A 461373-nucleotide genomic window follows, 5' to 3' on the forward strand; every position below is an offset into this window, starting at 1 on the left:
GTCTATCCTCGATTTCCGCTGGTTCGAGGCCGGGCCGGCAGAGCGCAAGGCCTTCCTGGAGGACCTGCGCGAGGCAGCCCGCGGCCCCGGCTTCTTCTACCTGACCGGTCACGGCATCCCCCAGCAGCTGATCGGTGACGTGCTGCGCCTGTCACGTCGCTTCTTCGACCTGCCCGAACAGGACAAGCTGGCGATCGAGATGATCAACTCGCCGCATTTCCGCGGCTATAACCGGGCCGGTTTCGAGCATACGCGCGGCAAGCCGGACTGGCGCGAGCAGGTCGACATCGGCGCCGAGAAGAGGGCCCGTCCCCTCGACCCCGCAACCCCGGCCTGGCACCGCCTGCAAGGTCCCAATCAATGGCCCGCAGCCCTGCCCGAATTGCAGCTCATCACGCTGCGCTATCTCAGTGAAATCACCCAGCTCGGCGTTCGTGTCCTCAGTGCCTTCGCGCTTGCCTTGGGCCAGAAGGCTGATGCCTTCGAGCCGATCTACACACCCGAACCCAACCAGCTCCTCAAGATCGTGCGCTATCCCGGCCGCGAGGCCAGCGAGGGCGACCAGGGCGTCGGTGCCCACAAGGATTCGGGTTTCCTCACGCTGCTGCTGCAGGATGTGCAGGGTGGCCTGCAGGTCGAGGGAGAGCATGGCTGGATCGAGGCACCGCCCATTCCCGGCACTTTCGTCGTCAATATCGGCGAGATCCTTGAACTGGCTTCGAACGGCTATCTGCGCGCCAACATCCATCGCGTCGTCTCGCCGCCCGCCGGAACCGACCGCCTGTCGGTGCCCTTCTTCCTCGGCGCCAATCTCGAAGCCGAAGTACCGTTGCTGACACTTGCACCGGAACTCACAGCCGAAGCACGCGGCTTGACGCAGGACCCGCTCAATCCGCTCTTCCGCGAGGCCGGACGCAACTATCTCAAGAGCCGCCTGCGCTCTCACCCCGACGTCGCCCGCCGCCACCATTCCGACCTGATCGATACCAGCAAAACCGCACAGGTCGCGTCCGCCTACTGAACCGAAACTACTGACCTCAAGCCCCTCCTCCGGAGCCATTCGCATGACCACCGACTCCCGGCATTTCGAAACCCTCGCTCTGCATGGCGGCAGCTATCGCGCCGATCCGGCCACCGGTGCGGTGGCGGTGCCGATCTACCAGACCACCTCCTACCAGTTCCAGGATACCGGCCACGCCGCGCGCCTCTTCGCGCTCGAGGAGCTCGGGAACATCTATACGCGCGTGCAGAACCCGACGACCGACGCGCTGGAACAGCGCATTGCCGCCCTCGAGGGCGGCGCGGCCGCCCTGGCTGTCTCGTCGGGGCAGACGGCCTCGGCCTATTCGATCCTCAACCTCGCCCAGGCCGGCGACAATATCGTCTCGTCCACCGACCTCTATGGCGGCACCTGGACCCTGTTTGCTTCGACCCTCAAGCAGTTCGGCGTCGAGGTCCGCTTCGTCGATCCCTCCGATCCGGAGAATTTCCGCCGGGCGAGCGACGACAAGACCCGCGCCTTCTATGCCGAGACGCTGCCCAATCCCAAGCTGCAGGTGCTGGCAATCCGCGAGATCGCCGACATCGGCCGCTCGATCGGCATTCCCCTCATCGTCGACAATACCGCCGTGCCGCTGATCGCCCGCCCGCTCGAACATGGCGCGGCCGTCGTGGTCTATTCGGCGACCAAATACATCGGCGGCCATGGCACCTCCATCGGCGGGCTGATCGTCGATGGCGGCAATTTCCCCTGGGAAGACCATGCCGAACGCTTCCCGCTGCTGACCCAGCCGGACGACGCCTATCACGGCGCCATCTGGACCGAGGCCGCCAAGCCGCTCGGGCCGATCGCCTATATTCTGCGCGTGCGGGTGAAGCTCCTGCGCGACGTCGGCGCGGCCCTGTCGCCCTTCAACGCCTTCCAGCTGCTGCAGGGGCTGGAAACCCTGCCGCTGCGCCTGCGCCAGCACAATGAGAACGCCATCAAGGTGGCGGACTTCCTCGCCAAGCACCCAGGCGTCAGCCATGTCATTTTCCCCGGCCTGCAGTCGGACGAGAACCGCCGTCGCGCCGAGGCCTATCTCAAGGGTGGTTATGGCGCCCTGGTCGGCTTCGAGCTCAAGGGCGGTGTCGAAGCCGGCAAGCGCTTCATCGACGCACTCAAATTGCTCTACCACGTCGCCAATATCGGCGATGCCCGCTCGCTCGCCATCCACCCGGCCTCGACCACCCATCAGCAGTTGACGCCGGAAGACCAGCTCGCCACCGGGGTGACGCCCGGCTATGTGCGCCTGTCCATCGGCATCGAGCACCCGGACGACATCATCGCCGACCTGACCCAGGCCCTGGCCACTGCCGAAGGCGAGCACGACGCAGCGGAACGTAAGGCGGCCTAAAACATCGCTCGAGAATAGCGCCTGTCATCCCCGGCCGAGCCTCACAAGCTTGCTTGTGAGTGCGAGGGGAAGGGGATCCAGGGACTGAAGGGCTCGACTGATGGCCCCTGGCCCCCCTTCCCTCGCTTCGCTCGCCGGGGATGACAAAGTCTTTTCACCGCCCAGCCGGCCACGGATGAAACCCATGTCCAAACTTCCCACTTTCTCGCGCCGCAGGGCGCTCAAACTGGCCGGAACGGCCGGTGCTCTGGCCTCTCTCGGCGCCGTCAGCGGCCGGATCTTCTCGCCGGCCATCGCAGCTCCCGCGCCCAAGATCCGCCTGGCCTGGACGGAGGTGGCCGCCTGCCATTCGCCGCTCGGCTTCGGCGTGGCCAAGGGCATCTACGCCAAGCACAATCTCGACGTCGAGTTGTTCTACCAGGGCGCCAGCGGCCAGACGCTGATCCAGGCTCTCGCCACCGGCAAGGCCGATGCCGGCGCCGGCCTGATCGGAGACTGGCTGAAGCCCCTGGAGCAAGGTTTCGACGTCAAGCTCTTCGTCGGCTCCCATGGCGGCTGCCAGCGCCTGCTCACACGCAAGGATTCCGGCATCAAGACGCTGGCGGACGCCAAGGGCAAGACCATCGCCACCTATGGCATCGGCGCTCCGCCCCAGGTCGCTTTCCAGGTCAGCTTCGCCAAGGCCGGGCTCGATCCGGAAACCGACGTGACCTGGAAGGCCGTGCCCTTCGATCTCGTCGGCGAGACGCTGAACCGGGGCGATGTCGATCTTGCCGCCCATCTCGATCCCTGGGCCTGGGCCATCGAGAAGCAATTCGGCTTCACCAAGATCGCCGACACCCAGACCGGTTATTACGAGAACCACACCTGCTGCGTCCTCGGCGCCAACGGCCCCTTCCTGGAAGCGAACAAGGATGCGCTGCGTCGCCTCGCCGAGGCGAATATCGAGATCCATGAATATACCGCCAACCATCCCGACGAGGTGGCGCAATGGTATTTTGAAACGCTCAAGCCCGCCGGCCTGACGACCGCTCAGCTCACCGAAATCCTGGGAACGCTGGTCTACCACAACCATCCGATCGGCCAGCCGCTGATCGACCAGATCCGCCTGGCGGCTGAAGATCTCAAGCTGGTCAAAGTGCTCGATCCCACCACCGATCCCAAGGAGTTCGCCGAGCGGATCACCATCAACCTGCTCGCCTGAGGCCTTGTCATGAGCGATACCCTGCGCGCGCCCAACTCCGGAGTCCTCAAGGCGAGGCCGCCTTCACAGGCTTCCCTGCAGGCCCTCTGGAACGGCGTGTGGAAGCATGGGCTGCTTGCCTCGGCCGCTCTGACGGCCACTGCGGGCATCACGATCGGCTTGCCCGACGTGGTCCCCTGGGGCAGCGCTGGTCTGTTCGCCGCCCTTACCGGCACGGCGGCGCTGGTCTTCCTGGCCCTAGCCTTTGCCGTGCACCGTCTTGGCGGGCTGGGACGCACGCTGCTGTATTACGGTCCCTGGTTCGCTGCCATCGGCGTCTGGCTGGCGCTGTGGGAACTCTCGACAGCCAAGACCGGCTGGCTGCCCAAGCCGTTCTTCTCGCCTCCGCATGGCCTGCTCCACGTCTACGTCACCGAGAGCCAGCGCCTTCTGATCTGCATCGCCTATTCGCTGCGCCTATGGTCCGCCGGCTTCTTCTGCGGCATCGCCGTCGGCTATGGGCTCGGCATTGCGCTGGGCTGGTCGAAGCGCTTCAGCTATTGGGGCATGCCGATCCTCAAGCTGATCGGCCCGGTTCCGGCCACGGCCTGGATCCCCTGCACCTTCTATTTCTTCCCCAATACCTTCGATGCCAGCGTGTTCATCGTGGCGCTTGCCTCCGGCATTCCCGTCGCCATCCTGACGGCCTCCGGCGTCGCTTCGGTCAACCGGGCCTATTACGACGTTAGCCGCATCTTTGGCGCCAAGAGCTGGTACCTGATCCGCAACATCGCCATTCCCGCCTCCCTGCCACATGTCTTCGTTGGCCTGTTCATGGGCCTCTATTACTCATTCGCAGTCCTGGTGGTCGCCGAGATGCTCGGCGCCAAATACGGGCTCGGCTGGTACATCCAGTTCCAGACCGCCTATTCGGGCTATGCCAACGTCTACGCAACGCTGCTGATCATGTCCGTCATCTGCGCCGGCATCGTGAAGCTGCTCTTCGTGCTGCGCGATCGCCTCCTCACCTGGCAGAAGGGCTTCATCTGATGGCTGTCTCCGGCCACAGCATCGGCATCGACGTCCACGGCGTCAGCCATCATTTCGATCTCTCGGGCGCGGAACTGCCCGTACTGGATGGCATCGATCTCAAGGTCGCGCCCGGCGAATTCGTCGCCCTGCTCGGTCCCTCGGGGTGTGGCAAGTCCACCCTTCTTCGCCTGATCGCAGGATTGGAGCCTCCCGCCACCGGCACGATCCTGGCCGACGGCAAGGCGGTCGGGGCACCCGATCCCTCCCGCATCCTGGTCTTCCAGGACCCGACCCTGTTTCCCTGGCTCACCGTCCGCAAGAATGTCGCGGCCGGGCTGGAGGCGCGCGGCGTGCTCGCCCGTCAGCGCCATCGCATAGGCCATGCCTTGTCTCTGGTCGGGCTCGAGCGCTTCGCCGATGCCTATCCCCACCAGCTTTCGGGCGGCATGGCCCAACGAGCCTCGCTCGCAAGGGCCCTGGTGCACGACCCCGCCCTGCTGCTGCTCGACGAGCCGCTGGGCAAGCTCGATTCCCTGACACGCCTCGCCCTGCAGGACGAGTTGGTGTCGCTATGGCAGCGCACGGGCTTCACGGCGTTGCTCGTGACCCATGACGTCGAAGAGGCGCTGCTGCTCGCGTCGCGCGTTATCGTGTTCTCCGACCGGCCCGCGCGGATCAAGGCGGAATTTCCTATCGACAAGCCCTATCCCCGCCATCGCGACGACGTGGACTTGGTGCATCTGCGCCGGGAAATTCTGGCGGCGCTGGGATTGGTCCTTTCATGAGCGTCCTGCCCTTATATCCGCGAATTCTCCTCATCCTGGGAGTAGCCATCGTCACCCTGTCCCTGCTCTGGTGGTGGATTACCTACAGGGATGTGATCGGCTACAATTATCTCTCGCTTCCCGATGCCGGGCTTTGCCTTGTCAGCAACAGCGATATTTGCCAGCTTGCGAAATCGCTGTGTCGCGGCACCCACCCTCTGGCGATTGTGGCCTATTGGTCGGCCAGCCTGTGGATCGGTGTCGCGGCGCTCTGCGCCAGCCTCGCGACGGGGACGGCACGAGACGCCTGAACAAAGACTGCCGGTACGAGTTCCGGAGTCGGATCAACAAGATGCGGGGCCTCGCTCAACTTCAGAATCTGAATCATCGACCGTCGGCACAACCCTTCCAGCTTCCGGCGTCGTTCAAAGGACACCAAGAGGATCACAAGATGCCATTCTCGCTCCCCCTCCGCTCCCTCATCGGCAAGCGGGCGGCCCGGCTGACATCCGCGGCGGCTGCCGTCGCCATGATGGCGACCGCCGGCATGGCCCAGGCCGCCGACGTCACCGTCGCCTCCAAGATCGATACCGAAGGCAATCTGCTCGGAAACCTGATCGTGCAGGTGCTGGAATCCCACGGCCTGTCGGTCAATAACCGGGTCGGGCTCGGCACCACGCCGATCGTGCGCAAGGCGCTGGTCGCGGGTGATATCGACCTCTATCCCGAATATACCGGCAATGCCGGCTTCTTCTTCAACAAGGCCGATGACGGCCTGTGGAAGGATGCGGCCAAGGGCTATGCCGAAGCCAAGAAGCTCGACTACGACGCCAACAAGCTGGTGTGGCTCGATCCGGCCCCCGCCAACAACACCTGGGCCATCGCCATCCGCAAGGATGTGGCTGACACCAACAAGCTGAAATCGCTCGACGATTTCGGTAAGTTTGTCACCGGCGGCGGCAAGGTGAAGCTGATTGCCTCGGCCGAGTTCGTCAACAGTGCCGGCGCCCTGCCCGCCTTCCAGACCACCTATGGCTTCAAGCTCTCGTCCGACCAGCTCGTGGTGCTTTCGGGCGGCGACACCGCCTCCACCATCAAGGCGGCGGCCGAGCAGACGGACGGCGTCAACACCGCCATGGTCTATGGCACGGATGGCGGTATCGCCGCGGGCAACCTCGTGGTGCTCGACGACGACAAATCGGTCCAGCCCGTCTATGCGCCGACCCCGGTCATCCGTGAATCCGTACTCAAGGCCCATCCCGAGATCGCTGAATGGCTGAAGCCGGTCTTCGCCAGCCTCGACCTCACCACGCTGCAGGAGCTCAACGGCCGCATCCAGGTCGACGGCGAGGCGGCAAAGGACGTGGCAACCGACTATCTCAAGAAGAAGGGTCTGGTGAAGTGAGTGCAGGCGCCGGGGAGGTTCAAGCCGACAACGGTGCTTTCCCGGCGCCGCCCGCCGCCACGGGCACGCGTGCCCTGGCCTTCGACAAGCTCGGCGTCGTGATGGCCGTCATCGCCGCCGCGGCGCTGTTGCTGCCTTTCGCCAATTTCCGGCCGAGCCGCATCGGCCAGGCCCAGGGCATCGGCTTCATCCAGGCGCTTCCCGCAAGCCTTGCCTGGGCCAGCCTGGCCCTGCTCGTCCTCTGCCTGATCTTGCTCCTGCGCCGGAGTTCCCCGCGGCTCCGGCTCTCCCTGGCGGCCGGTGCCTTGGTGCTCCTGGCCATCCTGATCGGCCTGGTGCCTGAGGTCCTGATCCCACCAGGCAATGCCAGGCCGCGGGTCGGCCCTGCCGCCGGGTTCTGGCTGCTCGCCTTCTCCTTCGCCATCCTGCTCACCGACGCGTTGGTCAAGCTGTCGCTACGCCCGGCCCAGAGGGTTGTCGCCCTGCTGCTCACGCTGGCGGTCTTCCTGGCCTTCCTGCTCTCGGGGCACTGGAGCGGGCTGTCGATCATGAAGGAATACAACACCAACGGCTCGGGCTTCGCCGCCAATGCAGGGGTGCACGTCACGCTTGCCCTCACCTCCCTGCTCGGCGCCCTGGTCGTCGGCCTGCCGCTCGGCATTCTCTGCCAGCGCCAGCCGGGATTGCGCAGCGTGGTGCTGCCGGTGCTCAACATGATCCAGACGATCCCGTCGCTGGCGCTGTTCGGCCTGATGATTGCGCCGCTGACCTATCTGGCCAAAACCTATCCCATCGTCGAAGCCATCGGCGTGCATGGCACCGGCGCCTCGCCGGCCTTGATCGCGCTGTTCCTCTATTCCCTGCTGCCGGTGGTTTCCAACACGGCGATCGGCCTCGACTCCGTTTCCTTTAACGTCGTGGATGCCGCCCGCGGCATGGGCATGACGCAGTGGCAACGCCTGTTCCAAGTCGAGCTGCCCCTCGCCTTCCCCGTCATCCTGACAGGTGTTCGCATCGTGCTGGTGCAGAATATCGGCCTGGCCACCATCGCCGCCTGGATCGGCGGCGGCGGCTTCGGCGTCTATGTGCAGAACGGCATGGGCGCCACGGCGATCGACCTCGTTTTGCTCGGTGCCATCCCCACCATCGCCCTCGCCTTTTCGGCAGCCATCATCCTCGATGCCATCGTCGACACGCTTAAAGGACGGCACGCATGATCGAAGTCAGGCAAGTCAGCCGCCGTTTCGGCTCCCAGCTGGCCGTCGACGATGTCTCGCTCATCATCGAGCGCGGCACGATTACGGTGCTGGTCGGCACCTCCGGCAGCGGCAAGTCCACGCTGCTGCGCATCATCAACCGCCTGATCGAACCGACTGCCGGCACAGTCCTGATCAATGGCCGCGACACCTCCAGCCTGTCGGGTGAGGAGCTGCGCCGGGGCATCGGCTATGCCATCCAGGGCCACGGTCTCTTCCCGCATTGGACGGTGGCCCGCAATATCGGCACCGTGCCGGGCCTGCTCGGGTGGAACCAGGCTCGTATAGCCAAGCGCGTCGACGAACTGCTCCGCCTGTTCGATCTCGACCCGGCCACCTATGCCGAAAAACTGCCGCATCAATTGTCCGGGGGCCAACAGCAGCGCGTCGGTGTCGCTCGCGCTCTGGCCGCCGAGCCGGCGGTCTTGCTGATGGACGAGCCCTTCGGGGCGCTCGACCCGATCATCCGGGCCAAGGCGCAGGAGGATCTGCTCGCTCTGCAACGCCGGCTCGGCATCACCGTCGTCCTGGTCACCCACGACATCGAAGAGGCCATGCTGCTGGGCAACCGCATCGGCGTGATGGATGGCGGCAAGCTCCTGCAATATGCCACACCGACGGAAATCCTCACCAATCCGGCTCCCGGTTTCGTCGAACGCCTGATCGGCGGCCCCGACCGCTCGCTGCGCCTGCTCTCCTTGCTCAAGGTCGCCGATTCCGTGCAGCCGGGTACCGCCGAGGGCAAGCCCGTGCAGGAAACCGCGACGCTGCGCGATGCACTCTCCGAGTTGCTGTGGGCTGGCACGCAGGCACTGCCGGTGGCGGCAGCGGATGGCACGCCGCGCGGCCGCATCACCCTGCCGGCCATCCTGGGCCAGGCAGGCGCGGAAGCGCATCGCGTGGAAAGCTCGCCCGCATGAAATGGCTCGGTTACGGCGCCAGGGCGCTCGCCCTCATCCTGTTGCTGCTGCTGCTGTTGGACACGGAGCTGTTCACGCCGGTCCTGGCGCCCCTCAACGACAATGGCGCACCGGCTGTCTATCGCCAAGGCAGCCTGCTGTTCCTCGCCCTCAGCCATCTCGGCTTGGTCGCCGTCTCCACCCTGATCGGCGGCACATTGGCCCTTGTCGCGGGTATCTTCGTGACACGGCCGGCGGGCGCCGAATTCCTGCCGCTGTCGCGCACCATCGTGAATATCGGCCAGACCTTCCCGCCGATCGCCGTGCTCGCCATCGCCGTGCCCTCGCTCGGCTTCGGCGCTGAGCCCACCTTGCTGGCCCTCACCCTCTACGGGCTGCTGCCGATCTTCGAGAACACCATGGCGGGCCTGAAGAGCGTTCCGACCACCGCTCTCGACGCGGCCCGCGGCATGGGCATGACCGGCTGGCAACGCCTGACCAAGGTGGAGCTGCCGCTCGCCCTTCCGGTGATCCTCACCGGCATACGCCTCTCCTTCGTGGTCAATCTCGGCACGGCCACCATCGGCTCCACCGTCGGTGCCAAAAGCCTCGGCGAAGTGATCATGGCCGGCATCACCACCACCAATACCGCCTATATCCTGCAAGGCGGCGTCATCGTCGCGCTCCTCGCCGTGCTCATCTACGATGCGCTCGGCAGCCTCGAGCGTTCTCTCGCCAAGCGTGCCGGCACAGCCAGCGAACGCTGATCCCAAGCGTTTTGCGATCTGGCGGTCATGCCAGCAATCGCAAAACGCTCAAGCCAATCCGTCGGATTGGCTTGGAAACAAAGAGTTAGAGCGAAAGCACCTTTCCTTCCCAACGCGCTTTGCTCCTGAGGAAGTTGCCATGAACGCCTCGAACAGCCGCAAGCTCTCGCGCCGGACCCGAAGTCCGGGTGCCGTATCCGACCTGATCTGGGACAGGCTGGTGGACGAAGCACAGGAGGCCATCGTCGCCGAACCGCAGCTCGCCACCCAGTTCTACGCCAGCGTGCTCGACCACACATCCTTCGAGGATGCGCTCATCCAACGCCTGGTCCAGCGCATCGAACATCCGGATATGCCTGCCTCCGTGCTGCGCCACGCCTTCCGCACGGCGATGGCCGCCGATCCCGGCATCTGCCTCGGCATACGCGCCGATATCCAGGCCGTGCTCGAACGCGACCCGGCCTGCAAGCGCTATCTGGAACCACTGCTCTACTTCAAGGGCTTCCATGCCCTGCAATTGCATCGCCTCGCCCACTGGCTCTGGCATCATGGCCAGCGCAACTTCGCGCTCTATCTGCAAAGCCGGATTTCCGAGGTGCTGCAGGTCGACATCCACCCCGCCGTTCCGATCGGGCGCGGCATCTTCTTCGACCACGCCACCGGCATCGTCATCGGCGAGACGGCAGTGATCGAGGACGATGTCTCGATCCTGCAATCGGTGACGCTGGGCGGCAGCGGCATCCGCTCCGGCCAGCGCCATCCCAAGATCCGCAAGGGCGTCCTCATCGGCTCGGGCGCCAAGCTGATCGGCAATATCGAAATCGGCGAAGGGGCCCGCATCGGCGCCGGCTCGGTGGTGACGGCTCCGGTACCGCCGCACAAGACGGTGGCGGGCGTGCCGGCCCGCATCATCGGCGACACGCCGAGTGCCGAACCGGGGCGGACCATGGACCAGATCTTCTTCGACGTCGGGCTCTGAGGCGGGGCACAACACCCAATTTCATATTGTTCATTAGTTTATAAAACCAGTAGACAGTGTGTAATAAATCATTCTACGATCACATTCTGCTGAATGGATGAAACAGCTGACAGGGATTGGAGCGGTCGCTGCCGATCTTGCCATCGCGGTGTAATCGCCCGATCATGCCTGGAGGCAATGGCATCCTTCCGAAAACCACTGATCCCGGCGCATGCTGCCAGGCCGGTGACATAAGAGAGCAACGGGGCGCCCTGTCGTGGATACCGACCGCGCAGGGAATGAAAGGGACTTTCATGCTGAACTCAGTCAAACGCGGCTTCAGGCGGAACGCCGGTATCGCCATCGCCGCGCTCGCGGCCGGCTTCATCGCGGCGGCGCCGGCTCAGGCCGGTCCCACGCTCGACAAGATCAAGGAGCGCGGCGTCATCAAGGTCGGCGTCGGCAGCCAGGCCGGATTCTTCGCGCCCGACGCCAATGGCCGCTGGCAAGGCTTCTTCGTCGATTTCGGCCGGGCTCTCGCCATTACCGTGTTCAACGATCCCGACAAGGTCGAATTCACCAATTCTTCGCCCCAGCAGCGTCTCCCCGCCCTGCAGGCCGGCCAGTTCGACATCCTGCTCTCGGCCGTGACCCAAACCATCACCCGCGCCTTCAAGCTCAATTTCCATTTCGGCCCGGTGGTGTTCTATGACGGCCAGGGCATCCTGGCGAAGAAGTCGCTCGGCGTGACCAAGGCCGCGGAGCTCGACGGCGCCACCATCGGTGTGCAAAGCGGCACCACGGGTGAACAGAACATCGCCGATTTCTTCAAGAAGGCCGGCAAGACCTACAAATCCGTGGTGATCGAGGACACCGCAACCTTCACCCAGGCCCTGACCTCCGGCCGCGTCGACGCGCTGACGCAGGACGGTACCGATCTCGGCCTGCGCCGCGCCGCCCTGCCGAACCCGGACGAGTATGTGCTGCTGCCCGAGCGCCTGTCCAAGGAACCCCTGGCACCGGCAGTGCTTGGCGGCGACGACCGATGGCTGGAGATCGTGAACTGGACCGTTTACGCCACCATCCAGGCCGAGGAATTCGGCATCACCAGCGAGAACGTCGATTCTTTCCTTACCAGCGAGGATCCGGCGATCAAGCGCTTCCTCGGCGTCGACCCATCGCTCGGCCAGGCCATTGGGCTCGATCCGAAATTCGCCTACAACATCATCAAGAAAGTCGGCAATTACGGCGAGATCTTCGAGCGCAATCTCGGCAAGAGCACGAAGATCGGCTTCGATCGCGGTCTCAACAATCTCTGGACCAAGGGTGGCCTGATCTATTCGCCTCCCTTCCGTTGAGATGCAATGGGGAGCGGGTCTTCGGACCCGCCCCTTTCAGGGTCTTTCGAACAAACCGGGGGAAGGCCGGGATAGGGCATCGCGCCCCCTCATCCGCCTGCCGGCACCTTCTCCCGCAGGGGGAGAAGGGGGATCATTAGGGAAGGCGCTGGCTAGCCGGTCGCCTTCTCCCCCTGCGGGAGAAGGTGGCACGAAGTGCCGGATGAGGGGTTACTCCGCTCTATCGGGACTTCAGTCTCCAACACCTTGAAAGGGGCGGGTCTTCGGACCCGCCCCCATGGGATGCCTTTATGGCCGATACGATCAGCATAGTGTCCCCTGATGTTCCCGGCCCCATCGGCAGGATCCGCCGGTGGTGGGGCGCGCACCCCTATGGTCAGCTCCTGCTGATCGCCGCTTTGGCACTGTTCCTCGGTCTCATCTGCCATAACATCCTGGGCAGCATGCATCGCCTGGGCATGGCGCCCGGCTTCGACTATCTCTGGCAGCCGGCCAATTTCGACATCACCGAAAGCCTGCTCGTCTATCAGGCCGGCGACAGCTATGCGCGTGCCATCGCGGTCGGCCTTCTCAACACGCTCAAGCTCGCCGTGCTCGGCTGCCTGTTCGCCACCATTCTCGGCACGAGCCTGGGCATTGCCCGCCTGTCCGGCAATCTGCTGCTCTCACGCCTCGTGCAGGCCTATGTCGAGTTGATCCGCAATACGCCCCTGCCCCTGCAGCTTTTCTTCTGGATCGCGATGACCCAGGCCCTGCCCTCCACCCGGCAGGCCCTGCAGCCCTTCTCCTCGACCTTCCTGTCGGTGCGCGGCATCTTCCTGCCCTGGGTCGAGATTGGCAATGGCGAAAGCCTGTGGTTGCTGGCCCTCGTGCTGATACTGCTCGCCTTCGGCGTGAGGGCCTTCCTCCGTCGCCTGCAGCATCCCCTGTCGGCTCTCGGTCTTTTGGGCGTATCAGCCCTCTTTCCCGCCATCGCCCTGATTTGGATCTTCATCGCCAACGTCACCTTCACGCCGGACCTGCCGGTGCTGCAAGGCTTCAACATTCGCGGCGGCATCACGCTGACACCGGAATTCGCCGCCATGCTCGTCGGGCTGACGATCTATTATTCCGCCAGCATTTCCGAAAGCGTGCGCAGCGGCATCGAATCCGTCAATGCAGGCCAATGGGAAGCGGGCCGGGCGATCGGGCTGCCGCGCGGGCGCATCATGCGCCTGATCGTGATGCCGCAGGCGATGCGCGTGATCACGCCCTTGATGACCTCGAGCTATCTCGACCTCACCAAGGACACCACGCTCGGCATCCTGATCGGCTTCACCGAGGTGACCGCCATCATCAAGACGAGCGCCAACAACACCGGCAATGCCGTCGAGACCATCATCGTGCTGGTCGCCGTCTTCCTGGCCGTGAGCATGCCGACCTCATACCTGATCAATCTCTATAATCGCCGCATGGCCCAGCGCGGGATCATCGCCAAATGAGCACGGTGTCCCTCCCCGATGCGCTCCGGCCCCGCTCGGCCCAACGCTGGCAGACGATCAAGGCCGGCCTGTTCTCCTCGCCGCTCAACACGGCGATCACGCTCATCGTGCTGGGCCTGGTCGCCTGGGTCGGCTCGTATCTGATCGATTGGGCCTTCATCCGGGCGACCTGGTCGGGCACCGCGCAGGACTGCCAGGCCAATGGGGGCGCCTGCTGGGCTTTCGTCGGCGTCAACCTCAAGCTGATGCTGTTCTGGACCTACCCGTCGGACCTCCTCTGGCGCCCGATTCTCGGCCTGGTCCTGATGTTCGGCCTGGCCGGCCTCAGCACCATCCCGCGCTTCTGGGGGCGCGGCCTGATCCTCGCCTGGATCGCGGTGCCCCTCGTCACCTGCCTGCTGCTGCGCGGCTATTTCTCCGGCATCATCGTCTCCACCAATGATTGGGGCGGCCTGCCGCTGACCATGCTGATCTGGACGATCGCTTATGCCTCGTCCTTCCTGATCGCCATTCCCCTGGCCCTGGGGCGCCGTTCGAGCATGGGCGGCGTGCGGTTGGTGAGCACCAGCTTCATCGAGATCGTGCGCGGCATGCCGATGCTGGTGGTGCTCTATGTCTCAAGCCTGATCGTGCCGATGGCCCTGCCCTATTTCGACGTGAACCTGTTCTTCAGCGTCGAAGTCGCCCTCACCCTCTTCATCGCCTGCTATCTGGCGGAGGTGATCCGCGCCGGCATGCAGGCTCTGCCATCAGGCCAGAACGAGGCGGCACGGGCCTTGGGCCTGAGCTACTGGCAGACCACCGGCCTGGTGATCCTGCCGCAGGCCCTGCGTGCCATCATCCCACCCCTGGTCAATCTGGGCATCGGCGTCCTCCTGAGCACGCCGCTGATCGGCTTCATCGGAATGATCGACTTCCTGACCGCCGTCAGGAACACGGCCGCTACCAATGAGCAGATCTGGCCGCACGCCTATCCGGAGGCCTATGCCTTCGCCGCCCTGGTCTATTTCCTGATCTGCTTCCCGGCCTCGCGCTACAGCCTGTGGCTCGAGCGACGCCTGAAGGCATCGACCAGCCATCAGGCCAAGGACAAGTAGAACCTACACCGAAGCGCAACTTCTTGGGGGGCGGACATCTCAGCCCCGTGAAGTCATGGGGTGATGTCCGCTCTTGGAAACGTCGTATTCGCGGCAAGGGAAGAGTGGACAAGATGTCGGCGCTTCCGGGAACAGAACCTGTTCCCTGGAAATCGCGCTTGACAAAATAATACGGTCGTACATATTGAAATCATGGCACGTGCATCCAACCGTGAAAAACTTCTCGTCGCCGGGCTCGGTCTGATACACGAGCATGGCTTCACCGCTACCAGTGTGCGCGACGTCGTGCGCGCGGCGGGTGTGCCTCAAGGCTGCTTCACCAACCACTTCACGTCCAAGGAAGCTTTCGGCTTGGAAGTGCTGGGTCTCTACCGTAGCGAAAAGCGGGAAGATGCCCACAAGACCTTGCTCGACGACAATAGCCCACCCTTGCAGCGCGTGAGGGCCTATATCGACGCTAGGACGGAGCGGTTCAAACAGAACGGCATGCGCTGCGGCTGTATGTTCGGCAATTTTGCCGCTGAATCCAGCAGCGACAGCGAGGCCATTCGCCATGAATTGCTCGACATCTTCGCCGAGAGCCGGGGCGCCATGAGCTATTGCCTGGAGGCCGCTGTGCGGATGGGCGAACTGCCGGAAGAGTTCGACTGCCACGAGGCGGCCGCCCTCATTCTCTCCTCTCTTCAAGGAGCTTTCCTGACCGCGAAGACGGAGCGCAACGCCGAACCCGTCGAACGCCTCAAGAAATTCCTGTTTGGTTCGATTTTGCGTTGAGGCCGCTCCACGCCCGGGCCTCGATTCGAAAATCCATTGATGCCGTAAAATAATACGTTCGTCCGTATTTTATATCTTTCAGAACGAGGTCCTGCAATGCCAGACTCGGCACTCAGTGTTTCCGATATTACCCGGCCGACCAGCCCTGCGCCCGATCCCCGCCGCTGGTCGGCCCTGGCCATTCTGCTGACTGGCGCCTTCCTGGCCCCTCTCGACTTTTTCATCGTCAACGTCGCCATGCCGGCCATCACCACCGGCCTCCATAGCACCGCCGCCGACGTACAGATGGTGATTTCCGGCTATGCGGTGGTTTATGCCGTCTTTCTGATCACCGGCGGGCGGCTCGGTGACATCTTCGGCCGCAAGGCGATTTTCATGATCGGCCTCGCCGGATTTGCCGCCGCCTCCGCCCTTTGCGGCCTGGCCTGGTCCCCCACCGTGCTGATCGCCGCGCGGATGCTGCAGGGGCTCGCCGCCGCCGCCATGGCTCCCCAGGCGCTGGCTTCAGTCCATGCGCTCTTTCCGGCCCATGAGCGTGGACGCGCCCTCAGCATCTACGGTATCGTGCTCGGCGTATCCTCCATCATCGGCCAGTTGCTAGGCGGCGCGCTCGTCGGCGCCGATCTCGACGGTTTCGGCTGGCGGCTGATCTTCCTGATCAACCTTCCCATCGCTTTCGTTGCCTTCCTGGCGGCGATCCCGCTTTTGCGCGAAACCCGCAGCGAAAAGCGGCCCCGTCTGGATCTTGGCGGCGTGGTGCTTTCGAGCCTGGCGCTCAGTAGCCTGGTGGTGCCGCTGGTCGAAGGGCGCGAGCGCGGCTGGCCCTGGTGGTCGATCGTGATGCTGGCGATGACGCCCATCTTCGTGGAACTGTTCCGACGTTACGAGCGGCGCCTCGCCCGGGCCGGCGGCGATCCCCTCATCGATCTCGGCATCTTCCGCCTGCCCGGCCTGGTGCGCGGTATCAGCGCCATCCTTGCGCTCTACGCCATGGCGACCTTCTTCCTGACCTATTCGCTCTATCTCCAGGGCTCCCTCGGCTACACGGCCTGGGAAGCCGGGCTCGCCATCTTGCCTTTCTCGGCCGGCTTCCTGGCCGGATCGACCTTCAGCCCCGCGATCAGCCGCTTGGTTGGCGGCTCTGCGCCCGCCTTCGGCTTCGCCAGTTCGGCCTTAGGCACGGCGCTGACAGCCCTGCTCGTGCTGGCCTTTCCGGCCGGAATCATGCCGCCGCTCCTGCTGATGGCACCCGCCATCGGCTTCATCGGCCTGGGCATGGGCACGTCGATGCCGACCATGATGCGTGCGATCGTCGAACGGGTCGGGCCGCATCACGCCGGCTTGGTCGGCGGCATCGTCAATTCGACGCTGCAGGTCAGCGCCGCCATCAGCGTGGCAGTGCTGGGCGGGCTGTTCTATACATTGGTAGGCACGAGAACCGATGCTGCCAGCATCGGACATGCCTTCGCCTGGACCCTGCTGGCCATCGCAGCCTGTCACACCGTCGGCGCCTATCTCGCGGCCGGCCTGGGTCGGCGCAAGGCCATGGGCCCGCAGGCGGTTCCCTCCGCGGCGGATTGAGGAAAGGAAAGGAAAGGACAGGTCATGACGAACAAGGTGATGAAGATTCCGGGTCCCGATCATCCCATCAGTGTCGAGCCGAGCGGGGAACGTATCGTTGTCAGCCTCGGCGGCCGGGTGATCGCCGACAGCCGACGGGCGCTGCGTTTGCAGGAGGCCTCCTATCCTGCCGTCCTCTACATTCCGCGCGGCGACGTCGACATGGGGGCGCTCGCACGCACCGAGCATGCCACCTACTGCCCCTACAAGGGCGAATGCTCCTATTTCAGCCTTCCGGCGGGCGGTGATCGCTCAGTCAATGCCGTCTGGAGCTATGAGACGCCCTACCCCGCGGTATCAGCCATCAAGGACCATCTCGCCTTCTACCCGGACCGGGTGGACGCAATCGAGCGACTGCCGATCGGCTGAGGCCGCTTGATCATCCCGGATCTTTCACACCTTGCCGTGCCAGGGCACCAGCAACTTCTCGGCCAGCCTGACGATCCACTCGAAGCCGATCGCCACCAGGGCGATCACGAAGATGCCGAGGACGACGATATCGGTCTGCAGGAAGTCCGACGCCGTCTTGATCATGATGCCGAGCCCTTGGGAGGCGGCGACCAGTTCGGCAGCGATAAGCGTGGACCAGCCGACACCGAGCCCGATGCGAACACCGGTCAGGATCGATGGCAGGGCATTGGGCAGGATGACATGCCAGAGCACCTGCCAGCGACGCGCGCCCAGGGCCCGCGCCGCATCCACCCGGTCCGACGGCACGGCGCCGACACCGGCGGCGGTGGTGATCGCCACCGGTGCGAAAACTGCGATCAGGATGATCAGCACCTTGGTGGTTTCGCCGATACCGCACCAGATTACCATCAGCGGCAGATAGGCAAGCGGCGGCACCGGGCGCAGGAATTCGATGATGGGATCGAGAATGCCGCGGGCGATCGGGCTGAGCCCGATGGCGATGCCGGCCGGTACGGCAGTGACCAGCGCAATCAGCAGAGCTGCGAGGATGCGCCAGAGGCTGGCATCAAAATGCTGCAGCAGGGTCGCGTCGGCATAGCCTTCCGTGGCGACCGTGAAGAGTTGCTCCACCACGGCCCGGGGCGACGGCAGATAGAAGGCCGGCAACCATTCGAAATAGGTGGCGAACGACCACAGCAGCAGCAGAGCGAGAATGGTGAGAATGCGTACCGGTGTCGCGCCGAGGGGTGCGCTGGATCTTGTCAAACGGCCCGTGCCGCCCTTTTCCTCGATCTCGTCCAGGCCGGCGGAGTTGGCGAAATCGCTCATGCATCAGCTCCCTGCAGGACAGCTGCCAGGACTTGCTCGCGCAGGGCGATGAAGGCAGGATCGGACTTGATCGACCGGCTGTTCTCCCCGGCCAGAACCCGCCGCGAGAAATCGGTATGGAATTCGCGCGTGATGCGTCCCGGGCGCGGCGACAGCACCACGATGCGGGTGGCCAGGAAGATGGCCTCCTCGACGCTATGCGTGATCAGGAAGACGCTGCGCCGCGTGCGGTCCCACAGCCGGATCAGCAATTCCTGCATTTTCTCGCGCGTCAGCGCATCCAGCGCGCCGAGCGGTTCGTCCATCAGCAGGATTTCCGGCTCGTTGGCGAGCGCCCGGGCCATGCCGACGCGCTGACGCATGCCCCCGGACAATTCCCAGATCCTGTGATCGGCGAACTCGGCCAGCCCCACCAGGTCGATGATGCGTCCGCAGCGCTGCTTGCGTTCGGCAACATCGAGCCCGGCAAGCCTCGGACCGAACTCGATATTGCCGCGCACCGAAAGCCAGGGAAACAAGGCATCGTCCTGGAAGACCACGCCGCGCTCGCCGCCGGGCCCTCGCACGGGCTTGCCGCCGAGGGTGATGGCGCCCGAGCTCGGCGGCAGAAAGCCAGCGAACAGCTTGAGCAAGGTGGTCTTGCCACAGCCGGACGCACCCACCGCCACGACGAACTCGCCGGATTCGATGGTGAGGGAGACGTTGCTGAGGGCCATAACGGACCGCCCTCCTCTTCCGGAATAGACGACGTCGACGTCACGGGCGGACAAAGCGGACACGAGAACCTCTTTCGGCCCCTGGAACGTCATTGCGAGCTCTGCCAATCCTGCGGATTGGCAGAGCTCGCAATGACGATGCGGGCCACCGTTTCAAGCCATTGAATAAGGCCCGCCCCGGAAGGGAGGAGATCCCGGGGCGGGCGAGCCTGCGAAAATCTATTGGGAGGAGAGTTTCGTCAGGGCTTGTGCGGCGAAGGCCTTGTTCACATAGGCAGAATAATCCGGCAGCACCGTCGGGATCTTCTTCTGCTCGGCAAGGAATCCGGCCGTGTCGGCGATGGCCTTGATCGTGGCACCGCCCAGCAGGTCGGGCGAGGATTGCTCCGCCAGGAGCGGCCAGACATTGGCCTTCAGCAAATCCGGCACGTCCTCGGGCTTGGAGCCGGTGAGCCGGGCGATCGCCTTGGCCTGATCGGAGGCGGCGCTCCAGGCCTCCGGTTTGTCGCGATAGGTCTTGTAGGCCTCGCCGGTAACTTTGACGAAGGAGGTCACCACATCGGGATGGGCCTTGGCGAAATCCTTCGAAGCGATCCAGGCGTCGAAGGTCGGCGCACCCCATTTGGCGACATCGGCCGAGGATACCAGCACCTTGCCCTTTTCCTTGAGCTTGCCCAAGGCAGGATCCCAGACATAGCCACCGTCGATGTCCCCGCGCTCGAAAGCCGCCGCCAGTTCCGGCGGGCGCAGATTGAGGATCTGTACGGATTTTGGCGCGATGCCCCAATGCTTGAGCGCCGCCAGCAGGCTGTAATGCGAGGTGGAGACGAAGGGCACGCCGATCTTCTTGCCGGCGAGGTCCTTGGGTTCCTTGATGGTGTCGCGCACCACCAGTTCTTCGGAATCGCCCAGGAGGGCGGCGACGAAAATCGTCTCGATCGGCAATTGGCGGCTGGCGGCGGCAGCGAGAGGGCTCGAACCGACATAGCCGATCTGCACGTCGCCCGAGGCGATGGCGGCAATCACGTCGGCGCCGGAATCGAATTTGCGCCAGGCGATCTGCCAGCCGGTCGCCTTTTCATAGGCACCAGCGGCCTGCGCCGCCTTGGCTGGGTCCACGCCGGTCTGGAAGCCGATGGTCACCTTGTTGTCGGCCGCATGGGCCGCGCCGAGGGCGGTGCCGAGAGCCAGGCCAGCAGCCAGGAACAGGCGGCGGTTGAGCGATGTCATGTGAGATCCTTGAAGACGCGATCCGTCATGCGCTGCGCAAGAGCGTCGCAAAACGCTCGGCAACGTCGATGCGGTGATGAAGGGTATGCGAGATGCGACGCCGGTCAGGCGCCCGAATGCAAAGGACTCAGCAGCGACAATAACTGGTCATGGTGATCCCCTTCCACAGGTTCGGCTTGCGGGGAAACCAGGGCTGCCCGCTCCTCATGACCGAAGGGTGCGACGGCGGCGCGAGCGTGTCAATTATTTTCTATAGAATTAGTAGAAAATTAAAATCGGGAAAAGGCGGACCCAATGGATCCGCCTTGAAGGATGCCTGCCCGCCTGAAGCAAAGCGCGTTCGAGCTGAACGTGCAATCAGGCCGGCAGCCCGTCGGCCAGCTTAGCCGACGATCTCGTTGCCCGAGAAGAACTGGCCGATCTCGATCTTGGCATTATCGAGCGAGTCCGAGCCATGCACCGAGTTCTCGCCGACCGACAGAGCAAAGAGCTTGCGGACGGTGCCTTCGGCGGCATTGGCCGGATTGGTGGCGCCCATCACTTCGCGATGCTTGGCGACGGCGTTCTCGCCTTCCAGCACCTGCACGACGACGGGGGCCGAGATCATGAACTCGACGAGTTCACCGAAGAAGGGACGCTCCTTGTGCACGCCGTAGAAGGTCTCGGCCTGCTCGCGGGTCATGCGGACGCGCTTCTGGGCGACGATACGCAGGCCAGCCTTCTCGAACACGGCATTGATGGCACCGGTGAGATTGCGGTTGGTCGCGTCGGGCTTGATGATCGAAAAGGTGCGCTCGAGAGCCATGATCGTCCTGGTTGCTATGAGTTGAGGTGAGCGGCTTATAGCCATGCCCCTTCCCGGCTTCAAGCTCTAGCTCTTTGTCTGGGCGCGTCTTTGCGATTCTTGGCGATTCCGTCGAATCGCAAAACGCTCCGGCAATGCTCAGTTTCCTCGCTGCCAAGCAAAAGCGGCGACCGGAGGGACCGATCGCCGCTTGCTTGTCTTGTTGCGGGTCAGCCTCAGGCCTGCTCAGGCTCCAGCAACACCTTCCAGATCAGGCCGCCCACGATGGCACCGACCAGCGGCGCGACCCAGAATAGCCAGAGCTGGTTCACCGCACCGGTCTGCGCAAAGAAAGCGACCGCCGTCGAGCGAGCCGGATTGACCGAGGTGTTGGTGACCGGGATCGAGATCAGATGGATCAGCGTCAGGCCAAGGCCGATGGCGATCGGCGCAAAGCCGGCCGGCGCGACCTTCGACGTCGAACCCAGGATGATGATCAGGAACGCCGCCGTCAGCACGATTTCGGTGATCAGGGCAGCGACCATGCTGTATTTGCCGGGCGAAAGATCGCCATAGCCGTTGGACGCAAAGCCTCCAACCTCGAAGCCGGGCTTGCCGGTGGCGATGGCATAGAGCACCGCCGCGCCAGCGAGGCCGCCGACGACCTGCGCAATCCAGTAGGGAATGAGCTCGGCCCAACTGAACCGACCACCGACGGCCAGACCCAGCGAGACGGCAGGGTTGAAGTGTCCGCCCGAGATACCGCCAACGGCATAGGCCATGGTCAGCACGGTGAGGCCGAAGGCAAGTGCGACGCCAACAAAGCCGATGCCGAGCTGCACGTTACCCGGACCGAGAAAGAGGGCAGCGAGGACAGCAGAGCCGCAGCCACCGAAAACCAACCAGAACGTTCCGAAGAACTCTGCCGCGAGTTTTTTAATCATGTCTCATCCATTTGGGCTTGTCTAATGAGAGGTTGCTTGGTTCACGCCGTGAATGACTCATCTTCATGGACCAATTTCGATGTCGCCCGGTATCCTAAATTGACGCTGGGGAATGCATTAATATTTTACCTCCCCAATCGCCACAGACAGATGAAGTATCATGATTCTGGCGCAACGCCATGAAACAAATGCCGGATTTGCGAGTGAAACCTCAGCAATTGGTTAAAAACGGGGATCATACACTGCCAGCTTCGGCAAGACCAAGCTGCTACCTCACGGAGCGGAAGGACCGAATAGTTCTCCGCGCGGACTACTGAAAGGGGCCCCAGCCTCCCGCGTATTCCCCCGCTCCGGCACCAGGTTTTCACGCAGCCGGCAGAAAGGCTGGATTGAAAACGATCTCCCACAAATGGTCGTCAGGGTCCTGGAAATAGCCGGCATATCCGCCCCAGAAGGTCTTCTGGGCGGGCTTTACCAGGCGCGCACCCGCTGCGATCGCCCGCTGCATCACAGCATCGACCTCGGCCTCGCTGCCGACATTATGGCCGAGCGTGAATTCGGTCGGGCTGTGCGCCGATTGCATGATACCAGCGTCGTGCGCGATGTTGGCGCGGGAGAAGATCGCAAGCTTCAATCCGCCCTGCAGATCGAAGAAGGCGACGGCGCCATGCTCGAATTCACGGCCGATGATGCCCTCGGTGGGCAGGCCGAGGCCGTCGCGGTAGAAACGCAGGGCGGTTTCCAGATCGTCCACACCGATGGTCAGAACGCTGATATGCGGTTTCATTGCGATAACTCCTTGTTCGGTTCCCGCAGGAACGCTCTTTTCCGGTATGCCATGCATGCCATGCGCAAGCCTTGAAGATTTCGGCCATTTGCCGGCCGATCGCCATCGGCAGGCATTGCATGATTGCCCTGCCGCCCGGCTCATGCCAAAAGCCCGGCCATGTTGCATGTGAACGGCCTCACTTTTCGTCTTGGTTCCCGCGTCCTGTTCGACAACGCCACGGTGGCGCTGCCGCCGGATGCGCGCGTCGGCTTTCTTGGGCGCAACGGCACCGGCAAGACCACCTTGTTCCGCATGATCATGGGCGAGGTCTCCCCCGATCTCGGCAGCGTCTCGGTGCCGCGCGGCATGCGCATCGGCCGCGTCGCCCAGGAAGCGCCGGGTGGACCCGAAAGCCTGATCGAGGTGGTGCTGGCGGCCGACGAGGAGCGCACGGCCCTGCTGGCCGAGGCGGAGACCGCCAGCGATCCTCATCGCATCGCCGAGATCCAGACCCGCCTCGCCGACAAGAATTCCCATGCCGCGCCGGCCCGCGCCGCCACCATCCTGGCAGGTCTGGGCTTCAACCATGCCGCACAAAGCCGTGCCTGCTCGGAATTCTCGGGCGGCTGGCGCATGCGCGTGGCGCTGGCCGCCCTGCTCTTCACCGAGCCGGATCTCCTGCTGCTGGACGAGCCCACCAATTATCTCGACCTCGAAGGCACGCTCTGGCTTCAGGATTATCTCGCCTCCTACCCGCATACCGTGGTGGTGATCAGCCATGACCGCGACCTCCTCAACGCCTCGGTCGACTACATCCTGCATCTGACCGAGGGCCGGCTCGAACTCTATCGCGGCGGCTATGACGGCTTCGAAAGACAGCGCCGGGAAAAGCAGGCGCTGAGCCTGAAGCTCAGGAAGAAGCAGGAAGACCAGCGCCGCCACATCCAGTCCTTCATCGACCGCTTCAAGGCCAAGGCCACCAAGGCGGCCCAGGCCCAGTCGCGCATGAAGATGCTGGCGCGCATGGAGCCCGTGGCGGCAATTGTCGACGAGGAAGTCAGGCCCTTCGACTTTCCGCCGCCCGCCAAGCCGCTGTCACCGCCGATCATCGCGCTGGAAGGCGCCAGCACCGGTTATGGCGAGCGCACGGTGTTGTCGCGGCTCGACCTTTCGGTCGACAGCGAGGATCGCATCGGCCTGCTCGGCTCCAACGGCAACGGCAAGTCGACCTTCGCCAAGCTGCTGGCCGGGCGCCTGGCGGCGATGGCTGGCCGCATGCGGCGCTCCTCTGCGCTGAAGGTCGCCTATTTCGCCCAGCATCAGCTCGACGAGCTCAATCCGGCGGCCTCGGCCCGCGATCATGTCGCCGAGATGATGGTCGGCGCCACCGAAGCCCAGATCCGCGCCCGCACCGCCCAGATCGGTTTCGGCGCCGACAAGGCCGACACCCCGGTCTCCAACATTTCCGGCGGCGAGAAGGCACGCCTGCTGATGGGTCTGGCCACCTTCGGCGGCCCGCATCTGCTCATCCTGGACGAGCCGACCAACCATCTCGACATCGACAGCCGCCAGGCCCTGATCCAGGCGCTCAACGACTATCCCGGCGCGGTCATCCTGATCAGCCATGACCGCTATCTGCTCGAAGCCTGCGTCGACCGGCTCTGGCTGGTGGCCGACGGCACGGTCAAGGGCTTCGAGGGCGACATGGAGGATTATCGTCGCCTGGTCCTGGCCAAGCCGGCCATGGAGAAAAGCGAGCGCAACGGCGAGCCGACGCAGCGCCAGACCAATGCTGCGCGGCGGGCGCAAACCGCGGCTGACCGCGAGAGGATCCGCCAGATCGAGGCCGCCATGGAGAAGCTGCAGGCCATCATCGCGGATCTCGACGAGAAGCTGTCGCGTCCCGGCCTTTTCGAGCGTTCGCCCGACAAGGCGGCCGAGATGGCCAAGGCCCGCGCCACCGCCGAGGAAAGACTTCTCCTCGCCGAAGAGGCCTGGCTGGAAGCCAGTGCCGCCCTGGAGGACGCGTCTTCCTGACGCAAGAACGGAGGCCTGATATGGATTGTGGACGCAGACTGATGATCCTGGGCGGGCTCGCCCTGGCGGGTGGCACGAGCCTGCCGGCACTGGCGCAGGAGCCCAATGCCGCCGAGCGCTTCGCGGCCCGGCTGAATGCACACGACATCGACGGCTTCGCCGCTCTGTTCGCCGAGATCTACATCAACAACCAGGCCAGTGCCGCCGCTCCGGCTCGCAAAGAGCTGAGTGCCAAGCAGGCGACCGTGGCCTTCTTCCAGGCCCGCCTCACCGCCATGCCGGACCTGCAGGTCGCGATAGAGACGCATGTGAGCCAGGGCGCCAAGGTCGCCGCGAGCTTCGTCTATACCGGCACGCATAAGGGCCCTTATTTCGGCATCGCCCCCACGGGCAAAACCTTGCGCTTCACCTCTTGCGACATCTTCCGCGTCGAGGCCGGCTTGATCGCCGAGCATTGGGGCATGGGCGACATTGCCGGCGTCATGGCGCAGTTGAAGGGGTAGGCCTGCGGCAAGCCTCGTGCAGCAAGGCTTGCCGCTCTAGAAACTGTTGCGCTCGTTATAAGTCCGCAGGAAAGACTGGATACGCTTGTCGGCCGGGTCGTGGAAGATCGCCGCCGGCGTATCGACGGCAACCAGTTCGCCCGCTTCCATGAAGCCCACCTGGTCGCCGACATGGGCGGCAAAGCCCATCTCATGGGTGACGACCACCATGGTCATGCCTTCCGCGGCAAGCTGCTTCATAACATTCAGCACCTCACCGACGAGTTCGGGATCGAGCGCCGAAGTCGGCTCGTCGAACAGCATGAGCTGGGGTTCCATGGCGATGGCGCGGGCGATGGCGACGCGCTGCTGCTGCCCGCCCGAAAGCCGGCCGGGGTGGCTCACCATCTTGTCGGCCAGTCCGACCTTGCGCAGCGCCTCAGCCGCGCGCGCACCAGCCTCGGATTTGGAGAAGCCGCGTACCTGGACAAGTCCTTCGGCGACATTCTGCAGCGCGGTCATATGCGGCCAGAGATTGAACTGCTGGAACACCATGCCGATGCGCCGGCGCATCTCGCGCAGTTTGCCCGAGGCCATGCGGCGGCCACCCGGGGTCTCGTAGCCGATCAGCCGGCCGTCGATGCGGATCTCGCCGGCATCATACTCTTCGAGGAAGTTGATGCAGCGCAGCAGGGTCGACTTTCCCGATCCGGAGGGGCCGATCAGGCAGGTGACCTTGCCGGGGGGAACCGAGACGGAGATCTGCTTCAGCGCCTGGAACGGCCCATAGAACTTGTCGACCTTGTGGATCTCGACGGAGGAAGCCTGCTCCATATCAGCGTCTTTCGATCATGTAATGGGTGACGCGGCTTTCCAGCCAGCGACCGAGCCGGGAGACGAGTTCCACCAGACCCCAGAAGAACAGAGCCAGCGCCAAAGTGGCCTCGAAATAGCGGAAGGTCTCGGTGATCATCCGGTCGACCTGATAGCGCAGCTCGGGCACCGTGATGGTGGAGAGCACCACCGTTTCCTTGGTCAGGATGATGGCGAAATTGACCAGCGCCGGCAGGGACGAAACCAAGGCGAGCGGCAGCAGGATGCGCCGCACGATGGCGAACTCGCTCATGCCGATGGTTCGCGCCGCCTCGATCTGCCCCACCGCGACCGCATTGAAGCCCGAGCGGAAGATCTCGGCGAAATAGGGACTGCCATAGATCGACAGCCCGATCAGGCCCGCCGGCAGGGCATCCAGCCTCAAGCCGAAGGCGGGGCCGCCATAATAGAGCACATACAGCTGAACCAGGAAGGGAGTGCCGCGAATGGCCTCGACATAACCGACGAGCAGCCAGCGCAACGGCGCCGGCCCGTAGCGCTGGGCAAGCGCGATGACGAGGCCCAGGACCACGGAACAGGCGGTTCCGACCAGCCAGCACAGCACCGTCATGCCGAAACCGCGCAGCAGTGCCGGCCCGTAGTGAACGATCAGCTCCATTATGCCGCCGCCCTTCGTTCCAGGTACCGGCCAAGCGTGGCCAGGCACAGATTGATCACGAGATAAAGACATCCCGCCGCGACATAGGCTTCGAGCGGGCGATAGCTCGCGCCAGCCTCTGCCTGGCTGGCTCGCGTGATCTCCCAGATCCCGACCAGGGAGACCAGCGAGGAGGCCTTGACCAAGAGGATGAGTTCATTGACGAGCGCCGGCAACGACAGGCGGACCGCCTGCGGCAGGATGATCCGGGTCCAGATCGCGTGCGGCAGCATGCCGATGGCGACCGCCGCCTCGGCTTGTCCGCGGGGCAGCGCATTGATGGCGCCCCGCCAGATTTCGGCAACATAGGCGCTGGAGCACAGGCCGACGGCCAGCACCGCCGCCACCATTGGCGGCACGTTGATGCCGGTCACCGGCAGGAGGTAGAACATCAAAAGCAACTGTACCATCAGCGGCACGCCGCGAAAGAAACTGATCCAAACGGCGGCTGCCGACCGCAGCGTACGCGAGAGCGACAGGGCGCCGGCGCAGATCATCGCGCCGACGAGGAGCCCGATCGCAATGCCCAACAGGGAGACGATCAGGGTACTGGGCACTCCCAGCGCCAGCGCGTGGAAGCTCTTGATGAAGGCATTCAGCGAGAACATGCGGGGAGGCCCAGTGACCGAAGCACGGCGCCGCCAGGCGGCCATGCGTTCCCAGAGCAAGGCACGATTCCTGCGAATCACACCCTACTCCAGCTCTTCTTTGCGACGCGCCTTTGCGATCTGACGGGATCCGTCAAATCGGAAGACACTTCAGGTCACTTGGCCGGCACCTCCAGCGGCAGCTCGGTATATTTGCCGAGCCATTTTTCCTGGATCGCCTTGACGCGCCCGTCCTTGGTCATCTTGACGATGGCATCCTTGATGGCGCCGGCAAAGCTCGCGCTGTCGTCGCCCTTGCGGAGCACCCAGCCAAAATAGGTCGGCTTGCCGAAGGTCGACACTTCAGGCAGGGCGAACACATCTCCACGCTGCTTGACGAGATAGGCAAGATTGGGCGCCGAGCCCGCCACGGCATCGAGGCGACCGGCGGCAAGATCGGCATAGGCCTCGTCGGTGGTGCCGTATTCCTTGACGGTCACATTGCCGACCTTGGCACCGAATTCCTGCAACTGCTTGAACTGCGCCGTGCCCTGTTGCACGCCGACGGTCTTGCCGGCGATGTCCTCGGGCTTGTTGATGTCCTTGTTGGCGGCGGCCTTGACGATGCCGACGGTCGCGTCGGCGATCGGCAGGGTGAAGGTGTAGCGCTCGAGCCGTTCCGGCGTGATCGTCACCGGCGCGATGACGATGTCGAATTTCGACACTTCCAGGCCCGGAAGCTGGGAGGTCCAGGGCAGGTCCTGATAGACGGGTTCGACGCCGATCTCCTTGGCGACATTGTCGAACAGGTCCTTGGTCATGCCCTGATAGGTGCCGTCGACGACCATGTCGAACGGTGCATAGTGCATATCCGTCGCCGTCACGATCTTACCGGCACTTTTGACATTGCTCAGCTGATCGGCCGACGCTGCCATTCCCGAGAGCCCGCCAAAGGCAAGCCCAAGCAGCGCGCCACACAATAAGGTTCCGATTTTCATTATGTTCTCCACCTGGATAGCCATTGGATTGAAGCCGCTTTTTAGCGCACCGTCGAGAGAGGATTTCGCCTTCGCCCGACGACAGTTTTATGGTTCACGGCCTCGCGTTAAATCATGAGGAGGTATTACTATCAGGACGCCGGGAGCAAAGCGCGCTTTGATGAAGCCACGTCCTTGCTCTCCCTTCGTTGCGACAAGTCTCTACGATTTGCGGTAGTCGTCAGATCGTACAACACTCAGGCAAGCACCATGCGCGCTATGATGTTGCGCTGTACCTCCGAGGAACCCTCGTAAATGCGCATGATACGGACATCGCGCGCCATCCTCTCCAGGGGCAATTCCTGGGAATAGCCATAGCCGCCATGGATCTGCAGGGCGCGGTCGATGATCGATCCGGCCTTTTCCGAGGCAAACAGCTTGGCCATGGAGGCTTCCTTCGAAAAACGCTCACCCTTCTCGCGCAGGGAGGCGGCCCTCAGTCCCATCAGGCGAGCGGCATCGAGTTCGGTCGCCATGTCGGCGAGCATCCATTGCAGGCCCTGGAACTCGGCGATCGGATGGCCGCCGACGTGGCGGGTCTTCGCCCATTCCACCGCCATGGCCAGCGCCTCGCCGGCCATTCCGGTGCACATGGCAGCGACTTCGGTGCGACCATTGTCGAGCGTCTTCAGGGCGGTTCTGAAGCCACTCCCCTCGGGTCCCAGCCTGGCCTCCTCGCCGACGCGGCAGTCGAACTCGACCTCGAACACATGTCCACCGCGCAGGCCCATCGTCCTTTCGGGCGGACCGACTTTCACCCCCCCTTTCGCCGGTTCGACCACAAAGGCGCTGATGCCGCGCGCGCCTGCCGCGGCATCGGTCTTGGCGAATACGACGATGAAATTGGCATGCGCCGCGTTGGAGATGAAATGCTTGACGCCTCGCAGATGATACGACCCGCCGTCCCAGACGGCTCGGGTCGTCATATCGGCCGGATTGGAGCCCGCAGCCGGTTCGGTCAGGCCGAATGCGCCAAGGGTCTTGCCTGCAGCCGCATCTGGCAGATAGCGGCTGCGCTGCGCATCGTCGCCACCGATGAGGATCGCATCGGTCGCCAGGAAATGCGCCGTCATCATGGAGACGGTGGAACCGCAACCGGCCGCCAAAGCCTCGACGGCAAGATAGAGCGCCACCGGCGAGAGGCCGGGGCCGCCCCATGCCTCCGGCAGGTTCATGCCCATCGCGCCCAGTTCGGCCAGAGCCGGAATATGCCGCGACGCGAAGATCCCGTTCGCATCGATCTCACGGGCATTCGGCTTGAGGACGTCCTCGGCAAAGCGGCGGATCTGTTCGACCACCGCGAGGGTGTCGGCATCCGGCTCGAAATTCATGATCGCTCCTCCTGTGCGGCCAGACCGGCGAGGATGTCGTGCGTGTGCTCTCCGAGCCGCGGCGCTCGCATGGGCCGGCCACGCCGGGAGCCGGAGAAATGGGCAGGCTGTTCCGGCAGGGGGACAATGCTCCCTTGCCGAAAAAGGCCACGCCCGCGCGCCTGCTCCGAATCGATCGCCTGCGCCACGGTGCTGATCGGTGCCACTGGGATGCCGGCGCTGGCCAGGACCTTCACCACCTCGTCGGTCGACCGCCCTCCCGTCCATTGCTCCACGCAGCCGCGCAAGGCCGGCTCGTTGTCCGAGCGCAGAGAATCGGTGTGATAGCGCGGATCGCTCGCCAGTTCGGGCTGGCCGATGGTCGCGGCGAAATGGGCAAATAGCTTCTCATTGAGGACCGCAATCACCGCATGGCCGTCAGCGGTTCGATAGGCCCCGAAAGGCGCCGAGAGCGGGTGGCGGTTGCCGGCGCGCATCGGCACGCGGCCCGTCGCCAGATAGCGGCACGCTCCGGTCGGCAGCAGCGAAAGCAGGGCATCGAACATGGCGAGGTCGATATGGCAGCCACGCCCGGTGCGCTCGCGCTGCCACAGCGCGGCGGTGACGGCCCAGGCGCCATACAGACCGGCGGCAATGTCGCCGATGGCCTCCCCGATCAAGGTGGGCGGCCCGTCGGACGTGCCCGTCAACGCCATCAGCCCGCTCTCCGCCTGCACGATGATGTCATAGGCCGGCCGATCGCGCCCGACACCTTCCTGTCCGAAACCGGAAATGCTGAGATAGACGAGATCGGGATTCTCACCGACGAGGTCGGTATAGGCGATGCCGAGCCGCGATGCGACGCCCGGCCGGAAATTCTCGACCACGACGTCGGCCCCGGCCGCCAGCCGCCGCGCCGTGGCACGGTCGGCCTCGCTCTTAAGGTCGAGTACGATGCTGCGCTTGCCGCGATTGGCGAATTCGAACAGGGCGCTGTCGTTGCCGACGAACGGGCCGACATGGCGATAGTCGTCGCCTTCGCGTCCCTCGACCTTGATGATGTCGGCGCCAGCATCGGCGAGGAGAGCGGTGGCGAAGGGCCCCGCGAGCACGCGCGAAAAATCGAGCACGACGAGGCCCTCGAGCGGCAGGTCAAATCCAGTCATGACTGTTCCTTGGTTCTTCCGCAGGATTTGACAGTTCTTGAATAGATGCAAATAATCTTATTGCATCAACAGAATAAGTTTTTCCTATTCATGGTCACAGTACGCCAGCTGAGCTATTTCGTTGCTGCCGCCGAGCATGAGGGCACAGCCCAGGCGGCCCGCGCCCTTCATGTCTCCCAGCCGGCGATTTCCGTGGCCATCCGCCAATTGGAGGAAAGGGTCGGTCAGCCCCTGTTCGTGCGCCGCCACGCCCAGGGCCTCGTCCTCACCCAGGCCGGCCGCGACAAGCTTGCCGAAGCTCGCTCCATCCTGTCCCAGATCAATGCCTGGGCCGCTTCCCCGGGCGTTTCATCCGGGCGGAAGACTTTCGTCGACGTCGGCTGTCTCGCAACGCTGGGCCCATTGCACATGCCGCCCATCATCCGCGCCTTTCGCCAGTCCCATCCGCATGTCGAAGTCCGGATGCGGGAGGGCGATATCGAGGAACTGCACCGGCTGGTCGACAACGGGTTGATCGAGGTTGCGCTTCTCTACGATCTCGATCTCGGCCGCACCGGCACGGCCGAGACCGTCGCTGAATTCAAACCCTACGTGCTCGTTCCGGCCGGCCATCCGCTTGCCGACAAACGCCGCGCCCGGCTACAGGATCTCGCGGCCTGGCCGCTGATCCTGATCAATCTGCCGCACAGCCGTGACTATTTCCTGGCACTGTTCCGCCAGGCGGGGGTGACACCCACCCTGGGGATGGAGGCACGCACGATCGATATGGTGCGCGGCCTCGTCGCCAACGGCCTCGGTATTGCCCTGCTGACCACGCGCTCCCGGTCCGGTGTCAGCGAGGATGGCCTCCCGCTGGCCATCGTGGAGCTCGAGGATGTGCTGCCCCCGCAAAAGGCCGTGATCATCACACCGCGCCAATTTCCCATTACCTGGATGGCAAGCGCCTTCATCGACCATGCCCGCGCGCATTTCGGGCAGGGTCCGGAAGTTTCGTCAGCCAGGGGGCAGGAATGCGCTTAGAGCAAAGTGCGATTTCTCCGAACCGGACTTTTCTCTAACTCTTTGTTTCGACGCGTCTTTGCGATTTGAAGTGATTCCGCCAAATCGCAAAACGCTTTAGATCGATTTCCGATTCGATCAGGTCTGGCCTACGCCTTCTTTTCCCAGCGCCCCTCGTCGCTCTGCTGCCAATAGGTCGCGGCAAAGCCGAGTTCCTTGGCCTGCTTCCACTGATCCCGCGCCCCCTGCACGGCGTCGGCGTCGTTGCCGTCGAACATCAGCACGATGCGTTCATAGCTCGGCGCATCCGTCGGCAAGGGCGCGCCATCGACGAGGAAACGAATCACGGCCCCGTTGGGATTGCCTTCATGCGCCACCAGCACGATCGGCTGGGCCGGACCATCGTCACTCTCCAGGCCATGCGGCAGGAAGGCTTCATCATTATAGGTCCACAATACGTCGTCGAGCGCGCGCAGGCGCTCCTGCGGCCCCTGCACCGCGCAACGCCAGCCGCGCTGCAGGGATTTTTCCAAAAGGCCCGGCAGAATCCGTTCAAGCGGGGCTCTCTGCAGATGATAGAAGAGCAATTCCGTCATCATCTCCCCTTTCTCAATAGTCGCTTTCCGGCGAGCGCGTCCGCAGCATGGCAGGCGCGTTTCGGATAGAATGCCACCATTCCTTCAGCGCCGGCACGCGATCGATCAACTCGCTTCCAGCCGAGACACTGTCGGCAACGGCCAGGACGGGTGCGAGGTAGCACCAAGCCAAGTTGGGAGAAAGCCCGACACCCCCCTCGCATACCAATTCCTGCAGGGCGCGCAATGCCACCTCGGCCTGCGCCAGTGTCTCCGGGGTGGGCATCGTGCCATCGCGCCACCATTGTGGCACGTAGATTCCCCATACGAGAGGCCGATAGGCGTAATTGTCGACCACGCGCATGATCTGTCGCATGCGTACAGCCGCGCGAGGATCGGCCGGTATCAGGAAAGGATCGGGCAGCAGCGCCTCGAGATAATGCGCAATGGCGTCGGTCTCATAGACGACCGTACCATCGATCTCGATGCTCGGAATACGCCGGAACGGATGCAGCCGCTCATACTCATTCGGCACGCCCCTGTCGTCGAAAATATCAGCCATGACAAAGTCATGACCGACATTCTTGAAATCCAGGATCAGCCGGATGATCCGTGTATAGACGCTGTCAGGCGTGCCGAACAGTGTGATCCTCACCCCTCGTAATGCTCAGCCACCAGCCGGTCGAGCAGGCGCACGCCCCAGCCCGAAGCCCAACTGCGGTTGACGTCGCTGGCGGGCGAGCCCATGGCGGTGCCGGCGATGTCGAGATGGGCCCAAGGCGTCTCGTTGACGAAGCGCTGCAGGAACTGGGCCGCCGTGATCGACCCGCCATTGCGGCCGCCGGTGTTCTTCATGTCCGCGAATTTGGAATCGATCAGCTTGTCGTATTCAGGGCCGAGCGGCATGCGCCAGACCCTCTCGCCCGTCGTCTGCCCTGCCACGAACAGGCGCCCGGCGAGATCGTCATTGTTGGAGAAGAGGCCGGCATATTCCTGGCCGAGCGCCACCATGATGGCGCCGGTGAGCGTGGCGAGATTGACCATGAATTGCGGCTTGTACTTGTCCTGGATGTACCAGAGCACATCCGCCAGCACGAGCCGGCCCTCGGCGTCGGTGTTGATGATCTCGATGGTCTGGCCCGACATCGAGGTGACGATATCGCCCGGACGCTGGGCCTTGCCGTCTGGCATGTTCTCGACCACGCCGATGGCCCCGATGACGTTGGCCTTGGCCTTGCGGGCGGCAAGCGCGTGCATCAACCCGACCACGCAGGCCGCACCGCCCATGTCGCCCTTCATGTCTTCCATGCCGGAAGCCGGCTTGATGGAAATGCCGCCGGTGTCGAAGGTCACGCCCTTGCCGATGAAGGCAACAGGCTTGGCCTCGCGATTCTTGGCGCCATTCCAGCGCATCACCACCAGCCGGCTGTCATGCTCGGAGCCCTGGCCGACACCGAGCAGCGCCCCCATGCCGAGTTTCTTCATGGCCTTGACGTCGAGAATGTCGATCTCGACGCCGAGTTCCTCCAGTTCGGCCGCGCGTTTGGCGAAGGCCTCGGGATAGAGCACGTTCGGCGGCTCGTTGACGAGATCGCGAGCAAGCCTGACGCCGTCGGCGATCGCCTCGCGAGACTTGCCAGCCTTCTTGGCCGCGCCGTCGACACCGCTGGCGATCGTCAGTTCAAGCACCTTGCTCGCCGCATCGTCCTGCTTGCGCGTCTTGTAGCGCTCGAACTTATAGGCCCGCAGCCTGGCCCCGAGGGCGAAGTCCGCCACCTGATCGGCGGTGATGGCCGCCTCCGGCAGGTCCAGCACCACGGTAACCGTCTTCGCCGAGACCGGCAGCTTGCCGATCACATTGCCACCGGCCTTGACCCAATCGGTGCGGGCGCTTTCTTCAGCCTTGCCGAGAGAAACCGCGATCACCCGGTCCACCGGCAGGCCGGACGGAGCAAGAATGTCGAGGGAGGCCAGCGCCTTCCCCTTGAAATTATCGGCGGAAGCCGCACGTTTGACCAGACTGCCGATACCCGGTAGAGCAGCTTCCGTTTCAGGCGATACGGCCAAATCGATATTTGTGAATATGACGGCAATGCCGTCGGCAATTTTCTCGACTTTTGAAAAAGACAGTTTCAATTCGGAAACCATAATTGATGCCCATTCTAGGAAGCTGCCGCGCGGTTGACGGCTTGTTGGGACTTTTGCATGTCAATCCGTAACCATGTCTACAACAAATCGCTCGCAGCCTCGGTCCTGCCATACAAACGTCTCGCCTGCCACCTAGCAGGAGGATACAAGCAACGGGTAGGAGACCCGAGAAGGCAATGAACCTCGTCAGCCGATATATTGCCAGACAGTTTGGCTTTGCCTTTCTGGTCTGCCTCGTCGTGCTGACGCTCCTGGCCTGGATGGTCGGCGCCCTGCGCGAGTTCAATGTCATGACGGCACAGGGCCAGTCCGTCCTGGTCTTCCTGGCCATCAGTTCGCTTGCCCTGCCTGCGCTTATGGTGGTGGTCGCGCCACTTGCTGTCTTCCTGGCCGCAGTATGGCTGCTGCAACGTCTCAATGCCGGTTCCGAACTTGTCGTTCTCAATGCGGCGGGCTATTCCCCCTCGCGGCTGATCACGCCCTTTGCCGGCATTACCGGCCTCGTCGCCGCGGGGATCGCCGCCGTCACCCTCTATATCCAGCCTGCCAGCCAGCATGAGCTGACCGCCTGGCGTGTCGCCGCCGCGGCCGACGTGGTGCAGCACTTCCTCAAGGAAGGCCAGTTCACCGCTCTGCGCGGCTTCACCTTCCATATCCGTAAACGCCAGGAAGATGGCACGCTGCTCGGTATTTTCGTGCAGGATGCTCGCGACAAGGGCAAGACCAAGACCTATATCGCCGGGACCGGCAAGATCGTCGATACCTCGACGGGATTGGTGCTGGTCCTGAACAACGGCTCGCTGCAGCAGCAGGAAGGCGGCGCCTCCTCGGATGCCTCGATCGTCACCTTCGAGCAATATCAGTTCGACCTCTCCCAGCTCGCCCGCGACGACAACGATGCCATCAACTACAAGCCGCGCGACCGCTACACCAGTGAACTCTGGAACGCCCAGCCATCCGAGATGAAAGGACCGGCCGAGCGTGGCCGCGTTCGCGGCGAACTTGTGGACCGGTTTACCGCTCCCCTCTATCCGATCGCCTTCATGCTGATCGCCCTCGCCTTCCTCGGCCAGGCGCGCACAACCCGCCAGGGTCGGGCCAGCGCGATCGGTTTTGCCATTCTGAGCGTCGTGGTGGTGCGCATTCTCGGCTTCATCGCCACGCAGAGTCTGAGCGTGCACACGGCTGGCGGCGTCTATATCGCATTCGGCGTGCCGGTCCTGACGTCCCTGATCTGCCTTGCCGTCATTACCGGCCATTTGCGCCTGTCGCTGCCGCGCAGCTTGACGAACTGGTACAATGACCTGACTTCGCGCCTCGCCAACCGGACGGCGCGCGCATGATCATGACCTCCACCCTCGGTCGTTACCTCAGCAAGCGCTTCCTGATCGCCATTTTCGGCGTGCTCGCCTTCCTGTTCGTCATGATCTTCCTGCTGGATTTTGCCGAGACCAGCCGGCGCGCCAGCGACTTGCCACATGTATCCGTAGGCTCGATCGCCACTCTGTCTCTGCTGCGGACGCCCTCCATCATCGAGCAGACCCTGCCCTTCGTCTTCCTGTTCGGGGCCATCATCTGCTTCGTCAATCTCAGCCTACGGCTCGAACTGGTGGTGATGCGCGCCGCCGGCCTGTCGGTCTGGCAGTTCCTGGCCCCGCCGATCATCTGTGCCGTCCTCCTCGGCCTCCTTGCCGCGATGGCCTTCAACCCGCTCTCGGCAGCGCTGAAAACCAGAAGCGACGTGCTCGATACGCGTGTCTTCGGCTCTCGCCAGGTGCGCGACGACGACAAGAGCCGCTGGATCCGCGATGGCCAGGCGGTCATCCATACCTCGGCCGAGAATAGCGACAACGGCGCGCTGACGGGGGTCACCATCTATGCCCTCGATGCCGATGGCCGCTTTATCAGGCGCATCGAGGCGGATACCGCAAAACTTGACAAGGGTGCCTGGCATCTATCCAAGGTTCAGGAATTCATCCCCAACCAGTCGGTAAAAACCTCAGAAACCGTTGATTTTCCTAGCAATTTGACCAAGTCTCAGGTTGATCAGCAATTTGCGGTGTCGGCAGACAGCGTGTCTTTCTGGAGACTCCCTTCATCAATCGAACAACAGGGCGCCGCGGGACTTGAAGCAAATGACTACCGGTTGCAATATCAGACGCTTCTTGCTCGTCCCCTGCTGCTCGTGGCGATGGTGCTGATCGCCGCGACGGTATCGCTTCGGTTTGCTCGCCTGGGTGGTATTGGTGTGATGATCTTGAGTGGAATCGGGGCGGGTTTCTTGCTGTATGTCGTAACCAAAATGGCCAAGGACCTGGGCATTGCGGGGCTGGTTGCGCCGGCCGTCGCCGCTTGGACTCCGGCCGCCATTGCGGCCCTGATCGGATTTACCGTGTTGCTTAACCAGGAGGATGGCTGATGCGCGTATCAGCTCGCCACTTCCTTACGACCATGCTGTGCACCACTGTTGCGGTTGCAGCGCTGTCGTTTGCGTTGTTGCCATCGAAAGTTCACGCCCAGGAGAACCTGCTCGGGCCCTTGGGTGCACGTTCCGATGGTGCCGGAGGCCAAGGCAGCTCCAACATGGTCCTCAAGGCCAGGGAGATGCAGTATGATCAGGACAACGAGGTCGTAACGGCCATCGGCACGGTGCAGATCTACTACAATGGCCGCGCCCTGCAGGCAGACCGTGTGGTCTATGACCGCAAGGGTAAGCGCGTGCGCGCCAACGGCAATGTCGTGATCACCGAAGCCGACGGCACGAAGACCTATGCCGATAATTTCGACCTCACCGACGATTTCAAGGACGGCTTCGTCAATTCGCTGAAGACGGTGACGGCGGACGAGCTCTATATCGCCTCCAACCGGGCCGAGCGCACCGGCGGCAACGTCACCGTGTTCCAGAACGGCATCTATTCCGCCTGCTCGCCCTGTGCCGACAATCCGCAAAAGCCGCCGCTGTGGCAGATCAAGGCTGTCAAGGTCATCCACAACCAGCAGGAGAAGATGATCTATTTCGAAGATGCTCGCTTTGAGTTCTTCGGCATGCCGATCGCCTACCTGCCCTATATGTCGACACCCGACCCGACCGTCACCCGCAAGAGCGGCTTCATCACGCCGCGCTATTTCCATAGCTCCCGGATCGGCTATGGGGCCGAACTGCCCTATTTCATCGACCTCGCTCCCAACTACGATCTGACGCTCACGCCCGGCTATGCCAGCAGTCAGGGGCCGACGGGCCAGATCGAGTGGCGCCATCGCACGCTGAATGGCGCCTATTCGGTGATGGCATCGGGTGCCTTCATCAGCGACCCGGACAAGTTCGCCAATGAGGATATTGGCAAGCCGAATTGGCGCGGCTCGATTTCGTCCAAGGGCGAATTCTGGCTGAACGACAAATGGCGCTTCGGCTGGGACGGCTCGCTGCTGAGCGACAAATATTATTGGCGCGACTACCGGCTCGACAATCTGCGGGGCAAGACCGAGGCGACCTCCACCGTCTATCTGACGGGCGTGGGCACCAAATCCTGGTTCGATCTGCGCGCCTATTATTTCCAGGGCCTGACCACGGCCGACGTACAGAAGCAATTGCCCGTCGTCGCGCCGGTGCTCGACTATGACTATATCGTCGACCACCCGGTGCTCGGCGGCGAACTGGGCTGGAACTTCAATCTGACCAGCCTGACGCGTCAGCAGGCTGCCTTCGACAATATTCTGGGCTACAACTGCGACAACCTCTCTCCGAAAACCCGGACGAACTGCCTGCAGCGCGGCATTGATGGCACCTATACCCGCGCCTCGATCAACGCCTATTGGAAGAAGACCTTTACCGACACCTATGGGCAGCAGTGGACCCCCTTCGCCTATGTCCGCGGCGATCTGGGCTTCACCCAGCTCGACGGCAACCCTGCCGACCAGTTCGTCAGCAACAAGAAGAACGATACGGCCGCACGCCTGGTGCCAGCCATCGGCCTCGACTATCGCTATCCCTTCATCTCGCAGTCCGATTGGGGTACGCAGATCATCGAACCGATCGCCCAGATCATCCTGCGCCCCAAGGCGATGCAGAGCGGCGTCTTCCCCAACGAAGACGCACAGAGCCTGATTTTCGACGACAGCAACCTGTTCGCCTGGGACAAGTATTCCGGCTATGACCGGGTCGAGGACGGCTCTCGCATCAATGCTGGCCTGCAATATTCGCTGACCACCAATGGCGGCGGCTACTATAACGCCATGTTCGGCCAGTCCTATTCCTTCGGCGGCACCAACCCCTACACCACCGGCGACATGGCCAATACGGGCCTGCAGTCGGGACTGGATCGCAACGTTTCCGACTATGTCGGGCGTGTCTATCTGCAGCCGGTGAACAATTTTGCCGTGATGTCGGGTGCCCGCTTCGACCAGAAGAACTGGGACATGCGGCAGTTCGAGATCGGTGTCCTCGGCACCCTCGGACGCCTGAAGGCCGATGTCACCTATGCGCGCTATGATGCCCAGCCCCTGCTTGGGCTCGACGATCGCGAAGGCGTCAACGGCAAAGCCGCCCTGAAGCTGAGCGAGAACTGGATCGCCAGCGCCGGTGCTCTTTACGATATGAAGACGAAGAAATTCGCGTCGAGCTATGCTGGACTGACCTATGTCGACGCCTGCATCGCGCTCGGTATGAGCGTCTCGCGTTCCTATGACACCACGTCGTTGAAATACGACACCACGGTGCAGTTCCAATTGCAACTGCGTGGCCTCGGCGTCAGTGGTAGCCCGAAGGAATTCACCAACAAGGTCTGGAACAACGACTTCGACGATCTCAATGTCACCAAGCCGAGCAGCTATACCGACCGCTACGGCAATCTGAAGACCTTCTGAGATCAAGCGAGCCCATCTGACCTGACAATGCCGACCGAACAGCCCGCCCTGCCGATTGTCTTGACCATGGGAGAACCGGCTGGCATCGGGCCCGAACTGATCGTGATGGCAGGCGCGGCCCGCCGGGAAGGGGCGCCCTTCTTCGTCTATGCCGACCCCGCCCTGTTGTCGGCGCGCGCCAGGCGGATCGGCCTGGACCTTGCCATCATCGAGACCGACGAAGCCGGCGCGCCTGCAGCCTTCGCGCGCGGCCTTCCCGTCGTCCCCCTGCTAAATCCGGTACCCGATCGGCCCGGCAAGCCCGATGTCGCTAGTGCCGGTGCGGTCATCGAGTCGATCGAACGAGCCATACTGTCAATTCGCGAGAACCATGCTCGGGCCGTGGTGACGTCACCGATCATGAAGGAGGTGCTCTACCGCGCCGGTTTCGGCCATCCCGGGCACACCGAATTCCTGGGCGAACTGGCCCGGCGCCATTGGCAGGGCGATGGCAAGCCGATTCTTCCCGATCGAGCCACTGATGGGCAATATCGAGAATCTGCCTTTAGGCCCGTGATGATGATCTGGTCCGAAACCGTCGCGGTTGTGCCGGTCACCATCCACATCCCCCTGGCCGAGGTGCCCACGGCCCTCACCGAGGACTTGATCTACGAAACAGGCCTGATCGTTGCCCAGGACCTCGGGGCCCGCTTCGGTATCGCCGCACCGCGCCTCGCGGTTGCCGGGCTCAATCCCCATGCCGGCGAGAACGGCACTTTGGGCAGCGAGGACAACGCCGTGGTCGCACCCGCCGTCGCCAGGCTCAGGGCCGCCGGCATCGACGCCCGGGGTCCCCTGCCCGCCGACACCATGTTTCATGCCCGGGCGCGGCAGACCTATGATGCGGCCCTGTGCATGTATCATGATCAGGCCCTGGCGCCGGCCAAGGCGCTGGCCTTCGACGAGGCCGTCAACGTGACCCTGGGCCTGCCCTTCGTCCGCACTTCGCCCGATCATGGCACGGCCTTCGATCTTGCGGGCACGGGCAAGGCCAACCCTTCCAGTTTCCTCGCCAGCCTGTCACTGGCCGACAGAATGTCACGTTAGAGCGTCGGATCTGAAACTGGAATCGGCGATTCCCTTGGAGGGCAATTTGTGATTCACCGTTATTGGAGGTGGATCATGGGCAGGAGCTATTCTCAGGATCTTCGCGATCGGATTGTCAGCTTTGTTGAGAACGGCCATTCGCGCCGAGCTGCGGCTCGTCATTTTGAAGTGAGCGAGAGCTTCGCTGTGAAGCTGCTGCAGCGTGTGGTTGTCTATGGATCAGGGGCACCCGCGCGTCAGGGGCGTCCTCCTGGTGGAGGTAAACTGGCTGGAGTTGCCGGTTTCCTGATCGGTGTTGTGGAAGCAAGGCCCGACATCACCATGCCGGAACTGGCCGCACGGCTCGGAGAAGTCCACAATTTGCGGGCTGCTCCTGCTGTGCTGTCGCGCTTTTTGTGCCGAAACGGCTTCACATATAAAAAAAGCGCTGATGGCGTCGGAACGCGCACGCGCACACATCCAGGCCGAACGTCATCTGTGGATTGACTATCGCCAGCCGCGCATGCGGCTGGAACCGCATCGGCTGGTGTTCGTGGACGAGACGAGCGTGAACACCAAAATGGTGCGGTTACGCGGCCGCTGCCCGCGCGGCGAACGGCTCCATGCCCAAGCACCGTTCGGCCATTGGCAAACCCAGACCTTCATCGCGGGCTTGCGCTGTCATGGGCTGACCGCACCCTGGGTGGTCGACAAGGCGATGGACCGGCAAGCCTTCGACTCTGGATTGAAACCCAACTGGCGCCCACACTCTCCAGGGGCGATGTCGTCATTCTCGACAATCTCGCCGTCCACAAAAGCACCAATGCCGCACAATGCCTGAAGCAGGCCGGCGCCTGGTTCCTCTTCCTGCCGCCCTACTCCCCCGACCTCAATCCCATCGAGATGGCCTTTGCCAAACTCAAAGCCCATCTGAGGGCGGCTGCCGCTCGAACTTTCGAACAACTCTGGAACGCAATCGGCGATATCTGCGATCTCTTCACCCCAAAAGAATGCTGGAACTATCTTAACGCCGCTGGATATGCGTACGATTAAATGTCCGATGCTCTAGAGCAGAGTGCGATTCCATCGAATCGCACTCTGCTCTAACTCCTTGTCTTGGCGCGTCTTTGCGATTCCGGGCAACGCCGTCAGATCGCAAAACGCTTTGGGGCCCGTCATGGTGCAGATCGATACTCTTCCCCCGCTGCGCGAGGTCATCCGCCAGCATGAATTGATGGCCAAGAAGTCGCTTGGCCAGAACTTCCTGCTCGACCTCAATCTCACCGCCAAGATCGCGCGTGCCGGCGGCTCGCTGGAGGGGGTGAATGTCGTGGAGGTCGGCCCCGGCCCTGGCGGCCTCACCCGGGCGTTGCTGGCCTGCGGAGCGAGGCACGTGGTTGCCGTGGAACGCGACGAGCGCTGTCTGGCGGCCTTGGCCGAAATTGCCGCTCATTATCCCGGCCGGCTGACCGTGCATGCCGGCGATGCCCTCGAAGCCGATTGGCCGGCCTTGATCGCAGGACTGGAAGGGCCGGTCCGCATCGCCGCCAACCTGCCCTACAATGTCGCCACGCCCCTGCTGATCGGCTGGCTGAAGACCGAGCCTTGGCCGCCCTGGTTCCAGTCGATGACGCTGATGTTCCAGAAGGAGGTCGCCGAACGTATCGTGGCAACCGAAGCGGACGATGCCTATGGCCGCCTCGGCGTCCTGGCCGGGTGGCGGACGGAAGCCGAAATCGTTTTCGACGTACCGCCAAGTGCCTTCGTGCCGCCGCCCAAGGTCACCTCTTCGGTGGTGCATCTGCGCCCGCGGCCGACGCCCCTGCCCTGTACCGCAGCCGCCCTGGAACGGGTCACGCAGGCGGCCTTCGGCCAGCGGCGCAAAATGCTGCGCCAGAGCCTCAAAGGGCTTGGTGGCGATCTGGCGGCCGCGCTGGCCGATACAGGCCTGCGTCCGGAAATGCGAGCCGAGGAAGTTCCCGTGGCCGCCTTCGTCGCCCTTGCGAACACCTTGAAATAGAACCACGAAGCCAGGGGGATCGACGCCCCCCGTCCCGTCAGCGCCCGCGCGTCAGGGCGTCGAGATCCGCCTTCAAAGTGTCGACCAGGCGGCTGACCTGCGACTTGTCCTGGCGCTTCATGCGCTCGACGTCGAGGATTTCCTTGAGCTTGGCATAGGTGGTCTGCAGATCGGTGTTGACCAGCACATAGTCATATTTGGTCCAGTGGCTGATTTCGACGCGGGCATTCTGCAGGCGCTGCAGAATGATCTCCGCGCTGTCCTCGGCCCGCCGCTCGAGCCTCGCCTTCAGTTCGGCCACCGATGGCGGCAAGACGAAGACGGACACGATGTCGGGCCTCATCTTGTTGTAGATCTGCATGGTGCCCTGCCAATCGATGTCGAACAGGACATCGCGTCCAGCGGCCAGCGCCTCCTCAACCGGCCTTGCCGGCGTGCCGTAGTAGTTGCCGTGGACCTTGGCCGATTCCAGCAATTCGTCTCTTTCGCGCATGGTCTCGAAGGTACCTGCGTCGATGAAGCGATAATGGACCCCATCGATCTCGCTGCCGCGGCGCGGGCGGGTGGTGACCGAGATCGACAGATGCATCGATTTGTCCTCGGCCAGAAGCAGGCGCGTCAGCGTGGTCTTGCCGGCGCCGGAGGGCGAGGAAACGATCAGCAGAAGGCCCCGGCGCTGGGGAACGGACGCAGTGCTACTCATTCGATATTCTGAACCTGTTCGCGGAATTGCTCGACCACTGCTTTGAGAGAAAGGCCGGTCGCGGTCAAGCTGACATCATTCGCCTTGGAGCAAAGGGTGTTGACTTCCCGGTTGAATTCCTGGGCGAGGAAGTCGAGGCGCCGTCCCACCGGCCCGCCCTTGGCCAGGAGATCGCGAGCAGCGGCAATATGGGCGTGCAGCCGGTCGAGTTCCTCGCGTATGTCGGCCTTGGCGGCCATCAGGATCGCCTCCTGGTGCAACCTATCGGGATCGAGCGACGACGACGCATCGAGGAGAGCGGCAATCTGCGCGGCAAGCCGATCGCGCACCGCCGCGGGCTGGCGCGCCGGATTGGCGTCCGCTGCATGCGTGAGGGCTTCGATCTCGTCGATGCGACCGAGCAGGACGCGGGCGAGTGCCTGCCCCTCCTGGCGCCTCATCTCGGCGCATTGGGCAATGGCCTTGGCGAACCCCTCCAGCAGGGCCCCCTGCAGCGCGGTGCGCCCAGCCTCGTCCTCCTCCTGATCCTCGACCTCGAGCACGCCCTTGATGGCAAAGAGGCCATCGAGGCGCGGTGCCGCCGCATCCACCTTCTGCGAGGCCTCGGCCATCGCCGTGACGATGGCATCGAGCACCGCTTGATTGATGCGGACCACCGGCGCCACGGCGTCACGCTTCAGCGACAGGCCGATCTGACACGAACCACGGGCAAAGGCCGCGCCCAAAGCGGCACGCGCCGACGCCTCCAACGCATCGAATCCCGGAGGCAACCGGAAGCGGACATCGAGGCTTTTGCCATTGACGGTCTTGATTTCCCAGGCCCAGCGGTTCGCGCCGGTCTGTCCTTCTACCCGGGCAAAGCCGGTCATGCTGACAACGGACATCTTCCTACATTCCATACGGTGATTTCAGCGTCCGGCCGGATGATTTTACCAGCAACGAAAACTGAGCGCTTGCCCTCGACGCGCCGTAAGCGCGCCGAACAGAGCCTGACGGAAGATAGAGCCCAAGGGCTCCGCGCTCAAGCCAATCGCATGCAGCCGGCTTACTGCACCGTCTGCGGCGAGTTTAGATCGAAGGTCTTGTCGAGCAGCGGATCATGGGTGGTGTTGGCGACGGGATCGTCAAAGCCACCCTTCTTGGGCTTTGCGGCCTGGGTCGGGTCAGCATTGGGAGCGGCCGGCGCCTGGGCGGCCGGAGGCGTCGAAGGGCCTGGAGACGCCGACGGAGCCGACGGGGCAGGCAGCGGGATATCGGCCGCGGGCGCAGGCGACGGGGCAGGTGCAGGCGGCGGCGTGGGCGCGACCGGAGCCTCGGCCTCGGTCTGCTGCTTGCAGGCCTTGCTGCCCTTCTTGCAGGGCTTGGCCGGGGGCTTGGCGACGGGTGCCTCAGCCGGGGCAGGTGCCGGCGGCGCGGCAGCGTCCGGTTCGGGCGCAGGCGGGGACGGCGCTACTGGGGCGTTGCCGCCCTGTTGCTGGAACTGGCGCCATTTGGCGACATTCTTGTTGTGCTCGTCCAAGGTGGGGGCGAAGGCATGCCCGCCCGTACCGTCGGCGACAAAATAGAGATCCTTGGTGGCCAAAGGCGTCGCCACGGCCTGCATTGCAGCCTTTCCGGGATTGGCGATGGGGGACGGCGGCAGGCCGGATATGGTGTAGGTGTTGAAGCGCGTCGGCTGCGTGAGGTCGGCGCTGGTCAAGGCCCTGTCGAGCTTGCCCTTGCCGCCGACCATGCCATAGATCACGGTCGGATCGGATTGCAGGCGCATGTTCTTCTGCAGCCTGTTGATGAAGACGCTGGCGACATGCGGACGTTCGTCCGCCTGGCCCGTCTCCTTCTCGACGATCGAGGCGAGCGTTACCATTTCCGCCGGACTCTTCAGCGGCAGGTTGGCGGAGCGCTGCTTCCAGATCTGGTCGACCAGGGCCCGTTGCTCTTCCTGCATCTTGCGCACCATGGCCGAACGGGTGGTGCCGCGCTCATATTTGTAGGTATCGGGCAGCAACGCCCCTTCGGCCGGCACCGGCGGGGCATCACCCGTGAGCAGGTCGTCCTGGTTCAGCCGGTCGATGATCATCTGGCTGGTAAGGCCCTCGGGGATGGTGATCGAATGCTGGATCACCTTGCCGTCCACCAGAATGTTCATGACGTCATACATGGAGACGCCCGGCTTGAAGGCATACTCGCCGGCCTTCAGATCATTGCCGTGGCCGAGCATGTAGACGCCGGTGGTGAAGGTGGTGGCGCCATCGATCACACCCTGGCGTTCGAGGGAATCGGCGATCTCGTCGCGGCCGCTGCCCTTTGGCACATAGACCGTCTTGGCTTCCGCCAGCGGCCCGGCCGACGTGAACTGACGCAAACCGAAATAACCACCGATAGCGACCAGCATCAGCAGGACGAAGACGGCATTGCCAGCCACCACGAAGGGATTGCGCACCGCGCTCGAACGTGTCGGCGGCTTGGCGACAGCATCGGGCTGGATCATGTTGCGGGATCCGCGCGAGCCGGCTGCGCCTTTCCCGAAGGAGCGCGAGCGTTCGTTCGCTAGTCCCGAATCATCCCGATCATCGACCATAGAAACCTCGTACGCCTACATAGATGCCCGGCCAGGCCCCGCGAGCGTTACATCTCGCCAAAATGCCAACCTGATTGTGCCGCGCTTGGAAGTAGCAATTTGTTTCGGCAAAAATGCATCAAAATACGAACAATAAGGCGGCCTCCGATTCCGGGAATCGGAAGCCACATCGCGTTTGTTTCAACCGGCATGCCTCGCGAATATGGCGAAAATGCCAGCCGGGCCTCTGCAGCCGCGCGCCGAATCCCGGCGAGACGTCAGTCCGCCTTGCGCAAAATGATGGAGGCGTTGGTGCCGCCAAACCCGAAGGAATTGGAGAGCACCACGTTCACCTCGCGCTTGCGAGCCGTCAACGGCACCAGATCGATCGGGGTCTCCACTTCGGGATTCTCCAGATTGATGGTGGGTGGCACGATCTGATCGCGAAGGGCCAGGATCGAGAAGATTGCCTCGATCGCACCGGCAGCGCCAAGCAAATGGCCGGTCGCCGATTTGGTCGACGACATCGAGGCCGTCGCGGACGCATTGCCGAGCAGGCGCTGAACGGCGCCGAGCTCAATCGTATCGGCCATCGTGGAAGTGCCGTGCGCGTTGATGTAGTCGATCTCGCCGACGGAGATCCCCGCCCGCTTCACCGCCATCTGCATGCTGCGGAAGGCGCCGTCACCATCTTCGGACGGTGCGGTAATGTGATAGGCGTCGCCCGAAAGACCATAGCCGATGACTTCGGCATAGATCTTGGCGCCACGCGCCTTGGCGTGCCCATACTCCTCCAGCACGACGCAACCGGCACCCTCGCCCATGACGAAACCATCGCGATCGCGATCATAGGGGCGCGAGGCGCGCGCCGGTTCGTCGTTGAAGGAGGTCGACAACGCGCGGCAGGCGGCAAAACCAGCAAGGGCGAGACGGCAGACCGGAGATTCGGTACCACCGGCTACCATCACCTCGGCATCGCCGAGCGCGATCAGGCGGGCGGCATCGCCGATGGCGTGTGCGCCAGTCGAGCAGGCCGTGACCACCGCATGGTTCGGCCCCTTCAGGCCATGGCGGATGGAGACCTGGCCACCGGCCAGATTGATCAGGCGGCCGGGAATGAAGAAGGGCGAGATGCGCCCTGGGCCGCGATCCTTCAAGGTCAGCGCGGCGTCTTCGATGCCCTGCAGGCCACCGATACCCGAGCCGATCAGGACACCGGTCTCTTCCTGATCCTTCTGCGAAGCAGGATGCCAACCGGCATCGTCGAGAGCCTGGGTCGCGGCGGCCATGGCAAAGACGATGAAATCGTCGACCTTGCGCTGTTCCTTGGGCTCCATCCACTGGTCGGGATTATAGGTGCCGTTGCTGCCATCGCCAGCCGGGATCAGGCCGGCAATCCGGGCCTTGAGATCCTCCGTCTCGAAACGGTCGATCTTGACGATGCCGCTCTTGCTCGCAAGGAGATTGGACCACGACGTTTCGACATCGCCACCCATCGGGTTGACCATGCCGAGACCAGTTACGACAACGCGCCTCATAGAACCTCCAAAGGCCGGGGAATCGCCCTCCCCGGCTACTCAAACCCGATTGATCGCAAGATTGCCTGGCGCAAGGCTAGCACGGAATGCGGACGCTCCGAGGATCGCCCCTTCCAATGCTTCGAACGCATTGCCCTTACGCTGAACTGGCAGCCTCTATGTCTGCTGACACTCCAGACCTCCCGGCAATGATGCAATCTCGTCCCCCGGCCGGTCGATGGATGGATATCGGGGAGCCTGCGCTCCCCGATCGTCTCAGGCCGTAGCCTTGGTCAGGAACTTGACAGCATCGCCGACGGTCAGAATCGTCTCTGCGGCATCATCGGGGATTTCGCAGTTGAACTCTTCCTCGAAAGCCATGACCAGCTCAACCGTGTCGAGAGAGTCAGCGCCCAGATCGTCGATGAAGCTCGCATTCTCGGTGACCTTGTCCGGATCGACGCCGAGGTGTTCAACCACGATCTTCTTCACGCGGTCTGCGATATCGCTCATTTTTCGTTCCTTTGATAAACCAAGACTGCCTGCCGGCACTTTATTCCGCCGCCGGTTAGGCGGTCGGTATTTGATAGTTCCTTGAGCCGGGGCCAATCCTTCGATCGGCCTCCGATTATCCCGGACAATCACATTCATAGGGGCCATCGGAATGTCCCTCGGCGGTGATTAACACACTTCAAATGCCATTGCCAGCGGGCATCCCACCAGTGGAAACCACTGTGGAATTGACTTCTAACTCGTTCAAATCATTGCCATTCCGCCGTTAATATTCAAAGTTTGCCCGGTGGTGTAGGCAGCCTCCGAAGAGGCAAGGTAAACGGCTGCGGCCGCAATCTCGTCGACATGGCCGAGCCGATGCACGGGGATAGCGGCAAGGATCGGCTCCATTTGCTTCTCGTTGAGGGCATCCGTCATCGCCGTTTCGATAAAGCCCGGCGCGATGCAATTGACGGTGATTCCGCGGCTGGCCACCTCGTGGGCCAGTGATTTGGACATGCCGACCAGGCCGGCCTTGGAGGCGGCATAATTGGTCTGCCCCGGATTGCCGATGACACCGGACAGGGAAGCGATGTTGATGATGCGTCCGGTGCGGCGCTTCAACATCCCCTTCACGGCGGCTCGCGACAGATGGAAAGCGGCGGAAAGATTGACGGCGATGACGCTGTCCCAGTCCTCGTCCTTCATGCGCAGCATCAGATTGTCGCGGGTGAAACCGGCATTGTTGACCAGAATGTCCAACTGACCGAGGGCTGCCTCGACATTCGGAACCAGCGTGCCGAGCTGTTCCTTATCGGTGAGGTCGCAGGCGAAGACATGAGCACGGTCACCGAGCTTGGCCGCCAGTTCCTCCAGCACCGCCTTGCGCGTGCCCGAAAGCGCTACCGTAGCGCCCTGGCGGTGCAGGGATGCGGCAATGGCCGCTCCGATTCCGCCCGTGGCTCCGGTCACCAGGGCTGTCTTGCCAGTAAGGTCGAACATCGTCATCCCCAATCGAGTGCTGCCGGTCGCTGCGGGCGCACCTTTATTGTTTATCCTCACCCGAAATGGCCACCTGCTGTCGGACGGGTGGCCGCGGGCCCTTTCATCGCAAGGTCGGCGCGAATGCCGCGACATCGTCCGGCGTGCCAATGCTCACCGCTTCTACGCCGGAGGCTATGCGCCTGACCAGCCCGCTCAGAACCTTTCCGGAGCCGACTTCCACCAGCTTGGTGACACCGGCTCCGGCGAGATATTCGACGCTTTCGCGCCAGCGCACCGTTCCCGTCACCTGCTCGACAAGACGACGGCGGATCTCGGAAGGATCCACGATCGGCCGTGCGAGGACATTGGCGACGAGGGGCACGGCCGGGGCCGCGATGGCAACCTTCTCGAGCGCCTCGGCCATGGCATCGGCGGCCGGCTGCATCAGGGCGCAATGGAAAGGCGCTGAAACCGGCAGGAGGATGGCACGCTTGGCACCCTTGCCCTTGGCGATCTCCAGCGCGCGCTCCACCGCTGCCTTGGTGCCTGAGATAACCACCTGGCCCGGTGCATTGTCGTTGGCGGCCTGGCAGACCTCGCCCTGCGCCGCCTCGGCGGCGACGGCAACTGCCTGCTCATAGTCGAGGCCGAGAAGAGCGGCCATGGCACCAGTACCCACCGGCGTCGCAGCCTGCATCGCCCGTCCGCGAATGCGCAGCAGCCGAGCCGTATCGGCGATCGTCAGTGCACCGGAGGCAGCCAAGGCCGAATATTCGCCGAGCGAATGGCCTGCGACGAAGCTGGCATGTTTCTTGAGGTCGAGGCCGGCCTCGTCCTGCAGCACGCGGAAAGCCGCCAGCGAGACGGCCATCAGGGCCGGCTGGGCGTTCTCGGTAAGAGTGAGGTCGTTCTCCGGGCCATCCCAGATCACGGCCGTCAGCTTCTGGCCAAGCGCAGCGTCGATCTCGTCGAAGACGGCGCGGGCGACGGGAAAGGCATCGGCTAGCGCCTTGCCCATACCCACGCTTTGGCTTCCCTGGCCGGGAAACGTGAAGGCGATACTCATGCAAGAACCCCGTTTGAGACGGCGCGTTGAGACAATAGGCTGGTGCCTAAGTCAAGTCCGAAGCATGACAATACCCGTACATCTCGCATAAATTCGGCAAAACTCGGCCTTTTGTGGCCGTCGGCGGAGGCGTTCGGTAATTCGGCTCACGAGGATGGCATCAGCGCCAAACTTCCCTGTATCGAGAACTGATCGAACTTGCTCCAGATACCCGCGGATATTGCGCCTCGGGGGTTCTCAATTCTTGAGGGCCGCCATCTTCTTCTCGACTTTCGCAAGAAAATGACGACGTTGCGTTTCACTGGCTTCGTCCAGGCGGTGCAAGGCCAGCCACAAGGTGCGGCAGCGCGGCGCGCAAAGTGCCCGCAAGCCACGCAGAAGAATGTTTCGGCCCGGCGCCTTCATGAACAACGTCCACCACCACCAGGGCGATCCCAACGTGGAGATAACCGCCAGCAAGCGGATCTGCGTCAGCACCGGCCCGATCGCCTTGCCATTTTCGGGCATGGTGAAAGTGGCATGCGGCACCCAGACCCGCTCGAGCCAGCCCTTCAGCATGGCGGGCGGTCCGTACCACCAGGTGGGGTAGATGAAGATCAGGCCCTCGCACCAGCGAAGGTGCGCCAGGTGCTCAGCCACGGGCGCCTCGTTGCTTCCGCGTTCGTGGTAGCCGCGCCGCTCCTCCGCGCTCATGACCGGGTCGAAATTCAGGGCGTACAGGTCGATCAGTCGCACCTCATGCCCCGCCCTTTTCAGCGTTTGCAGCGCCGTATCCCGAATGGAGGCGCCAAAGCTTTCCGAACACGGATGGCAGTAGACGACGAGCAGTTTCATCGCGAGCACTCTGAGTATCGTGCCGAAAAGTGGACACCTGTTTTCGGCAAAAATGATGCGACAACAATAACCTATGGCTCGGACCCGATTCAGAAATCGGGTCCGAGCCATAGTCGGAAAATGATTCCGGATCCCTGCATAAGAGCCCGGAGTACGGCGCTTTTCCAGTACAGCGGGAAGCGTGACTCAAGCGGTGATCAGCTCGAAGCGATCGACGTCGACCATGCCCATGTCGGTGATCTTGAGATGGGGAATTACCGGCAGGGGCAGGAACGCAACCTGCAGGAAGGGCTCGGCCAGGGTGACGCCGAGGGATTTGGCGGCCGCGCGCAGTGGGATCAGGCGATCACGCACCTCCTCGAAGGTGAGCGGGCTCATCAATCCCGCTACCGGCAGTGCCAATTCGGCCAGGATGACGCCATCCTGGGCTACTGCGAAGCCGCCGCCGATCTCACCGAGATGGTTGACCGCCAGCGCCATGTCTGCGTCGTCGGCGCCGACGACGCAGATATTGTGCGAATCGTGCCCCACTGAAGAAGCGATCGCCCCCCGCTTCAGGCCGAAACCCTTGACGAAGCCACGCCCGATATTGCCATTGACGCCGTGCCGCTCGACCACGGCCACCTTCACCACATCCTGGTCGAGGTCGATGCCGCGATAACCATTCTGATAGGGCAGGCTCAGCCGCAGATGCTCGGTGATGATCTTGCCGGGCGCCACTCCCATCACCGGCCCCGTCGGTCCGCTCGCCGCCACACGGAAATCGGCGGCCGAGACACAGGGTGCTCTAATAGAGCCTAGACCCACCGGCGCAATTCGGGTCCGTCCCTCGAACAGGCCGTCCTCCACCAGCCGGCCCGCACTGATCACCTGTCGTACAGCGCAATGATCGAGATCCTCGATGAGCACGATGTCGGCCCGCTTGCCCGGCGCGATCACGCCGCGATCCTTGAGCCCGAAGGCCATGGCCGCCGACAGGGTGGCGGTGCGATAGACCGCGAGCGGCTCGGCACCGAGGGCGATGGCGGTGCGGATCATGAAATCGAGATGGCCCTCTTCGGCAATGTCGAGAGGATTGCGGTCGTCGGTGCAGAAAGCGAGATAGGGCGAATTACGGATGGTGATCAGTTCCGCAAGAGCGTGCAGATCCTTGGAGACAGAGCCCTCGCGGATCAGCAGCGTCATGCCCTTGGCGAGCTTCTCCCGGCCCTCCCTGGCCGTCGTCGTCTCATGGTCGGTGCGGATGCGAGCGGCGAGATAAGCGTTGAGATCGGTGCCTGACAGCAGCGGGGCGTGACCATCGATGTGGCCGTCCTGGAACGGCAGAAGCTTGGCGAGGCAAGCGGGATCGGCGTTGATCACCCCCGGAAAATTCATGAATTCGGCCAGGCCGATCACGCAAGGGTGGTTCATGAACGGCTCGAGGTCCGCGGCCTCGAGCCTCGCACCGGCGGTCTCCAGATGGGTCGAGGGCACGCAGCTCGAAAGCTGGACGCGCAGATCCAGGGCCGTATGGCCGGCGGCTTCCAGGAAGTAGCGGATGCCCTCGACACCGACAACATTGGAGATCTCGTGCGGGTCGCAGATGGCGGTGGTCACGCCATGGCGGAGCACGCAGCGATCGAACTCGGCTGGCGTGACCAGCGAGGATTCGACATGCAGATGCGTATCGATGAATCCGGGCACGGCCACGAGCCCCCGCCCATCGATCTCGCGCCGGCCGCGATAGCTGGCATAGGTCCCGACGATGCGGTCCCCGCCGATGGCGATGTCGGTCTCGGTCAGATCGCCGCTGACGAGGTCGAGCAGGCGCACATTCTTGATCACCAGGTCAGCCGGCTCGGTGCCTCGCCCCTGGGCGATCAATCGGGCGAGTTCACTGGCGTCCATCCGGGCGATTCCTTCTGCTTGCAAGCGATCAGCTTAGACCTCGGAGCGCGGACTTCCAGTCCGCTCTTGGAAACGTCGTGCTTTGGAAGAAAGGAAGAGCGGCTATCGCGACATGCCCGCATGACGCTGAGAAGTCCGCGCTCCAGGCTTTGCCTCAGCCCACCACCCGTCCATCCGCCACCGTGATGACCTTATCGGCTCTGCCGTCGACGTCCTCGGGCGTATGCGTCGTCATCAGTACGGTCAGGTTCTTTTCCCGGCGCAGCGTGTCGATGAGATCGACCATGTCGGCGCGCATGGCGGGATCAAGCCCCGTCAACGGCTCGTCGAGCAGCAGCAGCGGGCGCGTGGTCAGCATGGCGCGTGCGAGCGCCACGCGCTGGCGCTGGCCGCCGGAGAGCTCGGAAGGCAGCCGCGCTTCCATGCCGCCCAGGCCGACATGATCGAGCATCGCCGAGATGGCCTGACGATTGGCCGCGGAGAGCCTCAGGGATGGCGACAAGGCCAGGCCGGCGTTCTGCAGGGCGGTGAGATTGGGCAGGAGATTATGGTCCTGGAAGACGATGGCCACGGGCCTGTCGGCCGGCTTCAGAGGCAGGAGATCGACACCATCGAAGCTCAATCGGCCGCTCTCCGGCTTCTCAAAACCGGCAATGGCGTGGAGCAAGGTGGACTTGCCGCCGCCGGATGGACCGACCATGGCCGCCAGCGCGCCCCGGGAAACGGTGAGGTCGTAGCGCCCGGTCCAGTCGTCGATGGTGATGGTGAGACTATCCACGACGAGCATGCCGGCCTCCAAACCGCCCAGCCACCAGAAACAGGACCAGCACCAGCCCGGCAAGCAGCGCGGCGATGCCATCGGCCTCGGCGACACGATAGGAACCGAGCTTGGCATAGAGCAAGGCCGGCAGCGTCACCAGACTCTGCGAGCCGAACAGGGCCACGACACCGAGATCACCGAGCGACAGCGCCATGGCGAGGGCGAAGCCTGCCGTTGCGGAGGGTGCCAGCAACGGCCATTCGACCAGACGCAACCGGGTCCAGCCAGTCAGGCCGAGATTGTCGGCCAGCCGGCCGTAACGCTCCTGCGCCAGGGCCATGGGCGGATCGACGAGCCTGTGCACGAAGGGCAGCGCCATCATGGCGTTGACCAGCACGAGAGCCGGCATGGCCACGAAGTCGGTGACGCCCAAAGCTCGGGCGATCACGTAGAGGCCGGCGGCGAAGGCCAATGGCGGTGCGGCCAGCGTGAGCAGGGGAGCCGCCGCCATCAGTCTGGCAAGGCGCGGCCAGCCCTGCCCCATCAGGGCCAGGCGCGAGCGCGACAGCAGGAGGGCGGCCGCTAGCGACAGTGAGGCAGCCGCCAATGCGACCACCAGGCTGGTCGCCAGAGCCCGGGGCACCTGCGGGTCAATTCCTGCCAGCAGCGTGCGGCCGGCATGGAGGACGGCCAACAGGGGAGGCAGCAGCAAAAGCAAAGCAAGGCCGACGACCAGCGTATCCGCCAGCCGCAGCCAGCCTGCTTCCCGATCGGGCCGCTCCAATTTGCGCCCGAGGCTGGCGGCTTCGGGAGGACGCACCAGCAGGGGCGCAGCAAGCGTCACCAGCACTGCCATGGCGGCGATCTGCAGCAAGGCCAGCACGGCGGCCCTGGCGAAGTCGGCATCGGAATGAATGGCCTGGTAGATGGCAACCTCGAAAGTGGCGCTGCCGGGGCCGCCTCCGAGCGTGAGGGGAATGGCGAAAGAGGTTGCGCAGGCGATGAAGATCAGGAGGGCCAGCGCCGGCAGGTCCCGCTGCAGCACTGGCCAGTCGATACGGCGAAAAATGGTTGAAGGCGGCAGGCCGAGCGAGGCCGCCAGCCGCCAATGCTCCCCCGGCACCGTCTCCAGTGCCGCGAGGAACACCCGGCTCGCGAAGGCTCCGTTGAAGAAGACATTCACCATCAGAATGCCGGTAAGCCCGTAGAGCGAGATGCCCGGCAGGCCGATGGCCCCCAGCACGGCGTTGACGATGCCGGCCCGGCCATAGATGCCGGCAAAGGCGAACACGGCCACGATCGAAGGCAGCGCGGCCGCGACGCCGAACAGAGCCAGCAGCAGGCGGCGCCCTGGGAATTGCCGCCGGGCCAGCGCCAGGGCAACCAACGCCCCGAACGACAACGACAGCAAGGTGGAGAGCAGCGCTTGATAGACGGTGAAGCCGGCAATCGAGACGAGATAGCCGACATTGCCCTGCCAGGCATCGCCGCCAGCCGCGAGGAACAGGCTGGCGAGCGCTGCGAGCACGAGCGCGGCAAGGGCGCCAAGGAGAATCAGGCCGGGCATTCAGGATGGAGCGCGCAACGCCCTCTCGCTTTCGTTGCCGTCACTTGGCCATGGCGGCCAGCCATTCGTCGATCCAGGCCTTGCGGTTCTCGGCGAGCTTGGCGGGATCGGCCATCAGGGCCTTGGCGGGAACGGCAACGGCCTTGAAGCTATCCGGGAGTCCTGCGACCGGTGTCCTGGCCGGATACATCCAGTTGGTCTCGGGCAGCGCAGCCTGGGCCTCATCCGAGAGCAGGAAGGTGAGGAATTGACGCCCGAGCTCCTGTTGCTTGGAACTCGCCACCACCCCGGCGACTTCGACCTGGGTCTGATGGCCTTCCGGGAACATCGCGGCCTTGTAGTTGGTCTTCTTCTCGGCGCCGATGTGATAGGCGGGCGAGGTCGAATAGGAGAGCACCATGTCGGCCTCCCCCTTCAGGAACAGGCCATAGGCTTCCGACCAGCCCGAGGTGACGGTGACGATGCGCGGCTTCAGCGACTTCCAGGCCTCGGGGGCCTTGTCGCCATAGACGGCCCTGACCCAGGCGAGCAGGCCGAGGCCCGGCGTGGAGGTGCGCGGATCCTCGATCACCAGCTTGGGGCCGTTCTTGTCGTCGACCAGTTCCTTCAGGCTGGCCGGCGGGGTCTTGAGCTTGTCGCTGTCATAAACGAAGGCGAAATAGCCCCAGTCATAGGGAATGAAGGTCTTGTTGGTCCAAGGTTCGGGCAGAGAGAGCTTCTCGGCTGCCACGCCATGCGGCACGAAAAGACCGGACTTTTCCGCCTCTCCCATCAGATTGTCGTCGAGACCGACGACAACATCCGCCTTGGTCGAGGCGCCTTCAAGCTTGAGCTTGGCGAAGAGAGCGCCGCCGTCATCGGCGGTGACATAGGTCAGTTTGCAGTTGCACTTGGCCTCGAAGGCGGTTTGCAGCGGCTTGCCGGGACCGTATTCGCTCGAAAAGCTCTCATAGGTGTAGACGGTGAGCACCGGCTTGTCCTCGGCCGAGGCCGTCGTGGCAACGGTGGCCAGTGCGAGAGCGGCGAGCAGTTTCCTCAGCATAGCGTCCTCCATGTCGAAAACGGTTCGATACGGACGACGGCGGTGAAGAAAATTGCGGTGAAGCTGAAAGCTTCGAAGCTCATCCCTCCGCCGGCACGACCCGGATCAGGTTCGATGGGTTAGACGAAGCTTGCGGCCACCGTCTTCTCAGCCCTTGCGGGCACCCCATGAGACGATTCCCGTGTTAGCGCTTTCCCGAGGCAAGGGAAAGCCCGTTTCGTGGCGGAGATCGCCCACGGCCGACAAGGTGCAAAACTGACGAGGTTTATCTGCCTGCCATCAAGCGATGCCGAGCTGGGCCGCTGCGAAGGGCCGAAGGCGCGGATCCTCATAATCGGGAATCGCCAGTTCCACGCCCGCAGCCAGCAGTGCCTTCTCGCTCATGCTGGTAGCAAGACCGATCACGGCAAGGCCCGCTGCCTTGCCGGCCGTGATACCCGAGCGTGAATCCTCGAAGGCCAGGCTGGAAGCAGCCATTCCCTGCAGGCGTTCCAGGCCAACGAGATAAGGATCCGGATGGGGCTTGGGATTGGTAACCTCGGCGCCGATCACTACGGTAGGGAAGCGCTCCACCAGGCCCAGATTGACGAGTTGATGCTCCGCATTGTCCCGCGGCGCATTGGTGACCACGCCGATCGGCACGCCGTTCTTTTCGAGCCAGTCGAGAAAATCCGTCAGCCCCTTTGCCGGCTTGAGCCCGACGAAGAGGCTGCGAAACATCGCCTCCTTGTCGTCGACGAGCTTGAGTGCGACATCCTCGTCCAGACCCTTCAGGAAGTTCCTGGCGAGCAGGCTGTTGGGCTGGCCCATGATCTCGGAAACATAGGTATCAAGGGAGAGTTCGATGCCATGTGGCGCCACCATCTCGCGCCAGGCCTCGTAATGCAGGTGATCGGCATCGACCAGAGTGCCATCGAGATCGAAAAGGGCAACGGACTTCACGAAGCAAAACCTTCCAAAACAGGCGAGAGCTGAGGCTCTTCGCGGAACTGCACGGCATGGAGGGCGGCATAGCGCCCCCCTTTGGCGAGCAGCTCTTCATGGCTGCCCTCCTCGACCAACCGACCGCCGTCGATCACGCAGATCTTGTCCGCCTCCTGGACGGTCTGCAGCCTGTGGGCGATCACCACGACGGTACGGCCAGCGCAGAGATCGTCCAGAGCGTTCTGGACGGCCTGCTCGGACTGGGAGTCGAGCGCGGCAGTGGCTTCGTCCAGGAGGATGACCGAGGCATCGCGCAGAATGGCGCGCGCAATCGCGATGCGGGCGCGCTGGCCGCCGGAGAGCTGCAGGCCGCGCTCACCGACCTCGGTGTCGTATTCTCGGTCGAAATCCACGATGAAATCATGGGCATGGGCTGCTTTGGCGGCGGCCTCGATCGCCTCCTGTGACGCGCCTGGCCGGCCGAAGGCGATGTTCTCCCGGATGGTTCCGGCGAACAGGAACACGTCCTGCCCGACATAGGCCATGGCGCTGCGCAGACTGGCGACGGAAACCGACGCGATATTCTGCTCATCGATGCGGATCGTCCCGGAGCCCGGTTCGTAGAAACGCAGGATCAGGTTGAGCACGGTCGACTTGCCGCTACCCGACGGCCCGACCAGGGCCGTGGTCTTGCCGACTTCCGCAATCAAGGAGAGATCCTGCAGGACCGGCTCGTCCGGCTTGTAGCCGAAATTCACACGGTCGAAGACGATGTGGCCACCCTTGTTGACGAAAGCCGGCTTGGCCTCCTCGATCGGCCCTTCGCGGGCCGGCTCATCGACGATATCGTAGAACATGCTGACGCCGGTGACGGCCGCGTTCAGATCGACATTCACACGGGCCAGGGCCTTGGACGGGGCATAGGCAGTGAGGAAGGCGAAAAGGAAGGAAATCAACTCGTCGACGGTAAGCTGGCCGGCGGTGATGCGCCAACCGCCATAGACGATCACGGCCGCAACGGCAAAGCCGGCCATGGTCTCCATGATCGGGCCGGTCCGGTTGCCAAGGCCGGCCATCTTGTTGGCAGCCGATTGCGCTTCGGCGACCCCGGCCGCCATGCGCTCGCGCATCGCCTCTTCCATGCCGAAGGACTTGACCACCCGGATGCCCTGCGAGGTCTCCTGGATGATGCCGGTGATGCGGGCAGTGCTCTGATATTGCCGGGTCACCACGCGCTTGATGCGCTTGGTGATGTAGCGGATGCCGAGCACCGCCGGCGGCATCACCACAATGGCGGACAGGGCCAGCAAGGGATCGCGGATGATCATCACGGCGATCAGGGCCGCGACCTGAAGAACGTTGGAAACGGAGGTGACCAGCAAATTGGAGGCGATGCGCGAGCAATTGGCGATGAAGCTATTCGAGGTCACCATCTCGGTGGAATGGCGCGCGGTAAAATAGGCCATGTCCTGCTGGACGACATGGTTGAACAGCCGCTGCTGCACGCTGGCGATGATGGAATTGCCGATACGGGCGAGCACGGTGTCCTTGGTATAGGCGGCCGCACCGCGAACCAGGAAGACCGCAACGACCATCAAGGCAAAGCCGGCGATCTGCCCCATGCTCTGCTTGTCCCACATGGCGCGGATGACGGGGCCGATCAGCCACGCCACCAGACCGCCCATCGAGGCTTCGATGGCGCCGGCCGCGATCGCCAGGCCATAGGCGTGGGTATGCTTGCTCCCCTCGTCGGAGAACAGGCGCCGCAGCAAGGGTATGGCAGGCACTGAATTCTGGGCCTTGGTCGAAATGGTGGTCACTCCTAAGCGGATTTGCGCCTCCTGGTGAACCCAATAAATCGCAAAACGCTCTGACAATTGCCGCGCTTCTATCACCGGCGTGAAATTAAGGCCAGATGGGGGCACTGGTACGGCGCCAGACAAGGTCGGTGATCAGGCAGCCGGAAAACGGGCAAGAAGAGCCTGCGCCTCCACCATGCCGTCGGGATCATTGACATTGGCAAAGGGGTCGAAGGGGGCCGCCGACCATACCACCTCCGTAAAATCGTGCCGCCGCAGAATGGTCTCGACCCGGCGCTGATCTTCCTCCACCAGGGCCTGCCGCAGAGCGGTACGCAGATGAACGGGCCAGAGCGCCGCGGTCGGGTGACGCCGGCCGGCGGAGACCGCGACGGCACCTCTCCCCATCTGCGTACCGGCACGCAATCTTGCCACCAGGTCTTCAGGCAGGAAGGGCGCGTCGCAGGGCACCGCGATCACCTCGGCAAAACCGGCCTGCGCCGCATGATCGAGACCGGCGAGCACGCCGGCCAGGGGTCCCGGGAAATCCGGCACGCCGTCCGGCAGGATGGGGAGGCCCAGCGTTTCAAAGCGCCCGGCATCGCCATTGGCGTTGAGAAAAAGCGCATCGACCTGAGGACGCAGGCGGCCAGCGATGCGCTCGAGGATCGTTTGCCCGCCCAGAAAGGACAGTCCCTTGTCACCGCCGCCCATGCGCCGCGACAAGCCGCCGGCGAGGATCACCCCCATGACGGCGCCATCAGCTTTCTTGATGTCCTGGTTCAAAGTCACTGCCCCTGCGGTTTTCTAAAGCGTTTTGCAATTAGACGCTATCACCAAGGATCGCAAAGACGCTTCGAAACAATAAGTTAGAGCAAACAAGCGTTCAGTCTTGAAAGCGCTTTGCTCTAGGACCAGGGAAGGCAACAGAGCGACGCGCCGCCGCCTCGATATTCCATGTCCGTGCCATTCCCCGCAAGTCTCGGATACATTCGTCCCTCATTCCGGGCTGGGCTCCTCTCCGGGCCATGCCGCACCGGTGCGACGGATGCGCCGCGACGACGCACAATGGTTGAATGGCGGCCTCCGGCTCGCTACAGCGATAGATATGTCCGCTCTTCCGCCCTCGCCACCGGCCGCCGACCAAGCCTTGCACAGCAATCCGGCCTTGCGCAGCAACCCGACCTCGCGCATCGACCTGCGCGGTCTCAAATGCCCGCTGCCGGTGCTGCGCGCGCAAAAGGAACTGGCACGCCTTGCTCCCGGCGACCGTCTCATCCTCGAATGCACCGATCCGATGGCGGCGATCGACCTGCCCAATCTCATGCGCGAGACCGGTGACATCTATGAAGGCCGCGGCGAGGAGCCCGGCTTCACCGCCCACCATATCCGCAAGGCGCCCACGCCATGATGCGGCTGATGGGCCTGTCGGGCTGGAGCGGCGCCGGCAAGACGACTTTGATCGCCGCCTTGATCCCGGCCTTGCGCCGTCGAGGCCTGACGGTGTCGACTATCAAGCATGCCCACCACGCCTTCGATGTCGACAAGCCGGGCAAGGATTCCTACATCCACCGCGAATCGGGGGCGCAGGAAGTGCTGGTCGCCTCGGCTCATCGCTTCGCTCTGATGCATGAGCTGCGCGGGGCGCCCGAACCCTCGCTCGGCGAACTGCTCAAGCGCCTGACGCCAGTCGACCTCGTCATCGTCGAGGGCTTCAAGCGCGATCCGCATCCCAAGATCGAGGTGCACCGCACCGCGACCGACAAGGACTACATCTATCCGGCCGACCCTTACATTCGCGCCATCGCCACCGACGCGCCCGGCCCCTTCCCGATGCAGCGCTTCGACCTCGACGACATCGAGGGGATCGCCGATTGGGTCATCCGCGAGGCCGTTCCCATCGAACCTGGGGGCGTCTTCGCTCTCTGAGCAATCAGAGCGCCTCCATTCCCTCAGCCAGCCAAGGCAGATCACAGCCGGGAGTTCTCCATGTCGATGCGCCCTCTCCTCCTCGTCACCGGCGGAAGCCGCGGTATCGGGGCCGCGATCTCGCTCAAGGCCGCCGCAGCAGGCTACGACCTCATCATCAACTATCGCAGCGACCATGAAGCTGCCGAGGCCGTGGCGCGGGCCGCCCGTCATGCCGGGGCGCGGGTTCTCGTCCTCGCCGGCGACATGGCCAGGCAAGATGACATCGCGGCCTTGTTTGCCGCCATCGACGATTTCGGCAGGTTGACCCACCTCGTCAACAATGCCGGCATCACCGGCAAGTCCGGCAAGCTCGCCGACACCGATCCGTCCATCATCCGCGAAACCATCGATCTCAACGTCACCGGCGCCATCCTGGTGGCGCGCGAAGCGGCCAGGCGGCTTTCGACCCGGCTGGGCGGATTGGGTGGGGCCATCGTCAACATGTCATCCGCCGCAGCCACCTTGGGCTCGCCCGGCGAATATGTCTGGTATGCCGCGTCCAAGGCGGCGATCGACGGCTTGACCTATGGCCTTGCCCGCGAGCTCGCCAATGAGGGCGTGCGTGTCAACGCCATCCAGCCCGGCATGGTCGATACCGAGATCCATGCCCGCAGTACGGGCGACGCCGGACGTGTGGAACGCATCAGGCCAAGCATTCCCATGCAGCGCATCGGCTCAGCCGAGGAGATCGCCGACGCGACACTTTATCTGTTGTCCGAAGCCTCGAGCTACGTCACCGGCTCGATCCTGCGGGTATCTGGTGGTCGCTGAGGCATTGGCTGGAAACAACTAAAACGCTGCCTTTGTCATGCCCGGGCTTGCCCCGGGCATCCAGCGCGTCCCGTCTTCAACGTCTGGAGGGGCCGTGGATTGCCGGGTCAAGCCCGGCAATGACAAAGGTCGGGCCAATTCGATCCGTTTATTGACGGACGAATCCCAAAGCAAATACCGGCCTCAATATTCGCGTTCGTAGTAGATGCCGCCCTTGGAACCGTCGGTGCCGGCCTGGCCGCGCAGTTTGAGGTTCTTGGTGACGTCGAGATTGATGGTGGCGTCTGTCTGGCCGCCCACGCCTGAGGTCACGCCGAGATAGATCTTGTCGCCGATATAGGTGCCGGCCTGCACGGCCGCGTTGCCGCTGGAATCGGTGACCACGCCGAGATTGTCGAGCCCGGTCGACTTGCGGATCTTGTCGAGCAGGCCGGGGCCGGAAGGACCGCCAGCGAGCTGGGCCACGGCAGTGGCAAGCTGGGCGAGCTGCAGCGGCGACAGGTCCTGGATGCTGCGACCGAACAGGAACCGGGCCATCACCTCGTCCTGCGGCAACTGGGGCACCGAGGAGAGTATGATCTGCGGATCGGAGGCGCGTCCGGTCACGCGTACCGTCACGGTGATCGCGCTGTTACGGGTGGACGCGGCGAAATCGATGTTGGGATCGAGATCGCCGACAAGGGTCACCTTGCCGCTGTCGAACACGATGTGCTGGCCGATGACGTCGAGCGAACCGCGCCGCATCTCCAGGAAGCCCACCGGCGCGATGTTGGCGACCGAGCCCTTCAGCGCCATCTGGCCGCCGAGTTCGGCATCAATGCCGCGACCGCGCACGAAGATGCGGGCCGGCGCGTCGATGGTGAGATCGAGCACCACATTGGGGCCGGAACTTGCCTTGCCCTTCTTGGGCTTGCCAGCCGCGGCGGTGTCCTTCGCCTTTGCGAGGGTCCGGGCCACCTCACGCGGCGGCTTGAGATGCTTGACACCGAGCATGGCGGCATTGGCGGCAAAGCGTTCGGGAATGGTGATCTCGGCCCGCTGGATATCGATACGGCCACCGATAACCGGCCTGGCCATCAAGGGCCCGCGTATCGTGATGTCGCTGGAGACGATTGCCGTCGCCAGATTGCCGTCGGTGAGCTTGGCGTTGCGCGTGGTGATCTTCAGGTCGGCGGCGAAATCGGGCTTCAACCCGACCGAACCGCTGACGCCGATGCTGCCGCCGCCCTGGGTGGTGGCACTGAACTGGGCAATGGTTGCCCGGTCGCGGTCGAAGCGGATGGTGCTGCCGATTCCCGTCAGCTTCATGCCGGTCTCGGGATCGGTCACCGTGCCGCCGGCGATCACCGCCTGGCCTGATACTGATGGCGCCGAGATCGATCCGCCGGCCTTGGCATTGAGGGTAAGCGTGCCGGTCACGCGGCCGCCACGGTCACGCAAGGCGCCATTGGCCAGAGCGAGCGGCGCCGAGGCCTGCACGTCGACGGAGAGGCCTGCTCCCTGCAGAGGGACACGGCCGCGCGCCGTGACCGACAGACCTCCGGCTCCCGTCAGGCTGGCATTGCCGATGGTGACGGCCTTGCCCGCATAGCGGCCATTGGCGGCAAGCTGCAAAGCCGGAATGCCGAAGCCCTTGGTGGCGGCGACGCCGAGGCCGGCGCCCTTCACGTCGAACTCCGCCACCGGGTCGGCCGGTTTGCCGGAGAGTTTCACATTGGCCGACAGCGTGCCGGTGGCACCGAGGCCCGGGGAGGCGATATTGGCGAGCGACAACGGCAATTGACCGACGACGACGTTCATCGCCAGGGTCTCGCCAACCTTGCCGTCGATAGAGACGACACCACCCTGCCCGATGCGCAGCACGGCCCTGGGGATCGAGACCCCGCTCTTGCGGCTGGCGATGGTGACGGGAGACTGGAGGGAGGCTGAGATGCCCTCCTGCGAGACGTTGAGCGTATCGAGCCTAGCGTCAAGTCCATCCCCGGCTGGCTTCACCGCACCCGACAGGGCCAGTTTGCCGCGAGGCATCGTGCCCTGGAGCTGGAAGGCGGTCGCATTCTCGCCTTCTGACTTGGCGGTGGCCTGCAACTGATTGAGGATGAAGGAGCCGGCTTGAACATTCGACGCGTTGACGGTGCCCGAGAGTGCCGGCACACCGGTGAGGTCGCGGCCAGTCAGGTCGACCGTCGCGGAGCCGATGCTATTGGCTTCGACCTTGAGCGCCTTGGCCTGTGCCTTGATCGCGGCGTTCTGCTTGGTGCCATCGACCGAGAGCCCGATATTGGCGGTGAGCGATCCCGATGCCTTGGCGAGCAGAAGCGGCGCGATCGCCGCCATATCCGGGATTGCGGCGTTGAGCTGGCCGCTGGCGCGCCCGTTCGGGGTCACGGCAAGGTCGCCGGCGAGTTGGGCCGCGCCGGCTCCGACATTCAGGCCGTTGATCTGATGTGTGCCATCCGGCAGGGTTGATATCGTCGCCCCCGCCTTCACCGGCATGCGGTCGAGCTGGCCGGCGAGCGAAAACACGCCATTGACGGCGGCACCGGCAACGCTGCCGGTGAAATTGGCTTTGCCATCGGTGAAGGGCTTGCCCTGAAGCACCAGCCTGGGCGCGATGAGATCGGCGACGACATCGGGTTTTTCGGCGCTGCCCTTCAGGCTGGCATTGACCTCGACGGCACCGGAGGCACGGTCCGTCACCAGCTTGATATCGAACAGGTTCGCCGTGGCCTTGAAGTCCATCGCCTTGGCACCATAGAGCCCATCTGCCGAGGCGTTGAACTGCTGGTTGACGAGGGTGATCTTGTCGAAATGCAGTCCTTCGGTATCGCGCCGGACGCCGCCCTTGAGGCTGGTTGCCCCTTTGAGGACGGCATCCAGGCGCGGATCGCCGAGCACGATGTCACTGGCCTTGCCCTCGACGGTCAAGGCGAGACCGCCGCCTGCCAGCGCGACATCACCCTTCGCGGTCAGGTCTGCCTTGCCGCGCAATTCGCGTCCCGCCAGACCGGAGAAGACCGAGATATCGGGCGTGGCCAGCGAGTAGATGCCGCTCATCTTGGCGCCGACGATGCCGGTGAAGCCGGCCTGGAAAGCATTCGCTGCCAGGCGCACGCCATCGACGACCACCGGCTGCCCCGCCTGCCATTTGCCGGCGGCGGTGAGGCCGAGGCTGCTGCCGAGCGCCTTGGCCAGACCCGGATCGGAGGAACTGAGCTTGTCGCCGCGTCCATCCACCTTGAAGGTGAGGCTGCGCTTTTGCGGATCGGCGAGGTTCCGGGCATCACCGCCGGCCTTGATGGTGGCGCTCTCGGCGGCGACCGTGCCGGCCGCCAGCTTCTGCAGATCGAAATTCGCCGTCCAGCCGCCGTCACCGAACTGGGCCGCCAGCGTCATGCCCTTGATGCGGGCGTTGCCGCCCGGCAGCAGGATGTCGTGGCCATCCTCGGCACCGAACTTGCCGTCGAGCTTGAGGCTGGTCGGAAAAGCATCGGCCGAGAGGGCGCCCGACAAAGCGAGGTCGAGTACGCCGGATTTGATGGTGGCATGCTTGAGCGCATAGCCCCCGCCGGCCACCTGCCCGCCCTCGACCGAAATGGCCGACTGGCCACGGACGAAATCGGCATAGGCGGGATCGACCAGCCGCTCCAGATTGCCGCCGAGATCGGCCTTGAAGGTGACGCCATCGGTCCCCTGCGCCAGCATGGCCTTGCCGCCGAACAGCTTGTTGCCATCGGCCGAGAGAGCGATGTCGGCAGCGAAATTGTCCAGGGGTCCCGAACCGACGATGGTGAAGCCGAGCGGCGGCGAGCCCGGTACTTTCAGCATGCTGGTCAGGAAACCGCCATGCGGTTCCTGCAGCGAAAGATTGAGACCCAATTGCTTGGTCGCATTGTCGAAGTCGGTGGTGAAAGTGAGATCGCCACCGGCGGGCTGCGTCCGCTTAATCAGCAATTCCGAATGCAGCTTGCCGTCTGCCAGCAGGGCATTGCCAGCAACGTCGAACACCGTGTCCTCGCCCGCCAGTGCCGCCGAGATCTTGACCACGGGTACGGCAAGCTTGCCGAGCTTCACCGAAACCGGTAGCTCGGGCAGGGAGAAACCACCCTCGCCCGCGGCCGGCTGCACTCCCTGAGGCGGATTGGGCTTGCGGGTGATCTCGATCGACCCCGCCTCCAGAAGGTCGACATCGAGCTTCTTGCTCATCAGGGCGAGCCGGCTCCAGACCAGATGGGCGTCCTTGATGGTCAGCCACACGCCCTGCCGATCGGCGATGGTGATGGAAGAGATTTTCACATCAGACGACAGGGCGCCATCGATCTGGCCGAGCGAGATCTTCTGGTCGGGCGTCGAGATGGTGTCCTCGACATAGGTGATGAACCACGACTTCTCGCTGGCGTCATCAGCCCGCGCCGGCGCAAGTTCCCTGAGGCCGAGAGGCACGGCCACGACTGCGACGGCCGTTAAGAGAATGATCCGGCGCCGCATCAGAAGCTCTCTCCCAATCCGATATAGAGGGCGAAAGGCGGCGTGTTCTTCTTCTTGACCTTGCCATCCTCGATGACGAAGCCCTTCACGGGTGTAAGACCCCGGGCGATGTCCACCCGGATCGCCCCGAGACTGGTATAATAGCGCAAACCGACGCCGGCGCCGATCTTCATGTCCTCGTCGAAGGAGGGATAGGAGGTAGAGAAGGCGCTGCCTGCGTCGACGAAGGGGACGATGCCGATGCTGTCGGTCACCTTGATGCGCATTTCGAGCGAGCCCTCCAGTAAAGAGCGGCCGCCCACCACGAAGCCATTGTCGAGCTTGGGACCGAGGCTGCGGAAATTGTATCCGCGCACCGAGCCGCCACCGCCGGCATAGAACATGCGATCGCCTGGCAATTCGTTGGCGGGCGCCCCGACGATGGAGCCGACCGCAACCCGGCCAGCCAGGACATAGCGTCCCATCGCGTCGAAGGAGAAATAAGCCGAGCCGTCGATACGGGTCATCGCGCCGAAATTGCCGAACTTGGCCTCGTAGAACGGCTCGAGCGTGCCCTTCAGGCGATAGCCGCGCGTGGGCTCGAGCTTGTCGTCGGTGGTGTCATAGGCGAGTTCACCGGGCAGGCTGAACAGCAGGAGATTGCGCTTGCCGTAAAAGTCTTCGACCTGGTCATATTCGCCGTTCAGCGCGATCTTGCCGGTCAATCGCTCCGAGAATTCGTGGGCAAGCCCGATGCGCGCACGGAAGGTGTTCTGCGAATAGGGATCGTAAACCTCGCGCTTGGCCAGCAATTGCGCGGTAAGATCCGTAAACGGATCGAAGATCCCCGGCTTCACGAAGGTGACGCCGCCCGAATAGGTGAACTTGGTCGGATCGGTGGAATCGACGCCCGCCACGGTCGCATCGAAACGCAGGCGCTCGGCTTCGCCGAACAGATTGCGGTGCTCCCAATAACCGTTGAGGCCGATGCCGTCGGTGGTGGAATATTCGGCACCGGCACCGAAGACATGCAATGGGCGCTCCGACACGGTGATCATCAGCGGCATGGTGCTGTCGGCCGCAATCGCGTCGCCCTCGACGATGCTGGTGGTCGAGAACACCTGCAGGCGCTGCAGGCGCCGCTTGGCGAGTTCGATCTCGGCCGGATCGTATTGGTCGCCCGGCCGGAGGCCGGTCTGACGCGCCACGAAGGCTGGATTCATGTCCTTGGTGCCATCGACGGTCATGCGCCCGTAATGGGCCAGGCGCCCCGGCTCGACCGCCAGCGTGACATCGAGCCTGTTGTTGACGTGGTCAGCGGTGATGACGCGTGGCAGCGCCTTGGCCTTGGGGTAGCCCTGGCGTCGCCAGGCATCGATCATCGCCTGCTCCGCCGACAGTACGATGTCCGAATTGGCCTGGTGGCCCGGCTCGAGGCCGAGACGCTCGGGCGTCTTGGTCTTGGGAATGTCGTCGATCGGGCTGTGCGGCGCCCGGTTTTCCAGCCGGATCCGGCCGAAGGTGAAGACGGGACCGGGATTGACGTTTACAACCACCGGGACCGGGTGAGGCAGGGTGGCGTCGACGGGAATCTCTTCGAGCTTGCGCCCATTGACCAGGATCGAGATCGAAGCGCCATAGCGTGCATTGGCATAGAGCGTACCGAGGATACGATCATATTCGGTCCGCGCCTTGGAGAGGAAGGCAGGCGTGCTCGGCGGCGGCGTTTCGTCCTTGCCGCTATACAGAGAGGACGCCCCCTCAACCGCCGACTTGATATCCTTGTCCCCGCCCGCAATCACCACTTCGATCTTGTAGGTCTGGGCGTCGGGCGAAACCGGCTTCTCGTCCGATCCGAAGAAATTATAGCCGAAAAGCTTGAAAGCTGCGGCGGGCTGGGGCTTCGCCCCGGCAATGAGCGCCATAACGGCCACCGACAAGGCCAGCCCCTTGGCCAGACGCTGCCGCGCCGGCATCAGGCGTTCGAGCCTGCTGAGCCCCCTCATCGCCTGTCGATCGCCCCACGCCATAGACCAGCGCCCCCACTAAACCCCGATACGGGGGCGCCGCCCCGGAGGTGAACCTTACGCCAAACGACCTCTTCCGATCAACCCATCACCGTATATCATCATGAACAAACGGTTAATTACGTAATCAATCGTATCGATCGAATAAACTGTTCCGGTACGACATGCGCTGAAGTTTGAACATTACCCGTATGCTTAGGCACGTAATTCACACTAAATGGCACATATTTGCATTCGCATGTAATCGATAGATGTTTTTCTACAGAACGCTTATCGAAAACCTGGAAACCGCGCTGCCATAGGGCGTAAAAATAACTTTACGTCACATCAATCGTATACAAATGGTAAAAACCAACGCTACGAGGCAAACCGCCGCTCCGTCTCCCGCGACCCAATCCGGAAGGCACACAAAACCGGCCAGATCAGAGCCCCCACCCGGCGAACAAAGACGCGATCAGCTGCCTTTGGGATAGTCGTAGGCCAGCAGGCGCATATTGGCATAGCCCTGGTCGCCGATCCGGGTCCAGAGCAAGGTCTGCTGGCGAAAGCCGAAATAGGAGGCGGCGAGACGGCGCATGAACTCGTCGCCATTTTCGATGATTTCACTCAACACCTGACCGCTGGCCGTGCCGAAGGCCTGAAACACCTCGTCGGGGAATTGCTTGAGAACAACGCCTTGCTGCGTTACCGCCTGGGCGATCGCGGCCGGCGCCCGGGCGCCATATTCAGCCAGCGAGCGAGTATTCTCCTCGGCACAGGCGACTTCGATCGCCACTTTGTGAGTTGCCGGCAATTCATCGTATTTCGCGCGGTTGATCTGGAGTTGCAGAGCGGCGCAGGGCTCCTGGAAGCCCGGCCAGTAGCAGAACTTGGCGGCATTGTGGAAACCGAAGCTGAGATCGTTGACCGGCCCCATGAACTCGGCCGCATCCAGTTCCTCGGCCTGGAGCTTGGGCAGGATCTGCGAGCCCGGCATCAGCACCTGCTGAACGCCGAGCTTGGCGAGAGCCTGGCCGGCCAGGCCGCCGATGCGGAAACGCAGGCCCTTGAGATCGGCGACACTGTTGATCTCCCGGCGGAACCAGCCGCCGAGGCGCGCGCCGGTATTGCCGGCCGCAAAGGCCTTGATGCCGAATTGCCCGCCCAGTTCATCCCAGAGCGCCCTGCCCCCGCCGGCATAGAGCCAGGCATCGAATTCCTGGGCGATCAGGCCGAAGGGAATGGCAGAGAAAAAGGCGAAGGCAGGAGACTTGGACAGATAATAGGCCGACATGTCGTGCGACATCTCCACGTCGCCCGACATCACGGCCGCCATGTTCTGGTCACCCGGCACCAGTTCGCCGGCCGCGTAGAGCTTGATGGTGAGCTGGCCCTGGGTGAGCACGCCGATCCGGTCGGCCAGGCGCTGGGCTCCCATGCCCGCTCCCGGCAACCCCTTCGGCCAGGCCGTCGCCATCCGCCATTCGATCAGGTTCTGCGCCAACGCCGGAGCGGCAAGCATGGTGGCGCCGGCGGCGGCAGCTCCAGCGAGAAAACGACGTCGGGTCGACATGAAGAGGGTTCCTGTTACGCAAGACTAACACCCAGCCGGGGCGAGTAAGCAGCGTACAAGATGAACCGGGGCTGAACTGAGGCCGGGTTCTCCGCCCCCAATATCGCCTATCCGGCCAGAGCGTCCCGATAATCGGCAGTTGGCGACGCATCGTCCTGGGTGCGCTGAAGCTTCTCGCGGGCCTCATCGGCCTCGCGCTGGCGGTTCCACATGCCGGCATAGACGCCGCCGTGAGCCAGCAACTCCTCATGATTGCCGCGCTCGACGATCACGCCCTTGTCGAGCACGATGATCTCGTCGGCATTCACCACCGTCGAGAGACGATGAGCGATCACCAGCGTGGTGCGGTTCTCCGAGATGCGCTCGAGCGCAGCCTGGATCTCCATTTCAGTGTAGCTATCGAGCGCCGAGGTCGCCTCGTCGAGCACCAGCACCGGCGGCCCCTTCAAGATGGTGCGGGCAATGGCGACGCGCTGCTTCTCCCCGCCCGACAATTTGAGGCCGCGCTCACCGACTTCCGTTTCGTAGCCCTTGGGCATGCGCCGGATGAAGGTGTCGATCTGGGCAAGGCGGGCCGCCTCCTCAACCTCCGCATCGGTCGCATCCCAGCGACCATAGCGGACATTGTAGCGGATGGTATCGTTGAACAGCACCGTGTCCTGCGGCACCATGCCGATGGCGGCGCGCAGCGATTTCTGGGTGACGTCGCGCACGTCCTGCCCGTCGATCAGCACGCGCCCGCCATTGACGTCATAGAAGCGGAACAACAGCCGCGAGATCGTCGATTTGCCGGCGCCCGAGGGACCGACGATCGCCACCGTGCGGCCTGCCGGCACGTCGAAGGAAAGCCCCTGCAGGATCGGGCGGTCAGGATCATAGCTGAACACCACATTCTCGAAGGTCACGCGGCCCTCGCGCACCTCGAGCGGCGCTGCGCCCGGCCGGTCCTTGACCTCGGTATCCTTGTCGAGCAGCTCGAACATGGTCTCGATGTCGGTGATGCCCTGCTTGATTTCGCGATAGGCAAAGCCGAGGAAGTTCAAGGGGGTTGCCAGTTGCAGCCACATCACGTTGAGCAGGGCGATGTCGCCGACAGTATTGACGCCGTGGTAGACGCCCAGGCCGGCCAGCAGCAGCGAGCCCAGCATACCCGCCATGAAGATGATGCCCTGGCCGATATTGAGCCAGGTCAGGGTGATATAGGTCCGGATCGCCGACTGCTCGTAGGAAGCCATCGCGCGATCGTAACGGGCGAGTTCGCGCTCCTCGTTGGAGAAATACTTGACCGTCTCGTAGTTGAGCAGGCTGTCGATCGCCTTCTGGTTGGCGTCCGTGTCGGAATCGTTCATCTCGCGGCGGATCGAGATGCGCCATTCGGTCGCCTTGATGGTGAACCAGACATAGAAGGCCGTCGTGGCGAGCACGATCAGGGCGTATCGCCAGTCGAACTGCAGCAGCAGCATGATCAGGTAGAGCGTCAGCTCAACGATGGTCGGCAGTATGTTGATGGTGGCGAAGCGGACGATATTCTCGATGCCGGTACGCCCGCGGTCGATCACCCGCGACAAGCCGCCGGTCTTGCGCTCGAGATGATAGCGCAGGCTGAGATTGTGGATGTGCTCGAAGGTCTCGATCGCCAGCCGCCGCACGGCATACATGAACACGGCAGCGAACAGGCCGTCCTTCCACTGCGAGATCGCCGTCATCAGGATGCGCGCCGCGCCATAGGCCACCAGCATGGTGAGCGGCACGCCGGCCAGCAACACCGCCAAGGTATGGCCCGTAAGCTCGCGGTCGCCGCCGACGGCGGCCAGCCCATCGGTCGCCCATTTGAGCGTGTAGGGTACGACCAGGGTGATGAGCTTGGTCAGCAGCAAGAGCACGAAGGCCCATATCACCCGCATGCGCAGATCCGCACGATCTTGTGGCCACATATAGGGCCACAAATGCTTCATCGTCTGGAGAAAGGCACCCTGGTCGGCGCTGATGCGCTTGGGAGCGGTGGAAGGGTCGGCGGATGGCATGAACGGGCTTTCGACCGGCGAGCGGAAGATCGCCGGCATCAGGAGTTTTCTGGCAATGACGCTGCGTAGTTAGGTCTGCAGCGGCATGACCGCAAGCGTCTTGCGATGAAATCTCGCTGCGCCAGGCCTCGTACAAGGCCCGCATCCCACTCGGCTCAAGGCGTTTTCTTATCCGGCATGACGAAGATCTGGCCCGGATAGATCAGATTGGGATTGCGGATCTGATCGGTATTGGCGTCATAGATCCAGGTATAGCGGATGCCCTGGCCATAGACCTTGCGCGAAATCCGCCAGAGATTGTCGCCCTGGAGGATCGTCGTGGTGCGGATCTCGGGGATCACGGCCACAGAGGGCGGTGGCGACGGCTGGGCCGGCTTGGCCTCGCTCGTCTGCACTGGTGCCGTCTCGGGGGTCGCGGGGTTGGAGGCGGATGGCGTCGTGGCGGATCGTGGCACCACGGTATTGCCGGAGGCCGGCGGCACGGCCTCCGCCTGTGCCGGCGACGAGGCGGCTCCCGTGGTTCCCGCCCCCTGCGTGCCGGGCTCGATGGCCGGAGAGGCGCCTTGGGCCGGCGCGGAAGCCGCCGCCGGCTGCGTCTTGTCACCCGGGGCCGGTGTGGCGGCGCCGGGCACCGCGGTAGAGGGCGTGGTCGCCGCTTGCGGCGGCGTTGCAGCGGGCTGGCCGCCACGGGTGGAGCCTGAACGCGACGGGGTGGCGATCGCCGCCACCACGGCCGGAGCCGAGGCCGAGGGTGCCTTGTCGACCATGGCGAACGGGACTTCGGCCCGTGTCAGCACCTGCCCGTTGGCAGCCGCGACATCGTCGACGCGAACCCGGTAATTGCCCGGCTGCATGCCCTTCTCGATCGTCATGCCGAAGGTGCCGTCCTTGGCCGCTGTCACGCCGGTCACCAGGGTATCGTTGAGATAGATGCGCAAGGCGGCCCCCGGCTCCGCCCGACCCGTCACGAAGAAACGGCCCATCTCGTCCGCCTCGACGGTCCGGATCGAAACATTGGCTCGTGAAGATCCCTTGTCCGCCTCGGCAGACGCGGTTGCACCTGCCGGAGATGGCGCTGCCGGCTGCTCGGTTGGCTTGCTCGTCGGCGGCGCCGCGTCGGTCAATACCTTGGAGGGCTGGTCGGGCGAGTTGAGCACGACCACCACCTCTTCGCCCGGCTTTTCAGGAACGCGGACGGAGAGGGTTTGCTCAGACAAGGTCACCCGCCCGTCCGGCGATGTGGTGCGCAGGGTCAGTTCGCAGGGGCCCTTCGGCAAAGCGGGCGGCGTGATCGCCCAGGTACCGTTGATGTCGGCAACGACGCGGGCATAGGGGTTGCCATTGCGCAGCAGTTCCACCGTGGCGCCGGACGCGGCTCGCCCTGCAATCACCGCGCTGCCGGCCGGCTCGATGCGGGCAATATCGAAGGTCGGGGCGGTCTGTCCTTTGGCCGCATCCGGTTTCGGCGCCTCGGGCTTGGGAGGCTGGGGTTTGGCGGCTTCAGTTTTGACGGGCCCCGGCTGAGCCGCCTCCGTCTTTCCAGAATCGGGCTTGCCAGAATCGGGCTTGGCTGTCTCGTTGCCAGTTGCTGGAACCTTCGCGGCTTCGGTTTTCGCCACTTCGGTATTGCTTCCCGCAGTCCTGGCCGACTCCGGCTTGACGGCTTCGCCGGTCAGCGCGGGCTTCTGCATCTTGTCGGCGGGGGGATTGGCGGTAACTGCCGGCTTGGCATCGCCGACCAGCGGCGACGGCGGCCGGGCAGGCTCGCGCACCAGCACGCTGTAGAGCGTACCGACGCTGACGACGCTCGCGGCTCCCACTATTCCCGCCAGACTCTTCCAGCCCACTGCCATCTTCTACTCCCGATGCAAGAACGCGCACCGTTTCATCAGATTTTACTTACCCGCTTCACCTGCCGGACGAAAGACCTGCACCATCACAATGCTGTCGAACGAGCAAAGTATCGCGCCGACATTTCTTGCCGGCGCCCTTGTCAGGACTTGTACACCGAACTGCAGCGCCATTGCTGCAGAATTGTGATGAAAATCCAGGAACGCACGATATTCTTCATCGGACGGGGCTTGATCGGAAGGTTCCATGAAACGAGCGGCGCTCTTTGTATCTGCTCTTTGCCTGACCATTCTCTTTGGAACCATGCCATCGCAAGCCGGCCAAACAGAGGCTGGAGCACGCCCGAAGAGCTCCGCGATGCGCATTCTCATCGTGCGCAGCGCCGCCGTCGATTGTGAACCCAATTGCGCCGAATGGATTTCCGCCGACGGTGACATCACCGCCGCGACGCCGGCGCTGCTGCGCAAGGTTCTGAAAGCCAGTGGCGGCAGGAAGCTGCCCTTCATCCTCACCTCGCCTGGCGGAGACGTTACAGCCGGATACGCCATCGGCCGCCTGATTCGTCGGGCAGGCCTGGAGGTCACGGTCGGCCGGACCATGCTGGCTCCCTGTACGCCAGAAGAGAGGAAATGCTCCGACACCATGATGAAGGGCCGTCGCGGCTTCGCCAACAATGCGGGAGCCTTTTGCAATTCGGCCTGTGTGTTCGCGCTGGCCGGAGGAGTTGCACGTCACGTCTTTTGGGTCAGCCCGGTCGGTGTTCATCAATTCGCCAGCTCGCGGACTCTGACACGCTGGCGCCAGACCACTCTGAACGGGCGCGTCATCCGGCGAGAGATTCTGTCGGTCAACCGGATCAAGGTAAAGACGACACCGGCGCAATATGACCAGGCCGCCCGCTATTTCGCCGAGATGGGAATTGATCCACGTATCAACGGGCTGCTCCAGCTCGCCGACAACAAGAACATTCACGTGATGAACCACAGTGAATTGCTGGAGACGAAGATCATCACCGACGACCAGGATGCGCGGGGCGAGGTCCTGAAACTTCAGGCGGCGCTGAATGCTCAAAAAATGTCCGAGCGCATCGCTGCCTTCACTGTGACCGCCGCCGACGTGCCGGCGGGGCTCTATCAGGGCAAGGCTATCATCTCGCATGTCAATTTCCGGCAGGATCCGAAAGGCACTGGCGTCGTGGCGAGCGTTACGCCGACGATCGGGGCGCTCCCCTTGCCCACGGCTGACCTGCTCGCCATCATCCAGATCGGCAACCGGTTCGAGTTATCGGACCGGCCGGGCGGAAGCGCCCGGCCGGATTCCGAGCTGACGATCGCCATCGCCCCCGCGACCTTCTGCGTTCTCGAGCACAGCCGCTCCTTGAACTTCACCATCGGCCCGAAACGACGCAGCCCTGTGACGTCTGAAACCGTGTGGGTTTCGACGGGCCGCTTCCGCGATCTCGATCTCCTGTTGGGCAAGGTTTGCGGCAGGCAAGGGAACCTTGCCGATTGATCCGTGCGGCGGCAAAGCAACTTGACCCACCCATGCCGCAGTGCGAAACCGGGGATATGACAAAGCTTCGTTCGATTTGCGTCTATTGTGGCTCCAGCAATGGCACCCGCCCCGATTATGTCGCCGGCGCCGAGCGTCTCGGCCGGGACATGGCTGAAGGCGGCATCCGCCTCGTCTATGGTGGCGGCAATGTTGGCCTGATGGGCACCGTCGCCCGCGCCGTCATCGAGAATGGCGGCCAGGTCACCGGCATCATCCCGACCTTCCTGCAGCGCCGCGAGCGCATGCTCACCGAGGTCGAGGAACTCATCGTCACCAAGGACATGCATGAGCGCAAGCGCCTGATGTTCGAGCGGGCTGACGCCTTCGTCGCCCTTCCGGGGGGCGTCGGTACGCTGGAGGAACTGGTCGAGCAGTTGACCTGGGCCCAACTCGGCCAACACAAGAAGCCGATCCTGCTGGTCAATATCGACGGGTTCTGGACGCGCTTCCTCGACATTCTCGACCATATGCGCGAGGAAGGCTTCATTCGTCCCGAGACCGCGGTGGAGGTCTTGGTGGCCAACACGCCCGAAGAGGTCGTGCCGATGGTCAAGGCTGCGATCGAGAAGATCTCGCGGGCCGAAATGGCGATGAGCGTCGCGCCCGAGACGCTCTGACCTTCGCATTGCGAGGCTGCGATCGAATAGGATTGCGCCCTGCGGTGTTCATGCTCCGGCGTTTCGCGGCCTGGCAGTATGGACAATGCAATGAAGAGGTCTTTCCACGTGACTGTGGCGGCACTGTTTTTCAGCGCCGGCCTTTCGCCTCTCGTATTCGCAGGCGATCTCTACGATCTCGATCCCGAGCATACCCAGGCGATCTTCCATATCGACCATCTCGGCTATTCCACCGTCACGGGCAGCTTCCGCCAGTTGAAGGGCATGCTCACGCTCGATGAAGAACATCCCGAGCAAAGCCTGGTCGAGGCAACGATCGAGGCATCGAGCATCGATACGGGGGTGCCGACGCGCGACGAGGATCTGAGGTCGAGCCAGTTCTTCGACGTCGCCCGCCATCAGACGATCACTTTTCGGACCGTAAAGGTGAACCGGCGTGGTCCGCGCAGCGCCGATCTCAGCGGAGAGCTGACGCTGCTCGGGATATCCAGGCCCGTGACATTGCGGACCACCTTCAACCAGATCGCGCCGGATCCGCTGCGCGGCAGTCGCATGGTGGCCGGCTTCACCGCGACCACGAGCATCCGTCGCACGGATTATGGCATGAAGGCTTTCATCCCCCTGATCGGCGACGTCGTGCGTATAGACATCAATGTCGAGGCGATCCGCCGTTGAGGAAAAGCCCGCTCGCCGCAACGGGCTCGATCCTCAAACCTCCGCGCCAGCCTTGAGCAGCTTGTAGGTCATCGAATCAACCAGCGCCTGGAAGGAGGCATCGATGATGTTGTCGGAGACGCCCACGGTGGCCCAGCGATCGCCGGCGGCATCCTGGAATTCGATCAGCACCCGCGTCACCGCATCGGTACCGCCTTGGAAGACGCGGACCTTGTAGTCGATCAGCTTCAGGTCCTCGATGACGGACTGATACTTGCCGAGATCCTTGCGCAGCGCCGTGTCGAGGGCATTGACCGGGCCATGTCCCTCCGCTGCCGAGATCAGTTCATCGGCGCCGACCTTGACCTTGACGATGGCCTCGGAGAAAACGCCGAGTTCGCCGCGCTCGTTCCAGCGCCGCTCGACATTGACGCTGAAGCGCTCGACGAAGAAGAACTCCGGCACGCTGCCGAGAATACGCTTGGCCAGCAGGAAGAAAGAAGCATCCGCCCCCTCATAGGCATAGCCTTGCGCTTCCTTGTCCTTCAGTGCACCAAGCAATCTGGAGAGACGGGGATCATCCTTGTCGACGGCCAGCCCCAGGCGTTCCAGTTCGGCCAGGATGTTGGATTTGCCGGCCTGGTCCGAGACCAGCAATTTGCGCCGGTTTCCCACGCTTTCCGGCGGCACGTGCTCATAGGTCGAGGGATCCTTCACCACGGCCGAGGCATGGATGCCGGCCTTGGTGGCAAAGGCCGAGGAGCCGACATAGGGCGCATGATGGTCGGGCATGCGGTTGAGCAGTTCGTCGAGCTTGCGCGAGATGCGCGTCAGGTTCTCGAGCCCAGCCGCATCCACCCCGATCTCAAAGCGCTCGGCATAGGCGGGCTTGAGCAGCAATGTTGGGATCAGCGAGGTGAGGTTGGCATTGCCGCAGCGCTCGCCCAAACCGTTCAGCGTGCCCTGGATCTGCCGCACGCCCGCCCTGACGGCCGCCAGCGAATTGGCGACCGCCTGCTCGGTGTCGTTATGGGCATGGATGCCGAGATGGCCGCCGGGGATCGTCTTGACGACCTCGCCGACGATGCGCTCGATCTCATGTGGCAGGCTACCGCCATTGGTATCGCACAGGACCACCCAGCGCGCGCCGGCCTCATGGGCCGTACGGGCGCAGGCGAGCGCATAATCGGGATTGGCCTTGTAGCCGTCGAAGAAATGCTCGCAGTCGAGCAGCACTTCGCGCCCACGTGCCTTGGCCGTGGCAACGCTGTCGCGGATCGAATCGAGATTGTCTTCCAGGCTGATGCCGAGGGCCACGCGCACCTGATGGTCCCAGCTCTTGGCCACGAAGCAGATCGCGTCCGCCTGCGCATCCAGCAGGCCTGCGACACCGGGGTCGTTGGCGGCCGAGCGCCCTGCCCTCTTGGTCATCCCGAAGGCGGTGAACTTCGCCTTGAGGCCGTTGGGCTGGCTGAAGAACTGCGTGTCGAGCGGATTGGCGCCGGGATAGCCGCCCTCGATATAGTCGACACCGAGATCGTCGAGCAGCCCGGCGATCGCCTGCTTGTCGGCGAGGGAGAAGTCGACTCCCGTGGTCTGGGCGCCGTCACGCAGAGTGGTGTCGAAGAGATAGAGGCGATCGCGCGTCATTGCCTGACAGCCTCGGGCGGGGCCGAAAGCACCTTCTTCATGGTGGTGTTGCCGAGCCACTCGTCGCCAAGCGACACCGTGTTGCGCTGCTGGGGCACGAAACCCTGCTTGAGGAAAAAGTCCCGGGCAGTATCACTGGCGTCGACCGTCAGATGGTCGGCGCCACGCGCCTTGGCGAGCTGTTCGATGGCGCCGTAGAGCGTCGAGGCCACGCCCTGCCCGGCGACCGCCGGATGGACATAGAGCAGGTCGACCAGTTCCTTGCCTTTCAGCGCGATGAAGCCGACCGGCGAGCCGCCGACCGTTGCCACGATGGTCAGACAGCCTGCAAGGCGTTTCACCCAGGCCTCCTCGTCGTCGGCCGCCTCGGCCCAGGCCTCCTGCTGGCCTTCGGAATAATCCTCACCTGTCAGCTCTTGGATACTGGCTCGGAAAATCTCGGCCAGGATCGGTGCGTCGGCAGGCAGGAACGGGCGCAGCCCAGGTTTCGGCATAGCAGGATTCGACGTCGACTTGGCCATCAGAGCTTGACCTCCCAACTGGTAGTACCGTCCTTGTTGTCCTTGACGGTGATGTTCAAGCGGGCGAGTTCATCGCGGATGCGATCGGATTCCGGCCAGTTCTTCTCGGCACGCGCAACCTTGCGCGCAGCCAGAAGCGCCTCGACCTCCCGCCTCAGCCCATCGCTGACATGTGTGTCACCCTTCAGGGCCGCCGCATCATTGCTGAAGCCCAGAAAGGCAAGCGTCGCCGCCCTGTCGGCCGGATCGGTGATCTGGTGCAGGCGGGCCAGCATGGCCGGCGTGTTGAGATCGTCCGACAGGGCCTCGATCACACCGGCATCGACGCTTCCGCCCGCAGGCACCTCCTCATACCAGCGCAACAGGGTCTGCTGGGCCTCGGTCAAGGCTTGCAGGGTCCAGTCGATCGGCTGGCGATAATGGGTGCGCAGCATGGCCAGGCGCAGCACGTCGCCATGCCAGGCCCGCCCGCCGAAGCGGTCGCTGCCGAGCAGTTCGCGAATGGTGATGAAGTTGCCCAGGCTCTTGGACATCTTCTCGCTCTCGACCTGCAGGAAGCCGTTATGCATCCAGACATTGGCCATCACCGGCGTATCGAAGGCGCAGCAGCTCTGGGCGATCTCGTTCTCATGGTGCGGGAAGACGAGATCGATGCCGCCGCCATGGATATCGAAGACGTTGCGGGCCGGGTCGTCGCAGCCGATGCCGCCGCCATAGGGGGTGAGCAGCGTCGCCATCGACATCGCCGAGCACTCGATATGCCAACCGGGGCGTCCGGGCGTGGCGATGCCCGAGGGGCTGGGCCAGCCGGGCTGGCGGCCATGGGAGGGCTTCCACAGCACGAAATCCATGGCATCGCGCTTATAGGGTGCAACATCCACCCGCGCACCGGCCAGCATTTCGTCGAGCGAGCGGCGGGCGAGTGCGCCGTAGCGCGGCACCTTGGCGAGCTTCTCCATGGCATGGACGGAGAACAGTACATGTTCTTCAGCGACATAGGCGACACCGCGCGCCACCAGGCGCTCGATGATGGCCTTCATCTCCTCGATATGGTCGGTCGCCCGCGGCTCGACCATCTGCGGCAGCTGCCCCGGCTGGTTGACCTGATCGGGCATCAGTACGCCGAGTTCCCTGATGTCCCGATGGAACTGGGCGAGCGTGCCGTCGGTCAATTCACGGATGGTGATGCCGCGCTCGGCCGCGCGCTCGTTGATCTTGTCGTCGACGTCGGTAATGTTGCGCGCGTAGCTGACGTGCTCGGCGCCATAGGTGTGGCGCAGCAGGCGGAACAGCAGGTCGAAGACGATGATCGGGCGGGCATTGCCGATATGGGCAAAGTCGTAGACGGTCGGGCCGCAGACATACATACGCACCCGATCGGGATCGATCGGCGTGAAATCGACCTTGGAGCGCGTACGGGTATCGTAGAGCCGTAAAACCATGAGTTCCCCACCTCGGCTGGCCGGGGGCGTCCTGCGCTCAAGATTTTGGGCGAATGACGGCGCCAGCCAGCGTTGCTGCTAGCTGCAAATAATCCGCGAAAGGATGGCCGTCTTTGTCATCGCGGGGAGCAATGTGCCATGCGGGCGGCGTTGTCAAGCGACAGGATGGCGTGTCCTTCGATCGACCAGGTGATGACGCGCATCAGACCAACGCGTTTTGTGAATTGACGGTAACGGGTAGAATCGCAAACGCGCGCCGAACCATAGAGCGAGGGCAAACAAGCATTCTGGCTCGAGCGCACTTTGTTCCGGAGCCGGGCTCATCCGGCTCGGGCAATGATCCGTTTGCCCAAGGCCTGCCCTGGCAATTCGATCAGCCGATAGCCCAGCACGGCGAAAAACAGGGCAAACAGCACGCTCACCACGGCGAAGAGGCTGGAGGGCACCAGGGCGCCCGCCAGGCCGATGGCGAAGGGATGCAGGAGATAGGTCGAGTAGCTGACGCTGCCCAGCCATCCGGTGATGCGATTGTCGACCAGCGCTGAGCGGCGGATGCTCGGAATGCCGGCGACCAGCACGAACACGATCGGCGCGACCAGCCAGGGAAACAGCGACTGGTTCATGGTGATATTCGGATGGCTGAAATAGCCGAAGGAGACGATGTTCGAGAGCGCCATGATGACGACGAAGACTCCCGTATCGACAAGAAGGCGCGTCAGCGGCAATTCCCCGGCCTGGGTGCGGAACGCCCGGCAACCCAGGATGGCGGCATAGATCATGCCGATCCGTCCGAGCGGCAGGCGGTGCCCGATCACGAGCGAGATGCCGACCAAGGCGAGCATCACGAGCGGGGCGGCGATGGCCAGCTTGTCGTCGAACTTCCGTCCAAGGCTAAGCAGTGCAACGGCGAAGATCGCATACCAGGCGAATTCGATGCTGAGGGTCCATGTCACACCCAGCAGCGGCGTGGCGCCGACATAGTCCTGTATCAGCAGGAGATTGGCGAGCCAGTCACCCAGCGTGGCGGACTTCACCGCCGAAAAGTCCGGAATAGCGGTGCAATAGCCGAGGAGTGCCATCAGCGCAAAGGCGGCGAACACCAGAGGATAGATACGAAACACGCGCCGAATCATGAACGTTTTGAGGTCGAACCGGCGTCCGGCCGTCATGGGAATGACGAAGCCGCTGACGATGAAGAACAGGACGACACCGAACACACCGGGCGAAAGCATACCAACGATCCACTGGCCGAACCCGCTTTCCTTTTCCGCCACATGCTGAAACAGCACGGCCCCGGCGGCGATGAAGCGCAGCGTGTCGAGAAAGACCACGCGCGGCATGGTGGCCATGGGCCTATCCTCGACGCGTGGTTCCAGCGTGGCCGCAAGTACCGGTGCCGGGAGCGCGTCACCGTTTCTTCCCTGGTTTGGCATGGGGCGGTCCATGGAAGAAACCAGGGGATGGTCAGTCGGCACTTGGGATTTCCTAACAACGTTCAGACGACGGCTCGAGGGCAGTCCGAATATTGAAGGAGAGCAGGAACGGCCTCCCCAGTGCAAGTCCACCTGGCTAAGGAATTGGGACGATGGCCGCTAAACAATAAGGCGCGGGATCAGCCATAATCGTCTTGTCGAAACGTTGCACGCCCTGGCTGCACAAGCCCCATAGTACCAAAGTGGGCCCTCGCCCGTTGAAACGCCGACAAAGGTGGAGCCTTTGCATGTCGGCACTGATGCAGCCCGGCAACAGAGTTTCGCCAAAAATTAAACACGTAGATTTACCGATGTTTAAAAACGCACGGCGATGATAGGCAAGCTCCGCTATCCGGACGGGGCAGACCCCGTTCACATGTGTGATTTCGATGAACCTGCGTACCCTCTCCTTCATCGCGGCTTGCCTGGCTTTCGCCAGCCCCGCCTCCGCCCAGAATGTGGCTTCCTTCGTCGTCAGCGCCGACGATGGCTACGGCGTCGACACCTGCCTGGAAAGCGGCGCCCCCTGCGGCCAGCCGATTGCCAGCGAATGGTGTGTCGCCAATGGCTATGCCAAGGCGGTCGCCTTCCGCCGGCAGACCGAAACCGACATCACTGGCGCCATCAACGCGCCCACGCAGGTCGCTGCTGCCTCGCAGCCGCACGCTGTCGTGATCACTTGCGAAAAGTGAAGACCTGCGAGAAGTGAGGATGCGGGCGGTGGCCCTGCTGGGCCCTGCACTCAGTCCGTGACGAAATCCGCACATTTCTGGGGCGGCTCGCCGGCCCAGGGCATTACCGGCACCGACGAGGTCGAGTTCTTCGGAGATCCTTCGATCAGTTTGTCGGTATAGACCAGATAGACCAGCACGTTGCGCTTGGCGTCGCAGCCGCGCACCACCTGCATCTTCTTGAAGAACAAGGAGCGGGACTGGCGATAGACCAAGGCGCCCTGCTCGAATTTCTCCTTGAACTTGATCGGCCCGACCTGGCGGCAGGCCAGCGAGACGTCCGACACCTCCTCGGCCACCCCGAACATACCCTTGAGACCACCCTTCTCCGGCACGGTGAAGTGACAGGCGACCCCTTCGACATCGGGATCGTCGATACCGTAGACGGCGAGCTTGTCGTCCGGGGTCAGGAATTTCCATACCGTCGACTTGCGGAAGATCAGGTCCGGTTCCTGGGCCTGGGCAGCGACGGGAACTGCAAGGGCAAGTCCGATCGCAGCGAGGCCGAAGCAGATTCTACGCAACATGCGGGGTCTCCTCATCGGCCCCCATATGGGAAGGCATCCGGCCGGGCGCTAGAGTGGAGTGTCGGCCTCGCTCCATCACTTGATGGAGTTGTGGAAGTCGACACTCTGGCCTCACCCGAGCCGCGCCAATACACGCTCACGGCCGATCAGCGGCAGCAGCGCCTTGAGTTCGGGGCCATGATCGAGCCCGGTCAGCGCCTGGCGCAACGGCATGAACAGGGCCTTGCCCTTCGCGCCGGTGGCTTCCTTCACGGCCTGTGTCCAGGCGCCCCAGGTGTTCTCGTCCCAGGGCCCGCTCGGCAACAGCGCGGCGGCGCGGCCGAGGAACTCCCGATCCTGCTCACCCGCGGCGACCGGCCCCGTCACCACGTCCCACCACAATTTCGCATCGGCCAGCCTGACGAGATTGGAGCGCACGGCGAGCCAGAAGTCCTCGCCGCCCTCAACGCCGAGAGCCGTCAGCCGCTGCGAGACGTCTGCAAAGGCCGTCTCATGCAGCAGCTTGGCGTTGAGTGTCTCGATCTCGGCCGGATCGAAGCGCGCCGGCGCCCGCGAGATGCGCGAAAGATCGACCAGCGCGGCCAGCTCCTGCAGCGACGCGATCGGGCGCACGGCCTCGGCCGTGCCGGTCAGCACCGCCAGGCTCGCTACCGCCATCGGCTCGAAGCCGGCCTCGCGCAGCGAACCGATCGACAGCGCCCCGCTGCGCTTGGACAGCCCCTCGCCGCTCACCGTGGTAAGCAGATTGTGGTGGGCGAATTCCGGCACCGTGCCGCCCAGGGCTTCGAAGATCTCGATCTGCACGGCGGTGTTGGTGACGTGATCCTCGCCGCGGATGATGTGGCTGACGCCAAGATCGATGTCATCGACCACGGATGGCAGCGTGTAGAGATAACCGCCATCGGCACGGATCAGCACCGGGTCGGACAGGGAGGAGGTGTCGACATGCGCGGGGCCGCGCACGCCGTCCTGCCATTCGACGATGCGGTGGTTGAGCAGGAAGCGCCAATGCGGACGCCGCCCCTCGGCCTCCAGAGCCGCCTTCTGCTCGACGGTCAAGCGCAGGGCCGCCCGGTCATAGACCGGCGGCAGGCCGCGAGCCTTCTGCAGCGTGCGCCGGCGCTCAAGTTCCTCCTCGGTCTCGTAGCAGGGATAGAGTCGACCGGCCTCACGCAGGCGGACGGCGGCGGCATCGTAAAGCGCCATGCGTTCGGACTGGCGCGCCTTCACGTCCGGGACCATGCCGAGCCAGGCAAGATCCACCGCGATGGCATCCGCATATTCCTGGCGCGAGCGGGCCATGTCGGTATCGTCATAGCGCAGGATGAAGCGTCCGCCCGCGCGCTTGGCCACGCACCAATTCAGCAAGGCGGTGCGGATATTGCCGATATGGATATAGCCGGTGGGGGACGGCGCAAAGCGGACGACAGGCGGCATGACGGGCTTTCGAAATTGGAAATATGGCCTGTCCTATACCGCGAGGCCTCCCTTTTGAAGGAGAGATTATGAACAGGCTCCTGCCATTTTTGCTGGCCATGAAATCGCCATCGTGTTTATAACGGAGACGATAATCAATCGCAGCCGGCTCATAGCACCCTTTCCCGGCTGATCATCGCCACTCAGTGAATGCCATCAAAACGGGCATCACGAAACTGACGATGCCCTCGGCATCCAAAACATGACGTTAGGGAATTCGTTGATTATTCATGCCAGCATTCATTGTTTGTTGTCACCTCGAAGGCATTGTGCGGCCAAGTTCGCGGTCGTTCCTGCCGCGACCGGAAATGGGAATAGAGTGATGTTGCGTACCTCCCTGAAGACTGCCGCAGCGGCAGGGGTTCTTGCCGTTCTGGCGACGCCGGCACTGGCCCAGTCCTCTTCCTATACGCCGACGGGATTTTGGGACAACTACATCGCCGGTGGCTGGTCGCTGGAACTCGGCGCGACCGCCGCCATGGGCCCCAACTATGAGGGCGCTAAGGATTTCACCTTCCTGCCCTCGCCGATCATCTCGCTGTCCCGTCAGGGCAAGGGGACCGCTTTCAGTTCGCGCAACGACAATCCGGGCCTCGGCATTCTCGACAATGGCTTCCTGCGCATCGGCCCCGTCGGCAAGCTTCTGCTCAAGCAGGACGGTTCCACCGACGACGATCTCAAGGGCCTCAAGCCAGTACGCTGGGGCGGCGAACTCGGCATCTTCGCCGACATCTATCCGGTCGAGTGGCTGCGTTTGCGCGCCGAATTGCGGCACGGCATCCGTTCGCATCACGGCCTGGTCGCCGATATCGCGGCGGACGCCTTCTATGACATCGCACCGGATTGGCGTATTTCCGGCGGCCCCCGTGTCTCCTTGGCTACGCGCAGCTATTTCGACGCCTATTATGGCGTGAATCTACAGGAATCACTCGCTTCCGGCCTCAGCCCCTATTCGCCCGGCGGTGGCCTGAAGTCGGTTGGCGTCGGCGGTGCGCTCACCTGGAAGACCACGGACAAGATCACCACCAGCGCCTTTGCCGAATATAGCCGTCTTACCGGTCCCGCCTCCAAATCGACCCTGGTCAAGGAGCGCGGCTCCCCGAATCAGTTCACGATCGGCGTATCGGCAAGCTATCGCTTCGACTTCAATCTCTGAGTCGCCCCGAAGCTATCCCCGAGTGCCTGGGCACCCGGGAAATACCTCACCGGCGTTGAAGTGTCCGCGTCGCGACAATCGGCCATGTTGATTGCGGGATCGGTCCCGTGCACCCAGTAGGGGTCCAGCTTCTGCGAGGCCCCGTGAGCCAGTCCGCCGCCCTCCCCCACCTCTATTCGCCGTTCACGATCCGCAATCTGCGCATCAAGAACCGCATCATGTCCACCGGGCACGACACCACGCTGCCCACGGCCTTCGTGCCCAATGACGCGCTGATCGCCTATCAGCAGGCGCGCGCCCAGGGCGGCGTCGGCCTGATCGTGCTGCAGGTTGCCGGCGTGCACGAGACGGCGCGCTACACCTCCCATCTCCTGATGGCAACCAGCGACGACTGCATCCCCGGCTATCGCCGCCTCGCCGAGGTCTGCCATGCCGAGGGGGCGGCGGTGTTCGGCCAGCTCTTCCATCCCGGCCGCGAGATCATGGAGACGGCCGAGGGCACCGCCCCCGTCGCCTACGCGCCCTCCGCCGTGCCCAACCAGCGCTTCCACGTCATGCCGCGCGCCATGAGCACGACGATGATCGGCGAGATCGTCGAGGGCTATGGCGAGGCTGCGCGCCGGCTCGAACAGGCCGGGCTCGACGGCGTGGAGATCGTCGGCAGCCACGGCTACCTGCCCTCGCAATTCGTCAATCCGCGCGTCAATGTGCGCGAGGATGCCTATGGCGGCTCACTCGACAATCGCCTACGCTTCATCCGCGAGAGCCTTGCCGCCATTCGCGCCAGGACGGGCCCCGACTTCGTCGTCGGCCTGCGCTTTTCATCCGAGGACAGCGATCTCAACGGCCTTACCGCCGAGGAGGTGGCGGAGGTGCTCACCGCCCTCGATGGCAGCTTCGACTATTTCAACCTGACGGTCGGCTCCTCCGCCAGCTTCGGGGGTGCCGTGCATATCGCCCCCGCCATGGCCTTCTCCAGCGCCTATGGTGCGCCATCGGCGGCAGCGGTGAAGCGCAAGGTCAAGACCCCGGTCTTCTATGCCGGTCGTGTCAACCAGCCCCAGGATGCCGAACAGCTGATCGCCAAGGGCGAGGCCGACATGGTCGGCATGACGCGGGCACTGATCTGCGACCCCGACATGCCTGCGAAGGCTGAGCAGGGCCGTTTCGACGACATCCGCGCCTGTATCGCCTGCAACCAGGCCTGCATCGGCCATTTCCAGCTCGGCGTGCCCATTTCCTGCATTCAGCACCCCGAGACCGGGCGCGAGTTGCGTTATGGCAAGGTGCTGCCTGCCAGCTCGGTGAAGAAGGTGCTGGTGGCCGGCGGCGGCCCGGCCGGCCTCAAGGCCGCCAGCATCGCCGCCTCGCGCGGCCATGACGTTACGCTCTACGAGGCCTCGGGCCGGCTCGGTGGCCAGGCCCTGCTGGCACAATTGCTGCCCCGGCGCATGGAGTTCGGCGGTATCGTCACCAATCTAACCCGCGAGGCGGAGCTTGCCGGCGTCGCCGTGGTGAAGAACATCAGGGTCGATCGCGCTTTGGTCGAGCGCGAGCGTCCCGACGTGGTTGTCATCGCCACCGGTGCCACGCCTCGCCATCCCGAATTGCCCGGCGCGGAAACCGCGCATGTCGTCGACGCCTGGCAGGTGCTACGCGACGAGGCCAATGTCGGCAGTTCCGTGCTGGTGGCGGACTGGCGCTGTGACTGGATCGGCATGGGCGTCGCCGAGAAGCTGGCGCGTGCCGGCTGCAAGGTCCGCCTCGCCGTTAACGGCTACATGCCGGGCCAGCGTATCCAGGCCTATGTCCGCGACCACTGGGCCGGTGTCCTGCACGATCTCGGCATCGAGGTCATCCCCTATGCCGATCTCTACGGCGTCGATGGCCAGACCGTCTATCTCGCCCATGTTACCGGCCGCGAGCCGATCATCATCGACGGCATCGACACGCTGGTGACCTCGCTCGGCCATGAAGCCGTCAATGCTTTGGAAGCCGAGCTGGAAGGCCTGGCTGCGGAGATTCACAGCATCGGCGACTGTCTGACACCCCGCACGGCCGAGGAAGCCGTGCTGGAAGGTCTGAAGGTCGGCTGGGCGATCTGACAGCGATACCTTCCCGCATACGCGGGAAGGTATCGCTCCGAAGGCGGCTATCTCAGAGCGAGCGCATCAGCCCGCCATCGACCCGGATGTTCTGGCCGGTGATGTAGCCGGCGCCCTCCGAGGCGAGGAAGGCGATGGTGGCGGCGATCTCCTCGCTGGTGCCATAGCGCCCCATCGGCACGCTGTCGCGACGTTCCTCGGTAGCCGGCAGACTGTCGATCCAGCCCGGCAGGACGTTGTTCATGCGCACATTGTCGGCGGCATGCTGGTTCGCAAAGAGTTTGGTGTAGGCGGCAAGCCCGGCGCGGAACACGGCCGAAGTCGGAAACATCGCCGTCGGCTCGAAGGCCCAGGCCGTGGAGATGTTGATGATGGTGCCGTTCTTCTGGCGGATCATCGCCGGCGCCATCAGGCGGGTCGCCCGGATCACGTTCATCAGATAGACGTCGAACCCGGTGTGCCACTGCTCGTCGGTGATCTCGAGAAGCGGCGCGCGCGGGCCATGGCCGGCGCTGTTGACCAGCACGTCGACCCGCCCCCAGCGCTCGAGCGTGAGATCCGTCAGGCGCTGCAGGTCCTCGTTCGACTGGTTGGAGCCGGTGACACCGAGGCCGCCCAATTCCTGCGCGATGGCCTCGCCCTTGCCGGAGGAGGAAAGAATGGCAACCTTATAGCCATCCTTGGCCAAGCGCCTTGCGGCGGCCGCTCCCATGCCACTGCCGCCCGCCGTGACGATCGCTACTTTTTCTGCTGCCATTGAAATCATCCTTCCATATCCCGAAGCGGCGGGAGGCCGCGACAAAGAGCTCATGCTCCTGATATACTGGCAATTCAGGCCTCATTCGAGCCAGAATAGCTGTTCTCATCCTGTAGAAAAACTATTGCATGCCGGACACCCTGCCTCGCCTTCCTCCGCTCAGGGCTCTGCGAGCCTTCGAAGCCGCCGCGCGCCATCTGAACTTCCGCCTGGCCGCCGAAGAGCTGAATGTGACGCAGGGCGCCGTTGCCCAGCATATCAGAGGTCTGGAGACCGATCTCGGCGTGAAGCTGTTCGAGCGCCTGCCGCGCGGGCTTGCGCTCACCCATGCCGGGCATAGCTATCTGCCAAATATCCGCCGAGCATTCGAACTCATCGCCGATGCGACATTGGGCCTGCGCCCCGAACCTGCCAGGTTGACGATCAGCGTCACGCCGAGCTTCGCCACCAAATGGCTTATTCCAAGGCTGCCTCAGTTCGTTGCCGAGCATCCGCTCGTCGACCTGCGCATTCTGGCCAATGAAGGCTTGTCTAATTTCCAAAGCGACGGCGTCGATATCGCGGTGCGGCAGGGGCGGCTACCCTTCGGACCGGGGTTGGTGGTCGAGCGCCTTTTTTCGCAGCAGGTAATCGCCGTCTGCGCCCCCACCTTGCTGCCAGCCGGCGCGAACGGCATCGCACCTGCCGAGATCCCGAACCACACCCTCCTGCACGATACCCACAATCTTTGGCCGGAATTTCTCGAAGGGGGGCTCGGCTTCAAGCCCGCTGCCGAACCCAAGCGCATGCGCTTCAACCAGACGGGACTGGCGATCGAGGCTGCCGCCGCTGGCCAGGGCATCGCACTCGCCAGCCGCTTCCTGGTCGCCGGCGATCTCGCCAGCGGCAGGTTGATCCAACCGCTGGCGGCCGAAATGTCCGGCACCCATGACTTCTACGTGGTGCTGCCGCGCCGGCAGCGCCATCCCGAGCCGACGGATGCGGTTCGGCGCTGGCTCATCGAGACGGCACGGGCGGAAGCGCAGGCAGACGACCCATAGGCGCCAACTTTGCGGAACTCGGTGCTTATCTGGTGGGTCGATCTCCAGATCGACCATCTTGGAAGCGCCGTGCTTGCCGGCAGGAAGATGCCGATCTGGAGATCGGCACACCTCGTTTCAGGCGTCTCCACTCGCAAAGTTAGCGCCTATGGGCGGACGACCGACGCTCAGAAATCCACCGCGTCCGCGCTCGCGGTGGTGGAGACGCGATAAAGCGCGGCATCCGGCACGAAGGCAGGCTTGTTGCTGTCCCGGAACCGATTGGTGATCGGATAACGGCGGTCGCGGCCGAAATTCTTTTCGGTCACCTTCACGCCGGGAGCGGCCTGGCGGCGCTTGTACTCGGCGAGATAGAGCAGGCGTTCGACCTTGCGCACGGTCTCCTCGTCATGGCCGCGCGCCACGATCTCCGCCACTCGCATCTCGCTTTCGACCAGACAGCGCAAGATATCGTCGAGCACGTCATAGGGCGGCAGCGAATCCTGGTCCTTCTGGTTCTCTCGCAATTCGGCGGAGGGCGCCTTGGTCAGGATGTTCTGCGGGATCACCACGCCATCAGGCCCCCTGGCATCCACCGGTTTCCAACGGTTGCGCAGTTCGCACAGGCGATAGACCTCGGTCTTGTAGAGGTCCTTGATCGGATTGAAGCCGCCATTCATGTCGCCATAGAGCGTGCAATAGCCCACCGACATTTCCGACTTGTTGCCGGTGGTCACCACCATGGCGCCGAACTTGTTGGAAACAGACATCAGGATGGTGCCGCGGGTGCGGCTCTGCATGTTCTCCTCGGCGATGCCGCGCGGCTGCCCCTTGAACAGCGGTTCGAGCACCGCCTCAAGCCCGCTCACCGGGGCCTCGATCGGCACGACGTCATAGCGCACGCCCAGCGCCGCGGCACATTCGAAGGCATCTTTCAGGGATTCTTGCGAGGTGTAGCGATAGGGCAGCATCACGCAATGCACCCGCTCCGGCCCGAGAGCGTCCACCGCCATGGCCGCGACCAGGGCGGAATCGACACCACCGGACAGGCCGAGCACCACGCCGGGAAAGCCGTTCTTGTCGACATAGTCGCGCAGGCCCAGGACGCAGGCCTGGTAATCGGCCTCCTCGCCCTCCTCCACAGTCTCGACCGTAGCAGGCTCGCAAGCCCAGCCTTGCGGCCCTCGCCGCCAAGTGGTGGTGACGACAGCTTCCCTGAAGGCCGGCAGTTGTAGCGCCAGGCGGTGATCGGCATTGAGGGCGAAGGAAGCGCCGTCGAAGATCACCTCGTCCTGCCCGCCGACCTCATTGGCATAGAGCATGGGCAGGCCGGATTCGGTGACACGCGCCACTGCGACATTGAGGCGGATGTCGGATTTGTCGCGGTGATAGGGGGAGCCATTCGGCACCAGCAGAATCTCGGCACCCGTCTCGGCAAGGCATTCCACGACGTCATGGCCCCAGATATCCTCGCAGATTGGCACGCCCAGGCGCACGCCGCGAAAGGCGATCGGACCCGGCAAAGGGCCCGGCTGGAACACGCGCTTCTCGTCGAACACGCCATAATTGGGCAGGTCGTTCTTGAAGCGAACGGCAGCGACGACGCCCTTGTCCACCAACGCCACCGCATTGTGGAGCTTGTCCTTCTCGCGCCAGGGCAGGCCGATCAGGCCGGCCGGCCCACCATCGGCAGTGTCGCGGGCGAAATCCTCCAGCGCAGCACGGCAGGCGTCCTGATAAGCGGCTTTCAACACCAGATCTTCGGGCAGATAGCCGGAGATGAAGAGTTCTGTGAACAATACGAGGTCGGCGCCCTGATCGCGCGCGCTTGCCCGCGCCGCGCGGGCCTTGGCAAGATTGCCGGCGATGTCGCCAAGCGTCGGTTTGAGCTGGGCAACGGCAATACGCAGAATATCGGTGCTCATGGTCTCTTCAAAGGCGGATGAGGATCCGCCATCCTTACACCAGCCTTTCGGCCAGCGCGAGAATCCAGGTCAGCCCCGCCAAGGCCAGGGCCGTGAACACCGCCGCCGAGCCGAGATCCTTGACGATACGGATATGGGGATGGCGGTCGGGTGTGACATGGTCCGAGAGCGCTTCGATGGCGGTGTTGAGCAATTCCACCATCAACACCAGCAGGATGACGCCGATGAGGGCAAGGCGCTTCCACCAGTTCTCGGTAACGAAGAAGCTCGCCGGCAGCGCAATGAGCAGGACGACGACCTCCTGACGCACCGCCAATTCATAGCGGACGGCGTGGGCAAGACCCGCTGCCGAATTGAAGAATGCCTTGACGATTCGCTCCATGACCACTCCCGAAAGTGGAACGCGTTTTAAGGCCAGCCGGGTTCTCTCGCCAAGCGGCAAATGGAAATCGCCCGGGCGCGGAGGTAAATGGCTCCGCGGATCGAAGCGCAGCGGCAATTGAAGCTGTGTTCTCCACGAAACATCGGCCTGTCGTGCCCAGGCGCCATAGACGATACAACGGGGCACCGGACGAGGCGGAAAACGTCAACCCGCCGCCCCACACAGACATTCGATGGCATTCGCATGAACGAAACGACGACATATCCGTACCGGCCCAAATCGCTGCTGGCCGCGCTGGCCACCGGGTTCTTTCTGCTGTGCGCGCTGTTCATGGGGCATGAGGCGCTGAACAACCACGTCGGCCTGGTCATCAACGGCCTCATCGAGCTCGATTCCACAGGCGCCACCGGCTTCTATTGGCTGATCGCCCTGCTCAGCCTGGGCCTTGTCGCTTTCGGGCTGGCAAGCGTGCGAGCCTCGCTCATGCCGGATCGCAATGTGACCCTCGCACCGAACGCCGTCATCATCCCCGCCTCGATCCTGAGCCGGGCAACGACCACCATTCCCCTCGCCGACATTGTCAATCTCAGCCTGCAGACCGGCAGATACCCCCTGCTGCATATCCACCACAACGGTGGAACCACGAAACTGGCGCAGCGCTTCTTCGAGGACAAAGACCGGTTCGGGGATTTCCTGGCACGCCTGCAGGCTGCCATCCAGGCCTTGAATGCTGCCTCGCAGGCCTCAGTGGGCCCAACCCGTTGGGAAGATCGATGAAACTCCTTTTGCTCTCTGGGGAGACTGAACGAAAAACGGCGGCCGCAAGGATTTGCGACCGCCGGAAAGAGAGCCCAATTTGCCGGTGCTTTCGCCAGGCTTCTCAGCGCTTCTTCTTGTAGTAGACGTCAAGGCAGACGGCGAAGAGCAGCACTAGGCCCTTGATCCATTTCTGGTCGTCGATGCCGAGGCCGAGGATCGACATGCCGACATTCATCACGCCCATCAGCAGGGCGCCGATCACCGCGCCGGTGATCTTGCCGACGCCGCCCGAGGCCGAAGCGCCGCCGATGAAGCAAGCCGCGATGACGTCGAGCTCATAGCCGTCGCCCGCCTTGGGGGTCGCCATGCCGCCGAAGCGCGAGGTGACGATGAGCCCGGCCAGCGCCGCCAGCGCCCCCATATTGACGAAAGTCAGCATGATGAGGCGGTCGGTGTTGATGCCGGAGAGCTTGGCCGCCTTCTCGTTGCCGCCGAGAGCATAGATGCGCCGGCCGATCACCGTGCGGCCGGTGACGAAGACGTAGAGCAGCGTCAGCACCAGGAGGATGATCAGCACCATCGGCAAGCCGCGATACATCGCAAGGAGGTAGCCGACATAGATGGCGGCAACCGCCATCAATGTGTTGCGGCCGAGGAAGATTGCCATCGGCTCCTCCTCCACCCCATGCTTGAGCCGCGTCAGGCGCCCCTTGATGTTCATCAGCACGAACAGCGCCGCGGCGACGAGGCCGAGGACGAAGGTGGTGGTATAGAAGCCGGGGGCGGCGAAGGGGTCAGGGATCCAGCCGGCACTGAGCTGATTGAACTCCGCCGGCAACGGACCGACATTGGTGTTGCCGAGCAGGCGATAGGTCAGCCCGCGAAACACCAGCATGCCCGCCAGCGTGACGATGAAGGAGGGAATGCGCAGATAGGCGATGAAATAGCCCTGGATGCCCCCGATCAGCGCGCCGACCACCAAGGTGGCGATTGCCGCCGGCACATAGTGCCAGCCCATCTTCACCATCAGTGTCGCCGCCACCGCGCCCGTGAAGGCGCAGACCGAACCGACGGACAGGTCGATATGGCCCGACACGATCACCAGCAGCATGCCGAGCGCCATGACGATGACGTAGCCGTTCTGGTTGGGGATGTTGTTGATGTTGGACGGCGCCAGCATCCGCCCTTCCGTCATGTATTGGAAGAAGCCGACGATGACGACGAGCGAGATCAGCAGGCCATAGTCGCGGATGTTGCCGCTGATATATTCGAGGATCGATTTCTTGGGCGAAGAGCCTTGAGCTTCCACAGTGTTTGTCGTCATCGTCAATGCCCTTCCGCCCGCATGATGGCGCGCATGATCTTCTCTTGGGTGGCCTCTGCCCCGGGGAATTCGCCTACGAAGCGACCGGCATTCATCACATAGATGCGATCGCACATGCCGAGCAGTTCCGGCATCTCGGAAGAAATCATCAGCACGGCTTTGCCGTCATTCACCATCTCGTTGATGATACTGTAGATTTCGTATTTCGCACCGACATCGATGCCGCGCGTCGGCTCGTCGAGCATCAGCAATTGGGGATTGGAGAACAGCCATTTGGAGAGCACCACCTTCTGCTGGTTGCCGCCCGACAGGTTCACCGTCTTCTGGAAAACGTTCGGGGAACGGATGTTCAGCTTGCGCCTGTAGTCGTTGGCAACCCGCAATTCCTTGATGTCGTCGATGACGGAATTCTTCGACACGCCCTCCAGATTGCTCAACGTGATGTTCTTGATGATGTCTTCTTCAAGGACAAGGCCGAGCTGCTTGCGATCCTCCGTGACATAGGCCAGGCCATTGGCAAGCGCCTTCTGGATGGTGGAGAGATCGACCGGCTTGCCATGCATCAGGGCCTGGCCGCTGATGCGCTGGCCGTAGGAATGGCCGAAGATGCTCATGGCCAGTTCCGTCCGCCCTGCCCCCATCAGACCTGAGATGCCGACGACCTCGCCCTTGCGGACGGTGAGATTTACGCCCTTGACCACCTGTCGATCGGAATGCTCGTGGTGGTGCACCACCCAATCCTTGATCTCGAGGACCGGCTCGCCGATCTTGGGTTGCCGGCTGGGATAGCGGTCCGCCATCTCGCGCCCGACCATGCCCTTGATGATGCGGTCCTCGCTGATCGCCTGGCCGCGGCAGTCCAGGGTTTCGATCGAAGCGCCGTCGCGAATGATGGTGATCTCGTCGCAGACCTTGGAAATCTCGTTGAGCTTGTGTGAGATCAGGATGGAGGAAATGCCCTGCCTCTTGAACTCCAAAAGCAGGTCGAGCAGCGCATCGCTGTCGCTTTCGTTGAGACTGGCCGTCGGCTCGTCGAGGATCAGGAGCTTGACGTTCTTCGACAACGCCTTGGCAATCTCGACGAGTTGCTGCTTGCCGACGCCGATATTGGTGATGAGCGTGTCGGGCGATTCCCTCAGCCCAACCTTGTCCAGCACCTTGCGGGTCTTGCCATAGGTCAGAGGCCAGTCGATCAGGCCGCCCGTGCCCTGCTCATTGCCCAGGAAGATATTCTCGGCGATGGAGAGCAGCGGCACCAGCGCCAGTTCCTGGTGGATGATGATGATGCCGAGCTCTTCGGAATGGCGGATATCCTTGAAACGGCACTCCTGGCCGCGATAATGGATCTCCCCTTCATAGGAGCCATAGGGGTAGACCCCGCTCAGTACCTTCATCAGGGTCGATTTGCCGGCGCCATTTTCGCCGACCACGCCATGAATCTCGCCCTCGTTGACCGTGAGGTTGACGTTGCTGAGCGCCTTGACCCCCGGAAAGGTCTTGGTGATGCCCCGCATTTCCAAGATAGCTGTCATAGTGGATGACCTGTGAAAAGGGCGGTTGGCGCTGTCGTGCAAAAGCATTTTCCGACCCTTCGAGATCGGAAAATGCTTCTGTTCGTGGGAGCCCGGGCATCATTCGATCCAGGATGACCGAATGATGCTCCTGCCGCCCGATACCCTAACATGGTTCGGGAGCGACCACTTATTTCAGCTGGTCTTCCTTGTAGTAACCGCCATCGACCAGGACCTGCTTCCAATTGTCCTTGGTGACCAGCACGGGCTTGAGCAGATAGGTCGGCACGACCTTCTTGCCGTTGTCATAGCTCTTGGTGTCGTTGGTCTCGGGCTTGGAACCGGAGGCCACAGCATCGACCATGTCGACCGTCACCTTGGCGAGCTGGCGGGTGTCCTTGTAGATCGTCGAGTACTGGTCGCCGGCGATGATCGCCTTGACGGAGGCGACTTCCGCGTCCTGGCCCGAGATGAAGGGCATGGGCTTGTCGCCCGAGCCGTAGCCGGCCGCCTTCAGCGAGGCGATGATGCCGCGCGACAGGCCATCATAGGGAGACAGCACCGCATCGACCTTCTTGTCGGTGTAGAAGGCGGAGAGAAGATTGTCCATGCGCGACTGGGCGAGCGAACCATCCCAACGCAGCGTGCCGACCTTGTCCATGCCCGTCTGCTTGGACTGCACCACCAGCTTGCCGCTGTCGATGTAGGGCTGCAGCACCGAGATGGCGCCATTGTAGAAGAAGAAGGCGTTGTTGTCGTCCGGCGAACCGCCGAACAGCTCGACGTTGAACGGGCCCTTACCGTCCTTCAGGCCGAGGCCGCTCTCCAGCGACTGGGCCTGCAGCACGCCGACCTGGAAATTGTCGAAGGTGGCGTAATAGTCGACATTCTCCGAATTGCGGATCAGGCGGTCATAGGCGATGACCTTCACGCCCTTGGCTGCCGCTTCCTTGAGCACGTCGGCGAGCGTGGTGCCGTCGATCGAAGCGATCACCAACACCTTGTCGCCCTTGGTCAGCATGTTCTCGATCTGGGCAAGCTGATTGGGGATGTCGTCGTCGGCATATTGCAGATCGGTGGCGTAGCCCTTGGCCTGGAGCTGCTTGACGACATTGTTGCCATCGTCGATCCAGCGCTCGGAAGTCTTGGTCGGCATGGCGATGCCGACAGGCCCCTTATCCTGGGCAAGGGCCGGCGATGCGACGGTCATCGCGCCGAAGGCGGCAGCCAAAAGCAAGGATTTGAACAGTTTCACGTCTCTCTCCCAAGTTGACGTTTTCCCGATCCAGGACGGACCGGGTCTAGAAATAGCCCCTCAGCCGACGTCGAGAATCGAAGCGATCCCAATGGCATCTCTTCTCACCCTCGGAGCATGGCCGAATGCGCGCAGAACCATGCCGCCTGAGGGTGTTTCTTCCCAGCCAAGCTCAGAATTCATAAAAGCTTTCCGATGCTTGTCAATTGGTATTACAATTAGCAAACAGATGTTGCGCCACCGCCCCACAAGAAGGGCAGTGGCGCCTCTGGTCATCGCATGTCAATCCGTCATGCGAACGGGCGGCGTTGCGGTCTCAGGTTACCGCCCAGGACGCAGAACCGTTATTTCAACTGATCTTCCTTGTAATAACCGCTGTCCACCAGCACCTGCTTCCAATTGTCCTTGGTGACCAGCACGGGCTTGAGCAGATAGGTCGGCACCACCTTCTTGCCGTTGTCGTAGCTCTTGGTGTCGTTGATCTCGGGCTTGCCGCCGGAGAGTACGGCATCGACCATGCCGACCGACACCTTGGCCAATTCGCGGGTGTCCTTGAAGATGGTGGAATATTGGTCGCCGGCGATGATCGCCTTGACGGAAGCGACTTCGGCGTCCTGGCCTGAGATGAAGGGGATCGGCTTGTCACCCGAGCCGTAGCCGGCCGCCTTCAGCGAAGCGACGATGCCGTGGGCCAGGGTGTCGTTGGGCGAGAGCACCGCATCGACCTTCTTGTCGGTGTAGAAGGCCGAGAGGAGATTATCCATGCGCGACTGGGCAAGCGAACCGTCCCAGTTCAGCGTGCCGACCTTGTCCATGCCCATCTGCTTGGACTGCACCGCCAGCTTGCCACTGTCGATGTAAGGCTGCAGCACTGACAGCGCGCCATTATAGAAGAAGAAGGCATTGTTGTCGTCCGGCGAACCGCCGAACAGCTCGATGTTGAAGGGGCCCTTGCCGTCCTTGAGGCCGAGAGCGGTCTCCAGCGACTGGGCTTGCAATACGCCGACCTGGAAATTGTCGAAGGTGGCGTAATAGTCGACATTCTCCGAATTGCGGATCAGGCGGTCATAGGCGATGACCTTCACGCCCTTGGCGGCGGCGGCCTTGAGAGCATCGGCCAGCGTGGTGCCGTCGATCGCCGCGATCACCAGCACCTTGTCGCCCTTGGTCAGCATGTTCTCGATCTGGGCGAGCTGCCCCGGAATATCGCCATTGGCATATTGCAGATCGGCGCCATATCCCTTGGCCTGGAGCTGGGTGACGACATTCTTGCCGTCGTCGATCCAGCGTTCGACCGTCTTGTCCGGCATGGCGATGCCGACAGTCCCCTTATCCTGCGCGAAAGCCGGCGTCGCGAGGATACCGGCGGCCAAGGCGCTCGCCAGCCACAGTTTTTGAAACAATCCCATAGTGCCTCCCGATTTAATGAGTTACGTACCTCAATTTTTCGTCATTGCAGCGGCAACCCCTCCACCACAATGGTACGATGAATGATAAATTAGCGCCCGGACGTGTCAATGATCCATGATGGACGGACCTCATGGATCGTTAGCGCTGGCACTCAAGCGGCCGGCTCGGTGCCTATCACGCTCCCCAGTCGAGCACGATCTTCCCGCATTCGCCGCGCGCCATCGTCTCGAAGCCCTCGAGATAATCGGCGACGGCCAGGCGATGGGTGATCACGGGACGGATATTGAGCCCGCTCTGCAACATGGCCAGCATCTTGTGCCAGGTCTCGAACATTTCGCGGCCATAGATGCCCTTAATGGTCAGCATCTTGAAGACGATCTTGTTCCAGTCGACGGCGAAGGGCGTGGCGGGGATGCCCAGCATGGCGATCTTGGAGCCCATCAGCATGACATCCAGCATCTGCTGGAAGGCTGCCGGCGCGCCACTCATCTCCAGGCCGACATCGAAGCCTTCCTTCATTCTCAGGCGGGTCATCACGTCGCGCAGATCTTCCTTGGCGACATTAACCGGCACGATGTCGGCCACCTTGGCGGCAAGGTCGAGGCGGATGGGGTTGATGTCGGTGATCACCACATGGCGCGCGCCGGCATGGCGGGCCACGGCCCCCGCCATGATGCCGATCGGCCCGGCGCCGGTGATCAGCACGTCCTCGCCGACGAGATCGAAGGAAAGCGCGGTATGCACGGCATTGCCGAGCGGATCGAGAATAGCCCCGAGTTCGTCGTCGACTTCCTCGGGCAGCGGCACGATGTTGAAGGCTGGCACCTTCACATATTCGGCGAAGGCGCCGGGCATGTTGACGCCGATGCCCCGCGTGTCGGGATCGAGATGAAAGCGCCCTGCCCGCGTCGCCCTGCTCTTCATGCCGATGACATGGCCTTCGCCCGACACCCGCTCGCCGACCTTGAGGCTGTGCACGGCCGAACCGATCTCGACGATCTCGCCGGCATATTCATGGCCGACGATCATCGGCACCGGCACCGTCTTCTGCGCCCAGGCATCCCATTTGTAGATATGGATGTCGGTACCGCAGATGCCGGTCTTCTTCACCTTCACCAGGACATCGTTGGGTCCGAGTTCAGGCGTCGGCTCATTGTCCGAGAACCACAGGCCAGGTTCGGGTTTGGATTTGACGAGGGCTTTCATCTGTCAGGGCTTTCTTGGGAGGCCTTCAGGCTTGCCAGGAGTTGAGAACGGAAAACGCGGCGGGTTAAAATCGAAATCGGCTCCAGGCTCATCTTGTCGAAGCAGGTCCACGATATTCTGATCAGGACTGCCGTCGCGAATGCGTGAGAGATCGAAATCAGGGGTCGACTCGTCATGCAACAGGTCGAACATGGTGGGACGGATCGGATTTCGGCCGCGATGGCGATCGTAGCCGGTCAGTACAAAGGCAGGCCGACCGCGATGAGTGACAATCAAAGGCTCACGCCGCGCGGCTCGTTTGGCCCTCGCAAGATTGCGCTCCAAGGCCCGACTGGAGATGAACTTCATCGATGACCTCAATATTCCAGGTGGCCACAATCTGTTGTTGTATCATCAGATCACGCCCAAAGCCTTGCCGGCATCGGTGAAGGCGTCGATGGCAAAATCGATATCGGCCTCCGTCAGCCCGGCCGACATCTGGGTGCGGATGCGTGCCCTGCCCTTTGGCACTACCGGGAAGAAGAAACCGGCGACATAGACGCCGCGCTCGTCGAGCGCCCGGGCCATGTCCTGGGCGCGGCGGGCATCATGCAGCATCACCGGGATGATCGGCGTCTCGCCCTGCAAGAGCTCGAAGCCGGCCTTCTCCAGCCCGGCGCGAAAACGCCTGGTGTTGGCGAACAGCCTTTCGCGCAGATCATCGCCTGCTTGCGCCAGTTCGATCGCCTTCATCGAACCGGCCGCGACCGGCGGGGCCAGCGAATTGGAGAACAGATAGGGCCGTGCCCGCTGGCGCAAAAGATCGATGATCGGCTGGCTCGCGGCGACATAGCCACCCATGGCCCCACCAAGCGCCTTGCCCAGCGTGCCTGTGAGGATGTCGACCTTGTCCTCCACTCCGGCTCGGGCGGGCGTGCCGCGGCCCTCGGGACCGATGAAGCCGGTGGCATGGCAATCATCCACCATCACATTCGCCCCGTAGCGCCCGGCAAGATCGGTCAGGGTCTTCAGGTCGGCCAGATAGCCGTCCATCGAGAAGACGCCGTCGGTGGCGATAACGATGTGGCGGGCATTGTCCGCCCGAGCCGCCTGCAGCTGCACCTCGAGATCGTTCATGTCGCCATTGGCGAAGCGATAGCGCTTGGCTTTGCACAGGCGCACGCCATCGATGATCGAGGCATGGTTCAGGCTGTCGGAGACGATGGCGTCTTCGGCGCCGAGCAGCGGCTCGAAGACCCCGCCATTGGCATCGAAGCAGGCGGCGAAGAGAATTGCATCATCCTTGTTGAGATAGCGGGCGATGGTGCGCTCCAGCTCGCGATGCAGGGTCTGCGTGCCGCAGATGAAGCGCACCGAGGCCATGCCGAAGCCATGGCCGTCCATTGCCTGCTTGGCGGAGGCGATGATCTCGGGGTTGTCGGCCAGACCCAGATAATTGTTGGCGCATAGATTGAGCATCGGCCGACGCCCGGCTTCATTAGCCACCTCGATGCGGGCGCGCTGCGGGCCGGCGATCTCGCGCTCGCTCTTCCACAAGCCATCCTTGGCAATATCAGCCAGGGTGGATTTGACATGATCGACGAGCGACATCGGACGGCTCCTTGCACCTGTTCGGGTTCACAGGCCTAAGCCAAAACCGGCCGCGCTTCAAATGATGAGATCATGCCAAAAGCGGATGGCGCCCCGCTTCGGCTGGCTGCGAAGCGAGGCGCCATGATGGCAGGCGATGTCCTGCAATTATCGCCGGAATTCAGGGCAAGACGCTTCAGAAGGCTTTCGGCACATACATTTCCAACGGCACGGGATGGCGCACATAGTCCTCATGCCGCTCGCGCTCCGGCAGATTCACAGGCGGACGCTCCACCTCGCCATAGGGAATCTGGGTCAGCAGATGACTGATGCAGTTCAGGCGAGCGCGCTTCTTGTCAACAGCCTCGACCACCCACCAAGGTGCCTCCGGAATATGGGTGCGCTCCAACATCACTTCCTTGGCCCGGGTATAGTCTTCCCAACGCCGGCGGGATTCGACATCCATCGGGCTCAGCTTCCACTGCTTGAGCGGATCCTGGATGCGCATATTGAAGCGGAACTCCTGCTCCTCGTCGGTGATCGAGAACCAGTATTTCAGCACGAGGATGCCCGAGCGCACCAACATGCGCTCGAATTCGGGCACCGAGCGGAAGAATTCCTCATATTCGGCATCGGTGCAAAAGCCCATGACATGCTCGACGCCGGCCCGGTTGTACCAGCTGCGGTCGAACAGCACCATTTCGCCGCCGGCGGGCAAATGGGCGGCATAACGCTGGAAATACCATTGCGTACGCTCGCGCTCGTTTGGCGCTGGCAAGGCCGCGACACGGCAGATGCGTGGATTGAGGCGTTGGGTGATGCGCTTGATCACGCCGCCCTTGCCGGCTGAATCGCGCCCTTCGAAGATCACCACCACACGCAATTTGTGGTGCTGAATCCAGTCCTGCAGCCGCACCAGTTCGTGCTGCATGCGAAAAAGCTCGCGGAAATAAAGCCTGCGATCGAGCGTATCGCCGCCCTCTGCGTCGGGCACGCCTGTCAGGATACGATCCAGGCGCGCCTCCTCCAGCTCCAGTTCCAGTTCCTCGTCATAGCCGTCGGCGATCTCCTGCTGGATACGTTCGAGGTTGGCTCTGCTATCCGCTGGCGTGATCATGCGAATACTCCTTGCGCGAGGGGGCTGGTCCATGGTGCTGGATCGTCGTCCGGACGCATAAGCCCAGACTATGATGAAGCCCGTAGTGCAGGAATATTTCAGTTATGTGACATGGGCGATAGGCGCTTCTCGCAGAGTGCCTCAGCCTGCCTTCAGCCACTCCACCGCGCGATGGGCGATGGCCATCACCGGGGCATTGGTATTGCCGCTGACAATCTCTGGCATGACCGAGCAATCGAACACGCGGAGGCCTTCGATGCCGCGCACGCGCAACTGGGAATCGAGGACCGCCATCGGGTCATCGTCCCGGCCCATGCGCGCTGTACCAACCGGATGATAATTGGTCTTGACCATGCGCTTGCAATGGGCGTGCAGATCGGCATCGGAGACCTTATCGGCTCCGGGCAGCATTTCGTGGGAGATCTTCTCCTTGATCGGCGAGGCCGTGAGGAAGGAGCGGGCAAAACGCAGACCCGCTATCATCAGGCGGATATCCTCCGAATGTTTCAGGAAGCCCCCGTCGACGACCGGTGGCTCGAGCGGATCCGCCGAGCGCAGCTTCACCGTTCCCCGCGATTTCGGCCTGAGCAGGCAGGTGGTGAAGGTGACGCCGTCACAGGCGGCGACATCGGTGACGTCGCGGTCGAGATAGACGGTCGGCACACAATAGATCTTCAGGGAGGCGTCAGCCTCGGCATCGTCAGGATTGGTGAAGACGCAGGCCTCCACCCCCGTGGTCGTCACCGGCCCCTGCTTGCGCAAGAGATAGTCCAGGCCATTGCGGATCATGTTCCAGCCCTTGTCCTGACCGAAATAGCCATAGCGGCCGTTGGAGGCGGCGATCACCGGCACCTCGCAGTGATCCTGCAGATTCTCGCCCACGCCCGGCAGGTCCGCCTTCGGCTTGATGCCATGGCGCAGGAGCTGATCGGCCGGGCCGATGCCCGACAGCATCAGGAGCTGGGGGGTGACGTAGGTCCCGGCGGCGAGAATTACCGTGGCGGCGGACGCCCTGCGGGTTTGCCCCTCCTCGACATAGTCCACGCCGGTGCAGCGGTTACCCTCGATAACGAGGCGCGTCACGATCGCCTCCGTGGCGATGGTGAGGCGTTCATCGTCGCGCACCAGCGGCAGAAAGGCGTCCACTGCCGAGCAGCGGCGCTTGCGCACCGGATCCATGGTGCCCTGCATGAGGCCCACCCCGCGCTGGCGCCCGGAATTGAAGTCGGGATTGAGCGGTTCGCCCAATGACGGCAGCGCTTCGAGGAACGCCTTCGTCATCTCGCAGGTATAGAGCGGCCTGGTGACCTTGAGCGGACCGGTGGTGCCGTGCACCGGCGTGGCGAGGTCGGCGTTGCCCTCCATCGCGATGAAATGCGGGAGGATATCGGCATAGCGCCAGCCCTCCGCCCCATAGTTCTCCGCCCAATTGTCGTAATCACCAGGCTGGCCGCGCATATAGACCATGGCGTTGACAGAGGAACCGCCGCCGAGCACCCGCCCCTGCGGCACGATGGTGGCGCGCCCATCGAGCTGGGGCTGGCGCTCCATCCTGTGCATGGTGAGATAGGTGTCCTTGGCAAGATATTTCATATAGCCGGCGGGCATATGCATGATCGGGTTCATGCTCGCGGGGCCGGCTTCCAACATCAAGACGCGCTGGCCGAGATCGCGCACGAGCCGCATGGCGGTGACGCAGCCCGACGAGCCGCCGCCGACGATGATGGTGTCGTAAGTCATTGCAAATCCGAACCCGTGCCAATTGTCTGACGAGTTCGTTGTGTTTCACAACTTTGCGGGGAGCGCAAACAGATTAGACTGCCGGCGCCGCCCCTGCCCCTAGAACAAAGCGCGTTCGCGCACGAACGCCTGTTTGCTCTAGCTCTTTGTTTCGACGCGTCTTTGCGATTCTTGCCGATAACGTCAAATCTCAAAACGCTTTAGCGTGATCAGCACGATCTCGGGCGGCACGCCGAAGCGTACCGGCAGGCCGGTCATGCCGAGCCCCCCCGAGACGATGAGGTGGCGATCCTCCTCGATGACATGACCATAGGCAAATCGCTTGCCGAAGCGCGAGGGAACATGAAGCACCCCGACACCGGGCAGGACCACCTGTCCGCCATGGGTATGGCCGCAGACCGTCAGCGCGATACGATCGGGCACATCGACGAAGATATCCGGTTCATGCGCCAGCAGGATCGCCGGTGCGTCGTCGCCGATTTTGGCGAGAGTGCCCGGCAGATCATCCAGGCCGTAATTGCCGTCACCCAGGCCGAGCAGCCAGAACGGCCGCCCATCCTTGGTGAGGCGCAACGCCGCATTCTCCATCACCTGGATGCCATGGGCCTTGAAGGCACGGCGGACATTGTCGCCGTCATGCCAGCCGATATCGTGATTGCCGAGCACGGCATGCACGCCGAGCGGCGCGCGAAGGACGGAAAGCGCCCTGGCGCACTCCGACATCGGCACGAAGGAACCGACACCGAAGCGCCCCATGCCGGCCTCATAGTCGCCTGCCAGCAGCACGATGTCGGGCTTCAGGGCGTTGGTCGTCAACGCGATCTGCTCGATATGGGCGGGCGTCATCCAGGGATTGATGGCGTGGATGTCGGCGAGCACGGCAATGCGCAGCGTCGGGCCGCCCCTCCATTGGCGCGGCGCGGGCTGGTACTGCGTCGCCAATAGTCGCCGCGGCTCGACGCCGAAGGCATAGCCGCCGAACAAAAGAGGCGTAGCGAGGCCGGCCTTGAGGAGGAAATTACGTCTGGTGAGCATGCGGAACCGTGGGGTATTTCAACGAGCGGCCACATACTGACGCCTCTTTGTGGCGCTGCAGCAGCAGCGATATGCAGAAGCGATGGAAAGAAGGCGCATTCGTCGTGGGTGTGACGAGCGAAGTACGGGCCTATGACTACAGTCATAAACTCGTTACTCGGCTGTCGTTGCGAGCGTAGCGAAGCAATCCAGAAGCCGCGATTGCCATGTTTCTCGACCCCTGGATTGCTTCGCTTCGCTCGCAATGACGTAGGAAGATCGCCTGGAAATCAAGATTCCGACCGTAGTGCTATGCTGCTGGTGAACCTCCTGCCCCCAGCGTGATAATCACGATCTCCGGCGGCACGCCGAAGCGTACCGGCAGGCCGGTCATGCCCAAGCCACCGGAGACGACGAGATGACGATCGTCCTCGACGATATGGCCGTAGACAAAGCGCCTGCCATAGCGTGACGGCACGCCTCGCGAGCCATAGAAGGGGATGCGAACCTGCCCGCCATGGGTGTGCCCGCAGATGGTGAGGGCAACACGGCGTCCGCGGTCGAGCATCGGCAGTTCGGCAAAGATGTCCGGCTCATGGGCCAGGAGGATCGCCGGCGAGCCATCGCTCATTTGGGCCAGGGTGCCCGGCAGATCGTCAAGCCTCCTGAGATGGATTCCGCCCCATTGGTCGCCCAGGCCGAGCAGCCAGAAGCCCACGCCACCCTTTTCCAACCTGACCGCCTCATTCTCCAGCACGGGAATGTCGAAAGCGGCGAAAGCGCGCCGAACGTTGTCGCCGCCCCTGCCCCTCCGCCCCAGATCATGATTGCCGAGCACGGCATGCACACCCAAAGGCGCTCGAAGCAGCGAGAGCGCCTTGGCGCAGTCCTCCATAGAGACATAGGAGCCGATGCCAAAGAGCGGCATGCTGGCCTCGTAGTCACCGGCCAGCAGCACGATGTCCGGATCGAGTGCGTTGGTCGCCCGCGCAATGCGCTCGATATGAGAGGAACTCATCCACGGATTGATGGCATGGATATCCGCCAGCACGGCGATCCTGAGCATCGATCCGGCAGGCCAGCCCTCCGGCACGACCCGATAGCGGGTAACCACCAGGCGTTGAGGCTCGACGCCAAAAGCGTAGCCGCCGAAGAGGAACGGCGTTGCGAGACCTGCCTTGAGCAGGAAATGGCGTCGGGAGAGCATGGCGATCCATGGTTGCCTTCGGGAACGGCAACCATGGCCCACGCCTGTGATGCATCGATCGCATCGACATGCAGCGTCGAAGGAAAATCCGCGGAATCACCGCTCGTTGAAGATGCCGCTTTTCTGGGATCCCAGGCAAACATGTCTGCCTGGGAAGAGGCCCGGCGTCCTCGCCTTACTCGGCCGCGATGATGCTCGGCTTCACCTGGCCTGAGCGTTCCTTCTTGACGAGATCCGCCACCATGAAGGCAACCTCGATGGCCTGTTCGGCATTGAGGCGCGGATCGCAATGGGTGTGGTAGCGGTCGGCGAGATCGGCCTCGCTCACGGCGCGGGCGCCGCCGGTGCATTCGGTGACGTTCTTGCCGGTCATCTCAAGATGCAGGCCGCCGGCATAGGTGCCCTCGGCCTGGTGCACGGCAAAGAAGCTCTTGATCTCGCCGGTGATCTGGTCGAACGGCCGGGTCTTGTAGCCGTTCATCGCCTTCACCGTGTTGCCATGCATGGGGTCGCAGGACCACACCACCGAACGGCCCTCGCGCTTCACGGCGCGGATGAGCTCCGGCAGATGCTGCTCGACCTTGTCGTGACCGAAGCGCGCGATCAGGGTCAGGCGGCCCGGCTCGTTTTCGGGGTTGAGGATGTCGATCAGCTTGATCAGTTCGTCGGGCTTGAGCGAAGGGCCGCATTTCAGGCCGATCGGATTCTTGACTCCACGGAAGAACTCGATGTGCGCGTGGTCGAGCTGGCGCGTGCGATCGCCGATCCAGACGAAGTGGCCCGAAGTCGCGTAGGGATCACCCGAGGTGGAATCGATGCGCGTCATCGCCTGCTCATAGCCGAGCAGCAAGGCCTCGTGGCTGGTATAGAAATCGGTGATGCGCATCTCCGGATGAAGCTCCGGATCGATGCCGCAGGCGCGCATGAAGTCGAGCGTCTCGGTGATGCGCTCGGCCAGCGCCTGATATTTCGAACTCTGCGGCGAGTCCTTGACGAAGCCGAGCATCCATTGATGCACATGGGCGAGATTGGCATAGCCGCCGGTGGCGAAGGCACGCAGCAGGTTCAGCGTCGCCGCCGACTGGCGATAGGCTTCGAGCTGGCGGCGCGGATCTGGAATGCGGGCCTCGGCCGTGAATTCGGTGCCGTTGACGATGTCGCCGCGATAAACGGGCAGCTCGATCTCGCCGACCTTTTCGGTGGGCGCCGAGCGCGGCTTGGCGAACTGGCCGGCGATGCGGCCGACCTTCACCACTGGCGAGGAGCCGGCAAAGGTGAGCACCACCGCCATCTGCAGGAAGACGCGGAAGAAGTCGCGGATGTTGTCGGCGCCGTGCTCGGCGAAGCTTTCGGCACAGTCGCCCCCCTGGAGCAGGAAGGCCTCGCCGGCCGCAACCTTGGCGAGCTGGCGCTTGAGCTTGCGGGCCTCGCCGGCAAAGACGAGCGGCGGGAAGGTGGCGAGCGTGGCCTCGACGTCGTTGAGAGCCTTTTCGTCGGGATAGGCAGGCGACTGCTGAATCGGCCTGGAACGCCAGCTCTGCGGTGTCCAACGCTCGGACATGAGTATACTTCCTGTTCTCAGGGCGAACCGGCTATAGCCGCCCCGCACGACTACGATACTTTCACGAGGCCGGCGTTTTCCGGCGAAGGCCGGTTCTATACGCGCCCGGCAAATAGAAAACCAGCGTAAAGCCGCGGTTTTCAGTTCCATTTACGAAATCTTCGAGCAAATTTCGGCAGTTTCCGACAAATCGCAGGGCGTGTCCGATACCAAGCCGCGTCGAGATCGGCTTTTCTCGGGAAGCCCTACCCTCAACTCTCCCGCCCCGCCAGGATCTTGAGTGCTTTCAAGGTCTCCCGATTGAGCGTGCCCCTGGTCGTGCCGCTGTAGAGGCCGCGATCGACCAGGATCGACTGTACCTCCATGCGGGTATCCAGATTCCAGGCGCCCCAATGATCGGTGAGCTGGTTGAAGCTGTATTCGTTGCCGGCAGCGAGCGCCCGCATCAGCCACAACGCCGCCGCCTTGCCGTCGGCCGGAATGCCCGTGCCATTGGCATAGGCAAAGGCAAGGCCCGCCATGCCGTCTGTATTGCCGCGATCGGCGGCGAGCCGGTAATAGGTCACCGACTTGGCGTCATCCTTGGGTACCCCGTCGCCGCTAAGATAGGCATAGGCGATTTTCACCAGGGCATCGTCGTCACCCTGGTCGGCGGCTGCCTGGAACAGCGCCACCGCCTTGGCGCCGTCCTTCGGCACGCCCTGCCCGCTCTGATAAGCCAAAGCGAGATTGCGTGCGCCAGCCGGGTCGCCCTTGTCGGCGGCCGCCTGGAACTGCCGGGCCGCCTCGGTGAAATCCTGCGTGACGCCCTCGCCGTCCCGATAGAGAAAGCCCAGATTGACATTGGCGGTGGCCAGCCCCGCCTCCGCCGCTTTCTTGTAGAGTGCCAGGGCTTCAACCGGATCCACCTTCACGCCGCGCCCGACCTGATATTGATAGGCCAGGGAGTTGAGGCAATCGGCATCGCCCTTGTCGGCGCACAGCTTGAACAGGCGGTTTGCCTCGGCGTCATTGCTCGGAGTGCCGACGCCATCGCGCTCGCGCACGCCCGCCGAGAAGGCGGCGATCAGGCTGCCGAGATCGGCCGCCTTGCGATAGGCATCGAGAGCAGCCTGGTCATTGCCGAGCTTTTCCTGGGCCCGGCCGAGCTGGAACTGAAAGCGCCCAACAGCAGGATAGCGTCTGACGGCCTCCTGGCAACGTGCCAGGGCCAATGTGCCGTCGAGCGTCTCCATGGCGACGCCATCCACCAGTTTCTGGCTGTCTTCGGGACTGGTGGCCAGGCGATCGCAATCGGTGATGGCCTCTTCCGACTGGGGTTGGGCGGGCACAACGCGCAAGGGAGAAACATGCCGCCCATGGGGCGGGGTGAGATTGAGTGCCGAAGCCGTGTTCGCCAGCAGAATCATGCTGGCCGTCACCACGCCGAACATTGCCAAAGGAGCCCGCATCATGCCCTCCCCGAACCGCCTGCCCTACCGCCCGTATGCGACTGGCCTTGGGTCAGGTCCCGCCACAGAGCAGGGCCGGCAACCTGCAACCGGGCAAAGCGTTCTCGCGATTTACGCGATTTAACGGAGTTGCCACGAATCGCAAAGACGCGTCGAAACAAAGAGCCAGAGCAAAAGTGCGTTTTCGTCAAAATGCGCTTTGCTCTGGTAAAGACCAGCTTAGCGGACGGGGGTGCGCAGCGTCACCAATTCCTCGGCCGCGCTCGGATGCAGCGGCATGGTGGCATCGAAATCAGCCTTTGTCGCGCCCATCTTGACACTGATCGCCAGCAGTTGGGCCATTTCGGCAGCCCCCTCGCCCACGATATGCACGCCGAGAATTTTGTCGGTCACCTTGTCGACCACCAGTTTCATGAAGACGCGATCGCCGCTGCCCGACAGGGTGGCCTTCATGGAGCGGAACGAGGTCTGGAAGATGGTGACACCGCCTCCGCATTTGGCACGCGCCTCATCCTCGCTCAACCCGACAGTACCGATTTCCGGGGTCGAGAACACGGCCGTCGGCACAAGGCGATGGTCGGCGAGCCAGGGCTTATGGCCGAAGACGCTATCGGCAAAGGCATGGCCTTCGCGAATGGCGACGGGGGTAAGATTGATGCGGTTGGTGACGTCACCCACCGCCCAGATTCCCGGCGCTGTGGTGCGCGACTGGTCGTCGACCGCGATGGCGCCGGCGGTATTGACCTCGACCCCCACCGTTTCGAGACCGAGCCCCGCGGTATTGGGCCTGCGCCCGGTCGCCACCATGATCTCGCCGACATGACGCGTCTGGCCGTTGGTGAGAACAACCCGCCGCCCGCCAGCCTTGTCCGCCTCGATACGTTTGAGATCGGTGCGGATCAGGACCTCGATGCCGGCTGCGCCCATCGCCTCCGTCAGTACCCGGCGGACGTCGTCGTCAAAGCCACGCAGGATCGCCTCGCCGCGATAGACCAGGGTCACCTTCACGCCGAGACGCTGCAGCAGGCAGGCGAACTCGACCGCGATGTAGCCGCCACCGACGATGATCATCGTCTCAGGCAGGGCCGGCAGGTCGAAGACTTCGTTGGAGGTGATGGCAAGATCCGCGCCCGGCACGTTCGGCTTGACCGGTGCTCCGCCAGTCGCGATCAGGATCCGGCCGGCGGTGAAGCTGCGTCCGCCATCGAGCTGGATGGTATGCGGCCCGGTGATCTTGGCGCGGCTCGGGAAGGTCGCGACCGAGGATTTTTCCAGATTGGCCGAATAAGCGCGCTCCAGCCGGGTGATCTCGGCTTCCTTGGCGGCGACGAGCTTGGGCCAGGAAAATTCGGCCTGGGGTACCGTCCAGCCAAAGCCGGCCGCCTCGCGGAACTCGTCGGCGAAGCGGCTCGCCAGCACATAGAGCTTCTTGGGTACGCAGCCGCGGATCACGCAAGTGCCGCCGACCCTGAACTCTTCGGCGACAGCGACCCTGGCACCGTGGGAGGCCGCGATACGGGCCGCACGCACGCCGCCGGATCCGGCGCCGATCACGAACAGATCAAAGTCGAATTGCGACATGGTACCCGCCTGATTTCCGGAGCAAAGCGCGTTCACGCCGAACACCGCCTGCTCGAACTCGTCGTTTCCAGCCAAACCAGCGGATTGGCCACAGCGTCTTTGCGATTCTTGCCGATTCCGGCAAATCGCCCCCTTCGTGCCCAGCCGGCTGGTAAAGGCCTACGGAGCGTTCGAAGGAGGCCTGAACGTAAGAAGCGGGACTGATGTGATCAATCCCGCTTCCCGACAATGCTGATATTCGGATTTATTGGGCCGGTGCAGCGGGCTTATCGGCTGCGGCCGGCGCATCACCGGGCGCGTCGGTCGGCGACGGGCCGAGCTTGCCGCCCTTCTTCTCCACCTCTTCGCGCACCCGCTTCATCACCCCGTCCTGCAGATCGCGCGTCCAGCCCTGCACCACCGGCATCGAGTCGCGCAGGATGACCTGCTGCTGGGTAGCGAGCTTCTTGCCGACCGGGCTCTCATAGAAAGTGATCAGCTGCTTGAGCTCGTCCTCGCTGAAACGCGTGGTGTAGAACTTGGCGAGGCTGTTATCGAGCTCGCCCCGCCTCTTCATGAATTCGGGTACCAGCGAGATCGCGGCCTCGTTGATGATCTGGCTGAGCTCGGGACGCTGGCCGGCATAGATGGCGGTCGCCTGCTGCAGATATTGCGGAATGATGTCGTCGAAACCGACGGTGAGGCCGGAAGCCTTCAGAAACTGCACGGCCGTCGCCAATTGCTCGGGCGTGGGCTGGGCGGTATTGCCCGTGGGCACCTCGGCCGTAGGCGCCGGCGTGGCATTTTGCGCCGAAGCCGGCAGCACAGCAGCGCTTGCAAGCAGTCCGGCGACCATGGCGGCGGCCAAGACGCGGACCTGCCCACAAACATGGCGTTGACGAAGCATCATGGAACTCCCATCACAAATCAGGCTGGCCCGATGAAGCGGACTCCCGAAGAGCCGGCGACGTAAGCGCCCTTGGCATATCCGAGAAACAGTCCGTGTTCGACGACACCGGGAATGGTGGACAGGCCCGCCGCCAAGGCAACGGGATCGGGGATCTGTTGAAAGTGGCAATCAAGAATGTGGTGCCCGCCATCCGTGACGAAAACAAGGCCATCGGACTGCTGACGCAGGCGCAATTCACCGGAAAGTCCAAGTTTTGCGGCAATATGCTCGACTGTCGCCCGGGTTGCGCCGAAACCGAAGGGAATGACCTCGACCGGCAGCGGAAAGCGCCCGAGCATCGGGACGACCTTGGATTCGTCGGCGATCACCAGCATCGAAGCCGCCGCCGCGGCGACGATCTTCTCGCGCAGCAACGCGCCGCCACCGCCCTTGATCAGCCCGAGAGCCGGACCGATCTCGTCAGCCCCATCGACGGCCAGATCGAGTTCGGGCGTCTCGTCGAGCGTGGTCAGGGGAATGCCGAGGCTCTTGGCCTGATCGTGGGTGAATTCGGATGCCGGCACACAAATGACATCAAGCCCGTCGCGTACCTTCTCGCCCAGCAGGTCGACGAAATGCTTGGCCGTCGAGCCATGGCCCAGGCCCAGCCGCATGCCACTTTCGACATGGGCGAGCGCGGCTCGGGCTGCTTCGCGCTTCATGTCGTCAGGGTTCATGGCAACCTTGTGCTGTTCGGGTTATCGGGTGGGGGTTATAACGGCTTTGCTGCCGATTGCATCAGTTAAGTTTGAGAAGCAAGGGGCTAGACACAAGGAAAATCGGCCCCACCCCTTCTACCAAGTGAGCCGGCCATGCGCCGATTGCAGCCTTTGCCTATTTACCCGGCGGCGTGCAGATGACCTGATCCTTCCAGACATAGCACACGCTCATCGTACCGGTGCGCTGTTCCACCCGGAACACCGAACTCTCGCGCTCATGGCTGGAGGCGATCAGCGTGTAGTCGCCGGGCTCCTGCTTGCCGGCCCCTTCACCGGCCGGAAAACAAAGGGTGACGCCGGTGTTGTCCTCCTTGACGCCATATTGGCAGGCTCCCACCTCGCCGGTCAGCCGGTCGACCCGGTAGATCCGGTTGAGGTCCTTTTGCGGCGCCGCGACGAAGACATAGTCGGCGGCAAGCGCGGGACCGGCGGTGAGAAGAAGGGCAGCAAGGCCTAGCGAACTCTTCATGATGACTGGCTCATCGTTTCCTCGGCGGAGCACATCGTCCCGAATGCCTGGGGCGTCGTGTCACACGCCCTAGTCAGGCGTGATCGAAGCCGGTTACATTCGTATCGACGATAGGGTCCTATCTCGAATCGTGAATTTTCGAATCTCCGCTTGCCACCCAGACATGGCATTTTCCAGACCAAGCCGGAAAGAACAGCATGATGCAGCCGCGGACAGCGATCTTCGATCTCGACGGAACATTGGTGGACAGTGCCCGCGATCTGATGGGAACGCTGAACTTCATCCTGGCCCGCGAAGGGCTGCCCGCCCTGCCGGTCGAAAAAGCGCATAGCCTCTTGGGCGCCGGTGCCCGTGCCCTGCTGGAACGCGGTTTTGCCGAATGCGGCCAGACCATCGAACCCGCCCGCATGGATGTGCTCTATGGCGACTTCCTCGACTATTACGGCGAGCATCTGGCCGATGAGACGGTGGCCTTCGACGGTGTCGAAGAAGCCTTGCAAACGCTCAAGGCACGAGGCTGGGTGCTCGGCGTGTGCACCAACAAGGTCACCGAACATTCGGTGCGCCTGATCGAAGCCTTGAAGCTGGCCCCCTATTTCAGCGCGATTTGCGGGCGCGACGCCTTTGCCTGGTTCAAGCCCGATCCGCGCCATCTCACTCTCTCGATCGAAGCCGCCGGCGGTGATCCCGCCCACGCCATCATGGTGGGCGACAGCAAGACCGACATCGATACGGCGCTGCGTGCCGGCCTGCCCTCGGTCTGCGTGGATTTCGGCTATACCGACATTCCTGCCACCCAATTGGGGGCAACACGCGTCATTTCTCACTTCGATGAACTGATTTCTGCGATCGATGCGATTACCGGCTTGACAGCGCAGCCGGCTTTATCCAAATAGGCCTTCCCTTCGGGGGCGCGTAGCTCAGCGGGAGAGCACTCCCTTCACACGGGAGGGGTCACAGGTTCAATCCCTGTCGCGCCCACCATTCAAAACTCCGCAAGTCCATCGCCCGGTAGCTGTATTCATCGCCCTGTTTTAAGGGTCGGTGCAATGGATCAATTTGCGGGCCTGCCTCGATATACATCGTCATCCCATGCGGAACTTTCTCCCTGCCCATGCGTTCAATCGAGCGTTTCGATCAAATGCGTGTTTTTCGTTTCATTTCGACAGGAGAGGCCCATGAGATTTCTTATTGCCGCCGCCATCGCCCTAGGCGCCACCTTTGCCCTCGCCGGGCCTTCCTCAGCCATGCCTGTGTCTCAGCCGGACAATCCCTCGCTCGTGCAGACCGTCAGGGACCGGACCTGCAACGCCCCGTCCCGCACTGCCCGCTGCAAATGGTATGGCATGCCGGGCGTGCATCGCGGGCCGCGCTGGCTGCGCCAGCATGGCGGTGAAGGCTATCGGCATCGCCATCACCAGCGCCGGCATTATCGCCACCATCGGCGGACCTGACCTTTCTCAGGGACTCCGACGAAGCCCTTGACTGGAGCAAAGTGCGATTTACGCCAATTGCACTTTGCTCCAACTTCCTGTTTTGACACCTTTTCCGATCCGAGACGTCCGAGCTAAAGGTCCGCCCTGGCTCTTCAGTTCGTGGCGGGTTTCAGCTGCGATTTTGGCTTGGGCTCGGCCATCGCCAAGCCAGCCCCTGCCAGCATCACCGCCATGCCGAGCATGTCGAGCAGGTGAATCTGTTCGCCGAAGCAGACCATGCCGAGCAGCACGGCGATGATGGGCGAGACGAAGGCATAGGTTCCGGCCCGCGTGGCGCCGATCTCCCTGAGAAGCGTCATGTAGATGGTGTAGCCGATCAGCGAGCCAAACAGCACGAGAAACAGCCATCCCGCCCAGGCCGCTGCGCCCCATTGTCCCGCCAGGGCAGGAATTGCCCCCGGTTCGCCGGCGAGCGACAGGCCCAGCAGCAGCAGGCCGCCGAAGAGAGTGGTGCTGGCGGCCACGAAGGTCGAGGAGTAGAGCCGCAGCAAGGGACGCGCGACCACCGAACCCCATCCATAGACCACGGCCGCCCATGATACCGCCGCCGCCCCTGCCAGACGCAACCCCGCGCCATCGCCCGCCGTAACGGACCAGTTTCGAAGCGCAGTCGGCCCGAACAGGATGGCCAGTCCCACCACTCCGAGAACCAGGGCACCGAAACGCCGCCTGTCGAAGCTTTCTTCCCGCAGTCCGAGCGCAAAGGCCATCAGCGCGATCGGGGTCAGCGACATTTCGAGCACGGCCGCCGTGCCCGAATCGACATGCGCCACGCCCCAAAACAGCGCCGCGTAACACAGCGTGATCATCAGCAGGCTGGTGGTCGCGAGGCGGGGCAGGTCCTGCCATGCCAGTCGCGGCAATCCTTCACGCCAAGTCGCGAATCCCAGCAGAAGCACGCCGGCAGCGATGAAGCGGGTTCCAGCGAACAGCAAAGGCGGCACCGCCTCCACGCCGGCCTTGATGCCGATCCAGGTGGTTCCCCAGATCACACAAAGAACCAGGAACAGCAGTGTGGTGCGGCTGGGCATGGTGAAACCTCCGTCGACTTGTTGTAACGGTTATATATCATTATAATCGTTACAATGCACCCTTGAGTTTCGAGCCTGGGCGCTGGAAAGTGCGAAGATGAGCCAGAACAAGACCATTGCCGCCGCCCGCCTCGTCGGCGGACATCCGGCCTTGGACTTCGTCAACACGGTCGACGCGTGGCGCGATCGATGGGGGCCGGACCTGCTCGTCTCCTATGACGACCTCCTCACCTGGGCCGAACGTGTCGACCTCATCGATTCGGCCCTTTCGGCCCACCTGCGGCACCAGGCCGATACTGAGCCGGCCGAGGCGGACGCGGCGTTGATGCGGGTCCGAGCCCTGCGCACGACGTTGAGAAATCTCTTCCTCGCCGAAACCATGGGCGAAGCGGCACGCGAGGAGGATGGCGCTCGCCTCAATGGCGTGCTGCGGAGCGCCAACCATCAGCGCGAATTGCGTCTGGTCGCCGGCTCTTTCGAATGGGGATGGCGCGAGGGCGAGGATCTCGACGCGATTCTCCATCGCATCGCCTTCGCCGCAGCCGACCTGCTCACCAGCCGCAACGGACGCCGGGATGTGCGGGAATGCCATGGCATCAATTGCGGCTGGCTGTTCCTCGACACCTCGCGCGGCGGGCGCCGGCAATGGTGCTCGGAAGAGGCCTGCGGCACCCATATGCGCGTGCGCCGCTTTCGAGAAAGAGGCGGCCCGAGATCCTGACCGCCGGCGGATTTTAAATTTACCGCCAATGGGCTGGCTTCACCGCGGCTCCATGGGTTAAGGGACATGGCAAGCCATCGCCGCCAAGACATCGCGAAGGTAGACGCAAGAACAAGTATGGAGCACGACGCGTTTTCTCATCCGCGTCCTGCCGCGAGGGAGCCCGAAGCCGCAATGCCTGACCGTGTCGATGCCCGCCGCCAGACTCTCGACGCCATTTTCACGGGAGCGGTCGCCGCGTCCCATCCGGCAGCCTTCCTGCCACAACACCTGCCGCCACCGCCCACCGCGGGACGTCTGATCCTGCTCGCTGCCGGCAAGGCAGCCGGCAGCATGGCTGAGATCGCCGAGGCCCATTACACCGCACTCGGCATCCCAGCCGACCGCATCACCGGCGTGGCGGTGGCCCGTCATGGCTATGGCCGCCCTCTCAAAACCCTGCCGATGATCGAGGCCGGCCACCCCGTACCGGACCAGGGCAGCATCGACGGCGCCGAGCGTGCGCTCGCCTTGGCGGCCGAGGCGGGCGAGGACGACCTCGTCCTGGTCCTGCTCTCGGGTGGCGCTTCCGCCAACTGGGTGGCACCCGCCGGCGCCCTCACCCTGGACGACAAGCGCGCCATCACCCGCCATCTGCTGCGCTCCGGCGCCGCTATCGGCGAGATCAACGCCCTGCGCAAACGCCTGTCGCGCATCAAGGGTGGGCGCCTGGCCCAGGCCGCCTACCCGGCTCGTCTCCTCACCCTTGCCGTCTCGGACGTGCCGGGCGACGATCCCGCCGTGATCGGATCCGGCCCCACCGTGCCCGATCCCGTCAGCAATGCCGAGGCCCTCGCCATTGCCGAACGCTTCAACACGCCTCTCGGCGCCGCCCGCGCCCTCTTCGAGGATGCCGGCAACGAGACACCCAAGCCGGGCGACGCCGTGTTCGCCCGCAGCGAGTTTCGCATCGTCGTCACCCCCGGCGACATGATCGCGGCGGCGACCGCCCTTGCCGAGCAGCATGGCTACGAGCCGGTCGTGCTCGGCGCCAATGTCGAGGGCGAGGCCCGGCAGGTCGCAGCCGACCAGGCCCGGCAGGCGCGCGCGCTGAAGGCCTCCGGCCGCCGAGCCGCCCTGATCTCCGGTGGAGAGTTGACGGTGACCATCACCGGCAAGGGTCGCGGTGGCCCGAACCAGGAATTCAGCCTGGCCCTTGCCCTCGCCCTCGACGGCGAAACGGGTATCAGCGCGCTCGCCGCCGACACGGACGGCACCGATGGTGGCGGTGGTCTCGCCACCGATCCGGCCGGCGCCATCATCGACGAAACCACGCTCGCCCGAGCCCGCGCTGCCGGGATCGATCCGGCCACCTATCTTGCCGACAACGACTCGACCGGCTTCTTCGAAGCCATCGGCGATCTCGTCGCACCCGGCCCGACCTTTACCAACGTCAACGACCTTCGGGTCATCCTGGTGGGCTGAGGCAGGAAGCGCTGGTCGTCCCGTGCGCGCTGCGACACGCAGTGTCGCGGTGCAGACACGGGACCCCCTGGGGATAAATCATCCCCACCCTCTTGCGATCCCGGATCTGCGAAGCGGCACTACGCGCCGCATCGCGTCCGGGATGACGAGGCCCTCCCCACAGCAAGAAGGCTGGCGCGACTCGTAATTTGACCTGAAACTGGTGATTTGGTGTCGCTTCGAAGCGATTCCGACATTGTTTCAAGGTCATATTTTCGATGTTTGCGCGCTTATTCCGGTTTTTCGAAAGCCGCATAGATGTATTCGCCGCTTTCGACGAGCATGACACGCCCCCCACGGGGGTGTGGCGTTTCATGTGGCATCACCTCAAGCCTGTAAAGGGCTGGCTCCTCGCCATCATGGCGATCGAACTGGCCTTCAGCGGCGTGGAGGCCGGCATCTATCTGATGGTCGGCTGGTTCGTGGACCTGCTCAACAAGGGATCGCCGCAGACCCTGCTGCAGGATCATGGCCTATTGCTTGCCGGCGCCCTGTTCGTGGTGCTGTTCCTGCGGCCGGTCCTGTTTTTCGTGACCCAGGCCGTCACCAATCTGATCGTGGTACCGCCACTCACCAACCAGATCCGCTGGCGCAACCACATCTACACGCTCGGCCATTCGCTCACCTATTTCCAGAACGATTTCGCCGGGCGCCTATCGGCGCGCGTGATCCAGGCCGGACAATCGATCCGCTCGGCCATCATCGCGGTGATCGGCGACCTCTGGTATGCCCTGGTCTTTGCCGGGGTCACCATCGGTTTTTTCGGCTCGGTCGATGCCTGGCTGGTGCTGCCCGTCCTCGTCTGGCTGGCAGCCTATGCCACGCTGCTCTCCTTTTTCGTGCCACGCGCTCTGAAGCGCTCGGAAGCCAATTCCCTCGGCCGCTCAACCACGACAGGCCGCATCGTCAATTCCTACACCAACATCCTCACCGTCAAGCTGTTCGCCCGTTCCGATCTCGAACGCTCGGCGGTCAAGGAAGCACTCAAGCGCTGGAACGAGAGCTTCCTCGACCTGATGCGACTGATCCTCGGCGCCAGCTTCGTCCTGCAGGTGCTCAACAGCCTGCTGCTGGTGGTCATCGCCGGCATGATCCTCGTGCTGTGGAGCCAGGCGAGCATGACGGCCGGCGCCGGCGCGGCGGCCCTCACCTTGGTGCTTCGGCTGATCCAGCTTTCGGGCTGGTTGATGTATCTGATCCGCGACGTCTTCGAGAATATCGGCGCCGTGCAGGAAAGCATGCTCACCATCGCCAAGCCGCATGACCTCGTCGACGCCCCGGATGCCGCCACACTCTCGGTGCCTCGCGGGGAAATCGTCTTCGAGCATGTCCGTTTCGGCTATGGCGGAACGCTGCCGGTGTTCTCGGATCTTTCGCTCACCATTCGCGCCGGCGAGAAGGTCGGCATCGTCGGCCCGTCCGGCGCTGGCAAGTCGACGCTCGTCAACCTGCTGCTGCGCCTCTATGCGATCCAATCGGGTCGGATCCTGATCGACGGGCAGGACATTGCCGGCGTCACCCAGGACAGCCTGCGCCGGCATATCGGCGTGGTGACGCAGGACAATTCGCTGCTGCATCGCTCCATCCAGGACAACATCGCCTATGGGCGTATGGAAGCGAACCAGGATGCCATCGAGGATGCGGCGAGGCAGGCCGCCGCGCATGATTTCATCGTCACGCTGGGGGACCAGGATGGTCGCGCCGGCTATAAGTCGCGCGTCGGCGAGCGCGGCGTGAAGCTCTCCGGCGGGCAGCGCCAGCGCATCACCATCGCCCGCGTGCTGCTCAAGGATGCGCCCATCCTGGTACTGGACGAAGCGACCTCCGCGCTCGATTCAGAGGTGGAGGCAACGATCCAGGGCCAGCTGCGCCGCCTGATGCATGACAAGACCGTGCTGGCCATCGCCCATCGTCTGTCGACGATCGCGGAACTCGACCGGTTGATCGTGCTCGATGGCGGCCGCATCGTCGAACAGGGGCGGCATGAGGATCTGATCGAACGCGACGGCCTCTATGCCAGGCTGTGGCGACGCCAGTCCGGCGGCTTCCTGGCTTTGGAAGATAGTTCGGCAGCCTGAGGCAATGTCGAAAAAAATGCATTCGTCATCCCCGGCTGAGCCGCTCGCGAGCGCAGCGAGAGAGGGCGAAGGGAAGGGGATCCAGGAGCCGAAGGGAACAGCCCTTGGCCCCTGGATCCCCTTCCCGGGATCTTTGACCCCGCCGGGGATGACAATCCGTTCGATTCAATTATCGAGGAACGGCTCCTCCAGCCTCATGGCTGCATTGACTTGATTGGCGCACGCCACCGCAGCTCGAAATCCACCGCCCTGGCACTCGCGGGAAGGCTAACCCGGAGGCCGCCCTCCTCCGTGGTTGCAACCACCTCGCCGTCGAGGCTCGCCTGAGGCTTCATCCCGGCGTGAAGATGCGGGAAGCGCAGGGAGCATGCTCTTTCCAGCGGCGGCAGGCGCAACGATATCGCACCGGCAGCAATCGAGAGCTGGCAGATCCGGCCGGCGACATCGGTGTCCAGCAGAGTGCGCTCGCCCTGGATCAGGCTCAGGCGGCCCTGCGAAACAGCGAGGCGAACCTGTCCCATCGGGCTTGCGAAAGGCCCGAACTCGCCCTCCGAACCCGGATTGGCGATCTCCCAGCCATGCCAGGGCGTGACGTCGGTCACCGCGGCGATGCCGAGCTTGGCCATCAGCGCCCCCCAACTGTAGAAGCGCTCGGTGTCAGGCTGGTCGAGCGGCTCACCCGTCTCGGCATTGTAGTTTTCCGGGCAGATGCGGCGGCTTTCCCAGACGGAGCGGAACAGGGCGAAGCTGCGCTGCGCCAAGACCGCAGCCCTGTCGTTCAGCCCGTAGCGGCGCAGCCCGTGATAGACGAGATAGTTGAAGGGCGGCCAGATCCGGCCGCGCCAATAGGAATTGTCGCCGAAGGCAGGATCCGCACGGCTGACGCCGGGGATGACCGGGTCACCGCCAAAGGCCATTGGATCGTCGAGATGCTCGCACAACCGGCCGACCTGCTCGGGCGTCGCGGCGCCGGCGAGCAGAGGATAGAAACTGGTCGGCGCCAGGCTTTTCACGAACCCACCACACCGGCGATTGGCGAAGATGCCACGCTCGCCATCCCATAACGTCTCGCGAATACGAGCTTTCGTGGCTTCGGCGCGAGCGAAATGGGCAACCGCCTCCGCCTCATGCCCCAGTTCCGCGGCCATCAAGGCGAGCATTTCGGCATCGAGGGCCAGCAGGCTGTTGAGGCCGACATCCCAGCTATCGAGCGTGCGCGTGACTTTGTCGTAGCAGGCCTCATCGTGGACAGGCGAATTGTCCATTGCCGATTCATTGCGGGCCCCGAAATGGGTGCCCTTGTAGAGACCCTCGCCCACATCCGAGGTGCCGAAGGAGGCAAGGCCCGTCCCGCCCGGATCGCGTTCTCGCCACCACCAGGCATGATTGCGGGCCAGCGTGGCATAGGCGTCCTCGATTAGGTCTCGGGCGCGATGGCGCAGATAGAGTTGCCAGACCACGAAGCCGCCGATGGGACTTTGGCTGCGATCGACCCAAGCATCATTCGCCGTCAGCAGGCAGGGCAGATTGCCCTGCGGCGTCGCGCCCGAAAACACGGCAGCGAGATTATCGCGCGCCAGGCCGGCATCGAGCTCGCCGGCCATCAGGGCAGCATAGAACTGGTCGTTCAGCCAGACGCCGAAGCCGCCGAATTTCCCAAGGTCCCAGTTGCGGCTGATGGCGGTATAGGGGCGCTGGTTGATGCCGTCCCAGATCGTGTTCCAGGCGACGACGTCGCGCAGCGCCGCCAGCGCGACGGCGGGCTCGCCATCCGGTTGGGGCGGCACCACCTCAGGCCGCGCCAGCAGGGCCCGCGCCTGGGTGATCGCAAGATCCTGCCTGTCGGCAATCGCGAGTGCGAAGCGATTGTCGCGCATCATTTCCAGGTTGAAGCGCAGCACGAGGACCGGCGCCGCCTCGGCCCGGGAAGCGGTATGGAAATAGCCGTGCGTTTCGTAGTCCTGCATCGCGTCGGCGAGGCAAGCGTGGCCGGTCACCTGCACGGCTGGTTCCTCGCTGACGAGCGCCGCGAAGCGGTGCCCGACACGGATGATGGCAGCGCCGTGCGTTTCGTCGAAACGAACCTCCTCCCCGTTATCCGACGAGAGGCAGAGATTGATCCAGAAGCGCAAACCCCATTCGCCGGTCTTGGCCGTATGCCAGCTGCCTGTAAGGCTGAAGGGATCGGGTTTGGTGTAACGCCAGTCGAGGGTGGTTCCGGCGTGGGAGAGTTGGAGCTCCACCAGCGAGGCATCGAGGGCGTGCCGCCCCAGCGCGAGGGCATCGCCCGGCTCGAACAGGCAGGCCTTGCCCGTGCTGGCCGCGAAGGCAAGCGGGGTGAGCCGGAGGCCGAGCGGCAGGAACACCATTTCCGCCGGCCGCGACGACCAGCTGTTCCAAGCGCGTTCGAGAGGAATGTTGAGGCTTACCGGCATGTCAGGCCTGCAGCAGCACGGTGTTGGCCGGCGACCAGGCCAGCGTGATGGCCTGCCCGGGCGAGACCGACGAGATCTCCCGGTTCTGCGACAGGACCTTGATGTCGCTGCCACCAGGCCCTTCGGCGATGAAGGTCGAGACAGCGCCCGCATAGATGATCTCGCGTATCCTCGTGGCGAAGACATTGTCGCCCTCGGGGCTTTCTCCGGGCGCGAGAAGTCGCATTTTCTCGGGTCGCACCGCCGCCGTGGCCTGGCTGCCGGGGCTCGGCAGCCCATCGTCCGTGCGAATGACGCCGCTCCCGATCGCGATCCCCTCACCGGTCACGCTGCCCTCGAAGAAATTGGCGTCTCCCAGGAAGGAGGCGGCAAAACGGGTACGTGGGCGCTCATAGATCTCGAGCGGCGCCCCCTCCTGCACGATGCGCCCGCCATCGAGGATGGCCACCGTGTCTGATAGTGTCAGCGCCTCCTCCTGGTCATGGGTAACGAAAATGGTGGTGAGCCCGCTCTCGCGCTGGATGCGGCGCAGCTCGATCTGCATGTCCTGGCGCAGGCGCCTGTCGAGCGCGGACAGTGGCTCGTCCAGGAGGAGAACCCTCGGCTTGGTCACGATGGCGCGGGCCAGCGCCACGCGCTGCTGCTGGCCGCCCGAAAGCTGCTTGGGCTTGCGCTGCTCGAAGCCGGTGAGATGAACCATCTCCAGCACCCGGGCCACCTCCTTGCGTGCCGCCTCGCCGCGGATGCCCTGGCGGTTGAGCCCGAAGATGACATTGTCGAAAACGCTCATATGCGGGAACAACGCATAGGACTGGAACACCATGCCGATCTTGCGCTGCCATAGGGCGACCCCGGTGACGTCCTCGCCCCCGAACAGGATGCGCCCCTCATCGGGGTCGACGAAGCCGCCGATGATGCGCAACAGCGTGGTCTTGCCGGAGCCCGAAGGGCCGAGCAGGCTGGTGAACTCGCCCGCCTTGAAGGCGGTGCTCACTTTGTCGAGCACCCGCAGGGACCCATAGTCCTTGCTGATCGAAGCGACTTCAACGCCGATCACGACTGCCTCCCAGATTGGACAATTGGGCGAAGATCAGCACGAGAACGGCCGAGACGCCGAGGAAGATGGCGGAGATCGCATTGATCTCCGGCGTGAAGCCCTTGCGGATCGAGGTATAGATCTCGACCGGCAAGGTGGAGACGCCTGGCGTGGCCAGGAAATAGGAGACCACGAACTGGTCCAGCGAAACCGCGAAGGCGAACAGCAGGGCCGCGATGATGCTCGGCGCCAGCAAAGGCAGCGTCACCGCAAAGAAGGCATGAATCGGCGTCGATCCCAGGCTCATCGCCGCCTCCTCGAGATCGGCCCGCAATGTCTGCATGCCGGTGCCGACGATCAGGACGACATAGGGGATGGCCAGGGCGACATGGCCGATCAGCATGGCATGCAGGCCGCGCCCGATGCCCGTCCAGAAGAAGAACACCAACATGGCCGTGCCGGTGATCAGCCAGGGAATGGCGATCGGCGGCAGCAGCAGCACCTTGAGCAGCGACTGCCCCCGGAAGGTGCGGCGGTTGAGGGCAAGCGAGGCCAGCGTGCCCACGGTCGTGGCGATGATCGAGGTTGCCAGGGCAATCAGCAGGCTGTTGTAGGTGGCCGAGAGCAGCGGCCCGTTCTCGGCCAACACGCCGAACCAGTGAAAGGTCGGCTCGATCGGCAAGGTGTAGAGGGGCGAGGCGTTGAAGGCCATCGCCACCATCACCGCGATAGGCAGATAGAGGAAGATCAGGGTGGCGGCGAGGAAGGTACGGCCGAGAGCGATCATGGTCCCCTCCTACGGCGTCGCCGCGCGGCCGGGCAGCACGCGCGAGGAGACGGCGAAGATCAGTAGCACCACTGCCAGCATGGTGAAGGACAGGGCCGCGCCCAGCGGCCAGTTGAAGGCCGCGGTGAACTGGTCCTCGATCACGGTGCCCATGGTGACGCCGATGCGCCCGCCCAGGATGCGAGGCTCCATGAAGCTGCCGATCACAGGCACGAAGATCAGGATCGATCCGGAAATCAGGCCGGGCATGCAGAGCGGCAGCAGGATCTTCCAGAATACCACCGGTGTGCGTGCACCGAGGCTACGGGCGGCCTCGATGGTCGAGTCTTCGATCGCCGTGGCGGAGAGGTAGCAGGTCAGGATCATATAGGGCAGATAGGCATGGACCAGGCCGATGATGATGGCCGGAAAGCTGTAGAGAAGCGACACCGAGGGCGCCGCCGGCACGATCCAGTGCAGGGCATAATCGAGAATGCCTCCTTCCCTCAGCACCATGGTCCAGGAGAACACGCGCACTAGCCCATTGGTCCAGAACGGCAGGATGATGAGGAGGAACAGGATGTGCCGCGAGCGCCCGGCCGTCGCTCGCGCCAAAGCGATTGCGGCGGGAAGGCCGATCAGTGCACACAGGCCCGTGGTCCACAAGCCGATCTGGATCGAGGTCCAGGCGACGTTGAAGAGATAGGGCCGCTTGATGAAGGCAAGGTAGTTGTCGACGGTGTAGACCAGCGCCCGCCCCGGGACCGGCGAACTCTTCAGGAAGCTGAAGAACAGCATGGCGCAAAGCGGCAGGAAGACGGCCAGCAGCAGCCAGCCATAGGCCGGCGTCAACAGGGCCGCCGTCGTCCAGCCCTGCCCCAGGCGCCTTCGGGGGCCTGCCTTGCCGCCATCGGCTTTCGACACGATCTCCACCTGTGCTTCCCCTTTCGGTCCCCCCGGCCACGCTGCAGCACGCAGGGCAGCGGCGCAGATCCGGGATCGCGAGCAGAACGATGCTTGTTTCAGCACGACCTTTGCCATTGCCGGGCTTGACCCGGTAATCCAGTCCACCTTCCCATGCTGGAAGGGCCGAAAATCTGGATGCCCGGGTCAAGCCCGGGCATGACAAAGGTCGGCGCCATCCGCCCTACTTGGCGTAGAACGCCTTCACTTCTTCCCACAGATCGTTGAAGGCCTGGCGGCGATCATCCGGCAGGGCGGCCATGAAGGTCAGCTTCGGCAGGTAGTCGGCCTTGTGGATCTGCCGGTTGAGATCATCGGCCGGCAGCTTGTTCATCGCCCCCTCGTTGGCTGAAGCCGGGGCGCCCGCCTCCTTGGCCCAGGTCAGGTAGAAGGTCGGGTCGATCATGTAGTTGAGGAATTTGAGTGCATCCTCCTTCTTGGTGCTCGACGTCGGCACCGCCAGGCTGTCGAGCCAGCCGATGGCGCCTTCCTTGGGTACGATGAATTCCACCGGCAATTTGTGCTGGCGGATGGAGCGCACCGCCGCGCCGGACCAGTAGACGGAGATGTCGAAGGAATTGGCGGCGAAGGCCTTGTTCCATTCGTCCTCGCTGGACCACATCAGCTTGACGTTCGGCTTCATCGCCTTCAGCACCTCGGTGATCTTGGCGAGGTCCTTGGGATCGTTGGCATCCTGGCCGGTCAGCAGGGCGCCGATGCCGACGGAGGTCACGGCATCGTCGAACAAGGCCAGCTTGCCGGCATATTTGGGGTCGGAGAAGATCGTCCAGCTGTCGGCGCTGATGCCCTGGCGCACGGCGAGGGAATTCATGCCCCAGAGCCAGGCGAGACCATAAATCTTGCCGTCGGCCTTGAGATTGGCGTGATCCTTCAACGCCGGGGCCAGATCCTTGGCATTGGCGATGGTGGCAAGATCGACCGGATCGATCAGGCCTTCGGCCTGGGCCTGCTGGGTACGGGCGCTGTTGATCAGCACCACGTCATAGGCGCCGGGATTGGTACGCAGCTTGGTCAGCATCTCCGGCTCGGAGTTGAAATAGTCATGCTTGACCGTGATGCCGGTCTGCTCGGCAAAGGCCTTGAGCGCGAAGGCCTCGTCGGTGCCGTAGCCCTTCCAGTTGAGCACGGTGATTTCCTTGGCCTGGGCGAAACCCGGGCGTATCCACAGGCCGGCGACGGCGGCGGCTCCCAAGGTGGTGAAATGACGGCGCGTGATCCGATATGTCATCTTTCCAATTCCCTTCGTCGATGGCGACATTCTGCTCTCGATTTTCTTATCATTGGCTGGGCGTTCGTGCCTGCGTGGGCATCCACCCTATCGTGTTGTTGTCTTGCCGTGGTCCTGCCTGGCGAGAAAAGCGTTCAGTTCTTCCGTGCCGGGCGCGGTCGCCGGCCCCTTGCGCGTGACGGCAATGGCGGCGGCGGCGTTGGCCCGCCGCGCGGCCTCGGCAGCCGGATAGCCGGCCGCGAGGGAGGCCAAAAACACGCCGGTATGGGCATCTCCCGCTCCGGTCGCATCGACCATGCGCACGGCCGGCGCCGGAACCTGCAGGCCGGACTGGCCAATGTCGCCGCCGAGCAGGAAGCACCCGGCTGGGCCATCCCTCAGGATCACCAGCGTGTCCGGCGACAGGCGATCGTGAACCCGCTTGGCGGCCTCCGTCTTGTCATCGGCTCCGGTAAGCAGGCCGGCCTCGCGCCGGTTGAGGGTGACGATGTCGGCCCGCGCCAGCACCGCGGCCATGATGCCGGGTGGAATGTCGGCGACCAGGGGACCGGGATCGATCATCACGGTGACGCTGGCCGGCAAGCCGCCGACCCAATCGGCGATGGCGGGCCCAAGCTGCGGGTAGCAGAGATCATAGCCCGAAGCGAAGAGCGCATCCGCAGCGCCCAATCGCAGCCCGGAAAGCGGCTCCCGTCCCGGCCGCGCCTCGACGCCGGGGCTGGTGACAAAGGTACGCTCGCCGTCGGGCTCGACCAACACGATGCAAAAGCCGCTGTCGCCGTCCGCGCTCACCGGCATCAGCGCCTCGATGCCTTCGGCTGCCAGTTCGGCACGGATGCGCTCGCCATAGGGACCCTTGCCATGCTGACCGGCAAAGGCGGCCCTGAGCCCGTTGCGGGCCGCCGCCGTGAGAATGTTGAAGCCCCCACCCGCACTGATCGTCGCCTCGGACCCCAGCACGTCGCCACCGCGTTGCGGCAGGCAGGGCACGTCGAGGCGGACATCGGCCAGGATGCTGCCCACGGACAGGAGACGGGTGGGAGTCGGCCTGCTGCTCATGCCGTGGAAGCCCCCTTCCCGGCGGGAGGCAGGATCGATGCCCTGCCCCGCAGCGCCAGCAGGCGATCGGCCAGGCCGACAAGATCGAGATCCGGATTGGCGGCCTCGAGGGCTGCGATCACCGGAGCGGGAAAAGCTTCAACGCCATGGCAGGCACCCGCTACCGCGCCGGCAATGGCAGCAACGGTATCGCAATCGCCACCGAGGCTCGCCGACAGGCGGCAGATGCGCCAGGGGTCCTCGGGCGCCAGCGAGATGATGGCCATCGCCGCCGGCACGGCCTCCTGCGTAGCGACGCCGGTGCCGACGATGTCATAGATGAGTTCGAGGGCCTCGGCCTCGCCTTTGCCCCGCACCAGCTCGATCGCCCAGCGGATGCGGGCGGCGATGTCCCCGCCGGCGAAATAGAAGCCGCGCCTGGCGCCGTGCCGGGCACCCTCCACGGCAGCCTGCAGCGCCTCATCGATGCTTGCGCCGTCGATGGCCGCGCTGACGGCAGCAGCGACGGCCGAGGCGCCGGCAAGACCGATGGTGGTGTTGTGGGTGACATGGCCGGACTGGAAGACGGCATCGACCAGCGCCTCGACGGGACGCGCCGGGAAGACGATGCCGACCGGGGCAACGCGCATCGCCGCGCCATTGGTGGCGCCGGTGCGCCCGGTCTCGTCGGTGGGCATGCCTTCGGCGATCAGTGTCAGCGCCTTGCGGGTGGAAGGGCCGAGGAGATCGGCAGAGCCCGCCGCGATCATGCGGGTTTCCCAGGCGAGGAGTTCATCGGCGAAACGCCGGGGATCGACATAGCCTTTGCCCTCGACCAGGAGTTCGCCAAGGATGACGGCCTGGTCGGTATCATCGGTCACCCGGCCGGCCGGCATGCCGCGGCTGATCGGATTGTCGTCGGGCGCCGGCTCGAAGCGCTCGAGAATGCCGTAACGTGCCGAGACGAGGGCTCGCGGCATATATTGCGTGGGCATGCCAAGAGCGTCACCGATCGCCAGGCCGACCAGCGCCCCCCGAGCACGGCTTTGAGCGGAAACGGCCATGACTCCCCTTTCGAGAAAGCGCCTAAAATTCGTTTGTGTACAAACGATCTTCCCGTGCAATTCGCCCCCTGTCAAGGGGGCATCCGGCCAGAGCGTTTTGCGATTTGGCGGTTACATCAAGAATCGCAAAGACGCGTCGGACCAAAGAGCTAGAGCACGTTTCCTTCAAATTGAATCACCAGGAACCGCAAAATGCTTTTGATATCAAAGCGCCTCTCTCGAAGAGAGTTTCGGTAAGAACGCATTTTGCTCTAGAGCAAACAAACGTCTCCGTCTAAACGCGCTTTGCTCTAGGTAGCCGGATACTGTTTTCTCCACACCGATTCCGGATCGGCGTCAAAGGAAAAGCCGGGATTTCTCCCGGCTTCGTGGTCGTTCCTGGCGCAAGCGACAAACCGATTCGGAAAAGACGCCTACAGCCTTGATCTTTCGTCAGAAATCGAACTTCTCGATATTCTCCTTCGTGAACACGAAGGGCGAGCCGAGCAGTACTTCCGAGCCATTGATCACGTTGAGCTCACCGAGCTTACCGGCCTTGACCTTGGTATCGCCGGGCTTGAGCGAACCATCCGCCGTGGCGCGCAGGACCTGCATGGCGGCATAGCCGAGATCGACGGGATTCCACAGCACCACGGATTTCACGCAATCCTTGGCGACATAGGGCTTCATGGCATTGGGCGTGGCCAGACCGATCACCGCCACCTTGCCGCATTGGCCGGCCTGGGTGACAGCCTCGGCCGATGCCGGCGTGGCGACGCTGGTCATGCCGAAGATACCCTTGAGATCGGGCCCGTATTTGTTGATCAGCGTGGTCGCCTGCGAGAAGGAGAGCGCATTGTCCTCCTGCGCTTCCACCGTCTCCAGAAGCTTCAGCTTGGGATGGCACTTGGCGGAATAGGCTGCCATCTCGGCGATCCAGCGAGCCTGGTTGGGCGTGGTGAAGGTCGAGGTGACAATAGCCACGCCCGCATCCTCGCCGCTCTCCTTGACCATGGTATCGACCATGGCCTTGGCGATCCCGTTGAACTCGGCCTGGTTGACGAACCACTGGCGGGAGTCCGGGGTGGAATTGGCGTCATAGCCGACGACGTTGATCCCCTTGGACAGGGCCTTCTTCAGCACCGGGGCGATCGCGACGGGATCGTTGGCGGCATAGAGAATGCCGTCGACGCCGGAGGTAATGTAATTGTCGATGAAGGTGATCTGCTCGTCGATATTGGCCTTGGTCGGCCCGTCGGTCTTGGCATCGACATTGCCGAGTTCCTTGGCCGCGTCGGCAATACCCTTGGAGGTGGCGTTGAAGTAACCGATGCCGATGAGCTTGGGTACGTCGACCACCTTGATCGGCTTGCCCTTGCGGTCGGGCGCGCCGGTGACGGCACCGCCATCATAGGGCTTGCTCGTCGCGCTGGCCGGCGTGGCATCGCAGGCGAGCGGATTGGTGGGCAACTCGTCGCCGCCGGTCCAGGCCGAGGCGGCATGCGCCAGGCCCACCAGGGATACGCTCAGAGCGAGCGCCAGGGATATGCGGATCATGGTCTTCCTCCACTGTTCGCCGGCCTTGGGCCGGCTGCCATTGCCGTCCTCGTTGCCGGAGAAACCGATTCCGGAACAAGGGCCAGATCGTTGAAATTGCACGTCTTACACTTGCATACCCTTTCAGGCAGGAGCGCTAGCCCCGCCCGAAAGGCCTTCGTCAGGCCTGCCGCTTGCGACCGGCCATGCGGCTCAGCAGGGGAACCAGATTGCTGAGCAATACGGTGAGGATCAGCGCCGTGCCGATCAGGATGATGGTGCTGTCGCCCTTGTAGCCCTGCAGCAGCAGGCCGTTCTTCAACGCCTGCATCAGGGCCAGGCCGAGCACCGTGCCGATGATGGTGCCGCGGCCACCGAAGATGCTGGTGCCACCCAGCACCACCGCCGTGATGGCATCGAGCTCCCAGCCCGACCCCATGTCCGAGCGCGTGGTCGTCACCCGGGAGACGAAGATCACGCCAGCCAGCGAAGCGCAGAGACCGGAGGCGCCGTAGGTCAGGATCTTGGTACGGTCGACCGCGATACCCGAGAAGCGCGCGGCGATCTCGTTGGAGCCGATCGCATAGGTGGCGCGACCGAATACCGTCAGGCCGAGGACACAGGCCGCCACGACCGCCGCCAGCAGGAGCAGCCAGACCTGCACCGGCACGTCGAGCACCTGCCCCTGCCCCAGCACCAGGAACCAGTCGGGATAGCCCCGCACGGACCGGGCCTGGCTGATGCCCTCAGCCAGGCCGCGATAGAGGGCGAGCGTGGCCAGGGTGGCAATCAGGGGCGGCACCTTGAAGCTGGTGATGATCAGGCCGTTGACGACGCCGCACAGGGTGCCGAGCGCCAGTGCCAGCACGATGGCGACCGGCAGCGGCAGGCCGAGATTCTGCCAGAGCACGCCGAGCACGATGGCGACTACGCCGACGATCGAACCGACGGACAGGTCGATGCCGCCGGTGACGATGACGAAGGTCATCGCCAGCGCGATCAGCCCGATCTCCGTCATCAGCCGGGTCTGGTTGAGCAGGTTGTCTAAGGTGAGGAACCTGTCGGACGATTGTGCCAGGAAGACGAGCACCACTGCCAGCAGCACAGCCAGGATGCTCTCGTGACGAAGCAGGAGGGAACGCCAGTTCATCTTGCCCTCCCCTCAGAGCATGCGGTGGCGGCGGACCATATCCGCCAGCACGGTGATGAGGATGAGCACGCCGACGATCGCCTGTTTCCAGAACACCAGCACGTTGGAATAGGGCATGAAGGTCAAGGCCGAGGTGATGGTGGCGAACAGCATGGCTGCCAGCGTGGAGCCGATCACCGTGCCGGTACCGCCGAGGATGGAAACGCCGCCGATCACGGCTGCGGTGATGACGGTGAGCTCGAGGCCGGGGGGTACCGTCGACTGGATCACCTGCAGCTGCGTGGCAAAGAGCAGCGCCGCCAGACCGGCAAAAAAGCCGTGAATGGCGAAGACGGCAACGGTCACGGGCTTGGCCGGAATGCCGGCCGCGCGTGCGGCCTCGGGATTACCGCCGACGGCATAGATGGAACGCCCGAAGGCCGAATAGCGCATCCAGAAGGCAACGGCCGCTGTCAGCACCACCATGATGACGATCGGCGAGCGCACGCCGAACCAGTTCGCCTGGGCGATCATGAAGTCGGGCGGCAGGTTGTTGATCCAGTTGCCGCTGGTCGCCAGGATCAGCCCGCCCTTGAGGATCGAGAGCATGCCGAGTGTGACCACGATGGAAGGGATGCTGGCATAGGCAACCAGCACGCCGACGAAAGCATTGATGGCGATGCCCACCAGCACCGGCACGAGCCATGCGATCCAGATGGGATACCCCTTGGTGGCCAGCGTGCCGGCAATGGTGGCGAGCACGCCGATCAGCGAGCCGATGGAAACGTCGATGTGCCCGGAGATGATCACCATGGCCATGCCGATGGCGGCCACCGCGATATAGGCATTGCCGGCGAAGATGGCGTTGAGGTTGCTGGCACCAAGGAAGCGCGGATTGTAGAGGCCGATGGCGGTGATCAGCACCACGAGCGCGCCGAGCACCACCATCTCCTGGCCGAGCCCGCCGAAGAGGCGTGCCAGGGGACCACGCGAGGGCACAAGGGCGGAGGAGGATGCAGTTTCGCCCATCAGGCCACTCCCTGCAGGGGTTGGGCATTGGTCATGGCAGCGCCGACGGCATCCGGCGTCGCTTGGGTGCGATCGAATTCGGCAACGATGCGCCCGCCATTGATGACCAGGACCCGATCGCTCATGCCGAGCACCTCCGGCAGTTCGCTCGATATCATCAGGATGGCGACACCCTGCTGCACCAGCCCTCCCATCAGGGTGTAGATCTCGGCTTTGGCGCCGACATCGATACCGCGGGTCGGCTCATCCATGATCAGGATGCGCGGATTGGCCTCCAGCCACTTGGCCAGCACGACCTTCTGCTGGTTGCCGCCGGAGAGTTGACCGACGATCTGCTCGGGGCCGCGGGTGCGGATGCCCAGGCGCTTGATCGCCTCCACCGAGCGGCGGATCTCGTCGCCGAAGCGGATGGAAAAGCCGTTCGACATCTTGTCGAGCACCGCCATCGAGACGTTCTCCCGGATGGTCATCGGCCGCACCAGGCCCTGGGAGCCGCGATCCTCCGGCACATAGGCGATGCCGAGGTCCCGGGCCTTGCGCGGGCCGTCGATCACCACCTTGCGACCATTGACCAGGATATCGCCGGTGCTGGCCGGGGTGATACCGAAGACGGTCAATGCCAGTTCCGTGCGCCCCGAGCCGATCAGGCCGGCGAGGCCCAAGATCTCGCCGGCCCGCAGGCTCAGCGAAATGTTCTGCACCTTGCGGCCGAAACTCACGTCGCGCAGCTCGAGTGCGACCTCGCCGAGCGTTGCCTCCACTTTTGGGAAAAGCTGCTCGATCGAGCGGCCGACCATCATCGAGACGAGCGAGGCTTCGGTCACATCGCCAATGTCGCGCGTGCCGATATAGCTGCCGTCACGCAGCACCGTGACCCGGTCCGCCAGCTCGAAGATCTCGGGCATGCGATGGGAGACGTAGATGATGGCGACGCCGCGCTCGCGCAGCTTCTTGACCACGCTCATCAGGCGGCGCACATCGGCCTCGACCAGGGCGGCCGTCGGCTCGTCCATGATCAGCAGGCGGGCCTCCTGCGACAGTGCCTTGGCAATCTCGACCCGTTGGCGATTGGCCACGGAAAGGGTGCCGACCTTGGCATCCACGTCCAGATCATGGCTATCCAGGGAATCCAAGAGATGGCGAGCCTTGAGGCGCATCGCACTCCAATCGAGCCCTCCCCAATTGCGGCGCGGTGCATTGCCCAGGAAGATGTTCTCGGCCACCGTCAGTTCCGGGAACAGCAGGAGCTCCTGATAGACGGTGGCGATGCCGTGGCGGCGCGCATGCCGTGGCGAGGTGAAGCGGACGGTCTCGCCGCCGACCGTCAGCGTACCCGTATCCGGCTGATGCACGCCGGCGATCACCTTGATCAGGGTCGACTTGCCGGCACCGTTCTCGCCGAGCAAAGCGTGGACTTCACCGGGACGCACGTCGAAATTGACGTCGCGCAGCACCTTCACGCCGGAAAAGGATTTGGAGATGTCGCGAAGGCTGACGACGGCCGTCATGGCGCCCTCCGAGTGACTGCCGCCATGAAACGCCCCAGGCGTGACCGAAAGGCTTGCCCGGTGGCGATCGCCATCCGGCCGACCCGCGTCTCCCCCATGTCCGCGCCTCTCCTCACGCTTTTTTGTAAGACATATCGCCCAACTAGATCAAAAATCGTCTTTCAGCAAGCGGGATAACGCATAATGTGCAATAATTAACTCACGCATGATCTAGAATCATCACGCTTACAAGAGTCGAATTTACGAGAGAAATTGATTTTATCTTTTATATTTCAATGATAAGGACAAGCCAACGCCTCCATGAAGCTGCGTAGCACCGCCAACGCATGCAACGTCCTGAGCACCAATTCGATTGATCTCAATCACAAAGCCCACCGCGCGGCCAAGTCAGACCGCATCGGGCGCAAGAGAAACGATCCGGATCGTGATGCCGGCATTCTCCAGCATCTTGGCATCCCGGTCGGACAAGCCGTCATCGGTGATGAGCACGCCCACCCGGGAAAGCGGCAGGGCGACGCTGCGTGCACGGATGGCGAATTTCCGGCTATCGGCCAGCACGACGACCTGGTCGGCATTGGTGCTCAGGTCGATGATGGTGCGCACCAGCAGGGGATGGGATTCGAGCAGCCCGTCGCGGCTGATGCCTTGGGCACCGAGGAAGAATTTCGATGCGTAGAACGGCTGTGCCGGAGCGGTCGGGTGAATGATGCCCGGCTCCCGATGCAATTCGCCGCCGGCGATCGTCAGGCCGCAACTGCCATGGTCGCTGAGAAAGGCGACAAGGGGCATCGAATTCGTGTAGAGGCGGACATTGCGATGGGCGAGCTTCGCGCCGAGATAGAAGCAGGTGGAGCCGCCATGGATGATGACGGAATTGCCATCGCGCACCAGAGTTGCCGCATCCTCCGCGATCGCCTGCTTGGCTTCCACGGCAAGGTCGCGATTCTCGTCATAAGGCTTGGCCGCATGACGGCCTGGCGCGGCTGAACCGTCGAGCGCGGCGATACCGCCATAGACCTTCTGTGCCTTGCCGGACTGGTCGAGCTTGTCGATATCCCGCCGGATGGTGGCGGCCGAGACGCCCAGTTGCCCCTGCAGGTCACGCACCGTGAGGAAGGGGCGCTTGCCCAGAACCTCGATGATCCGGTTCTGGCGGTTCAGTTCACTCAAGGTTCGCTCCCCTCGGACGTTTTGTGAGCAAACTAGATCATGGCGAGCGCCGCTTCAATCGATCTTCCTCATGCCTTCCTGCACCATCTCGGCGTAAACGAGATAACGCAAGGGGCCGCTGGTGACGGCATTGAACGGCCAGCAGGTCGCCAGCACGAGATGACGGCCTGGCGCGGCGGGGTCGATCCCCGAACCATCCCAGCGGCGGATGTCGTGACCGGTGACGCGATAGCGAACCGCGATGCCGTCGCGGTTGGTGACCTTGATCTCGTCGCCAATCCGCACCCCGCCGAGGAAGGCGAAATGCGTATCGCGATGGGCGGCGTAGACGGCGGTACCCTCCTCCCCGGCGGCCGGCGTACCGGCGACATGAGCCGGCCCGAACGCCAGGGCCTGCCCGCTCGCCCCTTCAAGAGCCACCGCGCTCTTGGCAAGGCGAGGCACCTCGATGCGGGCGGCCGGATAGGTATCCAGCCAGGACCAGGGCTTGACGATGGCGCCGCTGGCGACGGACTGGTCGAAGGCCCGGTCGAGCAGGATCTGGGCCAGGAAGGCCTTGGTGTGGATCCACACCCCCTGCCCTGCCAGGACTAGGCCGGCGCAGAGCAGCAAACCGGTTATTATGAGGCGGAGAATCCGCACCCTCCCCTGGAGGGGTCGGCCATTCCTCTTGGAATGGCCTATCGCACCGCTTGGCTCGTCGCTCAAAGTGGAGCAATCACCCCACCCAGGCCTGTCAGACCTACCCTCCCCCTCCGGGGGAGGGTAGGAAGGCCCCGCCGCTGCGGGCGGAAGCCTTTCGAGTTTGAGCGCGATCATGCTGGAGCCCCGCGCCGGCGGGTCAGGAAGCCGAAGCCAAGGCCGCCGGCGAGTAGCAGGCCGCCGATGATCAGGCGCAGTTCGGCGTCAGTGGCGGTTTGCGGCAGGCTGATCGTACGCGAGGCATCGATCGTCTGCACCTTTCTGCCATCAAGATCGAGCAAGGCCTGGCGCTGCTCGCGGTCGGCAGCCGTCTCGCCCTTGATGCCGAAGACCTTGTCAAAATCCCAGCCGGCCGGCAGGTTCAGCGGCACGTCGGAACGGGACAGGCGCACGCCGCGTGGGCGGACCGGGGTCTTGTCCACGGCCACCAGGCTGGTGAGGCGGGTGACGAGGTGATGATCGAGGGCAAGAGCCAGGATGCGCTTGTCGGCATCCTCGCGGCTGATCTGGCGCAGTGTCTGCGCCACTTCGGTATCGTCGATCTTGCGTCGCGCCCACAGCTTGGAGATGCCGGCTCCCTCAGCGGCGCCGGCAACCGGCAGCGTGACTGACCAGCCCTTGCCGTCGATGAGGCCACGAACCTCGACATTGCCCTTGAGATGCCCGACCTTCGCGGCCAGCACCAGCGTCTCGCCGTGGTAGAGATCGGGCAGGATGCGCGGCGTCACATCGGCGGAGCCGGCCGAGATGGCGACGTCGACATTGGTCATCGCCGGGCTTTCCAGCTTGTCGACCAGTTGCTTCATGCGCTCCTGCACCTGATCGACCGAGCCGATCTGCATGAAGGCGCCGCCGCCGAGTTCCGCCGCGCGGGTCATCAGGTAGGAATTCGGCGCCGAGCCGATGCCGACCATGAAGACACGGGAGCGGCCGCGATGCGAGGCGATGGTGTCGAACAGTTCCTGCTCATTGTCGATGCCGCCATCGGTGATGAACACCACCTGGCGCAGGAATCCCAGATTGGCGGTATTCTGGTCGTCGACATGGTCGTCCTTCAGGGCCTCCAGCATGGGCGCGACCATCATGGTGCCGCCGTTGGCCTGGAGACGCGAGACATAGTCCTGGGCCCGCGCGATGTTCTCTGCCGTGGCCGGCAACGTGCCGCCGAACAGGTTGGTGAAGGTGTCGTCGAAGCGGATAACGTTGAAGCGATCGGCCTGTGACAGGCGGCTCAGCGCATAGCCCAGGCTGGCCCGGGCCTGCTCGATGGAGGTGCCGCCCATCGAGCCGGAATTGTCGATTACGAAGGTGACGTCGCGCGGACGCTGGTCGGCCTGCGCGGTCTTGAGGCTGGGCGGCGTGACATAAGCGATCAGATAATCGTCGCTGCCGACCCGTTCGCGGAACAAACCGACGCCGGGCGTCTGGCTGGGCTGGGCCTGCCAGGTCAACTCGAAATCGCGATCAGCCGGCACCGATCCCGAAGCCAGCTCGATATGGCGGACCTGAGGTCCCTTGTCGGTGATGTTGATGGGATGAAAGGCGCTCTTCACCTCGCCCAGCGCAAAGCCGGCGTCGAGATCGATACGGATCTGTACGGGATTGACCGGCGCGTTCTCGCGTGGGTCGAGGACGGGTGCCTGCGGTACCTGGCTCGACGCTGGAGCCGGCGTAGCGGCACCCCAGCCCGACTTGTCCTGGAAGGTCACGGTCTGGGCCGAGCCGGCGCCGACCGCGTTCGGCGAGAAGCGCGGCGCCACCACCAGCGGCACGCGGAGCGAGAAAGTGTTGTCGGCCTGGCGCACCGGCTCCTGATACTCGATCTGGATCACCACCGTGTCACCGGGGCCGATATTGGCGATCGAGTTCATGAACATGTTCGGCCGCTGCTGCTCGACCAGTGCCGCCTTCTTGCCCTCGGCTTTGGCACGCTCGTAGACGAGCTTGGCCTGCTGCTTTTCCTTGATGTCGGCCACCACGACGCGCTGGCCGATCACCATCTTCATGGTATCGACCGCGGCCCCATCGGGCAGCGGGAAGACATAGACACCCTCGACCCAGGATTTGCTGGGGTTGTGGAACATCTGCGTCAGCGTGGCGCGGATGGTGGGGCCGCTGACATTGAGCTGCACGTCTGTGGCCGTCCTGACGGCCTCGACATAGCTGCCGGGATCCTCGGTGCGCATCAACAGCGAACCCGCCTTGACGTCGTCGACGGTGATGCGGGGAGCGGCATAGGCGCCGACCACGAAGATGAGGAAGGTCGCGAGGATCAACACCGCCATGAGGAAACGTTCGGCGAGCGCGACCAGCGCTGCACGACCGATACCGGAATGAGGATGCCGTCGTCTGCCGGTTTGGCGGCCGGCAACCGCTTGGTTCATGTTCATGTCGTCCTCGTTGAACGCTGTCGGGCCTCATGCGGCCTCGTTCCGTTCTGCTCCTGCGAGGACTGTGCGTACGAGCTTCATTAATCGCGTTTGTTAGGCATAAACCGTCACAAAGCGCCTTGCCGGCGGTGAACTCCTGCGGCAATGTCCGGTTTTGTACGTGATTGTGCGCGATGGCCTGCCGTCAGGCCTGGATACAGCGTGATCGCACCAGCAGGATCAGCCCCGTGACGTCGGACAGCGAGTTTTCCAGCGAGCAAGCCCACCAGATCACGCTCGCGGTCCGCGAGACCCTGGCGCGCCGGCGCATTTCACGGCAGACCCTGGCCGAGAAGGCCAAGATCAGCCTGTCGACCCTGGAGAAGGCGCTGTCCGGCCGGCGTCCCTTCACGCTGGCAACCGTCATTCGGTTGGAGGAGGCGCTCGATACGGGCCTGCGCCATACTGATCATGTTGCGGCCCCCACCACCGTCCAGGGAGGCGGGACGGCACCGGAGCATCTGGGTTCCTACACCAAGGCGGCCGTGTCCTGGCTCACCGGCAATTATCTCACCTTGCGTCCGTCCTTCGGCGAGGCTGGCGCGGTTTTCGCCTACCGCACCGAAATCACCTGGAACGACAGCACGTCCCGCCTGATCTTCCGCGAAGCCGAGCGCCTCGACACCGGCTTCAACCAGGCGGGCGAAGTCTCGGTGCCGAACCAATCAGGCCATGTCTATCTGGTGACCTCCATCAGCGGCCAATATCGAGTGGCCGTGGTCGGCCGGCCGATGAACACGGGCGAGATGTACGGCATTCTCACCTCGTTGCGCGCCGGCCGAGGCACGCAGCTCACGCCCGTCTCGGCCGCCATCGCACTGGTCCCGATTCTGCCCGGTCGCGAGGACGATCTCTCCTTCGGCCGGATCGGCCCCTCCCATCGCCATTATCAAGCCTATCGAGACCACCTCGACCGCGTGACGGCAGACGAGTTCGCGCTGTTCAAGGCGGGGCCGTAACGGGCGGCTGGTCTTCAGATCAGCCTGATATCTCCACGCCCGCCGAATGGAAGAGGCGGGTCCGAAGACCTGCCTCCCGATGAGTTTCACCCCTCCCCATCTGCGAAGGCCAATCCCTCGTCGGCCCAGCCGGTGAGGCCTCCGATCATGATCTTCACCGGGCGGCCGAGCCGAGCGAGCTTGAGGGCGGCCTGGTCGGCGCCATTGCAATGCGGCCCGGCGCAATAGGCCACGAACAGCGTGTCGGCAGGCCATTGTACCATGCGCTCCGCATCGATCTCGCGATGCGGCAAATGAAGGGCCCCCGGAACGTGCCGGCGACGAAAGGTTTCCGGCGACCCGACGACATGCAGGAGAACGAAGTCCCGTTCCCCCGAGGCAAGCGCCTGGGCCACGTCGGAACAATCGGTTTCGACCGAAAGGCGCCGCTCGAAATGCGCAATGGCATGATGGGGTGGTGCTGCGGGGATGGCGCTGACCAGGCTCATGATCGTCTCCTACTGTGGGGCTGCCATTCTCATAGGTCACGCGCACCGTGATGGCAGCTGGCGCGATTGCCAGACAGCGTCAAGATCTGGCCAGAATGGCTTCAGGCCGCCGCGACACGTCTTCGATATCCGCTGCAACCAGGCTCAACAGTCCGGGAAAACGCGCCTCGACATCCTGTCGGCGCAGGCTGGCGATGCGACTGTTCCCGCGATCGACCTGCCGGATGAGGCCGGCTTCGCGCAACACCCGGAAATGATGCGTCAGCGTCGCCTTGCTGACATCGAAACCGAAAGAGGCGCAACTGCGCGCCGTACCCTCCGGCGCCAGCGCCAATTCGGCAACGACGCGCCGCCGCAACGGGTCGGCCAGAGCAGCCATGAGGCGGCCGAGCTGCATCTCCTCCGGTTCCGGATGGCCCTCGCGATCCGCCATGGAAAACACTCCAAAGGTAAGCCTTGCGTCGTACCTAAATCATCTGCTAGGTAAGGCGAACATCTTACCAAGGAGGCGATCATGATCAAGACCCTGTCGGGCAAGGCAGCCATCGTGACCGGAGGAAGTCGCGGTATTGGCGCTGCCATCGCAGTGCGCTTGGCGGAACTGGGCGCCGATGTCGCGATTACCTATGCCAGCCGGACCGACAGTGCCGAGGCCGTCGCGGATCGAATCCGGGCGAATGGCCAGCGCGCCTTGACACTCCAGGCCGACAGCGCCGACGCCGTGGCCGTACGGGGCGCCGTGGACCAGGCCGCTGCCGCGTTCGGCCGTCTCGACATCCTCGTCAACAATGCAGGCATCTTCACCAGCGGTACCGTAGAGCAGGTCACCCTTGAAGATTTCGACCACATCATTGCCGCCAATGTGCGCGGCGCCTTCGTTGCCTCCCAGGCCGCCGCCGCGCACATGGGCGAAGGCGGGCGCATCATTTCCATCGGATCCAATCTGGTCGGACGCGTCGGACGCGCCGGCATCGGTCTCTACGTGATGAGCAAGGCCGCCCTCACGGGCCTCAGCCAATCCATGGCCCGCGACCTCGGCGCGCGCGGCATCACCGTCAACATCGTCCACCCCGGCCCGACGGATACCGACATGAACCCGGCCTCCACCGATCGTGCCGCCCAGGCACGGATGGCAATGGCGATCCCCAAATATGGCGAACCTGCGCAGATCGCCGGTCTCGTCGCCTGGCTCGCCAGTCCGGAAGCGCAATATGCCACCGGCGGCGCCTATACCATAGACGGCGGCACCAATACCTGACCGGCGCGTGTCGATACGCACAGCGGCGCCCCGCCATGTGTTGTTGAGAGGACACAGCCTTCGATTTTCATGTGACGGTTGCCTGTAAACACTCAGGCAACGATTGAAGAATCCAAGGATCGAAGCGCAGTTTATTGCGTCGACTACAATGAGATCGAAGAATTTCGATCGGACCATTCGGGGCTTCAACATGCGTCGTCTTTTGACCGGCCTGGTCTTGGTGTCGAGCTTGGGCATCGCCTCAAGCTCGGCGAATGCGGCCAGTATCTTCGAGAAATTGTTCGGCGGCCCACGCCAGCCCGCCAATGCCGGCGCCGTTGCCGCCGTCTCGCCGATTCCACGCGAGGTGGTGGCTTACAACGGTCGGGAGAAGCCCGGGACCATCGTGATCAATTCGCCGGAACGACGGCTTTATCTCGTGCTCGATGATGGCACGGCACTGCGTTATGGCGTTGGCGTCGGCCGCAAAGGCTTCGAATGGGGCGGTGCGCACCGCATCTCGCGCAAGGCGGAATGGCCGGGCTGGACCCCGCCCCCACAGATGCGCAAACGCCGGCCGGACTTGCCCGCCTACATGGCTGGCGGCATCCAGAATCCGCTTGGCGCCCGTGCGATGTATCTCGGTTCTTCGCTCTACCGCATCCATGGCTCGAACGAGCCGCAGACCATTGGCCAGGCCGTGTCGTCGGGCTGCATCCGCATGACCAATGACGACGTCACCGACCTCTACGATCGTGTAAAGGTCGGCACCCGCGTCGTTGTGGTCCGCGGCTGAATTTCGTGTCATCCCGGACGCGCTGCAGTATGAGATGCTGCGGCATAGATCCGGGATGACCCGTACTATTGCGCCGTCCAGCCTCCGTCGACCGGCAAGGTGGTGCCGGTAATCTGCCGGGCGGCATCGCTGCACAGGAAAACCGCGACAGCCGCGATCTCGTCGACCGTGACGAACTCCTTGGTCGGCTGAGCGGCCAGCAGGACATCGTGCTTGACCTGCTCCTCGGTCAGGCCCCGCGCCTTCATCGTGTCGGGGATCTGCTTTTCCACCAGCGGCGTCCAGACATAGCCGGGGGCGATGGCATTGGCGGTGATGCCGTGCTCGGCAACCTCGAGCGCCACCGTCTTGATCAGGCCGGTCACGCCATGCTTGGCGGCAACATAAGCCGATTTGAAAGGTGAGGCGACGAGCGCGTGGGCCGACGAGGTGTTGATGATGCGCCCCCATTTGCGCTCTTTCATGCCGGGGAGCACCGCCTTGATCGCATAAAAGGAGGCGATCAGGTTGATGCGGGTGATCGCCTCCCACTTGTCATCCGGAAACTCGTCGATCGGCGCGACATGCTGAATGCCGGCATTGTTGACCAGGACGTCCAGGCTGCCGAAGGCTTCCTCCGCCTCATGGATCATGGCGGTGATCTCCGCCCCAACCATCATGTTAGCGCCGCTGTAGCGGCACTTCACGCCGAAATCCTTCTCGATGCCGGCCCGCTCATGCTCGATGGCGTCTGCATCGCCGAAACCGTTGATGGTGATATTGGCCCCTTCGGCTGCGAGAGCGCGGGCGACGGCGAGGCCGATGCCGCTGGTCGAGCCGGTGACCAGGGCATTGCGGGAAGACAATTGGGCCATATTCATCTCATGAGACAGGAAGGCGGGAAGGCGCGGCATCGACGTGCCACCGGCCCGGAAGCTGGCACGGCCAGATGTCGCCCTTATTACAGTTCGGCCCTGTGCGCGGCGGACACGGACCTGTCATGCTGCCGTGCAACATAGCGGCGATCCCTTCCCTGCTTTCTCATGAAGGACATCCCGTGGACCAAGCCGACGTCGTCAAGCGCGCCTATGCCATGCCGCTGACCAATCCCTCCTTCCCGCCCGGCCCCTACCGCTTCTTCGATCGCGAATACATCATCATCACCTATCGCACGACGCGCGAGGCGCTGGAGGCCGTGGTTCCCGCGCCGCTGGAGATCGACGAGCCGCTGGTCAAATACGAGTTCATCCGCATGCCTGATTCAACCGGCTTCGGTGACTACACCGAGACAGGGCAGGTCATTCCCGTGCGTTACAAGGGCCAGCACGGTGCCTATGTGCATTCGATGTATCTGGACGACGATGCCCCCATTGCCGGTGGGCGCGAATTGTGGGGCTTTCCCAAGAAGCTGGCGACGCCCAGGATCGTGCATGAGGGCGAGGTCATCGTGGGGACGCTGCATTATGGCAGCGTGCTGTGCGCGACCGGGACCATGGGCTACAAGCATCGCCTTGCCGACCGGCAGGCCGTGCTGGACTCGCTCGCCGCGCCGAACTTCCTCATCAAGATCATCCCCCATGTCGACGGGTCGCCGCGGATCTGCGAACTCGTGCGCTACCACCTCACGGATGTGACGCTCAAGGAGGCCTGGACGGCCCCGGCAGCGCTGGAACTCCATGCCCATGTGATGGCCGACGTCAGCCGCCTGCCGGTGCTCGAAGTCGTCTCGGCCGTGCATTTCGTCGCCGACCTCACGCTCGGTCTCGGCGAGGTGGTGCACGACTATCTCGCCACCGCCCGCTGATCCTGCCTGTCTTACCGGAGTTTTCCATCGTGCTCGAACGCAACAGAGACAAGGCCGCGCGCGCCACCATCGAGGAAATCTCGGCGCAATATGATCGCATCGCCCTGGTGTTCCAGGGCGGCGGCGCGCTTGGTGCCTATCAGGCCGGTGTCTATGAGGCGCTGGCCAATGCCGGCTGCGAACCCAACTGGCTCTCCGGCGTCTCCATTGGCGCCATCAACGCCTCGATCATCGCCGGCAACGAGCCGCGTCACCGGCTGCAGCGGCTCGAGCAGTTCTGGCAGACGATCTCCGGCCGCAAGATCTGGGCCTACACGCCGGAAGGCGATCTGTTCCGCGACATCCGCAACCGCACCAGTTCCTGGATCACCATGTCGCAAGGCCAGCCCGGCTTCTTCAAGCCGCGCCTTCCCAATCCCTGGCTCGAACTCCCGGGTGCGGATGGCGCCACCAGCTTCTACGACACCTCGGAGTTGAAGCGGACGCTGGAAGAGGTCATCGACTTCGATATCCTCAACGACGGCCGCAAGCGCCTCAGTGTTGGCGCGGTCAACGTGCGGACCGGCAATTTCATCTATTTCGACACCGACCAGGTTCGTATCGGTCCCGAGCACATCATGGCCAGCGGTGCGCTGCCCCCTGCCTTTCCCGCCATCCGCATCGAAGGCGAATATTACTGGGATGGCGGCATCGTCTCCAACACGCCGCTGCAATATCTGCTCGACCAGGAAGAAGAGCGCAGTTCGTTGGTGTTCCAGGTCGATCTCTTCAGCGCCCGCGGTACCTTGCCGCGCAGCATGCCGGACGTGCTCTCGCGCCACAAGGACATCATGTATTCGAGCCGGACGCGGCAGAATACCGACAATTTCAAGCGTATCCATGGCATCAAGACTCATCTGATCGATGCGCTGAAGCGCCTGCCCAAGGACCTGCTGACGCCAGAGGAACAGGCGCTTATCGACAGCCACGCCAGGCTCGGCGTCGTCAACATCGTGCACCTGATCTATCAGCACAAGAATTACGAGGGTCACGCCAAGGACTATGAATTCTCGGGCACCTCGATGCGCGAGCATTGGGATATGGGGCTGGAAGACACCCAGCGCACGTTACGCCATCGCCAATGGCTGCTGCCGCCCAAGGACGCCGAGGGCGGCATGGCCATTCACGATCTCCATCGCGAGGATCCCGTCTGACGAGGCACTATCCCCCTCACCGGCCAATCGCCGTGTCGCCGGGCAGTGGTTGGTCTCCAGCAGGCCGAGCGGACTCTCGCTCGGCAGGCCCTTCGCTCAGCGCTGCCCCGGCCTTTCGCGCGACAGGCCCTTCTCCTGGAGATCGGCGAGATAGGAGGCCCAGCGGCTCTCCTTCTCCCGGCCCAATTCCGCAAGATAGGTCCAGGTAAACAGGCCGGTGTTGTGCATGTCGTCGAAGGAGATGCGCACGGCGTAATTACCGACCGGGTCGAGGCTCAGGATCGCCACATTGATCTTGCCCCCAACCGTCTTGCGTTCGGCGGCACTGTGGCCCTGCACCTCGGCGCTCGGCGACATCACGCGCAGCATCTCGGCGCTGAACGCATGGGACCGACCGTCGTCGAAACTCACGGTCAGGGTCTTCTTGTCCTTGGACAGGCGCAATTCGGTTGGCCAGGCCTTCGCGACGTCTTCGCTCACGGCATCTTCCCTTTTTCGTTCTGATCGCCACATAGGGAGAAGGCGGATGCTGCGCAAGCCGCAAACCGACGTCGTCAGAGCATTCGGTTCGATCTCTGCGACATAATGGCAGTTTCCGTAGACAATCATTGGTGTTTGGGCCGCTGTCGGCTTAGAAACATACCAAAGGGGACATGCCCCTAAAGCGTTTTTCGATCCGGCGCTTCGGCAACATTCGCAAAGGCGCTCTGGCCAATCCGTCGGATTGGCTTGGAAACAGGGAGTTGGAGCAGAGCGGCATTCCGCAAAAACGCTTTGCTTCCGGGAGTATGGACGTGCTGGATGATCATGCAATGGCGGATGTGCCGCCGATGATCGACCCTTTCGGGCGCGCAATCAATTATCTGCGTGTTTCCGTGACGGACCGCTGCGACTTTCGCTGCGTCTATTGCATGTCGGAGGACATGACCTTCCTGCCCAAGAAGGATCTGCTCACCCTCGAGGAACTCGACAGGCTGTGCAGTGCCTTCATTGCCAAGGGCGTCAGGAAGCTGCGCTTCACCGGCGGCGAGCCCCTGGTGCGGCGCGATATCATGACGCTGTTCCGCTCGATCTCGCGCCATCTCGACAACGGCCGGCTCGACGAACTGACCGTAACCACCAATGGCTCGCAGCTTGCCCGCTACGCCGCCGAACTCAGGGATTGCGGCGTCAAGCGCATCAATGTCTCCCTCGACACGCTCGATCCGGCCGCCTTCAAGGCGATCACCCGCTGGGGCGACTTCAGCAAGGTGATGGATGGCATCGACAAGGCCCAGGAAGCGGGCCTCGCGGTCAAGATCAATGCCGTCGCGATCAAGGGCATGACCGAGGACGAAGCGGTCGGCCTGATCGAATGGGCGCATGGCCGCGGCATGGACCTCACCTTCATCGAAGTGATGCCGATGGGCGACGTCACGGGGCACCGGGTCGACCAATATCTGCCGCTTTCGGTGCTGCGCGCCCAGCTTCTCGACAGCTACACGCTGGATGACATTCCCTATAATACGGGTGGCCCGGCCCGGTATGTCCGCGTCCGCGAGACCGGCGGCCGCCTGGGATTCATCACGCCGATGACGCATAATTTCTGCGAGAGCTGCAATCGCGTACGCGTCACCTGTACCGGCACTCTCTATATGTGCCTGGGCCAGGAAGACGCCGCCGATCTGCGGGCTCCGCTGCGCGCCTCCGAGGCGAACGATCTTCTCAACGCCGCCATCGATCGCGCCATCACCCGTAAGCCCAAGGGACACGATTTCGTCATCGACCGGCGCACCAAGCAGCCCGCTGTTAGCAGGCATATGAGCGTGACGGGCGGGTGAAGCCCTTCCTGGGACCGCCAGCATCCTGCTGGCTCCTGGAAAACGTTACCCCCGCAAGAAGGGAGAGCCGGCAGGATGCTGGCGGTCCCAGGCGAATAGCGCTCCCAGAGCGTTTTCGTCCAAACGCGCTTTGCTCCAGGGGTTGAAGACTCGGCCGGTTTGCCTTCCACTTGGCCCCCATAATGTCCAAGACCTTTGATGTGATCGTCGTCGGTGTCGGCGGCATGGGATCGGCCGCCTGCTATCAGCTCGCCAAGCGGGGCGTGCGTGTGCTCGGCCTCGAGAAATTCGAAATCGGCCATGCGATGGGTTCCTCGCACGGGTTGACGCGCATTCTGCGCCTCGCCTATTTCGAGGGCGTAGCCTATGTGCCGCTGGTGCAGCGTGCGCGGGAACTGTGGATCGAGACCGGCAAGCTCACCGGCGAGCCGCTCTTCTTCGAGGTCGGCGCGCTCGACATCGCCCATGAGGGCAGCGGCATCGTCGAGAAGGCGCTCGAAGCCAGCCAGGCCCACGGCCTGGAGCACGAATTGCTCGACCGCGATGCCATCGAGGCACGCTATCCCTTCACCCTCGATCGCAATCATATCGGCCTCTACCAACCTCAGTCGGGCTTCGTGGCTTCCGAGCGGGCCATCCTCGCCCATACGGCACTCGCCTTGCATCACGGCGCCGAGATTCACGGCTGCGAGGCCTTGATCGACTGGGAGCCGACGGCAGGGGGTGGTGTGCGCGTGACGACCGATCAGGGCAGCTACGAGGCAGGCAAGCTCATTCTTTCGCCCGGCGCCTGGATCGGGGATCTCGTGCCCGCGCTCAAGCCTTTCACCGAGGTAGTGCTGCAGACGCTCGGCTGGTTCGCCCCTGCCCGGCCCTCCCTGTTCGATCTCGCCCATTTCCCGGTTTTCACGCTCGAAGCCGACGAAGGCCATTTCTATGGCTTTCCGCTCTGGCAGCATCCGGGCTTCAAGCTCGGCTCGCCGCATTATGGCGGAGAGGCCTATGATCCCGATACCCCCACCCGGGAGCCCTCGCCCCGGCATCGCGAGCAGTTGCGCGCCTGCCTCGCCAAGCACATTCCGGGCGCCAATGGCGACCTGCTCGGCCTCAAGGCCTGCATGTACACGATGACGCCTGACGAGCATTTCGTCATCGATACCCTGCCCGGCCATGAGCAGGTCATCGTCGCATCGCCCTGCTCGGGCCATGGCTACAAATTCGCCAGCGCCATCGGCGAAGCCCTCGCCGAACTCGCCACCACGGGCCGTAGCCGCCTTGACCTCGGCATGTTCAACCTCGGGCGCTTTTCTTGAGATTGTCTCGGTTTGTCTTTGCCAAATCGTCGGACAAAGTATAGGTAAGTATTATTCTCTTACCCTCCTGATTGCCCGCTGCCTGCCGGCGGCGATCTTTTGATTGCGCCTCCATGCCACCCGCACAATCGCACTGGTCCGGAATCGTCGCGATGGTTCTCGCGACAGGGTTGTTCGTCGTCAGCGACAGTCTGATGAAGCTCACGGCGCAGGGCCTGCAACCGTTCCAGGTCCTGTTCATGCGCGGTTTCTTCGGGCTGTTGTCCTGCAGCCTCCTGCTGATCGCGACCGGACAGGTGCGCCAGCTCGGTGGCGCGTTGCATTGGCGCGCCGTGCTGCGCGCCCTGCTCGAGGCGACGGCCACCTTCTTCTACATGGCCGCGCTGTCCGCCATGCCGATCGCCGATGCGATCGCCATCGGCCAGACCGCACCGCTGCTGGTCATCGTCGCCATTGCAGTCATCTTCCGCGAGCGGATTAATGCGATCCGCCTCGTCCTGGTCTGCACCGGCTTCCTTGGCGCCCTCCTGGTGGCACAGCCCGGTGGCTCGGGCCTGTCGGCCGCAGCGCTCTATGCTTTTCTGACTGCGATGATGGTGGCGACGCGGGACCTGCTCACCCGTGGCACACCGTCCACCATTCCCACTTTCGTCGTCCTCACCACCACGACCGTCGTGCTGACGCTCGCCACCGGCTGCGCCACCCTGATCCATGAGAGCTGGATGCCGCCCTCGCTTGACCAGTGGCTGACCATGGCCGCGTCGGGCTTCATCGTCACGCTCGGCCAGATGGCAATCTTCCTCAGCTACCGCCGTGCGCCGGCCGGGATCGTGGCGCCCTACTATTACAGCTTCACCGTTTGGGCGGTGATCGGCGGCTTCCTGGTCTGGGGCGAAGTACCGAACGGGCTCGCCGTCACCGGCATGGTGATGATCGTGGCGAGCGGGCTTGCTTTGCTCTTCGTCAAATCGAGACGAACACAGGAAGCCATCGCCTGATGACCACGGTTGCGTTCACCGAGGCCGATCTCGGCCGTCAGCGGGCCAATCAGCGAGGCATCGTGCTGATGATCGGCGCCATGGCCTGCTTCGTGGTGAACGATTCCGTCGCCAAACTCGCCACGGCCCGCATGCCGGTCAGCGAGGTGATTGCCATCCGCGGTGTCTTCGCGACGCTTTTCGTACTCGCCCTCATCCTGGCGAACGGCCTTCAGCGCCATTTCCGCCTGATCTGGCAATGGCGGGTCGCGGCTCGCGGCGGCATGGAGAGCATAGTTGCCTTCGCCTCCATTCTCGGCCTCAGCCATGTGCCGCTCGGCATCGCCACCGCCATCGGGCAGATCGCGCCGATCCTGCTGCTCGCCTTTTCGGCCCTGTTGCTCAAGGAGAAAGTCGATGCCAGGCGATGGGCCGCCGTGTTCGTCTGTTTCGCCGGCGTGATCCTGGTTGCCCGTCCGAGCACGGAGGGCCTCAACCTCTATGTGCTGGCAACCCTGGCTTGTGCCGTACTGGCCGCGCTGCGCGACCTGGTCACCCATCGTATCGGCTCCAGCGTGCCGACCCTGCTGGTGACGCTTGGCACCACCACCATCGTCTCCCTGGCCGGCTTCGCAGGCTCGGCAGTGTCCGCCTGGCAGCCGCTCGCCCTTGCCGACCTTTCGCTGCTGATGCTGGGCGGCCTGAGCCTGGTCGGCGGTCATGCCCTGGTGATCGCAGCCTATCGCGGTACGGACGTCTCGGCCGTCAGCCCGTTCCGCTATTCGGCCATCGCGCTCTCCGTACTGGCCGGACTTGTGGTGTTCGGCGATTTGCCCGATGCGTGGACGGGCGCCGGCATGATATTGATCATCCTCAGCGGCCTTTATGCCGCCGGACGCGAGATGCGGCGCCGGCGTGCGATCGAGGCTGCTTTGGATAAGGGTGCCTGAGCAGGGAGTATGGCATGAGCGAGTTGGTGGTGGAGAATGTGGGTTCGGTACGCACCCTGACGCTGAACCGGCCCACAAAGCTCAACGCCTTTACGGCAAGCCTTCACGCCGAACTCCGCGCGGCCCTCTCGGCGGCAATCGCCGATGACGGCGTCAAGGTGGTCGTACTCACCGGCGAGGGGCGCGCCTTCTCTTCGGGCCAGGACCTCACCGAGGACCTGCCGCGCGACGACAAGGGCGGCATCGATCTCGGCCCTGCCCTGGAGCGGGACTACAATCCCCTGATCAAGCAGATCGTCACGTCGCCCAAGCCGACCATCGCGGCGCTCAACGGGCCGGCCGTCGGCGCCTCCATGAATATCGCGCTCGCCTGCGACATCGTATTGGCGGCGCGCTCCGCCACCTTGCAGGAAGCGTTTGCCAAGATCGCCCTGATCCCCGATGCCGGCGGCACCTGGCTGCTGCCGCGCCTGATTGGCCCCAAGCGGGCTCTCGCCCTCATGCTGACGGCCGAACCGGTGCCGGCGGAGGAGGCCCTGCGCATGGGCCTGGTCTACAAACTCTTCGAGGATGCGAGCTTCCGCGATGACGTCGCCGGTTTCGCCGCCAAGCTTGCCCAAGGCCCGGCCCTCGCTTTTCGCATGATCCGCGAGGCGATCCTGGCCAGCGCCGGTAATGATCTCGATACTCAACTGGCCTTGGAAGCAGCCCTGCAGCGCAAAGCCGGCGCTTCGTACGATTTTGCCGAAGGCGTTGCGGCCTTCCTGGCTAAGCGGGCTCCACAGTTTCAGGGGCGCTGACAACGCGTTTTGCGATTTGGCGGAAGCGCAAAGGCGCGTCGGGACAAGGAACCCGAGGAACCCGAGCAAAAAACGTTCAGTCATGAACGCGCTTTGCTCTAGAGTTGCGCTTTCTTAACGTGAAATCGTCGGCATTCCGGCCGAGAATGCAACCAAGTTGAAGTTGAGGATCTGATTTGTTTCGTTCACGCTGGATCTGGCTGGTACTGGCCGCGATACTCGGCATCGCCGCCATCTATGTCGGTAGCAATCCCGAAATGGCGAGTCGCTATGCCCAGGCGCAGCGCGACGCGGCCCTGAGCGCGGATACCAAGCAGACGGTGATGCTGCTGATCGCCCTGGCTGTCGGCGGCTATCTCGCCTGGTTCTTCCTCATCCGCAAGGAGTGAGCGCTCGGCGTTCCGAGCCAGGGACGCCAGAAAACAGGCGCCAGAAAAACGAAACCCCGCCATTGCTGACGGGGTTGCCTTGCGACAAAGACCAGGATCAAACCCGAAGGCGAAGCACCAGCCTATTCATTTTGATCGACCCATCCCCCAGTACATCCGTGGTAGGACTGCCTTTCAATCAGGCACCCGACGCGTCCGCCGAATCACCCTTGAGTGACTATATAGAGAGCCTTTGTGACGGGAACAAGATGGGCTGGAGCAAAATGCTTCAGCCCGCAGATGAATTTCAGACGTCGGCTTCCAAGAGCCTCTCGCGCTTTGCTCCGGCAAGCAGGAGAACCAGGCCCGCCATGCCGGCGGCATAGGCGACCAGCGGCCAGGCGGTATCCCCCGGCAGGATCAATACAGCCAAGGTACCGCCGATGCTGACCAGCAGGCTCTGCACACAAAAATACAGCGCGACCGCAGCACCGGCGATGTCATCGAAGCCTTCGAGCGCGCCATTGGCGGCAACACCGCCGGCGAGGACGATACCAACGGCGATCACCCACATCGGCGCGAGGAAGCTCCACCAGGACGGCGCCTCCATGATCTCGCCCGCAGCGAGCAAGCCGGCGCCAGCCAGGATCGTCACCATCGCCCGCTTGAGACAACCCAGACGCCCCCAGCGCTCGACACGGCCAGGCACGAAGCGCGTTGCGGCCATCATCGCCAAGGCTGCCGTAGCGAAGGCAAGGCTGAAAGCCAGGGGCGAATAGCCGGCCCTGTCGATCAGCACGCGGGGCGCGGTGGAGAAGAAGACGAAGAAGCTTCCCATCGCCGTGCCGAAGCCTGTCGTATAGGTCCAGAATGCATAGCTGCCGAGAACCGAGGTGGCGGGGCGCCGGGCGCCCTCCACCACTGCTCGCCGGGTCTCGGGCCAGCGCCATGCCGCATGGACGAAGGCAGCCGCCATCAGCAGTCCGAGCGTGACGAAGATCGCCCGCCAGCCGAAATGATCGGCAATGAGCGCCCCGGCAATCGGCCCCAGGGCCGGCACGAAGGCAAGCATGGCGCTGAACAGGCTGTAGATGACCGCACCCTCAGGGCGTTCGGCGTAGACGTCCCGCACCGTGGCGAAGGTTGCCACCAGGGCGGCGGAGGCGCCGGCCGCTTGCAGGAAGCGCAGGGCCACGAAGGCGGTGGCGTTCGAACTGGCCGCAAGTCCCAAAGAAGCGAAGAGGAACACAGCGGCGCCTCCGATCAGAACCGGCCGGCGGCCGATGCGGTCGGACAGCGGTCCGAAGACGATCTGCCCCACGCCCAGCATCACCATATAGAGGCTGAGGGTCAGTTGGATCACCGATACGCTGGTTGCCAGCGTCACCGGCATGATGGGCACGATGGGCAGATAGATATCCATGGCCAGGGAGGCGAGGATATCGAAGGGTGCCATCAGCAGCAGGGTCGACGGCAGGGTATAGCCCCAGACGGGGTTTTTGGCAGGCATGACAAAACATCCGCTCAAATGAAAACATTCGGCGGCGGTCTGCCTTTCAGCGCGAAACCGGACGGGATCGGACAGAACGCCGCAACAACATCGACATGTCGTTGCGGCCTAGCGGTCCGACGATTTGAGGCCCTTCATGTCCGGCTCCTGGCTGTCATTGCAATGGATGAGCGGCACGGCTTTATCAAAATGCTGCCGGGCGAACAATCCTCGGCGGGCATTTCCTCGACCGGCTACAGTGAGAGCCACCTTGTCAGGGTCGGCCCCTGCCCCTCAGGATTGCAGGCCATCCAGATCGGAGACCAGGCGCAGATAACCGCCGCGATAGTCCCCGAAATCCGTTAGCTGAGCATCCGCTAACTGGCCTGCATTCGTGCATCGCCCCATCCAGCTGCGCACACCGGCAACGTCCTCGGACGTGGTTTCCACCGTGGCACCGAGATGGCGTTCGAGGAAGGCCGTGAGGGCTGCCACGGCCTCGTCGAGACCGGATGACGTCGCCAGCATCAGGCTTTCATAGAGCTTGCCTTCCTCCTCGTCGGTCTCGGCATTGTAGTCCGGCTCGCCGTCGAAACCTGACGGCGAGCCCATATCCTCGAGGGTCTTCATGAATGCGGCTTTCCCATCATCGCCTGATTCAGCTGCGCGGCTTTTCGAGCCGGGCGACGAGGCTGCAGGTATCCCAGCGCCGGCCGCCCATGGCCTGGACCTCCGCATAGAACTGGTCGACCAGTGCCGTCACCGGCAATTGGGCGCCATTCGCCCGTGCGGTATCCAGGCAGATGCCCAGATCCTTGCGCATCCAGTCGACCGCGAAGCCGAAATCGAACTTGCCTTCCTGCATCGGCTTCCAGCGGTTTTCCATCTGCCAGGATTGCGCGGCCCCCTTCGAGATCACACCGATCACCTTTTCGATGTCGAGCCCGGCCTTGTTGGCGAAATGGACGCCCTCGGAGAGGCCCTGTACCAGCCCGGCGATGCAGATCTGATTGACCATCTTGGTCAATTGACCGGCGCCCGAGGGCCCCATGAGCTGGCAAGCCTTGGCATAGTGGGCGATCACCGGCTCAGCCCGGGCATAGACATCGGCATCGCCGCCGCACATCACGCCAAGCGCACCGTTTTCCGCGCCGGCCTGCCCGCCCGAAACCGGGGCATCGATGAAGCCGAGGCCGAGCTTGCCGGCCGCTTCGTACAATTCGCGCGCGACCTCGGCCGAGGCGGTGGTGTGGTCGACGAAAACCGCCCCCTTCTTCATGCCGGAAAAGGCGCCTTGCGGACCCGTCGTCACCGAGCGCAGGTCATCGTCATTGCCCACGCAGGCAAAGACGATGTCGGCGTCCGCAGCCGCTTCGGCCGGCGTCGGCGCGGAAGCGTTGCCGTATTTTTCCACCCAGGCCTGTGCCTTGGCGGGCGTGCGATTATAGACGGTGACCTGATGACCGCCGCGTACGGCCAGATGGCCCGCCATTGGAAAGCCCATCACGCCAAGGCCGAGAAACGCCACTTTCATCGCAGAACTCCTTTATCCCAGCGCTTCCAACAGCTGCCAGGTTCAATAGATCGAGAAGGGGAAATATTTGTCGTTGATTGTCTTGTAGGTACCATCGGCGACGATATCGGCAATCGCCTTGTTGAATTTTTCGACGAGATCCCCATCGCTCTTGCGCAAGGCAATGCCCTCGCCCTCGCCGAAGAAGCTGGGATAATCGGCCACGTCGACGTCGGCCTTGAGCTCGCAACAGAGGCTTTCGGGCTTGGCCAGCCAGCCGGCCAGCACCAGCTTGTCGGCAAGCACCGCATCGAGCCGCCCGGTCACCAGATCGGCATTGGCCTCGGCCTGGCTGCCATAAAGCTTGATCTGGGCGCCTCCCGCCTGGATCTCCGCCTGCAGGAAGGCGGCCTGCGCCGTGTTGGCCATCACACCGACCACCTTGTCCTTCAATCCCGCAGCGTCCCAGGCGGCGATCTTGCTATCCTTGCGGGCCACGAAACTGGTGGGCCGGTCATAATAGCGATTGGTGAAAGCGACCTGTCGCCGGCGCTCCGGCGTGATCGCCATGGACGAGACGATGGCGTCGACCTTGCCCGCGTTCAAGGACGGAATCAGGGCGTCCCAATCGAGAACTTCGAAACTGCAGGTCGCTCCCATCTTCTGGCAGAGCGCCTTGGCGATATCGACATCGAAACCGATGGGCTGATCCTTGGCATCGAGCTGGTTGAAGGGTGGATATTCGCCTTCTGTGGCGATGCGGATCGATTTCCACTCCCTGGCCGAGACAGTGCTGCCGGCAAAGGCGACGAGGGCGACAGCCAAGATGAAAGTGCCGATCCGCGTCATACCGTCTCCTCGATGATTCCCCGAAATGTCTGGCGATTTGGCGGAATCACCAGCAATCGCAGCGGCACCTCGAAGCACAAAAGAGTTCAGCCCTTCAAATGTGGCATTCATGCGCGGTTGCGCCGCCCGGTCCGCCTGCGCGCCGCCATCGCAGTGTCGAAAGCATCGCGGGCGGCCTGCAAGGCCGGCGTTTGCGCGAAACGCTCCGGCAATCTCGCCATCAGCGCCAAGCGGTCCTCCTCGCTCATCTCTACCCAGCGGCCGATTTCCAGGCCGGAGCGTCCGCAACCGATGCAAAAGCCGCTCGCCGCCTCGATGCGGCAAATGGCGATGCATGGCGTGGAGGTGATCTGCATGGCGTTCACAATCCAGATAGCGCGATATCGAGTAATCTAGGCATACCAGCCCAGCGGCGCCAGAGCACCTGCCAGAACCGCCACTTCGGCAAGCATCACGGCGGCACCGCAAACGTCGCCGGTCTGTCCGCCGATCTGCCGCTCCGCCAGCCTGGTGACAGCATAGGCCGCCGCAAGCCCGACCAAAGGCGCGAGAACCGACATGAAATGGCCGGTTCCGGCCCAAGCCAGGAGAGCCGCCACGACCATGGCAGGGACGGCTCCCGAGCGCCAGGCATGGCTGGTCAAACGGCCCACCGAGGCACCGGCGCCGTCCCGGCGCGCCGCCCCCAGCAAAACCAGCGGCAAAAGCCCCACGATACGGGAAACACCGACGGCAGCGGCCAAGATCAGGCCCGCGCGCCAGACGCTGCCCGTCGCCGTCAGCAAGGAGGCGAGCAACGACACCCGGGCGGCGAGGGTCAGCATCAGGGCCGTCGCTCCATAGGCGCCGATGCGCGAATCACGCATGATTTCGAGCTTGCGCTCCAGCGTGCCGCCACCGCCGAATCCATCCGCGACATCCGCAAGTCCGTCCTCATGCATGGCGCCGGTCATCACGGCCAGGGCGGCGACCGCGAAGATGGCGGCAACCGTTGCGGGCAAGCCGGCAAGATGGGCGATGGCCAGCACGATGGCGGCAGCCAGGCCGAGCACGGCGCCTGCCAACGGCGTGACCGGCGCCAGCCGCTCCATATCAGGCCGACCATGCGGATCGACTTCGAAGGACAGGACGGGCACCGGAAGGCGCGACCAGAAGCGCAGAGCCTGCGGAATGCTGGCGAAAAGCGATGAATGCATCATGGCGATGACCTGCATGCCATGCTGGCGCACATCAAATCAACGGTGCGATGACCCCTGCGGCTTTTCCTTGCACCGCCTCCCGTGTCGACGCCGGGGTATCAACCGTCGTCACACGACCTTTCCGCCTCGCAGTCATCGGTCTATAAGCGCGGCAAATCATTTCTCCTGCGCTGGAGCATCCCAATGGCTTTTGCCGGCACCGCCCTGCCCTTCGACGACATACGCGAGCTTGCCCGCAACATGCCCGCCCTCGACGACAACGCCGTGGCAGGGGTGAAGCAGCGCGACAGCCAATTGACCAAGCCGCCGGGCAGCCTCGGTCGGCTGGAGACCATCGTCGAATGGCTCGCCGCCGTGCAGGCCACGCCCTCTCCCACGGTCTCGCGGCCCCTGGTGGCGATCTTTGCGGGCAATCACGGCGTGGTCGCCCGCGGCGTTTCGCCCTATCCGCAGGAAGTCACGCGCCAGATGCTGGAGAATTTCGCCGCCGGGGGCGCCGCGATCAACCAGATCTGCTCGACATTCGACATCGGCCTCAAAGTGTTCGATCTCGCTCTGGATATCCCCACCGGCGACATCACCTGCGAAGCCGCCCTCGACGAAAAAGCCTGCGCGGCCACCATGGCTTTCGGCATGGAGGCGGTTTCCGGCGGCATCGACCTGCTGGTTCTGGGTGAGATGGGCATCGGCAACACCACCATCGCCGCCGCCATCTACCATGCTCTCTACGGCGAGGAGGCAGCCCATTGGGTCGGCCGCGGCACGGGCATCGACGATGCCGGCCTGGCCCGCAAGATCGCGGCTGTCTCCGCCGCGGTCGAGTTTCACCGCGACCATCTCAAGGACCCGCTCGAAGTGCTGCGGCGTCTCGGTGGCCGCGAAGTCGCGGCGATGGCCGGCGCCATCCTGGCGGCCCGCAGCCAGCGCGTGCCGGTAGTGCTGGACGGCTATGTCGTCTGCGCCGCCGCGGCCATCCTCCATGCCATGGATCCCGCCTTGCTGGACCACTGCATCGCCGGGCATGTCTCCGCCGAGGGAGCCCATGCCGATGTACTGGTTCGTCTCGGCAAGAAGCCCCTGCTTGATCTGGGCATGCGACTCGGCGAAGCATCCGGCGCTGCCCTGGCGGTGTCTCTCATCAAAGCAGCTCTTGCCTGCCATACCGGCATGGCGACCTTCGCTCAGGCTGGTGTCACCGACAAGGCGTGAGCTGCGCTTGATGATACAGATAGGGCGGGACGACGACGAAATGTAACAAACCGTTACATCTCGTGTTCCACCCGCAAAAGCTTTGCCGCGAAGTGGTCACGATCGGGCGCTAGGCCTGAGTCGATGCTAGAGTCGGGTATGTCTCGGTAAAAATGCCTGCTGTGCTCTAATTTTTGTTTCGACGCGTCTTTGCGAATGTCGGTGATTCCGCCAAATCGCAAAACGCTTTAGGAGCCTATTCATGTTCAGGACGATCAGCGCCGCCATTGCCGTGTTTGCCTTCACGGCACCTGGCTTTGCCGGCGAGAAAACGGATCCCCGCTGCAGTCAGTATGGCGAAGGGTTCGTCTATTCGGCCGATACCGGCATGTGCATCAGGGTCGGCGGCGAGTTCAGGGCCGATTACGGCTTCAGGAAGCAGAGCGGCCTCGGCCAGCAGAGCGGCTTCGGCTCCTCCGTCAAGGGCCATGTCGATGCGCGCGGCAACACCGATCTCGGCCCCTTCCGCATCGTGGTCGAACCGACCGCACGCAAGTTCTGAGCCAGGCAGACTCCCCTGATCGAACTGCAGGGTCTCAAACGCCCGCTTTGTGCGTTTTCGCACAGACAGTTTCGGCATTTCGTGAGCTGGCCTCTCCTGGCCCATTCTCGCCGGTTTTGGCTGCTTTCTTTGAGTTGAAGTCCCGGGACTTTTCGGTTCATACCGGTGGATGACTTGACATGCATCACCCGGCTGAAGCCTCGCCGACCTGCGAGGTTTCCGATCGAAATAGAACAGACTTCGGCATGAGGCAGATACTTCTTCGCTCCCCCCAGTTCTCGATGCCCCGGCAGCAGGGGATCCTGTCATGCGTGTGACGGTGATCGGTTGCGGCGATGCATTCGGGTCAGGTGGACGGTTCAATACCGCCAGCCTGGTCGAAATCGAGGACCCGCAGGAGGGCCGCACCGTCTGCCTGCTGGATTGCGGCGCGACGACGATGACGGCGCTCAGCGCCATCAACATCGACCCCGACCAGATCGATTTGATCATGCTGACTCATCTGCATGGCGATCATTTCGGCGGCATTCCTTTCCTGCTGCTCGATGCGCAATGGGTCCGCAAGCGCACCCGTTCACTGCGCATCATCGGCCCTCCCGGTACGATCGAACGCCTGTCCACCACCATCGAAGCCCTGTTTGCCGGGGCGACCATGGAGACGCCCTGGAGCTTTGCCTGGAGCGTGGAGGAAATGGCGCCGGGGACGCAGCGCGAAGCCCAGGGCTTCACGATCCGTACCGTCGAGGTGGTGCATCCCTGCGGCGCGCCGGCCACCGCGGTGCGGCTGGAAGGCGGCGGCAAGATCTTCGTGCATTCCGGCGACACCGAATGGACCGAAGTCCTGCCTGAGATCGCCGACGGCGCGGACCTGCTCTTTCTCGAATGCTTCGCCATCGAGGAAACCCCGCCTCACCTCAACTATAATCGCCTGCTCGCCCGCCGCGGCGATTTCAACGCCAAACGCGTCGTGCTCACCCATATGGGCCCGACCATGCTGGCCCATCATGACAAGGTCGACCGCACCTTGTTCGACCTTGCCGAAGACGGCATGGTGATCGAGATATAGGCTCTACCTTGGAGCGCGGACATCTTGCCCGCTCTTCTCGCCCTGCATACGGCGGTTCCAAGAGCGGACAAGATGTCCGCGCTCCGATTCTTCTCACATCGGCGGCGCGGCGCCGTTCTGGCCCGTAGCGACGCTGTTTGTCCGCCAGTCCTTGCCGTCGGGCTGGGCCACGACGAAAACCGCGATCCCCGGCTTGATGATCGTGCGCTCGGCCGCATTGAACTGCACGACGGGAACCTCGGGCGGGATCACGATCTTGCGGCTGCCACCGGGAAAGCTGAGCATGACCTCCCGACCCGCCGCGGTCGAGACGACCTCGCCGCCAACCGTGCCATTGGTCATGCGCGCGCCCGGCTTGGAATCCCAGTCCCGCTCGCCCTCGCCACTCTTGACGCCGGGCGGAAAGACATGGACCTCCAGCGATTTGCCCGAACCGTCTGCCTGGGGGATCTGCGCCGTGCCGATGAAGCTGCCGGCATGGATGGCCTCGACGCTGATGGGCACCACCAGCCGGGCCTTCCAGTCAGGCGCAAGATGGATCGAAATGCTCTGGCCGTCCGAGGTCTTGAGGCTGAGCCCCTTGCCATCCAGCGACTCGATCGTGCCGCGGAAGATCTTGCGGGGGGCCTCCTGCGCCTGGGCCGGAAGGATGAAGGCGAGCACCAGCAAGCCGGCAAGCCGATAGGGTTTCGTCATGATGCAAACTCCGCGCCCCCGCGACGCAACAGCGTCCCCGATGACGCAGCATAGCGCCGCGGCGAGACGAGACGATTCACTTTGACGGGAGCAGCGGGTCGGCGGCCCGATCAGGCGGCCTTGGCCTCGATCGCGCGGCGGACATGCACAGCCGCCTCGAACAGCACTTCGAGCCCGGCTCCCGGCTTGACCGCCTCGGTGGCGAGGTGGCGCCGATAGAGCCGCGCGCCCGGCCGCCCCGGGAAGAGACCGATCATGTGGCGGGTGATAGAGCTCAGCCGCACGCCCTCAGCCAACTGCCCCTCGATATAGGGCGCCATCGCCTCGATGGCCTCGAAGCCGTCGGCGACAGGCGCGGCCACACCAAACAGCGTGGGATCGACGGCGAGCAGGATCTCGGGATTCTGATAAGCCTCGCGCCCCACCATCACGCCGTCGAGACGAGCCCGATGCGTGCTCCATTCCTCGACGGCCTTGATGCCGCCATTGATGGATATGGAGAGATCGCGATTGGCTTCCTTCAGCCGATAGACACGGCCGTAGTCGAGCGGCGGCACGTCGCGGTTTTCCTTGGGGCTCAGCCCCTTCAGCCAGGCCTTGCGCGCGTGCACGATCAGGGCATCGACGCCGGCAGCCCGGACGGTCGCGGTGATGCGATCGAGTGCGACCTCGGGATCCTGCTCGTCGATGCCGATGCGGCACTTGACGGTGACGGGCAGGTCGACCGCGGCCTTCATCGCGGCCACGCACTCGCCGACGAGTTCCGGTTCCGCCATCAGGCAGGCGCCGAACCGCCCCTCCTGCACGCGATCGGACGGGCAGCCGACATTGAGATTGATCTCGTCATAGCCGAAATCGGCGCAGATGCGGGCCGAGGTGGCCAGGTCCTTCGGATTGGAGCCGCCAAGCTGCACGGCGATGGGATGTTCCTCGCCGGAAAAGCCGAGCAGACGCTGCCGGTCGCCATGGATCACGGCACCGGTGGTCACCATCTCGGTGTAAAGCAAGGCCTTCGCCGAGAGGATGCGATGGAAGAACCGGCAATGACGATCCGTCCAGTCCATCATCGGGGCGATGGAGAAGTCTCGTTCCAACATGCTGCTTTCGTTGCTCTTTCACACTCGCGGCACCCATCCTGAGGGCGTCGGGCCGCCAAGCGCCGCAGGCTCTTACAGCATTTTCCTGTTTTTTTCAAAGAGTTGATCGGCCCTCCGTCAGCCGACGTGACCGACATAATAGCTTGGAAAGTGGCGAAGGTCCGGAAGCAGCGCGAGACGTAGCCGCATCGGAAGTAAATCATGACCATTCGCTGAAGCCACCTCGACCAGACCGGCACGCGCGTTCTGGTTGGCAACATGAAGAACCCAGGGGAGAAGGTCGGCAACGAAACCTGAAGCGATCTGGTGCCAGCAACCGCTTGAGCGTTGCTTGTTTTATAAGCAGTTTAAAAGGTCGCTCTGACTAAGCCGAATGGAATGTAACCTTGAAACTGCTATGGTTTTCGGCCGCTTTTGAATAATAGACTTTGCGTTTAGCAGTGCGCGATGCCATAATTCTCCGGCAATGCGCGGCTGGAGAGTTTCATGCGCCCGAATCGTGATGCCAAACATTCTCGATCAAAGATAGCCTATCAAGTATTATTGGCGGCAACAGGACTTCTAGCCATCCCAATAGACGGACAGGCGCAAGAATCAACTGCTCTCTCCCTGTCCTATTCGCCATCCTATTCTTGGTCCGGGGCCTATTTCGGGGCGCAAACCGGCGGCGGATGGGTGCGTGCTCATTACAGCCTGGGTCCTGCCACCCGAAGGCGACCGGCTCAACCAATCGACATGGCCGGCGGTTTGGCCGGGGTCTATGCGGGATATAATTTTCAGTCTGGCCCACTGGTGGCCGGCATGGAGGCTGACTTCGCAAAGACTTGGATTCGCGGAGACCGCTTCGTCGTACCGCTCAATGCCATGTCCGTGGGTTCACAAATCGATTGGAGCGTTTCCGTTCGGGGGCGGCTGGGATACGCAATCGGGAATTTCCTGCCCTATCTAGCCGGCGGAGTGACGTTCGCCGACGCCAATTTTCCGACGACCCTGTATGGCGGGCAGGCGCCCCGCAGCGACCACCAGTCGCATGTCGGATGGACCATCGGCGCAGGCATCGAATACGGGCTATCCGAGAACCTGATCTTTCGCACCGAATATCGCCATACCGATTTTGGAAAGAAATACGTATTCCGAACGATGCCTGATGGTTCCGCCGATCGCCCGTCGCAAACCTCAATCGCCACCGACGAGATCCGGATCGGCATCGCCTGGAAACTCGGCGCCCCGTCTGGAAGGGAAGAGCGAGCCCTTTCATGGGCGGAGCTCCCGCCCTTTGATTGGAGTGGCCCCTACGCCGGCGCCCAGGCCGGCTTTACCTGGGAACGGTCCAGCTATTATCCGCTCACGGCAATATCGTCACGGGTGCAGTTGAACACCTCGACCACCGTCCCTTGGATTTTCGCCGGCTATAACTGGCAGCTCGGAAGGATCGTCCTGGGCGGGGAAGGCGATGTCCTCCTATCGAAAATCGACTCCCGCGGGGTCCTGAGGGATGCCCATGGCACACCCTACCCAGACTTCCAGGTCGCGTCCGCCCTGGATCATGCTTGGTCGGTTCGGGGTCGGCTCGGTTTCGCTTTCGGCCGATTTCTTCCCTACATTACCGGAGGCGTTGCCGGAGCCAAATTCAGTCACACCGTCGAGACCCCCTTCGAGCAGCGGAAGTTCAACCATCATTTCACGCGTTGGACGGCCGGAGCCGGGTTGGACTACGCACTCACCAATCATCTGCTCGTCAGAGCGGAATACCGCTACACCCCCTATGGAGAAGTCACTCCGCGCGGTGGCCCCAGCCATATGATCGACGTCAGGACGAATGAGGTTCGCATCGGTGCCGCCTTCAAGCTGTGAGGGGATGGGTCTCAACGGCCAAGGCAAGCTTTGAGCGCAGGCGACGGCCTGCCTCACCGAACAGAGAGGCTCTGCATAGGTTGGTGACAGAGAAGTTCTTGGTGCGGTTGCGAGATACCCCCCTTTCGCTGCTCTTTATGCCTCTAGCGCCCAACACGAGGATATCGCCCGCCGTCACCCAACGCGCTCGACATAATAGCGTGGCACCCGCCCCTTCTCCCGGTCGCGATAGAAATCGGCGCAGAAATCGGCGAAGGCCCGGAAGCGGCGCGAGACGTGGCGGCGCCGGGAATAGATCAGGTTGATCGCAGTCTCCGGCGAGCGCCATTGCGGCAGGACAGGCGCGAGCAGGCCATGCTCGCATTCGGTTTCGACGAAGAAACCGGGCAGATAGGCGATGCCTTCGCCGGCCACCGCGAAATATTTGAGCGTCCAGTAGTCGTTGGTCATGCAGCTCACCGGCGGCAGGATGTCGGTCTCCGCGCCCTGTGCATCGGCGAGATACCAGGATTGCGGACGGGTGGGCTGGCGGAAGATCAGGCCGCGATGGCCGACGAGATCGTCGGTCGTTTCAGGCAGGCCGTGGCGGTCGAGATAATCAGGGCTGGCATAGAGCCCGTAGGAGGCCGTCGCCAAGCGGCGGCTGACATAGTCGATCTCGGACGGCTCTCCCCAGTGGAAGATACCGTCGAGAGCCAGTTCAGTGACATCCGAGAAAGGCTGCCGCGAGGTCAGGAACATCACGTCGAGCACCACCTGCGGATAGTTCTGGCGGAAGGCGAACAGCAGCTCGGAGGTGATGGTGGTGCCGAACTCGCCGGTGGAACCGACCCGCAGCGTGCCGGCGACCTCGTGGCGCATCTCGGCCATGGCCGTCGCCGCATCCTCGCAGCTTGCCTGGATGCGTCGGGCGTGGCGCAGCAATTCGGAGCCGGCATCGGTCACGTGGAGGTGATGGCCTTCGCGCACGAAGAGTTCGACGCCGAACTCGTCCTCGAGTTGGCGGATGCGATGGCTGAGCGTGGATTTGGGCAGGCGGTGCAGCCGCGCGGCCGCTGAAATCGAGCGGGCATCCGCCACCTTCACGAAGCAATCGATTATGGAAAGATCCATGCCGGCCCCAATTTCGTTCAAAGAATTGGACGATCAGTTCATCGGATAGCCTAATTCGACCAGTTGTGTAAACGATCGGCGGCCGGAATACTCCCTTCCAATCCAGGGAGGTTTCAGTGACGGATATACGGGAGTTCATTCGCGCCGCGTCGGGCCACGGTGCCAAGGCGAGCCTGGCGGTTCGCGGCGGCCGACTTGTCAATGTGGTGTCGGAGGAGATCTACAAGGCCGACATCGCCATTCTCGGCGATCGCATCATCGCCGTCGGCGACATCGCCGACCATGTCGGGCCCGGGACCGAGATCATCGATGCCAGCGGCAAATATCTCTGCCCGGGCATGATCGACGGGCATCTGCATGTCGAATGCTCCAAGCTCTCGATCACGAGCTTCGCCAAGGCCGTCGTGCCGCTCGGCACCACCTCGATCGTCACCGGCCTCGACCAGATCATCGTGGTGGGCGGCCCGGCCGCAGCCCGCGAATTCCTCGACGAGGCCCGCCAGACGCCGCTGAAAGTGTTCTGGGGCGCGCCCTGCAAGACGCCATACACCATGCCCCGCTCGACCGTCGGGCATTATTTCGGCCCGCAGGATCACCTTGCCACCCACCACTGGCCCGAATGCGTCGGCATCTGGGAGACGGTGCGCGAGTTCATCCAGGAGGAGGATGCCGACGTGCTCAAGGCGATCGAGATCGCCGAGGCCAGCCGCCTGCCCCTGCTCGGCTGCTGCCCAATGACGCGCGGTGCCCGGCTAGACGCCTATCAGCAGGCCCGCGTGCGCGCCGACCATGAGAGCTACACGCCCGAGGAGATGCTGGAGAAGCTGCGCGCCGGCATGCATGTGGTGGTGCGCGAATCCTCGATCTCGCACTTCCTCTCCGACAATCTGCGCATCGTCACCGAAATGGGCGTGAAGGCGCTGCGCCGTATCAGTTTCTGCACCGACGACGTCGTCGCCAGCGATATCCTGGCCCGCGGCCATCTCGACAACATGGTCCGCATGGCGATCGCCATGGGTATCTCGCCGATGGCGGCGATCCAGATGGCGACGATCAACGGCGCCGATGCCCTGAGGATCGACGACAAGGTCGGCTCGATCTCGCCGGGCCGTGCCGCCGATATCCTGCTGATCAACGACCTGCGCGACTTCAAGATCGAGGCGGTGATCGCCAAGGGCGCCCTGGCGGCGCGCGACGGCAGGATGGCCGTCGATCTCGCGCCTCCCCCACGCAGCGAGGCCCTGCTGCACTCGATCAAGCTCGAGCCGATCAAGCCTGAAGAAATCGCCGTGCCCGTCACCGGCGCCGGCGACAGTGCCGACGTCCTGGCGATCGCGGTAACGCCGGAGAAGATCTTCGTGCGCACGCGACGCGACGTGACGCTGCCGGTGAAGGACGGGCGCGTACAAGCCGATATCGGCCAGAACGTGCAGTATATCACCGTGGTCGAACGCTACGGCAAGACGCGCAACCGCCCCGTCGCCTTCACCTCCGGCTTCGGCCTGAAGGCCGGCGCCATGGCCAGTTCCACCGCCCCGGATGACAACAACATCATCTGCATCGGCACCGATGCCGAAGACATGGCCGTTGCCATCAACCATCTCATCGCCAACCAGGGCGGCCAGGTGGTGGTGCGCGATGGCAAGGTGCTCGAATTCCTGCATCTGCCGATCGGCGGCATCGTGGCGGATATCGAGCCTCAGGCGATGGCCGAGAAGGAATTGCGGCTCGACGACGCGGTGCGGAGCCTCGGTTGCGACCTGCCCTGGCCGTTCATGTACATGTTCGTGCTGCAGATCACTGCGATTCCCGACTACGCAATCACCGATCTCGGCATGGTCGATTGCGTCAACTTGAAGGTGATCTCGCCGCTGGCCGATGCGGCCGGCAAAAAAATCGAGGCGGCGGCATAACGCGCTGTCGAAGGCTTAGAGCCGCTCCACGAACAAGCAGGTTGATAAGATCGTCATCCCCGGCCGAGCCTTCACAAGCTTGCTTGTGAAGGCTCGGCCGGGGATGACAAAACGCCGATCGCAAACGGCATCTGGTAACGACGGCAAGAACGACAATAATTCCTGGGGAGGAGAAATGGGCTATCAGACCGACATCGAAGCCAGACACGCAGGCCAGGGGCAATCCTGGCTCGCGGCTGCGCTCGACCGCTATTTCGGCATATCCCGGTTCGGATCGACGGTTCGCACCGAGATCCTGGCCGGACTGACGACGTTCCTGGCCGCGTCCTATGTCATCGTCGTCAATCCCTCGATCCTGTTGCCGGCCGGCATCCCGTTCTCGGCCGGCGTCACCGCCACCGTGCTGGTCAGCTTCATCGGCAGTTGCGCCATGGGGCTCTATGCCCGCAGCCCGATCCTGGTGGCGCCCGGCATGGGCATCAATGCCCTCTTCACCTATACGATGGTGCTCGGCGCCAAGGTGCCGCTGGAGATCGCGCTCGGCTGCGTGCTGTGGGCCGGCGTGCTCTTCACCATCATGGCGCTCCTCGACCTGCGCACGGCGGTGATCGAGGCGATACCGACAGACCTTCGCTATGGTATTGCCTGCGGCATCGGCCTGTTCATTGCGCTGATCGGCCTGGTCAACGCCAAGTTCATCGTCTCGAATGCCGACACCATCGTCGGGCTCACCCATTTCTCGCCCGTGACGCTCACCTTCATCTCCGGCTTCATCGTCACGGTGGCGCTGGTGGTGCGCCGTGTGCCCGGCGCCATGATGGCGGGCATGATCCTCACCACCCTTCTCGCCATCCCGATCGGGCGCTGGTGGGGGGATGGCGCTGCCTTCAATGCCGGCACGCCCGACCTGCACACGTTGGTCAATTGGAGCGGCCTGAGCGCGGCCCCCGATTTCAGCTTCGTCGGCAAGATCGATCTCTTCGGCGCTCTGCAATTTGCCTATGCGCCCTTCATCTTCGTGTTCCTATTCACGAATTTCGTCGAGGCCTTGTCGACTTTTCTCGGTCTCGCCGAAGCCGCCGATCTCAAGGACGAGAACGGCATGCCGCGTAACGTCAAGCAGTCGATGCACGTCGATGCCGTTGCCGCCCTGATCTCGGCGCCGCTCGGCACCAGCCCGGCCACGGTCTATCTGGAATCGGGTGCGGGCATCGCCCAGGGCGGGCGCACGGGCCTGGTCGCGCTGGTCTCGGGCCTGCTCTTCCTGCCTTTCCTGTTCCTGTCGCCGCTGCTTTCGCTGGTGCCGGCCATCGCCACGGCGCCGGTGCTGATTCTCACCGGCCTGTTCATGTCCGAGCCGATGGGCCGCATCCAATGGTCGAGCATGGAGGATGCCATCCCGGCCTTTCTCGCCATCGTGCTGATCCCCCTCACCTTCTCGATCACGCTCGGCCTGTCGCTCGCGGTCATCGCCTATGTGCTGCTCAAGCTTCTGGCCGGCAAGCCGGGCGAAGTGAAGCCGGTGATGTGGTTCGTGGCGGTGCTTGCGGCCATGCTGGTCTTGCAGGTGCAATCCTGATGAGCCGCGCGGGTGGGCGTCACCACGCCCGCCCGTTTCTTCCCCGAACTGAAAGGACAGCAGGACATGCTGAAGCCCTGGTCTGAAATCGCGCCCCGGCTGGTCGACGTCGCCATGGGCCGGACACCGGCCGATCTGGTCATCCGCAACGGGCGCTGGGTGAACGTCTATTCCGGCGAGATCGTACCGGGAACCGACATCGCCATTTCGGCCGGACGCTTTGCCTATGTCGGGCCTGACGCCAGCCACACCGTCGGCCCTGAGACCAAGGTCGTCGACGCCACCGGCCGCTATCTCGTGCCGGGCCTGTGCGACGGCCACATGCATGTCGAAAGCGGCCTGGTCACGGTGACCGAGTTCGCGCGCGCCGTCATCCCGCACGGCACCACCACGATGTTCATCGATCCGCACGAGATCGCCAATGTGCTGGGCCTGCCCGGCGTCAAACTGATGAACGACGAGGCCCAGAGCCTACCGATCAACATCCTGATGCAGGTGCCGAGCTGCGTGCCGAGCGCCCCCGGGCTGGAACGCGCCGGTGCCGAGCTCAGCGCCGATGATGTCAGGCAGGCCCTGTCCTGGCCCAACATCATCGGCCTCGGCGAGATGATGAATTTCCCGGGCGTCGCCTCGAACGATGCCAAGATGCTGGCGGAAATCGCCGCGACGCAGGCGGCCCGCCTCACGGTCGGTGGCCACTATGCCTCCCCCGATCTCGGCCGCGCCTTTCATGCCTATGCGGCCGGCGGCCCGGCCGACGATCACGAGGGCACCACCGTGGACGACGCCATTGCCCGGGTGCGCCAGGGCATGCGCGCCATGCTGCGCCTCGGCTCGGCCTGGTATGACGTCGCCGCCCAGGTCAAGGCCATCACCGAACGCGGCCTCGATCCGCGCAACTTCATCCTGTGCACCGATGACAGCCATTCCGGCACGCTCGTCAATGACGGCCACATGAACCGGGTGGTGCGCCATGCCATCGCCCAGGGCCTGAAGCCCGTCACCGCCATCCAGATGGCAACGCTCAACACCGCCCAGCATTTCGGCCTCGAACGCGAGCTCGGCTCGATCGCGCCCGGCCGCCGCGCCGATCTCATCATCAGCTCCGATCTGGCGGCGCTTCCTGTCGAAATGGTGTTCGCCCGCGGAGAATTGCTGGCCGAGCATGGGGCCCTGACGGCGGAGATCCCGCGCTACGCCTATCCGGACAGTGCCTGCAACACGGTGCGCCTCGGCAAGCACCTGGAGGCTGAGGATTTCGATATCGCCGCTCCCGGCGCATCCGAGGTCACGGCCCGGGTGATCGGCGTGGTCGAGAACCAGGCACCCACAAGGGCGCTGGAAAGGAAGTTGCCGGTCAAGGATGGTATCGTCGGCATGAACAGGGCCGACGATGTCTGCCAGATCGCTTTGGTCGAGCGTCACCGCGCCACCGGCGAGGTGGTCAACGCCTTCGTGTCCGGCTTCGGCTACACCAGGGATTGCGCCATGGCGTCCACCGTGGCGCATGACAGCCACCACATGATCGTCGTGGGCACCAACAAGCGCGACATGGCGCTGGCCGCCAACCGGCTCGGGGAAGTCGGCGGCGGCATCGTGATGATCAGCGAGGGCCGCGAACTCGCTTTGATCGAACTGCCCGTGGCCGGACTGATGTCTGACGAGCGGGCCGAGATCGTGGCCGGGAAGGCGAGCCGGCTGGTCGAGGCGATGCGTGACTGCGGCTGCACGCTCAACAACGCCTATATGCAGCACTCGCTGCTGGCGCTGGTGGTCATCCCGGAGCTGCGCATCTCCGATAGGGGGTTGATCGACGTCACGCGTTTCGCCAAGACCTCGGTGCTGGTGGAGGGTTAAGTCGGGCTCGAGGCGGCGTGCCGATCACGCCGCTTTCGCCGGGCCGGCGGGGAAGACGCCGGACATCACCGAAAAGCCCTTGATGCGCTTGACCCGATCGGACCAGCGGCGGATCGCCGGATAGTCCTGGCGGGGAATGCCGCCCTCCTCCGACAGCATCACATAGGGAAAGCAGGCAATGTCGGCGATGGTCGGCTTGGACGCGCTGCAAAGCCAGTCGCGCTTTTCCTGCTCGCCGAACCACAGATGCTCGTCGAGGATGCGGAACAGGCGATGGGCGCCTGCCCGCGCCGCCTCGACATCGAGTTCGTAGAAAAGGCCGTCATGCAGCCGCGCCGCCGAAGCCGTGGCGGTGATGCCGTCGGCGAAGGCAAGCCATTGGCTGATCTCGCCGAGCAAAGCCGGGTTGCCCTCTGGATACCAGCTGCCCCCTGCGTCATATTTGGCGGCGAGATAGACGAGGATGGCCTGGGCGTCGCGCAGCACCAGCCCGTCATCGTCGATCACCGGCAATTGGCCGAGCGGGTTGATCCTGAGGAACCAGTCCGACTTGTGCTCGCGGCCGGGATAGAAATCGACCGGCACGGTTTCATAGGGGATGCCGAGGATCCCCATCAGCAGGCGAAGCTTGTAGCAATTGCCCGAGAGTTCGTAGTCGTAGAGTTTGATCACGGCTTCAATCCTACAGATCGAGAATGAGGCGGGCGGATTTGGCGCGCGACACGCAGGTCATGATCTTGGTGCCCGATTTCTTCTCGGCCTCGGTGAGATAGACATCCTGGTGATCGGGCTCGCCCTCGATGACCGAGCACAGGCAGGTGCCGCAGGCGCCCTGCTCGCAGGAGGAGGGCATGTCGATGCCCGCCTCGCGCATGACTTCGAGGATGGTGCGGCCGGCCGACACCTTCAGCGTCACGTTCGAACGCGCCAGGGCGATCTCGAAGCTGGAGCTGTCGTCGATCGCCTTGGTATTCTTGAAATACTCGAAATGCACCGCCTCTTCCGGCCAGCCGCATTCGGAGGCGATGGCGCGTGCTGCCTCCAGCATCGGCCCGGGGCCGCAGAGATAGAGATGCGTGTCACCGCCATAGGAGCCAAGAATTTCGCGCAGCTTGCCCGCCGTCGCTTCCGGGCCGAGCCCGAGATGCGGCACCAGCGTCGCTTTCAGAAGATCCAGGCGATCGCGAAAGGCAAGCTGTGCCTCGTTCTGCGCGAAATAATGGAACTCATGCGCCAATCCCTGATGATGCAGCGCCTGGGCCATGGCCAGCATCGGCGTCACGCCAATGCCGCCGGCGATGAAGATGGTCCTCAAGGCATCCCGGCGCAGGGGAAAATTGTTGCGCGGATCGGAAATCGCCAGCACGTCCCCTTCGCGCACACTGTCATGCAGGCAGGTCGAGCCGCCCTTGGAATCCCGCTCAAGCTTGACACCGATGACATAGCGGTCGCTCTCGCCTGGCCCATTGGTGATGGAATATTGGCGGATCAGGCCGTTGGGCAGGTGTACGTCGATATGGGCGCCAGGCTGGAAGGTCGGCAGCAGCCCCTTCACCGGAAGCAGTTCAAAACCGACAATGCCATCGGCCACCTGCCATTTGCGTGCCACCTCGACACGAATGGTGGCCTTGCGGCCATGCGCGGTGAGTTCGGGCATCTCCGCAAGCTCGGGCGAGACGCGCTCGATCACTGCCTCGAGGGGAGCCGGCGCCGGCCGGGCAGCGGCCTCGCGCTCCAGCCTGTCGCGCAATTTCGACAGAAGCTCGTTGTGATGACGCAGCACCACCAGGCGGCCGGCCCCTTCCGGGATGGCATCGAGCACGCCCCGGATGACGGAGCGATTGGAATCGACCGGCTGCACGAAGAACACCGCCAGGGTCGAGTGCTCGCTCTCCTTCGAGTGCAGCGTCACGCTGAGCCCATCGGCGGCTTCGACCGTCACCTCCGCCACCGAACCCGTGACGGCGTCGTTCGGCTGGAAGCGATAGGCCTTCAGCGCTTCTGCCACCAATTCCGGCTGCGCATTCACCGGGATGCCGCGCAAGGCCAGGAAATTGCCTTCCGGCAGTCCGTTGATCTCCGGGAGCTCGCCGAGCGGCTCCTCGGTCGACCAGATCAGGCCGTAGCGCTCCACTGAAGCGAAGGTGCGGTTGGTGATGGTGCGCGCCGGGGCATCGGCCGGATGGGCGGGGATATAGGTGCAGCCTGCCGTGCGGTTGGAATAGCGCCAGCCGTGATATTGGCATTTGAGCTCGCGCCCGTCATTGATGCCGATCGACAGGCGCACACCACGATGCAGGCAGCGGTTTTCCCAGATATTGACGTAGCCGTCATCGGCGCGCCAGACGGCGAATTCGCGGCCGAGCAACTGGCCATGGAAGACATGGCGGCATGGCAGGTCGTGAGACGCGGCAATGGGATGCCAGCGGGTCTTGGCGGTCTCGAGCATGGTTGTCTCCGGAATTCGGCAAAGCGTTTTGCGATGAGACGTAGTCACGTCGAACCGCAAAGACGCGTCGAAACAAAAAGCTAGAGCAAATAAGCGTTCACGCCTGAACGCGCTTTGCTCTTGTCGTCAGGTCGCGGCCGGGATGACGCCATAGGTCACGCCCTTCTGGCTGAGCCAGCGGCGATAGGCGATTGCCGACTTGTCGGCGCGGATCGGCGTTTCAGCCCTGGGATCGAGCGGCAGGCGCTTGGGGAACTGGTTTTCCAGGATCGGCTTGTCCTGCCCGAAGATGGTCTGCTGGAAACGCTTGATCACCTTGTCCTCGTTCTCCTCGTCAAGGACACACAGCATCATGTGCGCGCGGACATGCTCCTGGTCGATCGGCTGCAGGAAGACGGCGATCACGTCGCGCCGATTCTCGTCGGCCGGGCTCGATTTGTAGAGCACCGAGCAGAAGGGATGGGGTACGCGATAGACATAGTCGACATCGGCGCCGCCGGTCGAAACGGTTGATGCCATCGGCTGAAAGAAGCGGCAGCGCGTTGCCAGGATCTCGTCGCGGTCCACCGAGATCTCGACGTCGTATTCCTTCACTTCCGTATGCGGCTCCGCACCGAGGATGTCGGTGTGGACATAGGGAAAATGGCCCATGTCGAGGAAGTTCTCGATCGCGCGCGGCGCCGAGACATTGACGCCGACGGTCGCGGCATTGAGCCGACGGCGATCCGGCTCGGCGAATTCCGGGATGGGGAAGAGATCGGCGGGCGGGGTGCCGAGCGAGGTCCAGACATAGCCATAGGCGACCTTGACCGGCAGTGTGCCCTCCAGCGATCCGATATCGATGGCGTCGCCGAGCTTTAGTGTGGGCCGCGCGCGCCAGACGGCGGCATCGCCCCGCTCGTCGACGGCATAGCCGAGCCTCTCCTCGAGAAGCACGGTCTCAGCGACCCTGCCGGCAGGTGTCTCGACAACCGCCGCGAGCGGGTGCCACAGATTGAGCGTCACCAGATCCTTGCATCGTGTCTCGGTCATTGCTGTTCCTCTCATATCGCGGCGGCACAAGGCATCACGGCCGCGCCGGAATGGCGCCATAGGAGACCGAATGGTCCCTCAGCCAGCGCCGGTAGTGGATGGAGACGGCGTCGGCGCGGATCGGGGTTTCGGCACGCGGATCGAGCGGCAGCCGTTTCGGCACCTGGTTTTCCAGGATCGGCTTGTCCTGGGCGAAGATCAATTGCATGAAACCACGGATGGCGGCCTCGCCAGTCCCGTCTTTCACATAGCAAAGCAGGGGGTGGGCAACGCAATTCTCCTCATCCACCGGCTGGACGAACAACACGATCACGTCCGAGCGATGCTTGTGCACGGAATTGCTCTTGTAGAGTGCCACCGTATAGGGCCTGATCACCTTGTAGACATACTCGACCAGGAAGCCACCCTGCGCTGAAGGCGAGGCGAAGGGCTGGAAGAACTTGCATTCGGTCGCCAGGATCTCATCGGCCTCGGTCACCCGTACATTGTAGGGCGCCACCTCCGTATGGGGTTCCTCTCCCAGGGTACCCGAATGCACGAAGGGGAGATGGCCCAGATCCAGAAAATTCTCCACCGCCCGCAGTCCAGAGGCGCGGACGGCGATCGAGCCGCCGGTCACCAGATAGCGATCCTCCTCCTCGGCTTCCGGCACAAGCGGGATGTCACGCTCGGGCACGCCCACGCATGCCCATAGAAAACCGTATCGGCAGGTCGAAGCGACCGGTTCACCATCGTGCTGGCGGATCACTCGCCAGCAGGCGCCGTCTCCGGAGCGGATATTCAACGCTACGCCCAGCAGGCGGGTTTGGAAGGGCTTGTCGGGTGCCAGGTTGGTCAGGTCGGCGATCACGTGCCAGTCGTTCAGAAGGAACCGGTCGCGACAAAGGGTTGCTGTGTTCATCGCACCCTCCCTTGGCTAGCTCTTCCCCATGAACCTAGCTCTGTTACGGCTCATTGGAACCACAGGATTGGATATCAATCAATTAAAAATTGCACAACAAAGAAGGATTCTTGATTGACACAGAGAGAGGATTGAATACCGATATAACGGAGGCAGCTCGCATATGGCGCGTTGCCGGCGCGGGAGGTAATGGGCATGAGCAGCCGCTCGCAGGCGATAGCCGACATCCTGACCCGGGCCATCATCGAGCACCGGCTGGTGCCCGGCTGCAAGCTCGGCGAGCGGGACCTCGCCGAGATCTTCGATGTCAGCCGCATCGTGGTGCGCCAGGCCCTGATCCGGCTCGCCGATGACGGCCTCGCGCAGATCGAGCGCAATCGCGGTGCCTTCGTCGCCCGCCCCGGCATGCAGGAAGCGTTGGAAATCTATGACGCGCTGACGCTGGTGGAACAGGGCGTGGCGGCCCAGCTCAGCGATCGGCTGGGGCCGGCCGGGTGGGCCGAATTACGCCAGCATGTCGAACGCCAGAGGCAGGCCATCGCGGCTGGCAATGATGCCCTGGCGGATGTCCTCGGCCAGGAGTTCCACACGATCTTCGTCCGTCTGAGCCGCAACAAGGTGATGCAGGATATTCACGCGCAACTGGTCCGCCGTACCACGCTGCTGCGTTCGCTGGTCACCGCCGATTTCGACTATTGCAACTTGATCGACGACCATTCGCGGGTGATCGACCTGCTCGAAAAGGGTCGCCTCAAACAGGCGATGGAACTGATCGACACCCATCATCGCAGCGTGGTGCGCGGCTATATCATGGATCGGCAGGTCTTTCCCGAGTTGTCGCCGCGCGAAGCGCTGGCGCCCTATCTCGAGCACAAAGCCGGCGAAGCTTCGCAAGCCAGGCCGCAACTCGCCAGAAAGAGCAATGGTGAGGCGGCAAAACATCGTCACAGCCACACTTCGAAATAGACACTTCCATACAGACTCGGCAACAAGCCGGGCAATCACCGAGCCAACAGAGGGACTGCCACCATGATCGACCTGACCAGGCGAAAATTCCTGCAATATTCCGGCATGGCCGGCGCTGCTTTGGGCACCGGGACCTTTGCAAGCCGCGCTTACGCCGAGGAGCAACTCAAGATCGGCGTCGTCTACGTTTCGCCCATCGCCGATATCGGCTGGACCAAGCAGCACAGCCTCGGCGTCGAGGCGATCAAGAAGGAATTTGGCGACAAGGTCGCGATCACCGTCATCGACAACATCTTCATGCCGCAGGATGCCGAGCGCGTGTTCCGCGAGCTCGCCTCCTCGGGAAACAAGCTGATCTTCGGCACCAGCTTCTCACACGGCACCCCGCTGCAGAAGGTGGCGCCGCGCTTCCCCAAGATCGCCTTCGAGCATTGCTCGGGCATCGTGCACATGGCCAATCTCGGCACCTTCGAAGCCAAATATTACGAAGGCACCTATGTCGCCGGCGCCGCTGCCGGGCATATGACCAAATCCGGCAAGATCGGCTTCATCGGCGGCTTCCCGATCCCCGACATCGTCGGCCCGGCCAACGCCCTGCTGCTCGGCGCCCAGAGCGTGAAGCCCGAGATCACCTGCAACGCTATCTTCCTCAATTCCTGGTTCGATCCCGGCAAGGAAAAGGAGGCGGCCAAGACCCTCTTGTCGCAAGGATGCGACGTCATCTGCTCAATGACCGATACCGCCACGGGCGTGCAGGTTGCCGGCGAGGGTGGCGCCTGGTCGATCGGTTACGCCAGCGACATGGCCAAGTTCGGCGCGGGCAAGCAGCTCACCTCCTTCACGCTGGACTGGTCGAGCGATTATGTGCGCGCCGCCAAGGGCGTGGCTGCCGGCACTTGGAAGCCCGAGGCCCGCTGGGATGGCCTGGCTGGTGGCGTGGTCAAGATGGCGCCCTATAACGAAGCCATCCCCAGCGACGTGGTCGCCAAGCTCAAGCAGCTCGAGGCCGATATCGGCGCTGGCAAGATCCACCCCTATGCAGGCGAGCTCAAGGACCAGGCCGGCACTATCAAGGTCGCGGCCGGTGCGGTGGCCGCCGACGCCGACATTCGCGGCATGAACTGGTTCGTCAAGGGCATGATCGGCAAGCTCGGCTGAGGCTCCGGCGGCAAGATCCTCACCGGAGGGCCCGCTCTCCGGTGATGCCTTGCCGTGCCCATTCATCACGTCCAGCCAATGCAGGATCGGCCATGACCCCGCGTCTCGAACTGCGCGATATCACCAAGAGCTATCCCGGCGTCGTTGCCAATGACCGCATCTCACTCTCGATCATGCCTGGGGAAATCCATGCGGTGCTCGGCGAGAACGGCGCCGGCAAATCGACGCTGATGAAGATCATCTACGGCGCTGCCCAAGCCGATACCGGCGAGATCCATTGCGACGGCAGGCTGATCGAGGCGCATGATCCGGCGAGCTCGCGCGCCCTCGGCATCGAGATGGTCTACCAGCATTTCGCCCTGTTCGAGTCCGTCACCGTCGTCGAGAACATCGCCCTCAGCGCCCCCGGCCCCTTTCGCCTGGATGCCCTGGCCGGGCAGATTATCACCCTGTCGGAACGCTACGGCATGCCGATCGACCCCTGGCGCCGGGTGCACGACCTCTCCGTCGGTGAACGCCAGCGCGTCGAGATCGTGCGCTGCCTGCTGCGCACGCCCAAGCTGCTGATCCTGGACGAACCCACCTCGGTGCTCACCCCGCAGGCTGTGGTGAAATTGTTCGAGACGCTGCGCCAGCTTGCCGCCGAAGGCTGCAGCATCCTCTATATCAGCCACAAGCTCGACGAGGTGCAGGCGCTCTGCGACTCCGCCACCGTGCTGCGCAATGGCCGGGTGACCGGCACCGCCAAGCCTAAGCAGAGCACCTCGGTGGAGCTGGCGCGGCTGATGGTCGGCGCAGCCTTGCCCGAGATGAAGGTCACGCCCTCGACACTCAGCGCCGAACCGATCCTCAAGGTGCGCGGTCTGTCGGTGCTCGCCGACAAGGGCAGCGTCGCCTTGCACGATGTCGGCTTCGACGTGCATGGCGGCGAGATCGTCGGCCTTGCCGGCGTCTCGGGCAATGGGCAGGCCGAGCTGATCGCCGCCCTCAGCGGCGAGCGGCCCGTCGCAAGCCCTGAGGCCATCCATTTCGGCGACCAGCCCGTCGGCCGGCTCGATGCTGCCGCCAGGCGCCGGCTCGGCTTCGCCTTCGTGCCGGAGGAAAGGCTCGGCCGCGGTGCCGTGCCTCCTCACTCGCTCTGGGAGAACGCCGTGCTCACGGCCCATGGCAAGGGCTTGGTGCGCCATCGCCTGGTCGACCGCAGGCGGGCGGCCAGCTTCGCCGGCAGTATTATCGACAAATTCAAGGTCAAGGCGAACGGCCCGCGGGCGAGCGCACGCAGCCTGTCGGGCGGCAATCTGCAGAAATTCATCGTCGGGCGAGAGATTGCGCTTGCCCCGAAGCTGTTCCTGGTCTCCCAGCCGACCTGGGGTGTCGATGTCGGCGCGGCGGCCTTCATCCACCAGACGCTGATCGATCTCAGCCGCGCCGGTGCCGCCGTGCTGGTGATCTCCGAGGAACTCGACGAACTCTTCGAGATCTGCGACCGGCTGTTGGTGATCTGCCAGGGGCGGGTCTCGTCGCCCCTCATCCGGGACGAGACCAATCGGGAGGAGGTCGGCCTGCTCATGACCAGGATCGGTGGCCGGGGCCAGAACGGTGGGAGCGGTTCCGTTGCGCTTCAAGATTGAACAAAGACCCGAACCATCCGCTGCCATGCGCCTCGCCGCGCCCCTGGTCGCGATCGTGCTGACTTTGCTGGTCGGCTCCATCCTGTTCGCGGCGCTGGGCCAGGATCCGCTCCAGACCCTGCAGGCCTTCTTCATCGCGCCGCTGAATTCGCTGAACGGCGTGTCGGAGTGGCTGCTGAAAGCCTCACCTTTGATCCTGATCGCCTGCGGCCTGGCCGTCGGTTTCCGCGCCAATGTCTGGAACATCGGTGCCGAAGGCCAGCTGATCGTGGGGGCGATCGCAGCCTGCGGCGTCGGCCTGTTCTATCCCGATCCGGAAAGCCGGCTGCTGCTGCCGCTGATGATCATGGCCGGGGCGCTGGCCGGCATGGCCTGGGCCGCAATCCCCGCCTTCCTCAGGGCACGGATGAACACCAACGAGATCCTGGTCACGTTGATGCTCACCTATATCGCCGGCCTGCTGCTGTCCTGGCTGGTGCATGGTCCCTGGCGCGATCCTGCCGGCTTCAACTATCCGCAGACGGCGCTGCTGCCCCCCGCCGCTATGTTTCCCGTCTTCGACGATGCCTATCGCCTCAACACCTCGATCATCCTCACCGTGATCGGCGTGATCGCGATGTGGCTGTTCACCGACCGCAGCTTTCTCGGTTACAAGATGTCGGTGAGCGGCGCGGCGCCCCTGGCCGCCCGCTATGCCGGCTTCCGCGAATCCGCTGCGGTGTGGACGGGCCTGCTCGCCGGAGGCGCGGCCGCGGGTATTTCAGGCATGGCCGAGCTTTCCGGGCCGCTCGGGCAATTGTCTCCGCAGATCTCGCCGGGCTACGGTTTCGCGGCGATCATCGTCGCCTTCATCGGCCGGCTCAACGCCTTCGGCATCGTCTTCGGTGGCCTGTTGATGTCGCTTCTCTTCCTCGGCGGCGAAAGCGTGCAGCTTACCCTGGGCCTGACCTCGTCCCTCACCCGCATCTTCCAGGGCATCCTGCTGTTCTTCCTGTTGGCTGCCGACTTCTTCATCTTCTACCGGTTCAGCCTCGTGCGGGAGCATGCCTGATGGATCTGTTCATCGCGATCTTCACCGGTACCATTATCGCCGCCACGCCATTGATCTATGCCGCGCTCGGCGAATTGGTGGTGGAGAAATCCGGCGTGCTCAATCTGGGCATCGAGGGCATGATGCTGATGGGCGCCGCCTTCGCCTTCTGGGCGGTGATATCGGGCCTGCCGATGCCCGTCGCAATCCTGATCGGCGCGCTGGCCGGTGCCGCAGCCTCGCTCCTGTTCGGGGTGCTCGCCCTCACCTTCCTCACCAATCAATATGCCGCCGGCCTGGCGCTAGCCATCTTCGGCTCCGGCGTCTCCGCCTTTGTCGGCCGCAATTTCGGCAGCGCCCCGATCGAAGCCCTGAAACCGCTCGACATCCCCGTGCTCTCTGCGCTCCCAGTGGTCGGGCCGATGTTCTTCCGCTTCGACGCTCTGGTCTATCTGGCTTTCGCGATGTTCGCGGCGATCAGCTGGTTCCTTTATCGGACGAAGGCGGGCCTGGTCCTGCGCACCATGGGCGAGTCGCCGGAGACCTCGCATGCGATCGGCTATCCGGTCGTGCGCATCCGCTACATGGCCGTGCTGTTCGGCGGGTTGATGGCGGGCCTTGCCGGTGCCTATCTCTCGGTTGCCTATACCCCGCTCTGGGTCGAGAACATGACATCAGGCAAGGGCTGGATCTCCCTAGCCCTGGTGGTCTTCGCCACCTGGCGGCCGCTCCGCGTGCTGCTCGGCGCCTGGCTGTTCGGCGGCATGACCATCCTGCAATTGCAGGGCCAGGCGCTCGGCATAGCGGTTCCCTCCGAACTGCTATCGGCCCTGCCCTATCTCGCCACCATCGTGGTGCTGGTGCTGATCTCGCGCAACCGCCAGATGCTGGCCCTGCATTTCCCGGCCTCGCTGGCCAAGCCGTTCAGGCCGGCAGGATGAGGGCAAGGCTACTTGCGCCATTGGCCGAATCCGTCAAACCGCCCATGATGGCAACCGCCCTTCCCTCCTGAACGAATTGCAACGGAACCGCCCCGATGTCGCTCGATCTCATCGTCACCAACGCCACCCTGCCCGACGGACGCACCGGCCAGGACATCGCGGTTTCGGCTGGACGCATCACCGCCATCGAGCCTGGAATCACCGGCGAGGCGGCCCAGCGTATCGATGCCGGCGGGCAGCTGGTGGCGCCGCCTTTCGTCGACTGCCACTTCCACATGGACGCCACTTTGTCGCTGGGCCTGCCGCGGCTCAACCAGTCGGGCACGCTGCTGGAGGGTATCGCCCTGTGGGGCGAGCTCAAGCCCATGCTGACCCATGAGGCCGTGATCGAAAGGGCGCTGCGCTATTGCGATCTCGCTGTCAGCCAGGGCCTGCTGGCCGTGCGCAGCCATGTCGACATCTGCGACGACCGGCTGCTCGCGGTCGAGGCACTGCTCGAGGTCAAGGCCAGGGTCAAACCCTATCTCGACCTGCAGCTCGTCGCCTTCCCGCAGGACGGTTATTACCGCTCGCCCACCGCCGCCAGGAACCTCGAGCGGGCGCTCGACATGGGCGTCGACGTGGTCGGCGGCATTCCCCATTTCGAGCGTACGATGGAGGACGGCGCCGCCTCTGTGAAGGCGCTATGCGCCATCGCCGCCAAGCGCGGCCTGATGATCGATTTGCATTGCGACGAGAGCGACGATCCCCATTCGCGCCATATCGAGACGCTGGCGGCAGAGGCCCAGCGCCTCGGCCTGGGCCGGCGGGCCGCAGGCTCGCATCTCACCTCCATGCACTCGATGGATTCCTATTACGTCTCCAAGCTGCTGCCGCTGATCCTGGAGGCGGGCATCTTCGCGATCGCCAATCCGCTGATCAACATCACTTTGCAGGGCCGTCACGACAGCTATCCCAAGCGTCGCGGCCTGATGCGCATCCCTGAGATGCGGGCGCTCGGCATCCCCGTGGCGCTCGGCCAGGATTGCGTGATGGATCCCTGGTATGGGCTTGGCGGCGCCGACATGCTGGATGTCGCGCATATGGCGGTGCATGCCGTGCCGATGACCAGCCGCGAGGCGATACGCTGGGCCTTCGAGGCGGTGACGTCGGTGCCGGCAGCCGTGATGGGGCTGGAAGATTATGGGCTCGCCAAGGGCTGCCATGCCGATTTCGTCATCCTGCAGGCGGCCGACACCATCGAAGCGGTGCGTATGCGCCCGACCCGCCTCTTCGTCGTGCGTCGCGGCAAGGTGATTGCGCAGACCCCGGCCCGACGCAGCGCACTCGATCTGCCGGACCGTCCCGCCAGCCTCGATCCGGCGAGCTACGCACCGAAGGCGGCGGAGTGAACCCGGTGTGCCGGTCTTCAAACCGGATTTGACCATCTGGACAGACGTCACGCCAAAGGGCACATTGCTCTGGCAAGAGCCGCCAAGTGCTTGGCAAACCAAACGTTCCATCCCGTATTTCGAACCGTTACAAATTTCATCCGACAAGAGAGGGGAATGACATGTCGCGCAAAGATCGCAATCCGCTTCACGGGGAATCAGGCCTGTCGCGCCGCCATTTCATCGGGCTCGGCGCCGCCGGCCTGGTCGCGGCGGGCCTGCCGCTGCCGGCTTTCGCCGCCTCCGACAAGAAGCTCAAGGTTGCGGCTATCTTCGCTACCCCGATCGAGGAACCCTGGGACAAGCAGATCCATCTCGCCCTCACCAAGGCGGCCAAGGAACTCGACATCGACTACAAGTTCTCCGAGAAGGTCCAGGCAGCCGATTTCGGCCGCGTCATGCGCGAATACGCGCAGGGCGGCTATGAGCTGGTGATGGGCGATGCCTTCGCCGCCGAGCGCGAGTCCCGCCGCACCGCCAAGCAGTTCCCCAAGACCGCCTTCCTGTTCGGTTCCGGCGCCGGTCCGGCCGAGCCCAATTTTGGCGTGTTCGACAACTGGATCCATGAACCGGCCTATCTGTCGGGCCTGATCGCCGGCAAGATGAGCAAATCCAATACCGTCGGCGCCGTGGCCGCCATGGGCATTCCCGAGGTCAACCGCCTGGTGAACGCCTTCTTCGCCGGCGCCAAGGAAGCCAATCCGCAGGTGAAGAAGAAAGTCACCTTCATCGGCTCCTTCTTCGATCCGCCCAAGGCCAAGGAAGCCGCCATTGCCCAGATCGACGGCGGCGTCGACGTCATCTATGCCGAGCGCTTCGGCGTGATCGACGCGGCCAAGGAAAAGAAGATCTATGCGATCTCCAACATGTCCGATCAATCAGACCAGGGACCGGACACCGTGATTACCGGCCCGGTCTGGGACATGTATCCCACCGTGCAGCAGGCCATCAAAATGGTGCGGGCCGGCGTGTTCACCGCCCAGGACTATGGCGACTTCTCGCGCATGGCCAAGGGCGGCTCCTCGCTCGCGCCCTATCACAAATTCGACAAGCTGCTGCCGGCCGAGGTCAAGGATCTGGTGGAGAAGAAGAAGGCGGAGATCCTCGCCGGCACCTTCCGCGTCGACGTCGACGAGAACACCCCGGTCTCGGACTGAGCTACCTTTACCCTCCCCTGGATGTCCGCAACTCTCTTGAGTTGCGCAGGGAGGATCGAGGTGGGGTGGCCGGCGCCCCCTCAACGACAGTGTCGACATTGATGGTTTGGATGAAAATCACTGCCAGCCATCACCCCACCCCGGACTTCGTCCGACCCTCCCTGCGCAACTCAAGAGAGTTGCGGACATCCAGGGGAGGGTAGAAACCAGGTGCGCCTTCCACCCATGCCCCCTTCCCCTCCCCTCGTCGAGATGCGCGGCATCTCCAAGCGCTTCGGCACCGTCCAGGCCAATGCGGACGTCGATCTCCTGGTGCGCCCGGGCGAGATCGTCGGCCTGCTCGGCGAAAACGGGGCGGGCAAGACCACGCTGATGAACATCCTGTTCGGCGCCTATGCGGCGGACGAAGGCGAGATCCTGATCGATGGCCAGGCACGGCGCATCCAGAATTCCGCCGATGCGCTCAGCGCCGGCATCGGCATGGTGCATCAGCACTTTCATCTGGCTCCCCGCCTCAGTGTGCTCGAAAACCTGCTGGTCGGTCTGCCAGGGCGGGGTGGACGGCTCGATCGGACAGGCGCCCTGGTCCGCCTCGGCGAGATTGCCGCCAAGTTCAATCTCCGCCTCGATCCAGACAGGCCGGTCTCCTCGCTTGCCGTCGGCGAGCAGCAGCGCCTGGAGGTGATCAAGGCCCTGTTTCGCGGCGCGAGACTCCTTATCCTTGACGAACCCACTGCCGTCCTCGCGCCCGAAGAGGCGGAAGGATTGTTCAAGGCGCTAAGGGCGATGACGGGCGAGGGCCTCGGCATCATCTTCATCTCGCACAAGCTCACCGAGGTACGCGCCATCACCGATCGCTGCGTGGTGCTGCGCCATGGCCGCGTCGTCGGCTCGATCGACGAACCCGCCAAGACCTCCTCTTCCGAGATGGCGCGGCTGATGTGCGGCCAGGAGATCGTGCCGCCGCAGCGCCCCATCTCCGAGCCTGGCGCCGTGGTCCTGTCCTTGGAAAACATCTCGACCGACCGGCATGGCGGCATGCGGCTTGCCAGCGTTTCCCTTTCCGTGCGCGAGGGCGAGATCCTCGGCATCGCGGGCGTGACCGGCAATGGCCAGCGGGCCCTGGCGGATGTGGTCGCCGGCATGCTCGCTCCCTCGGCTGGGACGCTGAAGATCGCGGGCGCCGAAGTCGTGCCCTATGGCCCGCGCCGCGTACAGGAGATGGGGCTCGGCCGCATCCCCGAGGATCGCATGACCCAGGGCATGGTCACGGCCCTGCCCCTGGCCGATTCGATGGTGTTGCCCCGCATCGGCACTTCCGCCTTCTCGGCGCGCGGCCTCCTCAAGCCCGGCGCCATTCAGGCCTTCGCCGAGGAACAGATCCGGGCCTTCGACATACGCTGCCCCGGGCCCATGGCGAGAGCCGGTTCGCTGTCCGGCGGCAACATGCAGAAGGCCCTGCTGGCGCGCGAACTCGCCTTCGATCCCAAGGCGTTGATTGTCGCCCAGCCAACCCGCGGCCTCGACGTCGGCGCCGCTCGCTTCGTGCATGAGCGGTTTCTCGACCTGCGCGCCCGCCGCCGCGGCCTGATCGTGATCAGCGAGGACCTGGAGGAATTGCTTACCCTCTCCGACCGCATCGCCGTGCTCTATGAGGGGCGCGTGGCCGGTATCCTGCCGGCCGCCGAAGCGACGATCGAGAAACTCGGCCTGTTGATGACAGGAGCCAAGAACTGATGTTGAGGCACTGATGTTGAGGCTGGAACCCCGCCAATCCACCCCTGTCTGGTTCAATATCGCCCTGCCCATCCTGGCGGTGCTGGTCACGCTCGTCCTCTGCAGCGGCCTGATCGTCCTGGCCGGCGCCAATGTCTTCGAGGCCTATGGCCTGATGCTGAAAGGCGCCTTCGGTGATTTCTACGCCCTCACCGAAACGCTGGTGAAGGCCGCGCCAATGATCTTCACCGGCCTCGCCGTCGCCGTCGCCTTCCGCGCCAAGTTCTGGAACATCGGCGCCGAGGGCCAGTTGATGGCCGGAGCGGTGGCGAGCTGCTTCGTCGGCAGCTTTGCGATGCCAAGCGCCCTTGCCTACATCGCCATGGCGCTGGCGGGTGCGGCAGCCGGAGGCATCGCTGCGCTGGTGCCGGCTTTGCTCAGGGTGAAGCTCAAGGTCGACGACGTTGTCTCCTCGCTTCTCCTCAATTCGGTAATCCTGCTTGGCGTGCTCGCCCTGATCGAAGGACCCTGGAAGGATTCGCTCAGCGGCTATCCGATCTCGCCGCCGATCGAGGACAGCGCCAATTTCCCGATCTTCTTCGAGGGCACGCGGCTGCATCTGGGCGTGCTGGCTGCCCTCGTCGCGGCGCCGGCCGTCTGGTTCCTGATCACGCGTACCACACTGGGCTTTGCAATCCGCGTCACCGGCGAGAATGCCGAGGCGGCCGCCTATGGCGGCATCAAGGTCAATGCCATCCTGGTCGCCACCGCTTTGCTTTCCGGCGGACTGGCGGGCCTGGCCGGTGTCGGCGAGGTCGGCGGCGTGCATTTCCAGGTAATGGGAGACCTGTCGCCGGGCTATGGCTATAGCGGCATCGTCATCGCCATGCTGGCCCGCCTCAATCCGCTCGGCGTGGTGCCGGCGGCCCTGTTCTTCGCGGCGGCGATGACCGGCGCCGAGGCGATGTCGCGCGCCACCGGCGTGCCGGTCTTCCTGGCCGACGTCATCCAGGGCACCTCCCTCCTGACCATGCTGGTCGCACTCCTGTTCACCTCCTATCGCCTGCGACGCTCGGAGGTTATGGCATGAACCTGATCCTCGAACAGATCTTCCAGGTCGGCTTCTTCGCGGCGACCTTGCGCATCGCCACCCCCCTGATCTTCGCCACGCTCGGCGAACTGATCTCCGAGCGCGCGGGCGTGCTCAATCTCGGTATCGAAGGCATCATGCTGCTCTCGGCCATGACCGGCTTTACCGCCGCCTATTTTACCGGCAGCCCCTGGCTCGGCGTCCTCGCCGCCATCGCAACCGGCGCCCTGCTCGGTGCGCTGCACGCCGTACTGACGGTGGCGCTCGGCCTCAGCCAGCATGTCTCGGGCATCGGCATCACCTTGTTCGCCTCGGGCCTTGCCTATTTCTTCTATCGCCTGGTGTTCGGCCAGCAGGCCTCGCCGCCGACCATCGCGGCCTTCCAGCCGGTGCCGATCCCCGGCCTTGCCGAGATTCCAATCCTTGGGCCGATCCTGTTCCAGCAATACGCCCTGGTCTATCTGGCGCTGATCGGCGTCGCCCTCACCGCTTTTTTGATCTATCGCACGCCCTGGGGCCTCGGCCTGCGCATGGTGGGGGAAAACCCGCGCGCCGCCGATTCCGCCGGCATCAGCGTGATCGCCCGCCGCTTCGAAGCCGTCATCCTCGGCGGTGCCCTGATGGGCCTCGGCGGCGCCTTCCTCACCATGGCCCAGTTCAACGCCTTCACCTTCGGCGTGATCTCGGGACGCGGCTGGATCTGCATCGCCCTGGTGGTGTTCGGTCGCTGGGATCCCCTGCGCGCCACTGGCGCCGCCTTGCTGTTTGCCTGCGTCGACGCGCTGCAACTGCGCCTGCAGGCGGTGGGCCTGGGACATATCCCCTACCAGATCTTCCTGATGCTGCCCTTCCTGCTCACCATCGTCGCCATGGCGATGATGTCGCGCAATGCCATGGCACCATCAGCCCTGCTGAAACCCTTCCGCAAGGAGGAGCGCTGAGAGCGCGACCGCCCTAGGTTTGCTGCCGGCCGCAACAAAATGTAGCCAGCGCTGCCTTTCGCCTTGCCTCAGCCCGTGCCTTGCCGATAGAAGAGCCTTATTCAGAAGGACCCGGTGAAATTCCGGGTGGCTCTTCCGGCCGCCGATCCGCCGGATAACGCAAATGGCGCGACAGCATCATCCAACCCGTTTCACCGGGTATGGCCGCATGTCCCTTGCGAATTTTCTCATGAACAAATTGTCTGCCTATTCCCGGGAATGGTTTTCCAATCCACGCGGCGACGTGCTTTCCGGCATCGTCGTCGCCCTCGCCCTGATCCCCGAAGCCATCGGCTTTTCGGTGATCGCGGGCGTCGACCCCAAGGTCGGCCTTTATGCCTCCGTGGTGATCGCCTGCGTGATCGCCTTCACCGGCGGACGCCCCGCCATGATCTCGGCGGCAACGGCCTCCACGGCCGTGCTGATGACGGGCCTGGTGCGCGACCACGGCGTGCAATATCTGTTTGCGGCGACCATCCTGATGGGCGTCTTCCAGATCATCGCCGGCTTTCTCAAGCTCGGCCGGCTGATGCGCTTCGTCTCCCAGTCGGTGATGACGGGCTTCGTCAACGCCCTGGCGATCCTGATCTTCCTGGCCCAACTGCCCGAGCTCGTACATGTGCCGGTGGCGACCTACGGCCTGATCGCCCTCGGCCTCGCCATCATCTATCTGTTTCCCTATGTCACCAGGGCCATTCCCGCACCCCTGGTCGCGATCGCCGTGCTCACCGCCATCGCCTGGGGTCTCGGACTGGACGTGCGCACGGTGGCCCATCTGGGCGAGCTTCCCTCCACGCTGCCGAGCTTCGGCTTGCCTGAGGTGCCGCTGACGCTGGAGACGCTCAGGATCCTGACGCCGGTGGCGCTCACTCTGGCGGCCGTGGGCCTGCTTGAATCCCTGCTCACCGCGCAGATCGTCGACGACATGACGGATACGCCGAGCAACAAGAACCGCGAATGCGCCGGCCAGGGCATCGCCAACATGGCCTCAGCCGTGTTCGGCGGCATGGGCGGCTGCGCCATGATCGGCCAATCGGTGATCAACGTCTCCTCCGGCGCCCGCGGCCGTCTGTCCTCGCTGGTCGCCGGCGGCTTCCTCCTGGTCCTGCTGGTGGCGCTGCAGGACCTGCTCGCCATCGTGCCGGTCGCCGCCTTGACGGCGGTGATGATCATGGTCTCGGTCAACACCTTCTCCTGGCGCTCGCTCCTGCAATTGCGCAGCAATCCCGTGCCCTCCTCCGTGGTGATGCTGGCAACCGTCGGCACCGTGGTGGCGACGGCCGACCTCGCCAAGGGCGTGCTGGTGGGCGTGCTCCTGTCGGGCGTGTTCTTCGCCGGCAAGGTCTCGCGCCTCAGCCGCGTGCGTTCGAGCCTCTCGGCCGACGGCAAGGAGCGCGTCTATCGGGTCGAAGGGCAGATCTTCTTCGCATCGGCGGGTACCTTCAGCGATGCCGTCGACGTGCAGGAGCCCATCGAGCGCATCGTCATCGACGTCGGCGCGGCGCATTTCTGGGACATCTCGGCGGTCGGCGCGCTCGACCGCATCGTCCTCAAAGCGCGCCGCCAGGGGCGCGAGGTCGAGGTCGTCGGCCTCAACGAGGCCAGCGCCACCCTGGTGGAACGCTTCGCCGTGCACGACAAGGAAGGCCAGGCTGGTTCCCTGCCGTCACATTGAGGCGCGTTTCGCACGACCTTTGAAATCGGGGACTCTGCCATCCCGTCATGGAAGAGTCCCTTTACCATGCCGCGCTCTTTTGCGGCCGGATGGAGCGTGATCGAAGACTCCGCTTGAAATGTTCTTGTTTTGTTCTAATCTGAACGAAACGGATCATAGCCATGACGATACGCGTTGCCCCTCCTCCTGTTCCAAAACATTTTCCAGAAAAGTTGGCAGGCTTTTCGGTTAAGAAAATGCGTCAAAACAATGAGGTAGAGAAAAATCGGGATCCAGCGGAATCGCAATTTTCTCTCGCCGGCCAACGGGCCGAGAAGCTGGCGGAATTACGCGCTCTGCTGCCCCGGCTCGATCATGTGCATGCCGATGCCGGCGTGCTGCCTTTCGGCATCGGGGAGATCGACGCGCGCCTGCCCGGCGGCGGCCTTGCCTTGGACGGCCTGCATGAAATTGCGCCGCAAACCATTTTCGACAATGGCAGCGCGCTGGGTTTCCTCGCCTCCCGCCTGTGCCTGCGACAGGCCAAGGGGACGATCTGGCTGGTGACATCACCGCGCGGCATGGCCGGCCTCGGGCGGCTCCATGGCCATGGCCTCAACGCCCTCGGCCTCGATCCTGCCGGGCTTATCGTGACGACGGCCGGCGACGAGACCGAGGCTGCCTGGGCCCTGGAGGAGATCCTGCGCTCCGGCGCCGCCGCTGCGGTGGCAGCCGTGACGGGTGGCGGCATGGACGCCGCCACCAGCCGCCGCCTCCAGCTCGCGGCCGCCTCCGCCCCCTGCCCCCTCTTCCTTTTGCGCCCGCCCCTCGCCGCGCCTTCCCTGGCCGCGATGTCCCGCTGGCGCATCGGTGCGGCCACCGGTCCGCGCGATCGTTTCAGCCTTCTCACCGCCTGGCGCTGGCACGTTCGGCTCGAACGCAGCCGCAACGGGCAAAGCGGATCCTGGCTCATGGAGTATGACCATGCCTCGCATCGTCTCGATCTATCTGCCACGCTGGCCGATCCAGCGCTTTCTCGTCGCCCAGAACAACACGCCAAGGTCGCTTGATACGATCGACGGCCATTATCCCTTCGTCCTGACGGTCGATGCTGCCGGGGGGCCGCGCATTGCCGCTGCCAGCAAGCCGGCCGAGATCGAAGGCCTGGCGGCGGGCGGGCTGGTTGCGGATGCCCGCGCCAAGGTGCCGGGGCTGCAGACCCGGCCGGCCATGCCGGAGGCCGATGCCAGGGCCCTGCACCGGCTCGGCCTGTGGGCCATGCGCTATACGCCCTCCGTGGCCCTCTACCGCGAGGCCGACGGCGCCGACGGCCTGTTCCTCGACATCACCGGCGCCAGCCATCTGGCCGGCGGCGAGCAGGCCCTTCTCGCCGACATCGTCAAGCGCCTGCGCCATCTTCGCCTCGGTGCGCGCGTGGCGCTGGCCGACACACCCGGCGCAGCCTGGGCTCTCTCCCGTTTCCATCCCCAGAATGGCTGCATCCTGGCCGAGGGCAGCGATCCCGGGCCGGCTCTTGCCGATCTGCCCCTGGCAGCCCTGCGCCTTGGTAACGTCCTCGTCCAGACCCTGCGCCGTCTCGGCTTCACCCGCATCGGGGATCTCATCGGCAAGCCACGGGGGCCCTTCGCCGCGCGCTTCGATGCGATCCTGCTCAAGCGCTTCGACCAGGCCATGGGGCGGCGCGAGGAAGCCCTTGCCCTGATCGAACCGCCGCCGCTCTACCATCGTAGCCGCCAGCTCCTCGAGCCGGTGGTGAGCCAGGCAGCCGTGGTGCATGTCGCCACCCGCCTGATGCAGGACCTGGTTCCCGCCCTCGTCGCCAGCGGGGTGGCAGTGCGCGCTTTGCAGCTCCGCCTGTTCCGGGTCGATGGCGAGGTGCGTACCATCCATATCGGCCTTGCCGCCGCCACACGCGATCCGGCCCATATTGCCAGGCTGGTGGAGCTCGACCTGGAAAGGCTGGGCGAGACCATCGATGCCGGCTTTGGCTTCGAGACCATCAGCCTCACCGCGACCGTCACCGAGAAATTCGGCCAGCGCCAGGCTCGTCTGTCCCTGCGGGAGGGACGCCGGGATGCGCCGCCGGCCGATGCCGGCGAACGCCGGGCCGAATTGATCGACGCTCTCCGCCAGCGCCTCGGCCCCGGCAGCGTGCGCCGGCTCCATCCCGTCGCCCGACACGATCCGGCCTTCGCCGAGGAGGCGCGCGATGCCGCCGATCCTGCACCGGCCTGGCCGGCGGCCGATGGCTTGCGTCAGCGGCCACCCTTGTTTCTGGACCAGCCCGAGCCCCTGCAGATCCTCGCCACCCGTCCAGACGGCCTGCCCGATCATGTCCGCTGGCGCGGTTCGTCCCATCACATCACTGCGCTGCAGGGACCGGAACGCATCGCCGGTCCCTGGTGGGAAGCGGCTCCCCCGGTCCTGCCCGACAAGTCGGGCAAGGAGGAATATGGCTGGGGCAAGATGGGCGAGGAAGCTCCTGCCCTCCCCAACGGTGAGAGCCCAAGGAGCCAGAAGCGCAACCGTTTCGAGGACGGAGAAGCCAGGCGCGAGCGCGCCGTCCTGCTGCCCGCGCCGACCTACCAGGACTATTACGTCGCCGAGACGCAGACCGGCCAACGCTTCTGGCTCTGCCATGACGGCCGGCAGAGCTGGTCCCTGCGAGGTCTGCTCGCATGAGATATGAGAGAGAGGCCGACAGCGGCTATGTCGCCCTTCCCGGCAGGGTGAAAGACCAGACGCTTCCTGTGGATTTGCCGACACCAGCCCCATCCGCCTATGCCGAGCTCGCCGTCACCACCAATTTCTCCTTCCTGCGCGGCGCCTCCTTCCCGCAGGACATGGTGAGGCAGGCCCAGAAGCTCGGCCTGGCCGGCATCGGCATCGCCGACCGTAACTCCTTCGCCGGCGTGGTCAGGGCCCTGCGCGAGGCCAAGAAATATCCGTCCCTGCGCTATCTGCCCGGCGTGCGCCTCGTCACCATGGATGGTTTCGAGGCCATCGCCTATCCCACCGACCGCGAAGCCTATGGTCGGCTCTGCCGCCTGCTCAGCGACAACAACAAGCGCATGGTGCGCGCGAAAGGCGAATGCCAGTTCGGCTTCGAAGCCATTCTCGACGCCTGCGAGGGGCAGAGACTGATCGTGCTGCCGCCCGACAGGCTCGATCCGCTCTTCGTCGAACGGGCAACCACGCTCGCCGAGGCCGCGCCAGGCTCCGTCTATCTCGCCGGCTGCCATCGCCTCAGGGGAGACGAACCCCGCCGCCTCGGCCTGATCGCCGAGCTGGGCGAGAGGATCGGCGCGCCGATGGTCGCCGTCAACGACGTGCTCTACCACGTGCCGGCCCAGCGGCCACTTGCCGACATCCTCACCTGCATCCGCGAAAAATGCACCTTGGCCGAGGCCGGCTTGCGACTTGAGATCAACGAGGAGCGCCATATCAAGTCGCCCGTCGAGATGGCCTTTCTCTTCGCCGACCATCCCGACGCACTGGCGCGCACGCTCGAAATCGTCGAGGCATGCACGTTCGACTTGCGGCAGCTACGCTACGAATATCCGGACGAGCCCATCCCACCGGGCAAGACCGCTCAGCAGCACCTGGAAGACCTGGCCTGGGCTGGCGCTAAGCGGCGCTTCGCCCGAGGTATTCCGGACAAGGTCTCCAAGCCAATGCGCGAGGAGCTTGCCCTGATCGCCAAGCTCGAATTCGCGCCCTATTTCCTGACCGTGCACGATATCGTCGATCATGCCCGCAACACCCTCGGCATCCTCTGCCAAGGGCGCGGTTCGGCCGCGAACAGCGCCGTGTGCTATTGCCTGGGCATCACCGAAGTCAATCCGAACGAAACGGAAGTACTGTTCTCTCGCTTCATCTCCGAGAACCGCGGCGAGCCACCGGATATCGACGTCGATTTCGAGCACGAGCGCCGCGAGGAAGTTATCCAACGTATTTATACGCACTATGGTCGCCGCCGTGCCGCCATCTGCTCGACGGTGATCCATTATCGCTCCAGGCGGGCGGTGGGCGAAGTTGGCAAGGTGCTGGGGTTGACGCCCGACGTGACAGCGGCTTTGTCGAAGACGGTCTGGGGCATGGGCATGCAGACCTGGACACCGAGCCGCGTGCGCCAGGCGGGCCTCGATCCCGACAATCCGGTGATCCGCCAGGCGCTGCATTTCACCGCTGCCCTCACCGGCTTTCCCCGCCATTTGTCGCAGCATGTCGGTGGCTTCGTGCTCACACGCCGAAGGCTCGACGACACTGTGCCTGTCTGCCACGCCACCATGGAGGATCGCACCTTCGTCGAATGGGATAAGGACGATATCGACGAAGTCGGGATGATGAAGGTCGATGTGCTCGCACTCGGCATGCTCAGCTGCATCCGGCGCGGGCTCGAACTGATCGAGCGCCATTACGACCGCGATCTCGGCGTGATCGCCGCCCTGCCCCGCAACGACAAGGCCACCTACGACATGCTCTGCAACGCCGATTCCGTCGGCGTGTTCCAGGTCGAGAGCCGGGCACAGATGTCGATGCTGCCGCGCTTGAGACCCGAAAAATTCTACGACCTCGTCATCGAGGTCGCAATCGTCCGTCCCGGCCCGATCCAGGGCGGCATGGTGCACCCCTATCTGAGACGTCGTGACAAACTCGAGCCTGTAAACTTTCCTTCCCCATCGTCCGAGTTCGGTGAGAAGGATGAACTCGAAGCAGTCCTGGGCCGCACGCTCGGCGTTCCCCTCTTCCAGGAACAGGCCATGGAGATCGCCATCAAGGCTGCCGGCTTCACGCCAGACGAGGCCGATGGCCTGAGGCGCGCCATGGCGACCTTCCGGCACACCGGCACGATCGGCAACTACAAGGAGATGTTCATCGGCGGCATGGTGCGCCGCGGCTATGAACAGGCCTTCGCCGAGCGCTGCTTCAGCCAGATCGAGGGCTTCGGCGAATATGGCTTCCCCGAAAGCCATGCCGCCAGCTTTGCCGTGCTGGTCTATGTCTCAGCCTATATCAAATGTCACTACCCCGACGTCTTCTGCGCCGCCATCCTCAACAGCCAGCCCATGGGCTTCTACCAGCCGGCGCAACTGGTGCGGGACGCCGAGAAGCATGGCGTCGAAATCAGGCCCGTCGACGTCAACTCCAGCGAGTGGGATTGCACGCTGGAACCGGCCAGCGATCCCATCAAACATCGCTTTGCCGTACGCCTCGGCATGCGGCTGGTCTCCGGGCTGAACGAGGACGAGATCACGGCAATGACCGGCCGGCGCGGCAACGGTTTTTCCAGCCTGGAGCGCTTCGGCACGGCAAGCGGCCTGCCACTGGCGGCAATGCAGAAACTGGCCGAGGCCGATGCCTTCCGCTCGCTCGGCCTGGACAGGCGCGAGGCCCTGTGGGCCGTGCGCCGCTTCGAGACCATCGGCATCGGCGTCACTAAGACGAGCCGGGACATGCCATTGCTGGCCGCCGATTTCGACGATGCCCTGTTTCCCGAACCTGCCGTCGCCCTGCCCGTAATGTCGCAAAGCGAGCATGTGCTGGAGGACTATCAGTCGACGGGCCTGTCGCTCAAGGCCCATCCCTGCTCCTTCCTGCGCCCGCAATTGCAGCATCTCGGCGCCATCACCAACGAGGCGCATCGCGACGTCAAGCTCAAGCAGGACAGCCTCGTCACCGTCGCCGGCCTGGTGGTGACGCGCCAGCGCCCCGGCACGGCCAGCGGCGTCGTCTTCATGACCATCGAGGACGAGACCGGCATCGCCAACATCATCGTGTGGTCGCGAACCTTCGAGAGGAACCGCCGCGCGGTGATGAATGCCCGCTTCGTCGCCATACGCGGCCGGCTCCAGCGTGCCAGCGATGTCGTGCATGTCATCGCCGAGGAGGTACTCGACCTCTCCGCCGAACTCGCCCGCTTGCGCGATATGACGGATGGCGCTTCACCGCCGCCGCCAGCCCAGCTCGAACTGAGCCTGTTCAAGAGCCGGGATTTCCATTGAGGAATTGGGCATGCCTGCCATCAGGGAGCAGATCCAGCTCGGGCTCGATTTCGGCCAGGAAGAGCCCATCGTCGTGCTGCGTCAGCGCCTGCTTGCGGCCTATGGCCCGCAACGCGACGCCCGGCGGCACACGCCGCCCGAACAGTTCGTCAAGGCGCTGATCAGCTCGGAAACCTATGACTCTGCTTCCAAAAAAGCCTTCCAGGCCCTGTGCGAGCATTTCCGCCCCCTCGACAGGCTGGGGCAGAGCGATCCCCGCCAGGTACTCACGCATCTTGCCACCGTCACCCATCCCGAGAAGAAAGCCAGCCAGCTGGTTGCTTCGGTCGGCCGCATCGTCGAGCAGCGGGGACGGTTCGATCTCTCCCATCTCGCCGCGCTGTCGGTCGAGGCCGGGATGGAACTGCTCCAGCTTTATGAGGGCATCGGCCCCAAATGCGCGGCGGCCATCCTGAATTTCTCGACGCTCAGGCGGCGTGTCTTCGTGGTTGACAGGCACATCAAGCGTTTCGGCGAGCGCTTCGGCCTGTTTCCACAAAGTGTGAGCTTCGCCATGGCCCATCGGATCATGCTGCGCCTGATGCCGGCGGCCTGGGACGCCGACGATCTCTATGAACTGCACTGGCTGATCAAACGCTTCGGCCAGGAGGTCTGCACCAGCCAGAGGCCGCTCTGCCCACGGTGCGAGATGGCGGCTCTATGCCGCCATGGATCCACCTCAATACCGCGGGTTCCGACGCGTTAGGGCATCGTCGCGCATAGCGTGGGAATCCTTCCCCGACTTCGGGGAAGGATTCTTGCGCTTTCTCTTGGTCTCGGCTCGATCTCAAGCCTGCCCCTGCGTCCGCTCCAGCAGGGACAGCCAATTCTCATGGCCGATCTTGTGCAGCAGGGCCGACGAATATCCCGCGCCGCTCATCCTCTCGATCAGGCGCGGCAGGCCGGCGACGCTGCCGATGGCGGCGGGGATCACTGCACCGTCGAAGTCCGATCCGAAGGCGACGCCGTCCTCGCCCAGCCGTTCGACCAGGTAGTCGAGATGGCGCACCATGACGTCGAGATCGGTATCCGCGCGCATGGCGCCGTCCGGCCGCAGGAAGCAGGTGGCAAAGTTGAGGCCGACGACGCCGCGGCTCTCCCTGATGGCATCGAGCTGCCTGTCGGTGAGATTGCGCGTGGACTGGCACAGGGCGTGGACGTTGGAATGGGTGGCGACGAGCGGCGCCGTACTCAACCCGGCGACGTCCCAGAAACCCTTCTCGTTGAGATGCGAGAGGTCGATCATGATGCCGCGCGTGTTGCACTCCTTCACCAATTCGCGGCCGATCTCGGTCAGGCCGGGACCGGTATCCGGCGAGGCCGGAAAGCGGAAGGGCACGCCATGGGCGAAGATGTTGGGGCGGCTCCACACCGGCCCGATCGAGCGCAGGCCGGCGGCGAAGAGCACGTCGAGATTGGCGAAATCGGCATCTACAGCCTCCGCCCCCTCGATATGCAGGACGGCCGCGATCTTGCCGGCCGCCATGGCGACTCGGATCTCGACGGCGCTGCGGCAGATGGCGACGTCGTCAGGAAAGGCCCGCTCCAACCGCAGCATGATCGACAGCATGGCGATGGTCGAAGCCTGCGCCTTTTCCAGGGGCAGCAGCGGCGGCAAAGGCAGATCGTAGCTCGTCCCCTTCATCTCCTCGTCCATGTTCGCCATGCTCAGGGGCGGCGGGAACATGGCGAAGAAGCCGCCGGCAAAACCGCCGGCGCGCGCTCGCGGCAGATCGATATGACCGGCACCGTCGCCCTCGCCGAACACCGTCTCTGCCGGTTTTGCCTTGTTGGAGGCCAGGTGCAGCAACGTGTCGTTGTGGCCATCGAAGACAGGGACGATGGCTGACGGTTCGACGGTCGGGTTCATGGGGGATTTCTTTCCAGGCTGGCAGCACGATCATTCGGCCCGGAAGGGGCCGACCTTCTCACCCAGGCGCTGCCACAGAGGATGCCTGAGAGATAACAAGCCCGGCCGTCGCGGCCGGGCTTGTTTCGTGGAGCGGATGTCGGACAGGAGATCCTGTTCGATCAGCCTCGCAGCGACTTCAGATGGGCCACCAGGCCCTTGGTCGAAGCATCGAGCCCGTCGACCGTCGCGCCCTTCACCACCGGCAGCAGGCGCGAGGCGAGTTCCTTGCCCAGTTCCACGCCCCATTGGTCGAAGGAGTTGATGCCCCAGATCACGCCCTGCGTAAACACCTTGTGCTCATAGAGCGCCACGAGGCGGCCGAGCATGCGTGGGGTGAGCTTGCGATAGGCGATGGTGGTGGTGGGACGGCTGCCGGGGAACTCCTTGTGTGGGGCCAGAAGCGCGATCTTCTTGTCGTCGAGCCCCTGGGCCTTCAGCACCGCCGTCGCCTCCTCTTGCGAACGGCCATGCATGAGCGCCTCGGTCTGCGCCAGGCAGTTTGCCATCAGGATGGCATGATGATCGCCCATTCCGGCTTCATGCGGCTCGGCCGCGATGAGGAAGTCGGCCGGGATCACATTGGTGCCCTGATGGATGAGCTGGTAGAAGGCGTGCTGGCCGTTGGTGCCAGGCTCGCCCCAGACCAGAGGGCCGGTCTCCGAGGTCACCGGCGAGCCGTCGAGATGCACGCGCTTGCCATTGGATTCCATGTCGAGCTGCTGCAGATAGGCCGGGAAGCGCCCGAGCCGCTGGTCGTAGGGCAGCACAGCATGGGCGGCATAGCCCATGAAATTGCGGTGCCAGATGCCGATCAGGCCCATCAGCACCGGGATGTTCTTCTCCAGCGGCGTGGTGGCGAAATGGTGGTCGACCTCATGGCCACCGGCCAGGAACTCCGAAAAGTTCTCCGGCCCGACGGCGATCATCAGGCCGAGGCCGATGGCCGACCACATCGAGTAGCGCCCACCGACCCAGTCCCAGAAGCGGAACATCCGGTCCTTGTTGATGCCGAAGGCCTCGACCGCGACGATATTGGTCGAGATCGCCGCAAAATGATCGCCCACCGCGGTCTCACCGAGCGATTTGGCGATCCATTGCCGCGCCGACTGGGCGTTCGTCATGGTCTCGATCGTCGTGAACGTCTTCGACGAAACCAGGAACAGGGTACGCGAAGGGTCGAGGCGCGACAACGTGTCCGCCATGTCGGCGCCGTCGACATTGGAGACGAAATGGGCGCGCGGGCCGTCGGCATAGGGCGAGAGGGCGCGGGCCCCCATGGCCGGGCCGAGGTCGGAACCACCAATGCCGATATTGACCACGTCGGTGAATTTGTCACCGGTGGCGCCGCGCAGCTCGCCCGAGCGAATCTTCTCGGCGAAGGCGTAGCAGCGCGCCAGTTCCTCATGCACCTCCGGCACGACATTCTTGCCGTCCACGCGAATGTCGGCATCAACAGGCGCGCGCAGGGCCGTGTGCAGCACTGCCCGCCCTTCGGTGGTGTTGATCTTGTCGCCCTTGAGCATCTCGTCCCGGCGGGTCTCGATGCAATGCGCCCGCGCCAGCTCGAGCAGCAGGGACAGGGTTTCGTCGGCGATGCGGTTCTTGGAAAAATCCACCAGCACGTCGTCGAGCGTGAAGGAGAATTTGGCGAATCGGTCGGGATCCGCGGCGAAAAGGTCGCGCGTCGTCGTCGAGGCCAGTGTCTGCTTATGGGCTTCGAGATCCTGCCAAACCTTTGCGGCCTGTGAATGCTCCATATCCGTTTCCCTTCCTCATTGTCCGAAGGCGTGTCAAACTGCGGGCTGTGTTTGTCGCCCGGAGCGGGTGCATAAATCAATATTGGAACTGACTGCAGATGACGATTTCGGACAGCATCAAGGTTTTGGCTTCGGAAGCGACGCAATGGCGCCGCGACATTCACCGCCACCCCGAGCTGCAATATGACGTGCAGCGTACGGCCGGCCTGGTCGCGGGCCTGTTGCGTGATTTCGGCTGTGATGAAGTCGTCGAGGGAATCGGGCGCGCCGGCGTGGTCGGGGTGATCAAGGGGCGCCCCGGTTCGCGCGCGATCGGCATGCGCGCCGATATGGATGCCTTGCCGATCCTCGAGGAGAGTGGCGTGCAATATGCTTCCACCATGCCCGGCAAGATGCATGCCTGCGGCCATGACGGCCATACCGCCATGCTGCTCGGCGCGGCGAAAAATCTAGCTGATACCCGCAACTTCAACGGTGACGCCGTGGTGATCTTCCAGCCGGCCGAAGAAGGCGGCGGCGGCGGCAAGGCCATGGTGGAAGATGGCCTGATGGAGCGATTCGCCATCGGCGAAGTCTATGGCATGCACAATCTGCCGGGCCTGGCGCCAGGTCATTTTGCCATGTGCCCCGGGCCCATCATGGCCTCTAGCGACGTGTTCGACATCGACATCACCGGCAAGGGCGCGCATGCCGCCCGCCCGCACGAGAGCGTCGATCCGGTGCTGGTGGCGGCCCAGATCATCAATGCCCTGCAGACCATCGTCTCGCGCAATGCCGATCCCCTTCATGGCGCCGTCGTTTCAGTGACGGCGATCAAGGCGGGGGACGCTTATAACGTCATCCCCTCCACGGCCCATCTGCACGGTACCTGCCGCGCTCTGACGCCGGAAATTCGCGACCTGCTCGAAACACGCGTCGTCGAGGTGGCGGAGTTGACGGCGAAGGCTCTGGGCGCCAGTGCCAAGGCCGTCTATCAGCGTCATTATCCCGTCACCCGCAACCACGCCACGCAGACCGTGTTCTGCGGGGAAGTCGCTCGCATGGTGGCCGGCCATGACAATGTCGATGTTGCCGCTCTTCCCATGATGGGCGCGGAGGACTTCTCCTTCATGCTGGAGGCGCGCCCCGGCGCCTTCATCTTCATTGGCAATGGCAACAGCGCCGGACTGCACAATGCCGCCTATGATTTCAACGATGCCATCATCCCTGCCGGGATCAGCTACTGGACACAACTGGCGGAAACGCGGCTCGCCGGCTGAGACCTCTCTTCCTCGGCCTCCCTATCTCAAGGAACTCCCGCATGTCCGATCTCGTCTCCCGGCCGACTCTGGCCGCGCCCGACGACGACCCTCATCTCTGGCTGGAGGACATCGAGGGCCAGGACGCCCTTGCCTGGGTGAACGAGCGCTCGCAACGAACGCTGGCCCGCTTCGGCACCGACGGCTTCGAACGCGATCGGGACGCCTTGGCTGCGATCCTTGATCGCCCCGATCGCATTCCCGGCATCGGGAGGCGCGGCGAGTTCGTCTATAATTTCTGGACTGATGCCGCCAATCCACGCGGCCTGTGGCGCAGGACCACTCTTGCCTCCTACCGGCAGGCGGAACCGGCCTGGGATATCCTGCTCGATCTCGATGCCCTCGCCAAGACAGAGGGTGAGGACTGGGTCTGGGCCGGGGCCTCGCTCGAACCCCATGGGCGGCAGCGCGCCATCCTCAGCCTGTCGCGCGGCGGCAGCGATGCGGCGGTGCATCGTGAATTCGACCTGGCCTCACGGCGTTTCGTCCCCGACGGCTTCATGCTGCCGGAAGCCAAGGGCGGCATTGCCTGGCTCGACGCCGACACGCTGCTGCTCTCCAGCGCACTCGGCGAGGGCATGGCGACGACCTCCGGCTATGCCCGCACGGTGCGCCTGTGGCGTCGTGGCGAGGATCCCCTGAAGATGGCGGTGGTCTTCGAGGTCCAACCCCAGTCCATGTCGGTTTGGGCCGGCATCGACCGCACCGGCGGCGGCGAGCGCATCTGGTTTCTCGAAAAGCCCGTCTTCTTCGAAACGCGGGGCTGGCTCGGCGACAGGAGCGGCCCGAGCGAGGCCATCGACCTGCCGGCCGACTCGCAATGGGACGTGTTCGGCGACTGGCTGGCGGTTAAGCTGCGCACGAATTGGACTCCCGCCGGCACAAGTTTTGCCGGCGATACCCTTCTCGGCATCTCGCTTGCCGCCTTCCGGGCAGGCAGCCGCACTTTCCAAGTGCTGTTCGAACCTGCCGAACGGCGGACCCTGGACGGCTTTTTCTGGAACCAGGGACAGCTCGTGCTGTCGATCCTGGACAATCTCCAGCCCCGATTCGAGCTCGTCACGCCCTCCCCCGACTCCTGGGCCAAGCACGCCATCGACGTGCTGCCCTCCACGGGCGTCGTGCATATCTGGTCGCTCGACGCGGAGGAGGCCGACACCAATGGCGAGGTGATGGTGTCCCTGCAGGATCCGGTCACGCCGCCACAAATGCTGCTGCTCGATGTGAGCAGGCCCGAGGCGGTGGCCAGTCCCCTGCTCCTCAAGCGCAGTCCCGATGCCTTCGACAGCAAGGGGCTGCAGGTCGTCAAGCACGAGGCCGTCTCGGTCGACGGCGAGAAGATCCCCTATACGCTGGTCGGCCCCGCCGGCGAGACCGGCGAGTCACCGGTGCATCTCACGGCCTATGGCGGCTTTGGCGTTTCCGTCCTGCCCAGCTACAGCGCCTCCATCGGCAAGCTCTGGCTCGAACGGGGCGGCACGTCGGTCACCGCCAATATTCGCGGCGGCGGAGAATTCGGCGCCCGCTGGCACGAGGCGGGCCGCCGCGAGGGCAAGCATCTCGCGCATGAGGATTTCGCGGCGGTGGCTGCCGATCTGGTCAGGCGCGGCATCACACAGCCGGAGCGGATTGCGGCAGAAGGCGGCTCCAATGGCGGCCTGCTGATCGCCAATATGCTCACCCGCCATCCCGAGAAATTCGGCGCCCTGTTCTGCACCATCCCACTGATCGACATGCGGCGCTACACCAAGCTCCTGGCCGGCGCGAGCTGGATCGACGAATATGGCGACCCGGACAAGCCAGACGACTGGGCCTTCCTACAGAAGATCTCCGCCTATCATGTCGCCGATGCCGGTTCCTATCCGCCCATCTTGCTGGCGACCACGCGCCGCGACGACAGGGTTCATCCCGCCCACGCCCGCAAGATGGCGGCCAAGCTGGAGGCACTTGGCCACCGCGTGCATTTCTACGAGCCCGAGGCCGGCGGCCACGGCTACGGCAAGGACAGCCGGGAGCGCGCCTCCTTCATCGCACTCGGCTACACCTTTCTGCGCCAGGCCATCGGCTGGGAGAGCCAGGCATGAGCGAACCAGTCCTGCCTGTTTATGCCGATGTCGCCGCCGCCGCCGAGCGCATCCGTGGCCAGGCCCATCGCACGCCGGTGCTGACCTCTCGAAGCTTCGACGAGGAGCTCGGCGCGCAGGTCTTCTTCAAATGCGAGAATTTGCAGCGCATGGGCGCCTTCAAATTCCGCGGCGCCTTCAATGCCCTGTCGCGTTTCGACGAGGAGCAGAAGCGCAAGGGCGTGGTGACTTTCTCTTCGGGCAACCATGCCCAGGCGATCGCCCTTGCAGCGCGCATCCTCGGCATTCCCGCCACCATCATCATGCCGCATGATGCGCCGAAGGCGAAAGCCGAGGCCACAATGGGCTATGGCGGCAAGGTCATCTTCTATGACCGCTATACCGAGGACCGCGAGGTGATCGGGCGGAATCTGTCGCACGAACATGGCTTCACGTTGATTCCACCCTATGATCATCCGGACGTGCTCTGCGGCCAGGGCACCGCTGCCAAGGAACTCTTCGAGGAGGTCGGCGAACTCGACGCCTTCTTCGTCTGTCTCGGCGGCGGTGGGCTGCTCGCCGGATCGGCGCTGGCGACGCGGGCACTGTCGCCCAACTGCCGGCTCTACGGCGTCGAGCCCGAAGCGGGGAATGACGGACAGCAATCCTTCCGCGCCGGCCGGATCGTCAGGATCGACACGCCCCGCACCATTGCCGATGGCGCGCAGACCCAATATCTGGGCGCCCATACCTTCCCGATCATCAAGCGCGATGTCGACGACATCCTCACCGTCTCCGATGCCGAGCTGGTCGAATGCATGCGCTTCGCCGCCACCCGCATGAAGCTGGTGATCGAGCCGACCGGCTGCCTCGGTTTCGCCGCCGCCCGTGCCATGAAGACAGACCTCGCCGGCAAGCGCGTCGGCGTGCTGATCAGCGGCGGCAATGTGGATATCGACCGGTTCTGCCAATTGCTGGGAGAATAAGACGCACCCGGCTCACGCCAGCCTCGTCATGCCGTTCTGCATCCGGATGATGTTGATCAGGGTGCGCAAGGCCGGGTGATTGTGGCGCCGGCTCGAGTAATACATGTGAAAGGGATCGCCATCCGAGGCGTGGTCGTCGAGGACGATCTCCAGGCTGCCTTGCGCGAGTTCTCCGGCGATCCGCGCTTCCAGAACATAGGCAAGGCCAAGCCCGGCCTTGGCAGCCGTGATCGTGGTCGCTGTGTCGTTGAGGGTGATGAGGCCGGGCACGCGCAGCCGGCGCGCCTCCGCGCCGCTGCCGAGATCCCATCGATAGGCTGTGTTGTCGCCCAGGAGCAGTTGCAGGCAGACATGGCTGGCGAGGCCAGCCGGGGTCTGCGGCCTGCCATGCTCCCTGAAATAGGAGGGAGAGCCGACAACCACCCAGCGCTGCGGCCCCGTGAGCGGCACGGCGATCATGTCCTCCGGCACGTGATGGCCATAGCGCATGCCGGCGTCGAAGCCCTCGGCGACGATGTCGATGGGCCGGTCATCCACGGCAACGGTCAGGCGGACATCCGGGCATTGGCGGGCGAACTCCGGCAAGGCCGGCGAGATCAGGAGATGGGCGGCATCCCGGAACACGTTCAGGCGCAATTCGCCGAAGCGCACGTTTCCCGGCGCTTCCAGCACCTCCAGGGCCGAGCCGATCACATCGAATCCTTCTTCGAGGCGCTGGGCGAACTTCAGGCCGAGATCTGTCGGCGAGACCGCCCGGCTGGTGCGGTTCAACAACTTGGCCCCGAGCCTGGCCTCGAGGCGCCGCATCGCATGGCTAGCCGCTGACGGCGTCAGGCCGAGTTCGATGGCAGCCGTGGTGAAGCTGCGCCGGCGGACGATGGTCAGGAAGACGTTGAGGTCGCCGAGATCCGTTCGTTCGAGAGCCGCCATTGATGAAAAACTTTCAATGCTTCTATGATTACCGTTCACACTAAACAATGAGCGCCCGGCCGGCTCAAGCCCTATCCTGCAAGAGGAACGCTGAAACACCGGCCGGCTCCTATTCGACGGCCATGAAACGCAGGAATGGAACGATGAAAGAACGCCTGTTCGGCAAGACCGCGCGCAACGTCTCGGAGATTGGCTTCGGGGCCTGGGCCATTGGAGGCTCCTGGGGCGATGTGCCGGATGACGATGCGCGCGCCGCCCTCCATGCCGCCCTCGATGCCGGCACCACCCTCATAGATACCGCCGATGTCTATGGCGACGGCCGTTCGGAGCGTTTCATTGCCGAGGTCCTGAAGGAGCGCGGCGGACCCCGCCCCTTCGTGGCAACGAAGGCCGGGCGTCGCCTCCAGCCCCACACCGCCGACGGCTATAATCGGGAAAACCTCACCGCTTTCGTCGAGCGTTCGCTGACTAATCTCGCCACCGACTGCCTCGACCTCGTCCAGCTTCATTGCCCTCCGACAGAGGTCTATTACCGGCCCGAAGTGTTCGGCGTGCTGGACGATTTGGTGGCCGCCGGCAAGATCCGCAATTACGGCGTCTCCGTCGAGAAGGTGGAAGAGGCGCTGAAGGCGATCGAATATCCCGGCGTCGTCTCGGTCCAGATCATCTACAACATCTTCCGGCAGCGGCCGGCCGAACTCTTCTTCCGCGAGGCGAAGGCGCGCAACATCGCGGTGATCGCGCGCGTGCCGCTCGCTTCGGGCATGCTGACCGGCAAGATGAATGCCGCCAGCCGGTTCGCGGCCGACGATCATCGCGCCTATAACCGCAATGGCGAGGCCTTCGACAAGGGCGAGACCTTCTCGGGCGTCCCCTACGACGTCGCCTTGGCAGCCGTGGAGGAAATCAGGCCGCTGGTGCCCGATGGCATGACCATGTCGCAGTTCGCGCTGGCCTGGATCCTGGCTGATGATGCCATCACCACCGTCATCCCTGGCGCCAGGAATGCGGCCCAGGCCACGGCGAATGCCGCCGCCAGCGACGTGCCGGCTCTTTCGCAGGCGACGCTCGAAACACTGAAGAACCTCTACCAGCGCAAGATCGCCGGCTTCGTCCATCATCTATGGTAGGAAATGCTTGGCCGGGCGCCGGTCGGCGGCTCCCGGCCACGGCCGTCACCGCCCGGACATCGCTTGACAAAGGATGAGGCAAATGCGGGATTGTGCCTACAGGTTCTGCCTTCCGGTGCGGGGCAGCCGGTGGGGCATTTCCTATGCGTTTCCTGTCGCTTTCCGTTGCCTGTGCAGGGCTTCTGGCGGCCTCTGCCGCCATGGCCCAATCCCTCAAACCCGATGAGATCCTGAGTTCGGTCACCGTACAGCCGATCAGCGAGCCCAATCCGGTTCTCGGCGCCGATGGGCGCGTCCATCTCGCCTATGAACTGGTGATCAACAACCCAGGCAATGTGTTCGTGCGGCTCGACAAGGTCGAAGCGATCGACGACGCCGGCAAAAGCCTGTCCTCCCTCGAGGGCGAAGAGCTGGCGAAGATGATGCATCTTTACAGCGGCAGGGATCGCCAGCTGCCGCCCGGCGGCACCGCCATCGTCTTCATGGATGTCGGCTTTGCCCGGGATGACAAGCTGGCGCAGCGGGTATCCGCCCGCATCGAGGCTTTCCGTGAGAATGCGGGCGCAGACGGCAAGCCCACGCCTTTGCCGGCGGATGCACCCGTCTCCGCACACTACAGCTTCATCGGCGGCGCTACGACGGTCGGCAAGCCGGCCGTGGTGGTCGAGCCACCGTTGAGGGGCACCGGCTGGGTTGCAGCCGATGGTTGCTGCGACGCCGTCACCGCCCACCGCGGCGCCGTCATGGCCGTGAACGGGCGTCTACGCATACCCGAGCGCTTCGCGATCGACTGGATCAGGCTCGACGCCGGCAGCCGCCTGTTCACAGGCAATGCCCAGGATCTGGCCAGCTATTCCTTTTACGGCGCCGAAGTCCATGCAGCGGCCGATGGCGTGGTGGTCAATCTCTACGACCAGGCCGACGAACAGATCCCCAGCCAACCGGCCCGCGGCATCGTCCCCGCCAATATCGGCGGCAACATGCTGGTGACGGACATCGGCAATGGTGCCTTTGCTTTCTACGCCCATCTCCAGCGCGGCAGCCTCAGGGTCAAGCTGCGTGACCGCGTGAAAGCCGGCCAGGTCATCGGCCTGATCGGCAATACCGGCAATTCCACCGCTCCCCATCTGCACTTCCAGTTGATGGATGGCCCCTCGCCGCTCAATGCCAACAGCCTGCCCTTCGTGCTCACGCGCTTCTCCGGGCAGGGCGTGCTGGCGCCGGGGAACGAGGAGGAACTCGAGCAAGGCGCCGTGGCAAGGATTGAACCACGCTGGCGCGGAGAGCACGCCAATCAGCTCCCGCTGAACGACCAGGTCGTCGATTTTCAATAGATTCGTTCTTCCGGGGTCCGCTCATGTTCATTCTGCTGCATCAGCTGTCACTGCCCGTCATGTTCGCAACGGTGCTGGGGTTCTGCCTGGTGATCACCTGGATCGTCATCGGCCTCGTTCGCTTTACCATTGCAAAAGTCGGCCACGCCGCGGACGAGGCGCTGCCCATCCGCGAGTCGATCGTCGGTGTCTGCGCCACCATTTTCGGCCTGATGGTGGCCTTTTCGGCCGCGGGTCTGTGGGCCGATTCCCTCGCCGCCCGTAGCGCCGTCCAGCAGGAGGCCGATGCGGTCGAAAATGTTCTGGTGCTGTCCTCCGGCCTTCCGGCCGATCTCCAGACCAGTGTGCGCGACGGCCTGAAGGCCTATGTCGCTGAGGTCATCTCCGGCGATTGGCCCGCCATGGCCAATGGCGAGCGCATCGAAAGCCCGGTATTCGACCGTTCCGGCAACATCCTCATCAATGCGATCGGACTCGTCTCGCGCCAGAACGGAACCACTGTCCAGCCAGCGACCTATCAGCCTTTGGTCAATCAACTGCTGGCCGTGCGCCATGCGCGTCTGCTTCGGCTGTCGGCCTCGAATACCGGCATGAGCTGGGCCCAATGGATCGCGATCTGGATCATCTCGACAACGACCGTCACGGCTATCGCCATCTGCAACAACCATGTCTTCCGCATGCAGATCCTCGCCACCCATATCTTCGTCGTGGTGGTGACAGCGGCCTATTTCGTCATTCTCGCGCATGACCGGCCGTTCATGGGGCAGATCTCGGTACAGCCCGCCGCCTTCCTGGCGGTCAGCACCAATTGACGCCCCGCCGCGTCGAGGCCTGCTTCAGCGGGCCAACGCCGCGAAGTCACCCCTGAAGCGGGCGGCACAGAGGCCACCATACTCGATCTCGGCAAGGACCGGGATGCGTGCCTTGCCCTTGCGCGCGAAGGCCTCCAGCACATGGGCCCACTTCTCGGGTTCGGCCAGAACGGAACGGGCAGAGAAATCACCCTCCACTGGCGCCAGGTAATCCATGTGGACGGAGCCGACGACCAGGCTGCAATCGAGCCCTGCTCCTTTGAGCTTGAGAAAAGCGAGCGACCAGGCGGCAAGCGTGGCCAAAGTAGCAAGGCTGCCGCCGAACGCCGTGCGGTGATGGTTGATATTGGCGGAAAGCGGTGCGCCGAGTCGCACGGAATCCGGTCCGATTTCGAGAACGCGGACCTGCATGGCCTGTGTCAGCGGAATATTGCCATGGAGATCGGCTTCAAGCTCGGCGGGCAGCACGGCGGCCTCCTCTATCAGGGTCACCCGCCCGCTCTATCGCTCACCAGCCGTTTTCTCAACCAGCGAAATCGGTTCCTGGCGATCGAGCAGGGCTCGCCCCCTCGGCGAAAGGCGATAGCCCACCTGGAGGCTTTCGGTGAGGCCGAGGGCCTTGAGCTTGCGGATATCGGGCTTGAGCGCTGCCTTGTCACGCCCCAACTGCCCAGCAATCTCGGCAGCGGTAATGCCGTCGCGCCCAGCGATCAGGCCGAGCGCGGCGGCTGTCCAGGCGCCGCCGCGATGGTTGCGGTCAAGCTTGGCGAGCGCCGAACGCAGGCCATCGACGTCAGCCGCATCGAGGGCGGCCTCGCCACGCAAGGCAATCCGGGGGTCGACCCCCATCCGATGGAAGGCAATGCGGTAGAGCTGTCCCTCCGGCCGCAGATCGCGCCGAAGCGCGGCAGTCGAAGCATAGCCGGCCTGATCAGCCTGTTCGTTGGTGAGATCGGCGAGTTCGATTACATCCACCGCCTCGATGGCCAGGACACCAACAGCGGTGGTCAGCGTTCCCCCGGCGCGGACGGTCGGCCGCGTCCAGCGCCGGAAGGCCAGCGTCACCTTGCCGGCGGCAATGCCATCGAGCGCGGCCTGCTTGAACAGCATGTCTATGCCCCTCGGATTGCGGACTTCCAGTCCGCGCTCCATCAGCCCGCCAGGCGCCGGTCGTGCTCGACCACGGCATTGAGCAGCACCTGCGCGCCCGCCGCACATTCATCGAAGGAGGTCGATTCGGCCTCGTTGTGGCTCAGCCCTCCTTCGCACGGCACGAAGATCATAGTGGTCGGCGCGATACGGGCGATATAGGCCGCGTCATGGCCAGCGCCGGATACCATGCGGCGCATGGCAAAGCCGGCCTTGTCGGCACCATGTTCGACGCATTCGATCAGGTCCGGGGCGAATTTCACCGCCGGCGAGTTCCAGATGCGCTTTTCTTCATAGGCAAGCTTCATCGGCGGCAGCGCGGCCTCGAGGGCGGCTCGGAACTCCTGCTCCATCACTTCCAGCACCTCCTCGTCGGGATGGCGCAGATCGATGGTGAAGAAGACCTCGCCCGGCACCACATTGCGGCTGTTGGGCTTGTTTTCGATCAGGCCGACGGTGGCGACGCCCGGCTGGTGCTTCTGGCCGATGGCATCGACCGCCTCGATGATGCGAGCGGCGCCCAGCAGGGCGTTCTTGCGCAGATACATCGGCGTGGCGCCGGTATGGGCATCCTGCCCGGTCACCGTGACCTCGTACCAGCGCATGCCCTGCACGCCGGTGACCACGCCGATCATGGTCTTCTCGTCCTCGAGGATCGGGCCCTGTTCGATGTGGAGCTCGAACATCGCCTGGAACTTGTGGGCGCCGGCCTTCTCGGTGCCGCGATAGCCGATGCGCTCCAACTCATCCTTGAAGCTGATGCCATCGCGGTCGAGGCGCTCATAGGCATAATCAGGCGTGAAGACGCCGGCGAACACGCCCGAGGCCAGCATAGCCGGCGCGAAGCGCGAGCCTTCCTCGTTGGTCCAGTTGATGATCTCGATGGGGGCATTGGTCTCGTAGCCCTGCTCGTGCAGGGTACGCATCGCCTCCAGCGCCCCGAGCACGCCGAGCACGCCGTCGAACTTGCCGCCAGTCGGCTGGGTGTCGAGATGGGAGCCCATGGCGATCGGCGGCAAATCATTGTTCCTGCCGGGCCGCACCGCGAACATGTTGCCGACTTCGTCGACGCTCACCGTACAGCCGAGCGCCTCACATTGTGCCTTGAACCAGTCACGGACCTTCTTGTCTTCGTCCGACAGGGTCAGGCGCTTGATGCCGCCCTTGGCCGTGCCGCCAAACTTGGCAGTTTCCATCAGGCTGTCCCACAGGCGCTGCGGATTGATGTTGAGATTGGTGAGCATGGTGGGCCTTTCTGAAGTTACGAAAGATCGTGAAGCGGCTTGCCGTTGGGCTGAGACAGGCGAAAATCCGAGAAGGAAACGGCAAGACCGGCCCTTTCAGGCGTGCAGCACATCGGGCCAACCTGATAAGAAGCGGCCTTCGGGAACGGCGCCAGCCGCACCAGGGGCCAGACTATCCCGTCCGTCGAATATTGCAGCCTGATGACCCCGTCTGCGACGGTGAGGCGCAGGCGGAAATCCTGGGCGTCGCCCGGAAAGGGACCGGTCGCCCAATCCGACTGCCCCACGGTCAGCACGCTGCCCAGCATGGGCGCGTCGTCATTATATTCGATACCTGCCTTCAGCCAGGCCTCGTCATCGAGCCGGACCATCAGGCCCGCCTGGTCGTAGAGCGTTTCGAAACGCGCTCGCACGCGCAGCTCCGCAGTGAAATTGCCGCCACTGTCGAGGTGAAAGAAATGGCCGCTATGGCGGGTGAAGCCGTAATGGGTCTTCCGCCAGAAATCGGTGGCCTCGCCGGTCACGACCTCTAGCCGGTCGCCGGCCAGCGACCAGGATGGCGGTTCGTTCAGCCAGCGGCCTTGCTTGAGGGAAGAGGAAGGCGTCGAATCCAAGATCTATCTCCTGCAACGCAGAACGAAAGCCTTCTCCACGAAGTGGGGAAGGTGTCAGTGCGAAGCACTGACGGATGGGGTGTGGCGGGCAGTGCACTGAATCCAACATGGTTGCACCACGGTCGCGCCATTCTTCAAAAAGGCGTCTCGCATTGCCCGCCACACGCCACCCGACCCGGCTTCGCCGGGCCCAGCGCGCACAAGTGGTGCGCGCGCCCTCCCCGCTTCGCGGAGAGGGCTTTTTGCGCGTGACGTCCCCGACTACGGCGTCACCTCGATGCGCGAGACCGGCCTGGGCTTGCTGAGCTCCTTCCAGGTGGCGTTCGCCACCGCGGCGGCCGGGAACGGATCGCGCTGGATGAAGGCGCCGTCGCCCTTCTTGAGCTGGATCTGCTTGTCCTTCCAGGCGACGCGCCCGCGCGACAAGGTGACAACAGGCAAGCCCGTGCATTCATAGCCTTCGAACACGTTGTATTCGACGCGGCTGAGTTGCGTCTTGGCCTTGATCGTCTTGGTGGCGGCGGGATCCCAGATGGTGAGGTCGGCATCCGAACCGACCGCAATCGCTCCCTTGCGAGGATAGATGTTGAGGATGCGGGCGATGTTGGTGGAGGTCACCGCCACGAACTCCTCCTTGGTCAGGCGCCCGGTCTTGACGCCGGCCGTCCACAGCACCGGCATGCGGTCTTCGAGCCCGCCCGTGCCGTTGGGGATCTTGCGGAAATCGCCGAGGCCCATGCGCTTCTGCTCGGCGGTGAAGGCGCAGTGATCGGTCGCCACCACCTGGAGCGAGCCCGAGGCGAGGCCCGCCCACAGCGAATCCTGGTGCGACTTGTTGCGGAAGGGCGGCGACATCACCCGGCGGGCCGCGTAGTCCCAATCCTTGTTCTGGTATTCGCTGTCGTCGAGCACGAGGTGCTGGATCAGCGGCTCGCCATAGACGCGCTTCCCGGCTGCCCGCGCCCGCGCGATCGCCTCGTGGCTGTCGCGGCAGGAGGTATGCACGACATAGAGCTGGCTGCCCGCCATGTCGGCGATCATGATGGCGCGGTTGGTCGCCTCGCCTTCCACTTCCGGCGGACGCGAATAGGCGTGGCCCTCGGGCCCGGTGACGCCCTGGTCGATATAATGCTGCTGCAGGCGGAAAACGATGTCGCCATTCTCCGCATGGACCAGCGGCAGCGCGCCGAGGCCGGCGCAGCGGCTGAAGGAGTGGAACAACTCGTCGTCATTCACCATCAGCGCGCCCTTATACGCGAGGAAATGCTTGAAGGTGTTGATGCCGTAGGTCTTCACCACGGTCTCCATCTCGTCGAAGACCTGTTTGTCCCACCAGGTGATCGCCATGTGGAAGGAGTGGTCCGAGACCGCCTTCTCGGCTTTATGCCGCCATTCCTGATAGGCCGCCAGCAGCGACTGGCCTGGCGCAGGCAGGCAGAAATCCACCACCATGGTGGTGCCGCCGGACAAGGCGGCGCTGGTGCCGGATTCGAAATCGTCGGCCGACACGGTGCCCATGAAGGGCATTTCGAGATGAGTATGCGGATCGATGCCGCCCGGCAGGACGAAGCAGCCATCGGCATCGATGATTTCGGCACCCGCCGGCGCTGCCAGCTTCGGCCCGATCGCCAAAATGGTTTCGCCGTCGATCAGCACGTCGGCCGGCTTGGAATGATCGTGGTTCACCACGACACCGCCACGGATCAGGATCGGCATAATAGTCCTCCAATAACGAGTTCGCCGCGCCTGTTACCTCGGCGCTGATTTTACCCTCCCCTGGAGGGGGAGGGTCGGCCTGAAAGGCCGGGGTGGGGTGATTAGGCTCGACTTGACCGGTCAGGTCATCAATACCTTCGAAATTACAAAGGTGGTGCCTTCTCACCCCACCCCGACGCTGCGCGTCGACCCTCCCCCTCCAGGGGAGGGTCATTCAGCTCACAGTTTCTTCATCGCGTCGGTGACCGCCGAACTCCAGCCGCCCACGGGCGCCTTGGTGATGGCCGGGCTATCGCCGCCGGCCCCGAGCAGCGTCTTGACCGTGCTATCCGCGGCGGCCGGATCGAGCGTACCATCGGAGCCTTCCGTCAGCTTGTTGACCTCGGCGATCATGTGGGTCTGGTGCACCTCGGTCTGGGCACCGGAGGCATCGTTGTCGAGCACGATCTTCACGGCCTCGTCGGGGTGGGAACGGGCATACTCCCAGCCCTTCATCGAGGCCTTGACGAACTTGGCCATCGTCTCCACGAACTTCGGATCCTTGAGGCGATCCTCCATGACATAGAGCCCGTCCTCCAGCACCGCCACGCCCTGGTCGGTGTAGTTGAAGACCGTCAGGTCCTCGGCCTTCACACCGGCTTCGATGACCTGCCAATATTCGTTATAGGTCATGGTGGAGATGCAATCGGCCTGCTTCTGCAGGAGTGGATCGACGTTGAAGCCCTGCTTGATCACCTTGACGCCATCGGCCGAGCCGTCGAGCTTGAGGCTGAGCTTGCCCATGAAGGCATTGAAGGGATACTCGTTGCCGTAGAACCATACGCCCAGCGTCTTGCCCTTGAAATCCGCCGGCGTCTTGACACCGGATTCCTTGCGACAGGTGAGTTGCAGGCCGGAGCGCTTGAAGGGCTGGGCGATGTTGACGAGCGACACACCCTTCTCGCGAGCGGCGAGAGCGGCCGGCATCCAGTCGACGATCACATCGGCCTGCTTGTTAGCGATCACGGTCTCAGGCGCAATGTCGGGGCCACCCGGAGCCACGGTGACGTCGAGGCCGGCATCCTTGTAGAACCCCTTGTCCTTGGCCACGAGATAACCGGCAAACTGCCCCTGGACCACCCATTTGAGCTGCAGCGTGACCTTGTCGGCCGCCTGCGCCCCCGCTGTTCCAAGCCCGATCGCCCCCATTCCGAGCGCGAAAGCGACGGTGGTGAAAAGTGTCTTTGCCAAAAGTGCCTTCTTCATTCCGTCCACTCCTCTGTTGACCAAGTTTTCTTCTTGAGTACCCTTCCCTGCGTCACGCGCGCCGGTAAGAGGGATGCCAAAACGTCACCGCCCGCTCGACGAGGGCGATGAGGCCGTAGAATAGGGAACCGGCCACCATCGCCACCGCGATCTCCGCCCAGACGATGTCGGTCTGTGACAAGGCCGCCTGGGTGTTGATGCGAAAGCCCATGCCGATGGTGGGGCCGTCGAAATATTCGGCCACGATGGCGCCGATCATCGCCAGGGTCGAATTGATCTTCAAGCCGTTGAAGATGAAGGGCATCGCGGCGGGAAGCCGCAGGCTCACCAGCGTCGACCAATAGCTGGCACCGTAGGAACGCATGAGGTCACGCTCCAGGGCACCGCTGGCCGCCAGGCCCGCCACCGTGTTGACCAGCATGGGGAAGAAGGTCATCGCCACCACGACGGCCGTCTTGGAGGGCCAGTCATAGGTGAACCACCAGATCATGATCGGCGCGATGCCGACGATGGGCAGCGCCGAGACGACATTGCCGAGCGGCAAGAGACCGCGGCGCAAGAAGGGGACGCGGTCGGCCACCAGCGCCACCAGGAACCCCGAGCCAGAGCCGATCAGCCAGCCGAGCAGCACTTCGTGCAGGAAGGTCCAGACGAAGTCGGTGGCGAGTGTGTTAGCCTGCGCCACCACGGCCTGGCCGATGGCGGAAGGCGGCAGCAGGATGATGGGGGAGATGCCGAAACCGACGACCAGCCATTCCCAAAGAAGGAGCAACGTGACGCCAAACAGGATCATCGGCGCCAGATTCCGCCAGCGCGAGGTGCGGCGTCCCTCCCCGGCATTGGCGATCATGTCGACCAGCATCCAGGAAGCGATCCACAGACCGACCGCCTTCAGCCAGAAACCCCAGCCGGCTATCCCCGCAACGCCCGGTGAGTGGGCGGTGAATGTCAACGAAATCGCGGCGAGAACAAAGAAGCCCAGCGTTGCGGCAAGCCAGCCCCGGTAGCGCCGCTGCAATGGGGACACCAGAAAGATGGCTCCGGCCAGATAGACCACCCCCAGTTGACTGAATGGAATCACACCGGCGCCCATAGCGAAGAGAGTACTGAGGCAGATCAGCAGCCCTGCAAGACACAAACCGCGCGATTGGAAAGCCGTCATGCCTGCTCTCCCTTCACGCCCATCCCCGCCAAGGTGCGCCGTTCGATCAGGCCGATCAGACCGATCAGCGCAGCCGAGAGCAGTGCGGCGGTGAACAAAGCGGCCCACAGCACCAGGCGCAGATTATTGTACTGGTAGCCGGCGAGCAGACGCGAGCCGAGACCACCCTGCGCTCCCGTCGGCATCTCGGCGACGATGGCGCCGACGATGCAGCCGGCGATGGCGATCTTCAGGCTGGCGAACAGATAGGGTGTCGCCGCCGGCCAGCGCAGCTTCCAGAAGGTCTGCCATTTCGAGGCATCATAAGTGCGCATCAGATCGAGCTGCATCAGGTCCGGCGACATCAGCCCCTTCACCATGCCAACCGTCACCGGAAAGAAGCAGAGATAGGTGGCGATCAGGGCTTTCGGGACCAGGATCGGTGCGCCGAGCCGGCCGGTGATCGCTGTCAGCAGCGGCACCAACGCCAGGATCGGGATGGTCTGGGAGACGATCACCCAGGGCATCAGGCTCTGGCGCATCGAGCGGTAATGCACGATCAGCACCGCCAGCACGATGCCGAGGACGGCGCCCAGCACGAAGCCCGATAGCGCCGAGGAGAGCGTGATCAGGCCATGATAAACCAGGCTGCGGCGCCCCAGGGGCGGCTCGAAGAACAGGCCCTGCACCATCGCCATGACGATCTGGTGAGGCGCGGCGAGATTGCCGTCCGGCAGATTGATGGCGGCGATGAACTGTTCGATCAGCGGCCGGCTGGCGGCATCGGGCATAGCGCGCTGCAGCGCGGAGCCGTTCATCGGCAGGCAGGCGAGATACCACAACGCGAAGATCGCCAACACCACCACCGTCACCGGCCCGGCCTTGCCGACCATCAGGCGGCTCCACAGCGAGGGGGCGGTACGGGCTGAAAGCACCTCAGTCGTCATAGGAGTGCCCCGCCCTGAGGCCGTCGCGCACGCGATGGGCGACTTCGAGGAATTCAGGCGTCTCGCGGATGTCGAGCGTGCGGTCGCGCGGGAAGTTGCAATCGATGATGTCGATGATGCGGCCGGGCCGCGGCGACATCACCACGATCTTGGTGGATAGATAGACGGCCTCGGGAATGGAATGGGTGACGAACACCACCGTCTTCTTGGTGGTGCGCCACAGATGCAGGAGTTGGTCGTTGAGTTTGTCGCGGACGATCTCGTCGAGCGCCCCGAACGGCTCGTCCATCAGCATCAGCTTGGGATCGAAGCACAGAGCCCTGGCGATCGAAGCGCGCTGCTGCATGCCGCCGGACAATTGCCAGGGAAATTTCTTCTCGAACCCCTTGAGATTGACCAGTTCGAGATTGCGGGCCGCCCTCGCCTTGCGCTCGGCGGCCGGAAAACCCATGACTTCGAGCGGCAGCATGACGTTGCGCTCGATGGTGCGCCAGGGATAGAGAGCCGGCGCCTGGAAGACATAGCCGTAATGCCGGCCGAGACGTGCCTGCTCCGGGGTCAGGCCATTGACCTTGATCGAGCCGGAGGTCTGGCGTTCGAGGTCGGCGATGACACGCAGCAAGGTGGTCTTGCCACAGCCGGAAGGCCCGATGAAGGAGACGAAATCGCCTTCATTGACGGTGAGATTGACCTTGGAGAGCGCATAAACCGGCCCATCGCCGGTATCGAAGGTCAAGGAAAGATCCTCGACCGCAATCACGGGTTCGCCGGCGCCCGTTCGTTCCCGTACGGCACCAAGCTTCCGATCCACGCCCTCAACCTGCATGCCGGCCCTACCTCTGGTTCGTCCCCGGCGGACACGGTGAACCGTTCCGCCCTGCTCGCCCCCGTTCACAGCAATGATCGTGCCATTGCGACGAGAGTCTCTATTTTATCACGTTACCGGCTCACCGCCCCGGTTGGAATATTTCAAACCGAGCCGATTGCCCCTTGCGAGCAAAAAAGCGGGATCGTCCCCTGCTCTTCACCGCTCCCGAGGGCAACCCCGGATTGCCCGAACGGCTGGCAGCAATATTGACCTTATGGACAAAAAATAGGCAACCCCATTTGGAAGAGATTTAAGGAAGGAGGATCCACATCGCCGCGCAGCTCTCTTTCGAACGAGGCGGAAACCCAAACTCCCGATTGCCAGCCATCTTCCCTATCGTCACATTGTACATATTAGCCGTCGATGTCTGGCCGGCAGGAAGATTCCATCATGCGCACCCTTGTTATCCTCCTTGGCTTGTTGAGCTTGGGCTTGTTGAGCTTGCTCGTCGCGCCACGACCGGGCTTTGCCCAGGACAGACCGAAGGAGTTCCAAACCTTCCTGACCGACTTCCCGCCGGGAAAGGATGTGCACCCCTTTCGCGGCGAGTTGTCGCCAGCACTAAAGGAGCACGTCCACCCCAGATTGATCGAGTTCTGGCAAAGGGTTGGCTTCGGCTCTTTCGGCAATGGCTTCATCACCTTTTTCGATCCGCGCGACGCCGAAACGATGCTGGCGCGTTGGCTCCTGCTCCAACATCCCGACCCCACGCGGGTCCCCATTGCGCGCACCGCCTTCGGCGACCTGATCTATTTTCGGGATCTGCGGCAAAGGGCGGCGGAAAACGGACTGCCTGCCGACTGGAAGACCGGTAGCGACGTGATCTTTCTCAGCATCCACTATCGCGGCAGTTCGGCCATCACCTGGTCCGTGGACGACTTCTTCGCCAAGGATCTCAAGGGCTTCCTGCAGGAGAATCCGAAAGCCTTCCACCAGTTCTACTCGACGGTCGGCGGGCAGCCGCTCGCCCCTGGCGAATGCTTCTATTTCGTGCCGGCCCTTGCCCTCGGCGGCCAGGCGACCAAGAAATCCGTCGGCCGTGGCGACTGCCTCGTTCATCAGGAAATCCTGCTGCAATTGGCTCTTTCCTCCGGCCCCTCGCGCAAGTGACCCCATAGGGCGACGAAGAGCCGGGCGAAATATTGCGTTCCTTGTCGGGAGAGGACCTGCCCGCTCGTCCTTGGAGCATAACGCCATGCCTCCAACATAGCGGCCTCCCATCCAAACAAGGGCAATCAAGGGACATCTTCTCATGCGCAAGATCATCGGCGGCATATTCCAATCTCTCGACGGCGTGATGCAGGCCCCCGGCGGCCCACCGGAGGATCCGACCGGCGGCTTCGAGCTCGGCGGCTGGTCGGCGACCTTCTGGGACGGCACGATGGGCACCGCGATGGGTGGCCTGTTCAGCAATCCCTTCGACCTGCTGCTCGGCCGCAAGACCTATGAGATCTTCGCAGCCCACTGGCCCTTCGTCGGTCCGGAGGATCCCATCGGCCCAGCCTTCACCAAGGCAGCCAAATATGTGGTCACGCGCGGCAGCGAGCCTCTCGAATGGCAGAACAGCCATCGCCTCGCCGATATCGCCGCCGTCGCCAAGGTGAAGCAGGGCGAAGGTCCCGACATCCTCATCCAGGGCAGCACGACGCTCTACCCCCAATTGCTGGCCGCGGGCCTGATCGACCGGCTCTTCGTCATGACCTTCCCGTTGGTGCTCGGCAAGGGCAAGCGCCTGTTCGGTACCGGCACGCCGTCCGGCGCCCTGAAACTGACCAGCCATGACGTTTCGAGCACAGGGGTCGTCATCGCCACCTATGAACCGGCCGGCCCCGTGCCAACAGGCACCTTCGAGCTTGCCGAACCGAGCCCGGCGGAGATCAAGCGTCGCGAGCGCATGAAGCACGAGGGCTGAGATTGGACAGGCTTGCCGGTCCCATCTGCAAGACGGGACCGGAAATTGCGGCGTTCTCTCAAAGTATTAACCGGCATCGGGACGATCGCGGGCCTCTCTGCGATCGTCCTTTTCTGTCATTTGTCATAACAATACCAATGCCGGCCAGAATTCTGCCGCCGATGCATTTCGCCGCAACATTCGCATGACACTTCCGCCCGGCCGCCGTGCTAAGGTCGCATTTGGATGGGAAGCAGCCGCCCCCGCCATGCATCGCCATGGCAGCGAATGATTGGTACGGTGCTGCCCGCGGGAACAAGGCCGGATAACGGGCCAGGCACCGGCAAATGTGAGGAAGCGTGATATGAAACTTCATGTTGTGGAAGGCGGCGCCAAGGACGAGATCGAGCCGATCCAGTTCAACAATCTCGGCGCGCTGCACGCCAATCTCGACGAGCCCTCGCTGATCGAGATTGCGATTCGCCGCGGCGAAGGCCTTCTCAGCCCCGGTGGCGCCCTGGTCGTCGATACCGGCAGCCATACCGGTCGCTCCCCGAAGGACAAATATATTGTCCGCGAGCGCGAGACCGAAGACTCTGTCTGGTGGACCAACAACAACGCGATCTCCCGCGCCGCCTTCGACACGCTGCTTGCCGACATGCTCTGGCATGCGACGGAAAAGCAGCTCTTCGTGCAGGACCTGCATGCCGGCGCCGATGAGGACAACGGTATCAAGGTCAAGGTCTATACCGAGCTGGCCTGGCACAGCCTGTTCATCCGCAATCTTTTGATTCGCCCCTCCGCCGATGACCTCGTCGGGTTCTATCCGGACCTCACCATCATCGACATGCCGAGCTTCAAGGCCGACCCTGCCAAATACGGCCTACGCTCGGAGACGGTGATCGCCTGCGATTTCACCCGCGGCGTCGTCTTGATCGGCGGCACGGCCTATGCCGGCGAGATGAAGAAGTCGGTGTTCTCCTATCTCAACTACATCCTGCCCGCGCGCGGCGTCATGCCGATGCATTGCTCGGCCAATGTCGGCCCTAGCAGCGTCTCGGCCCTGTTTTTCGGGCTTTCTGGCACCGGCAAGACCACATTGTCCGCTTCCCCCGACCGTTCGCTCATCGGCGATGACGAACATGGCTGGGGCCCGAACGGCATCTTCAACTTCGAAGGCGGCTGCTACGCCAAGACCATCAATCTCGACAAGCAGGCCGAGCCGCAGATCTTTGCCGCTTCGCAGCGCTTCGGAGCAGTCCTGGAAAACGTCTCGATCAATTCGATCACGCGCAGGCTCGACTTCACCGACGGCCGCAAGACCGAGAACACCCGCGCCGCCTATCCGCTGCATTTCATCGAAAATGCTTCGAAAACCAGTGCAGCCGGCCATCCCGGTACGGTGGTGATGCTGACGGCGGACGCCTTCGGCGTGATGCCGCCGATCGCCCGCCTCACGCCGGAGCAGGCCATCTACCACTTCCTCTCGGGCTTCACCGCCAAGCTCGCCGGCACGGAACGTGGCGTGACCGAACCGCAGCCGACCTTCTCGACCTGTTTCGGCGCCCCCTTCATGCCGCGCCATCCGGTCGAATGTGCGCGCCTGCTGAAGGAGTTGATCGACAGGCACCAGGTCTCCTGCTGGCTGGTCAACACCGGCTGGACCGGCGGCGCCTATGGCACCGGACGCCGCATGCCGATCAAATGGACCCGCACCCTCCTCAATGCCGCCCTCGACGGCAGCCTCGACAGGGCCAAGTTCCGCACCGACCGCCATTTCGGCTTCCAGGTTCCGACCGCGGTGGAAGGCGTGCCGAGCCACGTGCTCGACCCCTTCAAGTCCTGGGCCGACAAGGCGGCCTATGAGAACCAGGCCCGCAGGCTGGTGGGCATGTTCACCGAGAACTTCAAGCAGTTCGAGGTGGCAGCCGACGAGACGACGATGAGCGCGGCGCTCGGCGGCTAAAGCATCGCGCCGAAAAATGGATCCCGATTTTCGGCAGGAAACGATACGGCAATAAAAGCCAAAGCGGCGGCTCCCCTGGGCCGCCGCTTTCTCTTTCTGCAGGACGGATCTATCGCGGCGGCGCCAGGAGCTTTTCCGCGCCCAGCGCGATGGCAAGGACGTCCTCGTCCGCATGGCGCCGACCAACGATCTGCAGGCCGACCGGCATGTCCCCGGCGCGATGGACCGGCAGGGAGAGAGCCGGGCATTGCGGCAGGAGATTGAAGGGACAGGTCATGTCCAGTCCCTTCAGGCGCCCATCCGGCAGACTCTCGGCAAAATCGTCATCGCTTAGCCCTGCCAGGGGCGCTGTGATGGCGCAGGTCGGGCACAACAGGGCATCATAACTCCCGAACAGCTTCGCCATGTCGCGCCACATTTGGGTGCGCAGCAACTCGATGCGCTTGTAATGCGTGGCATCCATGGCAAGTCCCGTCTCCATCATCGCCACCACGGATGGATCCATGCGCTCTCGCCCTGCCGCGAGCCGGTCTCCAAAATAGGCCGACATGAACACGCACCAGATGTCGAACCATTGATCGACGACGGCCCGGCTCCATCCCATCGGGATCTCGTCGACGACGGCCCCCGCCCCGCGAAGGTCTTCCACCGCGCTGCGAATGGCCGTCTCCACCGCCGGTTCGACGGCATAGAAGCCGAGGTCGAGCGAGAAAGCGAAACGCCGGCCGGCCAGACCTGCCTTGCGCGCCCGCATGCCGTCGAAGGATAATGGCAGGGAAAGGATATCCTCGTCACTTGGCCCAGCCGTCGCGGCCATGAAGGCGATGGCATCCTCCACACTGCGTGCGAGCGGCCCGAAATGCGAGATATTGTCGAAAACACTGGGCAGGATCGTCATCGGAATGCGCCCCAGGCTTGGTTTGAAGCCCACCACGCCGCAAAAGGCGGCGGGAATGCGCACGGAGCCGCCCATATCCGTTCCCTCCGCCATGGGCACCACGCCCATGGCCACGGCGACCGCCGATCCCCCGGAGGACCCGCCGCTCGTGCGCTCGGGATCCCAGGGATTGCGTGTCACCCCCCAACGCGGGCTCTGAGTAAAGCTGGAGAATGCGAATTCCGGCGTGGTGGTCTTGCCGATCAGAATGCCTCCTGCTGCCTCCAGGCGGCGGATGCACAGGGCGCTTTCAGCGGGAACCGGATCTCCGCTCGTCCAGGAACCCAAGGTGGTGAGATCGCCAGCCGTCGGCGTCATGTCCTTGGCAGCGAAAGGTACGCCATGCAGCGCTCCCAGAGACTGTCCGGCCCTGGCAACCTCATCCGCCTGGCTGGCCGAGGCCAGTGCGCGATCGCGTCGCAGAACTGTGAAGGCATTCAATTCGGGCTGACACGCCTCGGCCCGGTGCAGTGCTTCCGCCACCACATCTACGGCCCTGAATCGTTGCCGACGAATGCCGTCGGCAATCGCGTAAGCCGGCAGGTCGAGCGGATGAGTTCGGGATGTTCGCATGCCGGCCAGATTCATCGTCTTCTCCATTCCGGCTTGTTGGCGGCCCGACGCGGGCGCATAGGGTTGGCAGCCAAACCATCCACCTGTCCAAAAAGGTCCGAGGGAGCGCCATGCCGCCACCATTCCAGGCCTGGAACCGCCTCCTCGCCCATGCCGTCGAGGCCATAGGCTCGCCGGGCTTTCCCGCGGCACTGCAGACGGTCCTGCGCCTGATCGCCCCTTTCGAGATGATTAACGGCTTTCGCTATACGCCGGACGGCAGGGCGCATGATCTTCACAACCCGTCCGACTTGGTGGATCGTGGCATCATCGTCGATCAATATCTCGCCGGCGCCTATGTGCTCGACCCCTTCTACGATGCCGTCCGGGGGAGCGACGCCACATCCCTGATCGTCATGCAGGATCTGGCACCCGATCATTTCAGACAGTCCGAATACTACCGGATCCACTATGCCGCGACGACCATCAGGGACGAGATCGGCTTCGTGCTCGATCTCGGAGGCAGACATGTCGGGGTGCTCTCGATCAGCCGTCTTGGCACGAACCCGCTGTTCCGCCGCCGCCAGATCGAGCAATTCGGCGATATTGCCGGACTCATCTGCCGCCTTGCCGAGCGGCATTGGCAAACCACGCGTCCGCCCTCCCTCTCCAGCGAGGCGCTCCCATCGGCGGCTATCGCCCATCCTCAGTTGACGCCACGCGAGCGGGAAATCGTGGCACTGATCCTCAAGGGGCATTCGAGCCTCTCGGTCGGCGCTCTCCTCTCGCTCTCCCCGGAAACGGTCAAGGTCCATCGCCGCCACATCTACGCAAAGCTGAAGATATCGAGCCAGGGGCAGTTGTTCCGCCTGTTCCTGGCCGGGCAGTCCACTGCCGCCTGAACAAGAGCCTGCTCAGGCCGTCTCCTCCACGAAGTCCATTTCGGGCGGGGCCTGGCTGAACATGCGCGTCAGATAGGCGAGATACGCAGCCCCCAGCGCCAGCCAGATTAGGCCGAGCCATTTGGCGTGGGCATCGAGATTGAGGAGCAGATAGAGGTCGCAGGCCGCCGCGATGGCCGGAACGATCACACCCAGCAGCGCGCCCAGCGGCCTGACGCCTTCATGCCCGCGCAGATAGAGAGCGATCACCGAGAGATTGACCGCCGTGAAAGCCAAAAAGGCACCGAAATTGATGAAGGAGGTCGAGGTCGTGACATCCATCCAGATCGCGGCCAGCCCGACCAGACCGACGAAAAGCAGATTGACGAGGGGCGTCTGCCATTTCGGATGCAGGCGGGCGAACAGGCCGCTCGGCAGGACATTGTCGCGGCCCATGGCATAGAGAAGGCGGCCGACGCTGGCCTGAGCGGCGAGACCCGAGCTGAACTGCGCCAGGACGAGCGTCGCCAGGAAGATGACGACAAAGAAATCGCCGCCGATCTTCTGGGCGATTTCGTTGCCGGCGGCATCGACGGAGGCGAACTCGAAACCGGGATGGGCGAGCTGGACCACATAGGCCGCCGCCACGAAGATGGCGCCGCCGGCCAGGGCCACGATCAGGATGGCGCGCGGAATGGTGCGGCCAGCGTCCTTGGTCTCCTCCGTCAGCGTGGAAACGGCATCGAAACCGAGGAAGGAATAGGCCGCTATGGCGGCGCCTGCCACCGAGGCGGAAAAGGGCACATTGGCCTGGAAGAAAGGCGCCGCTGCCGCCAGGCCGCCCGTTCCGTTCGCCGCGGCGACGTAGCGGGCCGCCAACAGCATGAAGGCGACGACCACGACGAGCTGCACCAGCATCAGCACGAAATTGACCCGGCTTGCGAAGGCAATGCCGAGGATGTTGATCACGGTGGTGGTGAAGATGAAGGCAAGGATCCAGACCCAGCTCGGCACGGCGGGAAAGGCAGAGGACAGATAGGCCGCGCCGATCAGCCAGATCACCATCGGAAGGAAGAAGTAATCAAGCAGAACGGCCCAGCCGACCAGGAAACCGACGCCGGAACTCAACGATCGTCGAGCATAGGTATAAGCCGAACCCGCTACGGGATAGACCCGGGACATTACGCCATAGCTCAGGGCGGTAAGCAGGATGGCGCCAGAGGCCAGCAGATAGGACATCGCCGTGGTGCCCTGGCTCGCCGTCGCCAGCGGCCCGAAGGTGCCGAATACGATCATCGGCGTCATATAGGCCAAGCCGAATAATACCACCGACCACAGGCCCAACGCCCTGTCCAATTTCACGTCCTGCATCGCTTCTCTCCCCTGGCGACAAGTTCTCCGGTTTGCCGGCGGTCGTCCTATCGTTGTCATCAGGAAGCTTGTGCCGATGCCGGCGATCGAACAATAACCCCAAGGAGTTATGACGGAACCGGCCGGCCCATCCGTCATTTCCCACGCGAGCGCCGGAATTCCCCGGGGCTGCAGCCGGCCCATTTGTGGAAAGCGCGGTGGAAGGCGCTCGGCTCGGTATAACCGAGATCGGCAGCGACTTGTCCAACCGGCTTGGCCGTGCGGAGCAGCCAGTCCAGGGCCAGCTTGCGGCGAATCTCCTCCTTGATTTCGGAGAAACTCTCGCCGTCTCCAGCCAGATGGCGCCGCAATGTCGGTTCGGACAGGTCCAACCTCGCGGCCATCTCGGCGAAGGAAGGCCATTCGGTAGGAGGGAGCTCGCGCAGGAGACGTCGCGTGGCGGAGGCAGCGCCACGGTCATAGCGATAGCGCCCCAATATGTTGGCCGGAGCGCCGGTTATGAAGCCCTGCAGCGTCTTCTCGGTCTGGCGCACCTTCAAGGACAGCAGCGCACGGTCGAAGGTCAGCATGGTCTGTGGCCGATCGAAGTCGACCTTGGTGCCGAAGAAGTCGCGATGGTCTTCTCGGCCGCTCGGGAGGGGCCCGCGATAATGCAGCTCGCGGATCTCGAGCCGGCGCTTGACCAGCCAGCACACGACGCCGTGCAGCAGCAGGAAGTAGGTGCGATAGGCAAAGGCCGGCCGGGGAGGAGCGGTCTCGCGCAGGATCACGCTGGCGCTCGTCTCCTCGATCACCAGTTCGCCCTTGGGCTCTCCCAGCACCAGGTTGAGAAAGCGCAAGCTCCGCCTGACGGCATGCTCCAGCGTCTGGCTGGAGATCACGGCGTGGCAGAGCATGGCGAAACTGCCCGGCGCCATCGGACGGGCGCCGAAGCCGAAATATTCGCAGCTCATGATCTGCGCGATGCTGAGCCACAGCCGGCCATATTGCTCAGCCGACAGGCGAAAGCCCGGCAGATCGAGATCGCTCTCGCTGAATCCACCCGCCTCCAGCGCCGTCGCGAGGTCGAAGCCGCCGCGCCTCAGGGGCTCGAGCGTATCCTCGATAAAGCCGACGCCGATCATGGCGTGAATCTCTGCGCTCTCCAGGCCATCCGCGCCCCTTACGATATGGCAAAACCGATCACGCTTTTAAGCACGAAGGGTCATCGAATGCCACCGCCGACGCGCGTAATATCGGTGCCAACGACAACGGCCCTCAAAGGGCCGACACGGGGAGAGTTCCGCGCCATGCAAATCCAAGATCGCGTCTTCCTGGTGACTGGTGGAGCGTCCGGGCTCGGCCATGCGGTAGCAGCCGGGTTCGTGAGCCGCGGCGGGCGTGTCCTGCTCTGCGATCTCAATGCCGAAGCCGGCGAGAAAGCCGCGGCGGCGCTGGGTCCTGCGGCCCGCTTCCAGCGCACCGACGTCGCCAATGCCGGGGATGGGCAGGCCGCCGTCGAGGCCGCCCTCGACGCCTTCGGCCGGCTTGACGGCCTGGTCAACTGCGCCGGCGTCGCCCCCAGCGAGCGCATCGTCGGACGTGACGGCCCGCATGATCTCGACCGCTTCGCCCGCACCATCCAGATCAATCTCGTCGGCACCTTCAACATGACGCGCCTCGCCGCCCGGGCGATCTCCACGAATGCGCCCGGCGAAGACGGCGAGCGCGGCGTCATCGTCAACACCGCCTCGATCGCGGCCTATGACGGCCAGATCGGCCAGGCCGCCTATGCCGCTTCCAAGGGCGGCGTCGCCAGCCTCACTCTGCCGGCAGCCCGCGAGCTCGCTCGCTTCGGCATCCGCGTCGTCGCCGTGGCGCCCGGCGTGTTCGAGACCCCGATGATGCAGGCCATGCCGGAAGAGGTCAGGACCTCGCTGGGTGCGACCGTCCCCTTCCCGCCCCGCCTCGGCCATCCGCAAGAGTTCGCCGCCTTGGTCTGCCACATCGTCGAAAACCGCATGCTCAATGGTGAAATCATCCGGCTCGACGGCGCCCTACGCATGGCGCCGCGCTGATCGACCACACATGTCGCCGAAATCGGCGTAAAATCCTCCTTCGCAAAAAGGGACCTCAAGATGAATGACCCTGTCGTGATCGTCGGTTCCGCGCGGACCCCGCTCGGTGGTTTCCAGGGAGCCTTCTCCAGCCTGCCGGCGGCACGCCTCGGCGCAGCCGCCATCTCGGCCGCGGTGTCTCGGGCCGGGTTGCCCGCCGAAGCCATCGAGGAGACTGTGTTCGGCTGCGTGCTCAGCGCCGGCCAGGGCCAGGCCCCGGCTCGCCAGGCTGCCCTGGGCGCGGGCCTGCCGATTTCGACTCCCGCCACCACCGTCAACAAGATGTGCGGCTCGGGCATGCAGGCCGCCATGCTCGGGCATGACCTCATCGCCGCCGGCACGGCCGGCGTGGTGGTGGCCGGCGGCATGGAGAGCATGACCAACGCGCCCTACCTGCTCGACCGGGCGCGCAGCGGCTACCGCATGGGCCATGGCAGCGTGAAGGACCACATGTTCCTGGACGGGCTGGAGGACGCCTATGACAAGGGGCGACTGATGGGCACCTTCGCCGAGGATTGTGCTGAGGCCTATCAGTTCACCCGCGAGGCGCAGGACGAATTTGCCTTGCGCTCCCTGAGCCGAGCCCAGGCCGCCATCCGAGACGGACGTTTCGACAGCGAGATCGTGGCCGTTACCGTCGGTTCCGGCAAGACGGAGCAGGTCGTCGGCGTCGACGAGCAGCCGGGCAAGGCCCGCCCGGACAAGATTCCGACGCTGAAGCCGGCCTTCCGCGAGGGCGGCACGGTGACGGCAGCCAATTCGAGCTCGATCTCCGACGGCGCCGCTGCTTTGGTACTGATGCGCCGCTCCCAGGCGGAAAAGCGTGGTTTGACCCCGCTCGCCGCGATCGTCGGCCATGCCAGCCACGCCCAGGAACCGAACCGCTTCGCTACCGCTCCGATCGGCGCCATGCGCAAATTGTTCGAGCGCACCGGCTGGACGGCCGGCGAGGTCGACCTGTTCGAGATCAACGAGGCCTTCGCCGTGGTGACGATGGCGGCGATGCGTGACCTCGACCTGCCCGGCGACAAGGTCAATGTGCATGGTGGCGCCTGCGCCCTCGGCCATCCGATCGGCGCCTCCGGTGCCCGCGTGCTGGTAACGCTGCTGGCCGCCCTCGAAAGCCATGGACTGAGGCGCGGCGTCGCAAGTCTTTGCATCGGCGGCGGCGAAGCGACTGCCATGGCGGTGGAACGGTTGGCGTAAGTGGGGGGTGGGTCTTCAGACCCGCCTTCATCGAACCACTGGCGGGTCTGAAGACCCGTCTCCCGACGGCAACAGCGAGGAAACTTTCATGCCAGACTTTCGGCAGGCTCGTGACTTTCTGCTCAAGCATCGTAGCGATTACGAGACGGCTCGCGCCGACTTTCGCTGGCCGGATGACTCCCATTTCAACTGGGCGCTCGATTGGTTCGACGCCGAGCTCGCCACCGCTGCCGAAAGCCGGGACCGCACGGCCCTGTGGATCGTCGACACAGCCGCCGGAACCGATACTCGTTTCAGCTTTTCCGAACTCAGCCGGCGCTCCAACCAGGTGGCGAATTTCCTGCGCGCTCAGGGCCTGAGACGCGGCGACCACCTGCTGGTGCTGCTCGGCAATGTGCCGGCTATCTGGGAAACGACGCTGGCGGCGATCAAGCTCGGGCTGATCCTCATTCCGGCCACGACGCTGCTCACCCCGGACGAGCTCGCCGACCGTTTCGACCGCGGCAGGGCCCGCGCCATCATCGCCGAGCGCGACCAGCTCGCCAAATGCGAAGATGTGGCGCCACCGGAAGTCAAGCGCATCGCCGTCGGCCCCGGCGGAGGAGCCGGCTGGATCACCTATGTCGAAGCTTTCAACCAGCCCACCACCTTCACACCGGATAGCCCGACCCATCCGCACGATCCGCTGCTGCTCTATTTCACCTCCGGCACCACGGCCAAGCCCAAGCTGGTGCGCCATTCCCAGAGCAGCTATCCCGTCGGCGCGCTCTCGACCATGTACTGGCTCGGCCTGCAGCCGGGAGACGTCCATCTCAACGTGTCCTCGCCCGGTTGGGCCAAGCATGCCTGGAGTTCGTTCTTCGCGCCCTGGAATGCCGGCGCCACGGTGCTGGTGATCAACCAGCCGCAATTCAGCGCCAAAGTCCTGCTGCGCGAACTCGAACGCTGCGAGGTCACCACGCTCTGTGCCCCGCCGACCGTCTGGCGCCTGCTGATCCAGGAGGATCTTGCCGCCACCAAGGTTTCGCTGCGCGAAGTGTGCGGGGCCGGCGAGCCGCTCAATCCGGAAGTGATCGAACGGGTCCGCAACGCCTGGGGGCTGACCATCCGCGACGGCTACGGCCAGACCGAAACCACGGCCCAGATCGCCAATTCGCCGGGACAGACGATCAAGGTCGGTGCAATGGGCCGCCCCCTCCCCGGCTACGACATCCGCGTCCTCGACGCCGATGGCAAGCCTGCCACGGAAGGCGAGGTCTGCCTGCCGCTCGGCGACACACGTTCGGCCGGTCTGATGCAGGGCTATCAGGGGATCGACGGCAAGCTCGGAGGTTTGGAGGACGAGGTCTATCACACCGGCGACGTCGTCTTCATCGACGAGGACGGCTACCTCACTTTCGTCGGCCGCGCCGACGACGTCTTCAAGTCCTCCGACTACCGCATCAGTCCCTTCGAGCTCGAAAGCGTGCTGATCGAACACGAGACGGTGGCCGAGGCCGCCATCGTGCCGGTGCCCGATCCCATCCGCCTGTCGATCCCCAAGGCCTATGTGCTGCTGGTCGGCGCGGCCAAGCCGTCGCGCGAGACGGCGCTGTCGATCTTCCGCTACACCAGCGAGCGGCTCGCCCCCTTCAAGCGCATCCGCCGCATCGAATTCGTCACTGAATTGCCCAAGACGATCTCCGGCAAGATCCGCCGCGTCCAGCTGCGTCGGCTGGAGGTGGAGGGCGATACGCAAAGCGCATTCCGGGGCGTTGAATTCGCCGAGACCGATTTCCCGGAGATGGCATCGGAGAGGAAGCGCGCATAGGGTTGCGGCAGCGGCGTTCCGGGTGCGCGGACGTCTCGTCCGCTTCTTGCTCTCGGCAGACACTGTGTTTCCAAGAGCGGACGAGACGTCCGCGCACCTGGAAAATGAAATTCACAACACGATGAAGGACCAAGCCATGCGACAGATCGGACATTTCATTGCCGGCAAGCGCGTCGAGGGCACCAGCGGCCGCTATGCCGACGTGTTCAATCCCACCACCGGCGAAGTGCAGGCCAAGGTGGCGCTCGCCAGCAAGGCCGAGTTGCGGGCCGCGGTCGAAAATGCCCGCGAGGCACAGGTGGTCTGGGCGGGCTGGAATCCGCAGCGGCGCGCCCGTGTGATGATGCGCTTCCTCGAATTGATGCGGGACGAGCATGACAGTCTGGCCGAACTCCTGGCGAGCGAGCATGGCAAGACCGTGCCGGATGCCAAGGGTGACATCCAGCGCGGCCTCGAAGTGGTGGAGTTCGCCATCGGCATCCCGCATCTGCTCAAGGGTGAATATACCGAGAGCGCCGGTACCGGCATCGACGTCTATTCCCTGCGTCAGCCGCTGGGTGTCGTCGCCGGCATCACGCCTTTCAACTTCCCCGCCATGATCCCCTTGTGGAAATGCGCCCCGGCGCTGGCCTGCGGCAATGCCTTCATCCTCAAGCCCTCCGAACGTGATCCCTCCGTGCCGATCCGCATCGCCGAACTGTTCCTTGAAGCAGGCCTGCCGGCGGGCGTGTTCAATGTGGTCAACGGCGACAAGGAAGCGGTCGACGCCATTCTCGACGACGAAGACATCCGGGCCGTGGGTTTCGTCGGCTCGACCCCGATCGCCGAATATATCTATGTCCGCGCCGCCCAGACCGGCAAGAGAGCCCAGTGCTTCGGCGGCGCCAAGAACCACGCCATCATCATGCCGGATGCCGACATGGACCAGGTGGTCGATGCCCTGATCGGCGCCGGCTACGGTTCAGCGGGCGAACGCTGCATGGCGATCTCGGTCGCCGTTCCCGTCACCAAGCCGACGGCGGATGCCTTGATGGAAAAGCTGATCCCGCGGGTGGAATCGCTGAAGATCGGTCCCTCCAGTGACGGCTCCGCCGATTACGGCCCTCTCGTCACCCGCGAGGCGGTGGAGCGCGTCAAGCACTATGTCGAGATCGGCATCAACGAGGGCGCGAAACTCGCCGTCGACGGCCGCAATTTCCGCCTCCAGGGCTATGAGAACGGCTTCTTCATGGGTGGCTGCCTGTTCGACGAGGTCAAGCCGGAGATGACCATCTACAAGGAGGAAATCTTCGGCCCGGTGCTCTCCGTGGTGCGTGCGCACGATTACGAGGAAGCGCTGGCTCTGCCGACCAAACATTCCTACGGCAACGGCGTGGCGATCTTCACGCGCGACGGCGATGCTGCCCGAGACTTCGCCGCCAGGGTCAATGTCGGCATGGTCGGCATCAACGTGCCGATCCCGGTGCCGATCGCCTATCACACCTTCGGCGGCTGGAAGCGCTCGGGCTTCGGCGACCTCAACCAGCATGGGCCGGATTCGATCCGCTTCTATACCAAGACCAAGACGGTGACCTCGCGCTGGCCGAGCGGCATCAAGAGCGGCGCGGATTTCTCGATCCCGACGATGCGGTGAGGCAATCTTTACCCTCCCCTGGAGGGGGAGGGTCGACGCGCGGCGTCGGGGTGGGGTGTCTGCACGACCGATCCAGTCTAGCGCCGCCCAATCTGGCAGAACGCTGCGCCGGTCACCCCACCCCGGCCCTTTGGGCCGACCCTCCCCCTCCAGGGAGGGTAGGAAACGAGGCAACCACCATGGATTTCGAACTCAGCGACGAACAGGTGGCCATCCGGGAGATGGCGGCTGGCTTCGCGGCGGAGGCGATCGCCCCGCACGCCCTCGAATGGGATCAGAACAAGTATTTTCCCATCGACACGCTCAGGGCGGCCGCCGGGCTCGGCATGGCCGCGATCTATGTGCGCGAGGATGTCGGCGGCTCCGGCCTCACCCGGTTCGATGCGGCGTTGATCTTCGAAGCCCTGTCCTCGGGCTGCCCGGCCGTCGCCGCCTTCCTGTCGATCCACAATATGTGCGCCTGGATCGTCGATAGCTATGGTTCGCCCGAACAGCGCCAGCAATGGCTGCCGGCGATGACCAGGATGGAGACGATTGCCAGCTATTGCTTGACCGAGCCCGGCTATGGCTCGGATGCCGGCAACCTGGCTACCCGGGCGACGCACGAGGGTGATCATTACGTCCTCAACGGCCAGAAGCAGTTCATCTCGGGTGCCGGTGCCAGCGATCTCTACATCGTGATGGCCCGCACCGGCGGCGATGGCCCCAAGGGCATCTCCACCTTCATCGTGCCGAAGGACACGCCTGGTCTTTCCTTCGGCGCCAGCGAGAAGAAGATGGGCTGGCATGCCCAGCCGACCCGCGCCGTGATGTTCGAGAATGTCCGGGTTCCCGCCGCCAACCGCATTGCCGAAGAGGGCCAGGGCTTTCGTATCGCCATGGCGGCGCTCGACGGCGGCCGCCTCAACATTGCCGCCTGCTCGCTCGGCGGCGCCCAGGCGGCTCTCGACAAGGCGATCGCCTATATGGGCGAGCGCAAAGCCTTCGGAAGGAAGATCTCGGATTTCCAGGCCCTGCAGTTCCGCCTTGCCGACATGGCGACGGAACTGGAAGTGGCGCGCACCTTCCTGTGGCGGGCCGCCTGCGCGCTCGATGCCAAGAGCCCCGAGGCGACGCGCTTTTGCGCCATGGCCAAGCGCTTCGTCACCGATGCCGGTTTCGAGGTTGCCAATCAGGCGCTGCAGCTTCACGGTGGCTATGGCTATCTGAGCGAATATGGCGTCGAGAAGATCGTCAGAGATCTCAGGGTGCACCAGATTCTGGAAGGAACCAACGAAATCATGCGCGTGATCATTGCCCGTGCCCTGCTGGGGAACCGCTAATGGCAGCAGAAGAGACGCTTCCGGACGTGATCGTCGAACGCACAGGCTCGCTTGGCCGCATTCGGCTCAATCGCCCCAAGGCGATGAACAGCCTCACGCGCAACATGGTACATCTGATCGCGCCGGCCCTCGACGCGTTCGAGAAAGATGCCGCCATCGCCGCCATACTGCTGACGGGCGAAGGCGAGCGCGGCCTGTGCGCCGGGGGCGACATCCGGGCCCTTTACGAAGGCGATCGCACGCCCGATGGTACGGGCGCGAAATTCTGGCGTGACGAATATCGCGTCAATGCCCGCATCGCCCGCTTTCCCAAGCCCTATCTGGCCGTGATGGACGGCATCACCATGGGCGGCGGCATCGGCCTGTCGGCTCACGGCGCCCACCGCATCGTCACCGAGCGCAGCCGCATCGCCATGCCCGAAGTCGGCATCGGCTTCGTGCCGGATGTCGGCGGCACCTGGCTGCTCGCCCATGCGCCGGGCGAGATCGGTACCTATCTCGCCCTCACCGGCGAGACGATCGGGCCTGCCGATGCTGTTTATGCCGGCCTGGCCGACCTCCAGATCCCTCAGGGCAGCATTCCCGCGTTGATCGACGAGCTGGCTCAGTTGATGCCTGGAACCGACAATGAGGCAATCCGCGCCGTGCTTGCAAAGCATGCCGTGCAGCCTGAACTCGCTCGCCTTTCCGAGCATCGCACGCTGATCGATCGCTGCTTTGCCGGCTCCTCCGTCGAGGCCATCCTGCAAGCTCTCGAAGCGGATAATACGCCCTTCTCCCTGAAGACGCGCGACCTCATCGCCTCCAAATCGCCGACCAGCCTCAAGCTCACCTTCCGCCTGATCCGTCTGGCCCGCGAGGCCGATGGCCTTGAAGAGGCTCTGGAACGCGAATTTGCTGCAGCGGTTGCGGTGGCCCAGGGCCACGATTTCTACGAGGGTGTGCGAGCGGCCATTATCGACAAGGATCGCAATCCGCGCTGGTCGCCGGCAAGCCTTGCAGAGGTCGATGACCACGATATCGAAGCCTGGACCCAGCCGGTGGCGGATCGGGTGTTTCCTTAAGCGCATGGCGGTGCGTAAGACACCGATCCTGATCGTATTCTCGCAAAGGAGTTTCCAATGGCCGGCAGCAAGATAGGTTTCATTGGTCTCGGCAATATGGGCGGACCGATGGCCGCCAATCTGGTCAAGGCCGGGCACGCGGTGCGCGGCTTCGATCTGTCCCAGGTCTCGCTCGACAGTGCGCGTGCTGATGGCGTCACCATCGCCGCCTCCGCCGCCGAAGCGGTCAAGGATGCCGACGCCGTGGTCACCATGCTGCCGGCCGGCGCCCATGTGCTGAAGGTATGGTCGGATCTGGCCAGCCTCGTGCCTGCGGGCGCGCTGCTGATCGACAGCTCCACCATCGACGTTGACAGCGCCCGCAAGGCCCATGAGATCGCGGCCGGACGTAACCTAGCCGCCGTGGATGCTCCTGTCTCGGGCGGCGTCGGCGGCGCCAAGGCCGGCACGCTGACCTTCATGGTGGGCGGCCCGGACGAGGCCTTCGCCCGGGCCGAGCCGCTGCTCACCATAATGGGCAAGCGCGTGGTGCATTGCGGCGGCGCCGGCGCCGGCCAGGCGGCCAAGATCTGCAACAACATGATCCTCGGCATTTCGATGATCGGGGTCTGCGAGGCCTTCGCGCTCGGCGAAAAGCTCGGCCTGTCGCAGCAGGCGCTCTACGATGTCGCCTCGACCTCTTCCGGCCAGTGCTGGTCTCTCACCACCTATTGCCCCGTGCCGGGGCCGGTGCCGACCTCGCCCGCCAACAACGACTACAAGCCGGGCTTCGCGGCGGCCCTGATGCTCAAGGATCTCAAGCTCGCCCAGGCGGCCGCCAATTCGGTCGGCGCCAACACGCCGCTTGGCGCCGAAGCCGCCCAGCTCTATTCCCTGTTCGACGGCCTCGGCCACGGTACGGAAGATTTTTCCGCCATCATCCGGCTGCTTCGGGGCAGGAGCTGAGTTTCATCAACATAACAGCCGGCTCAATATTTCAAATGAAGGGCGCATTTCCCTCTCCTCGAGAACGGAATTGCCCAAAGGTTTGAGGACCAGACATGACCTATGAGACCATCATCACCGAAAAGCGCGGACGCGTATTGCTGATCACGCTCAACCGGCCCGAGGCCCTCAACGCCCTCAACCGCAAGCTGGCCGGCGAACTCCTGGCGGCGACCCAGGCGGCGGACGTCGATCCCGGCATCGGCTGCCTGGTGATCACCGGTTCCGCCAAGGCCTTCGCCGCCGGCGCCGACATCAAGGAGATGCAGGCTCAGAGCTTCGTCGACATGCACAGCAGCGACTGGTTCTCGGAATGGAACCATTTCGCCGCTTCTCGCAAGCCGAAGATCGCAGCTGTAGCCGGCTATGCTTTGGGTGGAGGCTGCGAACTCGCGCTCATGTGCGACTTCATCCTGGCCGCCGACACCGCCAAATTCGGCCAGCCTGAGATCAAGCTCGGCGTGATCCCCGGCATGGGCGGCAGCCAGAGGCTGGTGCGCTCGATCGGCAAGTCCAAGGCGATGGAATTGTGCCTCACCGGCCGGCTGATGGACGCCGCCGAGGCCGAGCGCTGCGGCCTGGCCTCGCGTATCATTCCGGCCGCCGATCTCGTCGAGGACGCGGTGAAGACGGCGGAAACCATCGCCAGCATGTCGCTGACGGCAAGCATGGTGATGAAGGAAGCGATCAACCAGGCCTATGAGCTGCCGCTCGCCAGCGGTCTCACCTTCGAGCGCCGCGTTTTCCAAGCCCTGTTCTCGACGCAGGACCAGAAGGAAGGTATGGCTGCCTTCGTGGAGAAGCGCCCGGCGCAGTTCAACCGGGGATAGTTTCGGGGCTCTCACCGCGAAAACGTTGCAATAGCGGACTGGTCCCTGACCAGCCCGAAATTGCTCGCCGCGGGCATCCCATCTTCACGCCTATTCTCATAAGGACGATGGTGAAACCAAGCCCTTGTGGGAGCGCAAAGGATCAGTGCCCTAGTCAGGCAAGTTTCCATTCCGAAAGGACTACAACTTAGACGTTGCAAATCTCCTTCGGCTAGGTGAGGCTGCTGAACATCTAGGTATAAATGCGAGATGATGAGCATGGCACTGGTATAGTGACCTCCCTTACCTGTTGCTGCCTTTAATACAGAAGGACAAGGAATGAAGAAATTTTGCGTGCAACTCGCTCCCGTTGCCCTGGCAATTCCCGTCCTTCTAACGGCTCCGCTCTCCACCCATGCAGGATCCTGGGCGGATGCGAAGGCCGATCCGTCATTCTCGAAGTCGCAACAGATCTGCCGATCGGCGAAGACGGTGGACATTTCCGAACCAGCCCAACCTGACGACAAGGCCCCTTGCGACTCCGAGGCGCTCTACTACGGCATCGGGATGAAGGCAGACCTCGACGCGGCTCGGCGCTGTGCCGCACAGGAGGCAAAGGGACCCGACGGAAACGAAACGCCCTTCGGCGGCAACAGCCTTCTCATGATGATGTATGCCAATGGAGTCGGGGCACCGCGCGACCTCAATCGGGCAATCGCCCTTGCCTGCCAACTCAACGGTGCCGATTACGAAATGGATCTTCGCATCCAGCATCTCGCCAAGCTGCGCACCGAAGGATGGGCGGGCACGGATTTCAGCGTATGCGACGACGCCACGAGCGGCTTCCTCGGCGGCGCCTGCGAGGTCCATGCCTCCCGCATCGAGAACGCTCAACGCGATCAGGCCATCACGACCCTCTCCAGGGATTGGAACGATCAGCAGAAGGCAGCCTTGGCCCGGCTTCAGACTGCATCGGCGGCCTATGCGGACGCCGTCGGGAAGAATGAGGTGGATCTCAGCGGCACACTTCGCGCGGCCATGCAGACCGACGCGACGGACGCGGCCAAAAAGGCCTTCCACGACGATCTTCGGCAGGTCGTCAACGGCAGGGTTCAGAAATTCAGCGCACCGCAACTGGCCAAGGCCGATGCCACCCTGAACACGACCTATCAGAAGGTCATGCGCCTGAAGAACTTCTCCTACGGCACCGTCCAGAAAAGCGGCATTCATGAGACCCAGCGTGCCTGGCTCACCTATCGCGACGCTTTCGCGGACTTTGTTGCCGAGGCTTTTCCAGGTCGCTCTGCCGATGACATCAAGGGCGTGCTGACCAATGAACGTATTGCCGCGCTACGCGAATTCCTGTCGTGACACTCGCTGAGGAGGGGGGGCGGCAGCAGGGGTTGCTTGGAACCAGCAGGCGCGCGGCTCGGACAGGCGGGCCGGCAAGCCGCAGCCTTCTTGCCGAAAAAGCTGAAATCCCTCGACCACCCTGTAGCCGAAGCTGTCCGCGGCGGTCATTGCGGCGAAGCCGCACTCCATAAGCCAAGAAGGAGTGCGGCTCCGCCGAGTGTTTACGCCCGATCTCAGTTCGTCGAGGGGAAGTTGAGGTTCACGCCCGAGCGGATGCCGGTAGGCCAGCGGGCGGTCACGGTCTTCAGGCGGGTATAGAAGCGCACGCCCTCCATGCCGTAGATCGAGTGGTCGCCGAACAGCGAGCGCTTCCAGCCGCCGAACGAGTGGTAGGCGACCGGTACCGGCAGCGGCACGTTGACGCCGACCATGCCGACCTCGATGCTGTCGGCAAAGGCACGCGCCGCATCGCCGTCACGGGTGAAGATGGCGGTACCATTCCCATATTCGTGATCATTGATCATCTTGGTGGCATGCGCATAGTCGCGTGCGCGCACCATGGAAAGCACCGGCCCGAAGATCTCCTCCTTGTAAATGGACATCTCTTCGGTGACATGATCGAACAAAGTGGCGCCGACATAATAGCCGTTTTCATAGCCCTGCAGCTTGAGCCCGCGACCGTCGACCACCAGCTTGGCGCCTTCCTTCACGCCGGCATCGATATAGCCAAGTACCTTTTCCTGGTGCTGTTTGGTGACCAGCGGCCCCATCTCGGCCTGCGGATCGGCGGCGGGGCCGACCTTGAGCTTGTTGATGCGCGGCAGCAGATGTTCGACCAGCACGTCGGCGGTCTTGTCGCCGATCGGCACGGCCACCGAGATCGCCATGCAGCGCTCGCCCGCCGAGCCGTAGGCCGCCGAGACCAGCGCATCGGCGGCCTGGTCCATGTCGGCATCCGGCATCACCACCATGTGGTTCTTGGCACCACCGAGAGCCTGGCAGCGCTTGCCGTTGGCAGCAGCCGTCGCATAGATGTACTGGGCGATCGGCGTCGAACCGACGAAGCTGATAGCCTTGACGTCGGGGTGATGCAGCAGCGCGTCGACAGCTTCCTTGTCGCCGTTGACGACATTGAGCACGCCTTCCGGCAGGCCGGTATCGAGGAGGAGCTGAGCGACCACCAGGGCGGCCGAGGGATCGCGCTCGGACGGCTTGAGGATGAAGGTGTTGCCGGCCGCGATCGCCACCGGATACATCCACAGCGGCACCATGGCGGGAAAGTTGAACGGCGTGATGCCGGCGACGACGCCGAGGGGCTGGCGGTCATTATGGGTGTCGATGGCCGGGCCGACGTTGCGGCTGAATTCACCAGCCAGCAGATGCGGAATGCCGCAGGCGAATTCCACCACTTCGAGGCCGCGTTGCACCTCGCCGAGGGCATCGGAATGGGTCTTGCCATGCTCGGCCGAGATCGCCTGGGCAATCTTGTCGGCATTGGCCTCGATCAGTTCCTTGAACTTGAACATGTAGCGGGCCCGCTTGAGCGGCGCCGTGGTCGACCAGGCAGGGAAGGCCTTCTTCGCCGCCTGCACGGCGGCATCGACATCTGCGGTCGAGGACAAGCCGAGCTCACCGCTCTGCTCGCCGGTGGCGGGGTTGAACACGGGCGCGAAGCGTCCGCTGGTGGTGGCGGTCTGCTTGCCGCCGATCAGATTGTCGATACGGGCCATGGGTTTCCTCTGAAGGAGTTTGTCTTGCTGCGCACCTTAGGAGCGATCCATCCTTCTCCCCTGTGAGAAAAGGTGCTCCAAAAGGGCGTATGAGGGGTGGACGAGGTCCCTCCAATTGAAATTTCCGACGACGTCATCCCGTCAGGCGAGGCCGCAAGACCTCTCATCCCCCTGCCGGGACCCCGAGCGGTTCCGCAGGAACTGCGGAGCTCCGCAAGGGGAGACGGCAATATCAATCCAGCGTCTTCAAGACGTCGCCGAGCGTCGCGACCAACTCGTCGATCTGCGCTTTGGAAATGATCAGCGGCGGCGACAGGGCGATGATGTCGCCGGTGGTGCGGATCAGGAGGCCCTTCTCATAGGCCTTCAGGAAGGCCGAGAAGGCGCGCTTGGTGGGCTGGCCAGCGATCGGCTCCAGTTCGATGGCGCCGATCAGGCCGAGATTGCGGATGTCGATGACATGCGGCAGGCCCTTCAGCGAATGGATCGCATCTTCCCAATAAGAGGCGAGATCGGCAGCACGGGTGAGCAGACCTTCTTCGGTATAGGTGTCGAGCGTGCCGAGCGCTGCGGCACAGGCCACCGGATTGGCCGAATAGGTATAGCCGTGGAAGAGCTCGATGAGGTGCTCGGGGCCCGTCATGAAGGCATCGTAGATCTCCTTCTTGGCGAACACCGCTCCCATCGGGATCACGCCCGAAGTGATGCCCTTGGCTACAGTCATCATATCCGGGGTCACGCCGAAATAGTCGGCGGCGAAAGGCGTGCCGAGGCGGCCGAAACCGGTGATGACCTCGTCGAAGATCAGGAGGATGCCATGCTTGTCGCAGATGGCGCGGATGCGCTCGAGATAACCCTTGGGCGGCAGCAGCACACCGGTAGAGCCTGCGATCGGCTCGATGATCACGGCCGCGATGGTGGAAGCGTCGTGCAGGGCGATGACACGCTCCAGATCCTCGGCATATTCGGCGCCGTGCTCGGGCAGGCCGCGGGAGAAGGCGTTGCGGGTGAGGTCATGGGTATGGCGGATATGATCGACACCGGTGAGCAGCGTGCCGAACATCTTGCGATTGGATACGATGCCGCCCACCGAAATACCGCCGAAGCCGACGCCGTGATAACCGCGCTCGCGGCCGATCAGGCGGAAGCGCTGCCCCTCGCCGCGGGCTCGGTGATAGGCCAGGGCGATCTTGAGCGCGCTATCGACGGCTTCCGAACCGGAATTGGCGAAGAAGACGTGATCGATGCCCTGGGGCGTCAGCTGCACCAGACGCGAAGCCAGTTCGAAGGCAGCGGGGTGCCCCATCTGAAAGGCCGGCGCATAATCGAGCTCGGCCGCCTGCTTCTGGATCGCCTCTGTGATCTTGGGGCGGCCATGGCCGGCATTGCAGCACCAAAGGCCCGCCGTGCCGTCAAGCACCTGGCGGCCATCGGCCGTGGTGTAGTGCATGTCCTTGGCGGCGACGAACATGCGCGGATTGGCCTTGAACTGTCTGTTAGCCGTAAACGGCATCCAGAATGCTTCGAGGTTGTTGGTCGCGCGGATCGGGGCATTCATCGGGATCTCTCCGGAAGCTGCCGAGGTCCCGAAGGCTGGCGGGAAGCCCGGCTCGTTAAGCTGGCAATAGCTTTGCCTTGAATTTGGAAATTATGCCAACTCTTTGTTGTGGCAGCATCATTCCTATTTCGGCCGCACTTCAATACCCGAGTTTTTGTTCTAGAACGAATGTTCAATTACAAGCGTTAGGTTCGCAAATTCCGGTGCATTGAATGCAAAGTGGAATTGTCGACAGCGTTCATGATATTTAACATTCTAAACAGGCCTGGACGAAGGATGGCACCATGCAGAACGTCGATTTGGGGTCATTGCTGCGGCGCGTGCGCGAGGCGCGCGGATTGTCGCAGCGCCAGCTCGCCAAGCGGGCAGGCATCTCCAATGCCACCATATCGCTGATGGAATCGAATGCGGTGAACCCTTCGGTCGGCGCCTTGAAGCGGGTACTCGATGCCTTGCCGATTGGTCTGGCGGAGTTTTTCGCCCTCGATGCCAATCCCGGGCGCAAGGTGTTCTACCGCAACAACGAACTGATGGAGATTGGTCGCGGGCGCGTCTCCTATCGCCAGGTCGGTTCGGACCTGCGCGGACGCGCCCTGCAGATGATCTCCGAACTCTACCAGCCCGGGGCGGATTCCGGCAAAGTGCTGCTGCACCATCAGGGCGAGGAATGCGGCATCGTCATCCGCGGCCAGCTCGAAGTCACGGTGGGCGAGGATATGGCCGTGCTCGGCCCCGGCGACGCGTATTATTTCGACAGCCGTGAACCTCATCGTTTTCGTAATGTCGGCGACACGCCCTGCGAGTTGATATCGGCTTGCACACCGCCAAGCTTCTGAGCCATGAAGGGGTGGGGACAACGAAACAGGAAGCGCTCATGGCAGAGGGAGGAGAGGCCGGCCGGCAACGCAGCAAGACCAAGCTCGGCCTGGCCAATATCGACAAGATCCTCGACAGCGCCCTTTCGGCTTTCTCGAAACACGGCTTGCGCGGTACCCGTATCGATCAGGTCGCGGAAGCCGCCGGCATGTCGAAGACCAATCTTCTCTATTATTTCCGAACCAAGGACGCCCTTTACGAGGCCGTTCTCACCCGCACTCTGGAAGTCTGGGTCACGCCTCTGAAGGAACTCGATGCCGCACGCGGCCCGGTCGTGGCACTGACATCCTATATCGAGCACAAGCTCAAATGCTCTCGGCTCTATCCGGAGTCCTCCCGTCTGTTTGCCATGGAGATCATGCAGGGCGCCCCTCACCTGAAAAAGGTCCTGGCAACCGATCTCACCAACACCGTCCGGCAGAAATCCGTCATCATCCAAGGCTGGATCGCCGAAGGAAAACTGCGGCCGATCGAGCCTTATCACCTCCTCTTCATGATCTGGGCGACCACCCAGCATTATGCCGATTTCGCCACGCAGATCAGTGTCCTCACCGGCAAGGACCTCACCGACGAAGCCTTCTACCAGGAAACGCTGAAGACGCTGACCGAGACGATCCTGCGCGGCGTGCTGGCCGATCGTTGAAGGCGGAAGCGCACGCATGAAGCTGTTCAGGCGCCGATGGAGACAGGCCCGCTGGATCGCCAGAGAATCGGGTGCCGGCGCGCGCAGCTTCGCCAGGGGGTTCCTCAACGGTTTCCGCAATGGTTTCGGTGCGGCGCAGCGCGGCGAAGGCGACGCGTTCAAGCAGCGCAATCGCGAGGAATGGGACCAGTTCAAATCCGCGCTCGGCCCGATGATGCAGGAAGCCGGCGAAACCTTGCGTAACATCGACGAGGATCCATACCGCTTTCTCCTGGTCGAGCGTGGCTTCCCTGCCCTGTTGTTCGACACCAGCCTTTACCTCGACGAGAAATATGCCGCGAGCCGGCCAGCGCCCGAACTGGCCGCCAGCGCCGTGATGACCTCAGCGCGCGGCGATTTCGGTCTCGAATTTCGGCAGGTGCCACGCGACGATAGCCGGGCCCGGTTCGATGTCTTCGTACCACCGGTTGGCTTCGGTTCGCTCGGTGGGCCGGGCGCGCCGACGGAGCTAGTCCCGGCGGCTCTCGCCAGCATCGAGAGGCGCTGCGTTTATCGAATGTCCTTAGCTTCATCACGCTGAGCAACCGAGGCCGTTAACGAGCTTTCGCTCCAAAGCAGTCTTCAGAAATGCTCGCCAACTTTTCAGCTAAGTGAGAATGCGTGGCTTCTGCCCAGGTCAGATCCTGCACAACAGCAACCAAATATAGCGCGCGCCCACAAGGCTGGGGGAGGCAGGTCGCGCCTTTGCTTGGAATATCCGGGTGCATGCACTCAACCCAAAAAGAATAAGGCCGAATTTTCTGTACTGGCCCCTTGCGTAACTTCAAGCGTGCACCTATAAGCCGCGCCCCGGTCATCCAGCCGGAACGATATCAGCGGCCGGAGCTCGAAACCTCCGCCCGCGCAGGCGGCTCTGCCGTCCTGTGTACGGATGTCGGGACGGGATCGGTTTGGGTTGTAGCTCAATGGCAGAGCGCCGGCGGGAGCCGGAGGTCGCGGGTTCGATTCCTGTCAGCCTAACCTCGGATAGCTCAGTGGTCGAGCAGTAGACTGATACTCTACGCACGAAGGTTCGAATCCTTCTCCAAAGCGCCTGAAAAACGCTTCGCCCTTGACGGTCCGGGAACTGGCATGCCGACGGCCTTCGGAAGAAGCAGCGCCCACGGGTGTTACCTCTGACGGAGAGCCTGAAGCCGTTCGCCCGCAGCCTGGCTTGCGGATATGGGCAAGACGCCCCGTGGCCGGCGACGTATCTTCGGATCCGCGCCCGCCACTCGGCCTCGCGCCCCGCTGCCGCCGGCCCGCCACGGGCAGACGTCACCGGTTCCCGGATCTTTGCCGGGACCAATCATCAACAACGGAAGGAACGATCGGCAGATGATCTGAGCTTGCCGAAAGGAGACGACATGACTTTTCTCGACCTGATTTTGCGGCGCCAGCGCGTCGTCGTGAAGGAAACCGAGCGTGCCATCGTGCTGCGCAAGGGCGAGGTGCGTGCCATTCTGGAGCCGGGCGAGCACGTCCTGGCCGGCAGGAAGGACGATACCGAAATCCTGCGCCATGACATTGAAGCAGGGCCGTTCAACTCTCCTCTCGAGAAGGCGTTGTTCGACAAGCTTCCGGCCGTGGCCGAGCGTCATTTGCAGCGGTTCCGCACCGAGCCGGGCATGATTGCCATCGTCGAGCGTGATGGTCTCGTCCATCTGGTGCTGGGTCCCGATCGCAAGCTCACCGTGTGGAAGGCGGCCGGCCCCTGGACCTCGACGTCCATCGCTCCGCCGGCCGACCTCGCCGTCGAGCCGGGCCTGATCCCTCGGCTGGTGCAGGCCCGCAAGGCCGAGCTCGTGATCCTGCACGCCGTGCAGGATGGCCAGGTCGGCCTGCTCTATGTCGACGGTGCTTTCATCCGTACGTTGGCGCCGGGTGTGCATGGCTTCTGGAACATCGGAAAGCCGGTACAGGTCAAGGCACTCGACGTGCGGCTGCGTTCGCTCGACGTCAACGGCCAGGAGATGCTGACGCGCGACCGAGTGACCATCCGCGTCAACATCGCGGCCGAGTTCCGCGTCGTCGATCCGGTGAAGGCTGTTACCACCGTCAAGGATTGCGAGGATGCGTTCTACCGCTCCCTGCAATACGCCTTCCGCAAGGCTCTGGGCGCCCTGACGCTCGACCAGTTGCTGGAACGCAAGACCGTCGTCGATGCCGAGGCCGCCGAAAAGGTGCGCAGCGACATGGCCGATATCGGTATCGAGGTCGGTGAGATCGCCCTGAAGGATGTGATCCTGCCGGGCGAGATGCGCGAGATCCTCAACCAGGTCGTGGCGGCTGAAAAGCAGGCCGAGGCCAATGTCATCCGCCGCCGCGAGGAGACGAACGCCACCCGTTCGCTGCTCAACACGGCCAAGGTGATGGCCGAGAACCCGGTGATGCTGCGGCTCAAGGAGCTGGAGGCCTTGGAGGCGATTGCCGGCAAGGTCGAGCGCCTGACCGTGCATAACGGGGTCGGCGGCCTGATGAACGATCTCGTCAAGCTGCGGGATCTGTCGCCGGCGGACAACAAGTGAGATGGGCGGGTCCTGCGACCCGCCCATTTTCGTCAATGCGCGGCCAGGAAGGCTTTCATGTAGAAGCCTGCTTCCTGGCTGCCATAAGCCTTGTCGGGTGCCACCGGGCAGGCCCGGCGCGCGAGGCAGCCGCCTTGTCTGCAGGCCGTACCCTGCGGCGAGCGCACATGGGCGGCACAGCGTTCCACATCATAGCCCGCCAGTGTGAAGGCGCCGACCGGACAGTTGTTAAGGCAGGGCTTGGCCGCACAGCTCTCACACGGATGGATCACCCTTGCGAGCGGGGGCAGCGCCAGCCTTTGCGCAAAGCCGAGCGCACCGCGATAGCTGTGCCAGAGACCATGCACGGGGTGCACATAGATGCCGAGCGGCGAAGCGAAGACAGTATCGCCGCGTTGCGCCCAGCGCTGAAACGGCAAATAAGGCGGGCCGCCGAAGGGATAGAGGGCGACGGCGCTAAACTCGTTTGCCATCGCGTCAATCACCCGCGCGGACCAACGATCCAATGGATGCGGTGCGCCATCGGCAGCCTCGTGCGAAGCCGCGAAGGCCGGCCATTGCCGGCCACCGGTCCAGCCGAGCAGTACCAGCGTTTCGACTGACCCGGTATCGAGCGCCGGGACGCCGTCCTCAGGTCGGGGATGGAAGGCGCCCCTCACTGAGAGACCGACGACTTCGGCGTGTTCTGCAATCTGATCCAGCGTCATGGGCCCGGCGTGATTTCCCGATGAGAGCGCTGCATCCTGTTGTGGGTGGAGAGAGATGACAATCTCATTCTGCGCTGTTGGGCTTCACCCCTCATCCGGCTGCTGCCACCTTCTCCCGCAAGGGGAGAAGGGAATTTATTGGGCCGGGATATTGTAGCGCGGCCCTGTTCAAGCAAACTCGCCTATCCGAGCGAGCCCCTTCTCAATTTGTGGGAGAAGGTTCCGGCAGGGTGATGGGAGGTGAAGCAGCGTGCCACCTACTCCGCCGCGGCAGGAGCCTTGGCGTACACCGCCGGATTATTGGGATGCTCCTTCCAGGTGCGATGCCCGCCCACCGGCCTGCCGGTACGCTTGTCGACCCCGGAGGTCACCGGCTCGAGCGTGATGCAGTCCTCGATCGGGCAGACCACGGCGCACAGATTGCAACCCACGCACTCTTCCTCGATCACCTCGAACTTGCGCTCGCCGGCGACCATGTTGGTGATGGCCTGGTGCGAGGTATCCTCGCAGGCAATGTGGCAGCGGCCGCATTTGATGCAGGCATCCTGGTCGATATGGGCCTTGACCACATATTCGAGATTGAGGTGCTGCCAGTCGGTCACCTGGGGAATGGCCTTGCCGACGAACTGATCGACCGAGGTATAGCCCTTTTCGTCCATCCAGTCGGAGAGACCGGAGATCATCTCCTGCACCACCTTGAAGCCATAGACCATGGCGGCCGTGCAGACCTGCACGGTGCCGCAGCCGAGCGCCATGAATTCCACGGCGTCACGCCAGGTCTCGACGCCGCCGATGCCGGAGATCGGCATGCCGCGCGTCGCCTCGGCTCTCGCGATCTCCGAAACCATGCTGAGTGCGATGGGCTTCACCGCCGGGCCGCAATAGCCGCCATGGGTGCCGAAGCCGTCCGTATTCGGCCAGGGGCGCATAGTATCGATGTCGACCGAGACGATGGAGTTGATGGTGTTGATCAGCGATACCGCGTCGGCTCCGCCGCGCCTGGCCGCCTCGGCTGGCTTGCGCACGTCGGTAATGTTGGGTGTCAGCTTCACGATCACCGGCATGCGGGTATATTGCTTGCACCAGCGCGCAACCATCTCGACATATTCAGGCACCTGCCCGACGGCCGAGCCCATGCCGCGCTCCGACATGCCGTGCGGGCAGCCGAAATTCAGCTCGATGCCATCGGCCTCGGTGTCCTCCACGAAGGGCAGGATCGACTTCCAGGCGTCTTCCTCGCAGGGCACCATCAGGGAGACGATCAGCGCCCTATCCTTCCAGTCGCGCTTGACCTGCTTGATCTCGCGCAGGTTGACCTCGAGCGGCCTGTCGGTGATCAGCTCGATATTGTTGAAGCCCATCACCCGGCGGTCCTGGCTGTGCCAGGCGCCGTAGCGCGGGCCGTTGACGTTGACCACCGGCGGCCCCTGCTCGCCGAGTGTCTTCCAGACCACGCCCCCCCAACCCGCCTTGAAGGCACGGACGACGTTGTATTCCTTGTCGGTTGGCGGCGCGGAAGCCAGCCAGAACGGATTGGGAGACTTGATGCCCAGGAAATTGGTGCTGAGATCGGCCATGTCTTTTCTCCTCACGCAGCTTTGGCTTGGGACTTAAGGGCTTGATCGATCGAAAGCGCGGCCTGCTTGCCGTCCTCGACCGCAGCCACCGTCAGATCCTTGCCGCCGGCGATACAGTCGCCACCGGCCCAGATGCCGGGCACCGAGGTGCGTCGTTCGGCGTCGACGGTAATTCGTCCCCTTTCCAGCGTGAGCGGCACGCCGTTGACCTCCCCAGGCAGGAAGGACTGCCCAATCGCGGTGAAAAGCTGGTCGCATTCGAGCCTGAGGGTCTCGCCGGTACCCGTGAGTCGCCCGCCCTGCTCGCTGGTATATTCGAGCTCGACAGCCACCAGCCTGCCATCCTCGGCATGCAGCCGCGCAGGCTTGAGCCAATGGCGGATCAGCACGCCGTCGGTCTGGGCGAGTTCCTGCTCGTAATTGGAGGCATTCATCTGCTGCTGGCCGCGGCGATAGGCGATGGTCACGCTTTCCGCGCCCAGGCGCTTGGTCTGCGAGGCGATGTCGATGGCGGTCATGCCGCCGCCGATCACCACGATGCGGCGGCCGACCGGCAAATCCGCAAGGTCTCCCGCCTGACGCAGCGCGGCAATGTAGTCGACAGCATCGATCACGCCCTCGATACCTTCTTCCAGGCCGAGATCGTTGGTGTCCCCCAACCCCATGCCGAGGAAGACCGCGTCGAATTGCTTGGCGAGATCCGAGAGTTCGATGTCGCGCCCGAGGCGCTTACCATAGTCGATGGTGATGCCGCCGATCGCCGTGATGTAATCGACCTCGGCCTGCGCAAAGCCGCCGGTGCTCTTATAGGCGGCAATGCCGTATTCGTTGAGGCCGCCGGCTTTCTCACGCGCCTCGAACACCACGACCTCATGGCCCAATGTTGCCAGCTTGTGGGCACAGGACAGGCCGGCCGGGCCGGCGCCGATCACGGCGACACGCCTGCCGGTGGGAGCGCCGCGCTTGAACAATTGCCTGCCCTTGGCGAAGAGCTCGTCGGTGGCATAGCGCTGCAGGTTGCCGATCTCGACCGCCCTGCCCTCCGAGGTTTCCTTGACGCAGGCTTCCTCGCACAGCGTCTCGGTCGGGCAGACACGAGCACACATGCCGCCCATGATGTTGGATTCCAGGATGGTCCGCGCCGCTCCAACCGTGTTGCCGGTCATGATCTCGCGGATAAACATCGGAATATCGATCGAGGTGGGGCAGGCCTTCACACAGGGCGCGTCATAACAGAACAGGCAGCGCTCGGCGGCAACGCGCGCCTCATGCCTGTCGAAGGCCGGATGAAGGTCTGAGAAATTGCTGGCGAGCGTGGGGGAATCGAGACGGCCCCGCGCAATGTCGGATCGTGCAGTCATCTGAACCTCTGGTAGTCAGCTCTTTATTTTTTACCAGTTGATCAAAAGAACGAGTCGCTGTCAATCACACTTTTGAACGGCTCCAGAGTAAGAATCCGCCTGCTCTGCCAGCTTGGCAAGCGCAATTGGGGGCAGCTCTTCAGACCGGCCTGGAACCGCTACACATTGCAAGGGGTAGGGCGGGTCCAAAGACCCGCCCTCTGTCACGCCGCGATCTGTTTTGCCAGCATGGCGGCAAGCTTTTGCATGATCTCGTCCGGCCCGTGGCCGATCAGCATGTAGGAACGCTCGGCATCCGACCAGTAGACCACGTTGAAGCCGTTGCGCTGTTCGAGCGTGGGTGCGCTCGCCGTGCCGGGATTGTTGGCATAGATGCAGAAGGCCAGCGGGCCCGTCAGTTCGTCGAGATAGGCGATCTCGACCAGGGGCGCATTGTCGTAGTGGAAGAGTTCGACGCGCTTGAGCTCCTGGGCCGGCAGGTTGACCTTTTCGGGTGTCAGCGGGAAGCCGAGCCGGCGGGTCGCCGCGGCAAGATCGCGCTGCGCGGTGGAGACATCGTTCGGCATCCAGTCGAGCGTCTGCGACGTCGTCAGCCCCCAATATTCGGCCACCGTCGTGCGCCAGGCATCCGGCCCTTCATGGTCGCTGTGCTGCGCCGAAGGGAACGGCCACAGACCGGGCGGCGCGTAACGGCCAACCCCGGCTCCGACCACGAACAAGGCGAGCGCCGCCGCGACCGCTGCTGGCGGGATGCGCCAGCCCGAGCGCCGTGCATTGTCATTGACCACCGGCGCCGGAATCGCCGTCTGGCTTTCGGCAAGAAGCGCTTCGAGACGTTGCCGGGGCGCGTGCGCCGCCAGAGCATCATAGCTCTGTTTGAACGGGAGCGAACCGGCCGCGAGCGCGTCCAGTCTCGCCTTCAGAGTCGGCTCCTGGGCAAGGCGGACCTCCAGCCCCGCATGCTCTTCGGGCGACAGAGCTCCATCCAGAAAGGCGACGAGGCTGGCGTCATCGGGTCCCATCTCCTGCGTAGTCATGATGCCTCCCCCGCACCGCCCTCCGGCGTATCCTTGTTCAGATGAGCGAGCCTGAGCCTGGCCGAAGCCAGGCGGCTCATGACGGTTCCGATTGGTACGGCCAGCATGTCCGCCGCCTCGGCATAGCTGAGCCCTTCCGCATAGACCAGAAAGACGGTTTCACGCAGTGCTGCAGGCAAGGCCTGTATCTGCCTCAACACTTGGGCAGCCAAAATATTCGTTTCGAACTGCCGCGCACCATCAAAGGACAGGACGTTCTCGGCCTGCTCCAGCTCGACGGGGTTGCGCACCTTGTTGGCCCGGACCTCGTTGAGCCAGATCGAACGCTCGATGGCGAACAGCCAGCGATCGAGGCGGGTCCCCGGGATGAACTGGTGCGAGCGCTCGAGCGCCCTGAGGCAGGTGGCCTGCACCAACTCCTCCGCGAACTGCCCATTGCCCGACAGCACGAGCCCGAACCGCCACAACGCCACGAGATGCGCAGCAAGGCCGGTCCGAACGTCCTGGTCACCTGATTGGGGCATGAATCGCCTATGCCGATAGGGAGCGGCATTATTGTGGCGCGGCGGACAGGAAACGCAACCGTGAGGGGGAACCAGGATTTCCGGCGATCAACCGCATTTGGAGGCTGCCTTGCGAGCGCCTCGCGCACAATCGCCCGGGATGACGCCTATTCAGCGGCGTCGAGCATCACTTCGTCGGTATTGGCGGCTTCAACCATATCGCGCAGGGCGCAATCCTCGGTACACTCATGGCAACGCGCAGCCGCGCGTGCATCGGCGAGAATCTGCCGCACTGTGATCAGGCAACGGCCGCATTCCGGTCCGCAGCCCAGGCAACGATAGGCTTCCGTAGCCGAACGGGGACAACCCGGCTGCTCAGTCGCGAGCGTGCTGGTGAAATCCTCATCGGTCAAAACACGGCAGGAACAGACGATCATTCGCAGCGATCTTGGGTTCGAGCAAAGGCAGTGACGAGAGTGATGTGGACGGACGAGCTCACCTTGTCAATGGCCCGACGCAACAATAGAATCGTTATAAATCAGTAGTTTAGAACGAGAATAAACTGGGAAGCGCCTGGGTGGCCACTGGAGGCTTCGTGCCTTCCCCTCCCCTGGCAAAATCCTCCGGACAAATTTGCCGCGTCTGGGGGCTTGCCTAAATTTAGAATTCTTCTAATGTAGTTTCAGTCCACCAAGTATGGAGAAACGCTCATGAAGGGCGACAAGAAGGTCATCGATTATCTCAACAAGGCCTTGCGGAGCGAGCTGACCGCGATCAACCAATATTGGCTGCATTACCGGATCTTCGACAATTGGGGCCTGCTGGGACTTGCCAAGAAGTGGCGCGCCGAATCGATCGAAGAGATGCAGCACGCCGACAAGCTGACCACACGCATCCTCTTCCTTGAAGGCTTCCCGAACATGCAGACGCTCGATCCGCTGCGGATCGGCCAGACTGTGAAGGAAGTTCTCGAGTGCGACCTTGCCGCCGAGCGCGAGGCTCGCGCCCTCTATCAGGAGGCTGCGGAATATTGCCGCACCGTCAAGGATTTCGTCTCCGAAAATCTGTTCAAGGAGCTGATGACCGACGAGGAAGGCCATATCGACTTCCTGGAAACCCAGCTCGACCTGGTCGAGCGCCTCGGCATCCAGAACTACTCGCAGAGCCATCTCGGCGGCTTCGCGGAAGAGTAAGCTTTCCTGATTGCAGGGATGTGCATAGCAATGGCGGCCGCTGGCCGCCATTTTCGTTGGTCGGGTCTTTGGGTCCGGCCGGCTATTGCGGCTTGCCCTCCGGCGTCGTGTCGATCCCCACGATCTCGGCCTCCTGTGGCCCGACGCGAATCACCTCACCGACATCCTTGCCGAACAATGCCTTCGCCAGCGGCGAGACATGGCTGATCCGTCCCAATGCGGCATCGGCCTCATCCTCACCGACTATACGCCAGATGCGTTCGCGCCCGTCGGGATAGTGAAGCGTGACTGCCATGCCGAAGCGGATACCTGCATCGCCAGCGCCCGGGACCACCCGTTCCGCCGTTGCCCGGCGGGTGGCCCAGTAGCGGATTTCGCGTGATGCATTGCCCATGGCAATGCGATCGCCTGCGGCTTCGGCCGTGGCGAAAAGCGAACGCGCCTGTCTGAGCTCGGCCTCGATCATGCCAAGACCGCGCGCGGTAACGAGATTGCGCTCGCTCGAGACCGGCCGCTCGGGAAGGACCTGTGCGTCCTCCCCTTCCTGGCCGTCCTGGGTAAAGGCTCGGCTCACGATATGACGATCAAGCAGCCAAGGTCATGCGGCTTGAGCCGTGCCCTCGACGCGCTTGGCAAGGAGCGTACGCAGCTTGCCGAGATCCTTGGCGAAGCCGCGAATGCCTTCGGCGAGCTTCTCAGTCGCCATCGCATCCTCGTTCATCGCCCAGCGGAAGGCGCGTTCGTCGATCTTGCCCGTCGTGGGGGCCGAAGCATGATTGTCGGGGGAGAGCTTGCGCTCCAGCGTGCCCTCGTCCGCCTCGAGTGCCTGCAGCAGGTTCGGGGCGATGGTGAGACGATCGCAACCGGCCAGCGCCTCGATCTCGCCGGTGGAACGGAAGGAAGCGCCCATCACCACCGTCTTGACGCCACGTGCCTTGTAGTCGGCATAGATGCCCCTGACCGAGATCACGCCCGGATCTTCTTCCGGCGTGAAGGTGCGGCCGTCATTCTTGACATGCCAGTCGAGGATACGGCCGACGAAGGGCGAGATCAGGAACACGCCGACATCGCCGCAAGCCACGGCCTGGGCCTGAGAGAACAACAGGGTCAGGTTGCAGTCGATCCCTTCCTTCTGCAGCACCTCGGCCGCACGGATGCCCTCCCAGGTCGAGGCGATCTTGATCAGGATGCGATCGCGCTCGATGCCGCGGGATTTGTAGTCGGCGATGATGGCATGCGCCTTGGCGATGGTCGCCTGCGTATCGAAGGAGAGGTCGGCGTCGACCTCCGTCGAGACACGGCCGGGAACGAGCTTGGTGAGTTCCGCGCCGAAGGAGACGGCCAGGCGATCGGCGATGGCTGCGACGGTGCCTTCCTTGCTGCCGCCCTGCTTGCCGCCCCAGATCACGGCTTCCGCGATCAAATGGTCATAGGCCGGCATCTCGGCGGCCTTGAGCAGCAGGCTCGGATTGGTGGTGCAATCGACCGGCTTGAGCGCCTTGATCGAGTCGATATCGCCGGTATCGGCAACTACGACCGTCATGGCGCGCAATTGTTCGAGTTTCGAAGCCATATGTAACGTCCTTGTTCACAGACCTTGATAGCGTCCCGGCACGGACCATAAACCCCAGCCCCGGCGGCGTCATCAGTTATCGTGCTTGTTTTCTCGCCCCACTGCAGAGGGAAGAAAAGACGGGCTCCCGCGTTCCCGGGAACGCTCTCCGCCTGCGGTCCTTCGAGACTGATCTCGATCATATGGTTCCTGCCGGACAGCCATGCAAGGCGACCGGTCGCGGAGGCCTCACTTGCGGCAGCAGATGATGAAGCGCTGGTAGAGATGGGTACGCAGCCGGTTGCGCAGATCGGCCTGGCGCCTTTGGGCAGCGGCAATCGGCCGATGCGAAGAGATCACGATATCCCTGAAACCGGCCTGCTCCAGGAACGGAAGGAGATCGGCGCTCCGTAGCCCCCTACCGAAAGGCAGCCTCTCCATGATGCGGGCATGGCGCTCGCTCATCGCGCCGTCATAATAGGGATCGGCACCGCCGAGGCGGTCGATCAGGGCGATGAGCTTGGACGCCATCCGGCCGACCCTGGTGGGCCTGGCCCAATCCCCGTCGAAGAATAGCAATCTGCCGCCCGGCTTCAGCACGCGATACCAATCGGCAAAGGCCTTCTGCGGCTCGGTCAGTGTCCAGACCAGATGCCGGCAGACGACCGCGTCATAGGCGCCTTCCGGTTCCATGGTGTTCTCGGCGTCGCCGAGCCGGAAGCGCAGGCGCTGCCGGCCGGCATGCTTGCGACGGGCCACCGCCAACATGGCCTCGGAGAAATCCAGGGCCGTGACCTCGTGGCCGAGCGCCAGCAGCAGCTTGGTGATCTCGCCCGTCCCACAAGCCAGATCGAGGATCCGGCGCGGTTCGGTACCGAGATGATCGCGGATCGCCGCGGCCCAGGCCTCGAATTCCGGCCCTTCGGGAATATGATGCCCGAAGGCGCGGTCGAAGGTTTCCGAACGCCTCGACCAATAATCACGGATCTCTTCCTTGAGATCGAAATTCGCTGAACTGGCGCCCGTCATCCGTCGACCCTCCTCATCTGTCGGTTGAGCCCGCGTCATGACGCAGCCGCGACCCAGCCCGGCCGCGGTACTGGAAGATCCGGATGCCGATAGCGGATGAAACAACCACCGGTACCGTCGTGGACAACCTCAGCGGCGACACCGAAGACCGACTGGATGCGCGAAGCCGTCAGCACCTCGGACGGAGGACCGATCGCCTCGATCCGCCCCGCCTGCATCAGCGCGACCCGATCGCAGAACATCGCCGCATGATTGAGATCATGCAGGGCCGCCACGACAGTGAGGTTCTGGCGATGAACCAGATGCAGCAGGCCGATCTGGTGGCCGATATCGAGATGATTGGTGGGCTCGTCGAGAAGCAGGATTTCGGGCTGTTGCGCCAAGGCGCGGGCGATGTGGAGGCGCTGGCGCTCGCCGCCCGAGAGCGTATGCCACAGGCGAGCGGCAAGGCTGGTCATGGCAACCTCCTCCAGTGCGAGGTCGACAATGGCATCGTCCTTGCCAGACCAGGGCATGAAGGCACCCAGATGCGGCGTCCGCCCGAGCTCCACGGCCTGGCGGGCGGTAATGCGATCGGCCGTCTCGGCCTGTTGCTCGACCAGAGCGATCCGGCGCGCGATTTCGCGGCGAGCCAAGGCGTGGAGTGGCTGGTCCGACAGCAACACCTCGCCGCCCTGCGGGCGGCGGATACCGGCCAGCAGGGACATCAGGCTGGTCTTGCCCGAGCCGTTCGGGCCGATGATGCCGAGCAACTCGCCCGGACGAACCTCCAGCGATACACCCTGCAGGATCGAGGCCCCGCCCGCCGACCAGGACAGATTGCGTGCCGACAGGCTCATGCCGTCGCCTTTCTCTGGCTGAGGATGAGAGCGAAGGCCGGCGCGCCGACAAGGGCCGTGATCACCCCGATCGGCAGGACCTGGCCGGGGATGATGATCCGGGACAGAATGTCCGCGACGATCATGAAGACGGCGCCGATCAGGGCGCTGGCCGGCAGCAATCGCCCATGGCGCACGCCCACCACCATCCGCGCGGCGTGCGGAATCACCAGACCGACGAAGCCGATCGATCCGACGATGCTGACCATCACCGCCGTCATCATCGCCGCGACGCCGACGAGCACGACATAAGCGCGCCGGACGGAAATGCCGAGGGATGCCGCCGATTCCGTGCCGAAGGTGAAGGCATCAAGCGCGCGAGCGTGCCAGAGGCAGACCAGCAGCCCCACGGCCGTGATCGGCAGGGCCAGCCAGACATCCGGCCAGCGCACGCCCGAAAGATTGCCCAGCAGCCAGAACATGATGCCCCGCGCCTGTTCGGCATTGGCCGCCTTGGTGACGATGAAGGAGGTCAGGGCATTGAAAAGCTGAGACCCCGCCACGCCTGCGAGGATCACCGCGCCGGTTCCGCGCCCCGATCGCATCGCCAGCAAGGCGACGAAACCGAAGGCCACCAGCGCACCGAGAAAGGCGCCGGCCGGCAGGCTCAAAAATCCCGCGCCGAGGCCGAGAATGGCGACCCCGACCGCCCCCGTCGATGCCCCGGCCGAGATGCCGAGCACATAGGGATCGGCCAACACATTGCGCAGCAGCGACTGCAGCACGACACCCGACAGCGCCAGGGCCGCGCCGCAGCAGGCCGCGACGACGGCGCGGCTCAGCCTGTAGTTCCACACGATGCCTTCATCGATGCGATCGAGAATGTAGCCGGCGCCCCACAGGCGGTTGGCCGCCGTCTTGGCCACCACCTCCATCGGGATGGCCGTCTCGCCGATGGCGGCGCCCAGCCAGAGCGCCAACACCAGCACGGCCAGCGCCAGCATGCCGATTGCCAGCAATCGCGTGACAGCGCGGTTCATCTCAACGCTTCAGGCCGAAACGCTGGATGGCATCGGCGAGCATCTCGATGCCGTCGACGACGCGCACGCTCGGCTGCATGGCCTGGACGTCCATTTCCACGACATGGCCCTGCTTGACGGCCGGCATCAGGCTCGCCACCGGATCGGTCTTGAGGAAATTAAGCTTCACGGCGATGTCGTCGGCGGGATAGCGGCGACGGTCCATCCTCCCGGCGACGATGATGGTGGGATCGGCCTTGGCGACGGTCTCCCAACCGACGCTCGGCCATTCCTCCTCGCTTTCCACGATGTTCCGGACAGCCAGGACGGACATGATGTAGCCTGGGACGCTGTTCTTGCCGGCCATATAGGGATCGACATCGACCTTGGCGCTCGAAAACCAGAAGGCAGCCGAGACCTTGCCATCGCCGGCGGCGATCTTGCGGCGGGCGGCTTCCTCGCGTGCCTTCAGGTCCGCGATGACCTTCGAACCGCGCTCCTGCACGTCGAAGATCTCGGCGAGTTCCCTGATCTCCTGATAGACCAGATCCATGGTGAAAAGGGTGCCGCGCGTGCCGTCGCCACCGCTGGAATTGTCCTTGCCGACGCAATCGGCGGGCGAAACATAGGTCGGGATACCCAGTTCCTCGAACTGCTCGGGCTTGCCGACGATGCCACTGGGGCCGACATGCCACTGGAACTGGGCGGTCACGAGGTCGGGTTTCTTGGCGATCACGCTTTCGAAGCTCGGATCATTGTCGGCCAGGCGCGGAATCTTGGCGTTGGCCTCTTCATAGCCCGGCAGAACCGGGCCGAACCAGACGGCCGTCCCCACCACCTTGTCGGCAAGACCGAGAAGGTAGAGAACCTCCGTACCGCTCTGACCGACGGAGACAGTGCGCCGCGGGGCATGGTCGAAGGTGACGCTGCGTCCGCAATTGGTGATCTTGAGCGGATATTTGGTCGCCTGGGCGGCGGCTGGATCGATGCTCAGCGTCAGGCTGAAGCCGGCCGCAAGCATGACGGCGAAGCTCGACCAGCGGGCCTTGCTCCAGCGGGCCCTTGTCTTGGGAAAAGTCATGACGTTCTCTCGGTTCGCGATAGGAAGATGGCGCTGTTCGGCGCAGGGCCGAAAACGGGAAACGTCCTCAGGCCAGGCTGTGGCAGAGGGTCTGATGGCGCGAAGCGGAGGGAACAGGTGGGCGACGGCCCGAGATGGCGGGAAGAAACGTCACATTGTCTCCTGTTCCGGGCATCCCCGCCCGTGACATGGGATTGATCGAGATGACGGCAGGTTTCCTGGCTCGCGGATATCGGCCTTGCCTCTGCCTTCCCATGGGGTCACCCACAGTGGCATGGCGCTTTTGGCGCCACGAGGATGCTCGGCAATCCGCCTACAGTTGCGGGGGCAGCCACGGCATGGGCTTCGAGAAAGCCGGACCGTGTTCCCTATTACTCCCATCGGGCTCGCACCCGACGGGAACCGTCAGTGCCACAGTTACCGGGGTGTCCCGATCGCGGTCAAGCGAATATGCAAAGCGGGTGGCGGACGATGGCGAGCCCTGTTTTCCCGCCCCAGCGCGCGCCTTCCCTCACCTGGAGCAAAACGCTTTAGGCCCGACAGGCCAGGAACCCCTGTTCGATCACGTCTTTCGGCAGATTACGCCCGATGAACACCAGACGGCTCCTGCGCTCCTCTTCTGGCTTCCAGGGGCGCTGATGATCGCCCTCGATCAGCATATGCACACCCTGCACCACGAAGCGCTGGGGATCGCCGTCGAAGGCGATGATGCCTTTCAGCCGCAGCATGTCGGTGCCGAATTGCTGCACGATCGTGTTCAGCCAGGGCATGAACTTGCCAGGGTCGAGCGATTCCCGGGCGACGAGGGCGAAGCTGCCGACATGGTCGTCATGCTCATGGTCATGGAATCCTGCAAGAAAATCGGGTTCGGCTTCCAGGATGCGGTCGAGGTCGAAGGCACCGCGATCCAGCACCTTGTCGAGCGCGATATCGCAGCGGCGTGTCTCGTGGAGGGTAGCGGTGGGATTGATGCGACGGATCCGCTTCACCACCCGTTCGAGTTCCTCGGTCGTGACCAGATCGGTCTTGTTGAGGAGGATGGTATCGGCGAAGGCAAGCTGCTCCTGGGCCTCATGCGCTGTCTCGATTTCGCCGAGCAGGTGCTTGGCGTCGACCACTGTGACGATCGAATCGAGCCTGGTCTTGGCGCGCACATCGTCGTCGACGAAGAAAGTCTGGGCGACCGGCGCGGGATCGGCCAGCCCGGTCGTCTCGATCAGGATGGCATCAAAGCGGTCACGTCGGCGCATCAGGCCCTCGATGATGCGGATGAGATCGCCGCGCACCGTGCAGCAAATGCAACCATTGTTCATCTCGAAGATCTCCTCGTCGGTATCGACGACGAGATCATTGTCGATGCCGACTTCGCCGAACTCGTTGACGATGACAGCATATTTCCTGCCGTGGCTCTCGGTCAGGATGCGGTTGAGAAGCGTGGTCTTGCCTGCTCCGAGATAGCCAGTGAGGACGGTGACGGGTGTCTGCGGCGCGGGCTGCATGATGTCGGAATTCCTTGATCCGTTGCAGGCGCCTGGGAGCATGTCGATACCACGGGCGCCAGAATGGGCTTCATTTATATGAAACGTTATAACATAACTATCTTTATCTCGGTAGACCGTCAACGGTGTTGCGGGTGTAACCCGCATTCTGGCCGAGGGGCACATTGCCGGCATTCGCGACCGCGACCGTTCCACCGCAATTGCCTGTCAGCGTGGGAAATCGGCGTGGGAGATTTTCGAATCATGGCCCCTGTCGGGTAAGTGTCCATGATGTCCCTGGAATGGAATCAGGCTCCAAAGGTGCATCCTGCAGGCATGACCCGCTCTTCTCCTCAAGATCCTCTCTCCGTCCTCAACGCCATATTCGGCTACAGCGCCTTTCGCGGCCAGCAGGAGGCGGTGGTGCGGCATGTCACCGAAGGCGGCGATGCCGTGGTGCTGTTCCCGACCGGAGCCGGCAAGTCGCTGTGCTACCAGATCCCGGCTTTATGCCGACGCGGCGTCGGCATTGTGGTCTCGCCGCTGATCGCACTGATGCGCGACCAGGTCGAGGCGCTCAAGCAGGCTGGCGTGCGCGCGGCGGCGCTCAATTCCTCGCTGTCGCGCGAGGAAGCCTACAAGGTCCGCCGCTCCCTGATGGACGGCAAGCTCGACCTGCTCTACGTCGCCCCCGAGCGTGTGGCGACACAGGGTTTCCAGTCGCTGATCGCCGATGCCGACATCGCGCTCTTCGCCATCGACGAGGCCCATTGCGTCAGCCAATGGGGCCACGACTTCCGGCCCGAATATCGCGAACTCGGCGGCCTCGCCGCTTCCTTCCCCGGCGTGCCCCGCATCGCCCTCACTGCCACGGCCGACCCGGTCACTCGCGCCGACATCATCGAGCGGCTCGGTCTCAACGAGGCCGAGGTCTTCGCCACCAGCTTCGACCGGCCCAACATCAGCTACGCCATCGTCGAGCGTGACAACGCCCGCCGGCAATTGCTGGCCTTCCTGGCTGCGCACAAGGGCAATAGCGGTATCGTCTACTGCCTATCGCGCGCCAAGGTCGAGGAAACGGCGCAATGGCTGAACGAGCAGGGTATCCGCGCCCTGCCCTATCATGCCGGCCTGGAAGTGGCTGTTCGCAGCGCCAACCAGGACGCCTTCCTGGAGGAGGAAGATCTCTGCCTGGTCGCTACGGTTGCCTTCGGCATGGGCATCGACAAGCCTGATGTACGCTATGTCGCCCATCTCGATATCCCGGCCTCGGTGGAAGCCTATTACCAGGAGACGGGCCGCGCAGGGCGCGATGGCCTACCCTCGGATGCCTGGATGAGCTACGGCATGGCCGATGTGGTACAGCGCCGCCGCATGATCCAAGAGGGCAATGCGCCGGAGACGGTGAAGCGGGTCGAACTCGGCAAGCTCAACGCCCTGCTCGGCATCTGCGAAACCGCCGAATGCCGGCGCAAGGCCATCCTCGCTCATTTCGGCGAGACCCATCCCGGCCGTTGCGGCAATTGCGATACCTGCCTTTCGCCGGTCGAGAGCTGGGACGGCACCGATGCCGCGGTCAAGGCGATGGCCGCGATCTACCGCACCGGTCAGATGTTCGGCGCCGCCCATATCATCGACGTGCTCACCGGCAAGGTCACGGAGAAAGTCCAGCGCTTCGGCCACGACAACCAGCCCGTCTTCGGGGCCGGCAAGGACATCGAGGCGCGTACCTGGCAATCTGTGCTGCGCCAGCTCACCGCCGCCGGCCTCGTCAATGTCAATCATGAGGCTCATGGCGCCCTGATCCTGGCCGAAGAGGCCCGGGCCGTGTTCAAGGGCGAGCGGCAAATCGTCTTCCGCCGCGACCGGCCACGCAAGAGCACCGAGGCAAAACGCGCTCGGCGGGGTGAGGTCGAGATGTCGGAACGCGACGGCGCCCTGTTCGCCGCCCTTCGCACCGAGCGCAGTCGGCTCGCCCGCGAGCAAAGCGTGCCGCCCTACATGATCTTTGCCGACACCACATTGCGCGCCATGGCGAGCGAGCGCCCCGGCACCCTGCCCGAATTTCTGGCCCTACCGGGCGTGGGGCAGGCGAAGCTGGAGCGCTACGGCGAACTCTTCCTGGAAGTCGTCAGGCGCGAAGGCTAAAGCGTTTTGCGAAGAGACGGGATCACCAAGAATCGCAAAGACGCGTCGAAACAAAGAGTTAGAGGAAATAAGCGTTCACACTTGAACGCGTTTTGCTCTAGGATGGCCACGCGATACCGATGGCTCCAGCCATTGTGCAGCGGCGCACATGCCGGACCTGCGCCAACCTCCCCCGCCTTGACGCCGTTTACCATACATTTTAAGTTAGTGAACGAACGCTAACTTAAATGCGATTCTCCCGCGCCCGGTACGCGCCCATCCAGGAACCACGCCGATGCTCGCATCGCTGATGTCCGCCCGCCGCTTCTGGCCCCTGTTCTGGAGCCAGTTCTTCAGCGCCTTCAACGACAATTTCATCAAACAGGCCCTGATCGTCCTGGCTGTCTACGGCATCGCCCAGACGGCGCCGATGGAAGGCAGCAACAGTCTGGTTTCCCTGGCAAGCGCCCTGCTGGTCGCACCGGGGCTGATCCTGTCCGGTCTGGCGGGCCAGATGGCCGATCGCTACGACAAGGCCGTCGTGGCGCAACGCATCAAGCTGGTCGAGATTGTCATCATTGCCATCGCTGCTGTCGGCTTCGCGATGCATTCGGTTCCCGTGCTGCTCTTCAGCATGTTGGCGATGGGGGTCCTGGGAACCCTGTTCACTCCAGTCAAATACGGCATCCTGCCCGACCATCTCGCGCCTGAAGAACTGCCGGCCGGCAATGGCCTGATCGAAGCCGGTACCTTTCTTTCGATCCTGATCGGCACACTCGGTGCCAATATCGTGGCACCCGATCTGCCCAGCACGTTGGTAGCCGGCGTCATGATCGTGATCGCCGTGGCGTGCTGGTGGTTCGCTCGCGCAATTCCACCGACGGGACAAGCAGCGCCGGACCTCAAGGTCGATTGGAATGTCGTGCGTTCCAGCTACCAGTTGGTCCGCCTGGTCGCAGCCGACCGTAAGCTCCTGATCGGATCGCTCGCCGTAGCCTGGTTCTGGCTGATCGGCATTGTCATCCTGTCCCTGACGACATCGCTCGCCCATGATGTCATCGGCGGCGACAATACGGTGAACTCGCTGTTCTTCACCGCTTTCTCGATTGGCATCGCTCTCGGTTCGATCCTGGCGGCCCGCCTCGCCGCCGGCCGCATCATCCTGCTGCTCTCGCCGATCGGTTGCATTCTGATGGGCGTGTTCTGCCTTGTCGTAGCGGTGATCGCCTTCGCGACCACGCGCTCCGAAGTGCCATTGGGCGTCATGAGCTATCTTGCCAGCGCCAACGGCATTCAGACCACGCTCGTGCTGATCCTGACTGCCGTCGCAGCAGGTCTGTTCATCGTTCCCGCCTACGCCGCCGTACAACACTGGGCTCCCAAGGATGAACGGGCTCGCGTCATCGCCGGCGGCAACGTGATCACCGCCATATTCATGGTGGTGGGCGCCGGCGGCCTCTCCCTGCTGCAGGCCCAATTTGGCCTGACCACGCCGGTCGCGTTTCTGGGTATCGCCATCCTCAACATCATCGCCGGCATCGTCCTGCTCTATGTCCTGCCGATGAGCCGCTTCCGTGACCTCATCCTGCTGCTCTACCGGCTGATCTACCGCCTCGAGGTCAAGGGCATCGAGAACCTGGAGACGCCGACACCGCATCGCATCATCGCGATCAATCATGTCAGCTTTCTCGATGCCGGCCTGGTCCTGGCCCTGCTTGACAAGGACCCGGTGTTCGCCATCGATCACACCATCGCCAAGGCCTGGTGGGTCAAGCCCTTCCTGAAGATCTGCCGGGCCTATCCGCTCGATCCGACCAAGCCGATGGCGACGCGCGGGCTGATCAATGCCGTGAAAGCCGGCGAAACCCTGGTGATCTTCCCCGAGGGACGCCTCACCGTTACCGGCGCGCTAATGAAGGTCTATGACGGCGCCGGCCTGATCGCCGACAAGTCGCATGCCGACATCGTGCCGATGCGTATCGACGGCTTGGAGCGCACGCCCTTCACCAGGCTCGATGCCAACAAGGTCTCGCGCCGCTGGTTCCCGAAGGTGACGGTGACTTTCACCGAGCCGACGCGCCTTACGATCGACGATGACCTGCGCGGCAAGAAGCGCCGCCAGGCCGCCGGTGCCGCCCTCTACGACGTGATGTCGGACCTCATCTACAAGACGAGTTCCGTCGACACCGATCTCTTCCGCGCTTTGGTGGCGGCTGCCGACAAATATGGCCGCAAGCGGGTGGTGCTGGAGGATCCGGTCAGCGGCAGCCTCACCTATAAGCGCCTGCTCATCGGCATCAACGTGCTCGGACGCAAGTTCGAAGCCTTCACAGCGCCTGGCGAACATGTCGGCGTGCTCCTGCCCAACGCCAATGCCGTCGCCGTCACCTTCTTCGCCCTGCAGTCGATCGGTCGCCTTCCGGCCATGCTGAACTTCTCGGCCGGCCAGGCCAACCTGATCTCGGCCTGCAAGACCGCGCAGGTGAAGACAGTGCTATCGTCCCGCGCCTTCGTGGAGAAGGGCCGGCTCGGTGACGTCGTGGCCGCGATGGAGGCGCATGTCCGCTTCGTCTGGCTGGAGGATGTGCGCGCCGAAGTCGGCACCGCCGACAAGCTGAGGGGCCTCCTCGGCGCCGGACGGGCCCATGCCAAACCCACGCCGGACGCCCCTGCCGCCGTCCTGTTCACCTCGGGTTCGGAGGGGGCACCAAAGGGCGTGGTGCTGTCGCACCGCAACATTCTCTCCAACATCGCGCAGGTCGGCGCCCGCATCGATTTCGGCCCCGGCGACATCGTCTTCAACGTACTGCCGGTGTTCCATTCCTTCGGCCTGACCGGTGGCATGATCCTGCCGCTCGTCAACGGCGTCAGGCTCTATCTCTACCCAACACCGCTGCACTATCGCATCATTCCCGAGTTGATCTACGGCACCAACGCCACCGCCCTGTTCGGCACCGACACCTTCCTCGCCGGCTATGCCAAGATGGCCAACCCCTACGACTTCCGCTCGCTGCGCTATGTCGTGGCCGGCGCTGAGCCGGTGAAAGTGGAGACGCGGCGGGCCTATAACGAGAAGTTCGGTCTGCGCATCCTGGAGGGCTATGGCGTCACCGAGACCTCGCCGGTGCTGGCGCTGAACACGCCGATGTTCAACAAGAACGGCACCGTCGGCCGGGCACTACCCGACATGGAGACGCGGCTGGAGGAAATCCCGGGCATCGAGGAAGGCGGGCGCCTGCATGTGCGCGGCCCCAATGTGATGCTGGGCTATCTCAAGGCCGATCAGCCAGGCGAGATCACCGCGCCCGAGGAAGGCTGGTACGACACCGGCGACATCGTCACCATCGACCCGCAGGGCTTCATCGCCATCAAGGGCCGCGCCAAGCGCTTCGCCAAGATCGGCGGCGAGATGGTTTCGCTCGCCGCGGTCGAGGCCATGCTCGCCGACCTGTGGCCGGAGAGCCCGGTCGCCGTGCTGGCGACCCCCGATCCACGCAAGGGCGAGCGGCTGGTGCTGATCACGCCGCACAAGCAGGCCAACCGCGCCGATGTGATCGCGCATCTGCGCTACAATCACGCCGCCGAATTGATGATCCCCTCGGAGATCACGATCATCGATGCCATGCCGGTGATGGGCACCGGCAAGACCGACTATGTCGGCCTTAACAAGATGCTGAAAGAGCGCCAGGCCAATGCCGCGGCCGGTGAGGCCAAGGTCACCCCGCCTGCCCCGCTGCCGGACTTGCCCGATTCGTCCAGACCCGCCGAGATTCTGCCCGCCGCGCCTTCGCCCGCGCAGGGCAATGGCGCCGAGCCTGGCTCCCACCGCCCGCCGCCCGCTCCGCTCGCCGCGCCGGGTCGCCCCGCCGGCGATTCCAAGCCTCCGGCGGACCAGGCAGCCGAAGCGGAAGCACCGGTTGCGGCCAAAGCCATCCAGGATGGAACGGGCGAGAACCATGCGTGACGGATCGAAGACCCGCGCCAAGATCGTGACGGAGGCCCTGCGCCTGTTCGCCGATAAAGGGGTGGCAGGGACCTCCATCCGCGATATCGCCGGCGCCGTCGGCGTGGCGGAGGCAGCTCTCTACCGCCATTTCGCCTCCAAGGACGCCCTGTCACGCTCCCTGTTCCTCGATGGTTATGCCAGGCTTGCGGCCGATATCCTCGCCGCCGACCAGACCCATCCCCGGTTCGATGCCAAGATCATGCGGATCGTCGAGGTCTTCTGCGAACTTTTCGACGAGGATCGGGCCCTGTTCACCTTCCTGCTGCTCTCCCAGCACACCCATCTGGCCGAAGTGCCTGATGAAACCGACAGGAACGTCGTCGAGGCCGTGCGCTCGATCTTTGCCGGAGCCATGCAACGCAGGGACATTCCCGAGCGAGACGCCGACCTCTTGACCGCGATGGCGCTGGGCATCGTCGCCCAGCCCGCCATCTTCACCATCTATGGTCGTCTCCAAGGCCCGCTGCGCAATCGCGCTCCGGACATGGCGAAGGCCATTCTCGCACTGATGGGTTGAAAGAGGCGTTCGCGGGAATGCTCCTTCGCAAGAAACAGTGCTGCCGCAAGACAAGAACTGCCAGGCTGGTGACAGCCCGACCCTGCCGGAAAACCTCATATCTTCCGGCAGCAATACCCATTTTGTAATTGATCTAGCTTGATTTTTTATATCCGCCAGTAGTCTTGCGGAGGTTGACCTCCGCTGCACCTTCGGCCATAGGCATGCGCCCTGGTCCAAAGGAGGCGTCATGTTCGGCAAATTGTTCGATCGGCGCTGGCGGCACCTTCCGAGACTGTTCATCTCGCTCTGGCAGGTCAGTCCCGCGCTCGGCGGCATCATCCTTGCGGTTCGCCTCCTCTGCGCACTGCAACCACCACTGGTGATCTATGTCGGCAAGCTCATCGTCGACGAGATCGTCGAGCTCAATCGCCTATCTCTTCCCGGCGCCGGCTTGAGCGAATGGCTTAGCAGCGGGCGGCTCACGCCCCTGCTGGCCTTTATCGGCCTGGAGTTCCTGCTCACTCTGGGAAACACGGTGCTCATGCGGGCGACCGCACTGGCCGAAACTCTCCTTGGGGAGCGCCACGGTAATGCCATGGCCGTGCTTGTCATCGAACATGGCGTAAGCATGGATCTTGCTCAGATCGAAAGCAGCGACTTTCAGAATCGCATGCAGCGAGCGGTTGCGCAGACAGCCATGGGAACGCCTCTCCTCGCCCAATTGCTGGGCCAGGCCCAGAATATCATCACCGTCATTGCCTTGGCCGCCGGATTGATTGCCTTCATCCCGGGATTGATGGTGTTGCTGCTGGTCGCGCTGATCCCTGCCCTTGTCGGCGAGGCCCATTTCAATGCGCAACGCTATGGCATCAGCCGCGATTTCACGCCGTTGCGGCGCGAAGCCGAATATATGCGCTTTACCGGGGCCGATCCGCGCATCGCTAAGGAAATCAAGCTTTTCGATCTCGGGGGCTTCTTTGCGCGGCGCTTTGGCGAACTCGCCGGCGAAATCCATCGCGCCAACCGGGCCATCGCCCTGCGCCACACCACCTGGAGTAGCCTGCTCGGCGGGGTGGCGTCGATCGCCTATTATGCCGCCTATGCCCTGGTGGCTTGGCGGGCCGTCATCGGGCAGATCAGCCTCGGCGATCTCGTCTTCCTTACCGGATCGTTGCTGCGCCTCAGTGGCCTGTTCGAAAGAACCATGCTGGGCTTTGTCGAGCTCGCCGACCGCAGCTATTACCTTGATGACTTCTATTCCTTCCTCGATACGCAGCCCTCGATCAGGCGAGCGAGCAATCCGCATCCCATGCCGTCAGCCATGCGCGATGGCATCGTGTTCGAGAATGTGGGTTTTCGCTATCCAGGCCGCGAAGCCTGGGCGATCCGCCGTCTCAGCTTCCGCCTGACGGCAAGGCGGACCCTGGCTCTGGTCGGAGAGAATGGCGCCGGCAAGACGACGATCGTCAAGCTGCTCACCCGTCTGCATGATCCCGATGAGGGTCGCATCCTGCTCGACGGCGTCGATATTCGTACATTCGATCTGGCAGCCTACCGAGACCGTATCGGTACGGTTTTCCAGGATTTCGCCCGCTATAATCTCACAGCGGCCACCAACATTGCTGCTGGCCGTATCACGGCGCTGGCCGAGCGTGCCCGTATCGAGGAGGCCGCGCAGAAAAGCCTGGCCGACCGATTGATCACCGCCCTCCCCGCCGGCTACGAGCAGCGACTTGGCAATGGCTATATGCGTGGCCATGATCTTTCGGGCGGCGAATGGCAACGCATCGCCATCGCGCGGGCTTATTTTCGCGACGCCGAAATTCTGATCCTGGACGAACCCACCGCGGCACTCGACGCCCGGGCGGAAGCCGACGTGTTCGAGCGCTTTCGGAATCTCAGCACTGGCCGCACGGCACTGTTGATCTCGCATCGCTTTTCCACCGTGCGTATAGCCGATCATATCCTCGTACTCGAACAAGGCGGGATCATCGAGGAAGGCAGCCACGCGGCATTGATCGCCAGGGGCGGCCGCTATGCCGAACTCTTCCAGCTTCAGGCTGCCGCCTATCAATAAACCGGCTTTCGTCCGTTTCCAGCGCGGCCGCCGAACTCCAGCCGGAAGACCACGCCGGGCTGGCGGCCGATGACGCCGATACTGCCGCCATGCATGTGCATGATGTCGCGAACGAGATGAAGACCAAGGCCGGCGCCCCGGCCGTTCTGGTGATGCTTGACGAAAGGCTCGAAGATGCGCTCGCGTAGATCAGCCGGAATCCCGGGGCCCTCATCGCAGACCTCGATGCGTCCGCAGTTGCACAGCAAAATGATCTCCCCTCTTCGCCCGCCATGGTCGACAGCGTTCTGCACGAGATTCATCACGGCCCGGCGCAAGCTGGGTCGATCTCCCCGAATGGTGCCGGAACCCGCACTGTCAAACCGCATGGTGTATCCAGCGGCAAAAACGATCGGCGCCATTTCCAGAGCGACCTCGCTGACGAGACCTTCTATATCGATCGTCTCGAATTCGACCTTGCCCTGCCTGAGACGCTGGAGGTCTAGCATCTGCTCTGTCAGGATGGTCAGCCGTTCGGAATCCTCCAGCAATTGCGAGCGTGCGGCCCCGTCCGGCAGCGCGCCGATCCTCGTGCTCAGAATGGCGATCGGCGTGCGCAGTTCATGCGCGGCATCGGCCAGGAAGCGCTCCTGGCGTTCGAAGCCTTCGTCCAGGCGATCGAGTGCCCGGTTCACGGCCTTCACCAGCGGGGTGACCTCACCGGGAATATCGTCCGTCGAAAGCCGGCCGCCCCTTTCGATGGCGTCGATGGCATCGGCCTGTTTCGCTGCCCGATCGACACCTGCCAGGGACTTTCGCACCACGAGCGGCGTTGCGATCAGGGCGCCGACGGCCATGACCAGAACGATGGGCGCGACCAGCTTGGCCAGGACGAGCGATGCCCCCATCATCACCAGCAATGGCGAGGCGAAGACTTCGGTGCCGGTGATGAATTGCAACCGGCCTGCAGATGTCTCGGCCCAGCGCATTCGCGCGGTCGGCCGATCGGGATCGCCGATGTTCCAACCAAGCCGCGCCTGCCCGATCTGATCGAGCGCCGTGCCGATACGGGCGTATTCCTCGGGGATGCGTCCTTCGCTGAGCCTTTGTCCCCTGGTGTCGCGAATGAGGAACCACAGATCCGGCTCCTGCTTGCGCAAGGCTTCCAGCGCAGGGGTCGCCTCGAGGGCCAGTGCACCGGACGGTTGCCGGATGACGGCATCACGCAGCATTTCGATGGTCGCATCGGTCGATCGCAGGCTGGCAAGCTGCCCGGAGCCGAAAAGCACCGCCACCACCATCAGCAGAACCACCGACTGCACCCCCAGCAGCCGCCAGAACAGGCGCTGGCGCAGAGAGTATGGCCCGCCGGAGCTCACGTTTCCTCGCGCAACATGTAGCCGAGCCCGCGCACCACATTGACGACGACGCCGGCCTGGGCCCCAGCCAGTTTGCGCCTGAGCCGCGAGATATGGGAATCCAGGGCGTTGGACTGAATTTCATCGTCCAGGCTGAACACCGCTTCCATGAGAACCGAGCGCGGCACCATGCGCCCGACCCTCCGCATCAGGCATTCCAGCACGAGAATCTCGCGCCTTGGCAGGTCGAAGGGCCTGCCATCGACCGATATCTCCTGAAACGTCATGTCGAAAGACAGCCTGCCGATGCTGATCCGACTCGGGCGCAAATCGCTGGGCCGGCGCATAACCGCGCGCAGGCGCGCCAACAACTCGTCCAAGGCAAAGGGTTTGGCCAGATAATCGTCCGCCCCCAGTTCGAGCCCGGTCACCCTCTCCGGCACCGCCCCCTTGGCGGTGATCACGATGATGGGAAGCATGACGCCCCGGCTTCGCAGCCTCGCCACCAGATCGAGGCCATCCCCATCCGGAAGCTGACGATCGAGCAGGATGGCGTCATAATCGATATCCCCCGCGACAAGTTCGGCATCGGCCAGCGTGGCGACATGATCCATGACCATGTCGTGCTTGACGGTGAGCGCTGAGCGTAACGCCGCCGCCATGCGTGGTTCATCCTCGACGAGCAAGACACGCATATTGCCCCTCAGCCTTCATGATCAGCCCTATCGTCATGGAATCGCGGCGTCATCGGCGGCGACCCGGCATCCCCGGCGACTGATACGATAGACGGCAGCCGGAGGAAAATTGCGCAAGGTCCAGCCGATCCTGTCGCAACGCAGCCCCTGGGCTCGCAAGATCCTCGCAGGGATGGGGCATTTCAGTCCATAGGTGAACTGATAGAAAGCGCCCCCCTGGATCAGGCGTTCGAAACAGTCCCCAATCAAGGCATAGAGATCGTTGCGGCTGAGATTCGGCAAAGGCAACCCGCTGACGATGGCGCCGAAGCTGCGATTTCGCAAAGCCTCCTCGCGTGCGATCTCCCTGACATCGATCGGGAGCAATCGCGCATGCGGGAAGCGGTCTTGTAGGCCGGTGACGAAGGATTCTTCGCGCTCGATCAGGGTGATGTCGTCCTCTGCGATGCCCCGCGCCATGAGCGCCTGGGTGAAGATGCCGGTACCGGGGCCAAGTTCGAGCACCGGTGCCGACACGGCGGTGATTTCCCGGGTGATCAGCGCCGCCAGAACGGCACTGGAGGGCGTCACCGACGCAATGCGCAAGGGCCGCCTCAGCCAGGCGCGGAAGAACCGCGATCTATCGGAATTGAGCATCGAAACCTTCGTGTTGGCGTGGAAAGCACGCGTCACGAACGGCACCAACATTACGGCACTCTGGCGAAGACGATCGATACCATCCTCTCGAACCGGCGCGCCCCGGGTTGCGGTGCACGCCCCTCATCCGTCATGATGAGGGATAGCCCGACGATTCAGATTGTCCCTGCCGGAATGAAGCCCCTATGACCGAAGCTGCCCTGGAACCCGTTCGCCTCGCCGACTATCGGGTCCCCGCCTTCCTGATCGATACGGTGCATCTCGATATCCGGCTCGAGCGGACGCAGACGCGTATCGTCTCCACCCTCACTCTGCAGCGCAATGCGCGCAGCTCGGGGCAGGATACCTTGAAGCTCGACGGCGACAGCCTCGTCTTCGTGGAGGCCTGGCTCGACGGCGTGTCGCTGCCATCGGAAGCCTATTCGGTTTCGCCCAATGGCTTCAGCCTCCACCATCCGCCCGCCGAACCCTTCACGCTGGCCATCGAGACGCGCCTGGATCCGTCCGCCAATACCCAATTGATGGGGCTCTACCGATCCAACTCGGCCTATTGCACCCAATGCGAGGCCGAGGGCTTCCGGCGCATCACCTATTTCCTCGACAGGCCGGACGTATTGTCGGTCTACACCACAAGGATCGAGGCCTCGTTCCAGGAAGCGCCGGTACTGCTCGCCAACGGCAATCGGACCGAGCACGGCTCCTTGGCCGACGGCCGTCACTTTGCCGTCTGGCACGACCCCTTCCCCAAGCCCTCCTATCTCTTCGCCATGGTGGCGGGCGACCTTGCCATGGTGGCCGACAGCTTCACCACCCGTTCCGGACGGCAGGTCAGGCTGGAGATCTATGTCGAGCATGGCAAGGAGGATCGTTGCGCCTATGCCATGGATGCCCTCAAGCGCTCCATGCGCTGGGACGAAGAGGCCTTTGGCCGGGAATACGACCTCGACATCTTCATGGTCGTCGCCGTGTCCGACTTCAACATGGGCGCCATGGAGAACAAGGGCCTCAACATCTTCAACGACAAATATGTGCTGGCCCTGCCCCAGACGGCCACGGACGGCGACTTCGCGGCTGTCGAGGCCATCATCGCGCATGAATATTTCCACAACTGGACGGGCAATCGCATCACCTGCCGCGACTGGTTCCAGCTCTGCCTGAAGGAAGGCTTGACGGTCTTCCGCGACCAGGAATTCTCCTCCGACCAGCGCTCGCGGCCCGTCAAGCGCATCAATGACGTCAAGCTCCTTCGCAGCCAACAATTCTCCGAGGACGGCGGGCCGCTCGCCCATCCTGTCCGGCCTGAAATCTATAACGAGATCAATAATTTCTACACGGCCACGGTCTATGAGAAGGGTGCCGAGGTCGTGCGCATGCTCAAGACCTTGATCGGCGGGGAGGCCTTCGCCGCCGGCATGGATCTTTATTTCCAGCGCCATGACGGAGAGGCTGTCACCATCGAGGATTTCCTGACCTGTTTCGCCGAGGCAAGTCGGCGCGATCTCGGCCAGTTCATGCTCTGGTACAGGCAATCGGGTACACCGGAGATCCGCGCCGAAGGACGCTGGGACGAGCAGGCCGGCACCTATCACCTCAACCTGAAGCAGATCCTGCCGGCGACGCCGGGTCAGCCCAACAAGCAGCCGATGCTGTTCCCGATCCGCCTCGGTCTGGTCGGCGAGGAGGGCGATCTTGCCGTCACGCTCGACGGCCAGCCTTTCGATGGCCTGGTGGCCCTGGCCGAATCCGAGCGCAATTTTGTGTTTGGCAATGTGCGCCAAGCGCCCGTCCCCTCGCTGCTGCGCGGCTTCTCGGCCCCGGTCAAGCTCACGGTCGCGCTCGACGAGGAAGCTCTGCTGACCCTGCTCAAGGCTGACAGCGACCCCTTCAACCGCTGGCAGGCGTCCCAGAGCTACGCACTCAAGCTGCTGTTGCGGCTGGTCAAGGATCCGGCGACCCCGGTCGATCCGCGCTTCGTCGCGGCTGTCCGTGGCCTCCTTGTCGAGGGGGCCGCCGATCCGGCCTTCACCGCGCTCTCCCTGGCCTTGCCCAGCGAAACGGATATCGCCCGTGAAATCGGCAATGACGTCGATCCGCAGGCGATTTATCAGGCCCGCTCGATTCTGCGGCAGACCTTGGCTCGGGAGTTGCAGGTCGACCTGCTGCGCACGATCGAGACCATGACGGTGGCGGGCCCCTATTCGCCCCAGGCCGCCGATGCCGGACGGCGTTCCCTGCGCAACGGCGCACTCGATCTGGCCTGTGCCGGAGGAACCGCACGAGCACTCGATGTCGCCGCGACGCAGTTCGACAAGGCCGACAACATGACCGACGAGATGGCGGCGCTCGCCACGCTAGCCCTGTCGGGCACGCCGGCCGGCGAACGAGCCTTGCGCAGCTTCCGGGAACGCTACGACAGCGATCCACTGGTCATCGACAAATGGATGGGCGTGCAGGCGATGCTGCCGCTTGAGGCCACGCTGGACCGCGTCAAGGAACTCATGCGCGATCCCGCTTTCTCCCTGCATAATCCCAACCGCGTCAGGGCCTTGATCGGCACCTTCTGTTCCGCCAACCAGACCCAGTTCAATCGCCCCGATGGCGAAGGCTACCGCTTCGTCGCCGACATCATCCTGGCGATCGACCCGAAGAATCCGCAATTGGCGGCCCGGCTCCTGGTCGCGTTCAAGACCTGGCGCTCGCTCGAACCAGGCAGGCGCACCTTGGCGGCGGCGACGTTGCGCGATATCGCAAGGCGGCCGGGGTTATCGCGCGACGTTGCTGACATCGCGCAAAGATCGCTTGCATGAACCGGTTGTTGCAACTATGCGGTCATTTCTGGCGAGGCTGGCCATTGCAATCGAGAGTACTGGTGCCTCTAGGGAAGCATTCATAGGCTGCACCCGATGGAAAGCAGCCCCGCCCCACCACATCTTGTGGTATAGAGTTTTCAACCCCATACATGTAGCCAAAGCATCAAGATTTCGTCTTGAATCGGGCGCGAATTCTTCGCTTTTCAGCCGCAAATGGACACAAATAATTAAAAAAGTGTTCACGCCGACTCTAGACAAATCACGTGAAGGTTGATTCTTATAGCCTTATCGATTCGGGGGCGGTGATGAACACCTGCTCTATCGCAAATTCTCAGATAAGGCTGGAAGGGCTTAGCAATGGCGCGTGCAAACGCGACACATGCGTCTTTGCGCGCGCCGGGCATCCGGGGCCTTGCCAAGACACTGGTCTGCCCAACCTATAGGCGACTGATCGGGCTTGAGCCGATCCTGCGCAAGGCCGTGCCCTTGCTGATCATCGCCTTCCTTGCCGTCATTGCACTCGCTGCCTTCATCCAGGCCCGCGACAGCCGCCAGCAAGCCATGCAGGATGCCGGCCGCAACCTCGATCTGATCGTCTCGGCCGCCGCCGCGCAACTGAGCGCGATCGTCGCCCAGAGCGGCCGCGTGCCAACCCGTGCCGCGATCACGGCTCCCGACCACGTCCTGCTTGCCGTGATCACGCCGCATGGCCGCCTGCTCAACGACAACGGCGACGTCGCCGGCCTGATCGGCGCGATCGGCGACCGCGTCAGCGGCCAGTTGACCGTCACGGTCGGTGGCACCGCCATGCTCGCTTCGATCGGCACCAGTGAGAGCCTGCGCATCGTCGCCGCCAAGCCCGTCGACGATATCCTGGAGGGCTGGTATGCCCTCAGCGGCCGTCTGCTCGTCTTCACCACCACCACCGGCGGCGTGCTGCTGATCCTGGGCTTTGCCTATTACTGGCAGGCTTCGCGGGCGCGCCGGGCCGACGATATCTACAACAATGTGCGCAACCGGCTGGAAACCGCGCTCAGCCGTGGGCGCTCCGGCCTGTGGGACTGGGATCTCGAGGCCGGACGGGTGTTCTGGTCGGATTCGATGTTCCATCTGCTCGGCTACGAGCCGCAGGATGATCTTCTGGTCCATAGCGACATCGATCGGCTGATCCATATCGACGACGGTGGCTTGCGCACCCTTTCCGCCGAACTGCTGGCCAAGGATCCGCCACTCGCAATCGACCGGCGTTTCCGCATGCGTTGCGCCAATGGCGAATGGATCTTCGTGCGCGTGCGCGGCGAACTGGTCTATGGCCCGCAAGGCAACAAGCGGCTGATCGGCATCGTCGTCGACGAAACCGAGGAGCGGCGCTTCGCCGAGCACACCAAGCGAGCCGATTTGCGCCTGCGCGACGCCATCGAGACCATCTCGGAGGCCTTCGTATTGTGGGACGCCGGCAACCGCCTGGTGATCTGCAATTCCAAGTTCCAGGCCTTGCACAATCTGCCGGATGGTCTCGTCCGCCCCGGCACCCATTACAGTGCCATCGTCGAGGCCGGCTCCCAGCCGGTGGTGCGCACCAACATGTCCGCCAACGCACCGATCGAGCGTGGCGCCCGCACCTTCGAGGCGCAGCTCCAGGACGGCCGCTGGCTCACCATCAACGAGCGGCGCACCAAGGATGGCGGCTATGTCTCCGTCGGCACCGACATCACCTCGCTGAAGGAGCAGCAGACCCGGCTGATGGACAGCGAGCGCAGCCTGATCGGCATGATCGCCGACCTCAAGCGTTCCAGGCAGGTGCTCGAACGCCAGACCCAGGAATTGGCCGAATTGGCTGAAAAATATGCCGAGGAGACGATCAAGGCCGAGTCCGCCAACCGGGCCAAGTCGGAATTCCTCGCCAATATGAGCCATGAGCTACGCACGCCGCTCAACGCCATCATCGGCTTTTCCGAATTGATGGAGAACGGCACCTTCGGCTCGCTCGGCCAGCCGCGCTATGTCGGCTATTGCAAGGACATCAACGACAGCGGGCGCTATCTCCTGAATTTCGTCGACGACATTCTCGAAATGTCGAAGATCGAAGCTGGCGAAGTCACGCTGCAACGCGAACTCGTGGCGGTCGACAGGCTGCTCGGCGACCTCCTGCGGTCGATCCGGCCCGAGACGGAAGCAAAGAAGCTCAGCCTCCACCCCTCCTGGAGCAATGGCGTGAACGTTCAGGCCGATCGCCGAGCCCTGCGCCTGATCATGAACAATCTTCTCTCCAATGCCATCAAGTTCACGCCGGAAGGCGGCAGGATCGGCGTGCGCATCCGCCAGCACGGCAACCGGGTTGCCCTCTATGTCGAGGATTCCGGCATCGGCATTCCGGCGGAAGCGATCGGCAAGCTCGGCCGCCCCTTCGAGCAGGTTCAGACCCAGTTCACCAAGACGCATAAAGGGTCGGGCCTCGGCCTTTCCATCGCCAAATCCCTGGCGGAATTGCATGGCGGCTCGATCCGTATCCGCTCCGCCGTGGGCGTCGGCACCGTCGTCATGGTGGTGCTGCCGGTCGAAGCCACGCGTCCGATGATCGAACCGGCCATCCCCGTCCTGATGCGCCCCGTGCCGAGACGGCCGGCATCGGCAGCCTTGCTGCACTGACGCCGGCGCAATCGCCTCGGCCACCTTTTGCGTGGTCAGGTTCGGCTCGTGCCCCCTTTACCGGTGTTTTCAGCACCATCCATCTGCTGTTGCAGCGCCGCCAGCCGCGCCTCCTGAGCGGCGATGCGGTCGGCCAGGAGGTCCTCGTTCGCGGCCCCGGAGGATGCCGCCGCCTGCTCCATCAATTGACGGATGTTCTCGCGAATGATCGCGATCTCGGCATCGTAGGATTGTATCGTGCGGGGCGTGTTCATTCTTCCGGCTCCGTGGTGAACAACAGGGGATAGCCCTGGCTGCGCGCCATCTCCGTCGCCCGCGTGGCCTTTGTCTCGGCGATGTCGTGCGCAAAGACAGCCACCACACAGACGCCTCTTTGATGGGCGGTAAGCATAACGCGATAGGCCTGTGACTCGTTCATACGGAATTCGGCCTTGAGCACCATCACCACGAATTCCCGGGGCGTATAGTCGTCATTGACCAGAATGACCTTGTGCAGCCGCGGCCGCTGGGTCTTGAGTTCGGTCTTGGTACGAGGGCGAAAGTCAGTGTCGCTCATTGGCAGAAATCTCCCAATGAAGGCTCCCGTCTGGAAGCGAGGATCAATCCCATTCTTCCACGTCCCGACGGCAAAATCGAGCCCGCTCGAAGGGTGTCGGCGAACGAGCGAGCCCGTCCCTGCGTGAGGCCTTACTTTCCGCCGACGATCTGCTTGAAGATATCCCGCACCTGGGTCTGCGTCACCCCGATGACGGCATTGAGCTCGTCGAAATCGCTGCATTCGGCCACATGGCTGAGCAGGATCTTGCCGGTCTCAGAGGTCTTGTCTGGATCGAGATTGCCGCCGACGCAAAAGCGGATCACCTGGGAAAGAGCGGTGTAGAGCCGCCAGGACTCGGTGAGGCGCCGATGCGCCGTCTTGGCCAGCACACCGGCCTCCATTGCCTTGTCGAGAGCCCGGCCGGTATTGACGTCGAGTATCGCCGGATGCTCGGCCGCATGCAGGAGCTGAAGCGTCTGGGCGATGAATTCGATGTCGACCAGGCCGCCCCGGGCATTCTTGAGGTCCCAGGACCCACGCCCACCTTTCTCGCTTTCGAGCAGGGCCCGCATTTCCGCGACATCCTTGAGTATCCTGCGGGGCTCGCGCTTCACGGTGAGGATCCCTGCGATCGTTTCCGCGACCAGCCGCCCGAACTCGGCATCTCCGGCGACGACGCGCGCGCGCGTCATCGCCATATGCTCCCAGGTCCAGGCTTCCTTGAGCTGATAGTCCCTGAACCCATCGATATGGATGGCGACCGGCCCCTTCTGACCGGAAGGACGCAGCCGCATGTCGACGGAGAAGGCCGTCCCCTCCCCCGTCGGAGCCGAGAGGGCGGCGATCAGCCGCTGCGTCAGCCGGGCGAACCAGACCGAAGGCGCGATCGAACGTGGCCCGTCGGTTTCGACGGCATCGGGATCATGGTCATAGAGCACGATCAGGTCGAGGTCGGAGGAGGAGGTCAGTTCCCACCCGCCGAACTTGCCCATGGCGATGATGCCGACACGGGCGCCGGGGGGGCTGCCATGGGCCTGCTTCAACTCGGTGATGACGAGATCGAGCAAGGCCCTGACCACGGCCTGTGCCAAAACGGTGATCTGCTCGCCGACCAGCAGGGGATCGAGTTCCCCGGAAAGCAGGCGGGCGCCAAGCACGAAAATGCGTTCGCGCACGAAAATGCGCACGAGGTCGAGCTTGTCCTCGTAGCTCTCGCCCGTCGCGAGCGCGCCGGCGAGGCGACCGTCGATCCAGGCCTGTGCGTTGAACCCCTGAGCATCGCTTCCCTCCGTGCCATGATCGAGCAGGCCGTCGAGCGCATGAGGGCGCCGCACCAGCACCTCGGCCAGGCGCGGCGCTACGCCAACGATACGGGCGAGCACGGAAAACAGCTTGGCGTTGTTGCGCAGGATCGAGAAGAGCTGGTAGCCCGAGGGCATGCGGGCGAGCAGCCCGTCGAACACGAACAGGGCCTTGTCGGGCCTGCCCTCCTTGGCCAGTGCCTGCAGCAAGGCGGGCGTGAGCTCGGTAAGATCCTCGCGGGCCTTGGCCGAGCGCATGGCGGGGTAGCGCCCGTGATGCCAGCCGCGGATCATCTCCGCCACCTGCGAGGGCGAGGCATAGCCCAGGCGCTCCAATGTCTTCAGGGTCTCCGGGTCGTTCTCCTTGCCGGTGAAAACCAGGCTGCCGACGTCGCTGGCGAGCGGCGCCGATGCCTCGAACAAGCGGGCATAATGCTGCTGCACGGTTTCCAGGCGGGCGATCAGCGCCTTGGAAAAGGCGCCCATATCGGCGTAGCCGGCGAAGCGGGCAAACTCCAGCAGAGCCGGCTTCTCCGTGGGCAGGCTGTGGGTCTGCTCGTCCGCCATCATCTGAAGGCGATGTTCGAGCCCGCGCAGAAAATCATAGGCCTCGGTCAACTGGTCACGCGCCTGCGGCGTGATCCAGCTGGCCTCCTGCAAGGCCGCAAGCATGGCAATGGTGCCGCGTCCCCGTAGATCGGGATTGCGGCCGCCGGCGATCAACTGCTGGGTCTGCACGAAGAACTCGATCTCGCGGATGCCACCGCGACCGAGCTTGAGATTATGCCCGGCCACGGCGATCGCCTCATGACCCTTATGGGCATGGATCTGCCGTTTCATGGCATGGACGTCGGCAATGGCGGCATAGTCGAGATGACGCCGCCAGATGAAGGGCACCAGCCCGGCGAGGAAGCGCTCGCCCAGCGCGATGTCACCGGCGCAGGGGCGCGCCTTGATCATGGCCGCCCGTTCCCAGTTCTGCCCGACGCTTTCGTAATAGCCATAGGCAGCGGGAAGCGAGATGGCGATCGCGGTGGCGCCCGGATCGGGGCGAAGGCGCAAGTCCACCCGGAAGACATAGCCGTCCGCCGTGCGTTCGGACAACAACTTGACCAGCCCCTGGGTCAGACGCACGAAGAAGGGCGCCGGCTCCAGCCCTTCGCGCAGGGGCGCCGTTTCGGGATCGTAGAGGACGATCAGGTCGACATCGGATGAATAATTGAGTTCGAACGCCCCCTGCTTGCCCATAGCCAATGCCACGAGACCGCAATCCCTGTCCGGATTTTCAGGGTCGACGGGCAGGAAGCGGCCTGCGGCAGCCGCCTCGCGCAGCAGAAAACGCAAGGCCAGCGTCGCGCTTTCGTCGGCAACACGGGTCAAGGCCGTCGTGACCTCGGCAAGACACCAGGCACAACCGAGATCGGCGATGCCGATCAACAGGGCAGCCTCCTGCTTGAGCAGGCGCAACGCCCGCATGGCTTCGGCGATATCGGCCGCGGCGCTGCATTGGGCCCTGGCCCGCGCAATCGCCGCTTCGAGCACGGTCTCGGGTGCTCCGGCCAGGATACGCTCCAGCCGCACCGGATCAGCCAGAGCCAGCCCCCACAGGAAGGGCGAGGCCGTGGCAAGCCCGGCCAGCACGGCATGGCCCGGTCCGCCTTCCAGCGCCGCGGCCACGGCGGGCTGACCGACCGGATCCAGGGCCTCCGCCAGATCGGCGAAACGGGATTTGACACGACGTTTGTCTTCAATGGGAATCATGCCGCCGCCTCGCCACAATCTTTCGGTCTTTCTCGTTGTTCCTTCGCGATAGCATTGACCCGGAAAAATCGCATGCGCAAATGGCTGGTATTGAGTGCTCTTGTCGTGGTTCTGTGCGGCACGGGCGCCTATGTCTTTCTGCGCGGCTTCGAATGGAAAGGCAGCCCTTGGGCGAACGGCACGGCGATCGAGAGCATGGACGGTGTTGCCGTCTATGACAACGGCCCGATCTTCACCGTCTCCCATGGCCGCCATTATGCCGGCGACGGCACCTATTTTGGCCAGAAATGGCAGTGTGTCGAATTCATCAAGCGCTATCTCTACCAGGCACGCGGCCATGTCATGCCCGATGGCATGGGCCACGCGATCAGCTTCTTCGACGAGGAGACCCCGCACGGGGCGCTCAACCTCGGGCGCGGCATGCTGCAGTTTCGCCAAGGCGAGACGGAGCCGCCGCGCAAGGGTGATCTGATCGTGTTTGCCGGCGCCAGCGGCTATGGCCATGTCGCCATCGTTGCCGCAACCGGCGACGATTTCGTCGAGATCGTGCAGCAGAATGCCAGCCCGGCCCGCCAGCGCCTGGTACTATCGCGCAGCAAGAACATCGGCGGCTTCCTGGTCGAGCACGCGTTGCCCACCCTGGGCTGGCTGCGCGCCCCTACCCTGCTTGCAGATGAGTTAGGGCCGCAGGCGCAGGCCGGGGCGGCGCAGGGCTAGCCTGGACTGGGCCGATTCTTCGGCGGGCTTGTCGGGCAATTCCAGCACCACGCGTAGGCCCGGCTGATTGTCCTCCAGCCGGATACTGCCGCCATGCAGCTTTACCATGGCGGAGACGAGCGCCAGGCCAAGGCCGGAACCGGGACGCGTCCGGCTCGACTCCAGCCGGACAAAGCGTTCGAGCACCCTCTGCCGGTCGGCCTGTGGAATGCCAGCGCCATGATCTGCCACACTGAGAATGATGCGGCCCTCCCGCTTCTCGGCCGCAATCGTCACGTCACCGGCTGGTCCGCCCTCCTCCTTGGGGCTGTATTTGAGGGCGTTGTCGATGAGATTGGCCAGCGCCTGGCTGACCAGTTCGCGATTGCCGCGCAGCGGTAGGGGCGACTGCGCCGCTACCACGATCCTGGCACCGCTCTCCTCGGCAACGGGTTCATAAAGTTCCGCCACCGCATGTACGGCCTCGGCGACGTCGAACTCGCTGAGCGCCCCGTCGATGCGGCCTCCTTCGGCCCGCGCGATCATCAAGAGCGCGTTGAAGGTACCGATCAGCTTGTCCGATTCCTCGATGGTACGATCGAGCGCGGTACGGTAGGCGTCCTCGTCCCTGGCCGTGCGCAAGGCTTCCTCGGCGTGGTTGCGCAGGCGCGTCAACGGCGTCTTGAGATCATGGGCGATGTTGTCAGAAACTTCCTTGAGGCCGGCCATCAACTCCTGGATGCGGTCCAGCATGGCGTTGGTCGTCGAAGCCAGCCTGTCGAATTCGTCATCCGTTCCCGCAACCTTGAGGCGCCGGGCAAGATCGCCATCGATGATGGAGCGGCTGGTGGCATTGATATCGTCGAGACGATGCAGCACGCGCCGCGCCACGAACCAGCCGCCCGCCACGCCAAGCAGCATGATCAGCCCGACCGACCACAGCGCCGCGTTGAACATGATCGCGCGCACGCGGCTCTGCTCGTCGAGATCGACGCCGACCAGCAGCTTGTAGCCATCCTGCAGGGCGAAAACCCGCACCAAGGCCGTGCGGGGCCCGGCCTTGCCGCCATCGTCGCGACGATAGGGAATATTGCTGAGACCCGGCTTGTCGAGCACGCCGTCCGGCAGTTCGGTGACATTGCCCGCAAGCGCTTCTCCCTGCGGCGTGGTAAGCAGATAGAGCAGCGACCCCGGCCTGCGGGTGCGGGCCTCGATGGTAGAGGCCAGCAGCATCACGCCGCCCTGGGCATATTCGTCGCTGAGACCGTTGATTTCGCTGTTGATCGAATTGCTGATCTGCGAGCCGAGCAGGCGCTGCGCATTCCAGAAGAAATAGCCCAGCAGCGAGGCTGCAAACAGCGTGAACACCAGGAGATAGGCGGCCATCAGCTTGAAGGCCGTGGTTCGGATCAGTTTTCGCAGTCCGGTCACAGCCAGTCTTTCCGAGTCCGCCTCCGATGCGGTGTTCCTGGTGCTCACGCCTGAAAACTCTGCCGGGACAGCTTACTTGGCACTGTCGCGGATCATGTAGCCCGCCCCGCGGATGGTGTGCAGCAGAGGCTTCTCGAAACCCTTGTCGAGCTTGGAGCGCAGGCGCGAGACATGGACGTCGATGACGTTGGTACCGGGATCGAAGTGATAGTCCCAGACGTGCTCGAGCAGCATGGTGCGTGTCACCACCTGGCCGGCATTCTTCATGAGGTATTCCAGGAGCCGGAATTCGCGCGGCTGGAGGTCGATCTCTTCGCCTGCCCGCTTGACCACATGGGACAGACGGTCGAGCTCAAGATCGCCGACCCGATAGACCGTTTCCTCACCCTTGCCGGCCCGCCGGCGCGACAGCACCTCGACCCGGGCCAGAAGCTCCGAGAAGGCATAGGGCTTGGGCAGGTAGTCGTCCCCGCCGGCCCGCAGCCCCTTGACCCTGTCATCGACCTCACCGAGCGCCGACAGGATCAGGGCCGGCGTCTGCGTATCCTCGAGGCGCAGACGCGAGATCATGGAAAGACCGTCGAGCTTGGGCAGCATGCGATCGACGATCAGCACGTCATAGGGGCCATCCTTGGCCATCGCATAGCCGCTCAGACCATCCGCGGCATGGTCGGCAATATGTCCCGCTTCCGAGAAGGCCTTGACCAGGTAAGCAGCTGCGTCGCGGTCGTCCTCGACGATCAGAATACGCATTTTGGTTTCAGACTCAGTCACGTTTTGAGTTGAAGGCGTCTGAGACGAGCTTTGCCACATTTCCAGGTCACCTCATAGGGGCGCAATGACCTGCGCCCTGCAGCATTCACATTCATGTTCAAAAATGCAGCCCCCTCCTCACTCTCCTCCGACCGAAGGAGACGGGATGGGCCCCGCATAGGATCTGAACCGTAAATTGATCCGGTTGCCCATGCCGGGCAGCCGGATCAGTCTTCAGCGGTCGGATCAGACCTTGCCGATCGGCAGGGCGACGAAGTGCAGACCGTCATTGTTCTTCACGCGCAGCAGCACGGTGCGCTTGGAGTCGGCCTTGGCGCTCGAGAGGATCTCGCGAACCTCACGCACATTGCTCACCTGCTTGCCGGCAATGTCGAGGATGACATCACCCGGGCGCAGCGATTCGGAGGCAGGGCTGCCCGGATCGACGTCGGTCACCACCACGCCGGCCTTGCCGGCACCCGCCACGGCCGCGGCAGGAGCGAGTTCGACACCCAGACCGGCGAGCGAGCTCTTACCGCCTGTGTCGTCATCCTGCAGAGACCGCGCATCCGCCAACTGCTTGTCGCCCGGCAGCTTGCTGGTCTCGACCTTGATGCTCTGCTCCTTGCCATCACGCCAGACCGTCAGGTCGGCGGTCTCGCCGGGCTTCACATCGGCAATCGCACGGGCCAGCTCACGGGAATCGGCGATTTCCTTGCCATTGACGGCCGTGATGGCGTCACCCGACTGCAGGCCGGCCTTGGCGGCAGGGCCATTCTTGGTCACGTCGGCGATCAGCGCACCCGCGGCCTTCTTCAGGCCGATCGAATCGGCGATATCCTGGTTCACCGGCTGGATCTGCACACCGATATAACCACGCGTCACTTGGCCATCGGATTTGAGCTGCGAGACCACGCGAGAAACCGTCTCGGCGGGAATGGCGAAGCCGATACCGATCGAACCGCCGGACGGCGAGTAGATCGCGGTGTTCACACCGATCACGCGGCCGGAGAGGTCGAAGGTCGGCCCGCCCGAATTGCCGCGATTGACGGGAGCGTCGATCTGCAGGAAGTCGTTATAGGTCGAGTTGTTGAGGTCGCGGCCGCGGGCCGAGACAATGCCCGCCGTCACGGTGCCACCCAAGCCATAGGGATTGCCGACGGCTAGGACCCAGTCGCCCACGCGCGGCTCGTTCTGCATTTCGAGCTCGACATAGGGGAATTTGACAGCATCATCCTTGACCTTGAGCAAGGCCAGATCGGTTTTCGGATCGACGCCGATCACCTTGGCGGTATAGGTCTTGCCGGCATCGGTGACGACATCGACTTCCTTGGCATGGTCGACGACATGGTTGTTGGTCACGACATAGCCGTCAGCCGAAATGAAGAAACCGGACCCCAGCGCCATGCCGAACTGCTTGCGAGGCCGGCCGGGCTGCATATTGCCGCCACCACCCGGGCCGTTGAAGAAGAACTCGAACGGATTGGGCGGCGCACCGTCATTCTCATCGTCCGAGACGTTGGCGTTGGTCTCGGTCTTCACCTTGATGGAAACGACGGCGGGACGCACCTTTTGCACGATGTCGGCAAAGCCGGGCTGGGCGACCTGGCTCTGGGTCTGCGCGAAAGCGGGTGTGACAGGCGGCATGACCACGAAGTTGCCGGCAACCGCGCCGGCGACGCCAAGGCCGAACACGGCAGCCATCAGGCGCGTGCGGCGCCGGGCGAGAATGCCGGATTTCGCCTGCACGTCCCTGGGCTTCATGTCATGATCAGATGAATTCATCGTGATAGGCTCCATAATGACTCGGCCTTCCGTTCGGAGAGGCCGGTCGCCTTTGCTTCAGCGCCCCCATTCAGCGCCGTTGCCGGTGACAATGCCCTGACCAACATTACGACTCTTTTTCCGTGGGATTACTCTTTAGTAAGTCGCCGCTTTTTTTCTTAAGGCGCCCATGGTGCCACGGGAGCACCCGTCTGCATCGCCTCCAAATGAACATGGATCATATGTCGCGCGAGTTCAGCGCCGCTTAGAACTCATCTAAATTATTGATGTTGCAGGGAAATTATTGATATAGTATCAGATCGCGACATCGCTTGACGCGCATCGCTTGGATGAAGCGCGGCTTTCGCTTCCCTTCCCGATGCAGCGCCGATGACGACGACCACCTCGCCCGACACCCGTGACGACCTGATGTCGCTCTATCTGCGCCAATGGAAGGCGTTGCGGGGCCTGTTGCGGAAGCGGAGCGGTTCCCACGATCTGGCCGAGGAGGCCGTGCAGGAGACCTGGCTGCGGCTGGCGAACATGAAAAATCCGCGTGCACCCATTCAGGATCCCCAGGCCTTCCTGCTGCGTGTCGCCGGCAACATTGCCATCGATCTCGCCCGCAAGGAGCGGCGGCACGCCGCCCACTGCATCAGCGACGAGATGATATTGGCGGCGGTCGCCGACAGCGCCCCCAGCCCCGAGACGATCACGATCGATTGCGATCAGTTGCGTTTCCTGGCGATCGGGCTATCGAAGCTGGCTCCCAAACCGCGGGCGGCGTTGCTGTTGAGCCGTTGCGAAGGGCTCTGCCATCGCGACATTGCAAGCCGTCTCGGTGTTTCCGAAAGCATGGTGGCGCGTTATCTGGTCCAGGCCTTGCGTCATTGCCGCGACCATTTCCGTGCCGCCATCTGAGCTTCCTCGTACGATGGCGTGTAGAATGCGCCGCCGCGGAAAATCCCTAGAATCGCGACAGACAGATGGACCCAGGCACCACAAGACGGCAGGCGGATCTCGCGCTCAGCGATGCCGCGATAGATTGGCTGGTGAAGCTGCATTCCGGCCGGGCCGGCAAAGCCGACCATGAGGCTTTCGCGGCCTGGCGCAAGCAGAGCTCCGAGCACGAATTGGCCGCCCGCGAAGCCGAGACGATCTGGCATGGCATCGGCATTGCCGGGAAGAAGGTTCAGCGCAGTGCCCGCGCCAAACTGACAAGGCGGGCTGTGCTCGGCGGGGTGGCGATCGGCGGATTGGCCGTTGCCGGCTCCAGCCTTCTACGTCCACATCTGTTCGCCGAACACAGCACCGGCGCCGGCGAGCGCTCAACCATAACGCTGCCGGACGGTTCCACCGCCCTTCTCAACGGCGACAGCGCACTGGACGTCGCCTTCGATGCCGGCCAGCGGCGCCTACAACTCCTCAATGGCCAGGCACTGTTTCAGGTCATGCCCGATGCCGGACGGCCTTTCATCGTGACCGCCAATGGCGGCCAGGCCCGGGCTGTCGGTACAGTCTTCGATGTCGACATCCGCTCGCACGAGGTGGTCGTCACCGTGGTGGAGGGACGGGTGGACGTGATGGCCGGCACCCGACCTGGCTCAGGCGTACTGGCGGCAGCCGATCAGCGGGTACGTTATGGCGCCGACCGGCAGCCATCGCCAGCCGAGCCCGTCGACGCCGAATCCGAAACGGCCTGGCGCAGGGGCAAGCTCATCTTCAATCGGAGGCCCTTGGGGGATGTCGTGGTCGAGATTGAGCGCCAGCGCCGCGGCAGGATCATGATCGCCAGCGCCCGCTTGCAGTCTCTGGAGGTGACGGGAGTGTTCGATCTCGCCGATCCGGAGTCCATTCTCTCCACCATCGAGGCGACGCTTCCCGTCAAGGTCACGCGGCTGCCCTTCGTCACCATCCTGCATTGAGGCTGTCCAACGACGAGCGCCCGGAACGCCGCTTCGCCCGCCCTGCCGCATCATTTCGAAATTTTCTTCCCGATGCGGTGCAAGATCGCCTCGCTCGTTTCGTCCTCAAGATATGGGGTCTGGCAGGCGTTGCAGACAATGCACGCCCTCCTCCCTTTTGGTCAGCGGGACGGGATTGATGGGCGGCAGAAGATCAGGATATGACAAGGGGTGCGGCTTTGGCGGCTTCACCACAATTGCACTTTTGGGATCGGTATCGATCTGTCTGGTGCTGGGTTCGACGTTTGGTACAGGCGGCCACGCCTACGCCCAACCGTCGCAGCAGGGAAGCATTCGCCTCGACATCCCCCAACAGGGTCTCGGGTCGGCCCTCACCCGTTTCGCCGATCAAGCCGGACTGCGCCTGCTGTTCGCCTCGTCCCTGGTTGCCGACCGGACCAGTCCTGCCCTTTCCGGCAGCTACACCCGCGAACAGGCCCTTTCGCGCCTGCTCGCCGGCACGGGTCTCTCCTACAGTTTCACCAGCGTCAACACCGTGACCATCAGCGGGCGCGCCACCAGCACGGTGGGGCCCGTTGCCGATGACGGTTCGCTGGTGCTCGACGTCATCACCGTGACGGCCAGCAAGGGCGGCAATCCGCAGGAAGCTCCCTATGAGACGCCGGCACCCACCGCCTACATCTCGGAAAAGGCCATTGAGCGCTTCCGGGGGTCGAGTCCGGCCGACATATTCCGGGGCACGCCGGGCGTGACATCGGGCGAAGCGCGCAACGGCGCCGGCGCCATCGATGTGAATATCCGCGGCATGCAGGGCATGGGCCGCGTCGCGGTGACGGTCGACGGCGCCGAAAACGCGGTGACCGTCTATCAGGGCTATCAGGGCACCTCCAACCGCACCTTCGTGGATCCCGATCTTCTCGGTGGCATCGACATCACCAAGGGATCGGACGTCACCTCCAACGGCATTGCCGGCACCGTCGCCATGCGCACGCTGGACGCGGCCGACATCGTGGAGGACGGCAAGAATTACGGCGTGCGATTCCGCGGCGGGTTCGGCACTAACACCTCTTCGCCGAAGGCTGGCGCGGTCGCCGGCTACCAGTGGCCTTACGCCTCCTGGGCTCCGCCCGTCGCCACGCCTTCCCCGACCGGCATGAACAGCCCCGCCCTCCTGTCACCGACAAGCGGATCCGGCAGCGTCGTGGCAGCAGTCAAGCAAGAGAATTTCGACCTGCTCGCAGGCTATGCCTATCGCAAGCAGGGCAATTACCATGCGGGATCGAACGGCCCCTCGGCCTATCCCATCCATCTGGGGCCACGCCGCGTCTGTTCCAATCCCTCCTTCTGCGAGAACTACAAGGACTATATCGCGAATGGCGGCATCGCCAATTATCGCGCCGGCGAGGAGGTGCTGAACACCCAGCTGGAAACGCAATCATGGATCGTCAAGGGAACGATGCGTTTCGGCGACGGCCAGAGCATGGAGCTCGGCTATAACGGCTTTCGCAGCGAAGCTGGCGACCTCTTGGCATCGCGGCTTACCAATAACCGGGGACAGGCGGTCCAGCAGGCCCAGACCACCGGAACTTCGGTCGATACCGTCACGTTGCGCTACCGCTGGAAGCCCGAGGACAATGATCTCATCAATCTGAAGACCAATCTGTGGTGGAGCAAGCTGGAGATGCGCAATCCCCTGCGCGCCGGCTACAGGCCGCCCAAGCCGGGGGACTTCCGCTCCGGGTCCGACACGGACATGTGGGGCGCCGAGATCACCAACACCTCCAAGTTCCTGTTCGCCTATGGCTCGGCCGACCTGACCTATGGCGTCTCCTATCGGGGTGAGGACACCCGCCCTAGCCGCGGCACCAAGGAGGCGGAAACCTGGCTGGACCTGCGCGACGGCATCCGCCATGAAGCAGCCGGTTTCGCCAAGGTCGCCTGGAAGCCTGTCGACTGGCTCACCCTCAATGGGGGCCTGCGCTACCAGCATTTCTGGTCCGAGGACCGCAACGCCCCCGAGCAGGTGCGCCCCGACTACACCTACAATACCAGGCTGGCCAAGGGCGGCTTCAGCCCCTCGATCGGGGTAACGCTGGAGCCCATCGATGGCGCCCAGTTCTACGTCAACTATTCCAACGCAATGCGGCTGCCCAGCATCATGGAGTCGGTCTCGGCCTTCACCATGAACGTCAATTCCCAGCTGAAGCCCGAGCGTTCCAGCAATTGGGAGGTCGGCACCAATCTGCGCCGGGAAGGTCTTCTGTCGGCGCATGACAAAGGCATGCTGAAGCTGGGTTATTTCGACTGGACCGTCGACGACTACATCGCCCGCCAATGGTACGCATTCCCCAACGGCTCTTCGGGCATGCGCATCTTCAACATCGACCGCGCCCATTTTTCCGGCCTGGAACTGTCCGGACGCTATGAGCTCGGCGGCTTCACGGCGGACCTTGCGGCCAACTACTACACCAATGTCGAGTTCTGCCGCACCGCCGGAACCTGCGAGAACAAGTCGCTCTATGCCGACTATGCGACCAACCATATTCCGCCCCGCTATTCGCTGGCACTGACGTTGTCCCAGAAGCTGATGGACGACACGCTCACCATCGGCGGCCGGATTTCCCATGTCGGCGCCCGCGCCATCGGCCATGGCGACGTGACGGCGCAGGGCGCTTCCCAGTTCATCGCCCTGGTCGACTGGAAACGGCACACGCTGGTGGACGTGTTCGCCGAATACAAGTTCAGCAAGAACCTCACGGGCAGCGTCCGCGTCGAGAACCTGACCGACCAATATTACGTTGACCCCTTGAGCCTGGTGCAGCAACCGGGGCCCGGGCGCACCTTCTATGCCTCGCTGACCGCTAAATTCTGACGGCATCGGCCCGAACTCGGTTCGATCGACCGAGTTCGGGCCTTTTTCCAATGAGATGACCACACCTCCCAGCCTCGGAGCGGGCCCCGACATCCTGGCCGGGATGGGAGAGCAACAGGACGAAGATGTATCCCTACCTCCAGAACCGCTGCCGCCCATCCCTTGCCATCCGTCATAACATCGTGGTGGCGTCGGTGCTGCTGCTCCCGCCAGGCGTTGCGCTGGCTCAGGCGCCGGCGTCAGCTCCCGGGTCTCCGGTCGAGCCCGGACAAGTGACACCGCCCGTGCCACCCCTTCCGGCATCCGCACCGGACGCGGCGCCGTCACCGGCGCCCGCCTTCCTCGAAGATCCGATCGGAGCCGTAGGTCACCTGTTCGAAGCGATGCCCGCATCGGGGCCAGGCCACGACCTCTCGCCCTGGGGCATGTTTCTGGCCGCCGATTGGGTGGTGAAGACAGTGATGCTCGGGCTTGCATTCGCCTCGCTGGTGACCTGGACGGTGTGGCTGGCCAAGACAGTCGAGATCGCCTGCGCCGCCGCTCGCGCCAAGCGAGCCCTTGCGGCAATCGCCGGATCGACGGACTTGTCGCAAGCCATGCACGCCCTCACCGGTCGTGGCGGGCCGGGAGCGGCCATGGTGCGCTCGGCGGAGGATGAATTGCGTCGGTCGCTGCCGGCCCTCGACCATGCCGGCAGCGACGGGGTGAAGGAGCGCGTCGCCTCCCGCCTCTCGCGCATCGAGGCGCAGGCGGGGCGCCGGCTGACCCGGGGCACCGGCATCCTGGCCACCATCGGCTCCACCGCACCCTTTGTCGGCCTGTTCGGCACGGTCTGGGGCATCATGAATGCCTTCATCGGCATCTCCCGCACCCAGACCACCAATCTCGCGGTGGTGGCGCCCGGCATTGCCGAGGCCCTGCTGGCGACCGCGATCGGCCTGGTTGCCGCCATACCCGCCGTCGTCATCTACAATCTCTTCGCTCGCGCCGTCGCCGGCTATCGGCAACGTCTGGCCGATGCCACGGCCGCGGTGGAGCGCCTGGTCAGCCTCGAACTGGACCTGCGCCGCATACCAATCCCCGACACCACGGCCGCAAGAGCCGCCATGGCGGCAGAGTGATCGCCATGGCAGGAGGATTGCGCGAAGACAGCGGAATTGAGCTTACCGAGAACCACGAGATCAACGTCACACCCTTTATCGACGTCATGCTGGTGCTATTGATCATCTTCATGGTGGCGGCACCCCTATCGACTGTGGATATCGCCGTCGACCTTCCGGTATCCACGGCCATGCCGGTGGAGCGCCCCGACAAACCGCTCTATCTGACGCTGAAATCCGACCTGTCGCTCGCACTCGGCAATGAGCCGGCCCAGCGCGAGACCCTCGCGGCCTCTCTCGACAATTTCACCGCCAATGACAGGCAGGCCCGCATCTTCCTGCGGGCCGACAAATCGGTGAGCTACGAGCAGCTGATGACTCTGATGAACCAGCTGCGCGAGGCCGGCTATCTCAAGATTGCCCTGGTCGGGCTGGAGAGCGTGCCGGAGGACGCGCGGCCGTGACCGATTGGGCCATTACGGATCATGGCAACCGCGCCGCCGATCTGGCGTTGTGGGTTGGCGCCGGCCTCCTCACGCTGGGAATCCATCTGGGGGCGGCGGTCTGGTACCTGCAGCCATCGCCAGCAGCGCCGGCAGCCGATGCGCCCCCGCCAGCGATCATGATCGAGTTCGCGCCGATGCCTGAGGCAAGGGAGACCCAGGCGAACGAGATTTCTCCCGATCTGCGCCCGGCGGAACCCCAGGCAGCAAGCGAGGCGGTCACGACACCCGAGGAAGCCGTGCCGCCCGAGCCCGTCAAGGAAGTCCCGGCTCCCGAACCGGTGACGGAGGCGGCCAAGCCCGAGCCGACGATGGAAACGACCCAGACGCCTGTCGAGCAGGCCGAGGTTGCGCTTCCCCAGGAGCGGCCCGTGCAAAAGCAGGCGAAGCAGGAGACCGCGCGCCGGGAAGAGCCAAAGAAGCCTCTCAAGCAAAAGCCGGCCAAGCCTCGTCGCCAACAGGCTCAGGAGGCCTCGAAAGCGGCCGTCGAGGCACAGGTCCAGGCCAGCCAGTCCAGCCGCAATGCCGCCCGGCAAACCAGCTCCAGCCAGGTGTCCGGCCCGGCGCCGGCGCAGTGGCGCTCACAGTTGATCGCGCATCTGGAACGGCGCAAGCGCTATCCCGCCGACGCCCGTTCGCGCGGAGAACGAGGCATCGCCTATGTACGCTTCCGGATCGATGATGCCGGCAACGTCCTCGCCGCCTCGCTCTACCGTTCCTCGGGTTTTGCGGAACTCGATCAGGAGGTGGTGTCCCTGGTCCGCCGCGCCTCGCCTGTTCCGCCTCCCCCAGCCGGCATGAACCGGACGATTACAGCGCCGGTTTTGTTTGATTCAAGATGAGATCGCGCACGAATAACCAAGCGGAGCAGAAAAGATGCCGGGCGGCACGATAGCCGACCAAGTCCGGTCCGCGATGAACCTTGTCGGCCAAGCGATGTTCTATGACGGCCGCCGCTTCCCGTCGCAGGATCCATTACGGATCGGCCGGAGGCGTAGCCACTTCATAGCAAGGGAAATTGCGTAATGGCCAAGGACAAGGCGAAAGCATTGAAGACGGCGGATCTGGGGGTCCCAACCGATCTAGGCTCCAATGCAACCAAGGACTTGTCAGGCGCGCTCACGACGCTGCTCGCCAACGTGTTCACCCTCTATCTGAAGACCAAGAACTTCCATTGGCATGTCTCGGGTCCACATTTTCGCGACTACCACCTGCTGCTGGACGAACAGGCCGAGCAGATCTTCGCCATGACCGACGAGATCGCGGAAAGGGTCCGCAAGATCGGCGATACCACGCTGCGTTCGGCCGGCCATATCGGACGGCTGCAGCGCCTGTCGGACAATGATGCCGATTTCGTCACGCCCGGCGACATGCTTGCCGAGTTGCTCGACGACAACAAACGCCTGATCGGCTTCCTGCGCGAGACCCACGATCTGTGCGACGAACACCGCGATGTCGCGACCGCCAGCCTGATCGAAAACTGTATCAGCGAGACCGAGCGCCGGACGTGGTTCCTGTTCGAGACCGGCCGATAGAGAATCCGCTCAGGCCGACGGACCCGCGATGGTCCCCGGCCTACCCTTCCCGCTTCAGGATATCGTCGATCCTGGCCTGCTCGTCCGGGCTGAGCGGCGCAGGAGCGGCAGCCTGCCGCCGCCGTGTCGACAGGAAGATGGCGATGCCGCCCAGCAGCAATAATATGGGCGGTCCCGACCACAGCGCCAAGGTGCGCCATTCCAGCGGCGGCTTCAGCAGGATGAAATCGCCATAGCGGGCAACCAGGAAGTCCTTGACCGCCGTGTCGCTGTCGCCGGCCTTCAAGCGCTCGCGCACAAGGATGCGCAGATCCTTGGCGAGCGAGGCATTCGAATCGTCGATCGATTCATTCTGGCAAACCATGCAGCGCAACTGCGCCGACAGCGCGCGCGCGCGCGCCTCGAGGGCCGGATCAGGCAGAACCTCATCCGGTTGCACGGCCAGGGCCGGCAGCACCATGAGGCCGAGAAAGCAGGCAAGGAGGACGCGCTTCAACATCGTCTACTCGGCCGGCTGCATGGTCTGGGCGACACGACGCGCCGGCTTGGGAGCGCCGACGCGCAGGCGGCGGTCGGATAGCGACAGCAGGCCGCCAAACGCCATGATCAGGCAGCCCAGCCAGATCAGGGTGATCAGCGGTTTGTCATAGAGCCGCGCCGCAATGGCTCCGTCCGGCATGGTATCCCCGAGTCCGATATAGATCTGGTCGAAACCATGGGTACTGATGCCCGTTTCCGTCACCGGCATCTGGCGTGCCGGGTAGAAGCGCTTGGAAGAGGCGATCTGGCCAACCTCGACGCCATCGCGACGGATCACGAATCTCGCCTCGGTGGCTGTGTAGTTCGAGCCGCGCTTGGGCACCGAGCCGACATAGGTGGCCTGGAAGCGGCCGAAAGTGGCGGTATCGCCCGGCTTCATCGCCACGATGGTCTCCGACTGCCAGGCCGAGGCGGCGACGATGCCCATCAGCGTGACGCCGACGCCGAAATGGGCAAAGGCCGTACCGAAGGCCGAGCGTGGCAGGCCGGCCCCCCGGCGCAGGCTCGATCCCAGTGGTTCACGGAACAGCTTGATACGCCCGGCGATCTCGACCACCGCCCCCGCCATGATGAAGAAGGCGAGGCCTGCGCCGAGCGGTGCCAGCACCGGCCCGCCCTGCTTGAGCCACAGCGTCACCAACGCAGCCAGGATGGCGAGCCCGATCGCGGCGCCCAGGCGCTGCATGGCGCCCGCCAGATCACCGCGCTTCCAGGCAAGAAGCGGTCCGAACGGCATCACCATCAGCACCGCCAGCATCAGCGGCCCGAAGGTCAGGTCGAAAAAGGGCGGGCCGACCGACACCTTGCCGCCGGTCAGGGCTTCCAGCGCCAGGGGATAGAGCGTGCCGATGAACACGGCAAAGCAGCTTACCGTCAGCAGGAGATTGTTGAGGATCAGCGCGCCCTCGCGGGAGATCGGCGCGAAGATGCCACCCTGCTTCAAGGCAGACGCACGCCAGGCGAACAGGCTGAGGCCGCCGCCGATGAAGAGCACCAGAATCGCCAACATGAACACGCCGCGCTTGGGATCGGTGGCAAAGGCGTGCACGGAGGTGAGCACGCCCGAGCGCACCAGGAAGGTACCGAGCAATGAGAGAGAGAAGGTGAGGATGGCGAGCAGGATCGTCCACACCTTCAGGGCGTTGCGCTTTTCCATGACCAGCGCGGAGTGGAGAAGCGCGGTGCCGGCCAGCCAGGGCATCAGCGAGGCATTCTCGACCGGATCCCAGAACCACCAGCCGCCCCAGCCGAGCTCGTAATAGGCCCAGTAGGACCCCATGGCGATGCCCAGCGTCAGGAAGATCCAGGCCAGCAGGATCCAGGGCCGCACCCAGCGCGCCCATGCAGCATCGATGCGCCCTTCGATCAGCGCGGCAGCCGCGAAGGCAAAGGCGATGGAGAAGCCGACATAGCCCAGGTAAAGCAGGGGCGGATGGATGGCGAGACCGACATCCTGCAGGATCGGATTGAGATCCTGTCCCTGCATCGGCGCCGGCGTGAGGCGGGTGAAGGGATTGGAGGTGAGCAGAATGAACATCAGGAAGGCGGCACTGATCCAGGCCTGCACCGCCAGCACGGTCGCCTTCATGGTCGGCGGCAGGTTACGGCCGAAAGCCGCCACCAGTCCGCCGAAAAAGGCCAGGATGAGGACCCAGAGCAGCATCGAGCCCTCATGGTTCCCCCACACGCCGGAGATCTTGTAGATGAGCGGCTTGGCCGAATGGGAGTTCTCGAACACGTTGGTGAGCGAGAAGTCCGAGCTGACATAGGCATAGGTCAGCACGCCAAACGCCATGGCGATGAAGAGAAGCTGGAACAGGGCCGAACTGGTACCGATGCGCATCAGGCCGAGATCACCGGTGCGGGCGCCCCATAGCGGCAGTACAGATTGAATCGCGGCAAGCGTAAGCGCGAGAACGAGTGCGTAATGGCCGGCTTCGACGATCATGGCTTCTTCCCGTAGGCGCCGCCCTCTTCCCAATGGCCTTGCGCCTTCAGCGCATCCGCCACTTCCTTGGGCATGTATTTCTCGTCATGCTTGGCCAGCAGCGTATCGGCCTGGAAGACGCCGGCACCGTCGACCACGCCCTCCGCCACCACGCCCTGGCCCTCGCGGAACAGGTCGGGCACGATACCCGAATAGATGACTTTGATCGACTTGTTGGTATCGGTCACCATGAAGGCGATCTCAGACGCGCTGCCGCGCTGCAGGGAGCCCTGCTCCACCAAGCCGCCCAACCGCCAGCGCTGACCCGGCGTGGTCTGCTTGCCGACGATGTCGCTCGGACCGGCGAAGTAGGACATGGTGCCGCCCAGGCTGAACAACACCAGGCCCACCGCAGCCGCGAGGACCACCCCGGCCACTCCGATCATCGCCAGACGTCTGCCCTTACGCGTCATAGACCCAATGCCTTCGAAAGCTCGTCCATCTGCCTGACGGCATCGGGCGTGCTGGCCAGGGCCTTGCGGGCATCGGCAAGTGCATTGCGGGCATTGTCCGCCTGCCCAAGCACGCTATAAGCCTTGATCAGCTTCATCCATTCCTCCGGGCTGCCCCCTTGGGATTTTAACCGCTCAGCCAGCCCGGAGACCATGCCCTGGATCATTTTGCCGCGCTCCTCGGGCGTCATCGTCTGGGCGGCGACGACATCGTCCTTCGAGGGACCCGGACCAACTGCATCGGGAGCGGTGCCATCGGGAGCAGATTTGGGCTGCCCGCCGACCCTGGTGATTTCCTGCCGCAGGAAGTCGGCAGCATCGGGATTACCGGCAATCAGGGCCTGCCAGGCTTCGATTGCACCCTTCTTGTCGCCATCCTGCTCCTTGGCGAGGCCGAGGAAATAGGCCGCGCGGAATTCCGTGGGATTGAGCTTAACCGCTCGCTGGAAAGCCGCCTTGGCATCGGCCGTCACCATGCGGTCGGCAGCGGCGACGACGGCGACACCGAAATTGGTCTCGCGCTCGGCCGTCGAGCCCAGCAGCCGCAACGCGTTGGCATAGGCCTGCTTGGCATCCTCGAAGCGTCCCTGGCGCAGATAGATCTGTGCCATCAATTCCCAGCCGCGACCATCCTCCGGATTCTCCGCCAGCTTGGCTTCCACCCGCGCCACCAGTTCATCGAGCGAAGCGTTCTCGATATTGCTGTCCAGGCGAGCAGCCAGAGGCTGGTCGGGGTTCGACGGCGAGCCGAGATAGGCATAGAGCCCGAGGCTGAGCAGCGGCACGGCGACAAGGACGATGCTCGCGGCAAGCCTGCGCCGCCCGATAGCCGCCTGTGCGGTGGGCTGCCGACCTTTCTCGAGCTTCTCTCCCTCGTCGGCCTCGATCAGCCGGCGCGAGACCTCGATGCGGGCGGCCTGTGCTTCGCTCTTGGCGATCAGCCCGCGCTCGAGATCGCGATCAATCTCGGCCAATTGGTCCTTGTAGATGGCTATGTCGGATGCCTGCGGCGTCAGAGCGCTACCGCGCCGCGCCAGCGGCCACAGCAACGCCAGAGCTGCGAGGCCGGTCATGGCGGCCAGGGCTATCCATAGGAGCATGCGAAATCTCTTGCGCTGGCCATAAGGCCTAATTTGGGCGCGTCACACGCGCAAACACGCAGTATCACGCAATGCAATTTGGTGGCGTGCGCGGCTACACGCCCCTTCACCCGACTATCGCCGGAGCAAAGCGCGTCCATGGCTGAACGCCTGTCTGCTCCAGTTCCTTGACTTCAAGCCAATCCAACGGATCGGCTTGAGCGTGTTTGCGGTTCTCGGCGATTCCGTCCAATCGCAAAACGCCTTAGCTGTTGACCCAGCCGCCATCCGGCTGCCGGCACGCCGTCGAACGGGCGACACTCGGCACGCCTTCCTTGTAGATGGTCTGGGAATATTGCCGGCACTGGGCTGCGCCCTGGTTCTGCAGAGGCCCGGCGACCGCGCTGCCATGCGTGGAGGCGTTGCTGTCGCTCTTCCAGTCGACGCTGACCTTCGCCTTGCCATCCAGGGCCGTGCGACGAGCCTGTTCGGCCCGGGCTCGGTCGGCAGGATCGAGACTGTCGAGGATCGGCGAATTGCTGGTGGCGGGCGTGGGTGGCGCAGCGGCGACATTTGGCTGGGTGGTCGAACCGGTAAGCCCACATCCTGCCAGCGGCAGCGCCACCAGAGCCAGGCCAAACAGCTTGACGATCGATTTTGTCATAGGACCCCTAACCCAGAGCAAAGGGCGTTCATGACTGAACACTCATCTGCTCCAACTCCCTTTTTTCGACGCGCCTTGCGATTCGAGCTGATCCCATCAAATCGCAAAACGCCCTGAGCGGATACTGTCGGCAGCCTTACACGCAAAAACGCCCCGCGCCAACCGTCTCACGGTGTCGCAAGACCCTGCTGTTCCGAACGTTACGAGAAAGTGAACCGCTTCGGTGCCCGTGGGGGCCGCAGGGGGCTAGACTGTCGCCCCCTCGCCGCTCCGCGAGGAAGGCCGGGCGCCGGGTGGCGGCGCCGATCCCTGAAGGGCGGGAATATCGAGAATGGCCCGCAGACCGCCGATCGGTGCTTCGTCGAGATTGAAGCGGCCGCCATAGAGCGAGACGAGATCCTGCACGATGGCAAGACCGAGGCCGGTACCCGGCTTGGTTTCGTCAAGCCGCTTGCCGCGCTGGCCGACCTCGGCGCGTTTCTCGGGAGACAGGCCCGGCCCGTCGTCGTCGATGACGATGCGGGCGAACAGGACGCCATCCAGGTGAAAGGCCTCGGCCAGGATCATGACCTCGCTGATCGCCCATTTGCAGGCATTGTCGATGAGATTGCCTGTCATCTCCTCGATGTCCTGCTTTTCGCCGCGGAAACGCAACGCTGGATCGACCTGCACCTTGATCTTCAGGCGCTTGACGGCATGGATTTTCTCCATGGCCCGGACCAGCCCCTCGATCACCGGCACGATCTCGGTCACCGTTCCGACCACACTGACGGCCGCGGCGATACGCGCGCGCTGGAGATGATGATCGATCTGCTTGCGCATTACGCCGACCTGCCGGCCGACTTGTTCGGCCAACGGGCCCGCCGGCGCCGCGCCCGCCTCATTGGCGATCACCGACAACGGCGTCTTCAGGGCATGGGCGAGATTGCCGACATGGGTGCGCGCCCGCTCAACCACCTCGCGATTGGCATCGACCAGGGCATCCAGCTCACGCGCGAGCGGCACGATCTCGTCGGGCAGGTCGGGTGGCAGCTTGGCCGCCTCGCCGGTACGCATGCGGGCCAGCGCACCGCTGATGCGCGAAAGCGGCCTGAGGCCGAAGCGCACCTGTAGCAAAATGGCGGCGAGCAGTCCGACCCCAAGTGCGGTGAAGGTCAGCAGCAGCGAATATTGAAAGTCGGAAATGGCACTGTCGATCTCGTCGGCAGGGCCCGCCAGGGTCACCCGGTAGCGGCCATCCTCGCCGAGATCGATGAGGCGCTCGACGGCGCGCAGCCGGCGATCGTCCGGGCCCTTGATGTAGCCCTCGCGGACACCGCTGGGCTCGTCGGGCGTATTCGGATCGTCCAGGCTGGGCAGAGTTGCCTCGAACAGCGATTTGGAGCCGTTGGAAGCCGGCTTGTCGAGGCGGTTGATCTGCCAGTACCAGCCCGACAGCGGCAATTCGAAACGCGGCTCGCCCATGGCGCCGGGCGCCGTGCGGTCACCCACATCGGCGCCGGCGATGTCAGCCACCAGCGTCTTGAGATAGACATGCAGGCGTTCGTCGAAGGAACGCTCGGTCGCATGCTGGTAGACGGACGAGAGCACCACGCCCGCCACCACCAGCACCACCACCACCCAGGCCGCGGCGGCGACGAAGAGGCGGAAGGCCAGCGAACGCGTGGTCATACGCGCATGGCGTCCGGTGGTGTGAGTATATAGCCCATGCCCCGCACGGTCTGGATCACATCCACACCCAATTTCTTGCGCAGGCGACCGACGAACACCTCGATCGTATTGGAATCGCGGTCGAAATCCTGGTCGTAGAGATGTTCGACCAATTCGGTGCGCGAGACGACGCGCCCGGTATAGTGCATCAGATAGGCCAGCAGGCGATATTCGTGCGAGGTGAGCTTGATCGGATTGCCGTCGACCACGACACGGCCGGCGCGGGCATCGAGGCGGACGGGACCGCAGACCAGTTCGTTGGTGGCGTGGCCGGTGGTACGGCGGATGAGCGCCCGAAGACGGGCCAGGACCTCCTCCATGTGGAAGGGCTTGGCGACGTAATCATCCGCACCTGAATCGAAGCCCATCACCTTGTCGGACCAGCGATCCCGAGCGGTCAGGATCAGGACAGGCATCACCTTGCCGGCGCGGCGCCAGCGATCGAGCACTGTGATGCCATCGAGCTTGGGCAGGCCGACATCGAGCACCACGGCATCATAAGGTTCGGTATCACCGAGGAAATGGCCTTCCTCGCCATCGAAGGCCCGGTCAACGGCGTAGCCTGCCTCCTCAAGCGCCTTGACGAGTTGGCGGTTGAGATCCTGATCGTCCTCGACCACGAGAAGCCGCATCGGTATTCCTTTACTTCACACCCACGACTTCGCCGGTCTTGGCGTTGATCGTCGCTCTTATAACCCGCCCATCGGTCCCCAGAAATGTGACGACATAGCGGTAATTGCCAGGGTCTCCACATAAATTGCCGTCTATCATTTCCCCCTTTACAGCACGTCGAGCCGCCCCCAACGCCGAAAGAAGAGGCACGATCGTACCAGACTTCACGAGCGGGCGTGCCTCGCTGAGGCTGACGCAAGCGGCCATTACCGGCTGCATCGCGCCAAACCACCCAAGTCCCAGAGCCAAGACCATCACCAAGGAAGATATCCGCCCCATCCTCATCCTTCTGCTATAGCGCTCTGCGATATGGTCGCCTCATGCGGAGAAATACAAAAACGCGCCGAAACAAGGAGTTAGAACAAAGCAGCATTTCCGCTTGGCTCGCCTTGCTCTAGATTCTGCCGTGATTCCCCTCGATTCGAGCCATCATCATCATTCTGCAGGGCCTCTGAACACGGCATGAACGTAATGCTCAATTCCGCCTTCCGCCAGCAGGACCGCCCTGTCAATCCACCGGGCTCAGGCTGGTTCACGCGCGGGTCGGGTCGGTCACGCGTACTGATACCGAAGTCGATCCTGGCCTTGCGCTCGCTCGCCGCGAGCCTTTTGGTCTTGGCCATGGCCCTCGCATCAGCGCCACCGGCCTACGCCATCGTCGGCGGTACGCCAGCAGCGGCCGACATGGCCCGTCACGTCGTGATGATCGTCTCCGATCGCGGCAGTTTCTGCTCGGCCAGCGTCATCGCACCCGATCTCCTGCTGACGGCAGGCCATTGCGTGCGCAAGGGCGCCAATTACCGCTTGCTGACCTATCAGGCCGGCAAGCCGGTGCTCTCGCCGCTCGGCAATGTGGCTGTTCACCCTCAGTTCGATGCCAAGGCCTATGACAAGCGGCATTTCACCATCGATCTCGCTCTGGTGAAGCTTGACGCGCCCCTGGCCGGCTACGCCCCGCTTCCGCTTGCCGCCGAAGCGGGCATTGCGGGTGCGGTGTATCGCGTCGCCGGTTTCGGCCTGACCGCCCAGAATGCCGGCAAGAGCGGCGGCGTCCTGCGCGAGATCGCGCTGGAGGGAGCCCCGCCCATCTCCAGGGTGCAGTTGCGCCTGCGTGAGGGCAGCGGGCTCGGTGGCGCCTGCCAGGGCGATTCGGGCGGGCCGGTGCTGCGCGAGGGCATGCTTGTCGGCGTACTCGCTTCCGCCGTGGGCGCCAATAGCGGCCGGGGCTGCGGCGGCATGACGGGTGTAGCCCTGCTCGGCACCGCCCTGCCCTGGATACGAAGCAGCGCGGCGCGGATGGGGGCCTCCCTGCCGTGACCACGCGTTTGAGATCCTGCAGCTTCTTTGCGATCGAGCTTGAGGCTCGATTGGCAGGAAGCCGCTTGGGCGCGCAACAATTTGGTTTTGGTTGGAAATGCTCTACAGCTTAGCCATGATGAAAACCCGCCTCGCCGTCGCTGTCATGTCCCTTGTGGCCTTCACCATGCCAGCCCTGGCGATCAAAGGCGGTCGCGACGTCACCGATCCCACGGGCGTCCGCAGCCATGTCGTGCAAATCACGGGGCCGAGCGGCACCAAATGCAGCGGCACGGTGATCTCCCGCAAGCTGGTGCTGACGGCCGCTCATTGTTTTCTGAGCGGGCATGGCGACTATCGCATCCGTGCCCTCGACACCCAGTTCCGCTTCCGCTTCGCCGAGGCGACACAGGTGGCGATCCATCCTCAATTCGACGTCACGGCGCTGGGCACCTCAGCGGCCATCAACGACATCGCCCTGATCCGGGTCGACCATGAATTTCCCGATTGGCTGGTACCCGTGCCGCTGGCCTCGCGCATCGCCGATGATGGCAGCTTCGTCGACGTGCAGGTCGCCGGCTTCGGCATGAGCCGCGATCGCGTGGTCAGCAGCGCCGGCAAGCTGCGCGAACGGCGCTTCGACATGCTGGACCAGATCGACAGCAAATCCCATCAGCTCTTCCTGATCGATCACAAGGCGACCCGCCGCACCGTCAACAACAACGGCATCTGCCGGGGCGATTCGGGCGGGCCGGTGTTCCAGCGCCAGGGCACAAACTACGTGCTGGTCGGCGTGATCTCGGCCGTGATGGGCGGCAAGGGGCGCGATTGCGGCACCATCACCGCCGTTACCGCCGTCTCGGCCTATCGCTCCTTCATCGAGACCATGGCCGACAGGGCTGGCTCACCCGTGCGCTTCCAATAGCCGTGATGACCATTGCGCGTGTTTGCCGGATAGCGATCTCAGATCCCGCCACCGTTCCTGCGCCTCCCCGCTGACCTTCATTCCTGCGTGCTGCTTTCCCAGGTCGCATGGGAAACCCCATGTTCGCGCTCGAGATGGGCAACGACACCGTCGAGCTCCTTGGGATCGACCGCCGTGCTGACGAGGGTAGCGACCACCTCGGCCATGTCGTCACCCCGATCGAACAGCTCGACATCACCGACGGGATATTGCGCGGCCTCCAGATGCTCCACCAAGAGTTCGCGGATGGCGGGAACCGAAGCCCGGCTGGTGGTCACCCGCACTTCATAGATTGCTTCGGAACGCTGCGCATTGATCGGGATGCGATTGATGGCATTGACCAGCGGGCGCAACAACGTATTGCCGGCAATGACGAAGAGCGTCAGCAGCGCGCCCTCCGCCACCATGTCCGCCCCCGTGCAGGCTCCGACCGCAGCCGAGCACCACAGCGTCGCCGCCGTGTTCAGGCCGCGGACATTCATGCCCTCCTTCATGATCACGCCCGCGCCCAGGAAACCAATGCCGGACACGACATAGGAGATGACTTTGACGGCTTCCTGCGGGCCAGCGATGCGCATGGCGAGATCGACGAAAGCGGCTGCTCCCAATGCCACGAGCACATTGGTCCGCAAACCTGCCGTGCGCTGGCGATATTGGCGCTCCGCCCCGATGAGCGTGCCGAAAAAGAAGGCGCTGAGCAGACTCACCACCGTGTCGAGAAACGGATAGAGGGTAAAGGTTTCGACGAATTTCAAGACACGGACCTTCGGCTGATCGGGCAATAAGCTCGGAGGACGTGACCGGCACGCCCCGGCGCTGCATTGAGATGCCTCTCTCGGCGGTCAGCTGCAGCCATTCCGGACGCATAGGCTCAATACATGCGGAGAGCGATATGCCCTACCAGCATGTCACATTTAATACATATGATATGACCGCGAGACCGGCTCTGGGGATCACCGAAACAGCAGCCCGATAGCGAACGGGCGATCACCAGGCAAACGCTTCCTTCCCTGGGTCCGCAATTCCAGGACCTAGGCTTGGAAGACGAAGTGACATGGGCTGCGCCTAGAAAAACGACGCGAGGAACAACGCGGAAGCGGCGATCACGACGAAGGACAGGGTCGAAATCGCAAAACTCAGATGCCGTCCAGCCGCCGTAGGAGTCACCCGGCCGAAGCCCGACAGCCGCTCAGGACGATCCAGAACCAGTTGTGCGCGTGTCATCAATCTTCCCCCGAATCTGATGTTCATCACGCGCTATTTCGAACACCGCGCGCGCATTCGTTCCGTGCGAAAACGCACAAACTCCGCTTCCCGGCAAAACATGTTTACCAAAGAGTAAACTTAGTATTCGTGCGATCTCAAACCGGCATGGATAGGGCAACATGCAAGATCATGCCCGCCAAGATCATAAGAACGGCAGCAGAGCCGATGTCGACAAGCGTTTCCATCCCGCAACTCCTGTTGAATGACGCCAAGATAATCGTGCTGTGTTGCTGGAATGCTGCGCGAGTGGGGCAATTCCCAGGATCTCCGCGCACTCATGTTTGCCTACGCCGGGCCGGCAAAGTCCCTCGTCCGTGAGATCCCACGCATGTCGGCTCGCTTGAACGGGGTCCGCCACCTTCGCGGGAAGATAGGGCTGCAGGAGCTCCATCCTGACGAGTCTGGCTCTATGGCGTCGAAACGGCTTGCAGGACCGGCTTCAGCGCCTACGGGCGGCCTTGGGTACGCGCGCTGGCCAGCGCACCACATGCTCTTCCCACTCGCCCTCGCCCACCTGCTTGTCGTCGGCCTTGACCTTGCCGCGAACCGAGACCTTGGCCTGGTGCACGGTGTCGGGGTCGCCCGAAACCAGCGGATGCCACCAATAGAGATCCTCGCCATCGGCAACCAGCCGATAGGCACAGGTCGGCGGCAGCCAATCGATGGTGCGCACCAGTTCGGGCGTCAGCGTGACACAATCGGGAACATGGCGCTTGCGATGCTCGTAATCCGAACATTGGCAGCTATGGCATTCGAGCATGAAGCAGGCGACATCGGTGAAATAGGTGTCGCCGGTTTCCTCTTCCTCCAGCTTGACCAGGCAGCAGCGGCCGCAGCCATCGCAAAGGCTCTCCCACTCCTCTGGCGAGAGCGCATCCAGCGGCTTGGTTTTCCAGAAAGGCTTCGAAGGCTGTTCCATCGCCGTTGCCATAGCCGAACAGCCGGCCCGAGTCACCCTTCGAGGATAGCTGCTGGAGGCGCAAGGCGCTTCAGCAGGCCATCTTGCGCATGCCCTCCTCGATTTCCGCGGCGGTGAGATCGCGCTGATGGGTAGCGATCGACCAATGATGCCCGAAGGGATCCTTGATCACGCCGTAGCGGTCGCCCCAGAACATGTCCTGCACCGGCATCGCCACCTCGGCCCCCGCTTCGACCGCTCGGGCGACGAAGGCATCGACATCGGCGACGAAGAGATGGAGGGTCACCGGCGAGCCGTTGAGGGTCTTGGGCGAGAGCATGCCATAATTCTTGTTCTCATCGACCAGCATGACGGAGCAGCCGCAGACCTTGATCGAGGCATGCATCAGCTTACCGTCCGGTCCGGGCAGGCGGATCATCTCTTCGGCACCGAAGGCTTTCTTGTAGAACTCGATGGCATCAGCGGCGCCGTCACAGATGAGATGCGGTGACAGGACGTTCATGCCGTGCGGGGCGATCTCAGTCATGGTCTTCCCTCCTCATGGGCCAGGTTTTGATGGGCCAGGTTTTGATGGGCCAGGTTTTGCGGACTTGCCCCAAGGACGATGCAGCGCGGATGGTTCCGACAGCGATGAGAAAATAATTCTGCAGGCCATGTTGTTTGCCATGCCAGCGGAAAATCGCGGCGGTGAAATTGCAGGCCTTTCAGGATCGGCGACCGTGGGTTAGACTGGCTGTCCCGACGTCTTTCGCGTACCGGTTGGTTCCATCGTGCCTGAACGCAAGCCAGAGCCGTCCTTTCGAAAGCGCCTGAGCCGCGCCGCCCTTCGTCTGGACTCGTGGCTCGACAACGCCGTCTACGCGTCGTGGCAGAAAGTGCGGGCCGGGATCGAGCGCGGCTCCGACATCTCGAACAGATTTCAGGTCTCGGGCTGGCGCCGGCTGCTGGTGGAAGTCGGCTGCGAGGGGCTGACCCTCGGCACTGCCGGCCTGATTTTCGGCCTGATGCTGATGCAGCCGGCAATCCGCCAGATCGGCGACGACTGGCTGCGCCGCGCCGACATCGCCGTCACTTTCGAGGATCGCTACGGCACCATCGTCGGCCAGCGTGGCATCCGCAGCAATGACAGCGTGGCACTGGCCGATATGCCTGATTATGTCATCAAGGCCGTGCTCGCCACCGAGGATCGGCGCTTCTACGATCATTTCGGCATCGATGTCATCGGCACCATGCGCGCACTCACCGTCAACAGCCAGGCAAGCGGCGTGGTGCAAGGCGGTTCCTCGATCACCCAGCAGCTCGCCAAGAATCTCTTCCTGTCCAACCAGCGCACGCTGGAGCGCAAGATCCGCGAGGCCTATCTGGCGCTCTGGCTCGAGGGGCATTTGAGCAAGGACGAGATTCTCAAACTCTATCTCGACCGCGCCTATATGGGCGGCGGCGCCTTCGGCATCGAGGCGGCCGCGCAATATTATTTCGGCAAGTCGGTGCGCGACGTCTCCTTGGCGGAAGCCGCCATGCTGGCGGGCCTGTTCAAGGCGCCGACCAAATACGCGCCGACCAACAATCTGGCGGCTGCCCGCGGGCGCGCCAATCAGGTGCTCTCCAATCTCGTGGATGCCGGCTTCATGACCGAGGGCCAGGTTTCCGGCGCCCGCCGCAATCCGGCGACCCCGGTCGACCGGGCGCGCGAGAAGGCCCCCGACTATTATCTCGATTGGGCCTATGGCGAAATCGCCGATCTCGCCGATGACGGCGCTTTGGGCAGCGAATCCGTCTTCGTCGTGCGCACCGCGCTGGATCCCGCCATTCAGGCCGCCGCGGAAAACGCCCTGGAATCGAACCTGCGCCAATATGGCAAGGACTATAACGTGCACCAGGGCGCCATCGTGATCATGGAGCCCGACGGGGCCGTGCGCGCGATGGTGGGCGGGCGCGATTACAGCCAGAGCCAGTTCAACCGCGCCACGGACGCGTTGCGCCAGCCCGGTTCCTCCTTCAAGCCTTTCGTCTATGCCACCGCCCTGATGAACGGCTTCACGCCCAAATCCATCGTGGTGGATTCGCCTGTCTGCATACGGAACTGGTGTCCCCAGAATTTCGGCCACAAATTCTCCGGCCCGATCACGCTGACGCAGGCCATCACCCGCTCGATCAACGTCATCCCGGTCAAGATTTCCCTGGCCCTCAGCAAGAGCGCCGCCGATGGCCGGCGCATGATCATCGAGACGGCGCGAACCATGGGCATCGAGACGGAGCTCAAGGAGTCCTGGGCCTTGCCCATCGGGGTCGAGGCCGTCAACCTTCTGGAGATGACCGGCGCCTACGGCGTTTTCTCCTCCGGCGGGCACAAGGCGCCTCCCCATGCCGCGCTCGAGATCCGCAATGCCAAGGGCGACCTTCTCCATAAGTTCGATCCCGCCCGCGAGGACCCGGTGGTGATCGATCCCAAAGTGATCGCCGACATGAACGGCATGCTCAACAGTGTAGTCGAAAACGGCACGGCCAAGCGGGCCCAGTTGCCTGGCATCAAGGTGGCCGGCAAAACCGGCACGACCAATTCCTACCGCGACGCCTGGTTCATGGGCTTTACCGGCAATTTCATTGGTGGGGTCTGGTTCGGCAATGACAATTTCCAGCCCATGGATGAGATGACCGGTGGCTCGCTCCCCGCGACGACCTGGCAGCAGGTAATGGCCGTGGCCCATCAAGGTGTGGATATCAGGCAAATACCCGGCGTTGCCCCGTTCCCGCCGGGGCAGCAACCCAGCAAGGCGGAGCCGCCAGCACCCGATGCCACCGGTGCAGCCCAGGAGGCCCCCGCCCCGCCACCGGTTCTAACCCGCAACGCCACACAGATCTTGCGCGATGTCGCCTTGCTGATCGAGCAGGCCGACCGCGTCCCTGCCAAACAGGCGGCCCAGATGCGCCGCCCAGCGCCGGTGTCGGCGATCGAATGAAGGGCTTTGGCACGATCATAGGGCTGGTCTACGCCCTTGCCCTCGGTGGCGTCTTGGGCCTTGGCCTCACCTGGTGGGCGACCGGGTCCGATTTCCAGCTCGGCGCCATGCGTCTCGGTCCCTGGACCGCATGGCCCCTCGCCGACCCACTCGGAGCCGATCGCTACAACCGGGCCCGCATCGCTCGCAGCGGGGACCTGCCGCTCGGCCCCGGCGAAGGCCTTGCCTTCACCGCGCGGGAAGATTCGGAGGGGCGGGCGCTTGACGGGGCCTGCCGCTATCGCCTTGCGGCCATGCTGCCCCAAGCGCGCTGGTGGACCATTACTCTCTATGACCGATCCGACAATCTCGCGCGCAATCCCAGCAACCGGGCTGGTTTCACCAGCGCTGCTGTCCTGCGCGGCGAAGAAGGCAAGGTCACCGTCGCCGTGGCGCCTAATAGCCAGCCCGGCAACTGGTTGCCCAGCTCTCCCGGTCCGATGAGCCTGGTCCTTCGTCTTTACGACAGTCCCGTCTCGACGGGCCTCGCCACCGAATTCGGCGCGGGGAGAGCCGTTGCCGTTCCAGCGATCGAGCGGCTCGACTGCGCCACTGGAGACAAAACGTGATCCGCTGGCTGTTATGGACGCTTGCGGGGCTGCTCATCGGCGTCGTGGTGCATCTGACCACGATCGTCGCTTTGCCTCGCCTCAGCGGACAGACCGGCTTCCAACGCGCAAGCGCGATCGCCCCGCTCGGACATTTCGTCGTACTGCCTCCCGACAAGATCCCGTTGCCACTGCCGGATCCGGCTATCGTGACGGCCTTCTGCCGCTATGACCTGGCCGATGGCCCAGTTCATGTGCATGTGCCGCTGAATGCCGGCTTCCTCTCGGTGTCGTTCTATACGCCGGCAGGCCTCAATTTCTACACGCTGACCGACCGGGCGGGCGCAAACGGCGCCCTCGACATGACCTTGTTCACGCTGGCCCAGCTTGCCGAGATCAGGGCCAAGCAAGGCCCCGACCTACCGGTCGCCTTGCGTCTTCAGGCGCCCCAACTGACGGGTCTAATCGTGGTGCGCGCGCTCGTCCCCGAACCGACGCAGCAGGCCGATGTGGAACGGGCACTGGAGCCGGCAAGCTGTCGCTGACCTTCCAGCATTCTGTCAGTCGAGCGCGAGGGAACGGGCAGTCACGATAATGCTGTCGCCCCACAAGACCTTGTGCTGCCAGGCAGGCGGGATGTTGCTGCGTCCCCGAAGAGCACCGGCCAGTTGGCCCGTCACGGCGCCGATCGTATCGGCATCGCCTCCCAGGTTGACCGCATGCACGACGGCCTCTCTGAAGCAGGTCGACTGACTGACGGCCCACAAGGCAGCCTCGAGCGTGTGCATGACATAGCCAGTGGAGGAAATCTCATCGCGTCCCACCAGCCGCCAATCCGAGCCGGCGCAACGCCGCAGCCGCTCGGGAAGCCCATCCGGCAAGCACCTCGGCCGCAGCACGATTGCCGGCTCGGCACCGTGCAGGGCCTCGAAGAGCAGATCCGCGAAATAGACACAGGCCTCGACTGCCTCCTCGGCACCGTGGGTCAGGCGAGACTGGTCGGCCGCATCCCGCAAGGCTCGCTGCCGATCCCCGCGGGCCGCGATGACCACGGGAACAAGCCTCATCAAGGGAACCATTGCCGGCGGTATCGGGGGCAGTCGGGCCAGCGAATGGGTTGCCGTTGGCCTCATATCTAGCCAGTGCGGACGTGGTCACGCCGCCAATATCGAAGCATTCGCCGATCGCGCTCAGATGGCCGTATCGCCACCAATTGACGAAACGGTTCATGCAGTCCCGCGGATCGAGTTGTTTATGCTGCTGAAGACTTGCCGCCAGACACAATGCCATGGAGGTGTCGTCGGTTCAGGCCCCTGCCGGAAGGGCGAACGGTCCACCGCCGAAGATGTCGGTCAGGGGAGTTTGGCTGTCACGGGTTGAAAATTCCAGTGTGGTGCCCAGCGCATCGGCGATGGCGAGCCCGAGGAGAGTCCTCTCGGCTCGGTCGAGATGGTCGCTCGAACTCACGCCTTACGATGGCGCTTTCCGCCACCGGTGCCACGACGAGGCTGGGGCGACTGACGATCGTCTTCCACGTGGCGCTCGATGCGCACACCGGTGAAGAACAGGATTTCGGCACTATGCTCGCGTGCCTCGTGCTCGCTCGGTTGGCGCGGGGCTTGGGGGTGTTTGGGAAATGGCAGGACGATGCTCATGGCGGGACCTATCAGCAGATTGCACCAGAAATCGAGACTCCGTTCGCTTTGCGGCATTAGCAGATAAGGAAAGTTAACAGTCTGTGTACGTACGCACTAAACACCGCCCGCCGTCACTGCGGCGTGACTCCGATGTGCGATTTTGCACATCGGAGCGCGATATTAAGGCCAAATGGCCCTTTTCGGGCAAAACGCGCCCAACAAAATAGGCGTAGGCCTTTTGGGCATGATGTCCGGCAAGACGTCGTCGGCAGTTCGGCCGGACTATGCACCCAAAGCCGTCGGTTGCGGAATCACGTTTTGATACATTGCAGAATGGTAATCCGGGTGGGCCTGCCTCAGCTTTCCTCGGCAAGGTCGAGAAAATGCCGGCCCTGGCGATCTTCCGCTTCGATCACCCAGAGATCCGGATCGAAGCGGAACTCGCGCTGCAATCGGGTCTCAACATCCAGCGGCGTCGCACCTGCTTGGGTGAGACGGACGAAGCGGCGCACGCCGTCGTCCTCGGTGATGAGCGATTGCGGTGCCGGCCCGTAAAGCACTGCGGTGCCGTCGAGATGGTCGATCTTGACGAAGATCGCTCCGGCCTCCTCCGAACCGCGCTGACGCAGCGCGGCGAAGGCGCCTTCCACCATGGCGCGGCGAAGATAGGCGGCGACGAACAGGCTGGATTTGAGACGCGCGCTCATTCTACCTTGGTACCGGAACGGGCCAATTCCTGCAGCAGCCGTGCCGAGATCTGGCCGGTCACGGGGAGTCCGCGATCCTTCTCGAAACGAGAAATGGCATTGCGCGTATCAGTGGCCATGAAACCGTCGACCTTCAAAGGACCGTAACCCTGCTTGGCCAGGGCCTTTTCCACACCCAGCACGCGCTTGTCGGGCTGGGGGCCAGGGGTTGCGGCAGGCTCGCCATTGATGAGCGCGGCGATCTGATCCACTGGCGGAGCCGGCGGGGCTTCGGTGGCCCCGGACTCCGTGGTCAACAAGGGGCTGGAACTGGCGATGATCCTGGTGAGCAGGGCAGGACTGGACTGGCCGTCGACCGGCATGCCGTTATGCTGCTGGAAGGAGCGGATCGCCGCAGTGGTCTTGGGGCCGAGAACGCCATCAGCCAAGCCGTCATAGAGTCCTCGTTCCGCCAGCGCGAGCTGGACGTCGCGCAGCACGGCGACAGCATCCTGGGCCGCGGCATCGGCGGAACTGCGCTCGCCTGCATCGGGTGCCTCGGGCGGCACCGGCACGGAGGGCGCCGACGCGGCAGAGCCACGCTGAGCGATGAAGGGAGACGTATGCGTGCCGTTCTGCAGAGCCAGCGCATTGACCAGGATCGCCAGGCCGAGGCCGCCCATGACGACCAAACCCGCAACCTCGGCCGGACGCTGCAGGACCACCCGCATGACACCGACATAGCGCGAGGGGGTCTCTTCGACCTTATCCGACAGCAGAAAATCGCGATCGGAACGGGCTAACGCTTCACGCACGCTTCTTCCCCAATTCTTCTTCAACAAAATGATCTTGGGCCGCCGGACGTACCGGCAGCGTTTCAATGGTGGCGCCACTAGCGAAGGCGCGGCGGGAGGCCTCACTTTCACAATCGGAGGGCAGCGACACGGTCACGGTGGTGCCATGGCCGATCAGACTGTCGACCTCCATGCCCCCGCCATGCAACTGGGCGAGCCCCTTGACGACGGAGAGGCCGAGGCCCGTGCCTTCATAAGTACGTTCATAATCCTTGGATGGCTTGCCGGCGGTCGACTGGAAGAAAGCTTCGCCCAGCCGCGGCACGTCCTCGCGCGCCACGCCCACTCCGTCATCGGCGACGAAGAGAGCCACGCCATATTTCTCCTGCCGCGCGCCGATGGTGACGTGGCCTCCACGCTTGGTGAACTTGAGCGCGTTGGACATCAGGTTGAGGTAGATCTGGCGGCAGGCGCGCTTGTCGGCAATGATCGGCGGCATGTCGGGCGCGATCGCCGTCTCCAGGGAGATGCCGAGTTCCTGCGCCTTCAGCAGCAGGATATTGCGGCAATTCTCGATGAGATCGCGGATCTGGAAGGATTCCGGCACCAGTTCGAAGCTGCCGCTCTCGATCTTCGACATATCGAGAATGCCGTTGACCATCGACAGCAGATGATGGCCACTGTCGTGGATCAGACCGGCATATTCATGCCGCCGCTCCGCCGACAGCTTCATCATCTCCTCGTTCAGCATCAGCTCCGAAAAGCCAATGATGGCGTTGAGGGGCGTGCGCAGCTCGTGGCTCATCGTGGCCAGGAAACGGCTCTTGGCGGCGTTGGCCTTCTCGGCCTCGATCTTGGCGTCGATGAGCTGGTGCTCATAGGCCTTGCGATCGGTGATGTCCTGCATGACGGCAACGGTCTGGCGATCGTCGTCCTCGCCCAGCGGCCGGCAGCGCATCTCCACCCACAGGAAGACCGGAGCGCCTTCCCCCTTGCGGCGCAGGCGGAATTCGACCGTCGAACCCAGACCGTCCATCTCGGCGCTGGAGAGCGCCGACAGATAGGCGGGACGGTCGGCAATATGCACATAGTCGAACAGGCCCTGGCCGAGCAGTTCGGACGGTTCGGCGCCAAACAGGACCTGGGATGCCGGCGAGGCATAGACGACCTGGCCGCGCTTGCCATGCCGGGTCACGAGGTCACTGATATTCTCGGCCAGCAAGGTATAGCGGGCCTCGCCGGACTTCACGAGCTGGCGGTCGTAACGCCGCAGCCGCAATTCCATCAGCACGATGCCACCGACGGCCGCAAGGGCGAGCACGACACCCGATCCGTCGAAGAAGCGGGCTGCAAGAGTCGGCGGCGCTGCGTTCGTGGTTCCCGCCAGCGCTATTGCCATGGCCGTCAGGCCGGCAAGCACCACGGCACGAATGACGATATTGCGAGCGCCCGTCAGCAGCGAAATGGCAGGCACAATGGCAAGAAGGGCGTAAGCGGTCGCGCTATGGCCTCCGCTGTGGCGGGCCACCACGCCGGCAAAGCCACACACGGCAAGCACGGTCAACAGCGCCGCGACGTCGAGACGGCCGGTGACCGACAGACGCCAGACGATGGCCAGCAAGGCAGCGACCAGCACCATGACGCCACCGACGCCGAGGCTGGGGCCCCCCGAGAAAGCCAGGAAAGGTGGCACCAGTGTCAGGCCGAACAGCGCCGCTCCCAACAACATGGCAACGAAGGCACCATGCCGGGCTGCTGTCAAGGGATCGTGTTTCGCCGATCCGTGGACCAAACGGTCGACGGATGCCTTGGCGGATATGAACCAATCAAACTGACGCAACGCCCCGGCACGGCACTGTGGCCGCGCTCCCTACATGACCCGTCGACCATGGCAGCGCGTCCTTTAAACGAACCCTAAGAGATCGGCCCTCCCAGGCCGTTCCTGTGCTTAGAAAGGCCTCCAGACAGGCCAAGTGCCAAACATGGTGAACAATTCCTCACCAAGGGCGGTCCGCACGTTAACCATCCCTTCACTTTGCCGCCGCCCGTGCGGTGCGTCACGCCCGTGTCGATGGTGCTCATGCTAGAATTAGCCATCGATCGGGAGCCCATGACGTGTTCTTCATTCTGCGCATGATGTTCTGGCTTGCCGTGGTTGCCCTGCTGCTGCCGGCGTCGCCGGCCCCGCACGACAGGCAAGCCTCGGCAAATCTGTCGGCCAGTACCTTGGCCGACAAGGCTGTCAGCGCGGCATTGTCCTATTGCGCCACCAGTCCCCAGCAATGCGCCGCCGGCCTGGCCGGTGCCAGGCAGCTCGGTGGCTTGCTGGCCGGCCCGAGCGACGACGTCGCCACCGCCCCGGCCCCAGCGGCTCAGCGCTTTACCGCCCTGCCGCCACCGCGCCCGGCCATTCCCTGAGAAGGCTTTTTCTTCTCCAGCATCTCCCCTATATGAAGGAGATGAGCAGCCAAAATATCGACACCATCATCGAAAACTTCGGGCTCCTGGACGATTGGGAAGATCGCTATCGCTACCTGATCGAGCTCGGCAAGACGCTCGAACCCCTGCCGGACGAGGCGCGGACCGCGGCCAACAAGGTTCAGGGATGTGTCAGCCAGGTCTGGCTCGTCACCCATTGGAAGGATGGGCGCGCAACCTTTCAGTGCGACAGCGACGCCTTTATCGTGCGCGGCCTGTTGGCAATCCTGGTCGCTGTCTATGCCGGCCACACGGCCTCGGAGATCCTGGCCATCGACGCGCTCGAAATCTTTCGCGACCTGCAGCTTCAGGAACATCTCACGCCGCAGCGTTCCAACGGGCTGAAATCATTCGTCGAACGCATTCGCAGCGATGCCCGGCAGGTACTGGTCACGACCTGACCGCTTCCGCATCGAACATCTTGCTAGAGCATCGTGCCAAAAAGTGGACGCCGGCTTTCGGGACGATGCTGTAGATACTTCAAACAACAAGAGCCGGATGCGTGGCATCCGGCTCTTGTTGTCGTTCCGGCATCGCCGTAGCGAAATTACCGTCCCTTGCGGCGACGCTGCTGCCCCAGGCCCATCTGCTTGGCCAGGTTGGAGCGGGCCTGAGCATAGTTGGGGGCGACCATCGGATAGTCGGCCGGCAGAGCCCACTTCTCGCGGTATTCTTCCGGCGAGATATTGTACTGCGTGCGCAGATGACGCTTCAGGGACTTGAACTTCTTACCGTCCTCGAGGCAGATGATGTAGTCAGCCGTCACCGACTTCTTGATCGGAACAGCCGGCTTGGGAGCCTCGGCCGGCACTTCCTGCACGCCGCTGGTGATACGCTGAAGAGCACCATGGACCTCATTGATCAAGCCAGGCAGGTCCGATGCAGCAACCGAATTGTTGCTCACATAGGCCGAGACGATATCCGCCGCTAGCTCGATGAAGTTGGTGTTGTTGGATCCGTCGCTCATGGTAAATCGACTTTCTTTTTTTGGTCTGATTTAACTAAATGTTCACCACCGGCTACACTGCCGCGCCATTCATTAACAGCAGTGCAGGCCATACATCCGCTTCGCAACTTTGGAATCGCGAATTTCGAATTGCGCACTGATGTAAACTCTCAAATCTTATCAATCAAGATCTTTTGCAAGACAAGCATGAATTTTGCACTACGCCGCTTCTGATTACTGCCATGAAAACATGCAACCGCCTACGTAAGACGCGCCCCTATCACAAATGGGTACTGGAACACCCGATCGGACTATCTGATCTGCACTGACAACCGGATAGGTCGCCTCTGGCATCACCACAGACAGCAATTGTAAAAAGGCGCACATGACCAGCGCATTACGCAGCATCGCCGCGACTGCCGCCAATCAGACGCCGATGAGAAAGCTCCGGAGTTAGACCGACTTCCCTTGCGACAATTGCCATCCCGGCAAACAGCAAACGCAAATTTGCAAGCTTGCCTCCGAATTCAACATGACACTGAATTGCGAACTGTCGTCCCACTCCCTATTTACGACGAACTGAATAGTCTTCAAACGCTCGGCTCGTCGAATCAGCCGCAAAGTATGTCTATCGTTTCGATAGCATCCCTTTGCGGCAAAATATTGGGAGACACTTGTGCCAAACAAGAAAGTTAACAAAACAGACACGGAATGGCGGACGCTTCTTTCTCCAGAACAATACCACATTACCCGCGAGCGCGGCACGGAGCGTGCTTTTACCGGGCCGTTCTGGAACTCCAAAGAAAAGGGCACCTATTCCTGCGTCTGCTGCGGCGAGGAATTGTTCCGATCCGATACCAAGTTCGACTCGGGCTGCGGCTGGCCGAGTTACTTCGAACCCGTGCATGCGAATGCGGTAGTCGAGTTGGAGGACAGATCCTACGGCATGCGCCGCGTCGAGATCCGTTGCGCGGCTTGTGATGCCCATCTCGGCCATGTCTTCCCGGATGGTCCGCCTCCCACCGGCCTGCGCTACTGCATCAATGGCCATTCCATGAATTTCACGCCCGACCAGAAGGCATGAGATGACGATTTCTTCCCCTATTCTGCCGCCTATCGCCGAAAAACGGCCAAGCAAGCGCATCGTTCACGGTATTACATTACAGGACGACTATGCTTGGCTGCGGGCCGACAACTGGCAAGAAGTGCTGCGTGACGGCTCGACGCTGCCCGCCGACATCAAGGCGCATCTCGAGGAGGAAAACCGCTATGCCGACGCCCAGCTTGCGGGCGGCGAGCATTTGCGGAGCGTGCTGTTCGAAGAGCTCAAGGGGAGAATCAAGGCCGACGATTCCTCGGTACCCTCGCCGGACGGGCCGTTCGACTACTATTCGCGTTTTCGGCAGGGCGGACAGCATCGTCTGTTCTGCCGGCGTTCGCGCGATGGCGGCGAGGAAACGATACTGCTGGACGGCGACGCTCTGGCAAAGGGCAAGAGCTTCTTCGCCTTTGGCGGCTTTGCCCCCTCGCCCGACCACCGACTGATCGCCTGGAGTTGCGATGAGAACGGTTCGGAGTTTCATACGATACGCCTGCTCGATACTTCGAAAGACGTAATGCTGGCGGACAATACTCCCGATACGGAGGGTGAGGCTGTCTGGCTCGCCGATGGATCTGGCTTCTACTATGTGCGGCTCGACGAAAACCATCGTGCCTCCAGCGTGTGGCTGCATCGTCTGGGAACCCCGACCGGCACCGACCGCCTGGTCTACGAAGAGGCCGATGCCGGCATGTTCGTCGGCCTGTCGCAGACCCAGTCGCGCCGCCTGGCGACCATCGACATCCACGACCATGAAACCTCGGAAGTTCGGATCATCCGCCTCGACGATGCCGACGGCACGGTGCATCTGATCGCCGCGCGCCAGGAAGGCGTCCAATATGAGATCGAGCATCGCCCCCTGCCCGGCGGGACGGACCAGCTGCTGATCCTGACCAATCTCGACGACGCCGAGGACTTTCGCATCATGACCGCGCCTCTGGCGAAGCCGGATCAGGTGACTTCGGCGCAGGCGACTTCGGGCCAGACGTCCTGGCGCGACCTCATCCCGCATAAGCCGGGCCGCTATATTCTCGATATCGTGCTGCTGGCGGATTGGCTGGTTCGGCTCGAACGTGAGGACGGCCTGCCTCGCATCGTGATCCGCTCCTTGTCGAGTGGCGAGGAACACGCCATCGATTTTGCCGAGGAAGCCTATTCCCTGTCACTCGACGGCGGCATGGAATTTACGACCGACCAGATCCGCTTCGTCTATTCCTCGATGACCACGCCGGCCGAGACCTATGACTACGACATGCGCTCGCGCGAACGCATCCTGCGCAAACGACAGGAGGTTCCGTCCGGGCACGATCCCCAGCTTTATGTCACGCGCCGGGTCTTCGCCCCAACGGCGGATGGCGAAAGCGTGCCGATCAGCCTGCTCTATCGCAAGGAAACAGCGCTGGATGGCTCGGCACCGCTCCTACTCTACGGTTATGGCGCCTATGGCCTGTCCATGCCGGCCCAGTTTTCCACCAATGCCCTATCGCTGGTCGACCGCGGCTTCGTCTATGCCATCGCTCATATCCGCGGCGGCACGGAGAAAGGCTGGCGCTGGTATCGCGAGGGCAAGCTCGCAAAGAAGCCGAACACCTTCCAGGATTTCGTCGCGGCCGGCAGTTATCTGGCCGAGCGCGGTTTTACGGCCCGCAAGAGAATCATAGCCCATGGCGGTTCGGCCGGCGGCATGCTGATGGGGGCGATCGCCAATCTCGCCCCCGATCTGTTCGGCGCCATCGTGGCGGAAGTGCCCTTCGTCGATGTGCTTACCACCATGCTCGACGACAGCCTGCCCCTCACCCCGCCGGAATGGCCCGAATGGGGCAATCCAATCGAAGACGAGGCAGCTTTCCGCACAATTCTCTCCTACAGCCCGGTCGACAACGTGACCGCACGCCCCTATCCGCCGATTCTGGCGCTCGCCGGCCTGACCGATCCGCGCGTGACCTATTGGGAACCGGCCAAATGGGTGGCAAGGCTGCGAGAGAAGAACCCGCACGGCAATCCGGTAATCTTCAAGGTGAACATGGATTCAGGCCATGGTGGGGCTTCCGGGCGTTTCGAACGGCTGAAGGAAGTGGCTCTGGTCCAGGCCTTCGCCCTGCAGACGATGGGCGCGGCATGACTTGCCCCCCGCCCGGTAGGCACAGTTTTGTCCGGCCGGGCGGGCTTGAGCAGGCTTGCATAAAATCATGCCAATCATTCTACCAAATCTGTTCCCTTCCAGGACCATCCCGCTTAAGTTTGCCCGCCGACGGTGCATCGGCCTTTCCGTCCGCTCCGGCGGCGGCGGGCTTGTGACCGCCACCCATTCATTCGGCTCCCGCCCGGATGACTGCGAGGTCTTCGATCTCGTGGCAACCGTTGGGAACACAAGAGGGGCGGGCTGCGTTTTGTAGCCATGCCCGTCGCCATCATGCCACTTCATGAGGAACACCATGTCCTTCACGCTTCCCGAACTGACCTACTCCTATGATGCCCTCGCGCCCTATATGTCGCGCGAAACGCTGGAGTTCCATCACGACAAGCATCACCTTGCCTATGTGAACAATGGCAACAACCTGCTCAAGGGCACGGAGTGGGAAGGCAAGAGCCTCGAGGACATCGTCAAGGGGTCCTTCGGCAAGAATGCCGGCCTGTTCAACAATGCCGGCCAGCACTACAACCATCTACACTTCTGGAAGTGGCTGAAGCCGAATGGCGGCGGTGCGATCCCGGGCAATCTCGAAAAGGCCATCGTCGACGGCCTCGGCTCGGTGGACAAGGCCAAGGAAGAGTTCATCCAGGCCGGCGTCACCCAGTTCGGCTCTGGCTGGGCCTGGCTCGCCGTCAAGGACGGCAAGGTCGTCATCGCCAAGACACCGAACGGCGAGAGCCCGCTGGTACATGGCGCCACCCCGATCCTCGGCGTCGACGTCTGGGAACATTCCTATTACATCGACTACCGCAACCGCCGCCCCGATTATCTCAAAGCCTTCGTCGACAGCCTGGTGAACTGGGAATATGTCGCCGAGCTCTATGAAGCAGCGGTGAAGTAAGCAGTTCCGGAGCGCCAATCGGATCGATTGACGCTCCGCCCCTGGCAGAGATCGTGCTGCGCTTCCCGGCAATCCATCGGGTCGCAAGGCGTCTTCCGGCAGATCTGTCGAGAATCCGAGGGCGGAGTTTTCTCCGCCCTTTCGTATTTTTGGAGATTTCGCTGCCAACCGGCCTCATCCGGCGATCAGCCCTGCCCTATTTTTTGCACAAAGTCTGAATGCCAAATCTAGGGGTATCCGGTAATCATCTGATATCGTTTGGCTTTCCAAAAATTTGGTATCGGGACACCTGCCATCGCCACGCATGGCTCGCTTAGCAGCCATGCAAACTCAGCAATTGTTTATTGTGCGGCGCACACTAAACTAATCCTCATCAAACGGCGCGGAACTTGTTCCCCGTTTGATAGCCCTCCTTGGGCGTTTCCTCCCTAGACTTGGGCCGCAGCGCAAGCTGCGGCCTCTTTCTTTTCAGGGCACTTTGACGCAATTGGCGAGAATCACAAAGTCAGGCCGAAACAAGCGGGAGAGCGAACCAGCGTCCATCTCGGACATACTCGGCACGCACGGTGGCTTCTCCACCGAAAATCCATCCCGCCATCACCCGCTAGCAACCTTTTCAAGGCGATAGTGCCTGTTCCCGCCGTTCAAAGCCGCGTATAGGGCGGAGCGGTTGTCACGATAGGCCCTCTCCTTGCTGAAGAACATTCTTTCCATCGGCGCCTGGACCATGGTGTCGCGCGTGACCGGTTTTGTCCGGGACGCCATGATGGCCGCCCTGATGGGAAGCGGCCCCGCGGCGGAGGCCTTCATCGTCGCCTTTCGCCTGCCGAATAATTTCCGCGCCATCTTCGGCGAAGGGGCCTTCAACGCCTCCTTCGTGCCGGCCTACACCAGGGTCCACCAGCAGGACGGCGATGACGCCGCGCGGCTGTTCCAGGGGCGGATCGTCTCGATATTGTTGATCTCGCAGGTGATTCTGCTGGGATTGGTGCTGATCTTCACACCTCAATTCGTCGGCTTGAATGCGCCGGGCTTCGAGGGCGAACGCTTCGATCTCGCCGTCACGCTCACCCGCATCACCTTTCCCTATCTCATCCTGATCACCCTCGCCACGCTCTATGGTGGCGTGCTCAATGCCGTCGGGCGCTTCACAGCCGCCGCGGCAGCGCCAATCCTGCTCAATGTGGCGATGATCGCCACCCTCCTCGCGCATCACTGGTTTCCGACCACCGCCCACGCCGCGGCCTGGGGCCTCACCGTCTCCGGTGTTCTGCAGCTCGGCTTCATGCTGTGGGCAGCGCACCGGGCTCGTGTCCTTGCCACGCCGGAGCCGATACGGCTCGACGCGCCGGTGAAAGCCTTCTTCAAGGCGCTGGGGCCGGCCACCATCGGCTCGATGGGTACGCAAATCGCCATTTTCGCCGACACCATCATCGCTTCGCTGCTGTCGGCCGGCGCGGTGGCGGCGCTTTATTATGCCGATCGCATCAATCAATTGCCGCTCGGCATCATCGGCATCGCGGCCGGCACGGTGATCCTGCCGCAGATGAGCCGGCTTCTGGCGGCCGGACAGGTCGAGGAAGCGCACGCCGCGCAACGGCGCACCATCTTCCTGACCTGGCTGCTGGCCGCGCCTTTTCTCGCCGGTTTTCTTGCCGTTCCCGATCTGATCATGCGCGCGCTGTTCATGCGCGGCGCTTTCACGGCCGCCGATGCCGAGGCGGCCTCCAGTGCCCTTCTCGCCTATGGCGCGGGCCTGCCGGCCGTGGTGCTGATCCGGTCGGCCGTGGCCAGCTTCTATGCCCGCGGCGATACGGCGACGCCGCTCTGGGCCTCCCTCACCGGCATCGGCGTCAACATCCTTCTGAAGATCATCCTGATGGGACCGCTGCAGCAGGCGGGCCTTGCCCTGGCGACCTCGCTCGGCGCCTGGGTTAATCTCGGCATCCTGGCTGCCCTGGCTAGCCGCCGCCACTTCATGCATCTCGACCGCCGCCTCTATGCCATGCTGGCCTGCGTCGCCCTGGCGACCGTGACCGCCGGCTTGGCGATGTATGCGGCGGCCACAGGCCTGGTGCCGCTCCTGGCCGGGCTTTCGCATGTCGGCGACATCGTCAGCCTCGCGCTTGTCGGCATCGTCGGGGCCGCTTTCTACGGCGCCACGGTCTACTTCGCCTTCGGTACGGCGGGCATGAATTTCAAAAGCGCGTTACGACGCTGATGCCGATGCCGTCGAAGCGGTCCATGCGCATCAGGGCTTCGGGTGCCTCGTCGAGGCCGATACGGCTGCCGACCAGCTTCTGAGGCGCCAACTTGCCGGCGGCGATCATGTCGAACATCGCCTGGTAGCGGAAAGCCTGCATGCCATGGCTGCCGAGGATCTCGAGTTCATAGGCGATCACCCGATCCATCGGAATGGCCGGCCTGGCATGGTCGCCCAGCATCAGGCCGACCTGAATGTGACGACCGCGCCGACGCAGATTACCAATCGAATTGACGCTGGTGACGGGATGGCCGAGCGCGTCCAGAGAGACTTGCGCGCCGCCTCCCGTAAGATCGCGGACCGCGGCTACGACATCTTTGGTCTGCGCCGCATTGATCGTCGCCACCGCACCTAGTTGGCGGGCGAAATCCAGCTTTTCCTCGGTCAGGTCGATGGCCACGACATTGGCGCCGACGGCGCTGGCGATCATGATCGCCGACAACCCGACGCCGCCACAGCCATGCACGGCGACCCAGTCGCCTGGCCGGACCCGGCCCTGGTCGACCACCGCCCTGAAGGAGGTGGCAAAGCGGCAGCCCAGGCTCGCCGCCGTCGCCGAATCGAGGGTTTCGGACAGCTCGACCAGATTGGCGTCGGCGAAATCGAGCGCAACGAATTCCGCGAAAGACCCCCAGCCCGTGAAGCCGGGCTGGAACTGCTGTTCGCAAACCTGCTGGTTGCCGCCGGCGCATTCGCGGCAACGGCCACAGCCCGCAACGAAAGGCACGGTAACGCGCTGCCCCGCGCGCCAGCGCCCGACCCGGCTGCCCACCGCCACGATGGTGCCCGCCAGTTCATGGCCGGGCACATGGGGCAGCACGATATCGGGGTCGTGCCCCATCCAGCCATGCCAGTCGCTGCGGCACAGGCCGCTAGCCTCGACCTTGACGACGACGCCTTCCGGCGCCGGGGTCGGATCGGGCACGGTCTGTATTCTCGGCGGCTGCCCGAATTGTTCGAAGACGACGGCTTTCATGATCGACCCGCATCCCATGTCGCGAAAGGGCGACAGGGCCAGCCTCGTGCCGGCCCTGATCAAGATGACCCTTATTTGGCGAGAGCGTCGAGAATGCGCACCCAGGAGCGAATGCCCTTGTGGAAGCTGCGCACGTCGTATTTCTCGTTCGGTGAATGGATCTGGTCGTCCTCCAGGGCAAAGCCGATCAGGAGCGAATCGATGCCGAGGATGCGCTGCATGTCGCCGACCACCGGGATCGACCCGCCCGACCCGATCATCGGCGCCGTGCGGCCCCATTCTTCCGCCAGTGCCGCGCGCGCCTTGGCCAGCGGTTCGCTGTCCGTCGGTACGGCGATCGCCGGTCCCATGCCATGCGACTGGAATTCGGCCTTGCAGTCCGCCGGCAGGCGATCGGTCACGAATTTGCGGAAGGCAGCCTGCACCTTTTCGGGTTCCTGGCCCGCCACGAGGCGGAACGACACCTTGGCGAAAGCCTGCGCGGCGATCACCGTCTTGGCGCCCTCGCCCTCATAGCCGCCACTGATGCCGTTGACGTCACAGGTCGGACGCACGGTGATCTGCTCGAGCACCGTCCGGTCCTTCTCTCCCGCCGGCACCTTCAGGCCGACTTCGGCCAGATAGGCCTCGCCATCGAAATCGAGGGCAGCCCACTCGGCCTTCACTGCGTTCGGCAATTCCTTCACGCCGTCATAGAAACCCGGCACGGTGACGCTGCCATTGTCGTCATGCAGAGCGGCCAGAATCTTCGACAGCACCCGGATCGGGTTCTGGGCAGCACCGCCATACATGCCAGAATGCAGGTCGCGGCTGGCCGCCTTGATGGTGACTTCCTCATAGACCATGCCGCGCAGCATGGTGGTGATGGCAGGGGTATCGCGGTCCCACAGGTCGGTATCGCAAACCAGGCAGAAATCGGCCTTCAACTCGTCCTTGTTCTCCTTGAGGAACGGCACGAGGCTGCGCGAGGACGATTCTTCTTCGCCCTCCAGGAACACCGTCACGTCGACGGGCAGTTCCCCCTGGGTCTCGATCAAGGCGCGACAGGCCTCGATGAAGGTCATCACCTGGCCCTTGTCGTCGGAAGCTCCCCTGGCGATGATGATGTCGCCATGCGGGCCGGGCTTGCGTACCGGCTCGAACGGCTTGGTGTGCCACAGATCGAGCGGATCCGGCGGCTGCACGTCATAATGGCCATAGAACAGCACATGCGGCACGCCGGCCTTGCCGGTGCGGCGATGCCCCACCACCATGGGATGGCCGATCGTCTTGCGAGGCGAGGCATCGAAGCCGACGTCCCTCAGGGCCGCGGCCGCCCATTCGGCAGCTTTCTGGCAATCGCCGGCATAGGCGCTGTCGGCGGAGATCGAGGGGATGCGGAGAAATTCGAACAGCCGGTCGAGGCTGGCATCGAGTGCCTTGTCGGCAGCATCGAGCGCTTTATTGATATCAGACATGGGCCTTAACGATGCGGGTGAGAAAGCGCCAAGCTAGCGCGCCTTGCCCACTCTGGGTAGGGCCGACTTGCCTCTCAACGTCGTTTTCGGCCTATAACTTTGCCCTCCCCTCGTAAGGGGAGGGCAACCGCATGGTCAGCTCGCAAGGCTCCGCATCCGAGCGGTGAGCCGCGTACGCTGTATCATCGATCCCACCCGCCGATAGATCTGCCGCGGCGACACCGGCTCGGTCAGCACGGCATCGAAACCAGCTTGAGTGGCGGTCAGAAGCGCGGAACGGTTGGGCTGGTTAGCGATCAGCAGAATCGGCACTTCGCGCAACTCGCCCCCTTCATCCTGGCTGAGTGCCCCCAACAACGCGAAGGCATCGGCAAGCACCGGCAGTGCGATCACCACGCCCAGTGGCGGATCCCGGCGCGCCATCTCCAAAGCATCCACGATGCCCGAAGCAAGTCTGACCTTGGTCATACCGAAATCCAGGAGGTTCTCGCGCCAAAACTCGGCAACCTCCTGGTTTGGATTGACCACCAAAACATCGGCAGATTGTATTACTTTTCTATTCGAACGATCATTCAGTATAGATGCGCCATCCATCGCCCAAGAGCCTCCAGCAATCGCGCTTCAAAAGCTCATACGCCAAGGGTACCCAAACGTATATGCTGATCCGATACCTCACCAGGAAGGCTAGGAATGCAATACGGGAAATTTGACGTAGGCGCCCCGAATAACGGTGTACCGGTAGTACTTATATACTGACTCTTCAGCTATGACGTTGCGACGACAGGCCCTAGCGCCGCGAACGCCCGCCAAGGACGCCCCTCAGGATTGCCTGAGTAATCTCACGACCAGCCGTGGTGGCGATGGTGCGCGTGACGGAGCGGACCACAGCCTGCGACGTCGTCATACGACCGGACGAGCGCCCGCCACCACTGCCCGAACCAAACACGCTTCCCAAGACGCTGCCGAGAAAACCGCCCCCCTCCTCCGCCGGCTCGGCAGGCGCAGCCTCCTCGGTCACGCGACGCTGCAGCATTTCGAAGGCGGATTCGCGATCGACCACGGTTTCATATTTGCCGCGCAGCGAAGAGGCCTGCTGGATCGCCTGGCGTTCGGCTGGCGAGATGGCGCCCACCCGTGCCGCCGGAGGCAGGATGAGGGCCCGCTGCACGATCGATGGCACGCCATTGCCTTCGAGGAAGGACACGAGGGCCTCGCCCTTGCCGAGCTCCGAGATGACCTTGGCGGTATCGAGGTCGGGATTGGGGCGGAAGGTCTCCGCGGCGGCCTTGACCGCCTTCTGATCACGCGGCGTGAAGGCGCGAAGGGCATGCTGCACGCGATTGCCGAGCTGGCCGAGCACGGTGTCGGGCACGTCGAGCGGATTTTGGGTGACGAAATAGATGCCGATGCCCTTGGAGCGGATCAGGCGCACGACCTGCTCGATCTTCTGCAGCAGCGCCGGCGGCGCATCGGTGAACAGGAGGTGCGCTTCGTCGAAGAAGAACACCAGCTTGGGCTTGTCGAGATCACCGACCTCGGGCAATTGCTCGAAGAGTTCGGACAAGAGCCAAAGCAGGAAGGTGGCGTAGAGCTGGGGCGCCATCATCAACTTGTCGGCCGCCAGGATGTTGATGGTGCCACGTCCCCTGGCATCGAGCAGGCCGATATCGGCGAGCGACAGAGCAGGCTCGCCGAAGAATTTATCGCCTCCCTGTTGCTCCAGTGCCAGAAGCTGACGCTGGATCGCTCCCACCGTCGTCTTGGAGACATTGCCATAGGTCTTGATCAGTTCGGCCGCCCTGTCGGCCATATCAGCTAGCAGCGCCTGAAGATCCTTGAGATCGAGCAGCAGCAGGCCCTGGTCGTCGGCAAGCTTGAAGGCGGCGTTGAGCACCCCCTCCTGGACGTCGTTGAGTTGCAGCATCCGGGCGAGCAGGAGCGGCCCGACATCGGAGACGGTCGCGCGGATCGGCATGCCCTGCTCACCGAAGACGTCCCAGAACTGTACGGGAAACTGGTCGGGCTCATAGGTGATGCCGACATCGGCGGCGCGTTTGACGATGAAGTCCTTGGCTTCGCCGCGCTGGGAAACGCCGGACAGGTCCCCCTTGATGTCGGCGGCGAAGACGGGCACGCCGCGTGCCGAAAACCCTTCGGCCAGAACCTGCAGGGTCACCGTCTTGCCGGTTCCTGTCGCCCCGGTGATCAACCCATGGCGGTTGCCGAAGGCCAGCGCGAGATATTGGGGCTCTGCGCTCTTGGCAACGAAAATCCGGCTCTGATCGGTCATCTCTTCCTGTCCTGAACGGTCAAATCGCGAGGCGAACCATACCCGCCCACGCCACATATCGCTACGGGCAACGGCTTGAGGAAGTGTTACAAGTATTTAAAGCCACGGCCTTGATCTCCATGGCAAAATGCGAAACAGAGAAGAGCGGTTTGCCTATCGTGAATCCTTGGTGGCATCCGCGTCACGTCAGGGAGAAGAAAGATGGAAGAGCTGGTCGCCCAACTGGGTGCTAAAATTGGCGTGAGCCCCGAGGTTGCGACGCAGGCTATCGGCGCCGTGCTTGCCTTCCTGGAGCGGGAAGGACCTGCCGACGCGGTATCGAAGCTGGTCGATTCGATCCGTGGCGCGCGTGAAGTCACCAACGAGGCCATGAACGCCCAGAGCGGCGGTTTCATGGGCATGCTGGCCGGCATGGTCGGCCATGTTGGTGGCGGCATCGCCGGCCTCGGCGGCCAGCTGATGGCCCTCGGCCTCGACCTCAACCAGATCCAGACAATCGGCAAGGAACTCTTCGCCTATGCCGAGAAGGAAGCCGGCCCCGAAGTGGTCGGCAAGATCGTCGCTGAGATTCCCGAACTCGGGCAGTTCGTCTGAACCATGGCAGAGGCGGGTGTGGACGAGGCCCGTTGGCGCGAAGCCGTCGCCGGTGTGCTCAAGGGAGCCTCCTTCGAGGACAGACTGACGAGCCTGCTGCCAGACGGCGCACGCCTGCAGCCCCTCTATGCCCGCATGGCCGGCGCCCTGCCCATTCCCGGGCGGCCGCCGGCTGCACCCTGGACCATGGTTCAGCGAGCCGACCATCCGGACGTCGCTGCAGCCAACACCCAGCTTCTCGAGGATCTGGAAGGTGGCGCCGGCGGGATCGTGCTGGCGACAGCCCATAGTCCGTTCGCGCGCGGCTTCGGCGTCGCGGTCAATGCCATGAACGCCTTGGACGGCCTGCTGGCGGGCGTCCTGCGCAATGCAATCGAGATTCGCATCGAAGCCGGCCCGCAAACGCTCGAGATTGCGCGCTGGCTCAGCGAAATCGAAGGTGGCACCGTCCATTACGGCTACGATCCGATCGGCCTGCTCGCGACCACAGGCACCTTGCCGACGGCATGGCCTTCCACCGCTTCGGTTCTCGCCAATCATCGGCAGGGCGGCACGGTGCTGACAGCCGATGGCCGACCCTTCCATGAGGCGGGCGCAACCCCGGGGCTCGAGCTCGCCAGCTTGCTGAGTTCGGCCCTGTCCTATCTGCGCGTGCTGGAAGCGACCGGGCTGCGCCTCGAAGAAGCACGTCATTGCATCGGCTTTACCATCGCCGCCGACCAGGAAGCCTTCACCACCATCGCCAAGCTTCGGGCCTTGCGTTTGCTCTGGCAGCAGATCGAGGAAGCCTGCGACCTCGCTCCAAACCCCATCCATATCCACGCGGAAACCGCCTGGCGCATGCTGAGCCGGCGTGATCCGGCCACCAACATGCTGCGCAACGGGCTGGCCACGGCGGCCGCTGGGCTCGGCGGTGCGGACAGCATCTCCACCCTGCCCTACACGGCCGCAAACGGCCTGGCCGACGCGCACACGCGGCGCATCGCCCGCAATTGCCAGCACGTCCTCATCAGCGAAGCCAATCTGCACCGCATCGCCGATCCGGCCGCCGGTTCCGGCGGGCTGGAAACGCTGACACAGGCGCTGTGCGAGGCCGGCTGGTCCCAGTTCCAGGCCATCGAACGCCAGGGCGGCATCATCAATGTGATCCAGTCGGGCTGGCTGCAGGAGGAGATCGACGGGCTGCGTCCCCCGGTCGGCACCATCATCGGCGCCAGCAAATATGCCTTGGCCGAAGAACCTGTCGTCCCCGTGTTGCGACCTGCACCCAATCCAGCCACACCGCCTGCCCCGGCCTTGAACCGCCAGCGCGATGCCATGCCCTTCGAGGTCACGGCCGAGAGCACGGCAGGAGGCACCTTATGAGTCGCATCCCCGATTTCTCGACGCTCGCCTTCCGTCGCCCTGCGCCAGGACCGCTTCTCACCGGCGAAGTCTGGCAGACGCCCGAGGGCATCGACATCAGGGCCGTGCACGGAGAGAGCGACCTCATCGGGCTGCAGGCGGTCGAGTCCTGGCCGGGCCAGGCACCTTTCCTGCGTGGTCCCTATCCGACCATGTATGTCCAGCAGCCCTGGACCATCCGCCAATATGCCGGCTTCTCCACCGCCGAGGAGTCCAACGCCTTCTATCGCCGCAACCTCGCGGCGGGCCAGAAGGGCCTCTCGATCGCCTTCGATCTCGCCACCCATCGCGGCTATGATTCCGACCATGCGCGCGTGACCGGCGATGTCGGCATGGCCGGCGTCGCGATCGATTCCATCATCGACATGCGCACTCTGTTCCAGGGCATTCCGCTCGACGAAATGTCGGTGTCGATGACCATGAACGGCGCCGTGCTGCCGATCCTGGCGCTCTATATCGTCGCGGCCGAGGAACAGGGTGTTTCGCCCGACAAGCTGGCGGGGACCATTCAGAACGATATCCTGAAGGAGTTCATGGTCCGCAACACCTATATCTACCCGCCCGGCCCCTCCATGCGCATCGTCGGCGATATCATCGCCTATACCGCGCAGAATATGCCGAAGTTCAACGCGATCTCGATCTCCGGCTACCACATGCAGGAAGCCGGCGCGACACAGGACCTGGAGCTCGGCTACACCCTGGCCGACGGTGTCGAATATATCAGGGCCGGGCTGAAGGCCGGACTCGACATCGACCATTTCGCCCCGCGCCTGTCCTTCTTCTTCGCCATCGGCATGAACTTCTACATGGAGGTGGCCAAGCTCCGTGCCGCCCGGTTGCTGTGGACGCGCCTGGTGCAGCAGTTCAATCCGAAGTCCCAGAAATCCCTCGCCTTGCGCACGCATTGCCAGACCTCCGGCTGGTCGCTGACGGCGCAGGATGTCTACAATAACGTCACTCGCACCCTGATCGAGGCGATGGCGGCCACGCAGGGCGGCACCCAGTCTCTGCATACCAATGCCCTCGACGAGGCCCTGGCGCTGCCGACGGATTTCTCGGCCCGCATCGCCCGCAATACCCAACTCGTGCTGCAGCAGGAGAGCGGCACCACGCGGTTGATCGATCCCTGGGGTGGTTCCCACGCCATCGAGAATCTCACCGCCGACCTCGCCGCCAAGGCCTGGCGGCATATCGAGGAGGTCGAGGCCATGGGCGGCATGGCCAAGGCGATCGAAGCCGGCCTGCCCAAGTTGCGCATCGAGGAGGCCGCCAGCCGGACCCAGGCCCGCATCGACGCCGGCGAGCAGGCCGTGATCGGCGTCAATATCTACAAGCCGCAGTCGGAACCGGCGATCGAACTGCTCAAGGTCGACAACTCAGCCGTGCGAACAGCTCAGATCGCCAAGCTCGAGCAGTTGAAGGCCGAGCGCGATCCGGCGGCCTTGGAGCAGGCCCTGGACGCCCTGAGCAAGGGCGCGGAAGGCGATGCCAACCTCCTCGCGCTTGCGGTCGATGCGGCCCGGGCCAGGGCGACCGTCGGCGAGATCTCCTCAGCACTCGAAAAGGTGTTCAGCCGCCATAAGGCTGAGATCCGCGCCACCTCCGGCGTCTACAAGGCGGCGATGAGTGGTGGCGGCATCGAGAAGGTGCAGCAGAAGACTGCGGTCTTCCGCGAGGAAGAAGGCCGCCCGCCCAGGATCCTGGTCGCCAAGATGGGGCAGGACGGGCACGACCGCGGCCAGAAGGTGATCGCCTCGGCTTTCGGCGATCTCGGTTTCGAGGTCGATATCGGGGCCCTCTTCGCCACGCCTGAGGAAGTCGCCAGGCAGGCTGCCGACAGCGACGTCCATATCGTCGGCGTCTCCTCCCTTACCGCCGGGCATCTCACGCTGGTGCCGGCTTTGCGCAAGGCTCTGGTGGCCGAGGGCCGGCCGGATATCATGATCGTGGTGGGCGGCGTGGTACCCGAACATGATTTCGAGGCCCTCTATGCGGCGGGTGCCCAGGCGATCTTCCCACCTGGCACGGTCATCACCGAAGCCGCCAGCAGCTTGCTCGACGAATTGCTGAGCCAGCTGCGCCATCGTCACCATAACAAACCGCGCGATGGCCGGTAGGTTCGGCCCGAAAGGACCGAGTGCCCCGTGCAGGTCGACGGCTCACAACCGCCCAAGCCCGCCCGCGGGCCCAACCTGCCGAGGCCGCAGCAGGATTTGGCCCGTCACGATTTTGCGGAAATCGCACTCAACTCTTCGAGGTCGAGGTCACGTTCCAGTTCGTGCAGCGTCTCGTTGTCGATCTTGCCAGCGCGGTGGAGACGTATGAGTTCGTTGCGCCCGGTGGCGATCGCGGCCAGCACGACATCGAAATGGGCATGCAGTCCCGGCGTAAAGTCTTCCGTGCGCTCGGCATAATCGACGATCATCGTCGCCCGGCGCTGGTAGCGTTCCAGCAACCGGGGATGAATGAGCGTACCCTCGCTGTCATAGGCAAGCTGCTGGATGGTGACCAATTGCTTCTGCGCCATGGCGGATTCGGCCTGGGCCATGGTAAGGCGCGCCCGTTCCGTCTCCGGCTCGACCGGCTTCACCCAGCCGATCACGCGCCCGAGGGTCGTGCCCTGCACGAGCACCGTTCCCAGGATGACGGCGAACGACGTCACCAGGATGAAATCACGACCGGGGAACCCTTCCGGCACGCTCAACGCCAGGGCCAGGGTGACGACGCCCCTTACACCCGCCCAGCTCAGCACGATGGCGCCGGGGACGCCAAGCGGCTTGTAGCGATCGACGCCCAACACCTCGCAAAGCCGGATCACCAGATCCGAACCGAACACCCAGGCAAATCGCGCCAGGGTGAGCGCCAGCAGGATCACGAGGATGGGCACGGCCATCGTTTCGAACACCACGCCGAAACCGCCGCCCCGTTCCACCACACCGCGCAGGGTGAAACCGATCAGGATGAAGACCGCCGCCTCCATCAGGAAAATCATCACGGACCAGAACGAGGTGCCGCGCATGCGTACCGAGGCCGAAAACACGGTGTGCTGATACCAGCCGGCAATCAGGCCCGTGGTTACCGTGGCGATGACGCCGGAGACATGGAACATCTCACCCAGCAGATAAGACGACCAGGACAACAGGCACGTGGCAGCGATGATCAAATATTCGTCACCGAGGCGGCGGGCGAGCAGCACCCATGCCGCGCCGGCGGCAATGCCGATAAGAACGCCTCCCAATGCCAACAGGAAGAACTCGCCGACCGCGTCCACCGCGCTGAAGGCACCCGTAACGCCGGCCGCGATGGCGAAGCGGAAAAGCACCAGGCCGCTCGCATCGTTGAACAGGCTTTCGCCCTCGAGCAGGATCTGCAGGCGCCGAGGCAGTTTCACCCGCTGCAGAATGGCACGAGCGGAGACGGCGTCGGGCGGCGAGACGATCGCTCCCAGTGCAGCGCATGCCGCCCAGGGCAATGACGGGAATACGAGATGGGTCACCACGGCCACGACGACGCAGGTGAAGACCACCGCCCCGACCGCAAGCGAGGCAATGCCGATCATGTGGCGTCGCAACCGCCCGAGCGCGATAAACCAGGCCCCGTCCATCAGGAGCGGCGGCAGGAAGATGACGAGCACCAGGTTGGGATCGAGCGCGATGGCGGGCAGGCCCGGCAGAAAGGCGAGCGATGCGCCGCCGGCAAGCAGCGCGACGGAGGGCGGCAGCCCCAGCTTGTGCGCAGCAAAGTGCAGGACGATGATCGCCAGGAACATCGCGATCACCAGTTCGAACAGGTGAATAGGGTCCATCAGCCTTTGCCCCCATTTGGCTTTTCCAGACCCTATAACGTCATGTCAGAAATGAAAGCCGGCGTTTCAGCACAAATGCCGGGTTGATGAGACTGCTCCTATCTTTGCCTCTCATTCCGAGGAGCACGGCCAGGACGAGTGAGACGCGCCAATCCTTCCACGATTTCGGGGAAAGTGGCGATCCGAAGCATCGACGGAAGGGGGAGAGTGGTTCAAATCGAGCAATAAGAAGCTCTGTGGCGCCACTCTCCCCCACCCGGCCCTTCGGGCCACCCTCCCCGCAAACGGGGAGGGATTGGCGCGCTCAGTTCTGAAATCGCGCCTTGTTCAGCCCAATGACGATATCGCTCCCCTCCCCGCTCAGCGCGGAGCGGTGACGATCACGTTCCAGGAACCCGGCATCAGCCTGGCCTGCAGGCGATCTCCCTCCAGGCTCACCTTCTCGATTGGGGCCGGTGCGACGGTGTCCTGGGCGTCCTTGGTATTGACAGCCTTCATGTTGGGATGGTGGATCTGCAGCGCCTCCACCACCTGGCGGTTGCCGCCGAAGCCCCGCAGCAGGACTTCGAGATCCATCGGCTCGCCGAGATGACGGTTCAGGGCGAAAATGGTGACCTGGCCGGTCGCCTCGTCCTCGGTGACGCAGGCATGGAGGTAGGGAATTTCCGGCGCTGTCTTGCCGGCATAGAAGGGTGAAGAGATCAGCGAGCGCAGCACGCGACCATGGGCATGGCGCGCCGTCAGCGCGAAGGGATGGAAGATGGTCTGGCGCCAGGCCGCTCCGCCCGGCTCCGTCATGATCGGGCCGATGATGTTCACGAGTTGGGCGATACAGGCGCATTTCACGCGGTCGGCATTGTTGAGCAGGGTGATCAACGCACCGCCCACCAGGAGCGCATCCTCGGTGTTGTAGACCTCCTCGATCAGCGGCGGGTGCTCGGGCCAGCCGGGCTTGCGCAGATGCTCATGCGTGCGCGCCTTGTACCAGACGTTCCACTCGTCGAGGGAAAGCATGATCCTCTTGGGCGAGCGGCGCGTGGCGGCCACGGCATCGGCAATCGCCACCACCTCGCGGATGAAGGCTTCCAGCAGCTCGATATTGCCGAGGAATTCCTCTGTGCTGTCATGCGGGTTCTGGAAATAGGTGTGCAGGGAGATGAAGTCGACATAATCGAAGCAATGGTCGAGAACCTCGTATTCCCAACGGGCATAGGTGGCCATGTCGCGGTTGGATGAACCGCAGGCCGCCAGCTCGATCGAGGGATCGACCCAGCGCATCACCTTGGCGGTCTCATGGGCGATGCGGCCGTATTCGCCCGCTGTCTTGGCGCCGATCTGCCAGGGGCCGTCCATCTCGTTGCCGAGGCACCAGAACTTGATGTCGTGCGGCTTGTCATAGCCGTGGCTCTTGCGCAGTTCCGACAGCTCGGTACCGCCCGGATGGTTGCAATATTCGATGAAGCGCCGCGCCTCGTCATGGTCGCGGGTGCCGAGATTGACGCCGAACATCGGCTCCACCCCGACCTTTCGGGACCAGTCGATGAATTCGTTGGTGCCGAAGGCGTTGGTCTCGGTCGAGAACCAGGCGAGATCGAGCCGGCGCGGCCGCTGCTCGACCGGGCCGACGCCGTCCTCCCAATTGTAGCCGGACAGGAAATTGCCACCCGGATAGCGCACGATGGTGGTGCCGAGTTCGCGGGTCAGCTCGGCGACATCCTGGCGGAAACCCTGGTCATCCGCGGTGGGATGGCCGGGTTCGAAGATACCGGTGTAGACGCACCGTCCCATATGCTCGACGAACGTACCGAAGATGCGGCGGTCGAGATCGGAGATGATGAAATCGTGATCGACGATCAGGCGGGCGGACGGCATGGCGTAAACTGACCTTTGAACCTGGGAAATGTTTGGCGGGAGAGGGACCCACGGCGGGAGGAGAGCCGTGGGTCCTGGATGTGGCGAAACGCGGCGTTACTTCGCGTTCGCCAGCAATTCGTTGATGCGGGACTGCGCGTCGGCGAGCGCGGCGTCGATCTCCTTGTCGCCGGTCACGCCGGCGGTGACCTCGTCATTCTCGATCTCCTGGATCGCGAATTGGCGCTTCACCGCCGCCGGGCGGGCGGCGCCATTGCTGGTCAGCGGCGCAAGATCGGCCCGATGCGGCAGGGCTTTGAACTCGGCGCTGCCGGCCACGGATTTGCGGATGGGCAGATGGCCGGTGCGTGCCCACTGGAAATCATTGTCCCACAGGAATTTCAGGAACTCGTAGGCCGATTTGCGCTGAGCATCGGTGAGATCGGCCTTGAGGACCACCCAGCTATGCCCGTCAGCCCAGACGCGCGGGCTGCCGGGATAGAGCTGCGGGAAAGGCACCACCGCATAGCCACCGGACAAGGGAGCGCCACTCTTCTTGGATTCCTGGTCGTAGGTATCGACCAGCCAGGTACCGCAGATGAACACGCCCGCATCGCCGGCCGCAAAGCTGGCGACCGAGGCGGCATAGTCCTGCCCCTTGGTGGTGTCGCCGTTCTGGTAAAGCGTCTTCAGCAGCGTCGCGGCGTTCTTGGCCTCAGGCGTCGAGAAATTGACCTTGGTCGGGTCGGCGAAGAAATCGGAATTCTGCTGATAGAGCAGCGTATCGAAGGTCCGGGTGAAGAAGGCTCGCTCATTGGCGATGGTCCAGACGAAATAAGGCTTGCCCGTCTTCTCCTTGAACTGCTTGGCCTGAGCCAGCAATTCCTCACCATTCTTGGGCAGGATCGGCTTGCCGGCAGCATCGACGAGCCCAGCCTGCTTGAACAGGTTCAGATTGATGTGCCAGAGCCAGGTATGGGTATCGAATGGCAAGGCATAGGTCTTGCCATCCTTGGTGACGCCGGCCTTGGCAGCGTCGGTGAAGTCGCCGGTATCGACGCCTGCCGTTTTCAAGCCCTCGTCCAGGGGCTCCAGCAGGCCGCGCGAGGAATAGTCGCTGATGACGGCCTCATGCATGACCGAGATGGTCGGCGGCTCGCCGGAACGGATGCGGGCAGTAAGCTGGTCGTAACCGGGCCATTCGACGATATCGACCTTGACGCGGGTAGCCTTGCTCTCGGCATTGAACTTGTTGATCAACGCCGTGATGATGCCGCACTCACCATTGGCCTTGGCAACATCCGTCACCGCGCCATAGTCGGCTTCGCAGGCACCGAAGAAGCGTGACACCGAGATCTCGGTCTTGTCCTGGGCGAGGCCGGCCTGCGACGACAGCAGCAAGAGGGCCCCGGCATAGAGCAATCGTTTCAAACCGATCATGCATTTCCTCCGTTTCGGCCGATTTTGTTCAAGGTCGAGCGCGCGGCCGGGACGCGGAACCAGGAGATCTCGTCGGGTTCAGCGGATCGCGGCGCCGGCCACGGCGCGGACGATGTATTTTTGGAAGAACAGGTAGACGATGAAGACGGGCAGCCCGGCGAAGACGGCTTGCGCCATCAGGAAGCCGAGCCCCTCGGATTGGGCGAAATTGGTCTGGGTCGAGGCCATGCCGACGGTAAGGGTGAACATGTCCGGCTTGGTCGCCGAGATCAGCGGCCACAGATAGTCGTTCCAGGCCGACAGGAAGGTGAAGATTCCGAGGGTGGCCTGAGCCGGGATGGTCAGCGGCAGCACCACCCTCCAGAAGATCTTGAAGCGCGAGGCGTTGTCGAGCATTGCCGCCTCGTCGATGTCGCGCGGGATGGCCTTGAAATATTGCGTCATCAGGAAGACGCCGAAGGCATGAGAGAGCCCCGGCAGGATCAGTGCCGGATAGCCATTGTGCATCTTCCAGTCGGTGAACATCTGATGGCGCGCGATGATCACCGCCTGCTCGGGAATGGCGAGACCCAGCAGCACCAGCACGAACAGGATATTACGGCCCGGAAATTCGGTGCGGGCGAAGCCGTAGCCGGCCAGGGACGACAGCACCAAAGTGCCGATGGTCATGCCGCCGGCCACGATCATGCTGTTGAGCAGCCAGCGGAAGACGCCGGAGGAAGCGAGGATGTCGGTGTAGTTCTTCAACGTGTAGGGCGGATGCAGGACCGTGGCGGTCGAGAGCATCAGTTCCGCATTGGGCTTGAACGAGAGCACGATCACCCAGGCGACAGGAACCAGCCAGGCGAAAGCCAGGAGCAGGACACAAGCCAGGATCACCCTGTCTCCAGCGGTGCGGCCGACGAATTGCTGCGCGCTCGCCATGGCCTAGCCCTCCGCGCGCCGCTGGGCGGCGACATATTGCAGGATCGCGGCGATGGCCATCAACAGGAACAGCACCTCGGAGGCCGCGGCTGCATAGCCGACGTTCCAGCGCTGGAAGCCTTCCTCGTAGATGAACTGCACGATGGGGCGCGATGCGTTGTTGGGTCCCCCCCTGGTGAGGAGCTGGGCCTGGCCGAACAGCTGGAACTGCGCGACGATCTCGTAGATCGCGACGACGACGACACTGCGCCGGATCGAAGGCAGCGTAATCGACCAGAAGGAGCGCCAACGCCCGGCATTGTCGAGCGCGGCCGCCTCATAGAGTTCGCCCGGTATCTGCTGCAAGGCGGCGAGGAAGAGCATCATCGGCAGGCCGATAACCCACCACAGCGTACACAGCGCGATGGCCGGCAAGGCGAGTTCCTGACTGGTGAGGAACTGGATGGGCGGCAGGTCGAAGATCGAGAGGATACCGGCGATCAAGCCCCGGTCCGGCAGATACATCATCTTCCAGATGATGGTGACGATGGTCACCGACAACACGGAGGTGCCAAAGAAGATCGCCCGCAAGGCGGCACTGCCCTTGCTCTCCCGGTTGAGAGCAAGGGCGAGAGCAAGACCGATGGCGACGAAAACCGGCACGGTCATCAGCACGAAGACGAACGTATTGCTCACCGTGCCCAGGAAGATCTTGTCGGCGAACAGGCGCCGGAAATTCGCCAGGCCGGCAAAGGAGGCCGTCTGGTCGAACATGTCGTATTCCTGCAGGCTGATCCAGATGCCGCGAAACAGCGGATAGACCAAGAGGACGACATAGACGGCAAGAAAAGGCAGGACGAACAGAAGATTGCGCCAGCTCGGCCCGATCGAAGCGCCGGCATAGCGGGGGACGGGTATCACGGTCGCGGCGGAGGGAAGGCTCTGCGTGGACATCGCCCCCTCCTCACGCGGCATGGAAGGCACGGCCGCCATCGTCGAACAGATGTGCGGCCTGCGAATCCATCGAGAAACGGGCCTCGCTCCCTGCGACAGCGGTCGATGCGCCCTTGTCCTCAGCGACCAACGAGGTGCCATCGGGCAGGCGCACATAAAGATGCGTGCGATCGCCGAGGCGCTCGACCACTTCGATCCGGCCTGCAAGAGAGCCCGCCGGATCGACCCGGACGGCCTCCGCCCTGACGCCCAGGCGCAGACTAGCACCCTGAGGCAGGACCGCGATGGGCACGCGGGTGGCGAAGCCGGTGCCATCCGCGAGCCTGGCGGCGGCAAGACCACCCTGCTCGGCGATGGTAACGGGCAGGAAGTTCATGGCGGGGGAGCCGACGAAACGCGCGACGAATTCCGTGGTCGGGCGGGAATAGACCTCCATCGGCGTGCCCACCTGCTCGATCTTGCGGGCATTCATCACCACGATGCGCTCGGCCAGCGTCATCGCCTCGACCTGGTCATGGGTGACGAAGATGGTGGTGGCCTGCACCTGCTGGTGCAGGCGCGCCAGCTCGACGCGGGTGCGCACGCGTAGTGCCGCATCGAGATTGGAAAGCGGCTCGTCGAACAGATAGGCCTTGGGGCTCTTCACCAGAGCGCGGCCGATGGCGACGCGCTGTCGCTGGCCGCCGGAAAGTTGGCCTGGCTTGCGGGCGAGCAGCGGCTCGATCTCCAGGATGCGCGCCGCTTCCTTCACCCGGCGATCGATCTCCTGGCTGGGCACGGCAATGTTGCGCAGGCCGAAAGCCATGTTCTCGTAGATCGTCATATGCGGATAGAGCGCATAATGCTGGAACACCATGGCGACACCGCGAGCGCCCGGGGGAAGCTGGTCGACCCTCTGGCCTCCGATCGAGATCGAGCCACCATCGACGCGCTCCAGCCCCGCGATCATGCGCAGCAAGGTGGATTTTCCGCAGCCTGACGGCCCCAGGAAGGCAATGAATTCGCCCGAGCGGATCTTCAAAGAGAGGTCCGCGATGACGTTCACGGCGCCAAAGGTCTTGGACACCTTGTCGATGTCGATGGCACTCAAGGCCTCTTCCTCCTACCATCTTTTCTTATTATCATCTGATGATAAGATATGAGTAATCGCGGCGCGGTGTCAATCCGTCGCCGAGCCGGATATCGGCAATTTGTAGGAGGATTCATAATTGGCAGGAGGGTTGTTGGGCGCTTTGTTCGCCCCCGATAGCGGTGATAAGAGGTGGAAGGCCTTCCCGGGCACGATCGAAGCTGCCCAAGCGAAGGGCGCCTTCCCGCCGGTGTACGGCCGCGGGCTGGTTTGGAGATGAGTATGTTCGAGCGGGATACCGCCATCAGCACGATGAGTGCGCAGGTCGCGCGCATCATCGGCACCCGCATCACCTCGGGAGAATTTCGTCCCGGCGACACCCTGCCCATCGAGAACGAACTCTGCCAGGCCTATGGCGTCAGCCGCTCGACGGTGCGCGAGGCCGTCAAGAACCTGGCGGCCAAAGGACTGGTCGAGGTTTCCCCCAAGACCGGCACGCGCGTGCTGCCTTTCGCCGACTGGAACCTGCTCGACCAGGACGTGCTGTCCTGGCGCCTCAATGCCCAGTTCGACGAGCGCATCATCGAGGATCTCTATGAAATGCGGAACTGCTTCGAGCCACGTGCCTGCTTCCTGGCGGCGCGGGACGGTTCGGCGGATGATCTGGAACGCATACGGATGCGCTTCTCGGATCTGGTATCCATGCTCGGGCAGCCAGCCTTGGCGGCGGGCGCCGAGACGGAATTCCACCTCGCCATCATGACGGCCACCCATAACGGCCTGTTCGTCACCATTGGGCGGGCGGTCAAGACGGCGCTGAAAGTCTCCTTCGGCCTGACCCAGCGCAGCACCAATGGGCAGGCGCTGGATCTGCAGCCCTATCAGGTCGTCGTCTCGGCCATTCTCGCCCGCAAGGCGGACGAGGCCTCGAGGGCCATGAGCCAATTGCTGGAAATTTCGCGGGCCCGCATGCTGGAGGCCCTGCGCAATGCGCCGCGCGCCATCGAGAAGACGGCCGGGCAATAGACAGCCCCGTCCGACGGTCTGCGGGACAGCGCGCCAAACCTGTGCTTATCTTCCCGGTCGTAGCTGGACAGCGAGGTGAAGTCCGATGATCCGCAGCAAGGAGCTATTCGCCCGCTCCGGTGACGCCGAATGGCGGTTCACGCCCGATGGCAACCGGCGACGCATCCTGGCCTATACCGACGAACTGATGATGGTCGAATTCGCCTTCGAGAAGGATGGTGTGGGCTGGTTGCATTCGCATCCCCACATACAGTCCAGCTATGTCGCCGAGGGACGGTTCGAGGTCACCATTGGAGGAAGAACCGAAACGCTCGCCACCGGCGACAGCTTCATCGTGCCATCCGGCCTCGAACATGGCGTCAAAGCACTCGAGAAGGGCCGCCTAGTGGACTGTTTCACCCCGCACCGCGCCGATTTCCTGGCATGATCCCGCTTTGGCGCGGTTCTGCAACCAGCGCCGAAGACTACTGATCCGCGTTCTCGATCGCGCGGGCGACCACGGCCCGTACTTCCTCGCGGCTCATGAAGATGTCGTGGTTGATGAAGCCGGAGCCGAAATCGGAGGCATCGACCACCTTCACGCCGGTCTTCTGCAACTCCTCGCTGTCGCCGGAGCCGACGCGCGGCACGCCGCCCGCGAGCTTGGTCGAGATTTCCAGGGCGCGATCGTTCTTGGAGACGATCACCGTCATCTTCGATGACAGCGACGACAGCCGCTTCATCTGGCGACGGAAGAGGTCGAGGTCGACATCCGGATTGGCCAGCACGATGGCGCCGAAATGATTGGGGAGAGAAGCCCCCATGCGATCGGACATCGAGCGCAAGGCTTCCATCATCACCATGCTGCCCATGGAATGGGCGATCAAGTTGATGCGACCGACCTTGGGATCGTTGGCGAGCGCGGTGAGCGTGTCCTCCAAGGCGTCGCGCGACCACATCGCGCTGTCCTTGTCGGTCACGTAGTCCAGCAGCGCCGCACGAGAGGGCCAGGAAAACAGCACCGGTACGCCCGAGAACTTGATGCCATCGACCAGCTTGGCATAGCTCGTCGCCGCGCTGTCGAAGGTCTCGTTATAACCGTGGACATAGACGATGACGTCGCGCCCTTCGGCCTGTGCCGCAAGGGCCGTGGCGGGCTGGTCGCCCGGCAGGGCGCTCACCCCGGCCACAGACCAGCCCGGTGTGGAAACCGGATTGACGGCGGCCAGCAGCGACTTCGACGGCGGATACATCACGAGGCGGGCTGCGGTCGGATCGGAAGCGCGCTTGGCGCCGAACCAAGGCTCCTTGCTGCCGGTCGAATTGCGCGTGGTCATCATCAGCATGGTCATGCCGCCGCGCCAGATGCCGAGCGGGGCGGCGTTGGCCGCCTGATCGTTGGAAGCCGTGTTGGTGAGCACCGGCTTCAAGGACGAGGTTGCGTCGCCGGAATCGTCATCGATCCCGACGCAGCCCGTCAGAACCAAAGCCGAAGCAACCAAAGCGAAGAGCGAGGCGACCCGCATCGAAACCCAATCCCGTTTGCCGAGCTGCTTTCAATGCAGCGCAAGGGGTGAATAGTCAGTGAACAGGCGAAATTGAGGCGACAGAGCGCCCTCCAGGCAAAAATTTCCCGATTTCATGGCGCTTTCTGCTCAATAGAGGCAAAAATGTCACGCAATCGGCCTATTCAAGAGGTGCCGAACCTTGTGCCCCGCGATGACATCGTGGAGGTTGTGTCGGTGCATTCTAGAGCAAGGCGCGTTTTGGCAGAAACGCCCTCGGCGCGTCTTTGCGATTTGGAGTGAAGCCGTCAAATCGCAAAACGCCATAGGGAAGTTCGTCCAGCCATGTCGGGAAGTGAGAATATCGCCGTAGCCAGATCGGCCGCGCATCATTTTGGTCTCGGCCTGGTATTGCGCGTAAGCTGGGCCGTCTACCGCAGCCAATTCCTGCGGCTCACGCTGCTGGCCCTGGTTGCGGTGCTGCCTCCCCCATTGATCCTGACTTTCTTCCCCATACCGCAGGATCGCCTCCTCACATCGGTCGAGTATTGGTCGACCCTGCTGCTCAGCCTTGCACTCAGTGCAACGGCCGGAGCGATAACTTGTCTGGGCGTCCAGCAGGTCCTGGGCCATCAACCCTTCTCGTTTGGAGCGGCTTTTACGCACGCACGCCGCAGTTTTCTTGCCCTTTTTGCGACCACGATCATCTTCCTCGGGGCCTTCTATCTCGGGCTCGTCGTCCTGATCATCCCCGGGCTGATGGTGCTCTGCCGTTACTTCGTGGCAGTCCCCGTCTGCGTGGTCGAGCGAACCGGGCCCCTCCAAGCGCTGAAAAGAAGTGCAGAACTGACGAGAGGCTACCGATGGAAATTGCTGATCCTCGGCCTGCTTCTCCTGCTTCTTCAAATTGCACCGAGACTGGCCATCAATTTCGAGGAAATCATCGCTGCCTTCCAAGATCCGGGTGCAGCGCCGGATCAAGTCAATTACCTGAAATATGTCGCAACCATCGGCGTCGATGCCTTGTCGACCAGCTTTGCCTTCGTTGCGTCGGCGATGGCCTATTTTCAGCTCCTCCGCGTGAAAGAAGGCGCCGACGTCAGGCAACTGACAACCGTATTCGACTGACCCAAACAAAAAGGGCCGGCGTGGTGCCGGCCCTTCCCGATTCAGCTGTCAGCAGGCGAGCAAGCCTTAGTCGAGGCCACCGAGGCAGACATATTTGGCGTCGATGTAATCCTCGATGCCGTATTTGGAGCCTTCCTTGCCCATGCCGGATTCCTTGACGCCACCGAAGGGAGCGACTTCGGTGGTGATCAGGCCCTCATTGACGCCGACCATGCCGTATTTCAGCGCTTCGGCGACCCGGAAGGCGCGGCCGAGATCCTTGGTGTAGAAATAGGAGGCCAGGCCGAATTCGGTATCGTTGGCCATCCGGACGGCCTCTTCCTCGGTCTCGAACTTGAACACCGGGGCCAGCGGCCCGAAGGTCTCGTCGCGCGCCACCAGCATGTCCGGGGTCACCCCGGTCACCACCGTCGGCTCGAAGAAGGTGTGGCCGAGCGCATGGCGCTTGCCGCCCGCCACCACCTTGCCGCCCTTGGCAACGGCGTCGCTGATATGCTCCTCGACCTTCTCCACCGCCTTCTCGTCGATCAGGGGGCCTTGCTGCACACCAGCCTCCAGGCCGTTACCGACCTTGAGCGCATTGGAAGCAGCGATCAGCTTCTCGACGAACTTATCGTGGATGCCTGATTGCACCAGGAAGCGATTGGTGCACACGCAGGTCTGGCCGGAATTGCGGTACTTGGCGATCATCGCGCCCTCGATCGCCCGATCGACATCGGCATCGTCGAACACGATGAAGGGAGCGTTGCCGCCGAGCTCCATCGAGACCTTCTTGAGTGTCTTGGCCGACTGCTCGACCAGCAGCTTGCCGATCGGCGTGGAGCCAGTGAAGGTGATCTTGCGCACCAGCGGATTGGAGGTGAGCTCGCCGCCGATGGCGCTCGCCGAACCGGTGAGGACGTTGACGACGCCGGCGGGAACGCCGGCCATCTCGGCCAGCACACCCCAGGCAAGGCCCGAATAGGGTGTCTGCAGGGCCGGCTTGATCACGATGGTGCAGCCGGCGGCCAAAGCCGGGCCGAGCTTGCGTGCGATCATCGAAGAGGGGAAATTCCAGGGCGTGATGGCACCGACGACGCCGACCGGCTCCTTGGTGACCAGGATGCGGCGTCCCGGCCAGGGAGAAGGAATCACATCGCCATAGACGCGCTGAGCTTCCTCGGCGAACCAGCGCACATAGGCAGCCGAGAACACCACTTCGCCGCGCGCTTCGGCGAGCGACTTGCCCTGCTCGACCGTGAGCAGCACGCCGAGTGCGTCGGCATTGGCCTCGACCAGGTCGGCGAGCTTGTGCAGGATCTTGGCCCGCTCCTTGGCGGTCTTGGCGCGCCAGGCCGGGAAGGCGGCATCGGCGGCGGCAATGGCGCGCGCCGTCTCGTCCTTGCCGCAATTGGGCACGCTGCCGATGAGTTCGCCCGTGGCGGGATTGGTAACCGGCAAGGTCTTGCCGCTATCGGCAGCGATCCATTGACCGTTGACGTAGGCGGCCTCACGCTTGAATTCGAGTGTCTGCGCCAGCTTTTCCAACATGCGCCTTCCTCCGTTATGTCTCTCGCTGGCGCTTAGATAGGCGTTCGGCGCGCGCGGATCAATGTAGAAATGTGATCACATATTCGGGTGTTGCCTCTTCTCGCGAAGCCTGCGATGGAGGCCAAGCAGAATATCCCGATATCGTCGATCCGTGGACGGTATCGGGATATTCTGCAAGCGTTTTAGATCCTGCCTATTCCTCCTCATCCTCCCTGGTCGATCAGGAGGAATAGGCTTGCTGCACATAAAGAAAGCAAGTCGCGATGTCCAATCCCGTCCTGGCCGAACTCATACGCGGCGGTATGGTCGAAAGCCGGCATAGCGGCGCCGTTGCCGTCAGCGATCCCGAAGGCCGCCTTGTGCTTTCACTTGGCGACGTCACCAGGCCCATCTTTCCCCGCTCGGCCGTGAAGGCGTTCCAGGCCCTGCCCTTGCTGGAATCCGGAGCCGCCGACAAGCTCGGCCTCACCGACGCCGACATCGCCCTCGCCGTCTCCTCCCATGGCGGCGAACAGCGCCATGTCGAGACAGCCGCCGCCATGCTGGCCAAGGCCGGCCGCGATGCCGGCGCGCTCGAATGCGGCGTTCATGCGCCGAGTTTCCGCCCGGCCGCCTGGGCCCTGCTGCGTGCCGGCGAGGAGCCTTCGGCCCTGCACAACAACTGTTCGGGCAAGCACGCCGGCTTCATCTGCCTTGCCTGCGCCGGAGATCGCGATCCGCATGGCTACGTCGAAGCCGGGCATCCGGTGATGCGCGAGGTGATGGGGGCGGTGAACGAGATGAGCGGCGCCGCCCTCACCGGCGATGGCGTCGGCATCGACGGCTGCTCCATTCCCACCCAGGCCGCGCCGCTGGCCGGCGTGGCACGGGGCTTTGCCCGCTTCGGCACCGGCGCCCATCTCGGCCCCGAGCGAGGGAAGGCCGCGACCCGCATCCGCCGCGCCGCGGCGGCCGAACCATTCCTGATTGCCGGCACCAAGCGCTTCTGTACCGAGATCATGACGATCTTCGGCGAGCGCGTCTTCGTGAAGACCGGCGCCGAGGGCGTATTCTGCGCCGCCTTTCCCGAACTCGGTTACGGCATCGCCCTCAAATGCGATGATGGCGGCACCAGAGCCGCCGAGTTGATGATGGCCGGCGTGATCGCCAAGCTGCTGCCCTTGTCCGAAAACGAGGCCGAGGCGTTGAAACGCTTCCTCGAACCCGTACAGAAGAACTGGAACGGCATCGAGGTGGGCAGGCTCCGCCTGGCGGGGGCATTGGCCTGAAGCGGCGCCTTGTCGCTCTTCCTCAGGTCGAGGCCGCTTTCTTCCAATCACCCGTGCTGTTCCACCAGCGATTGGGATTCTTGCTGTCATCAAGCCCTTTGGAACGGCTGGACAGGATGGTCTGCAGCCTGATCACCGGCTCCTGGTAGGAATGGGCCTGGAAGATCGCCTCGATCACCCTCTCCGTAATCTCCTGCACATCTGGAAGCTCGAAACAGACTTCCACCACGCCGGGGCGCTGGCGAAGCTTACTTTCGGCGCCGGCCGCCGCCCCTTCCAATGGGCGATAGCGCTCGGTCCCGGGCGCGGATTGATAGGCATTGCTGTCATAGGCCCCCATCGTGAGCGGAGTGATGGCAATGACCGCCGCCATGATACGATCGACATCCTCCACCGGAGCCTGAAACGTCAGAAGGCGCATGGGCACCATCGAAACCGACAATGTCTCGAAACCTGTCATGGCCATCTGCCCTTCCGGCTGGTTGAAGCCGGGACCTTAGTCCGCCGCTGCTGACAACTGCCTGTCAGCATTCTCGGCAGAGAAGGCCCCATGCAAGTCGCTCCCTGGACGGCACTCGCCACGCGTCAGATATCCCGCAAATCAGCACTTGATCTAGAGTGCACTCCAGCAAGTAGCCTCGACGACAGTTCAGGAGTGCGATGAAGACAGATGAAAATCGGAGAACTGGCGCGTCGCTCGGGATTGTCGGTGCACACGCTTCGCTACTACGAGAAAGCCGGCCTGCTTCCGCCAGCCTTTCGGAACCGTTCGGGCCAGCGGGACTATGACGCCGCCATCCTCGGCTGGATCGAATTCCTCGGCCGCATGAAGGCTGCGGGCATGCCGATCCGGGACATCGCGGCCTATGCGCTCTTGTGGAAGCAGGGCGCCGGTACCGAGGCCGCGCGCCGCGACATGCTTGAGAAGCAAGGCCGGCGGGTGGCAGCCCAGATCGAGGACCTTCAATCCTGTCTCGTCGTCATCCAGCAGAAGATCCTGGACCTGGCTGAACTGGAAAAAGGACGAAAATCATGAGTGCCTATGTCATTTCCGACGTGGTTCCGCAGGACGTGGAAGCCTGGAACGCCTATGTGCGGCTGGCCCCCGCGACGATCGAAAAATATGGCGGCCGCTATCTGGCACGCGGCGGATCGGTGCAAAACATGGAGGGAAACTGGTCGCCTCGCCTGATCGTCCTGGTAGAATTTCCCGACCGGGAGGCCGTCGAGGCCTGGTATGCCTCCCCTGAATATGCCGAGGCCCTGAATTTTCGTGGCAAGGCCCTGAGCAGAAACCTGATCCGGGTGGACGGCGTCGATTGAGCATGCTTCGACGCAAGTCGAAACATTGCCCGACACGGCCCGCTAGAACGGGGCGACAAGTCCACGCAACTGGCGGGCCGCCCTGATGACAAGAAAATTCGCCTATTTCACCGACGCCCATCTCGGTCAGAGGCTCGTCATGGGCGGTGCGATGGACAGCGACAAGATGCGCTATGCCAACGAGCCTGCCGAACACTGGGATCACCTGCGCCAAGTCCTCGACGACATTGCGGCAAGAGACATATCGGACGTGGTCTTCGGCGGCGATATCGGAGCACGCGGCGCCGTCCCCGATTTCTTCGAGATTCTGGGATCCTACGATTTCAATTCGAAAATAGTGCTGGGCAACCACGACGACTATGACGCGGTTTCACCCTTCCTTTCCGATCAGACCCATGCCGTTCAGGGCAAGGCCTGCTTTTCCGAAGGCGATCCGGCGCTGAAATGGCTGTTTCTCGATTCATCAACCAACCGGGTGGACGAGGACCAGCTCGGCTGGCTCGCGCGGGAACTGCAAGGCACGCGCCAGCTCCTGCTGTTCCTGCATCATCCCATCCTGCCGATCGACACGCCGGTGGAGCATGCCGGAGCCTCCTTGAAGGAACGCGACGCTCTCAAGGCGCTTCTGATCGGCAGCCAGTGCGGCATATCGGTGTTTTCAGGCCATTATCACATGGCGGATGAACGGCACGAGGCGAACATCCGACAGTTCTGCACCCCCGCCGTCTCCTACCAGATCGTCAAGGAGGCCGATCGGCTTGAAGTCGATGCGACGCGATGCGGCTATCGCATCGTGGAGACCAACGACGGGGAGATTGAAACCGAGATCGTCTATCTGAGCGAGATTTAGGCCAGGGTGCCTGCTTGCTGTTGGGCTGATGCCCTCCATCACGACCCATTGCAGATCGGGCAGCCATGGACATGCTTGATCAGGCCGTGCACCTGGCAACGGTCGAACTCGGGAGCCGACCACCGATTCCTGTCATTCTGCGCCTCGGCGCGAATATCCGCCGACGCGAACGCCGCCAGCAGCACCTGGAATTTATCCAGGCATGGCATGAGCCATTCTTCCTTCGGCTCATAGCCGAGCCCGTGCCAGCCCTCTTTCGCTTTCGCAGTAGCAATCGTGCGCAGAAGGAAGGAGCGGTCTTCGACGAAACTCTCGATTTCCCAGGGCATCTCCGAGACATCGAAGCCCACGGTTCCGAGGCCATAGACGCCCTGGTCCCTTGCGGCGATCCAGGATGCAAGCTGGCAATGCCGACAGGTCGCAGCCAATGACGAGGCAGCCAACGCCAATACGCCGATGAACACCGACGTCAGTGAATTGTTCATCTGCAGAAATGGCAGATCAGGCCGCGCCTCATAGGTGATCGAATTCGCCATCGGGTAAGATCCGACTTGCTCCTGCGGTGCAGAAAGTACCAGACAGATCAACCATGGCGCAGCTCCGTCCCGGATGCGAAGCCACTATGCCCGCGCACCCGAACGAGAACCGGATTATCCCGCTCACACCTGTCCGAAGCGATATTGCGTCTCTTGATCGTAGACCTGGCCCGGCCGGATGATCGAGGACGGGAAATGCGCCTTGTTCACGGCATCCGGCAAGTTCTGGGTCTCCAGGCAGAAGCCGGCGAAGGCCCCATATTTGGCGCCGCCCAGGCCCGGCACCGCGATATCCAGCTTGGCGGCATCATAAAGCTGGACGCCGGGCTGGGTCGTCCAGGTCTCGAGGCTGACGCCGCTTTTGGGCGACCAAGCATGCGCAGCCCGCGTCAGCGTGCCGGCACTGCGCAGCACGAAATTGATGTCGTATTTGAAGGGGCCCTCCGGCGTATCGAAACGCAGCGGACGCGGCGCGCGAAAATCATAGGGCGTACCCGCCACCGAAAGGATCTCGCCGGTGGGGATGAGATCGGTATCGGTGGGCGTGTAGAAATCGGCGTCGATCTCAATGCGATGGTCGAGCACGTCGGCCGAACCATCGAGATTGAAATAGGAATGCTGGGCGAGATTGATCGGCGTCGCCTTGTCGGCGGTGGCGGTGAAGATCACCTGCAGCGTCGCCGGCTCCAGCAGCCGGTAGGTACAGGTCGTCACCACGCGGCCGGGGAAGCCCATGTCGCCATCCTCGGAGACCAGCACCAAAGTGGCCGAGCGCTGGTCCGATTGCACCAGCGACCAGGCGCGCTTACCGAAGCCGGTGGCGCCGCCATGCAGCGTGTGCGGCCCGCCATGGCTCTTGGAGAGGTCGTAGGTCACGCCATCCAGGGTGAAACGGCCGAAGCCGATGCGATTGGCGACGCGGCCGGGAACGGCGCCGAAATGCGGGGAATATTTGGGATAGTCCTCGAACTTCTCGAAGCCGAGTACCACGCGCTGCGGCCCGTTCTTCGAGGGCACCAGGAGATCGCGCACCACGCCGCCATAGGTGATGATCCGGGCCTCGGCACCGGCATCGGAGCGCAGGGTGACCTCGAGCACATCGGCGCCGTTGAAGGTTCCGAACAGGACAGGCTTGGACATGGGATTTCCTTAGTAGCAATGAGGCGTGGACATCCGGATCGCCGGCAAGCGGCGACGACTCGTTTCTACACAGTCCACCAATAGCGGACCACATGGAAGAAGATCGGTGCGGCGAACACGACGGAATCGAGCCGGTCGAGCATGCCGCCATGCCCCTCGATCAGATGCCCCCAATCCTTGACGCCGCGATCGCGCTTGATCGCCGACATCACCAGCCCGCCGAAGAAACCCATCAAGGTGACCACCAGCGCCACCAGCCCGGCCTGCCAGAAGGAGAACGGGGTGATCCACCACAGGCCGGCGCCGAGCAGCGTGGCACTCGCCACCCCGCCGATCAGGCCTTCCCAGGTCTTGGAGGGCGACAGTTTCGGCGCCACCTTGTGCCGGCCGAGGAGCTTGCCCCAGACATATTGCAGCACGTCGCTCATCTGCACCACGATGACCAGGAAGGCGATGAGAAGCAGCTTGCGACCCTCGAAACCTGGAATGTCCAGCGTCAGCAGCGCCGGCACATGTGAGAGGCAGAAGATGGCGATCATCATGCCCCACTGCATCTCGGCGATGCGGGTCATGAATTTCGCCGTGTCGCCCCTGAGCGCGATCAGGATCGGCAGGAGCAGGAAGACATAGACGGGAATGAAGATCGAGTAGAGCCCGTACCACTCGATCCAGATCAAGTAATATTGCACCGGCAGCACCACGAAGAACATGGCGAACAGGGTGCGATGATCCGCCCGGCGCGTCGGCGTCAGTGTCAGGAATTCGCGCAAGGCGGCAAAGGAAGCAAAGGCGAAGAGGGCGACTACTCCGGCCTTGCCGAGGAGGAAAGCGCCTCCCATCAGCGCTACCATCACCCACCAGGCGCGGATGCGCGCATTGAGATTGTCGATGGCGGCATTGCCCTGCGGCCCGGCCCGGCGATCGAGCTGCCAGCCGATCAGGGAGGCGAGGACCAGGAAGGCGACGATGCCGCCAAACAGGGTCAGGGTATGGTTCTCGAACATCAGCCCTCGTCCCCCTCATGCGGCTTGAGGGCCAGCAGGGCATTCCGGCTGCGATCGAGGAAGGCCTGCTTCTCCTCGCCAGGCCGCAGGCGCAACGGTGCTCCGAAGGTCACGGTGCACAGGAAGGGAACCGGCAGGAACTCGCCCTTGGGCATCACGCGGTTGAGGTTTTCGATCCAGACCGGCACCATCTCCACCTCCGGCTGGCGCTTGGCGAGCCAGAACAGGCCGGACTTGAAGGGAAGCAGCGGCTCCTCCCCCATGTTGCGCGTTCCCTCCGGAAACAGGATCAGCGAGGATCCCGCTTCCAGGGCCGAGGCCATCTGGCCGATCGGATCGACACTGCGGGTGGCGCTTTCACGATCGATCAGCACGGCGTCGAAGACATTATGGGCGAGGAAACGCCGCAGCGCTCCGGCATTCCAATAATCGCGCGCCGCCACTGGCCGCGCCGCCGAGCGCAGGACACCCGGGAAGACCGTCCAGACCAGGATGAAATCGCCATGGCTGGCATGGTTGGCAAAATAGATGCGCGGCTTGCGCACCGGCAGGCAGCCTTGCCAATTGCCACGCACACCGGTGACGAGCCGGGCAAAACCGATGGTGGCGGTCCCCACCAGCCGGCCGAGCAGAGACCGGCCATCCCGCACCACGATGTCACTCACAACACGATCCCGAGCAATGGCAAGGCCAACAAGCACAAAACCTGCAAGGCCAGGAAAATGGCCTGCCGACGGACCAGGGCCATGGCGCCGCGTGCCCGCTCGGACATCGGGCGTGAGGCGCGGTCCTGCGCGAACAGCCCGAGACGCTTCATTGCCCCGTCGAAATTGGTGGTGCTGAAGGCATTGCCGGCAAGATGGCCGAATATCTCGGCATCGAAGCCCGCGCGAAAGGCGAAATAGCTCTGCACGAGCCCGAAGACCAGCGCAAGCAGCACAGGAGCGCTGACCAACAGGGGCGCCGAGGCATAGGTAGCGGCGAGAAGACCGCCGACACCGAGCAAGGTGAGCCCGCGCGAAATCCGGTCGAGCGCCCTACCCTGCCGCAGATAGGCTGCGGCGATGGCAGCAATCACCGCTGGATTTTCCTGTGCCTCAGCCATCGACGCTATCAATCCTTCCAGCCGCCGCAATGGCGGCACGTGCCTCCAACCCCAGCACGATTCGAGGGCGGATAGCACCTATGATCGCAATCGCCTCGTCCACCGTCTTCGCCTCGCCATTGGCAAGCAGCCAGGTCGCCAGCGCGGCGGCGCTGCGCGAATAGCCGAGCGCACAGCACACCAGTACCGTACCTTGTCCACGCGCGGCTTCAATCGCTTGGGACGCCGCCATCAGCTTCGCCGCCTGCGGCGCAATCAGGTCGAGCATCGGCACGGCCTGTGTCAGGGACCCCGGCCAGGCAGGCAGTTCGGCGGCAAGATCGACAACGCTGCCATACTTCCCCGGCGCCCGATCGAAGCGCGAGGGGATACGGCCGAGATAGACCCCCGGACGGACCTTGCCGGCCGATGGCTCATGGCGCGTCCACCAGCGCGAATTGAGGAAGGCGCCGAGCTGATAGGGAGCGAACAGAAGCCGGACTGCCAGCGGCATCGAGCCGTCGGCGCGCTTCTGGAAACCAGCAGCGCCGCGCCAGAGATAATTAGACGCGACCAAGCCGAGCGATACCGCCGGATAGCAGAGCCAGAGCGCCCAGCCGCCAATCCCGATGCCGACAACGGCAAGAACCAGCGCGCCAAGACCGTAACAGGTGGCGAGTTTTCGACGTTTGCCCGCTTCACTTTCCTCCTCCAGGGACGGGGATGAATCCGGCCACAACCACAGGCAGAACAGGCCGAGCAAGGCACCGCTCGGAATGTCGAAGAAATGATGCTGATAGGTGGTGAGGACGGAAAGGCCGATCAGGGCGAACCAGGGATGGAGTAACCATCGAGCCCATGTCGGCAGATGACTGAGGTAATGCACCCACAGGATCACCAGGAGCGCGATGTGCAAAGAAGGCGCCTGATTATAGGGCTTGTCGAAGCTCAGCAGGGCATCGAACATGAAGCCTGGCAGCCCGGCGCCGATCTCCGGCTTGGCGAAGCTGAAGCGCAGCGGAAAGACGAGGAAGCAGGCGACGGCGATGACCTGCGCCGTGAGCAGCCGGCGGCCCAGCGTGTCCAACTCCGTCCGGCTGGTACAGACGAACAGCGAAGCGGCATAGAACAGGTTGACCGACCAATAGGGAATGATCGTCCAGGGCAGGAACGGCATATCCCGTTCCCAGCCGAACACGATGGACGGCACGAAGGCACGCTGGTCGGCCAGATAATTGGCGAGGCCATAGCTCGAATAGAAGAAGATGCCGAGGCCTGCAAGCCAGACAAGCGCCCTGCCCCAGGGACGCCCATCGGCGGGCCTTGCCGGTACCGCCATGCTCATGACGATACCGGAGCGCGGACATCACAGCGCCATGCTCGCATGGCGTGATGTCCGCTCTTGGAACCGCCGCACCACCGGGCAAGGAAGAAGCGGAAATCGCGACATGCAAGCATGTCGCTGAGAAGTCCGCGGTCCAAAACAAGGGTCATGATGCGGCCTTGCGCCGGGCAAGCGAGACCGAGAAGATGCCCCATTCGTCGATGCGCTGCTCGAGCTTCTCGAAGCCGGCCGCCTCGACGAGTTGGTCCATCTCCGCCTGCGTGCGCCGGCGCATCACCCAGGCCTGACCTTGGCGGTGGCTGGTCAAAGCGCGGGCGATGAATTCGAGCTGCGGGTGCCAGGGCTGGCCGGTATAGATCAGATAGCCTCCTGCCGGGATGGCGGCGGCAAGCCCACCCAGCGACCATTTGATCAGGTTGTTGTCGGCAAACAGCTCATAAAGGCCAGAGACCAGGCCCAGAGTGGGCTTGGGCTCGATGCCGGCAAGGCTTGCGGCATCGAAGGCATCGCCCTTGACGAAGCGGGCGATGTCGGCGAGGCCCTTCTCGGCGATCAGCCGGCCACCCGCCTCGACGTTGATGTCGCTGTAGTCGCGCAGCAGGATCGAATCCGGCCGCGACACGCCTTCCGCTTCCAGGGCCTCGAGCACATAGCGGCCATGGCCGGCGGCAATATCGACGATGGAGACCGGTTTGCCTTCCGCCCGCAGCCGGGCGATGGCAATGCGCAGCAATTCCTCGACATGAAGCTTGCGCTGGCGGATGCCGCGCCAGCCGATGGCATCGAGATAGTTCCTGTCGGCCAGCCGCCCGAAAGCCGAACGCCCCGACGGCGTGTTGCGGTAGACATAATCGAGGGTTGAGCCGGAATCGAAGCCGGTCTCATGGCCAAGCTTGATGCCGTCCGAGATCAGCCCCGTCGCCTTCAGCCCGAGCCTGGTGCCCGCCCAGTAGAGTCCCTTCGGCGAGACGAGCGGCAAGGGCGAAGCGAGCCTGTCGGCCTCGTCGCGCGTGAAGCCCTGCCGATCGGCCTCGGTCAGGACCGTCCGCTCCAGCAGCGCCGCGAAGCGCTCGCTGAGGAAGCGCCGGACATGGCCTGTTGCCACCGCCCTGTCCTTCTCCCCCAGCGTATCATGATAGAAGCCGGGCAGCACATGCCGTTCCTTGATTGCCGATCCCAGATTTTCGTAGAAGCGGTGCTGGGGTCCGTGATGCACCACCCAGTCGGCGCCGGAGACGAGGAGTTGCGTCGGCACCGTGATGGCGCGGGCGTCTTCCACCACCCGCTGCGCGGCGTCGTAGAGCCCGAGCAGGATGCGCACCGAGATCGCCCTTGTGATCTTGGGATCGGCGTCGAAGGTCGCCTGACGCTCGTGATCATGGGTGAGGAACTTGGCCTTCACATAGGATTGGACGAAGAAATTCCCCTTGAAGGCCTGCCAGAGCTTCAGGCCCGGCCGGGCAAAGGGCACGTAGAGCTTCACCTTGAAGGCCGGCGAGGCGACCACCAGAGCGCGGATCTTGGGGGCATAGTCATGCACCCAGGCCGAGACGACGACGGCCCCGACGCTCTGAGCGATCACTGCGATATCGGCGGGCGCGAAGCCATGCGCAGTGCCGATATGGTCGATGAAGCTCTGCACGTCGCGTACCAAAGCACCGAAACTCGGGGCATCGCCGCGTTCGCCGGGCGAATCGCCGTGGCCACGAGCATCCCAGGCGAAGAACTCATAATCGGGCATCGCCAGCTCATCGGGCAGATGCGCCATGCGTCCCGAATGCTCATGCCCGCGATGGAACAGCACCACCGCGCCCTTGGCTGATCCGTTGACCGCCGGCCAATGGCGGTAGAACAGCTCGACGCCGTCATGGCTGCGGAAAAAACTGGTGTTGGAGGGACGCATCATGACTCCTGCAAGGCGCGCGCTTCGCGCAGGCCCTTATGCACACGATTGGCGATGGTCAGTGTGAGAAAAAGCACGGCAAGCGGCATGATCCAGCCAAACCAGCCGGGTAGCGGCAGGCCGAGGCCGATCCATAGGCCGAGTGCGCCGAACAGGAAGGCCCGGTCGCTCTTGCCGAGCGGGCCGTCATAACGCCGCGAGGCCCCCACCATCGGCCCCATCACACCGGCGAATTCGCTGATCACCGCGAGCACGATCACCGCCCCGGTCCAGAACGGGCCGAAGACCGGCAGGGTGGCAAAGGGCAGGATCAGCGCCGCATCGGAGACGACGTCGGCGATCTCGTTGAGATAGGCGCCGAGCTGGCTTTTCTGGCCGAATTCGCGCGCCAGCATGCCGTCGACCGCGTTGAGAGCCATGCGGATGGCGAGCCAGACCGGCAAGAGCAGGAAGAGAATGCGCAGGTCCGAAAGCCAGGTTACGCCGAAGCCGACGGCAAGTGAGCCCGCCGCCGCCGCCAGCGTCACCTGGTTTGCGGTGGTGCCCCGCTCGGCCAACCGCGTGACGCGCGGGCGCAAAAGGGCCTGAAAACGGGGCTTGAGGGCATAGAGACTCACGGGACTGTCCAGATTCGCGATGTAGCCAGCGATCATGGCTCAGTCGGCGAGCCTCGCGCAACCCGACGGATAGGCCGGCAGGTACTGGTGCATCGGATCTTCGGCATGCTTGACGGTGTCAAGGGGGGACAAGACGTCCGCCTCTCCGACCTGGCAAGCACGGCGCCACCATCGGAAACACCGATGGCGCTATCGGTTTCTTCCGTTTTCCCGGCCATCGCCGATCTGCGATCCCGATGTCAGTTCCATCGGAATCGAAAGGAAACGCATCATCATGGACCTTGGACAATCGAGAATTCTTATCGCCGGCGGCAGTTCCGGCATGGGTCTGGCGCTGGCGCGGCGCTGTCTCAATGCCGGCGCGCGTGTCAGCATCGCCGGGCGCAGCGAAGGCAGGCTGGCCCAGGCCCGTACGAGCCTAGGGGAATCCACCGCCCTCGACACCATCGCCGTCGACATCACGCAGGAACGGCAGGTCGCGTCGTTGTTCGAGCGGATCGGCCCGCTCGATCACATCGTCAGCACCGCCGCGGACATCGAGGGCGCCTATGAGCTTCTGCCGTCGCTCGATCTGAAGGCCGTCCAGAAGGCCGTGGAAAGCAAGGTCTACGGCCCCCTCCTCCTGGCCAAGCACGGTGCGGGCAAGCTTGCCCCGACCGGCTCCCTGACCTTCGTCTCCGGCATCGCGGCCTACCGTCCCCTGCCAAGGGGCGCGGCGGTCGCCGCCGTCAATGCCGCCTTGGAAGGGCTGGTCAAGGCCCTGGCGGTCGAGCTCGCGCCGCTAAGAGTCAACGCCGTCTCGCCGGGCTGGGTCGACACCCCGATCTGGACCTTCGTCGCCGGCGACAGGAAGGACGAGACCCTCGGTGCCATGGCCAGGAAATTGCCGGTCGGCCGGGTCGGCCGGCCCGAGGACATCGCCGATGCCCTCGCCTTCGTGATGGGCAACGGCTTCACGACGGGCTCGGTGCTGCATGTCGAAGGCGGGCATCGCCTGGTCTGAGCGTGTCGAGCCCAGTACTCGCCGAGGCCAGCAACTGCTTCAGGGCCGGCGGCTGCACCCGCCGCCGGCGCCAGATCATCACCAGATCCGCGGACTGGGCAGGCCCCGACCAGGGGAGTTCGGTCACCTCGCCCCGCTCCAATGCCTCGGCAACCGCCAGACGCGGCACCAGACCGAGCCCCGTTCCCGCTGCCACCAATCGGGCGATCGCACCGATGCTGCCGACTTCGGCAGCGAGCTTTGGCGCCGCAAGTCCCTCGGCGGCGAAAGCCACGTCGAACAAGTGACGGTAGACGCAGCCCGCCTCCGTCGCCACGAACCGCCTTGCGGCCAGAGCAGACAGCCCCTCGCCAACCGGCAGCGGCGGCTCGCCGGCCGGTGCGATCAGGATCAGCGGCTCCCTGGAAATGCTGCGCCTGGCAAAACGTTCGTCGGCCTCGCCCTTGTCGAAACAGAAGGCGACGTCCACCTCGCCATCTTCCAGCTTGCGCAGGAGGTCATTCGTGCCCGCCACCGACAAGCGAAGCGCGATTTCAGGATGGACCTGCCCGAAGCGCGAGAGCCAGGCCGGCAGGCGGGTCGCCGCAATCGTCTCCAGAGCGCCGATCGACACCGCTCCCCGCTCCCGGCCACTGGTCAAAGCCACGGCGCTGTGCGCCTCGTCCGTCAGCATCAGGATTTCTTCGGCAAAGGGCTGCAGCGCCGCCCCGGCCGCCGTCAACTGCAAGCCTGAGCGCGAACGCGTGAACAAGGGCGTGCCGAGTTCGGCTTCGAGCGCCTGGATCTGGTCGCTCACGCTCGACTGGGCCAGATGCACCGCCTCCGCCGCCCGCGTGACATTGCGATGACGGGTGACGGCAAGAAAGGTCTTGAGCAATCTGGGATGCATGGCGTTCACAAGAGCAAAGTACGAGTTCTCCGAACCGCACTTTTACTCCAACTGATTGTCTCGATGCATCTTTCCGATTCCAGATGATTCCGTGAAATCACAAAATGCTTCAGGCTCCGTCTCGATCCGGCAGAAACCCTAACATAGGCAGGGCCCCCTGTTGCCTGTCGGTTCAGCGGGCGAAAAGCCGGATACCAGAGGCTAGACAGAAAACGATACCGGACGCCAGTCCATAACTTGCCGACAACAAGATACCGTCGAGCTCGATGACTTTCGCAGGCTGACCGCGCAACAACCACGCATAGGCATACATCGTCGTCGGTCCCAACAACGTGCACCACAAACATAGCCTTGCGGCAGACAGTGCCTGCCAACGCCGCAGCCATACTGCCATCGGAACAACCAGAACCAAGGGCACAGCATAGGTGAAAGGCAGGCCGAACAGGAGAAAGGCGGCAAAAACACCGGCTATCTGCGAGCCCGGGATACCGTCGTGCCCACCGACCACAAGCTCAAGCGCGATGAACAGGAGGGGAAGACCGCCAGGAACTGTCCAGGGACTGATCATGCCTCCCAGCGCCAGGCTTCTCTCATGCCGCTTGCCGGCCTGCGTCATGACTAAGCTGCCCGCCCCGCCTGCCGCATCGCCTCGAATACCGTCTTGGCCTCGTCGGTATCCAGCATGGCGTGGACATCGAGGTCGAGGCGGCGGCGCCAATTGGGATATTCGCGATTGGTCCCCGGCACGTTGACCGGCTCTGCCTCCCCGGCGAGATCCTCGACCTGCGCGGCGACAAGCCCCGAGGAGGCAGAGGCCAGGAAGCCATGGATGGCGCCGACGAGCGCAGGCGTCAGTGTGCTCTCCTCGGTGCCGACGGCCTGCATTAGCGCCTGCCTGTCCTCGGCGCGTACCGCCTCGGCATCATCGGCAACGGGCCGGCCGAGCGAGCGCTCCAACGCGATGTCCGCGCCGCTCCACCAGCCGCGCAAAGTCGGCAGGTCATGCGTGGCGACGCAGGCCAGCGACGCGGCCGGATAGACGTCGGGGCGACGGAAGACCGCGCCGTCGCGCTCGAAGAACAGCACTCGGTAGGAATAGAGCTCGGCTTCGGCGAGCCGCTCGCGAAGACCTTCCGGCACAGTGCCGAGATCTTCGCCCACCACCATGCAGCGATGGCGCTGGCTCTCCTCGGCCAGCACCTCCAGCATGCCTTCGAGCGGATAGGTCAGATAGGCGCCCTCACTGGCCGGTGCGCCGTCGGGCACCACGAAGAGGCGCGTCAGCGCCATGACGTGGTCGATGCGGAGCGCTCCGGCATGGCGCATATTGGCGGCGAGCAGCTCGCGATAATGGGCAAAGCCGCTCTGGCGCAGAGCCACCGGATCAAGCGGCGGAATATGCCAGACCTGGCCGCTGGCCGAGAAGGGATCGGGTGGTGCCCCGGCCGAAACCCCCTTGAGGAAGGCCTCGGGCGCCGTCCAGACCTCGGCGCCATCGGGCGCAGCGCCGACGGCCAGGTCTCGGCAAAAGCCGATGGCAAGACCGTTGCGGCTGGCAGCGGCAAGCTGCTCCTCCGCCAGGAATTGCAGGTAGCCGGCGAAGTCGGCGGACTGCCTCAGTTCCGGGGACAAGGCCGCCGTCGACATCGTCGGGATAGCCGTCGAGCCGACCTGCTCTTCCAGCGCCTGGAACAGGGAGAAACGGGCCAAAGCCTCGCCTCCCGCGGCCTGGAAGGCTCGAAAGGTAGCCAGACGTGAAGGCCGTTCGGACAGGATGGCGAAGGCCTCCACCAGCGCAGCGCGCTTGTGGCGCCAGACCTCGGGCCAGTCGACCAGACGCCCAGTGGGCGGTGGGACCGTGAGCCGGCCTTCGAGCTCGGGCACGGCATCAAGGGCAATCAGGGCCGGATCGAGGAAGCGGCGGTCGGAGGGTTGATAGGGACTGGCCCGCTGCCGGTCGGACGGGAACATGGCATGGAAGGGATTGAGCGCGATCAGGCTGGCGCCTTTGCCGGCCGCGTCCTTCGCAAAGCTCTCCAGGGTACGGAAATCGCCGACACCCTGGTCTCCCTGCCGTCGCAGCGTATAGAGCTGGGCGGAAAGGCCGAAGCGCTTGCCGCCCTCGGCGAGCGCCGGCGGCAGATGGGCCCTGGCTTGCCCGTTCCCGATGGGAGCGCCGAGCGAGCGCAGATGGTTCAGGCTCTCGCGCGCCTGGGCGAGCGAATGGTGCGGCAGGCCCATGGCGGTGAGCAGAGCGCGCTTGGTGTCCTGGGAGACCAAAGTGTGGCGGCCGGAAACCTCCCACCATTCCGGCGCGATGCCCGCCGCCTTGGCCAGGAGTTCGATCACTTCTGGCGGTGCATCCCCGTCCCGCCGCGGCGCGCGGCCGGGCTCGGCGATGAACACGCCGACCGAGCGCGGCGCGAGTTCCATGATGTCGAAGGCACCGTAGAGCACCGGCGGTGCGAAGGCCTGATATTCGTCGCTGACATGCGCCAGCCGCCAAACTTGCCCGGGTGCAAGGTCGGGCAGGCGGGCATGAAGCGGTTCGGCGCCGGCATGGAACCAGATCAGCGCTTTCGTACCATCTGGCCCCGTCAGGGCCATGCCGAGGCTGCGCAAAGCCGGATTGCCCCATTCATTATCCTGCAAAGGCTGGCCGCTCGGCCCGAGCCAGGTCACGTCGGACTCCCCCTCAGCCCCGTTGTCGGGATAGGGCTTGCCGGTCAGGAACGTGTTCACTTTCACCAGGGGCAGCGACTTGCGCAGGCGCGTCAGGCTTGCGACGAACTGGATCAGCGAACGATCGGCATTGGCCCAATCGATCCAGGTAATCGCATTGTCCTGCGCATAGGCATTGTTGTTGCCGCGCTGGCTGCGGCCGAGCTCGTCGCCCATGGCGATCATTGGCGTGCCACGCGATAGCAGGAGGCTCGCCAGCATGGCCCGGACATGGCTGCGCCTGAGCGATACGATCTCCGGCGCCGTGCTCAGCCCTTCGGCGCCATTGTTCCAACTTATCTCGCCCGCATGCCCGTCGCGATTGCCTTCGCCATTGGCTTCGTTGTGCTTGCCGGCGAAGCTCACCGTATCGGCCAGTGTGAAGCCGTCATGGGCCGCGACGAAATTGATACTGTCGGTGGGGCGGCGACTGCCGGGATCGAACAGATCCGAGGAGCCGGCCAGGCGCGTCGCCAGTGTGCCGATGCCGCCATCGCCGCGCCAGAACCGCCGGACATCGTCGCGGTAGCGATCATTCCATTCCGCCCACCCTTGCGGAAATTGGCCGAGCTGATAGCCCCCGAGACCGATATCCCAGGGCTCGGCGATCATCAGCCGGTTGCTGAGGACGGGATCGGCCGCAATGGCGGCGAACAAGGGCGCCTCTCGATCGAAGCCATCAGGCCGGCGCCCCAGCACCGGGGCGAGATCGAAGCGAAAGCCGTCAAAGCCGCCAGCCTCGGCCCAATGCCTGAGGGCGGCGAGAGTGAGGCCGAGGCCCGGCTCGCGATCGAGCGCCAGCGTGTTTCCGCAGCCGGTATCGTTGGCGTAGAAGCGCGGATTGTCGGCAAGCCGGTAATAAGACCGATTGTCGAGCCCGCGCAACGAATGGGTGCCGCCACGCTCGTCGCTTTCGGACGTGTGGTTGTAGACGACATCGAGCAGCACTTCGAAACCGGCCTCGTGCAGCCGGTCCACCGTCTGCGCGATCTCGGCCATGCCGCCGGGAGCAAGGCGCGGATCGGGCGCCAGGAAGCAGGCGGGATTGTAGCCCCAGTAGTTCCTCAGTCCGAGCGGCTCGAGATGCCGCTCGTCTATGGCGGCGGCGAGCGGCATCAATTCGAGCGTGGTGATGCCGATTTCGGTGAAATGCGCGATCGCCGCCGGATGGGCCAGGGCCGCGACGGTGCCGCGCAGATCGGCCGGGATGCCGGGATGGGCCTGGCTGAAGCCCTTCACGTGGACTTCATAGATGATGCGGGTTTCGGGCTTCACGCCGGAAGGACGGGTCTTGTCCGGCACTATCCGCTCCAGCACGGCTTTCGGCATGATCGCGGCGGTGTCGGTCTCGTCAAGGACGAGATCGTCCACGCCCTGTGCTCCCTTCACCGGCAAGGCGGAGGTCATGCCCTCGGGCAGGACGAGTCTCGTCGCATGGGGATCGATCAGGAGGCGCGCCGGGTTGAAGCGCAGTCCTTCCTCCGGGCGCCAGGGACCGTGAGCCCGCAGCCCATAGAGCTGCCCCTCCGCGAGGCCGCCGATGCGGCCATGATGCACAGCACCGCTGCGGCCGGAGAGCACGATCCTCTGGCTCTCGGTACCGTCGGCATCGAACAGGCAAAGCTCGATCCGCTCGGCTTCGGCGGCGTGAACGGCGAAATTGACCTCTTCCCCGATCCAGCTCGCTCCAAGCGGAGCTTCCGTGCCGGGGTTCGCCATGCTTGAACGTGCCATACGGTCCTTGCCTCGATTGTCGAATGCCTGTCGTACTTTCCTGACATCTTGGACGATCAAAACGCAAAGGCTAGATGACAGGCCTCCGCTAAATTCTTGCCGTAGCGCCAGTTGCGCGTGGATCGAAGCCTGCCAATGTCCTTGCCGTGTGTTTTGCTATAGGAACATCCCGGCGCGATGGAGCGCCCTGAGGAAACCCATGGTTCGCGACAATGCCCACCCCGCCGGGGCCGAAGCCGTCCAGTTCACCTATGCGGATCCGACCTTTTCCAAGCCGAAACGCGCCCTGATCCGTGCCATCGAAAAGGTGACGGGGCAACCTCGGCTGAAGCGGCTCTATCTGGAGAACCAGCGCAACCCCGTGGCCGGCGAGACCTTCTTCGCCGCCGCGGTTCGCCAACTCCGGCTCGACGTCCAATTCGACAGAGCCCAACTCGACAAGATTCCGAAGACGGGCCCCTGCGTCATCGTGGCCAACCATCCTTATGGCGTTCTCGACGGCGTCACCATCGCCTGGTTGATCGGCCTCGTTCGCCAGGACTTCGTCATCCTCACCAACGCCGTGCTGCTGCATGCGCCGGAAACGCAGGCTTTTCTGCTCCCGGTCGATTTCGCGGAGACCGAGGAGGCGATGCAGACCAATCTGCGCACGAGGGCCGAAGCGCGCCGGCTGCTCGACCGCGGCGGTTGCGTGATCGTCTTCCCGGCCGGCGGCGTCTCGACCTCGCCCGACAAACTCGGCCGGCGTCCCGCCATGGATGCGCCCTGGCAGCCCTTCACGGTACAGCTTATCCAGCGCTCCAAGGCCACTGTGGTGCCGATCTTCTTCGGCGGCCAGAACAGCCGCCTCTTCCAGATCGCCAGCCACCTCAACCAAACCCTGCGCCTGTCGCTGATCTTCAAGGAGGTGCGCGATCGCATCGGCACGATCCTGCCGATCGCCATCGGCGATCCCATTGACGGGGCGGCCTTCGCGGACGCCAGCGATCGCAAGGCGGTCGCGATGGAGCTGATGCGCCGCACCTATGCCCTGGCGGGCCAGCTGACCGATGACCGCACCGCCAAGCGCATCGCCGCCGGTCTTCTCGAGCCGGTGGTGCTGGACCAGCCGAAGCTCTGCGCACCGCGAGGGTAGGACTACCTTCTCCCCTTGTGGGAGAAGGTAAATCACCCTCCTCAGGTCACCACGCTCGGCTCCGCCATGCCCGTCTTCTCGGCGATGCCGCTGAGCTGGCGCGCGACGGCGATGACATCGGCGAGGGCTGCCTGCGTCTCGATGCCGTGATGGGCGGGATCGGCTTCGTAGCGCTCGAGATAGACACGCAGCGTCGCGCCTTCCGTACCCGTCCCGGAGAGGCGGTAGACGATGCGCGAGCCGTTCTCGAACAGGACGCGTAGGCCCTGGTTCTTCGAATCCGAGCCGTCGACGGGATCGTGATAGGCGAAATCGTCGGCCGAAATGACCTTGAGCGCACCGAAGCTCTTGCCGGGCAGGCTGGGGATCTGCGAGCGGACTGCTTCCATCACCGCATTGGCGGTCTCTGTGGGCACGGCTTCATAGTCGTGGCGCGAATAATAGTTCCGCCCATATTTGGCCCAATGCTCGCGGACGATGTCGAGCGTGGGCTGGCGGCGCTTGGCCAGCAAGGTGAGCCAGAGCAGCACCGCCCACAGGCCATCCTTCTCGCGAACATGGTTCGAGCCGGTGCCGGCGCTTTCCTCGCCGCAGATGGTGACGCGGTCGGCATCGAGCAGGTTGCCGAAGAACTTCCAGCCGGTCGGCGTCTCGTAGATGCCCACCCCCATCGCCTTGGCGACCTGGTCCGCCGCAAGGCTCGTGGGCATCGAGCGGGCGATGCCGGAGATGCCCTTGGCATAGCCCGGCGCCAGATGAGCATGGGCGGCCAGGATGGCGAGGCTGTCCGAGGGCGTGACGAAGATGCCGCGGCCAATGATCAGGTTGCGGTCGCCGTCGCCATCGGAAGCCGCCCCGAAATCGGGGGCATTAGGCCCCATCATGAGATCGTAGAGATCCTTGGCGTTGACCGGGTTGGGGTCGGGATGATGGCCGCCAAAATCGGGTAGCGGCGTCGAGTTCACTACGCTACCCGGCGCTGCGCCAAGGAGATCCTCGATGATGCGGCGGGCATAGGGGCCGGTGATGGCCGACATCGCATCGAAGCGCATGGTAAAGCCGGACTTGAACAGCTCCCGGATGGCATCGAAGTCGAACAGCTTGCCCATCAGCTCGGCATAGTCGTCGACCGGATCGACGACCTCGACGACGGTGTCGCCGATCGCAGTCTCGCCAAGCTGGTCGATGTCGAGATCCGGCACATCCGCGATCTTGAACTCGCTGATCGACTTGGTGCGGGCAAAGACGGCGTCGGTGATCTTCTCGGGCGCCGGACCGCCATTGCCGATATTGTACTTGATGCCGAAATCCCCGTCCGGCCCGCCGGGATTGTGGGAGGCAGAAAGCACGATGCCGCCGAAGGCCCCATATTTACGGATGACGGCCGAGACGGCTGGAGTCGACATAAGGCCGCCCTGTCCCACCTTGATGCGGCCGAAGCCCGCCGCTGCCGCCATCTTGAGGATGGTCTGCACGACTTCGCGGTTGTAATAGCGCCCGTCGCCTCCCACGATCAATGTTTTGCCGGCAAATCCTTCCAAAGTGTCGAAAATCGATTGCACGAAATTCTCGACGTAATGCGGCTGCTGGAACACCGGCACCTTCTTGCGCAAGCCGGACGTACCGGGCTTCTGGCCATCGAAGGGTTGGGTCGGGACAGTGCGGATCATAGTGAGGTTCCGGTTCTGGTTTATACGAAGTTCGGTCGATCAAAGGCAAAGGCGCGATGCCCCTCACCTTACCTCTCCCCGTAAGAACGGGGCGAGGGGCGCCAAACGCAGCGTCTCGATACGAGACGTCTCGCCTGCTGGACAAGTCGCGACGTCGAAGTCCCCCTCGCCCCGTTTTCACGGGGAGAGGGTGAGGGTGAGGGGCAGCGCTACCCTTGAAAAGCTGCCGACAAGCCCCCCTCACTCCAAGAGCTCGCGATAAAGCTTGGCATAGCCGGCGGCCCTGAGATCCCAGGACTGGTCCAGCCCCATGCCGCGGCGCTGCATCGCCTGCCACACGGGCTTGTCGTTGTAGAGAGCGATAGCCCTGGAAATGGCGTCGCGCAGCATGTCCGGCGTGATCGGCTGGAACTGTACGCCCGTGGCGGCCTTGAGCGTCAATGCCGCATCGTTGGCATCGACGATGGTGTCGGAGAGCCCCCCGACACGCGCAACCACTGGAACGCAGCCATAGCGCAGGCCATAGAGCTGGGTGAGGCCACAGGGCTCGAAGCGGGACGGCACCAAGGTCATGTCCGAACCACCGAACATCAGATGCGAGAGCGCCTCGTCGAAGCCCAACACCGCGCCGACACGTCCCGGATGCTGGAGGCTGGCCTGGCGGAAGATGCCCTCCAATTCCCTGTCACCCGAACCGAGCAAAGCGAACCGCGCCCCCGAGGCGACCAGATGCGGCAGCGCCTCTGCGAGAATGTCGATGCCCTTCTGCCAGGTCAGGCGGCTGACCAGGCAGAACAGCGGGGAGTCGTCGTGATCGAGGCCGAAACGCTCTTCGAGCGCCTTGCGATTGCCCGCACGCTTGGCGAGGGATTTGGCGTCGTAATTGACAGCAAGATTCGGATCGGTCTGGGGATTCCAGACCCGTTCGTCGATGCCGTTGACGATACCGGAGAGCACGTCGGCGCGGCCGGCCAACAGGCCTTCCAGCCCCATGCCGGCTTCCGCCGTCTTGATCTCGGCAGCATAACGCGGCGAGACGGTGGTAATGCGGTCGGCAAAATGCAGCCCGGCCTTCAGGAAGCCGATCATGCCGTAATACTCGACGCCGTCCAGGGCGAAGGCCCGCTGCGGCAGGCCCAGGCTGCCGAGGATCGAGCGAGGATATTGGCCCTGGAAGGCAAGATTATGCACGGTGATCACCGATTTCGGCCTGACGGCCTCGGTGTAGTTGAGATAGGCCAGCGTCATCGCCGCCTGCCAGTCATGCACATGCACGATGTCGGGCCTGTAAGTCTTGACCAGCCCCTGGCAGATCTCGGCGGCGGCGCTCGACAGAGCGCAGTAGCGCTGGGGATTGTCGAGCCAGTCGCGCCCATCCGCGTCGACATAGGGATTTCCCGGCCGGTCGAACAGATGCGGCGCGTCCACGGCCAGAAGATCGAGCTCGCCGATCGACGCCCGCTTGATGGTCGTGCGACCGCCGAAGAAGCCCGGCAGCTTGGCCACCGTTTCCCATTTGTCGGCCGCGGCCATCACGGCCGGATAACCCGGGATCACGGTCGTCACCACCACGTCATGGCCCTTCAAGGCGGCAGGCAGCGCGCCGACGACGTCGGCGAGCCCCCCCGTCTTGACCAGCGGATGGATTTCGGACGCAACGGCAAGAACTTTGATCATCGAGAGACTTTGATCATCGAGAAATTTCGGTCATCGAAAAACTGGGCCTGTCTTCACAGGTTCAGCTTGTCGATCATGGGCTGGGTGATCAGGCAGATACCCTTGTCGGTCCGCCGGAAACGCTTGGCGTCGAGTATGGGATCCTCACCCACCACCAAGCCTTCCGGAATCACCACGCCGCGATCGATCACCACATTCTTGAGGTGGGCTGAGCGGCCGATCTCGACATAGGGCAGGATCACGGCGCTTTCGACACTGGAAAAGGAGTTGATGCGCACGCCGGTGTAAAGCAGCGAGTGCTTGCATAGTGCCCCGGAGACGACACAGCCGCCCGAGACCAGCGAGGAGATCGCCGTGCCACGCCGTCCTTCGGCGTCATGCACGAACTTAGCCGGCGGCGTAATTTCGGCGAAGGTCCAGATCGGCCATTCCTGGTCGTAAAGGTCGAGCGCCGGGACGACGTCGGTGAGGTCGATATTGGCTTCCCAATAGGCATCCACCGTGCCGACATCGCGCCAATAGGACTCCTTTTCGTGCTCGGAACGCACACAGCTCGCCGGGAAACGGTGCGCCACCGCCTTGCCGTTCTTGACGATGTGGGGAATGATGTCCTTGCCGAAGTCGCGGCTCGAATTGGGATCATTGGCATCCCGGTTCAGCTCCTCCGTCAGGAACTTCATCGAGAACACATAGATACCCATAGAGGCCAGAGCCATCTCCGGATTGCCGGGAATGCCGGGCGGATCCTTGGGTTTTTCGACAAAGGCGACGATGCGATCCTTTTCGTCGACATGCATGACGCCGAAGCCGGTGGCCTCCATGCGCGGCACTTCGAGGCAGCCGATGGTGACGTCGGCGTTCTGCTCGACATGCTGCTTGAGCATCAGCTCATAGTCCATCTTGTAGATGTGGTCACCCGCGAGGATGACCATATATTCGACCCCTGTACCGTCGATGATGTCCAGGTTCTGGTAGACCGCATCGGAGGTGCCTCGATACCACATGTCCTCCGAAATGCGCTGGCTGGCTGGCAGGATGTCGAAGCTTTCGTTGCGCTCCGGCCGCAAGAAGTTCCAGCCTCGACTGAGGTGGCGGATCAGCGAGTGAGCCTTGTATTGCGTGGCCACGCCGATCCGACGGATACCCGAATTGATCGCGTTCGAAAGGGCGAAATCGATGATGCGACTCTTACCTCCGAAATAGACCGCGGGCTTGGCGCGCCGGTCGGTCAGTTCCATCAGGCGGCTGCCGCGGCCTCCGGCCAGCACATAAGCCATGGCCGAACGTGCCAGCGGCCCACCCTTCGAATGCCTCGGTTCCGTCATACAGTTCCTCCCACTTGATAATCCCTGGCGCAAAGCGCGTTCCTGACTAAACGCTTTTTTTTGCTCCAACTCCCTGTTTCCTGGCCAATCCAACGGATTGGCCAGTGCGTCTTTGCGATTCTTGGCGATTCCGCCAAATCGCAAAACGCTTTGGACGCTGCTGCCTTCTTCTTCAGTCTCGGCCCTGTCGCGGCGTCGACTCTCCAAAGACATGCAACGCCAACTTCCCGGTCTAGTTCCCCGCCCATTCCAGCATGATGGCCGTCAGGGGCGGTAAATTGATCCGCGCAGCCGCCGATTTTCCCTTCCAATCGCTAGCATATGCATAGGCTCCACCGGCATTGCCGCGATTGAGCCCGAAATAACGCTCGGAGTCGGTATTGAGAATTTCCCACCACTGCCCCGCCAGCGGCAGGGGCAGCAGATAGTCGTCGCGCGCGACGGGCGTCAGATTGGCCACCACCACGATCGGCATCGCATCGGTGGCATAGCGCGCCCAGGCGAACACCGAGTTCGCATTATCGTCGACGACCATCCATTCGAAGCCATCACCTTCGCAATCACGCTGATGCAGTGCCGCGCGGCCGCAATAGAGATGGTTGAGGTCGCGGACGAGGTCGCTCAGCCCCTTGTGCGGGCCATATTGCATCAGGTCCCAGTCCAGCCCGACATTCTCGTTCCATTCGCGGCGCTGGCCGAAATCCTGTCCCATGAACAACAGCTTCTTGCCGGGATAGGCCCACATCAGCGCGTAGTAAGCCCGAAGGGTCGCGAATTTGTCGCCGTCCATACCGGACATCTTGTTGACGATGGAATTCTTGCCGTGGACCACTTCGTCATGCGAGAGCGGCAGCACGAAATTCTCGGCAAAGGCGTAGATGAGACCGAAGGTCAGATCGTCATGGTGATATTGGCGGTAGACCGGCTCTCGCTGCATGTAGCTGAGCGTGTCGTGCATGAAGCCCATGTTCCACTTGAAACCGAAGCCGAGCCCGCCATCATGCACCGGTTTCGACACGCCGGGCCAGGCGGTGGATTCCTCGGCGATGGTCATGACGCCGGGATGGGCCGCATAGACCTCCGTGTTCATGCGCTGCAGGAAGGCGATGGCATCGAGATTCTCGCGCCCGCCATGGATGTTGGGAAGCCATTCCCCGTCCCGGCGCGAATAATCGAGATAGAGCATGGAGGCGACGGCATCCACGCGCAGCGCGTCGATATGGTAGCGCTCCAGCCAGAACAGGGCGTTGGCGATCAGGAAATTGGCGACTTCGCGCCGGCCGAAATCGTAGATCGCCGTGTTCCAATCGGGATGAAAGCCGCGCCGTGGATCGGGATGTTCATAGAGCGCGCTGCCATCGAACCAGGCAAGGCCATGCGAGTCGGTCGGGAAATGCGCGGGCACCCAGTCGAGGATCACGCCGATCCCGGCGGCATGGGCACGGTCGACGAAACGGGCGAACCCCTCGGGCGAACCGAAACGGCTTGATGGCGCGAACATGCCCGTCGGCTGATAACCCCAGGAGGCATCGAGGGGATGCTCCGTCACCGGCAGCAATTCGATATGGGTGTAGCCCATGTGCACGGCATAGGCGATCAGTTCGTCGGCAAGCTGGTCGTAGCTGAGGAAGCGCTGTTGCTCGCCCCGCTTCCAGGAACCGAGATGCACCTCATAGATCGACATCGGCGCCCGCCTGGCATCGCGATGCGCACGCTCTTCGAGCCATTGCTGATCCGTCCAGACGAAAGGCTCCGATGAGACGACCCGCGAGGCCGTTCCCGGGCGTAATTCGCTGGCAAAGGCGAAGGGATCGCTCTTCAGCGGCAGCAGTGCACCGTTCGGCCCGATAATCTCGTATTTGTAGTAGGCGCCGACGCCGACGCCCGGCAGGAAGATTTCCCACACGCCAGTGTCAACGCGCTTACGCATGGGATGGCGGCGACCGTCCCAATCGTTGAAATCGCCGACGATCGATACCCGCCTGGCATGCGGCGCCCAAACGGCGAAATGCGCACCCTCCATATCGCCATGGCGCAGGGGGCGGGCACCGAGCTTGTCCCACAGCCGCAGATGCGTGCCTTCCGTCAGCAGATAGTCGTCGACCTGTCCCAGCAGCGGCCCGAAGCGATAGGGATCTTCGACCTCCCACTGCCCGCCAGCATTGACGGCACGCAAGCGATAGATCCCGACGCTGTCGGGCACCAGGCCTTCGAAGACGCCATCGCCATGCCGCCGCTCCAGGGCGACAGGCCCGACCAGATTGGGTGCAAGCACCGACAGCGTCTCGGCATTGGGGATGAAGGCACGAATGACCAGACCAGCCGGCGTCTCATGCGGACCGAGCACGGCGAATGGATCGGCATGGCGTCCCGCCGCGAGCGCCGCGACTTCCACGTCCGACAAACGCCAATCCGCTGTCTTGCCGCGGCTGGCCGGCCGCTTGGCCAAGGGCGCCGGCTTTACGGCTCTGGCGGTGGGAGCGTTCGTCTTCGTTGTTTTTGCCAAGCGCCGCGACCCCTTTTCGGACTGGATCGAAACGCCTGTCTTGCCGGGGATCAGGCGTCTTCCTGTGATCCTCTCGAACACAAGCTAGGGCTTTTGCTACACCGGTCAACGATTAAACGCAGCCTGCCCAAATGGGTTATGCCGGGAACCCCGCAAGGTGAAAAATTTGCTCGTTCCGCCTCAAAGCAATCCGTCGGCGGACTTCGTACAACCGCCGGCGCGGCTGCCTCAGGAAGGACCAGCCGATAATCCATAGGGAGATTTGACATCGTCGCGAACATGCGTTCTAGATATGGGATCGATCCCACAATGAAGCTGCGGAGCCTTCGTGGCCACGATCAGAGACGTATCCAGGCGCGCCGGTGTTTCGCGATCGACGGTATCGCGGATCATCGCCGGCAATGGTTATGTCTCGGACAATGCCCGGCAGGCGGTGGAAGCGGCCATCGCGGAACTGGGCTACCGGCCCAACACCATGGCGCGGGGGCTGCGCTCCAATCGCTCGGAAATCATCGGCGCGGTCGTCGTCAACGTCGCCAGCCCCTTCTACGCCCAGATGGTCGGTGGCATGCAGAGCGTATGCCGGGCTGCCGACAAGTCGATCCTGCTCGCCAGCGGTTATGCCCAGGCGCATGAGGAATCGCGGGCGATCCTGGAATTGATCGACCGTTCCTGCGACGGCCTGATCCTCTATCTCGAAAATGCCGTGAGCGACGAGGTCAAGGACGTGGTGGCCAAGGCCGATATTCCAATCGTGGCGATCGGCGGAGAGCCGACCTCGCTCGCCTGGGCGAGAGTGGGCATCGACAACTACAATGGCGCTCTCGATGGCATGCGCTACCTGCTGACCATGGGTCACCGCGACATCGCCTATTTCGCCGGCACGCCCACCTATTTCGACACGCGCGAGCGTCTGCGCGGCATCGACACCGCCCTGGCGGAAGTCGGCATGAGCCGGGGCGACATCTATCTGGAAGCCGGCGATTACAAGGAACGCTTCGGCTACGAAGCGACGGAACGGCTGCTGGCGTCGGGCCGGAAGGTCAGCGCCATCTTTGCCGGCGACGACGATATTGGCGCCGGCGTCCTGCTGGCACTGCGGCACCATGGCGTCAAGGCGCCGGAACAGATCTCCCTCCTCGGCTTCGACGACAATTTCCACGCGAGGCATCTCACCCCGTCGCTGACGACCATACGCCAGCCGACGGACATAGCCGGTCAGACGGCTGCAAGACTCCTGCTCGGCATGATTGCCGACAGGAACTTCGTTCCGGATGACGTCGTCATTCCCGCCGAACTGATCGTCAGGGAAAGCGTCGTCCATCCTTCGGCAAGACATCAGACGGACCACGCCGCGGAGGCAGCAAGAGTGTAGGAAAGCTCATCCCGGTCTGTGCCGAGCGCCGGCCGGGATGAGTTCTGTCAATGACCATAAATAAATGTGGGATCGATCCCATAACAGAGGTGGAACATGAGACGCATCCTGATTGCTTTATGTGCGAGCAGCATCATCGGCAGTGCCTCGGCGGAGGCATTGCTCACCATGCATATCGAGGAGCAGACCAGCTGGGTGCGCAATTTCAACCCGTTCGACGCAGCCGGGCGCCGGCAGAGCACGCTCGACTTCATCTACGAGCCCCTGGTCATCTTCAACGCCTATGACAATGGCAAGCCGATCTATCGCCTGGCCACCGGCTACAAATTCTCCGATGACCTGAAGTCCGTCACCTACACCATCCGCGACGGCGTCAAATGGTCGGACGGGCAGCCGTTGACCGGCAAGGACGTCAAATTCACCTTCGACCTGATGATGAAGAACCCTTCCATCGACATCGTCGGAGTCGGCGCCGCGGTACAGTCGGTGGAGCTGCCGGCGCCCAACCAGGTCAAGGTCAATCTCAAGGACATCGATTCCCAGTTTCCCGAGTCTCTCGCCGATTTCACAGTCGTGCCCGAGCATGTCTGGAAGGATGTGGGCGATCCCTTCGCCTACAAGAACGAGAACCCCGTCGGCTCCGGCCCGATGACCGAAATCCGCCGCTTCACCCCGCAGGTCTACGAGCAATGCCGCAATCCCAATTACTGGGATGCCGGACATCTGAAGGTGGATTGCCTGAAGCTGCCGCAGATCAGCGGCAACGACCAGATGCTCGCGACCTTGCCGGAGGGAAACATCGACTGGTTCGGCTCGTTCCTGCCGGAAATCGACAAGACCTATGTCTCGCTCGATCCCAAGCATAATGGCTACTGGCAGCCCTCGGCCAATACCGTTTCCTTCGAGATGAACCTCAAGACCACCAATCCAGGCAACAAGGCGGCCTTCGACGACATCAAGTTCCGCCAGGCCGTCAGCCTGCTGATGGACCGCAAATCGATGGTCGATATCGCCGGCTTCGGCTATCCGAAGGTCAATCCCCACGCCACCGGCCTGCCGCTGCATTTCGACAATTGGGCCAATCCACAGGCCCAGCAGGGCCAGGACGCCTGGATGGCCTATGACATCGACAAGGCCGGCAAGCTCCTCGATGAAGCCGGCTACGCGAAGGGATCGGATGGCTTCCGCAAGACCCCGAAGGGCGAGCCGATCGCCTTCACCGTCGCCGTGCCGAATGGCTGGACGGACTGGATCGACGCGGTGCAGATCGGCGTGGAGGGCCTGCGCAAAGCCGGCATCAACGCCTCGGTGGCCACGCCCGAATACGAGCAGTGGAACAAGCAGATCGTCGAAGGCAATTACGATACGGTATTCCAGTCCCGGCCCGATGGCCCGACACCGTTCCGTGCCTATTACCAGACCCTTGCCACCCCCTATGTCGGCCGGTCGTCCTTCGCCGCCTCGCGCTATACCAATACCGAGCTCGACAAACTGTTCGAGGACTATAAGCGCGCCTCCAAGGAAGCGGATTTCAGGGCAATCTTCGACAAGATCCAGCTCCACATCGCCGACAACTTCCCCATGGTGCCGCTGTTCAACGGCCCGACCTGGTATCAGTACAGCTCGAAGCGTTTCACCGGCTGGGTAACCAAGGATGATCCTGCGATGAACCCCGAGAACCATGATGACAACCGCATCAGGCTCATGCATCTGCTGCGCCTGCAGCCGGTGGCGAACGCCAACTGATGCGGCTCTCATCCCGCCGGCTGGCGGTCTATGGCACCGCTTTCGTCTTCGCCATCCTGGTCAACTTCCTGCTGCCGCGGCTGATGCCCGGCAGCCCGGTCGACGGGATGATCGCCCAGCTCGGCCCGCGCGCCACGCCCGCGGCCGTCGACGCCATCCGCGCCCGCTTCGGCGCCGTGGATCAATCCTATTGGCATCAGTTCATCGACTATATCAAAGGCCTGGCTACGTTCGATCTGGGGGTATCGGTCAAATATTATCCCCAGACCGTCACCGAAGTCCTTGCCCGCTCCGCCGGCTGGACCGCCTTCCTGGTCTTGGGTGCCATCACCTTCTCGCTCATCGTCGGCGTCCTGCTCGGTGCACTGGCGGCCTGGCGGCGCGGCGGGCGCTTCGACACCATCGTCTCGCCGCTGGCCATCGTGATGAAATCGGTACCGCCGGTGGTGATCTGCCTGTCGATCCTGTTCGTCTTCGGCGTGTCCCTGCGCTGGCTGCCGGTGGGTTATGCCTATGATCCGTCCCTCGATCCGTCCTTCTCTCTCAGCTTCATCGGCAGCGTCCTCCTCCATGCGGCCATGCCGGTGCTCGCCCTTTCCCCTGCGCTCATCGGCGAATTCCTGACCACCATGCGCACCAGCATGATCTCGGTTCTGGGGGAGGATTACGTCACCATGGGACGGGCCAAGGGTCTGAGGGAAATGGCGGTGATGTTCAATTATGCCGCCCGCAACGCCCTGCTGCCCGTGCTCACCAACCTCGCGCTGATCCTGGGCGCGGTCTTCGGTGGCTCCATCGTCACCGAGATCGTCTTCAACTATCCGGGCCTGGGCCTGACGCTCTACACGGCCAGCGTGGCGCGCGACTATCCAGTCATCCAGGGTCAGCTCCTGCTGATGACGCTGGCGACGCTCGGCGCCAATCTCCTGGTCGACCTCATCTACGGCGCGATCGATCCGCGCATCGAGGAGGCCCGGGCATGACGGCCGTCCTGAAACAGAAGAAAGCCGTCTTCGGCCTCGTCATCGTGGTGCTGTTGTGCCTGATGGCCCTCCTGGCGCCGGTTCTGGCCCCCAACGATCCGGCGGCCCGTGTCGGCCGCCCTCACCAGCCGCCCAGCGCCGAACACGTGCTCGGCACCACCAAGATGGGGCGGGACGTCTTCAGCCAGTTTGTCTGGGGCGCGCGCTCCTCCCTGACGGTGGGGTTTGCCACAGGCCTTGCCATCACGGCGCTGGGTACGCTGCTCGGCCTGATCGGCGGCTATGCCGGTGGACGTACCGACAACGCCCTCGACCTCCTCACCAATGCGGTGCTGGTCATACCCAACATACCGCTCCTGATCCTGCTCGCCTCCTTCGCCGGCAAGGTCGGCCCCGTAGCCATCATGAGCATCATCGCCCTGACGTCCTGGCCGTGGGGCGCTCGCATGACGCGCTCCCAGATGCTGGCGCTGCGCAACCGTGAATTCGTGGTTGCCGCGCGCATGATCGGCGAACCGAGCTGGCGCATCGTCTTCGTCGAGATCCTGCCCAACCTTCTGCCGTTGCTGGCCCTCAATTTCGTCGGCAGCGTCATCTACGCCATCGTCGCCCAGACCACGCTTGAATATCTCGGCTTCGGCGACCCGCTGAACGTCAGCTGGGGCACCATGCTCTACAATGCGCAGAACTCCTCTGCCATCATCGTTGGCGCCTGGTGGGACATCGCCACGCCCTGCATCGGCATCATGCTGGTCGGATTCGGCCTGTCGCTGCTCAACTTCACCTTCGACGAGATCGCCAATCCGCAATTGCGATCGGGCCCCGCCCTGACCCGCTGGCTGCAGCTCAGCAACCGGCGCAAACGCCTGTCGAGGAGCCGATCATGAGCGAGGTACTTCTCGACATCCAGAATCTGAGCGTCGACTATCTGCTCGACAAGGGAGCCTTCCATGCGGTCAGGCAAGTCTCCTTCCAGATCCGGCGCGGCGAACTCTTCGGGCTTGCCGGCGAATCAGGCTGCGGCAAGAGCACGATCGCCTATGCCATCACCCGCCTGGCCAAGCCCCCGGCCCTGACCACGGGCGGCCGCATCCTGCTGAACGGCCAGGACATCCTGACCTTGCCGGAGGACGAGCTCAGACGCATCCGCTGGCGCAAGATCGGCATGGTCTTCCAGAGCGCCATGAACTCCCTCAACCCGCTCTTGCGTGTGAAGGCGCAGTTCCACGACGTGCTGCGGCTTCACAAGGGCTATTCGCGGGAACAGTCGCGCGCCAGGGCGGAGGACATGTTTCGCCTGGTCGGCATTCCCGTCGATCGCCTGGGCCATTATCCGCACCAGTTCAGCGGCGGCATGCGTCAGCGCATCGTCATCGCGATCTGCCTCGCCCTGCAGCCCGAACTGATCATCATGGACGAGCCGACCACCGCGCTCGACGTCGTGGTGCAGCGGGAAATCCTGGAACAAATGGTGGATTTGCAGCAAAGCCAGGGCTTTTCGGTGCTCTTCATCACCCATGACCTGCATCTGATGGCGCAGATCTGCCACCGCATCGGCGTGATGCTGAAGGGCGAACTCGTGGAGGTCGGCGATACCAGCCAGATCAGCATGGCCCCCAGGCACGACTATACCCGCAAATTGTGGAGCGCCATCCCGGCCCTGCCGGTGGCCCGCCATCTCGAGGGGAGCCTTTGATGAACATGCTGGCTTCCCCGACCCGTTTGCAGCCGGCAACTGCCCCGATCATCCGGCTGGAGAACATCGCGCGCTCCTTCGGGGCCGTGCAGGCCCTGCGCGGCATCACCCTGTCGCTTGTCCCCGGCAAGGCACTGGCCCTGGTCGGCGAGTCCGGCTGCGGCAAGACCACCTGCGCCCGCATCATCGCCCGCATGGACCGGCCGACCGGGGGAGCCCTGCACTTCCACGACCGCAACGTTACGCAACCCGGCAGTCGCAAGGAAGAGAAAGCCTATCGGCGCGCGGTGCAGATGGTGTTCCAGGATCCCTTCGCCTCGCTCAACCCGGTCTTTTCCATCGGTCATCACCTCATCCGGCCCCTGCTGCTGCATGGCCATGCCCGGGGACGCGCCGAAGGCCAGGCAGGCGTGAAGCAGCTTTTGGAAAGCGTCGGCCTCGATCCCGAGGTGACGATCGGCAAATTCCCGCATCAGCTCTCCGGCGGGCAGCGCCAGCGGGTCAACATCGCCCGCGCCATTGCGGTTCGCCCACAGGTCCTGCTGGCGGACGAGCCTACCTCGATGCTCGACGTCTCGATCCGGCAGGGCATCCTCGACCTGCTGGCCGGCATCAAGCGGGAGCGCAATCTGGCTGTGCTCTACATCACCCATGACATCGCCACGGCCGCCCATGTCGCCGAGGAGATCGTCGTGATGTTCGCCGGGCAGATGGTGGAATGGGGTGATGCCCTGGCGGTGATCACCAATCCGCGCCACCCCTACACCAAGCTGCTGCTCTCCGCGGTTCCCGATCCGAACCGCCCGTTCATCCCGGGCCAAAGCAGCGCCTTTCTCAGCCGAGCCGAAGACATTCGCCGCATTTCGCGCCCCGCCTCGAACACGATCGAGCAGGCAGGCCCGAACCATTTCGTCCGGATAGCCGGATCTCCAGAACAGAACGCTTCAGACTGAACAGGACTTTGCATGGACCTTCTCGTCAAACTCTACGACCTCGTGCCGAACAAGGCGTTGGACACCCGCCTCGACGACGCGGGCATCACGCTCCGGCGTGCCCTCCCCCCGGAGCTTGCCGCAATAACGGAGTGGATCCGCCGGCATTTCACCGCCGGCTGGGCCAGCGAGGCGACCGTGGCTCTCTGCCGCCAGCCGGTCTCATGCTTCATTGCGGTCAGGCAGGGACAATTGCTCGGTTTCGCCTGCTACGACGCCACCGCCCGGGGGTTCTTCGGCCCCACCGGCGTGGACGAGGCCGAACGCGGCCGCGGCATTGGCCATGCCCTGCTCCTCGCCTGCCTCAATGACATGCGTGCACAGGGCTATGCCTATGCCGCCATCGGCGATGTTGGGCCGGTGGAATTCTATGCCCGCACGGTCGGCGCGACACCGATCGCCGACTCCACGCCCGGCATCTTCGCCGGCCTCCTCAAAGCTTCCAGTTGATCTTTGCCCTTCGAGAGACTTTCATGACGATATCCGTGCGCAATCTTCTCCGCCTCGAAACTCATTGGACGCCATCCAGCGAGGATCGGCAGCTCGCTTATGCCCTGACCCTGACCAATACGTCCGACAGGGCCATATCGGGATTCCGGCTCTGCATCAGCGGGCCGGGACGCATCGACCCTGCCGCCACGATCGAAGGCGGCTCGCTTCGAACCCGCCTGTCGAACTATGCCGAGTTCGCGCCACCCGAAGGATTCGTCCTGCATCCGAACACGGCCTGGACCGTCACCGCCCGGGGCCTCAGCTATCCGCTGCGGCATTGGACCGATGGAACCAACACCGCCTATGTCGTTTTCGACGACGGAACCAATCTGCCGGTCGCGGTCATGCCCAGCCGGTCCAGCGGCGACAACGCCTCGCCCAAGCGGGGCGCGGACGTCTATCCCGTGCCGGATATCGCGCCCGTGGCCATCTCCATCGTTCCCTGGCCGAACGAAGTTTCAGTCACCGGCCGGCGCGGTGTGCCATTGGGGCTTGCCCCCCAGGCCGGCTCCGGTGAGGCCGGCCAGGCCATCGCCGCCTTTGGTGAGCTGACGACCAGCCTGTTCCCGGTGGAAGGCATCGTCCGGCCCGAGGCCGAAGGCGGACTTGCCGTTACCCTGCAGCATCAGGACGGCGTGGCAGCCGAAGCCTACCGGATATTTTTCGCCGAAGAGGGCGTAACGCTCACGGCCGCAAGCCGCGCCGGCTTCCTCTACGGCCTGATCACGCTTGGACAGATACTGCGCGGCGCTCGCCTGCATCCGCAGACCTTCCTGTTCCCTCTGGAGGGCGAGATCCGGGACGAACCCTGGGCTCGCTGGCGCGGCACCCATCTCGACGTCGCCCGCCAGTTCTACGGCTCGGCCGAGATCGCGCAATTCCTGCGCGTTCTCGCCTGGAACAAGCTGAACCGCTTCCACTGGCACCTGTCCGACGACGAGGCCTGGCGCGTGGAGATCGAGGCCTATCCGGAACTGGTCGCCACCGGCGCCTGGCGCGGCCATGGCCTGGCCATCCCCCCGCTGCTCGGCTCCGGAGCGGCACCTACGGGCGGCTACTATACCAAGACAGCGATCCGGCAGATCGTTGATCTCGCAACGCGCCTCGGCATCGACGTCGTGCCGGAGATTGACATGCCGGGCCATTGCTACTCGGTGCTGCAATCCCTGCCCTCGCTGCGCGATCCAGATGAACAGGGCGAATATTTCTCCATCCAGGGCTTTCCGAACAACTGCCTGAATCCCGCCCGTGAGGAGACCTATGCCTTCGTGGAGAAGCTCCTGGACGAATTGCTCGAACTCTTTCCCTCCCGCACCATCCATGTCGGCGCAGACGAGGTCCCGGCGGGTGCCTGGGAAGGCTCTCCTCAGGCCATGGCGCATCTCAAGACTTTGGGCGGCGGCAGCACGGCCGAATTGCAGGCCCACTTCCTGCAGCGCGTCCAGGCCTCGCTCACCGCCAGGGGCCGCATCACGGGCGCCTGGGAAGAGGCGGCGCATGGCGGCGGCATCGACAAGGCCAATTGCTACCTGAATGGCTGGCACACGGTAGAGATCAGCGCCAGGCTGGCGTCCGAAGGCTATGACATCGTCGTCTGCCCCGGACAGGTCTACTATCTGGACATGGCCAACAGTCCGGCCTGGTCAGAGCCGGGCGCCGGCTGGGCCGGCTGGTCCGACGCCGAAAAGATCTACCGTTTCGATCCGGTGGAAGGCTGGTCGGATATCCAGAGGCAACATTTCCTGGGCGTGCAGACCTGCATCTGGTCCGAACCGATGACCGACCGCGGCGTGTTCGACCGCCTGATCTTTCCCCGCATTTCGGCCCTGGCGGAAACCGGATGGACGGCCCCGCCCAAAAAATCCTGGGACCGCTTCAGGGCCATGGTCGGCTTGATGCCACTGCTCTATGGGATCAAGGCCTGAGACACTGGTCTCCAGACAAACAAAATCCCGCGAAGCTGTGTTTCATGCCTCGCGGGACGCAAATCTTATCGAGATTGCCGGAATAGCAGCGTCTACTCCACCGGCGTCGTCTGCACGCCCCAGATCTCGTCGGCATATTCGCGGATGGTGCGGTCCGAGGAGAACCAGCCCATGCGTGCGACGTTGAGGATCGACTTCTCGCGCCAGGCCGATTTGTTGGCCCACAGCGTATCGACATTGCGCTGCGCGGCGGCATAGGCGTCGAAATCGTCGGTGACGAAGAACCAGTCGCTGGAGCGCAGCGACTGCACCGTGCCGCGATGGCGTTCGCGGTCGGTCGGCGAGAACACGCCGCTTTCCACCGCATCGAGCACCTCGGCCAAGGCCTGCGAGGCCGCGATGGCGTCGGCCGGATTGCGGCCCTGGCGCTTCTTCTCCTCGACCTCATGTGCCTTCAGGCCGAAAATGAAGATGTTGTCGTCGCCGACATGCTCCTTCATCTCGACATTGGCGCCGTCGAGCGTGCCGATGGTGAGCGCGCCGTTGAGGCCGAACTTCATGTTGCCGGTGCCCGAGGCTTCCAGGCCCGCGGTCGAGATCTGCTCGGACAGGTCCGCGGCCGGAATGATCACCTCGGCGAGGCTGACATTGTAGTTCGGCATGAACACGACCTTGAGCAGGTTGCGCACGGCCGGATCCGAGTTCACCACCTTGGCGACGTCGTTGATCAGCTTGATCACATATTTGGCCGCCGTGTAGCTCGCCGCCGCTTTACCGGCAAAAATCTTCACGCGCGGCGCCCAGTCGCGCTCGGGATGGGCGCGGATGGCATTGTAGAGCGCGATGGTCTCGAGGATGTTGAGAAGCTGCCGCTTATATTCGTGGATGCGCTTGATCTGGACGTCGAACATCGCGGAAGGATCGACACGCAGGCCCACCGTCTGCTGAAGCACCTTGGCCAGGCGCGCCTTGTTGGCATGCTTGACGGCCGCGAAGGCCTCCTGGAAGGAGGCATCCGTGGCGTAGGGTTCCAGCGCCACCAGCTTTTCGGCATCGTCGAGATAGCCATCGCCGATGGTCTCGCGCAGCAGCGTGGTCAGCCCCGGATTGGCGGTCATCAGCCAGCGCCGCGGCGTGATGCCGTTGGTCTTGTTGGTGATGCGCCCGGGGAACAGCGTGTTGAGGTCTCGGAACACCGTCTCCTTCATCAGCTCCGAATGCAGGGCCGACACGCCATTGACCTTGTGCGAGCCGACGAAGGCCAGATTGCCCATGCGAACGCGCCGGCCATGGCTCTCGTCGATGATCGAGACGGTGGCGATCATGGCATCGGAGGCGCCGCTCTCGCGCGCCTCGGTCAGCACGCGGGCATTGATGGCGTAGATGATCTGCATGTGCCGCGGCAGCAGGCGCTCGATCAGCGGCACAGGCCAGGTTTCCAGCGCCTCAGGCAGCAGCGTATGGTTGGTGTAGGAGATCGTCTCGCGGGTGATGGCGAAGGCGTCGGCCCAGTTCAGCCCGTGAATGTCGATCAGGATACGCATCAGCTCGGCCACGGCGATGGCCGGATGAGTGTCGTTGAGCTGGACGGCCGCCTTGGAAGGCAGGGTCTTGATGTCGCGATGCTGCTGCAGGTGGCGGCGGACGATGTCCTGCAGCGACGAGGCGGTGAAGAAATACTCCTGGCGCAGGCGCAATTCCTGGCCGGCCGGCGTGGAATTGGCCGGATAGAGCACGCGCGAGATCGATTCCGCCTTGGTGCGGTCATTCAGGGCGCCGATATGGTCGCCGGCATTGAAGGCGTCGAGCGAGATCGGATCGAGCGAGCGGGCCGACCACAGGCGCAGCGTGTTGACGCGGTTGCCGCGCCAGCCGACGGCCGGCGTGTCATGGGCGACGGCGAGCACGGTTTCTGCCGGCTTCCAGCTATGCACGGCCGAGCCATCCCAGCCGTCCGTCGCTTCGACGGCACCGCCGAAGCCCACTTCATAGGCGACTTCACGGCGCGGGAATTCCCAGGGATTGCCGTTCTGCAGCCAGTTCTCGGGCGATTCCGTCTGCCAGCCATCGACGATGTTCTGGCGGAAAAGGCCGTTCTCATAGCGGATGCCGTAGCCATAGGCGGCAATGCCGACGGTGGCCATGCTCTCCATGAAGCAGGCGGCGAGGCGGCCGAGGCCGCCATTCCCGAGGGCGGCATCGGGCTCCATCTCGGCGATCATGTCGAGATCGACGCCGACGGAAGCCAGAGCCTCGCGCGCCGTGGCGACGAGGCCGAGATTGTTGAGGCCATCCTTGAGCAGGCGGCCGATCAGGAATTCGAGCGAGAGATAATAGACACGCTTGCCGCCCATGCGGTAGACGCCGCGCGTCGTCGCCATCCAGCGGTCGACGATGTGGTCGCGCAACGCCAGGCTCACGGCCCGCAGCCAGTCATGGTCGCGCGCCACGATCGGGTCCTTGCCGACGGCATAGGTCAGCTTGGCGAGGATCAGGTCACGGAAGGCCCGCGCCTCGCCGGTCGCCTCGGGCAGCTTGGCCGCCTCATCACCGACAGCCATCGCCGCTTCGGCCGAATAGAGCTTGTCGTGCAACGTTGAAGTCATGTGTCACTTCTCGATCGTTGATCCCAGGACGGTGCTCCTTAACCCAAGTGCCGCCTGGTTACGAGTGCCCCTTTTGCATAAGATGTAGGCAAAAACACTGATATCTTGTGATTATGGCCGGATACGCTGCCATGATCACCTCATATGTCTGTTCTGCATGGCTCGTCCACCTTGTGCGTCGCCTGCACAAAGCGGCCCTATGCTGTTGCTCACGACCGTGGAGAGTATGCGCCTGCGGCGGAATCCTAGCTGAATTCCGCGGGCGATGATGATATGCCACGGCCATGGGGCCATGCGATTTCGCGGGATCGTCAAGAATCGCAAAGACGCGTCGGAACAAGGAGTTAGGGCAAGCAGCGTTCAGGCGCCTTGCCTTGGGAGACAGGCATGACGGCTATCTATTATCTCGCGGTCGACGGCGGTGGCACCAATACACGCGCCCGCCTCTATGACGAGAGCGGCAAGCTGATCGGCGAAGGCCTGTCGGGCTCCTCCAACCTGACTCTCGGCACCGATATTGCAGGCCCGGCCATCGCCGCAGCCGGCGATGCCGCACTTGCCGCTGCCGGATTGGACCCCGGAGCCAAGACCCGGATCCGGGCCGGCCTCGGTCTTTCCGGCGGCAATATTCCCGCCCTTGCCGACAGTATCGCTGCCTTTCCCTTCGGTTATGGCGCCCTCACCGTCACCTCGGACGCGGTCACGGCCTGCCTCGGTGCCCATGCCGGCCAGGATGGCGGCATCTTCATTCTCGGCACGGGTTCGCAGGGCCTCGCCCTGGTGGGAGGCAGGGAGACCTCGGTCGGTGGCTGGGGGTTCGCCCTTGGCGACGACGCCTCCGGCGCCGTGCTCGGACGGGCCGCACTCAGGGCCGCCCTGCTCAGCGTCGACCTGCTCGGCCCCATGAGCGATCTGACCCGCCGCCTGCTGGCGCATTTCCACGACGATCCGAACGAGGCGGTGATCTGGGCCAGGACCGCAACGCCGAGGGATTATGGCCGCTTCGCTCCCCTGGTGTTCGAGGCCGCCGGGGGGGATGTGGTGGCGGACCGTCTGATTGCCGGAGCCACCGGCGCCATCGTCGCCATGCTCGACCGCCTGAAAGACCTTGGCGCCCCCAGGATCGCCCTGATGGGAGGGCTCGCCGAACCCTATCGGCCCTATCTGCCGGTGCGCTATGATGAGATCCTGGTTCCGCCCAAGGGAGATGCCCTGGCCGGAGCCCTGACCCTGGCGAAAAGGGGCCGCTGACGATGTCTCTAAACGCTCTCACCGCCCCCCGCCTGTTCAACGGCGAAACCTTCATCGAGGGCCACGCCGTCCTGGTGGAGGCCGATGTGATCGTCGGCCTGGTGCCGCGGTTCGACATTCCTTCCCATGCCGCCGTGACCACCCTGCCCTCCGGGCTGCTGGCACCCGGTTTCGTCGACGCCCAGGTCAATGGCGGCGGCGGCTTCCTGTTCAACCAGTCACCCGACGTGGCGACGCTTGCGGGCATGGTCGCAGCTCATCGGCGCCATGGCAGCACCGCCCTGCTGCCGACCTACATCACCGACACGGCCGATGGAATGAAGAGCGCCATCACCGCCGCCCGCCAGGCGATCGCCGATGGGGTGCCGGGCATGGCCGGCATTCATCTGGAAGGGCCCTTCCTTTCGGTGCCGCGCAAGGGCGCCCATGACCCGGCCCTGATCCGGCCGCTGACGGAAGCCGATGTCGAGCTCATTCTCGGCAGCGGCATCGAGACCATCCTGCTCACCGTGGCGCCGGAGAATGCGCCGCTTCACCTGATCCGGCGCTTGGCGGATGGGGGCGTGATCGTCAGCCTCGGCCATACCGATACCAGCTATGAGGCAGTGATGGCGGCGGCGGATGCCGGCGCCACCGGCATCACCCATCTCTTCAATGCGATGTCGCCCTTGCAGGGTCGTCACCCCGGCGTCACCGGGGCCGCGCTCGACCATGGCGGGCTGTGGGTCGGCATCATCGCCGACGGTCTCCATGTGCATCCAGGCTCGCTCTCGCTCGCCTTGCGCGCGAAAAAGGCGCCGGGACGGCTCTTCCTCGTCACCGACGCCATGCCCACTGCTGGCGATGCCAACGACGTCTTCTATCTCAACGGACGCAAGGTGACGCGGCGCAACGGCGCCCTGACGCTGGAAGACGGCACGCTGGCCGGCTCCGACCTCACCATGGACGCGGCGCTGCGCTACAGCGTCGGCCATCTTGGCGTCGATCTCGGGGAGGCCCTGCGCATGGCCAGCCTCTATCCCGCCCAGTTCCTCCGTCTCGACAGCCGCCGGGGACGGCTGGCTCCGCGCTATCGTGCCGACATCGTGCATCTCGACGAGCATCTGACCGCGCGCGGCGTGTGGGTGGGAGGTCGCCAACTGGCCGGGTGAAGCGGCCGCTTCAGGCGATGCGATGTGGTGCGAACAGGATGACGGCCATGCCGGCCAGGCACAGAACCCCTCCGATCAGATCCCAGTGATCGGGCCTGATCCCTTCGACGCCCCACAGCCAGAGCAGCGAGGCGGCGATATAGATCCCGCCATAGGCGGCATAGGCCCGCCCGGCCGCATCGGTTTCGACCCGCGAGAGCAGAAGGGCGAAGGCAATGAGGGCTGCCACGCCAGGCACCAGCCACCAGGCCGGTTTGCCGAGGCGCAGCCAGCCCCAGAAGGCGTAGCAGCCGGCAATCTCGCCGGCCGCCGCCAGGACATAGAACAGAATCGATTTCATGCAGGCCGTCCGTCTCCCATCGGCGTCAGCTTAGCGGGCTGGTACCGGAGGCGGAAGGTAGCGAAAGGGCGACGCGGGGGCTGTCTCGCCCCTGCTCAGACGACTCAGAATTTGTAGCTGACGCCGACCATGGCAACGGTCTCATGAAAGCCGGCCTTGAAGCGGGTGTCGGGCGCTACGCGGAAGCGCGACTTGCCGAAATCGGTGTAGCGGACCTCGACGCGTCCGATCCAGTTGTCGGTAAAGGCATATTCGACACCGGCGCCGGCGGTCCAGCCCACCTTGGTCTTGGTGGAGGAACCCACGACGTCACCATCGAAGAGGTTCCAGCGTTCACGGATATCGCCGAAGGCGACGCCGCCGGTGGCATAGACGAGAATACGGTCGAAGGCATAGCCCAGACGCGCGCGGACCGATCCCTGCCAGCGATTGGTCATATGCAGCCGGCTGTTGCCGTTCTGGGCGTCGATGACCGTATGGCTGCCCTTGATACTGCTGAGGTCGATGTCGCCTTCCAGACCGACGACGATATTGTTGGAGAATTGTTCGTTGTAGCCGGCGTGCAGGCCGCCGAGCACACCATTGACGTTGAAGTTATCGGCCGGCACGGGCGTCGACCTGCTCAAATCGTCCTTTTCCCGTCCCCAACCATAGCCGATATGGGCACCGACATAAAAGCCGGTCCAGCTAAAGGGCGTCACAGGCACAATAGGTTCCACAGGCGCCGGCGCAAGGTCTGCTGAAAGTGCCGGCATTGGCGCAAGAAAGAGTGCCGCTAAAACGATTTTCTTCATGATCCCCACCTTATCACGACGTTGATCGGCAAGAAATCACTGCCACAATTTCTACATATTGTCCATATTCTCAGATAATTGCCATCTCTGAAAGCAATAGAACACTAATCATCGATATACTATTGACTGACGAAAACAGGATTATTGCTTTATTTTCTGACCGCGAATACCCCGCTCGGGACATTAGGGAAGCAAATTCGTATTTCCTTGGTAAACCATCGCAACATAACGGGCCACAAAGTGGCCCGTTGCAGGTCGATCGTCGCCAGGTCGGGGATCAGCTCTTGCTCGATGCCGCCCAGAGATTGACGTTGCCTTCCTCGGCATAGTGGTCGATCTCCGCCAGCTCCTCGGCGGAGAAAGCGAGATTCTTCAAGGCGCCGACGCAGTCCTCGATCTGCCCCAGGCGGCTGGCCCCGATCAGCGCCGAGGTCATGCGGCCATCCCTGAGGACCCAGGCGATCGCCATCTGGGCCAGGGTCTGGCCGCGGCGACGAGCTATCGTATCGAGGGCCCGCAGCCTGGTCAGATTCGTCTCGGTGAGTTGATCGGGCGAGAGCGACTTGCCGGCCGCAGCGCGGCTGTCGGCGGGAATGCCGGTCGCGCTGAGATATTTGTTGGTGAGCAAGCCCTGCGCCAGCGGCGTGAAGGCGATGCAGCCAGCGCCGTCCGCTTCGAGCTGGTCGAGCAGGCTGTCCTTCTCGACCCAGCGATTGAGCATCGAATAACTCGGCTGATGGATAAGCAGCGGCGTGCCCAGACGGCGCAGGATCGCAGCCGCCTCCCTGGTCCTCTCGGCACTATAGGACGAGATACCGGCATAATGGGCCTTGCCCTGGCGCACCGCGTCATGCAGCGCGGTCATCGTCTCTTCCAGAGGCGTGTTCGGATCGAAGCGGTGGGAATAGAAGATGTCGACCGTCTCGATACCCATCCGCTTGAGGCTGGCGTCCAGGCTGGAGAGCAGATATTTGCGGCTGCCCCACTCGCCATAGGGGCCGGGCCACATGCGATAGCCGGCCTTGGTGGAGATCACCAGTTCGTCGCGATGATGGGCGAAGTCCGTCCTGAGGATGCGCCCGAAGGTCTCTTCGGCCGAGCCGGGCGGCGGCCCGTAATTATTGGCTAGGTCGAAATGGGTAATGCCGAGGTCGAAGGCCCTGCGGCAGAGCGCCCTGGCATTCTCGAAAGGGATGTCGCCACCGAAATTATGCCACAGGCCCAGCGAAAGAGCCGGAAGCTGCAGGCCCGAGCGGCCGGACCGGCGATATTGCATGGCGTCGTAACGCGCCTCATCCGCGACATAAGTCATAGGTGGCTCCAATACTGAGGAAAAGCGAATCCGCAATCATTCATCAGACAAACTGCCCGGCCCGGGCCAATTGTTCAACCACCATACACCCGCCGGACATGAAAAGGCCGGCGTCACCGCCGGCCTCTCCCGCCTCGATTGCGAACTATGTCAGGGCGTGGTGACGGCGTCCTCATAGTCCGCCGCCGTCGTCTCGTCTTGCGCCGAGGAGCCCAGCACCATGGTCAGCACCACGGAGACGACGAAATTCAGCACCACGGCGATCACACCGATATAGAAGGAGGTGCCGAACAGGGTGTAGGTCGAGACCACGGAGGTTGGGCCCCAGGCCATATAGCTGCCGGCCAGCATGCCCACCGCCCAGCCGATCAGCAAGGCCCAGCCGTTGAACCAGCGCGTATAAAGGCCTGCCACCAAGGCGGGGAAGATCTGGATCATCCAAACGCCGCCGAGCAATTGCAGATCGATGGCGAATTTGGTCGGCAGGAACACGATCACCACCAGGGCGCCGACCTTGACGATCAGGCTCATCAGCTTGGCAAGGTAGGATTCCTTCTGCGACGACATATCCGGCTCGATGAAGGGCTTCCAGACATTGCGCGTGAAGGTATTGGCAGCCCCGATCGACATCACCGCCGCCGGCACCAGGGCGCCGATGGCGATAGCCGCAAAGCAGAAGCCGGCGAACCAATCGGGGAACATTTTGTTGACCAGCAGCGGGATCGCCGCCTGGGCATCGTCGGTCTTGATGTCGGCGGCGACTGCCATCACGCCCAGAAGCGCGATGAGGCCGAGCACCAGCGAATAGGCCGGCAGCGACACCGCATTGCGACGGATGGCGTTCGGTCCTGTGGCTGACAGCGTGCCCGTAAGGGCGTGCGGATACATGAACAGCGCCATGGCCGAGCCGATCGACAGCGTGATGAAGGGCCAGATCTGCGAGGTTGGCAGGGTGAGGCCAACATTGACAGGCTTGCCAGCCGCCGCAAGAGCGGCCGCCTTGGCGTCATAGACGAGCTTCGCCTTATCGAAGATCACGCCGAAACCGCCGAGTTGATAGGGAATGATGATGACCGCGGCGATCACGAAGATATAGATCATGATGTCCTTGACGAAGGCGATCATCGCCGGCGCACGCAACCCGCTCTTATAGGTGTAGAGCGCCAGGATGATGAAAGCGATCGTCAGGGGAAGGTGCGAGGCCATGCCCGTTGCCGAAAAGCCGAGGGCCTGGATCACCTTCTCCATGCCGACGAGCTGAAGGGCGATATAAGGCATGGTCGCGAGGATACCGGTGAAGGCTACCGCCAGTTCCAGCCAGCGATTGCCGTAGCGCCCGGCGATGAAATCGGCGCCGGTGAGATAGCCATGCTTGTGCGTGGCGTTCCACAGCCGCGGCATGATCAGGAAGATCAGCGGATAGATCAGAATGGTGTAGGGTACGGCGAAGAAGCCATAGGCGCCGAGCGCGTACATCAAGCCCGGCACGGCGATGACGGTGTAGGCCGTATAGAGATCGCCACCCAGCAGGAACCAGGTGATCCAGGCACCGAAGCGCCGGCCGCCGAGGCCCCATTCGTGCAACTGATCGAGATCCCCCGCCTTCCAGCGTGCCGCCACGAAGCCAACCACGGTCACGACAGCGAAGAAGAAGACGAACACCATCGCCGCCGTCCAATTGAGATTGTCCAGCATCAGCGTTCAACCTTCCAGGCGAGATAGACGAACAGCGACGAAATCGGCACCAGGACGAGGAGGTAGAAATAGAAGAAGGGCACTCCGAACAGCACGGGATCGATGCTGTTATAGAGCGGTGTCAGCAATGCCAGTACGCAAGGTACCAGCAGAAGCAGATATTTCATGGCATTTCCCCCGGTATTGCGACAATCTTCCATCAAGATTGCCGCTGCGGATGCGGCCAAAGCCGAATCCAGCCTGCTATAAACTCTTCTGGCAGCTTTTTATTCCCTTGGAGAAAGACTGAGTCCAGAGGGGATTTTGGGGCGCCTGCCCGTGCGGGGTTGCGAGGGCAAAGCCGGCACCATTCGGGATGGACCGTCAAGGCTGTCGAAGACGCGGCCGGCGATCGGAGTCCCGGGCGCAGGCCGAAGGCCGCCCTTGTATCCTCAGCCTTCCCAAATTCCTCACGCCGACTTATGCCTATACAAAATAGGAGTGCAGGATGAAGATCACCGCGGTCCGGGCCACCCCCGTCAACATACCGCTGGAGGCGCCCTATCTGTGGTCCTACGGCTCGCTGGCCGGCTTTTCCAAAGCCATCGTCGAGGTCGAGACCGATGAAGGCTTCACCGGCATCGGCGAAGCACCATCTTACGCACATGCGGCGATCATCAATCTGAGCCTCGGCCCCCGCCTCGTCGGGCGCGATCCCCTCGACATCGCCGGGGCCGAATTGATCTCGCTGCCGAGTTGGCAGGGCGTTTCCAACAATATCGACTACAATCTCATTCGCGCCTTCGGCGGCATCGAGATGGCGCTATGGGACCTGCGCGGCAAGCTTTGGAACCTGCCTCTCTATGCGCTGCTCGGCGGTGCGGTGCGCAAGGACATCCCGGTCACCGATTATTTCTCCTTCCGCGAGAAGGCCGGGCCCGATGGCGGAGAGACCACGCCGGAAGCGGTCGTGGACTATTGTCTTGGCCTCAGGGAAGCGCATGGCACCACTTTTTTCGAGGGCAAGTTCTACACTGCCGACATCGGCCCCAGCGTACGCATGATGGAATTGCTGCGCGAGGCGCTCGGGCCTGGCGCCATGCTGCGCATCGATGGCAACATGGCTCATTCGCTGACCTCGGCGCGCCAGATCGCGCGGGAACTCGAGCCGCTCAACATCCGCAACTGGGAGGATCCGTGCGGCTCGCTCTATGACCTCAAGGCCCTGCGCCAGCACACATCGATTCCCTTCTCGGTCCACAGCCTCGACTTGCGCCAGGCGGCACATCTAGGTGTGCCCGATGCCGTGGTCACCGATATCGCGACCCATGGCGGCATTGCCCGCACCATGCGCTTCGTCGGCGCCTGCGAGCAGCTCGGCCTCGATTTCTGGTGCTATTCCGGCGATTCAGGGGTGGCGAGCGCCGCCTATCTGCATCTGTGCGCGGCCATGCCGCATATCCGCGAACCCAACCAGTCGCTGTTCCGCATGCAGCCGCTCGACGTCATCGAGGAAGGTCCGTTTCGTCCCAAGAACAATGTCGTGCCGGTACCGGAGGGGCCGGGCCTCGGCGTGACGCTGTCACAGGACAAACTGAGGCATTTGCATCAACTCTTCCTCCATGATGGTCCCTACAACAAATATCACGACCCGGATCGCCCCGGCGTGTTCCGTCGCCTGCCGCTGAGCTAGCCCTGCAGTTGCGGCGCAGTGTCAGCCTCCTGGCTGACACAACGCTTGCCGGCGAGCGTTTCGTTTCCAGATGTCAGCCAGGGGGCTGACACGCCCTATCCGTCACGTCCCAAACGTCAGATCTTGGCCGCCTTGACGAAGCTCGGATCGAAGGTCTTTTCGTAGGGAACGCTGGCATTGGCGAGTTCAGGGTCGAGGGCCTTGAGCGCATTCATCATCGACTCATAGCCGTCCTTGGTGACCATGCCGTCCGGCGAATACATCTGCCGCGAGTTCTGGAACGCCTGCATATAGAGGTCGCGATTGCCCAGCAGATATTCCTTCGGCACGATATCGGCAACGTCCTCCGGTTTGGCCTGGCCGAGCCATTTCAGAGCCTTCATCATGGCGTTGACCACGCGCTGTGTGGTCACGGGGTTCTCCTGCGCGAAAGACTGCTTCAGATAGACGGTTGCCGCCGGATTGGTGCCGCCGAACAGGGCCTTGGTGCCCTCCTCCGTGCGCGTGTCGAGCACGATGGCGATGTCATCGTCGTGCTGCAGCTGGCTGATCACCGGATCGAGATGCGACAGCCCGTCAATGCCGCCATTCTTGATGGCAGCGACGGCGCTGGCTCCGCCGCCGATGCCGATCTGCGCGACATCGGCCGAGGTCAGCCCGTTCTTGTGCAAGGCATATTGCAGCAGGAGAGCCGTAGAGGACCCCGGCGCGGTAACTCCGATCTTGCGGCCCTTGAGATCGGCAATGGTCTTGATCTCGCCGGCCAGGCTCTTGCGCACCGCGATCACGATGCCAGGGAAGCGGCCGAGGTCGCAGACCGCGATGATATCCTGCCCCTTGTTCTGCATGCGGATGGTGTGCTCGTAAGCACCCGTCACCACGTCCACCGAGCCACCGACCAGCGCCTGCAGGGATTTGGAACCACCGGCGAAATCGTTGATGGTGACGCTGAGCCCCTCCTCCTTGAAGAAGCCCTTCTGCTCGGCCACCGTCAGCGGCAGATAATAGAGCAATGGCTTGCCGCCGACGCCGATGGTCAGATCGGGCTTCTCCGGCTTGGCATCCTCGGCGAAGGCCGGCAGCGCTCCGCCGAGCGAGGCACCGAACACCATGCCGCCAGCGCCGATCAGGAAAGTTCTGCGTTTCATGTTTTTTCCTCCCAATTCGATTTCCAATATCATTTAGCCGCGCCAGACCAGAAGGCGGCGCTCCACCGCCGTCATCAGCCAGTCGACGATCAGAACGAAGGCCATCAGGACGAACATGCCGGCGAAGACGCCGGTGACATCGAACACGCCCTCGGCCTGCTGGATGAGATAGCCCAGGCCCGCCGACGAGCCGAGATATTCGCCCACCACCGCGCCGACCACGGCAAAACCGACAGAGGTATGCAGGCTGGAGAACACCCAGGACATCGCCGAAGGCAGATAGACGTGGCGTAGCAACTGGCGCTCGTTCATGCCGAGCATGCGGGCATTGGAGAGTACGGCCGGGCTCACTTCCTTGACGCCCTGATAGACGTTGAAGAAGACGATGAAGAACACGAGGGTGAAGCCGAGGGCCACTTTCGACCAGATGCCGAGGCCGAACCACAAAGCGAAGATCGGCGCCAGCACCACCCGGGGCAGCGCATTGGCGGCCTTGACATAAGGGTCGAAAATGGCGGCGACCACGGGCTGGCGCGCGAACCAGAAGCCGAGAACCACGCCGCCCAACCCACCGAACAGGAAGGCCAACGCCGATTCAGCCAGGGTGACCCACAAATGATACCAGATGGAGCCGTCGGTGAACCATTCCACGATCCTGTTCCAGACGCTGAGCGGATCGGCGAAGAAGAACGCCACCGTCTTGGGCGAACCGAACAGCGAGGTCGTCGAGGCGACGTGCCAAACAGTGATGCCGATGACCGCGACAAGAACCTGCAGGACGAGCAAAACGATCTTGTTGTTCATTGGAGTCCCAAGGGTGTCGTGAAGATATCAGGGTGTCGTGAAGATATCGAAGACATGGAAAAAGCCAGCGAACTAGCTGTAGGCCTTCATCACCTCGTCGCGCAGGGCATCCCAGATGTCGCGATGCAGGCGGATGAAAGCGGGATCGTGGCGAATTTCCGCGATGGCGCGAGGCCGGGGCAGTGGCACGGCGAAATCCCCGATGATGCGCGCCTTCGGGCCGGCCGACATGATGACGATGCGATCGGCCAGTGCGATTGCCTCGTCGAGGTCGTGGGTAACGAACATCACCGCCTTGCGGTCTTCGGACCAGAGCTTCAGGAGCAGATCGCCCATGACCAGACGGGTCTGCGCATCGAGCGGCCCGAAGGGCTCGTCCATGAGCAGCAGCTTGGGATTGCGGATGAGCACCTGCGCCAGCCCGACGCGCTTGCGCTGCCCGCCGGACAGCATGCGCGGATAACGATCGCCAAAACGGGCGAGACCGACCCGCTCCAGCCAGCTCTGCGCCGCCTTCCTCGCCTTTTCAGACGGCGTGCCTGCAACTTCCAGGCCAATGGCGACATTCTGCAGGACGGTCTTCCAGGGCATCAGCGATTCCTGCTGGAAGAGATAGCCGGCCTGCCCGTTCAAGCCCTTGAGCGGCTTGCCGAAGACCTCGACCGTTCCGGCCACCGGGGTCAGCAGCCCGGCCGTGGCATTGAGCAGCGTGGACTTGCCGCAGCCTGTCGGCCCGACGATGGCGACGAACTCGTGATCGCCCACCACAAGGTCAACGGCATCCACGGCATCGAAACGGGAATCCCTGGTCGCGAATGAAATCGAAACGCCCTTCAGCGCAACGGCTTGCGCTGCGCTCATGCGGCCTCGGCCCTTGTCATCTGCGGTCCTCCCGGATTGGTCCTACGAGTCGGCTTTGCGCAAACTCTATACCCCGATGGCGAGTAACGGCCAGTCCCCGGAAGCAGGTTTGCCGGAAGCAGCAGCACCATTCTCAGGATGGCGAGAAACGCGCAACCAATTGATGGCGATCGCCCGGGTAGGTGAAGCGAACCGCCGTGACGAACTGGTCGCCGCGCCAGGTGCGCCGCTCCACCACCAGGCAGGCGCTGCCAGGCTCCAGCTTCAGCAAGGCCGCTTCCTCCCCGCGTGCCGCCGCTGCCTTGATGTGATGTTCGGCCACCGTCCAGGGTACATGGCCAAGAAGCCACACGCCGGGCGGCTCCTTGGTAAAGTCGGTTTCACCGGCCTGCGGCACCGCCTCGAGATCGATCAGGCGTTCCTCCAGGCAGAAAGGGCTGTCGCCGGCAAAATGACGGCAGGTCAACGCCAGCAACGGCCGCGCACTTTCCAGAGCGAATGTCAGGCGCTCCCCCGGGGTAGGCCGTCGTTGCCGACGTTGCATCAATTCGAAGCGATAGGGCAGCCCAAGCGCGGTCACCTCCGCCTCGATGCCGTGAATGGCAAGCACGGCTGCCTCGCTGCGCGGCTGCGCCACGAAGCTGCCGGCCTTGCGCCGGCGCTCGATCAGCCCGGCGGCGGCAAGCTGTGTCAGCACCTTATTCACGGTCATGCGCGAGCAGCCATAGATCTCGGTCAGCTCGGTCTCGAACGGGATGCGATAGCCGGGCGGCCATTCGCCCGAAACGATGCGACGCTCGATATCGCCGAGGATGCGCTGATGCAACGTCTGCGCCTTGGCATCCAGCTCGAGGGAGGCGGTGTTGTTCATGATAGGCTCCCCCAGCCATATGGGCCAATCCGGACGGGCGGCGCAATCTCCACGATCTCGAAGAACTCCGCCTGCTTAGCCATCGCCGCTTCCCTCGCCAAGTTCTGCTTTCCCGGTCAAGCCAATCGGCATTAAACTTTCATCATTCCACTTGCGCGTCAATTAATATGTCTATACATGTTCCCGCATAATAGCAGGGTGGAGAAATCGATGTCGACAAACAGCCATGGGCTCCGTTTGTGGCGCAATGCGCGCCTGGCAACCCTGGTCGGGGATGACCTCGGCATCGTCGAGCGGGGGGCCGTGCTTGCCGAGGGCGAGCGCATCGTCTTCGCCGGTCCCGAGAGCGACGTGCCCGCCACCATGCGCGACAAGGCCAGGACTGTCGACCTCGAAGGGCGCTGGATCACGCCCGGCCTGATCGATTGCCATACCCATCTCGTCTTCGGCGGCGACCGCGCCCATGAATTCGAGCTGCGCCTCAAGGGTGCCAGCTATGAAGAGATCGCCCGGGCCGGCGGCGGCATCGTTTCCTCGGTCAATGCGACACGCGCCGCCAGCGATGATGAGCTTCTCGCCAGCGCCCTGCCCCGCCTCGACCACCTGATCGCCGAGGGCGTCACCACGGTCGAGGTGAAATCGGGCTATGGCCTGGAGACCCGCACCGAACTCGCCATGCTGCGTGCGGCCCGCAAGCTCGGCGAAGTGCGCAAGGTCAATGTTTCAACCACCTTCCTTGGCGCCCACGCCCTGCCCGTCGAGGCCAAGGGCGACAAGGACGCCTATATCGACCTCGTCTGCCGGGAGATGCTGCCGGCCGTGGCTGTCGAAGGGCTCGCCGATGCCGTGGACGGCTTTTGCGAAGGCATCGCCTTCCTGCCCGAACATATAAGCAAGGTCTTCGATGCAGCCAGGAAGGCGGGCCTGCCGGTCAAGCTGCATGCCGACCAGCTATCCAACCTTCATGGTGCCAAACTCGCGGCCGATTACGGCGCCCTGTCGGCCGACCATCTCGAATATACCGATGAGGAAGGTGCCGCGGCCATGCATGCGGCCGGCACGGTGGCCGTGATCCTGCCCGGTGCCTACTATTTCATTCGCGAGACCAAGCAACCGCCCATCGCTTTGTTCAGGGCTCACAAGGTGCCGATGGCCGTAGCGACGGACTGCAATCCCGGCACCTCGCCGCTGACCTCGCTGCTGACAACCATGAACATGGCCGCCACCTTGTTCCGCATGACCGTCGACGAATGCATCGCCGGCGTGACCCGCAATGCCGCCAAGGCGCTCGGCAAGGCCGGGGATATCGGCACGCTCGAAGCCGGCAAACAATGCGATCTCGCCATCTGGGATATCGAGCGCCCGGCTGAACTCGTCTACCGCCTAGGTTTCAATCCGCTACATCAACGCATCTGGAGAGGCCAGTGACCAACCCCGTTTTGCTGCGTCCCGGCAGTGTCTCGCTCGCACAGTGGCGGGCCATCTATGAAGGCGCAGCCGTCACCCTGGACGAAGGCTGCCGCCCGCTGGTCGAAGCCAGCGCCAAGGCCGTCGCCGACATCATCGCCAAGGGCGAGCCGGTCTATGGCATCAACACCGGCTTCGGCAAGCTGGCGAGCGTGCGCATCGAGAATGCCGATCTTGCCATCCTCCAGCGCAACATCGTGCTCTCCCATGCCGCCGGCGTCGGCGAGCCCCTGCCGGTCGAGGTCGTGCGGCTGATCATGGCTCTCAAGCTCGGCAGCCTCGCCCAGGGTTCCTCGGGCGTGCAGTGGTCGACCATCACCATGCTGCGTGACTGTCTTGCCAGGGATCTGATCCCCGTCGTACCCGGCCAGGGTTCCGTCGGCGCCTCGGGCGATCTTGCACCGCTTTCCCATATGACTGCGGCGCTCACCGGCGTCGGCGCCTTCTTCGTGAAGGGCGAGAAGGTCGAGGCCACCGAAGCGCTCAAGCGCGTCGGGCTGTCGCCGCTCGTCCTCGGCCCGAAGGAAGGCCTTGCCCTCCTCAACGGCACGCAGGTTTCCACCGGCCTGGCGCTGGCCGGCCTGTTCCAGGCCGAGCGTGTCTTCCAGGGCGCGCTGGTGACCGGTGCGCTCTCGACCGACGCGGCCCGTGGCTCGGACGGCCCCTTCGATCCGCGCATCCACAAGGTCCGCGGCCATCGCGGCCAGGCCGAGGTCGCCGATACGCTGCGTGCTTTGATGGCAGGCAGCTCCATCCGCGCCTCCCATCTCACCGGCGACGAGCGCGTGCAGGATCCCTATTGCCTGCGCTGCCAGCCCCAGGTGATGGGCGCCTGTCTCGATCTGCTGCGCCAGGCCGCCACGACGCTGGCGATCGAGGCCAACGGCGTCACCGACAATCCGCTGGTCTTCACCGATACGGGCGAGGTGATCTCGGGCGGCAACTTCCACGCCGAGCCCGTCGCCTTCGCCGCCGACATGATCGCCATGGCGCTGTGCGAGATCGGCTCCATCAGCGAGCGGCGCATCGCCATGCTGGTCGACCCGGCCCTCTCCGGCATGCCGGCCTTCCTCACGCCCAAACCCGGCCTCAACTCCGGCTTCATGATCCCGCAGGTCACCGCTGCCGCGCTGGTCTCGGAGAACAAGCAGAGGGCCTTCCCGGCCAGCGTCGACTCGATTCCGACCTCGGCCAACCAGGAGGACCACGTCTCCATGGCCGCCCATGGCGCCCGCCGCCTCCTGGAGATGAGCCGCAACACCGCCAATGTCATCGGCATCGAATATCTCGCCGCCGTGCAGGGCTGTGACTTCCATGCCCCGCTGACGTCAAGCGAAGCGCTGGAGCGGGCCCGCTCGACGCTACGGGCCGAAGTGCCGCATCTTTCCGACGACCGTCACTTCGCCCCCGACATCGCCGCCGCCACGGCCCTGATCTGGAACGGCGCGGCGCAGAAGGCCGCCGGCCTGAAGACACTGGCCAGCGTGGTGGAGGGCACGGCATGAGCCGGCCCGACTGGCTCGAGATCCGGCAGGGACAGGCACCATTGCTGGTCTCCCTGCCGCATACCGGCACTGAGATCCCGGCCGCGCTCGAAGCGCGGCTGGTCTCGCCCTGGCTGGCCCGCAAGGACACCGACTGGTGGATCGAGACGCTTTACGACTTCGCCGTCGGGCTCGACGCCACGGTCATCCGTACGCCCATGTCGCGCACGGTCATCGACGTCAACCGCGATCCCTCCGGCGTCTCGCTCTATCCCGGACAGGCCACCACGGAGCTCTGCCCAACCACCAGCTTCGACGGTGAGCCGCTCTACAAGGACGGCGAAGCGCCCGGCGCGGCCGAGGTGGCCGAGCGGCGCGCCACCTGGTTCGATCCCTACCATCAGGCCCTGGCCGACGAGGTCGCCAGGCTGAAGGGGCGCCATCGCAATCTCGTCGTCTATGACTGCCACTCAATCCGCTCGGTCATTCCGCGGCTGTTCGAGGGTACGCTGCCTGAGTTCAACATCGGCACCAATGGTGGCACGACCTGCCATCCTGCCCTGGCCGAGACCATCGAAGCGCTCTGCCGCTCCAGCGGGCGCGAGACCGTGATGAACGGGCGCTTCAAGGGCGGCTTCATCACGCGCAGCCTCGGCCAGCCGGACAAGGGCGTGCACGCCGTGCAGATGGAACTCGCCTGCCGCTCCTATATCGACGAGCCACTCGGCCCGGTCAGCGAAGCCGGTTGGCCTGTTGCCTTCGATGCCGCCTATGCCCAGCCCTTGCGCGAGACGCTCGGCAGCATCCTCAATGCCTGCCTGGTCTTCGCCCGGGCGCTGAAATAGTTGGAGTGCCGGTCTTCGGACCGGCATCTGACTCATATTGCGTTCATGCCGACCTCGCTTCATCGATGTATCGATGGAGCTGAGAAGACCGGCACACCGGAACCCCGCCATGAAGCTGATCCGTTTCGCCGACCTCACCCCCAAGCCATGGAAGAATGGCGGAGGCACCACGACGGAGATCGCGGTTTCGCCGGAAAGCGCCGGGTTCGACGATTTCGACTGGCGCCTGTCGGTGGCGGAGGTGGCCAGCGACGGCCCCTTCTCCCTGTTTCCCGGGATCGACCGCACTTTGACCGTGATCGAGGGTGAAGGCCTGGTCATGACCGTCGAGGGGCGAGGGATGGTGACGCTCACGGCGGCCTCCGCTCCCCTATCCTTTCCCGGCGACGTACCGGTTTCGGCCAGCCTGGCCGAAGGGCCCATCCGCGACTTCAACGTGATGACCCGGCGAGGACGGTTTGGCCATCAGGTGACCCGGCACGACCTTGCCGCTGGCCGCTTGGCGCTGCCGCAAGGCGACCTGCGATTGGTGGTGGCGCTCGGTGCCGGCTCTATCCGGCACGATAGGACGACGATCGAATGCGCCTTTGGCGACGTCGTCATCTTCGAGGCAAATGATGCGGGCAGCATCGAAGGAGCGCTGCCCGTTTTGCTGGTTACGCTGATGCGCAAAGCACTTTAGCTCATTGCACCGCGTGCTTGACGGCGCGGCCAGTCGACTTCACGTCCCGGCCGACACCGGTGACCGTGTTGGCGCAGGCGCTCAGGGTGAGCGCGGACACCACGAGAGCAATGATCGCGAAGGAAATTTTTGACATCGGTTCGATCCCTCAATTGGCCGTGCCGAAAGTGGCAACAACACGCGACTCGTTATGCCATATTCGTTTTGTTTGCACAGCCGGACTTTAGCTTCCCGAAGGGAATATAAATCTTCTACTTGATGGAGCCGGCAGACTCGCGTGGCCGACCGAGCCGGCGGCAGCCGTCGTTCCCAGCCGGGCCGCCCTCTCCCCCTATCCCACGCTGGCCGATACCGCTATGCTCCGCCCCTCGAAGCGGTCCGACATTCGTCGCGGGCCCGCAACCCCTCAAAGGCACCTTGTTCCTCGACATCGCCATCATCGTCTTCCTGACGCTTCTCAACGGCGTCCTCGCCATGTCGGAACTCGCGATTGTCTCCTCCCGCCCCGCCAGGCTGCGTGCGCTCGCCGACCGCAAGCGAGGCGCTGCGGCAGCGTTGGAATTGCTTGAAAATCCCGGCCGCTTCCTGTCCTCCGTGCAGATCGGCATCACGCTGGTCGGCGTGCTCTCCGGCGCCTTTTCGGGAGCCACGCTCGGCGCGCGTCTTGCCGGCTGGCTGCAGGCCCAGGGCTTGTCAGTCAGCGCTGCCGATACGCTCGGCGTCGGCCTCGTGGTGGTGGCGATCACCTATCTGTCGCTGATCATCGGCGAACTCGTGCCCAAGCAGATCGCCTTGCGCGACCCCGAGCGGGTGGCGGCGCGCGTGGCGCCGGCCATGCGGCTCTTGTCGAAATGCGGAGCGCCGCTGGTCTGGCTGCTCGACATTTCCGGCCGGACCGTGCTGACGCTGCTCGGCCAGAACAGCAAGTCGGAGGAAAAGGTCACGGAAGAGGAAGTGCGCACCATTCTCAGGGAGGCCGAGAGCGCCGGCGTGCTCGAAACGGCCGAGCGTGACATGATCTCCGGCGTGATGCGCCTGGGGGATCGCAGCGCCCGCTCGCTGATGACGCCGCGGCGCGAAGTCGAGGTGATCGACCTCTCCGATTCCGCCAAGACGATCATGGCGCAATTGCGTGCCACCGCCCGCTCCCGCCTGCCCGTGCAGGACGGCGAGGACGACAACATCATCGGCGTCGTCACCGTCAAGGACCTGTTCCAATCCCAGCTCGACGGCCGGGCCCTCAATGTACGCGATCATATCGAGGCAGCACCCATCGTGATGGACACCAATGAGGCGCTCAGCATGCTGCCGTCGCTGCGCTCCTCCAAGGCCCACATGGCGCTGGTCTTCGACGAGTACGGTCATTTCGAGGGCGTCATCACCGCCAATGACGTGCTGGAGGCCATCGCCGGCGCCTTCCAGGACGACGATGGGGACGAACCGGCCATCACCATGCGCTCGGACGGCTCCTATCTGGTATCGGGCTGGATGCAGGCCGACGAACTGGCCGAGACCCTGTCGATGCCGATCGAGCGCGGCGACTATGAAACCGCGGCCGGCTTCATCCTGGCCGAGCTCAACCGCCTGCCGCAAACGGGCGAGAGCTTCGTGCGCGACGGCTGGCGCTTCGAGGTTGTGGACCTCGATGGCAGGCGCATCGACAAGATCCTGGTGTCGAAGGAAGCCTGAGCTAGCTCAGGGCCCCCTCAGCGGGCCGAGACCGTCGCAGCCGAGGCGGCATTGGCCCATTGCGTCACCACCATGCCGCCGACGATGAGCAGGACACCGGCGAGGCGCGCCGGATTGACCGGCTTTGCCGCAAAGCCCATCAGGCCGAAATGATCGATCGCCAGCGAGGCGATCATCTGCCCGGCGATCACCGCCACCATGAAATTGGCGGCGCCGAGCCGGGGCGCCAGCAGGAGCGCGGCGGTGATGTAGATCACGCCGGCAAGACCGCCCGTCCAGATCCACCACGGCCCTTTCGACGCCGCCTCGATGGTGGGGGCCGAGACACGAAAGGCCGCCATCACCGGCAGGATCACCGCCATGCTCACCGCCAGCGAAACCAACGTCGCCCAGAGCGGATGGCCGAGCAGGCGGCCAAGCGTGGCATTGGCGCCGGCCTGAAACGGTACGACCGCGCCCGCCACCAAAGCCGGCAGCAGCAGCAGAACGAGCGAGGTGGGATTGGTCATGGCAGTCTCCTTCAATCGCGGAAAAGCTATGCCATGCCGAAATCGGATGGAAATTCCGATTTCATATCCGTACTATGCACGTAATGAATAATCTTGCCGGCGTCGATCTCAACCTTCTCACTGTGCTCGAGGCTTTGCTGGCCGAGCGCCACGTCTCTCGCGCGGCCCTGCGCCTGAACAAGAGCCAGCCGGCCGTCAGCCATGCCTTGGCGCGGCTGCGCTTGCTGCTGAACGATCCCCTGCTGACGCGCCAGGGCGGCAGCCTCAAACCGACGGCGCGGGCGCTCCAGATCCAGCCCCATCTCGGCGAGGCGCTCGACCGCATGCGCGATCTGCTGGCCCCCGCCGGCTTCGATCCTTCGAGCGAGAGGCGCACCTTCCGGCTGGCGATGTCGGACTATGGCGCCGCCGTGCTGCTACCCAGACTCGTACCGCAGCTGCGCACCGAAGCGCCCCACTGCGACCTCCTCGTCACCCAGGCGAGCCGGGAGGCGATGGCGGCCCAGATTCTGGATGGCGAAATCGACCTTGCCTTCGGCGTGTTTCCCGATCTCGGCGAGCGACTGGCCCATGACTTGCTCTTCGAAGACCGCTACATCTGCCTCGCCGATGCAGCGGCTCTGTCAGCCAACGACAGGCTCGATCTCGCTTCCTATCTTGCGCGCCCGCATGCCCTGGTGGCGCTGCGCGCCGATGTCGAGAATGAGATCGACCGCGCCCTTGCCATTCTCGGCCACAAGCGCCGGATCTGCCTCACCCTGCCGCATTGGGGCATGGCTCCGCGCCTGATCGCCGGCACGGACATCGTCCTCACCGTGGCACGCAGCATCCTGCCGCCGGCGATCGAGGCTGACGGCCTTCGCCTGTTCGAACCACCGTTCGCCCTGCCGGCCGTGCCGTTCACCCAGATCTGGCACCCGCGCCGCCGGGGCGATCCCGCCCATCAATGGCTGCGCCAGCGCATCGCTGGATTTTTCCGGGCGGACTGACGTAAAGGAGGCCGCCCGTTGGAGCCGGCAGCTTGGATCTGTCATCCCCGGCACGGCCAAAGGCCGTGGAAAGGGGATCGAGGGGCTAACAGCGATGCGTCTGCTACTGGATGCCCTTCCCTCGTCACTGCGTGGCTCGCCAGGGATGACAACTCGGCTGTCGGCGCCCCTCTCCTCAATCCCCAAGATCGACCGGTTTGAGCGTGGGATAGAGATCGCCGGGACCGGGATTTTCGGTCGGCGAGTGGCCGCCGAGATGGGTCATCACGCCCCAGACCGCGTTGAGCGCCGTCTGCACCGCGCCCTCGACCCAGGCCGGCGTCCAGCTCACGCCGTCCCCGGCCATGAAGATGCCGCGCTGGCTCTCCGGCAGGTCCCCTTGCATGAAATGGCCGTACATGCGGTGGTTGTAGCGGTAATGCCCTGGCAATGCGCCCTTGAAGGCGCCGAGGAAGTTCTCGTCCGCCTCCCAACTCACGCAGATCGGTGAACCGATGATGTGGCTGGCGATGTCGAGCCCGGGATAGATCTTGCCGAGCGCTGAAAGGGCCAGTTCCACCCGGCGCTCGGCCGAGAGCGGCAGCACCTTCAAGGCATCCGTCATCCAGGAATAGGACAGGCAGATCACGCCCGGCCTGTCGTCGCCATTGTCGAACAGATAGGTGCCGCGGGTGATGCGGTCGGTCAGCGTCATCGACAACACGTCGCGGCCGGTGGCCGGATCCTTGTCCTTCCAGAACGGACGATCCACCATGATGAAGGTCTTGGCCGCCTGCATGTAGCGGGTGCGGTCGAGCGCCATCCACAGCTTCTGGTCGAACAGGCTCTCCTCGGCGGCGATGGAGGTGGTCAGCAGATGGCTCTGGCAGGTGACCACCACCGCCTCGTAATCCTCGCGATTGCCCCACTGGTCCGTCACCGTAAAGCCGCCCTTGCCGTTATGCGCGATCGCCTGCGCGCGCCCCCTGGTAGCGCCGGCATTGAGCCCGGCCAACGTGGTGCCGGCGGGCCAATGCGCGAGCTTCTCCGGCGCCTTGGACCAGATGCCCTGCGCCACCTGCTCGACCCCGCCGACCACATAACGCTGCTCGTCGTCGAAGGCGCCGAGATTGACGCGCAGGATCTCCAGCATCGAATTGGGGAAATCCGAATCCCAGCCGCCGGTGCCGAAGCCCACCTGCCCGAACACTTCGCGGTGGCGGAAGGAGAGCTTGCGGAAAGCCTCGGAGGACACCACGAAATCATAGAAGGTGCGCTCGTCCCAATCGCGCACGATCGGATCCCAGATCTCCTTGATGCGTTTGGCGTCGCGCGCGCGCATCGCCGCCTGCAGGGCCGAGAACTGGGCCCCTTCCTCCAGCGCCTGGTGATAGGCGTCAGCGACCTCCCGGTAGAGCGGCGGCAAATCGTCCAGCGTGCGGGCATAGAGGGTCTCGCCCTCCAGATCGATCACGGTGGAGCCGGCTGCCGGCGTGAGCGGATTGGGAAAGTCCCGCGTCTCCAGCCCGAGCAGGTCGACATAATGATAGAAGCCGCGAGAGGAGATCGGAAAGCGCATGCCGCCGAGTTCGGCGATGATGCCATCCGTGCCTTCGAAGCGCTGCGAGCGCAGCCGCCCGCCGAGCCGTGCCGATTCATAGAGAACCGGCCTGAGGCCCAGGCGCATCAGCTCATAGCCGGCTACCAGCCCGGCCGCGCCCGCCCCGATGATGGCAACACGCTTGCCATGCTTGTCGGCCGGCACCGCACCGAGCCCGGCCGGATGGGCCAGCCATTCGTCATAGGCAAACGGAAAGTCCGGCCCGAAGGCGCTGATGGCATCGGAGGGCTGGTTCGGCATGGTTGTTTCCCTGCTGGCATGATGGGCGCCGGAAAGGCGCACGCCATCATGCGCGAGGCAGGGGAATAGGGGAAGTGGGGTGATTTGGGGAGGGGGTGACTATGAGCCCTCTCCCCAAGCGAACGGCCTTCACAGGAACCACCGATCATGCCCAGGCTGATCACTGAACGGGATCACGGATTGGCGGCGACCTCGGCGAAGGTGATCCTGCCGCGTGCGACCTCCTCGCGCTGAGCCGGGGTCAATCCCGCCAGCGCCTTCTCCACCAGACCCGACCCATGCAAACTCTCATCCGGCCAGTCGCGCCACGCATTGGGATTGATGTCCTGGCTGACCAGGCCGCCCTCGGCATTGCGCACCCGGCTGCCATAGATGACATAGCCCGGCGGCACCGTGGCGGGCTGCCCCTTCTTGCCGGTGGCAAGGTCGTAAATGCCCTGGACCTCAGCGTCCAAGGCGATCACGCCCACATATTTGCCGTCGGGGTCGATACCCATGATGTTGGCGATCGGCGCCTTGACCAGGTTGACGGCATCGGTGGCCAGGTCCCAGATCTCCATGCCCTGTTCGCTCGACCCCACGGCATAGGTGCGCACCATATATTTGCCGGCAGGATCGCAGACGGAGACGGTGACCGCATTGCTCGCCTCACGCAGCCGCACGGTCTTCCTCTGTGCGAGATCATAGACGCCGAGCAGGCGCTTGTCGTTGTCGAGATCGAGGGCGAAGCACACCGTGTCATTGCTGCCGAAATTGGCCTGGACCAGGCGCCCGCCCCGTTTCTTGCCGTTGGCTTGGGCGAGTTGGCCCGACTTCACGGCGAGCACCGGCTTGCGGCTGGCGACATCGATGATGGTCAGCGCGCTGGAGCCGTCGCCGCCCAACAGTAGCCGGCTCTCGTCCGGACTGAATTCCATCGAGGTGACATAGCCGCCGGCCTTCAGGTCGAAGAGCCCGGTGCCATCGAGCCCGTTCCACACGGTGACCACATTGTCCATCTCGGTGACCAGCAGGTTGCCGTGCGGGCTGAACAGGAATTTCGAGACCCTGCCCTTGGTCGGCAGGCTCGCCAGCGCCTTCTTCTCGGTGACCGACCATAGAGTGAGGTCGCCGGACTGGTAGTCGGCGCTCATCTGGTAAACGGCGACCCGCCCCTGCGTCGATACCGCCACCTGGGAGAAGCCGGGCTTTACCGGCAGCAAGGCCTCGCGGCTCTGCACGGCGGCATAAAGCGCAACATAGGCTTTGGAAAAGCGCTGGAGCGCCGTCTCGTCCGGAGCCACAGGCAGACCTTTCAAGGCCTCGACGATTGCCTCCTCCCGCCTGCCATTGGTGTTGAGCAGGGTCTGGGCCCGGGCGGCATGGTTGTCGGAGACGGACTGGGCCTCGGCCAGCGTCTGGCCGCCGCCGAGCTTGAGTTCGTCGGTCAGCGAGGATTTCATCCAGGGTGTCTGGGCCCAGTCGGTCTCCTCGCCCACCGCCTTGGTGACATCGCTCATGATGCGCTGGATCGAATAGCCGGAGGTGCCGACCGCCTTGACGAAGGCGCCGGTGAAGGGGCTGAGCTCGCCCTTGCCGTCCAGCGCCACCGCATTGGGCGAGGTGGCATAGGCCACCATCAGCCCGCGCGCCTGCACGGCGCCGGGTGCCGCCGCAGCCCCTGCCCCCTCGACCCGGGCGATACCGCGCCCGGTCGAGACCGAAAGCCCGGCCTGGCCGCCCTCGGCCATCGGATTGTTGCGGCAAGCATCGAGGAAGACCAAAGTCGCCTTGGCGCCCTTCTGCAGGGTATCGACGATCGGCTGCACCGGCACGAAGCCATGCTGGAGATCCTTCGAGGTGGCATCGGTGGCCACCAGATAGTTCTCGTCCCTGATCTGGATGCCGTGACCGGAATAATAGAACATCGCCACATCGGCCCCGGCCGCACCGGCATAGGCGGTGGCAAGGCAGTTCTGCAGGCTCGCGCTGTCGGCATCGCCGGCGAGGAAGACCTCGAAGCCGAGCGCCCCCATCGCCTTGGCCACGGCCTGCGCATCCCGAGCCGGATTGGGCAAGGCAGGAATGCCGTTGCCATAGCCGCCATTGCCGACGATGACCGCCACCCGCTTGCCGCTCGCGCCCGCCGGTGCGGGGCGGTGTTCGCAGGCAGTAGCAGCCTCAGCCGGATTGCTCGGATTCAAGCCAGTGACCGCAGACAAAGTTGCGAATGATGCCGCCACAAGCCAATAAACGATTTTCATACCATTTCCTAAAGTCCGCTGCGATAATCTTTCCAAGAGATGAGACTATCTCTGTCGTAGGTTTGTAGGAAATTCGAGAGTTTAGAGCAGAATGGGCGATGTTTCTCAGCCTGAGAGTGACGATTAAAAATACGGCCATTAAGAATCCAAACCTCGCGCCCACCATAGCTACCTTTTCTAATCGACCAAACAATCGAGAAATATTGACGTTCCCAAGTCGAATTAGCGGGCATGATACAATTTGAATTAATTGGGCCCAATGAAGGACACTGTCACTACGATTTAGTCGTCTAATTTTTTAATAGGGATTTTTCTGTCTATTTTCGCAATATGCGGGGAACGGAAATATTTGGAAGATCTTTATGTCCCGAGTTTTGAGGCAAATCTCGAATGTCAATTGAATCAATAATTCCAGAAACAGCACTCATTACTGATGATGGCAAATTAATACTTACTACTTTATCTCCAATTTCGGTATTAATCAATATTGAATCATTTATAACCCGCATGGCATCAACTTTTACGCGACCAAAGGGCTCAATTTTGTTATAAAATAGCTCATGCCCCATACTATATATAAAAAAATGATCGCTTTGGTCAGACCCCTTTCCTTGAATTATCTTCAAATTGTATCCTTCTCGCCCAGAATAAAATCCGATATTTACATAAGAAAATTTTGTTTTATCTTCCGAAAATTCGATATTTTCATTATATATTTTGAAAATGGCCCTATTAAGCAATACTGAAAAATGACTACCTCCAAAAAACGATTGCTCAATTACATTAATTCCATCCTCCAATACACAAAATAATGTCCTTCCATCTTCCGATATCGATATCTCTTTAATACGAAACGGCTCTTCACCATCATCCTTATACGGATTATTATTGCAATAAAAATCATCCTCAAGACGATGTTTAAATATTTGAATATTATTTAAGTAAGCTGAAAACTCTCCAATTCTGTTATCATACACAATTCTTCCGTATTTGTACTTTGTATCTATTTTCCGCATGGTGTGAAATCCCCTATTTTCTTCAATGCCTCCCAAGCAGCATCCGATCTTGCTTGCCTTCTCGTACCTCCAATAGCATTAAGTACAGATTGCACCTCGGATTGAGCAGATGAAAAAGATGAGGCCGGTATCGTGAATACACCTTTCGTTACCCCGCCAATTGTCTGCGGGAACGTTACACTTTTTGCTCCACCAGCAATCAGCTCATCAAATATATTTGCACGACAACCGGCACACATACCCGCAGTCCCTCTCTCCCCTCCCATCATACCAGTTATATCGCTGATGATTACATCTTGTCCCCGTAATGCATTTTGTGCGTTTAATTGCCTTAATTCATCAATCTCAGCATGAATACCCTTACCGCTCTCACCAATAACACTATTTTCTCCAGCACTTACTTTCGCTTTAACCTGACATAGCGCCAAACCAAGGGGGTCAATGCCGTTTGCAGGTACCGGCACGTAGCCTTGGGGTTTGTAGCCTCCGTGAATACCGATAGGATCGCGGCTTACATACTGCCCCGCCAGCGGATCGTAATATCGGAATCGATTGTAATACAGCCCACTTTCTTCATCCTCCCATTGCCCTTGAAAACGGATCGGGCAAAGGAAGCGTGCCTCCATCACAACATCTGACTCGTCCTTCAGCGCCAGGGCGCCATGAATTACGGTGGGAATTACGGTGACAGTGCATTCTATGCCAGTCCAGTCGATCAACACCAGCTACCCTTGCTTAGGCTTAGGCCCGCGTTTCCCCGGCCTCACCTCGCGGCCGGTCAATACCGCGATGCGATCGATGAAGGCAGCATCGCCAAGAGGGCGTCCGATACTCTCCGCCCGGCGAATGCGGTTGAACATCGCCTCGTCCACATTGTCGAGCAGATCGGAGAAATCGGCGATACGCTGGCGGACCGGCGAAAGGCTGGTGATGCCGTCTTCCTGCCCGAACAGATGGGCCCGCGTGCTGGCCCAGGGCCAGTCCTGAGCCCGCTCCACTAGGCCGGCCCGCACCGGATTGAGGCTGACATAGCGCACCGCGTGCAACAGATGCGCCTCATCCATGGCAACCGCGCCATAGCGCCCCTGCCAGAAATGTCCCGTCCGTTTCTCACGCGCATGGACATGGCCGGCATAGCGACGATGGGTTGGCGCCAAGGCCCGCCGCAGGCCATCCGGATCAGGCGGCACGAGAATGAGATGCACGTGGTTGGGCATCAAACACCAACCCCACACCTCGACGCCGGCAGCCTGGCAATGGACCGTGAGGCAGTCGCGGTAGAAGACATAATCCTCGACACCAAAGAAAGTGCGCTGCCGCCCATTGCCCCGCTGGGTGACATGATAAGGCAGACCGGGAACCACGATGCGCGCAAGCCAAGCCATCAAACCAGGATTTAGCCAGACTTAAGTGCTATCGATAGAATGCACTGTCGCCGTCATTTATCCAATTTTTTTGTCAATCATAAGCATCCCCCAGGTATGAAAAATCCTTTTTCAACCAATACCAATAGTCACCGTTACTATCATATATTCTCTTTACAAGATCTTCAAAATTATACGACAATATTTTAGACGATCCAGCAACGCCATGGATTTCATGAAAACTATCGTAACATCTACCATTTCTTTCTGATCCTAGATCAATTGAAACAAATTGCTCTTCTCCGGATTTTGCAATTATGTACCAAGATGAAGATCTATCTTCTTCGTAATTTTGACCAATTATTTTAATATTTGATAAGATTAATTCCCCTGGAGGAACTATGCTCATAGAATATAAAGAGTCATAGAAAAAATCTACCCCACCACAAATTTTATAGAACGACAATAGATCATCAGGAATTATATGCCCTTTTGCTACTGTCGGTAGCCCGGTTGCGGGATATAGGCGGCATCGAGGGTTTTTTGAAATTATAGATAGGATTTCTTCCATAGACATACCCTCCTCTGTTAGTCATGGTGTGCACCCACATTTACAACTATAAATATAGCTATGGAGCGCGTTAAAGTAATTTTTGCGAGCATCGGCAGGCACCTTTGCCGCGTCAAACATTCTCTCCGCAAGAGATTGCGCCTCCTGCGGCGATACTTTCGTCCAGTCAACTTGGGCACCTACTGGGCGGCCGAAGTTCTCTGTTAACCAATCCCTATACACAGCCTTTGTGGCCGCATGTTGCACAGCCGTCAAAGCAATTGTTGGGCTTGAAGCTGCACGACTAGCATATCCAGGAATATTAGCAGCAGCCCAGACATCCAACACCCCGTGATGATTCTCCAAAGGGGAACTGGAGGGCCTATATGGAACCACATCATGACAAGATACCAACCCGTATGGATCTATCATAACGTTGGGTTGATGGACATATGCCGACGGCTGAATACCTCCACCTAGCCCAATGGGATCTCTACTTATATACTGCCCCGCGAGCGGATCGTAATATCGGAATCGATTGTAATACAGGCCGCTTTCTTCATCCTCCCACTGTCCCTGAAAGCGGATCGGGCAGAGGAAGCGCGCCTCGACAATCGATTCGACTTCGCTCTTTAGCGCCAGGGCGCCATAGATCCGTCCACCGCAGCGCGAGTCGACCTCACCGTTCCCACCACTGCTCGACCGCGTCGGCCGTTCCAGCGGCGCAAGCACGTCTGCCCAAGGATCATCGACCTCCGGGGCATTATCATTGGCCACCCCGGCCACCCATAGCCGCCGCATCTCGCCCCAGGTGCGATATTCGGCGGCCCATCGCAGCTTACCACTTTCCTCAAACATCTCACGCGGCGTGCCAAGATGGTCGGTGACGATATAGAACAGGGTGCCGTCCGGCGCTTCCTTCGCCAGCGGCCGGAAGGAATTCGGCTCATAATGCCAGCGTTTCGCTTTGTTCCAGTCGATGCTGCCGTCGAGCCGCAGCGGTGCCTCCTCGGCGATGACGTCGCCATCCCAGCTGAAGGCCACGCCGACGACCGGTGCTCCGAAAAGTCCTGGCTGCCCCTCGCCGCCGCCAACGCCAGTGCCGCTCGTACGAATACCGGCCAGGCCGAGGGCTTCCAGCCTGGAATTACGGTGACAGTGCATTCTATTCTGCCCCGCCCGCCCAACCGACGCCAACTACCCTTCCTTGGGCTTAGGCCCGCGTTTCCCCGGTCTCACCTTGCGACCCGTCAATACCCCGATGCGGTCGATGAAGGCGCCGTCGCCAAGCGGGCGTCCGACACTCTCCGCCCGGCGGAGGCGGTTGAACATCGCCTCGTCCACATCGTCGAGCAGATCGGAGAAATCGGCGACGCGCTGGCGAACCGGCGGAAGGCTGGTGATACCGTCTTCCTGCCCCAGAAGATGGGCTCGCGTGCTGGCCCAGGGCCAGTCCCCTGCCCTCTCCGCCAAGCCGGCCCGCACCGGATTGAGGCAGACATAGCGCACCGCATGCAGTAGATGCGCCTCATCCATGGCAACCGCGCCATAGCGCCCCTGCCAAAAATGTCCCGTCCGTTTCTCACGCGCATGGACATGGCCGGCATAGCGCCGATGGGTTGGCGCCAAGGCCCGCCGCAGGCCATCCGGATCAGGCGGCACGAGAATGAGATGCACGTGATTGGGCATCAGGCACCAGGCCCACACCTCGACTCCGGCAGCCTGGCAATGGACCGCAAGGCAGTCGCGGTAAAGGGCGTAATCCTCGACACCAAAGAAGGTGCGCTGCCGCCCATTGCCCCGCTGGGTGACATGATAAGGCAAACCAGGAACCACGATGCGCGCAAGCCGAGCCATCGTAGCACAATGCGGCCAGACTTAAGTGCCGTCAATAGAGTGCACTGTCACCGCAATAGAAGAGCGGAGCCCGCATTCAATTATTTTAAATAAATCGTTCAGAATACTTATTGATTTCTTTTAAATTAATTGCACCTGCCTGAAGATCGTCGATGAATGAAACTTGAGTGTCTATTTCATCTTTTAGTGCTTGCTTATTTGATGTCAATCCGAATTCCGCTTTATAATCAGAAATATTTAGATTATTCTCTGCACACAAAAGCAAATTATGAACGTTACCGTCCAAAATATAATCTAAAAAATTCTCCATTCCTCCAATTGTCAATATACATACCCACGATATATGTTCATTTTCTGGATTCCTAGAAACAATTTCATCGTGAATCCATACGGTATTATTTAGTATACTCTTAATATTGATTCCATCCTCAATCAGAGGACCATCGATACTATTGGATATAAATATACTTTCCCACAATTTCTCTAAAAATTTTCTTATATCATTAGTATATATTTCACCTTCAGACTCCTTTTCAATAAATGAATTCATTTCTTTGTCGCTTAGATTATTATAAACACACCAAATTCCAAACAGTATTCTGTTATTTGAATCAAAATCATTGACAGCCTTATCTATGTAATTATGATATTCTGCAATCGTGCTGACCATGATTGTGCCTTTATTTTGCGAGATTCGGCAGCAAACTAGCTGCACAAGTTACGCAACATAAGTTCCGCTTCTGGCTACCCCAAGATACGCCAAATTTATTTACCTTTACCCCATCAGGCAAGTTGCGGAGGATGGATGTTTCCGCATGATTATCTAGGGGATCCACCGCCCGAAACGCGGCCCCAGAAAATATATTACCTTCAGGAATACCCATATCGAGTAGCGCTTGTCGTTGCGCTGGATTGAGATAGGTTCCACTACCGGAGGCGTAGATTTGTCCGTTTGTGCCTTCAAATATTGCTACAGCAGAATTGGCGATTGCGCGTGCACTTCCGGCGAGATTGTGGATTCGTTCGGCTTGGTCGCCTAGTTCCTTGCAACCACCCAAACTGGACGCTGTCTGAGCTAACCCCCAAGGATCAACCCACAGATTTGGATCTACAACATATGCGTGTGTCCTTGGTCCACCCCGAAACCCAATGGGATCTGGGCTCATATACTGCCCTGCCAGGGGATCATAATATCGGAACCTGTTGTAGTAGAGCCCAGTCTCCTCATCCTCCCATTGTCCCTGAAAGCGGATCGGGCAAAGGAAGCGTGCCTCCATCACAACATCTGATTCGTCCTTCAGCGCCAGGGCGCCATAGTTCCGCCCGCCACCACGCGAGTTGACACCATCATCTCCACTATTGCTCGACCGCATCGGCCGTTCCAGCGGCGCAAGCACGTCTGCCCAAGGATCATCGACCTCCAGGGCATTATCATTGGCTGCCCCGGCCACCCATAGCCGCCGCATCTCGCCCCAGGTGCGATATTCGGCCGCCCATCGCAGCTTGCCATTCTCCTCAAACATCTCGCGCGGCGTGCCGAGATGGTCGGTGACGATATAGAACAGGGTGCCGTCCGGCGCTTCCTTCGCCAGCGGCCGGAAGGAATTCGGCTCATAATGCCAGCGTTTCGCTTTGTTCCAGTCGATGCTACCGTCGAGCCGCAGCGGTGCCTCCTCGGCGATGACGTCGCCATCCCAACTGAAGGCCACGCCGACGACCGGGGCTCCGAAAAGTCCTGGCTGCCCCTCGCCGCCGCCAACGCCAGTGCCGCTCGTACGAATACCGGCCAGGCCGAGAGCTTCCAGCCTGGCGGCATCGAGCCGCGAGCGCCCGGCTTCGGCCGCGGTGACACTGATCGGAGCCAAGGCAGCTGTGTCAACCGTGCCCCCTAGGTGAGCCGCATATTGCCTCGCCTCCGTGGCGCTGAACTCGCGCACCTTCCACACCCGCCGTCCGAACGGATCATAGCCGTAGCGCCAGGCTTCTCCCTCCGGCGTGAGGCAGCGGACCAGCCGATCCTTGGCATCCCATCCATAGCGCCAAACCTTCGGCCGGAAGCCCTTGCGCTCCACCCGCCGCTCCACCACCCGGCCGCGGACGTCATGTTCCAACTCGATGCGCTCGCCCTGCGGGCCGGTGGCGAGCTTCACCCGCCCGCCGGACGACAGGAGCCAGCCCTGAATACCGCGTCTCTGGCCGGCGCCATCATAGCCCGAACCCGCAATGGACGGCGTAATGCCGAGGCTGTCGGCGGCCGGACTAGGCCCCTCGCCAAAGCCCGCCGTGTTCAGCGCCGCATCGTAGCGGAAGCGTTCACCTGCGCCATCGCCAAACCTCGTTTGCGTGATCTGGCCATTGGCATCATAGGTATAATCGAGCTTACCCCAGGCGGCATCGGCAATGACTGTCGGTGCGAAGGCCTTGTCCCAGCCATAGAGGCGCTCCATTACGGGAGCGGCGGTTGGTCCTCTCGCCGCGCGCTCCGCCGCCAGCGCAGCCTCGAGTCCGCCGCCGGTGATCCCCGGTACGACCCCGGCACTTTGGCGCACCAATTGGCCGATGACATCATAACGTTGCTCAAGCGAGAAGCCTGCCCCGCTCGCCCGCGACATTTCCCGTCCCAAAGCATCCCGCCGAAAGAGAAGGGGGGCGTGCTGGTTGTCGGGATTGGTGCCCACGATCTCCAGCCGCGCCAAGCCCCCCATCGGATCATAGAAGCTCTTGACCAGCCGCCCGCCGATGTCGCGCAGGATGCGGTTGCCGCAGCAATCATAGGTGCTTACCACTCGCCGCCCATTCACCGCCTCGGCGTCGACCCGGCCGAGCCTGTCGCGGTGATAGTCGACAAGGGCCGCGCCATTCTCGGCCCGCGCCATCAAGCCGCGCCCGTCATACCAGAAGCGCGTCACCTCGCCCGCCTCGTCCTTATTGGGGGCCTTGCCGGGCTCATAGGCTTCCTCGCGCGTGAGCAGGCCGGAGGCATCATAACCATAAAGCAGCCGCGCTCCGTCGGCGTGACGGCTTTCAATCAACCTGTCGGCCGCATCGTAGCTGTATTCGATGGCGAGGCCGTCGAAATCTTCCTCGCGAATGACACGCCCGCCGCCATCGCGCTCGAATGTCCAGACCCTATCTTGCGCATTCGTCACCCTAAGGAGCCGGCCGGCCTCATCATAGCCAAAGGCGATAAGCCCGCCCCTGGCGTCCTCTAGGCCCTCGAGTCGGTCATGCGGCCCGAAACGATAGCGCACCGTATGGCCGTTGCCGTCCGTGAGGGCGGCAAGCCCGTTCGCAGCGTCATAGCGGTTGATGGTAGCAATGCCATCGGGGCGAGTCACCCGGCTCGGCGTCCAGAAATCGAGGCCGCGCTGGTCCTCATAATCCAGGCGCGTCACGCCGCCGAGGGGATTGGTGACAGCAGTAATACGCCCGAAAGCGTCATAGCTGAACTGCGTGCGCTCACCGCGATAGTCTCGGATCGCAACGAGGCGGTGATGGGCATCATAGACACGGCTCTCCATCAGTCCGTCGGCGCGCATGATTCTGACCGGCAGGCCAGCCTCGTCGTTGACAATTTCGGTGCGCGTGCCCTCAGGCGTCTCGATCGCAACGAGGTTGCCCTCCTCGTCATAGTCATAACGCCAGGCAGCACTCTCGCCATCAAGCGCCAGCGTTAGATTCTGCTGCCCATCGTAGGAATAGAAGGTTTCGCGACCCTCGGGGTCGATGATGGATTCCACATTGCCATAGCTGTCATAGGCATAGCGAGTGGCATGACCAAGCCCATCGCGCAACGCCAGCATTTGGCCACTATCATTATACTCGTATGTTGTGACAACACCGTTAGCATCGCATCGAAAAATCAATTTACCGCTGGCATTGAATTCGGATTCAATCCGCTTACCAACGTCCCCACCTGGCAGCAACGTAGTGCGTCGCGCCTCTAAATCGTAGACGAAAACATCGGGTGGGTCGTTAACCAGCCCCGCCGCAATAACACGGCGCTTGGCGTCATAGGCCAGATGATAGTCTGTTCGCCGACCATCATGCCAACGCACAAGAAAACCATTGGCATCGTAGCTATAGTAGCGAGAGGAACCATAAGTACGTTCAGCCGCAACAAGGTTGTTCTTGTCGTCATAACGGTATCGTACCAGTACGCGGCGCTCCCCCTTCGTACCGACAAGGTCGATTGATTGACGCGCCCCTAGCCGGCCATTGGCAAACTCCAAGACGAGCCCGTCTGGATGGACCAACCGCTCGAGATGTCCTTCAATATTACGATGAAAATGAATCTTCAGGGCGTTTTTGCCGACAATTTCCGTCAAGCGCCAAATACCATCGGGACCCTTGTCGAAATGTCTGGTGATCGAACCTTCACGTAATAACAATGAACGATTGCGGCCCGCAGAGAGAGCAAGCTCCGGATATTTACTGTTCGTCTCCTCCAGGCCTGGACCTGGGGTTGGTTGGTCGAAGTGGATGCGCAAGCCAATTTCATTGCGATAGACAAGTTCATTCCTGTCATTTCGCCAGATTGTTACATCGAGAGGAGAGGTTCGTCCGCTGCCGAGAGCTCCATCAAGCTGCCGAGCAGGATCATAATGTGTAAAGAGCTCGAATGGTAAGGAACCGCCGAGCGTAATCTCGGAATCGGTCGAAACGAATGTGCCCATCGACAAAACAATACGCTCTGGCATATTCTATCCTTGCGCCATGAATTTTATCGACCAATACCTAGCTAACATGCACAAACCTCCGCTTCCTTTACCTTTCCTTTTTCGCTACGAACTGTAGCTTCGACATCTGCTCGAGCCTGACGTTCCGCGGCAACTTTATCTTTGAGTGCACGCGCCGCCTTTGCGTCCATTGTTCCAGCCTTGACCGCCTCATCGATCGCGCCTTCGGCTGCCTTGGCGTCCATCTTGACCAGACGCTCGAATCCTTCCGTTGCCGCTCGGTTGAGACTGGGAAGTGCCTTTTCAATTGCGCTGGCGCCCTCGCCCAGTAATTTGCCGCCCTTTGTAACCAGTTTTTCCCCTGGAATAATGCCCGCTGCAGAAATCGCGGCTGCGGTAAGCTCGCCATTCGCCGCCTGAAGTCCGGCCAAAGCAATTGACGCAGGTATTCCAACAAACGGCACTACGGAAGCGATATCGAGCGCCGTTTCTCCTTTATGGTACCATCGATTATAAAATTCGACGGGTGTATCTTTATTATAATTTCCGTAATTATTAATAGCCTCTTGTGCGCATTTTTTTGCGTTTTCCTGATTTTCCGCTTTTGTGGAACTTAAGAAAATATGACCTGCCCTGGCTGAATAAGGAGAAATTACATCGTGGGCATTTTTATAATCCTGAACACAAGACTCATATTGAGCCCTTGCCTTTTGACACCAGGAATAGCGTATCTCCTGATCCGTATTTTCTAGGAAATCCTTGGCCGGTGTATCTTTAGCTTCATCGTAATTCCTTTGTAATGTCCGGATATTGTTAATGGCATTAATTTGAGATTGATTAGCCGATACCGAGGAGAGTCCTTCAATATTTTCAGGACCGCCAGCACCAAATCTATAGGGAAAAGCAGCGTTCAGTTGTTCCCAGTCTGGAAATTGATCCGTTGCTTCGCTAATTTCCTTAGCAATATCTTTAATTTTCTCCGCTTTTTTATCTTCAGCGTGCTGCATAAGCGTGTCACACCAATATTCCATTTGGCTCTGCAGAGAATCGACATGGACTCTCGCGTTACCATTTCCTTTGTATAGACCGCGTGCCTCTCTGATCGTCGCTCTATATTTTAGAATCACATCGGCATAGAGAAAATTTCCACTCCGATCTCTTATTTGATCATCAGAGAGAGTTATTTTATTATATCTGTAGTCTGGATCATTCATAATAACAGCTCCTATTGTCTAGGTATTCCAGGAGCTTATCTGGATTTTTTCTTGCTCAAATTCTGCAGGTATTTCTTTGGGGTCCGGGGTCGGGCTGTTGATCATGGCAGGATCACCATCTCTAACCACGGGATATCCATTGATCGCCACATAGGCCGAAGATTGGATTGCAGCCGCATACGCTTTTTTATAGCCCCGAACCGCGACGCCTTTCTCACGACCAGCTTCATGGCCATGCACCCACTTGGCCCGAGCATTGAGATGAAAGTCTGCAAGCGCATTGTCATTCACATCAGATGACGTCCGCACCGCCTTATCGAAGAAGGCAATACTGGAATAGGCCACCGGCACGACGGATGAGCCCATTGGCGTGAGGCATACATCCGGCCCGGTCGAAGCAATAAAATTCGAAACATGCTTTCGCGCGGTGATAGGTGCTACCATGAGCCTCTCCTAAACGACTTCACTTGGGTCTGGCGAAGCTGGAAACAGATCGCGCAAATGCACGCCATTCACGTTCATCCAACCTTGCGCCTGATGAATCGTAATTATCTCAAATTTATCAACCTCGAATACCGCCCTTCCTGAAACATAAATTTGCTTATGGAGTGGATTTTCTACATCTAATTTAATATGTATTGTATCAAAATTTATTCTTATACTTTTTATGTTTTCAAATTTATCACTTAATTGAACTAGAATAGAAGGAACATTGAAACTCAACACTTTTCGTGTCTTTTCTTCCTCCGAGGCATTGGTCAGAGTGACTGACACCTGACCATCTATGAATTGACCATCGGGCCCTCGAAGCATGTTAGCCGCCGAATTATGATAGCTAAACTGGTAGTCCGCCGGCCATTGTGGCCAAACTTTCTCCATCCAGTCTTGATCATAGGTTCCGCCCAACGGTCGCCTTGGCAGCCAAGCTGGCGGGATTGGACCAAATCCTTGCGGCTGGTAGGTTTCATAAGGGTTGGAGATAGGATCGCTCACATCCTCGATCTGCGGCGCCGCGACCGGTTTCGTATGGTCTGTCCAATCCTTGTCGATCCACCCTCTTCCAACAGGATTGTATTCGAAGGCTGCGACAACTTCTTTGCCGTCGCGGTCGAGACCTTTGGGCATCAATCCACCAAAGGCATATTCGTACCGGATGGGCAGTTCGACGATCGGCTCTGGCTCGCTCAACTCCCAACCGGCAAAAAGACTAAGGTATTTCTTCCAGTTCCTGCGCTCATCGTCATTCAGCGCGCGCTTCCATTTGGGCACCCACCAACGCGGACCCGTGACCCTTATGGTTTTCTCTATTTTTGTTCTGAATTCGTCCTCGACCGCTATGTGGCAAAGCCAGGACGAAATTGGCTTCGTACACGGGGCCTTGGCGACCAGACCTACAAGGACATCAGTGGCCGGTTTATAAGGCACGAGATCGGATGGATATCGCAATGAGCTAGCATTTAATTCGCCATAGCACTCATCCGAAAACAACAGAGGCTCCTGCTCCCTGGAAAGTATACAAGTTCCATCCTCATTGATATCAAATGCCATCTTTACAATGACGACACCAAATTCTTTCCCGTTACTATCACTATTTATATAACGGATATTAGAGAATGGTGTAAAATTCTTCATCTCCATAGCGATTATGACTTCTTACCTAGATGAATAACTTCACCTAGTTGCTGGAATTTACCCTCCGCCTCGAAGAAGAATTTAACTCCTTTGATGACAACATGCCCATCCTTGGTCATGATCAACATGGCCTTTGGGGGGGTGGTATTGCCATCCTTGTCCTTGCCGCCTCCGACACCCAACTGGAAAGTATCGCCTACATTGATCTGGTACGTGTGTCCGATTTTATGAATCGATGCCTGTCCCACATTCAACACGTCAGCGGCCCCCACTTGGGTCGTCCTGGCTATGCCGATGTTGGATGCATGCATCCGCCCGATGGTCTGGCTGAGCACGCCCCCGCCCAACAGCCCACCCAGCGTGCCAAGCGCCGATGTCCCAGCCGCGGCCATCGGGGCGCCGCCAGCCTGGAACAGGGCCTGGGGGGCGACATTGGCGGCGGCCTTCAGGCCCTGGTCGAAGAGGCCGGAGGCGACGCCGAGCACGTTGTTCATCAAGGAGCCGGCAATGCCCCCCGCGATGCCGCCCTGCCCGCCGGCATCGGCCGGCGGTACGAAGGGTGGGGTGGAGAGGATACCGCCATCGCTGCCGCTACTTCCTCCCTCTGCCGCCGCCGCAACGCCGAGGCCGGATCCGCCGCCCAACCCGCCCAGAGCGGCCTGCGTCACCGCCGAGGCCGCCGCGCCGGCGGTCTTGCTGGCGGCGCTGCCGGGCTGGCTCGCGGCGGCCTGGGCCGCGATCGCCATGGCCTGCTGCAGCATGCCCGCGCTCTGGCCCATCAGCCCGGCGAGCGGGGCCAGCAAGGCAGCCGCGCCCATGCCGGTGGTGGCGCCCACCACCTGGTTGAGCCCGCCGCCGACCTGGTGGTTCATGTTGGCGCCCACCGTGAGCTGGTGCTGCTGGCCGTAGGAATGCAGCGCACTGGCATCCACCGTGTGGATCTGGTTGTTGAGCACCTTCGAGGTCATGTCCTTCTGGGCATGCAGGTGGAAGTTCTCCTGGCCCGGCGCGTCCTCGAAGGAGAACTCGTTGAACTTGGTCGGGTCCTTGGACTTGTAGGTGTTGGAGCGGAAGATGCTCTTGGTCTTGTGCTCGGGCAGTTGGTAGGGCACCTGCTGGCTGGCATTGGGCACCAGCGCGGTGATGATCGGCCTGTCCGGGTCGCCGCCGAGATAGGAAACGATCGCTTCCATACCCACGCGCGGGATGATCTGGCCGCCCCAATTGCCGCCACCCCAGTTCTGCGCCACCCGGATCCAGCAGGTGTCGGTGCCGTCCTTCTTGGCGCGGCGGTCCCAGGGGAACCACACCTTCACCCGGCCATATTTGTCAGGATGGATCTCCTCACCCGGCGGGCCGGCGATGATGGCGATGTCGGTGCCGTCGATGCGCGGGCGCTGCGTCGAGCGGTGCGGCGTCGCCGGCACCCGGCTCGGCAAAGCGATGAAGCGGTTGGAATAGTCCGGCTCGCCCTCATTGGTCTCGTAGGAGCGGTCTCGCGCCACATGCACGATCTGGAAGGTGACGTGCTCCTCATAGCTGTTGCCGGGATTGGCGACGTCATAGGGCTTGAAGCGCCGGCCGGGCTGGAGCGTGCGGATGGAGGAAGCGCCCTCGATGCGCTCGAAATCGGCCTCGGCGGCCTGCATCCTCAGCTTGGACTGGCGTTCCACCCGATCGTTGGCGATGCCTTCGGAGGCACTGTCGGAACCGTAGCCGCCGACCATGGGGTATTCATAGAGTTCATAGGCCTCGTTGCCCGGCAGCGAGACCAGGCTCGGCGTCTCGCCGGAAGGCACGGAACCGGGGGTGAGGAAGTTCCAGTCCCCCGCCGAACGCTTGCCGGGCACATAGGTGAAACTGCGCTGGAATTTGGTGAGGTGGTTGCGGTCGCTCGAGCCCATGGCAAGGCGCACATCGGTTTCCGGCCCGCTGGTATAGCCCGAGACATGCGAGGCGATGTGCATGACATGCCTGGCCGCGACCGAGCCGGCCTCACCGCCCTCATGCTCGAACCAGAAGAACAGGCCGTCCTCCTCCAGGCGGCGCAGAAGATAAGCGAGGTCCGTTTCATTGAACTGGACCGAATAATGCTGGGGCTTGGGTTCGGGGATGACGCCCGAGGTTACCGGCGCCTGCAGCTTGTGCTCGGAGAGCAACGTGCGGGCGACGTCGAGCGAGCTCTTGTCCTGCCAGATCCGGCAGTCCGAACGCTGGCTCATCAGCCAGTGCTGGGGCCGGATCTCGAGCTGATAGGCGCGCAGGCCCCGCGTCACCGGCGGTCCCTCGACGAGGCGCACCACCAGTCCATTCCAGGTGCGCCGCTCGCCCTGGCCGAGTTCGAGGGAGACGTCGACCAGCTTGCCGACAATCTCGTTCGGCTTGATGTCGGTCTTCTTGGAGCGCACCGCGATGACGAGCGTGAACAGATCGTTCACCGCCTCGCGCATCTCCACATGTTCGGGCAGCAGCACATCCGAGCCCAAGGGCGTCTCGATGCGCAGGATGCGTTCGGCCTGGATGTAGGATGCTGAGCTGGCGTCGCCGTCCATCGAATGCAATTCCTGATCTGATGCTTGAATTCAAACCTCACGCAAGGCGGGGAGTATCGTTCTCCTGGCCTTCGAAGCGGCTATCTATGATCCAGACGAATATTCCGCGGCGAAGCGCCGAATGAAGTCGTCAGCGAGCGTCTTGAGATTGAACTGCCGCAATATTTCCAAGCGTCTCGTCTTGGTGTTGTAATAGGCGGCCGCGATGAGGTTCTCGTCGCCGTACTGGATGAACGGAACCGTCGCATTGGTATGCAGGATCACGCTCGGTGCCGGGTCTTCCCCGTAATAATCGATGAATCCGAGGGAGAGCTTCTTCTCGGCGCTGCCCAAAAAAGTGGCGCTGAAGGTGTTGTATTTCCCGACATAGGCGAGCGTTGGCGTCAATTCACCGGTTGGGCGCGTGGTGATCTGCTGGCCTGGCGTAATCCATTCCTCGAACAACTCCCTAGCCCCGGGCATGCCCGGCAATTTGCGCCCCTTGAAATAGACGTCCTCGACCTTGGCCAGAGTGATCACGTGCCGCAGGCCATGCTTGTGCTTGGTGCCGACGACCTTGATCCCCTTCACCTTCTGGCTTGGCGCGACCATGTCAAACAGAGGGCTGCTGCTATATTTTTCTTCGACAATGAGATGCTGGGGTGTGAGAGAAACCTTTCGAATACCGTCCTGGAATCCCATCGTACTCCCCTTCGCTGATGTGAAGCCTGTGTTGGTGGCGCCTCGATCGAAGATCCCGAGGCGTAAACGAACGAATTGGACGCCAGCCGATGAAGGCCGGCGTCCAGTGCGGCGCAGCTCTTAGGCGGCCTTCGTCGTGGCCAGATCGTAGGTGGCGATCGTCGGCGAGCCGTTGCTGTTGTCCTCGCCGTAGGGGGTGTACTTCACCTGCATCTTGGTGAAGTTGAGCCGGATCGTCTCGACCGGGCGGTCGCCATTCGAATCGACCGAATAATTGGCCAGCAGCGTGTTGGTCAGCGTGTATTCGATATAGGTGTTGCCGGGGCTGCCGGTGGACACCAGGTGGATCACCGCCGTCTTGCCAGTGCGGCCCGAGCAGGCTTCCTGGAACAGCCGGGTGGAGGAGGAATCGCTGACCTTGGTCAGGATCACTTCCGAAATCGTCGGCTCGGACGCTTCACGGTTGGCGGCGGAACCCGCCGAGGTGTTCATGTTGCGCGAAACATTCCAGTGAATGGCTTCGATATCCATCCACTTCTTATGCTGTTCCTGGGTGGCGTCGCCCTGGATACCATCGAGCTGCAGATAAATCGGCATACTACTTCTCTCCTGTTCGAAGTTGAATCGGCCTTGTCAGGTCAAGGCGCTCGCGCCTTTCTGGGTCGTACCGCATCCGAATGAGCCTTCTTGCCATTCGAGGCTGCTTTATCCGCCGGCCGTTTCCTCGGCCCGGCGAATTCCTTGGCGGCCGCCGCCGGCTCAGCGCCAATGCTGAAACGGCGTCCGTCAAATCCGATCTCGATCCGCGCCGCCTTGCTTCCGGCGGCGACCTGATCGAGGAAAAAGGTGGACAGATCCGGCAGAAGCTCGCGCGCGATCATCGCTTCGATGGCACGTGCGCCCATCTCGCTGGTGCCGGCGCGGGTAACCAGGGCCTCACGCGCCGCAGGCAGAAGGACAACGTCGCTGCCATAGCTCGCCGAAACGCGGCCCTGAATGCGCCCGATCTGGATGTCGACGATGCCCGACAACGCCGCCTTGTCGAGCGGCATGAAGGGCAGGACGGTGGTGCGGCCGAGGAAGGCGGGCTTGAATTGCTTTTGCAATTCGCCGAGCAGCAGCCCCTCCAGCGCCTCGCCTTCCGGCATGGTGTCGGGATCGCCAGCCAGTGTGGCCAGCAGTTCCGAGCCGGTATTGGCCGTCATCACGATGGTGGTGTTTTTGAAATCGATGTCGCGGCCTTCGCCGTCGCGCAGCGTGCCCTTGTCGAAGACCTGGTAGAAGATCTCCTGGACCCCGGGATGGGCCTTGTCGATCTCGTCCAGCAGCAGCACGCCATAAGGCCGGCGCCTGATGGCCTCCGTCAGCACGCCGCCCTCGCCATAGCCGACATAGCCGGGCGGCGAACCAAGGAGCATGGAGATCTTGTGCTCCTCCTTGAATTCCGACATGTTGATGGTGGTCAGATGCTGGCTGCCGCCATAGAGCAGGTCGGCAAGCGCCAGCGCCGTCTCGGTCTTGCCGGTGCCGGACATGCCGACGAACAGGAACACCGCCGGCGGCCGGCGCGGATCGGAAAGCCCGGCCCGGGCCGTGCGCATCGCCGAAGCGACACGACCGATGGCGCCGTCCTGGCCGATCACACGCTCCTTCAGGCGCGCTTCCAGCGTCTTGACCGTCTCGATCTGGTCGGTGAGCAGCTTGCCGACGGGTATGCCTGTCCAGCGCGCCACCAGCGAAGCGATCACCTCGCGGTCGACGGCGCGCGGCAAGAGAGGCGTTTCGCCGGTGAGTTCTGCGAGGCTGTCTTCGGCGACCGCAAGCGCGGCGCGGGCGCTTTCGCGGGTACCGGGCTGCTCGGGGAAAGGCGCGACATTCCCATCATCACCGACTGGCGACGAGGGCTCGCCTGCCTCGTCTTCGCCCGACAGGATCGCCTCCAGCCGATCGGCCTCCTCCACCAGACGTACCTCGGCCTCGAAGCGGGCCTGAAGCCCCTCGATCTCGTCGGCGATCACCGCGAGTCGGTTATCGATCTGCCCGCGCCGTTCGAGGCCTTCCGTGCTCTCCGGCTCCTTGACGAGCCAGGCGGCCTCAACTTCCAGCAATTCGCGTTCGCCCCGCAGCGATCGGATCGCCTCCGGAACGGCCTGCCGCCCCAGGGATACCGCCGCTGCGGCTGTATCGATGAGACTGATCGCCTTGTCCGGCAATTGGCGGGCTGGAATATAACGTGCGGATAATCGTACCGCCGCAGCCAGCGCTTCGTCGCGAATACGCACCTTGTGATGGGACCGGAAGGCGCCGGCCACGCCACGCAGCATGCGGATCGCGGTTTCTTCGTCAGGCTCATCGACCTTCACGGTCTGGAAGCGGCGGGTCAGCGCCGCGTCGCGCTCGATGAAGCGCTTATATTCACCCCAGGTCGTGGCGGCGATGGTGCGCAGTTCGCCGCGTGCCAGCGAGGGCTTGAGAATGTTGGCGGCATCGCCTTGTCCGGCTTGGCCGCCGGCCCCGATCAGGCTGTGCGCCTCGTCGATGAACAGGATGATCGGCACAGGCGAGGCCTTGACCGCATCCACCACGCCATGCAGCCGGCGTTCGAACTCGCCTTTCACCCCGGCCCCGGCCTGCAGCAGGCTGAGATCGAGCGACAGCAGGCGCACACCCTTCAGCATGGCCGGCACATTGCCGCCCGCAATCTCCAGGGCCAGCGCCTCGGCGATGGCCGTCTTGCCGACGCCGGCCTCGCCGACCAGAATCGGGTTGTTTTGCCGACGGCGCATCAAGACGTCGATGACCTGGCGCAGTTCACGGTCACGCCCGATCACCGGATCGATGCGACCGGAGCGGGCATCCGCCGTCATGTCCTGGGTGTAGAGACGCAGGAAATCGCTCTCGCCGGCGGCCGCCCCGGTCGGCGCTGCCACCCCAGCCAGCGCCTGATCCGCATTCCCGGTCTTGAGATCGGCAAGCGCCGCTTCGACGGCCTTGAGATCGATGTCCCGCAGGCTCGGGGCCGTGGCTCGCGCTACGATGCGAAGGCTCTGCTCGGTGGCAAGCGCCACCAGGAGATCGCCGAATTCCACGCGGCTGCGACCAAACTGCAGCGAAGCCACCAGCCACGCCTCACGGGCAAGCGTCAGCACATTCTGCGACAGAGTCAGCTGCGCCTGACCGTCCCGCGACAGGTCGGCAATGGCCATGTCGAGCTCGCGCCTGAGAGCTTCGACGCGGAGCCCTGCCTGTTCAAAACGCGCCACCAGATCGGGCGCTTGGACAAGCCCGCTCAGCCAGTGCGCGACCTCCACAGTGGGGTTCGCATTGCGTGCGGCGATGGACGCAGCTGTCTCAAGAGCGACACGTAGCTCCGGTCCCAACATCCTGACAAGTTGGTTGAGATCAATATTCGGCATCCACGAATTCCACGTAGGTTTTTCTGCTCATGCACAAGTGCGCCGTAACGTCAATCGAGTTAAGCAGGATTCCTATTTTCCGTCTATAGAGCTATTATTACAAAAGCCAAGATACCGGTACACCACTGCGAGTCTATCCCTAAAATGGCGGTACGATAGTACATGACAATTTGATGACATTCGCGCGACATGATTCATATAATTCTTCATCGATTGGAAAACTGTAAGCTAATACCATAGTCCGTCATTAATTCATCATACCGGCTGTGGCATTGACATTACTGTACCTTTGGAAACAGAATGCTTGAGCATTTGGAAGCAGACTGCCATCGGGATGTGTCAGGAGTTTAAAGCTTGGGGCCGCTGTGCTGATGGATTTGAGGGAGATTATCTCTCCACTTGGGCAGGACAGCCCATGCGGCGAGAATATCAGGGTAACTCCCAAATATCAGGAAAAGTATTATCGGATTAAGGACGCTCGAAATGCTGCTCGAAGCGTTGAGCGTAGTGCGTCTCCGAATGAAAATATTCGACTTACGCCGGCCTGGCATGAAGTCAATGAACTAGGTCTGCAGATCTTGTCGTCCAATAGCAAGGATATCGAAATCCTTGCCTGGCTCGCCGAGGCCCAGCTTAGGCTGCGTGGCTTCGAAGGGCTGCGGGACAGTTTCGCGGCCATGATGTCGCTTTTAGACAATTATTGGGAGCAACTGCATTCCATTGGCGACGACGACATCGAGGAGCGATTGGCCCCCCTTGCCGGTCTCAATGGCGTCAACAGCGAAGGCTCGCTGATCCAGGCGATTCGACTGGCCTCGCTGGTGCCCAATGGCAGTTTTGCCCAGCACTCGCTATGGGACTACCAGCTCGCTCAGCGCGCCGGAGAAACCGAACGTCGCGATCTCCTGCACGAGGCAGCCACGGAGGCGGGAATCACCGCCATGGCCGCACATCTGGCCGTCGTCAACGACTGCATCGCCTCCTTTGCCAAGCTGGCAGCGGTGCTGACCGAGCGCTGTGGGGATCGGGCACCGCCGAGCTCCAACACCCGCAACGTATTGCAGGAAGTTGCGGCAGCCATCCGGGATCTCACCGGCCTTGGTGGGGAAGAAGGCGATACGGCGCCGGTCTCCACGGCCGAGATCCAGGCGGCCAGTGTCGGTGTCGCCGCTCCAGCATTGGCAGCACCGCGCTCTCTTGCCCCCGGCAGCGTCATCGGCTCGCGCGAGGAAGCTTTCGAGATCCTGCTCGCCGTTGCCCGCCATTTTCGACGGACGGAACCGCATTCCCCGATTTCCTTAGCCATCGAAACACTGGTGCGCAGAGGGCGCATGGACTTTTCTGAACTGCTGGCCGAACTCCTTCCCGAGGCGCAGACGCGCAATGCCGTCCTGACCGCGGCCGGGATTCAGGCCAAAGCCGAGAAGCGGGACACTTGAGAGGCGCCAGCGGGCTTGACGGGGGTTGAGGCCCTCGCCCCCGCCAGCATCTCCCGTTCCGACGATACAAGAAATTATCAGCGTGCTTCATGGCACAGATAGGAAGACCAAGATGGAAAGCGTTCACGCCAAGCTCGAGAGGGTGCGCAAACCCCGGGTTCACATCAAGTACGAAGTCGAGACCGAAGGGGCGATGGTGGTCAAGGAGCTGCCCTTCGTCGTCGGCGTGCTCGGCGATTTCTCGGGCAATCCGACCCAGCCGCTCAAACCCTTCGGCGAGCGCAAATTCGTGCAGATCGACCGCGACAATTTCGACGACGTCATGCGCCGCATGACGCCCGGCCTCAATATCGCGGTCGAGAACACCCTGGCCGATGATGGCACCGATCTCGCCGTCAACCTCAAATTCGAGAGCATGGAAGACTTCGAACCCGGCTCGATCGTCAACCAGGTTCCGGCGCTCAAGGCCCTGCTCGACGCGCGCAACCAGTTGCGCGACCTGATGAGCAAGGCCGACCGTTCCGAGGATCTCGAGCGTCTGCTCGAAAGCATCCTGCAGAGCCAGTCCGACATCAAGAAACTGGTCGGCCAACTCGACGGCAATAACAAGGACGGCTCGGCGAACTGACGCCTGAGCGATACGAGGATCGAGCCATGAATGCCAAGACTCAAGCCCAGCGCGATGTCGTCGTCGAAACCTCCGCGGACGAGAATCTGCTCACCCAAGTGGTAGCGGCTACGCGTCAGACCGAGCCGGACCGCGCCCAGGACCTGCTGCGTACCCTGACCGACCAAGCTCTCAAGGGCACGGTCGTCTACGACCGCAACCTGACGGTGACGCTCAACAACGCCATCGCCGCCCTCGACAAGACGATCTCGCGCCAGTTGGCGGCGATCATGCAGTCACCCGAATTCACCAAGCTCGAAGGCGCCTGGCGCGGCCTCAACTATCTGGTGAAGAACAGCGAGACCAGCGTCAATCTGAAGATCCGGGTGCTCAACGCCTCCAAGCGCGATCTCGCCAGGGACCTGTCCAAGGCCGTCGAGTTCGACCAGTCTCGCCTGTTCAAGTCGATCTACGAAGACGAATTCGGAACGCCGGGCGGCGAGCCGATGGGCGCCATTGTGGGCGACTACGAATTCGACAACTCCTTCGATGACGTCCAGTTGCTGCAGGGCCTGTCCTCGATCGCGGCAGCGGCTTTCGCCCCCTTCATCTCGGCGGCGAGCCCGCGCATGTTCGGCTTCGAGGACTATCGCGACCTTGCACGCCCGCGTGATCTCGAGAAGATCTTCGAGACGGTTGAGTATGCCAAGTGGCGTTCCTTGCGCGAAAGCGATGATTCACGCTTCGTCACCCTTGCCCTGCCGCGCGTCCTGGCCCGCATGCCCTATGGACCCAAGACGCATCCCATCGATGAATTCGGCTATGACGAGACCGGCGATTCCAAGACCGGCGAGCTGCCGCATGACAATTACTGCTGGATGAATGCCGCCTATGTGATGGGCACGCGCCTGACCGAGGCCTTTGCCAAATATGGCTGGTGCACCGCCATCCGTGGCGCCGAGAATGGCGGCAAGGTCGAGAACCTGCCGATGCATATCTTCTCCAGCGACGACGGCGACCTCGATCTCAAATGCCCCACCGAAGTCGGTATCACCGACCGGCGCGACGCCGAACTCGGCAAGCTCGGCTTCCTGCCGCTGTGCCACTACAAGAACACCGATTATGCGGTGTTCTTCGGCGCGCAGACGACGCACAAGCCCAAGCTGTACGATCGGCCCGAGGCGAATGCCAATGCCGCCGTCTCGGCACGCCTGCCCTACATGATGGCGACCTCGCGCTTTGCCCATTATCTCAAGGTGATGGGCCGCGACAAGATCGGCTCCTTCATGGAGGCCAAGGATTGTGAGGCCTGGCTCAACCGCTGGATTTCCAACTATGTCAACGCCAATGACGAGGCGGGCGAGGAAACCCGGGCGCGCTATCCGCTGCGCGACGCCAAGGTGACGGTGCAGGAGGTCCCGGGCAAGCCCGGCTCCTACAACGCCGTGGCCTGGATGCGTCCCTGGCTGCAGATGGAGGAACTGACGACCTCACTGCGCATGGTCGCTCGCATTCCTGCCAAGAACTAAGCCGGCAAATATATCCTGAGCCGTGCCGCCGGCCTGCCCGGCGGCACCTTCGGCTTTCCCAGGAAAGCCCATTCCGACGATAGGTTCGAGAACTTGCTGCGAGGCAGAGCAGATCAGCTCATCGCCCTGATCGACGAGGCATTGAATCGCCAGGTCAACGCGATCCTGCATCATCCCGAATTCCAGGCGATGGAAGCACGCTGGCGCGGGCTGGCGATGCTGGTGCGCGCGGCCTCGCGCTCGAGCGAGGTCAAGATCAAGCTGCTCAGCCTGAGCTGGAAGGAGCTGGCACGCGCCATGGAGCGCGCATCCGATTTCGATCAGAGCCGCCTGTTCGAGCTGGTCTATAATCGCGAATTCGGTATGCCCGGCGGGGAGCCCTATGGCCTGCTCGTCGGGGACTATCACCTCTCGCCCACCGATCCCCAGGCCAATGGCGATGTGGTTGGCACACTTGCCCAATTGGCCTTGGTGGCCGCAGCGGCCTTCTGCCCCTTCGTGGCGGCCGCCTCACCCCATGCGATCGGGCTGGAGAGCTTTTCAGAACTCAACCGCGTGCAGGATCTCAACTGGCTCGACACCAGTCCCGACCGCATGCGCTGGAACCGCCTGCGGACCCATGAGGATACCCGCTTTCTCGGGCTGGTCGCGCCACGCATCCTGATGCGGCAGCCCTATGAGCCCTATTCGCGCCGGCGCGACGATGGCTTTCCCTTCCGCGAGGCGATCTCGCAGGACGGCGCCAGCCTGCTGTGGGGCAATGGCGCCTTCGCCTTCGCAAGCGTCGTCATCCGCAACTTCATTCACTCCGGCTGGTTCGCCGACATTCGCGGCGTTACCCAGGATGCCGTCGACGGTGGCATGCTGAGCAGCGCCGAACTTGCCGCCTATGATTTCGGCACGGAGAGCCAGGGACTGTCTGCCCAGGCGCCCGTCGAGGTTCGCCTGACGGGCGGCCAGGAACAGCAGTTCTGCGATCACGGCCTGGTGCCGATCGGCACCACCTATATGTCCGCCTGCGCCATCTTCAACGCCAACCAATCGCTCCATGCGCCGCAGCATTACGCCAACGAGAACGCGCGCCAGAACGCCCGTCTCGCTGCCATGCTGCAATATGTGCTCTGCGCTTCGCGGTTTTCCCATTATCTCAAGGTGATCATGCGCGACCAGGTCGGCCGGCTGGCCGATGCCGCCTCGCTGCAGCGCAAGCTCGAGGACTGGCTGTCGGGCTACACGCTCGGCAATGACGATGCCGACCTGCCGCTGCGCACCCGCTATCCGCTGCGCTCGGCCGGTATCAGCGTGGAGGAACTGCCCGGCAAGCCCGGCGCCTTCATCTGCACGGTGCGGCTGCAACCGCATTTCCAGCTCGACGACGTCTCGACCAGCTTCCACCTCATCGCCGAAATGGCGCCGCCGACGAGCAGCGTCGATACCGCTTCTTTGCCCAGAAGGATGACAGCATGACGCTCGCCGCCAGCATCGCCAATTCTCTTTCCGAAGGGGCACTGAGCCAGGCGCTCGACCACGCCAGGGAGCATATGCGGGCTCACCCCTCCGACAAGGATGCCCGTCATCTCTATATCGACCTGCTCATCCTCGCCGGCGATTATGAGCGGGCCGACACGCAATGCAGCCTCGCCGTGACCCTGGCGCCGCAGGATACCATGGGCTTTGCCCTGCTCCGCAATCAGTTGCGCGCCATGGCGGCCCGCAAGGCCTGGTTCGAGACCGGTGCCGTCCCAGAATTTCCGCATGGGCCGAGCGCACTCGACAGGGCGGCAATCGAACTCGCCATCATCAACCGTGAAGGCAGCCCGGCAGGGCCGGCGCTGGCGGCCCTGGACGGACTGCGCGGTGAACGGCCGATGCTGTGGAACGGCGAGCCGGTCGGCGATTTCCGGGACCTGGACGATCGGGTTCCCCATGCGCTCGAAGTGATCATGACGGGCGGGTCCTATCTGTGGATCGACTTCGCCAAGATCGCCTCCGTGGCGGTGGAGCCGATCGCCCGGCCACGCGACCTCGCTTTCCGCCGGGCAGAATTGTCGCTGGCCGACGGCGCCTCCGCCTCGGTCCTGCTGCCAGCGATCTATCAGGGCACCGAAGGCCGCGAGACGCTGTTGCTGGGGCGCGAGACCGAATGGGTCACCGAGCCCAGCGGCATCACCGCCGGCCGCGGCCAGCGTTGCTTCCTCGCTGGTGACGAGCTGGTTTCCTTCCACGACATGCAGAGCCTGGGCATGCCCGAAATCATCAGGCAGAAGCAGGCTGCCCATGGTTGATCCGCTCGAACGTTTCCGGGCCCGCGAGCAGGTCCTGTCGCGCTCCATCCTGGACCGGCTGCTCGACGCAGCCCCGGACCTTCCTCGGGACCCTCCCCTCAGCCTCGCGGATCAGGCACGCGAGATGCGCGAAGCCATCCGCCGCGACCTTGAAGCCCTGCTGAACACCAGGCGCTGTCCGACAAGCCCGCCGGACAAGCTGGCGGAGCTCAAGGATGCGCTGGTCAGCTACGGGGTGGAAGGCATCGTCTCAGCCAACCTTGTCACCGACGAGGCCAAGCTGCATTTGGCGCGCGCCATCGAGCGGCGCATCGCCCTGTTCGAGACCAGGCTGTCGAACATACGCGTCACCATCCTCAAGAACCGCACCCAGGGCGAAAGAGCGCTGCGTATGCGCATAGAGGCGACCTTCCGCCTCTATGACGGCATGCCGCCGATCAATTTCGAGTCCACCATCGATCCCACCAGCCAGCGCTTCCAGGTGGAGGCGGCGCATGGTTGAGGGCTTTCTGCGACGCTATAACGAGGAATTGTCGGCCCTGCGCCGGCGGGCGTCGCGCTTTGCCGATGCCTTCCCCAAGATCGCCGGACGGTTGCGCCTGACCGGCGAGGTTGCCGACGATCCCCATGTCGAGCGCCTCATCCAGAGCTTCGCCTATTCCGCCGCCAGGGTACGCCAGAAACTGGACGACGAGTTTCCCGAGCTGACCGATGGCCTGCTCGAAACGCTCTACCCGCATTATCTCGCGCCCCTACCCTCCATGAGCATCATGCGCTTCTCGCCCGGCGAGACGCTGGCCGCCACGCAGATTCTGCTGCGCCATACCGAAGTGCAGGCCGAACCGGTCGGCGGCGAGACCTGCCGTTTCCTGACCACGCAGGACGTCGAAATCGCACCGGTGGAGGTCAGCGCGGTCTCGCTGTCGGGACAACCGATCCAGGCACCGCTCTCCCGCCATGCCGGCGCGGCCGGTTGCCTGCGACTGTCGATCCGTTCGCTGGCGGGCCGCCGGCCCCTGTCCGAACTCGGGCTCAAGCGCCTGCGCTTTCACATCGCCTCGCCCTGGCGGCAAGCAAGCGCGCTCTACGAATTGCTCGCAAACCACACGCTCGGAATCGCGCTGGCGCGGCACGCCGACGATGACAAGGCGATCTTCCTGCCGGCCGATCATCTCAAGCCGGTCGGTTTTTCGCCAGACGAGACGATGCTGCCTTATCCGAGCACGAGCTTCACCGGCTATCGCCTGCTTACGGAATTCTTCGCGCTGCCGCAGAAATTCCTGTTCTTCGAGATCGACGGACTGCAGCGCTGGCACGGCGACGGGCTGGAGATCTTCGTCTATCTCGGTGAGACGGACGGCAAGCTGGAACGCTCGGTTACGGCCCGGGACCTGGTGCTGCATGCCACGCCGGTAGTCAATCTGTTCCGCCAGACCTGCGAGCCCCTCGCGCTCGACGGCACCCGTACCGAATATCGGCTACTGTCCGACTCGCGGCGGCAGAAGACGCGCGAGATCTATGCTGTCGAGCGGGTGATGTTGACTGGATCGAAGGGAGAGCAGCAATCCTGCCAGCCCTTCTTCGGGCGCACCCAGCGCTCAGGCGCGGCGGCCGCCTATTGGCAGAGCTATCGCCGCTTCGACCCAGACGACGGCACCTGCGACCTCGACATCGCCTTCGTCGACCACAATCGTCGTGCCACCGGCAATCTCGATGCCGTGGCAAGCGTCGATGCCTGGTGTCTCAATCGCGCTTTGCCCGAGCGCCTGCCCTTCGGTGGCGGCCATCCACATCTCAAGCTCGCGGCCGGCAACGAGGCGGTCGGACGGATCGAGGCGCTGATCGCGCCCACGCCAGCCGTGCGCATGAACGACGAGGACGGCCGCAACTGGCGGCTGATGTCGCATCTCCTGCTCAATCATGTCTCGCTGTTCGACAATGGCGGGGCAGCGCTCAAGGACATCCTGTCGCTCTACGCCTTCCGCGACCTGCCGGAGACGCGCCAGCTCGTCGATGCCATCATCCAGGTGGAGGCAAGGGCTGCCACCGCCCGTATCCGGGGCGGCATGGTGCCCGGCACCGAGATCGCGATCGAGTTCGATCCGGCCGCGATCGATCGCCCATCAGCCTTCCTGTTCGGCAGCGTGCTCGATCGCTTTTGCGGCCTCTACACCTCGGTCAACAGCTTCACGCGGCTGACGGTCTCCATCAAGGGCCAATCCAAGCCGATCGCCACCTGGCCCGCCCGGGCGGCCGAACGCCCGCTGCTCTAGGAGACCTTCGCGCACCATGCTTCCCGACCGTAGCACAGATGCCCTTGCCGATCTGCTCGAACGCGACCCCGGCCGCTTCGAGCCGACCACGGCTTTTCGCGTCGCCCAGGCGGCGCAAGAGCAGGCGGCGCAGGGGCAGCTTGCTATCACCGCGCATGCGGGCGTCTCACCAGCTGCCCTCCCGGTATCGGAGTTTCGCCGAAAGGAAGGCCAGGCCACCTTGCGTAGCGCCCTGGCCGGGCTTGCCGGGCCGCTGGGCTCGCTGCCGCCGACCTATAATGAACTCATCATGCGCGAGGAGCGTAACAAATCCTCCTCCCTCGCGGCCTTCCTGCAGCTGTTCGGCGCCCGCATGGACGAGTTGTTCGTCGATGCCAGCGAGAAATATCGGCTTGCCCGGCTGTTGCGCTGGGGCAGCCGCGAGGACCGCAACGGCTTCATCAGGACTTTGCTGTCCCTCACCGGCTTCGGCACCGCCAGGTTGCGGGAGCGCAGCAACGTCGAGGACGATGTGCTGCTGCGGTTCAGCGGCTTCTTTGCGGCACGCACCCGCAATGTCAGCAATCTCAGGGCCATACTGCGCGAGGTCAGCGGCCTGCCGGTTGAGATCGAGCTCTTCCAGGGCCGTTGGCTTGGTGTGCCCGAGCCTGAACAAAGCCAGATGACACGCGAGGCCACGGTGCGGCTCGGCGTCGATGCCATGGCGGGTTCGGCCATCCGGGACCTTTCCAGCACCTTCCGCGTGGTGATCGGCCCACTCGACTATCGGGACTATCTCTCGCTGGCGCCCGGCAGCCGCAATATCGGCGAGCTCTTCGCGCTCACGCGCCTGTTCATCGGCTGCGGGCTCGATTTCGACATCCAGGTCGTTCTCAAGAAGGAGCATGTTCCCTTCTGCCAGCTCGGCCAGGCGGGCGATCCGCCACGCCTGGGCTGGAACAGCTGGGCGCGGAGCGCGCCGGCAGCTCGGGACAGCGACGACGCCGTCATCACCGAGCGTCAAGCAACGCTGCAACCGGTCTCGTAAGGAGATGGCCATGCGGTTGGAACTCAAGCAGGTCGAAGAGAGCGGAACCAGGGTAGGCGGCCAACGCTGGGTTCTGGAGCGGGGGCGCCGAACGCTGGGACGCTCGGTCGATTGCGACTGGCAGGTGCCTGACGCCGGCCGCACCCTTTCCAAACACCATTGCACCATTCTGCGTGATCGTGACGGCTATCTGCTGCGCGATGAAAGCGCCAACGGCACCCGTGTGGACGGCATCCTGGTCCTGGAGGGCGAGACCGCCCGCCTCAGGCATCAGTCGCGCCTTGAACTGGGCGGCCAGGCGTTCTCGGTATCGGTCACCGGCGAGGCCGACCGCGACATCGTTGACCCCGCAGCGGGCCTCGCGGTCAGCGAGGAGAATCTGACGATCACCGCCATCCTTGCCGATATCGCACCGGGCGGGCAGACCGCGACCGGGGTCATGGGCGGACGCGTTTCGGACGACTGGCCCTTGCAGCAGGCGAATGCTTCCCGTCCTGCCGGGCGCAAGGCTGAAGCGGCGCCCTCCTCGCGCCATGTCGAGATCGGCTGGAATGGCCCGCCGGATCCCAAGGCGATCAAGCCGGTGTTGCCCAACGACTGGAACGAGGACTTCGACTACGGCAATCGCCTCGAACATGGCCGGGCCACCTTCGTTTCCGTGCCCATGGCGCGCGACCGCGGCAAGAGCGGCTCCGAAGCAGCACCGGCAAACGACGATACGACTCAGGCAATTCCCTCTTCGGACCGGGACGAAGATCCCGCCGAATTCCTTGCCGACCTGACACCTGTCTTTGCTTGGCAGCCACGCTGCGAAGGCCTGCTGGCTCAGTGCGAGGAAACCCTCGAAAAGGCTTTCGCCACATTCGAGATCGGCACCGAATCGCTGGCGGAAACTCCGGATCTCTTCGGTCTCGATCGGGAAGAGGCCATGCTGGCGCGGCTCGAGACCTTGCTCACGCGACAGCAGGCACTCGCGGAGGCTCTCGGCACCCTGGTGCGCGAGGTCAGCCCGCAATTGGAGCCGCGCATCATCGAGGCAAGCACCGATGCCCGGACGATCGGCCTGCCCTGGCGCCGCAACGGGGCCTATTGGCAGACCTATCGACGGCAGTTCAACGCCGACGGCCGGGATCTTTCAGTCCGAGACCTGTTCCGCAGGGCAATGCTGAGTTCGCTTGGCCAAGTTAGGAACGAACCAGCCGGTGGCCAGACGCCCCGGACGGCGGACGGCACGACAAGCAAGGACGACGAAGTCGCATGAGAAACGAGAACAGGGTTGCGTGGAGCGAAGGCATGTTCCTTCGCGTGCAGCATTTCCAGCAGGCCGATCGCTGGACCGAGCGGCTGGTTCGTGCGACCACGCGTGAGCTTGCCGCCTATCCCTGGGGCATCGCCGAGATTGGCATCGACCGCGGCGCCCTGGCGATCGGGCAGTTCGCCCTGGCCAATCTGCGCGGCACCCTGCCGGACGGCACGCCTTTCGAGGCTCCCTTCGACACCGATCTGCCGCCGCCGCTGGAGCTCGACGAAGCCACCAAGAACGCCATCATCTATCTGGCGCTGCCGGCCCGGCGGCCCGGGCGCGCCGACATCGCCATCAATGGGGGCGCTTCCTCGCCCGGCGTCAGGGTGGTCGCCTCGCATTACGAAGCGCCCGACGCCAATGTCGAGACCGACTTCATGGCACCCATCGATGTCGGCCGGCTGAGCCTGCGCTATCTCAAGAGCGGCGATGACCTCGCCGGCTATGAGCTGATCGGCCTCGCCCGCGTCATCGAGGTGCGCTCGGACAAGGCCGTGCTGCTCGATCCCGATTATATCGCCCCCAGCCTGAACTGCGCTGCCGAGGCACGGCTCGGCGAACTCATGACCGAACTCCTCGGCATCGTGCGCCATCGCGCGGCGGCCATCGCCGAGCGCATCGGCGACCCCACCATCCGCGGCACGGCCGAGGTCGGCGATTACTTCCTGCTCCATATCCTCAATCGGGCCGATCCCTTGCTCAGCCACATCGCGGCCAACGCGACGCGGATACACCCGATGACCTTCTATGAGCATTGCATCCAGCTCGCCGGGGAACTTGCCACCTTCACCATGGATTCCAAGCGCGCCAGCGAGTTTCCGCCCTATCGGCACGAAGATCTCAAGGCAACCTTCGCCGCGGTGTTCGACGATCTCAGGACCTCGCTCTCGGCCGTGCTCGAGCAGGCCGCCGTTGCCATTGAGCTCGCCGAACGCCGGCATGGCGTGCGGGTCGGCACCATCAACGATCGCACTTTGCTCAAGGATGCCGGCTTCGTGCTGGCTGTCAGGGCCGAGATGCCGGCCGAGGACGTGCGCCGCCGCCTGCCCGCCCAGATCAAGGTCGGGCCGGTGGAGCGCATCGCCGAACTGGTCAATGTCGCCTTGCCTGGTATTCCCGTCCGGCCCCTGCCGGTGCTGCCGCGCCAACTGCCCTATCGCTCGGGCACGATCTATTTCGAACTCGATACCAAGAACCCGCTGTGGAAACAGCTCGATACCTCGGGCGCCATCGCCCTCCATCTCGCCGGCGACTTTCCGAGCCTGGAGATGGAACTGTGGGCCCTGAGGGAGTGAAGGACGCCAGCCGATGAACAAGGCAACGACAGCCCCCTGGCAGTCCCTGCCGACGGTGGTTGAGCTCACCGAAGACGGCGCCAAGAAACAGCAGACGGCACGCAAGATGGCCGAGATGCTGGATGACGCTCCACAGGATGGCTCGGCTCCGGCCGAGCCGCTGCGGTCGGGTGGCTGGTCGACTGATACGCTGGTGCGCAATTTCCGTTTCGGCGGCGAAGAAGTGCCGACCATCGTAGCCTCGGCCGCTCCCCTGCTCAACCTCGCCCATGCCTTGCGCCACACCGCGGACCAGCCCGACATCGAGCAGCTTCGCCGCACCACTACGGAGGCAATCAACCGGTACGAGCACGATCTCGCCGGTGCCCGCGTCAGCCCGGAGCGGGCGCGCGCCGCCCATTATGTCGTGTGCGCCACCGTCGACGACGTGGTGCTGAGCAAGCCCTGGGGCGTGCGCGCCGGCTGGGCCCGCTCGGGCCTCGTCTCGACCTATCACATGGATGTCACCGGTGGCGACAAGGTCTTCGACCTGCTCGACCATTTCCACCAGAGCCCGGGGGCCAACAAGGACCTGCTGCTGCTGATCTATCTGTGCCTGTCGCTCGCCTTCGAAGGCCGCACCCGCGTCTCCCCGCGCGGCGCCCTCGAGCTCAGCCGCATCCGCGACAGTCTCTACAAGACGCTGCTCGGCCAATATGGCGCATTCGAGCGTGAATTGTCCCCACACTGGCGCGGCGTTGCCGCCAGGCACAAGCCGTTGCGCACCGCCGCGGCGCTATGGACGCTGCTCAGCATCCTCGCCCTCCTGTTCGGGCTCGGCTACCTCTTCTTTTCGCTGTCGCTCGACCGGGCCTCTGACGGCACCTTCGCGCGCCTCGGTGATCTGCCGCCCAATGAAGCGCCCAGCATCTACATCGAGCCGCCGCCCAAGGCGAAGGAGCCACCACCGGTTCAGGTCCAGGCCAAGGCAGAGGTTCCCCCGGAGCCTGCGGGCGTGACCCGCCTGCGCGGCTTCATGAACTTCCTGCAGCCGGAGGTCGACAAGAAGCTCGTGAGCTTGTGGAACGACAATGGCCACGTGCTGGTCCGCATCAACAATGCCGGCCTGTTCGATACGGGCAAGGCGGATGTCAAACCCGGTTTTCAGGACCTGATCGACAAGATCGGCACCGCCCTGGCAACAGCCCAATTCAAGGCGAAGGTGATCGGCTATACCGACAACAGGCCGTTCAACGGCAACCGGCGCGCCCGCACCAATCAGCAATTGTCGGAGGAGCGGGCCGATGCCGTCGGCAACATCCTGAAGACCTATGCTCGCGACGGCGTCACGACCGAAGGGCGGGGTGAGGCCGACCCGATCGCTTCCAACGATACCGAACCCGGACGCGCGCAGAACCGCCGCACGGAGATCCTGGTGATCGGCCGGCCTGAGGACGGCTATACCGGCTCGCCTCTCGTGATGAGCCTGCCGGTTGTCGATCGCAACGTCACAGGGCCGGGAAGCGTCGCACCATGAACCCGCTCAGCTATTATTATACGATCCGGTCCTATGTCGAAGCCTACGGGACCCTGCTCGGCCAGCGCTTCCTGCCCATCGTCTGGATAGCGGCACTCTGCCTCATCATCTGGTTCTACGGCCACCTCATCGGCTATGGCGAATTCTATCCGCTGGCCAGCACCACCAATCGGCTGATCGCCATCGGCGTCATACTGATCGCCGGCCTCACCTATATCGGCGTCAGCATCTACAAGGCGCGCAAGCGCGACAAGGCGCTGGTCGCCGATCTCGAAAAGAGCGCGGAGGCCGAGGCGGCCGCCAGCCAGCAGGCCGAGGTCAGCGAAATTCGCGACCGGCTGAAGCAGGCCCTGGCACTGCTGCGCCGTATCACCAAGAAGCGCTTCGGCTATGTCTATGAACTGCCCTGGTATGTGATCTTCGGGGCGCCGGGATCGGGCAAGACCACGGCCCTCACCCATTCGGGCCTGAAATTCCCGCTCGGCGATGCGCTCGGCGCCAATTCCGTGCAGGGCATCGGCGGCACGCGCAGCTGCAATTGGTGGTTCACCGATGAAGCCATCCTGATCGATACCGCTGGCCGCTACACCACCCAGGACGACCTCAACGGCAGTTCCAAGGCCGGCTGGGAAGGCTTTCTGACGCTCCTGAAGAAATACCGTCGCTCGCAACCGGTGAATGGCGCGCTGGTCACGCTGTCGATCGCCGACATCCTGAACCGCGAACCCACGGCCCGGCTGGAAGAGGTGCGCGCCGTCCGCCAGCGTCTGTCGGAGCTCGACGAGTATCTGCAGGCCCGCGTGCCCGTCTATCTCGTGCTGACGAAATCGGATCTGCTCACCGGCTTCGTGGAATTCTTCGACGGCTTCAATGCCAGCGATCGCGAGCAGGTCTGGGGCACCACCTTCGGTCTCGACGAAAGCTACCAGGCAGACAACCTGCCCGAGCGTTTCCTGGAGGAATTCAGCCTGCTTCAGCAGCGCGTCGACGCCTTGCTGCTCGAGCGTCTGCAACAGGAACCCGACAGCGAGGTGCGCGGACGCATCTTTCGTTTCCCCGCCGAACTCGCCGCCCTCAAGGAACGCCTGCACGAGGTGCTCGTCGAACTGTGCGCCGGGTCGAAACTGGTGGAATCTCCGCTGCTGCGCGGCATCTATTTCGCCTCCGGTACCCAGGCGGAGGTGCCGGGTGCGGCCGGTGCGCCACGCATGCGCCGAAGCTATTTCCTGCCGCGCCTGTTCAAGGAGGTCATCTTCGGGGAAGCTGCCCTTGTCGCACGCGACAAGCGCCTGACCCGCCGCCAGTTGATGCTGCGCCGCGTTGTCTATGGCGCATCGGCGGTGGTGCTCGGTGTGGTCTTCTCAAGCTGGATCGCGACCTATTATCAGAATTCCCGCGCCTTGGCGCAGGCTGACGAACGCATCAATTCTTATGAGAGGCTGGTGCAAGGCATCCCGGTGCGGGATGTCGCCGACACTGATTTCCTGCGGATCCTGCCCGCGCTGAACGATCTCAGGGGCGTGAGCGACGGCTTCTCCAACACCGAAATCTGGCAAGTCGGCTTCGGGCTGGACCAGCGGGACAAGATCGCGGGCCGGCAGCGCGAGGCCTATCAGCGCGCCCTCAATTCGCTGCTGCTGCCCCGCCTGATGGTACAGTTGCAAAAGCAATTGGCCGACACCTCAAATGTCCGCCAGACCTTCGATGCCCTCAAGCTCTACGGCATGCTCGGCGGGCTGGGCCAGGTCGACGCCAAATTCGCCGCGCAGGAAGCCGAGCAGATCTTCTACAGCCTTTATCCCGGAGAGGGACGGGTAGCCGCTCGCCACGAGCTTCTCCAGCATGTCGAGCAGCTGGTGGCAAGGAGGCTACCGCCGATCGATATCGACCAGACTCTGGTCGCCAAGGCCCGGCAGGCGATCCGCGGGCAGAGCCTGGCAGCGCGAGCCTATGACATCCTGGAGGAGAACCGGCAGGTCCGCGCTTTGGCGCCCTGGATTCCCGCCGACGCACTCGGTCCGCTGGGTGAACGGGTGTTCCAGCGCAAATCCAGGGCCTCGCTGCGCGAAGGTATTCCCGGCCTGTTCACCGGCGAAGGCTATCGCTCCGTCGTCTTGCCCGAAGCCGCCGATGCTGCACGCCAGGCGCTGGACGAGCATTGGGTGCGCGGCGAACCCGCGAGTGCCGGCATGACGGTGGAGAGCCTGTCCCTGGCCGCATTGCAGCTTTATTTCGATCAGTATGAGAAACGCTGGGCCAGCCTGCTGGCCGATCTCGGCGTAAAGCCTTTCCAGTCGCTCGCCGATGCTGCCGATACGCTTCGGGTTCTCTCCAGCGAGCCCGGTCCGATCGAGAACCTGACGCGGTCCATTGCCAACGCAGCCGACCTCAGGCCCCCGGCGAACGCCTCCGTCGCCACGGCTCAGCAGAGCAACCAAAGCACCGCGTTGAACAGCAGTGCGATCAGTGTCCCCGATCCCTATGGCCGTCTGCGGGAGGCCCTGGAGACGCCCAAACAGAGCGATGGCAACAGTTCGGAAAAGCCGCGCTCGCAGATCTCGGGCCTCAAGCCCCTGCTCAGCGCCATGTATACCCAGCTCTCGCGCGCCGCTAGTTCGACGGCGCCGGTCAGCAAGATCTTCGACGTCGACAGCCAGCTCACCGCAGCTATCCAGTCGCTGCAGGAAGAGAGCCGGCGCCTGCCGCCACCGCTCGATACCCTGATGGCCGGTGTCGCCGGCGATGTCGGTGCACTGTCGTCCCGGACCGCTCGCAATCAGGCCTCCGACAAATGGGCGGCCGATGGTGCCGGGCTTTGCTCCACCATTATGGTGGGGCGCTATCCCTTCGACCGGAACGCCCGGCAGGACATGGCGCTGACCGATTTTTCCCGCCTGTTCGGCCCCAAGGGACGCTTCCATACCTTCTTCAAGGAGGAGCTCGAGCCCTTCGTCGACACCTCGGCCAATCCCTGGCGCTGGAAGGGCGCCACCGGCAGCGAGGGCATCGCGAGCGAGGCGCTTGTCCAGTTCGAGAATGCCGACAAGATCCGCAAGGCTTTCTTCCCCAATGACGCCGAGATGCCCTCCGTCCGGATCACCGTAACCGGTCTCGCCGTAAACGAGGCGACGAATTCGGCTGTCTTCACTTTCGCTCCGGGCGAGGCGATCCGCGCGGTGAAGGGCATCGAGCAGGCGAAGATCTTCGAATGGCCGACCAAGGACAGCTCGGCTAGTGCCTGGGTGATGCTGACCCCCGGCGACTTTAGTCGGAAATCCGAGGCGACCGGTGAATGGGCCCTCTTCCGGCTGCTCGACAAGGCCGGCATCACCGAGGAAGGCACCGATCTCTTCCGTGCCCGCTTCACTCAGGATAGCAGGAGCGGCGAATTCCGGGTGCAATTCGGCGGTACGCTCAATCCCTATCGCCTCAAGGCGATAGCGGATTTCAAGTGCCCGTCGCAGTTCTAAGGCGGATCGATGGCTCAGCGCGGCGCCCCCCATGCGGCTCCTTCCGAGCAGGACGGTATCGGCTTTTTCGGCAAGGTGCCGAGCCATGGCGATTTCGTCTCGACCGGTCTCGGCCGCCAGGCCGAGACCGAACTCGTCAACTGGCTGCAATCAGGCCTGCAGGAAAGCGAACAGACGCTCGGCGCACAATGGCAGGACCTGTTCCACGCTACACCGCCTTGGCGCTTCGTGATCGAGCGTTCTCTCTGGGGGCGGGCCACCATGGTCGGCATCCTGCTGCCGAGCAAGGACAGGGTTGGCCGCAGCTTCCCACTGGTGATCGCAGCCAGGGTCAGCAACTATGACGGCCCGGCCCGCCTGTTCTGTTTCGACGAGAGCTGGTTCACGGCCGCCGAAGCGATTGCCGAGACTTCCACGCTGCGCAACTTCGACATCGCCGCCTTTCTGGCCGGGCTGAAGCGGCTGCGCCTGCCACGGGCCAAATCCGCGCCTCCACCGCCGCCCGGAGCCGTGGACGGCCGTGTATCGCTGTGGTGGACCATAGAGAGCGAGACGGGCCGAGCCAGCGGCTTCAAGACCCAAGGGGCACCACGCGCCGGCGATTTCGTGCGCCTCCTGAGAGGCGGCAACCCCATCGTGAAGCCCCCTTCACAGCCTAATTCTCCCCCTGTGCCGACCAAAGCACCTCCCCCATCCACCCCAACGCCGGCTCCCTTGCTTGCTATAGAGCGCGGCTATGCCACCCATGCCGGCACGCGCCTGTCTGTTAATGCCGACGCGTTGCTGGTCTCCGACAATCCTCGCCTTTTCGCGGTTGCCGATGGCGTCGGCGACGGCAATGGCGCGGCGGAAGCAGCAAAGATCGTCACCAACACGCTGGCCGATGTCTCAGCGGCTGATAGGCTCGAAACCCTGGTGCAGGATGTGAAGGGCAAGCTCGGGCGCGCGCACAGCCTCGTGCAGTCGATTCGCTTTCCCGGCGCTGTGGAACCCCCAAGCGCCAGCGTCGTTACCCTCGCCATGCAGGGCAGGGATTTCGCCGTGATCTGGGCGGGCAATGCGCGCTGCTATCTGATGCGCGAGGGCATGATGCGTTGCCTGACGCGCGACCATGTCGAGATCGGCCTGCGTTTCGCGCTTTCGCGCAGCATCGGGGCGCCTCGGCAATTGGTACCGGAGATCGTGCATGACCTGATACAGCCGGGCGATCGCTTTCTGCTCTGCAGTGCCGCACTGGCCCAGGTTCTCGATGAGCGCACCATTGCCACCCTCATCGCCGAGCAGCCGGCGAAGGAAGCCGCCGCCGCCCTGATTCAGGATGCCCTGATTGCCAATGTGCGGGACAATGTCAGCGCCGTCGTCGTGACCGTCCAAACGGCATGAGCGGGGAAGCGCCACCGCAAGATCTGGAGGCGATCGCCACCCGTTTTGCCGCGTTGTGGCAGGCGCTCAGCCAGGCTGACGGCGAACTGCGCCCGCCTGCCGAAACCCGGCTGCTGGCCGATCGCGTGCGCGATGCACTCGACCGGCGCGTCGGCCGGCTGGAAGCGGTGGAGACTTCCTTCATCGCCAACAGCTTTGCCCTGGAAGCAATGGTCCATGACGGCGCTCTCACGCAGATTCACCAGCTCCGCCATCGCGACCTCGGCACCCTCCACGCCCTCAAGGCGCTGCGGCCGGATCAGGCCGACAATGTCGTCGCCCGCGATCTCCTGCTGCGCGAGGCCGGTTTTGGCGCCAGGCTGCGCCACCGCCATGTCGCCGCGGCTACCGCTGCCCTGCGGCTTGCCGACGGCCGGCCGGCCCTATTGATGGACTGGCTGCCCTCCAGCCTTTCCGATCGGATGCGGAAGGCCCCGTTTCGCCGCGACGAAGTCGCCACCATCGCCGCCGCCCTGCTGTCGGGGCTGGAAGCGGTGCATGCGGCAGGTTTGGTGCATGCCGATCTCGCACCGGACAATCTGCTCTATGACGGCGAGGATCTCGCCACGCTGCGCATCGCCGATTTCGGCATCGCTCTGGAAACCGGGCAGCGCCACGCCGATGTCGACCTGGCAAGGGCCGGCCGCGAAAGCTTCAGCGCCCCCGAACAGCAGGCCGGCAAGCCTCTCGATGGCCGGACGGACCTTTATGCCAGCGGACGAATCCTGCAGATGCTGCTGGAACGATGCGCCGATGGCCAGGGTGCCCAAGCCCCCTTGAGAGAAGACCCCTTGAGAGAACTCGCCGGGAAACTCGCCCGTCCTGATCCGGAGGTGCGGCTGTCATCGGCAGGCGTCGCCTTAGCGATGCTGCGGGGCGACTGAAAGGCTTCTTGAAGCCCTCCCGCCTTATTGAGACGGCAGGTTCAGCGAGACACCCGGTGCCGGAGGCGGGCTGGAGGGTATTCCTCCCGAGGGTTGCGGCGCCGCCGCCGTCGGCACGCTCTTCTGGAACACGGTGAAGAGCTTGGCGAAATCGACCATGCCGGCATTGCTGGCGAACAACATGTCGCCGCTTTCCATCTGGACCTGCTGCATCATCAGGAGACTGGAGGCGTCCCGCATGTTGATGCGAAAGATCACGGCGCGCGGCGGCGGCGGCGAGGCCATGGCTTGCGGGCAACTGGTCCGCGGCGGCATGGTGCCATTGCCATAGGGCGATGGCCGCACCAGCACGCAATCCTTGGTCGTCCAGTAATAGGCACGCTTGCGGAACAGATAGACGTAGCGGGAATCGGCCCGGTCATCGAGCAGACCGCCGCTGCGCGCGATGGCCTGCGCCAAAGTCAGCTGACCGGGTTCGAAATTGAACTCGCCGGCGCTCTTGAACGCCCCCATCGCGGTGAAGCTCGGCGTGTTGCCACCCAGGATGACCTGATCGCCCGGCTGCAGATAGATGTTTTGCTTGGGATCGGCCATCACCTGGTCGAGGCTCTGGTCGGCGCGCTGATTGCCGCGAATCACCGTCACCGTCGTCGCGTTGGCGGGTCCGGTGGCACCACCGGCCCTCGCCACCACGTCGAGGATGCGTTCCTTGCCCGAGGCCATCGCCATGCGGCCGGCTCCGCGCACCGCGCCGGAAATGGCAACCGCGCTGTTGGGCCGGTCGATGATGGTCACGACCGCCTGAGGATTGACGGAAGAACCCTTGAGGCTGCCGACGATACGCTTCTGCACCGATTCCGGCGAAGAACCCGCCACCCGCTGCTTGCCGACGAAAGGAATGTCGACCGAGCCATTGTCGTCGACCGTGAAGCGGCCGAGATCCAGCGTCTTGCTGTTCGTCGGCGAGAACAGGCCGTCCTCGCCGGTATCCAGCACGGTGATCTGCAGGACGTCGCCGCGGCTGATCTGCGTGCCGGTATAGCCAGCCGAACGCAGTTTCGAAAGACCCGGCGTGCCGGCGAAAGGCGAGGCGCCCGGAGCCAGGGCTGTCTGCGCAGCGTAGGTGATATCGATGACCGGAACGCGCTCATTCGTATAAGGCTGGCGCGCATTGAGAAAACTGCCGGCACTCGGGCCGTCGGACGGGCTGGAGCAGCTACCCAGCAGGACAAAAAGGCCTACGGCCAGCAGCTTCTGCATTCCCAATCCTCATAACGAATCGTTAATCGCACAGATAACCAAATGCCACATTAAAGACAATATCGCTACGCCGGCGATGGAATAACGACGAAGCTTAAACAAACGGCAATCTATTGCACGCCGGCGCATTGTCATAAAATTGTTACACTGTATTCAGTTACCCGCGTAACAGTTGCGCAGCGGTGAGGCATCCGCACAAGTCATACTTGGCAAGGCAGAGACGCTGCACCTCTCAAGGACGGTATCATCATGACTTTAAACAGGGAAGAAACCAAAATACTGCTTCACGTACCAGTACGGCAGCGCACGCACGCGGCAAACGCCACAATGGAGGCGTTAACGGATTTGGCAAATCTGTGGCTTGGATCTCGGGAAAATCGACTGGTCGGAGTGGCAGGATTTGAACCTGCGACCCCTACGTCCCGAACGTAGTGCTCTACCAGGCTGAGCCACACTCCGTATTCCAGTCGTGGGCGGGTCTATAGCGGGATCATCGCCGAGCCGCAAGCAGGATATGCGCTTTTTTGATGATGAAATTCGTAGCGCTTTTTTGTAGCCATGCCTTGCGGCCTCCGAGGGAACCGTTTATTGAGCCGCACCGATTGGGGCGTAGCCAAGTGGTAAGGCAGCGGATTTTGATTCCGCCATTCGGAGGTTCGAACCCTCCCGCCCCAGCCAGATTTCTCTCGGCTCCGTAGAACAAATGCCCGTCATGCCGAACATTGGCGGTTGTGGCCAGCGTGTCGAGGACAGGCGGGCGAAGATTTGCGTTTCTGCACCAGACTGACGCCTTGCGGCTGCCCTTTTGTTTGCGCAGCATGGCGCGGCAAATCAATGCGATGGAGGCGAATGTGCGCGTGACGATGGCAGCAGTCCTGGCAGGCGCCCTTTGTGCAGGCGCCCTCTCGATTCCACTGGCGCTGGCGACAGAAAAGCCCCCTGCCGACAAGACGGCACCGACGAAACCGGAGGCGGCCGCGCCTGCCGCCGTCAAGCCCGCGACACCCGCCAAGCCGCATGTACCCGTCAGCCAGGCCGTCGACTATGGCGACATGCGCTGCGGTTTCGCCGTGCGCCGTCGCGACATTCTCGACAGCCAGATCATCGCCTGGGCAAGCGGTTATGTCGAAGGCTATGCCAAGGCCAATCCCGGTCATTTCGGTAACGAGCGCGCGCTTGCCGACCTCACCGATCCGGCTAGCCTGCGCGCACATCTGCGCGGCTATTGCCTGAAGCACCGCGACAAGTCGCTCGAAGCCGCCGTACTCGCCATGGCGCCCCGCCCCCATGGCGCCGGCACGCCCGCCACGCCGGTGCAGCACCCTGCCCCCAAATAGGCTCGTTCAGCGCCGGATGAAACGCTCGACATAGTCGGAGCCAAGGCCATTGGCGGCATAATGGGCACGGCACATGTCGATCTTGGAGAAGACGTCCTCGAAGCCCGTCACCTTGCCCCAGGGATCGACATAGATCATGGCGCCGGTGATGTGGAACAGGGTGATCATCTCTTCGCAATCCTCCGGCACCACTAAGGTATGGGTCTCGCCGGGCGGCTCGAATACATAGGAGCCGGTCTCGGCCACCCAGTCATGCTCGAGATAATGCCAGCGCCCTCTGAGGACATGGCCATGCACCGGCGCCGGATGGCGGTGACGCGAGAGCACGCCGGATTTACGCACGCGCAGCAGGTTGACCCAGTAGCCCTGCCCGACATGCAGGCAGAGCGGGCGAAACCAGACATTCTCCATCTGCGGCACCCAGACGCGCTCGTCGTCGGGCAGCACATGCGGCACCACGATCTCGGGGGCCGCCTCCGCGGGCATGGGCAGTTGATAGGGCATTCGGCTCTGGTCGAGCTTGCGGTCGGACACACTCATGGTTTCATCCAATCAGATAGCCGCCATCGACGGGCAAGATCGTGCCCGTGACGAAAGCGGCGGCGGGGGAACATAGGAACAGCACGGGTCCGACCAGGTCTGCCGGAACGCCCCAGCGCCCGAGCGGGGTGCGCGCCAGGATCGGGCCGCTGCGGGCAGGATCCTCCACCAGTGCTCTGGTGAGCGGCGTCTCGATCCAGCCGGGAGCGATGGCGTTGACGCGGATACGCTCACCCGCCCAGGCGATGGCGAGCGACTTGGTGAGCTGGGCGATGCCGCCCTTGCTGGCGCTGTAGGCCGGCACCAGGCCGCCGCCGAAGAAGGACAGCATGGAGGCGAGGTTGACCACGGCGCCGGCGCCCGACGCCGCCAGCGCGCCGCGGCAGGCAGCGCAAAGGCGCATCGTGCCGTTGAGATTGATGTCGACGACCTCTTCGAAGACCTCCGGTTCGTGCTCGGCCCCGCGCCGGATGATACCGGCAGCATTCACCAGCACATCGAGCCGCCGATAGCGCCCCGCCAGCGCCGTGATGGCCGCGCCATCCCTCACGTCGAGCTCCACCGTTTCGATGCCGGCAGGCGCGGCCACGCCGGGCAAGCCGGCAGCCACCACGGAAGCTCCGACCTCGGCAAACCCCGCCGCAATCGCGGCCCCGATGCCGCTGGTGCCGCCGCTGACCAGCACCAGCCTGTTTTTGAAATCGAATTGCATAATCCAACCACCATGGCGCCGGTTAAGCCAGGCACCCGGCAATGATCTGACAATACCCCCTGCCCGGCGTCAATCCGGGTGCGACCATGGGAACGGTGAGAGGACGGCACGGGTTCTTCGTGCACCGGCAGGTAGGGCCGTCGCATGATGCTTGACACCTTTGCTCATCTTGAATTTACTCAACGGCAATAAATAAAGGGCGACGCGGTGACCGTGCCCACGCCCAGCGCATTTTGTGATTTGATTGAATCACGTCAAATCGCAAAGACGCTCCAGCCAATCCGTATGGTTGGCTCGGGACCAGAGAATGAGAGCAAACAAGCGTTCACACCTGAACGTGTTTTGCTCTAAGCAGATTCTTCCTGATCGGGTCACCGGCCCGATCAGGAAGAATCTGCAAGATATCAAACATTTGCAGAATTTCCTGGCGAGGCTCATCCGTGGATCTCGCCAGGAAATTCTGCTTAGCGGTAATGGGGAGGAAGCCATGGCGCCCGCGTCGATGGCGGAACGCGGATTGACCTCCGCGCGCATCCGTCACTACCACCACCGTGTCGTGCTGCAACGCTTGCGACGCCTGCGCGAAGCCTCCAAGGCGGACCTTGCCCGCGCCGCCAACCTTACCAACACCGCCATCGGCGAGATCGTCTCGGACCTGCAGGCCTTCGGGCTGATTTCGGTGGTCGGCAAGCGCTATCACGGCCAGCGCGGCCAGCCGGCAACGCTGTTGCGCCTGGAGCCGACAGGCGCTTATGGCATCGGGGTGCGGATCGACCGCAACCGCATCGAGACCGCCCTTGTCGATCTCGGCGGCCAACTGGTCGACAAACGTTCGCATGACTATCCCCTGCCCGCCCCTCAGGAGGCCCTGGCCGTGGTCGCGGCCGATGTAGCCGACCTCAAGGCCATTGCCGACAGCCTGTCGCCCGGGCGCGTGCTCGGCATCGGCCTGGCCCAACCCTACAATCTCGGCGCCTGGCTCGACCGGCTCAATCTGGAGATCGACACGCTGGCGCTGTGGGATGGCTATGATTTCGCCGCGGCTCTGCAGAGCCTGACTGGTCTCGACGTCCATGCCGAAAATGACGGCACGGCTGCCGCCATCGCCGAACTCTTCTATGGCTTCGGCCGGGAATCCGACGATTTCGTCTATTTCTTCCTCGGTCCGGCCATTGGCGGCGGCGTGGTGCTGGGTGGCGACTACCGTCGCGGCTCCCAGGGCAATGCCGGCGATGTCGCCATGCTGCCGGTGCCACCCTCCCGCTTGCCTTCGGTACCCGCGCCCAAAGGCTCCTACGACATCCTGCTGGCCCGCGCATCCATTGCAGCCCTGATGCGCCATCTTAGCTGGCATGGCCGCAAGATCGCCGGGCCGCACGACCTGCCGGCGGCCATTGCCGGCAGTCCCGCCGTACTGGAGGAATGGATCACCGATTGCGTCGATGCCCTGGTCGGCCCGGTCCTGTCGGCGCAGGCCCTGCTCGATGTTCCCAATGTGGTTGTCGATGGCGACCTCGGGCCAGCGATCATGCAGGAAATCGTCACGCGCCTCGAAACGGCGCTCGCCGCCGCCATTCCCGAGGCCCGCACCGCGCCGGTGTTGCGCCTGGGAACATTCGGCTCGATCGCCCATGCCTTGGGCGCGGCGAGCCTGCCGCTTTTCATCGATTTCGCACCTCGAGCATCACTGACCGCCAGCGCCCGTCCCATCACCTCGCTGGGCGAGTCCGCACGGGCCGACACGCCCTAGGGCGTGTCGTCTTGCTTGAGCCAGTCGAGGCGCACGAGACCACTGCCTTCCTTGGCGAAGAGCGGCGCGAGATAGGCACCCACGGCCCGCAGTTCCTCGTCCAGCTTCCAGGGCGGGTTGAGGATGATCATGCCGCAGCCATTGAGGCGATCGATACGCTGCACGGCATAGCGGCTGAGTTCGAACCGCAGGATGCGGCCGGCAACAGGCAGAGCTGCTACCTTGCGGGCGAAACTCTCCACCTCGCGCATGCCCTTGATGGGATACCAGATGGCGTAGACGCCCGTTGCCCACCGCCGCAGGGCCTGCGCCAACCCTTCGGAAATGGTGCGGAACTCGTTGTCCTCCTCGAAAGGCGGATCGATGAAGACGAGGCCACGCCGCTCGGGCGGAGGCAACAGGCCTGATAGCAGGTCCCAGGCGTCGCCCTCCATCACCTTGACCCGCTTGCCGCGGGCAAAGTTCCCCCGCAGCCTGTCGGCATCCTCCGGATGCTTTTCGCAAAAGACCAGGCGATCCTGGTCCCGCGTCAGATCGGCGGCAAGCCAGGGCGAGCCCGGATAGAGCGGCGGAGATTGGGCCATCAGCCCCTGGCACAGGCCGTACCAAGGCGCGATCAGTTCCGCGACCCGTGCCGGCGGCGGGTTTTCGGCCACCAAGCCGACGCCCTCCAGCCATTCGCCGGTGCGGCGGGCTTCGCTGGCTTCCAGATTGTAGAGCCCGGTGCCCGCATGGGTGTCGATCACGCGGAAGGGCGCATCCTTGGCCCCGAGATGGGTCAGGATACGCGCCAGCACGATATGTTTGAGTACGTCGGCGAAGTTGCCGGCGTGGAAGGCGTGGCGATAGTTCATGATGCGTGATGCAGAGCCTTCGATTTTGCTTTCCTGCCGATATAGCCTTCCCAGATCGCCACGACGAGGAGAATGACGGTGGTGATGCCGCTGATCATCAACAGATCGGTCACGAAGGCGAACGGCGCCATAATGGCCAGTGCCAGCAGGCCGGCGACGTGGGTGATCGGCACACCGCCATAGATCAGGCGCTTATAGAGCGCGTTGCCGATCAGATAGATGGCCGGCCCGCCGAAAATCACCGCCATGCCCCCGAAATCGACATGATGGGCGGGATGCGCGATCGACAAATCATTGCCAACGGCCGTGACGATCACGCCAGCGATCAGGGCTACGTGCAGATAATGGGTATAGGCGGCGATCTGCCCGGGATTCTCGGATTCGACAATGGCCTCCGTGGCGTCCTTGGTGCTGATGTCGAAATAGACCCACCACATGGCGATAGAACCGAGGAAGGCGACGAAGAAGGCGATCAGGCCGGGCGCATCCCAGGCCGGCGATTTGGCGAGGGTGGCTCCTGTGACCAGGACGGACTCACCCAGCGCCACGATGACGAAGAGCGCGCAGCGCTCGACGATATGGCCGCCTTCCACCGTCCATTCCTTGCCGGGATCCGAACGGCCGAGCCCAGGCAACCAGAAGCCGAACCAGGGGGCGAAATATTCGCATGCAACCGCAATGATCCATAGCACGATCCGGGCCTCGCCCTCGGCGAGGCCGCCGGCGATCCAGATGCAGGCCGCGATCAGGTTCCAGCCCATCATGCGCTGGAAATTGCGGGAGATCGGCGTGCCGGCGCCCAGACTGAACACGGCGAAGGCGGTGCGGCCGACCTGGATGGCCGCAAAGCAGAGCGCAAAGACGAGCCCGCGCTCACCGAAAGCCTCCGGCAAGGCCGCCGCCATGATCAGCCCGAGCGCCATCAAGGCGAAGAGGCAGATGCGAACCGGCGTCTTCTCAGGATCGAACCAGTTGGTGAACCAACAGGTATATTGCCATGCCAGCCAGACGGCGAACCACAGCACCAGGGTTTGGAGCGCCCCGCCCCAGGAAAGATGCTCCAACAGCGAGTGGGAAAGCTGCGTCACCGTGAAGACGTAGACGAGATCGAAGAAGAGTTCCGCATAGGAAACGCGGGCCTCATGACCATCGCGCTCGCGCAGAAAACTAGTGGTGCCGCTCTGCTCTGCTGTCATTGTACCTGTTACCTCCGCCCACCCCATATCGCCGGGAACCCGCTGGCGTGGCAAGAGGGGAAATGGCAGCCTGGCGGCACAGGAGGAGGAAGTCTACGGCTCGGGCTTACTCTCCAACCAGACCCATGCCGCCGGCACGTCGGCCTCCGCCAGGCGGTCCGGCAATCCAGTGTGATCCAGGTGCTCGCCGTTCCCAGGGATCCGTTGCCCCCTCGGGCTGCGCATGCCTTCATCGATTTCGTGATGTAGCTGGAAATAGCCGCGGCAGCTGCAACCCGTGTTTCCACCGCGAACAAGGCCGAGCTCTATCCCAACGCCTCCATCTGCCACGAGTATTCGACCGAGGGATTGAAGGCGAAAGGGCCAAGTAACGCTTCAGTAATACTCAAAGGCCGCGCGCACCCAGCCTTTCATACCAATCTGCATAGAGGACCACTCGGTTGGTATTCAAAGCCGGATCACGTAGCTCTTGCGCGTCGTCTCTACCACTTCCCAACTACCGGCAAAGCCCGGCTCGAGGATCATGGTGTCGCCGGGCTTCAATTCCACCGGCGCCCCGCCATCCGGCGTGACGATGGAGTGGCCTTCGAGCAGGGTGCAGCTCTCCCATTCTTCATAGACGATGCGCCAGCGCCCAGGGCTCGCCTCCCAGATACCGCAGAAGGTCTTGCCATCGGCGCTCTCATAGCTGTTCCAGGTGCGGAACGCCGGATTGCCGGCCTCCAGCCGCTCGGGCTTGGGCGCTCCCGCCTCAGCCTCCCCTTCCCCCGTGCCTGCGAATTTAAGCCATAGAGCCATGTCGGTTCACCAAGACCAATGTCAGTTGAGCGCTGGTATCAGAATGTTTCGCGTTCGGCAGCCTTGATATTGCAGCTGCGTCGGACAGGTCCGGAAACTGCGCAGATCCTTGCTCAGGCAGATGCGCAATTCGGTCAGCACGCTGCCGCGCTCGCCCCGGCTGCAGACCACGGTCATCATGTCGGGCCGCAAGCCAGGATTGGCTTGCGAAAAGGCCCGCTCGATCTCGATGGGCGCGGCGCGGCTATCCTGTGCCGAGCTCCTATAGGCCTCGGGAACGACGATGCGGCGATAGAGCGTCGCCATCGCCTCGAAATAGCGCGCCGGCGACAGGCCCGAGCAGGCCCCGTGCTTGCGCCACTCATAGCGAGCAAGGCCCTCCGAGGGCATCACCCCCCTGGTTGCGGCGAGATCGCGCCGCTGTACGAAGGCACCGGGATTGCACTCGGTGGGATAGTCGCGCTCCCCCTGCGGCCACAGGCCGTGCACGAGGAAGCCGAGGCGCGATCCCATATCGCATTGATCGGGCTGCTTGGTCGCCCCGCCCGTAGCGCAGAAGCCCGGCGACCAGGTCAGTGCGAGCAGATAGAGATCGAAATCCCCCGGCGCCCCGCCGCGGATCTCACGCGCGGCAAGGCCGCTGCTCGCCGCCACCATGACAATGGCCGCGAGCAGAAGACGGATCACGGACGCGCCATCTTGCAGGCGGGTGCGTAGGCCAGATTGTGATCGGTGCCATCGACGCACCATTCCACGCCCCAGCTTGCGCCGATCCAGCCGGTATCCTCGGCGATGGCATAGGAAACGCGACGGTAATGCCCGTCATTGGTCAGCACCCGGGCCACGCAGAAGCGGCGCGGAATATAGCTCGGGCCCCAGGGCGAAAAGGCAATCTGGCGATGACGATCGATCTGCTGGATCGCCAGGTTGGAGTGCCAATAATTGGCCTCTTTGCGGGCAAAGCGCGCGGCGATCTGATCGGAGACGGCCTTGTCGGCGCAATGGGGCAGGATGGCGTCGTAGTTGGGCCCGGACAGCCAGAAATTCTTTTCCAGCGCCGAGGCGGCAAGCGCCGGCGCACAGGATGCAGCCAGCAGGACGGCGGCAAGACCGGCAATACGCATGATGAGAATCCTTAAATCAGCAACTGTGCGAATTTGTCCGTGCCGAGGCCGCCCGTCAAGCGCCAAGCCGTGCGGCCGAGCCCCAATCGCTTCCGGTCCGGATAAGACCGATGCAATCACCGCCTGCGGCGAATGTCCAGGCCGATGAAGCCTCGTTTCTGGGAATTTCGGACCATGCTTGAGTCACGGTGGCCAGAGACACCGTTCAGGCAGAACACATGGCCGTGCGTGCCGTAATCGACCCAGTTTGGCGGGGCCGCTTCTCCCCTCATCGCTGCCGTCACATTTCTGTCAGGAAAGACGGTTGTTTTGCAGCAGCCATGAACAGGCTTAAACATGGATCATGAAACGGGGCGTCGATTCGGCCATGCAGAAATTCACCACCGCCCGCGAAGCTGCGCTAGCGCTCCGCCCGGACGAGCCGGTCTATGGTTTCCGTCCGCAGGTCCTGGCCGCCGATGCGCGCGAGTTCATGGCGCAGTTTCCCGGCAAGACTGCCTATGCCGTTAAGACCAATGGCGAACCGATGATCCTCAAGGTGCTGGCCGGGGCCGGCATCACCTCCTTCGATGTGGCCAGCCCTGCCGAATTCGAGGCGGCCCGCGCAGCCTCTCCCAATTGCGAACTGCTCTATATGCATCCGGTCAAGGCCCAGTCCCATATCCGGCTGGCGTTGGAGACCTATGGCATCCGCGAGCTCTCGCTCGACCATGAGGACGAGGTCGCCAAGATCCTGCGCATCGTGCGCGCCCTCGATATTCCGCCCGAGGAGATCACGCTGTTCCTGCGCCTAGCCACCAAGGGTGCGGCGGCCTATGAACTCTCCAAGAAATTCGGCGCCACGCCGACACACGCCGTTGAGCTGCTCGACCGCATGGCCGGCATCGGCTTCAAGACCGGCATCGCCTTCCATGTCGGTTCCCAGGTCGAGGATCCCGAGACCTATGAGCGGGCACTCGCTTCCGTTGCCTGGGTGCGTTCGCGCATCAAGGAGGATATCGTCAGCCTCGACATCGGCGGCGGCTTTCCGGCGCAATATGGCGTGGATCCGAAGAAGAAGGGCTCGAACCAGGGCACGCCGACCACCGAAGCCCTGATGCGCCAGATCGGCGCCGATATCGCCGACTGGAAGCTGGACGACCTGCCGCTGGTGGCCGAACCCGGCCGCGTGATCGTGGCGCGCTGCCTGTCGGTGATGGTGCGCGTGCTGCTCAAGAAGGGCCAGCGCCTCTACATCAATGACGGCGTCTGGGCCTCGCTCTCCGATTCATGGACGGGCAAGCTGCTGCTGCCCACCCGCTTCATCCCCGACCCCGCCCGCAAACGCCGCAATGGCTCGCCCGACAAACTCTTGCCCTTCCGCATCTGCGGCGCGACCTGCGATTCCGTCGACATCCTGACCCGCCCCTTCTATCTGCCCGAGACCATCGACACCGGCGACTGGATCGAGATCGGCCATATCGGTGCCTATTCGCTTGGCCTGCGCACCCACTTCAACGGCTTCTTCCCCGACCGTTTCGTCGAGCTGGAAACTCCGTTCGAGGAAGAGCCCGGTGTGAGCATTCCGATCGCGGCGGAGTAGCACCGCGCCTCCCTCCTTGATCTTTTCGTTGGGATGACGACTTCGGTTCCGAAATCGTTTGCTTGCCCCAGCCCTCGCCCTTAGCTTGATGACGCAATGGAACAGGTCGTCTGTTCTTGCATCCTGGGGGTTCACTTGATTCGTCTTCTTGGTACCTTTCTGATTTGTCTTGCACTGGGCGCCTGCGCGGGAACGTCGGGGCGCACGTCATTTTCGCCAGCTTCCGACCCAGGCCTGGCCTCACAGGGTTGGGTAGAGGCGCGATCCTACGGAGGGCTTGTCCCGGCCGGGGCGCGCATCAAAAAATTACTGGTCTGCGTCAAGCCGCAATGCGGAGGCCTCGGTTTCTTGGTGGTCGGCACCGCGGCAACGCCAGCCAACAGTGCCGTGGGCGTTCGCGCAATATTGGCCAATCCGAAGTTGACCGACGCAAAACTACGCCAGGCTCTCCAGCTTCTCATGGAGGGGTCACCGACGCTCGCTCCCTATAACGGCCATCTCGTCGACGCGCGCAAATCGGGGGATTCGGTGATCATGACTTTCTCCTTCAGCAAGAACGTACCTAATGCCGGCCTCACGCAAGGCCTGGTGCGCGCAAACGTCACCGCGTCGCAGATGAATATCGTGGCGGCCGGCGGCCCCACGCTTGCCAAAGCTCGGGACAGGTTGAGGTTAGGCGGGAACTAAAGAATCGCCCTCGCTAGGCCACCGTCGATCGGAATGGCCGCGCCGGTGACATAGGAAGCCAGATCACTGGCCAGGAAGGCGGCAACGGCGCCGAATTCGTCGGGGGTGCCGTACCGCCCGATCGGAACCTCGGATTGGCTTTCCGCTGCGATCGTCTCGGCCGCGACGCCGCGCACCTCGGCATCGAGACGATCGAGCACTTTGGTGCGTTCGGTGTCGAGCCGGCCGGCAAGCAGAAGGTTGACGGTGATGCCGTCGGCCGCAACCTCGCTGGCCAGGCTCTTTGCCCATCCGGCCACCGCCGCCCGCAGGGCATTCGATGCCGCCAGTCCTTTGATCGGCTCGCGCACGCTTGTGGATGACACTACGAGGAGCCGCCCCCAGCGCCGGGAGCGCATGCCAGGCAGGACATGGGCGGCGATGCGCAGCCCTGTCATGAAGATGGCGTCAAACTGCCGATGCCATCGGGCCGCGTCGGTATCGCAGGCGCCATAGGGCGGGGGGCCGCCGCCATTGAGCAGCAGGATGTCGACACCGCCCCATTCACGATCGACCTGTTCGAGCATTTGCGTCACTTGCAGGGGGTCGTCGAGGTCAGCCCGAATCCCGAACGAGGCCGGCGAAAAACGGTGAAGGTCGTCGAGCGTCCCCTTGAGCGCCTGATCGTCACGGCCGACCGCGGCAACCGCCGCGCCTTCTTCCGCCAGGCGCGCGGCGACACCACGACCAAGGCCCTTATTGCCGCCCAGGATCAAGGCGCGTTTTCCATCTATGCCGAGATTCATGTAATTTTCCAATATCTTATGAATAATCTTGCCTATCGGACATGCACGATGGCATCGACCTCGACGGCTACGCCGAGGGGAAGCGACGCCATCCCCAGCGCGGAGCGGGCATGCTCGCCTCGTGATCCGAGGATCTTGAGAAACAGTTCGGAGGCGCCATTGCCCACCTGCGAGATTTGGCTGAATCCCGGCGCCGCATTGACATAGACCGCGACCTTGGCGATGCGAACGACCCGGTCGAGATCCCCCTGCAACGCCGCGTCGAGCCAGAACAGCACGTTGGCGGCGCATAATTCGGCGGCCTTGCGGGCCTCGTCGAGGCTCACATCCTCTCCGACCTTGCCGATCGCGACAACTTCCTCCCCCCGCTCCGGGATCTGGCCGGAAATGTAGACGATGTCGCCGACACGCACGCAAGGCGCAAATGGCAGGTCGGCGCGGGCGACCAGCGGCGGTGCGAGACCGAGTTCGTGAAACCGTTTGGCGAGCATGATGGCCTCCTGCAATTCAGCGGGAGCAGACTTGCCAGATCCGGTAATTAAAAAGTATTCTTATAATGATTATGTCAATATCAGGATAATTTATGACCAGGGATCTGGATCCCCATCTCTTGCGTGCCCTGCTTGCGGCCGCCGAAACCGGGACGATCAGCGCGGCAGCCGAGCGGCTGTCGCGGACGCAGGCGGCGGTCAGCATGCAATTGCAGCGGCTCGAAAGCGATCTCGGTGCCAGACTGCTCGACAGAACCTCGCGCGGCGTCTCGCTGACGCAGGCCGGCGAGACACTGGCGGCCTATGCCAGGCGCCTGCTCGCCCTGACCATCGATGCCCGGCGGCAGATCGAGGGCCAGCAATTGGCCGGTAGGATCAGGCTGGGACTGGTCGAGGATCTCGCGCTGACGCAACTGCCGCTGCTGCTGGCCGATTTCCGCCAGCAGCACCCCCGGATCGAGCTCGACCTGATGACGGCCCACAGCCCCGACCTCGACCTCGCGGTGCGGGACGGTCGCTGCGATATCGTCATCGCCGACCCCTCCCGTTTCGGGTCGTCACCGCATTTCCACTGGTCGCGCCGGCTGGTCTGGGGTGGCAGCCGCCTGATCGACCTGCCCGTCGACGAGCCGGTACCGCTGGTTGCCTTCGAGGAATCCTGCACCTGGCAGGATCGGACGGCCGTCGCCTTCGCCGAGGCCGGCATCGCCTGGACGATCGCCTGCCACGTCACCACCTTCGCGGCGCTGGTCGGGGCACTGAGGGCCGGTCTCGGCATCAGCCTGATGCTGCCGGAAACGCTCCCGGCCGATTGCGAGACCCTCGCGCCGCGATATCGCCTGCCACCGCCGCCGGCTGCCTATTTCGGCCTGTTCCTGGCGCAAGAACCGAGCAATCCCACACAGCAGCTCGCCTCATTTCTGCGTGCCAAGCTGATCGCCTGACACCAAGCGGGTTCATGGATGGTCCGGAGGCCTCAATGGGCCCGTCGCGCGCCCAGCACCTCGCGGGGAGTGATGCCAAACTGGCGACGGAAAGCGGTGGCGAAATTGGCCGGGCTGGCATAGCCCGCCAGCTCGCTGGCCTCCTGCACACTCTTCTCGCCCGACAGCAGGGCGGCATGGGCATGTTCCAACCGAATGCGCCGCACATAGTCGAAGACACTATGGCCCTCCCCCAACCGGAACAACCGTTGCAAGCCGCTGGCGCAGACCCCCGCCTCCCGGGCGATCGCCTCGATGCTGAGCGACTCGGCCAGACGGGCTTCGATCAGATCCTTGGCGCGCCGCAGGCGGACCAGATCCTGACGAGCCAAAGCACCGCTGGCGGGCTTGCCGCGATCCGTCCGCGTCGCCGCGGCGATGGTCTCCGCTACGATCTCCACGGCGCGCCCCTCCAGATAGAGATTGCGCAGTTCCGGCGCGAAGGCCGTCGGCGTCATGACCTGCCGCACCAGCTCGGCCAGGCGCGGTGTCAAAATCCAGCGATGCTCGCCCAGATGATCCTTGAGCAGCCCGGCCACGACCCCATCGCCATGCACCGCTTCAAGACCTTCGATCTGCAACCATTCCGACGAGGCGGACACGACCAGATGGCGGACATGCTGGCGTTCCCGCGAGATCCTGCGGAAGATTTCGGGCGTGGTACTCATGATGGCAACGCCTTCCATCGCCCCGCGCGGCCCGCCCCGAAACTCAAAATGACGGTCGCCGATCCCAAGCCCCACCTTGCCGTCCACGAAGAAGATGCAGGACAGGCCCGGCTGCAGATGCGAGGTGACCGTAAAGGCGTGCTCTTCGACCACATCGCCGCCATGCAGGAACAGGCCCGGGCGCAATTCCCGGTGCATAAACTCGCCTTCCATCAGGATATCATCCATCGACAGGCGGCTGTCGGGGCTATCGAGGGCAACCCGGTCCCTTTCGAGGAAATCGCGCACGCGAATGGCCTTGAGCTCGCCGCCGGTAGCCTGCCCGCGCTGGCTTGACACTGTGCTCATCGGCAAAGCCCTTCCGTCTACGTCCGACATCTCTCCACCCCAGAGTCAGGGCTTGGGACGCCGCGATCATCCGTCACCAAAGATTTCATCGGCGCGCAAAGATCTAAGATCGGCGCGCAAAGACCTTAACATTGCCAAGTACGAAACAATGCCATAGCCGATAATTAAACTCACCTAGTAAGTCAATTCCCTGGGCCTCGCATGTTTTTGAATAGATCAAAACTAGAATACAATCGCAGCGTTACCAGTGGATCGTTACGAAATTCAAAATCTAGAATGAATCTAGACTGCGCAGAATTCGTGTTGCGATTGCGTATGGTTGCAAACGTCTCCGGGCTGACGCTCACCATCGTCCTTCTCCATGGCGTGTCCGCGCCCGCCGCCCTGGCGCAGCAGAATGGCACGGCGACGTCGCAACCGATCGAGCTCGATCCGGTCGTCGTCCAGGCGACAGGTGGCCCGAGCGGTGAGCGGAGCGTGGTGGCCAAGCGCAACAAGAGCGCGTCCAAGACCGATACGCCCCTGATCGAAACACCACAGGCGGTCAGCGTCGTCACGCGCGGACAGATGGATGCGCAGGGTGCCAATACGGTTGCCGAGGCACTGCGCTACACGCCGGGCGTGATGTCGGACCCGAACGGCAACGATATCCGCTATGATTGGCTCTACATCCGCGGCTTCAACACCTACGCCACAACCTGGCTCGACGGGCTCGTGCTGCCCGGCGATCCCAGCGCCTACGCCAATCCCGCCATCAACCCCTATACGCTTGATCGGGTCGAGGTGATCAAGGGCCCGGCCTCGGTGCTCTATGGGCGCACGGTGCCGGGCGGCTTCATCAACCAGGTCAGCAAGCGCCCGCTCACCACCGCCCGCCGCGAAATGTCGCTGCAATCCAGCGCTTTCGGCGGCATCCAGGGCGCCTTCGACTTCACCGGCCCCCTCAGCGACGACGGCGCCTGGTCTTATCGGCTGATCGGCTTGGCCAAGAACCTCAACACCCAGATCGACCATGAGCGCGACCGGCAGTTCCTGATCGCGCCGAGCCTGAGCTGGCGCCCCGACGAGAACACCACGCTGACGCTTTACGGCTACTATCAGAATGATCGGCCGGTCTTCAATCCGCGCTTCTATCCGGCCGTGGGCACGCTGCTGCGCAATCCCAAGGGCCAGATCCCGCGCGACATCTTCCTTGGAGAGCCGGATTGGGGCCACTTCCACCGCGACTATTTCCATCTGGGCTACGAGTTCGAGCACCGTTTCAACGACACCTGGACAGTGCGCCAGAACCTGCGCTACGGCCGCTCCGACCAGAGCATGAAACTGGTGCTGGTGAACCCCGCCTTTGCCTGGCAGTCCGACGGACGTACCCTCGACCGTGTCACTGCCATGTCGCAGGACACGCTATCGGGCTTCACGGTCGACACCCAGATCGAGGCCAAATTTGCCACCGGCCGCTTCGATCACACGGTGCTGGCGGGCCTCGACTATATGCATGGCACCTCGTCGACCAATTTCGGCAATAGCGGCCCGACACGGCCGATCGACATCCTCGATCCCGTCTATGGCAATGGCCCGTTCCCACTGGCCCCGCTTCAGCGCTCCGGCCTGCAGACACAGAACCAAGTCGGCGCCTACATCCAGGACCAGGTCCGCTATGACCGCTGGGTCGCAACGCTCGGCCTGCGCTACGACATCTCGCAGATTGATACGAAAGACCGCATGCCCGAAGGTAAGGCACCTGTTACCACCAAGGACAGGCAATTGAGCGGGCGCGCAGGGCTAACCTACCTGTTCGACAATGGGCTGGCACCCTATGTGAGTTATTCGACCTCCTTCTTGCCGTTGCTTGGAACCAGCGCTTACGGGCAACCTTTCGAGGCCTTGACGGCGGAGCAATATGAGGCCGGCCTGAAGTACGAGCCCCCCGGTGGCGGGGGTATGGTGAGCGTTTCAGCCTTCCAACTCACCACGGACAATTCGCTGTCCTCCCTCGGAATCCTGGGCTCTGTCCAGAACGGTCGGCAGCGCGTTCGCGGCATCGAATTGGAAGGCAAGTATGATTTCTCGCCGCAATTCCAGGTGATGGCCTCCTATGCCTATTCGGACTCCAAGATCCTGTCCTCCACCAATGCGGTGGAGCGTGGCAGGGAAATGCTGCGGCTGCCCGAGCACCAGGCGAGCCTGTGGGCTCTCTATCGCCCCGGCATTGTGCCCGGCCTGTCCCTGAGCGCCGGCATGCGCGCAACCTCCTCCTATCAGACCGACGCCAAATATCTCCCGCAACTGCGCATTCCCGGCCGGGCGCTGGTCGATCTCGGTGCCGAATATGATCTCGGCACTCTGGGCAAGAACCTGCAGGGCGCCACTTTCCGGGTCAATGTCACCAATCTGTTCGATAAGACCTATGTCTCGCACTGCCTCAACATCACCGGCGGCAGCTGCAATTACGGTGCGGCACGCGCCATCACCGCGAATCTGAAATACACATGGTGATGATCGCAGAGCTCTACCGCACCGAACCGCAGGCCGCAGTCACCGGAATGGTGGCTCGCGTGCGTATGACCCTCCTCTTGCTCGGCAGCCTCATCCTGGCTGCCATGAGCCTGGTATCGGTGGCCCAGGCCGAGATCCGGATGACGGACGCCGCCGGCCGCGAGGTTCGCCTGCAACAGCCGGCCAGGCGCATCGTCACCAATGACAGCCTCGTCCTGCTGTCGCTGGCCCTCGTCGATCCGCAGCCAATTTCCAAGCTGGCCGGCTGGGCCGCGCCGCAGCGTTTCGATCGCGGCCTCTACGATGCCTTTCGCCGCCGTTTCCCCGAGATCGACAACATTGCCGTGGTCGGCGCAGTTTCGCCCGCCAACAGCTCGGTCGAGGCGATCCTCGGCGCGCAACCCGATCTTTTCGTCGTCAGCATCTGGCAGCCCGATTGGGACGCGATCGCGGCCAAGCTCGAAGCTGCGGGCGTGCCGGTAATCTTTCTCGACTCGCCCCGCAACAGCAGGCGAGCCGGCGAGGCAACCATCGCCTCGATCCGCCTACTTGGCAGGGCCATCGGCCAGGATACCCGTGCCGAAGCCTTTGCGGCCTTCCTGAAGGCTCGCTACGACGCCATCGCACAGCGACTTCGAGGCGAGAAGACGAAGCCCCGGGGCACCTGGCCCCAGGTCCTCGTCGATGCCCATGCCGGCCTGCAATGCTGCTCCACCCCCGGTGCGGACAATCCCATCACGCATGACCTGGCCTTTGCCGGCGGCCGCGTACTCGGCGCGGACATCGTTCCCGGCTATGATGGCCAGCTCAGCCCCGAATATGTCCTGGCCGCCGATCCAAAAGTCTATGTCGGCACCGGCGGCTCGCATCTGGCCAAGCGCGGCGGCCTCGTTCTCGGCGCCGGCATCGAGCCGGAAACAGCCCGCACCTCCCTGCGCGCCGTGGTCCAGCGCAATCTCCTCGGCGAACTCAGCGCCGTGCGTGAAGGCCGCGCCTATGGCCTGTCGCACCAGGTCGCCATTTCGGCCCTGAACATCCTGGCGGTCGAATGCCTGGCGAAATGGACGCATCCGGAGCTGTTCGCCGATCTCGACCCGGCGCAGACCCTGGCCGAGATCAACCGGAGCTTCCTGGCAGCCCCGATCGAGGGAACCTTCTGGATCGATGCGAGACCTGTGACGGGTCCGTCGGCGCCATGAGCCCCGTCCCTTCCACCGATGGCTCCGGCCGCACCGCCCTCACCGACTATCGCGCGAGCCAGCGCCGCCGCCTGTTCCTGGTCCTTACACTGATCGCACTCGGGCTCGCCGCCTTCTCGATCGACCTCGTCGTCGGCCCGTCCAGTGTCGGCCTGCACAACACGTTGGCGGCTCTGTTCGGCACGGACGAAGTGGCCCGCCCCATCCAGGTTATCGTCTGGCAGGTCCGCCTGCCGATGAGCGTGATGGCGTTGCTGGTCGGCGCCGCCCTTGCCTTGGCTGGTGCGGAAATGCAGACGGTGCTCGGAAATCCCCTCGCCGAACCGTTCACGCTCGGCGTGTCCTACAGCGCCGCTCTCGGCGCGGCGGTGGCGATCGTGCTGGGCCTGTCGCTGCCCGGGTTACCGGCGGGCTGGATGGTTTCAGCCAATGCCTTCTTGTTCGCCGTCCTCTCGCTGGGGGCGATCCACGCGCTCGCCCGCTGGCGCGGCGCCAGTCCGCAGACCCTGATCCTGTTTGGCATCGCGATCGGCCTGTCGGCCGAAGCCCTGCTGTCGCTGCTGCAATTCATGGCCTCGACCGATGCCCTGCAGCAGCTCGTCTTCTGGCGCATGGGCAGCCTGGTGCGCGCGGATGCCGGCTCCACCCTGATCCTGGCCGTCGTGCTCGCCGTCAGCATTCCCTTCTCGCTGGCGGCTTCCTCGCGCTTCACGCTGCTGCGCCTGGGGGAGGAACGCGCCCGCAGCCTCGGTGTCGACATTGCCAGGCTGCGGCTTGGATCGCTGCTGCGCGTCGGCCTGCTCTCGGCCACCGCGGTGGCCTTCGTCGGCGTGATCGGCTTCGTCGGCCTGGTCGGCCCGCATATTGCGCGGCTGCTGGTCGGCGAGGACCATCGCTTCCTGCTGCCCGCCAGCATGGCTGTGGGGGCGCTGGTCATGCTGGTCGCTTCCATCGTCACCAAGCTGATCATACCTGGCCTGCTGCTGCCCGTCGGCGTGGTGACAGCGCTGATCGGCCTGCCCGTATTCTTCACCCTGGTGCTGCGAACGCTGAGGAAAGGCCGATGAAAGCGGATCATACCCCCACACTCATCGTGCGCGGGCTTCATACCGGCTATAGCGGGCATGACATTATCGCCGATCTCACTTTGCCTCCCCTGCAGCCGGGGCGGCTGGTGGCGCTGGTCGGCCCCAACAGTGCCGGCAAGTCGACCCTGCTGCGCGCCATGGCTCATCTCATTCGCATGCGCGGTGAGGTCGCGCTGGGCGAGCGCGACCTCACCCGCATCAGCCCCGCCGCACGGGCGAGGCTGGTCGGCTTCATGCCGCAGGCCCTGCCGCTCGACGTCTCCCTCAGCGTGCTGGAAACGGTGATCGCGACCCTGCGGGTCGCCCAGGCGGGCGAAGGCGCAGGCTCGCATGCCGAGCAGGCGCTGGATGTCCTCACCCGTCTCGGCGTGCCCTATCTCGCCTCCCTGCCGCTCGACCGGCTCTCCGGCGGACAGAAGCAGGTGGCCAGCCTGGCGCAAGCCATCGCCTGCGCACCGCCCGTGCTGCTGCTCGACGAACCCACAAGCGCACTCGATTTGTCGCGGCAATATTTCATCATGCGCAGCATCAAGGACTATGCCGCGGGCGGGCGCATCGTGGTGGCCGTGCTGCACGATCTCGCCTTGGCCGCGCAATGGGCCGACGACCTCATCGTCATGCGCCAGGGCAAGCTCCATGGCGCCGGACCGCCTGACGAAATCCTCACCCCGCGCATGCTGGCCGATGTCTACGACATCGAGGCTCGGGTGGAGCACTGTTCGCAGGGACGGCTGCAAATCATGGTCGACGGTGTGGTCGAGCGGAGCAACCGCTCAGGCATCCCCCCGACCCATCAACACCAGAAGGCAAACCCATGAAGCGTTTTGTCGCCCAGGCCCGCATCGAATTGCCTGACCCCGAAGCGGTGATCGGGCCGCTCTGCGAGCATTTCATCGAACATGGTGCGGCGGTCGAGCAGCGCGACGGCGCCCATATCCTTCGTTTCCGCGGCGCCCAGGCTCGCTTTTCGAAGACCGGCCCAGCCACGCTGGTCGACACCGAGGCGGAGAGTCTCGAGGAACTCTACTTCATCCGTCAGGCCGTAGCCTCGCATATCCTGGAATTTGCCCAGGGCCGCCGGCCCGCCATCGCCTGGACTGGGGATGGCACGGAGATCTCACGTCCTCCCAACTTCCAGATCTTCCGGGTGATCGGAGTAAAGGATGTGACGCCTCGGATGCGCCGTATCACCTTTTCCGCCAGTGACGTCACGCGCTATCAGTCCATGGAGGCGCTGCATCTCAACATCCTCGCCCAGCACCCCGACCTGTCCGAGGCGCAATGGCCGAGCGTCGGTCCGGACGGGCTGATCCATTGGCCCGATCTCGATCGCAAACCCAGCCTGCGCAAATATACCGTGCGCTCGCTCGACGTTGCGGCGGGTACGCTCGATATCGATTTCGTGCGCCATGCCGATGCCGGCCCGGGCTCCAGCCTGGCGGAAAGCGTGAAGCCGGGCGAGGAGGTCGGCATTCTCGGCCCAGGCGGCGGCGGCCTGGCAGAGGCCGACTGGTATCTGTTCGTGGGTGACGAAACCGCGCTTCCGGCAATCGGACGCATGCTGGAGCGCCTGCCCGCAAGCGCGCGTGGCAAGGTCCTCATCGAGGTCGCCGACGAAAGCGAGATACAGCAGCTCGATTTTGCCGCGGCCATCGAGATCGAATGGTTGTTCCGCAACGGCGCGCCGGCCGGCACCACGAATCTACTGGTCGATGCGGTCAGCCGCACCGCCCTCCCCGGCGACGGTTCCCGCCTCTATGCCTGGGTGGGCTGCGAATACCAGGCTTTCCGCACTTTGCGCGCCCAGCTCCTGGGCGAGCGCGGCCTGCGCCAGCACAAGCATCTCATAGTCGCCTATTGGCGCAGGGGGCATGACGAGATCGCTCATTGAGAAAGCGCTGCGGCGCCGGGACGCGCCGCGCTCAGTGATGCACATGCAGGCATTTGTCGTGATCGGCCAGGATCTCGATCACGCGGCATTCGGCGACGCGGCCGTGGCGGCAGCCTTCCGCCATGCGCTGCAGCTCCACCTTCAACGCCTGCAGGCTGGCAATGCGCTGCTCCACCTCGATGAGGCGAGCCTGGGCGATGGCATCGGCCGCCGCGCAGGACTGGCCAGGATTGTCCTGCAGATCGAGCAGGGTTCGGATTGCATCGACCTCGAAGCCGAGTTCCCGCGCATGGCGGATGAAAGCGAGCCGGCGCACATCGGCTGCCTCGTAGAGACGCCGGTTGCCATCGGTGCGCGGCGGCGCCGGCAGCAGGCCGACCTGCTCGTAGTAACGGATGGTCGGCACCTTGACGCCGCTGCGTTTGGCCGCCTCGCCGATCGCCACGCCTGAAAGCTTCATTTTCCGCTTGCTCCTCTAGCCACTAGAGGATGTAGTCCCCTTTGCAGAAGATACAACCCATTCGAAATGCGAGACTCGAAATGGCAATCGCTGCAAGCCAGACCCGTTACCGCGTGGAGGGCATGGACTGTGCCTCCTGCGCCAGCAAGATCGACAAGGCCGTGCGCGGCGTCACAGGCGTGGAGGACGTCTCGGTTTCGGTGACGGCCGGCACCATGACGGTCAAGCATGGCGACGGCCAGGATCTCGGCGTCGTCGAGGACAGGGTCCGCCGCCTCGGCTACAAGGTGTCGCCCCTGAGTGCCTCGACGCCGGCGGCCGTGGGAGCGAAGCCCGCTCACGATCATAAGCACGATCACGATCACGGCGCCTGCTCTGGTCACGACCATGATCATGCGGGGCACGATCACGGTGACCACGACCATGACGATCATGCCGGACACGATCACGCTGGACATGACCACAGCAAGCACGATCACGGCGCCCAGGGCGAGGCCCCGACCCTCGCCGACCTGCATGGTCATGATCATGCCCCCTCCTCCGGCCCGTGGTGGCGCTCCAGCAAGGGCGTGCTCACCATCGCCGTCGGCATCGCGCTGGTAGCGGCCTATGGCATCGGACACCTCTTCCCTTCGATCGCGGTCTGGTCTTTCGAAGTCGCCATGCTGGTCGGTCTCATTCCGATCGCACGGCGCGCCTTCGTCGCGGCTCGCTACGGCATGCCCTTCACCATCGAGATGCTGATGACCATCGCCGCAGTGGGCGCGGTGATCATCGGGGCGGCCGAGGAAGGCGCCGCCGTGGTCTTCCTGTTCCTGGTCGGCGAATTGCTGGAGGGCGTCGCCGCCGGCAAGGCACGCGCGAGCATCCAGTCTCTCGCCAGCCTGGTGCCGAAGACCGCTCTTCTCGAAGAAGAAGGACGCACCAAGGAGGTTCCGGCCGAAACCCTCGCCGTTGGCGCCGTGATCCTGGTGCGGCCGGGCGACCGCATTCCCGCCGACGGCGTCATCGTCTCGGGCGAGAGCTCCATCGACGAAGCACCGGTCACCGGCGAGAGCACACCGAAGCGCAAGGAGACCGCCGACACCGTCTTCGCCGGCACCGTCAATGGCGATGGGGCACTGCGCATCCGCGTGACGGCGACCGCCGCCGACAACACCATCGCCCGGGTGGTCAAGCTGGTCGAGGAAGCCCAGGAAAGCAAGGCGCCGACCGAGCGCTTCATCGATCGGTTCTCGCGCTACTACACGCCGGGCGTGGTGGTGGTGGCCGCCCTGGTGGCGATCCTGCCTCCCCTCATCGGCGGCGCTTCCTGGAACGAATGGATCTACAAGGGCCTGGCGATCCTCTTGATTGGCTGCCCCTGCGCCCTCGTCATCTCCACGCCGGCGGCGATCGCCGCCTCGCTCTCGGCCGGCGCGCGCCGCGGCCTGTTGATGAAGGGCGGCGCCGTGCTCGAAACCGTCGGCAAGATCACCGCCGCCGCCTTCGACAAGACGGGCACGCTCACCGAGGGCAAGCCCAAGGTGACCGACATCGTGCCGCTCGGCCGCCAGGAAGCCGAGGTGCTGCGGCTGGCCGCGGCCCTTGAAGCCGGTTCCAGCCACCCGCTCGCCACCGCGATCCTGGCCAAGGCCGCCGAACAGAACATCCTCACGTCCGTTGCCACGAACTCCAAGGCGCTCGGTGGCAAGGGCGTGACCGGCAGCATAGACGGCCTCGCGCTCTTCCTCGGCTCGCCCAAGGCCGCGGCGAGCGAAACGGCACTCTCCGCCGAAATCGCCGCGCGCATAGAGGCCCTCAACCAGGAAGGCAAGACCGTCTCGGTGCTCCTGGCCGGCGGCACGCCGGCCGGCCTCATCGCCATGCGCGACGAGCCACGCGAGGATGCCATCGCCGGCTTGTCGGCCCTGCGTGCTGCCGGCGTGCGCACTCTCATGCTCACCGGCGACAATGCCCGCACCGCCCAGGCCATCGGCGGCAAACTCGGGTTGGAAGTGCATGCCGAATTGCTGCCGCAGGACAAGCAGCGCATCGTCAACGAACTCAAGGCGCAGGGACTGACCGTGGCCAAGATCGGCGACGGCATCAATGATGCGCCGGCGCTGGCGGCGGCCGATATCGGCATCGCCATGGGCGGCGGCACCGACGTCGCCCTGGAGACGGCCGACGCCGCCGTCCTGCATGGGCGCGTCAGCGACGTGGCCAGCATGGTCACGCTGTCGCGGCGGACCATGACGAACATCCATCAGAACATCACGATGGCGCTCGGATTGAAGGCGGTGTTCCTGGTCACCACCATCGCCGGCATCACCGGCCTGTGGCCGGCCATCCTCGCCGATACCGGCGCGACCGTGCTGGTCACCCTGAATGCACTGCGGCTCTTGCGGGTGAAGGCCGGCTGAGGCGATCCAGCCCCTTCTTTCTAGGCCGCGTATCACCCCTCATCCCCCTGCGGGTGTCGTCAACTCTCTTGAGTTGACTAGAGATCCCGGCAGGGGGATGAGGGGTCGCGCGCCCTAACCAGGACCCGCCCTTTCAAACACAGAACAAATCAACCTTGACGCGTCGTCCCTAGATATCGTATATAGCCATTAGGTTAATTAACTATATGGCTATATACGATGCCCGATCATCTCAGCGACACCTTCTCGGCCCTCGCCGATCCGACCCGCCGGGCCATCCTGGCCCGGCTGGCCCGGGGCGAGGCAACCGTCATGCAATTGTCGGAGCCCTTCACGCTGACGCAGCCCGCCATCTCCAAGCATCTCAAGGTCCTGGAAAAGGCCGGCCTCATCAGCCGCGGACGCACGGCGCAATGGCGCCCGTGCCGGCTGGAGGCCGAGCCGCTGCGGCAAGCCTTCGACTGGGTCCAGCATTATCGCCGCTTCTGGGACGAGAGCTTCGACCGTCTCGACGATTATCTCGCCGAACTCCAGGCCCGAGGAAACAACAAGGACGACAAACATGACTAGCCACTCCCAGGCTGCCCCGGCGGCCGGCGAGCACGAACTCGTCATCACCCGTCTGTTCAAGGCGCCGCGCGAACTGGTGTTCAAGGCCTGGACGGACCCACAGCACCTTGCCCGCTGGCCCGGGCCGAAGGGCTTCAGCGCCACATCCCACACGTTCGACTGCAGCCCCGGCGGCTTCTACCGCACCTGCCTGCACGCGCCTGATGGCACGGATCATTGGGTTCGCGGCACCTATCTGGAGGTGGAGCCGCCTGCCCGCCTCGTCTTCACCCATGCCTGGGAAGGCGACGACGGCAATCCCGGCCCCGAGACCATCGTCACCGTCACCTTCAAGGATGAGAACGGCCAGACCTTGATGCGCTTTCACCAGGCCATTTTCACCTCCCTCGCCTCGCGGGACGGCCATGGTGAGGGCT

400 protein-coding genes, 5 tRNA genes, 1 pseudogene, 2 riboswitches and 1 other annotated feature (2 of these 409 cut by a window edge) are annotated in these 461373 nt (G+C 63.4%); of the genes and pseudogenes, 184 read left to right on the plus strand and 222 right to left on the minus strand.

Going from position 1 to position 461373, the window contains the following annotated elements:
* The 17 genes from ACN6KF_RS12240 to ACN6KF_RS12320 all read left to right on the plus strand — a co-directional run.
* A protein-coding gene (locus ACN6KF_RS12240) for an isopenicillin N synthase family dioxygenase (RefSeq protein WP_434957090.1) crosses the window boundary here: on the plus strand, window positions 1–1021 show its 3' portion. The gene continues 23 nt to the left of window position 1, outside the view; only the last 1021 of its 1044 coding nucleotides appear in the window; its start codon lies off the left edge, out of view; its stop codon occupies window positions 1019–1021.
* A 43-nt stretch (window positions 1022–1064) separates the two neighbouring features.
* On the plus strand, window positions 1065–2396 hold the full coding sequence (locus ACN6KF_RS12245; protein ID WP_434957091.1) for an O-acetylhomoserine aminocarboxypropyltransferase/cysteine synthase family protein: 1332 nt from the start codon (window positions 1065–1067) through the stop codon (window positions 2394–2396).
* 184 nt (window positions 2397–2580) lie between these two features.
* Complete coding sequence (locus ACN6KF_RS12250; RefSeq protein ID WP_434957092.1) at window positions 2581–3600, plus strand: ABC transporter substrate-binding protein; 1020 nt, start codon at window positions 2581–2583, stop codon at window positions 3598–3600.
* A gap of 9 nt (window positions 3601–3609) precedes the next feature.
* A complete protein-coding gene (locus ACN6KF_RS12255; protein ID WP_434957093.1) occupies window positions 3610–4629 on the plus strand; it encodes an ABC transporter permease in 1020 nt (339 codons plus the stop codon).
* Window positions 4629–5396, plus strand: a complete 768-nt coding sequence (locus tag ACN6KF_RS12260) for an ABC transporter ATP-binding protein (protein WP_434957094.1) — start codon at window positions 4629–4631, stop codon at window positions 5394–5396. Before ACN6KF_RS12255 ends, ACN6KF_RS12260 begins: the two co-directional genes overlap by 1 nt.
* Window positions 5393–5686, plus strand: coding sequence for a hypothetical protein (locus ACN6KF_RS12265; protein WP_434957095.1), 294 nt, complete (start codon window positions 5393–5395; stop codon window positions 5684–5686). The genes ACN6KF_RS12260 and ACN6KF_RS12265 overlap by 4 nt, the downstream gene beginning before the upstream one ends.
* Window positions 5687–5904: 218 nt before the next feature.
* Entirely contained in the window at window positions 5905–6780 is an 876-nt protein-coding gene (gene osmF / locus ACN6KF_RS12270; RefSeq protein ID WP_434959661.1) for a glycine betaine ABC transporter substrate-binding protein OsmF, read from the plus strand.
* 101 nt (window positions 6781–6881) lie between these two features.
* Complete coding sequence (locus ACN6KF_RS12275; protein ID WP_434959662.1) at window positions 6882–7997, plus strand: ABC transporter permease; 1116 nt, start codon at window positions 6882–6884, stop codon at window positions 7995–7997.
* Window positions 7994–8956, plus strand: a complete 963-nt coding sequence (locus ACN6KF_RS12280) for an ABC transporter ATP-binding protein (RefSeq protein WP_434957096.1) — start codon at window positions 7994–7996, stop codon at window positions 8954–8956. Before ACN6KF_RS12275 ends, ACN6KF_RS12280 begins: the two co-directional genes overlap by 4 nt.
* Complete coding sequence (locus ACN6KF_RS12285) at window positions 8953–9702, plus strand: ABC transporter permease (RefSeq protein WP_434957097.1); 750 nt, start codon at window positions 8953–8955, stop codon at window positions 9700–9702. Before ACN6KF_RS12280 ends, ACN6KF_RS12285 begins: the two co-directional genes overlap by 4 nt.
* Window positions 9703–9841: 139 nt before the next feature.
* A complete protein-coding gene (gene cysE, locus ACN6KF_RS12290; RefSeq protein WP_434957098.1) occupies window positions 9842–10681 on the plus strand; it encodes a serine O-acetyltransferase in 840 nt (279 codons plus the stop codon).
* A 293-nt stretch (window positions 10682–10974) separates the two neighbouring features.
* Window positions 10975–12018, plus strand: coding sequence for an amino acid ABC transporter substrate-binding protein (locus tag ACN6KF_RS12295; protein ID WP_434957099.1), 1044 nt, complete (start codon window positions 10975–10977; stop codon window positions 12016–12018).
* A 290-nt stretch (window positions 12019–12308) separates the two neighbouring features.
* Window positions 12309–13499 carry an amino acid ABC transporter permease gene (locus ACN6KF_RS12300; RefSeq protein ID WP_434957100.1) on the plus strand — a complete coding sequence of 397 codons (1191 nt, stop codon included), beginning with the start codon at window positions 12309–12311 and terminating at the stop codon, window positions 13497–13499.
* Window positions 13496–14596, plus strand: a complete 1101-nt coding sequence (locus ACN6KF_RS12305; RefSeq protein WP_434957101.1) for an amino acid ABC transporter permease — start codon at window positions 13496–13498, stop codon at window positions 14594–14596. The genes ACN6KF_RS12300 and ACN6KF_RS12305 overlap by 4 nt, the downstream gene beginning before the upstream one ends.
* Window positions 14597–14788: 192 nt before the next feature.
* Window positions 14789–15370: a TetR/AcrR family transcriptional regulator gene (locus ACN6KF_RS12310; protein ID WP_434957102.1), complete on the plus strand. Its 582-nt coding sequence runs from the start codon at window positions 14789–14791 to the stop codon at window positions 15368–15370.
* A 96-nt stretch (window positions 15371–15466) separates the two neighbouring features.
* Window positions 15467–16951 (plus strand): MFS transporter, encoded by a 1485-nt coding sequence (locus tag ACN6KF_RS12315; RefSeq protein ID WP_434957103.1) that lies wholly within the window; start codon window positions 15467–15469, stop codon window positions 16949–16951.
* A gap of 24 nt (window positions 16952–16975) precedes the next feature.
* Window positions 16976–17359, plus strand: coding sequence for a DUF427 domain-containing protein (locus ACN6KF_RS12320; RefSeq protein ID WP_434957104.1), 384 nt, complete (start codon window positions 16976–16978; stop codon window positions 17357–17359).
* A 24-nt stretch (window positions 17360–17383) separates the two neighbouring features.
* On the opposite strand, the gene ACN6KF_RS12325 is transcribed toward ACN6KF_RS12320, so the two are convergent.
* The 6 genes from ACN6KF_RS12325 to ACN6KF_RS12350 all read right to left on the minus strand — a co-directional run bounded on the left by ACN6KF_RS12325 (window position 17384) and on the right by ACN6KF_RS12350 (window position 22690).
* Complete coding sequence (locus tag ACN6KF_RS12325; RefSeq protein ID WP_434957105.1) at window positions 17384–18229, minus strand: ABC transporter permease subunit; 846 nt, start codon at window positions 18227–18229, stop codon at window positions 17384–17386.
* On the minus strand, window positions 18226–19008 hold the full coding sequence (locus ACN6KF_RS12330; protein ID WP_434957106.1) for a taurine ABC transporter ATP-binding protein: 783 nt from the start codon (window positions 19006–19008) through the stop codon (window positions 18226–18228). The genes ACN6KF_RS12325 and ACN6KF_RS12330 overlap by 4 nt, the downstream gene beginning before the upstream one ends.
* 156 nt (window positions 19009–19164) lie before the next feature.
* On the minus strand, window positions 19165–20175 hold the full coding sequence (gene tauA / locus ACN6KF_RS12335; protein ID WP_434957107.1) for a taurine ABC transporter substrate-binding protein: 1011 nt from the start codon (window positions 20173–20175) through the stop codon (window positions 19165–19167).
* A gap of 382 nt (window positions 20176–20557) precedes the next feature.
* Window positions 20558–20980 (minus strand): nucleoside-diphosphate kinase, encoded by a 423-nt coding sequence (gene ndk / locus ACN6KF_RS12340; RefSeq protein WP_149254567.1) that lies wholly within the window; start codon window positions 20978–20980, stop codon window positions 20558–20560.
* A gap of 215 nt (window positions 20981–21195) precedes the next feature.
* Window positions 21196–21903: an aquaporin Z gene (aqpZ, locus tag ACN6KF_RS12345; protein WP_434957108.1), complete on the minus strand. Its 708-nt coding sequence runs from the start codon at window positions 21901–21903 to the stop codon at window positions 21196–21198.
* A gap of 364 nt (window positions 21904–22267) precedes the next feature.
* Window positions 22268–22690: a VOC family protein gene (locus ACN6KF_RS12350; RefSeq protein WP_434957109.1), complete on the minus strand. Its 423-nt coding sequence runs from the start codon at window positions 22688–22690 to the stop codon at window positions 22268–22270.
* A 159-nt stretch (window positions 22691–22849) separates the two neighbouring features.
* On the opposite strand from ACN6KF_RS12350, the gene ACN6KF_RS12355 reads away from it, so the two are divergent.
* Window positions 22850–24709, plus strand: a complete 1860-nt coding sequence (locus tag ACN6KF_RS12355) for an ABC-F family ATP-binding cassette domain-containing protein (protein WP_434957110.1) — start codon at window positions 22850–22852, stop codon at window positions 24707–24709.
* Between the two features lie 20 nt (window positions 24710–24729).
* Complete coding sequence (locus ACN6KF_RS12360; RefSeq protein ID WP_434957111.1) at window positions 24730–25212, plus strand: ester cyclase; 483 nt, start codon at window positions 24730–24732, stop codon at window positions 25210–25212.
* A gap of 36 nt (window positions 25213–25248) precedes the next feature.
* On the opposite strand, the gene ACN6KF_RS12365 is transcribed toward ACN6KF_RS12360, so the two are convergent.
* The 6 genes from ACN6KF_RS12365 to ACN6KF_RS12390 form a co-directional block, all read right to left on the minus strand.
* Window positions 25249–26025 (minus strand): amino acid ABC transporter ATP-binding protein, encoded by a 777-nt coding sequence (locus tag ACN6KF_RS12365; protein ID WP_434957112.1) that lies wholly within the window; start codon window positions 26023–26025, stop codon window positions 25249–25251.
* A 1-nt stretch (window position 26026) separates the two neighbouring features.
* Window positions 26027–26683, minus strand: a complete 657-nt coding sequence (locus ACN6KF_RS12370) for an amino acid ABC transporter permease (RefSeq protein WP_434957113.1) — start codon at window positions 26681–26683, stop codon at window positions 26027–26029.
* Window positions 26683–27411, minus strand: coding sequence for an amino acid ABC transporter permease (locus ACN6KF_RS12375; protein ID WP_434957114.1), 729 nt, complete (start codon window positions 27409–27411; stop codon window positions 26683–26685). Before ACN6KF_RS12375 ends, ACN6KF_RS12370 begins: the two co-directional genes overlap by 1 nt.
* Window positions 27412–27485: 74 nt before the next feature.
* Window positions 27486–28307 carry a transporter substrate-binding domain-containing protein gene (locus ACN6KF_RS12380; RefSeq protein ID WP_434957115.1) on the minus strand — a complete coding sequence of 274 codons (822 nt, stop codon included), beginning with the start codon at window positions 28305–28307 and terminating at the stop codon, window positions 27486–27488.
* Window positions 28308–28543: 236 nt separating this feature from the next.
* A complete protein-coding gene (locus ACN6KF_RS12385) occupies window positions 28544–29677 on the minus strand; it encodes an acyl-CoA dehydrogenase family protein (protein WP_434957116.1) in 1134 nt (377 codons plus the stop codon).
* A complete protein-coding gene (locus ACN6KF_RS12390) occupies window positions 29674–30822 on the minus strand; it encodes a CaiB/BaiF CoA transferase family protein (protein WP_434957117.1) in 1149 nt (382 codons plus the stop codon). Before ACN6KF_RS12390 ends, ACN6KF_RS12385 begins: the two co-directional genes overlap by 4 nt.
* A gap of 90 nt (window positions 30823–30912) precedes the next feature.
* On the opposite strand from ACN6KF_RS12390, the gene ACN6KF_RS12395 reads away from it, so the two are divergent.
* Window positions 30913–31842 carry a LysR family transcriptional regulator gene (locus tag ACN6KF_RS12395; RefSeq protein WP_434957118.1) on the plus strand — a complete coding sequence of 310 codons (930 nt, stop codon included), beginning with the start codon at window positions 30913–30915 and terminating at the stop codon, window positions 31840–31842.
* A gap of 128 nt (window positions 31843–31970) precedes the next feature.
* Here the strand turns inward: ACN6KF_RS12395 and ACN6KF_RS12400 are convergent, their stop codons facing one another.
* Genes ACN6KF_RS12400 through ACN6KF_RS12410 form a run of 3 tightly spaced genes read right to left on the minus strand, consistent with a single transcriptional unit; the run spans window position 31971 to window position 34544 of the window.
* Complete coding sequence (locus ACN6KF_RS12400) at window positions 31971–32417, minus strand: DNA polymerase III subunit chi (RefSeq protein WP_434959663.1); 447 nt, start codon at window positions 32415–32417, stop codon at window positions 31971–31973.
* A 13-nt stretch (window positions 32418–32430) separates the two neighbouring features.
* Window positions 32431–33051 carry a glutathione S-transferase family protein gene (locus ACN6KF_RS12405; protein WP_434957119.1) on the minus strand — a complete coding sequence of 207 codons (621 nt, stop codon included), beginning with the start codon at window positions 33049–33051 and terminating at the stop codon, window positions 32431–32433.
* The gene (locus ACN6KF_RS12410; RefSeq protein WP_434957120.1) at window positions 33048–34544 is read right to left on the minus strand and encodes a leucyl aminopeptidase; all 1497 of its coding nucleotides are present in this window, start codon (window positions 34542–34544) and stop codon (window positions 33048–33050) included. Before ACN6KF_RS12410 ends, ACN6KF_RS12405 begins: the two co-directional genes overlap by 4 nt.
* Window positions 34545–34720: 176 nt before the next feature.
* Between ACN6KF_RS12410 and lptF the strand changes: the two genes are divergently transcribed.
* The 6 genes and pseudogenes from lptF (at window position 34721) to rsmA (ending at window position 42492) form a co-directional block, all read left to right on the plus strand.
* Window positions 34721–35887: an LPS export ABC transporter permease LptF gene (gene lptF / locus ACN6KF_RS12415; protein WP_434957121.1), complete on the plus strand. Its 1167-nt coding sequence runs from the start codon at window positions 34721–34723 to the stop codon at window positions 35885–35887.
* Window positions 35884–36963, plus strand: a complete 1080-nt coding sequence (gene lptG / locus ACN6KF_RS12420) for an LPS export ABC transporter permease LptG (protein ID WP_434957122.1) — start codon at window positions 35884–35886, stop codon at window positions 36961–36963. The genes lptF and lptG overlap by 4 nt, the downstream gene beginning before the upstream one ends.
* Window positions 36963–39407, plus strand: coding sequence for an LPS-assembly protein LptD (locus tag ACN6KF_RS12425; protein ID WP_434957123.1), 2445 nt, complete (start codon window positions 36963–36965; stop codon window positions 39405–39407). Before lptG ends, ACN6KF_RS12425 begins: the two co-directional genes overlap by 1 nt.
* Before the next feature lie 27 nt (window positions 39408–39434).
* On the plus strand, window positions 39435–40493 hold the full coding sequence (pdxA, locus tag ACN6KF_RS12430; RefSeq protein WP_434957124.1) for a 4-hydroxythreonine-4-phosphate dehydrogenase PdxA: 1059 nt from the start codon (window positions 39435–39437) through the stop codon (window positions 40491–40493).
* A gap of 75 nt (window positions 40494–40568) precedes the next feature.
* A pseudogene (locus tag ACN6KF_RS12435) lies at window positions 40569–41525 on the plus strand (IS630 family transposase).
* Window positions 41526–41649: 124 nt separating this feature from the next.
* Window positions 41650–42492, plus strand: coding sequence for a 16S rRNA (adenine(1518)-N(6)/adenine(1519)-N(6))-dimethyltransferase RsmA (rsmA, locus tag ACN6KF_RS12440; protein WP_434957125.1), 843 nt, complete (start codon window positions 41650–41652; stop codon window positions 42490–42492).
* 37 nt (window positions 42493–42529) lie between these two features.
* Here the strand turns inward: rsmA and gmk are convergent, their stop codons facing one another.
* The 15 genes from gmk to mobA form a co-directional block, all read right to left on the minus strand.
* Entirely contained in the window at window positions 42530–43195 is a 666-nt protein-coding gene (gmk, locus tag ACN6KF_RS12445; RefSeq protein ID WP_434957126.1) for a guanylate kinase, read from the minus strand.
* Window positions 43192–44079, minus strand: coding sequence for a YicC/YloC family endoribonuclease (locus tag ACN6KF_RS12450; RefSeq protein WP_434957127.1), 888 nt, complete (start codon window positions 44077–44079; stop codon window positions 43192–43194). The genes gmk and ACN6KF_RS12450 overlap by 4 nt, the downstream gene beginning before the upstream one ends.
* A 161-nt stretch (window positions 44080–44240) precedes the next feature.
* A complete protein-coding gene (gene mltG, locus ACN6KF_RS12455; RefSeq protein WP_434957128.1) occupies window positions 44241–45683 on the minus strand; it encodes an endolytic transglycosylase MltG in 1443 nt (480 codons plus the stop codon).
* Between the two features lie 347 nt (window positions 45684–46030).
* Complete coding sequence (gene fabF, locus ACN6KF_RS12460) at window positions 46031–47290, minus strand: beta-ketoacyl-ACP synthase II (RefSeq protein ID WP_434957129.1); 1260 nt, start codon at window positions 47288–47290, stop codon at window positions 46031–46033.
* Between the two features lie 255 nt (window positions 47291–47545).
* Window positions 47546–47782, minus strand: coding sequence for an acyl carrier protein (locus ACN6KF_RS12465; protein ID WP_068287214.1), 237 nt, complete (start codon window positions 47780–47782; stop codon window positions 47546–47548).
* 243 nt (window positions 47783–48025) lie between these two features.
* Window positions 48026–48763 (minus strand): 3-oxoacyl-[acyl-carrier-protein] reductase, encoded by a 738-nt coding sequence (fabG, locus tag ACN6KF_RS12470; protein ID WP_434957130.1) that lies wholly within the window; start codon window positions 48761–48763, stop codon window positions 48026–48028.
* Window positions 48764–48866: 103 nt separating this feature from the next.
* Window positions 48867–49811, minus strand: coding sequence for an ACP S-malonyltransferase (gene fabD, locus ACN6KF_RS12475; protein ID WP_434957131.1), 945 nt, complete (start codon window positions 49809–49811; stop codon window positions 48867–48869).
* Between the two features lie 237 nt (window positions 49812–50048).
* A complete protein-coding gene (locus tag ACN6KF_RS12480) occupies window positions 50049–50645 on the minus strand; it encodes an NAD(P)H-dependent oxidoreductase (protein ID WP_434957132.1) in 597 nt (198 codons plus the stop codon).
* 186 nt (window positions 50646–50831) lie between these two features.
* Complete coding sequence (gene ade, locus ACN6KF_RS12485) at window positions 50832–52535, minus strand: adenine deaminase (RefSeq protein WP_434957133.1); 1704 nt, start codon at window positions 52533–52535, stop codon at window positions 50832–50834.
* Between the two features lie 154 nt (window positions 52536–52689).
* Window positions 52690–53322, minus strand: a complete 633-nt coding sequence (locus ACN6KF_RS12490) for a thiamine ABC transporter ATP-binding protein (RefSeq protein WP_434957134.1) — start codon at window positions 53320–53322, stop codon at window positions 52690–52692.
* Window positions 53306–54862, minus strand: coding sequence for an ABC transporter permease subunit (locus ACN6KF_RS12495; protein ID WP_434957135.1), 1557 nt, complete (start codon window positions 54860–54862; stop codon window positions 53306–53308). Before ACN6KF_RS12495 ends, ACN6KF_RS12490 begins: the two co-directional genes overlap by 17 nt.
* 40 nt (window positions 54863–54902) lie before the next feature.
* Entirely contained in the window at window positions 54903–55916 is a 1014-nt protein-coding gene (gene thiB, locus ACN6KF_RS12500) for a thiamine ABC transporter substrate binding subunit (RefSeq protein WP_434957136.1), read from the minus strand.
* 53 nt (window positions 55917–55969) lie between these two features.
* Window positions 55970–56082: riboswitch (TPP riboswitch) on the minus strand.
* A 101-nt stretch (window positions 56083–56183) separates the two neighbouring features.
* On the minus strand, window positions 56184–56846 hold the full coding sequence (locus ACN6KF_RS12505; RefSeq protein WP_434957137.1) for an HAD family hydrolase: 663 nt from the start codon (window positions 56844–56846) through the stop codon (window positions 56184–56186).
* Window positions 56843–58648: an ABC transporter ATP-binding protein gene (locus ACN6KF_RS12510; RefSeq protein ID WP_434957138.1), complete on the minus strand. Its 1806-nt coding sequence runs from the start codon at window positions 58646–58648 to the stop codon at window positions 56843–56845. Before ACN6KF_RS12510 ends, ACN6KF_RS12505 begins: the two co-directional genes overlap by 4 nt.
* Before the next feature lie 132 nt (window positions 58649–58780).
* A complete protein-coding gene (mobA, locus tag ACN6KF_RS12515; RefSeq protein ID WP_434957139.1) occupies window positions 58781–59413 on the minus strand; it encodes a molybdenum cofactor guanylyltransferase MobA in 633 nt (210 codons plus the stop codon).
* A 322-nt stretch (window positions 59414–59735) separates the two neighbouring features.
* On the opposite strand from mobA, the gene ACN6KF_RS12520 reads away from it, so the two are divergent.
* The 3 genes from ACN6KF_RS12520 to ACN6KF_RS12530 are packed head-to-tail and all read left to right on the plus strand — an operon-like array spanning window position 59736 to window position 61369.
* A complete protein-coding gene (locus ACN6KF_RS12520; RefSeq protein ID WP_434957140.1) occupies window positions 59736–60038 on the plus strand; it encodes a sulfurtransferase TusA family protein in 303 nt (100 codons plus the stop codon).
* On the plus strand, window positions 60038–60556 hold the full coding sequence (gene mobB, locus ACN6KF_RS12525) for a molybdopterin-guanine dinucleotide biosynthesis protein B (RefSeq protein WP_434959664.1): 519 nt from the start codon (window positions 60038–60040) through the stop codon (window positions 60554–60556). The genes ACN6KF_RS12520 and mobB overlap by 1 nt, the downstream gene beginning before the upstream one ends.
* 60 nt (window positions 60557–60616) lie before the next feature.
* Complete coding sequence (locus tag ACN6KF_RS12530) at window positions 60617–61369, plus strand: SDR family oxidoreductase (RefSeq protein ID WP_434957141.1); 753 nt, start codon at window positions 60617–60619, stop codon at window positions 61367–61369.
* A gap of 183 nt (window positions 61370–61552) precedes the next feature.
* On the opposite strand, the gene ACN6KF_RS12535 is transcribed toward ACN6KF_RS12530, so the two are convergent.
* The 6 genes from ACN6KF_RS12535 to ACN6KF_RS12560 form a co-directional block, all read right to left on the minus strand.
* Window positions 61553–65857: a translocation/assembly module TamB domain-containing protein gene (locus ACN6KF_RS12535; protein WP_434957142.1), complete on the minus strand. Its 4305-nt coding sequence runs from the start codon at window positions 65855–65857 to the stop codon at window positions 61553–61555.
* Window positions 65857–67842, minus strand: a complete 1986-nt coding sequence (locus ACN6KF_RS12540) for an autotransporter assembly complex protein TamA (RefSeq protein WP_434957143.1) — start codon at window positions 67840–67842, stop codon at window positions 65857–65859. The genes ACN6KF_RS12535 and ACN6KF_RS12540 overlap by 1 nt, the downstream gene beginning before the upstream one ends.
* Window positions 67843–68317: 475 nt before the next feature.
* On the minus strand, window positions 68318–69415 hold the full coding sequence (locus ACN6KF_RS12545) for a TRAP transporter substrate-binding protein (protein ID WP_434957144.1): 1098 nt from the start codon (window positions 69413–69415) through the stop codon (window positions 68318–68320).
* A 107-nt stretch (window positions 69416–69522) separates the two neighbouring features.
* Entirely contained in the window at window positions 69523–71478 is a 1956-nt protein-coding gene (locus ACN6KF_RS12550; protein ID WP_434957145.1) for an ABCB family ABC transporter ATP-binding protein/permease, read from the minus strand.
* 116 nt (window positions 71479–71594) lie between these two features.
* Window positions 71595–73292: a LysM peptidoglycan-binding domain-containing protein gene (locus ACN6KF_RS12555; protein ID WP_434957146.1), complete on the minus strand. Its 1698-nt coding sequence runs from the start codon at window positions 73290–73292 to the stop codon at window positions 71595–71597.
* Between the two features lie 42 nt (window positions 73293–73334).
* Window positions 73335–73796, minus strand: a complete 462-nt coding sequence (locus tag ACN6KF_RS12560) for a hypothetical protein (RefSeq protein WP_434957147.1) — start codon at window positions 73794–73796, stop codon at window positions 73335–73337.
* A gap of 196 nt (window positions 73797–73992) precedes the next feature.
* Between ACN6KF_RS12560 and ACN6KF_RS12565 the strand changes: the two genes are divergently transcribed.
* From ACN6KF_RS12565 to ACN6KF_RS12575, 3 genes are all read left to right on the plus strand, one after another.
* The gene (locus ACN6KF_RS12565; RefSeq protein WP_434957148.1) at window positions 73993–74802 is read left to right on the plus strand and encodes a hypothetical protein; all 810 of its coding nucleotides are present in this window, start codon (window positions 73993–73995) and stop codon (window positions 74800–74802) included.
* 56 nt (window positions 74803–74858) lie between these two features.
* On the plus strand, window positions 74859–75461 hold the full coding sequence (locus ACN6KF_RS12570) for an LOG family protein (protein WP_434957149.1): 603 nt from the start codon (window positions 74859–74861) through the stop codon (window positions 75459–75461).
* 90 nt (window positions 75462–75551) lie between these two features.
* Window positions 75552–76136 carry a YceI family protein gene (locus ACN6KF_RS12575; RefSeq protein WP_434957150.1) on the plus strand — a complete coding sequence of 195 codons (585 nt, stop codon included), beginning with the start codon at window positions 75552–75554 and terminating at the stop codon, window positions 76134–76136.
* Between the two features lie 33 nt (window positions 76137–76169).
* Here the strand turns inward: ACN6KF_RS12575 and cimA are convergent, their stop codons facing one another.
* The 4 genes from cimA to ACN6KF_RS12595 all read right to left on the minus strand — a co-directional run bounded on the left by cimA (window position 76170) and on the right by ACN6KF_RS12595 (window position 81077).
* Window positions 76170–77765: a citramalate synthase gene (gene cimA, locus ACN6KF_RS12580; protein ID WP_434957151.1), complete on the minus strand. Its 1596-nt coding sequence runs from the start codon at window positions 77763–77765 to the stop codon at window positions 76170–76172.
* The gene (locus ACN6KF_RS12585; RefSeq protein WP_434957152.1) at window positions 77762–78259 is read right to left on the minus strand and encodes a GNAT family N-acetyltransferase; all 498 of its coding nucleotides are present in this window, start codon (window positions 78257–78259) and stop codon (window positions 77762–77764) included. Before ACN6KF_RS12585 ends, cimA begins: the two co-directional genes overlap by 4 nt.
* 26 nt (window positions 78260–78285) lie before the next feature.
* Window positions 78286–79728 carry a cysteine--tRNA ligase gene (gene cysS, locus ACN6KF_RS12590; RefSeq protein WP_434957153.1) on the minus strand — a complete coding sequence of 481 codons (1443 nt, stop codon included), beginning with the start codon at window positions 79726–79728 and terminating at the stop codon, window positions 78286–78288.
* A 320-nt stretch (window positions 79729–80048) separates the two neighbouring features.
* A complete protein-coding gene (locus ACN6KF_RS12595; protein ID WP_434957154.1) occupies window positions 80049–81077 on the minus strand; it encodes an acyltransferase family protein in 1029 nt (342 codons plus the stop codon).
* 512 nt (window positions 81078–81589) lie between these two features.
* Between ACN6KF_RS12595 and ACN6KF_RS12600 the strand changes: the two genes are divergently transcribed.
* Window positions 81590–81892, plus strand: a complete 303-nt coding sequence (locus ACN6KF_RS12600; protein ID WP_434957155.1) for a hypothetical protein — start codon at window positions 81590–81592, stop codon at window positions 81890–81892.
* A 50-nt stretch (window positions 81893–81942) separates the two neighbouring features.
* Here ACN6KF_RS12600 and ACN6KF_RS12605 read toward each other — a convergent pair whose 3' ends face one another.
* Both ACN6KF_RS12605 and gltX read right to left on the minus strand, forming a co-directional pair.
* A complete protein-coding gene (locus tag ACN6KF_RS12605) occupies window positions 81943–82458 on the minus strand; it encodes a CreA family protein (RefSeq protein ID WP_434957156.1) in 516 nt (171 codons plus the stop codon).
* A gap of 111 nt (window positions 82459–82569) precedes the next feature.
* Entirely contained in the window at window positions 82570–83895 is a 1326-nt protein-coding gene (gene gltX, locus ACN6KF_RS12610) for a glutamate--tRNA ligase (protein ID WP_434957157.1), read from the minus strand.
* Window positions 83896–84256: 361 nt separating this feature from the next.
* Between gltX and ACN6KF_RS12615 the strand changes: the two genes are divergently transcribed.
* Both ACN6KF_RS12615 and ACN6KF_RS12620 read left to right on the plus strand, forming a co-directional pair.
* Window positions 84257–85090 carry a MipA/OmpV family protein gene (locus ACN6KF_RS12615; RefSeq protein WP_434957158.1) on the plus strand — a complete coding sequence of 278 codons (834 nt, stop codon included), beginning with the start codon at window positions 84257–84259 and terminating at the stop codon, window positions 85088–85090.
* Window positions 85091–85233: 143 nt separating this feature from the next.
* Complete coding sequence (locus ACN6KF_RS12620; RefSeq protein WP_434957159.1) at window positions 85234–87195, plus strand: oxidoreductase; 1962 nt, start codon at window positions 85234–85236, stop codon at window positions 87193–87195.
* 52 nt (window positions 87196–87247) lie between these two features.
* On the opposite strand, the gene ACN6KF_RS12625 is transcribed toward ACN6KF_RS12620, so the two are convergent.
* A complete protein-coding gene (locus ACN6KF_RS12625) occupies window positions 87248–87952 on the minus strand; it encodes an SDR family oxidoreductase (protein ID WP_434957160.1) in 705 nt (234 codons plus the stop codon).
* Between the two features lie 128 nt (window positions 87953–88080).
* On the opposite strand from ACN6KF_RS12625, the gene gcvA reads away from it, so the two are divergent.
* On the plus strand, window positions 88081–88992 hold the full coding sequence (gcvA, locus tag ACN6KF_RS12630) for a transcriptional regulator GcvA (RefSeq protein WP_434957161.1): 912 nt from the start codon (window positions 88081–88083) through the stop codon (window positions 88990–88992).
* A gap of 167 nt (window positions 88993–89159) precedes the next feature.
* Here gcvA and ACN6KF_RS12635 read toward each other — a convergent pair whose 3' ends face one another.
* Window positions 89160–90896, minus strand: coding sequence for an NAD+ synthase (locus ACN6KF_RS12635; RefSeq protein WP_434957162.1), 1737 nt, complete (start codon window positions 90894–90896; stop codon window positions 89160–89162).
* Between the two features lie 34 nt (window positions 90897–90930).
* Window positions 90931–91278: a diacylglycerol kinase gene (locus tag ACN6KF_RS12640; RefSeq protein ID WP_434957163.1), complete on the minus strand. Its 348-nt coding sequence runs from the start codon at window positions 91276–91278 to the stop codon at window positions 90931–90933.
* Window positions 91279–91365: 87 nt separating this feature from the next.
* On the opposite strand from ACN6KF_RS12640, the gene ACN6KF_RS12645 reads away from it, so the two are divergent.
* Window positions 91366–92055: a hypothetical protein gene (locus tag ACN6KF_RS12645; protein WP_434957164.1), complete on the plus strand. Its 690-nt coding sequence runs from the start codon at window positions 91366–91368 to the stop codon at window positions 92053–92055.
* Between the two features lie 103 nt (window positions 92056–92158).
* On the opposite strand, the gene mmsB (ACN6KF_RS12650) is transcribed toward ACN6KF_RS12645, so the two are convergent.
* The 17 genes from mmsB (ACN6KF_RS12650) to ACN6KF_RS12730 form a co-directional block, all read right to left on the minus strand.
* On the minus strand, window positions 92159–93361 hold the full coding sequence (mmsB, locus tag ACN6KF_RS12650; protein WP_434957165.1) for a multiple monosaccharide ABC transporter permease: 1203 nt from the start codon (window positions 93359–93361) through the stop codon (window positions 92159–92161).
* A gap of 2 nt (window positions 93362–93363) precedes the next feature.
* On the minus strand, window positions 93364–94941 hold the full coding sequence (gene mmsA / locus ACN6KF_RS12655) for a multiple monosaccharide ABC transporter ATP-binding protein (RefSeq protein WP_434957166.1): 1578 nt from the start codon (window positions 94939–94941) through the stop codon (window positions 93364–93366).
* Window positions 94942–95062: 121 nt separating this feature from the next.
* Complete coding sequence (chvE, locus tag ACN6KF_RS12660; RefSeq protein WP_210250091.1) at window positions 95063–96082, minus strand: multiple monosaccharide ABC transporter substrate-binding protein; 1020 nt, start codon at window positions 96080–96082, stop codon at window positions 95063–95065.
* 389 nt (window positions 96083–96471) lie between these two features.
* Entirely contained in the window at window positions 96472–97536 is a 1065-nt protein-coding gene (chvE, locus tag ACN6KF_RS12665; RefSeq protein WP_434957167.1) for a multiple monosaccharide ABC transporter substrate-binding protein, read from the minus strand.
* Window positions 97537–97711: 175 nt separating this feature from the next.
* Window positions 97712–98743: an L-threonine 3-dehydrogenase gene (gene tdh, locus ACN6KF_RS12670; protein ID WP_434957168.1), complete on the minus strand. Its 1032-nt coding sequence runs from the start codon at window positions 98741–98743 to the stop codon at window positions 97712–97714.
* A 3-nt stretch (window positions 98744–98746) separates the two neighbouring features.
* Window positions 98747–99091, minus strand: a complete 345-nt coding sequence (locus tag ACN6KF_RS12675; protein ID WP_434957169.1) for a type II toxin-antitoxin system prevent-host-death family antitoxin — start codon at window positions 99089–99091, stop codon at window positions 98747–98749.
* Window positions 99092–99136: 45 nt separating this feature from the next.
* On the minus strand, window positions 99137–100333 hold the full coding sequence (locus ACN6KF_RS12680) for a glycine C-acetyltransferase (protein WP_434957170.1): 1197 nt from the start codon (window positions 100331–100333) through the stop codon (window positions 99137–99139).
* Between the two features lie 175 nt (window positions 100334–100508).
* On the minus strand, window positions 100509–101429 hold the full coding sequence (ppk2, locus tag ACN6KF_RS12685) for a polyphosphate kinase 2 (RefSeq protein ID WP_434957171.1): 921 nt from the start codon (window positions 101427–101429) through the stop codon (window positions 100509–100511).
* A 141-nt stretch (window positions 101430–101570) separates the two neighbouring features.
* Entirely contained in the window at window positions 101571–103169 is a 1599-nt protein-coding gene (locus tag ACN6KF_RS12690; RefSeq protein WP_434957172.1) for a GMC family oxidoreductase, read from the minus strand.
* Window positions 103170–103352: 183 nt separating this feature from the next.
* A complete protein-coding gene (locus ACN6KF_RS12695) occupies window positions 103353–104204 on the minus strand; it encodes a metallophosphoesterase (RefSeq protein WP_434957173.1) in 852 nt (283 codons plus the stop codon).
* Window positions 104205–104493: 289 nt separating this feature from the next.
* Window positions 104494–105390, minus strand: a complete 897-nt coding sequence (locus ACN6KF_RS12700; RefSeq protein ID WP_434957174.1) for a metallophosphoesterase — start codon at window positions 105388–105390, stop codon at window positions 104494–104496.
* 175 nt (window positions 105391–105565) lie between these two features.
* Window positions 105566–106951, minus strand: coding sequence for a class II 3-deoxy-7-phosphoheptulonate synthase (locus ACN6KF_RS12705; protein ID WP_434957175.1), 1386 nt, complete (start codon window positions 106949–106951; stop codon window positions 105566–105568).
* A gap of 251 nt (window positions 106952–107202) precedes the next feature.
* Window positions 107203–108405 carry a tetratricopeptide repeat protein gene (locus tag ACN6KF_RS12710; protein ID WP_434957176.1) on the minus strand — a complete coding sequence of 401 codons (1203 nt, stop codon included), beginning with the start codon at window positions 108403–108405 and terminating at the stop codon, window positions 107203–107205.
* 216 nt (window positions 108406–108621) lie between these two features.
* Window positions 108622–109983 (minus strand): glutathione-disulfide reductase, encoded by a 1362-nt coding sequence (gene gor / locus ACN6KF_RS12715; RefSeq protein ID WP_434957177.1) that lies wholly within the window; start codon window positions 109981–109983, stop codon window positions 108622–108624.
* A gap of 244 nt (window positions 109984–110227) precedes the next feature.
* Window positions 110228–110872: a DUF2059 domain-containing protein gene (locus ACN6KF_RS12720; RefSeq protein WP_434957178.1), complete on the minus strand. Its 645-nt coding sequence runs from the start codon at window positions 110870–110872 to the stop codon at window positions 110228–110230.
* A 17-nt stretch (window positions 110873–110889) separates the two neighbouring features.
* Window positions 110890–111588 (minus strand): ribose-5-phosphate isomerase RpiA, encoded by a 699-nt coding sequence (gene rpiA / locus ACN6KF_RS12725; protein ID WP_434957179.1) that lies wholly within the window; start codon window positions 111586–111588, stop codon window positions 110890–110892.
* Window positions 111589–111745: 157 nt separating this feature from the next.
* Window positions 111746–112099, minus strand: coding sequence for a hypothetical protein (locus tag ACN6KF_RS12730; RefSeq protein WP_434957180.1), 354 nt, complete (start codon window positions 112097–112099; stop codon window positions 111746–111748).
* A gap of 197 nt (window positions 112100–112296) precedes the next feature.
* Between ACN6KF_RS12730 and ACN6KF_RS12735 the strand changes: the two genes are divergently transcribed.
* The 3 genes from ACN6KF_RS12735 (at window position 112297) to ACN6KF_RS12745 (ending at window position 113553) form a co-directional block, all read left to right on the plus strand.
* A complete protein-coding gene (locus tag ACN6KF_RS12735) occupies window positions 112297–112995 on the plus strand; it encodes an HAD family hydrolase (RefSeq protein ID WP_434957181.1) in 699 nt (232 codons plus the stop codon).
* Window positions 112996–113008: 13 nt separating this feature from the next.
* Window positions 113009–113083, plus strand: a tRNA-Val gene (locus ACN6KF_RS12740).
* 194 nt (window positions 113084–113277) lie between these two features.
* The gene (locus ACN6KF_RS12745) at window positions 113278–113553 is read left to right on the plus strand and encodes a hypothetical protein (RefSeq protein WP_434957182.1); all 276 of its coding nucleotides are present in this window, start codon (window positions 113278–113280) and stop codon (window positions 113551–113553) included.
* Between the two features lie 134 nt (window positions 113554–113687).
* On the opposite strand, the gene ACN6KF_RS12750 is transcribed toward ACN6KF_RS12745, so the two are convergent.
* A complete protein-coding gene (locus ACN6KF_RS12750; RefSeq protein ID WP_434957183.1) occupies window positions 113688–114626 on the minus strand; it encodes a DMT family transporter in 939 nt (312 codons plus the stop codon).
* A 97-nt stretch (window positions 114627–114723) separates the two neighbouring features.
* On the opposite strand from ACN6KF_RS12750, the gene ACN6KF_RS12755 reads away from it, so the two are divergent.
* The 3 genes from ACN6KF_RS12755 to ACN6KF_RS12765 all read left to right on the plus strand — a co-directional run bounded on the left by ACN6KF_RS12755 (window position 114724) and on the right by ACN6KF_RS12765 (window position 118928).
* Complete coding sequence (locus ACN6KF_RS12755) at window positions 114724–115347, plus strand: CGNR zinc finger domain-containing protein (protein WP_434957184.1); 624 nt, start codon at window positions 114724–114726, stop codon at window positions 115345–115347.
* 174 nt (window positions 115348–115521) lie between these two features.
* Entirely contained in the window at window positions 115522–116811 is a 1290-nt protein-coding gene (locus ACN6KF_RS12760; protein ID WP_434957185.1) for a glycerate kinase type-2 family protein, read from the plus strand.
* Between the two features lie 257 nt (window positions 116812–117068).
* The gene (locus ACN6KF_RS12765) at window positions 117069–118928 is read left to right on the plus strand and encodes an ABC transporter ATP-binding protein (protein WP_434957186.1); all 1860 of its coding nucleotides are present in this window, start codon (window positions 117069–117071) and stop codon (window positions 118926–118928) included.
* A 194-nt stretch (window positions 118929–119122) separates the two neighbouring features.
* Here the strand turns inward: ACN6KF_RS12765 and ACN6KF_RS12770 are convergent, their stop codons facing one another.
* The 14 genes from ACN6KF_RS12770 to ACN6KF_RS12835 all read right to left on the minus strand — a co-directional run bounded on the left by ACN6KF_RS12770 (window position 119123) and on the right by ACN6KF_RS12835 (window position 136922).
* Window positions 119123–121363 carry an MGH1-like glycoside hydrolase domain-containing protein gene (locus tag ACN6KF_RS12770; RefSeq protein WP_434957187.1) on the minus strand — a complete coding sequence of 747 codons (2241 nt, stop codon included), beginning with the start codon at window positions 121361–121363 and terminating at the stop codon, window positions 119123–119125.
* A gap of 1 nt (window position 121364) precedes the next feature.
* The gene (locus tag ACN6KF_RS12775; RefSeq protein WP_434957188.1) at window positions 121365–122420 is read right to left on the minus strand and encodes an ABC transporter ATP-binding protein; all 1056 of its coding nucleotides are present in this window, start codon (window positions 122418–122420) and stop codon (window positions 121365–121367) included.
* Window positions 122407–123186, minus strand: coding sequence for an ABC transporter permease (locus ACN6KF_RS12780; RefSeq protein WP_434957189.1), 780 nt, complete (start codon window positions 123184–123186; stop codon window positions 122407–122409). The genes ACN6KF_RS12775 and ACN6KF_RS12780 overlap by 14 nt, the downstream gene beginning before the upstream one ends.
* Before the next feature lie 9 nt (window positions 123187–123195).
* Window positions 123196–123963 (minus strand): ABC transporter permease, encoded by a 768-nt coding sequence (locus ACN6KF_RS12785; RefSeq protein ID WP_434959665.1) that lies wholly within the window; start codon window positions 123961–123963, stop codon window positions 123196–123198.
* A 349-nt stretch (window positions 123964–124312) separates the two neighbouring features.
* A complete protein-coding gene (locus tag ACN6KF_RS12790) occupies window positions 124313–125377 on the minus strand; it encodes an ABC transporter substrate-binding protein (protein WP_434957190.1) in 1065 nt (354 codons plus the stop codon).
* Between the two features lie 87 nt (window positions 125378–125464).
* Window positions 125465–126436, minus strand: coding sequence for a PfkB family carbohydrate kinase (locus tag ACN6KF_RS12795; RefSeq protein ID WP_434957191.1), 972 nt, complete (start codon window positions 126434–126436; stop codon window positions 125465–125467).
* The gene (locus tag ACN6KF_RS12800; RefSeq protein WP_434957192.1) at window positions 126433–127479 is read right to left on the minus strand and encodes an ADP-ribosylglycohydrolase family protein; all 1047 of its coding nucleotides are present in this window, start codon (window positions 127477–127479) and stop codon (window positions 126433–126435) included. The genes ACN6KF_RS12795 and ACN6KF_RS12800 overlap by 4 nt, the downstream gene beginning before the upstream one ends.
* Window positions 127480–127911: 432 nt before the next feature.
* Window positions 127912–129015: an autoinducer 2 ABC transporter substrate-binding protein gene (locus ACN6KF_RS12805; protein WP_434957193.1), complete on the minus strand. Its 1104-nt coding sequence runs from the start codon at window positions 129013–129015 to the stop codon at window positions 127912–127914.
* Window positions 129016–129175: 160 nt separating this feature from the next.
* On the minus strand, window positions 129176–130144 hold the full coding sequence (locus ACN6KF_RS12810; RefSeq protein ID WP_434957194.1) for an ABC transporter permease: 969 nt from the start codon (window positions 130142–130144) through the stop codon (window positions 129176–129178).
* Between the two features lie 12 nt (window positions 130145–130156).
* Complete coding sequence (locus tag ACN6KF_RS12815; protein ID WP_434957195.1) at window positions 130157–131152, minus strand: ABC transporter permease; 996 nt, start codon at window positions 131150–131152, stop codon at window positions 130157–130159.
* Window positions 131152–132660, minus strand: coding sequence for a sugar ABC transporter ATP-binding protein (locus tag ACN6KF_RS12820; protein WP_434957196.1), 1509 nt, complete (start codon window positions 132658–132660; stop codon window positions 131152–131154). The genes ACN6KF_RS12815 and ACN6KF_RS12820 overlap by 1 nt, the downstream gene beginning before the upstream one ends.
* Window positions 132661–133047: 387 nt before the next feature.
* The gene (locus ACN6KF_RS12825) at window positions 133048–133830 is read right to left on the minus strand and encodes a DeoR/GlpR family DNA-binding transcription regulator (RefSeq protein ID WP_434957197.1); all 783 of its coding nucleotides are present in this window, start codon (window positions 133828–133830) and stop codon (window positions 133048–133050) included.
* Window positions 133831–133884: 54 nt separating this feature from the next.
* A complete protein-coding gene (locus ACN6KF_RS12830) occupies window positions 133885–134466 on the minus strand; it encodes a class GN sortase (RefSeq protein WP_434959666.1) in 582 nt (193 codons plus the stop codon).
* 179 nt (window positions 134467–134645) lie between these two features.
* On the minus strand, window positions 134646–136922 hold the full coding sequence (locus tag ACN6KF_RS12835; protein WP_434957198.1) for a marine proteobacterial sortase target protein: 2277 nt from the start codon (window positions 136920–136922) through the stop codon (window positions 134646–134648).
* Between the two features lie 218 nt (window positions 136923–137140).
* Between ACN6KF_RS12835 and ACN6KF_RS12840 the strand changes: the two genes are divergently transcribed.
* Window positions 137141–137920 carry a helix-turn-helix domain-containing protein gene (locus ACN6KF_RS12840; RefSeq protein ID WP_434959667.1) on the plus strand — a complete coding sequence of 260 codons (780 nt, stop codon included), beginning with the start codon at window positions 137141–137143 and terminating at the stop codon, window positions 137918–137920.
* An 86-nt stretch (window positions 137921–138006) separates the two neighbouring features.
* Here ACN6KF_RS12840 and ACN6KF_RS12845 read toward each other — a convergent pair whose 3' ends face one another.
* Both ACN6KF_RS12845 and ACN6KF_RS12850 read right to left on the minus strand, forming a co-directional pair.
* Window positions 138007–138408 carry a rhodanese-like domain-containing protein gene (locus tag ACN6KF_RS12845; RefSeq protein WP_434957199.1) on the minus strand — a complete coding sequence of 134 codons (402 nt, stop codon included), beginning with the start codon at window positions 138406–138408 and terminating at the stop codon, window positions 138007–138009.
* 79 nt (window positions 138409–138487) lie between these two features.
* Window positions 138488–138841: an ArsR/SmtB family transcription factor gene (locus tag ACN6KF_RS12850; RefSeq protein ID WP_434957200.1), complete on the minus strand. Its 354-nt coding sequence runs from the start codon at window positions 138839–138841 to the stop codon at window positions 138488–138490.
* 78 nt (window positions 138842–138919) lie between these two features.
* Here ACN6KF_RS12850 and ACN6KF_RS12855 point away from each other — a divergent pair, with 78 nt between their 5' ends.
* Window positions 138920–139666, plus strand: a complete 747-nt coding sequence (locus ACN6KF_RS12855) for an SDR family oxidoreductase (protein ID WP_434959668.1) — start codon at window positions 138920–138922, stop codon at window positions 139664–139666.
* A gap of 190 nt (window positions 139667–139856) precedes the next feature.
* The gene (locus tag ACN6KF_RS12860; protein WP_434957201.1) at window positions 139857–140441 is read left to right on the plus strand and encodes a L,D-transpeptidase; all 585 of its coding nucleotides are present in this window, start codon (window positions 139857–139859) and stop codon (window positions 140439–140441) included.
* 65 nt (window positions 140442–140506) lie between these two features.
* Here ACN6KF_RS12860 and ACN6KF_RS12865 read toward each other — a convergent pair whose 3' ends face one another.
* On the minus strand, window positions 140507–141295 hold the full coding sequence (locus ACN6KF_RS12865; RefSeq protein ID WP_434957202.1) for a 3-hydroxybutyrate dehydrogenase: 789 nt from the start codon (window positions 141293–141295) through the stop codon (window positions 140507–140509).
* A 182-nt stretch (window positions 141296–141477) separates the two neighbouring features.
* Between ACN6KF_RS12865 and ACN6KF_RS12870 the strand changes: the two genes are divergently transcribed.
* Entirely contained in the window at window positions 141478–142224 is a 747-nt protein-coding gene (locus ACN6KF_RS12870; protein WP_434957203.1) for an acetoacetate decarboxylase, read from the plus strand.
* Window positions 142225–142253: 29 nt separating this feature from the next.
* The gene (locus ACN6KF_RS12875; RefSeq protein WP_434957204.1) at window positions 142254–143417 is read left to right on the plus strand and encodes a patatin-like phospholipase family protein; all 1164 of its coding nucleotides are present in this window, start codon (window positions 142254–142256) and stop codon (window positions 143415–143417) included.
* 96 nt (window positions 143418–143513) lie between these two features.
* Here the strand turns inward: ACN6KF_RS12875 and ACN6KF_RS12880 are convergent, their stop codons facing one another.
* Window positions 143514–143930, minus strand: a complete 417-nt coding sequence (locus tag ACN6KF_RS12880; RefSeq protein WP_434957205.1) for a gamma-butyrobetaine hydroxylase family protein — start codon at window positions 143928–143930, stop codon at window positions 143514–143516.
* Window positions 143931–144205: 275 nt separating this feature from the next.
* Here ACN6KF_RS12880 and moaA point away from each other — a divergent pair, with 275 nt between their 5' ends.
* The 6 genes from moaA to ACN6KF_RS12910 all read left to right on the plus strand — a co-directional run bounded on the left by moaA (window position 144206) and on the right by ACN6KF_RS12910 (window position 149666).
* Complete coding sequence (gene moaA, locus ACN6KF_RS12885; RefSeq protein ID WP_434959669.1) at window positions 144206–145237, plus strand: GTP 3',8-cyclase MoaA; 1032 nt, start codon at window positions 144206–144208, stop codon at window positions 145235–145237.
* A 182-nt stretch (window positions 145238–145419) separates the two neighbouring features.
* A complete protein-coding gene (gene solA, locus ACN6KF_RS12890; RefSeq protein WP_434957206.1) occupies window positions 145420–146550 on the plus strand; it encodes an N-methyl-L-tryptophan oxidase in 1131 nt (376 codons plus the stop codon).
* Between the two features lie 113 nt (window positions 146551–146663).
* Entirely contained in the window at window positions 146664–147548 is an 885-nt protein-coding gene (locus ACN6KF_RS12895; protein ID WP_434957207.1) for a DMT family transporter, read from the plus strand.
* A complete protein-coding gene (locus tag ACN6KF_RS12900; protein WP_434957208.1) occupies window positions 147548–148477 on the plus strand; it encodes a DMT family transporter in 930 nt (309 codons plus the stop codon). The genes ACN6KF_RS12895 and ACN6KF_RS12900 overlap by 1 nt, the downstream gene beginning before the upstream one ends.
* 14 nt (window positions 148478–148491) lie before the next feature.
* Complete coding sequence (locus ACN6KF_RS12905) at window positions 148492–149277, plus strand: enoyl-CoA hydratase-related protein (protein WP_434957209.1); 786 nt, start codon at window positions 148492–148494, stop codon at window positions 149275–149277.
* 176 nt (window positions 149278–149453) lie between these two features.
* Window positions 149454–149666 carry a hypothetical protein gene (locus tag ACN6KF_RS12910; protein WP_149254465.1) on the plus strand — a complete coding sequence of 71 codons (213 nt, stop codon included), beginning with the start codon at window positions 149454–149456 and terminating at the stop codon, window positions 149664–149666.
* 286 nt (window positions 149667–149952) lie between these two features.
* Here the strand turns inward: ACN6KF_RS12910 and cml are convergent, their stop codons facing one another.
* From cml to cobS, 6 genes are all read right to left on the minus strand, one after another.
* Window positions 149953–151155: a CmlA/FloR family chloramphenicol efflux MFS transporter gene (gene cml / locus ACN6KF_RS12915; protein ID WP_434957210.1), complete on the minus strand. Its 1203-nt coding sequence runs from the start codon at window positions 151153–151155 to the stop codon at window positions 149953–149955.
* Between the two features lie 273 nt (window positions 151156–151428).
* Window positions 151429–151764: a hypothetical protein gene (locus ACN6KF_RS12920; RefSeq protein ID WP_434957211.1), complete on the minus strand. Its 336-nt coding sequence runs from the start codon at window positions 151762–151764 to the stop codon at window positions 151429–151431.
* Between the two features lie 28 nt (window positions 151765–151792).
* Window positions 151793–152668 (minus strand): NAD(P)-dependent oxidoreductase, encoded by an 876-nt coding sequence (locus tag ACN6KF_RS12925; RefSeq protein WP_434957212.1) that lies wholly within the window; start codon window positions 152666–152668, stop codon window positions 151793–151795.
* A 42-nt stretch (window positions 152669–152710) separates the two neighbouring features.
* A complete protein-coding gene (locus tag ACN6KF_RS12930) occupies window positions 152711–153496 on the minus strand; it encodes a transporter substrate-binding domain-containing protein (RefSeq protein ID WP_434957213.1) in 786 nt (261 codons plus the stop codon).
* 107 nt (window positions 153497–153603) lie between these two features.
* A complete protein-coding gene (locus tag ACN6KF_RS12935) occupies window positions 153604–153852 on the minus strand; it encodes a DUF1289 domain-containing protein (RefSeq protein WP_434957214.1) in 249 nt (82 codons plus the stop codon).
* Between the two features lie 36 nt (window positions 153853–153888).
* On the minus strand, window positions 153889–154695 hold the full coding sequence (gene cobS / locus ACN6KF_RS12940; RefSeq protein ID WP_434957215.1) for an adenosylcobinamide-GDP ribazoletransferase: 807 nt from the start codon (window positions 154693–154695) through the stop codon (window positions 153889–153891).
* 183 nt (window positions 154696–154878) lie between these two features.
* Between cobS and cobT the strand changes: the two genes are divergently transcribed.
* The 3 genes from cobT (at window position 154879) to ACN6KF_RS12955 (ending at window position 157511) form a co-directional block, all read left to right on the plus strand.
* Complete coding sequence (gene cobT, locus ACN6KF_RS12945) at window positions 154879–155904, plus strand: nicotinate-nucleotide--dimethylbenzimidazole phosphoribosyltransferase (RefSeq protein ID WP_434957216.1); 1026 nt, start codon at window positions 154879–154881, stop codon at window positions 155902–155904.
* Between the two features lie 241 nt (window positions 155905–156145).
* On the plus strand, window positions 156146–156445 hold the full coding sequence (locus ACN6KF_RS12950) for a porin (protein WP_434957217.1): 300 nt from the start codon (window positions 156146–156148) through the stop codon (window positions 156443–156445).
* A gap of 307 nt (window positions 156446–156752) precedes the next feature.
* On the plus strand, window positions 156753–157511 hold the full coding sequence (locus ACN6KF_RS12955; RefSeq protein WP_434957218.1) for an MBL fold metallo-hydrolase: 759 nt from the start codon (window positions 156753–156755) through the stop codon (window positions 157509–157511).
* A gap of 93 nt (window positions 157512–157604) precedes the next feature.
* Here the strand turns inward: ACN6KF_RS12955 and ACN6KF_RS12960 are convergent, their stop codons facing one another.
* Both ACN6KF_RS12960 and dusA read right to left on the minus strand, forming a co-directional pair.
* On the minus strand, window positions 157605–158207 hold the full coding sequence (locus ACN6KF_RS12960) for an LSm family protein (protein WP_434957219.1): 603 nt from the start codon (window positions 158205–158207) through the stop codon (window positions 157605–157607).
* A 110-nt stretch (window positions 158208–158317) separates the two neighbouring features.
* A complete protein-coding gene (dusA, locus tag ACN6KF_RS12965) occupies window positions 158318–159304 on the minus strand; it encodes a tRNA dihydrouridine(20/20a) synthase DusA (protein ID WP_434957220.1) in 987 nt (328 codons plus the stop codon).
* A gap of 486 nt (window positions 159305–159790) precedes the next feature.
* On the opposite strand from dusA, the gene ACN6KF_RS12970 reads away from it, so the two are divergent.
* Window positions 159791–161158 carry an outer membrane protein gene (locus ACN6KF_RS12970; protein ID WP_434957221.1) on the plus strand — a complete coding sequence of 456 codons (1368 nt, stop codon included), beginning with the start codon at window positions 159791–159793 and terminating at the stop codon, window positions 161156–161158.
* A 174-nt stretch (window positions 161159–161332) separates the two neighbouring features.
* On the opposite strand, the gene ACN6KF_RS12975 is transcribed toward ACN6KF_RS12970, so the two are convergent.
* Entirely contained in the window at window positions 161333–162271 is a 939-nt protein-coding gene (locus tag ACN6KF_RS12975; RefSeq protein WP_434957222.1) for a LysR family transcriptional regulator, read from the minus strand.
* A gap of 116 nt (window positions 162272–162387) precedes the next feature.
* Here ACN6KF_RS12975 and ACN6KF_RS12980 point away from each other — a divergent pair, with 116 nt between their 5' ends.
* The 3 genes from ACN6KF_RS12980 to ade (ACN6KF_RS12990) all read left to right on the plus strand — a co-directional run bounded on the left by ACN6KF_RS12980 (window position 162388) and on the right by ade (ACN6KF_RS12990) (window position 167620).
* Window positions 162388–164184 carry an adenine deaminase gene (locus tag ACN6KF_RS12980; RefSeq protein ID WP_434957223.1) on the plus strand — a complete coding sequence of 599 codons (1797 nt, stop codon included), beginning with the start codon at window positions 162388–162390 and terminating at the stop codon, window positions 164182–164184.
* A gap of 175 nt (window positions 164185–164359) precedes the next feature.
* The gene (locus tag ACN6KF_RS12985; RefSeq protein ID WP_434957224.1) at window positions 164360–165763 is read left to right on the plus strand and encodes an NCS2 family permease; all 1404 of its coding nucleotides are present in this window, start codon (window positions 164360–164362) and stop codon (window positions 165761–165763) included.
* Between the two features lie 66 nt (window positions 165764–165829).
* The gene (gene ade, locus ACN6KF_RS12990; protein ID WP_434959670.1) at window positions 165830–167620 is read left to right on the plus strand and encodes an adenine deaminase; all 1791 of its coding nucleotides are present in this window, start codon (window positions 165830–165832) and stop codon (window positions 167618–167620) included.
* 24 nt (window positions 167621–167644) lie between these two features.
* Here ade (ACN6KF_RS12990) and ACN6KF_RS12995 read toward each other — a convergent pair whose 3' ends face one another.
* The 4 genes from ACN6KF_RS12995 to ACN6KF_RS13010 form a co-directional block, all read right to left on the minus strand.
* Window positions 167645–168292: a glutathione S-transferase family protein gene (locus ACN6KF_RS12995; protein ID WP_434957225.1), complete on the minus strand. Its 648-nt coding sequence runs from the start codon at window positions 168290–168292 to the stop codon at window positions 167645–167647.
* Window positions 168293–168302: 10 nt separating this feature from the next.
* Entirely contained in the window at window positions 168303–170069 is a 1767-nt protein-coding gene (locus tag ACN6KF_RS13000; protein WP_434957226.1) for a PDR/VanB family oxidoreductase, read from the minus strand.
* 126 nt (window positions 170070–170195) lie between these two features.
* Window positions 170196–171101 carry an aromatic ring-hydroxylating dioxygenase subunit alpha gene (locus ACN6KF_RS13005; RefSeq protein ID WP_434957227.1) on the minus strand — a complete coding sequence of 302 codons (906 nt, stop codon included), beginning with the start codon at window positions 171099–171101 and terminating at the stop codon, window positions 170196–170198.
* A gap of 34 nt (window positions 171102–171135) precedes the next feature.
* Entirely contained in the window at window positions 171136–172002 is an 867-nt protein-coding gene (locus ACN6KF_RS13010; protein WP_434957228.1) for an aromatic ring-hydroxylating dioxygenase subunit alpha, read from the minus strand.
* Window positions 172003–172197: 195 nt separating this feature from the next.
* On the opposite strand from ACN6KF_RS13010, the gene ACN6KF_RS13015 reads away from it, so the two are divergent.
* The 15 genes from ACN6KF_RS13015 to ACN6KF_RS13085 all read left to right on the plus strand — a co-directional run bounded on the left by ACN6KF_RS13015 (window position 172198) and on the right by ACN6KF_RS13085 (window position 192526).
* On the plus strand, window positions 172198–172968 hold the full coding sequence (locus ACN6KF_RS13015; RefSeq protein ID WP_434957229.1) for a GntR family transcriptional regulator: 771 nt from the start codon (window positions 172198–172200) through the stop codon (window positions 172966–172968).
* Window positions 172969–173031: 63 nt separating this feature from the next.
* The gene (locus tag ACN6KF_RS13020; protein ID WP_434957230.1) at window positions 173032–174126 is read left to right on the plus strand and encodes a BMP family ABC transporter substrate-binding protein; all 1095 of its coding nucleotides are present in this window, start codon (window positions 173032–173034) and stop codon (window positions 174124–174126) included.
* Window positions 174127–174218: 92 nt separating this feature from the next.
* Complete coding sequence (locus ACN6KF_RS13025; RefSeq protein WP_434957231.1) at window positions 174219–175757, plus strand: ABC transporter ATP-binding protein; 1539 nt, start codon at window positions 174219–174221, stop codon at window positions 175755–175757.
* Window positions 175741–176808 (plus strand): ABC transporter permease, encoded by a 1068-nt coding sequence (locus tag ACN6KF_RS13030; RefSeq protein ID WP_434957232.1) that lies wholly within the window; start codon window positions 175741–175743, stop codon window positions 176806–176808. Before ACN6KF_RS13025 ends, ACN6KF_RS13030 begins: the two co-directional genes overlap by 17 nt.
* Window positions 176808–177728, plus strand: coding sequence for an ABC transporter permease (locus tag ACN6KF_RS13035; protein WP_434957233.1), 921 nt, complete (start codon window positions 176808–176810; stop codon window positions 177726–177728). The genes ACN6KF_RS13030 and ACN6KF_RS13035 overlap by 1 nt, the downstream gene beginning before the upstream one ends.
* A gap of 95 nt (window positions 177729–177823) precedes the next feature.
* Complete coding sequence (locus ACN6KF_RS13040) at window positions 177824–179119, plus strand: amidohydrolase family protein (protein ID WP_434957234.1); 1296 nt, start codon at window positions 177824–177826, stop codon at window positions 179117–179119.
* A 161-nt stretch (window positions 179120–179280) separates the two neighbouring features.
* A complete protein-coding gene (locus tag ACN6KF_RS13045) occupies window positions 179281–180315 on the plus strand; it encodes a BMP family protein (protein ID WP_434957235.1) in 1035 nt (344 codons plus the stop codon).
* 225 nt (window positions 180316–180540) lie between these two features.
* Window positions 180541–182052 (plus strand): ABC transporter ATP-binding protein, encoded by a 1512-nt coding sequence (locus ACN6KF_RS13050; RefSeq protein WP_434957236.1) that lies wholly within the window; start codon window positions 180541–180543, stop codon window positions 182050–182052.
* Between the two features lie 13 nt (window positions 182053–182065).
* Window positions 182066–183121, plus strand: a complete 1056-nt coding sequence (locus tag ACN6KF_RS13055; RefSeq protein WP_434957237.1) for an ABC transporter permease — start codon at window positions 182066–182068, stop codon at window positions 183119–183121.
* Window positions 183118–184062 carry an ABC transporter permease gene (locus ACN6KF_RS13060; RefSeq protein ID WP_434957238.1) on the plus strand — a complete coding sequence of 315 codons (945 nt, stop codon included), beginning with the start codon at window positions 183118–183120 and terminating at the stop codon, window positions 184060–184062. The genes ACN6KF_RS13055 and ACN6KF_RS13060 overlap by 4 nt, the downstream gene beginning before the upstream one ends.
* A gap of 104 nt (window positions 184063–184166) precedes the next feature.
* Window positions 184167–184222: a sequence feature (sul1 is cis-regulatory element that is thought to sense ions involved in sulfur or methionine metabolism; They are found in Alphaproteobacteria), on the plus strand.
* A 69-nt stretch (window positions 184223–184291) separates the two neighbouring features.
* Window positions 184292–185776, plus strand: a complete 1485-nt coding sequence (locus ACN6KF_RS13065) for a SulP family inorganic anion transporter (RefSeq protein ID WP_434957239.1) — start codon at window positions 184292–184294, stop codon at window positions 185774–185776.
* Window positions 185777–186012: 236 nt separating this feature from the next.
* Entirely contained in the window at window positions 186013–186825 is an 813-nt protein-coding gene (locus ACN6KF_RS13070) for an ImuA family protein (protein ID WP_434957240.1), read from the plus strand.
* The gene (locus tag ACN6KF_RS13075) at window positions 186740–188458 is read left to right on the plus strand and encodes a Y-family DNA polymerase (RefSeq protein WP_434957241.1); all 1719 of its coding nucleotides are present in this window, start codon (window positions 186740–186742) and stop codon (window positions 188456–188458) included. The genes ACN6KF_RS13070 and ACN6KF_RS13075 overlap by 86 nt, the downstream gene beginning before the upstream one ends.
* Window positions 188455–191781 carry an error-prone DNA polymerase gene (locus tag ACN6KF_RS13080; protein ID WP_434957242.1) on the plus strand — a complete coding sequence of 1109 codons (3327 nt, stop codon included), beginning with the start codon at window positions 188455–188457 and terminating at the stop codon, window positions 191779–191781. Before ACN6KF_RS13075 ends, ACN6KF_RS13080 begins: the two co-directional genes overlap by 4 nt.
* A gap of 10 nt (window positions 191782–191791) precedes the next feature.
* The gene (locus ACN6KF_RS13085) at window positions 191792–192526 is read left to right on the plus strand and encodes an endonuclease III domain-containing protein (RefSeq protein WP_434957243.1); all 735 of its coding nucleotides are present in this window, start codon (window positions 191792–191794) and stop codon (window positions 192524–192526) included.
* 81 nt (window positions 192527–192607) lie between these two features.
* On the opposite strand, the gene ACN6KF_RS13090 is transcribed toward ACN6KF_RS13085, so the two are convergent.
* Window positions 192608–193690 (minus strand): dipeptidase, encoded by a 1083-nt coding sequence (locus ACN6KF_RS13090; RefSeq protein WP_434957244.1) that lies wholly within the window; start codon window positions 193688–193690, stop codon window positions 192608–192610.
* Window positions 193691–193851: 161 nt separating this feature from the next.
* Complete coding sequence (gene pgi / locus ACN6KF_RS13095; protein WP_434957245.1) at window positions 193852–195489, minus strand: glucose-6-phosphate isomerase; 1638 nt, start codon at window positions 195487–195489, stop codon at window positions 193852–193854.
* Between the two features lie 98 nt (window positions 195490–195587).
* Between pgi and ACN6KF_RS13100 the strand changes: the two genes are divergently transcribed.
* From ACN6KF_RS13100 to ACN6KF_RS13110, 3 genes are read left to right on the plus strand one after another with little or no spacing between them, the layout of a single operon-like run.
* Window positions 195588–196748 carry a M20 aminoacylase family protein gene (locus tag ACN6KF_RS13100; RefSeq protein ID WP_434957246.1) on the plus strand — a complete coding sequence of 387 codons (1161 nt, stop codon included), beginning with the start codon at window positions 195588–195590 and terminating at the stop codon, window positions 196746–196748.
* Window positions 196749–196789: 41 nt separating this feature from the next.
* The gene (locus ACN6KF_RS13105) at window positions 196790–198871 is read left to right on the plus strand and encodes a prolyl oligopeptidase family serine peptidase (RefSeq protein ID WP_434957247.1); all 2082 of its coding nucleotides are present in this window, start codon (window positions 196790–196792) and stop codon (window positions 198869–198871) included.
* Window positions 198868–199836, plus strand: coding sequence for a threo-3-hydroxy-L-aspartate ammonia-lyase (locus ACN6KF_RS13110; protein ID WP_434957248.1), 969 nt, complete (start codon window positions 198868–198870; stop codon window positions 199834–199836). The genes ACN6KF_RS13105 and ACN6KF_RS13110 overlap by 4 nt, the downstream gene beginning before the upstream one ends.
* 12 nt (window positions 199837–199848) lie before the next feature.
* On the opposite strand, the gene ACN6KF_RS13115 is transcribed toward ACN6KF_RS13110, so the two are convergent.
* Window positions 199849–200766, minus strand: a complete 918-nt coding sequence (locus tag ACN6KF_RS13115) for a LysR family transcriptional regulator (protein WP_434957249.1) — start codon at window positions 200764–200766, stop codon at window positions 199849–199851.
* A 143-nt stretch (window positions 200767–200909) separates the two neighbouring features.
* Here ACN6KF_RS13115 and ACN6KF_RS13120 point away from each other — a divergent pair, with 143 nt between their 5' ends.
* The 3 genes from ACN6KF_RS13120 (at window position 200910) to ACN6KF_RS13130 (ending at window position 204042) form a co-directional block, all read left to right on the plus strand.
* Complete coding sequence (locus ACN6KF_RS13120; protein WP_434957250.1) at window positions 200910–201896, plus strand: aldo/keto reductase; 987 nt, start codon at window positions 200910–200912, stop codon at window positions 201894–201896.
* A gap of 143 nt (window positions 201897–202039) precedes the next feature.
* Window positions 202040–203230, plus strand: a complete 1191-nt coding sequence (locus ACN6KF_RS13125; RefSeq protein WP_434957251.1) for a M23 family metallopeptidase — start codon at window positions 202040–202042, stop codon at window positions 203228–203230.
* A 23-nt stretch (window positions 203231–203253) separates the two neighbouring features.
* Entirely contained in the window at window positions 203254–204042 is a 789-nt protein-coding gene (locus tag ACN6KF_RS13130) for a bestrophin-like domain (RefSeq protein WP_434957252.1), read from the plus strand.
* Between the two features lie 24 nt (window positions 204043–204066).
* On the opposite strand, the gene ACN6KF_RS13135 is transcribed toward ACN6KF_RS13130, so the two are convergent.
* From ACN6KF_RS13135 to ACN6KF_RS13175, 9 genes are all read right to left on the minus strand, one after another.
* Window positions 204067–204534, minus strand: a complete 468-nt coding sequence (locus ACN6KF_RS13135) for a YiiD C-terminal domain-containing protein (RefSeq protein WP_434957253.1) — start codon at window positions 204532–204534, stop codon at window positions 204067–204069.
* Between the two features lie 9 nt (window positions 204535–204543).
* Window positions 204544–205152, minus strand: coding sequence for an ASCH domain-containing protein (locus tag ACN6KF_RS13140; protein WP_434957254.1), 609 nt, complete (start codon window positions 205150–205152; stop codon window positions 204544–204546).
* Between the two features lie 41 nt (window positions 205153–205193).
* A complete protein-coding gene (locus ACN6KF_RS13145; RefSeq protein WP_434957255.1) occupies window positions 205194–206435 on the minus strand; it encodes a Zn-dependent hydrolase in 1242 nt (413 codons plus the stop codon).
* A gap of 17 nt (window positions 206436–206452) precedes the next feature.
* Window positions 206453–207049, minus strand: a complete 597-nt coding sequence (locus ACN6KF_RS13150) for a DUF1349 domain-containing protein (RefSeq protein ID WP_434957256.1) — start codon at window positions 207047–207049, stop codon at window positions 206453–206455.
* Window positions 207050–207310: 261 nt separating this feature from the next.
* On the minus strand, window positions 207311–208765 hold the full coding sequence (gene hydA / locus ACN6KF_RS13155) for a dihydropyrimidinase (RefSeq protein ID WP_434957257.1): 1455 nt from the start codon (window positions 208763–208765) through the stop codon (window positions 207311–207313).
* 219 nt (window positions 208766–208984) lie between these two features.
* A complete protein-coding gene (locus ACN6KF_RS13160) occupies window positions 208985–209953 on the minus strand; it encodes an ABC transporter substrate-binding protein (RefSeq protein WP_434959671.1) in 969 nt (322 codons plus the stop codon).
* A gap of 109 nt (window positions 209954–210062) precedes the next feature.
* Window positions 210063–211172 carry an ABC transporter permease gene (locus tag ACN6KF_RS13165; RefSeq protein WP_434957258.1) on the minus strand — a complete coding sequence of 370 codons (1110 nt, stop codon included), beginning with the start codon at window positions 211170–211172 and terminating at the stop codon, window positions 210063–210065.
* Complete coding sequence (locus tag ACN6KF_RS13170) at window positions 211169–212098, minus strand: ABC transporter permease (RefSeq protein ID WP_434957259.1); 930 nt, start codon at window positions 212096–212098, stop codon at window positions 211169–211171. Before ACN6KF_RS13170 ends, ACN6KF_RS13165 begins: the two co-directional genes overlap by 4 nt.
* Window positions 212088–212858, minus strand: a complete 771-nt coding sequence (locus ACN6KF_RS13175) for an ABC transporter ATP-binding protein (RefSeq protein WP_434959672.1) — start codon at window positions 212856–212858, stop codon at window positions 212088–212090. Before ACN6KF_RS13175 ends, ACN6KF_RS13170 begins: the two co-directional genes overlap by 11 nt.
* Window positions 212859–213356: 498 nt before the next feature.
* On the opposite strand from ACN6KF_RS13175, the gene ACN6KF_RS13180 reads away from it, so the two are divergent.
* The 3 genes from ACN6KF_RS13180 to ACN6KF_RS13190 all read left to right on the plus strand — a co-directional run bounded on the left by ACN6KF_RS13180 (window position 213357) and on the right by ACN6KF_RS13190 (window position 216823).
* Window positions 213357–214076 carry a GAD-like domain-containing protein gene (locus ACN6KF_RS13180; protein WP_434957260.1) on the plus strand — a complete coding sequence of 240 codons (720 nt, stop codon included), beginning with the start codon at window positions 213357–213359 and terminating at the stop codon, window positions 214074–214076.
* 142 nt (window positions 214077–214218) lie between these two features.
* Window positions 214219–214878: a dihydrofolate reductase family protein gene (locus tag ACN6KF_RS13185; protein WP_434957261.1), complete on the plus strand. Its 660-nt coding sequence runs from the start codon at window positions 214219–214221 to the stop codon at window positions 214876–214878.
* 343 nt (window positions 214879–215221) lie between these two features.
* The gene (locus ACN6KF_RS13190) at window positions 215222–216823 is read left to right on the plus strand and encodes a phosphoenolpyruvate carboxykinase (RefSeq protein WP_434957262.1); all 1602 of its coding nucleotides are present in this window, start codon (window positions 215222–215224) and stop codon (window positions 216821–216823) included.
* A 109-nt stretch (window positions 216824–216932) separates the two neighbouring features.
* Here the strand turns inward: ACN6KF_RS13190 and ACN6KF_RS13195 are convergent, their stop codons facing one another.
* Window positions 216933–218348, minus strand: coding sequence for an amidase (locus ACN6KF_RS13195; RefSeq protein WP_434957263.1), 1416 nt, complete (start codon window positions 218346–218348; stop codon window positions 216933–216935).
* A gap of 95 nt (window positions 218349–218443) precedes the next feature.
* Here ACN6KF_RS13195 and ACN6KF_RS13200 point away from each other — a divergent pair, with 95 nt between their 5' ends.
* Window positions 218444–219214 carry a helix-turn-helix transcriptional regulator gene (locus tag ACN6KF_RS13200; protein ID WP_434957264.1) on the plus strand — a complete coding sequence of 257 codons (771 nt, stop codon included), beginning with the start codon at window positions 218444–218446 and terminating at the stop codon, window positions 219212–219214.
* Between the two features lie 12 nt (window positions 219215–219226).
* Here ACN6KF_RS13200 and ACN6KF_RS13205 read toward each other — a convergent pair whose 3' ends face one another.
* Window positions 219227–220564 (minus strand): APC family permease, encoded by a 1338-nt coding sequence (locus ACN6KF_RS13205; protein WP_434957265.1) that lies wholly within the window; start codon window positions 220562–220564, stop codon window positions 219227–219229.
* 134 nt (window positions 220565–220698) lie between these two features.
* On the minus strand, window positions 220699–221688 hold the full coding sequence (locus ACN6KF_RS13210; RefSeq protein WP_434957266.1) for an AraC family transcriptional regulator: 990 nt from the start codon (window positions 221686–221688) through the stop codon (window positions 220699–220701).
* A 165-nt stretch (window positions 221689–221853) separates the two neighbouring features.
* On the opposite strand from ACN6KF_RS13210, the gene ACN6KF_RS13215 reads away from it, so the two are divergent.
* From ACN6KF_RS13215 to ACN6KF_RS13255, 9 genes are all read left to right on the plus strand, one after another.
* Entirely contained in the window at window positions 221854–222621 is a 768-nt protein-coding gene (locus ACN6KF_RS13215; protein WP_434957267.1) for an SDR family NAD(P)-dependent oxidoreductase, read from the plus strand.
* Window positions 222622–222681: 60 nt separating this feature from the next.
* Window positions 222682–223866 carry an acetyl-CoA C-acyltransferase gene (locus tag ACN6KF_RS13220; protein WP_434957268.1) on the plus strand — a complete coding sequence of 395 codons (1185 nt, stop codon included), beginning with the start codon at window positions 222682–222684 and terminating at the stop codon, window positions 223864–223866.
* 88 nt (window positions 223867–223954) lie between these two features.
* The gene (locus ACN6KF_RS13225; protein WP_434957269.1) at window positions 223955–225676 is read left to right on the plus strand and encodes an AMP-binding protein; all 1722 of its coding nucleotides are present in this window, start codon (window positions 223955–223957) and stop codon (window positions 225674–225676) included.
* Window positions 225677–225812: 136 nt separating this feature from the next.
* Window positions 225813–227309: a CoA-acylating methylmalonate-semialdehyde dehydrogenase gene (locus ACN6KF_RS13230; protein ID WP_434957270.1), complete on the plus strand. Its 1497-nt coding sequence runs from the start codon at window positions 225813–225815 to the stop codon at window positions 227307–227309.
* A 179-nt stretch (window positions 227310–227488) separates the two neighbouring features.
* On the plus strand, window positions 227489–228631 hold the full coding sequence (locus ACN6KF_RS13235) for an isobutyryl-CoA dehydrogenase (RefSeq protein ID WP_434957271.1): 1143 nt from the start codon (window positions 227489–227491) through the stop codon (window positions 228629–228631).
* Window positions 228631–229695 (plus strand): enoyl-CoA hydratase/isomerase family protein, encoded by a 1065-nt coding sequence (locus tag ACN6KF_RS13240; RefSeq protein ID WP_434957272.1) that lies wholly within the window; start codon window positions 228631–228633, stop codon window positions 229693–229695. The genes ACN6KF_RS13235 and ACN6KF_RS13240 overlap by 1 nt, the downstream gene beginning before the upstream one ends.
* A gap of 57 nt (window positions 229696–229752) precedes the next feature.
* Window positions 229753–230640 carry a 3-hydroxyisobutyrate dehydrogenase gene (gene mmsB / locus ACN6KF_RS13245; protein ID WP_434957273.1) on the plus strand — a complete coding sequence of 296 codons (888 nt, stop codon included), beginning with the start codon at window positions 229753–229755 and terminating at the stop codon, window positions 230638–230640.
* Window positions 230641–230735: 95 nt separating this feature from the next.
* A complete protein-coding gene (locus tag ACN6KF_RS13250; RefSeq protein WP_434957274.1) occupies window positions 230736–231509 on the plus strand; it encodes an enoyl-CoA hydratase in 774 nt (257 codons plus the stop codon).
* A gap of 318 nt (window positions 231510–231827) precedes the next feature.
* Entirely contained in the window at window positions 231828–232859 is a 1032-nt protein-coding gene (locus ACN6KF_RS13255; protein ID WP_434957275.1) for a lysozyme inhibitor LprI family protein, read from the plus strand.
* 215 nt (window positions 232860–233074) lie between these two features.
* Here the strand turns inward: ACN6KF_RS13255 and ACN6KF_RS13260 are convergent, their stop codons facing one another.
* Window positions 233075–234571, minus strand: coding sequence for a CoA-acylating methylmalonate-semialdehyde dehydrogenase (locus ACN6KF_RS13260; RefSeq protein WP_434957276.1), 1497 nt, complete (start codon window positions 234569–234571; stop codon window positions 233075–233077).
* Between the two features lie 232 nt (window positions 234572–234803).
* The gene (aptA, locus tag ACN6KF_RS13265; protein ID WP_434957277.1) at window positions 234804–236129 is read right to left on the minus strand and encodes an omega-aminotransferase AptA; all 1326 of its coding nucleotides are present in this window, start codon (window positions 236127–236129) and stop codon (window positions 234804–234806) included.
* A 284-nt stretch (window positions 236130–236413) separates the two neighbouring features.
* Here aptA and ACN6KF_RS13270 point away from each other — a divergent pair, with 284 nt between their 5' ends.
* From ACN6KF_RS13270 to ACN6KF_RS13295, 6 genes are all read left to right on the plus strand, one after another.
* Complete coding sequence (locus tag ACN6KF_RS13270) at window positions 236414–236965, plus strand: cupin domain-containing protein (RefSeq protein WP_434957278.1); 552 nt, start codon at window positions 236414–236416, stop codon at window positions 236963–236965.
* Between the two features lie 38 nt (window positions 236966–237003).
* A complete protein-coding gene (gene rutR / locus ACN6KF_RS13275) occupies window positions 237004–237648 on the plus strand; it encodes an HTH-type transcriptional regulator RutR (protein WP_434957279.1) in 645 nt (214 codons plus the stop codon).
* A 16-nt stretch (window positions 237649–237664) separates the two neighbouring features.
* Window positions 237665–238228 carry a hypothetical protein gene (locus ACN6KF_RS13280; protein ID WP_434957280.1) on the plus strand — a complete coding sequence of 188 codons (564 nt, stop codon included), beginning with the start codon at window positions 237665–237667 and terminating at the stop codon, window positions 238226–238228.
* A 371-nt stretch (window positions 238229–238599) separates the two neighbouring features.
* Window positions 238600–238668: transfer RNA gene (locus ACN6KF_RS13285), tRNA-OTHER, on the plus strand.
* Between the two features lie 4 nt (window positions 238669–238672).
* Window positions 238673–238735, plus strand: a tRNA-Ile gene (locus ACN6KF_RS13290).
* 319 nt (window positions 238736–239054) lie between these two features.
* Window positions 239055–240215 carry a slipin family protein gene (locus ACN6KF_RS13295; protein WP_434957281.1) on the plus strand — a complete coding sequence of 387 codons (1161 nt, stop codon included), beginning with the start codon at window positions 239055–239057 and terminating at the stop codon, window positions 240213–240215.
* A 32-nt stretch (window positions 240216–240247) separates the two neighbouring features.
* Here the strand turns inward: ACN6KF_RS13295 and ACN6KF_RS13300 are convergent, their stop codons facing one another.
* From ACN6KF_RS13300 to ACN6KF_RS13325, 6 genes are all read right to left on the minus strand, one after another.
* A complete protein-coding gene (locus tag ACN6KF_RS13300) occupies window positions 240248–240922 on the minus strand; it encodes a hypothetical protein (protein ID WP_434957282.1) in 675 nt (224 codons plus the stop codon).
* A gap of 257 nt (window positions 240923–241179) precedes the next feature.
* On the minus strand, window positions 241180–242499 hold the full coding sequence (gene preA, locus ACN6KF_RS13305) for an NAD-dependent dihydropyrimidine dehydrogenase subunit PreA (RefSeq protein ID WP_434957283.1): 1320 nt from the start codon (window positions 242497–242499) through the stop codon (window positions 241180–241182).
* A gap of 11 nt (window positions 242500–242510) precedes the next feature.
* Window positions 242511–243860, minus strand: a complete 1350-nt coding sequence (locus ACN6KF_RS13310) for an NAD(P)-dependent oxidoreductase (protein WP_434957284.1) — start codon at window positions 243858–243860, stop codon at window positions 242511–242513.
* Window positions 243861–244063: 203 nt separating this feature from the next.
* Window positions 244064–244897, minus strand: a complete 834-nt coding sequence (locus ACN6KF_RS13315; RefSeq protein WP_434957285.1) for an anti-sigma factor family protein — start codon at window positions 244895–244897, stop codon at window positions 244064–244066.
* The gene (locus ACN6KF_RS13320) at window positions 244894–245421 is read right to left on the minus strand and encodes an RNA polymerase sigma factor (RefSeq protein WP_434957286.1); all 528 of its coding nucleotides are present in this window, start codon (window positions 245419–245421) and stop codon (window positions 244894–244896) included. Before ACN6KF_RS13320 ends, ACN6KF_RS13315 begins: the two co-directional genes overlap by 4 nt.
* Before the next feature lie 146 nt (window positions 245422–245567).
* Complete coding sequence (locus ACN6KF_RS13325) at window positions 245568–245837, minus strand: (2Fe-2S)-binding protein (protein WP_434957287.1); 270 nt, start codon at window positions 245835–245837, stop codon at window positions 245568–245570.
* A 273-nt stretch (window positions 245838–246110) separates the two neighbouring features.
* Here ACN6KF_RS13325 and bfr point away from each other — a divergent pair, with 273 nt between their 5' ends.
* Window positions 246111–246593 (plus strand): bacterioferritin, encoded by a 483-nt coding sequence (gene bfr, locus ACN6KF_RS13330; protein WP_434957288.1) that lies wholly within the window; start codon window positions 246111–246113, stop codon window positions 246591–246593.
* 82 nt (window positions 246594–246675) lie between these two features.
* On the opposite strand, the gene ACN6KF_RS13335 is transcribed toward bfr, so the two are convergent.
* From ACN6KF_RS13335 to ACN6KF_RS13365, 7 genes are all read right to left on the minus strand, one after another.
* The gene (locus ACN6KF_RS13335) at window positions 246676–247167 is read right to left on the minus strand and encodes a GreA/GreB family elongation factor (protein ID WP_434957289.1); all 492 of its coding nucleotides are present in this window, start codon (window positions 247165–247167) and stop codon (window positions 246676–246678) included.
* Window positions 247168–247191: 24 nt separating this feature from the next.
* Window positions 247192–248166: a transaldolase gene (gene tal, locus ACN6KF_RS13340; protein ID WP_434957290.1), complete on the minus strand. Its 975-nt coding sequence runs from the start codon at window positions 248164–248166 to the stop codon at window positions 247192–247194.
* Between the two features lie 228 nt (window positions 248167–248394).
* Entirely contained in the window at window positions 248395–249174 is a 780-nt protein-coding gene (locus ACN6KF_RS13345; protein WP_434957291.1) for a class I SAM-dependent methyltransferase, read from the minus strand.
* Window positions 249175–249209: 35 nt separating this feature from the next.
* A complete protein-coding gene (locus ACN6KF_RS13350) occupies window positions 249210–250013 on the minus strand; it encodes an ABC transporter ATP-binding protein (protein ID WP_434957292.1) in 804 nt (267 codons plus the stop codon).
* On the minus strand, window positions 250010–251032 hold the full coding sequence (locus tag ACN6KF_RS13355) for a FecCD family ABC transporter permease (protein ID WP_434957293.1): 1023 nt from the start codon (window positions 251030–251032) through the stop codon (window positions 250010–250012). Before ACN6KF_RS13355 ends, ACN6KF_RS13350 begins: the two co-directional genes overlap by 4 nt.
* Before the next feature lies 1 nt (window position 251033).
* Complete coding sequence (locus ACN6KF_RS13360; RefSeq protein WP_434957294.1) at window positions 251034–252092, minus strand: ABC transporter substrate-binding protein; 1059 nt, start codon at window positions 252090–252092, stop codon at window positions 251034–251036.
* A gap of 191 nt (window positions 252093–252283) precedes the next feature.
* A riboswitch (cobalamin riboswitch) is annotated at window positions 252284–252514 on the minus strand.
* A 108-nt stretch (window positions 252515–252622) separates the two neighbouring features.
* Window positions 252623–253591, minus strand: coding sequence for a CobW family GTP-binding protein (locus tag ACN6KF_RS13365; protein WP_434957295.1), 969 nt, complete (start codon window positions 253589–253591; stop codon window positions 252623–252625).
* A gap of 270 nt (window positions 253592–253861) precedes the next feature.
* On the opposite strand from ACN6KF_RS13365, the gene recQ reads away from it, so the two are divergent.
* The 4 genes from recQ (at window position 253862) to ACN6KF_RS13385 (ending at window position 262279) form a co-directional block, all read left to right on the plus strand.
* A complete protein-coding gene (recQ, locus tag ACN6KF_RS13370) occupies window positions 253862–255718 on the plus strand; it encodes a DNA helicase RecQ (RefSeq protein ID WP_434959673.1) in 1857 nt (618 codons plus the stop codon).
* A gap of 274 nt (window positions 255719–255992) precedes the next feature.
* The gene (locus ACN6KF_RS13375) at window positions 255993–259661 is read left to right on the plus strand and encodes an acyl-[ACP]--phospholipid O-acyltransferase (RefSeq protein ID WP_434957296.1); all 3669 of its coding nucleotides are present in this window, start codon (window positions 255993–255995) and stop codon (window positions 259659–259661) included.
* Window positions 259654–260220, plus strand: a complete 567-nt coding sequence (locus ACN6KF_RS13380) for a TetR/AcrR family transcriptional regulator (protein ID WP_434957297.1) — start codon at window positions 259654–259656, stop codon at window positions 260218–260220. The genes ACN6KF_RS13375 and ACN6KF_RS13380 overlap by 8 nt, the downstream gene beginning before the upstream one ends.
* 229 nt (window positions 260221–260449) lie before the next feature.
* Window positions 260450–262279 carry an ABC transporter ATP-binding protein gene (locus tag ACN6KF_RS13385; protein WP_434957298.1) on the plus strand — a complete coding sequence of 610 codons (1830 nt, stop codon included), beginning with the start codon at window positions 260450–260452 and terminating at the stop codon, window positions 262277–262279.
* Here the strand turns inward: ACN6KF_RS13385 and ACN6KF_RS13390 are convergent.
* Genes ACN6KF_RS13390 through ACN6KF_RS13400 form a run of 3 tightly spaced genes read right to left on the minus strand, consistent with a single transcriptional unit; the run spans window position 262273 to window position 264947 of the window.
* Window positions 262273–263637: a sensor histidine kinase gene (locus ACN6KF_RS13390; protein WP_434957299.1), complete on the minus strand. Its 1365-nt coding sequence runs from the start codon at window positions 263635–263637 to the stop codon at window positions 262273–262275. The genes ACN6KF_RS13385 and ACN6KF_RS13390 overlap by 7 nt on opposite strands.
* A complete protein-coding gene (locus ACN6KF_RS13395; protein WP_434957300.1) occupies window positions 263634–264311 on the minus strand; it encodes a response regulator transcription factor in 678 nt (225 codons plus the stop codon). Before ACN6KF_RS13395 ends, ACN6KF_RS13390 begins: the two co-directional genes overlap by 4 nt.
* Before the next feature lie 33 nt (window positions 264312–264344).
* The gene (locus tag ACN6KF_RS13400; protein WP_434957301.1) at window positions 264345–264947 is read right to left on the minus strand and encodes a class I SAM-dependent methyltransferase; all 603 of its coding nucleotides are present in this window, start codon (window positions 264945–264947) and stop codon (window positions 264345–264347) included.
* 185 nt (window positions 264948–265132) lie between these two features.
* On the opposite strand from ACN6KF_RS13400, the gene pepN reads away from it, so the two are divergent.
* Window positions 265133–267754, plus strand: coding sequence for an aminopeptidase N (pepN, locus tag ACN6KF_RS13405; protein ID WP_434957302.1), 2622 nt, complete (start codon window positions 265133–265135; stop codon window positions 267752–267754).
* Between the two features lie 360 nt (window positions 267755–268114).
* Complete coding sequence (locus ACN6KF_RS13410; RefSeq protein WP_434957303.1) at window positions 268115–270406, plus strand: sensor histidine kinase; 2292 nt, start codon at window positions 268115–268117, stop codon at window positions 270404–270406.
* A gap of 35 nt (window positions 270407–270441) precedes the next feature.
* Here ACN6KF_RS13410 and ACN6KF_RS13415 read toward each other — a convergent pair whose 3' ends face one another.
* From ACN6KF_RS13415 to ACN6KF_RS13425, 3 genes are all read right to left on the minus strand, one after another.
* Window positions 270442–270660 carry a DUF3450 domain-containing protein gene (locus ACN6KF_RS13415; protein WP_434957304.1) on the minus strand — a complete coding sequence of 73 codons (219 nt, stop codon included), beginning with the start codon at window positions 270658–270660 and terminating at the stop codon, window positions 270442–270444.
* Window positions 270657–270962 (minus strand): ATP-dependent Clp protease adapter ClpS, encoded by a 306-nt coding sequence (gene clpS, locus ACN6KF_RS13420; RefSeq protein ID WP_434957305.1) that lies wholly within the window; start codon window positions 270960–270962, stop codon window positions 270657–270659. The genes ACN6KF_RS13415 and clpS overlap by 4 nt, the downstream gene beginning before the upstream one ends.
* 131 nt (window positions 270963–271093) lie before the next feature.
* Window positions 271094–274006: a bifunctional [glutamine synthetase] adenylyltransferase/[glutamine synthetase]-adenylyl-L-tyrosine phosphorylase gene (locus tag ACN6KF_RS13425; protein WP_434957306.1), complete on the minus strand. Its 2913-nt coding sequence runs from the start codon at window positions 274004–274006 to the stop codon at window positions 271094–271096.
* Between the two features lie 72 nt (window positions 274007–274078).
* On the opposite strand from ACN6KF_RS13425, the gene ACN6KF_RS13430 reads away from it, so the two are divergent.
* A complete protein-coding gene (locus ACN6KF_RS13430; protein ID WP_434957307.1) occupies window positions 274079–274723 on the plus strand; it encodes a CHAP domain-containing protein in 645 nt (214 codons plus the stop codon).
* On the opposite strand, the gene ACN6KF_RS13435 is transcribed toward ACN6KF_RS13430, so the two are convergent.
* The 3 genes from ACN6KF_RS13435 to ACN6KF_RS13445 all read right to left on the minus strand — a co-directional run bounded on the left by ACN6KF_RS13435 (window position 274685) and on the right by ACN6KF_RS13445 (window position 278671).
* Window positions 274685–276133, minus strand: coding sequence for a sensor histidine kinase (locus tag ACN6KF_RS13435; protein WP_434957308.1), 1449 nt, complete (start codon window positions 276131–276133; stop codon window positions 274685–274687). The two genes, ACN6KF_RS13430 and ACN6KF_RS13435, sit on opposite strands and share 39 nt — an antisense overlap.
* A 72-nt stretch (window positions 276134–276205) precedes the next feature.
* Window positions 276206–276886, minus strand: coding sequence for a response regulator transcription factor (locus tag ACN6KF_RS13440; protein ID WP_434957309.1), 681 nt, complete (start codon window positions 276884–276886; stop codon window positions 276206–276208).
* 246 nt (window positions 276887–277132) lie between these two features.
* Window positions 277133–278671, minus strand: coding sequence for a Do family serine endopeptidase (locus ACN6KF_RS13445; protein ID WP_434957310.1), 1539 nt, complete (start codon window positions 278669–278671; stop codon window positions 277133–277135).
* Between the two features lie 369 nt (window positions 278672–279040).
* Between ACN6KF_RS13445 and ACN6KF_RS13450 the strand changes: the two genes are divergently transcribed.
* The 7 genes from ACN6KF_RS13450 to ACN6KF_RS13480 all read left to right on the plus strand — a co-directional run bounded on the left by ACN6KF_RS13450 (window position 279041) and on the right by ACN6KF_RS13480 (window position 286585).
* The gene (locus ACN6KF_RS13450) at window positions 279041–279571 is read left to right on the plus strand and encodes an RNA polymerase sigma factor (protein ID WP_434957311.1); all 531 of its coding nucleotides are present in this window, start codon (window positions 279041–279043) and stop codon (window positions 279569–279571) included.
* Window positions 279572–279636: 65 nt separating this feature from the next.
* Entirely contained in the window at window positions 279637–280575 is a 939-nt protein-coding gene (locus ACN6KF_RS13455; protein WP_434957312.1) for a FecR family protein, read from the plus strand.
* Between the two features lie 268 nt (window positions 280576–280843).
* Complete coding sequence (locus ACN6KF_RS13460; protein ID WP_434957313.1) at window positions 280844–283447, plus strand: TonB-dependent receptor; 2604 nt, start codon at window positions 280844–280846, stop codon at window positions 283445–283447.
* Window positions 283448–283572: 125 nt separating this feature from the next.
* Window positions 283573–284568 carry a tonB-system energizer ExbB gene (gene exbB / locus ACN6KF_RS13465; RefSeq protein ID WP_434957314.1) on the plus strand — a complete coding sequence of 332 codons (996 nt, stop codon included), beginning with the start codon at window positions 283573–283575 and terminating at the stop codon, window positions 284566–284568.
* Between the two features lie 5 nt (window positions 284569–284573).
* On the plus strand, window positions 284574–285011 hold the full coding sequence (exbD, locus tag ACN6KF_RS13470) for a TonB system transport protein ExbD (RefSeq protein WP_434957315.1): 438 nt from the start codon (window positions 284574–284576) through the stop codon (window positions 285009–285011).
* Window positions 285008–285892, plus strand: coding sequence for a TonB family protein (locus tag ACN6KF_RS13475; protein ID WP_434957316.1), 885 nt, complete (start codon window positions 285008–285010; stop codon window positions 285890–285892). Before exbD ends, ACN6KF_RS13475 begins: the two co-directional genes overlap by 4 nt.
* 183 nt (window positions 285893–286075) lie before the next feature.
* Entirely contained in the window at window positions 286076–286585 is a 510-nt protein-coding gene (locus ACN6KF_RS13480) for a Dps family protein (RefSeq protein WP_434957317.1), read from the plus strand.
* 40 nt (window positions 286586–286625) lie between these two features.
* On the opposite strand, the gene ACN6KF_RS13485 is transcribed toward ACN6KF_RS13480, so the two are convergent.
* The 7 genes from ACN6KF_RS13485 to ACN6KF_RS13515 form a co-directional block, all read right to left on the minus strand.
* Window positions 286626–287084 carry a cytochrome c-type biogenesis protein gene (locus ACN6KF_RS13485; RefSeq protein ID WP_434957318.1) on the minus strand — a complete coding sequence of 153 codons (459 nt, stop codon included), beginning with the start codon at window positions 287082–287084 and terminating at the stop codon, window positions 286626–286628.
* 3 nt (window positions 287085–287087) lie between these two features.
* Entirely contained in the window at window positions 287088–289073 is a 1986-nt protein-coding gene (locus ACN6KF_RS13490; RefSeq protein ID WP_434957319.1) for a heme lyase CcmF/NrfE family subunit, read from the minus strand.
* Window positions 289070–289525, minus strand: coding sequence for a cytochrome c maturation protein CcmE (ccmE, locus tag ACN6KF_RS13495; protein WP_434957320.1), 456 nt, complete (start codon window positions 289523–289525; stop codon window positions 289070–289072). Before ccmE ends, ACN6KF_RS13490 begins: the two co-directional genes overlap by 4 nt.
* Window positions 289522–290664 (minus strand): c-type cytochrome biogenesis protein CcmI, encoded by a 1143-nt coding sequence (ccmI, locus tag ACN6KF_RS13500; RefSeq protein WP_434957321.1) that lies wholly within the window; start codon window positions 290662–290664, stop codon window positions 289522–289524. The genes ccmE and ccmI overlap by 4 nt, the downstream gene beginning before the upstream one ends.
* A gap of 244 nt (window positions 290665–290908) precedes the next feature.
* The gene (locus ACN6KF_RS13505) at window positions 290909–291307 is read right to left on the minus strand and encodes a hypothetical protein (protein WP_434957322.1); all 399 of its coding nucleotides are present in this window, start codon (window positions 291305–291307) and stop codon (window positions 290909–290911) included.
* Between the two features lie 246 nt (window positions 291308–291553).
* Entirely contained in the window at window positions 291554–292978 is a 1425-nt protein-coding gene (locus ACN6KF_RS13510; RefSeq protein ID WP_434957323.1) for an ATP-binding protein, read from the minus strand.
* Window positions 292975–293649: a response regulator transcription factor gene (locus ACN6KF_RS13515; RefSeq protein WP_068296769.1), complete on the minus strand. Its 675-nt coding sequence runs from the start codon at window positions 293647–293649 to the stop codon at window positions 292975–292977. Before ACN6KF_RS13515 ends, ACN6KF_RS13510 begins: the two co-directional genes overlap by 4 nt.
* Window positions 293650–294151: 502 nt before the next feature.
* Here ACN6KF_RS13515 and ACN6KF_RS13520 point away from each other — a divergent pair.
* Together ACN6KF_RS13520 and ACN6KF_RS13525 are read left to right on the plus strand one after the other, a co-directional pair.
* Window positions 294152–295006: a S1 family peptidase gene (locus tag ACN6KF_RS13520; protein ID WP_434957324.1), complete on the plus strand. Its 855-nt coding sequence runs from the start codon at window positions 294152–294154 to the stop codon at window positions 295004–295006.
* Between the two features lie 115 nt (window positions 295007–295121).
* Window positions 295122–295910, plus strand: a complete 789-nt coding sequence (locus ACN6KF_RS13525; protein ID WP_434957325.1) for a S1 family peptidase — start codon at window positions 295122–295124, stop codon at window positions 295908–295910.
* 77 nt (window positions 295911–295987) lie between these two features.
* On the opposite strand, the gene ACN6KF_RS13530 is transcribed toward ACN6KF_RS13525, so the two are convergent.
* The 4 genes from ACN6KF_RS13530 to ACN6KF_RS13545 all read right to left on the minus strand — a co-directional run bounded on the left by ACN6KF_RS13530 (window position 295988) and on the right by ACN6KF_RS13545 (window position 298660).
* The gene (locus ACN6KF_RS13530) at window positions 295988–296704 is read right to left on the minus strand and encodes an MgtC/SapB family protein (protein ID WP_434957326.1); all 717 of its coding nucleotides are present in this window, start codon (window positions 296702–296704) and stop codon (window positions 295988–295990) included.
* A gap of 310 nt (window positions 296705–297014) precedes the next feature.
* A complete protein-coding gene (locus ACN6KF_RS13535) occupies window positions 297015–297173 on the minus strand; it encodes a hypothetical protein (protein ID WP_434957327.1) in 159 nt (52 codons plus the stop codon).
* Window positions 297174–297654: 481 nt separating this feature from the next.
* Entirely contained in the window at window positions 297655–298146 is a 492-nt protein-coding gene (locus ACN6KF_RS13540; protein WP_434957328.1) for a YcgN family cysteine cluster protein, read from the minus strand.
* 58 nt (window positions 298147–298204) lie between these two features.
* Window positions 298205–298660: a VOC family protein gene (locus ACN6KF_RS13545; protein ID WP_434957329.1), complete on the minus strand. Its 456-nt coding sequence runs from the start codon at window positions 298658–298660 to the stop codon at window positions 298205–298207.
* 244 nt (window positions 298661–298904) lie between these two features.
* Between ACN6KF_RS13545 and ACN6KF_RS13550 the strand changes: the two genes are divergently transcribed.
* Genes ACN6KF_RS13550 through ACN6KF_RS13560 form a run of 3 tightly spaced genes read left to right on the plus strand, consistent with a single transcriptional unit; the run spans window position 298905 to window position 302226 of the window.
* Window positions 298905–301094, plus strand: coding sequence for a transglycosylase domain-containing protein (locus ACN6KF_RS13550; RefSeq protein ID WP_434957330.1), 2190 nt, complete (start codon window positions 298905–298907; stop codon window positions 301092–301094).
* A complete protein-coding gene (locus ACN6KF_RS13555) occupies window positions 301091–301702 on the plus strand; it encodes a DUF1214 domain-containing protein (RefSeq protein WP_434957331.1) in 612 nt (203 codons plus the stop codon). The genes ACN6KF_RS13550 and ACN6KF_RS13555 overlap by 4 nt, the downstream gene beginning before the upstream one ends.
* Window positions 301699–302226: a DUF1254 domain-containing protein gene (locus tag ACN6KF_RS13560; protein WP_434957332.1), complete on the plus strand. Its 528-nt coding sequence runs from the start codon at window positions 301699–301701 to the stop codon at window positions 302224–302226. Before ACN6KF_RS13555 ends, ACN6KF_RS13560 begins: the two co-directional genes overlap by 4 nt.
* A 15-nt stretch (window positions 302227–302241) precedes the next feature.
* Here ACN6KF_RS13560 and ACN6KF_RS13565 read toward each other — a convergent pair whose 3' ends face one another.
* The 7 genes from ACN6KF_RS13565 to ACN6KF_RS13595 form a co-directional block, all read right to left on the minus strand.
* On the minus strand, window positions 302242–302469 hold the full coding sequence (locus ACN6KF_RS13565) for an ADP-ribosylglycohydrolase family protein (protein ID WP_475422028.1): 228 nt from the start codon (window positions 302467–302469) through the stop codon (window positions 302242–302244).
* Between the two features lie 22 nt (window positions 302470–302491).
* A complete protein-coding gene (locus ACN6KF_RS13570) occupies window positions 302492–302971 on the minus strand; it encodes an ADP-ribosylglycohydrolase family protein (protein WP_434957334.1) in 480 nt (159 codons plus the stop codon).
* Window positions 302972–302986: 15 nt separating this feature from the next.
* Window positions 302987–303148: a hypothetical protein gene (locus tag ACN6KF_RS13575; protein ID WP_434957335.1), complete on the minus strand. Its 162-nt coding sequence runs from the start codon at window positions 303146–303148 to the stop codon at window positions 302987–302989.
* Window positions 303145–303336 (minus strand): hypothetical protein, encoded by a 192-nt coding sequence (locus ACN6KF_RS13580; RefSeq protein ID WP_434957336.1) that lies wholly within the window; start codon window positions 303334–303336, stop codon window positions 303145–303147. Before ACN6KF_RS13580 ends, ACN6KF_RS13575 begins: the two co-directional genes overlap by 4 nt.
* Window positions 303337–303674: 338 nt before the next feature.
* Window positions 303675–304025 (minus strand): DUF1491 family protein, encoded by a 351-nt coding sequence (locus tag ACN6KF_RS13585; protein WP_434957337.1) that lies wholly within the window; start codon window positions 304023–304025, stop codon window positions 303675–303677.
* On the minus strand, window positions 304022–304819 hold the full coding sequence (locus ACN6KF_RS13590) for a peptidoglycan-binding domain-containing protein (protein WP_434957338.1): 798 nt from the start codon (window positions 304817–304819) through the stop codon (window positions 304022–304024). Before ACN6KF_RS13590 ends, ACN6KF_RS13585 begins: the two co-directional genes overlap by 4 nt.
* A complete protein-coding gene (locus ACN6KF_RS13595) occupies window positions 304812–306560 on the minus strand; it encodes a PAS domain-containing sensor histidine kinase (protein WP_434957339.1) in 1749 nt (582 codons plus the stop codon). The genes ACN6KF_RS13590 and ACN6KF_RS13595 overlap by 8 nt, the downstream gene beginning before the upstream one ends.
* Window positions 306561–306913: 353 nt before the next feature.
* Here ACN6KF_RS13595 and ACN6KF_RS13600 point away from each other — a divergent pair, with 353 nt between their 5' ends.
* Both ACN6KF_RS13600 and ACN6KF_RS13605 read left to right on the plus strand, forming a co-directional pair.
* Window positions 306914–307216 carry a hypothetical protein gene (locus ACN6KF_RS13600; protein ID WP_434957340.1) on the plus strand — a complete coding sequence of 101 codons (303 nt, stop codon included), beginning with the start codon at window positions 306914–306916 and terminating at the stop codon, window positions 307214–307216.
* Between the two features lie 41 nt (window positions 307217–307257).
* Entirely contained in the window at window positions 307258–307677 is a 420-nt protein-coding gene (locus ACN6KF_RS13605) for a SufE family protein (protein WP_434957341.1), read from the plus strand.
* A 146-nt stretch (window positions 307678–307823) separates the two neighbouring features.
* Here the strand turns inward: ACN6KF_RS13605 and ACN6KF_RS13610 are convergent, their stop codons facing one another.
* Entirely contained in the window at window positions 307824–308243 is a 420-nt protein-coding gene (locus tag ACN6KF_RS13610; RefSeq protein WP_068288823.1) for a Ros/MucR family transcriptional regulator, read from the minus strand.
* Window positions 308244–308898: 655 nt separating this feature from the next.
* Here ACN6KF_RS13610 and msrB point away from each other — a divergent pair.
* The 4 genes from msrB (at window position 308899) to murJ (ending at window position 314577) form a co-directional block, all read left to right on the plus strand.
* Complete coding sequence (gene msrB / locus ACN6KF_RS13615; RefSeq protein WP_434957342.1) at window positions 308899–309306, plus strand: peptide-methionine (R)-S-oxide reductase MsrB; 408 nt, start codon at window positions 308899–308901, stop codon at window positions 309304–309306.
* Between the two features lies 1 nt (window position 309307).
* Window positions 309308–311443 (plus strand): S9 family peptidase, encoded by a 2136-nt coding sequence (locus ACN6KF_RS13620; RefSeq protein WP_434957343.1) that lies wholly within the window; start codon window positions 309308–309310, stop codon window positions 311441–311443.
* Window positions 311444–311756: 313 nt separating this feature from the next.
* Window positions 311757–312356 carry a superoxide dismutase gene (locus ACN6KF_RS13625; protein ID WP_434957344.1) on the plus strand — a complete coding sequence of 200 codons (600 nt, stop codon included), beginning with the start codon at window positions 311757–311759 and terminating at the stop codon, window positions 312354–312356.
* A 691-nt stretch (window positions 312357–313047) separates the two neighbouring features.
* The gene (murJ, locus tag ACN6KF_RS13630; protein WP_434957345.1) at window positions 313048–314577 is read left to right on the plus strand and encodes a murein biosynthesis integral membrane protein MurJ; all 1530 of its coding nucleotides are present in this window, start codon (window positions 313048–313050) and stop codon (window positions 314575–314577) included.
* On the opposite strand, the gene ACN6KF_RS13635 is transcribed toward murJ, so the two are convergent.
* From ACN6KF_RS13635 to ACN6KF_RS13650, 4 genes are all read right to left on the minus strand, one after another.
* On the minus strand, window positions 314555–315595 hold the full coding sequence (locus ACN6KF_RS13635) for a zinc-dependent alcohol dehydrogenase family protein (protein ID WP_434957346.1): 1041 nt from the start codon (window positions 315593–315595) through the stop codon (window positions 314555–314557). The genes murJ and ACN6KF_RS13635 overlap by 23 nt on opposite strands.
* Window positions 315596–315666: 71 nt before the next feature.
* On the minus strand, window positions 315667–317052 hold the full coding sequence (locus ACN6KF_RS13640) for a dipeptidase (protein ID WP_434957347.1): 1386 nt from the start codon (window positions 317050–317052) through the stop codon (window positions 315667–315669).
* Between the two features lie 135 nt (window positions 317053–317187).
* On the minus strand, window positions 317188–317646 hold the full coding sequence (locus tag ACN6KF_RS13645; protein WP_434957348.1) for a response regulator: 459 nt from the start codon (window positions 317644–317646) through the stop codon (window positions 317188–317190).
* A gap of 193 nt (window positions 317647–317839) precedes the next feature.
* Entirely contained in the window at window positions 317840–319342 is a 1503-nt protein-coding gene (locus tag ACN6KF_RS13650; protein WP_434957349.1) for a helicase HerA-like domain-containing protein, read from the minus strand.
* Between the two features lie 201 nt (window positions 319343–319543).
* Here ACN6KF_RS13650 and ACN6KF_RS13655 point away from each other — a divergent pair, with 201 nt between their 5' ends.
* The 3 genes from ACN6KF_RS13655 to scpA are packed head-to-tail and all read left to right on the plus strand — an operon-like array spanning window position 319544 to window position 323457.
* Complete coding sequence (locus tag ACN6KF_RS13655) at window positions 319544–319936, plus strand: DUF2780 domain-containing protein (protein WP_434957350.1); 393 nt, start codon at window positions 319544–319546, stop codon at window positions 319934–319936.
* 18 nt (window positions 319937–319954) lie between these two features.
* The gene (locus tag ACN6KF_RS13660; RefSeq protein WP_434957351.1) at window positions 319955–321301 is read left to right on the plus strand and encodes a methylmalonyl-CoA mutase family protein; all 1347 of its coding nucleotides are present in this window, start codon (window positions 319955–319957) and stop codon (window positions 321299–321301) included.
* Window positions 321298–323457, plus strand: coding sequence for a methylmalonyl-CoA mutase (gene scpA / locus ACN6KF_RS13665; RefSeq protein WP_434957352.1), 2160 nt, complete (start codon window positions 321298–321300; stop codon window positions 323455–323457). The genes ACN6KF_RS13660 and scpA overlap by 4 nt, the downstream gene beginning before the upstream one ends.
* A gap of 104 nt (window positions 323458–323561) precedes the next feature.
* Here the strand turns inward: scpA and ACN6KF_RS13670 are convergent, their stop codons facing one another.
* The 6 genes from ACN6KF_RS13670 to ACN6KF_RS13695 form a co-directional block, all read right to left on the minus strand.
* The gene (locus ACN6KF_RS13670) at window positions 323562–325145 is read right to left on the minus strand and encodes a Na+/H+ antiporter (protein WP_434957353.1); all 1584 of its coding nucleotides are present in this window, start codon (window positions 325143–325145) and stop codon (window positions 323562–323564) included.
* A gap of 360 nt (window positions 325146–325505) precedes the next feature.
* Complete coding sequence (gene arfA, locus ACN6KF_RS13675) at window positions 325506–327017, minus strand: arabinosylfuranosidase ArfA (RefSeq protein WP_434957354.1); 1512 nt, start codon at window positions 327015–327017, stop codon at window positions 325506–325508.
* Between the two features lie 96 nt (window positions 327018–327113).
* Entirely contained in the window at window positions 327114–328436 is a 1323-nt protein-coding gene (locus tag ACN6KF_RS13680; protein ID WP_434957355.1) for an extracellular solute-binding protein, read from the minus strand.
* 78 nt (window positions 328437–328514) lie between these two features.
* Complete coding sequence (locus ACN6KF_RS13685) at window positions 328515–329360, minus strand: carbohydrate ABC transporter permease (protein WP_434957356.1); 846 nt, start codon at window positions 329358–329360, stop codon at window positions 328515–328517.
* Window positions 329361–329363: 3 nt separating this feature from the next.
* Window positions 329364–330293 (minus strand): carbohydrate ABC transporter permease, encoded by a 930-nt coding sequence (locus ACN6KF_RS13690; protein ID WP_434957357.1) that lies wholly within the window; start codon window positions 330291–330293, stop codon window positions 329364–329366.
* A gap of 10 nt (window positions 330294–330303) precedes the next feature.
* Window positions 330304–331383 carry an ABC transporter ATP-binding protein gene (locus ACN6KF_RS13695; RefSeq protein ID WP_434957358.1) on the minus strand — a complete coding sequence of 360 codons (1080 nt, stop codon included), beginning with the start codon at window positions 331381–331383 and terminating at the stop codon, window positions 330304–330306.
* Between the two features lie 261 nt (window positions 331384–331644).
* On the opposite strand from ACN6KF_RS13695, the gene ACN6KF_RS13700 reads away from it, so the two are divergent.
* Both ACN6KF_RS13700 and ACN6KF_RS13705 read left to right on the plus strand, forming a co-directional pair.
* Window positions 331645–332388, plus strand: coding sequence for a FadR/GntR family transcriptional regulator (locus tag ACN6KF_RS13700; protein WP_434957359.1), 744 nt, complete (start codon window positions 331645–331647; stop codon window positions 332386–332388).
* Between the two features lie 85 nt (window positions 332389–332473).
* Window positions 332474–332815, plus strand: coding sequence for a cupin domain-containing protein (locus tag ACN6KF_RS13705; RefSeq protein WP_434957360.1), 342 nt, complete (start codon window positions 332474–332476; stop codon window positions 332813–332815).
* Between the two features lie 37 nt (window positions 332816–332852).
* Here ACN6KF_RS13705 and ACN6KF_RS13710 read toward each other — a convergent pair whose 3' ends face one another.
* On the minus strand, window positions 332853–333893 hold the full coding sequence (locus ACN6KF_RS13710; protein WP_434957361.1) for an alpha/beta hydrolase: 1041 nt from the start codon (window positions 333891–333893) through the stop codon (window positions 332853–332855).
* A 324-nt stretch (window positions 333894–334217) separates the two neighbouring features.
* Here ACN6KF_RS13710 and ACN6KF_RS13715 point away from each other — a divergent pair, with 324 nt between their 5' ends.
* Window positions 334218–335000 carry a DUF7847 domain-containing protein gene (locus ACN6KF_RS13715; RefSeq protein WP_434957362.1) on the plus strand — a complete coding sequence of 261 codons (783 nt, stop codon included), beginning with the start codon at window positions 334218–334220 and terminating at the stop codon, window positions 334998–335000.
* Between the two features lie 66 nt (window positions 335001–335066).
* Here ACN6KF_RS13715 and ACN6KF_RS13720 read toward each other — a convergent pair whose 3' ends face one another.
* A complete protein-coding gene (locus ACN6KF_RS13720) occupies window positions 335067–336530 on the minus strand; it encodes an NAD-dependent succinate-semialdehyde dehydrogenase (RefSeq protein ID WP_434957363.1) in 1464 nt (487 codons plus the stop codon).
* 263 nt (window positions 336531–336793) lie between these two features.
* On the opposite strand from ACN6KF_RS13720, the gene ACN6KF_RS13725 reads away from it, so the two are divergent.
* Entirely contained in the window at window positions 336794–337798 is a 1005-nt protein-coding gene (locus ACN6KF_RS13725) for an asparaginase (RefSeq protein ID WP_434957364.1), read from the plus strand.
* A gap of 22 nt (window positions 337799–337820) precedes the next feature.
* Here the strand turns inward: ACN6KF_RS13725 and ACN6KF_RS13730 are convergent, their stop codons facing one another.
* The gene (locus ACN6KF_RS13730; protein ID WP_434957365.1) at window positions 337821–338264 is read right to left on the minus strand and encodes a YqfO family protein; all 444 of its coding nucleotides are present in this window, start codon (window positions 338262–338264) and stop codon (window positions 337821–337823) included.
* Between the two features lie 204 nt (window positions 338265–338468).
* On the opposite strand from ACN6KF_RS13730, the gene ACN6KF_RS13735 reads away from it, so the two are divergent.
* From ACN6KF_RS13735 to ACN6KF_RS13745, 3 genes are all read left to right on the plus strand, one after another.
* Window positions 338469–338834, plus strand: a complete 366-nt coding sequence (locus ACN6KF_RS13735; protein WP_434957366.1) for a MerR family transcriptional regulator — start codon at window positions 338469–338471, stop codon at window positions 338832–338834.
* Window positions 338831–339121: a DUF1330 domain-containing protein gene (locus ACN6KF_RS13740; RefSeq protein ID WP_434957367.1), complete on the plus strand. Its 291-nt coding sequence runs from the start codon at window positions 338831–338833 to the stop codon at window positions 339119–339121. Before ACN6KF_RS13735 ends, ACN6KF_RS13740 begins: the two co-directional genes overlap by 4 nt.
* Before the next feature lie 85 nt (window positions 339122–339206).
* Entirely contained in the window at window positions 339207–339971 is a 765-nt protein-coding gene (locus ACN6KF_RS13745; RefSeq protein WP_434957368.1) for a metallophosphoesterase family protein, read from the plus strand.
* Window positions 339972–340009: 38 nt separating this feature from the next.
* Here the strand turns inward: ACN6KF_RS13745 and ACN6KF_RS13750 are convergent, their stop codons facing one another.
* The 8 genes from ACN6KF_RS13750 to ACN6KF_RS13785 form a co-directional block, all read right to left on the minus strand.
* On the minus strand, window positions 340010–340558 hold the full coding sequence (locus ACN6KF_RS13750) for a hypothetical protein (RefSeq protein WP_434957369.1): 549 nt from the start codon (window positions 340556–340558) through the stop codon (window positions 340010–340012).
* A 72-nt stretch (window positions 340559–340630) separates the two neighbouring features.
* The gene (locus ACN6KF_RS13755; RefSeq protein ID WP_434957370.1) at window positions 340631–341647 is read right to left on the minus strand and encodes an aldose epimerase family protein; all 1017 of its coding nucleotides are present in this window, start codon (window positions 341645–341647) and stop codon (window positions 340631–340633) included.
* 65 nt (window positions 341648–341712) lie between these two features.
* A complete protein-coding gene (locus ACN6KF_RS13760) occupies window positions 341713–342651 on the minus strand; it encodes a phosphatidate cytidylyltransferase (protein WP_434957371.1) in 939 nt (312 codons plus the stop codon).
* The gene (locus ACN6KF_RS13765; protein ID WP_434957372.1) at window positions 342651–343316 is read right to left on the minus strand and encodes a lysophospholipid acyltransferase family protein; all 666 of its coding nucleotides are present in this window, start codon (window positions 343314–343316) and stop codon (window positions 342651–342653) included. The genes ACN6KF_RS13760 and ACN6KF_RS13765 overlap by 1 nt, the downstream gene beginning before the upstream one ends.
* Window positions 343313–343756 carry a hypothetical protein gene (locus tag ACN6KF_RS13770; RefSeq protein ID WP_434957373.1) on the minus strand — a complete coding sequence of 148 codons (444 nt, stop codon included), beginning with the start codon at window positions 343754–343756 and terminating at the stop codon, window positions 343313–343315. Before ACN6KF_RS13770 ends, ACN6KF_RS13765 begins: the two co-directional genes overlap by 4 nt.
* Window positions 343749–345080, minus strand: a complete 1332-nt coding sequence (locus ACN6KF_RS13775; protein WP_434957374.1) for a phosphatase PAP2/dual specificity phosphatase family protein — start codon at window positions 345078–345080, stop codon at window positions 343749–343751. Before ACN6KF_RS13775 ends, ACN6KF_RS13770 begins: the two co-directional genes overlap by 8 nt.
* Before the next feature lie 145 nt (window positions 345081–345225).
* On the minus strand, window positions 345226–346986 hold the full coding sequence (locus ACN6KF_RS13780) for a bifunctional alpha/beta hydrolase/class I SAM-dependent methyltransferase (RefSeq protein WP_434957375.1): 1761 nt from the start codon (window positions 346984–346986) through the stop codon (window positions 345226–345228).
* Window positions 346983–347600 (minus strand): CDP-alcohol phosphatidyltransferase family protein, encoded by a 618-nt coding sequence (locus ACN6KF_RS13785; protein WP_434957376.1) that lies wholly within the window; start codon window positions 347598–347600, stop codon window positions 346983–346985. Before ACN6KF_RS13785 ends, ACN6KF_RS13780 begins: the two co-directional genes overlap by 4 nt.
* 274 nt (window positions 347601–347874) lie before the next feature.
* On the opposite strand from ACN6KF_RS13785, the gene ACN6KF_RS13790 reads away from it, so the two are divergent.
* Complete coding sequence (locus ACN6KF_RS13790; protein ID WP_434957377.1) at window positions 347875–348603, plus strand: SDR family oxidoreductase; 729 nt, start codon at window positions 347875–347877, stop codon at window positions 348601–348603.
* On the opposite strand, the gene ACN6KF_RS13795 is transcribed toward ACN6KF_RS13790, so the two are convergent.
* The 3 genes from ACN6KF_RS13795 to glgX all read right to left on the minus strand — a co-directional run bounded on the left by ACN6KF_RS13795 (window position 348554) and on the right by glgX (window position 353947).
* Window positions 348554–349492, minus strand: coding sequence for a LysR family transcriptional regulator (locus tag ACN6KF_RS13795; RefSeq protein WP_434957378.1), 939 nt, complete (start codon window positions 349490–349492; stop codon window positions 348554–348556). The genes ACN6KF_RS13790 and ACN6KF_RS13795 overlap by 50 nt on opposite strands.
* Window positions 349493–349664: 172 nt before the next feature.
* Window positions 349665–350108 (minus strand): hypothetical protein, encoded by a 444-nt coding sequence (locus tag ACN6KF_RS13800; protein ID WP_434957379.1) that lies wholly within the window; start codon window positions 350106–350108, stop codon window positions 349665–349667.
* Between the two features lie 2 nt (window positions 350109–350110).
* Complete coding sequence (gene glgX / locus ACN6KF_RS13805; protein ID WP_434957380.1) at window positions 350111–353947, minus strand: glycogen debranching protein GlgX; 3837 nt, start codon at window positions 353945–353947, stop codon at window positions 350111–350113.
* A 199-nt stretch (window positions 353948–354146) separates the two neighbouring features.
* Here glgX and ACN6KF_RS13810 point away from each other — a divergent pair, with 199 nt between their 5' ends.
* Window positions 354147–355082, plus strand: coding sequence for a lysophospholipid acyltransferase family protein (locus ACN6KF_RS13810; protein WP_434957381.1), 936 nt, complete (start codon window positions 354147–354149; stop codon window positions 355080–355082).
* A gap of 41 nt (window positions 355083–355123) precedes the next feature.
* On the opposite strand, the gene ACN6KF_RS13815 is transcribed toward ACN6KF_RS13810, so the two are convergent.
* The 4 genes from ACN6KF_RS13815 to glgB all read right to left on the minus strand — a co-directional run bounded on the left by ACN6KF_RS13815 (window position 355124) and on the right by glgB (window position 362260).
* Window positions 355124–356752 carry an alpha-D-glucose phosphate-specific phosphoglucomutase gene (locus tag ACN6KF_RS13815; protein WP_434957382.1) on the minus strand — a complete coding sequence of 543 codons (1629 nt, stop codon included), beginning with the start codon at window positions 356750–356752 and terminating at the stop codon, window positions 355124–355126.
* Between the two features lie 240 nt (window positions 356753–356992).
* Window positions 356993–358426, minus strand: coding sequence for a glycogen synthase GlgA (gene glgA, locus ACN6KF_RS13820; RefSeq protein ID WP_434959674.1), 1434 nt, complete (start codon window positions 358424–358426; stop codon window positions 356993–356995).
* A gap of 56 nt (window positions 358427–358482) precedes the next feature.
* Entirely contained in the window at window positions 358483–359754 is a 1272-nt protein-coding gene (gene glgC / locus ACN6KF_RS13825; RefSeq protein WP_434957383.1) for a glucose-1-phosphate adenylyltransferase, read from the minus strand.
* A 232-nt stretch (window positions 359755–359986) separates the two neighbouring features.
* The gene (gene glgB, locus ACN6KF_RS13830) at window positions 359987–362260 is read right to left on the minus strand and encodes a 1,4-alpha-glucan branching protein GlgB (protein WP_434957384.1); all 2274 of its coding nucleotides are present in this window, start codon (window positions 362258–362260) and stop codon (window positions 359987–359989) included.
* Between the two features lie 328 nt (window positions 362261–362588).
* Here glgB and ACN6KF_RS13835 point away from each other — a divergent pair, with 328 nt between their 5' ends.
* The 8 genes from ACN6KF_RS13835 (at window position 362589) to ACN6KF_RS13870 (ending at window position 371469) form a co-directional block, all read left to right on the plus strand.
* Window positions 362589–363635, plus strand: a complete 1047-nt coding sequence (locus ACN6KF_RS13835; RefSeq protein ID WP_434957385.1) for a LacI family DNA-binding transcriptional regulator — start codon at window positions 362589–362591, stop codon at window positions 363633–363635.
* A gap of 96 nt (window positions 363636–363731) precedes the next feature.
* The gene (locus ACN6KF_RS13840) at window positions 363732–365381 is read left to right on the plus strand and encodes an ABC transporter substrate-binding protein (protein ID WP_434957386.1); all 1650 of its coding nucleotides are present in this window, start codon (window positions 363732–363734) and stop codon (window positions 365379–365381) included.
* Window positions 365381–366364: an ABC transporter permease gene (locus ACN6KF_RS13845; RefSeq protein WP_434957387.1), complete on the plus strand. Its 984-nt coding sequence runs from the start codon at window positions 365381–365383 to the stop codon at window positions 366362–366364. The genes ACN6KF_RS13840 and ACN6KF_RS13845 overlap by 1 nt, the downstream gene beginning before the upstream one ends.
* On the plus strand, window positions 366361–367251 hold the full coding sequence (locus tag ACN6KF_RS13850; protein ID WP_434957388.1) for an ABC transporter permease: 891 nt from the start codon (window positions 366361–366363) through the stop codon (window positions 367249–367251). Before ACN6KF_RS13845 ends, ACN6KF_RS13850 begins: the two co-directional genes overlap by 4 nt.
* Window positions 367248–368060: an ABC transporter ATP-binding protein gene (locus tag ACN6KF_RS13855; protein ID WP_434957389.1), complete on the plus strand. Its 813-nt coding sequence runs from the start codon at window positions 367248–367250 to the stop codon at window positions 368058–368060. The genes ACN6KF_RS13850 and ACN6KF_RS13855 overlap by 4 nt, the downstream gene beginning before the upstream one ends.
* Before the next feature lie 5 nt (window positions 368061–368065).
* Entirely contained in the window at window positions 368066–369013 is a 948-nt protein-coding gene (locus ACN6KF_RS13860; protein WP_434959675.1) for an ABC transporter ATP-binding protein, read from the plus strand.
* Between the two features lie 12 nt (window positions 369014–369025).
* Window positions 369026–369502, plus strand: a complete 477-nt coding sequence (locus tag ACN6KF_RS13865) for a GNAT family N-acetyltransferase (RefSeq protein WP_434957390.1) — start codon at window positions 369026–369028, stop codon at window positions 369500–369502.
* A gap of 23 nt (window positions 369503–369525) precedes the next feature.
* A complete protein-coding gene (locus ACN6KF_RS13870; protein WP_434957391.1) occupies window positions 369526–371469 on the plus strand; it encodes a beta-N-acetylhexosaminidase in 1944 nt (647 codons plus the stop codon).
* 92 nt (window positions 371470–371561) lie between these two features.
* On the opposite strand, the gene ACN6KF_RS13875 is transcribed toward ACN6KF_RS13870, so the two are convergent.
* On the minus strand, window positions 371562–374075 hold the full coding sequence (locus tag ACN6KF_RS13875) for a glycogen/starch/alpha-glucan phosphorylase (RefSeq protein ID WP_434957392.1): 2514 nt from the start codon (window positions 374073–374075) through the stop codon (window positions 371562–371564).
* A 387-nt stretch (window positions 374076–374462) separates the two neighbouring features.
* Here ACN6KF_RS13875 and ACN6KF_RS13880 point away from each other — a divergent pair, with 387 nt between their 5' ends.
* Both ACN6KF_RS13880 and nagA read left to right on the plus strand, forming a co-directional pair.
* The gene (locus tag ACN6KF_RS13880) at window positions 374463–375326 is read left to right on the plus strand and encodes a glucosamine kinase nucleotide-binding domain-containing protein (protein WP_434957393.1); all 864 of its coding nucleotides are present in this window, start codon (window positions 374463–374465) and stop codon (window positions 375324–375326) included.
* A 2-nt stretch (window positions 375327–375328) separates the two neighbouring features.
* A complete protein-coding gene (gene nagA / locus ACN6KF_RS13885) occupies window positions 375329–376477 on the plus strand; it encodes an N-acetylglucosamine-6-phosphate deacetylase (RefSeq protein ID WP_434957394.1) in 1149 nt (382 codons plus the stop codon).
* A gap of 10 nt (window positions 376478–376487) precedes the next feature.
* Here the strand turns inward: nagA and ACN6KF_RS13890 are convergent, their stop codons facing one another.
* The 5 genes from ACN6KF_RS13890 to ACN6KF_RS13910 all read right to left on the minus strand — a co-directional run bounded on the left by ACN6KF_RS13890 (window position 376488) and on the right by ACN6KF_RS13910 (window position 380785).
* Window positions 376488–376817 (minus strand): YnfA family protein, encoded by a 330-nt coding sequence (locus ACN6KF_RS13890; RefSeq protein WP_434957395.1) that lies wholly within the window; start codon window positions 376815–376817, stop codon window positions 376488–376490.
* 104 nt (window positions 376818–376921) lie between these two features.
* The gene (locus ACN6KF_RS13895; RefSeq protein ID WP_475422023.1) at window positions 376922–377524 is read right to left on the minus strand and encodes an outer membrane protein; all 603 of its coding nucleotides are present in this window, start codon (window positions 377522–377524) and stop codon (window positions 376922–376924) included.
* A gap of 364 nt (window positions 377525–377888) precedes the next feature.
* Window positions 377889–378923 carry an L-glyceraldehyde 3-phosphate reductase gene (gene mgrA / locus ACN6KF_RS13900; protein ID WP_434957397.1) on the minus strand — a complete coding sequence of 345 codons (1035 nt, stop codon included), beginning with the start codon at window positions 378921–378923 and terminating at the stop codon, window positions 377889–377891.
* 150 nt (window positions 378924–379073) lie between these two features.
* Window positions 379074–380618 carry a monocarboxylate uptake permease MctP gene (gene mctP, locus ACN6KF_RS13905; protein WP_434957398.1) on the minus strand — a complete coding sequence of 515 codons (1545 nt, stop codon included), beginning with the start codon at window positions 380616–380618 and terminating at the stop codon, window positions 379074–379076.
* Window positions 380618–380785 carry a DUF3311 domain-containing protein gene (locus tag ACN6KF_RS13910; RefSeq protein ID WP_434957399.1) on the minus strand — a complete coding sequence of 56 codons (168 nt, stop codon included), beginning with the start codon at window positions 380783–380785 and terminating at the stop codon, window positions 380618–380620. The genes mctP and ACN6KF_RS13910 overlap by 1 nt, the downstream gene beginning before the upstream one ends.
* A gap of 320 nt (window positions 380786–381105) precedes the next feature.
* Between ACN6KF_RS13910 and ACN6KF_RS13915 the strand changes: the two genes are divergently transcribed.
* Window positions 381106–382290, plus strand: a complete 1185-nt coding sequence (locus ACN6KF_RS13915; RefSeq protein ID WP_434957400.1) for a mandelate racemase/muconate lactonizing enzyme family protein — start codon at window positions 381106–381108, stop codon at window positions 382288–382290.
* A gap of 116 nt (window positions 382291–382406) precedes the next feature.
* Here ACN6KF_RS13915 and ACN6KF_RS13920 read toward each other — a convergent pair whose 3' ends face one another.
* The 4 genes from ACN6KF_RS13920 to hutC all read right to left on the minus strand — a co-directional run bounded on the left by ACN6KF_RS13920 (window position 382407) and on the right by hutC (window position 385974).
* The gene (locus ACN6KF_RS13920; protein WP_434957401.1) at window positions 382407–383438 is read right to left on the minus strand and encodes an ABC transporter substrate-binding protein; all 1032 of its coding nucleotides are present in this window, start codon (window positions 383436–383438) and stop codon (window positions 382407–382409) included.
* Between the two features lie 33 nt (window positions 383439–383471).
* Window positions 383472–384242 carry an ABC transporter permease gene (locus ACN6KF_RS13925; protein WP_434957402.1) on the minus strand — a complete coding sequence of 257 codons (771 nt, stop codon included), beginning with the start codon at window positions 384240–384242 and terminating at the stop codon, window positions 383472–383474.
* Between the two features lie 72 nt (window positions 384243–384314).
* The gene (locus ACN6KF_RS13930; protein WP_434957403.1) at window positions 384315–385103 is read right to left on the minus strand and encodes an ABC transporter ATP-binding protein; all 789 of its coding nucleotides are present in this window, start codon (window positions 385101–385103) and stop codon (window positions 384315–384317) included.
* Window positions 385104–385236: 133 nt separating this feature from the next.
* Complete coding sequence (gene hutC, locus ACN6KF_RS13935; RefSeq protein ID WP_434957404.1) at window positions 385237–385974, minus strand: histidine utilization repressor; 738 nt, start codon at window positions 385972–385974, stop codon at window positions 385237–385239.
* A 210-nt stretch (window positions 385975–386184) separates the two neighbouring features.
* Here hutC and hutI point away from each other — a divergent pair, with 210 nt between their 5' ends.
* From hutI to ACN6KF_RS13955, 4 genes are all read left to right on the plus strand, one after another.
* The gene (gene hutI / locus ACN6KF_RS13940) at window positions 386185–387402 is read left to right on the plus strand and encodes an imidazolonepropionase (RefSeq protein WP_434957405.1); all 1218 of its coding nucleotides are present in this window, start codon (window positions 386185–386187) and stop codon (window positions 387400–387402) included.
* Window positions 387399–388946 carry a histidine ammonia-lyase gene (gene hutH, locus ACN6KF_RS13945; RefSeq protein WP_434957406.1) on the plus strand — a complete coding sequence of 516 codons (1548 nt, stop codon included), beginning with the start codon at window positions 387399–387401 and terminating at the stop codon, window positions 388944–388946. The genes hutI and hutH overlap by 4 nt, the downstream gene beginning before the upstream one ends.
* Complete coding sequence (hutG, locus tag ACN6KF_RS13950) at window positions 388943–389770, plus strand: N-formylglutamate deformylase (RefSeq protein WP_434957407.1); 828 nt, start codon at window positions 388943–388945, stop codon at window positions 389768–389770. The genes hutH and hutG overlap by 4 nt, the downstream gene beginning before the upstream one ends.
* A gap of 109 nt (window positions 389771–389879) precedes the next feature.
* A complete protein-coding gene (locus ACN6KF_RS13955) occupies window positions 389880–390452 on the plus strand; it encodes a HutD/Ves family protein (RefSeq protein ID WP_434957408.1) in 573 nt (190 codons plus the stop codon).
* Between the two features lies 1 nt (window position 390453).
* On the opposite strand, the gene ACN6KF_RS13960 is transcribed toward ACN6KF_RS13955, so the two are convergent.
* Window positions 390454–390588 (minus strand): EncA/B family entericidin, encoded by a 135-nt coding sequence (locus ACN6KF_RS13960; protein WP_434957409.1) that lies wholly within the window; start codon window positions 390586–390588, stop codon window positions 390454–390456.
* 281 nt (window positions 390589–390869) lie between these two features.
* Between ACN6KF_RS13960 and ACN6KF_RS13965 the strand changes: the two genes are divergently transcribed.
* On the plus strand, window positions 390870–392141 hold the full coding sequence (locus ACN6KF_RS13965; RefSeq protein ID WP_434957410.1) for a hemolysin family protein: 1272 nt from the start codon (window positions 390870–390872) through the stop codon (window positions 392139–392141).
* 17 nt (window positions 392142–392158) lie between these two features.
* On the opposite strand, the gene ACN6KF_RS13970 is transcribed toward ACN6KF_RS13965, so the two are convergent.
* A complete protein-coding gene (locus ACN6KF_RS13970; protein ID WP_434957411.1) occupies window positions 392159–392650 on the minus strand; it encodes a DMT family transporter in 492 nt (163 codons plus the stop codon).
* 83 nt (window positions 392651–392733) lie between these two features.
* Between ACN6KF_RS13970 and ACN6KF_RS13975 the strand changes: the two genes are divergently transcribed.
* Window positions 392734–393639, plus strand: coding sequence for a LysR family transcriptional regulator (locus ACN6KF_RS13975; RefSeq protein ID WP_434957412.1), 906 nt, complete (start codon window positions 392734–392736; stop codon window positions 393637–393639).
* Window positions 393640–393814: 175 nt separating this feature from the next.
* Here the strand turns inward: ACN6KF_RS13975 and ACN6KF_RS13980 are convergent, their stop codons facing one another.
* From ACN6KF_RS13980 to tssH, 17 genes are all read right to left on the minus strand, one after another.
* Entirely contained in the window at window positions 393815–395479 is a 1665-nt protein-coding gene (locus tag ACN6KF_RS13980; protein ID WP_434957413.1) for a flavin monoamine oxidase family protein, read from the minus strand.
* Between the two features lie 173 nt (window positions 395480–395652).
* Entirely contained in the window at window positions 395653–397662 is a 2010-nt protein-coding gene (locus ACN6KF_RS13985) for a caspase family protein (RefSeq protein ID WP_434957414.1), read from the minus strand.
* A 377-nt stretch (window positions 397663–398039) separates the two neighbouring features.
* Entirely contained in the window at window positions 398040–398738 is a 699-nt protein-coding gene (locus ACN6KF_RS13990) for a hypothetical protein (protein WP_434957415.1), read from the minus strand.
* Entirely contained in the window at window positions 398726–399457 is a 732-nt protein-coding gene (locus ACN6KF_RS13995) for an RHS repeat-associated core domain-containing protein (protein WP_434957416.1), read from the minus strand. Before ACN6KF_RS13995 ends, ACN6KF_RS13990 begins: the two co-directional genes overlap by 13 nt.
* A gap of 6 nt (window positions 399458–399463) precedes the next feature.
* Window positions 399464–400123, minus strand: a complete 660-nt coding sequence (locus ACN6KF_RS14000; RefSeq protein ID WP_434957417.1) for a transposase — start codon at window positions 400121–400123, stop codon at window positions 399464–399466.
* 73 nt (window positions 400124–400196) lie between these two features.
* Window positions 400197–400673 (minus strand): SMI1/KNR4 family protein, encoded by a 477-nt coding sequence (locus ACN6KF_RS14005; protein WP_434957418.1) that lies wholly within the window; start codon window positions 400671–400673, stop codon window positions 400197–400199.
* Between the two features lie 21 nt (window positions 400674–400694).
* A complete protein-coding gene (locus ACN6KF_RS14010; protein WP_434957419.1) occupies window positions 400695–401816 on the minus strand; it encodes an RHS repeat-associated core domain-containing protein in 1122 nt (373 codons plus the stop codon).
* 33 nt (window positions 401817–401849) lie between these two features.
* Window positions 401850–402509: an REP-associated tyrosine transposase gene (locus ACN6KF_RS14015; protein WP_434957420.1), complete on the minus strand. Its 660-nt coding sequence runs from the start codon at window positions 402507–402509 to the stop codon at window positions 401850–401852.
* Between the two features lie 85 nt (window positions 402510–402594).
* Window positions 402595–403179, minus strand: a complete 585-nt coding sequence (locus tag ACN6KF_RS14020; RefSeq protein ID WP_434957421.1) for a hypothetical protein — start codon at window positions 403177–403179, stop codon at window positions 402595–402597.
* 10 nt (window positions 403180–403189) lie between these two features.
* The gene (locus ACN6KF_RS14025; protein ID WP_434957422.1) at window positions 403190–407209 is read right to left on the minus strand and encodes an RHS repeat-associated core domain-containing protein; all 4020 of its coding nucleotides are present in this window, start codon (window positions 407207–407209) and stop codon (window positions 403190–403192) included.
* 41 nt (window positions 407210–407250) lie between these two features.
* Entirely contained in the window at window positions 407251–408402 is a 1152-nt protein-coding gene (locus ACN6KF_RS14030; protein WP_434957423.1) for a hypothetical protein, read from the minus strand.
* 18 nt (window positions 408403–408420) lie between these two features.
* On the minus strand, window positions 408421–408846 hold the full coding sequence (locus ACN6KF_RS14035; protein ID WP_434957424.1) for a PAAR-like domain-containing protein: 426 nt from the start codon (window positions 408844–408846) through the stop codon (window positions 408421–408423).
* Window positions 408847–408855: 9 nt separating this feature from the next.
* On the minus strand, window positions 408856–410040 hold the full coding sequence (locus ACN6KF_RS14040; protein WP_434957425.1) for a DUF2169 family type VI secretion system accessory protein: 1185 nt from the start codon (window positions 410038–410040) through the stop codon (window positions 408856–408858).
* 5 nt (window positions 410041–410045) lie between these two features.
* Window positions 410046–412586, minus strand: a complete 2541-nt coding sequence (gene tssI / locus ACN6KF_RS14045; RefSeq protein WP_434957426.1) for a type VI secretion system tip protein TssI/VgrG — start codon at window positions 412584–412586, stop codon at window positions 410046–410048.
* Between the two features lie 84 nt (window positions 412587–412670).
* Window positions 412671–413177 carry a hypothetical protein gene (locus tag ACN6KF_RS14050; RefSeq protein ID WP_434957427.1) on the minus strand — a complete coding sequence of 169 codons (507 nt, stop codon included), beginning with the start codon at window positions 413175–413177 and terminating at the stop codon, window positions 412671–412673.
* Window positions 413178–413387: 210 nt separating this feature from the next.
* Window positions 413388–413864 carry an Hcp family type VI secretion system effector gene (locus ACN6KF_RS14055; protein WP_434957428.1) on the minus strand — a complete coding sequence of 159 codons (477 nt, stop codon included), beginning with the start codon at window positions 413862–413864 and terminating at the stop codon, window positions 413388–413390.
* A 41-nt stretch (window positions 413865–413905) separates the two neighbouring features.
* Window positions 413906–416683, minus strand: coding sequence for a type VI secretion system ATPase TssH (gene tssH / locus ACN6KF_RS14060; protein WP_434957429.1), 2778 nt, complete (start codon window positions 416681–416683; stop codon window positions 413906–413908).
* 371 nt (window positions 416684–417054) lie between these two features.
* On the opposite strand from tssH, the gene tssA reads away from it, so the two are divergent.
* The 14 genes from tssA (at window position 417055) to ACN6KF_RS14130 (ending at window position 435733) form a co-directional block, all read left to right on the plus strand.
* Entirely contained in the window at window positions 417055–418122 is a 1068-nt protein-coding gene (gene tssA / locus ACN6KF_RS14065) for a type VI secretion system protein TssA (RefSeq protein WP_434959676.1), read from the plus strand.
* A gap of 112 nt (window positions 418123–418234) precedes the next feature.
* Window positions 418235–418750 (plus strand): type VI secretion system contractile sheath small subunit, encoded by a 516-nt coding sequence (gene tssB / locus ACN6KF_RS14070; protein ID WP_434957430.1) that lies wholly within the window; start codon window positions 418235–418237, stop codon window positions 418748–418750.
* Window positions 418751–418776: 26 nt separating this feature from the next.
* Window positions 418777–420258: a type VI secretion system contractile sheath large subunit gene (gene tssC / locus ACN6KF_RS14075; protein WP_434957431.1), complete on the plus strand. Its 1482-nt coding sequence runs from the start codon at window positions 418777–418779 to the stop codon at window positions 420256–420258.
* A gap of 33 nt (window positions 420259–420291) precedes the next feature.
* Complete coding sequence (tssC, locus tag ACN6KF_RS14080) at window positions 420292–421725, plus strand: type VI secretion system contractile sheath large subunit (protein WP_434959677.1); 1434 nt, start codon at window positions 420292–420294, stop codon at window positions 421723–421725.
* Window positions 421722–422543 (plus strand): type VI secretion system accessory protein TagJ, encoded by an 822-nt coding sequence (locus ACN6KF_RS14085; protein WP_434957432.1) that lies wholly within the window; start codon window positions 421722–421724, stop codon window positions 422541–422543. The genes tssC (ACN6KF_RS14080) and ACN6KF_RS14085 overlap by 4 nt, the downstream gene beginning before the upstream one ends.
* Window positions 422536–423045 (plus strand): type VI secretion system baseplate subunit TssE, encoded by a 510-nt coding sequence (gene tssE, locus ACN6KF_RS14090; protein WP_434957433.1) that lies wholly within the window; start codon window positions 422536–422538, stop codon window positions 423043–423045. The genes ACN6KF_RS14085 and tssE overlap by 8 nt, the downstream gene beginning before the upstream one ends.
* On the plus strand, window positions 423038–424816 hold the full coding sequence (gene tssF, locus ACN6KF_RS14095; RefSeq protein ID WP_434957434.1) for a type VI secretion system baseplate subunit TssF: 1779 nt from the start codon (window positions 423038–423040) through the stop codon (window positions 424814–424816). Before tssE ends, tssF begins: the two co-directional genes overlap by 8 nt.
* A gap of 16 nt (window positions 424817–424832) precedes the next feature.
* Entirely contained in the window at window positions 424833–425843 is a 1011-nt protein-coding gene (gene tssG / locus ACN6KF_RS14100) for a type VI secretion system baseplate subunit TssG (RefSeq protein WP_434957435.1), read from the plus strand.
* A gap of 10 nt (window positions 425844–425853) precedes the next feature.
* Window positions 425854–427104: an FHA domain-containing protein gene (locus tag ACN6KF_RS14105; protein ID WP_434957436.1), complete on the plus strand. Its 1251-nt coding sequence runs from the start codon at window positions 425854–425856 to the stop codon at window positions 427102–427104.
* Complete coding sequence (tssK, locus tag ACN6KF_RS14110) at window positions 427101–428441, plus strand: type VI secretion system baseplate subunit TssK (RefSeq protein ID WP_434957437.1); 1341 nt, start codon at window positions 427101–427103, stop codon at window positions 428439–428441. Before ACN6KF_RS14105 ends, tssK begins: the two co-directional genes overlap by 4 nt.
* Before the next feature lie 13 nt (window positions 428442–428454).
* Entirely contained in the window at window positions 428455–429957 is a 1503-nt protein-coding gene (gene icmH, locus ACN6KF_RS14115; RefSeq protein WP_434957438.1) for a type IVB secretion system protein IcmH/DotU, read from the plus strand.
* The gene (gene tssM, locus ACN6KF_RS14120) at window positions 429954–433427 is read left to right on the plus strand and encodes a type VI secretion system membrane subunit TssM (RefSeq protein WP_434957439.1); all 3474 of its coding nucleotides are present in this window, start codon (window positions 429954–429956) and stop codon (window positions 433425–433427) included. Before icmH ends, tssM begins: the two co-directional genes overlap by 4 nt.
* 9 nt (window positions 433428–433436) lie before the next feature.
* Window positions 433437–434810: a type VI secretion system-associated protein TagF gene (gene tagF / locus ACN6KF_RS14125; protein ID WP_434957440.1), complete on the plus strand. Its 1374-nt coding sequence runs from the start codon at window positions 433437–433439 to the stop codon at window positions 434808–434810.
* Window positions 434807–435733 carry a protein kinase domain-containing protein gene (locus tag ACN6KF_RS14130; protein ID WP_434957441.1) on the plus strand — a complete coding sequence of 309 codons (927 nt, stop codon included), beginning with the start codon at window positions 434807–434809 and terminating at the stop codon, window positions 435731–435733. Before tagF ends, ACN6KF_RS14130 begins: the two co-directional genes overlap by 4 nt.
* 24 nt (window positions 435734–435757) lie before the next feature.
* Here ACN6KF_RS14130 and ACN6KF_RS14135 read toward each other — a convergent pair whose 3' ends face one another.
* Window positions 435758–436993 (minus strand): polysaccharide biosynthesis/export family protein, encoded by a 1236-nt coding sequence (locus ACN6KF_RS14135; RefSeq protein WP_434957442.1) that lies wholly within the window; start codon window positions 436991–436993, stop codon window positions 435758–435760.
* Window positions 436994–437375: 382 nt separating this feature from the next.
* Window positions 437376–437452, minus strand: a tRNA-Pro gene (locus ACN6KF_RS14140).
* 144 nt (window positions 437453–437596) lie between these two features.
* On the opposite strand from ACN6KF_RS14140, the gene ACN6KF_RS14145 reads away from it, so the two are divergent.
* Both ACN6KF_RS14145 and ACN6KF_RS14150 read left to right on the plus strand, forming a co-directional pair.
* A tRNA-Gln gene (locus ACN6KF_RS14145) sits at window positions 437597–437671 on the plus strand.
* Between the two features lie 179 nt (window positions 437672–437850).
* A complete protein-coding gene (locus ACN6KF_RS14150; RefSeq protein ID WP_434957443.1) occupies window positions 437851–438330 on the plus strand; it encodes a hypothetical protein in 480 nt (159 codons plus the stop codon).
* A gap of 6 nt (window positions 438331–438336) precedes the next feature.
* Here the strand turns inward: ACN6KF_RS14150 and ACN6KF_RS14155 are convergent, their stop codons facing one another.
* Both ACN6KF_RS14155 and ACN6KF_RS14160 read right to left on the minus strand, forming a co-directional pair.
* A complete protein-coding gene (locus ACN6KF_RS14155; RefSeq protein WP_434957444.1) occupies window positions 438337–438870 on the minus strand; it encodes a 2,4'-dihydroxyacetophenone dioxygenase family protein in 534 nt (177 codons plus the stop codon).
* Window positions 438871–438874: 4 nt separating this feature from the next.
* Entirely contained in the window at window positions 438875–439582 is a 708-nt protein-coding gene (locus tag ACN6KF_RS14160; RefSeq protein ID WP_434957445.1) for an SDR family oxidoreductase, read from the minus strand.
* Between the two features lie 487 nt (window positions 439583–440069).
* Between ACN6KF_RS14160 and ACN6KF_RS14165 the strand changes: the two genes are divergently transcribed.
* Window positions 440070–441332 carry an ROK family protein gene (locus tag ACN6KF_RS14165; protein WP_434957446.1) on the plus strand — a complete coding sequence of 421 codons (1263 nt, stop codon included), beginning with the start codon at window positions 440070–440072 and terminating at the stop codon, window positions 441330–441332.
* Here ACN6KF_RS14165 and ACN6KF_RS14170 read toward each other — a convergent pair.
* From ACN6KF_RS14170 to ACN6KF_RS14190, 5 genes are all read right to left on the minus strand, one after another.
* Entirely contained in the window at window positions 441329–442186 is an 858-nt protein-coding gene (locus tag ACN6KF_RS14170; RefSeq protein ID WP_434957447.1) for a 23S rRNA (adenine(2030)-N(6))-methyltransferase RlmJ, read from the minus strand. The genes ACN6KF_RS14165 and ACN6KF_RS14170 overlap by 4 nt on opposite strands.
* Window positions 442183–443382: a low temperature requirement protein A gene (locus ACN6KF_RS14175; RefSeq protein ID WP_434957448.1), complete on the minus strand. Its 1200-nt coding sequence runs from the start codon at window positions 443380–443382 to the stop codon at window positions 442183–442185. The genes ACN6KF_RS14170 and ACN6KF_RS14175 overlap by 4 nt, the downstream gene beginning before the upstream one ends.
* Before the next feature lie 447 nt (window positions 443383–443829).
* Complete coding sequence (locus ACN6KF_RS14180; protein WP_434957449.1) at window positions 443830–444180, minus strand: cupin domain-containing protein; 351 nt, start codon at window positions 444178–444180, stop codon at window positions 443830–443832.
* A 21-nt stretch (window positions 444181–444201) separates the two neighbouring features.
* Window positions 444202–444867, minus strand: coding sequence for a ribonuclease T2 family protein (locus ACN6KF_RS14185; RefSeq protein WP_434957450.1), 666 nt, complete (start codon window positions 444865–444867; stop codon window positions 444202–444204).
* Window positions 444864–445304 (minus strand): hypothetical protein, encoded by a 441-nt coding sequence (locus ACN6KF_RS14190; RefSeq protein WP_434957451.1) that lies wholly within the window; start codon window positions 445302–445304, stop codon window positions 444864–444866. Before ACN6KF_RS14190 ends, ACN6KF_RS14185 begins: the two co-directional genes overlap by 4 nt.
* A gap of 367 nt (window positions 445305–445671) precedes the next feature.
* On the opposite strand from ACN6KF_RS14190, the gene ACN6KF_RS14195 reads away from it, so the two are divergent.
* Complete coding sequence (locus ACN6KF_RS14195) at window positions 445672–446886, plus strand: type III PLP-dependent enzyme domain-containing protein (protein ID WP_434957452.1); 1215 nt, start codon at window positions 445672–445674, stop codon at window positions 446884–446886.
* A gap of 96 nt (window positions 446887–446982) precedes the next feature.
* Window positions 446983–447573: a hypothetical protein gene (locus ACN6KF_RS14200; RefSeq protein WP_434957453.1), complete on the plus strand. Its 591-nt coding sequence runs from the start codon at window positions 446983–446985 to the stop codon at window positions 447571–447573.
* Here ACN6KF_RS14200 and ACN6KF_RS14205 read toward each other — a convergent pair.
* Together ACN6KF_RS14205 and ACN6KF_RS14210 are read right to left on the minus strand one after the other, a co-directional pair.
* Window positions 447570–448358: an SDR family oxidoreductase gene (locus ACN6KF_RS14205; RefSeq protein WP_434957454.1), complete on the minus strand. Its 789-nt coding sequence runs from the start codon at window positions 448356–448358 to the stop codon at window positions 447570–447572. The genes ACN6KF_RS14200 and ACN6KF_RS14205 overlap by 4 nt on opposite strands.
* Before the next feature lie 32 nt (window positions 448359–448390).
* Window positions 448391–448849 (minus strand): RidA family protein, encoded by a 459-nt coding sequence (locus tag ACN6KF_RS14210; RefSeq protein ID WP_434957455.1) that lies wholly within the window; start codon window positions 448847–448849, stop codon window positions 448391–448393.
* A gap of 92 nt (window positions 448850–448941) precedes the next feature.
* Here ACN6KF_RS14210 and ACN6KF_RS14215 point away from each other — a divergent pair, with 92 nt between their 5' ends.
* Entirely contained in the window at window positions 448942–449793 is an 852-nt protein-coding gene (locus tag ACN6KF_RS14215) for a LysR family transcriptional regulator (RefSeq protein WP_434957456.1), read from the plus strand.
* A 32-nt stretch (window positions 449794–449825) separates the two neighbouring features.
* On the opposite strand, the gene ACN6KF_RS14220 is transcribed toward ACN6KF_RS14215, so the two are convergent.
* Window positions 449826–450848, minus strand: coding sequence for a helix-turn-helix transcriptional regulator (locus tag ACN6KF_RS14220; RefSeq protein WP_434957457.1), 1023 nt, complete (start codon window positions 450846–450848; stop codon window positions 449826–449828).
* Window positions 450849–451163: 315 nt separating this feature from the next.
* Between ACN6KF_RS14220 and ACN6KF_RS14225 the strand changes: the two genes are divergently transcribed.
* The 5 genes from ACN6KF_RS14225 to ACN6KF_RS14245 are packed head-to-tail and all read left to right on the plus strand — an operon-like array spanning window position 451164 to window position 457522.
* Entirely contained in the window at window positions 451164–453344 is a 2181-nt protein-coding gene (locus tag ACN6KF_RS14225; protein WP_434957458.1) for a TonB-dependent siderophore receptor, read from the plus strand.
* Window positions 453338–454543, plus strand: a complete 1206-nt coding sequence (locus ACN6KF_RS14230) for an ABC transporter substrate-binding protein (RefSeq protein ID WP_434957459.1) — start codon at window positions 453338–453340, stop codon at window positions 454541–454543. Before ACN6KF_RS14225 ends, ACN6KF_RS14230 begins: the two co-directional genes overlap by 7 nt.
* Window positions 454540–455610, plus strand: coding sequence for a FecCD family ABC transporter permease (locus ACN6KF_RS14235; RefSeq protein WP_434957460.1), 1071 nt, complete (start codon window positions 454540–454542; stop codon window positions 455608–455610). The genes ACN6KF_RS14230 and ACN6KF_RS14235 overlap by 4 nt, the downstream gene beginning before the upstream one ends.
* Window positions 455607–456449 carry an ABC transporter ATP-binding protein gene (locus tag ACN6KF_RS14240; protein ID WP_434957461.1) on the plus strand — a complete coding sequence of 281 codons (843 nt, stop codon included), beginning with the start codon at window positions 455607–455609 and terminating at the stop codon, window positions 456447–456449. Before ACN6KF_RS14235 ends, ACN6KF_RS14240 begins: the two co-directional genes overlap by 4 nt.
* Window positions 456446–457522 carry a DUF2218 domain-containing protein gene (locus ACN6KF_RS14245; RefSeq protein ID WP_434957462.1) on the plus strand — a complete coding sequence of 359 codons (1077 nt, stop codon included), beginning with the start codon at window positions 456446–456448 and terminating at the stop codon, window positions 457520–457522. Before ACN6KF_RS14240 ends, ACN6KF_RS14245 begins: the two co-directional genes overlap by 4 nt.
* 31 nt (window positions 457523–457553) lie before the next feature.
* Here ACN6KF_RS14245 and ACN6KF_RS14250 read toward each other — a convergent pair whose 3' ends face one another.
* Window positions 457554–457982 (minus strand): MerR family transcriptional regulator, encoded by a 429-nt coding sequence (locus tag ACN6KF_RS14250; RefSeq protein ID WP_434957463.1) that lies wholly within the window; start codon window positions 457980–457982, stop codon window positions 457554–457556.
* Between the two features lie 80 nt (window positions 457983–458062).
* Between ACN6KF_RS14250 and ACN6KF_RS14255 the strand changes: the two genes are divergently transcribed.
* The 3 genes from ACN6KF_RS14255 to ACN6KF_RS14265 form a co-directional block, all read left to right on the plus strand.
* The gene (locus ACN6KF_RS14255; RefSeq protein WP_434957464.1) at window positions 458063–460387 is read left to right on the plus strand and encodes a heavy metal translocating P-type ATPase; all 2325 of its coding nucleotides are present in this window, start codon (window positions 458063–458065) and stop codon (window positions 460385–460387) included.
* A gap of 219 nt (window positions 460388–460606) precedes the next feature.
* Window positions 460607–460957, plus strand: coding sequence for an ArsR/SmtB family transcription factor (locus ACN6KF_RS14260; protein ID WP_434957465.1), 351 nt, complete (start codon window positions 460607–460609; stop codon window positions 460955–460957).
* A protein-coding gene (locus ACN6KF_RS14265) for an SRPBCC family protein (RefSeq protein WP_434957466.1) crosses the window boundary here: on the plus strand, window positions 460950–461373 show its 5' portion. The gene runs 53 nt beyond the window's last position; the window shows 424 of its 477 coding nt (coding positions 1–424); its start codon is at window positions 460950–460952; its stop codon lies beyond the right edge, outside the window. The genes ACN6KF_RS14260 and ACN6KF_RS14265 overlap by 8 nt, the downstream gene beginning before the upstream one ends.

This window comes from Labrys methylaminiphilus subsp. lupini (assembly GCF_051161885.1).
Taxonomy (GTDB): Bacteria; Pseudomonadota; Alphaproteobacteria; order Rhizobiales; family Labraceae; genus Labrys.

Coding starts and splice junctions, on each gene's coding strand:
- ACN6KF_RS12245 (WP_434957091.1), top strand. CDS start 1,065: ATGACCACCGACTCCCGGCATTTCGAAACCCTCGCTCTGCATGGCGGC.
- ACN6KF_RS12250 (WP_434957092.1), top strand. CDS start 2,581: ATGTCCAAACTTCCCACTTTCTCGCGCCGCAGGGCGCTCAAACTGGCC.
- ACN6KF_RS12255 (WP_434957093.1), top strand. CDS start 3,610: ATGAGCGATACCCTGCGCGCGCCCAACTCCGGAGTCCTCAAGGCGAGG.
- ACN6KF_RS12260 (WP_434957094.1), top strand. CDS start 4,629: ATGGCTGTCTCCGGCCACAGCATCGGCATCGACGTCCACGGCGTCAGC.
- ACN6KF_RS12265 (WP_434957095.1), top strand. CDS start 5,393: ATGAGCGTCCTGCCCTTATATCCGCGAATTCTCCTCATCCTGGGAGTA.
- osmF (WP_434959661.1), top strand. CDS start 5,905: ATGATGGCGACCGCCGGCATGGCCCAGGCCGCCGACGTCACCGTCGCC.
- ACN6KF_RS12275 (WP_434959662.1), top strand. CDS start 6,882: ATGGCCGTCATCGCCGCCGCGGCGCTGTTGCTGCCTTTCGCCAATTTC.
- ACN6KF_RS12280 (WP_434957096.1), top strand. CDS start 7,994: ATGATCGAAGTCAGGCAAGTCAGCCGCCGTTTCGGCTCCCAGCTGGCC.
- ACN6KF_RS12285 (WP_434957097.1), top strand. CDS start 8,953: ATGAAATGGCTCGGTTACGGCGCCAGGGCGCTCGCCCTCATCCTGTTG.
- cysE (WP_434957098.1), top strand. CDS start 9,842: ATGAACGCCTCGAACAGCCGCAAGCTCTCGCGCCGGACCCGAAGTCCG.
- ACN6KF_RS12295 (WP_434957099.1), top strand. CDS start 10,975: ATGCTGAACTCAGTCAAACGCGGCTTCAGGCGGAACGCCGGTATCGCC.
- ACN6KF_RS12300 (WP_434957100.1), top strand. CDS start 12,309: ATGGCCGATACGATCAGCATAGTGTCCCCTGATGTTCCCGGCCCCATC.
- ACN6KF_RS12305 (WP_434957101.1), top strand. CDS start 13,496: ATGAGCACGGTGTCCCTCCCCGATGCGCTCCGGCCCCGCTCGGCCCAA.
- ACN6KF_RS12310 (WP_434957102.1), top strand. CDS start 14,789: ATGGCACGTGCATCCAACCGTGAAAAACTTCTCGTCGCCGGGCTCGGT.
- ACN6KF_RS12315 (WP_434957103.1), top strand. CDS start 15,467: ATGCCAGACTCGGCACTCAGTGTTTCCGATATTACCCGGCCGACCAGC.
- ACN6KF_RS12320 (WP_434957104.1), top strand. CDS start 16,976: ATGACGAACAAGGTGATGAAGATTCCGGGTCCCGATCATCCCATCAGT.
- ACN6KF_RS12325 (WP_434957105.1), bottom strand. CDS start 18,229: ATGAGCGATTTCGCCAACTCCGCCGGCCTGGACGAGATCGAGGAAAAG.
- tauA (WP_434957107.1), bottom strand. CDS start 20,175: ATGACATCGCTCAACCGCCGCCTGTTCCTGGCTGCTGGCCTGGCTCTC.
- ndk (WP_149254567.1), bottom strand. CDS start 20,980: ATGGCTCTCGAGCGCACCTTTTCGATCATCAAGCCCGACGCGACCAAC.
- aqpZ (WP_434957108.1), bottom strand. CDS start 21,903: ATGATTAAAAAACTCGCGGCAGAGTTCTTCGGAACGTTCTGGTTGGTT.
- ACN6KF_RS12350 (WP_434957109.1), bottom strand. CDS start 22,690: ATGAAACCGCATATCAGCGTTCTGACCATCGGTGTGGACGATCTGGAA.
- ACN6KF_RS12355 (WP_434957110.1), top strand. CDS start 22,850: ATGTTGCATGTGAACGGCCTCACTTTTCGTCTTGGTTCCCGCGTCCTG.
- ACN6KF_RS12360 (WP_434957111.1), top strand. CDS start 24,730: ATGGATTGTGGACGCAGACTGATGATCCTGGGCGGGCTCGCCCTGGCG.
- ACN6KF_RS12365 (WP_434957112.1), bottom strand. CDS start 26,025: ATGGAGCAGGCTTCCTCCGTCGAGATCCACAAGGTCGACAAGTTCTAT.
- ACN6KF_RS12370 (WP_434957113.1), bottom strand. CDS start 26,683: ATGGAGCTGATCGTTCACTACGGGCCGGCACTGCTGCGCGGTTTCGGC.
- ACN6KF_RS12380 (WP_434957115.1), bottom strand. CDS start 28,307: ATGAAAATCGGAACCTTATTGTGTGGCGCGCTGCTTGGGCTTGCCTTT.
- ACN6KF_RS12385 (WP_434957116.1), bottom strand. CDS start 29,677: ATGAATTTCGAGCCGGATGCCGACACCCTCGCGGTGGTCGAACAGATC.
- ACN6KF_RS12390 (WP_434957117.1), bottom strand. CDS start 30,822: ATGACTGGATTTGACCTGCCGCTCGAGGGCCTCGTCGTGCTCGATTTT.
- ACN6KF_RS12395 (WP_434957118.1), top strand. CDS start 30,913: ATGGTCACAGTACGCCAGCTGAGCTATTTCGTTGCTGCCGCCGAGCAT.
- ACN6KF_RS12400 (WP_434959663.1), bottom strand. CDS start 32,417: ATGACGGAATTGCTCTTCTATCATCTGCAGAGAGCCCCGCTTGAACGG.
- ACN6KF_RS12410 (WP_434957120.1), bottom strand. CDS start 34,544: ATGGTTTCCGAATTGAAACTGTCTTTTTCAAAAGTCGAGAAAATTGCC.
- lptF (WP_434957121.1), top strand. CDS start 34,721: ATGAACCTCGTCAGCCGATATATTGCCAGACAGTTTGGCTTTGCCTTT.
- lptG (WP_434957122.1), top strand. CDS start 35,884: ATGATCATGACCTCCACCCTCGGTCGTTACCTCAGCAAGCGCTTCCTG.
- ACN6KF_RS12425 (WP_434957123.1), top strand. CDS start 36,963: ATGCGCGTATCAGCTCGCCACTTCCTTACGACCATGCTGTGCACCACT.
- pdxA (WP_434957124.1), top strand. CDS start 39,435: ATGCCGACCGAACAGCCCGCCCTGCCGATTGTCTTGACCATGGGAGAA.
- rsmA (WP_434957125.1), top strand. CDS start 41,650: ATGGTGCAGATCGATACTCTTCCCCCGCTGCGCGAGGTCATCCGCCAG.
- gmk (WP_434957126.1), bottom strand. CDS start 43,195: ATGAGTAGCACTGCGTCCGTTCCCCAGCGCCGGGGCCTTCTGCTGATC.
- ACN6KF_RS12450 (WP_434957127.1), bottom strand. CDS start 44,079: ATGTCCGTTGTCAGCATGACCGGCTTTGCCCGGGTAGAAGGACAGACC.
- mltG (WP_434957128.1), bottom strand. CDS start 45,683: ATGATCCAGCCCGATGCTGTCGCCAAGCCGCCGACACGTTCGAGCGCG.
- fabF (WP_434957129.1), bottom strand. CDS start 47,290: ATGAGGCGCGTTGTCGTAACTGGTCTCGGCATGGTCAACCCGATGGGT.
- ACN6KF_RS12465 (WP_068287214.1), bottom strand. CDS start 47,782: ATGAGCGATATCGCAGACCGCGTGAAGAAGATCGTGGTTGAACACCTC.
- fabG (WP_434957130.1), bottom strand. CDS start 48,763: ATGTTCGACCTTACTGGCAAGACAGCCCTGGTGACCGGAGCCACGGGC.
- fabD (WP_434957131.1), bottom strand. CDS start 49,811: ATGAGTATCGCCTTCACGTTTCCCGGCCAGGGAAGCCAAAGCGTGGGT.
- ACN6KF_RS12480 (WP_434957132.1), bottom strand. CDS start 50,645: ATGAAACTGCTCGTCGTCTACTGCCATCCGTGTTCGGAAAGCTTTGGC.
- ade (WP_434957133.1), bottom strand. CDS start 52,535: ATGGACGCCAGTGAACTCGCCCGATTGATCGCCCAGGGGCGAGGCACC.
- ACN6KF_RS12490 (WP_434957134.1), bottom strand. CDS start 53,322: ATGCTCGTCGTGGATAGTCTCACCATCACCATCGACGACTGGACCGGG.
- ACN6KF_RS12495 (WP_434957135.1), bottom strand. CDS start 54,862: ATGCCCGGCCTGATTCTCCTTGGCGCCCTTGCCGCGCTCGTGCTCGCA.
- thiB (WP_434957136.1), bottom strand. CDS start 55,916: ATGGAGGACGCTATGCTGAGGAAACTGCTCGCCGCTCTCGCACTGGCC.
- ACN6KF_RS12520 (WP_434957140.1), top strand. CDS start 59,736: ATGTCCGCTCTTCCGCCCTCGCCACCGGCCGCCGACCAAGCCTTGCAC.
- mobB (WP_434959664.1), top strand. CDS start 60,038: ATGCGGCTGATGGGCCTGTCGGGCTGGAGCGGCGCCGGCAAGACGACT.
- ACN6KF_RS12530 (WP_434957141.1), top strand. CDS start 60,617: ATGTCGATGCGCCCTCTCCTCCTCGTCACCGGCGGAAGCCGCGGTATC.
- ACN6KF_RS12535 (WP_434957142.1), bottom strand. CDS start 65,857: ATGCGGCGCCGGATCATTCTCTTAACGGCCGTCGCAGTCGTGGCCGTG.
- ACN6KF_RS12540 (WP_434957143.1), bottom strand. CDS start 67,842: ATGAGGGGGCTCAGCAGGCTCGAACGCCTGATGCCGGCGCGGCAGCGT.
- ACN6KF_RS12545 (WP_434957144.1), bottom strand. CDS start 69,415: ATGTCGACCCGACGTCGTTTTCTCGCTGGAGCTGCCGCCGCCGGCGCC.
- ACN6KF_RS12550 (WP_434957145.1), bottom strand. CDS start 71,478: ATGCCGGCGATCTTCCGCTCGCCGGTCGAAAGCCCGTTCATGCCATCC.
- ACN6KF_RS12555 (WP_434957146.1), bottom strand. CDS start 73,292: ATGGCAGTGGGCTGGAAGAGTCTGGCGGGAATAGTGGGAGCCGCGAGC.
- ACN6KF_RS12560 (WP_434957147.1), bottom strand. CDS start 73,796: ATGAAGGGCAGCTTCCTGCCGCCACTGGCTTTCAGAACCTTGCGCAGC.
- ACN6KF_RS12570 (WP_434957149.1), top strand. CDS start 74,859: ATGACAAAGCTTCGTTCGATTTGCGTCTATTGTGGCTCCAGCAATGGC.
- ACN6KF_RS12575 (WP_434957150.1), top strand. CDS start 75,552: ATGAAGAGGTCTTTCCACGTGACTGTGGCGGCACTGTTTTTCAGCGCC.
- cimA (WP_434957151.1), bottom strand. CDS start 77,765: ATGACGCGCGATCGCCTCTATCTCTTCGACACCACTCTGCGTGACGGC.
- ACN6KF_RS12585 (WP_434957152.1), bottom strand. CDS start 78,259: ATGCCGAAACCTGGGCTGCGCCCGTTCCTGCCTGCCGACGCACCGATC.
- cysS (WP_434957153.1), bottom strand. CDS start 79,728: ATGGTTTTACGGCTCTACGATACCCGTACGCGCTCCAAGGTCGATTTC.
- ACN6KF_RS12595 (WP_434957154.1), bottom strand. CDS start 81,077: ATGGCCACCATGCCGCGCGTGGTCTTTCTCGACACGCTGCGCTTCATC.
- ACN6KF_RS12600 (WP_434957155.1), top strand. CDS start 81,590: ATGAACCTGCGTACCCTCTCCTTCATCGCGGCTTGCCTGGCTTTCGCC.
- ACN6KF_RS12605 (WP_434957156.1), bottom strand. CDS start 82,458: ATGTTGCGTAGAATCTGCTTCGGCCTCGCTGCGATCGGACTTGCCCTT.
- gltX (WP_434957157.1), bottom strand. CDS start 83,895: ATGCCGCCTGTCGTCCGCTTTGCGCCGTCCCCCACCGGCTATATCCAT.
- ACN6KF_RS12615 (WP_434957158.1), top strand. CDS start 84,257: ATGTTGCGTACCTCCCTGAAGACTGCCGCAGCGGCAGGGGTTCTTGCC.
- ACN6KF_RS12625 (WP_434957160.1), bottom strand. CDS start 87,952: ATGGCAGCAGAAAAAGTAGCGATCGTCACGGCGGGCGGCAGTGGCATG.
- gcvA (WP_434957161.1), top strand. CDS start 88,081: ATGCCGGACACCCTGCCTCGCCTTCCTCCGCTCAGGGCTCTGCGAGCC.
- ACN6KF_RS12635 (WP_434957162.1), bottom strand. CDS start 90,896: ATGAGCACCGATATTCTGCGTATTGCCGTTGCCCAGCTCAAACCGACG.
- ACN6KF_RS12640 (WP_434957163.1), bottom strand. CDS start 91,278: ATGGAGCGAATCGTCAAGGCATTCTTCAATTCGGCAGCGGGTCTTGCC.
- ACN6KF_RS12645 (WP_434957164.1), top strand. CDS start 91,366: ATGGCTCCGCGGATCGAAGCGCAGCGGCAATTGAAGCTGTGTTCTCCA.
- mmsB (WP_434957165.1), bottom strand. CDS start 93,361: ATGACGACAAACACTGTGGAAGCTCAAGGCTCTTCGCCCAAGAAATCG.
- mmsA (WP_434957166.1), bottom strand. CDS start 94,941: ATGCTTTTGCACGACAGCGCCAACCGCCCTTTTCACAGGTCATCCACT.
- chvE (WP_210250091.1), bottom strand. CDS start 96,082: ATGACCGTCGCATCGCCGGCCCTTGCCCAGGATAAGGGGCCTGTCGGC.
- chvE (WP_434957167.1), bottom strand. CDS start 97,536: ATGGGATTGTTTCAAAAACTGTGGCTGGCGAGCGCCTTGGCCGCCGGT.
- tdh (WP_434957168.1), bottom strand. CDS start 98,743: ATGAAAGCCCTCGTCAAATCCAAACCCGAACCTGGCCTGTGGTTCTCG.
- ACN6KF_RS12675 (WP_434957169.1), bottom strand. CDS start 99,091: ATGAAGTTCATCTCCAGTCGGGCCTTGGAGCGCAATCTTGCGAGGGCC.
- ACN6KF_RS12680 (WP_434957170.1), bottom strand. CDS start 100,333: ATGTCGCTCGTCGATCATGTCAAATCCACCCTGGCTGATATTGCCAAG.
- ppk2 (WP_434957171.1), bottom strand. CDS start 101,429: ATGATCACGCCAGCGGATAGCAGAGCCAACCTCGAACGTATCCAGCAG.
- ACN6KF_RS12690 (WP_434957172.1), bottom strand. CDS start 103,169: ATGACTTACGACACCATCATCGTCGGCGGCGGCTCGTCGGGCTGCGTC.
- ACN6KF_RS12695 (WP_434957173.1), bottom strand. CDS start 104,204: ATGCTCACCAGACGTAATTTCCTCCTCAAGGCCGGCCTCGCTACGCCT.
- ACN6KF_RS12700 (WP_434957174.1), bottom strand. CDS start 105,390: ATGCTCTCCCGACGCCATTTCCTGCTCAAGGCAGGTCTCGCAACGCCG.
- ACN6KF_RS12705 (WP_434957175.1), bottom strand. CDS start 106,951: ATGTCCGAGCGTTGGACACCGCAGAGCTGGCGTTCCAGGCCGATTCAG.
- ACN6KF_RS12710 (WP_434957176.1), bottom strand. CDS start 108,405: ATGATGCGGGCTCCTTTGGCAATGTTCGGCGTGGTGACGGCCAGCATG.
- gor (WP_434957177.1), bottom strand. CDS start 109,983: ATGTCGCAATTCGACTTTGATCTGTTCGTGATCGGCGCCGGATCCGGC.
- ACN6KF_RS12720 (WP_434957178.1), bottom strand. CDS start 110,872: ATGATGCTTCGTCAACGCCATGTTTGTGGGCAGGTCCGCGTCTTGGCC.
- rpiA (WP_434957179.1), bottom strand. CDS start 111,588: ATGAACCCTGACGACATGAAGCGCGAAGCAGCCCGAGCCGCGCTCGCC.
- ACN6KF_RS12730 (WP_434957180.1), bottom strand. CDS start 112,099: ATGAAGAGTTCGCTAGGCCTTGCTGCCCTTCTTCTCACCGCCGGTCCC.
- ACN6KF_RS12735 (WP_434957181.1), top strand. CDS start 112,297: ATGATGCAGCCGCGGACAGCGATCTTCGATCTCGACGGAACATTGGTG.
- ACN6KF_RS12745 (WP_434957182.1), top strand. CDS start 113,278: ATGAGATTTCTTATTGCCGCCGCCATCGCCCTAGGCGCCACCTTTGCC.
- ACN6KF_RS12750 (WP_434957183.1), bottom strand. CDS start 114,626: ATGCCCAGCCGCACCACACTGCTGTTCCTGGTTCTTTGTGTGATCTGG.
- ACN6KF_RS12755 (WP_434957184.1), top strand. CDS start 114,724: ATGAGCCAGAACAAGACCATTGCCGCCGCCCGCCTCGTCGGCGGACAT.
- ACN6KF_RS12760 (WP_434957185.1), top strand. CDS start 115,522: ATGCCTGACCGTGTCGATGCCCGCCGCCAGACTCTCGACGCCATTTTC.
- ACN6KF_RS12765 (WP_434957186.1), top strand. CDS start 117,069: ATGTTTGCGCGCTTATTCCGGTTTTTCGAAAGCCGCATAGATGTATTC.
- ACN6KF_RS12770 (WP_434957187.1), bottom strand. CDS start 121,363: ATGCCGGTAAGCCTCAACATTCCTCTCGAACGCGCTTGGAACAGCTGG.
- ACN6KF_RS12780 (WP_434957189.1), bottom strand. CDS start 123,186: ATGATCGCTCTCGGCCGTACCTTCCTCGCCGCCACCCTGATCTTCCTC.
- ACN6KF_RS12785 (WP_434959665.1), bottom strand. CDS start 123,963: ATGCTGTTCTTCAGCTTCCTGAAGAGTTCGCCGGTCCCGGGGCGGGCG.
- ACN6KF_RS12790 (WP_434957190.1), bottom strand. CDS start 125,377: ATGACATATCGGATCACGCGCCGTCATTTCACCACCTTGGGAGCCGCC.
- ACN6KF_RS12795 (WP_434957191.1), bottom strand. CDS start 126,436: ATGAGCAGCAGGCCGACTCCCACCCGTCTCCTGTCCGTGGGCAGCATC.
- ACN6KF_RS12800 (WP_434957192.1), bottom strand. CDS start 127,479: ATGGCCGTTTCCGCTCAAAGCCGTGCTCGGGGGGCGCTGGTCGGCCTG.
- ACN6KF_RS12805 (WP_434957193.1), bottom strand. CDS start 129,015: ATGATCCGCATATCCCTGGCGCTCGCTCTGAGCGTATCCCTGGTGGGC.
- ACN6KF_RS12810 (WP_434957194.1), bottom strand. CDS start 130,144: ATGAACTGGCGTTCCCTCCTGCTTCGTCACGAGAGCATCCTGGCTGTG.
- ACN6KF_RS12815 (WP_434957195.1), bottom strand. CDS start 131,152: ATGGGCGAAACTGCATCCTCCTCCGCCCTTGTGCCCTCGCGTGGTCCC.
- ACN6KF_RS12820 (WP_434957196.1), bottom strand. CDS start 132,660: ATGACGGCCGTCGTCAGCCTTCGCGACATCTCCAAATCCTTTTCCGGC.
- ACN6KF_RS12835 (WP_434957198.1), bottom strand. CDS start 136,922: ATGAACATGAACCAAGCGGTTGCCGGCCGCCAAACCGGCAGACGACGG.
- ACN6KF_RS12845 (WP_434957199.1), bottom strand. CDS start 138,408: ATGAGCCTGGTCAGCGCCATCCCCGCAGCACCACCCCATCATGCCATT.
- ACN6KF_RS12850 (WP_434957200.1), bottom strand. CDS start 138,841: ATGGCGGATCGCGAGGGCCATCCGGAACCGGAGGAGATGCAGCTCGGC.
- ACN6KF_RS12860 (WP_434957201.1), top strand. CDS start 139,857: ATGCGTCGTCTTTTGACCGGCCTGGTCTTGGTGTCGAGCTTGGGCATC.
- ACN6KF_RS12865 (WP_434957202.1), bottom strand. CDS start 141,295: ATGGCCCAATTGTCTTCCCGCAATGCCCTGGTCACCGGCTCGACCAGC.
- ACN6KF_RS12880 (WP_434957205.1), bottom strand. CDS start 143,930: ATGTGGCGATCAGAACGAAAAAGGGAAGATGCCGTGAGCGAAGACGTC.
- moaA (WP_434959669.1), top strand. CDS start 144,206: ATGGACGTGCTGGATGATCATGCAATGGCGGATGTGCCGCCGATGATC.
- solA (WP_434957206.1), top strand. CDS start 145,420: ATGTCCAAGACCTTTGATGTGATCGTCGTCGGTGTCGGCGGCATGGGA.
- ACN6KF_RS12895 (WP_434957207.1), top strand. CDS start 146,664: ATGCCACCCGCACAATCGCACTGGTCCGGAATCGTCGCGATGGTTCTC.
- ACN6KF_RS12900 (WP_434957208.1), top strand. CDS start 147,548: ATGACCACGGTTGCGTTCACCGAGGCCGATCTCGGCCGTCAGCGGGCC.
- ACN6KF_RS12905 (WP_434957209.1), top strand. CDS start 148,492: ATGAGCGAGTTGGTGGTGGAGAATGTGGGTTCGGTACGCACCCTGACG.
- cml (WP_434957210.1), bottom strand. CDS start 151,155: ATGCCTGCCAAAAACCCCGTCTGGGGCTATACCCTGCCGTCGACCCTG.
- ACN6KF_RS12920 (WP_434957211.1), bottom strand. CDS start 151,764: ATGAAGACCCTCGAGGATATGGGCTCGCCGTCAGGTTTCGACGGCGAG.
- ACN6KF_RS12925 (WP_434957212.1), bottom strand. CDS start 152,668: ATGAAAGTGGCGTTTCTCGGCCTTGGCGTGATGGGCTTTCCAATGGCG.
- ACN6KF_RS12930 (WP_434957213.1), bottom strand. CDS start 153,496: ATGACGCGGATCGGCACTTTCATCTTGGCTGTCGCCCTCGTCGCCTTT.
- ACN6KF_RS12935 (WP_434957214.1), bottom strand. CDS start 153,852: ATGCAGATCACCTCCACGCCATGCATCGCCATTTGCCGCATCGAGGCG.
- cobS (WP_434957215.1), bottom strand. CDS start 154,695: ATGATGCATTCATCGCTTTTCGCCAGCATTCCGCAGGCTCTGCGCTTC.
- cobT (WP_434957216.1), top strand. CDS start 154,879: ATGGCTTTTGCCGGCACCGCCCTGCCCTTCGACGACATACGCGAGCTT.
- ACN6KF_RS12950 (WP_434957217.1), top strand. CDS start 156,146: ATGTTCAGGACGATCAGCGCCGCCATTGCCGTGTTTGCCTTCACGGCA.
- ACN6KF_RS12955 (WP_434957218.1), top strand. CDS start 156,753: ATGCGTGTGACGGTGATCGGTTGCGGCGATGCATTCGGGTCAGGTGGA.
- ACN6KF_RS12960 (WP_434957219.1), bottom strand. CDS start 158,207: ATGACGAAACCCTATCGGCTTGCCGGCTTGCTGGTGCTCGCCTTCATC.
- dusA (WP_434957220.1), bottom strand. CDS start 159,304: ATGTTGGAACGAGACTTCTCCATCGCCCCGATGATGGACTGGACGGAT.
- ACN6KF_RS12970 (WP_434957221.1), top strand. CDS start 159,791: ATGCGCCCGAATCGTGATGCCAAACATTCTCGATCAAAGATAGCCTAT.
- ACN6KF_RS12975 (WP_434957222.1), bottom strand. CDS start 162,271: ATGGATCTTTCCATAATCGATTGCTTCGTGAAGGTGGCGGATGCCCGC.
- ACN6KF_RS12985 (WP_434957224.1), top strand. CDS start 164,360: ATGGGCTATCAGACCGACATCGAAGCCAGACACGCAGGCCAGGGGCAA.
- ade (WP_434959670.1), top strand. CDS start 165,830: ATGCTGAAGCCCTGGTCTGAAATCGCGCCCCGGCTGGTCGACGTCGCC.
- ACN6KF_RS13000 (WP_434957226.1), bottom strand. CDS start 170,069: ATGCTCGAGACCGCCAAGACCCGCTGGCATCCCATTGCCGCGTCTCAC.
- ACN6KF_RS13005 (WP_434957227.1), bottom strand. CDS start 171,101: ATGACCGAGACACGATGCAAGGATCTGGTGACGCTCAATCTGTGGCAC.
- ACN6KF_RS13010 (WP_434957228.1), bottom strand. CDS start 172,002: ATGAACACAGCAACCCTTTGTCGCGACCGGTTCCTTCTGAACGACTGG.
- ACN6KF_RS13015 (WP_434957229.1), top strand. CDS start 172,198: ATGAGCAGCCGCTCGCAGGCGATAGCCGACATCCTGACCCGGGCCATC.
- ACN6KF_RS13020 (WP_434957230.1), top strand. CDS start 173,032: ATGATCGACCTGACCAGGCGAAAATTCCTGCAATATTCCGGCATGGCC.
- ACN6KF_RS13025 (WP_434957231.1), top strand. CDS start 174,219: ATGACCCCGCGTCTCGAACTGCGCGATATCACCAAGAGCTATCCCGGC.
- ACN6KF_RS13035 (WP_434957233.1), top strand. CDS start 176,808: ATGGATCTGTTCATCGCGATCTTCACCGGTACCATTATCGCCGCCACG.
- ACN6KF_RS13040 (WP_434957234.1), top strand. CDS start 177,824: ATGTCGCTCGATCTCATCGTCACCAACGCCACCCTGCCCGACGGACGC.
- ACN6KF_RS13045 (WP_434957235.1), top strand. CDS start 179,281: ATGTCGCGCAAAGATCGCAATCCGCTTCACGGGGAATCAGGCCTGTCG.
- ACN6KF_RS13050 (WP_434957236.1), top strand. CDS start 180,541: ATGCCCCCTTCCCCTCCCCTCGTCGAGATGCGCGGCATCTCCAAGCGC.
- ACN6KF_RS13055 (WP_434957237.1), top strand. CDS start 182,066: ATGTTGAGGCTGGAACCCCGCCAATCCACCCCTGTCTGGTTCAATATC.
- ACN6KF_RS13060 (WP_434957238.1), top strand. CDS start 183,118: ATGAACCTGATCCTCGAACAGATCTTCCAGGTCGGCTTCTTCGCGGCG.
- ACN6KF_RS13065 (WP_434957239.1), top strand. CDS start 184,292: ATGAACAAATTGTCTGCCTATTCCCGGGAATGGTTTTCCAATCCACGC.
- ACN6KF_RS13070 (WP_434957240.1), top strand. CDS start 186,013: ATGCGTCAAAACAATGAGGTAGAGAAAAATCGGGATCCAGCGGAATCG.
- ACN6KF_RS13075 (WP_434957241.1), top strand. CDS start 186,740: ATGCCTCGCATCGTCTCGATCTATCTGCCACGCTGGCCGATCCAGCGC.
- ACN6KF_RS13080 (WP_434957242.1), top strand. CDS start 188,455: ATGAGATATGAGAGAGAGGCCGACAGCGGCTATGTCGCCCTTCCCGGC.
- ACN6KF_RS13085 (WP_434957243.1), top strand. CDS start 191,792: ATGCCTGCCATCAGGGAGCAGATCCAGCTCGGGCTCGATTTCGGCCAG.
- ACN6KF_RS13090 (WP_434957244.1), bottom strand. CDS start 193,690: ATGAACCCGACCGTCGAACCGTCAGCCATCGTCCCTGTCTTCGATGGC.
- pgi (WP_434957245.1), bottom strand. CDS start 195,489: ATGGAGCATTCACAGGCCGCAAAGGTTTGGCAGGATCTCGAAGCCCAT.
- ACN6KF_RS13100 (WP_434957246.1), top strand. CDS start 195,588: ATGACGATTTCGGACAGCATCAAGGTTTTGGCTTCGGAAGCGACGCAA.
- ACN6KF_RS13105 (WP_434957247.1), top strand. CDS start 196,790: ATGTCCGATCTCGTCTCCCGGCCGACTCTGGCCGCGCCCGACGACGAC.
- ACN6KF_RS13110 (WP_434957248.1), top strand. CDS start 198,868: ATGAGCGAACCAGTCCTGCCTGTTTATGCCGATGTCGCCGCCGCCGCC.
- ACN6KF_RS13115 (WP_434957249.1), bottom strand. CDS start 200,766: ATGGCGGCTCTCGAACGAACGGATCTCGGCGACCTCAACGTCTTCCTG.
- ACN6KF_RS13120 (WP_434957250.1), top strand. CDS start 200,910: ATGAAAGAACGCCTGTTCGGCAAGACCGCGCGCAACGTCTCGGAGATT.
- ACN6KF_RS13125 (WP_434957251.1), top strand. CDS start 202,040: ATGCGTTTCCTGTCGCTTTCCGTTGCCTGTGCAGGGCTTCTGGCGGCC.
- ACN6KF_RS13130 (WP_434957252.1), top strand. CDS start 203,254: ATGTTCATTCTGCTGCATCAGCTGTCACTGCCCGTCATGTTCGCAACG.
- ACN6KF_RS13140 (WP_434957254.1), bottom strand. CDS start 205,152: ATGCTGTTCAAGCAGGCCGCGCTCGATGGCATTGCCGCCGGCAAGGTG.
- ACN6KF_RS13145 (WP_434957255.1), bottom strand. CDS start 206,435: ATGCTCACCAATCTCAACATCAATCCGCAGCGCCTGTGGGACAGCCTG.
- hydA (WP_434957257.1), bottom strand. CDS start 208,765: ATGCCGATCCTGATCCGTGGCGGTGTCGTGGTGAACCACGATCATTCC.
- ACN6KF_RS13160 (WP_434959671.1), bottom strand. CDS start 209,953: ATGGGGGCGATCGGGCTTGGAACAGCGGGGGCGCAGGCGGCCGACAAG.
- ACN6KF_RS13165 (WP_434957258.1), bottom strand. CDS start 211,172: ATGACGGCTTTCCAATCGCGCGGTTTGTGTCTTGCAGGGCTGCTGATC.
- ACN6KF_RS13170 (WP_434957259.1), bottom strand. CDS start 212,098: ATGACGACTGAGGTGCTTTCAGCCCGTACCGCCCCCTCGCTGTGGAGC.
- ACN6KF_RS13180 (WP_434957260.1), top strand. CDS start 213,357: ATGCGCACCCTTGTTATCCTCCTTGGCTTGTTGAGCTTGGGCTTGTTG.
- ACN6KF_RS13185 (WP_434957261.1), top strand. CDS start 214,219: ATGCGCAAGATCATCGGCGGCATATTCCAATCTCTCGACGGCGTGATG.
- ACN6KF_RS13190 (WP_434957262.1), top strand. CDS start 215,222: ATGAAACTTCATGTTGTGGAAGGCGGCGCCAAGGACGAGATCGAGCCG.
- ACN6KF_RS13195 (WP_434957263.1), bottom strand. CDS start 218,348: ATGAATCTGGCCGGCATGCGAACATCCCGAACTCATCCGCTCGACCTG.
- ACN6KF_RS13200 (WP_434957264.1), top strand. CDS start 218,444: ATGCCGCCACCATTCCAGGCCTGGAACCGCCTCCTCGCCCATGCCGTC.
- ACN6KF_RS13205 (WP_434957265.1), bottom strand. CDS start 220,564: ATGCAGGACGTGAAATTGGACAGGGCGTTGGGCCTGTGGTCGGTGGTA.
- ACN6KF_RS13210 (WP_434957266.1), bottom strand. CDS start 221,688: ATGATCGGCGTCGGCTTTATCGAGGATACGCTCGAGCCCCTGAGGCGC.
- ACN6KF_RS13215 (WP_434957267.1), top strand. CDS start 221,854: ATGCAAATCCAAGATCGCGTCTTCCTGGTGACTGGTGGAGCGTCCGGG.
- ACN6KF_RS13220 (WP_434957268.1), top strand. CDS start 222,682: ATGAATGACCCTGTCGTGATCGTCGGTTCCGCGCGGACCCCGCTCGGT.
- ACN6KF_RS13225 (WP_434957269.1), top strand. CDS start 223,955: ATGCCAGACTTTCGGCAGGCTCGTGACTTTCTGCTCAAGCATCGTAGC.
- ACN6KF_RS13230 (WP_434957270.1), top strand. CDS start 225,813: ATGCGACAGATCGGACATTTCATTGCCGGCAAGCGCGTCGAGGGCACC.
- ACN6KF_RS13235 (WP_434957271.1), top strand. CDS start 227,489: ATGGATTTCGAACTCAGCGACGAACAGGTGGCCATCCGGGAGATGGCG.
- ACN6KF_RS13240 (WP_434957272.1), top strand. CDS start 228,631: ATGGCAGCAGAAGAGACGCTTCCGGACGTGATCGTCGAACGCACAGGC.
- mmsB (WP_434957273.1), top strand. CDS start 229,753: ATGGCCGGCAGCAAGATAGGTTTCATTGGTCTCGGCAATATGGGCGGA.
- ACN6KF_RS13250 (WP_434957274.1), top strand. CDS start 230,736: ATGACCTATGAGACCATCATCACCGAAAAGCGCGGACGCGTATTGCTG.
- ACN6KF_RS13255 (WP_434957275.1), top strand. CDS start 231,828: ATGAAGAAATTTTGCGTGCAACTCGCTCCCGTTGCCCTGGCAATTCCC.
- ACN6KF_RS13260 (WP_434957276.1), bottom strand. CDS start 234,571: ATGGCCCGTATCGACAATCTGATCGGCGGCAAGCAGACCGCCACCACC.
- aptA (WP_434957277.1), bottom strand. CDS start 236,129: ATGAATGCCCCGATCCGCGCGACCAACAACCTCGAAGCATTCTGGATG.
- ACN6KF_RS13270 (WP_434957278.1), top strand. CDS start 236,414: ATGCAGAACGTCGATTTGGGGTCATTGCTGCGGCGCGTGCGCGAGGCG.
- rutR (WP_434957279.1), top strand. CDS start 237,004: ATGGCAGAGGGAGGAGAGGCCGGCCGGCAACGCAGCAAGACCAAGCTC.
- ACN6KF_RS13280 (WP_434957280.1), top strand. CDS start 237,665: ATGAAGCTGTTCAGGCGCCGATGGAGACAGGCCCGCTGGATCGCCAGA.
- ACN6KF_RS13295 (WP_434957281.1), top strand. CDS start 239,055: ATGACTTTTCTCGACCTGATTTTGCGGCGCCAGCGCGTCGTCGTGAAG.
- ACN6KF_RS13300 (WP_434957282.1), bottom strand. CDS start 240,922: ATGACGCTGGATCAGATTGCAGAACACGCCGAAGTCGTCGGTCTCTCA.
- preA (WP_434957283.1), bottom strand. CDS start 242,499: ATGGCCGATCTCAGCACCAATTTCCTGGGCATCAAGTCTCCCAATCCG.
- ACN6KF_RS13310 (WP_434957284.1), bottom strand. CDS start 243,860: ATGACTGCACGATCCGACATTGCGCGGGGCCGTCTCGATTCCCCCACG.
- ACN6KF_RS13315 (WP_434957285.1), bottom strand. CDS start 244,897: ATGACTACGCAGGAGATGGGACCCGATGACGCCAGCCTCGTCGCCTTT.
- ACN6KF_RS13320 (WP_434957286.1), bottom strand. CDS start 245,421: ATGCCCCAATCAGGTGACCAGGACGTTCGGACCGGCCTTGCTGCGCAT.
- ACN6KF_RS13325 (WP_434957287.1), bottom strand. CDS start 245,837: ATGATCGTCTGTTCCTGCCGTGTTTTGACCGATGAGGATTTCACCAGC.
- bfr (WP_434957288.1), top strand. CDS start 246,111: ATGAAGGGCGACAAGAAGGTCATCGATTATCTCAACAAGGCCTTGCGG.
- tal (WP_434957290.1), bottom strand. CDS start 248,166: ATGGCTTCGAAACTCGAACAATTGCGCGCCATGACGGTCGTAGTTGCC.
- ACN6KF_RS13345 (WP_434957291.1), bottom strand. CDS start 249,174: ATGACGGGCGCCAGTTCAGCGAATTTCGATCTCAAGGAAGAGATCCGT.
- ACN6KF_RS13350 (WP_434957292.1), bottom strand. CDS start 250,013: ATGAGCCTGTCGGCACGCAATCTGTCCTGGTCGGCGGGCGGGGCCTCG.
- ACN6KF_RS13355 (WP_434957293.1), bottom strand. CDS start 251,032: ATGAACCGCGCTGTCACGCGATTGCTGGCAATCGGCATGCTGGCGCTG.
- ACN6KF_RS13360 (WP_434957294.1), bottom strand. CDS start 252,092: ATGACTTTTCCCAAGACAAGGGCCCGCTGGAGCAAGGCCCGCTGGTCG.
- ACN6KF_RS13365 (WP_434957295.1), bottom strand. CDS start 253,591: ATGCAGCCCGCGCCGCAGACACCCGTCACCGTCCTCACTGGCTATCTC.
- recQ (WP_434959673.1), top strand. CDS start 253,862: ATGTCCCTGGAATGGAATCAGGCTCCAAAGGTGCATCCTGCAGGCATG.
- ACN6KF_RS13375 (WP_434957296.1), top strand. CDS start 255,993: ATGCTCGCATCGCTGATGTCCGCCCGCCGCTTCTGGCCCCTGTTCTGG.
- ACN6KF_RS13380 (WP_434957297.1), top strand. CDS start 259,654: ATGCGTGACGGATCGAAGACCCGCGCCAAGATCGTGACGGAGGCCCTG.
- ACN6KF_RS13385 (WP_434957298.1), top strand. CDS start 260,450: ATGTTCGGCAAATTGTTCGATCGGCGCTGGCGGCACCTTCCGAGACTG.
- ACN6KF_RS13395 (WP_434957300.1), bottom strand. CDS start 264,311: ATGCGTGTCTTGCTCGTCGAGGATGAACCACGCATGGCGGCGGCGTTA.
- ACN6KF_RS13400 (WP_434957301.1), bottom strand. CDS start 264,947: ATGCTCAATTCCGATAGATCGCGGTTCTTCCGCGCCTGGCTGAGGCGG.
- pepN (WP_434957302.1), top strand. CDS start 265,133: ATGACCGAAGCTGCCCTGGAACCCGTTCGCCTCGCCGACTATCGGGTC.
- ACN6KF_RS13410 (WP_434957303.1), top strand. CDS start 268,115: ATGGCGCGTGCAAACGCGACACATGCGTCTTTGCGCGCGCCGGGCATC.
- ACN6KF_RS13415 (WP_434957304.1), bottom strand. CDS start 270,660: ATGAACACGCCCCGCACGATACAATCCTACGATGCCGAGATCGCGATC.
- clpS (WP_434957305.1), bottom strand. CDS start 270,962: ATGAGCGACACTGACTTTCGCCCTCGTACCAAGACCGAACTCAAGACC.
- ACN6KF_RS13425 (WP_434957306.1), bottom strand. CDS start 274,006: ATGATTCCCATTGAAGACAAACGTCGTGTCAAATCCCGTTTCGCCGAT.
- ACN6KF_RS13430 (WP_434957307.1), top strand. CDS start 274,079: ATGCGCAAATGGCTGGTATTGAGTGCTCTTGTCGTGGTTCTGTGCGGC.
- ACN6KF_RS13440 (WP_434957309.1), bottom strand. CDS start 276,886: ATGCGTATTCTGATCGTCGAGGACGACCGCGACGCAGCTGCTTACCTG.
- ACN6KF_RS13445 (WP_434957310.1), bottom strand. CDS start 278,671: ATGAATTCATCTGATCATGACATGAAGCCCAGGGACGTGCAGGCGAAA.
- ACN6KF_RS13450 (WP_434957311.1), top strand. CDS start 279,041: ATGACGACGACCACCTCGCCCGACACCCGTGACGACCTGATGTCGCTC.
- ACN6KF_RS13455 (WP_434957312.1), top strand. CDS start 279,637: ATGGACCCAGGCACCACAAGACGGCAGGCGGATCTCGCGCTCAGCGAT.
- exbB (WP_434957314.1), top strand. CDS start 283,573: ATGTATCCCTACCTCCAGAACCGCTGCCGCCCATCCCTTGCCATCCGT.
- exbD (WP_434957315.1), top strand. CDS start 284,574: ATGGCAGGAGGATTGCGCGAAGACAGCGGAATTGAGCTTACCGAGAAC.
- ACN6KF_RS13480 (WP_434957317.1), top strand. CDS start 286,076: ATGGCCAAGGACAAGGCGAAAGCATTGAAGACGGCGGATCTGGGGGTC.
- ACN6KF_RS13485 (WP_434957318.1), bottom strand. CDS start 287,084: ATGTTGAAGCGCGTCCTCCTTGCCTGCTTTCTCGGCCTCATGGTGCTG.
- ACN6KF_RS13490 (WP_434957319.1), bottom strand. CDS start 289,073: ATGATCGTCGAAGCCGGCCATTACGCACTCGTTCTCGCGCTTACGCTT.
- ccmE (WP_434957320.1), bottom strand. CDS start 289,525: ATGACGCGTAAGGGCAGACGTCTGGCGATGATCGGAGTGGCCGGGGTG.
- ccmI (WP_434957321.1), bottom strand. CDS start 290,664: ATGCTCCTATGGATAGCCCTGGCCGCCATGACCGGCCTCGCAGCTCTG.
- ACN6KF_RS13505 (WP_434957322.1), bottom strand. CDS start 291,307: ATGACAAAATCGATCGTCAAGCTGTTTGGCCTGGCTCTGGTGGCGCTG.
- ACN6KF_RS13510 (WP_434957323.1), bottom strand. CDS start 292,978: ATGACCACGCGTTCGCTGGCCTTCCGCCTCTTCGTCGCCGCCGCGGCC.
- ACN6KF_RS13515 (WP_068296769.1), bottom strand. CDS start 293,649: ATGCGGCTTCTCGTGGTCGAGGACGATCAGGATCTCAACCGCCAACTC.
- ACN6KF_RS13520 (WP_434957324.1), top strand. CDS start 294,152: ATGAACGTAATGCTCAATTCCGCCTTCCGCCAGCAGGACCGCCCTGTC.
- ACN6KF_RS13525 (WP_434957325.1), top strand. CDS start 295,122: ATGATGAAAACCCGCCTCGCCGTCGCTGTCATGTCCCTTGTGGCCTTC.
- ACN6KF_RS13535 (WP_434957327.1), bottom strand. CDS start 297,173: ATGACACGCGCACAACTGGTTCTGGATCGTCCTGAGCGGCTGTCGGGC.
- ACN6KF_RS13540 (WP_434957328.1), bottom strand. CDS start 298,146: ATGGCAACGGCGATGGAACAGCCTTCGAAGCCTTTCTGGAAAACCAAG.
- ACN6KF_RS13545 (WP_434957329.1), bottom strand. CDS start 298,660: ATGACTGAGATCGCCCCGCACGGCATGAACGTCCTGTCACCGCATCTC.
- ACN6KF_RS13555 (WP_434957331.1), top strand. CDS start 301,091: ATGAAGGGCTTTGGCACGATCATAGGGCTGGTCTACGCCCTTGCCCTC.
- ACN6KF_RS13565 (WP_475422028.1), bottom strand. CDS start 302,469: ATGCACACGCTCGAGGCTGCCTTGTGGGCCGTCAGTCAGTCGACCTGC.
- ACN6KF_RS13570 (WP_434957334.1), bottom strand. CDS start 302,971: ATGGCATTGTGTCTGGCGGCAAGTCTTCAGCAGCATAAACAACTCGAT.
- ACN6KF_RS13580 (WP_434957336.1), bottom strand. CDS start 303,336: ATGAGCATCGTCCTGCCATTTCCCAAACACCCCCAAGCCCCGCGCCAA.
- ACN6KF_RS13585 (WP_434957337.1), bottom strand. CDS start 304,025: ATGAGCGCGCGTCTCAAATCCAGCCTGTTCGTCGCCGCCTATCTTCGC.
- ACN6KF_RS13605 (WP_434957341.1), top strand. CDS start 307,258: ATGAGCAGCCAAAATATCGACACCATCATCGAAAACTTCGGGCTCCTG.
- ACN6KF_RS13610 (WP_068288823.1), bottom strand. CDS start 308,243: ATGAGCGACGGATCCAACAACACCAACTTCATCGAGCTAGCGGCGGAT.
- ACN6KF_RS13620 (WP_434957343.1), top strand. CDS start 309,308: ATGACGATTTCTTCCCCTATTCTGCCGCCTATCGCCGAAAAACGGCCA.
- ACN6KF_RS13625 (WP_434957344.1), top strand. CDS start 311,757: ATGTCCTTCACGCTTCCCGAACTGACCTACTCCTATGATGCCCTCGCG.
- ACN6KF_RS13635 (WP_434957346.1), bottom strand. CDS start 315,595: ATGAAAGCCGTCGTCTTCGAACAATTCGGGCAGCCGCCGAGAATACAG.
- ACN6KF_RS13640 (WP_434957347.1), bottom strand. CDS start 317,052: ATGTCTGATATCAATAAAGCGCTCGATGCTGCCGACAAGGCACTCGAT.
- ACN6KF_RS13645 (WP_434957348.1), bottom strand. CDS start 317,646: ATGGATGGCGCATCTATACTGAATGATCGTTCGAATAGAAAAGTAATA.
- ACN6KF_RS13650 (WP_434957349.1), bottom strand. CDS start 319,342: ATGACCGATCAGAGCCGGATTTTCGTTGCCAAGAGCGCAGAGCCCCAA.
- ACN6KF_RS13655 (WP_434957350.1), top strand. CDS start 319,544: ATGGAAGAGCTGGTCGCCCAACTGGGTGCTAAAATTGGCGTGAGCCCC.
- scpA (WP_434957352.1), top strand. CDS start 321,298: ATGAGTCGCATCCCCGATTTCTCGACGCTCGCCTTCCGTCGCCCTGCG.
- ACN6KF_RS13670 (WP_434957353.1), bottom strand. CDS start 325,145: ATGGACCCTATTCACCTGTTCGAACTGGTGATCGCGATGTTCCTGGCG.
- arfA (WP_434957354.1), bottom strand. CDS start 327,017: ATGCCGTCCGCCCGCCTGATCGTCGATCACGATTTCATCATCTCCGAT.
- ACN6KF_RS13680 (WP_434957355.1), bottom strand. CDS start 328,436: ATGATCGGTTTGAAACGATTGCTCTATGCCGGGGCCCTCTTGCTGCTG.
- ACN6KF_RS13685 (WP_434957356.1), bottom strand. CDS start 329,360: ATGGCGAGCGCGCAGCAATTCGTCGGCCGCACCGCTGGAGACAGGGTG.
- ACN6KF_RS13690 (WP_434957357.1), bottom strand. CDS start 330,293: ATGTCCACGCAGAGCCTTCCCTCCGCCGCGACCGTGATACCCGTCCCC.
- ACN6KF_RS13700 (WP_434957359.1), top strand. CDS start 331,645: ATGTTCGAGCGGGATACCGCCATCAGCACGATGAGTGCGCAGGTCGCG.
- ACN6KF_RS13705 (WP_434957360.1), top strand. CDS start 332,474: ATGATCCGCAGCAAGGAGCTATTCGCCCGCTCCGGTGACGCCGAATGG.
- ACN6KF_RS13710 (WP_434957361.1), bottom strand. CDS start 333,893: ATGCGGGTCGCCTCGCTCTTCGCTTTGGTTGCTTCGGCTTTGGTTCTG.
- ACN6KF_RS13715 (WP_434957362.1), top strand. CDS start 334,218: ATGTCGGGAAGTGAGAATATCGCCGTAGCCAGATCGGCCGCGCATCAT.
- ACN6KF_RS13720 (WP_434957363.1), bottom strand. CDS start 336,530: ATGTTGGAAAAGCTGGCGCAGACACTCGAATTCAAGCGTGAGGCCGCC.
- ACN6KF_RS13725 (WP_434957364.1), top strand. CDS start 336,794: ATGTCCAATCCCGTCCTGGCCGAACTCATACGCGGCGGTATGGTCGAA.
- ACN6KF_RS13730 (WP_434957365.1), bottom strand. CDS start 338,264: ATGGCCATGACAGGTTTCGAGACATTGTCGGTTTCGATGGTGCCCATG.
- ACN6KF_RS13735 (WP_434957366.1), top strand. CDS start 338,469: ATGAAAATCGGAGAACTGGCGCGTCGCTCGGGATTGTCGGTGCACACG.
- ACN6KF_RS13740 (WP_434957367.1), top strand. CDS start 338,831: ATGAGTGCCTATGTCATTTCCGACGTGGTTCCGCAGGACGTGGAAGCC.
- ACN6KF_RS13745 (WP_434957368.1), top strand. CDS start 339,207: ATGACAAGAAAATTCGCCTATTTCACCGACGCCCATCTCGGTCAGAGG.
- ACN6KF_RS13755 (WP_434957370.1), bottom strand. CDS start 341,647: ATGTCCAAGCCTGTCCTGTTCGGAACCTTCAACGGCGCCGATGTGCTC.
- ACN6KF_RS13760 (WP_434957371.1), bottom strand. CDS start 342,651: ATGTTCGAGAACCATACCCTGACCCTGTTTGGCGGCATCGTCGCCTTC.
- ACN6KF_RS13770 (WP_434957373.1), bottom strand. CDS start 343,756: ATGGCTGAGGCACAGGAAAATCCAGCGGTGATTGCTGCCATCGCCGCA.
- ACN6KF_RS13775 (WP_434957374.1), bottom strand. CDS start 345,080: ATGAGCATGGCGGTACCGGCAAGGCCCGCCGATGGGCGTCCCTGGGGC.
- ACN6KF_RS13780 (WP_434957375.1), bottom strand. CDS start 346,986: ATGATGCGTCCCTCCAACACCAGTTTTTTCCGCAGCCATGACGGCGTC.
- ACN6KF_RS13790 (WP_434957377.1), top strand. CDS start 347,875: ATGGACCTTGGACAATCGAGAATTCTTATCGCCGGCGGCAGTTCCGGC.
- ACN6KF_RS13795 (WP_434957378.1), bottom strand. CDS start 349,492: ATGCATCCCAGATTGCTCAAGACCTTTCTTGCCGTCACCCGTCATCGC.
- ACN6KF_RS13800 (WP_434957379.1), bottom strand. CDS start 350,108: ATGACGCAGGCCGGCAAGCGGCATGAGAGAAGCCTGGCGCTGGGAGGC.
- glgX (WP_434957380.1), bottom strand. CDS start 353,947: ATGGCACGTTCAAGCATGGCGAACCCCGGCACGGAAGCTCCGCTTGGA.
- ACN6KF_RS13810 (WP_434957381.1), top strand. CDS start 354,147: ATGGTTCGCGACAATGCCCACCCCGCCGGGGCCGAAGCCGTCCAGTTC.
- ACN6KF_RS13815 (WP_434957382.1), bottom strand. CDS start 356,752: ATGATCCGCACTGTCCCGACCCAACCCTTCGATGGCCAGAAGCCCGGT.
- glgC (WP_434957383.1), bottom strand. CDS start 359,754: ATGACGGAACCGAGGCATTCGAAGGGTGGGCCGCTGGCACGTTCGGCC.
- ACN6KF_RS13840 (WP_434957386.1), top strand. CDS start 363,732: ATGAGACGCATCCTGATTGCTTTATGTGCGAGCAGCATCATCGGCAGT.
- ACN6KF_RS13845 (WP_434957387.1), top strand. CDS start 365,381: ATGCGGCTCTCATCCCGCCGGCTGGCGGTCTATGGCACCGCTTTCGTC.
- ACN6KF_RS13850 (WP_434957388.1), top strand. CDS start 366,361: ATGACGGCCGTCCTGAAACAGAAGAAAGCCGTCTTCGGCCTCGTCATC.
- ACN6KF_RS13855 (WP_434957389.1), top strand. CDS start 367,248: ATGAGCGAGGTACTTCTCGACATCCAGAATCTGAGCGTCGACTATCTG.
- ACN6KF_RS13860 (WP_434959675.1), top strand. CDS start 368,066: ATGCTGGCTTCCCCGACCCGTTTGCAGCCGGCAACTGCCCCGATCATC.
- ACN6KF_RS13865 (WP_434957390.1), top strand. CDS start 369,026: ATGGACCTTCTCGTCAAACTCTACGACCTCGTGCCGAACAAGGCGTTG.
- ACN6KF_RS13870 (WP_434957391.1), top strand. CDS start 369,526: ATGACGATATCCGTGCGCAATCTTCTCCGCCTCGAAACTCATTGGACG.
- ACN6KF_RS13875 (WP_434957392.1), bottom strand. CDS start 374,075: ATGACTTCAACGTTGCACGACAAGCTCTATTCGGCCGAAGCGGCGATG.
- ACN6KF_RS13880 (WP_434957393.1), top strand. CDS start 374,463: ATGACGGCTATCTATTATCTCGCGGTCGACGGCGGTGGCACCAATACA.
- nagA (WP_434957394.1), top strand. CDS start 375,329: ATGTCTCTAAACGCTCTCACCGCCCCCCGCCTGTTCAACGGCGAAACC.
- ACN6KF_RS13890 (WP_434957395.1), bottom strand. CDS start 376,817: ATGAAATCGATTCTGTTCTATGTCCTGGCGGCGGCCGGCGAGATTGCC.
- mgrA (WP_434957397.1), bottom strand. CDS start 378,923: ATGACTTATGTCGCGGATGAGGCGCGTTACGACGCCATGCAATATCGC.
- mctP (WP_434957398.1), bottom strand. CDS start 380,618: ATGCTGGACAATCTCAATTGGACGGCGGCGATGGTGTTCGTCTTCTTC.
- ACN6KF_RS13910 (WP_434957399.1), bottom strand. CDS start 380,785: ATGAAATATCTGCTTCTGCTGGTACCTTGCGTACTGGCATTGCTGACA.
- ACN6KF_RS13915 (WP_434957400.1), top strand. CDS start 381,106: ATGAAGATCACCGCGGTCCGGGCCACCCCCGTCAACATACCGCTGGAG.
- ACN6KF_RS13920 (WP_434957401.1), bottom strand. CDS start 383,438: ATGAAACGCAGAACTTTCCTGATCGGCGCTGGCGGCATGGTGTTCGGT.
- ACN6KF_RS13925 (WP_434957402.1), bottom strand. CDS start 384,242: ATGAACAACAAGATCGTTTTGCTCGTCCTGCAGGTTCTTGTCGCGGTC.
- ACN6KF_RS13930 (WP_434957403.1), bottom strand. CDS start 385,103: ATGAGCGCAGCGCAAGCCGTTGCGCTGAAGGGCGTTTCGATTTCATTC.
- hutC (WP_434957404.1), bottom strand. CDS start 385,974: ATGAACAACACCGCCTCCCTCGAGCTGGATGCCAAGGCGCAGACGTTG.
- hutI (WP_434957405.1), top strand. CDS start 386,185: ATGTCGACAAACAGCCATGGGCTCCGTTTGTGGCGCAATGCGCGCCTG.
- hutG (WP_434957407.1), top strand. CDS start 388,943: ATGAGCCGGCCCGACTGGCTCGAGATCCGGCAGGGACAGGCACCATTG.
- ACN6KF_RS13955 (WP_434957408.1), top strand. CDS start 389,880: ATGAAGCTGATCCGTTTCGCCGACCTCACCCCCAAGCCATGGAAGAAT.
- ACN6KF_RS13960 (WP_434957409.1), bottom strand. CDS start 390,588: ATGTCAAAAATTTCCTTCGCGATCATTGCTCTCGTGGTGTCCGCGCTC.
- ACN6KF_RS13970 (WP_434957411.1), bottom strand. CDS start 392,650: ATGACCAATCCCACCTCGCTCGTTCTGCTGCTGCTGCCGGCTTTGGTG.
- ACN6KF_RS13975 (WP_434957412.1), top strand. CDS start 392,734: ATGAATAATCTTGCCGGCGTCGATCTCAACCTTCTCACTGTGCTCGAG.
- ACN6KF_RS13980 (WP_434957413.1), bottom strand. CDS start 395,479: ATGCCGAACCAGCCCTCCGATGCCATCAGCGCCTTCGGGCCGGACTTT.
- ACN6KF_RS13990 (WP_434957415.1), bottom strand. CDS start 398,738: ATGCGGAAAATAGATACAAAGTACAAATACGGAAGAATTGTGTATGAT.
- ACN6KF_RS14000 (WP_434957417.1), bottom strand. CDS start 400,123: ATGGCTTGGCTTGCGCGCATCGTGGTTCCCGGTCTGCCTTATCATGTC.
- ACN6KF_RS14005 (WP_434957418.1), bottom strand. CDS start 400,673: ATGGAAGAAATCCTATCTATAATTTCAAAAAACCCTCGATGCCGCCTA.
- ACN6KF_RS14010 (WP_434957419.1), bottom strand. CDS start 401,816: ATGCACTGTCACCGTAATTCCAGGCTGGAAGCCCTCGGCCTGGCCGGT.
- ACN6KF_RS14015 (WP_434957420.1), bottom strand. CDS start 402,509: ATGGCTCGGCTTGCGCGCATCGTGGTTCCTGGTTTGCCTTATCATGTC.
- ACN6KF_RS14020 (WP_434957421.1), bottom strand. CDS start 403,179: ATGGTCAGCACGATTGCAGAATATCATAATTACATAGATAAGGCTGTC.
- ACN6KF_RS14025 (WP_434957422.1), bottom strand. CDS start 407,209: ATGCCAGAGCGTATTGTTTTGTCGATGGGCACATTCGTTTCGACCGAT.
- ACN6KF_RS14030 (WP_434957423.1), bottom strand. CDS start 408,402: ATGAATGATCCAGACTACAGATATAATAAAATAACTCTCTCTGATGAT.
- ACN6KF_RS14035 (WP_434957424.1), bottom strand. CDS start 408,846: ATGGTAGCACCTATCACCGCGCGAAAGCATGTTTCGAATTTTATTGCT.
- ACN6KF_RS14040 (WP_434957425.1), bottom strand. CDS start 410,040: ATGGAGATGAAGAATTTTACACCATTCTCTAATATCCGTTATATAAAT.
- tssI (WP_434957426.1), bottom strand. CDS start 412,586: ATGGACGGCGACGCCAGCTCAGCATCCTACATCCAGGCCGAACGCATC.
- ACN6KF_RS14050 (WP_434957427.1), bottom strand. CDS start 413,177: ATGGTCGCGCCAAGCCAGAAGGTGAAGGGGATCAAGGTCGTCGGCACC.
- ACN6KF_RS14055 (WP_434957428.1), bottom strand. CDS start 413,864: ATGCCGATTTATCTGCAGCTCGATGGTATCCAGGGCGACGCCACCCAG.
- tssH (WP_434957429.1), bottom strand. CDS start 416,683: ATGCCGAATATTGATCTCAACCAACTTGTCAGGATGTTGGGACCGGAG.
- tssA (WP_434959676.1), top strand. CDS start 417,055: ATGGATTTGAGGGAGATTATCTCTCCACTTGGGCAGGACAGCCCATGC.
- tssB (WP_434957430.1), top strand. CDS start 418,235: ATGGAAAGCGTTCACGCCAAGCTCGAGAGGGTGCGCAAACCCCGGGTT.
- tssC (WP_434957431.1), top strand. CDS start 418,777: ATGAATGCCAAGACTCAAGCCCAGCGCGATGTCGTCGTCGAAACCTCC.
- ACN6KF_RS14085 (WP_434957432.1), top strand. CDS start 421,722: ATGACGCTCGCCGCCAGCATCGCCAATTCTCTTTCCGAAGGGGCACTG.
- tssE (WP_434957433.1), top strand. CDS start 422,536: ATGGTTGATCCGCTCGAACGTTTCCGGGCCCGCGAGCAGGTCCTGTCG.
- tssF (WP_434957434.1), top strand. CDS start 423,038: ATGGTTGAGGGCTTTCTGCGACGCTATAACGAGGAATTGTCGGCCCTG.
- tssG (WP_434957435.1), top strand. CDS start 424,833: ATGCTTCCCGACCGTAGCACAGATGCCCTTGCCGATCTGCTCGAACGC.
- ACN6KF_RS14105 (WP_434957436.1), top strand. CDS start 425,854: ATGCGGTTGGAACTCAAGCAGGTCGAAGAGAGCGGAACCAGGGTAGGC.
- tssK (WP_434957437.1), top strand. CDS start 427,101: ATGAGAAACGAGAACAGGGTTGCGTGGAGCGAAGGCATGTTCCTTCGC.
- icmH (WP_434957438.1), top strand. CDS start 428,455: ATGAACAAGGCAACGACAGCCCCCTGGCAGTCCCTGCCGACGGTGGTT.
- tssM (WP_434957439.1), top strand. CDS start 429,954: ATGAACCCGCTCAGCTATTATTATACGATCCGGTCCTATGTCGAAGCC.
- tagF (WP_434957440.1), top strand. CDS start 433,437: ATGGCTCAGCGCGGCGCCCCCCATGCGGCTCCTTCCGAGCAGGACGGT.
- ACN6KF_RS14130 (WP_434957441.1), top strand. CDS start 434,807: ATGAGCGGGGAAGCGCCACCGCAAGATCTGGAGGCGATCGCCACCCGT.
- ACN6KF_RS14135 (WP_434957442.1), bottom strand. CDS start 436,993: ATGCAGAAGCTGCTGGCCGTAGGCCTTTTTGTCCTGCTGGGTAGCTGC.
- ACN6KF_RS14155 (WP_434957444.1), bottom strand. CDS start 438,870: ATGAGTGTGTCCGACCGCAAGCTCGACCAGAGCCGAATGCCCTATCAA.
- ACN6KF_RS14160 (WP_434957445.1), bottom strand. CDS start 439,582: ATGCAATTCGATTTCAAAAACAGGCTGGTGCTGGTCAGCGGCGGCACC.
- ACN6KF_RS14165 (WP_434957446.1), top strand. CDS start 440,070: ATGGCGCCCGCGTCGATGGCGGAACGCGGATTGACCTCCGCGCGCATC.
- ACN6KF_RS14170 (WP_434957447.1), bottom strand. CDS start 442,186: ATGAACTATCGCCACGCCTTCCACGCCGGCAACTTCGCCGACGTACTC.
- ACN6KF_RS14175 (WP_434957448.1), bottom strand. CDS start 443,382: ATGACAGCAGAGCAGAGCGGCACCACTAGTTTTCTGCGCGAGCGCGAT.
- ACN6KF_RS14180 (WP_434957449.1), bottom strand. CDS start 444,180: ATGGCTCTATGGCTTAAATTCGCAGGCACGGGGGAAGGGGAGGCTGAG.
- ACN6KF_RS14190 (WP_434957451.1), bottom strand. CDS start 445,304: ATGCGTATTGCCGGTCTTGCCGCCGTCCTGCTGGCTGCATCCTGTGCG.
- ACN6KF_RS14195 (WP_434957452.1), top strand. CDS start 445,672: ATGCAGAAATTCACCACCGCCCGCGAAGCTGCGCTAGCGCTCCGCCCG.
- ACN6KF_RS14200 (WP_434957453.1), top strand. CDS start 446,983: ATGGAACAGGTCGTCTGTTCTTGCATCCTGGGGGTTCACTTGATTCGT.
- ACN6KF_RS14205 (WP_434957454.1), bottom strand. CDS start 448,358: ATGAATCTCGGCATAGATGGAAAACGCGCCTTGATCCTGGGCGGCAAT.
- ACN6KF_RS14210 (WP_434957455.1), bottom strand. CDS start 448,849: ATGCTCGCCAAACGGTTTCACGAACTCGGTCTCGCACCGCCGCTGGTC.
- ACN6KF_RS14215 (WP_434957456.1), top strand. CDS start 448,942: ATGACCAGGGATCTGGATCCCCATCTCTTGCGTGCCCTGCTTGCGGCC.
- ACN6KF_RS14220 (WP_434957457.1), bottom strand. CDS start 450,848: ATGAGCACAGTGTCAAGCCAGCGCGGGCAGGCTACCGGCGGCGAGCTC.
- ACN6KF_RS14225 (WP_434957458.1), top strand. CDS start 451,164: ATGGTTGCAAACGTCTCCGGGCTGACGCTCACCATCGTCCTTCTCCAT.
- ACN6KF_RS14230 (WP_434957459.1), top strand. CDS start 453,338: ATGGTGATGATCGCAGAGCTCTACCGCACCGAACCGCAGGCCGCAGTC.
- ACN6KF_RS14235 (WP_434957460.1), top strand. CDS start 454,540: ATGAGCCCCGTCCCTTCCACCGATGGCTCCGGCCGCACCGCCCTCACC.
- ACN6KF_RS14240 (WP_434957461.1), top strand. CDS start 455,607: ATGAAAGCGGATCATACCCCCACACTCATCGTGCGCGGGCTTCATACC.
- ACN6KF_RS14245 (WP_434957462.1), top strand. CDS start 456,446: ATGAAGCGTTTTGTCGCCCAGGCCCGCATCGAATTGCCTGACCCCGAA.
- ACN6KF_RS14250 (WP_434957463.1), bottom strand. CDS start 457,982: ATGAAGCTTTCAGGCGTGGCGATCGGCGAGGCGGCCAAACGCAGCGGC.
- ACN6KF_RS14255 (WP_434957464.1), top strand. CDS start 458,063: ATGGCAATCGCTGCAAGCCAGACCCGTTACCGCGTGGAGGGCATGGAC.
- ACN6KF_RS14260 (WP_434957465.1), top strand. CDS start 460,607: ATGCCCGATCATCTCAGCGACACCTTCTCGGCCCTCGCCGATCCGACC.